This window comes from Sciscionella marina DSM 45152, assembly GCF_000379465.1.
GTDB lineage: Bacteria > Actinomycetota > Actinomycetes > Mycobacteriales > Pseudonocardiaceae > Sciscionella > Sciscionella marina.
The window spans coordinates 1-461,373 of record NZ_KB905381.1 but is presented as its reverse complement, the minus strand read 5'-3'; the positions used below and the strand labels follow the sequence as shown (position 1 = coordinate 461,373).

Below are 461,373 nucleotides of genomic sequence, written 5' to 3'. Positions count from 1 at the left end.
GGCCCTGCTCGGTGGGTTGATCTCGTGGTCCTGGTGGGGCGCGCTGACCGCCTTCTTCTGGGCGGGCCTGGTGCGCGTGGCGATCCTGCACCACGTGACCTGGTCGACCAACTCGATCTGTCACATGCTCGGTGAGCGGCCGTTCCGCAGCAGGGACAAGTCGGCGAACTTCTGGCCGCTCGCGGTGCTCTCCGGCGGCGAGGCATGGCACAACCTGCACCACGCCGATCCGACCTGCGCCCGGCACGGCGTGCAGCGCGGCCAGATCGACATCTCCGCGCGGCTGATCTGGTTCTTCGAGAAGTTCGGCTGGGCCAAGAACGTCCGATGGCCGACCTCGAACCGCCTGGCGCGGCTCGCCGTGGCGAACGAGTGAGCCTGGCATCCGGATCCCCGGTGGACTTCGCGTCCGCCGGGGATTTTCGCGCTTCGCGGGGTGTTCGGAGGCGTGCTCTAGGGTTGCCCCGTGGCGAGTAAGCGAAGGGAACGCAGGGCGGCCGAGGCCGCGGGCTCCGGGCCGGACGCGGAGCAGAACCCGGTGCCCAGGGTGCGGATGACCGGGGTACAGCGCCGGACCCAGCTGCTCGACGTGGCCCGCTCCCTGTTCGCCGAGAAGGGCTTCGAAGCGACCTCGATCGAGGAGATCGCCGCGCGGGCCGGGGTGAGCAAACCCGTCGTCTACGAGCACTTCGGCGGCAAAGAGGGCGTGTACGCGGTGGTCGTGGACCGCGAGATGCAGGTGCTGATGAACCGCATGGTCGCCGCGGTCTCCGCCGACGAGGACCCGAAACTGCTGCTCGAACGCGCCGCGCTGGCCCTGCTCAACTATGTGGACTCGAACGCGGACGGATTCCGGATCCTCGCCCGCGATTCCCCGGTCGCCTCGACGAGCGGCACGTTCTCCAGCCTGCTCAACGACATCGCCACGCAGGCCGAGGAGGTCATCGGGGTCTACTTCGACCGCCAGGGCCACGACCGGAAACTGGCCGCGCTCTACGCGCAGGCGCTGGTCGGCATGGTCGCCTTCACCGGTCAGTGGTGGCTGGTCACCGGGAAACCCCGTAAGGAGGAGGTGGCCGCGCACCTGGTGAACATCGCCTGGCACGGACTGGAAAACCTGGAGAGCAGGCCCCGCCTCGAAGTGCTCGAGCGGGCCCGGCAGGGAAAGGAACGCGAACGTGAGTGACGAACTGCGGCTGGAGATCGGGGCCGGAGTGGCCACGCTGACCATCGACCGCCCGGCGAAACGCAATGCGATCTCCTTCGAGATGTGGTCCCGGCTGCCCGAGATCACGGCCGAGGTCGAGCGCTCCGATGCCGAGGTGCTCGTGGTGCGCGGCGGCGAGCACTTCTCCGCGGGCGCGGACATCTCCGAGTTCACCACCCTGCGCGCGGGTGCCGAGGGCGCCGAACGCTATGCGGCCGCGGTGCACCTCGGGGAGCGGGCACTGGCCGGGCTCAGTGTGCCGACGATCGCGGCGATCAACGGCTTCTGCATCGGCGGCGGCTGCGAGATCGCGCTCGCCTGCGATATCCGCCTCGCCGCCGAGGGCGCCACCTTCGGGATCACCCCGGCCAAGCTCGGCCTCGTCTACCACTTCACCTCGACCCGCGCGCTGGTGCACGCGGTCGGCCCGGCGTGGGCGAAGCAGATCCTGTTCTCCGGCGAGTTCATCGACGCGAGCACCGCGCTGCGCATCGGACTGGTCAACGAGATTCATCCCGGCGAGACGCTCGGCAAACGGGTGGACGAGCTCGCAGCCACGATCGGCTCGCGCGCCCAGGTCAGCCTGCGCGGCGCGAAGACGATCATCGGCCGCATCCAGGACGGCCTGGACAGCGAGGACGAGGCGGTCACCGAGCTGTACGCGAACGCGCACACGAGCGCGGAATACGCCGAGGGAGTGGCGGCCTTCCTGGAGAAGCGCAAGCCGTCCTTCCGCGGTGTTCGCTAGATCTCCGGAACACCGGCTTCCGAGCCTGGTCCGGGTTCGAGGCGCATGGCATCGGTGGCCGGGTCCACCGAGCCGCGCGCCATCCCCCCTGGGGTGAAGAACCCCCGGGTACCGCGGGCGCGGCGCAGCCAGCCGATCAGGCCGACCCCGATCAGCAGGCACAAGATCGCGATCGCGGCCACCCCGCCGAAGCCCAGCACCGAGGTGTCCCCGTAGCCCGGATCGCTGTACTCGACGAAGGCCAGCACCAGGACCGTGAAGAAGAACAGCGCACCGAGGCCGGGCACCAGTCCGCGCAGCACCAGATTCCGCACGCTGCGCGACAGCGTTTTGCGGAATACCCACACGCAGCACAGCCCGACCATGCCGTACTCGATCGCCACGGTGATCCCGGTGGCCTCGACCGAATCGGAGAGCACGCTCTCGCTCCACAGCGACAGTCCGATGTAGACGATCGCGGAGACCAGGCCGAAGGCCCAGGTACCCAGCACCGGGGTCTGATATCTGGGGTGCACCCGTGCGAAGGCCTTCGGCAGCGCCCCGTGACTGGCCATGGCCAGCGTGCTGCGTGCCACCGGCATGATCGTGGCCTGGCTGGTCGCCGCGCTCGAGGTGAGCACCGAGATCACCATCAGCACGCCGAACAGCGCACCAAGGCCACCGGTGCCGAACACCGCGGTGCTCAGTCCGGCGAGCACATCCTCGGCGTTGTCCGGGTTGCCCAGCCCGATGCCGTGCGTGCCGACCCCGGCGAACGCGACCGCGGCGACCGTGACGAGCAGGTAGTTCACCACGAGCAGCGCGGTGGAGACCACGGCCGCCTTACCGGGCCCGTGGCGGGGATTCCGCGACTCCTCGTTCACCGAGAGGCAGCTCTCGAAGCCCCAGTAGATGAACACGGCCAGCAGGGTCGCCGAGATGAACGCGCCCGCGCCCACCCCGCCCGGCCAGAACCAGTCCCAGCCCGGGGTCAGTGACTGCGGGCCCGCGGTGCCCGAACCGACCCTGGTCAGCGCCACGATCGCGAACGCGATCAGCACGACGAGCTCGGCGAACAGCAGCACCCACTGCACCCGCGCGGACACCTCGATGCCGCGGTAGGACAGGTAACACAGCGCGGCGAGCCAGCAGAGCCCGACCACGGCCGCGACGAACCGGTTGCCCGCGAGCGAGTCCAGCCCGAGAAGCAGCAGGGTGTACTTGCCGGTCAGCGCGGACTGGCTGGTCATCACGAGGATCTGGGCGATGATCACCACCCAGCCGGTGAACCAGCCGACGTGCGGGCCGAACGCTCGGGAGGCCCAGGTGAAGTTGATCCCGCAGTCCGGTTCGGCGCGGTTGAGTTCGCGGAACCCGATCGCGATGAACAGGATCGGGATGAAGGCCAGCACCAGGAAGGCGGGTGCCTTCACTCCGACGCCGGCGATGACGAGGAAGCCGAGCGTCGCGGCGATCGAATAGGCCGGCGCGGTCGCGGCGACCCCGATCACGATCTGGGAGACGAGGCCGAGCGCCCCCGCGCGCAGTCCCTTGGTCGTCCCGGGTGCCTGCTCGCTCACCGAATCCGTCATACGGAGATGATGGCAGCCGCAGTTTCCGTATGCGATCGCGGATAAAACTACGAATTCGGTTGCAAAATGGCGTGGGATGTGCGATACATGAAGTACGAAGGAACGTAACGTTTGGAGTACGTGGAACATGACCGCGATAGCCGACAATGCGAACACCGCACTCGAACACCGGCGCGCAGCCGCGAAGGCGCACCTGTGGCCGCACTTCACCCCGCTGACGGCCCACGACTCCCCCGGCGTTCCGACCATCGTGCGCGGTGAGGGCCCGTACGTCTACGACGACACCGGCCGCCGCTTCTTCGACGGGCTCTCCGGGCTGTTCGTGGTGCAGGCCGGGCACGGGCGCGAGGAGCTCGCGGACGCGGCCGCCCGGCAGGCACGCGAGCTCGGCTATTTCCCCCTGTGGTCCTTCGACCACCCGAGCGCGATCGATCTCGCGGAGCGCATCGCGAACGAGGCACCGGGCGATCTGAACCGGGTGTTCTTCACCAGCGGCGGAAGCGAGGCCGTCGAGACCGCGTGGAAGCTGATCAAGCAGTACTTCAAGCTCACCGGGAAACCGATGAAGCACAAGGTGATCAGCCGCACCATCGCCTATCACGGCACCACGCACGGCGCGCTGTCCATCAACGGCATCCCCGCGCACCGGCAGACCTTCGAGCCGCTCGTGCCCGGTACGCACAAGGCCGCGAACACCAACATCTACCGCTCCCCGATCTTCGGCGACGACCCGAAGGCGTTCGGTGAGTGGGTCGCCGACGAAATCGAGCGCGCGATCCTGATGGAAGGCGCGGACTCGGTCGCCGCGGTGTTCCTCGAACCGGTGCAGAACGCCGGTGGCTGCTTCCCGCCGCCGCCCGGATACTTCCAGCGGGTCCGGGAGATCTGCGACCGGCACGATGTGCTGCTCGTCTCCGACGAGGTCATCTGCGCGTGGGGCAGGCTCGGGCACGCGTTCGGCGCGAGCCGCTACGGCTACCAGCCGGACATCATCACCTGCGCCAAGGGACTCACCTCCGGGTACGCCCCGCTCGGCGCCACGATCATCTCCGACCGGATCGCCGAACCGTTCCTCGCCGACGGCGTGACCTTCCCGCACGGCATCACCTTCGGCGGGCACCCGGTCGCCTGCGCGATCGCGCTGGCCAACCTGGACCTGTTCGAGCGCGAGGACCTCTACGGCAACGTGCAGCGCAACCAGGGCGCCTTGCGCTCCACCCTGGAAAAGCTCTACGACCTGCCGATCGTCGGCGATGTGCGCGGTGACGGGTATTTCTACGGCGTCGAACTGGTCAAGGACAAGGCGACCAAGGAATCGTTCACCGCCGAGGAAGCGAGCCGGATCCTCTACGGCTACCTCTCGCCTGCGCTGCTCGAACACGGCCTCTACTGCCGCGCCGACGACCGCGGCGATCCGGTCATCCAGCTCGCCCCGCCGCTGATCTGCGGTCAGGAGCACTTCGACGAGATCGAGGGGATCCTGCGCGAGGTGCTGACGACCGCCTATTCGAAGCTGTAGCACACAGGGGCGTAGCACACAGGGCGATAATGCACAGGCGCGAGAAGGGCCGCTGCCCATGATCCGGACTCCACCATCTGGATCATGACAAGGCAGCGGCCTTCTGCCATCGTGTGCCGAATGCGCGATCCACTGCGATCCGGTCACCGGGTGCTCGCCATCGCCGTCTCGGCAGCCATCCTCCTGCTGCTCGGTTCTCCCGCTTCGGCCGCCCAGCCACCGGCGAATCCGTGGCTCGGTCCCGCCGGTTCCGCGACCATGCACGGGGACGCGGAATCCTCGGACACGACCACCGCCGCGGGACCGGGCACCGGTCCGGTCCGGGTGCAGACGGCCAAGCTGGGCGCCGCCTGCCCGACGGTGCTCGCCGGGCGGGACGGATTCCCGGTGGCGCTGTGCACCACGCAGCTCGGGCGCACCCCGACGGTCTTCCTGCTCGATCCGGAGACCACGCAGCCGCTCACCCGGCTGGCGCTGCCGAAGGGATCGCTGCTCAGCGGCGTCTACGCCTACCTCGACAACCGCGACCGGCTCGTCTTCGTGGACGGTGCGAACGAGCTGGTGCGGGTGGCCCATCAGCACACGAGCTCCGGATGGCGGCTGTCCATCGCCGAGCGAACCCCGCTGGGCTCGGCGATCCCCGAGGGCGACGGCGTCTCCAGTCTCATGCCGGACTGGCGTGGCCGGGTCTGGTTCGGCACGAACCGGGGCACCGTGGGTGTGCTGGACGGTTCGGTGGCGCACACCGTCCGGCTCGGCGAGCAGATCGCGAACAGCATCTCCACCGCTCCCGGAGCAACCGCCGTCGCCACGACGCACGCCCTATACCGGCTCTCGGCGGGCCCGGACGGGGTGCCGCACGTGGATTGGCGGGTGGCCTACGAGCGCGGGCCGGGCCGTAAGCCGGGGCAGCTGAGCTGGGGAACCGGCGCCTCGCCGACCTTCTTCGGACCGCGCACCGGCACCGAATACCTCGCGATCACCGACAACGCGGCGCCCGAGGAGAACCTGGTCGTCGTGGACGCGCGCACCGGGGCGCCGGTGTGCACCGCGCCGAGCGGTCTTGCCGGGACCGAGCTCTCCCCGGTGGCCTCCGGAGATTCGGTGTACCTGGCGAGCACCTACGGGTACCCGTATCCCGCCCTCCCCGAGGGCGCGGGACCGAGCACCCCGTTGCTCGCCCCGTTCACCGGCGGTATGACCAGGATCGATGTGCACCCGGGTGGCTGCGCGACGGTCTGGCGCAATCCTGAGCGTTCGGCCGCCGTGCCGCGACTGTCCACGGCGGACGGGAAGCTGTACACGATCACCAGGCAGAAACCCGCAGGCGGCGCCCGGGGCAGCACCTTGTTCGACCACTACGAGGCAGCGGTGATCGACGCGAAGACCGGTCGCGCCTCGACCGCGGGGCGGATCGGTTCCGGCTTCTTCTCCGACACACTGCAAATGGTCGGCAGCATCGTGCCCGGCCGGGTGCAGTACCAGGGCACGGTCAACGGCGTGGTCGCGATCCGGCCGGCAGGCGCTGTTCAGCCCGCGATCGCGAGATAGACCACATCGGGTTCGCCGCGCGGCACCGGAATCTCGTGCACGGAAACCTCGGCGAACTCCGCGCGCAGGGCCCGCTCGAATCCCGGATCCGCGGCGGCGCTCCACACGCTGAGCACGCCGCCGCCGGAAAGGCAGCGCCGTAACCGGGCCAGCCCGGAACCGGTGTACAGCGCGGCGTTCTCCTCGTTGACCGTCCACTGTGGACCATTGTCGATATCGAGACAGATCGCCTCGAAGACCGGTTCCCCGGCCAGGTATTCGAGCAGATCGGCGTTCCGCACCGTGACGGCGGGCTCGGCGAGTGCGTCACCGTGCCAGGGTGCGAGCGGACCGCCGGTGTCGTTCCAGTCCACGACGGCGCGCTCGCGTTCCACGACCACCACCTGGCCCACGTTCGGCTGGTCGAGCGCGGCCCGCAGCGAGAAGCCGACCCCCAGTCCGCCGATGAGCATCCGCCCGCCCGCGCGCATCCGCTCGGCCGCCGCGGTCACCAGCAGCCGCTCCGAAGCTCCGTCCCTGGTGTCCATCAGGAAGGTGCCGTTCGCGATGACCTCGCAGTGCCCGTCGACCTGCCGGAGCACCAGTTCACCGCACACCCCGGCCACGCGTTCGAGCATCGTCACACGAGTCATTGTGCACATCCCGGGCCGGACCGGATGAGCACGGAGATAGCATCGCGGCATACCAACCCCTCAGAACCCGCGACCAGGAGTATCGAATGGCACAGACGCCAGTGAACGTCACCGTGACCGGTGCGGCGGGCCAGATCGGCTACGCGCTGCTGTTCCGTATCGCCTCGGGGCAGCTACTCGGCCCGGACACCCCGGTGCGCCTGCGGCTGCTCGAGATCCCGCAGGCGGTCAAGGCCGCCGAAGGCACCGCCATGGAGCTCGACGACTGCGCGTTCCCGCTGCTTTCCGGGATCGACATCACCGATGACGCACGCACCGCGTTCGACGGCGTCAACGTCGCGCTGCTGGTCGGCGCACGTCCGCGCACGAAGGGCATGGAGCGCGGCGACCTGCTCGAGGCGAACGGCGGGATCTTCAAGCCGCAGGGCGAGGCCATCAACGCCAGCGCGGCCGAGGACGTCAAGGTGCTCGTGGTCGGCAACCCGGCGAACACCAACGCGCTGATCGCCAAAGCACACGCCCCGGATGTGCCCGGTGACCGGTTCACCGCCATGACCCGGCTCGACCAGAACCGGGCGGTCACCCAGCTGGCGAAGAAGACCGGTGTGGCCGTCGCCGACGTGAAGAAGCTGACCATCTGGGGCAACCACTCGGCCACCCAGTACCCGGACATCTTCCACGCCGAGGTCGCGGGCAAGAACGCCGCCGACACCGTCAACGACGAGGCCTGGCTCGCCGAGGACTTCATCCCGACCGTGGCCAAGCGCGGTGCGGCGATCATCGAGGCGCGCGGCGCGTCCTCGGCGGCCTCCGCGGCGAACGCGGCCATCGACCACGTGCACGACTGGGTGCTCGGCACCGCCCCCGGCGACTGGGTCTCGATGGGCATTCCCTCGGACGGCTCCTACGGCGTGCCCGAGGGGATCATCTCCTCCTTCCCGGTCACCACCTCGAACGGCAAATACGAGATCGTGCAGGGCCTCGAGCACGGCGAGTTCTCCCGTTCGCGCATCGACGCCTCGGTGAACGAGCTCGTCGAGGAGCGCGACGCGGTCCGCGCCCTTGGCCTCGTCTAGTCCTGTCCCGGTTTTCCGTTCAACACCGCCCCGCGGGGAGTTTCCCGCGGGGCGGTCCGCTGTCCGGCTCAGCCGAGCGGCCCGCCGGTGATGGTCAGGGCCACCACGATCATGATCGCGCCGAACCCGCCGTAGAGCAGCACGTCGACCGGCCTGCTGCGCAGCGCGAGCAGGCCCACCTGTTCCCGGCCGAGGATGCCCCGCAGCAGCGCGGCGATCAGCAGTCCGGCGCCGATCAGCGTCGATCCCCACCGCCAGTGGTAGAGCACGATGAGCACGAATCCGGCCAGTACGACGAGCAGTACCGTGGCGAACGGGAGCGCGGTGCGCAGGCTGGCCCGGTCCACGTGCGTCACGCGCGCTGCTCGGCGGCGGAGACGACGTTCGCGAGCAGGTGGGTGATGGTCATCGGCCCGACTCCGCCCGGGATCGGCGCGAGATAGCCCGCGACCTCGGCGACCTCAGGGGCCACATCGCCGACCGGACCGTTCTCGGTGCGGGTGCTGCCCACATCCACGACGGCGGCGCCCGGCTTGACCATGTCCGCGGTGATGATCCCCGCGGAACCGGCCGCGGCGATCACGATGTCCGCGCGGGACACCTCGGCGGCCAGATCCCGTGTACCGGTGTGGCACAGCGTGACGGTGGCGTTCTCGCTGCGCCGGGTCAGCAGCAGCCCGATCGGGCGGCCGACGGTCGTCCCCCTGCCGACGACGGTGACCCGCGCGCCCTCGATCGGCACCCCATAGCGGCGCAGCAGGGTGATGATCCCGTTCGGCGTACACGGCAGCGGGGCCGGCTCACCGAGCACGAGTTTGCCCAGGTTGACCGGGTGCAGACCGTCGACATCCTTGGCCGGATCGACGCGCTCCAGGATCCGGTACTCGTCGAGATGCTTGGGCAGCGGCAGCTGCACGAGGTAGCCGGTGCACCCCGGGTCGGCGTTGAGCTCGTCGATCACGGCCTCGAGCTCGGCCTGGCCGATGTCGGCGGGCAGGTCGCGGCGGATCGAGTTGATCCCGACCTTCTCGCAGGCGCGATGCTTCATCCGCACGTACGTGTGCGAACCGGGATCGTCGCCGACGAGGACCGTGCCCAGTCCTGGGACGATGTCGCGCTCGGCCAGCTTGGCGACCCGCTCGCGCAGTTCTTCGTGCATGGTGGTGCGGAGGGCTTTGCCGTCCAGGATCGTGGCTGTCACGGTTCCGGATTCTGTCACGAACCAGGTGGCGCACAGAACGGTCCGGGCACGTGAATGGAACCATTCACGTGCCCGGTGTATTCGATCTTCCGGATGAACAACGCACGGGAAGCCGGATTGGGTTACGGTTTCTACTGAACACCCAGATGCGGACACACCGGGCGACGGTCGGCGTCCGGGCGGTTCATCAGGTCAAGGGAAGGTGACAGGAATACGCCGTGTCGCAGCCAACTACCGCTGACTCCAACGCGCTGATCAAGCAGATCGGCATCACGCTGATCAACGCAGCACCGCAGGACTGGCAGCAGATCCGGACCGAGTTCCGCGCAACAGGACGTTACTACGAGCTGTCCGCGGAGATCGTGAACAACACGGGCGCGGCGAACGCGTGGACGGCATCGCACGAGATCGCCCTGATGTTCGCCCGGTTACGCGCGGCCATGCACCCGATCGAGGGCGGCACCTGGTTCAACGCGCGTTACCACATCGAGCGGCCGTCCAAGTACAACGTCGAGTTCGACCGCGACGAGCCGCAGTGGCGCACCCAGCCGCCACCGCAGGCGTTCCGCGACGAACTGCGTTACTTCCCGCGTGAGGAGGCCGACGTCCCCGACTGGCTGATGATGCGCATGTCCGGCATCTCGGACAATTCGGCACCGCCCGCAGGTGAAGCCCAGTTCCGGGTCGCCCGGATCTTCGACGGCAAGGGACCGAACGGGCGGCCGACGGTGAACCGGCCCCCGGTGCCCGAACAGGAACGCGATCAACTGCGCCAGTACCTCGACCGGGCCAGGCTGATCCTCCCGGTGCGCGGCAACGACGTGGACCACCTCTCCTCCGACGGGCAGCACAGCGTGCCCATCGCGTTCCACTCCGACGGCGTGTGGATCTGGCCCGCCGCGGTCAACTACTACTTCGCGCGCTACGGCCTGCCCCCGGAAGCCGGGCTCGTCGAGCACGCGCGCGCGAGCCAGTTCACCGCTCCCGAACTCGAGGACACGACCACCGAGGCGGCGGCACGGATGATCACGGGCGGACGGCCGCCCGGCCCACCGGTGCGCCAGGGCGCCACCCCGCCACCCGAACCCCCGGAGCCCGCGAAGCCCCCCGGCGGCGAGATCGGCGAGCAGCTGCGCACCCGGCTCGAGGCCGCCGGGGTCCCGGCCGAGTCGTACCGCATCGGCGAGTTCGTCCCGGGGACCTGGCACCTGCTGCGCACCCCGGACAGCTGGCTCGTGGCCCGCCCGGACCCCGCGAACCCGGCCCCGATGCGGTTCGCCGAGGAGCACGACGCGGCCGCGTTCATGCTGGGCAAGCTGCTGCTGGACCGGCCGGTCGGCGCGCCTCGCCCGGAAACGGCTCCGGCCGCCGATGCGGTACCGGCCGCCGGAGCTGTACCGGTCACCGGGGCGGTTCCGGTCATCGAGGAGGTGGAAGCGGAGCCCGCCCACGAGCAGGACCCCGCACCGGAACCGGAACCCACCCCCGTGGCCGCCGCGCTGGAGGCCGAGCCGATCGCCGCGCAGGTCGAGTCGGAGCTCGCCCCTGGCGAGCCGGCCGCACCCGAACCCGCTTCGGACGAGCCCAGCGCCGCGGAGAGTTCCGCCGCAGAGCCCGAAACGACCGAACCGGAGACAACCGAGTCGGAACCGACGGAACCCGAAACGGTGGAACCCGGCGAACCGGAGCAGACCGGATCCGCCGAGGAGCCATCCGAACCACCCGAACCATCCGAACCGTCCGGTCCCCCCGAGACCGCCGAGGGCCAGCACGAAGCCGCGGACCAGGACCCACCCGCGCAGCCCGCCGAATCCGAGGCTCCCCGGCATGCCGCCGCCGCGGAACCGGAGGAACCCGAGGACTCCGAGGAATCCGAGGCCGGACTCTCCCCCAGTGCGCTGTGGAAACGCTGGCGCGTCTCGGATGATCCGCCGGGTGAGCTGTTCCGCAGCAAGGCACGCGACCGGCTCACCCCCGGCACCACCGTGGACCGCTACGGCGAACCGGACGGCGGACTCGTGCACCTCGCGGGCACCCCCTTCGAGGAGCGCTCGCTGCCCGGTGAATGGGCCGAGCGCGAAGTGCGCACCTACCGGGTGAGCAGGGAGATCGAGGTGCTCTCCGGTACTGCGATCCCATGGTTCGATCAGCCGGGCGGCGGCACCGGGTACCTGCTGCCCAAACCGATCACCGAGCTGCTCGCGGACGGGGCGCTCGAGCAGGCCTGAACCCGCGAAGCACGGGGGCGCCTGGTACGGCGCTCACGATTAGCAGTACGCTTGTACCGTAAGCGGGCTGCGAGAACAGAGGAGACCTACCGCATGGCTAAGATCAAGGTGGAGGGGACGGTCGCCGAACTCGACGGCGACGAGATGACCCGGATCATCTGGCAGTTCATCAAGGACAAGCTGATCCACCCGTACCTCGATGTCGACCTCGACTACTTCGACCTCGGGATGGAACACCGGGACGCGACCGACGACCAGGTCACCGTGGACGCCGCGAACGCGATCGCCAAGCACGGCGTCGGCGTGAAGTGCGCGACCATCACCCCGGACGAGGCGCGGGTCGAGGAGTTCGGCCTCAAGAAGATGTGGCGCAGCCCGAACGGCACGATCCGCAACATCCTCGGCGGTGTCATCTTCCGCGAGCCGATCGTCATCTCGAACATCCCCCGCTACGTCCCGCACTGGACCAAGCCGATCATCATCGGCCGCCACGCGCACGCCGACCAGTACAAGGCCTCGGACTTCAAGGTCCCCGGCGCGGGCACCGTCACCATCACCTACACCCCTGAGGACGGCTCCGAGCCGCTCGAGCTCGAGGTCGCCAAGTTCGGCGAAGACGGTGGCGTGGCGATGGGCATGTACAACTTCCGCAAGTCCATCGAGGACTTCGCGCACGCCTCGCTGCGGTACGGGCTCGACCGCGGTTTCCCGGTCTACATGTCCACCAAGAACACCATCCTCAAAGCCTACGACGGGATGTTCAAGGACACCTTCGCCGAGATCTACGAGCGCGACTACAAGGCGCAGTTCGAGGCTGCGGGCATCACCTACGAGCACCGGCTCATCGACGACATGGTCGCCTCCGCGCTGAAGTGGGAGGGCGGCTACATCTGGGCGTGCAAGAACTACGACGGGGACGTGCAGTCCGACACGGTCGCCCAGGGCTTCGGCTCGCTCGGCCTGATGACCTCGGTGCTCATGACCCCGGACGGCAAGGTCGAGGCCGAGGCCGCGCACGGCACGGTCACCCGGCACTACCGCCAGCACCAGCAGGGCAAGGCGACCTCGACCAACCCGATCGCCTCGATCTTCGCCTGGACCCGCGGCCTCGACGCGCGCGGCAAGAAGGACAACACCCCCGCGGTGATCGAGTTCGCGAACACGCTCGAGCAGGTCGTCGTCGAGACCGTGGAGAGCGGCAAGATGACCAAGGACCTCGCGCTGCTCGTCGGGAACGATCAGCCGTACCAGACCACCGAGGAATTCCTCGCGACGCTGGACGAGAACCTGCAGCGAAAGATGGCTTCCGCCTGATCGATCGAATTCCGAATGAATCGGGCCGCACCATTCCGGGGCGGCCCGATTTTTTTGTCGTCCGGTAGGTCCGGTTTTTATTACCATTCAGTTGTGGACAACTACCCCTTCAGGTCCCTCCGTGGAGTGAGACGAGGGGTTTTGATTGGCGCACGGGCACGTATCGGTGTATTCCTAATCATGGTCGCCGGGGCATCCCGCACGACCTACCCAAGGGGAGTCAGAGGGTGGAGGAAAAGATGCGCAAATCGGCAGTTCGTGCCGGGATGATCTCGGTAATCGCGGTCGCGCTCGGAGCATCGGGCACGGTGACCGCGGCCGCGGCGACACCGGGCGATACCGCTGCGGGGACGCACGCGGCATTCTCGGGCAAGACCATGAAATCCGATCAGTGGGTGGACGATCAGGTTCAGTGGGCGAAATCCCACGGGAACAAGAAGTCCGCACACGACAAATGGGTCGACGATCAAGTCGAATGGGCCAATCGGCACGGTAAGAAAACTTACCACCGGAGCATGCATTCCGGCCTCGGCCCGCGTTACGTGTCCGGCACCGCCTACCGGGTGACCGCGCCGACCCTGCGCGTGCGTTCCGGCCCCGGAACCGGTTACCGCACAGTCGACAGCCTCGGCCAGGGCCACGTCGTGTACAGCAAGGCTGTTTCCGGCGGGTGGTACGAGATCGGGCCGAGCGAGTGGGTCTCGGGCACATTCCTCGCCCGTTCGGGCGCCGCTTCGGATGCCACCACCTACCGCACCGGATACACCTATCGCGCGGCCAGCCAGCGCACGCATCATTACGTCCACCACTCCACGCACCGGAAGCACTACCGGATCGCGAACGCCCGGTGGGCATCCGATCTGAGCGCCCGCGACTCCGCGGTCTACACGGCCGTGAAGCACAGCAAGATCTTCGACGGGAGCCGTTCGACGGTCGGCACCCACGTCGTCGGACACACCGTGACCGGCAAGCACTACCGCGCTTCCAAGCGCGCCCAGGAGACCTCGACCGGGAACTATCGTTACCTCGGTTCCGGGCACTGGGTCGACGGCGAGGCACTCAACCGCTGAGCGCGGAGCAGACCCGAGGGGAAGGTTGAAGACCGGGCCGGAGCCCGTCGGCTCCGGCCCGGTCCGCTTTGTCGGTGCCGGTCGGTACGCTCGCGCACGTGCTGACCGTTTCCACCGTGAATGTCAATGGACTGCGTGCCGCCGCGAAGAAGGGCTACCGCGAATGGCTCGCCGCGACCAAGGCGGATGTCGTGTGCCTGCAGGAAGTGCGCGCCACCGCCGACCAGTTGCCCGCCGAGGTGCGTGAACCCGAGGGCTGGCGCACCGTGCTGCACGCCCCCGCCGCGGCCAAGGGCCGGGCCGGCGTGATGATCCTGGCGCGCCGCAAGGCACTCGAGACCAGGATCGGCTTCGACGCCGAGGAGTTCGCCGATGCCGGGCGCTACGTCGAGATCACCCTGCCCACCACCGTCATCGGTTCGCTCTACCTGCCGAGCGGAGACGTGGGAACCCCGCGCCAGGACGAGAAGGAACGGTTCATGGAGGCGTTCCAGCCGTATCTCGCCGACCTGCGCAAGCGAGCCGAGTCCGAGGGACGCGAGGCACTCGTCTGCGGCGACTGGAACATCGCCCACCGCAAGGAGGACCTGAAGAACTGGCGCGGCAACCAGGGCGCGGCCGGATTCCTCCCCGAGGAGCGCGCCTGGCTCGACTCCATCTACGACGAGCTCGGCTACACCGATATCGGCCGGGCCACCCAGCCCGAGGGCGAGGGACCGTACTCCTGGTGGTCCTACCGCGGGAGGGCCTTCGACAACGACTCCGGCTGGCGCATCGACCTGCACGTGGCCACCCCCGGACTCGCCGCGGCCGCGCGCTCCGCCGTCGTCGAACGGGCCCCGAGCCACGAAGAACGCTGGTCCGACCACGCCCCGGTGACGGTGCGCTACGACTTCCCCAAGCAGTAGCGGCGAGAGCTTCTCGTGCCGTGGACGAGGTACTGATAGCGCTGATCTCCGGCGGGATCACGCTCGTCACCGGCCTGTCGACCCTGCTCGTCGGCAACCGGCGAGCCGACCGGGCAGTGACCTGTTCCGCGGTCAGTCGGTGAGCAGGTCCGCGGCCGCCGCGCGGCGTAGTTTCCCGGACGGCGTTTTCGGCAGTGTGCCGACTCCGAGGACGAGCACCTCCATGGGGCGGACACCGACGGCATCCATGATGCGTGCGGTGACCTCGCGGCCGATGCGTTCCTGTTCCTCGCTGTCCCCGGCGAGTTTGGATTCGACGGCGACGGAGAAGCGTTCCCGTTTGGTCCCGGCGTCGAGGCGGATGGCGGCGGCGTTTCCGGCACGCACCCCGGAAACGCTGGTTGCGGCGCGCTCGACGTCGGTCGGATAGATGTTGCGCCCGCCCATGATGATGACGTCCTTGATCCGCCCGCACACGACGACCTGCCCGTCGACGGTGTAGCCGAGGTCCCCGGTCGGCAGCCAGCCGTCCTCGGTGTGGGTGCGCAGTGGCCCGCGGACGGTGAGGTAGCCGGGCGTCACGGAACTCCCGCGCAGCCGCAGTTCGCCCACTTCGCGGTCACCGAGCACGCGTCCTTCGGAATCCACGACGGACACTTCGACCCCGGGCAGTGGGTGCCCGAGTTTGGGGAACGCGCGCCCACCTTCGGTGGCGACGGCGAGGTCGTCCCGCTCGAGCCGTTCCGGGTCGATGTGGTCGACGTGGAATCCGGTGCCTGCCGGGTCGAAGCTGATCGCGAGGGTGCATTCGGCCATGCCGTAGGCGGGGAAGACACATTCGGCGGGCATGCCGAAGCGGGCTCCGCCATCCACGAACGCGGCGACGGCGCTCTCGTCGATGGGCTCGGCGCCGTTGAGCGCGATCTTGAGGTGCGAGAGGTCGAATTCCTCCTCGGCGCTCGCCATTCGCTTGCCGGCGATCGCGTAGGCGAAGTTCGGGGCCGCGGTCACGTTCGCGCGGTACTTGCTCATCAGCCGGGGCCACACGAGCGGTCCGGAGAGGAAATCGGGCGGGGTGATCTTGACCAGTTCGATCCCGAAGGTCATGGGGACGGTGAGGAATCCGACCATGCCCATGTCATGGAACAGCGGCAGCCAGGACAGCATCACGTCCTCGGCGACGTCGATCCCGGACCGTTCGATCATGCCGGTCAGGTTCCCGTACAGGTTCCCGTGGGTGATCCGCACGGCCTTCGGTTCCGCGGTCGAACCGGAGGTCAGCTGCAGCAGCGCGGTGTCCTCCTCCTCGCGCGGTATCGGCTCGGTGAGCGGTTCCGCGTCGAGTTCGGCGAGCGGCACGTACCGGATGCCGTGTTGGTCGAGTACCGGGGCGATCGCCTCGAAGGGCGCGCCGAGCAGCACGAGTTTCGAGCCGATCATGTTCAGCACGGCCACCGTGTCGTTCGCCCACTCCGCGAGGTCGGTGCGCTGAGTGGGCTGATGCAGCATCGTCACGCTGCCGCCGGCGAGCCACACCCCCTGCACGGCGGGCGCGATGGAGGCCGGTTCGGCGGCGAGCACCGCGACGGCGTCCCCGGCCTGCAGCCCGCCCGAGCGCAGCGCACCGGCCGTTCGCTTGGCCCGTTCGTGCACCTCGCCCCACGTGCTGCGGGTGGGGCTGGACGGTTCACCGGTGACCATTCCCTTGGCCGAGGTGTGCGCCGTACGCACAAGCGTCTCCACGAACCTGCTCATGCCCGAAAGCCTACTGTGCGGTAGCCGTTGTGTACCCTGCGCGCGAGGACAACACTGGGCTCAGAAATTGTGTGGAATCCACAATTCCTCGCGCTGTGGCGGGTACCGGGCTATTCGGCGCGCTCGGCCGCCTCCAGCCACTGTTCCTCGACCTCGTCCCGCTCGGCACGCACCGCCTTGAGTTCGGCGTCGATCGCGGTCAGCTTGTCGACATCCGCTCCGGCCTCGGCCGCCGATTTGTCGAGCTCGGTCGCTTTGGCGCTGAGGGTGTCCAGGCGCCGTTCCAGTTTCGCGAGCTCCTTGCGCGCGGCGCGCTGACGGGCGGCATCGCTTTCGGGTTTGCGGGCTTTGCCGTTCACCGGTGTCGCCTCGGCGAGCGTCTTCCTGCGGTTGAGGTATTCCTCGATGCCGCCGGGCAGATCGGTGATCCGCCCGTCCCCGAACAGCGCGACGGTGCGGTCACACACCCGCTCGATGAGGTACCGGTCGTGTGATACCACCACGAGAGTGCCCGGCCAGGAGTCGAGCAGGTCCTCCACCTGCTGGAGGGTGTCGATGTCCAGGTCGTTGGTCGGCTCGTCGAGCAGCAGCACGTTCGGCTCCCCCATGAGCAACCGGGCCAGCTGCAGCCTGCGCCGTTCCCCGCCGGAGAGGTCCCCGACCGGGGTCCACTGCCTGCTCTTGCCGAACCCGAACCGTTCGGCGAGCTGCGAGGCGGACAGTTCCTGCTTGCCGAGCACGACCCGGCTCGCGACCAGTTCGATGGCCTCGAGCACGCGCAGCTGCGGGTCCAGTTCGGCGAGTTCCTGGGACAGATGCGCCAGCCGGACGGTCTTCCCGCACACCAGGCGCCCGCTCTCCGGTTCGAGTTCCCCGGTGAGCAGGCGCAGCATCGTGGTCTTGCCCGAACCGTTCACCCCGACCAGCCCGAACCGGTCCCCGGGGCCGATCCGCCAGGTCTCGTTGTCCAGCATCGTACGCTCGCCGATCCGGTACGTGGCGTCCTCGAGTTCGAGCACCGTCTTCCCGAGCCGCCTGCGCGCGAAGCTGGTCAATGCCACGGTGTCCCTCGGCTCGGGCACATCCGCGATCAGCGCCTCGGCCGCTTCGACGCGGTACCGCGGTTTCGAGGATCGCGCCTGCGGACCACGGCGTAGCCAGGCGAGTTCCTTGCGGGCCAGGTTGCGCCGCTTCTCCTCGGCGGAATCGGCCAGCCGGGCCCGTTCGGCGCGCGCGAAGGTCCAGTCGGAGTACCCGCCCTCATAGGACTCGACCCGCCCGTCGACCACCTCCCAGGTGCGGGTGCAGACCGTGTCCAGGAACCACCGGTCGTGGGTGACCACGAGCAGGGCACAGTTGCGCGCGAGCAGGTGCTCGGCCAGCCAGCGCACCCCTTCCACGTCGAGGTGGTTGGTCGGCTCGTCCAGCACGAGCAGGTCCAGTTCCCTGGTCAGCGCGGCCGCGAGCTCGACGCGCCTGCGTTCCCCACCGGAGAGTTCGCCGATCCGGCGTTCCAGTCCGAGCGCGGCCACCCCCAGTTCCTCGAGCACCCCGCGGATGTGCGGATCGGCCGCCCATTCGTGCTCCGCGTCGAAACCGCGCGGATCGAGCACGACCTCGCGCACGGTCGCGGCCGGGTCGAGTGTGGTGCGCTGAGTGACCACGGCCGTGCGCAGGTCGCGGCCGTGGCTGACCCGGCCCTCGTCCGGCTCCGTGAGGCGCGCGACGACTTCGAGCAGCGTGGTCTTTCCCCCACCGTTGAGGCCGACGACGCCGATCCGGTCGGAGTCCCCGATCCCGAGCGAGACACCGTCGAGCAACGGCCGCACGCCGTAGCTTTTGTGCACTGCCTCGAGATTGACAAGGTTGACCATCTACCCGCGCTTTCCATCACTGGTTCGTTCGATACCGAAAGAAATTGTCCCATCCACGCCCCGGCCCGGTTCGCACGGCGATCCCCGCGCGGAGCAGTACGCAGTGCCTCGCCCGGGGTACCGTGTGCTGCGTCACTATCCGGGCTGGGGGATATCTTGACCGAAGTGGACACCGAGCCTGCGAGATACCGGGATGTACTCGGCAACCGGGAGTACCGGTCGCTGTGGCTCGCCGACCTGTTCTCCATCATCGGCTCGCAGTCCGGCCGGGTCGCGCTCGGCTATCTGGTGCTGCTGGAGACGAATTCCGCCGCGCTGACCGGACTGGCCTTCGGCATGACCTACGGCGGGGCACTGCTCGGCGGGATCCTGCTCTCCAGCCTCGCGGACCGGTTCCCGCGTCGTGCCGTGCTGATCCTGGCCGATCTCGTGCGCGCCGCGCTGATGGTCGTGGTCGCGATCCCCGGGGTGCCGATCTCCGCGTTGTGCGTGCTCGTCGGGCTGGTGTCCTTCGTCGAGGCACCGTTCAAGGCCGGGCAGATGGCCCTGATCGCGGATGTGCTCCCCGGCCGCGCCTACCTCACCGGACTCGCGGTGCGGTCGATGACCAATCAGACGGGCCAGATCGCGCTCTTCCCGCTCGTCGGGCTCGCCCTCACCGTGGTCGAGCCACGGCTGGTCCTGCTGTTCAACGCGGTCACCTTCGTCCTTTCCGGGCTGGTGACCTGGATCGGGGTGCGACCGCGGCCCACCCCGGGCATCGAGGACCGCAGCCACGAGGAAGGGTTCCTCCGTTCCGCGGTTTCCGGGGCACACACCCTGTTCGCCAACGGCGCCCGGCGGGCCCTGCTCGCGTTCGGCGTGCTCAGCGGCCTGTTCATCGTGTACGAGGGGCTGGCCGTGCCGTATGCGCGCGAGCTCAGCACGAACACGATCGCGCTCGGTATCCTGCTCGCGGCGGACCCGATCGGCGCGGTGCTCGGCTCGATCCTGTGGACCAAGCTGATCCGGCCGCACTGGCACGAACGGCTGCTCAGCCTGGTCGTGCTCGGCGCCGGAGCGCCGCTGTTGGTCAGCTTCGCCCATCCCGGCCTCGCGGTAGCCGCGATCAGCTTCCTCGTCGCGGGCGTGTGCGGCGCGGTGACCCTGCTGCAGGCCACGAACTCGCTGGTCGACCGGGTTTCCGCGGGCACGAGGGCGCAATCGCTCGGGCTGCTCAACGCGGGCATGAACACCGTGCAAGGCATCGGCCCGCTGCTCGGCGGAGTCATCGCCGACCGGCTGAGTACCGCCACGGCAGTCGGGATCATGGGTGCCGTGGGCATCCTGCTGGCAATACCGCCCATTCTCGCCTGGCAACGCGCCCAGGCGAGTGCGCGGACATGAATCGAACCGTCGGTTACGTGCGGTTACGCATCGTGCTGCGCCTCCTCCGACGTCTACCCGGGTACTCACGTCGATCGCCTGTCCCGGCTATGGTAGGCAGACCCGATTGGCCATGCCAATGCCCAAGGTTGCGAGTATGACCACTCCTACCTCGCAGGCCGAGCCCGAAGAACCCGGATCCACCCGGATCGGTTTCGATCCCCGCCGGTGGACCTGCTGGCAGTGGCCGCTCGCCTGGCGGTGGTACACGGCGGCCGCGATAGCCGGGGTCCTCGTCGTGACCGTGCTCAGCGCGCTGCAGGCCGATCCGCACAGCACGAACTGGGCGGTCTTCGGGATCATCCTCGTGCTCGGCATCGCACAGGCCGAACTGTCCCGTGGGGTCGAGCGCTCCCGGCGCAGCCTCAGCGGGCAGACCCACATCGACTTCCTCGCCGTCTGGGTCGTGCCCGCCGCCCTGTTGCTGCCGGTCTACCTGATCACGGTCATCTTCGGTGTCCTCTATCTGCACCTGTGGTTCCGCAGCTGGCGGCCCGCGAAGACCGCGCCGCTGGCCCGCATCGTCTCCGGCGCCTGCCTCGGGCTGCTCGCCTGCTCGGCAGCGCACCTGGTCAGCGAGTACCTGCTCGCCGCGCAGCCGATCGGCGAGGTCTCCGCCGAACGGCTGGGCAGCGCGATCCTGGTCGCCGCCGCGGTGTTCGAGCTGATCGACGCGGTCGCGATGGCGATCTCGATCAAGCTGCGGGACCGCGAGGGGCGCGGGTTCACCGCGCTGTTCGGTTCCGCGGACGACAACCTGCTCGAGGCGACGACCCTGTGCCTGAGCGTGCTCGCCGCCTTCGTGCTCGCGCTGTTCCCGTTCGCCGCGGTGATCGTGCTGGTGCCGACCGCCACACTGCACCGCACGGTGCTGACCAAGCAGCTGGAGAAGGCGGCCTCCACCGACGGGAAGACCGGGCTGGCGAACGCGGCCGCCTGGAACATGGCCGCGGAACGGACCTTCGCCCTCGCCAGGCGCAATCAGCTGCAGGTCGGCCTGCTGATGATCGACCTGGACTTCTTCAAACGGGTCAACGACGACTACGGGCACTACGCGGGCGACGATGTGCTCGGCGCGATCGGCACGATGTTGCGCACCGAGGTCCGGACCTTCGATCTGGCCGGCCGGTTCGGCGGGGAGGAGTTCGCGGTGCTGCTGCCCGCCGCCGATCTGCGGGAGGCCATGGCGACGGCCGAACGCATCCGGGTCCGGGTCACCGAACTGGCGGTGGCCAGCGAGAACACCGCGGGGGAACCGGTCACGATCGACTCACTGACGGCCTCGGTCGGGGTCGCGATGTACCCGCTGCACGGCCAGAAGGTACGCGACTGCCTGCGCGTCGCCGACCAGCACGTCTACACGGCGAAATGCCAGGGGCGCAATCGCGTGGTCGGCTTCGAACACGGTGAGGGCAGCATCTCCGCGCTCTGAGAAATCCGCCCTGGGAAATCTCGGCTTTCGGAGAGCTCAGGCGTGCACCTCGGGCGGGGTCGGCCGCGGTGTCTCGTCCCCGCCGACCAGCCGCGCACCCGGAACCGGGCCGGAGGCCACCCGGACACCCGCGCAGGTCCCGGTCGCGGCCAGCTCGGTGGCGACCTGACCGGCCGCCTGCTCGCCCGAGCAGAGAAACGCGCAGGAGGGGCCGGATCCGGAGACGATCCCGGCCAGCGCCCCCGCGTCCACCCCGGCGCGCAGGGTCCGGCGCAGACCGGGCCGCATCGAGACGGCCGCCGCCTGCAGGTCGTTGCCCAGCAGCAGGGCGAGCTGGCGTGGATCCCCGCTGGCGAGCGCTTCGAGCATGGGTTCCACATCGCCGAGCCGGTTGAGCTTCCCCGCGGCACGCAGGCGGTCGAGCTCGCCGTACACCTGCGGGGTGCCGAGCCCTTCGGCGGCCACCGCGATCACCCAATGGAAGGTGTGCCTGGAAAGCACCGGCACCAGCTGGTCCCCGCGCCCGGTACCGAGCGCGGTCCCGCCGTGCAGCATGAACGGCACATCCGCACCCAGTCCGGCGGCGATCCCGGCCAGCTCATCGCGCCCGATCTCGAGCCGCCACATGGCCGCGAGTCCGAGCAGGGTGGCCGCGGCGTCCGCGCTCCCCCCGGCCATTCCACCGGCGACCGGGATTCCCTTGTCGATGAGCACCCGGATCCGCTCGGTGTCCTTGCCCGCGTACTCGGCGAGCGCGCATGCCGCCCGCCAGGCGAGATTGGAGCCGTCCGCGGGAACCTCGGCCGCGGCCTTGCCACGCACCTCGACCCCGGCCTCGTCCCCGATCGCGACGGTGACCTCATCGGTCAGCGAGAGCGCCTGGAACACGGTGCACAGGTCGTGGTAACCATCCGAACCAGGGTCGGCGACCGCGAGATGCAGGTTCACCTTCGCGGGAACGCGCACGGTCACCGGCGGTGGGACAACGGAAAGCACGTATCCCACCCTACCGGTCGCGCTGCGGCTAAGCGGCGAGCGCGGCCGGACCGCCCGCGATGTCACCGCGCACCACACCACCGTGCTCGGCGATCCAGTTCAGCGCGTGCCCGGCGTTCTCCCCGTCGACCCCGAGCAGGAACCGCGCGATCGGCGTGTCCCCGAAGCGAGTCAGTCCGCCGCCGACCGTGGCCAGGGTGACCCCGAACCTGCTGGCCGCCTCCGGGAGCAGCGCACCGACCGTGGCAAACCCGACGAGCACCACCTCGGCGAGCACATCGTGGCGTCGGGCGATCCCGCGCGGCTTGGTGATCTCCGGCAGTACGGCCTCGGCGAGCTCGCCCGTCGGATCGGCGGCCACCGCGAGCAGGCTGCCCTGCGCGACGAGCCGACCGGAGCGCAGCACGGCGAGGTCGTCGGCGACCCGGCGCACCGGGCCGGGATTGTCGGTGAGCAGCAGCACGGAGGTGCCGTACTCGGCGCGGGCCCGATCGAGCACGGTGAGCACGCCCGCGGTGCCCTGGGCGTCGGTGTCCGCGGTCGGCTCGTCCGCGATGAGCACGCCAGGCGATGTGGCGAGGGCCCGCGCGATCGCCACCCGGTTGCGCTGCCCATCGGTGAGCTGGTCGACGCCGTGCGCGGCGCGCTCGGAGAGGCCGATCAGGTCGAGCAGCTCGCCGACCTTGCGCTTGCGGTTCGGGCCGTCCACGCCCGCCTGCTCGAGCGGGAGGGCGATGTTGCCCGCGACGGTGCGCTGGCGCAGCAGGGAATCCTTGCCGGGCACCACGCCGACCTGGCGGCGGGCGTTGCGCAGCTCCCGCCCGCCGAGGGTGCGCAGATCGGTGCCGTCGATGCGCACGGCCCCGCGGTCCGGGCGCTCCGCACCGGCGACGACCTTGGCCAGGGTGGACTTGCCGGAACCGGAGGTCCCGAGCACGCCGTAGACCGAGCCCGGCTGCACGTCCAGGTTCACGTCATCGAGGGCGAGCACGCGATTACCGTTGGTACTGAAAGATTTGGTCAGATGTTCTACTGTGATCACGGGTGAGCTCCACGTCATGGCGCGCAGAAGCGCCGAGAGGGAAAGTTTCAGGCTGGGAAACTCACGCGTGGCGACAGCCGCTGGCCGTCCGGCGGCACTGATCGACTACCCGGCGCTCGGTGAACCGCCAGTCCGGGGCCTGTTCTCGAAGGTGCATCATGTCCCTCCATCGGTCCTGGCGGAAGCACCTGCCGGTGACCGGTGGTTGCTGCGGCGTCGACGAGCCAGGTCTCTCGGCCGCTCGGGATGGAATAACCGTCTAAAAGTGAACACCGAAACGGTGGCCGAGCACAAGCCCCCGACCGTTCCGAGTCCGACACATCACAGTTGGGAATAACCGGCGTCCGCGCGCTGTTGCGAGACCAATTCGGCGAATTGCGCGACAGTGAGCGCCTCCCCGCGGGTCGAGGGCTCGATTCCCGCGGCGCGCAGCAGCCGTTCGGCCTCGGCCGCGGAACCCGCCCAGCCGGCGAGCGCGGCACGCAGGGTCTTGCGGCGCTGCGCGAACGCGGCGTCCACGGCGGCGAACACCGGCTCACGCGGCAGCTCCGCGGGCGGATCGGTGCGGCGCAGCCGCACGAGTTTGGAGTCCACGTTTGGCACCGGCCAGAACACCGAGCGCGGCACCGATCCGGCCGGAACAGCCCGCGCGTGCCAGGCGATCTTGACGCTGGGCACCCCGTACTCGCGCGAGCCGGGCCCGGCCACCATCCGGTCGGCGACCTCGGCCTGCACCATCACCAGCGCGGTGCGCACGCTCGGCAGTTCGGCGAGCAGGTGCAGCACCACCGGGACCGCGATGTTGTAGGGCAGGTTCGCCACCAGCGCGGTCGGCGCGGCGGGCAGCTCGGCCGCGGTCAGCCGCAGCGCATCGCGATGCAGCACCTGCGCCCGCCCGGCGTGTTCGGGTGCGTGCTCCGCGATCGTGGCAGGCAGCCGGTTCGCCAGCGTCTCGTCCACCTCGACCGCGATCACTTCCGCCGCGGCGGGCAACAGCGCCAGGGTGAGCGAGCCCAGACCGGGGCCGACCTCGAGCACCACGTCCCCGGGTTCGAGCTCCGCACCGGCCACGATGCGGCGCACGGTGTTCGGGTCGTGCACGAAGTTCTGCCCGAGGCGTTTGGTCGGCCGCACCCCGAGTTCCTCGGCGAGCGCGCGGATCTCGGCTGGACCTAACAGTTCGGGCACCCGGCAATGGTACGGCGTGCTCAGCCGACCCTTCCCTCAGCCGCCCGGCCGTTCCGGAGCGGAGTGCGCGCGCAGTGGCGGTGGCTCGCCGTCGTAGCAGCTGATCTCGACCATCGCGTGCTGCCCGGTGCACGCCTGGGCGAGGGTGGAACTCGGCCGGTCCGCGGTGAGCACATTGGGGTTGCCGTGCCCGCAGAAGGCGGGATCCTCCGGATCGGGGTCGTACCAGGCACCGGTGGACAGCTGCACCACACCCGGGGCCACATCCTCGCTGAGCACCAGCCCGGCAAGGCAGCGCCCGCGCGCATTGTGCAGCAGAACCGGCGCACCCTCGCGCAGCCGCCGTGCCTCGGCATCGGCGGGATGCATGCGGACCGGTTCACGGTCGGCGACCTTGGCCGAGCGGCTGTGCTCGCCGACATCGAGCTGGCTGTGCAAGCGGGTGCGCGGCTGATTGGCGATCAGGTGCAGCGGATAGCCGCTGTGCCACTCCTCGGGTTCGAACCACATCGGATGGCCCTGGCAGTCCGGGTACCCGAATCCCGCGATGGTCTCCGAGTAGATCTCGATCCGCCCGCTCGGGGTGCGCAAGGGGTTTCGCCGCGGATCGGCCCGGAAATCGGCCAGCAACACCCGCTCCGGTTCGTAGAGCGGCACCTCGATCGGATCACCGGACCAGAACTCGTCGAAACCGGGGAGCTCGTGCCCCAGGGTGGCCAGCCGATCCCGCCAGTCCTGGTAGAGATGCCGCAGCCACTCGCCCGCGGTGCGCCCCTCGGTGAACCGCTCGGCCACCCCGAGCCTTCCGGCGAGCTCGGCGAACACCGTGTAGTCGTCCTTGGCTTGTCCCGCCGGTTCGGTGAGGGCGGGCATCGGGAACAGTGTCGGATCGTTGCCCCCTGATCCGTAGTCGTCCCGCTCGATCGCCATGGTGGTCGGCAGCACGATGTCGGCGTGCCGGGCGCTCGCGGTCCAGAACGGATCGTGCACCACGACCGTGTCCGGCCGGGCGAAGGCCCGCCGCAACCGCGCCAGGTCCTGGTGGTGGTGAAACGGGTTGCCGCCCGCCCAGTAGACGAGCCGGATGTCGGGGTACTCGCGGTGTTGCCCATCGAACTCGTAACGCTGTCCGGGATGCAACAGCATGTCCGCGATACGCGCGACCGGAATCGAGTCCTCGACCGGATTCTGTCCCTGGCCCAGCCGCGGAGCCGAGGCCACCGTCGGCGGTTTGCCGACATCCCCGGAGGATCCGTACCCGTGCCCGAATCCACCGCCGGGGAGACCGAACTGGCCAAGCATCGCGGCGAGCACGATACCCATCCACACCGGCTGTTCGCCGTACTGCTGGCGCTGCAGCGACCAGCTCACGTTGATCAGGGTGCGCGAGGCGGCCATCTCCCGCGCCAGTGACCGGATCCGCTCGGCCGGTATCCCCGTGATGCGTTCCGCCCATTCCGGGGTCTTGTCCGCCAGGTAGGGGGCGAACCGTTCGTAGCCGACCGTGCAGCGCGCCAGGAACTCCCGGTCGCACAGGTCTTCGGCCTCGAGCACGTGGGCGATACCGAGCATCAGCGCGGTGTCGCTGCCCGGTTTCGGCGCCAGCCATTCCGCGCCGAGCGTGCCGAAAGTGTCGTCGCGCAGCGGGCTGACGGACACGAAGCGGCAGCCGCGATCATGCGCGGCCGAGAGCCAGGAACCGAGCTCGTGGCGCCCGATCCCGCCCGGGGCCACGGCCGAGTTCTTCGGCGAGAGCCCGCCGAACGCGACGAACAGTTCGGTGTGCCTGGCGAGCACCGAGGCCGAGGTGCCGGAGAGCAGATTGCCGATGCTGCCGAGCACCCGCGGCACGAGCACCCCGGAGGCCCCGAAGCTGTAGTTCTGCTCCGAACGGACGTAACCGCCGAGCGTGTTCAGGAACCGGTGCACCTGGGACTGTGCATGGTGGAACCGGCCCGCGCTGCTCCAGCCGTACGAACCGCCGTACACCGCGCCCGGGCCGTGTTCGGAGTAGACGCGGCGCAGTTCCCCGGCGAGCAGGTCCAGTGCCGTCCGCCAGGAGACCGGGACGAACTCCTCGCCACCGCGTTCGGCGGGCCCTGGACCACCGTCGAGCCAGCCCTTGCGGATGTGCGGCCGGTCGATGCGTGCCGGATGGTGCTGCGCCGAGGCGATATTGCCGAGGATCGGGTTCGGGGCGGGATCACCGCGCCACGGCCGCACCGCGGTCAGCCGTTTGCCATCGCTCTCGGCTTCGAACGCACCCCAGTGCGCCAGCTGTATGGTCACCGTCACCTCCGCGAACGCCGTACCATCTCGCCATGTTGACGGTACAGGTCACCGAGACGATCGACTGCGCTCCGGACGAACTGCTCACGTTCGTGACGGACATCGAACGCTACGCGGAGATCGACCGGAAGATCCGGCCGGTGCACTGGGTGCGCCGCGCGGGCGACTACACCGAATTCGGCTGCCGTGGTCACCTCGCGGGGATCCCGACACCCAAGGTGGTGCAGTGGATGCGGCTGACTCCCGGGCAGCGGGTGGACATCGGCCTCGCCGGGCCGCCACGCAACCGGCTGACCCGGATGCTCGCCGAGTTCACCGCGAGCTTCGAGGTCACCGCGACCGAGGCCGGGCGCACCCGGCTGGTGCGCACCCTGAACTTCACCTTCTGGCCGCCACTGCGCCGGATAGCCGAACCGCTGCTCCGCGAGCGCCTCACCGCCGAAGTACACGAGGAGGTGGCGCTGGCGAAGCAGCGGCTGGAGGGCTGATCTTCGACTGCCGGGCTCAGTCCATGCCGAGCTTGCCCGCGCACTCCCAGGGCTGCAGGCCGCGGGCGGCCTTGACCTTGTTGGCAATGTCGATCTGCTGCGCCTTGCTGGCCTGGTCCGCGCGCGGGGCGTACTTGCCGCCGCCATTGGACTGCCAGGTCGGGGTGTTGAACTGCAGACCGCCGTAGTAGCCGTTGCCGGTATCCGCCGACCAGTTGCCGCTGGACTCGCACTGCGCGATCTGATCCCACAGCGCGCCGTTGCTGACCGAGGGCTCGGGCTTCTTCTTGGAGCCGACGTGGATGACCTTCGGCTTGGCATCACTGACCTTCTTGACGCCAAGCTGTTCCCGCTTGGTCTCCTTGCCGTTCACATCGGTGATCCGGTAGGTGACGATCTGCTTGCCGGGAGTCCCGGGATCGGTGACCTTCTGCTCGCCCTCGTACATCGAGTCGTCGTCGACCTTCTGCACCGGCGGGTCGATGTCCTCGTTCTGGTTGATGACCTTGACACCCGAGCGGGAGATCATCACCTGCGCGCCGTTGGCCAGCTTCACGTCGGCGCCGGGGCTGACGGTGTCCTTCGGGCCGAGCGGCAGGTTCAGCGACTTGAGCAGCTCGCCGACGGTCACCGCGTGGGTGTCCACCATCCGCGGCTTGTTCGCGCCGTCCAGGATCTGGATCGCCTTGAGGGTCTTGACCTCGATGTTCTGCCCACCGAGCGGGATCTGACTGTCCGGACGGGTCGAGATCCACGCGTTGCTGGTGTTGATCTGCAGATCCTGCAGCGCCTGGCCGACGTTCTCCGCGTGCACCCAATGCTGCTGCTGCACACCGTCCACGGTGACGCTGAGCTGGCGGCCGCGGTCGAGGGTGACCGTGCCACCGTCGGAGACCGAGGCGTTCGGTGAGGGGGAAAGCGTGTCGTGCGAACCCGCCTTGAGCCCTTCGCTCTCCAGCACGCCTTCCACGTTGTCCGCGAAGGTGTGCACGGTCTTCGTCTTGCCGTCCACGTTCAGGTTGACGGTCTTGTTCATCGTGGCCGCCGCGGCACCACCACCGGCCGCGGAGAGCAGCACGGCGCCGATCGTGGCGCGCAGGAACCGCTTGCGCCACGGGGAAAGGGCCGCGCGCGGTTCGGCCTTGCGCTCGCCTTCCTCGGCCTCGGGGTCCGCGGTGGACACTCCGGCGAGGGCGGCTTCGATCTCGGCCTCGGTCTGCTCGTCGATACGTGGCAGGAGCATCGTCTCGGCGTTGAGCAGGCCGACGAGCTCGTCCATGTCCAGATCGGACGCCGCGAGGAGATCGTTGGCGTCCTCTCCGAGGACCTCCATGACGTCCTCGGTGGTCACCGAGAACGGGGAACCGGAACCGGCCGGGGTGGCCTGCAGGTCACCGCGCCAGACGGTGGTCCATTCGCCGGAGATCTCTGTTTCACGGGGAGCGGGAAGCTTCGGGTTGCTGTCGAGCAGGAGCGTGCTGCGCCTGCGGCTCGCGGTCACCGGATCCTTACCTCCGAAAGGCTTTCACGCGGCATCGCCGACAGACATGAGGTATGGCAACAGTGCTGCCTACTCATGCGCTGCATGCGACCTACGCGAATACTCGTTCGTTGTGGTCCCGAGCCAGCGTCGTCCCCAACACCCAAATGAACTAGCGGTGTGAGCATTTCCCCGACGTACGCCGACGTGACTGCGGGTGAGACATCGATCAGCAGCAAAATTCGGGGTACTGCCGGTCTCTGCCTCGGTCACGGGACCGTAACGGGTCCACAGCGGCAATGCAAACACCCGGTTGGCATAACGTGTCGCCCGTCACAACGGCGGAAGTCCGTAGGCGTGTTCGGCATTGCCACGCACCGTGATCGCGAGTTCCGCCTCCCCGGCGCCCCGCAGCGCGGCGAGCCCGCGCAGCGTGTACGCCGCGCAGTACGGCTCGTTCGGCCTTCCACGGTAAGGATGCGGGGTCAGGAACGGTGCGTCGGTCTCGACGAGTAAAAGGTGCTCCGGCGCGATCCGGGCCGCCTCGTGCAATGCGGTCGCATTACGGAAGGTCACTGTTCCGGAGAAAGAAAGGAAATATCCGGCATCGGTTGCGCGCCGGGCAATATCCGCGTCCCCGGAAAAGCAATGCAGAATCACCGTATCGGGGGGCGTCCGATTCGCCAGGATTTCCAATACATCCTCGTGCGCGTCCCGATCGTGGATCATCAGCGGCTTACCGGTCCGCTTCGCGAGGTCTATATGCCATTCGAAGGCTTCGCGCTGCGCGTCCGCATCGGCAATCGGATGGTCGAGCCCGCCGACCGAGGGCCAGTAATAGTCCAGCCCGGTCTCCCCGATCGCCACCACTCGCGGATACCCCGCGAGCTCCTCCAGTACCGCCCGCTCCCGGTCACCGAACACCGCGGTACGGGTCGGATGCAGGGCCACGGCCGCGTAGACCCGCTCATCGGCCTCCGCCGCCCTGGTCACCCAGCGCGCCGAATCCAGATCATCGGCGACCGTCACCACGCGCGCTATCCCGGCGGTGTTCGCCCGGTCCAGTACCTCGGTCATCTCGGCCGCGCACGCGTCCAGATGGGTGTGCGCATCGATGATCGGCTCGGCGAGCGGCTCCGGAACCGGTGGTGCTTCGCGGCTTTTCTCCTTACTCACGAAATCAGTATCCTGCGCGACCGCAGTATCCCGGCGCCGCCCCCGAACAGCACGGTGGCGCAGGCGAGCACGGCCGCGAGCCAGACGGGGAGCACCGGCAGCAGCAGGAGCAGGCAGACCAGGAAGGCCAGCGTCCACGGGATGCCGCCGAGTAGTCCGTGCACGAGCTCGACCGGTCCGCGGAGCCCGTCGGCGCGGTGGGTGAACACGAGCAGCACGGAGGCCAGCGCCGGGAAGGCGGCGAGCACTCCGGCGGCCCGCGCACCGAGCAGGACGGCGGCCAGGCCCAGCCCGAGCACCACGACGGTACTGATCACCGCGCGGGCGGGCAGTTCCCAGGCGGGCATGCGCGGCACGACGGACGGTGCCCGCCGCGCCCGCACGAACAGGAGCACGCCGAGGAACACGAGCACCGCGAGCAGCAGCGCGACCAGCGGACCGGGAGCGAGCAGGGTGAGCACGGCGGCTCCGGCCGCGCAGGCGAGGGTGGCCGCGGCCAGGGAGACCGGCCAGCCGAACCGCGCGGCGCACCGGAGGTAGACGGGATAGAAGACCAGCGCCGCGGGCATCCCGAGCAATACCCCGCGGGCCGCCGAGCAGGCCTGTCCGGGGCCCTGGGTCGCGGCGAGGATGAGCAGGAACGGTCCGGTGGTCAGCGGCAGCGCGGCGAGGCGGCCGCCGAGCAGGTGGCCCCAGCGGCGCTGGACGAACGAGACGAGCAACACGAGGGCCGGGGTGAGCAGGGCCTTGAGCACGATGTCCACGTGCTTCGATGTTGCCGGGGAACCGGCCGAATTTGGCTAGCGATCACCGGCTCAAATCGGGATTCGACCGAGATATCATCATTGAACTGGGAAGATCACCGAATTGTTCGCGAGGTCAGGATGGATTCAACCGACCGCAAGCTGATCGCCCTGCTGCTCGAGGACGCCCGGCTGACCTATCAGGAGCTGGCCAAGTCGGTGCGGATGTCGGCGAACACGGTCGCCGACCGGGTGCGCAGGCTGCGTGCCGCCGGGATCATCTCCGGCTATCACGCGAAGCTCGACCACACCCGGCTCGGCAGGCCACTGGTACTCGTCAGCGATCTGCGGCTGCGCGAGGGCTACGACAACGAGCGCTTCCACGAATCGGTGGCGAGCATCCCGCAGATCTTCGAGGCCTTCCGCACCACGGGCGAGTACGACTACCAGATCCGGGTCGCGTGCACGGGCACCGCAGAGTTCGAGCGGGTGATCGCCACACTCAAACGCGATCACGGGGTCCGCGAGGTGCGATCCCGGTTGTTACTCCGCGAGATCCCCCTGCCCGCGGCACGTGTCCTGGAGTCCTAGCCCGGGATGGGTGCGAAGTCCGGGCCGGTCTCGCCCAGTTTCGGGTCCAGCTTCGGGAACAGCGGCTTCGGTTTGCTCAGCGGGGTTCCCGGCTCGGGCGGGCTGGATGCCCAGTGCGCCTTCTCGCTTCCGTAGTCCCCGTGCAGGATCGGGTTGATCTGACCGGCGACGTCCAGATCCTCCACTTCGGACAGTTGCGGCTGCGCGGCCCAAGTCCCGGTCCCGCCGAGCAGTTCGTGCACTTTCTGCGCGGCGTGCGGCAGGAACGGGGTGAGCATGGTGTTGGCATCGGAGACCACGTGCAGCGCGGTGTTCAGCACGGTGTCCCGCCGGTCCGGATCGTCGCCCAGTTTCCACGGCTCCATGTCGGAGATGTAGCGGTTGCACGCGGTCACCACGCGCATGGCCTCGGTGGAGGCCGCGCGGAACCGGGAGTGCCGCAGATGCTCGCCCACGGTGTCGAAGGCCGCGCGGGACAAGGATTTCAATTCCTCATCGGCCTGCTGCGGGGCACGCGCGGCCGGTACCGAGCCCACGTTCTTGTAGGACAGCGAGACCGCGCGGTTGACCAGGTTGCCCCATTCGTTGGCGAGCTCGAAATTGCTGCGCCGGACGAATTCGTCCCAGGTGAAGTCGGCGTCCTGGTTCTCCGGCCCGGCCACCGCGATGTAGTAGCGCAGCAGGTCCGGCCCGAATTCACGTAGGAAGTCGTTCACGTAGATCACGGTTCCGCGGGAGGTGGAGAATTTGGAACCGCTCATGGTGAGGAATTCCGAGGAGACGATCTCGTCCGGCAGCCGCAGCTTCCCGTACGGCCCGGTGACCCCGCCACGATCGCCCTCGCCGTTGTGCCCGAGCAGCAACGCGGGCCAGATCTGGGCGTGGAAGGTGATGTTGTCCTTGCCCATGAAGTAGTAGCCGCGCGCGTCCTCGTTCAGCCAGAACCGCTGCCACGCGTCCGGGTCCCCGTTGCGGCGCGCCCATTCCACGCTCGCCGAGAAGTATCCGATCACCGCGTCGAACCACACGTAGAGTCGCTTCATCGGCTGATCGCGCCAGCCGTCGAGCGGAATGGGCACACCCCAGTCGAGATCGCGGGTCATCGCGCGGGGGCGCATGTCGTCGACCAGATTGCGCACGAACTTGAGCACGTTCGGCCGCCATTCGGTCTTCCCGGCGAGCCATTTCCCGAGCGTCTCGGTGAACGCGGTGAGGTCGAGGAACAGGTGCTCGGTCTCGACGAACTCCGGTTTCTCGCCGTTGACCCGGGAGCGCGGGTTGATCAGGTCGGTGGGGTCGAGCTGGTTACCGCAGTTGTCGCACTGATCGCCGCGCGCCCCGTCGTAACCGCAGATCGGGCAGGTGCCCTCGATGTAGCGGTCCGGAAGGGTGCGGCCGGTGGACGGGCTGACCGCGCCGGTCGTCGTCTTGGGCACGATGTACCCGTTGCGGTAGAGCGCGAGGAAGATGTCCTGGGTGACCTTGTAGTGGTTCCCGGTCGTGGTCCTGGTGAACAGGTCGTAGGACAGGCCGAGGCCGCGCAGGTCCTCGTGGATCTTCCAGGCGTACTTGTCCGCGGTCTCGCGCGGGCTCAGGCCCTCCGCCTCCGCCTGCACCTGCATCGGCGTCCCGTGCTCATCGGTGCCGGAGACCATCAGCACCGGGTGACCGGCCATGCGCATGTACCGGGAGAACACGTCGGAGGGGACGCCGAAACCGGAAACATGGCCGATGTGCCGCGGCCCGTTGGCGTACGGCCAGGCCACGGCGGTCAACACGGGATTCTGCATACGCACAGCCTACGAACCCCCGCCGAGCGCGCGCGAACCGGTTTCGGTCTCCCCGTCACTCGATCGGCCTGCGGCAGACGTAGCTCAGCGCGGGCGGCCAGTTGCGCCAGATCACCCGGGTGGTGATCACCTCTTCGAAGGTCTCGTCGAGCAGCCTGCGGAACCGCCGCGCGCTCGGCTGGGCGAGGGTGTTGTAGCAGGCCATAGTGGTGAACACGCCGTCTTCGGCGAGACAGCTCGCGGCCACTTCGAGCAGGCTGCGCTGCGTCGGCTCGGCGAAGTTCGACCAGGGCAGCGTGCTGACCACGGCGTCCGCGCCGGTCAGTCCGCGCTCGGCGAGCACGGTGGGCAGCTGGGCGGCGTCCGCGTGCGCCACATCCAGATCGGGAAGCACCGACTGCAGGTAGCGCACCATCCGCTCGTCCACCTCGACGGCGATGTGCTGCCCGTTTCCGTTCAGCCGCTCTCGCACGGCCCTGCTCACCGGACCGGTGCCCGGCCCGAGTTCCACGACCGCCAGATCTCCGCCCGAGGGCACCACCGAGGCCAGGCGCCGCGCGAGTCTGCTCCCCGTGGGCCCGATCCCGCCGATCACCGACGGGTTACGCAGTGCGGCAGCCAGAAATGCCTTGCCTGCCGAGCCCGGCCGGGCCTTGGGTTGCTGAAGCAAGTCGAGCATCGTCATGTACCCAGTTTCATCACAAACCCGGCGGCAGTCATTAGTGCGGGGGGCACTATTCCGGTAGAGCCAGCTCACCCTACCAAGCGTAATAAAGGCTGTGCGCTGGTAATTCGACTTGACGACGTGGCGATACTCGCAGCAGCAGTTACTCCTTCCGAGTTAGCTGCCGACTACCGATGGGGACCGAATGATCACCACACGCGGCCTAGCCCGCACTTTCACCAGCCGTAGCCGCTCCGGGCGCACCACCGTCGAAGCGGTGCGCGGGGTGGACATCGATGTCGCCGAGGGCGAACTGATCGGCTTTCTCGGCCCGAACGGCGCGGGGAAGACCACCACGTTGCGCATGCTGACCACCCTGCTCACCCCGACCGCGGGTGAGGCGACCGTCGCCGGATGCGATCTGCGCACCGATCCGCTCGGGGTGCGCAAGCGGATCGGCTATGTCTCCCAGTCCGGGGGCGCCACCGCCGAGGCCAAGGTCGGCGAGGAACTCGTGCTCCAGGGCCAGTTCTACCGGATGCCCGCGGCCAGGGCCCGGGCCCGCGCCGCCGAGCTGGTCGAGCAGCTCGATCTCCGCGGCCTCGACGACCGGCGCTGCCGCACCCTCTCCGGTGGACAGCGGCGCAGGCTGGACATCGCCATGGGGCTCATCCACGAGCCCAAGCTGGTCTTCCTGGACGAGCCGAGCACCGGGCTCGACCCGCAGAGCAGGGCGAACCTCTGGGACCACATCCGTAAGCTGCGCAACGAGCAGGGCGCGACGGTGTTCCTCACGACCCACTACCTGGACGAAGCGGACGCGCTCTCCGACCGGATCATCGTCATCGACAACGGCGCGATCGTCGCCGAGGGCACCCAGGACGAACTGAAGTCCCGGGTCGCCGGTGACGCGGTGCGGTTCACCGTGGACACCGAGCACGCCGCCCGCGCGGCCACGATTGCCGAGCGGCTCAACGGTGCCCGCGAGCTGTCCACCGCGGACGGCGAGGTGTTCCTGCGGGTGCCACGCGGCGATACCGCCATGCCCGAACTGCTGCGCGCGCTCGACGCCGAGCACATCACCATGACCGCGATGAGCGTGCAGCGGCCGACCCTGGACGACGTCTTCCTCACCTTCACCGGACGCAGCCTGCGCGAGGCCGAAGCGCCGGACACCGAGACCACGAAGGAGCACGCCGATGTTGCGTGACGCCGCACTCATGTTCAACCGGGACGCCAGACTGGGGCTGCGCAGTCCCGCCTGGATCGGCGTGTCCCTGATGCAGCCGCTGCTGTATCTGCTGTTCTTCGGACCGCTGATGGAGAGGATCGTGGCCAGCACCCCGGGATTCCCGCCGGGGAACGCCTGGCAGATCCTGGTTCCCGCGCTCGTGGTGCAACTCGGCCTTTTCGCGAGCTCCTTCGCCGGATTCGGGATCCTGGCCGACATTCGGACCGGCACGCTCGAACGGTTCCGGGTCACCCCCGCCTCCCGCGCGGGGCTGCTGCTCGGCAAGGTCGGGTACAACGTCGCCCAGCTGCTCGTGCAGGCCACCCTGATCATCGTGGTCGCGGTGCTGTTTTTCGGGCTGCGCGCCCCGTTCGGCGGGATCGTGCTCACCCTGGTGCTCGCCGCGTTCCTCGGTGCCACCCTCGCCTCGGCTTCGTACGCGCTGGCCTTGGTGATCCGCAACGAGCAGGCCTTCCCCGCCATGCTGCAGACCGTGCTGATGCCGCTTTTCCTGCTTTCCGGTGTGATGATTCCGATTACCACCGGGCTGGCCCCGAACTGGCTCTACATCATCTCGCGGATCAATCCGTTCTCCTATGTCATGGAGGCGGAGCGGGCCGCGTTCCGCGCCGCGACCGACGGACTGTTCACCGGAATCATCGTGCTCGCGGTACTCACCGTGCTCGCGGTCTGGTGGGGAACCCGCACCTTCCAAAAAGAAAATGCCTAGTTAGGGGTCATGGGCGGACTTGCTTGGCAGTGCCGGTGTACAGCCGGGTAAATGCGGCTTCGCCGCTGAGAAACGGGTTATGCGCGGGTTTTTGGTCGGGGTGGGAATTCGCCGCGCCGGGAAATGCGGACATTCCGCACTAATTCCACCCTTCCGAGCCGGGATGAAACCACCGATCGACCCCTTGCGCGATGCCTCCCGGTGTTCAATAGTCATCTCCGTTCATTCTCGGAGAGGACGCAGGCACATGCAGGGAAAAAATTCGCGATGCAGAGTTTCGCGCTCCGTGCGCAACTCGATCGCCGCGGTGACCGCGACGGCCATGTTCGCGAGCATGGCCGTCGCGGGCCAGGCCGCGGCCGCACCGCAATCGGGGAATGCCGGTGACGGCACCGAATCCGTTATCGTGATGTTACGCGATCAGCTGGCGCAGCAGCCGGCTACGCGTTCGGCCGAACGCCGTGGCGCGGCGGCCCAGTCGCAGAACACGATCCTCGGCAAACTGCTCGGGCCGAAGCCGCGCGATATCAAGCATTTCACGCTCGGCAACGCATTCGCCGCCACGGTGACCAAACAACAGGCCGCCGCGCTCGCCGCGAATCCGGCGGTCGCGAGCGTCACCAAGGACGCGAAGATCGCCGCACCGGAATCCGGGCCCGATTCCGCCGCGCGGCAATCCGGGAACACGGCGAAGACGCCCCCGGCCCGCACCCAGCCGGGGAATCAGGCCTGCCCAGAGGATCCGGGTAAACCGCTCGTCGAACCGGAGGCACTCGGTTCCATCAACGCGGCGACGAAACCGGACAGCGCCGATCAGCTCGCCTCGGGCAAAGGCGTCAAGGTCGGATTCCTCGCCGACAATATGAACCCGGACTACGCGGATTTCGTCCGCGCGGACGGCAGCAAGGTATTCGCCGACTACAAGGATTTCTCCGGCAGCGGACCGAACACCAAGGAAGCGGGCGCCGAGGCGTACGGGGACGCTTCCTCGATCGCCGCGCAGGGCCGGGTGGTGCACGACCTCTCCACCGTGGTGAACCAGAAACACCCGCTGCCCAAGGGATGCAACGTGGTGGTGCGCGGAGTGTCCCCGGGGGCGAGCCTCGTCGGGCTGAACGTGTTCGGCAACGGATCGACGGATTCGGCGATCCTGCAGGCGATCGACTACGCGGTGACCGTCGATCACGTCGACGTGCTCAACGAATCGCTCGGTTCGAACCCGTATCCGGACGCGGGCACCCGCAACATGGTCAAGGTGTTCAACGACAACGCGGTGCGCGCGGGCGTGACCGTGACCGCATCGAGCGGGGACGCGGGGATCACCGGGACGATCGGCTCCCCCGCCGCGGACGATCCCGGTGTCATCGCGGTCGGCGCCACGACCGACAACCGGCTCTACGCGCAGACCGGCTACGCGGCTTTCGGGTTCTCCAACGGGAAATGGGTCAACGACAACATTTCCGCGCTGTCCTCCTCCGGATTCACCACGAACGGGCGCACCATCGACCTCGTCGCGCCCGGCGAGGGGAACTGGGCCGACTGCGAACCCTCCTACGCGGAGTGCCAGAACTTCCAGTCCCCACCGAAAGGCGCGGATCTGCAATCCTTCGGCGGGACAAGCGAATCCGCTCCGCTCACTGCCGGAGTGGCCGCGCTGGTCATCCAGTCCTATCGGGACACACACGGTGGAGCGAGCCCGAATCCGGCACAGGTGAAGCGGTTCATCACCTCCAGCACCAAGGATCTCGGGCTGCCTTCGGACGAGCAGGGCACCGGACTACTGGACGCGCGGGCCGCGGTGCAGGCCGCACGTGGTGACTCGGCGAGCCTGGCGGTCAACACCGACCAGCTCGATCTGCAGGGCAAACCGGGAAGTACCAAGCAGGGCACGATGACGGTCACCAACAACGGCTCGAAGCCACAGACCGTCGCGCTCGGCACCCGGGATTTCGCCGAACAATCCGGAAACACCATCCAGGACACCTTCGACGCCAAGCACGGCGAACCATTCGCCAACTTCGACGGTTCGGCGTGGACGGCGAAAAAGATCCGGTTCGACGTACCCCAGGGCGCCGACCGGCTGATGACCCAGCTGACCTGGCAGGGCGGAGCGCACAAGGTGATCCGGATGTCGCTGCTCGGCCCGGACGGCACCTTCGTGGCGAACTCCCGCCCGCAGGGCGGTGAGCAGAGCGCGGACTACGCCAATGTGGACGTGCGCAAACCGGCGGCCGGGAAGTGGACCGCGGTGCTCTACTCCGCCGCGGACGGGGCGGGCAGCTACACCGGCCCGGTCAAACTGCACACCAGCACCCAGCGAGCCGTGCCGCACGGCCAGGTCTCCACTCCGCTGCTGCATCTCGCACCGGGCCAGAGCGCCCCGGTGAATGTGCGGATGCCGATCCCGGTCGACAGCGGGGACACCAGTGCCGCGGTGACCATCGGCAGCGCCGGCGGGCACCAGAGTTCGGTCCCGGTCGTCCTGCGCAGCCTGGTGACCGACGGGTTCTCCGGCACGATCACCGGCGGCAACGCGCGGGCCTCCTCACCGGGCCAGACGTTCAGCTACGGCTTCGACGTGCCCGCGGGCAAACGGGACCTCGACGTCTCGCTCCAGCTGGCGAAGGACCCGGGTGACCTGGTCGACGGCATCCTCGTGGACCCGAACGGCGAGACCGCGGCCGTCAGCTCGAACAACGTGCCGACCGGCGACGGGAACTACAAGCAGGGCAAGGGAGTGCAGCTGTTCCACGCGAACCCGATACCCGGCCGTTGGAAGCTGATCGCCGTCGTGCAGAACCCGGTCAGCGGTAAGGACATCAGCCAGCGGTTCACCGGCAGGATCGGGTACGACAAACTGACCGCGAAGGCCGATGGACTGCCGGGCGGCAGCACGAAACTACCCGCCGGCAAGGCGGCGACAGCGACCGTGCACGTCACCAACCCGGGTGTCGCGCCGATCGCGGTCGGGCTGGACGCACGGGGCAACGACACGGCGACGCAGCAGGCGAACCCGGTCGCCGGACAGGGCGAGGTCGATCTGCCGCAACCGCCCGAGCAGGGGCCCGGCTATCTGGTGCCGCCGGACACCCGCGCGCTCACGGCCGTTTCCTCGGCGAGCGTGCCCGCGCAGCTGCAGGTGCAGAATCCGACCGCGGGCATCGAGCAGTTCGGTGATCTGGACGAGAGCAAGGCCGGTTCCACGGTCTCGTCCACCCGGATCGAGGAACCGACCGGCGGGCTCGGCATCGGGACCTGGCCGGTCTCGGTGCAGGAGATCGGGCCGTTCGGTGCCTCCGGGGCGGCCAAGGGGCACGCGAGCATCACCGCCTCGCTCGAGACGGCGAGCTTCGACCGGACGGTGACCTCCTCGACGGGTGACCCGTTCCTGCCTTCGGTGGATCCCGCGGCCAAGAAGGCCAGTCCGCTGGTGATCCAGCCGGGGCAGACCGCGGACATCGCGGTGACGATCAACCCGGGTAAGGCCGGCTCGCACGTGGCCGGGCACCTGAACCTGGTGACCGAACCCGGGGTCCCCGCCGGAACGGGCGGCATCCCGGGCGAGAGCACCGGTGAGGTGATCGCGACCCTGCCCTACTCGTACACGGCAGGCTGACCCGTTCGCAGCGCAAACCCCGGCGACTGAGTCAGTCGCCGGGGTTTTTGCTCGCTATCACCGCGTCGTAGAGGGTCTTCTTGGAGACCCCGTTGCGTTCGGCGACGGCCGCGGCCGCGGTCTTGGTGCGCTCCCCTTCGGCGATCAGGGCGAGCACTTCGGGAACCAGGTCCTCCGCGGCGGCCGGTTCCGGAGCGGCCGCCCCTTCGAGGACCACGGTGATCTCCCCGCGTACTCCTTCGGCCACCGCCCCGGCGAGCTCGGCGAGTCCGCCGCGCAGCACCTGCTCGTGGGTCTTGCTGAGTTCCCGGCAGACCGCGGCGCGCCGGTCCGCGCCGAGCACCTCGGCCGCATCGGCGAGGGTGGCGGCGAGCCGGTGCGGGGACTCGAAGAACACCACGGCGCGCCGTTCGGTGCGCAGTTCGTCCAGCCAGCTACGCCGCTGACCGGATTTGCGCGGGGCGAACCCTTCGAAGCAGAACCGTTCGCAGGGCAATCCGGAGACCGCGAGCGCCACGGTCACCGCCGATGGCCCCGGTACGCAGCTCACCCGCAGTCCGCGCTCGGCGCAGGCGGCGGCGAGGCGGAACCCCGGATCGGAGACCGAGGGCATGCCCGCATCGGTGACCACGACGACGAGCGAGCCGGACTCGATCGCCTCCACCAGCCCGGGCGTGCGGGCGGCCTCGACCGCGTCGTAGTAGGACACGATCCGCCCGCGCGGGGACACCGCGAGCACCGCGCACAGCGCACGCAACCTCCTGGTGTCCTCCGCGGCGACCACATCGGCGTTCTCGATCGCCTCGGTCAGCCGCGGCGACGCGTCCCGGGCGTCACCGAGTGGAGTCGCCGCGAGCAGCAGGCTGCCACCAGATCCATCACTCACGCCGCTCACTCTACGATGGTGCGCCGTGAGTACCCGCGTCCGCGAACCCAGGCTCGGCGTCGTCGCGGACGGCGCGGTCCCTCCGGTCGGCCCGCCGCCGGGGCTGTACGTGGCGAACCCGTTCGCCCGGCTGAATCAGCCGATGCCCACCGACCGGCTGCGCGGCTGGCTGGCCACGCTGACCCTCGCGGTGATCGCGGCGATCGTGCGGCTGCAGGATCTGGGTTCGCCGACCGAGGGCGGCGCACCGGTCTTCGACGAGAAGCACTACGTGCCCCAGGCCTGGCAGATGCTGCGCAACGGCGGGGTCGAGGACAATCCCGGCTACGAGCTGACCGTGCACCCGCCATTGGGCAAAGAGTTCATCGCGATCGGCGAATGGCTGTTCGGCTACAACGGGGTCGGCTGGCGGTTCGCCTCCGCGGTGGCCGGGGTGGCGATGGTCGTGCTGATCGTGCGGATCGCGCGCAGGCTGACCCGCTCCACTCTGCTGGGCTCGATCGCCGGGGTCCTGCTGATCTGCGACGGACTGTCCCATGTGCAGTCCCGGATGGGCATGCTGGACGTGTTCATGGCGACGCTGCTGCTCGGCGCGTTCGCCACCCTGATGGCCGACCGGGACCAGGTGCGCGACCGGCTGGCCACCGCGGCCGATCAGGGCTGGGCGACCGAGTCCCGGTTCGGCCCGCGGCTGGGGTTCCGCTGGTGGCGGTTCGCGACCGGGATCCTGATCGGGCTCGCCGCCGGAGTGAAGTGGGACGCCGCCTACTGGGCCGCCCTGTTCGGCATCCTGTGCATGCTCTACAGCGCCACCGCACGCCGCGCGGCCGGGGTGCAGCGCCCCTGGCTGGGTGCGCTCGCCCGGGATCTGGCCCCGGCACTGTGGGCGATGCTGGTGATCCCGGTGCTGGCCTATCTGGCCACCTGGTGGGGCTGGTTCGCCAGCGAAACGGGCATCGAGCGACATGTCGCGGGCGGCTACTCCTACAACGGCGAGGGCATCGGCGCGCATTCGAACTGGTGGTTCATCCCGGACGCCCTGCGCTCCCTGTGGTACTACAGCGGCAACGTGCTCGATTTCCACGTACACCTGACCACCAAATCGGCGGGCCAGCATCCCTGGGAGTCCAAACCGTGGAGCTGGCCGATGAGCCTGCGGCCGATGCTCTACTCCTACGACTCCGCGGCCACCGGCTGCGGCGCCCCCAAATGCGTCGCCGGGACCATGATCATCGGAACCCCGGCCATGTGGTGGCTCTCGCTGCCCACACTCGGCTGGGCCGTGTGGCGCACCATCGGCCGGTTCGACTGGCGCTACGCGACCGTGCTGATCACCTACCTTGCCGGTGTACTGCCGTGGATGATCGACGAATCCCGGCAGATGTTCTTCTTCTACATGACCCCGGTCGTGCCGTTCCTGGTGCTCGGGATCACCCTCGTACTCGGCGAGATCCTCGGCCGCGCCACCGCCGGCTACGAACGGCGCCGGACCGGACTGCTCGTCGTCGCCTGTTATGTCGGGCTCGTCGTGGCGAATTTCGTCTGGCTCTGGCCGATTCTCAACGGCGACTCGATCTCGGTCGAGCACTGGAACGCCGAAATGTGGCTGCCGTCCTGGAGGTGAGCCGCTCTCATCTCCGGGTGATCCCTGAACGCTCCCCCGATGCGAGCACGCGCGCGTCGTGGCACGGTGGCGAGTGGTTCACAGTGGAAGGAGTCCCATGCGCACGAAGATCGCGCTCACCGTCCTCGCCGCGGCCACGAGCGGAGTGCTCGCCGCCTGCTCCGGTGGCGGCCAGGCACCCGCCCAGGACAACGGGCACCAGCAGGAACCGGCCTCGCACACCGAATCCAGCGGCCCGGTGAACAAGACTCCGGTGGACAAGGACAAGGCGGGCAAGATCGCCACGGGTAAGTACGGCGGCCGCGTGCTCAACGTGGAATCCGATCACGCCAAGGGCAAACCGACCTGGGAGGTCGAGATCGCCGACAGCAGCAAGGGCCGCATCGAGGTCGACGTCGGCAAGCAGGATGGCGCGATTCTCGAGATGGAGTCGGACAACGACAGCTCCTAGGCCAGTGCGGCCGCTCTTGCATAGCAGCGAAGCCGCTTGTCACCCGGCTGACAGCTCGCGCTGCGGCGGAGGTTCCGCCACGCAAGCCGACTCGAGATAACTCCTAGGCCAGGGCGGCGCGGAGGCGGTCCTCTTCGACCGCCCAGTACCCGTGCTCCGCGCCGTCGATGAGGATCACCGGGACCCGGTCCCCGTACTCGGCGCGCAGTTCGGGATCGGTGTCCACATCGGTGACCGAATAGGGCACGCCGAGTTCACCGCAGATCCGCTCGATGTCCGTCTCGGCCCGTACGCAGGCCGGGCAATTCTCCCGACCCAACAGGGTCACTTCTTTCACAGCCTCAGCCGTCATGCCCGAAGCGTACGGCGGAACAGTTTGCCGGTCGGCGAGTGCGGGAGGGTATCGGCGAATTCGATCACGCTCGGCACCTTGAACCGGGCCAGCCGCGCGGTGCAGTGCGCGCGGATCTCCTCCTCGGTCAGCTCCCCCGCCAGGACGAGCACCGCCTTGACCGCCTCGCCGGTCCGCTCGTCGGGCACCCCGATGACGGCGGCCTCGCGCACCCCGGGCAGCGCGTCCAGCACCTCCTCGACCTCGTGCGGGAACACGTTGAATCCGTTCACGATGATCAGGTCGCCCTCGCGGTCGATCAGGTGCAGATCTCCCTCGGTGTCCAGGTAGCCGACGTCCCCGGTGACGAACCAGCCCTCGGCGTCCGGGCCGCGTTCCCCGTCCGGCCAGTACCCGGAGAACAGATTGTCCCCGCGTATCGCGATGCGCCCTTCGTCGTTGTCATCGCCGGACTCGTCCGGTTCCGGGAGTTCGCTTCCATCGTTGTCCACGAGTCTGAGCTCCACCCCGGGGATCGGCCTGCCGACCGAACCGGGTTTGGTCGCGCCGGACACCAGGGACCAGGTCACCACCGGACCGGCCTCGGTGAGCCCGTACCCCTCGTGCACCTCGAGCCCGGTCGCCTCCCGGATCCCGGTGAGCACGGCCTCGGGCAACGGTGCGGCCCCGGAGGTGAGCAGCCGCACCTGCGCGCAGGCCTTGGCCAGCCGTTCGGAGCCCCGTTCCAGCAGTGCGGCGTACATCGGCGGCACCCCGATCAGCGAGGTCACCTGACGGGTGCCGAGCACGTCGAGCACCTCGTCCGGATGGAACCCGTCGAGCAGCACCGCGCTCGCCCCGGCCGCCGCCACCTGGAACAGCGCGGCCGAGAGCCCGTAGATGTGGTGCAGCGGAAGGCAGAGCAGCAGCGTGTCCTGCGCGGTGACCGGGGCGGGCTCGATCCGCGCGCACTGTTCGACGTTGGCCAGCAGCGCCCGGTGGGACAGCCGCACCCCGTTCGGTCCCGCCGCGGTGCCCGAGGTGAAGCACAGCACCGCGATGTCCTCGTCCCCGGTCTCCGGGAGCGTGTCCGCCGGGTCGCCCGGGGTCAGTTCGGGGACTCCGGACACACCGATCCCGAACCGCGCTCCGGCGTCCGCGATGACAGCCTCTATCACCCGCGCGGGGGAATCTGGTGCCATCGGAACGACAATTCCACCGGCACGTAACACCCCGAACACCGCGAGGCAGGTCTCGACGCTCGTGGGCGCGCTGAGCACCACCCGGTCTCCCGGTTCGAGTCCCGCACCGAGATAACCGCGCGCGAGCCGATCCACCTCGGCATCCAGGCCTGCCCAGGTCAGCATCCGGTCCGTGCGCTGGTCGAGCAGCGCGGTCCCATCCGGCACCCGAGCGGCCGCCGAGCGAACGAGATCAGCGACATTGCGCGCCATCCACTGCCTCCTCATGCAGTACTGTCCGAAACACCATCCCGCCCCCACGTAACCGGAGGCGGACCCACAGCATGGCATTGTGTGATGCACCTCATCGTGAGTGGATCCACGCAGAACGGCAATAACTGGCGACCCGATCTGGCCACGGTGGCTACCCAGCAGTAACATTCGGACTGCTTTCGCAACATGAACCGCAGCGGGCACAGGGAGGTGCTTCCAGGTGGCACAAGGCACCGAGTCCACCGCACGGGTGCTGTACGCGGTACCCGACGGCCAGCCGGGCTGCGAGGAGAGCAAGCAGGAGAACAACTGGCGGCTCGTGGAGTGCGCCCAGGACGGCGATCAACATGCGTTCGGCCTGCTCTACGACCACTACGTCGACGTGGTGTTCCGCTATGTGCTCTTCCGGGTCAAGGACCGCGCCCTCGCCGAGGATGTCACGAGCGAAACCTTCCTGCGGGCGCTGCGCCGCATCGGAACCATCTCCTATCAGGGCCGCGATGTCGGCGCCTGGTTCATCACCATCGCCCGCAACCTGATCTTCGACCACGTCAAGTCCAGCCGTTACCGCCTCGAACTGGCCTCCGCCGACCCCTCGGATGCCGCACCGGTCGCCGAGATCACCAGATCCGGCCCGGACGACCAGGTCATCGCGGACGCCACCAACGACGAGCTGATGCGCTGCGTGGCGCGGCTCGGCGAGGACCAGCGGGAAGTGATCACCCTGCGCTTCCTCCAAGGGCTCTCGGTGGCCGAGACCGCCGAGGTGATGCAGCGCGGGGAGGGCGCGATCAAGGCCCTGCAGCACCGCGCGGTGCGCAGGCTCGCCGCGCTGATGCCGCGGGAACTGCGTTAGTCCCGTCTTCCGTCGTCCGCCGAACGGGTTGGCTTGCGCGCACGCCGTAACCCGGACCGGTTACCCATCGTTGCCCAGTTGTCGGAAAGGTACGCGAGAGCGGACGGGTGAACAGGGCGATGCGGCTAGGACCCGCGGCGGCGCACGAGCGCTTCGAGCACGCCGTCGAGGGAACCCCGGACCCGGAATTCGCCGCGGACGCCAGGATCGTCGCACGGCTGCGGGAGCGCGCGGAAACTGTCGTGCTGCCGACCGCGACCCGGGCCCGCATCGCGGTCGGCCTGCTCAGCGAACTCGGCCCCGCCACGCAGGCGCACCATCGTCCCGCCCCGGTACCGCGCGCAGGCGAGCACCGGCGTTCCCGGTTCGGCATCGCCCTGGCCGCCGCCTGCTGCCTGCTGCTGGTGTTCGGCGCGCTCGGGGTCATCGCCTCCCGGGACGCGCTGCCCGGTCAGCCGTTCTACGGACTCAAACGCGGGGTGGAGAACGCTTCGCTCGGGCTCACTCTCGATGCGAACGCCCAGGCGCGCAAGCGGCTCCACGTGGCGGCCCAACGCGTCCAGGACCTCGAGGCACTGCGCACGGAGCGGTCGGCGAGCCCGGCGAACTACCTCGACGCGCTGCAGGACTTCGACAGCGAATCGAGCGCGGCCGCGCGGGCGAGCATCCAGCTCGGCACCAACAGCGGCGGCAGCGCGCTGACCCAATTGCGCGACTGGGCGCGGACCCGCCAGCTTCAGCTGGACCGGCTGCGCCCGGGCATTCCGGCCCCGGCTCGCGCCCGGTTCGCCGAGTCGACCGCGATGTTGCAGGCGATCGCCGAGCGCACGACGGCACTGCGGGAACGGCTCGGCTGCGAGCGCATCACCTCCGGCCGCCAGGACCGGATCGGCATGCTCCCCGCCACGGGAAGCTGCTCGGACACCGCGGTGCGCGCGGCGGGCGGTTCGCGGTAGCACCGGCTCCGACAGCGCGGGTGCGCAATAGTGCGGGTTCGCAATAGTGCGGCGGTCCACTCACTCGGTGGCACCCATCGCTACCCTTGACCCGAGGACATGGGAGGCGCCGCGTGTCAGTACGTAATGCCAGCCGCTCGGAGACCGAGCGCCCTGCTCAGGAGACCGCAGCCGATCGTAGGGCGGCCATCGCGGGCGAGGCGTCCGCGCAGGCCGCGTCCACGGCCGCCGAGCAGGATCAGGCCGAGCGCGTCGAGGTTCCGCCCGATCTCACTGCGGCCGCGTTCTTCGACGTGGACAACACCATGATGATGGGCGCCTCGATCTTCCACTTCGCCCGCGGGCTGGCCGCGCGCAAGTACTTCACCTCCTCCGATCTGGCCGAGTTCGCCTGGCAACAGGTCAAGTACCGGATCATCGGCAAGGAGAGCACCGGCGGGATGGCCGCGGCCCGCGAGCACACCCTGTCCTTCGTGCAGGGCCGCAGCCTGGACAAGCTCGTCGAGCTCGGTGAGGAGATCTACGACGAGCTCATGGCGGACAAGATCTGGGCGGGCACCCGCGCGCTCGCCGATATGCACCTGCAGGCGGGCCAGCGGGTGTGGCTGGTCACCGCGACCCCGCAGGAGCTGGCGCAGATCATCGCGCGCAGGCTCGGGCTGACCGGAGCACTGGGCACGGTCGCCGAACACGAGAGCGGGGTGCTCACCGGACGGCTCGTCGGTGAGCTGTTGCACGGCAAGGCCAAGGCGCACGCGGTACGGGCGCTCGCCGCGCGGGAGGGTCTGGACCTGCGCCGGTGCACCGCCTACTCCGACTCGGCCAACGATGTGCCGATGCTCTCCGTCGTGGGCACCGCGGTCGCGGTCAACCCGGACAACGGACTGCGCGATATCGCCCGGCAGCGCGGCTGGGAGATCCGGGATTTCCGCACCGGGCGCAAGGCGGCCAAGATCGGGGTGCCCTCGGTGCTCGGCGCGGGCGCGGTCGCCGGTGCGCTCGCCGCGGGCATCGCCTACCGGCGCCGGGAACGCTCGGCCTGAACGATCATCCGGTGAACGGGTTGGCGCGTTCCTCGAGCATCTCGCGCAGGGTTCGCTGGATAGTGCCGCGCACCCGCTCGGCGAGGGCGAACCGGCAGCCGGGACCCGCCTCGATGGGTTCGCCGAAATCGATGCGCCACTTCGTCGGCAGCGGGATCGCGCCGAGCGGGCCGAGTATCGGGAAGGTCGGGGTGACCGGGAAATAGGGCAGCCCGAACAGCCTGGCCAGCGGCCACACCTCGGCCAGTTTCGGGTGCGCCTCCTCCGCGCCCGCGATCGAGACGGGGATGATCGGCACCCCGACCCGGGCCGCGACGTCCACGAATCCGCACCGCGCGAAGCGGCCCACGGTGTACCGCTCGGCGAACGGTTTCCCGAGTCCCGCGCTGCCTTCCGGCCAGGTGCCGACGAGCTCACCGCCGCGCAGCAAGCGTTCCGCGTCCGGACCGCAGGCCAGGGTCTGCCCCGCCTTGCGCGCGAGCACCCCGAGCACCGGGGTGCCGAACAGCAACCCGGAACCGAGCCCGCGCAGCCTGCGCCCGTTCTCGTACACCGCGACCTGAGTCATCGCCATGTCCCAGGGCAGCGTGCCGGAGTGGTTCGCGACCAGCAGCGCGCCACCATCCGCCGGGATCCGTTCCGCGCCGGTGACCTCCACCCGGAACCAGTGCTCGTACACCGCACGGGCGGCGGGCAGCAGCAGGGAATCGGTGAACTCGCGGTCGAAACCGAACTCGTCCACCTCGTAGTCACCGGCGAGGCGGCGATAACAGAACTCGGCGAACCGGGCGACAGGATGCGGTTCGCCGGTGCCCGGTTCCGGTGCCGGATCCGGATTCGCCCGTTGCGCGGGCACGTGCGGGGCGGGCGCGCTGCTGCGTTCGTGCAGCGCGACGGCGCGGGATTTCTCGCCCATGTTCTCCCTCGTGCTTCAGGTGCGTGCCGGTAGCGCGAGCCCGATCGCGCGCAGCGGCGCGGAGACCAGCTTGTCCGGATCGAGCAGGCGGCCGAGCCGGCGGCCGCGCACATAATCGTCGAATGCCTCGCGAGTGGTGAATTTCGGCCGGTAACCGAATTCGGTGCGCAGTTTCGTCGTGTCCACGACCCTGCCGAAATTCAGATAACGCAATTGTTCGGGTCCGAAGTCGACCAGTTTCGCACCGCGCACGAATTTCGAGACCGGCCCGATCACCTGTTCGGGAACCGGGAGGGCGACCCGGCCCGCGCGCTGGATCGCCTGCGCGAGCGTGAGCACCCCGTCCCCTGCGACATTGAACGTGCCCGGGATGTCGGTGAGCACCGCGCGCCGCAGCACCGCGAGCGCGTCCTCGGCGTGCAGCAGCTGCAGGCGCGCGTCGTAGCCGAAAACGGTCGGCACGACGGGAAGGGCGAAATACCGGGTGAGGACCGTGTCCACCCCGGGCCCCATCAGATTGGCGAATCGCAGCGTGGTGACGTCCACCTCGGGGCGCCGCCGGGAGAACCCGCGCAGGTACGCCTCCACCTCGGCATTGTCCTGGGCGTACCCCGAACGCGGCAGCGTCACATCCGCGGGCATCCCCTCGGAGTACACGGCATGATTGCGCGGCCCGGAACCGTAGACCGCGGCCGTGGACTTGATCACGAGTTTGCGTACGAGCGGGGCGCGCTGGCACGCCGCGAGCAATTGCATCGTGCCGATCACGTTCATTTCCTTGTGCAGCGGCCGCCCGCTCGGCCCCGGCGGATGCGCGGTCAGCGAGGCGTGCACCACCGTGTCCACCTTCGCCTCCAGCAGCACCTTCGCGATCAGCGGGGTGCGCACATCCGCGCGGATGTATTCCGCGCCGCCGAGCCGGGCGCGCAGCTGCGCGGTGGACAGCGCCGTGTCCACGCCGATGACCCTGTCGATCTCCGGCTGGGCAGCCAGCTGCGCCGCGAGGTGGCTCCCGAGGTAACCACTCGCGCCGGTGACGAGCACGGTCGACGGCATGAGCACCCCTCTTGGCGTCGTGGATCGAGGAAACTGCTCTCGATGCTACTCATTCCGGACACCGGAATGGGCTCTGGTAACCCGGCATTAACGCAGTTCACAGCTTCTTCTACGCCACATGTAACCCACTTGGGGCACAAACCGTCCACAATGGACACCGGAATCCGCTGCCGGGAAGAGGACACGAAAAAGCGGGGCCGCGAAATCTCGCGAACCCCGCCACGTGCCGCGCCCGGCGGTTACTTGCCGAGCTTGCGCCGCTGCACCCGAGTGCGCCGCAGGAGCTTGCGGTGCTTCTTCTTGGACATGCGCTTGCGGCGCTTCTTGATCACAGAGCCCATCGGGGGACCCGCCTTCCTCTCGCGGCCTTTCACTACTGACGGGGACCCCGGGCAGGATGTCGCCACAGGGTTGCTGTGCCAGTTCACAAAACTCGAATGGTCAGTCTAGTGGGACCCGCGAGGACAGCGACCGGCGGGGTAGCGAGGGCGCGAGCATGCGCGCACCCGGTACCCCGCCGACGCCGGTTACCCTACGTCGAAGTACGCGCCCCGCAGATAGTCGTGCACCTCCTGCTCCGGCACCCGGAACGACTTACCGACCCGTACGGCCGGCAACTCGCCCGAATGCACGAGGCGATACACCGTCATCTTGGAGACGCGCATCATCGCGGCCACCTCGGCGACCGTAAGAAACTGTACCTGACCTGCGGAAACACCGCCGGTCTCGCCAGCATCCTTCCGTTCCTGCGACGGCATACCTCACCGCGCCTTTCGACACGCGTCGCGCCGCACGGCTTCCCCACCGGCGGTATCGACACGCACGTGCTGTCCGCAAGCCTATCGGGACTTGTGGGGCTCATGCGACAGGTGGGCGAAAATTCAATACAACGATCCCGCCTACCCACTCCCCGAGTGATCGACACCTTCCTCGGGTGTGCCTGGTCAGGAACCGAGTTCCAGCGAACGGTCCCGGGCGGCCTCGATCGCGTCGATCAGCGCCGCCCGCACCCCGTGCCGTTCCAGTTCACGGATCGCCATGATCGTGGTGCCGCCCGGTGAGGTCACGGCCTCGCGCATCAGCACAGGGTGCTCCGCCTCTTCCGCGAGCATCTTCGCCGAGCCGACCGCCGCCTGCACGATGAGCTGGGTCGCCGTTGCCCGCGGGATGCCGAGCAGGATCCCCGCGTCGATCATCGCCTCGACCAGGTAGAAGAAGTAGGCGGGCCCGGAACCGGACAGCGCGGTCACCGCGTCCTGCTGTGTCTCGGGGACCCGCACCACCTCGCCGACCGAGCGCAGCATCTGCTCCACGCCGCCCAGGTGTTCCTCGGTGGCGTTCGGCCCGGCCGAGATCGCGCACATTCCCGCGCCGACCAGCATCGGTGTGTTCGGCATGACCCGGACCACCGGAGTGCCCTCCGGAAGCCGCTCGCTGAACTTGCTGGTCGGCAGGCCGGCGCAGAGCGAGACCACCAGCCGCAGCTCGCCCGCCCCACGCAGGTGCTCGGCCAGCTCGTCCAGCAGCGGGTCCACATCCTGGGGCTTCACCGCGACCACGAGGACCTCGGCCTCGCGCACCGCACCGGGCACATCCGTGGCCGTGATCCCGTACTGCTCGGTCAGCTCGTCACACCGTTTCGGGTAGCGCTCGGTGAACAGCAGTTCATCCGCGCTCCGACCGGACGAGAGCAGCCCGGAGAGCAGCGCCTCGCCGATCTTTCCCGCACCAAGTACCGCGATCTTCTCCATGCGCTTCAGCGTGCCATGCGGTATTCGGCCCCGGCGCCAGGGTTATCGGCACCGGGGTTTCGGGCACCGGGGTTTCAGCGCCGCCGCGCGAGCAGGGCGAGTTGGCGCGCCTGGCAGACCAGCCGGCCACGCGAGTCGATCACGGTCGCGTCCGCGTCGAACCAGTTCCCGGCCACGGTACGGCAGTTGCCCTGCACCCGCAGCCAGCCGGGCGCGGGCTCGGCCCGCAGCAGGGCGGTGAGCTGGACGGTCGGCGACCAGCCGATGTGGCCGAGGTTGAACGACAGCGGAGGCAGCATGTCCCCGGCGACCAGGGCGAAGAAGACGTCCGGGTGATCGTCCGGGGAGCGGAACCAGGCGCGGTACTCGAGCGGATCGCCCGGTTTGCGGTCGGTGAACACCGAGGCGTTGTGCCGCGCGAGCCGGGTGTCCATGTACCAGCCGATCTTGCTCGGCCCCTCGAACTCGGTGTTGAACTCGAGCGCGTCCGGCCCTGGCTCGGCGGGGAACTCCGGCAGTTCGGCCCAGGCGGGCTCCTCGTCGGGCAACCGGCCCGCGGTGACCGTTCCGGTGACCCGAACCGCGTCGCCCTGTTCGAGTGCGACCCCGATCGAGGAGACGGTGCTGCCCTGTTTGCGCACCTCGGTGCGCACCTGGGCGGGACCGGCCTCGGGCGGGCGGAGGAATTCGCCGGAGACGGCGAGCGGATCCCGGTCCCCACCGGCCGCGGCGAGTGCCGCCCTGGTGAGCACGGCCATGAGGTAACCGCCATGTGGCTTGTCCCCGACCGACCATTCGGCGGAGAGGTCGGCGGAGAACAGGCCCTCGCCCTCGGCGCGCACCTCGCTCGCCTTGTTCAGATCCATACCGTCACCGCTTCGAGAGCAGGGCGCGGCCGAAGAAGCCGACGTTCGCCGGGCGTTCCGCGAGTCTGCGCATGAGATAGCCGTACCACTGCTCGCCGTAGGGGACATAGACCCGCACGGTGTTGCCTCCGGCGCGTAGTTTGCGCTGTTCGTCCGGGCGGACCCCGTAGAGCATCTGGTATTCGAACCGGTCCGGGGGCCGGCCGTGGTGCTCCACCCGCTCACCGAGGATCGCCAGCAGCGCGGGGTCGTGGGTGGCGAACATCGGATAGCCCTCGCCGCCGAGCAGCACGTCGGCGCACCGGATGTAGTTGCGGGAGACCTCCTCCGCACTGGTGTAGGCCACGGTCGCGGGTTCGGCGTAGGCCCCTTTGCACAGCCGTACCCTCGCGCCCTGCTCGGCGAGCTGTTCGCAGTCCTCGAGGGTGCGTTTGAGGTAGGCCTGTACGACCACGCCGGTGGACGGCCATTTCTGGCGGAGCAGTACGAGCATGTTCAGCGTGTCGTCGGTGGTGGTGCGGTCCTCCATGTCGAGGGTGACCGCGGTTCCGACGGCCTCGGCGGCCTTGCAGATCCGGGAGACGGCCTTGTACGCGTAGAGCCGGTCGAACTTCGCACCGACCGCGGACAGTTTCACGCTGACCTCGGCGTTCGCGGCGAGTCCCTGGGCGCCGAGCTGTTCGAGCAGCGTGGTGTAGGCGGTGACGGTCCGCTCCGCGCGTTCGGTGTCGACGCTGTCCTCGCCGAGGTAGTCGAGGGTCACCAGGCGCCCGTCCCCGGTGATCTCCGTGGTGGCGCGGATGGCGCCCGCGGTGTTCTCCCCGGCGACGAACCGGGCGACGACATCCCGGGATACGGGTGCCGTGGCCACGGTGCGTTTGATGGTCTCGTTCCGCGCGGCGGCCAGGATGACAGAGCGCAGCGGGTTCATACCCAGACCTTACTGCTCGGCATCCGCACCGGTCGGCATCTCCCCGGTGACCACGAACACGGTCCGCCGCGCGACCGAGACGGCATGGTCGGCGAACCGCTCGTAGAACCGGGAAAGCAGGGTCACGTCGACGGCGGTGGCCACCCCGTGTGCCCAGTCCCGTTCCATGATCTTGGTGAACAGGTGCCGGTGCAGCTCGTCCACCTCGTCATCGGCCTCCTCGACCTCCTTGGCGAGCCCGACGTCGCTGGTGCGGATGACCTGTTCGACCCGCCGCGCCTGGGTGGCGCCGACCTCGCCCATCTTGGCGAAGTAGGGCCGGACCTCCGCGGGCACGACCTCGTCGGGGTGCCTGCGCCGGGCCGCGCCCGCGATGTGTTTGGCGAGATCGCCCATCCGCTCGAGGCTTTCCGCCGCGTACATGGCGGCGAGCACGGTGCGCAGCTCGCTGGCCACCGGGGCCTGGAGCGCGAGCAGGGCGTAGGCCTGTTCCTCGGCGTTGGTGCGCGCCTCGTCGACCTTCTGGTCGGCTCCGATCACCTGCTCGGCGAGGGCGAGGTCGGCATCCAGCAACGACTGGGTCGCCCTCTCCATCGCTTCGGCGACACTCGCGCACATTCCGGCGAGCAGATCCGCGAGCTCGCCCAACTGATCCCGATAAGCCTCACGCATGTTCCCAGCCTACGACCAGCGAGGTGCGCGCACGCGCAAGCACACATGAATCACGGATGAACTCGGCATGATCATCGGCAACCGGGGCGGTCACAGGATTCCACATGGTCGACTACCCGGACCTGTTTACCCTGTTCAGCGCCACCTTGTCCGCCCTGGATCCCCCAGCCGATCCCGCAGCCGAGCAACACGAGCGCCGAGACCGCGCCCGCGGTGACCTTGCCCGCGACCACGCTCTGCTCAGTGCGCCGCTGCTTCTTCTCCCGCAAGCGGGTCATCCGGGGCCGTTCGCGGTCCTCGGGGTCTTCCGCGTACTCCGCCTCGTCCAGGTCTTCCGCGTACCCGGCCTCGTCGAGCCCGTCCTCGGCGAGTTCCCCGGCGTCCTCGGGCTCCTCCTCGGCCAGGTCCTGCTCGTCCTCGAGTTCGGCCGGGTCGACCGGCTGCACCCCGACCTTGGTCGGGGTGAAGGTGAGGGCTTCCTCGAGCTCGTCGGCTTCGGAGACCCAGGGCAGGAAACGGGAGCGCTTGCTGCGCTTGCGCCGTTCCTCCTCGGCGAGTTCGTCGTGCACCGCGGAGAACCGGGCGAGGGTGTTGTCCATGGCGCGTAGCCGTTTGACGTCATCGCAGATCGGCTCGAGTTCGCTGGTGAGCACGTTCTGCTCGGTCTCGGGGATCGCGCGCGGTTTGGGCAGCGGGAGGGATTTGGGATCCGGTTTCCCGCCGTGCCGTGCCTTGGCGTCCTGGGCCGCGGCCGCGTGCGGCTGGGCCGCACGTGGCTGCGGCGGACGGGGCTGGGCCGCATGGGACTGGGCTGCCCGGTGCTGCGACTTCCGCGGTTCGGCGCGGGCGGGTTCGGGTACCGGTTCGGCCCGCACCGTGGGTTCGGCGGGCCGGTCCTGCCTCGGGATGGGGCGCCGGGGCCGGGCGGCGGTGTCCCTGGAGAGCAGTTCGGATACGTGCAGGCCACCGGAATCCTCGAGGGAACGACGTCGGCGACCGGTCGGGGCGGCCTTGTCCGTGCGGGAGCGCGGCTGCTCAGGCACCATTACTCCTTCCACACAGCACACGTCACGAACCTGGTGTCGCGCGGCCCCGACATACGCGTTCGTACCAGAGAGGGATCACTACGGCCTTGCATCGCTGAAGTCGCGATCCTACAACGAAACGCGCGCTACGCCAGCACGACAGGCTGAATGTGTAGCACACCATCGCAGCGGTTACTCCGCCCGGGTGACAAACCGCCCTCGTGATCCACCCAGCACCTTCGCGACCCCGCCATCGGAGTAGACGACGGCATTGCGTCCCGCGCGTTTCGCGGTGTAGAGCAGCCGGTCAGCGCTGCGCAGCTGGCGCTCGCTGTCCAGATCGGCCTGCGGGCCCTGGTGCCGGATCCCGATACTGACCGTGAGCCGCAGCCCCTCCGCGACCCGCGACCAGTCGTGCCTGGCGACCCGGGTCCGCGTGGCGTCGGTGTGCGCGATCGCGCTGTCCAGATCGGTGTCCGGGTAGACGAGCACGAACTCCTCGCCGCCGTACCGCGCGCAGAAGGCCCCTTCCGGCAGATCGCGCTGCAACAGCAGGACCACCTGCTGGAGCACGAGGTCGCCGATCCGGTGGCCGTAGGTGTCGTTGACCCGTTTGAACCAGTCGATGTCCACGAGCGCGACCGCGACCCCGTGTTCGCTCGAGCGCTGCTCATCGACCAGGTCGAGCAACCTGCTGTCCAGGTAGCGGCGGTTGTAGGTGTCGGTGAGCGAGTCCCGCATGCTCTGCTGCATGGCCTCGGCGTGCTCGCGGCGCAGCCGGGCGACCTCGATGCGCAGTTCCTCGGAGACCTCGGGCGCCTCGCGCGTCCCATCGCGCAGAATGTTCATGGCCATCCGCATATGCCGGTACGCGGACTCGTATTCGCCCCGTTCGGCGAGCAGTGCGGCGAGCGACTCGTGCAGTTCGGCCGCACCGGAACGGCGACGCGCTCTAGGGTGCCCGTGATCGGCAGCCGCACGCGACTCGAGCAGGCCCACGGGCTCACCTCCTCCTTACCGCGCCCGGGGAGAGCATCGACCCTTTCCGAAGGGACCTTGAGCGCGGGACACCGAATGGGTGCCCCTCACAGGTGCAATGATCATCACACCTTTGAAGTCTGATATCAGAGGTTCTGGCGAATTCCCTGGTTCTGGCCGTTTTCCGGGATTTGCTCACAGGGTCTTGCAGGGACCGAAACCGGAGATCCGCTCACCCTCGTCGACCACCCGCGCGTAGGAGATCTGGCTGGCGAGAACCGAGCCCGAGCGCTTCGCGGTGAACAGCACCGGGACCGCGTACACGGTTCCGGTGACGGGTTTCCCGCGCTCCGGGGACCAGCCGGGATCGGGCCGGGCGGCGGGCTCCGTGGGTTCCTCGGTGACCGTCAGGCCGGGATTCGCGCAGTACCGGTCGGCGAACTGGGCGACCTGAGTGCGCCGGAAGAACGTGTCCTGTGCCTGCGGCCCGCGTGCCGCGCTCGCGTTCAGCCCGGCGAAGTACGCGCCGATCCGGTCACGCGGCACCGACTCCTGCGGCGCGCCACCGCAGGCCGTGCCCGCGCACAGGACACCGGCCAGCACCAGGGCCTTGGCCGCTCGTGCCCTAGCCACCGGAGTGCATGTCCTCGACATCCGGGGTCTGCGCGTCACAGGGATCGTCGAGCCAGCCCTCGGGAAGGGCGACCTTGGCCGGTGAGCCCTGGCGCCCGCGCGGTCCCTCGGCCGCTGCCGGGAAGGGCGCGTCCCCGTCCAGCGCACCGAGCAGGTCCTCGAGCTCGGCGAGCCCGGAGATGAGCCCGAACCGCTGGCGCAGTTCCGAGCCGACCGGGAACCCCTTGAGGTACCAGGACATGTGCTTGCGCAGATCCCGCACCCCGCGGAACTCCGCCTCGTCCCCTGCGGTGCGGTAGTGCTCGACGAGCAGTTCGGCGTGCCGCAGCACCACCGAGGAGACGGTGCCCAGATCCGGCGGGTCCGGGATCGGCTGCCCGCTCAGGGTGGCCACGAGCTCACCGAACAGCCACGGCCGGCCGAGGCAGCCACGGCCGACCACGATCCCGTCGCAGCCGGTCTGGTCGACCATCTTCCAGGCGTCCTCGACGGCGAAGATGTCTCCGTTGCCGAGCACCGGGATGGTCTGGACCGCTTCCTTGAGCCGCGCGATCGCCGACCAGTCCGCCTGCCCGGAGTAGCGCTGGGCCGCGGTGCGCGCGTGCAGTGCCACCGCCCGCGCGCCCTCGGCCTCGGCGATCCGGCCCGCGTCCAGGTAGGTGATGTGCTCATCGTCGATGCCGATGCGGAACTTCACGGTGACCGGGATGTCGGCGCGCGCCGCCTCGGTGACCGCGGCGCGCACGATGCTCGCGAACAGGTTCCGTTTGTAGGGCAGCGCCGCCCCGCCGCCGCGCCGGGTCACTTTGGGCACCGGGCAGCCGAAGTTCATGTCGATGTGGTCGGCGAGGTTCTCGTCCACGATCATCGCGACGGCGCGGCGCATCGTCTCCGGGTCCACCCCGTAGAGCTGCAGCGAGCGCGGCGTCTCTTCCGGGCCGAAGGTGATCATGTGCATGGTGTGCGGGTCCCGCTCCACCAGCGCGCGGGTGGTGATCATCTCGCACACGTACAGCGCGCGGTCGCTGCCGTACTCCCGGCACAGGGTACGGAACGCGCGGTTGGTGATGCCCGCCATCGGGGCGAGCACGACCGGCGGATCCACCCGATAGCGGCCGATCTCGAGCGAGGGATTCACTGCTGACACGATTCAAGGCTAACCGCTTCGAGTTTTCCGCTCGGCGGCGTAGCCGCTTCAGCCCGGATCGCGGGCCATGAGGTCGCGGTCGCCCTCCCGGCGAAGGAGCACGCGGGCAGCTCCGTCGCGCACCGCGACCAGTGGCGGCCGGCCGATGAGGTTGTAGTTCGACTGCAGCGGTACGTGGTAGGCGCCGGTGCAGGCCACCGCGAGCAGGTCGCCCGCGCGGGTGTCCGCGGGCAGCGGGACCGCTTCGCCGAGCACGTCCCCGGATTCGCAGTGCCTTCCCGCGACGGTCAGCGGCACCGTGGCCGCCAGGGACCTCCTGCCGAGCAGCCGCATCCGGTACCGCGCCCCGTACAGGGCGGGGCGTGGGTTGTCCGACATGCCGCCGTCCACGATCACGGTGGAGCCTTTCACGGCGAGCACCCGGTACACGGTCACTCCGGCGCGGGCGACGATCGAGCGGCCGGGTTCGAGGATCAGCCGCGGGGTGGGCAGCTGGAACCGGTCGCATTCGTAGTGCAGTGCGATCCGCACCCGGTCGGCGAACCCGGTGAGGTCGAACTCCGATTCCTCCTCGGTGTAGGGCACCCGGAAGCCGCCGCCGATGTCGAGCACCGGGAGGCACACGCCGAACCGTTCGCGGATGTCGGCGAGCAGTCCCGCCATGAACCGCACCGCGGCCTCGTAACTGTCCACGCCGCACACTTGGGAGCCGATGTGACAGTGCAGGCCGAGCAGCTCCAGATTCGCCGACCGCAGCACCCGGTCCACGGCCTCGGCGGCCTCCCCGGAGCGCAGGTCGAAACCGAACTTCGCGCCCCGCACTCCGGTGGCGATGCTGCGATGGGTGTGCGCGTCCACATCCGGGGTCACCCGGACCAGCACCTGCTGTCCGGGCGCGGCGATCCCCTCGAGGGTGTCGAGCTCGTCGAAGGAGTCGAGCACGATCCGCGCACCGGGGCAGTGCACCGCCGCTTTCAGGTCCTCCTTGGTCTTCCCGTTGCCGTGCACCAGGATCCGGGAGCCGTCCACCCCGGCCGCGCGCACCAGGTGCAGTTCACCGGCCGAGCACACGTCGAAGGAGGCCCCTTCCTCGGCGAGCCAGCGCACGAGTCCCTTGCACAGCAAGGCTTTCCCGGCGTAGGCGAGCTCGGCCCCGGGCAGCGCGGCGCGGAACTCGCGCACCCGGGCGCGCACCTGAGCCTCGTCGAGCACGAGGCAGGGAGTGCCGTACCGGGCAGCGAGCCCGGCGAGGCCGAGGCCGCCGACGATCAGGTCGCCATGTTCATCGGCGGACGCGGCCGAGGGCCAGCAGGCGCCGTCGAATCGTTCGTGCAGCAGGTGCCCGAGCGAGGGCAGGATCTCCGTGATGGTCATGGCGCCAGTACACGCCCGCGCTACGGTGTCCACCCGGCGTGCGGACGGTTTCGTTACGCCCGGCCGGGTTGTTTTGACGCCGCGTTGACCCCGGCCGTCGCGCGGGTGCCCGCGGTCACAACCCGATGTTCAGGCAGGCGAGCCGCGCACCGGCCATTCCGGCGTGCCCCGCTCCGGTATGCGTGTGCGTTTCGTGGATGACGATGGACTTCGCCGCGCGGCCCGCGAAGCGCCAGTCGAGCGAGCTGGCCGCGAACCCGGTTCCGGTGGCGTCGGTGGTGAAGTCCAGCCAGACCTCGTTGCGTGGATTGGCGTAGGCGGGATCGACCGAGGGCTGCACGGGATCGGGCATGTTCTGGAAGTGCGGCCCCGCTGCCTCCCCGGTGGCACCGCACGCCCCGGTGTGCACATGGGCGCCGTAGGCACGATCCGGCACCAATCCGTGCACCCCGAACACGACCGTCGTGCCACCGGTTTCCGGAGCGAACCGGGCGGCCCCGGCGGACGAGCCGGGTGGCACGAGCTCGGGGTCATAGGTGCTGGCGGCCCGTCCCGGCGCGTACTCCCCGAAGACCCCGGCGGCGGCCGCGGTATCGGGCACGGGCTGCGCCGAGGCGAGCCCGGTCGTGCCGAAACCGGCCGCGATCAGAACGGCGACAAAAAGGATCTTCTTCCTATTTCGCGAACGCATGGACCATGCGTAGTGCTCGCGGCCGGGAAGCGCAAGTCATACCGTCTCGTCGACCCCGGCGATCCGTTCCTCGGCGAGCGCGCAAGTCTCCAGGATGGTCCTGGCCACCAGTCGCGGATCGTCGGGCATCGGGACGTGCCCGCAGTCGGGAAGGAGCACGTGGCGCGCGTTCGGCAGCCGTCGCGCCGCCCGCTCTGCCTGCCTCGGCGGCAGCACCCGGTCCTTGGCGCCCCAGGCGATGGTCACCGGGATGTCCGGGCTCTTGCCCTGCCAGGAGTAACGTTTGCCCGCTTCGATGGTCGGTGCGAACCCGGCGGCATCGCGCAGCGCGGCGACATCCCCGAGCGCGGTGGACCGGTCGATGCGTTCCGGGTGATTGTGCAGCACCCGCAGCAACTGGGACCGCACCGGCCCGGTGGCGAGCAGGGCACCGACCGCGGGCCGGGGCGCGCGGGCGCTGGCCCGGATCATTCGCAGGGTGGCGAGCGCGCGGGCGCGGTCCCGCCTCGTCCAGAACCCGGCCGGGGAGAGCGCGGTGGCCGAGGCGACCATGCCCTGAGCCGCGGCCTCCACGGCGAGCAGACCACCGAGCGAGTTCCCCGCGATGTGCGGGGCACGCACCCCGAGCAGGTCGAAGGTGGTGCGCAGCCGCCGCATCGCACCGGGGACGTCGTAGCCGCCGTGCCCGGGGAACTGCGGTGAGCGGCCGAAACCCGGCAGGTCGATCGCGATCACGTCGTGGTGCGCGGCGAGCTCGTCGAGCACCGGGCGCCATGCCTGCCAGCGGTGCCCGATTCCGTGCAGCAGCACCAGCGGCGTACCCGAACCGCGCCGTTCATAGTTGAGGCCGTATCCGTCCACGGTGACCAACCACCTCTCCGCCGTAGTTTACGCGAGAGTAGCAACGGCTGGATGGCCGTGACCAGGGTCAGCGTCCGCGCAGCCGTTCCACCACCGGCGCCAGGTGGTCGAGGGCGGCCGCGTTGACGGTGATGTAGGAGGTCCCGAACGCATCGCGGCGGCGCTGCAGCTCATCGGCGATCTCCGGAGTGCTCCCGCGCAGCATTGCCAGCGAATCGTGCGCGATCAGCTCCTCCGCGCTGGCCCCGACGAACTGCTCGACCATGGGCGGCACCTGCTCGCCGACCACGAAGATGTTCATGGCCAGCTCGAGGTCCCGGCCGCCCGCCGCCGCGCGCACCGTGTCCGCCATCGTGGCGACGTCCTCCCGGCTCGCCAGTGGCCGCGCCGCGAGCGTGACCGTGTCGGCCTTGGCCCCGGCCACGGCGAGCGCCTTCGGGCCACTCGCCGCCATGAGCACCGGGGTGCGCCGCTCGCTCTGGCTCGCCCGCAGCGTGTCGATGGCCTCGCCGACCAGCGCGAGCCTGCGCGCCCCGGACGGTTCCGGATAGCCGAGTTCCTCGGTCACCTGACGCAGCACATGCGGCGCCCCGGTGCCGATCCCCAGCTCGAACCGGTCCCCGGTGAGCATGCTGAGGCTGTCCGCCTCGTACGCGATCATCCTCGGGTGGCGCAGCGGGCTGGCCATGACGAAGGTGCCCACCCGCAGCCGCGTGGTCACCTCGGCCGCGATCGCCAGCGAGGACGAGACCGAGGGCAGTTGCAGTCCGTCCGGCATCAGCAGCGTGTCGTACCCCAGTTCTTCCACCTTGCGCGCCAGGTCCCGCCACGGCCCGCCCTGCTGCGGAGCGGCGACGACCCCGAACCTGAATGTGTGCTCAGCCATGAATGAAGATTAGATATCAAACGATGAGTCGTCAAATGTTTGGTGACGGGGACCCGCCGAGCGCCGATTCGCAGGCCGCGGCCGCGTGTAGGCAGTCCACGTCCGCGAACCGCCTGCCCACCAGCATCAGCCCGGCCGGGAGGCCGCCCACAAGGCCCGCGGGGACCGCGATCGGTGCCAGGGAACGTGGATCCGGCTCACCCGCGCCCGCGCGGAGGCGAGCACCCGGGTCGCGTCGAGCACCGCATCGTCCACCGGGGCCAGCCTCGCCGCCGTCGCCGGGAACGGGTTCACGCCCCCTGGACGAGCACGGGCCATGCCGGAGGGCGCGCGGACACCCGCTTCGTCCACCTCACGGATCCGGACGGCACCACCGTGGAACTGATCCAACCGGCCTGAGGAATCATTCCGCGGCACCCCTGATGTGGCGGGCGTGACGTTTCCGACTCACCCGGCCCCGGCTACCCTCACCCGGAGTCGCACAACCGAATATCGCGCGCGGCGGGGGAAGCCGGTGAGAGTCCGGCGCTGACCCGCAACCGTGAACGGCGATCGAGAACAGCCGTGAGCCGGGATGCCTGCCGCGCGTTATCGACCCCTGACTGTCGTGGTCTGCAGAGCGGGTCTCATGGCATACCTGCCCTGGGACGTCGCGTGATGTTCCAGGAGGTTCTCGTTGCTCACTCGACGGCGCTTGTTGTCCTCGGCCGCGGGTATGGCCGCCGGGCTGACGGTGGCCGGATGCGGAACGGGGGCCGGATCGAACCGGTTGCGTGTGGCGTTCGAGTCCGGTGGTTCGCGCGAGACCCTGGACCCGCTCGGCGCCACCAACTTCGTCGACCAGGCACGGGCGAAGGCACTGTTCGACACGCTGGTCACCTACGCCGACGACATGTCGGTGCGCCCGCGGCTGGCCGAGTCCTGGGAGAGCGACGACAGCGGCAGGCGGTGGCGGATCCGGCTGCGCCGTGCCCGGTTCCACGACAACCGCCCTATCGACCCCGCGGACGTGCTGTACAGCATGCGCCGGGTCGCCGATCCAAAGCTGGCCTCGGCATCCCGGCAGTACTTCGCGGGAGTGGATTTCCCGTCCTGCCGCCGGATTTCGCCGACCGAGCTCGAACTGGTGCTGCACAACCCGGATTTCGAGTTCCCTGCGGCGTGGGGTGCGCCCTCGACCGAGATCCTGCCGGAGGGGACGAAGGACTTCACCGCGCCGATCGGTTCCGGCCCGTTCCGCTTCGTCTCCTTCACTCCCGGCGGACAGGCGGTGTTCCGCCGTTGGCACGGGCACTGGGCGGGCGAGTCCGGGATCGAGGAACTGGAGTTCGTCCCGGTCCAGGACGAGTCGGCGCGGGCGAACGCGCTGCTTTCCGGCCAGGTCGACTACGCCCACGATGTCACCGCGACCACGGCCGCGCGGCTGACCGGGGATACGCGGGTACTCACCGCGCGGGGCACCACGATGCAGGCGGTCAACCTGCGGGTGAGCCGCCCGCCGTTCGACGATCCCCGGCTGGTGCAGGCGGTGTACTACGGCGTGGACCGCCAGGATCTGGTCCGGATCGCGCTCGCCGGGCACGGTTCGGTCGGCAATGACCTGTTCGACAAGGGCCAGCGCGGCTATGCGGCGGCCATCCCGCAGCGGCACCGGGATGTGGACCGGGCCCGTGCCCTGGTCCGGGAGGCGGGCGCGGAGGGGCTTCCTTCCCGATCGAGACGAGTTCCACGATCCCCGTCTTCGAGTCGGCGGCCACCCTGATCGCCCGCCAGCTCGGCGAGATCGGCCTGCGGGTGCGGCCCAACACCCGCGCGGCGAGCACCTATTTCGCGCAGACGAAGACCGAGGGCGTCGCCGCGCAGACCAGGACGGCGACCCTGCCGATCACGAGCTTCCTCTCCCAGCGGTTCCGCACCGGCGCCTCGATGAACGTCACCGGCTTCACCGATCCGCGCTACGACGCGCTGCTCGACCGCGCGGCGGCCACCCGGCCGGAACCGGACCGCCTCGGGTTGCTCGCCGAGGCGCAGCAGATCGTGCACGAGCACGGCGGGCTACTCGCCTGGGGATTCAGCAACTGGTACATCGGGGTTTCCCGGCGGGTGCACGGTGTCCGGGCCGCGCCGCCGAACTCGCACGCCTGGGCGCGGTTCGAATCGGCGCGGATCTCCTGAACCGGTGCGGTTCCTGCTGACCCGGTTCGCCGTCGCAGTCGGTCAGCTCGCCGTGGTGCTGCTCGCCGCATTCGGGCTCACCGCGCTGCTTCCCGGGGACGCGGCCGCGGTGATCGGCGGGGAGCGGGCGAGCGCGGAGGAACTGGCCGTGCTGCGTGATCAGCTCGGGCTGGACCGGCCGCTTCCCCAGCGGTTCGGCGACTGGCTCGGCGCCCTGTTCTCCGGCGACCTGGGCCGTTCGCTGGTCACCGGGGTTCCGGTGAGCACCGAACTCGCGCAGCGGTTCGCGAGCACCGCGATCCTCACCGGGCTGGCCATGGCCGTGCTGTTCCCGCTCGCCGCAGCGGTCGGGGTGACCAGCGGGCTGCGCGAGGGATCCCGGACCGACCGGCTGCTTTCCGCGGTCACCGTCGGGCTGCACGCGATCCCGGAATTCGTACTCGGCCTGCTGGTGGTCGCGGCCTTCTCCGTCTACACGGGACTGTTCCCGGCCACGACCGTCGGGGCGGACGGGATCGGTTTGCTCGCCCAGCCCGCGGTTCTGGTACTCCCGGTGACCGTGTTGCTCGGCGCCCAGCTCGGCGATCTCGCCCGCCAGGTGCGCATCGGGGTCGCGGCCCATTCGGGAAGCCCGAGTGCCCGGCATCTGCGGCTGCTCGGGCTCGACGAACGCACGGTGCTGCTGCGCCACGTGCTGCCGAACGCGCTCGCCCCGCTGATCCAGCAGTCGGCGCGCACGATCGAGGGCCTGTTCTCCGGGGCACTGGTGGTTGAGACGCTGTTCTCCGTGCGTGGCCTCGGCACCGGGTTCATCGAGGCGGTACAGAACCGGGATTTCCCTGCCGTGCAAGGGTATGTGCTCGTCTTCGCCATCCTGATCATCACGGTGAATCTGCTCGGCGATCTGCTCGCGCACCGCTTCACCCCACAGCGGGAGCGTGCGGCGTGCTGAGAATCCTGCTGCCGGCTATCCCGCTCGTGCTCGCCGTATTCGGCCCTCTCCTCCCGCTGAACGCGGCACCGGAGGCGGATCCGCTGCTGGGCCCGGAAAACGGGCACCCGCTCGGCACCGACGCGCTCGGCAGGGATGTGCTGGCGCTGGTGTTCTCCGGCGGCACCTCGGTGGCCGGGATGACCCTGGCCGCGCTGCTGCTCGCCTATCTCCTCGGGGTGCCGCTCGGCCTGTTCGCGGCGAGCAGGCGGCGCCGGGGTACGGACGAGGCGGTGCTGCGGGTGCTCGACATCCTGCTCGCCTTCCCCGGGCTGCTGGTGCTCATGGTGCTCGCGGCGGCTGGGCACCGGGAACCGGCAACCCTGATCGTGGCCGCCGCGGTGCTGCAACTGCCCGCGGTGACCCGGATCGTGCGGGCCGCCGCGCTCGCTCCCGGCTGCCGCACCGCGGTCGAGGCGATGTATCTGCAGGGGATGCCGTGGTGGCGGATCCAGTTCGGCTACGTCGCCCGCTCCGCGCTCGGCCCGGTCGCCACCGATGCCGGGACCCGGCTCGGCATCGTGCTCTACCTGCTGGCCTCGGCGAATTTCCTCGGGCTCGGGCTGCCCGGTTCCGCCCCGGACTGGGCCGTGGTCATCGAGCGCAATGCGACCGCGCTGTTCTCCCAGCCGCTGGCCGTGCTGGTGCCTGCCGCGCTGCTGGCGATGCTGTGCGTGGGCGCCAACCTCACCGTCGACCGTTACCTGGCGAGGCTGCGATGACTCTGCTCGAACTCACCGATCTCGGCGCGAGCGCGGGAGAACACGAACTGTTGAGCGGGATTTCCCTTGATGTGCAAGAGGGTTCGGTGCTCGCGGTGCTCGGTGAGTCCGGCAGCGGGAAGACCACGCTCGGCCTTGCCGCGCTCGGCGAGGCCGCGAACGGGGTGCGGTTGACCGGAAGCGTGCGGGTATCGGGCACGGAATTGTTGCACCACAACACCTCCGAGCGCGTACGGGCCCGGGCCAGGGCGCTCGGGCATCTGCCGCAGGATCCCGCGAGCGTGCTGGATCCGGTCCGCCGCTGCGGCCCGGTACTGCGCGAACTGGCCGGGATCCGGAACCGCGGCCGGACCGACCGCGCGAACACCGTCACGGTTGCGCTGCGGGACGCGGGACTGGAACCCGGACTGGCCCGCCGCCATCCGCATCGGCTCTCCGGTGGCCAGCAGCAGCGGATGGCGCTGGCCACGACCCTGGTCTGCGCGCCGGGCCTGCTGGTGCTGGACGAACCGACCACCGGGCTGGATCCGGGCACCAAGGCAGACCTGCTCGACCGGCTGCGGCTGCTCACCGAATCGGGTAAGGCGCTGCTGCTGCTCACCCACGACCGCGCCGCGGTGCGCGCCCTCGCGGACGAGATCGCCGTGCTCGACGGCGGAAAATTGATCGAACACGGCCCGGCCGGGAACCTGCTACGCGCCCCTCGCGCGGCCAAGACCCGGGAACTGACCAGCGAACCGGCACCGGTCCCGCGGCCGCGCACGCGCGGCGCGGCGCTCGAGGTGCGCGGGCTGCGGGTGCCGGGCATTCTCACCGATCTCGAACTCACCGTGCCCGCCGGGGCGACCACGGTGCTGCTCGGCGCCTCCGGGGCGGGCAAGACAACGCTCGGCCGGGTGCTGGCCGGGCTGACCGGCGCGCGCGGCACGGTGACCCTTGATGGGAAACCGGTCCCCACGGTGGCGGGCAAACGGGAAACCGCACTGCGCCGCGCCATCCAGTACGTGCACCAGGACAGCCGCGCCTCGTTCGCCGAGAACTCCGGGACACTCGGCCAGATCGCCGCGACCGCGCGGTGGCTGCGTGGCGCGAGCCGGACACACGCCCGGGAGGAGGCCGCCGGGCTGCTCGGCGAGCTCGGCGTGGACCCCGCGGCCGCCGAACGCCCACCGCGCTCGCTGTCCGGTGGGCAGTTGCAGCGGTGTGCCCTGGCGCGGGCCCTGCTCGCGCGGCCGCGGCTGCTGGTGTGCGACGAGATCACCTCGGGCCTCGACCCGGCAAGCACCACCCGGTTGCTGCGGGTACTGACCGCGGCGGCCGAACGCAGCGAAACCACCCTGCTGCTCATCGGGCACGACCTGGACACCCTGCTGCCGTTCGCCGACCGGATCGCCGTGCTGGACGCCGGTCGCTGTGTGGAGGAGGCGGACGCGCAGCGGTTCGCCGCCGAACAGACCTCGGCGCCGGGAGCCGCACTCATGCGAGGCGGGCTCCCGGCGCCGAAGGCGTGACTCAGGCCGGGACCGGATCCGCGACGGTGAACCGCAGTTCGCCGTTCACCGCGGACACCTCGACCCGCTGGCCCTCATCGAGTTCGCCATCCACGAGCAGGTCGGCGATGGCATCGTCCACCTGTTGCTGGATGGTCCTGCGCAACGGCCGCGCCCCGAACTCGGGCTGGTGGCCGTGCTCGGCGAGCCAGGAAACGGCCGACTCGTCGAATTCCACGCCGATACCGAGCCCCGCCAGCCGGTCCCGGGTGTCCTGCAGCAGCAGTCCGGTGATCGTGTGCAGCTGGCCGGTGTCGAGCCGCCGGAAGACCACGACCTCGTCGATCCGGTTGAGGAACTCCGGACGGAACGATTCGCGCAGCTTGCCCATCAGCCGGTCGCGCAGCGATTGCTGGTCCTCGGACTCCGGGCGGAACCCGAGTGCCCCTCCCCTGCTGGAGATGATCTCCGAGCCGAGGTTGGAGGTCATGATCAGCACCGTGTTGGAGAAGTCCACGGTCCTGCCCTGACCATCGGTCATCCGCCCGTCGTCGAGCAGCTGCAGCAGGGTGTTGAACACATCCGGGTGCGCCTTCTCGATCTCGTCGAGCAGCACGACCGAGTAGGGGCGCCTGCGCACCGCCTCGGTGAGTTCGCCCGCCTCGCCGTAGCCGACGTAGCCGGGAGGCGCGCCGACCAGCCGGGAAGCGGTGTGCCGCTCACCGAACTCGCTCATGTCCAGCCGCACCATCCGGTCCGCGTCCCCGAACAGGGCCGCGGCCAGCGCCTTGGCCAGCTCGGTCTTGCCGACCCCGGTCGGTCCGAGGAACAGGAAGCTGCCGACCGGGCGGTTCGGATCGCCGAGCCCGCTGCGGGATCGGCGCACCGACCTGGCGAGCGAGTTCACCGCGTCGTCCTGGCCGATCACCCGCTGGTGCAGTTCCGCCTCCAGGTTGCGCAGCCTGGTCTTCTCGGTCTCGGTGAGCTGGCTGACCGGGATGCCGGTCGCCCGCGAGACCACCTCGGCGATATCGGTGTCCTCGACCGTGAGCACTGTTCGCGAACGCCCGTCCGATTCGAGCACACTGATCTGGTCCCGCAGCGTCGAGGCGTCCTCGTAGCGTTCCTCGCGCACCGCACGGTCCTTCTCCCGTTCGAGCTCCTCGACGCTGGCGCCACCGGTCTGCCCGTTGGCGAGTGCGCGCAACCGCACCCGGGCGCCCGCCTGGTCGAGCAGATCGATGGCCTTGTCCGGGAGGAACCGGTCGGTCACGTACCGGTCGGAGAGCTGCGCCGCGGCGAGCACGGCCTCTTCGGTGTAACGCACCGAGTGGTGCTGCTCGTAACGCTCGCGCAACCCGGTCAGGATCGCCACGGTGTCCGGCACGCTCGGCTCGCCGACATGCACGGGAGCGAACCGGCGCTCGAGTGCCGCGTCCTTCTCGATGTTCTTGCGGTACTCGTCCAGCGTCGTCGCGCCGACCACGTGCAGCTCACCGCGGGCCAGCCGGGGCTTGAGCATGTTGCCCGCGTCCACGGCGCCCTCGGCACCGCCCGCGCCGACGATCGTGTGCAGCTCATCGATGAACACGATCACCTCGCCCTCAGCGGCGACGATCTCGGCGATCACCTTGTTCATCCGCTCCTCGAAGTCACCGCGGTAGCGGGCGCCGGAGAGCATGCTGGAGATGTCCAGGGCCACGATCCGTTTGCCCGCCAGGGGCGCGGGCACCGAGCCGTCCACGATGCGGGCCGCGATGCCCTCCACGATGGCGGTCTTGCCGACCCCGGCCTCCCCGATCAGCACCGGGTTGTTCTTGGTGCGCCGGGAAAGCACCTCGATGGTCTGCTCGACCTCCTCGGCGCGCCCGATCACCGGGTCGAGCTCGCCCGCGCGCGCCCGCTCGGTCAGATCGGTGCCGTACTCGTCCAGCTGCGGGGTCTTGCTCTCCTGTTGCGCCGGTCCCTGCCCCTGGGGCTGGCCGAACCCGCGCGGGTGCACCCCCGCGGCGTGAAACAGCCTGCCGGTGGCCGAGTTCTCGTCCGCGGCGAGCGCGAACAAGATGTGCTCGGGGCCGATATAATTGGACTGGGTGGCGCGCGCGATCTGATGCGCGCCCAGCAGCGTCCGCTTGGCCGCGGTGGTCAGGGCGGGCGGCTGCTCGGTCTCGGTCTGCCTGCCCGGCAGTGCCGCCTCGAACCGCTCGGCGAGCTGGGCCGGATCCGTCCCGGAACCCTTGATCAGGTCGGCGGTCTCGGCCGCGCGGGTTGCGGCGAGTGCGAGGTGCAGCGCGTCCAGATCGGTGTTCCCGCGCTGCACGGCGAGTGCCGCCGCGTCGGCGAGCAGTTCCTGGGCCCGCTCGGTCATCAGGCTGGTCAGATCGACCCGATGCACCCGCTCCTCGCCGGGTGTCGAACCCGCGCCGAGCAGCCGGGCAAGGAAGTCGTCAAAGGAGCCGTACTGGCCGTTCGCCGGTCCATTGCCGTAAAAGCCTGGCATCTTCCCTCCTCGGGATCATCCACCAACTGCGAAAACTCAAGACTTGAGTCAACTACTGTCAACTAACGTGCAGATCGACGTAGGAATTCCAGCTGTGACCGTGGTCACCCCGTTAGACTTTCCGGTATGGACCGTGCCGTTATCGACGCCCTTTTCCCCTCGGATCTGCCCGAGCCCGAATACTGGGAACAGCGCTACCCGGCGCGCGAACTCCCCGAGGGCGCACTGGTCACCCGGTTCGGACCCTCCCCGACCGGGTTCGTGCACATCGGCGGCGTCTACGTGGCGAACGTGGACAAGGACCTCGCGCGCCGTTCCGGTGGCCGCTACCTGGTGCGGGTGGAGGACACCGACCAGTCCCGCGAGGTCGCGGGCGCGCTCGACCAGTTCGGCCGCGCCTTCGACTACTTCGACCTGCGCGCCGATGAGGACAGCGAGCAGGGCGGCGACTACGGCCCCTACCGGCAGTCCGAGCGGGAGCGGATCTACCTCGGCTACGTGCGCGAACTGCTCCGCGAGGGCAAGGCCTACCTGGACTTCGCCACCAAGGAGGAGCTGGCCGAGATCACCGCGAAGCAGCAGGCGGTGAAGCTGCCCACCGGTTACTACGGATCCTGGGCGATCTGGCGGGACGCGGACCCGGAGGCGGTCCAGGCCAAGCTCGACGCCGGGGAGCCCTATGTGGTGCGGTTCCGTGCCCCGGACGACACCGGGGAACGCATCCGGTTCACCGACGCGATCCGCGGCACGCTGGAACACGAGGCGAACCGCAACGACGTGGTGATCCTGAAGAGCTCCGCGCAGTCCCCCCGGCTGCCCACTTATCACTTCGCGCACGCGGTGGACGACCACCTGATGCGGGTGAGCCTGGTGGTGCGCGGCGACGAGTGGATCTCCTCGGTACCGGTGCACCTGCAGTTGTTCGACGCGCTCGGCTTCGACCAGGTCCGCTACGCGCATATCGCCCCGCTGCTCAAGCAGGAGAACGGGAACAAGCGCAAGCTGTCCAAGCGCAAGGATCCGGAGGCCTCGGTCGACTTCTACTTCGAGTCCGGTTACCCGGCCAAGGCGGTGCTGTACTACCTGCGCGGACTGGCCAACGGGCGGCTGGCCGAGCTGCCGCTGGACGAGGCGATGGCCGAACCGCTGCGGCTGGACGAGTTCGGCGCGGCGGGCGCGCTGGTGGACCTGGTCAAGCTGGACGACATCGCGGGCGACCACATCGCCACGCTCACCGGTGCGGAGATCCTGGACGCGGTCCGGACCTGGGCCGCCGAGTTCGATCCGGAGCTCGCCGCGACCCTGGACACGGAATCCGAACTGGCCCTCGGCGCGCTCTCGGTGGAACGCGAGGGCGTGGAGAACCCGCGCAAGGACCTCAAGAAGTGGAGCGAGTTCCGCGCGGTCTACGGGTTCTTCTTCCCCGAACTGTTCACCCCGCTTTCCGGGGCAGGCGATGAGCGGGTCGCCCCGCTCGGCGTGGATCCCGCGCTGGTGCGCACGATGATCACCGAATTCCTCGAGGACTATGCGCACCACGAGGACACCGACGAGTGGTTCGGCCAGATCCGCGCGCTCGCCGCGAAACACGGATTCGCACGTAACGCCAAGGAGTACAAGAAGGACCCGGACGCCTATCCGGGGTCCATCCGAGAGTGCGCGCAGCTGTTCCGGGTGGCGATCACCGGTTCCACCCGCAGCCCCGATCTGCACTCGATCACCCGGGTGCTCGGCCGCGCGGAGACGGTGCGCCGGATCGGCGCGTTGGCCAGCTGAGGGTCACAGTGCTTCCATGGGAGTGAGGACACGACCCTTGGAGGCACGATGGACGCGGTGACTTCGGTTCCAGAGCCGGTCAACGAGCCGGTGCTCGGCTACGGGCCGGGAAGCGCCGAGCGCGAGTCCCTGTCCGGCGCGCTCGCCCGGCTCTCCGCGCAGCGGGTCGAGCTGACCATGACGATCGACGGCCGGGAACGCATGGGCGGCGGGGACCGCTTCGATGTGGTCGCCCCGCACGAGCATCGGCACGTGCTCGGCACCAGCGCACAGGCCACGAACACGGACGTGACCGAGGCCGTCGCCGCGGCGAAGCGGGCCGCGGGCGACTGGGCGCGCACTCCCTTCGACGAGCGGGCCGCCGTGCTGCTGCGCGCCGCGGATCTGCTCGCCGGTCCGTGGCGCGACACGATCAACGCGGCCACCATGCTCGGTCAGTCGAAATCGGTGCAGCAGGCGGAGATCGACGCGGCCTGCGAGTTCATCGACTTCCTGCGGTTCAACGTGGCCTATGCCCGGCGGGTGCTCGCCGAACAGCCGCGTTCGGTCCCCGGGGAGTGGAACCGGATGGAGTACCGCCCGCTGGACGGCTTCATTACCGCCATCACCCCGTTCAACTTCACTGCGATCGCCGGGAACCTGCCGACCGCGCCCGCGCTGATGGGCAACACGGTGGTGTGGAAACCCACGCCGACCCAGCAGCTCGCCGCGCACCACACGATGCGGCTGCTGGAAGCCGCCGGGCTGCCGCCGGGGGTGATCAACCTGGTCACCGGGGACGGGTCCGCGGTCTCCGATGTGGCGCTACCCGATCCCGGCTTCGCCGGGCTGCACTTCACCGGTTCCACGGCCACCTTCAAACGGTTGTGGCGCACTATCGGCGACAATCTGGACGGCTACGGCTGTTATCCGCGCATCGTCGGAGAGACCGGCGGCAAGGACTTCATCGTGGTGCACCCGTCCGCGGATCCGGCCGCGATCCCCGCCGCCCTCGTCCGCGGCGCTTTCGAGTACCAGGGCCAGAAATGTTCCGCGGCCTCCCGCGCCTATCTGCCGAAGTCCTTGTGGCACAACGGAATCCGTGATCAGCTCGCCGACCTGACCAAACAGGTGCGGTACGGGGATGTGGCCGACTTCGGCAATTTCGGCGGCGCGGTGATCGACGCGCGCGCCTACGCCAAGCACGAGGCCGCGCTGCGCAGGGCCGCGGCCAGCCCGGGCATCGAGGTGCTCAGCGGCGGCGGCTGCGAGGACAGAGAAGGCTACTTCGTGGAGCCGACCGTGCTGCTCGGCGCGGACCCGCGGGACGAGATCTTCCACACCGAGTACTTCGGGCCGATCCTCGCCGTGCACGTCTACGAGGACCGGGACTACTCCTCGATCCTGCGCACCGTGGACGAGACCAGCCCGTACGCGCTCACCGGGGCCGTGTTCGCCACCGACCGCGCGGCCATCACCGAGGCGCACGAGGTGCTGCGGCACGCGGCGGGCAACTTCTACGTCAACGACAAGCCGACCGGTTCCATCGTGTCCCGCCAGCCCTTCGGCGGTTCCCGGGCCAGCGGCACCAACGACAAGGCCGGTTCGCTTTACAACATCACCCGCTGGACGAGCCCGCGCGCGATCAAGGAGACCTTCAACGCCCCGAGCACGATCGGGTACCCGCACCAGCTCTGACGGCGCCGTTGTTCAACGTCGCAGGGCTTTGCGTGCCAGCCAGTTGCCGAGGAACTGGGCCGCCTGCACGAGCACGATGATGGTGACCACGGCGATCCCGGTGACCACCCAGTTGAACCGGTGGTACCCGTAGGTGATCGCGAAATCGCCGAGGCCGCCCGCCCCGACCGCGCCCGCGACCGCGGTCATGTCCACCACCGCGACGAAGATGAAGGTGTAGCCGAGGATCAGCGGGCCGAGCGCTTCGGGCACCAGCAGGGTGCGGATGATCCGCATCGGGCTCGCCCCCATCGCCCGCGCGGCCTCGATGACGCCGGGGTCGATGGTCACCAGGTTCTGCTCCACGATCCGGGAAATCCCGAAGATCGCGGCCAGGATCAGCGCGAAGGTGGCCGCCGTGGTACCGAGCTGAGTGCCGACCACGGCGATGGTCAGCGGGCCGATCGCGGTGATGAAGATGATGAACGGGATCGGCCGGATGATGTTCACCAGCACGTTCAGCACGGTGAACACCACGCGGTTGGCCAGCAGCCCGCCGCGCCGGGTGGTGTAGAGCAGGATGCCGAGCACCAGCCCGAGCAGCCCGCCGATGAGCATCGTGACGAGCACCATCCACAGGGTCTGTCCGATGGCGGTCAGGAAGGTCGGGCCGAGTGTGCCCCAGTCGGCGTTCATACGGACAGTTCCTCGATCTCGGTCGTCGTGGCCAGTTCGGCGATCAGCGCGTCCACATCGGCGTCCGCGCCGCGCAGTTCGAGGGTGAGCCCGCCGAGCGAGCGCCCGCCGAAGGCCTGGATGCCGCCGTAGACGATGTCGAAGCGGACGTTGTGCCTGCCGACGGCCTCGGAGAGCACGCTGCCGAGTCGATCGCCCTCCCGCACCCGCGCGGTGACCAGTCTTCCGGTGTGCCGCTCGCGGATCCGTTCCAGATCGAGGCCCTCGGGCTGATCGCGGAGCACGGTCTCCACGAACCGCCGGGTGGTCGGACTCTGCGGCCGGGAGAACACCTCGAACACCGGGCCGGTCTCCACGAGCCCGCCCGCGTCGAGCACCGCGACGCTGTCCGCGATCTCGCGCACCACGTCCATCTCGTGCGTGATCACCACGATGGTCACGCCCAGCTCGGCGTTGACCCGTTTCAGCAGGCGCAGCACATCCCCGGTGGTCTCCGGATCGAGCGCGCTGGTGGACTCGTCGGCGAGCAGGATCTTCGGATTGGTGGCCAGTGCCCGCGCGATGCCGACGCGCTGTTTCTGCCCGCCGGAGAGCTGATCGGGATAGTGCCAGGCTTTGTCCACGATGCCGACGAAGTTCAGCAGTTCCTCGATGCGGTCGCGGCGGCGCTGTTTGTCCCAGCCCGCGGTCCGCAGCGCGTAGTCCACATTGCCGAAAACGGTGCGCGAGCGCAGCAGGTTGAATTGCTGGAACACCATGCCGATCCCCGCGCGCAGTGTGCGCAGCTCGCGTTCGCGCATTCCGGCGACGTCGGCACCGTCCACGATCAGTTCCCCGGAGGTGACCGGTTCGAGCGCGTTGATCAACCGGACCAGGGTGCTCTTGCCCGCACCGGAATACCCGATGACGCCGAATATCTCGCCGGATTCGATGCGCAGGTCGATGTTCTCCAGCGCGGTGACCGGGGTCGAGGATTCGGTGAACGTCTTGGTGACGTTCTTGAATTCGATGATGGGTGCCACGGAATCTCTCTTAGTGATTGTTCTGGCGCAGTACGCCTTCGACGCGGTTCATGATCCGCACCAGATCGGCTCTCGGGCGCCGCACGTCCAGCTGGGTTCCCTTGGATTCCCGCTGGGTTTCCGCGACCACCTGCCGGTCGTGGTAGATCTCGCCGAGCGTCCGGAATACCGGGTTGTCCTTGTCCTGTTCCCGCGCGACGAGCACGTTGATGTACGGCTCGGCGTTCTTGCTCTTGGGGTCATCGCTGAACAGTGCCTTGGAGGGATCCAGGTCCGCGTCGAGGGCGAAGTTGTTGTTGGCCACCGCGGCGTCCACCGAGGGCAGCGAGGTCACCGTCTGCGCCGCGTCCACCGGGGTCACGGTGACCCTGGAGGCAGACTGGTCGATGTCCGCGGGTGTGGAGGTGGCGTTTCCCCCGCCGCGCAAGGTGATCAGCTTCGCCGACTGGAGCAGCAGCAGCGCTCGCGCCTGGTTCGTCGGGTCGTTGGGGATCGCGATGGTGCCGCCCGCGGGAATCTGCGCGAGATCACCGTGCTTCTTGGAGTACAGCGAGAGCGGCACGATGTAGGTCGAGGCCACCGGCGTGAGATTGTCCTGTTTGGACACGTTGTAGTTCGCCAGGAACAGCAGGTGCTGGAACGAGTTCAGGTCGATCTGCCCTTGGGACAGGGCCGGATTGGCCTGGGTGTAATCGCCGAAATTGACCAGCTGGACGGTGATCCCCTTGTCCGCGGCCAGTTTCGTGAACGGCTTCCAGTACTCCGAACTCGCGTCGGCCACTCCGATCCGCACGGTCTTGCTGTCCGCCTCGCTGGATGCGGGCAGCATCGCGTTCGCGATCAGGAAGATGACCCCGGCGAGCACGATGACGGTGGTGGCGGTGGCACCGAAGAGGAAACCCTTGCGCTTGCGCGGTTTGGGCGGCAGCGGCACGAGCTCGCCATCGGGCATGGGAATCCTCTCGAAACAAGACCGGCAGGGAGACGCGCGACAACCATGCCTGCGCCAGGACGATTCTGGCGCAGTTCGCACGCGCGCGGGAAATCGTTCCCCATCCTGGGACGGGTCGCCGCGGTCGTCGTCATTCCCTTAGTGCGTAGCCGACACAGTACGTTCCGTTCACCTGCCCGGCAAACCGAGCACCGCTAACGGCGGCGGCGTTTCTGCCGGTCGATACTGCCCGGCGCCAGCTGTTCGCGGAACCGGGTCAGCAGTTCCGAGGTCTGTTCGGCGCGCTGCTCGTCCCGGGCGGCCAGCGCCAGCAGCACGGCATCGGTGACGGTGAGCGCGGCCAGGCATTCGCTGGTGCCGCCACCGGGTGCGTGCGCGGCTTCGAGGCAGACCCGGACCCGGTCCCGCAGCACCGGGGCGAGCGCGTCGGTGACGAGCACGACGTCCGCGCCGACCTCGCCCGCGCGATCGAGCAGCACCTCGCATTCGTTGAGCAGCCTGCCGGGGGCGTAGAGCACGACGCAGCTGTCCCCGGTGACCGCCAACAGTTCGTCGGCGAGCAGGAATCCGGCCTGGGAACCGTCATGGGCGCGCAGCCCGAGCCGGTTGAGCCGTTTGACGAGGTACTGCGCGGAGAGCGCGGAGAGGCCGACCCCGAAGGCGAACACCTCGCGCGCGCCCGCGATGGCCGCCACCGCCTCGGTCAGCTGCTCTGCGGTGACCATCCGCCTGGTCTCGGCGAGCCGTTCGGCGGCATCGGCGAACACATACCGCAGGGTCGCCTCGTGATCGCTTCCGGTGTGCTCGATGCGCTGGCGCAGCCGCACCGAGGGGCGCACCTCGTCCACGAGCGAGCGGCCGAGCTGCTGCTTGAGCTCGGGGAGCCCGGAGTAGCCCAGCGTGCGCGCGGTCCGCACCACGGTGGCATCGCTGGTCCCGGTCAGTTTGCCGAGCTGCTCGGCGGTCGCGAACAGCGCATCGTGTGCGTGCTCGCGCAGATAACCGACCACCCGCTGCTCCGCGGGCGAGAGCGCGTCGCCGCGCTGGTTGGCCCGCTCGGTGAACGACATCTCCGTCATAGGCGAATCGTAGATGACAGGGATCGACCTGTCTGTCGCCACGACTACAGCACCTATCCGTTCAGGCTCGCCCCGGGCGTGCTGAGCACCGCGTCGAATGCCTCCGGTAGCGGGGCCTCGGTGACAGCGCTCTGCGCACGCAGTTTTCCGATCGGTTCGGGCAGCCCGCGCAGGTCGGTGAGGGTGATCGCCGCGCCGAGGCCCGCGGTGCACAGTTCGGCCTCGAGGGTGCCCTCGGCCGGGGCGCCGATCTCGGTGGGTGCGGCGGAGAATCCGATTTCGCCGCTGTCCTCGCCGGAGTCACCGCCTTCGCCGAGGGTCATCTCGGGCACGCTGTCCCCGGTGTGGGTCAGTGCGATCGCCCGGTACTCGTCCCCGAGCGCGTCCGCGAGGAACTGCCCCATGGGCAGCGCGGAAAAGAAGCCCTCGTGCAGTACCGGGGTCTTCTGAATGTGGAAGTTGTGCGCCAGCAACAGGATCCGCGCGTCCGGCCCGGCGTGGTCCAGGTGCCGGTCCAGGTGCCACAGCACGGACTCGGCCATGTACCGGTCCCGCACCCCGGTATCTCCGGACAGTGGAGTCCCGGGCATCGGGTTTCCGGTGAGCACGCCGTGCATCGCGGAGTAGGTGTAGTCGAGCGCGCAGGCCGCCTCGAGGTGGCGCGCGGCCAGATCATAGGCGGCCTGGCCGGTGCGTTCGATGCTGCGCGGCTCGAGCGCGCGGAACCGCAGCAGCAGCCGGGAAAGCGTCGCGGTGAGCGCGTCCTGCTCGGTTTCGGGCAGCCGCCCCCATCCGGTGGTCGCCGAGACGGCCGATCCGCCGCCGATCCGGTCGGCGAACGCGAGCGCGGTGCGCAGCCTGGGCAGCGATTCCGGGTCGGCCTGGCCGAGATAGGCCTCGACCGGTTCGAGCACGGTGCGCAGCGCGGAACTGGTCGGCAGGTCCACCCCGGCGAACTCGATCGCCTGCTCCGCGTGCGCGTTGTACTCGCGCAGCCAGCGCAGCGATCCGCCGTTGACCCAGGTGGCCAGCTGCCCGCCGATCGCGGTGAGGTCATCGGGCTCGCCCTCGCCGTGCGCCCAGGCGTCGGCGGCGAACCCGGTGGCGAAGCCGTATTCGGCGGCGAGCATGGTGAATCCGCAGCGCTCGACCAGGAAGCGGAGCAGCCGGATCCGCGCCGTGTCGAACTCCGTCACGAAGTGCGCGCCCTCGCCGAGGGCCACGACCGCGGCGTCGCCGATGATCTCGCGCACCGGTTCGAGCTCGTCCAGTGGCGCGTCCGGGTCGAGGGTGTCCAGCGTGTGCGCGTTCGCGTGGAACCAGTCGGTCAGCGTGCTCATACCGAGCACCGTACTCAACCCTGGTGTTTCGCACCGCGGTGGTGTTTCGGGGCGAGCGCGTCCAGGGAGGACTGCAGCGCCTCGATGCTTCCCTTGCGGGCCTTGGCCATCCCGATGAACAGGCAGTCGACCACGAGCAGCTGGCTGAACCGGCTGGACAGCGAGACCGGGGGCAGTTCGGTCCCCCGGCCCTCGGCGGCGAACAGCACCTCACCGGCCACCGCGGTGATCGCCGACTGCGCGTTCCCGGTGATCGCGATCGTGTCCGCGCCCGCCTCCGCGGCCCGCTGCAGCGGTTCGATCACCTCCGCGGTGTTGCCGGAGTGGCTGATCCCGATGGCCACATCCCCGCCGCGCAGTTGCAGCGCGCTGGTGATGGACACGTGCATCTCGGTGTGCGCCTGCGCGGCGATCCCGATGCGCAGCAGCTTGTGCGCGAGGTCCTGGGCGACCAGGCCGGAGGTCATCAGTCCGTAGATGTCCACCCGTCGCGCCGCGCCGACCAGCTCGACCGCGCGCCGCAGCGCGTCCACATCCAGGGCGTAGGCGGTGTCCCCGAGCGAGTCCTGCCCGTCCCTGGTGAGCTTCGCGATCACGGTCGGCAGTTCGTCCTCGGCGCTGACCGGGCCGAACAGCCGCTCGCCCTCGGGTTCCCCGGCCTTGGCGGCATACGCGACCAGTGCCATCCGCAGTTGCCGGTAGCCGTGGTAACCGAGCAGCCGCGCGGTCCGGGCCACGGTCGCCTCGCTGGTGTTCGCGCGTTCGGCGACCTCACCGAGGCTGTACTCGGCGCACGCGTGCGGTTCGTCGAGCAACAGCTGGGCGACCGTGCGCGGCAGCTCGGGCAACGCGGGCAGCAGCGATCGGACACCTGCGGGGAAGTCGGTCACCGGTTCATTGTGGACGCTGCGGGACCGCGGCGGCGAAACTCCTGGTGATCCAGGCCGGGTCGGTGATCGCGGTACCGACGACCGCGGTCCAGGCGCCATGGTCGAAGGCGGCGCGCACCTGTTCCGGGGTGTGCAGCCGTCCCTCGGCGATCACCGGGACGGTCAGCTCGGCGGCGAGCTTCCCGAGCAGTTCCAGATCCGGTCCGTCGCCCTGTCCCTCGGTCTCCGCGGTATAGCCGGAGAGCGTGGTCCCGACACAGTCCGCACCGGCGCGCTGGGCGAAGATCCCGTCCGCCGCGGTGGCCACGTCGGCCATCACCAGCGCGTCCCGCGCGTGCACCGCGGCCACCAGATCGGCGAAGCTCTCCCCGTTCGGGCGCTCCCGGTCGGTGCCGTCCGCGGCCACGATGTGCGCGCCCGCGTCCACGATCCCGAGCGCGCGTTCCACGGTGGGGGTGATGAACACCGATTCCGGGGAGCGCAGGCTCTCGTCCTTCCACAACCCGATCACCGGCAGTTCGATCCCGGCGCGCACGGCCGCGATGTCCCCCGGCCCGTTGCACCGGATCGCCGCGGCGCCACCGGCCTCGGCCGCGCGCGCCATCCGCACGATGGTCGGGGTGTCCCGCAGCGGATTGCCCGCGCGCGCCTGGCAGGACACGATCAGCCGCCCGCGCAGCTGCGCGAGCAGGTCTCGAGTGGTCACCGCAGTTCTCCTATTCACTATCGCCGAGTACGAGTGCGGCCGCCCCGATCACCGAGGCGTCCGCGCCGAGCCGGGCCGCGACGAGCCCGACCCGGCGCAGCGGGGCGAGCAGTTCGGCCACGAAGGCCTCGCGCACCCGATCCAGGAACGGCCCTTCCATCCGGACGACCCCGCCACCGAGCACCACCTGGTCCGGGTCGAGCAGGTTCGCCGCGCCGCCGAGGGCGCGCCCGAGGGTGGCCGCGGCGGTGCCGATCACGGTGCGCGCGAGTTCCTCGCCGCCCGCGGCGCGCCGGGCCACCTCGCGCAGGTCCGCGATCCCGGTGTCCCCGCTCGCTTCCCGATAGGCCGCGGCGATCGCCGGACCACTCGCGGCGGCCTCGAGATGCCCGGCCCGGCCGCAGGAGCAGCACCGGCTGCCGCCGACCGGAATGTGCCCGATCCCGCCCGCCGTGTGGTGGTTGCCGTGGCGCAGCCGCCCGTCCACGACCAGCGCGCCGCCGATCCCGGTGCCGATCGCCGCGTACAGCACGGTCCCCGCGATGCCCGTGCCGAACCGCAACTCCCCCGCGGCGAGCGCGTTCACATCGTTGTCCACGGCGACCTTGACCCCGAACCTGGCGCGCAGCCAAGGCCCCACCTCGGTGCCCGCCCAGCCGGGGAGCAGGTCCGTCGCCGAACGGATCGTGCCGGTCGCCGCGTCGACCACGCCCCCGGTGCCGACCCCGATCGCGGTGAACTCCCGGCCCACGCCGACCGCGCGCGCCGCCTGTTCGATTCCCTCCAGCACTCCCTGGCCGCCGCGATCGGTCGGGGTGGGCAGGCTGGTTCGCGCGTGCACCGCGCCGGTGGCGTCCACGAGCCCGGCGGCGATCTTGGTGCCGCCGACGTCGACGCCGATGCCTAGCTGATTCATGCGTTCTCCGTCCCGGTACTTGCCCGCGAGCGAGTACGGTGTAACAGTAACAGTTACAACTGTACGACGAAGTAATAGTTACTGTTTTCGGTGGAGGTGCCCAGGTGGCCAGTGGAACACGTGCGACGAGGTTGGTGCTGCTCGCCTCGGTGACCGCGGCCGTGGGCGGGCTGCTGTTCGGCTACGACACCGGGGTCATCTCGAGTTCGCTGATCTTCATCAAGCGCGAGTTCGGGCTCGACGCGCTCGAGCAGGGCATGATCGCCAGCGCGCTCGCGGTGGGCGCGATCCTCGGCGCGGTCGGGGCCGGTCCGCTCGCCGACCGGTTCGGCCGCAAACCCGCGGTGCTCGCCGCATCCGGAGTGTTCGCGATCGGCGGAGTGTTCGCCGCCCTTTCGCCCGATGCGGCGAGCCTGATCGCCGCGCGCGTGGTCATCGGCGTCTCCGTGGGCGCGGCCTCGGTGCTCGTTCCGCTGTTCATCGCCGAGATCGCCCCACCCGCGATCCGCGGCCGGCTGGTCACCCTCAACCAGTTGATGATCACCATCGGCATTCTGGTCAGTTACCTCATCGGGTACCTGCTCTCCGAGATCGAGGGCTGGCGGTGGATGTTCGCCTTCGCGGTCATCCCGGCCGCGCTGCTGGCCGCCGGGATGAGCGTGCTGCCCGAGACCCCGCGCTGGCTGATCGCGCACGATCGGATGGACCGGGCCCGCACCGAACTGGCCCGGTTGCGCACCGGCGAGGATGTGGATCGCGCCGTCGAGGAGGAGATCGCCGCGATCCGGGACACCAAGGCCCAGGGCCGGGTCGGCTGGCGGCAGGTCACCGGGCGCAGCGTGCGGCCCGCCCTGCTGGTCGGGCTCGGCATCCAGTTCCTCGCCCAGCTCACCGGGGTGAACGCGGTCATCTACTACGCGCCGACGATCCTCACGAATGCCGGTCTCGGGGCCAGCGCCGCGATCCTGGCCACGGTCGGCGTCGGGGTGATCAACGTCGTGATGACCGTGGTCGGCATGTCGCTGATCGATCGCAGCGGACGACGGCCCTTGTTGTTGTGGGGACTGGGTTTCATGATTCCCGCGCTGATCGTGCTCGGTTTCGTGCTCGCCACCGGGACCCTGTCCGGGTTCGGCCTCGTGCTCGCGATCGCCGGCCTGCTCGCCTACATCGCCGCGGTCGCGGTCAGTGTGGACACCATCGTGTTCGTCATCCCCGCTGAGATCTACCCGCTGCGGGTGCGCGGCAAGGCCATGGGGATCACGCTCGTGATGAACTGGTCGATGAATTTCGTGATCTCGTTGAGTTTCCTCCCGGTGTTGCAGTCGATCGGCCCGCGCCCCACGTTCTGGATCTTCGCCGCGCTGTGCCTGGTGATGTGGTTGTTCGTGCGGTTCGTGGTGCCGGAGACCAAGGGCCGCAGCCTGGAGGAGATCGAACACGGCCTGCGGCGCGACTGAGCGAGCGCCGGTTTCTTCGCTCAGCGCGGTGGCAGCACGGGCGCGACGGCGGCGAGTTCGTCCTCATCGATTCCCGCGGCGACGCGGGCAGCACTGGAATTCGCGACGCTGGGGTACCAGGTCAGGGAGATGATCGGCGGCTTCGAGTACTGGGCCAGGGAGGGATACGCCGTCGAGAACGACCACGGGCCGGTCCTCCGCACCCAGGACCCCCTGACGGCCCCTCACCCCGGAGACCTGCGCGTTCGGTGAGGACGCCGCACAGCCCCTGTAGTCGAGCAGGATAGGGCAGGCGAATACCGCTCACGATCAGGCACCCGGGAAGATTGTGCGGCTGCCAGACGAGCTGCGCTCGGGGCACCAATTATCGCCGCACAGCACCGGGGCTTCCCGTTTCGCGCCCCTTCCGAGCAGGCGCGCCACCGTGACGACGCCATCGCCTCGGACACCATGGCCTCGAAGGCACAAGGAGATACGGACACCGCGCCGGCCCTGCCGCGCACGTGAGCCCATTACCGGCCGGATACGAGATGCACGCCGTCGTGAATGCGGACCTGTGTTCCCGGTTCGAATGCGTCGAGCACCCGGATGCCGAAGGCCGGGCACATATGGGCACGAACCTCTTCACGGGTCATCCAGCGGACTTCCGCCGCCTCCTCGGTGTACTGTACGGCCGCACCGGCCGGGCTGCACCGGAAGACGAGCGCGACGACCGCGCGGGACATGTTCTTGTAGACGCCGCTGAGTTCGCCGACGGCACTGTCCATCCCGGTCTCTTCGGCGACTTCGCGGCGCACCCCTTCCGCGAAGCTCTCCCCCGGTTCGAGAATTCCACCGGGGGCTTCCCAACGTCCGTTGTCGGCGCGCCGGATGACGAGCACGCGCTCGAGTTCGTCGACAACGATGCCGGACACGCTCACCGAATGATTCGGCAGGGAAGCCACGTCGGTTCCTCAGGAGCTCTTGGTGCGCCGCCGTCGCGCCCCGGCCTGCGGTGCCGCCTCGGCGACGCGGGTGAGCAGGTTCTTGAGGGTGTCGAGCTCGGCGGCGCTGAGGTCGGCGCCGAGGGCGGCGTCGAGGGCGGCGACCCGTTTGTCGGCGCGGGTGAACAGTTCACGCCCGTCCGGGGTGAGCCGCAGTTCGATCAGGGTGCGGTGCATGGGATGCGGGCTGCGGTCGACCAGCCCGCGGGCCTCCAGGCGCCCCACGGTGCTGTTCATGGTCTGCGGGGTGACCTGGCACTGCCGCGCGAGCTCGGCGGAGCTGATGCCGTCGTACTCCTGGATGATGGTCAGCGCGGCCTGTTGCGCCGGAGTGATGCCGTACTCGCGCAACGCCTGCTCCTTGGCCTGTTGCGTGGCCTGTTCCGCGCGCTTGATGTAGGCCAGCAGCCGCGCCGTGTAATGCGCCATATGCCCAGTTTACCGCCCGCATGGCGATCAGCACACGAAAAATCGCCCCAATACTGACAGGCAGCAGATTGACAACTATCAGCCTACTGATAAACTGCAGGCACCGAGCGAACACACAGAAGGGGCTCATTCATGACCGAGATCGTTCGACAGGTACCGAGCATCAGCAGCACGGCGGCACAGCACGTGGTGGCGGCGGCGATCGCGGCCGCGCAGGACAGCGGACAGGCCTCGGCGGTCGCCGTGGTGGACGCGGGCGGGAACCTGCTCGCGTTCCGGCGGATGGACGACGCCGCGCTGCAGGCCACCCAGATCGCACAGGACAAGGCCTACACGGCGGCCGGGTTCGGCATGCCGAGCGCGCAGTGGCACGAGTTCCTGCAACAGGACGCGCCGTTGGCGATGGGCGCGCCGGACGGGATCGAGCGGTTCGTGCCCTTCGGCGGCGGGCTGCCGCTGACCCTCGACGGCCGGGTGATCGGCGGGATCGGTGTCTCCGGCGGGCACTGGAGCGCGGATGAGCGGATCGCCACGGCCGGGGCGAACGCACTCGGCTGACCCCGGAAAGGAGGGCTCCGATGACGGAGGCGACCAGCACGCGGCGGGTGGTGACCGGCCGCGACGAAACCGGGCGCTCCACGGTGATCACGGACGAACGAATACCGGTCGGGCAGGACACCGCGATCTGTGCGATCACCGATCTCCTGCGCCTGGCGGAACTTCCCGCAGCGAGCGGGGATGTCGCCCTGAGGATGAGCGGGGCACGGATCGAACCGCCGCCCCGTGGCCTGGCGGCGAAGCTGATCCGGTTCCCGCCGGACGAACGCTGGCTCGGCGCGGGTGGCGACCAGGTGCGCGCCGCCTTCGCCGCGGTGGACGGCGCCGAAATCTATGCCGGGGACGAGGAAATCCCGGGCATGCATGCGACCGGAACGGTGGATTTCGCGATCGTCCTCGACGGCGAACTGACCGTGCTGCTCGACGACGCGGAAACCACCCTGTGCCCCGGGGAAACCCTGGTGCAGCTGACGGCCAGGCACGCCTGGCGCAACCGGACCGGTCGGCAGGCGACCGCGCTGTTCGTCATGTGCTCAGCAAACGAGGCAGCGGCGGACGGAGCGACACCATGACAGCAGCGAATACCGTCCTGATCATCGGCGGCGGACCGGTCGGGCTGGCCCTGGCACTGGATCTCGGCCTGCGCGGCGTGCCGAGCACCGTGGTCGACCGGTCTCCGGACCTGTCCGGAGAATTCGTGCCGAAGGCGACGGTGCTCAACGAGCGGAGCATGGAGTACTTCCGCTCGCTGGGGATCGCGCGCCAGGTCGCGGAGGCGGGTTTCCCACCGGAGCGTCCACGGGACACCTACTACTGCACCTCGATGAACGGTTTCGTGTGCGGTCGCGACCCGGTACCGGCGTATCGGGAACGCGGCACCGAGTACAGCGCCGAGGTGTTGTGCAGCTGTCCGCAGTACACCTTCACCCCGATCCTCGCCGCGGCCGCCGGGAAAACCGGGCTCGTGGACTTCCGGCTCGGTTCCGAGTTCACCGCGATCACCGAGCACGACCGGGAAGCCGTCACCGCGGTCGTGCGGGCACGCGACGGGAGCCGGGACACGATACGGGCCCGGTATCTGGTCGGCGCCGACGGAGTGGGCAGCGCGGTCCGGCGGTCGGCGGGGATCCCGTTCGAGGGCGAGGATCTCGACTATTCGGTGAGCCTGACCATCCGGGTCGAGGACTTCGAACGCTACCACCCGATGGGGCCCGGCGAGCGGTACATGTTTCTGGACACCACCGGCGTGTGGGGCAATCTCACCGCGATGGACGGCCGATCGATCTACCGGCTGACCCTGATCGGGGCGGAGAGCAGGCTCAACCCGGACGAACTCGACCCGGCCGCGCATCTCGAGCGGGCGTTCGGGCGCGCGGACGTGCCGTGGGAGCTGCTCAAGGTGGTGCCTTGGCGGCGCAGCCGGTACACCGCCCGCGCCTTCCGCAGCGGCCGGGTGCTCCTCGCCGGGGACAGCGCGCATACCATGTCGCCGACCGGTGGGCACGGCGCGAACACCGGACTGCTCGACGCCGCGGGGCTCGGCTGGGTACTGGCTGCCCGGTTGCCCGGCTGGGGCGGGGAAACGCTGCTGGACGCCTACAGCGCCGAACGCCGCGAGGTCGCGCTGCGCAACGGTGCCTACTCGAGCGCGAACTACACGGTCTGGTCGCAACCGATGCGCTACGAGCACATCCACGAGGATTCGGCCGGGGGAGAACGGGAACGTGCCCAGGCCGCCACGCGGTTGAGCGGCAAGCTGGAACAGGAGTGGTTCTCCCGCGGTGTGGCGCTCGGCTACCGCTATCGGGACTCGCCGGTCATTCTCGATGACGGCAGCCCGGAACCACCCGATGAGGCAAGCGAGTACACCCCGAGCGCGCGACCGGGGCACCGGGCACCGCATGCCTGGCTACCGGACGGGCGATCCGTGCTGGATCTGTTCGGGGACGGATTCACCTTGCTTCGCTTCGACACCAGCGTGAGCACCACCGCACTGCCGGGTTCGGGATTACCCGTGCAGGTCATCGATATCGGTGAGGAATCCATCGCCGCGCGCTACGAGCACGCGCTCGTCCTCATCCGCCCGGACGGCATCGTCGCCTGGCGCGGCGACGCACTTCCACCCGACACGGTCCGCGGCGCGACAGATTCCGGAGGAGACCGATGAAACTCATCTGCATCGAGGAACACACGATGGACCCCGCGACCGGGCAGGCGGCCGCGCCGTCCCTGGAACGGGAAGCGCCCTACATGTCCCTGCAGAGCTCGCCGAAAGCCGCGTCCGGGCCACCCGACCCCACCCGGCCGAACCTGGTCGAGATGAGCGAAGCGATCCGGCTGGGCACCGATCTCGGCGCGGGCCGGATCGCGAACATGGATCAGCACCGGATCGACATGCAGATCGTGTCCTACAGCACCCCGATCCAGCTCGCTCCGCCGGAGCAGGCACGCACGCTCGCCCGCGCCGCGAACGAGCGGCTCGCCGAGGCGGTCGCCGCGAATCCCGAGCGCCTGCAGGGATTCGCCATGCTGCCCTGGCAACTCCCCGCCGCGGCTGCCCAGGAACTCGAGCACGCGGTCACCGGGCTCGGTCTGCGCGGGGTGCTGCTCGTCGGGCGCCCCGGGGACACCTTCCTCGACGATCCCGCGTACCGGCCCGTGCTCGAGAAGATCACCGAACTCGGCGTGCCGCTCTACCTGCACCCGTTCCACCCCGTTCCGCAGGTCCAGCAGGCCTATTACGCCGGGCTGCCCGAGGAGGTCAGCACCCAGTTCTCGCTCGGTGGCTGGGGATGGCATCACGAGGCCGGTGTCCACCTGCTGCGCCTGATCCTCTCCGGAGTCTTCGAACGGCTCCCCGGGCTGCAGGTCATCAGCGGGCACTGGGGCGAACTGGTGCCCTTCTACCTGCACCGGCTCGACCACGTCATCCCCACGTCGATCAGCGGCCTCGGAAAACCGGTCAGCGAGATCTATCGCAGCAATGTGTGGATCACCCCGAGCGGCATGTTCCACCGGGCGCACTTCGAGTTCATCCGGGAGACCCTCGGCCTCGACCGGCTGATCTGGTCGGTCGACTACCCGTACCTCACCCTCGACGGCACCCGGTCCTTCCTCGGCGGGCTCTCGCTGGGCAGCGAGGAAAAACACAAGATCACCCACGGCAACGCCGAAAAACTCTTCCGGTTGTAACGTGATCCCGCGTTCGACGGAAGGAGCACGCCGGTGGAGGACATCCGGTGGCAGGACGCGACCGCGCTTGCCGGGCTGATCGCCGCGGGACAGGTCTCCGCGGTCGAGGTGCTGCGGGCGCATCTGGATCGCATCGAGGCGGTGAACCCGCGGCTCAACGCGATGGTGACGGTACTCGCCGATCAGGCGCTGGAGGCCGCGGCGACCGCGGACCGGGCGGTCGGCGCAGGCGAGGTGCTCGGCCCGCTGCACGGGGTTCCGTTCACCGTCAAGGATTCGCTCGATGTGGCCGGGGCGCCGAGTACCCGCGGCTCCACGCTGTTCGCCGGGCACCGGGCCGCGGCGGACGCGACCGCGGTGGCCCGGTTGCGCGCCGCTGGTGGGATCCCGCTCGCCAAGACGAACCTGCCGGAGTTCTCCTACTGGACCGAAACGGACAATCCACTGCTCGGGCGCACGCACAATCCGTGGAACGGCGAGCGAACCCCGGGCGGTTCCAGCGGCGGGGAATCGGCCGCGATCGCCGCCGGAATGTCCCCGCTGGGGATCGGCAGTGATGTGGCGATCTCGGTGCGCGGTCCCGCCCATGACACCGGTATCGCGGCGCTGAAGGCGAGCAGGGGCCGGATTCCGATCACCGGGCACTGGCCTTCAGCGCCCGCACGCTACTGGCATGTCGGACCGATGGCGCGCAGTGTGCGGGATCTCGCGACCGCGCACTCGATCCTGGCCGGGCCGGACGGCCGCGACGGCTACGTGCGGCATTCCCCGCCGCGGGCCGGGCGGGAGCTGTCCGGGCTGCGAGTCGGCTGGGCCTGTGATCCCGCCTTCGGTCCGGTGGACGAGGAGGTGGCCGCGACCGTGCGGAACGCGGCCGAGGCACTGCGCGAGCTGGGCTGTGCCGTGGAACCCGCCGCGCCGCCCGGATTGGCGGAGATCGACGGCACGACGCTGGGCGCGGTGCTGTTCACCGCCGAGATCGTGCCGTACTTCCGGCGGATCACCGCGGGCCGGGAGGCCGAGCTGCATCCGGTCATCCAGCGGACGATCGAGGCCCCCGAAGTGCCCCTGGCCGACTATGTCGCCGCACAGCAACGGGTCGAGGAACTCGCCGCACTGTTCGCCGAGTATTTCGAACGCTACGACCTGCTGGTGTGCCCGGTGTGCCCCGTCCCGGCTCCGCCGCACGCCCGCTCGAGGTTCCCGGCGGGCGAGGCGACCGTGCCCGCGCGCGGCATCATGCGCGCCACGGTCCCGTTCAACCTCACCGGGCTGCCCGCGCTGTCCCTGCCGTTCGGCGCCGCGGCCGACGGACTGCCCATCGGGGTCCAGCTGGTTTCTCCGTGGTACACCGAGAACACCGTGCTGGGCGCGGGTGCCGCGCTGGAAGCGGTCAGCCCGGTCCGGAACCGCCATCCGGAACCGTGATCACCCGGCGGGCACGGTGACCGGCCCGAGCTATCGGCCGACTTTGGCGATGACGCGTTCGGCGTACCGTTCGAGGTGTTCGATCTTCTTGTCGAGCGGCTCGGTGTCGGGGCCCACGACATACGGCATCCGGAAACCGACGATGACGTCGGTGACACCCTTGTCCTCGAGTCGTTTGATGCCGTCGACGGTGTACGTATCCGCCGAGATGACGTGTACCTCGAACGGATCTTCCGCACGTCCGGCCTCCGCACGAAAGGCGGAAAGCTTGCCGAGCAGCACATCCAGTTCCTCGGCATCGCTGCCGGCGTGCATCCAGCCGTCACCACGAATCGCGGCCCGCCGCAAGGCGGCGTCGGAATGCCCGCCGATCAGGACCGGCACCGACTCGGCCGGTACCGGGCAGATCTTGAGCGAGGGAATGTCGTAACACTCACCATGGAACTCGAAGTACCCGCCCGCGGTCAGCCCGCGCAGGATATCGATGCATTCGTTCATCCGCTTGCCACGCTTGGCGAACGGCACACCCATCATCCCGAAGTCCTCGGGCCATGGCGATACCCCGACCCCGAGACCGAGTCGGTTGCCGGTCAGGTACGCCACCGAGGCCGCCTGCTTGGCGACCAGCACCGGTGGCCGGATCGGCAGTTTCAGTACGAACGGAGTGAACCGCAGCCGTGTGGTCACCGCGCCCATCGCGGCGATCAGCAGAAAAGTCTCGATGAACGCCTTGTCCTCGAGAAAACCGCGGTCTCCGTCCGGAGTGTACGGGTACTTCGAGTCGGAGTGCTCGGGGTATCCGATACTGTCCGCGACCGCGATGCTGTCGTACCCTGCCTGTTCGGCCGCCTTGGCCAGCGGAAGGTGGAAATCCGGGTCCGTCATGGCCTCGGCGTAGGTGAACCGCATCGAGTCACCGTAGAAAAGGTTCCGGTGGCTGGCAAGGCCGGATCCCAGTGACCGGATCACCGTCGATATGGCGCTATCGCACGGTGACCGGAACGGTGTTCCACCCGCCGATGCTGATCTCCGGGCTGCCGCGCAGATCCTTCGCGGAGTAGCTGACCTGGATGCGCTGGCTCTGCCCGGGCCACAGGGTCACCTCGTTGCCCGACCAGATTCCTTGCGGCACAGCGGATCCGTTCGCCGAATCGCGCAGATCGGCGCGCAGGAAGAAGGCCGCAGCGGTACCGGGCGAGGTGTTCCTCAGCGTCACCGTGGTCACTCGCTCGTCCCCGACCTTCCTGGTGTGCGCCTGCGCGGAAACGGTCGCCTTCGGCAGGTCGTGCAGCGCGGAAAGGTCGGCGTAGCCGGTCATCGTGGCCTGCGGATTGCCGAGCGTCTTACCCCAGTCCACGGTGTCCTTGCCGTCCGCGGAACGCCAGTACACGTTGCGGTCCACCAGCTTTCCGGCGCGTTCCAGCCGCAGTTCCACGAAATAGACGCCGTGCTCCGGGGTTTTCGGGGCGAGCACCGAGTTCCGCACTCCCTGGCTCTGCAGGGTCAGCCCCTCGGCACGCTGATCATCGAGCACCGTACCGTGCAGATCGCGCACGACCGCGTGCACCGAGAGATCGCGCGCGGTTTTCCCGGTGAGGTTGTCCACGGTGACGCTGTCCGCACCGTCGGCGTTCTGGGTGTAGAGCGCGTGCAGCGGGCGGTTCGCCGCCTGCGCACCGAAATAACCGCCCGCCTGATCACCGTCGTAGCCGTAGAGTGTCCACAGCAGACTCGGCCAGCCCTTGTTCAGCTGCCAGTAGATCGTTCCCGTCGCGGGCACCGGCTTGTCCGTCGAATGATCGAGGAAGGCCTCGAACTGGGCGCGGGTGTTCTCGTAGTTCTGCACCTGCGCGGCGCGCACATAGGATTCCAGGCTGTTCCACTTCCCGTACCGTTTCGCGAGCGCCGTGTCGAAGTGGTACAGGGTGCCGAACGCGTAGCCGTCGTGCCCGGACTCGTAGTTGTTGTGGTATTGGTGATATTCCGGATCGGTCCACAGTTTGCGCAGCTCTTCGGGAGATAGAAAGGACTTCAGCGAGTCCAGGGTGGGCACGGTGTTGCCCGCGCTCTGTTCGCTGTCGAATCCCCACGCCCCGCCCGCGTTGGTGAGGGAGGAGTCTTCTGTGTCGAAGTGTTTCCTGTCGTACCAGTAGTTCGGTGGAACCCAGTCGTACGGCCCTTCCTTCTCCCCGGCCGGACCGAGTTCCGGGCTGCTCTTGTACTCCGAGGAAGCGATGAACGGGACGTCGAAATCGGCCTCGGCGAAGCCCGCCAGCGATTCCTTCTCCTGCCGCGGGGGCGGCGCGTTGTCGCTCCAGGTGTAGGTGATCACGCTCGGATGCGAACGCAGCCGCTCCCCGATCGAGCGCGCGGACCGGTGCATGATCGCGTAATCCCGTTCGCTGAGCCCGGAACCGTCCTCGGGCGGCTGCCAGGAATCCACGCAGCACAGGAAACCGGACTCGATGAGCATCCCGGCCCGGTCGGCCTGCCGGTAGAAGTCCGGCGGCATCTCGTGGCCTTCGAGGCGCACCAGATTGATCCCCATGTTCTTCATCAGCGCGAACTGGTGTGCGATGTCCCCTCGGGAATAGTGCAGCAGCAGATCCTGGCCGAACCCACCGCCGCGCACCACGAAGGGCCTGCCGTTGATGCTGTACTGCCGCACCCCGTGTGGCGCCGCCTTGGATTTCCCGACCAGCTTCGAGGTCACCGTGCGAATACCGAAGTCCTGGTGCTCGCTGTTCGAGATCCGGCCGTACTGCGCGACCGCGGTGTCCACCGTGTACAGCGGCTGGCCGCCCATCCGGTAGGGCCACCAGATCCTGGGGTGCTCGATCCGCAGCCGGCGCTCATCGGCCGGGGTGAAGCCGACCTGTCGTGTGCTGCGCGGTGGCACGAGAACCGCGCGGTGCAGCGAAATCGGGGCACCCGCGCCACGTGGTCGGCTCACCCGCGCGGTCACCATCGCCCGCTGCGGGCGGTCGCTCGCATTGCTCACCTCGGTCCGCACGGTGAGCTCCGAGTCGTGCAGATCCGCCGCATTGTGTTGCAGTACATGGGAATTCCCGATCGCGACCGGTCCACTGGTGCGCAGCTGGACCAGCAGCTCGATACCGGTCTGGTTGTCCGGAGGAAGCTGACTCCAGTCCAGCGCGGAGAGGGTGAACTGCTTCTGCGGATCGTTCGGGTACATCCGCACCGCGAGCGAGTTCGCGCCCGGCCGCAGCGCCCCGCTCACGTCCAGCCGGTGTTCGGCGAACGCCCCGGACACCTGCGAACGATCGGCGATCTTCTTGCCGTTGAGCCAGATATCGGCCTCGCCGACCACGCCGTCGAGTACCAGCTGATGGTGCCCGCCGAAGTGCGGGTTCGCGGTGAAGGTGGTGCGGAACCACCACGGCACCGCGAACCGTTTGGTCTCCACCGGTCCGCGCTTGGCCTGATAGCCGAAGCACTTGCGCATATTGTCGGAGTAGAAAACGTTGGGGCAGGCACCGTTCTGCACCAGCGCGCCGATCTCGGTGCCCGGCGCACCGGCGTCGTCCGGGCGCACCGGGAGCCAGCCCTTCGTGGCGAATTGCGGGCTGGAGACCTCGGCCCCGCCCTGCGGCGCGTCGGCACTGCTGGCCACTTGCCAGCCCGCTTTCCCGATGGTGCGCAGTCCCTGCGCCGCACTGTCCGGCGCGCCAGCGGCGGCATCCGCGGCGACCGCGGGTATCCCGGAGGCCATGAGCACGAGCGCGGTGATCGAGACGAGTCCTGTTCGCAGCTTCCGGTTCATGCGACCTCCGCTCAGAGTTCGGAAAGTTTCTTAACATAGACCGAACGCGGGCGGAAGGGGTGCGGCCCCAAATACCCCCGGAACGAGCAGTGGAAGCGCACAATGGAAGTATGGCACGACCGACGATACGAATCCGGCGGGTGTACGCCGCCGAGAAACCGGACGAGGGCCTCCGGGTGCTCATCGACCGGCTGTGGCCGCGCGGGGTCCGCCGCGAGGCACTGGCCATGGACGAGTGGGGCAAGGACCTCGCGCCCTCATCCGAACTGCGCACCTGGTATGGCCACCGCCCGGAACGGTTCGACGAGTTCCGCGAGCGCTACCGGGCCGAGCTGAGCGGGAACCCTGCGGTGCACCGGCTGGCACACACCACGGGCACCGTCACCCTGCTCACCGCGACCAAGGACCTGGAGCACAGTCACGCCGTGGTGCTCGCCGAACTGCTCGGCGAGGACTGACGGGTCAGCGCCAGCAGACCGAGCGGGATCGCGATCGCGAAACCGAGCACCACGAGCAATCCGGTCGCGGTCGCCGGGCTCAGGCAGTCGATGAAGCGCACGTGGATGCCGAAGTGCGCCACCGCGAAGACGAGGTACACCAGCAGCGCGAGCCGCGCGAGCCGGAGGCGGAACACCGCGGTGCCCAGCACGACGCAGGTGGCCAGCCCCATCGCGCCGTAATCCATCATCAGGTGCGGGTTGTACGCCATTCCCATCCCGACGACCGGGAACGAGAAGAACCAGTGCGGCAGGAACAGCGCCACGAGCCCGACCGCGAGCTGGGTCAGCGTGAGCAGCGCGAGACCGCCGCGCAGTATCCGGCGCGCGATCATTTCCCCGCTCCCTCGGCGAGGAACCGGGCGAAACCGATCGTCCCGTCGGCGTGCTCCGGGGTGAGGTTGTGCCCTTCCCGGAAGCGGCGCAGCACCGTGCCGGAACCGGGGACGGTGAGCACGGGTTTGTGCCAGCCCCGGGAACGCGCGTACCGGCGGTTGAGCTCGCGCATCCCGAGCACTTCCGGCCCGCCGATCTCCGCGGCCATGCCCTGAGCCGGTCCTCCGGCGAGCAGCGCGAGGCGCTCGGCGACTTCGGTGGTGTCCACCGGCTGGAACCGCAGCCCGGACACGGTCAGCAGGACGGGCGAGAACCGCTGCACCGCGAAGATCTGGGCGAGCAGCTCGTGGAACTGGGTGGCCCGCAGCACCGTCCACGGTATCCCGGAGGCGGCGACCAGCCGTTCGCATTCGAGTTTCGTGCGGTAATAGAAAAACGGGATCGCGTCCACCCCGACGATCGAGACATAGACGAAATGCCGTACGCCCGCGCGCCGCGCCACCTGGAGCAGCCGCTCGGTCGCCGCGCTGTCGGCGCGCCCGATCGTCGTCGCGCCGTGGATCACCGTGCCGATTCCGTCGAGCGCGGCTTCGAGTCCTTCGCCGCTGCTCAGGTCACCGCGCACCCATTCGGCACCGCCACCCGAGCGTGCCCTGCGGCTGAGCGCGCGCACCCGCTCCCCCTGTCCGGCGAGCCGGTCCAGCAGCGCGCCGCCGAGCCGTCCGGACGCCCCGGTCACCAGGATCATGGCCATCCCTTCCTTCCTGTCGCTCTCGACAAGTCAGACCGGACAGCCCCGGTTTTCGTGACAATCAGCCGGTGATCACCCGCAACGCCCCCGGACGCAGCCGCACGGTGACCGGAAGTTCACCGATCACGTCCCCGTCCGCGCACAGCGGGACCGGGCGGTCCACCCGCATGCGGATCTCCCGCGCGGTGCGCAGGCTGACCTCGGGGCGGCGCACATGCGATCCGGTCTTCGCCTCGCGCATGAACCGCACGATCGCCGAACGCGGTCCCTCGCCGACCACGAGCACATCGGCGCGGCCGTCGTCCAGCACGGCGGGCGGCACGATCCGCAAGCCGTGCCCGTAGGCCCCGGAATTCGCCAGCACCACGGTGTTCGCCCGCGCCCGGAGTTGTTCGCCGTCGATCTCGAGGGTGTATTCGGCGGGTTTCCAGCGCAGAAAGGCGAGTACCGGGGCGATCCGGTACAGCAGCGCGGCCGGCACCCACCGGTTGGCGTTGATCAGCACGCTTGCCTTGGAATCGATCCCGGCGTACACGTTGCCGGGCACGATCACCCCGTCCGCGTCGAGCACATCCAGCTCCCGCACCGCGCCCTCGTGCAGCAACGCGGCCAGCCGGTCCGGTTCGGCGGGAAGGCCGAGGGTGCGGGCGAAATCGTTGCCCCGTCCGGCGGGCACGATGCCCAGGGTTCCGCCCGCGCGCACCACCGCGCCCGCGGCATCGCGCACCAGCCCGTCCCCGCCGACGGCGAGCACCACCCGCCCGTTCCCGGCAGCCTCGAACGCGAGCTCACTGGCATGCGCGGCGCTGCGGGTCCGTTCGAGCACGACCTCGGATCCCAAGGCGCGCAAGGCCGCCAGGACCGGGCGGAGCCGCGCGGCCGCCTCCCCACCCCCGGAGACCGGGTTGATCAGGGCGGTGAACTCACGCATCTCAGCCGTCCGCGGGCAGCAGCACGCCGGGGTTCATGATCCCCTCGGGATCGAGCGCGCGTTTGGCCCCGCGCAAGGCGTCGGCCGCGAGCGGGCCGATCTCGTCCAGATAGGTGTCCCGATGATCGGTGCCGACACCGTGATGGTGGGTGATCGCCGCACCCGCGGTGCGGATCGCCGCGTTCGCCGCGTGTTTCGCCTCCGCCCAGCGCCCTGCCGGGTCCGTGCCCTGGGCGCACACCACGGTGAAGTACAGCGAGGCTCCGGTCTCGTAGACGTGCGAGATGTGGCAGAGCACGAGCGCGCGCTCCAGGTGCGCGGTGATCGCCTCGGTGACCGCGGCCTTGACCGTGTCCAGGTTGGACCAGAAGGTCGCCGTTTCCAGGGTTTCCGCGAACGCGCCCGCGTCGAGCAGCGCGTCCCGCAGGTACGGGGCGCGGTATCGCCCGGCCTCCCAGGCCTGCCCGGGGCCGTCGCCGAGCGGTTCCCCGCCCGCCTCGCGCAGCACCTCGTCGATCGCCGAGCGGGATTCGAGCCCGTCCGCGTACCCGATGATCGCCAGGCAGCCGCCCGATCCGGGACCCGCGGCGGGATCCGCGAGGTTCACCGCGGTCTCCGCCTCATCGGAGAGCCGCAGCACGGCGGGCAGCGGGCCGTCCTGGGCGAGGCGGCGCAGTGCGGTCGCGCCCTCGGCGAAGGAACCGAACCGCCAGCCCTCGTAGGCCTGTTCGGCGGGGGCACGGCGCACCCGTACGGTCACCGAGGTGATCACGCCGAGCGTGCCCTCCGAACCGAGCACCAGCTGGCGCAGATCCGGTCCGGTCGCCGCCTTCGGCGCGGTGCCGAGGGTGACCGTGCCGCGCGGGGTGGCCAACGTCAGCCCGACGACCATCTCGTCGAAACGCCCGTATCCGGCGGAGGCCTGACCGGCCGACCGGGCGGCGGCGTATCCGCCGAGGCAGGCTCCCTCGTAGGACTGCGGGAAATGCCCGAGGGTGTACCCGCGTTCGCCGAGCGACCGCTCGGCTTCGGGGCCCCGCGTCCCGGCCCCGAACCGTGCAGTGCGCGAGATCTCGTCGAACTCCTGCAGACCGGTGAGCGCGCGGGTGTCCAGGCTGATCACCGCGGCGAACCCGGAGCGCGCCGGGACCAGCCCGCCGACCACCGAGGTGCCACCGGAGTAGGGCACCACGGCGATCCGGTGCGCGGCGCAGGTCTCCAGTACCGCGACCGTCTGCTCGTGCGTTCCCGGACTGACCACCGCGTCCGGGGCGTCCGCCGCATCCCCGGCGCGCAGGGCCAGCAGGTCGGGGGTGGACCAGCCGCGCGTGTGCCCCACACGCGCGGCCCGCCCGGTCTGTACCCGGTCCGCACCGACGATCGCTGCGAGCGCCGCCTCGGCCGGTTCGCTCAGCACCGGATCCGGCAGCGCGGCCTGTTCGACGGCGACCGGCGGGTTCTCCGGTTCCCGCACCCCGAAGGCGGCGAGCGCGGCGCGGACGGCCTCGGGCAGCTCCAGCGAAGCGGTGCCCCAGCGGTACGGGTGGAATTCTGGGCTCGACACTGTTACAAATTGACACACTATGTCGCAGCGACGCAATACCCTCGAGCCGGCGAACGCCATCCCGGAGGAGCAGATCCTGGACGCCGCCTACGAACTGCTGCTCGGGATCGGGGTACGCCGGATGACGATGTCCGATATCGCCCGCGCCAGCGGGGTCTCCCGCGCCACGCTCTACCGGCGCTGGAGCGATGTGCGCCAGGTCGTGGCCGCGCTGATGACCCGCGAATGGGCGCGGCTGGGGATCGCGGCCCAGCACGGCGAGGTCGACCTCGCCGAGGAACTGGTGCGGGTGGTCCGGCAGGTGCGCGCGCACCCGATGCTGCAGAAGATCATCGCGCTCGACCCGGAGGTTCTGCTGCCCTATCTGGTACGGCGCAGGGGAACCACCACGACCGCGCAGCTCGGCACGATCGAGGCGGCGCTGACCGCGGGCGCGGAACGGGGCACCGTGCGCGCGGGCGATCAGGACGCCCGGGCCAAGGCCGTGCTGCTGACCGCGTGGTCGTTCACCCTCACCGGACCGGTACTCGCCGAGACCGAGGCCGAACTCACCGCGCTGGACGAGGAACTGCGCCAACTGCTCACGAGGTATCTCACGCCATGAACCCCGATCCGAACCCCGATCTGAACGCGGGCCGCCGCACCGCCGAACTCGCCGCGCTCGAAGCCGATCCCCGGGTGGATGTGCTCGTGATCGGCGGCGGGGTCACCGGGACGGGCATCGCACTGGACGCGGTATCCCGCGGCCTTTCCGTGGTGCTCGCCGAACGCGCCGATCTGGCCAACGGCACCAGTAGGTGGAGCTCCAAACTCGTGCACGGCGGGCTGCGGTATCTGGCCAGCGGCGGGGTCGGCATCGCCTACGAGAGCGCGGTGGAACGCGGCATTCTCCTCGAACGCACCGCGCCGCATCTGGTTCACCCGCTGCCCCAGCTCATCCCGCTGCTGCCCGGGGTGTCCAAGAGCGAGTCCGCACTGGTGCGCGCCGGATACCTGGCCGGGGACGCACTGCGCACCGCGGCGCGGACCTCCCCGGCCACGCTTCCCCGCTCGCGGCGCGTCCGGCCCTCCCTGGTGCGCAGGCTCGCCCCGACCGTGCGCGGCGAAGGGCTGCGTGGCGGACTGGTGTTCTGGGACGGCCAGCTCACCGATGACGCCCGCCTGGTCACCGCGCTCGCCAGGACCGCGGCGGCGCACGGGGCCCGGGTGCTCACCCGGTGCGCGGCCGGTGCGGTCACCGGGGACGGCGCGGTGCTGCGGGACACCATCGGCGGACGCGGTATCCAGGTGCGAGCCCGCGCGGTGGTCAACGCGGCCGGGGTGTGGGCCGGTGAACTGGCCGAGGGTGTGCGGCTGCGCCCGAGCCGGGGAACCCACCTGGTGTTCCCGTCCAGCGAGTTCGGCGGCCTCACCGCGGGGCTCACGATCCCGGTTCCCGGTGAGCGCAACCGGTTCGTGTTCGCGCTGCCCGCCAGGGACGGCCGGGTGTACGTCGGGCTCACCGACGAGGAGGCCGAGGGTCCGATCCCGGATGTGCCCGAGGCGAGCGCGGCCGAGATCGATTTCCTGCTCGACACGGTCAATTCCGCGCTCGCCGAGCCACTGGACCGCGCTCGCCTGCTCGGCACCTACTCCGGGCTCCGGCCGCTGCTCGACACCGGAGGCGGGCGCACCGCGGATGTGTCCCGGGAACACAGCGTGCTGCACGGTACCGATGGACTGATCACGATCGTCGGCGGAAAGCTCACCACCTATCGGCGGATGGCCCAGGACGCGGTCGATGCCGCCGTGGGCTCCAGGAACCTCGCCGCGGGCCCGTGCCGCACGAAACGGCTCCCCCTCGTCGGCGCCACCCCGCGCGGCAGACTGGCTTCGGTGCCCGCACCGGCCCGGCTGGTGCGCGCTTACGGCACCGAGGCTCCCCGGGTGCTCGCCGAAGCGCACGGCGATCCGGAGCTGCTCGCCCCGATCGCCGAGGGCACCACGGTCACCGGTGCCGAGCTGCGGTTCGCGATCCGCAACGAGGGCGCCCTGCTGGCCGAGGATGTGCTGGATCGTCGCACCCGCATCGGGCTGGATCCGGAACTGCGCGCGCACGTGCTGCCGCTCGTGGCGCGGTATTTCCCGGACTAAGCACGCATCCGCCGGATCCTCTGGCCCGCCGTGCAGCGCGCGAATCCGGGAACGGCAAGGGGCGAGCAGCGCGCCGAACACCGCCCCGCTCACGGCACCGGCAGCCGGATCGCGCCGCCGCGCGGGGAGGCACGGTGCCACCGAGATCCGCGGAGCCCAGTTCGAACACGATCCGCCCGGAGTGCGGGAGCCGGTCCTGCCCGAGACCTCCCCGCTGCTGCGTGAGGCGGTGCTCGCCCTTACCGGGAACAAGCCGCCTTGTCCGGAAAAGGAGACCTTGCTCCGTGCGCTGGTCGGCATGGAACTGCGCCCGGCGAGCGCACCCTTTCCCGGCTGTTCCACCGCGAACCGGGCACCACGTTCCCACGCTGGCGCGGCCAACTGTCGCTGCCGCACGCCGCGATCGCGCTCGCCGAGGGCCGTTCGGTCACCGGCATCCCGGACGAGTTCGGGTACAGCAGCCCGAGCGCGTTCATCGCGACCTTCGCCAGTACCCCGGGCGCCTGCCAGGCGGCGACCCGTCGACTGGCGCGCGGGCCGGACAATCCACGTCACACTAGGCGTGCGCAGGCGCGGGGCCGTTCCGGGCGTGGTCTACCGTTGGCGTATGCCTGCGCGCCGTCCCGAACACGACGAGCGGGTGACCGCACTCGCGCTCACCGCCGCACGGGGGGACTCCTGCGCTCTCGAGGCCTGGGTGCGCGAAACGCAGGCGGATGTGTGGCGGTTCCTCGCGCACCTCGTGGACAGCGCCGCGGCCGACGACCTGACCCAGGAGACCTACCTGCGGGCGTTCGGCTCGCTGTCCCGGTTCGCCGGGCGGTCCTCCTCGCGGGCCTGGCTGCTCTCGATCGCGCGCCGGGTCGCGGTGGACCGGGTGCGCGCGGCGCGGGCCCGGCCGCGGATCGCCGAGCACATCGACTGGCAGGCCGCGGCCGAACAGCGCGGTTCCTCGGCCGAACCGGGCCCCGATGAGCAGGTCGAACTGCGTATCCTGCTCGATCAGCTCGACCCGCAGCGGCGCGAGGCACTGATCCTGACCCAGGTGCTCGGTTACAGCTACACCGAGGCCGCGCAGGTGTGCTCGGTCCCGGTCGGCACCATCCGGTCCAGGGTCGCGCGTGCGCGCGAGGACCTCATCGCGGCACGATCGATGACACCGAAGGACGATGCGATCTGACACGCGGCGGAGCACACGACTCCGATCGCGAGCACGGAGGTAGGCATGACCGACCCGTCGGCCACGGTCACCGAGACCGCGGGCGCAGCAGCACAGGACCGGGTGGTCGAGCTGGCGGTCACCGGGATGACCTGCGCGGCTTGCGCGGCACGGGTGGAACGCAAGCTGAACAAACTCGACGGCGTCCAGGCTACCGTCAACTTCGCCACCGAGAAGGCGACCGTGCACGCGCCCGATTCGGCGAGCGAACAGGACCTCGTGACCCAGATCGAGCGCGCCGGATACGGCGCCGCACCGGTGGAACCGCCGAAACCGCCCGAGGAACAGGACGAGGACTCCCACGTGCGCTCGCTGTGGCGGCGGCTCGTGGTGGCCTTGCTGCTCGGCCTCCCGGTCGGGGACCTGTCGATCACCCTCACCCTGGTGCCCTCACTGCGGTTCACCGGCTGGCAGTGGGTGCTGCTCGTGATGACCATCCCGGTGGTCACCTGGTGCGCCTGGCCGTTCCACAAGAAGGCGGCAACCGGGCTGCGACACGGCGCGAGCTCGATGGACACCCTGGTCTCGATCGGCATCGTCGCCGCGAGCGCCTGGTCGCTGTACACGGTGTTCGCCGAGCAGGGCGGCGCCGCGTCGGACGAGGGCATCCTCGGGCTCATCTTCGCCCCGAGCGGTTCGATCTACCTCGAGGTCGCCGCGGGCGTGACCATGTTCGTGCTCGCCGGGCGGCTGTTCGAGGCCAAGGCCAAACGCAATGCTGGCGGTGCGCTCGCCGCGCTGGCCGCACTGGGCGCGCGCGAGGTCACCGTGCTGCGCGCGGACGGCACCGAGGACCGGATCACCGCCGAGGAACTGCGTATCGGGGACCGTTTCCTCGCCCGCCCCGGTGAGACGATCGCCGCGGACGGCACCGTGCTCGACGGGGTCACCGCGGTCGACACCAGCCCGATGACCGGCGAGTCGATGCCCGCCGAGGTCGGCCCGGGCGACACGGTCACCGGCGGCACCGTGGTACAGGCCGGGCGGCTGGTGATCGAGGCGAGCGCGGTCGGCTCGGCAACGAAACTCGCCAAGCTGGTACGCCTCGTGGAACGCGCCCAGGAGGACAAGGCCGGGGTCCAGCGGCTCGCCGACCGCATCTCCGCGGTGTTCGTGCCGATCGTGGTCGGACTGGCCGTGCTCACCCTGCTCGGCTGGCTGCTCGCCGGATCCGGGGCCACGCACGCGGTCAGCGCGGCCATCGCGGTGCTGATCATCGCCTGCCCGTGCGCGCTCGGCCTGGCCACCCCGACCGCGCTGCTCGTCGCCTCCGGCCGCGGCGCCCAGCTGGGCGTGTTCATCAAGCACCAGCAGGCACTGGAATCCGCGCGCGCCATCGACACCGTGGTCCTGGACAAGACCGGCACCCTCACCGAGGGCCGGATGACCGTGGTGGACACCGCCACCGCGGAGGGCGTCGCGCGCGCCGAACTGCTCCGGCTGGCCGCCGCGGTCGAGCACGCCTCCGAACACCTCGCCGCGCGCGCCATCATCGCACTGGCCGACACCGAACTCGAGGAACTGCCCGCGGTCACCGACTTCACCGCCCGCTCCGGGCTGGGCGCGCAGGGCACCGTCGAGGGGCGTGCGGTGCTGGTCGGCTCCGCGCGGCTGCTCGCGGATTCGGGCATCGAACTGGACGGGGAACTCGCCGCGCTGCGCGGCACCTGGGAGCAGGCGGGCCGCACCTCGGTCGCGGTCGCCGTGGACGGCACGGTGTTCGGCCTGTTCGCGCTCGCCGACACGATCAAACCGAGCGCGGGCCGCGCGATCGAGCGGCTGCACGGACTCGGCCTGCGCACCGTGCTGCTCACCGGGGACAACACCGCGACCGCGAACGCCGTGGCCGGTGAACTCGGTATCGGCGAGGTGATCGCCGAGGTGCTGCCCGCGGACAAGGCGGCGGTGATCGAGAAACTGCGCGGTGCAGGCCGCTCGGTCGCCATGGTCGGCGACGGGATCAACGACGCACCCGCCCTGGCCAGCGCCGATCTCGGGCTCGCCGTGGTCACCGGGACCGATCTCGCGCTCGAGGCCGCCGACCTGATCCTGGTGCGCGCCGACCTCGACGTGGTGCCGACCGCGATCACCCTGGCGCGCGCGACCCTGCGCACCATCCGGGGCAACTTCACCTGGGCATTCGGCTACAACATCGCCGCGATCCCGATCGCGGCGGCCGGACTGCTCAACCCCCTGATCGGCGCGGCGGCGATGGCGCTGTCCTCGCTGTTCGTGGTCTCCAACAGCCTTCGGCTGCGTCGGCACCGATGACCCGGTTCCGTACCGTCGCGCTACTCGCCGCACTGCTCGCGGTCCTGGGCACCGCACTGATCGGCGTGTTGTCCGGAACCCTGCCCTACACCGCGCTCGGCAACGGTGATCCCGGCGCGCTGGTGCGGATCGGGGCGCCGGTGCTGCGCGCGGTGGCCACCGTCTCGGCGGCGCTGGCACTCGGCGGGCTCGCCTTCGCCACACTGGTGAGCACCCCGCGCGCAGGCGGGCTGCTCTCCCCGGTCGGCTACGACGCGGTGCGCAGCGCGGGGCGGTGGGCGCTGCTCTGGTTCCTCGCCTCGGCCGTGCTCGTCCCCTTCGATGTGGCCGACCGTTCCGGGGAAACGCTCGGGCGCTCCTTCGCGCAGGTTTTCGGCGGCGGGGACCCGTTTCCCCTGCTGGCCGCGATGGAAAGTCCGATGGGCTGGCTGCTGTCCGCGGTACTCGCCGCGGCGACCGCGCTGAGCGCCCGGTTCGTGCTGCGCTGGCTGCCCGCGGTCGCGGTGCTCCTGCTCGGGGTGCTCGCGCTGCTTCCCCCACTGGTCACCGGGCACGCCGCGTCCGAAGCGGGCCACGATCTGGCGAGCGCGGCGATCGTGGTGCACGTTCCGGTCGCCGCGATCTGGGGCGGGGTTCTGGTCGCGCTGCTGCGCCCACGCTGGCGCACCGGCCTCGAACCACGCCGCTACCGCAGACTGGCCGGCGTGGCCTGGTGCGTGCTCGTGGTCTCCGGGGTGTTCAGCACAGCCCCGATGTTCGGTTCCCCCGGTCAGCTCTTCGGCACCGGCTACGGGCGTCTGCTGCTGGTCAAGCTCCTGCTCGTGCTGCTGCTCGGGCTCGCGGGGCTGGCGTTGCGGCGCAATCGCATCGCCCCGGTGCTCGAACTGCTCCTGCTCGCCGCGGCGGGTGCGGCCTCGTTCGGGCTCAGCCACCTCGCCCCGCCCGCCTTCATCGGTTCCCAGGGCACCGTGCAGGAGACCCTGCTCGGCTACAACCTCTCCGCCGCCCCGGATCTGCTGCGGCTGCTCACCGACTGGCGGTTCGATCCGCTGCTCGGTTCGCTGTCCATCCTGCTCGCCCTCACCTACCTGATCGGGCTGCTTCGCCTGCGCCGCAACGGGGAACAGTGGCCGACCGGGCGCAGCCTCGCCTGGTTCGCGGGCTGTCTCGTGCTGCTGCTCGCCACCAGCTCCGGGATCGGGCGGTACGCGGGCGGAATGTTCAGCGTGCACATCACCAGCCACATGCTGGTGTCCATGCTCGCCCCGCTGCTGCTCGCCGTCGGGGCACCGCTGAGCCTGGCCCGTTCGCAGCGGCTCGACGTGCTCGCCAACTCCGGCGCGCTGCGTGTGCTCACCCATCCCTTCGTGGCGCTCGCGCTGTTCGGCGGCGGCCCGTTCCTGCTGTACTTCACCGGGCTGTTCGACGCGGCCATCCGGTTCCACTGGGCGCATGTGGCCATCAACGTGGTGTTCCTCGCCATCGGCTACCTGTTCGCCTGGCCGGTCGCCGGTGCCGATCCCACCCCGCGCCCACTGCCCACCCTCGGCAGGCTCGGCATGCTGCTCGCCGCCATGCCACTGGACATCGTCTTCGGCGCGCTGCTCACTTCCACCGACCGGATCATCGGCAACAGCCTCGGCGGCGGGAACATGTACACCGCGCTCGCCCTGCCCTGGGTTCCCGATCTGCGCGCCGACCAGTTCCTCGCCGGCACCCTGGCGCTGCTCATCGGCGAACTCTCCCTGTTGATCGCCGTTGTCGCCCTGCTGGTGCGGTGGAAGAGCATCGACCGCGAACTCCAGGCCATGGACGTGGACCTGCCCGCCGGGATTCGCTGAGCGCCCCGGTCGCCGCTCAGCGCTCACCGAGCCTGCGGCGCAATTCCGCGTTCTCCGCGTGCAGTGCCCGCATGCGCTGTTCCACCCCGGCAAGGGCCTCGCCGAACTCGGCGCGGGTGAACCGCTGGGTGATGTGCTGCGGACAGTTCCACGCGAAGCCCTCCACGGTGATCACGAGGACACGTTCGGCCCGCCCGTCCGTACGCGGTTCGGCGACCGCTCCGGCGAGCTGCGCATCCTCGTCCAGTGCCCTCGTTTCCGCGCGCCCCAGTATCTTCAGCCTGCGCTGGAACGCGAAGTCGAGTAACAGCACGGAGATCCGCGCATCACCGTGCAGGTTGCCGCTGGTGATGTACTGCCGGTTGCCGCGCACATCCAGGAAGGCCAGCCGATGCTCGTCGAGCACGTGCACGAACCCCGGCGGGCCGCCGCGGTACTGCACATAGGGCCAGCCGGTCTCTCCCACGGTGGCCAGAAAACAGTCCTCCCGTTCGGTGATGAACCGCGCCTCGGTCTCGGTGAGCGGATCCGGCAGCGGCCCGGCGTCCACCGCGTGCGCGTTCGCCCGCGCGCTGCCCGCCCGTTCCTGGAAGGCTCGGACCTGCTCGGTGAACGCGAGTGCGGCATAGCGGCTCATGACACACCCACCGATCGCCTCGCCGACTCGCGGGTCCGGGTTCGGCTCCGGCAGGCCAGTGCCACACAGATCCCGCCGAGCACCACCAGCGCGGCGAATCCGAACGCCGCGCGGAAACCCAGGAGCTGCGCCAGAATCCCACTCCCCGGTGCGGCCACCAGCAGCCCCAGATCCCAGAACGCCGTCATCACCCCGACCGAGGTGCCGGGGCTCAGTGGTCCCGACCGAGCCAGGGTCGTGTGCACCGTCGCCGGGAACATCAGGGCCACCCCTGCTCCGGAAAGGCCCGCACCGAGCAATGCGGTCAGCACGCTGCCCGGGGCCGCGAGCAGACCGAGGCCGAACACCTCGGCCAGTAACACCACGGGCGCGAGTGCGGCGCCACCGAACCGGTCGACCATTGGGCTGCCCAGCGCACGGGCGAGCAGGAAACACACCGCGAACACCGTGAGGGCCAGATCCTGACCGCCGATCCCCCGCGCACCGAGGTAGAGCACGAGCAGCGCACTGATCGCCCCGTAGCCGTACGCCGAGAGACCGAACGCCAGCCCCGGAAGCGCGGCCCCACGCGGCAGCAGATCACGAAGCCTCGAGGGCAGGATGCTGCCGCGCGCGCCCCGCCGCGCACGGGTACTCAGCACGAGCACGGCCGAAGCCGCGCCGAGTACCGCCACCAGCCACCACACCCCGGGCGGACCGCCCGCCCGCGCCAGCACCGTGGCCAGCACCGGGCCACCGGCGAGGCCGCCCCACATCGACAGTCCGAACCATCCCGCGATCCGCCCCCTTCTGGCCACCGGGACTCCGGCGAGCACCCACGGGATCGCCGCCGAGAACAGTGCCGCTTCACCGGCGCCCATCAGTACCCGGGCCAGCAGCAACCATCCGATGTCCGGGGCGAGCAGATGACCGAACCCGCCCAGCGCCGTCAGCACCCCGCCGAGCAACACCACCGGCCGTGCCCATCCCGAATCCGCGGCCCGCCCCGCGAACGGCCGGGTCGCCGCGGTCGCCGCGAACGCGATGCCGACCGCGAGCCCGGCAAGCACCGTGCCGCTGTGGAAACGCGTCACCACATAGCCGGGAAGCGTCTGCAGCGTCGCGCCGAGCGCCAGGTAACCGGCGAGCACGGCGATCCACAGCCGGGTGGTGGGAGTGGCGGTGGGAGTGGATGCCGAGCGAAGGGCATCGGCTGAGTTCGGCATAGTTGGTACAGTACAGTACTTTCTTGTTCTGATGGAACAGTCCAGTACCTTCTTCGACAGGACGGGAGGCGCCCCAAGGCCGAATGAGCGCTACAGCGGGGATGAGAACGCCCGGGGCGAGATAAGATGATCCCGTACTGTCCTATCCGCCCCTATCCGCCCTGCTGTAATCCCACCCTGCGCTACCCGCAGAGCGCCGAAGAAGGAGACGAATCATGCCAGTGCAACGCGGCGCGGCGCTCGATCCGGAAGCGACCAAGGCGAAGGTGCTCAAGGCGGCGGGCGAGCTGTTCTATGAGCGCGGCGTGCACGCGGTCGGGGTGAACGACATCGCAGCCCGGGCCAATGCCTCGAAGCTGAGCATCTACCGCTATTTCCAATCCAAGGAGGGCCTCGTCGCCGCGATGGTCGCGCAGCGCAGCGAGCAGACCCACGAGGAGCTCGCCGCGGAACTGGCCGGAATCGCACCTGGTGCCCAGCGCGTGCTCGCCCTGTTCGACGCGATCCGCAGGGGTTTCACCAAGAACGGCTACCGCGGTTGCCCGGTGATCAACACCAGCATCGACACCCGCAACCAGGACGAGGATGTGCGCACCATCGCGCGCACCCACCTGAACCGCTACCGCAAACTGCTGGTGGCCGAGCTCGAACACGGCGGGTTCGAGAAACCGCGCGAGCTCGCCAAGCAGCTCACGGTGCTCATCGAGGGCGCGATGGTGATCAGCGCGGTCGAGCGCAGCAACGAGGCGGGAAACCACGCCCGGGCCGCCGCCGAGAGCCTGCTCGGTCTCGGCGCGCCGCGAGCGCACTGAGCAGCGCGGTCACGCCGACCGGCCCGCTCAGAGTTCGCAGCCGACGAACACGGGTTCGTTGTGCAGCCGAACCCCGAATGCCTCGAGCACCCCGTCCCGCACCTCCCTGGCGAGCACGAGCAGGTCCTCGGTGCTCGCCCCGCCCCGGTTGGTCAGTGCGAGCACGTGTTTGCCGGACAGTGCAGCGCGGCCGCCCGGACCCGGGTGCCCCTTGCCGAATCCGGCGGACTGGATGAGCCAGGCCGCGGACAGTTTCACCCCGCCCTCGGCGGGATAGCGTGGCATGCTCTCGGCACCCGAACGTTCGAGCACGGCGTCGGCCTGTGCCTCGGAAACGATCGGATTGGTGAAGAACGACCCTGCGCTCCAGGTGTCGTGATCCTCGGGATCGAGCACCATTCCCTTGCCACGGCGCAGTTCGAGCACGGCGGCGCGGGCATCCGCGAGCGGCACCCGCTGTCCCTCCTCGGCGCCGAGGGCGCGGGCGAGCTCGGCGTACCGGATTGGCCCCGAAAGACCGTCCGCGGACAGCCGCAGCCGCACGCGCAGCACCACGGCGCGATCGGTGTTCTTCAGCAGGCTCGTCCGGTAGGCGAGGCCGAGCTCCGCGGCGGGGATGGTGCGCACCTGGCCACTGGAGCGCTCGTACAGGTCCACCGAGACCAGCGTCTCGGCGATCTCGCTGCCGTAGGCCCCGACGTTCTGAATGGGTGTCGCGCCCGCGAGGCCGGGGATCCCGGACAGTGTTTCGACCCCGCCACGCCCTTGCGCGACGGTCCACGCGACGAACTCGTCGAACGGGGTTCCCGCTTCGACGGTGACCAGTCCGTCCTCGATACGGGAACCGGTGTTGGCCAGCGCCACCACGGTTCCGTCGAATCCGGCGTCGGCGATCACCAGATTGGAGCCACCGCCGAGCACGAGCAGTCGCTGCCCGGCGGCGTCCAGCGAGCGTACGGCCTCGACCACGTCCCCGGCGGTCTCGGCGCGCACGAGCCGGTTCGCGTTGCCGCCGAGGCGCAGGGTGGTGTAGCCGGCGAGCGGGGTGGTCGTGCGTGCGCTTGTCACAGCCGATAACGGTAACCTTCTCGCCATGGCACGCAGCATCGAGCACCGCACTACCTTCTCCGCGGACGCGAAGACCGTGCACGACGCCCTCGTGGACAAACAGTTCATCAACGCGAAGCTGGCCAAGCTCGGCGGGCCGCACGCGCAGCTCACCGAGCACCGCGTCGATGCGGCGGCGACGCGGATCCACACCAAGCACGGCATTCCGGCGCAGAAGCTGCCCGGCCCGGTCCGCGCCCTGCTCGGCGGCGACCTCACGATCGTGCGCACCGAAGAGTGGCGCGCGGACGGTGACGGATATCGCGGCGAAATCTCGGTCACCGTGCCCAACGCCCCCGGCGCACTCACCGGCACCTCGCGCATCACCGGGGCCCAGGGGTCGAGCACCCAGGAGCTGCGCGGCGAGATCAAGGTCAGCATCCCGGTCGTCGGCTCGAAGGTGGAGGAATCCGTCTCCGGGCACATCATCAAGCTGCTGGACAACGAGGCAGCGTTCCTCGCCGAATGGCTCGGTTCGGGCGAATGAACAGCGAATACCGGCGGTTCATCGCGGAGTTCGACCGGCACGCGAACGCGCTGCTGGACGCCGCGGCGCAGGCCGGGCCGGACGCCCCGGTGCCCACCTGCGGTTCCTGGGTGATGCGGGATCTGCTCGGGCACGTGAGTACGCTGCACCGCTGGGTGACCGACCTCACCGCGCTCACCCCGGAGGACAAGGCCGCGGCCATGGAAACCCCGCCGGGGGACTACGCGGAACTGCTCGACCGGGCGCGCACCAATGCGGCCGCGCTGACCGCGAGGCTCACCGAACTGGGCCCGCAGCACGCGTGCAAGGCGTTCCATTGGTCCCCGCAGAACACGGCGTTCTGGGCGCGGCGGCAGGCGCACGAGATCGCGATCCACCGGCTCGATGCGGAGCTCGCGGTCGGCGGGGAACCGGGACCGCTCTACCCGCCCGAGCTCGCCGCGGACGGGATCGCCGAGCTACTCCTCGACATGATGCCCGGCCTGGCCCCGCGCAGGGAACCGGTCGGGGTGCGCGGCACGGTGCTGTTCGCGCCGAGCGACAGCGAGCGTTCCTGGCTGGCCCACCTCGAACCGGGCGAACCGGTCAGGATCACCGAGGAGGCCGCAGCCACCACAGCGGACGCCGGCGTGACCGGGACCGCGGACGCCGTGTTCCGCGCGGTGTGGGGCCGCCCGGGCACGGCGGTGACCGCCGGAGAGCCCGGGCTGTTCGAGCCGCTGCGGGCCCCGTAGCTCAGCTACCGAGGGCTTCCAGCACTTCGGCGTTCGGCAGCGCGGCGAGCACATCCCCTGGCACGAGCAGTTTCGCGTCCCGAATCCCGGCACCGATCACGAGTTCGGGTGCCTTCGCGACCGCGGAATCGATCAGCAGCGGCCAGTCCGCGGGCAGCCCGATCGGGGTGATCCCACCGTAGGCCATGCCGGTCAGCTCGACGGCGCGGTCCATCGGCGCGAACGAGGCTTTGCGCACATCGAGGTGCTTGCGGACCACGTTGTTGATGTCCGCGCGGGTGGTGGCGAGCACCAGGCAGGCGGCGAGTTTTTCTTCCCCGCCGCGTTTGCCCGCCACTACGACGCAGTTCGCGGAGGCCTCGATCGGCGAGTCGTAGTGTTCGCAGAACTGCGCGGTGTCGGCGAGTTCCGGATCGATTTCCACGACGGCGCAACGGTTCCGGGTTTGCGCGTCCAGGCCGGCGAGCGCGGCGGCAACGGGCTCGCCGAGCAGATCGGTGCGGTCGTCCACGGAGTGCGCGCTCAGGGTTCCGGCGATGGTCCACATGCGCGAAACTGTACGCCCCTGACCGAAACTGTTCGAACAGTGTCGTTTCGGACACTCGTCAACTCGTGCCGCCCACCCGAAGATGGTTCTCGTGACTGAAACCCTCGCCGCGGACCGGGTCCGCGCTCGTTCCGCGAGCACCTGGCTCGGCGCCGGACTCGCCGTCCTGACTGTGGGCTGGAGCGCGCAGGAGTTCACTCCCCTGCTGCTGCTCTATCGCGCGCAGCTCGGTCTGTCCAGCACCGTGGTACAGGCGGCGTTCGCCCTCTACGCGCTCGGCCTCGTCCCCGGGCTGCTGCTCGGCGGCCCGGTCTCGGACCGGATCGGGCGCCGGAAGGTCATGCTGCCCACCCTGCTCGTCTCCGCGGCGGGCAGCGCGCTGCTCATGGCGGGCGGAACCGGGGTGCCGTGGCTGTTCATCGGCCGTCTCGTGGTCGGCATCGCCTGCGGGGCCGCGTTCAGCTCGGGGGCCGCCTGGATCAAGGAACTTTCCGCACAGAAGTCCGGGAATCCAGGTCCGCGCAGGCTCACCGTCGCGATGACCGCGGGCTTCGGCGGCGGGCCGATCATCGCGGGCGTGCTCGCGCAGTGGGCACCCTGGCCGACGGTGCTGCCCTATCTTCCGCACCTGGTACTCGTCGCGTTCGCGCTGCCGTTGGCCGCGCGCACCCCGGAGACCACGGGCAGGGCGAGCGGTGCCCGGGCCCGGCCGCGGTTCCGCGGCCGGTTCCTGCTCGTGGTCGCCCCGCTCGCGCCCTGGGTGTTCGCCACCGCCTCGATCGGCCTTTCCTATCTGCCCGGGCTGGTCGGGAAACAACTCGGCACACATGCCCTGATCTTCAGCGCGGTGGTGCCGATGCTGGTGGCAGCGGCCGGGATCGCGGTGCAACCGCTCGCCCGCCGCCTCGATCACCCGCAGCGGCCGCGGTTGCTCACGGTCGCGCTCGGCATCGTGGTCGCCGGGCTGCTGATCGCCATCGCCGCAGCGGCGGAGGGCAGCCCGCTGCTCGTCGCGCTCGCCGCACTCGTGCTCGGTGCGGCCTACGGGGCCTGCCAGGTCTGCGGGCTGCTCGAGGTGCAGCGGATCGCGCCGCCGGACCATCTCGCCTCGATGACCGCGATGTACCAGGCGCTGACCTATCTCGGCTTCGTGGTGCCCTTCCCGCTCGCCGCGCTCGGTCAGCTCGCCGCGCCGAGTGTGCTGCTCATCGCGGTTGCCGTGCTCGCGGTGCTCACTCTCGTATGGGTGCTGCCCGCCTCGCGCAGGAAGGTGCGCCGGTAGGCATCGGGCGCCGTGCCCACCACACGGTTGAAGTGCCGCCGCAGTGTGGTCGCGGTTCCCATTCCGGTCTTCGCCGCGATCTGCTCGATGCCGTGCTCGGTGGTCTCGAGCAGTTCCTGGGCGCGGTGCACGCGCTGGGTGAGCAGCCATTGCAACGGGGCGAGCCCGGTGACCGCGCGGAACCGCCTGGCCAGGGTGCGCGGGCTCAGGTTCGCCCTGCGCGCCAGATCCGCGATCGTCAGCGGCTCGTGCAGATGCGCGTACACCCACTCGAACAGCTCGCCGAGCACATCGTCCCCCGGGTCCCCGGCCATCGGGGCGGTGATGAACTGCGCTTGTCCCCCATCGCGGTGCGGGGGGACGACGAGCCTGCGCGCGATCGCGTTCGCCACCGAGGCACCGTGGTCCAGCCGGACCAGATGCAGGCACAGATCGATGCCCGCGGCCTTGCCCGCCGAAGTGAACACCGGACCGTCCTGCAGGTAGAGCACGTCCGGCTGCACCCGCACGTTCGGGTATCGGCGGGCGAGCCGGTCGGCGTGCAGCCAGTGCGTGGTGACCCGGCGCCCGTCCAGCAGTCCGGCCGCGGCGAGCACGAAGGCCCCGGTGCAGATGGACACGATCCGTGCCCCGTCGGCATGGGCAGCCCGCAGCGCTTCCAGTAGTTCGGCGTCGTACTCCGCGCCGACCTCGCAGGCGGGCACCACGACCGTGTCCGCGGTGGCGAGCGCGTCGAATCCGTACGGCGGCTCCGCGCGGAACCAGCCACCGACCTGCGCCCCGGATCGGCCGCACAGCCGGAACTCGTACCAGGGATCGGCGAGTTCGCTGCGGTCCACGCCGAATATCTCGCAGGGCGCGGTCACCCCGAACAGCGCGATCCCCTCGGTCACTGCGACCGCGACGCTACTCATGTCCGAAAGTGTACGCAGCTATACGTTCGAGACAAGGTCGCGCAGCAGCTCGCGGACCACGCCGCGATGGGTGAGCAGCGGCGCGGCCGAGTCCAGGATCTCCAGCCGCGCCACCGGAATGGCGGCGGCGACCGCGCGCGCCACCGATTCGGCGTGCAGCGGGTCCTTGGTCGCGCCGAGCACGAGCACGGGTGCGGTGACCGCGGCCAGCCGCCCGGGCTCCGGGACCGGGGCGTCGTTCGGGATCGCCCGCATCGCCTCCGGAATCCTGGCCAGTGCGGTGGTGCGCGCCTCGACATAACCGCCGACATCCACCCCGTCCGGGAGTTGTTCCCCGACCAGTCCGCGCAGCCGGTCCAGATCGGAGTCCTCGACGGCGGAGGCGAATTCGGCGAAGGCGCGCATGGCCGGGCTTTCCCGTGGCGCGTCGAGTGCGCCGGGCAGCAGCAGACCGGCCGCGGCGAACCGGCCGGGTTCCTCGGCGAGCAGACGCAGCAGGGCGCCGGTACCCAGGGAGGTGCCGATCGCGGCGCGCGCTCCCGTGGAGTCCGCGAGCTCGGCGATGTCCTCGGCGACCCGGGTGTAGGACCAGTAACCGGCGGGCGCGTCCACGGCGTCTCCGTGTCCGGGCAGGGTGGCCACGACACGGGTTCCGGGCAGCCCGGATGCGGGCAGCCGGGCCTCTCCGCTGGTGGCACCGAGTCCGGGCACGACGAGGGTGACCGGATCACCGCTGCCGTAGGACTGCCAGCGCAAGCCGGAGGCGAGGGTTCCCTGCATCAGTGTGAGCCGCGCTGGACCTCGGCCAGCTTGGGCCGCACATCCACGAGGTACACCAGGATCGCGACGGTTCCGGCCACCCAGACGATGAACAGGATCCCGCCGAAATGGAACAGCGCGCATGCCGCCGTTCCCGCCGCGGTGATCCCCAGCCACTTGGGCTTGCTGAGCTTGTCGGCCGCGGTGAACGCGTCGGCCCGCTGCGTGACGGCATGCAGCACGGCGAACAAGCCCGCGGCGACCGCGATCCAGCTGATCGCCTCTGAGATGTAATAGGTTACCCAGTCCTGCACGAGTTCCAGCGTACGCAATCTTCTCGATCACGAAGCGGCTCCCCCACGGGCGCTGGTGCCCGTGGGGGAGCCGGTCCCCTCGGTCTTGCCTGATGGAGAGACTCGGTTACTTCTTCGTCTCACCGGTCTTGCGGGTGGTGGAGGTGGCCCGCGGAGTGGTCTTGGCGGTGCTCGCCGGCTTGGCCGAGGACGGCTTGGCCGTCTTCTCCGTGGTCTTCTCGCTCGCCTTCTCGGCGGTCTCCTCCGCCTGGGCGCTGACCTTCTCGCCGGCCCGCGTCGTGTTCGCCGCGACCTTCTCCCCGGCACGGGCCACGGTCTGCGATGCCTCGGTCACCGTGGCCGCGGCCTTGTCCGCCGCCTTGTCCGCGCCGCCTCGCAGGTTGACCCGGTTGAACACCTCCTCGGCGAGATCACGGGCATCGCCCGCGGCATCGCCGATCCGGTCCTGCGCCTGGCTCACCGCGTCCTCGAGCTGGTCGAGGGCCTTGCTGACCTGAGGGTTCTCTCGCAGCTTGTCCAAAGTGGACTCACCGTGCTCGGCAAGGTACTGGTACAGATCCCCGGCGGCCTTGGAGTAGGCGTCCACGAGATCACGCAGTTCACCGGGATCGACGAGCTTGCGCAGTTCCTGCGGGTCGATCAGCTTGTCCAGCTCCGCGGCGTCCAGGTGCTCGCGCAGCTCGGTCACATCCACCGGGGTCTTCGGCTTGTCGTTCTGCTCGACCTGGGCGCGGGCCTTGTTCAGCAGATCGGCGACGGCCTGGGTGGCCAGATCGCCCGCGCCGAGCGCGGCGAGCAGCGGGGTGCGCACCTGCTCGACGACATCGCCGAAGCGCTCACTGACCTGATCGCGGACCTGGTCCCGGGTTTTCTTCGCGGTGGCGTTCATGATCGTTACTCCTTGATTTCGGTGTGGTTCGGGCCGGTTTCGCTCTGCTGCCGCACCGAATCCGGTTCCGCATCGCTGCCCACCGCGCCATCCGCCCCACCGACTTCCCGGGCGCGGTTCTCCCTGCGAAACGATTCGTAGATATCGAGCAAAACCTGCTTCTGCCGGTCTGAAATGTCTGTCGCGGAACGGATCGCCTCACCGACCGGACCGCCGAGCGGAGCTTCCAGAATGCCCGCCTGCACATACAGCGCCTCGGCGGAAATGCGCAGCCCCTTGGCGATCTGGGCAAGTATTTCCGCGCTCGGCTTGCGCAGGCCACGCTCGACCTGGCTCAAATACGGATTGGAGACCCCGGCGAGTTTCGACAATTGCCGAAGCGAGATTTTCGCGCTGCTTCGTTGTTGGCGAATATACTCGCCGATGTCCTTGCCGATATCGGTCACCGCCTGGTTCACATCCATTGCGGTCACCTCCTTGTCTTGGCGATGACACAACGGTACAGCGGAGTGCTAACTCTTGCAAGCACCTTGCTTGCAAGAGTCGGTGTGGCACTCACCACCGGCGATCAGACAGCTCTCACCCGTCCACTGTGGACCGGGAGCTCAGCGGCAGAGGCAGAACGGATGCCCCGCGGGATCCGCGTACACCCAGAAGGATTCATGGCTGTCGTCGAGCAACCGGGCGCCGAGGGCGAGCGCGCGCTCGTGCTGCGCGGCCAGATCGGCGACCTGGAAGTCCAGATGCGCCATCTGATGACGTTCCCTGCTCGGCCAGGTCGAGGCACGCACCTCCGGATCGAGCTGGAACCCGAGCGCGGGACCACCGCCCGGATCGCGCAGGGTCGCCCATTCCGCGCCGGGTTCGACCGAGAGATCCGGCCAGTCCAGCAGCGCGCCGTAGAACCCGGCGAGCGCCGCGGGATCGGGACAGTCGAGGACGTAAGCACCGAGCGAAGCAGCGGACATCGGAACCACTCCTAACTAGCATAGTTGTTTTGCCGGTTAGTATGACTGGCCGAATGGTGAGCGGCAAGGACATTTCCCGGGGGCACGCTTTACACTGGGGAAGGTGACTGCCGGACGGGTAACCGCTTCCGCACCCGCGGAACGCGATATCGAACTGGTGATGAGCTTCCTGAACACACTCGACGTCGAGGACGGCGTCGATGTGCTCGCCGAACGCGGAGGCTGGTCCTCGTGGGTGCGCGACAGAGATCTCGGCGCCCCCGGTGTGGCCGAACAGGCCGCACGGGTGCGCTCTGCGCTCCGTGGATCGGTGGGCGATCATCTCGCCCGGCCCTCGGGACCGACGGGTCTCTCGACGACCGGTGAACTGACCGTGCACATTCGCGAGCACGGCCCGGTCCTGGTGGCGCACACCGCCATCGGGGAGATCCTCGCCGCCGCATCCCGGCTGAGCACCCTCGGGATGTGGGACCGGGTGAAGATCTGTCCCGCCGATTCCTGTCGCTGGGCCTTCTACGACCGTTCCCGCAACCGCAGCCGCACCTGGTGCTCGATGCAGGTGTGCGGCAACCGGGAGAAGGCTCGCATCTGGCGGGAAAAGCACGCCTGAGCGAGCGGGTGCTCCCTAGGAGCGCTTCTTCTTCTCGCCGTCGAGCACGATGACGATCGAGAACATCACCACGACCACGCCGAGTGGGAGCAGGTATGCCCACGCCCCGGTGATGCCGAGTCCTCCGGTGACCTTTCCGTAGAGACCGCCCTGTTCCCAGCCGGCCACCCGCTGGATGAGCGGAAGCAGCCCGAACATGCTGCCGAGCGCGACACACAGCCCCATACGCGCTTCGTACCCCGATTTCGTCATGGTTACGACCGTAGGCTCGCCCTCGATCTGTTGCACGGCACGCGAAACCTGCAGCAGATACGCGCGACGATCGACTACCACGTGTGGCGGCTGCTCTAGACGCGGTGTCGTCAGCAGGGCGATTTTCGACGGAGGATTATCGGCGATGGCGGGAAAAATTCACCACTCTATGATAATATAGATGTCATGAGCACTGGGGAAATCAGCGCAATACTGTCGAGCCGGGAACGGGTCGATCGGTTCGTGGAACAAGCGGCCGTCGCGCGCCGCGCCGAGGCGGAGATGCTCGACCAGGCCGCACAACTGGAGAAAGACGGCGCACCGATCGAGTTCGGCTACGGATCAATGACACGCATGCTCGAAGACACGCTGCGCATCAGCCGCGCCGAAGCCCGCCGCATGGCCGATCGCGTGCACGACCTCTTCGGTGCACTCGGCATCAGCGGAGAACCCATTCCCGCCGACCTACCGAACACCGCAAACGCCTATCTGCGTGGAGAACTCGGTGCCGAACACGTGGACCGGATCCGCCGATTCGCCACCGAACTACCCGCCGATGTACTGACCGGCAATTCCTGGCCGATCGCGGAGAAAGCCCTCGCCGAGACCGCCACCGAAGTCGGACCACGCGGACTGGCGCGCCCGATCCGGGAACTCCACGCGCTCCTCGACCCGGACGGGCAACAACCAGACGATCGCGAACTCGCCCGCCCCGCACGGCAAGTCTGGTTGGAACAGTGGCAAAACGACTGGACCATCCACGGGAGACTGGACTACGAAACCGGGTTGAAACTCCGCAGTGTCTTCGACGCGCTCGGCACACCCGATAGGCGCACCCAAGCCGAACGAGACGCCGATGCCTTCGCCGAGGTCGTCCGGTTCGCCGCCAACCCGGAGAATCTTCCCGAAAACGGGAGCGAACCGTTCACCATCATGGTCACCATGACCGAACAAGCCCTGCGCGAAGGCATCGGCCAAGCCACCACCATGGACGGCACCACCATCCCTGCCACCCAACTACGCCGCATCGCCTGCGACGCAGGACATACCAAGGAGGCCGGAGGTAAGCCGACTCGAAGAAACACGGACCATCCGATCGACAACGCTCGGCTTACCGGAGGCCGGATTGGTATCTACCAACACAGCATCCCCACCGTGCTCGGCTCAGCGGGCGAAGTACTCGACATGGGCTGCCGCGATCGCACCGCACCACCAAAGTTGCGCCGACGACTCATCGCCCGAGACCGCGGCTGCGCACACCCCGACTGCGACAAACCACCGAACCTCACCCAAGCGCACCACATTCAGCACCACGCCAGCGGCGGACTCACCACCCAAGACAACATGGTCCTCCTCTGTGCTCACCACCACCGCATGATCCACCAAACCGAATGGACAGTTCGCATCCACAACGGCACACCCGAATTCACCCCACCCGAATACCGCACCCGTGAGCCACACTCTCCCGGCACAGTCGAGGTTGCAGTCAGAACAGCTGCGTCGCCGCGTGGATGAGCAGACCGGCAAGCGCACCGACGATGGTGCCGTTGATCCGGATGAACTGCAGATCCTTACCGACCTGGATCTCGATTTTGCGGGAGGCCTCCTTGCCGTCCCAGCGTTCCACGGTGTCCGAGATGAGGGTGCTGATCTCGGTGGCGTAGTTGCGCACCACGTAACCGACGGCACCCTCGACCCAACCGTCCACTTTGGACTGCAGCCCGGGGTCGGACTCGAGCCGCTTGCCGAGGTTGACCAGCCCATCCCGGACCCGCCTGCGCAGTTCGGAGGACGGATCCTCGGCGGCGTCGAGCAGCATGCGCTTGGCGGTGCCCCACGCGGAGGAGATCAGGCCCTGCACCTCCGGGTGTTCGAGCACCTGCTGTTTGACGTTCTCGGCGCGCTGCATCATCTCCGGATCGGTCTGCAGGTCTTTGGCGAACTCGACGAGGAACCCGTCGAGTGCCTGGCGCATCGGATGATTGACGTCGACCTTGACCGCCCAGGCGAAGGCGAGCAGTTCGGTGTAGACCTTGTCGGCGAGCATCTCGTCGACGAATTTGGGCGACCAGGACGGGGACCGCTCGGCGACCACCCCGAGCACGGTCTCGTGGTTGTCCCGCACCCAGGCGTAGGCGCGATCGGTGACCAGATCGACGAGCCGGTGATGCGATCCGTCCTCGAACACCCGCGCGAGGATCTTGCCCAGCGGCGGACCCCACGGCTGATCGACCAGCCTGCGCACCACGGCCTGTTCCATGACCGCCTGCACATCCTCGTCGCGCAGCACGGTGACCACGCCGCGCAGCACGGTGGCGAGCTCGGCGGTGACCCGCTCGGCACTCTCCTCCTTGCGCAGCCACGCCCCGATGCGCGCGGCGATGGCCACACTGGACAGCTTGCCGCGCACCACCTCCTCGGCGAGAAAGTTGGTGCCCACGAAGTCGGACAGCGCCGAACCGATGGTGTCCTTGCGGGTCGGGATGATCGCGGTGTGCGGGATCGGCAGCCCGAGCGGGCGCTTGAACAACGCGGTCACCGCGAACCAGTCGGCGAGCGCACCGACCATGCTCGCCTCGGCCGCGGAGTTGACGTAGCCGACCCAGCCACTCGGCCCGAGGATGGAGGTCACCACGTACACGATGGCGGCGATGACCAGCGCGGACAGCGCGACGATCTTCATCCGGCGCAGCTGGCGCAGCTTGGCCTGCTGCACGGGGGGCAGTGTTTCGGTCGAGGTCACCGTCCCATTGTGACAGCACAGGCTCTATCGATGGCTCGGCTTCTCACTCGTTCCGGGCCTCGGTCGCCAGGGGCTCCCTCCCATCTCGAAAAGCGGTCGCTCGCTCGATCGGCGCCTTCGCGTAAACTCCCCGTGTGCGAGAACCACCCGTCGTCCCGAAGCTGCGCCCGTTCACCACGACCGTGTTCGCCGAGATGACCGCGCTCGCGGTACGTACCGAGGCGGTGAATCTCGGTCAGGGATTCCCGGACACCGACGGCCCCGCGGGCATGCTGCGCGTGGCCACCGAGTCGATCGCGAACGGGGTGAACCAGTATCCGCCCGGGCCGGGGATGCCGGAACTGCGCGCCGCGGTCGCCGAGCACCGCACCCGCTACGGCCTGCACTACGACCCGGACACCGAAGTACTGGTCACCGTCGGCGCGACCGAGGCGATCAGCGCGGCCATGCTCGGGCTCGTCGATACCCAGGACGAGGTACTGGTGATCGAGCCCTACTACGACTCCTACGCCGCCGCGGTGGCCATGGCCGGGGCCCAGCGCAAGGCCGTTCCGCTGCGCCGGGACGGGGACCGGTTCGCGGTCGACCTGGACGAGCTGCGCGCCGCCGTCGGCCCGCGCACCAGGGCGATCCTGGTCAATTCCCCGCACAATCCGACCGGAACGGTGTTCACCACCGAGGACCTGGCCGGGATCGCGCGGATCTGTGTGGAGCGCGATCTGATCGCGGTGACCGACGAGGTGTACGAGCACCTGGTCTACGACGGCGCGGAACACCACTCGCTGGCCGAGTTCGAGGGGATGCGCGAACGCACCGTGGCGATCTCCAGCGCGGGCAAGAGCTTCAACTGCACCGGATGGAAGATCGGCTGGGTGTGCGCGCCCGCCCCGCTGCTCGGCGCGGTGCGCGCGGCCAAGCAATTCCTCACCTTCGTCGGCGGGGCACCGTTCCAGCCCGCGGTCGCGCACGCGCTGCGCGCCGAGGGCGAATGGGTCGCCGAACTGCGCAACGGTTTGCAGGACAAGCGGAATCGGCTGGCGAACGGGCTCGCCGATGCGGGTTTCGGGGTGCTCTCCAGCCAGGGCACCTACTTCATCTGCGCGGATGTGCGCCCGCTCGGGTTCACCGACGGCGCGCAGCTGTGCTGGTCGCTGCCCGAACGTGCCGGGGTGGCCGCGGTACCGGTCGAGGCGTTCACCGACGAACCCGGACCGTGGCGCTCGCTGGTGCGCTTCGCTTTCTGCAAACGCGATGAGGTGCTCGACGAAGGCATCGCGCGATTGCGGAAACTCACCACTCGGTGAGGCGCCCGTCCGGCAGGCGCCACTGCGGGTCCGGGATCACGTGTTCGGTGTGCCCGCGCTCGAGCGCGCCGGGATCCAGTTCGATCCCCAGCCCGGGACCTTCCGGAACGGGCAGGTAGCCGTCCACCGGGCGCAGCGGGCCGGGATCGCGCAGATAATCCTGCGGCTCGGCGCTACCGGCCCCCGCGTAACCGGTGTTGTAGTGCAGCCCGAGCGACTGTTCGAGCATCGGGATTCCCGCGCAGCAGCCCGCCACCTGGAGCGAGGCGGCGAGCGAGACCGGTCCGTTCGGGCAGTGCGGGATCACCGGAACGTCGTAGCACTCGGCCATCCGGCAGATCTTCTCCAGTTCGAACAGCCCGGTGAGCGAGACATCGGGCTGCAGGATGTCGACCGCGCCGCCGTGCAGCAGTTCGCGGAACTCCCAGCGGGAACACAACCGTTCCCCGGTGGCGATCCGGGTGGCGGCGCGCAGATCCCCGAGCAGCGAATCGTGGCCCGGTGCGAGCGGTTCCTCGACCCAGAGCAGCCGGTACGGTTCGAGTTCGCGCAGCAGCGGGCGCAGCATCGGGCGGTGTACCCGGCCGTGGAAATCCAGGGCCAGGTCCAGCCGGGTGCCGAACGCCTCGCGCAATGCGGCGACCCGGGCGATCACCTCGTCCGCCGCCGCGGTCGTCTCGATCTGGTCGAACTCGGCGGTCGCGTTCATCTTCACCACGGAGAAGCCTTGTTCCAGGCGCAGCCGCGCGGCCTCGACCACCTCGCCCGGCCGGTCCCCGCCGATCCAGGCATAGACCCGGACCCGGTCTCGCACCCGCCCGCCGAGCAGCTCCCACACCGGCACCCCGAAGCGGCGGGCCTTGATGTCCCACAGTGCCTGCTCGATCGCCGCGGCCGCGGTGGACAGCACCGGACCGCCGCGGAAGAAGGCTCCCTGGCGGCAGCGGGTGGCGATCTCCTCGATCCGGTTCTCGTCCGCGCCGTGCAGCACCCGGCCGAGTTCACCGACCGCCGCGCGCACGCTGGCCACGCGTTTGGGCACGATCGCCTCGCCCCAGCCGCTGGACCGCTCGGTGTCCACGCGCACGAGGATCCAGCGCGGCCGGACCGGGTACACGGCGATGCCGGTGATCGTCATGCACCCCGTATACCACCCGCGCGTGGTGTTTCTTTAGGCAACTGGTTGCAGTGCACCTTGTTGCATAGGTAGCCTGCCCGGCATGGCGCTCGAACACGCGATCCTCGTCTCGCTCGAGGAACGGCCCGGCTCCGGATACGAGCTCGCCGGCCGGTTCGACAAGTCCATCGGCTATTTCTGGGCGGCCACCCATCAGCAGATCTACCGGACCCTGAAGCGGATGGTGGAGCTGGACTGGGTCGCCGTGGAACACATCGCGCAGCAGGGCCGCCCCGACAAGAAGCACTACCGGATCGCCGCGGGCGGGCGCGCCGAACTGCGCCGCTGGCTCGCCGAGCCGAGCGAACCGGCGCACCTGCGCGAGGAGCTGGCGGTGAAGGTGCGCGGAGCGAGCCTCGGGGATGTGGCCGCGGTCCGGGCCGAGGTCGCGCGGCACCGGGACCACCACGCGGAACGACTCGACGTGTACCGCGTGATCGAGAAGAACGACTTCCCCGATCCGGGCTCGCTGCACGGCCGGGGATTGCACCAGTACCTCGTACTGCGCGGCGGAATCCGTGCCGAACAGGGCATGGTCGAGTGGTGCGAGGAAGTACTCGAAGCCTTGGGGCGTGACCGGTCATGACCACTTACCCGAACCTGCTCGCACCACTCGATCTCGGGTTCACCACGCTGCGCAACCGGGTGCTCATGGGTTCCATGCACACCGGGCTCGAGGATCGCGCGCGCGATCTGGACAAGCTCGCCGAGTACTTCGCCGAACGCGCGCGCGGCGGGATCGGGCTGATGGTCACCGGTGGCTTCGCACCGAACAAGACCGGTTCGCTCTATCCCCTGGCCTCGAAACTGAGCACCCGTGGTGAGGCAGGCAAGCACCATGTGCTCACCGACGCGGTGCACGAGTCCGGCGGCAAGATCGCGTTGCAGCTGCTGCACGCGGGCCGGTACTCGTATCATCCGCTCTCGGTCTCCGCCTCGTCGATCAAGGCCCCGATCAATCCCTTCCGCCCGCGCGCGCTGAGCGAGCGCGGGATCCGCAAACAGATCGCGGACTTCGGCCGGGCCGCCGGCCTGGCCCGGGAGGCCGGATACGACGGCATCGAGATCATGGGTTCGGAGGGCTATTTCATCAACCAGTTCCTCGCCCCACGGACCAACAAGCGCACCGATTCCTGGGGCGGGACCCCGGAGGGCCGCCGCCGGATCGCCGTGGAGATCGTGCGGGCAGCGCGGGCGGCCACCGGCCCGGATTTCATCATCATCTACCGGATCTCGCTGTGGGACCTGGTGGACGGCGGGCAGACCTGGGACGAGGTGCTGGCGCTTGCCGGGGAGATCGAGCAGGCGGGCGCCACCCTGCTCAACACCGGGATCGGCTGGCACGAGGCGCGGGTACCGACCATCGTGACCTCGGTCCCGCGCGCGGCGTTCACCGGGATCACCGCGAAACTGCGGCCGCACATCGGTATCCCGATCGTCACTTCGAACCGGATCAACATGCCGCAGACCGCCGAGGAAGTGCTCGCTCGCGGGGACGCCGACCTCATCTCCATGGCCCGCCCGCTGCTCGCCGATCCGGACTGGGTACGCAAGGCGGAAACCGAGCGCGCCGACGAGATCAACACCTGCATCGCGTGCAACCAGGCCTGCCTGGACCACACCTTCTCGCTCAAGCGCGCCACCTGCATGCTCAATCCGCGCGCCGCGCACGAGACCGAGCTGCGCCTGCTGCCGACCCGACGGGCCAGACACATCGCGGTGGTCGGCGCCGGTCCGGCCGGGCTCTCCGCCGCGATCGGGCTCGCCGGGCGTGGGCACGCGGTGGAACTGTTCGAGGCCGAGGAATCCATCGGCGGGCAGTTCGCGATCGCCCAGCGAATTCCCGGCAAGGAAGAGTTCGGCGAAACCATCCGCTACTACCGCCGCCAGCTCGAACTGACCGGGGTGAAACAGCACCTCGGCACCCCGGCGAGTGCGGAAACCCTTGCCGCGGGCGGATTCGACGAGATCATCGTGGCCACCGGGGTCACCCCGCGGATGCCCGCGATCCCCGGCATCGGGCACCCATCCGTGCTGTCCTATGTGGACGTCGTCAAGCACGGGAAACCGGTCGGTGACCGGGTCGCGGTGATCGGCGCGGGCGGGATCGGGGTGGACGTGAGCGAATTCCTCACCCACGCCGGTTCACCCAGCCTCGACCTGCGCGCGTGGCAGGCGGAGTGGGGCGTCACCGATCCGGAGCTGGCCCGCGGCGGGGTGACCGAGGCCCGCCCGGAGCCCGCACCGCATCAGGTGTATCTGTTACAGCGCAAGGAAACACGCATCGGCAAGGGCTTGGGGAAAACGACCGGCTGGGTGCACCGCGCCGCGCTGAAGGCCAAGCATGTGCAGCAGCTGACCGATGTGCGCTACGACAAGATCGACGACGCCGGGCTGCACATCAGTTTCGGGGACAAGCACGAACGCCCGCAGTTGCTCGCGGTGGACACGATCGTGGTGTGCGCCGGTCAGGAATCGGCTCGCGGGCTCGCCGAGGAGCTCACCGCGCTCGGGGCGGACCCGCACGTCATCGGCGGGGCCGAACTGGCCGCGGAACTGGACGCGAAGCGGGCGATCGACCAGGGAACCCGGCTGGCCGCAAGTCTGTGAGACCAGCCGGGCGCGCCCTCAGGGTGGAGTCCTATTGGCGGAACGCCGCGCAGGCGGCGGCCGCGTAGGTCGGGGTCTTGCTGCCCCGGTACGTCACCTCGACCCAGTGGTTGTCGTAGACCTGCTTGTTGTCCGAGCCGACGCAGCTGTACTTGCCGCCGACGACGTAGGGACCGCACACCGGCTTGTCCGCGGCGGCGTTCACACAGGTCGCGTAGTCGTCACAGCTGAGCGTGGTCACCGCCTTCGCGGTCATGTCCGCGCCCTCACGCAGGTTGAGCTTGCACGCGTTGTACTGGCTCGCGTGCACCAGCCACGGCGCGTGCTGCGGCTGGCCGGGGTTGTCGGCGGCGGCCGCGGTTCCGGCGATCGAGAAACCGGCGAGCACCGCGAGGGCACCGGCGGACGCGGCTCTGCGGATGAATGTCACGTTGTCCTCCAGAAAGTTTCCGTAGTAGAGGACGGCAGCGTAGCGAGCCGATTACCGACACGAGTGGGTGATATGGACTCTCAGTCGGTGAGCAGCTCGATCGTGTAGTCGCCGGTCCGCTCCACGTGCAGGCCCGCCTTCGCCACCAGCCGCAGCAGTCCCTCCACAGTGGACGGCTCGGTGCGCGCGGCGGCCAGTACCGCGGCGAGCTTCCCCTTGTAGGCCTTGTTGTGATGGCTGACCGTCTTGCGCACCCCGGCCGCGTTCTCGGTGACCACGCGCACCGTCACCGCGTACGGCACGCGCGCGAGGTTGGCGTACACCCCGGAACGCAGGTCCACGATGAGCCCGTCCATCCCGGCGAGCACCGGCTCCAGCGCGGGCCGCCACAGTGCCGGAAGCGAACCGATCGCGGGCAGGGCGCTCCCGCCGGAGAGCCGGTAGGCCGGGATCCGGTCGGTACCGCTCGCGATGCCGAACAGTGCGGAGGCCACGGCGAGCCGACGGTCCGCCTTGGCCCGGGCCGCCTTGCTGAACGAACCGATGTCCAGCGCGTCATAGAGCACCCCGGTGTAGCGCTCGAGCGCGGGCAGCGTCGGCGAATCGCGCAGCAGGGCGTTGTGCTCCACCTCGTGTTCCTGGCGGGGCGAGAGGCCGAGCGCGCGCAGGCTCGCGGGCACATCCGCGGCGAGCTCGGCCAGCGCGTCGGCGAGTTTGGCACGCACCGGGTTCAGCTCACCGAAGGCGAGCGACCCCAGCTCGAGCGGGGCACCGTCCCCGCCGAGGGCCTTGGTCTCCGAAGGGGGCAGCAACACGAACACACCGAGCAGCGTAACGGCATGATCCGGGCCACTACTCGCGGCGGCGCACCCCGTTCAGCACGATGTCGAGCAGGTGCCGGGCACGCGCATCCCATTCGTCCTCCCCGAGCCGGGAAAGGTAACCGATCAGGATGATCACGTCCCTGGCGTCGACGTCCGCGCGGATCGTCCCGTTTGCCTGGCCCGCTTCGAGCAGAGTGGTCACCGCATCGCCGATCGGGCCGAGGCTGTGCGCGGAAAGATCCCGCCAGACCGCGACCTCGACCGCGGCGAACACCCCGCGCTTGACCCGCGCGTACTCGGCGACCCGGTCGAACCAGCGGGCCAGCGCCTCCACGGGCGGGTACTCGGCGAGCAGTTCCGGGGCCGCGACGATCAGCTCCTCCACGTCCCTGCGGTAGACCTCGGCGAGCAGTTCCGCGCGCGTCGGGAAATGCCGGTAGAGGGTGCCCTGGCCGACCCCGGCGCGCTTGGCGATCGCGTTGAGCTTCGGCTCCGCCGCTTCGGCGACGGCCGCCCTGGCCGCCTCGATGATGCGCGCGCGGTTCTCGGTGGCGTCGGCACGGCGACGGGATGGGTTCATGCGCCCTCGACTGTGTTCCCTGGCTGCGTTCCTTGAACAGGCGGACACGTGTCCGGTACCTTCGAAGCTAACCGGACACGTGTCCACTCTAACGGAGGGAATCCCCATGTCAGCTCTGCCCGGCACCGTCGTGGCGATCACCGGGGCAAGTAGCGGTATCGGCGCGGCCACCGCCCGGCTGCTCGCCGAACGCGGTGCCGCCGTGGTCCTCGGCGCACGCCGCACCGACCGCCTCGACGAACTCGCCGAGCAGATCCGCGCCGCGGGCGGCCGGGCCGTCACCTGCACGGTGGACGTCACCGAACCGGCCTCGCTCGAACAGCTGGTCACGCTCGCGGTCACCGAGTTCGGGCGGCTCGATGTGCTGGTCGGCAACGCCGGGATCGGCCGGACCGGTCCGATGGCCGAGCTGGGCACCGAGAACTGGTCGGCGATGATCGACGTGAACCTGCGCGGCGTGCTCAACGGCATCGCCGCCGCCCTCCCGGTGTTCCGGCGGCAGGGCCGGGGACACCTGGTGACGACCCTGTCCACGGCGGGCCTGCGGATCGTGCCGACCCAGGGGGTCTACGCGGGCACCAAGAACGCGGTGCGCACCCTGCTCGAGGGGCTACGGCAGGAATCCACCGACGGCGTACTGCGCACCACCTCGATCTCTCCCGGTTACGTGCGGACCGAATTCGCCGACCACGTCGAGGATCCCGAGACCCGGGCGCACATCGCGGAGACCATGCGAGAGTTCGGGCTCGATCCGGAAGCGGTCGCCCGCACCATCGCATTCGCCATCGAGCAGCCGCACGAGGTGGAGATCGGCGAGATCACCCTCCGCCCGACCCGTCAAGGCTGAGCTCGCCGACTTCCCCGCATCAGCACCCTTCGGCGCGAAGCCGGTGCTCGACGGGAATGACGAGCACCGGAAACCCTCACCGGTAGTGGGGATTTCATTGCACCCGGCGCTAAATTCAGCGTACGATGAATTTAGTAGAAAACCCGACGAGATCCGAGGTGCAACGATGACCGAGCAGCTCCCCACCGACATGGACTTCGACGCCCTCTACCGGGGCGAACAGCCCAGCGAGGACCTCCAGTTGGACTGCGTGCCCTGGGATATCGGCGCCCCGCAGCCGGCGATCGTCGCGCTCGAGGAAGGCGGCACACTGCGCGGCAGCATCCTCGACATCGGCTGCGGTCTCGGGGACAACGCGCTGTTCCTCGCCGAACGCGGACACCGGGTCACCGGGGTGGACGGGTCACCGACCGCGCTCGGCAAGGCCAGGGAGAAGGCCGGCGCCCGCGGTCTCGATGCGCGGTTCGTCCAGGCCGATGCCACCACCCTGGAGGGAGTGGAGCCCGGCTTCGACACGGTGCTCGACTCCGCGCTTTTCCACTGCCTCGTGCCCGAACAGCGCAGCGCCTATGCCGAGGCGATCCACCGGGTGACCAATCCCGGCGCGGTGCTGCACCTGATCTGTTTCGGCGGCGAGGACCCGGGCGCCACCCTCGAACCGGTCAGCAAGGAGGAACTGCACGCGGCACTCGACGCGCGGTGGGACATCACCAGCATCGAACCGGCGAGCTATTCCTCCGGCTTCACCAGGGACACCATCTCGAAGGTCCGGGAGATCACCGAGACGATCGGCATCGAACCGGAGAAGCTCAGCTATGACGAGCAGGGCCACGCGATGCTCGCCATGTGGCAGCTGCGCGCAGTCCGGCGTTAGAGCCTCTCACCCTTCGCGAATTCCGCCGCGAACCGCCGCGCACCGAGCGTGGCCTTCGCGGCGGTGCCGATCCGCTCCACATCACCGCGTTCACCGGGCGGGAGCGGGGCGCCGACGGACCGTCTGCGCGCCGCAGCCTCCCCGAGCAGCCGGGCCGCCTCGGCGTGGTCTCCGTCCAGTACGGCGACCCCGGCCAGTCCCTCGGTGGCCAGCGCGATCGCCCGCGGGTCGCTGTTGTCACCGGCGATGCCGAGCGCGCGCCGGTGGTGCTTGCGCGCGGTTGCGGGATCGGCGCGCTGTTCGGCGAGGAAACCGAGTTCGGCGAGCACGAGCGGGCTTTCGGCGCCGCTGTCCCGATGCCAGTCGTGCAGGGTGTTCAGCTGCCGCTGCGCGGTGTCCAGGTCCCCGGCGCGGCGGGCACCGAGGGCGAGGCCGGTGATCGCGTACATCTCCCCCGCGGTGAAGCCGTGCTCCGCGGCCAGCCGTGCGGCCCGCTCGTGCAACCGGCGCGCGTCCTCGGGTTCCCCGGCGAGCAGCGCCGTGCGGCCGAGCCAGGACAGCTGGTAGGAAACCTCCGGCCAGAGCCCGAGTTCCTCGGCGTGCCCGAGACTGGTGCGATGAATCCGCGCGGCCCGCTCGTACTCACCGGCCACCGCGGCGAGCACCCCGAGTACGAACTGTGCCTGCACCTGGCCCCAGCGTTCCCCGAGCTCGGCGAAGTATCCGGCGCTGATCCGCCCGTCCGCGCCCGCCTCGGCGAGCCGCCCTTCGGCAAGCGCGAGACCCGCCCGGTCGCAGCGGGCCGCGGCGATCCCCCAAGTGTCCCCGGATTCCTCGAACTCGCCGAGCGCGGATTCGGTGTGCACGGCCCCGCTCCAGTCCCCGAGGGTCGCCGCGGCGTAGCCGAGAAACCACCGCGCCAGCGGATCGGCCGCGCGCACATCCGGCTCGGTTCCGGTCGGCCCGGTCCCGGTGGAAACGGTCCCGGCGAGCATGCGGAACCCGGTCCGCCAGGCGCTCGCCGAAGCCACGAGCCCGGGCGCCCCGCCCACGGCGAGCGCGGCATCGAGTGCGGCGATCGCGAATCCGAACCTGCCGCGCAGAAACCAGTACCAGCTCAGCGCGGTCACCAGGCGCAGCGCCGTATCCGCGGCGGTGCCGAGCGTGGTGTCCACGGCGGCCCGCAGATTGCCCGATTCCGCGTCCAGCACCTCCAGCCACTCGCGCTGCCGCGGTCCGCGCAGTCCGGGCCCGGCGCGCTCGGCCAGTTCGAGGTAGTGCCGCACGTGCGCATCGAGCAGCCGCTCGCGTTCACCCGCCTCGGCCAGCCGTTCGAGTCCGTAGGCGGTGACCGATTCGAGCAGCCGGTACCGCCCGGATCCGGTGCGCACCAGCAGCGAGTGGTCCACCAGGCGGGCCAGCACCTCGAGCACGGTCTCCGCGGGCAGCTCCGGGTCCGCACACAGCCGCTCGGCAGCGTCCGGGCCGAATCCGTCCACGTGCACGCACACCCGGCGCAGCACGGTCCGTTCTCGTTCCTCGAGCAGTTCCCAGCTCCAGTCGAGCGTGGCACGCAGGGTCCGCTGGCGCCGCGGCACACCCCGGTCCCCGGCGGCGAGCACGGTGAACCGGTCGGCGAGCCGGTCGAGCAACGGCACCAGCCCGAGCCCGCGCACCCGGGTCGCGGCCAGTTCCAGGGCCAGCGGAATACCGTCCAGCCTGCGGCAGATCTCGGCGACCGTGCCCGGATCGAGTTCGGTGCCCACGGCGCGTTCCCGGGCCCGTTCGGTGAACAGCAGGGCCGCGTCCGCCGCGGGAAGCGGTTCCACCGGGTACACCGATTCGCCCGCGATGCCGAGCGGTTGCCTGCTCGTGGCGAGCACCCGCAGCTCCGGGCAGGCCTGCAGCAGCGGGTTCAGCACTGCGGCCACCGGGTCGAGCAGCTGCTCGCAGTTGTCGATGACCAGCAGCATGTCTTTGGTGTACAGAGCCTTGCCGCGCAAGGCATCCGCGAGCTCGGCCGGTGAGCCGGCCCGGATCCCGAGTACGGCGGCGAGCGCGTCGAGCACCGCCTCCTCCGGGCAGGGCGCGGTCCGTTCGAGCCCGGCGAGCTCGATGAACCAGGCACCGTCCGCTGCTGCGGACCGCCCGGCCACCGCGATCGCCAGCCGGGTCTTGCCGACCCCACCCGGACCGGTGAACGTGACCAGCCGGGCGGTGCGCAACAGCGCGGCACCGGCATCGAAGTCACTTGTCCGGCCGATGAGCGCGGTCAGCGGGCTCGGCAGGGTGCCGCGCCGCACCGGGATCACAAGCTCCGGGTCCTGGCGCAGGATCGCCTGGTGCAGCTCGGTCAGTTCGGGTCCCGGCTCCAGGCCGAGCTCGCCCTGCAATCGCGCACGCAGTTCCGCGTACTGCTCCAGCGCCTCGGTCTGGCGACCGGAACGGTAGAGCGCGCGCATGTACAGCCCGCGCAAGCGTTCGCGCAGCGGATGCTCGGCGAGCAGGGCGGCGAGTTCGGCGCACAGTTCCGCGTGTTCCCCGAGTTCGAGCCGGGCGGTTGCGGACTCCTCGGACACGGCGATCCGGTCCTGCGCGAGCCGCTGTGCCGCGGCGACCGCGAAAGGTTCCCCGGCGAAGTCCGTGAGCGCGGGACCCCGCCAGAGTGCGAGCGCGGCCGTGCCCAGTTCGGCGCGCACCCGGGGGTCGTTCGCTTCCCGGGCACTCGCGGTCAGTTCGGCGAACCGGCTCAGATCGAGTTCTCCCGGCCCGGCCGCGAGCAGATAGCCGGGCGCGCGGTGCACCAGCAGCGTCCCGGCACCGGGTTCCGCGCGCTCCAGTGTCCTGCGCAGCTGGGAGATCTTGGTCTGCAGGGTGTTCGCGGGGTTGCCCGGCAGCTGGGCGCCCCACAGGTCCTCGACGAGCCGGTCCGCGGCCACGACCCGCCCCTCGTGCAGCAGCAGATCGGCGAGCAGCGCGCGCACCTTCGGCTCCGGTACCGCCACCTGTTCCCCGCCCGAGGTCCACACCGCGAGCGGTCCGAGCACCCCGAATCGCACCACACCACCGTACTCACGGGCGACCGTGCGTGAATCGTGCGTGCCCGCGGGCACGGTGCAGCCATGACTGTGTTGACTGTGCTGGCCCGACGCGGCCTCCCCTGCGCTCCAACATCGACTCGGCTTCTCACTCGCTCCGGGCCTCGGTCGCTGGCGCTCCCTCGTATCCTCACTCGATCGGCGCCTTCGTGGACTCACTCGCTAGCGCTCGCTGCGATGCTCGGGGAGGACCGCCTCTCATGACCGACAAACCACCCGTGACCGTGCTCGGGCTCGGTGCGATGGGCACCGCGCTCGCCCGAACCCTGCTGAACGCCGGATATCCGACCACCGTGTGGAACCGAACCGCGTCGAAGACGGCACCGCTGACCGAACTGGGCGCGCACGCCGCGGACAGCCCCGCGGACGCGATCGCGCGCGGTGAGCTCGTGCTCGCCTGCCTGCTCGACTACGACTCGGTGCACCAGACGCTCGCCGGAACCGGGGATGCCCTGCGCGGCAAGGCATTCGTCAACCTGACCAACGGAACCCCGGAGCAGGCCCGCGCGCTCGCCGGGAAGCTGGACACGGCGTACCTGGACGGCGGGATCATGGCGGTGCCGCCGATGATCGGTTCCCCGGGCGCGTTCCTGTTCTACAGCGGAGAAATCGCGGTGTTCGAGCAATACCGGCCGGTGCTCGAGAGCTTCGGCGAGGCCATCGAGGTCGGCACCGATCCCGGGCTGGCCGCGCTGCACGATCTCGCGCTGCTCTCGGCGATGTACGGGATGTTCGGCGGTGTGCTGCAGGCCTTCGCGCTGACCGGGAGCGCCGGCGTTTCCGCGGCCTCGCTGGCCCCGCTGCTGCACCGCTGGCTGGACGGGATGAGCGGGTTCATCGCCCAGTCCGCCGCACAGCTCGACAGCGGCGACTTCGCCACCGGGGTGGTCTCCAACCTCGCCATGCAGGACACCGGGTTCGCGAACCTGTTCCGCGCGGCGAAGGAACAGGGCATCAGCACCGGCCAGCTCGAACCGCTCGGCGCGCTCATCCGGCGCCGCGTCGAGGACGGGCACGGCGCCGAGGACCTCGCCGGAATCGTGGAATATCTCAAGATCGGAGCGAACGCATGACCATCACCGTGCTCGGGCTCGGCCCGATGGGCCGGGCCATGACCCGGGTCTTCCTCACGAACGGTCACCGGGTCACCGTGTGGAACCGCACCGCGAGCAAAGCAGCGGAACTCACCGAGGCGGGTGCGCGGCTCGCCGGTGCACCGGCCGAAGCGGTCGCGGCGAGCGAACTCGTCGTGCTCAGCCTTACCGACTATCAGGTCATGTACGACATCCTCGGCACCGCAGGAGAAGCGCTTTCCGGGCGGGTGATCGTGAACCTGACCTCGGACACCCCGCAGCGCAGCCGGGAGGCCGCCGACTGGCTCGCCGAACGCGGGGCGAGCCTGATCGCGGGCGGGGTGATGGTTCCGGAGGCCGTGGTCGGCACCGAGCACTCGTTCATCTACTTCAGCGGGCCGGAAGCGGATTTCCGCGCGCACGAGCCCACTTTACGGCTGCTCGGCACCCCGGACTACCTCGGAACGGATCCGGCGCTCGCGCAGTTGTTCTACCAGGCGCAGATGCACATGTTCCTCACCGCGCTCTCCGCGTACCTGCACTCCACCGCGCTGGTCGGCGCGGCCGGGATCACGGCGGGCGAATTCCTCCCGCACGCACAGCGGTTCGCCGACACATTCTCGAGTTTCCTCGGCGAGGGCGCGCGCAATATCGAGGCGGGAACGCATCCCGGTGAGCTGGCGAACGCGATCATGATGGGCGCCACCGCCGAGCACATCGAGCACACGTGCGAACAGTCCGGTGTGGACACCGCGCTGGCCGGGGTGGTGCGCGCGCAGTACCGGCGGCTGATCGACTCCGGGAACGGCACGCAGAGCTGGACCGGGATCTACGAGCTGATCAAGGGCTGATCGAGTCGCTGCTGGTGGCGGCGGGTGAACGGGTAGGCCGCCGCCAGCACGGCCAGCCACGCGATCCCGACGATGATGGCCACCCTGGTCTCCGCGAACCAGGCGAGCACCACGAAGACGAACAGCATGAAGGCGGTGGCCGCGAGCTGACCACAGGGCCAGAACGGGACCCGGAAGCGCAACGCGGCCACCTCTTCGGCGTCCAGACCGCGCCGCGAACGCAGCTGGGCGAGCAGGATCATCAGCCACACCCAGATGGTCGCGAAGGTGGCGATCGAGGCGACGATGGTGAACGCCTCCTTCGGGATCACGTAGTTGAGCACCACGGCGATCCCGAGCGCGAGGATCATGACCACCACGGTGATCCACGGGACCCCGTTGCGGGAGACCTTGCGCAGCGCTGCCGGTGCCTGGCCGGTGCGCGCGAGGCCGTACATCATCCGGCCCGCGCCGAAGATATCGCTGTTGATCGCCGAGAGCGCCGCGGTGACCACCACGATGTTCAGCACGAACGCGGCCGGGCCGAAACCGATGCTCTCGAAGATCTGCACGAAGGGGCTCGCGCTGCCGTCGATGCTCTGCCACGGATCGATCATCATGATCACCGCGATGGTCAGCACGTAGAACAGCAGGATGCGCACCGGGACCGTATTGATCGCGCGCGGGATGGAGCGGGCCGGTTCCTTGGTCTCCGCCGCGGTGATCCCGATGATCTCGGTGCCCCCGAAGGCGAACATCACGATCGCGAAGGAGGCCAGGAAACCGCCGATCCCGCCGCCGAAGAAGCCGCCGTTCGACCACAGGTTGTGCACGCCGACCGAACCACCGTGCGCGCCGAGCCCGAACATCACCACGGCGATCCCGGCGAGGATCATCGCGATGATCGCGGCGACCTTCACGATGGAGAACCAGAACTCCAGCTCCCCGAAGACCTTCACACTGGCCAGGTTCACCGCGCCGAGCACGCAGATCGTGGCCACCACCCAGACCCATTGCGGCACCTGGGGAAACCAGAATCCCATGTACACCGCGAGCGCGGTCACATCGCCGACGCACACGATCACCATCTCGAACACGTAGGTCCATCCGGTGGTGAATCCGGCGAGCGGACCGAGATGGCGCCGCGCATAGTCCCCGAACGAACCGGAAACCGGGCTGTTGACCGCCATCTCCCCCAGCGAGCGCAGCATCAGGAACACCGCGGCCCCACCGATCAGGTAGGCGAGCAGCACCGAGGGACCCGCCTTCGCGATCGAGTCCGAGGAGCCGTAGAACAGCCCCGTCCCGATGGCCGAACCGAGCGCGATGAACCGGATGTGGCGTGCGGTCAGGCCGCGGCCGAGCTGTTCGGACTGCACACGTTCTCCTGTCTACGTCGACGATCGGGGCAGAGTCGATCAAAGGCGGCCACCGGCGCGACAGCGCACCCCGCGAGGTTGCGTCTGGAATCCCAGACCATCCTGCCATTCCTGGGCACAGCACCTGGTCACATCGACGCGCTCGGCCACGGGAGGGCCCGGACCGCACACGGTGTTGATTAGCGTGGCTACGGACCGCGTAGAATGACGCCTACCGGCATAGTCGCACCCCCAACTCAGGGGGTGTTCACGCGCGCCGTTCTTCAGGAGGTGGTTGGGCTGACGACGACCGAGGTGACCACGGCCGAGACATCCGCGACATCCGCGAACGGGCGCGCACCGGGCGCCAAGCACCGGCCGAGAATCCGCCGCCCACGGGCCGTCGACCTGCTCATCGCCTCGGATCCGGGCCTGTTCCGCGCCCAGTTCGCCCTGCGCACCCTCGTCTCACTGGTGTTCGGGCTCGGCTGCGCCTACGGGCTCACCCTCGCACTCGGCCAGCAGGTGATGACCGGGGTCGCCGTCTGCGCCCCGCTCGCGATGGTCAGCAGCATGCAGGTGGTGGAGGTCTCGAAACCACGGTTCGCCGGCTGGATGCTCGGGATGCTCCTCGCCTACGCCTTCGGTCTCGGACTCGGCGTGCTGCTGCACCCCTACCGGGCGCTCGAGGTGTGCCTGCTCCCGGTGATCGTGTTCGCCCAGTCCTACCTCAACCGGTTCGGCAAATGGGGCAGCGTCATCGCGATCGGGGTGTTCGTCTCCTACCTCTCCGGGCTGCTCATGCCGATCCCGGTGGCCACCTATCCGTGGCTGCTGGCGATCCTGGCGCCGACCGTGCTCGTGGTGATCGCCGCGCGGCTGCTGCTCTGCCCCGTCTCGCCGTACCGGGACCTGTTGCACAGCAAGCGCGCCTTCTTCGCCAGGGTCCGGCTGCTCGCCACGGACATGGCCGCGCTGCTGGAGAACGGCGAGTCCGCGCGCGGCGTCAAGCGAGTGCGCACCCAGCTGGCCCGGCTGCACGAGACCGCGCTCATCCTGGACGCGCGGCTGGCCATGCCGGACAGCACCGCCGATCCGGAACTCGCCGAGCGCACCCACCGGCGGATCTTCGACCTGGAACTGAACCTGCACGGGCTGGGCACCACGAGCATCGAGCTCGCCGCGATGCCGCTGCCCGATGCGGTGCGCACCGCCCTGGTGGACGGATCCTGCGCGCTGCGCGACACCCTCGCCGGGGCGCCGGAACTGCTGCGGGCCAGCGCCGAACGCGTCGAAGCCGAGGCGAACGCGCTCCCCGAAGAAGCCGTGCACCCCGAGACCGGCATGGCCGCGGCCTGTGCCCGGTTCGCCGCCTGTTTCACCGAACTCGCCGGGTTCGTCGCGGACCCGATCCGGATCGGCAAGCACGCGCACGCCGGTGAACAATTGCTGCCGCAGGCCGTGCTGCTGGAGGGACCGCGCCCGGAGGGATCCGGTTCGCTGTTCCGCACCGCGGGCGCGCCGAAGGGCCGGTTCCATCCGCTCCCGCAGACCAGGACCGCCGTGCAGATCGGGATCGCCGCGGCCATCGCCACCGCGATCGGGGTCGCGGTGGACGAACCACGGTTCTACTGGGCGGTGCTCGGGGTGTGGATCGTGTTCATGGGCACCGCGACCGCGCACGAGCGGGCGCGCAAGATGGCGCACCGCATCATCGGCACGATCATCGGAGCGGTGCTCGGGATCGCGGCCTTCGATCTGCTCGGCACCGATCATCCGTTCGCCACCACCGCGCTGATCGTGGCCGCGCTCACCGTCGGGGTGTACTTCGTGCTCAACACCTACGCGGTGTGGGTGGTCTGCCTGGTGATCACGCTCGCCCAGCTGTACGCCATGACCGGGGTGGAACTCGACAGTACCCTCACGTTCCGGCTCGCGGAGAACGCCGTTGGCACCCTCGCCGCGGTCACCGTGGCGCTCGTGGTGCTCCCGGTGCGCACCAGCAGCATCATCCGCGAGGGCATCCGCGGCCACCTGGACGCGTTGCGCACCCTGATCACCAACCTGCCCGGCACCGAGACCAGGCTGCGCGCCGATGCCCGCAGCGTGGACGCCGCGCTCTACCGGCTGCACTCGGTGAACCGCACCCTGGTGCGCTCCCCGCTCGGCGGCGAGCACCGCGAACTCGGCGCACTGGTCACCGCGTTCGAGAACGCCAACCGGCGGGCCCGCCACCTGGTGCGGCACGTGGACGCGAAGGGGGCCGAGCTCTCCGGACCACTGCGCGCGGAGATCCGCCGCTCGACCACCTCGCTCGCCGAGGGCATCGACGAACTCCTGCGCGGGCTGGACCAGAACGACCGGCAGCGCGCCGAACGCACCACCCTGCTGTGCGAGCTGCAGCGCCTCGACGAGTCTCTGCTGCACCTGACCCGGACCCTGCAGCTGCCCGCGCAGCGGACCGGGGAACTGGCCGGGACGGTGCGTACCACGGCGGGCGAACCCGCGACGGTCACCGTGCTGGACGCGGCGGGGCACCAGCTGGCCCGCACCCGCACCGATGCGAGCGGCGGGTACCGGATCACCGGGCTGCGCACGGGCAGCTACACGGTGGTGTACCACGCGTCGGGGCACCGGCCGAACGCGCGGCGGGTCACCGTCCACACGCGACAGACCGCGGCGCTCGGCGGGGCGGTGCACGGTCCGCACGGTCCGGTGCGCGATGCCCGGATCGCGCTGCTCGACGGGACAGGCAGCGAGGTGGCCGCCACCGTGTCCGATGTGCACGGCCGCTACCGGATCGAAGACGTCGCGCCGGGTGAGTACACCTTGCTCGCCCGCGGTTTCGGTGCCACGGTGGGCAAACTCGACCTGCACGGGGTGCCGGAGCGGCGCCACGACATCGAGTTCACTCCGGGGGCTTGAGTTCGCTGTCCATTCGCGATGGGGCTATGCCGACCATCGCGCCGCTCGCTCGTGGTCGTGGGCCGGAATGACGTGAATGGATTCGGGCAGTCCGCGGATGCCAGAAGTTCAGGTCGACCTGAAGTCCGGATGGTGTCCTGCGGATAGCACGGGCGGCCGAGGCCCTCGGCGTAGCTGCGCACGTTCTACGACACTGGGAAGACGAAGGTGTGCCCGTGCCGAACCGGGAAGGCATGCGGCGTGGGTTCGCCGAGCAGCACGTGAACGAGGCGTTGATCATCCACCGGTTGCGGCAGACAGGCGTCGGGCTGGCGGTCATCAAGCAGCTGCGGCCGCCGCCTTCGTGCGGCACACCCTGCGGTGTCGGCACCCGATCGTCGAGGAGTGTCCCGGATGCCGCGACTACGCGAGCGGCGGCGTGCCGGTCACCCACGCATAGCTCGACAACGGCCAGTACTGCCGGGCCCGGGAGGCTAGTTCTCCGCGAACGCGGCCAGAACTCCGGCCGCGATCGCCGAGCGCTCCAGCATCCCGGGGACGGTGGCGTGTTCGGAGCGCGCATGCGCACCCGCGCCGACCGCGCCGATCCCGTCCAGCACCGGGATCCCCACCTGCTGCACGAAGTTCCCGTCGCTGGCGCCACCGACCGCGGTCTCGGCGAGCTCCACCCCGAGCTGTTTCGCGCAGTCGCGGGCGAGCCCGTAGAGTTCGGCGACCTCCTCGGTGCGCTCGAACACCGGCCGGTTCCATCCGCCGTCCACCACGATCCGGGTGTCCTCGTTCACCGGGCGCAGCGCGGCGAACCCGGCATCGATCCTGCGGGATTCCGCTGCCGAGGCGACCCGCACATCCAGCTGGGCGACGGCTTCGCCCGCGGTGACGTTGCTGCGCGTTCCGCCGTGCACCACGCCGATGTTCACCGAGGTGCCCGCGGACAAATCAGGCAGTTCCCGGCAGGCCAGGATCTGGTGCGCGAGCTCGTGTACCGCGCTCGCGCCCGCCGTCGGGTCGAGCCCGGCGTGCGCCTCCTGACCGTGCACGGTCACGGTGAACAGCCCGACTCCCTTACGTGCGGTCTTCACCGCGCCGCCCGCGCTCGCCTCGAACACCAGCGCGGCGCGGGAGCGTGCGGCCTCGGCCTGCAACAGTTCCGCGGAGGCGAGGCTGCCGGTCTCCTCGTCCCCGTTGAGCGCGAGGGTGTAGCGCGGGCGCGGCAGGCCGAGCTCGGTGAGCGCGCGCAGCGCCCACACCGCCTGCACCAGGCCGGATTTCATGTCGAAGACCCCCGGCCCGGTGAGCACATCGCCGGTGCGCTCGAAGGGCCACTGCGCCAGCGTTCCCTTCGGCCACACCGTGTCGTAGTGCGCGAGCAGCAGCACCGGCTCCCCCGCTCCCGGGTACCGGCGGATCCGTACGTCCCCGGCCGCTTCGCGCTCGTGGAGTTCGGACTCCGCCACCTTGCCGAGCCGCTCGTCCAGCCAGCCGTCCAGCCAGTGCAGGCAGGAGGTCAGCGCGTCTTTGTCATCGCTGGGGCTCTCCTGCGAGACATAGTCCGCGATATCGGCGACCATTTCCTTTTCGTGTACGGCAAGGAATTCGGCGACGGCGCTCTGCTGTTGCTCGGTCAGCGCGGGGGAAATCTGCATGCCCTTACCGTACCGGCGGCCCCGTGGCCACCAGTTCGGCCAGTTGCGCATGCGTCGCGGCCCACACATCCGGGTGGGACCGGATGTGGTCGAGCAGTTCGCGCAGCACGACCAGCCGGGAGCGGTGCCCGATGATGTGCGGGTGCATGGTCAGCTGGAACACCCCGCCCGCGCGGTAGGCGGCGTCGAACTCGTCGATCCACATCTCGAGCACATCCCTTGGCCGGATATAGGCCCTGCTTCCCGCACCGGGCGCCATCATGAAATACGGCGCGTCGTCCCGGATCCAGTCCACCGGTATCTCCACGATCCCGGTCGGCTCGCCGTTCGCCAGGATCTCGTACGGATCGTCATCGGCCATGAGCGAGGAGTCGTAGACGAAGCCGAGTTCGCGGATCGTTTCCAGGGTGGTCGAGGAGAAATCCCAGGACGGAGTGCGGATCCCGGCCGGGGCCGTTCCGCTGAGCTCACCGAGCACGTCCCGGGCCCGCACGAGCAGTTCGGTCTCGGTCTCCTTGTCCAGCAAGGTGTTCCGCTCGTGGATCCAGCCGTGCACGCCGACCTCGTGACCGGCGTCCACGTAGTCGCGGATTTCCTGCGGATGCAGTAGCGCGGACACCGCGGGGACGAAGAAACTGGCCGGGAATCCGTATCCGGCAAGCAGTTCGAGGATCCTCGGCACCCCGGCCCGTGCCCCGTACTCGCCCTGGGACAGCTGCCCGGGAGACGTGTTCGCGTTGTGCAGTCCCAAGGTCTCGTGGTCCGAATCGAAAGACAGCAGCACCGCCGCGCGCGCCTCGCCGGGCCAGTTCTCCGGGGTCAGCCTGCGGCCCGCACGCACCGCCTCCGCGTAACCACGCCACGTCTTTTCCGGCCACTGCCACGGTTTCTCGTTCTCGGTCATGATCCCACACTAGCTCGAACCACTTCCCCGGTCCCGGTTTCCGCGCTGCCGGTCTCCGGTTCGCGCACCAGCAGCGTCAGCAGCGCGGCGAGCACGGAGATCCCGATGCACACCAGGTACACGGTGTGGATACCCTCGACGAAGGTCTGGTGCGCGGCATCGGTCACGCTCGTGCTGATCCGTTCGAGCCGGTCCCCGGAGAGGCCTTCGCGGCCGAGCATGTTCCGCAGTCCCTGCTGCGCATCGGGGCCGAACCCGAGCGGGATCTGCTCGGTGATCGCGGGGTTTCCGGCGAACTGAGCGGCCTTTCCGGTCAGCGAGGAGCCGAACCGGGAACCGATGACCGCAGCGAGGATACTGCCGAACACCGCGACCCCGAAGGTGGCACCGAGCTGCTGCATGCTCTGCTGCATCCCGGAGGCGACCCCGGCCTTGTCCACCGGGGCACTGCCGACCACGGCCTGCATGGCACCCACCATCACGAGCCCGATCCCGAGACCGGTGACCACCATCGGCGCTGCCAGGGTGCCGGATCCGGAGTCCACCCCGATCCGCAGCAGCAGCGCATAGGCCCCGGCGATGAGCAGCATGCCGCACAGCAGCGTGATCCGGAGCCGGAGTCTGCCGAGCACCCATCCGGCCAGCGGGGAGGCGATCGCGAACACCGCGGTGAGCGGGAGCAGCGCGACGCTGGCCAGGATCGGGGTCTTGCCCTGCACCCCCTGCAGGAAGAACATCAGGTAGAAGATGATCGCGTTCAGCATGAAGACCACGAGCAGGGTGAGCACCGAGCCCGCGCTGAAGGTGCGGTCCCGGAACAGTTCGAGGGACATCATCGGGTGTTCGCGGCGGTGTTCGATGAACACGAACACCGCGAACAACAGCAGGCCCGCGCCGAGGAAACCGAGCGTTTTCGCGGAAACCCAGCCCTGGGTCGGCGCGTTGGTGATCGCCCATACGGTGGCGGCCACCGCCAGGATCAGGGCGATCGCCCCCTGCACGTCGAACCGCTGTGGTTCGCGCTGGGTGGATTCGCGGATCACCAGGGCCCCGACCGTGACCCCGAGGATGCCGACCGGCAGATTGACGAAGAACACCCACGGCCAGCTCGCGTACTCCACGAGCAACCCGCCCACGATCGGCCCGCCCGCCATGGACACCGCCGAAATCGAGCCGAAAACGCCCATGGCGAGGGAAAGCTTCCCGGCCGGGAAGACGGCGCGCAGCACGGCGAGCCCGGCGGGACCGAGCAGCGCCGCGCAGGCCGCCTGCAGCAGCCGGGCCCCGATGAGCATCTCGATCGAGCCGGAGAATCCGCACAGCACCGAGGCGAGCGAAAATCCGCCGACCCCGATCAGGAACACTTTCTTCCTGCCGAATTTGTCCGCCACTTTCCCCGCGGGCACGACAAGACCCGCGAAGACGAGCAGATAACCGGTCGTCACCCATTGGATTCCGCCGGGCCCGGCGTGCAGATCGGCGGCGATCACCGGGTTCGCCGCGGCCACCACCGAGCCGTCCAGCTGGGCGACCATGACACCGAGCGCGACGGCGAGCAGGCTGAGCCAGGCGCTCGGCGGGACTTTTTCGGGCACAGGTGTACTCATGTTCGAATTCTCCGATCGGAAAAGTGCCTACGACAGCACGTGCTGGACGCGCTGAACGGTGATGTCGCCGAACGAGGTCCGCGCGAAGATCTCCGCGGTCGGATCACCGGATTCCGGATTCCCGGATTCGGTGAGCTCATTGCTGATCGTGCCGAGCTGGGTGTGCAGATCGAGTAGGGCGGCCGTGCCGTTCCGGATACCGAATTCGAGGCTGCCGAACGAGGTCTGCAGGCTCGCTTCGCCGCGCACGATCTCGTCCACCCGGATGCTCCCGTTCGCGGTCTTCGCCCGGATTCCCTCCTGCGCGCAGCCGACGTGGATGTCGCCGTTCGCCGCACCCGCCTCGGCCAGGCGCGCGAGTTCACCGAGCCGAATGTCGCCGTTGGAGTTCCTCACCCGCGTGGTGCCCTCCACGGCCTCGATGCGCACCGTCCCGCTCGCGGTCTCGGCCTCGGCGTCCCCACCCGCATGCTGCGCGGTGATGTCCCCGGAGCCCGATTTCAGCCGCAGCGCACCGGTTTCCTCGAACAGCAGGTGCCCCATGCTCACCGTGACCGCGCAGTCCCCGAGCCGCCCGCCGCACCGGAACACGGCGAGGCTCGCACTGCCGTGCACCCGCGAACCCTCGGGCAGCTCGATGCGCACATCGATCGACCCCCCGTCCCCCGGGCCCAGCTGGCGCCACCGCTGGGTCGCTTTGACCAGCACCTCGTTCTCGCGCAGGTCCACGACGGCGCGTTCGGCGGCGTGCACATCGGCGGGTTTCGCGGCATCGCTGGGGGTCACCTGGACCGTGGTGTCCGCGCGCTCGCTCGCCACCACGGTCACATCCCCGGCGACCAGATCGACGGTGGCCAGAATCGGGTGCGGTGTCTGAAAAGTCGGCATGTCCCCTCCTCCTAACGAACCCAGCCGGTGAACCGCTGGCCACTGCGCGGCGCCCGCTTCGGCCCGCGCGCCGGTCCCAGTCCGGCCGCGGCGATCCGGACCAGCCAGGCATTGACCGAGAGCCCTTCGGCCGCCGCCGCCTCCTCGATGCGGAACTTCAGCTGCTCGGGAAGGCGGAAGTTGATCCGGGAGGTGGCCCCCTCGTCCAGATCCGGCGCGCCGGACGCGGGCGGCACCGCGCTCTCCTCCGGTTGCTCGGCGGGCGGCGGGGTCACCACGAAACCCGGTTCCCGCCCGCGCAGCCGCAGATCCACCGAACCGGGGGCGAGCTCTGTGGTGATCTCGGCGGTCGCCGCGGACAGCGCGTCCAGCAGGGTGAGCCGGATCGCCGATTCCAGCGGGGCCACCAGCCGTTCGGCCACCGCACGCGATTCCTCCCCGCCCGCCTCGGCGGCGAGCCCGAGCTCATGGCGCACGTGTTCGACATACTGCGAGAGATCCATGGCACCACTATGGCACCACCATGGCGCCGCGGCAACCACGGGCGGCGCCATGACGGACTCGCCCGTTGCCGGAGAAAGCGCGCAAACCACCCGTTTTCCCAGCACAGGGCCGTTGTGACGCAAGCGATTCCGGTACCCACCCGGCTCCGGTACCCGCTCGGCGAGGACCACAATACGTGCCGTGCCGCCGCTGACCCCGCTGAGCATGCTCAGCACCTGGACCCTGGACATCCCCGTCCTCGTCGTGCTCGCCGCCTGCGCGGCGGGTTATGCGCTCGGTGTGGCGCGCCACTCCCGTGGCGGACGGCGCTGGCCGGTCCGGCGCACCCGGTTCTTCCTCGGTTTCCTGCTCAGCGTGGTGCTGGTGACCATGAGCTTCATCGGCCCGTACGGCACAGTGCTGTTCTGGCCGCGCGCGGTGCAGACGGTGATCCTGCTGATGGTCACCCCGCTGCTGCTCGCCCTCAGTGCCCCGCTCACGCTCATCCTGGAGACCGTGGCGCCGCGCACCCGCGCACTGCTTCGCCGGATCGGCCGCAGCACACCGGCCCGCGCACTGACCTTCCCGCTGGTGATCACGGTCGTGCTCATCGCGCCGACCTTCCTGCTCTACCTGACCCCGCTGTTCGAGCTGTCCCTGCGCAGCACGGCGGTGCACGAGCTGTGCATGCTGATGCTGGTGCTCGCCGGGTTCGGGTACTTCTGGACCAGGGTGCGGGTGGATCCGGCACCGCGCGCCGATTCGCACGCCGTCTCACTGTGGATCAGCGTGCTCGAGGTGGTCGCCGACGGGGTGCTCGGGCTGGTGATCTGGCTCGGCCCGCTGCTCGCGCACGACTACTACCAGGCACTCGACCGGCACTGGGGCCCGGATGAACGGCTCGATCAGAGCATCTCGGCCGGGATCCTGTGGATCGGCGGGGATGTGGCCGGCCTGCCGTTCCTCGGGGTGATGATGACCCGCTGGCGCGCGGAAGACGACAAACGCGCCGCGGAGATCGACCGCGAGCTCGACGAGGACTCGCCCGATCGGGACGACGGCATGCAGGACGGCCTGTGGTGGGAGAACGATCCGGTGCTCGCCGAACGCTTCCGCCGCCACTGAACAGCCGTTAGCCTCAAAGGTCATGTCAATGGGGACAGGGTCGGCGGGAACAGGCCGGGAGGCGGCGGTCGACGCCGCGGACAGCACCGTCACCCGGACACAGTGGCGCTGGACCGTACTCGCCGGAATGGCCTCGTTCCTGGACGCGGGTTCGATCGTGGCACTCGGATCCGGGCTCGCGCTCTTCCAGAGCTCGCTCGGTCTTTCGGACGGGGCGCTCGGCGTACTCGCCGCGATCGGCCCGAACGCGATCGGCTGCGCGATCGGTGCGTTCATCGGCGGACGGCTGGGTGATCGCCTCGGCCGCAAACGCATCTACAAGTACGATCTGCTCGTCTACGCGCTCGGGGTGCTGTGCGTCGCCTTCTCGGGCTCCGCGCCGATGCTGTTCGCCGGGGTGTTCGTGATCGGGCTCGCGGTCGGCGCGGACATCCCGACCTCACTGGCGCTGGTCGGTGAGTTCTCCCCGGCACGTGCACGCGGCAAACTCCTCGCCCTGACCCATATCGCGTGGAGCCTCGGCCCGGTCGTGGTGCTGTTGCTCGCGCTCGCGCTGTCCTCGCTGGACCTGCTCGGGATCCGGATCGTGTTCGGCATGCTGTTCGCGGTCGCGCTGCTGACCTGGGCGCTGCGCAGGGGAATGAGCGAGTCCGCGCGGTGGCGCAGCGCCTCGGCGGGACCACGGCCGCGGGTACGCGCCCTGTTCCGCGGGGCGAATCTGCGCGCCTTTGTGTGGACCGCGACGATCTACCTGTTCGGCAACCTCGCCGCGGGCACGGCGGGGATCTTCAACCCGTACATGATCAAGACCCTGCACGCGGGCGGGCAGGCGGCGAGCATCGGGTTCTCGATCGCCGGGTACCTGCCCGGAATCGTGGCCGGTCTGCTGCTGATGCGCCTCGCCGATCGCTCGCATCGCACCCGCAAATGGATGTGGGGCCTCGGCGGACTCGCCCAGGTGCTCGCCTACGCGGCCTTCCTGGTGTTCCCGTTCACCGTCCCGGTGGTGATCGCGAACATCGTGCTGTTCGGGCTCGGCGGCACCTTCGCCGGCGAGACGCTGTACCGGATCTTCAGCCAGGAACTGTTCCCCACCATGCTGCGCGGCACCGCGCAGGGGATGACGTTCGCGCTCGGGCGGGTGTGCCTCGGTGTGTGGAGCCTGTTCGTGCCTGCCCTGACCAGTGCCGGTATCGGCCCGGTCGCCATGTTGCTCACGCTTTTCCTCGTGGTGAGTGGATTCGTCGGGTTCGCCTTCATGCCCAACACCACGGGCAAACCACTCGAACAGATCGAGGAAGAACGGAGGATGTCGTGATCGTCTCCCCGGTGCGCTTCGAGCACGGCGACCCCGTCCTCGGGATCGGCGTCTCCCGGCCGCGATTGTCCTGGCAGGTCACCGAGGCCGAACCGGGGTGGGCGCAGTCCGGGTACGAGCTGGAGTACGGGGACAGCAGGGTGCCCGTCGACACCGCCGAGCAGATCCTGGTGGACTGGCCGTTCGCGCCGCTGGAGTCCCGGGAACGGGCCACGATCCGGGTCCGGCTCACCGACGGGAGGAACTGGTCGGACTGGAGCGAACCGTCCACTGTGGAGGCCGGTCTGCTCAGCCTGCAGGACTGGCGGGCCGTGCTGATCAGCCCGCGCACGCTCGGCGGTATCGGGGACCGTGCACCGATCCTGTACGGTTCGGTGCACGCCCGCGAACGCCCCACCTCGGCTCGGCTGTACGTGACCGCGCACGGCTGCTACACCGCATGGCTTGGCGGCGAACGCATCGGGGATGCCGTACTCACCCCGGGCTGGACCAGTTATCCGAATCGGCTGCGGTACCAGACCTACGATGTGACCGCGCTGATCCGGCCCGGCGAGAACCGCATCGAGGTGCTGCTCGGCAACGGCTGGTATCGCGGACGGCTCGGCTCGTCGAAGGCGTACTACGGGGACCGGCTCGCGCTGCTCGCCCAGCTGGAACTGCGTTATCCGGACGGTTCGCTGGAGGTGTTCGGTACCGATACCGACTGGAATGCCCGGGAAAGCACGGTTCTCGCCGATGATCTCTACGACGGGCAGACCACCGATCTGCGCGCGTTTCCGTCCACATCGGACGATGTGGACGCGCTCGGCACCGAACCGGAACGACTCACCGCACCACAGGGGCCCCCGGTACGGGTCACCGAGACCCTTGCCACGCGGGAGGTTCTGCACTCCCCTAATGGACGGCCGATCTACGACTTCGGGCAGAACCTGGTCGGCTGGGTGCGGATCCGGTTGCGCGGCACGCGATCCGGGCAGCGGGTCACGGTGCGGCACGCCGAGGTACTGGAGGACGGAGAACTCGGCGTGCGGCCACTGCGCAGCGCCCGGGCGACCGACAGCTATCTGCTGGACGAGTCCGCGGAAGTGGTGCTCGAACCGAGCCTGACCTTCCACGGTTTCCGCTATGCCGAGATCGACGGAGCCACACCGGAGCAGGCGGATGTCGAGGCGGTCGTGGTGGGCACCGATCTGCGCCGCACCGGCTGGTTCCACAGTTCGGACGCCGAGCTCGACCGGTTCCACGAGAACGTCGTGTGGGGAATGCGCGGCAATTTCCTCGATGTGCCGACGGATTGCCCGCAGCGCGATGAACGGCTCGGCTGGACCGGCGACATCCAGGCCTTCGCCCCCGCCGCGTGTTTCCTCTACGACACCGCGGGATTCCTCGCTTCCTGGCTCGCCGACCTCGCCGCCGAACAGCGCCCGGACGGTTCGGTGCCGTACGTGGTTCCCGATGTGCTCGGCGACGCCCATCCGAGCGCGGCCGCCTGGGGTGACGCGGCGACCGTCGTGCCCTGGGTGCTCTACCGCCGCTACGGCGACACCGGGATCCTCGAGCGCCAGCTGGACAGCATGCGCGCCTGGGTGGACCGGATCGCCTCGCTGACCACCGAGGGAATCCGGGCGGGCGGTTTCCAGTTCGGCGACTGGCTCGATCCGGACGCCCCGCCGCACGATCCGTTCGCGGCCAAGGTGGACGCGGATGTGGTGGCCACCGCGTACCTGGCCCGCTCGGCGGACCTGCTCGCCGCCGCCCACGAAGTACTCGGCCGCGACGGCGCGCCCTATGCCGGGCTCGCCGCACGCACCAGGACGGCGTTCGCCGAGCACTTCCTCGACGCGGACGCGCGCGTGCACTCCGACGCGCCGACCGGGTACGCGCTCGCCCTGGAATGGGACCTGCTGCCCAGTGCGGAACAGCGTGCGCGGGCCGTCGAGCGGCTGGTGGAACTGGTGCGTGCCAACGGTTTCCGGATCAACACCGGATTCGTCGGCACTCCGCTGATCACCGACGCGCTCACCGCGAACGGCCATCCGGACATCGCCTACCGGCTGCTGTTCGAGCGGTCCTGTCCCTCCTGGCTCTATCCGGTGACCATGGGCGCCACCACGGTGTGGGAGCGCTGGGATTCCCTGTTACCCGACGGGAGCATCAATCCCGGCGAGATGACCTCCTTCAACCACTACGCCCTCGGTGCGATCGCGGACTGGATGCACCGCACCGTGGCCGGGCTCGCCCCCGCCGAACCGGGCTACCGGCGCATGCTCGTGCGCCCGGTGCCGTGCGCGCGGCTCACCGAGGCCGGTGCCCGGCACGAGACTCCCTACGGTGCGGCCGCGGTTTCCTGGCGGCGCGACGCAGGACGATTCGAGCTCGAGGTGCGGGTTCCGGTGGGTGCCACCGCGAGCGTGCACCCACCGGGCGGTGAACCGGCCGTTGTCGGGCACGGCACGCACCATTGGTCGGTACCCGATCCGTGCCGCTGACCGATCCAGCCGTGGCCGATTTTCGCTGATGCGGGGTAGGTTCTCCTGGCATGACTACCGAACCTCGCGATTACGAAATACTCGAGATCCCCGATTTCCGCCTCGCGCACGGCTCCACGCTGCGGCCGGCCCGGCTGGCCTACAAGACCTACGGCAGCCTCAACGCCGAGCGGTCGAACGCGATCGTCTATCCGACCTGGTATTCAGGGCGGCACTGGGACAACGAATGGCTGATCGGTCCCGGAATGGCACTCGATCCCGAGCGGTACTTCATCATCATCCCCAACATGTTCGGCAACGGGTTGTCCTCCTCCCCCTCGAACACGCCCGCCCCTACGACCGCGGCCGGTTCCCGCACGTCACCATGCTGGACAACATCAACGCCCAGCACACACTGGTCACCGAACACCTCGGCATCGAACGGCTCGCCCTGGTGACCGGCTGGTCGATGGGCGCGGGCCAGACCTACCAGTGGGCGGTGCGCCATCCCGAGATGGTGCCCAAGGCCGTCCCGTTCTGCGGTTCCGCCAAGACCTCCCTGCACAACTTCGTGTTCCTCGAGGGTGTGCAGGCCGCGCTGACCGCGGACGCCGGATTCCGCGGCGGCTTCTACGACACCCCGCCCACCACCGGACTGCGCGCCCTCGCCCGGGTGTACGCGGGATGGGGCTTCTCCCAAGCGTTCTACTGGGACGAGACCTTCCGCGAACTGGGCTACTCCTCACTCGAAGACTTTCTCATCGGATTCTGGGAAGACCTGTTCATCGGCAAAGACGCCAACGACCTGCTGTGCATGCTGTGGACCTGGCAGCAGGCCGATGTCGGGCGCACCCCCGGCTACGACGGCGACCTGCGCAAGGCCCTTTCCGCGATCCGCGCTCGCCTCTGCTCCGTGCCCGCCGAGAAAGACCTGTACTTCCCGCCCGAGGACGAGCAGTGGAGCTCACAGTTCATCCCGGGCGGCGAGGTGCGCGTGATTCCCGGGACCTGGGGCCACTTCGCCGGAGGCGGGGCCAACCCGACCGATACGGCGTTCATCGACGGGGTGCTCAAGGAGGTACTGGCGAGCTAGGCGTCCCCCTGCGCGGTGGCGTCCAGCTTCTCCTGTTCGTCCCGGATCCTGGCCAGCGCGGCCTTGCGCGCCCCGCGTACGTGGGTGCTCGCCGCGCGTCGCGCGGCCCGGGCATCCCCGGAAAGCACCGCGTCCAGCATGCGCTGGTGATCCTCCCTGGATTTCTCCATCCGGCCGGGGATCTGCAGCGTGGTCTGCATGCCCTTGGCCAGCATCTCCTGCAGCACCCCGAGCGTCTGGCTCAGGAACCGGTTCCCCGCGGCTTCCACGATCCGCAGGTGGAACGCGGCATCCAGGCGCTGCAGTTCCTCCCAGTCGACGGGATCCTTCGCCGCGGCCGCGTCCAGCGCGGCGTGCGCCTCACGCACCTTGGTGAGCCGCTTCTCATCCTGGTTGCTCGCCGCCCAGCCTGCCGCGGGCAGTTCGAGCACTTCGCGCATATCGAACAGTTCCGCGAGACTCATCTCCTCGGCGGCCATCGCCTCGCGCAACGATTTCGTCGTCGCCGGATCGGCCACGAAGACCCCGGTGCCGTGCCGGATCTCCACCCTGCCCTGAGCCTGCAACGAGCGCAACGCCTCACGCACCGAAGGGCGGCTGGTGCCGAGCAGATTCGCCAGCTCCCGCTCAGGTGGTAGCCGATCGCCGGAACGCAACTGCTCGTTGGCGATGACCTCCAGGATGCGATCCGAGATCAGGTCGGCGACCCTGCCCTGGCGCAGCGGGGTCCAGATACCGGCTTCGTGCACGTGCTCCCCTTTCTCGGTGGTAATACCAGTTTACCTCTTCGGCTCGCATCGGCATTGTCTGCCGCTCTTCGGTGCGCTACGGTGAGCAGAGGTAAGACCTCTAACCTTAGGAGGAGGAATGGCGAACTCGCCTGGATTTCTCGCCCACCATGACGGGGATGTCGTCGCGGTCGCGGTGCGCGATCTCGAGCCGGGCCCCGCCGAGGGCGGATACCTGCGCGGTCCGGATTCGGTGACCGTGCAGCTCAACGAAGCCGTCCCGCTCGGGCACAAGCTCGCGCTGACCGATATCGCCGAGGGCGCGGATGTCATCGAGTACGGCCGGCTCGTCGGTACCGCGAGCAAGCAGATCAGCAAGGGCGACTACGTCCACGTCCACAATGTGAGGAGCGCACGGTGGCAGAACAGCGTGGCCTGACCGGTTACCGCAGGGAGAACGGCACGGTCGGGATCCGCAACTTCACGGCGATCCTGCCGGTCGACGATCTGTCCAATGCCGCGGCGGAGGCCGTGGCCAATGTCGTGCCCGGCACCCTCGCGCTGCCGCACGCCTATGGCAGGTTGCAATTCGGCCCGGACCTCGACCTGACGTTCCGCACCCTGATCGGCACCGGCGCCAATCCGAACATCGCCTCGGTCGTGGTGATCGGCATCGAACCGAACTGGACCGAGCGCATCGTCGAGGGAATCGCCAAGACCGGCAAGAACGTCGAGGGGTTCTCCATCGAACACTGCGGGGATCTGCGGACCGTCGAACGCGCGGCGCGGGTGGCCGCGCGTTTCCTCCAGGAGGACTCGGAAAAGCAGCGTGAACCGGTGCGTCGCGACGAAATCATGCTCTCCATCAAGTGCGGCGAATCCGACACCACCAGCGGACTCGGGTCCTGCCCGACGACGGCCGAGGCAGTGGACCGCTGGGTCGACGCCGGTGGCACCGTACTGTTCGGCGAGACCAGCGAGCTGACCGGCGGCGAACAGCTGATCGCCGAACGGTGCGTGAGCGGTGAGGTTCGCGCGCGGTTCCAGGAGATCTACGACGGCTACGTGGCGATGATCGACAAGACCGGAGCGAACCTGCTCGGTTCCCAACCGACGCAGGGAAATATCCGCGGTGGGCTGTCCACCATCGAGGAGAAGGCGATGGGCAACATCGCCAAGACCGGCACCAAACCGGTGGTCGGGGTGCTCGACAAGGCCGAGGCTCCCGGCGCGGAACCCGGGCTGTACTTCATGGACACGTCTTCTGCGGCCGCGGAATGCGTCACCCTGATGGCCGCGGCCGGTGCGGTCGTACACCTCTTCCCCACCGGGCAAGGAAATGTGATCGGCAATCCGATCGAGCCGGTGATCAAACTGTCGGCCAATCCGATCACCACCGAGACCATGGCCGAACACATCGACCTGGACTGCTCCGGTCTGCTGCGCCGCGAGTACGACCTGACCTCCGCGGGCGACCAGCTGATGTCGGTGCTCGACCGCACCGTCAACGGCCGGTTCACTTGCGCGGAAGTGTTGGGGCACAAGGAGTTCGTACTCACCCGGCTCTACGAGAGCGCATGATCCGGCGGGGTCCCCGGCCTTCTCGTTCCGGGGACCCCTTCCGGTCCGGAGAGGAACCGATGACCGAGAACCGCGTCCTCATCGCCGAGGACATCTGGGGTCCCGCTTTCGATACTCTCGCCGCCGAATGGCCGGTGCACCGGGATCCCGCGCTGTGGCGGGATCCTGAACGACTCGCCGCAGAATGCGCGCGATCGGCTGCCCTCGTGGTCCGCAACCGTACGACCGTGGACGGCTCCCTGCTGCGGAGCTGCCCGGACTTGCGGATCGTCGCGCGCGCCGGAGTGGGCCTGGACAACATCGACCTCGCCGCCGCCGAGGCCACCGCAACCGTGGTGACCGTTCCGCTCGGTGCGAACGCGGTCAGCGTCGCCGAGCACGCGCTCGGGCTGGCCATCGCGCTCGCCAGAGACACTGTGCGACTGGATACCGAGACCAGAAACGGTTCCTGGAACCGGACTCCGGGTACCGAACTGTGCGGGGGCGTCTGGGGACTGCTCGGCGCGGGTGCCACGGCGCGGGCCTGCGGCAGGCTCGCGACCGCGCTCGGTATGCGGGTGCTCGCCTACGACCCGTACATCGACCGGGAACACCCCGAACTCCGGGACATCACGCTCGCCCCGCTGGCCGAGGTGACCGCCGCATCCGATGTGCTCTCCTGCCATCTGCCCGCCACCGGAGAGACGACCGGGCTCGTGGACGCCGGGCTGCTCGCCGGGATGCGCCCGGGCGCGCTACTGATCAATCTCGGGCGCGGCGAGATCTTCGATGAGCAAGCACTGGCCGATGCGCTCGAGTCGGGCACCATCGGCGGAGCTGCGCTCGATGTCCGGGCCACCGAGCCACCTTCGGTGGGGAGACTGGAATCGGCCCCGAACACCATCCTCACCCCGCACATCGCCGGGATCACCGCGCAGAGCCAGGATCGCATCCTGCGGATACTCGCCGAGGACATCGATGCCGTGCTGCGCGGTGCGGCCGCGGGCAACGCAGTCGGGAGGCACCGGTGAACACGATCGGCTCCGCGCGAACGCTTGCGGCCGAACTGCTGGCCGCGGCTGGTATGCCGGAAAACCGCGCAGAGCTCAGCGCTCGCTGCATCGTGCAGGCCGATGTCTGGGGCATCGCCTCGCACGGTCTGCGGCGGCTACCGTACTACCTTCGCCGCATGCTCGCCGGTGGTTACCCCGCCGACGCCGAGCTGGAGACCATTACCGATTCCGGCCCGGTCCTCGCCCTGCGCGGTGGCGGCGGGCTCGGGCACTGGCAGGTGTGGGAGGCCGCGGCGGAACTGGCCGACCGTACGGCGCAGTACGGCATCGCGGCGGTCAGCGTGGCCGATTCCGGTCACTGTGGAGCACTCGGTCTCTACACTGTTCCCGGGCTCCGCTGCGGCCAGTTGACCATCGCCTTCTCCAACGGTCCCGCCGTGATGCCCGCCTGGGGCGCCACCGAACCGCTGCTTTCCACCTCCCCCATCGCCGCGGGCATCCCCGCGCGGCCTCGTCCATCCATTGTGGACATGGCGACGAGCACGGTCGCGCGGGGGAAGATCGCCGCCCGCGCCGCCTCGGGTACCGAATTGCCGGAAGGCTGGGCACTCGATGCCGAAGGCAGGCCGACCACCGATCCGGCCGCCGCGCTGCACGGCCTGCTCTCCCCGCTCGGCGGCGCGAAGGGATTCGCCCTGGCGTTGCTCGTCGAAGCGTTCGCCGCCGGTGTCGCGGGACCGAATCTCTCCGCCGAGATCCCCGATATGTTCGCCCCGGAGGATTCGGCGCAGCCGCAACGGATCGGGCACATGTTGATCGCCGTCGATCCGGCACGGTTCGGCGGCCCAGAGGCAGCTCTGCGGCTCGACCGACTGGCCGCGTCGGTACAGGCCAGCGGTGGCAGGCTACCGGGCGGAACCCGTGTCCTCCCCGAGGAACTGGACGAACGAACCCCGTTGGAACTGGCCGAGAACACGGCAGCCGAGTTATCCGGATGGGCACGGCGGCTCGGCGTAACGGTACCCGGATGAGCCTCAGAACGCCCCGATCACCGTCACCAGACCGGAAACCACGATCAACGCCACCACGAGCCTGCGGAAGAGTACAGGTGGCAGCCGTTCGCCGACGAAACCACCGAGCAGGTTGCCGAGCACCGCGGAGCCCGTGAGCACCGGTAGCGCGGGCAACAGCACCTCGACAGGAATAGCGCCCTGGAAGGCCAGTATCGCGAGGGAGATCGCGTTGCAACAGACGAAGTAGCCCGCGAGATCGGCGAGGAAGTTCCGCTGCGGCACATCGGATGCGGTCAACAGCAGGGCGGGCGGTATCCCGTTCAGCGAAGTGGTCGTGGACAGGTAACCGCCTGCCATGCCGGCCGCGACCGGACGCACCCGCGCGCCGCCTGCCCTTTCGGGCATTCTGCTCAGCATCCGCAGCCCCGCCAGTACCACGAGTACGCCCGCAGCGATCTTCAGGTACCGGGCCGGAACCAGGTGGACGGTCAGCACGCCGATACACGCGCCCGGCAGACTCGCCGCGCCGAGCAGCGCGACCCTCGGCCAGTTCACCGAACCGCGCAACCGCACGAACACGGCGAGCCTCGTCACGAGGGTGGCCGTCAGGTTCAGCGGAACCACCTGCGGCAGGGCGAATCCGGCTAGTAGCAGCAACGGTGTGGACACCAGTGAGCTACCGAAACCAGTCGCCCCACCGAGCACGGCGGCGAACCCCATCAGGACCGCGGCGAGCGGGAGGTTCACGCCGACTCCGCGGCCATCTCCTCGACCGTTTCCGCGAACCGCTGCGTGTTCGGCGAAGGCGAGGTAGCCAGGCTCACCACCACGAACACCACGATGTTCGCGGCCAGCGCGATCAGCCCGGCGTTGATCCCGAACACCGGATCGTTCCCGCTCAACAGCAGCACACCACAGAGCACCCAACCGGTGAGCAGACCGGCGAGCATGCCCTGTTTGCTCGCCCGCCGCCAGAAGATCCCGCCGATCACGATGCCCGGGAACAACTGGGTCACCAAGGAATACGCCACCAGCAGCACGTTCACGATCAACGACGGCACGAGCATGGTCAGCACCAGCGCAGCGCCGGTCAGCGGAAACACCAGCACCTTGGTCAGCCAGAACACCGAACGATCAGTGGTCGCCGGGCGCAGGACCTGCACCACATTGCGGGAAAGCAGGCTCGCCGAGGTCATCACGATCGGCCCGGCAGGAACGATGGCCGAGAGCATCGCGGCGACCACGATCAGCACCAGAGCCCAGTCCGGAAACAGCTCCCGCATGATCCGCATGACCACATCATTCCCGGCAAGGCCCGTGCCGAGCGCGAGCACCGCAGCGAATCCGACCGTCAGCACCGCGACCTTCACGATCTGGTAGAAGGGCATCAGGACTGCCTGCCGCTTCAGCGTGCGCGGTGTCGCGGCCGTGAAGGCCGTACCGAACCACTGCGGCCACATCCACTGCCCCATTCCGGTCATCAGCACCGTGGTGATCAACCACAACGGGCCGAGATCCTTCGCAGTCGCCGAGGGAAGCTCGAAATAGTGCGGGATCTTCGTGCTGAACGCGGTGAACATATCTCCGAAACCGCCGAAGAAATGCACCGGCACCACCACGAAGACCGCGACCACCGCGGCGAACATCAGCAGGTCCTTGGCCACCGACTGGATCGCGTTTCCCCGGATTCCGCCGATGAATATCGCACACGCCAGCACCGCGAAAGCCAGTACATTGCCGACGATCGGCGATATCGAGCCGTCCCCGAGAACTCGGAAAATGGCGGCGAGACCGGTGATGTTCAGATCGATGTAGGCGATCATGATCAACGCGGTGGACAGCGCGACGAAAACACCGAGCGCCTTGCTGTTGTAACGGTGCGCGACGAAATCCGCCTGCGTCACATAGCCGTACTTCTTGCCGAGCACCCAGATACAGGGCAGGACCAGGAACGCGATCGCATACGCCACATCGTTCTGCGCGACGTTGTAGAACCCGGCGGCACCCTTCGTGTACGAATACCCGGCGAGCCCCTGGAACGTGAAGGCCGTGTAGATCTCGCTGCCCAGCAGGAACCACAGCAACACCGAACCCATGCCCCGGTGATCGACGAGCCAGCCTTCCAGATTGTCGGTCTTGCGCCGCCCCGCGTAACCACCGGCGACCAGCACGCCGAACGTCAGCACCAGACCGAGCAGCAGAATCAGCAGCGGGCTCATCGCGCACCACCACGCTGCACCGCGCGCATCAGTCTGCGATCGACCAGATACAGCATCGCCATCAAGCCGGGGATCGTGATCGGCAGGAGGGTGAACCAGAACAACATCTCGGGCATACCGAGAATCCGTCCCGCACCGTCGTTGAACAGCAAGGGCGGGATCACCGTGTACAACACGAGCACGACAACGTTCAGCACAAGCCAGGCGCCGACGATCTTCAGGCTCATCCGACCTCCACGTTGAGGACTGAGGTCTGACCTCTTTCGATCAACGTATCGGCCGACGAAGGCCCGGGTCAAGGTCTACGATGGCGCGACGCGGCACTCGAAGAGGTACTGGCGAGCCAGGACACGCGTAGAATGATCCGCCTGGCTCCACTCGATCGGCCACCGGAGGGAGATCGTGATGCTGCAGCGACTGAGCGAACTTCCCCGCGGGGTACAGGCCCTGGACGCGCTCGGCGTGGTCACCGGACACGACTACGACGAGGTCTTCACGCCACTGGTCGACCAGGTGACGAAGACGGGATCGCGGCTACGCCTGTTGTACCGCTGTGGGCCGGAATTCCGGCGGCTGACCGCGGGGGCCCTGTGGGCGGACGCCCGGCTGGGCATGCGCTATCTGCCGATTCTCGACGGTTGCGCGGTCACCACCGACAAGGGGTGGATACGTGGGTCCACCCGAGGTATCGGTTTGTGGATGCCGTGCCCTGTCCACGTTTTCGCCGACGATGAAACCGAGCAGGCTCTCGATTGGCTCGCCTCGTTGCCCGAACGGACCGAGGCCTCACCCCGCGCCATCGCCAGGGCGTACCTCGGTGGCGTGACAGCCGGGATCGGCGGCCTCGCTGCCGGGATCGCGACAACCGCCACCAAAACCGTCCTGCCGCGGAAGTGACGGCGGTCCCTGAGGCAACCGCTCAAGCAGTCCGGTGTGTTCCCCAGCGGGCGAGATAGGCATCGCGAGCCGCCACGCTGACCGCCATGTGTTCGCGCAGTGGGTCGAAGAAGGTGCTGCGGTAGAGCGCATCGGTCGCGGTGGAGGCGACGAAGTAGAGCGCGGAGAAGGCGGCGATGAACAGCGAGACGTCGAGCAGTTCGTTGGATATCCCGGTGTGGATACCGAACAGTTTCCCCTCGGTCGGCGGGTGCCCGCCCCACTGTTCCATGACCTCGGGTTTGACGGCAGCGGTTCCGAACAGCACGAAGAACACGAACATCAGCGCGCCGAGGTAGACCGCTTGCATGGCCTGGGTGACTGCGAGCACGAGCACCATGTTGATCCGTTCCCTGCGCTGCAGCGGAATCCGCTCGGCGGGACGGTCGTGCCCGGCGAACGGGGTGCCGTGCAGCCGGTCGTCGCGGTCGGCGACGGTCTGTGAGTCGAGCAGCGCGTGCAGTTCCTTGGGCAGCATGGAAGCCAGGAACAGCACCCCGACCGCGGCGAACAGCCCGACGACCCGCCACATCTCCGCGCGGCTCAGCGACCCGGCCATCTGCCACACCTCGTTGTTCAGGAAACCGAGCACATTGAACAACAGCAGCAGGGGCAGCGCCCGCGTGGTGAGCGTGCCGAGAGTCTTGGTCTGGCGCACGGCGGCCCTGGAGGCCCAGGCGAGCACCGAACCCGCACCGAGCAGGCAGAGCCCGGCGATGATCGCGGCGAACAGGAGCTGAATCGCGAACCCGTATCCGAGATCGCGGGGACTGCCGAGCAGCAGTATGAACGGGACCGCGAGCACGAACAGCACCAGTGCCGCGAGGGCGACCGGAACGCCGCCACCGTCCAGGATCCGGGCCCGTACCCAGCCGGACACCAGCCAGGAGCCGAGTATCGGCACGACCGGCAGGCACAGCAGCACGAGCACGTAGAGCAGCGCGAACCAGTCGTCCTGCATGCGCTCCTCGAAGTCCGGGCCCGCGGTCAGCCCCAGCACGATGAGCAGTACTTCGAGGAGCCCGACGAACACGAGCCCCGGAACGAGGCGCACCAGCAGACCGTCGGCCTGGCCGCGCACGATCGACGGCAGTCCGCGGCGGCGGAACCACAGCTCGGCCTCCCGGCGAACCAGCTCGTGCCCCATGTCCCTGTCCCCTCATCCCCCTGTCCCCTCGGCCGTATCCCCAGGAAGCAGCCTACGGGATATCCCCCGATGCGCCCACCGGGCGCGGACCGGGATGATCGGGGCATGAGAAAAATCCACGTCGGCCTGCTCGCCGGCGCCGCCGCGGCCGGTGCAGCGGTGTGGTGGTTCGGCGACCGCGCTCCCTACCCGTACGCGCAACGCTGGCTGCTCGATCTCCCGCTGCCCATGCTCGGTGCCAAGCAGCTGGATGCCGTACTCGATCCGCGGCCCGGGGAGCGCATCCTGGAAATCGGCCCGGGAACGGGATTGCAGGCGCTACAGGTGGCACCCACGCTCGGCCCGCGCGGCGGGCTGGACATCGTGGACATCCAGCAGGACATGCTCGATCACGTGCAACGGCGAGCGCAGGACCGGGGCATCGACAACATCACCGCGACCCGGGCCGATGCGCGCGAACTGCCCTTCGCCGACGGCTGTTTCGACGCGGTCTACCTCGTCACCGCACTCGGCGAGATTCCCGATCAGCACGCCGTTCTCGGCGAAGCTGCCCGGGTGCTCACCCCGCAGGGCAGGCTGGTCGTCGGCGAATTCTTCGACCGGCACTGGATTCCGCGTTCCCGGCTGCGCCGGATGGCCGATTCCCACGGGCTGCGGATGACCAGGCACCGCGGACCCAGCCTCGCCTATCTCGCCAGGTTCGACGCCGAAGGCTGAGATGCGTGATGGTGCGGGCCATCGGCACCGCACCACCACGCGCGCGAACAAGTGTTGCTATGGGCGAAGTGTTTGGGAGACCCGCACCATCTCCGCCCGTTCGACGACTTTGATCCGTTCCCTTCCCCTGGCCGCGCCGAGCTCGCGTTCGTGCCCGTCGAGCTGGTGCCAGCCGTCCCAGGTGGTGTACTCGCATCCCTTGGCGAGCAGGAACTGTTCCACCGCGTCGGGATCCGGTTCCTCGGCGGGCGCGAGGCCCTGCCGGTCCTCGAGCAGGCTGGTGATCGTCTCGAGCGCGTCCCCCTTGGTGTGCCCGATCAGCCCGACCGGCCCGCGTTTGATCCAGCCGGTCGTGTACACCCCGCGTAGTTGCTGGCCGTCCATATCCAGCACCCGGCCCCGCTCATGCGGAATGGTCCCGTTCCGGTGGTCGAAAGGAATCTCGGGCAGGTGTGCGGAAAGGTACCCGACCGCACGGTACACCTGACCGACTTGCCATTCCCGGTAGCGCCCGGTTCCGCGCACGTTCCCGGTCCCGTCCAGTTCCATCCGCTCGGTGCGCAGCCCGGTCACCCGGTCGCCGCCGAGCACCTCGTCCGGGGCGTGCAGAAAGTGCAGGTACAGCCGATTCGGCCGGTCCCCCGGTTCCCGGATCGCCCACTCCTGCAGGGTTTTCGTGACCATCTCGGCCTGCCGGTTCGCGCGGAGTTCGGCGACCGATCCGTCGTCGAACTCGATGTCCTCGGGGTCCACGATCACCTCGACGTTCGGCGAGTGATCGAGTTCGCGCAGTTCGAGTGGGGTGAACTTGGCCTGCGCCGGGCCGCGCCTGCCGAACACGTGCACCTCCCGCACCTTGCTCGCGGCGAGCCCCTGGTAGACGTTGTACGGAATCTCGGTGTACAGCAACTCGTCCGCGGTCTTGGCGAGAATCCGCGCGACGTCGAGCGCGACATTGCCCGCGCCGATCACCGCGACCGATTCGGCCTCCAGCGGCCACCCCCGGGACACGTCCGGATGCCCGTCGTACCAGGACACGAAGTCCGCCGCGCCGAAGCTGCCGGGCAGTTCGATCCCGGGGATCTCCAGCGCACGATCGGCGTCCGCGCCGGTGGAGAAGATCACCGCATCGTAGAAGGAGCGCAGGTCCTCGAGCTTGATGTCCGCGCCGAACTCGACATTGCCGAACAACCGCACTCCCGGCTTTTCCAGCACGTTGTGCAGCGCGTTCACGATCCCCTTGATGCGCGGGTGATCCGGGGCGACCCCGTAGCGCACGAGGCCGAACGGGGCGGGCAGCCGCTCGAACAGGTCGACTTCGCAACTGGTCTCGGCTTTGAGCAGGGTGTCGGCCGCGTAGATGCCCGCGGGACCGGCCCCCACCACGGCGACGCGAAGAGAACGTTCCATGGCCACGATATTAGGTAAGCCTAACTTAATAAGATACGTGATCTCGCGCACCCGCACACCCTTGACTTCAAGCGCACTTGAACTGACAGCCTGAGTGCGTCCCGGAATGACCCGCTCCCGCCACGGGTGACCACCACATTCGGTTCACGTTTCTCGAAGGAATCCCCGTAGTGCGCACCTGGCTGCCCTTGATCGCGACCTGCCTCGGCACGTTTCTGCTGCTGGTCTATTCCACCATCGTCACCGTCGCCATGCCGGATATCGGTACCGCGCTCGGTGCGGATTTCGGTTCCCTGCAGTGGGTTGTGGACGTGTACACGCTCGCGCTCGCCGGTCTGCTGCTCGGCATGGGCTCGCTCGGGGATGTACTCGGCCGCAAACGGCTCTATCTCGGCGGGCTCGGCCTGTTCGCGCTCGCCTCGCTCGGCTGCGGGCTCGCCGGGAACGCGACGGTGCTGATCCTCGCCCGCGCGGTGCAGGGAATCGCGGGGGCGGCCATGTTCGCCACCCTGGTCCCGCTGATCGGTGCCACGTATTCGGGGCACCGCAAGGGAATCGCCTTCGCGGTGTGGGGCGCGGTCGCCGGGGCCGCCGCGGGGCTCGGCAATATCGCGGGCGGGGTGCTCACCCAGTTCTTCTCCTGGCCGTGGATGTTCTACGGCGGAGTCCCGCTCGCGCTGCTCACCCTCGCCCTCGCCGCCGCGGTCCTGCCCGCCGAACAACGCAGCCGTTCCGCGATCGACTACCCGGGAATCCTCACCTTCACTCTCGCCGCGACCGGGTTCACCTTCGGCATCATCAGCGGCGGGGAACAGGGCTGGGGTTCGGTGCGCGCCCTCTGCGGGTTCGCCGCCGGGACCCTTGCCCTGCTCGTTTTCCGGTACACCCAGCGGCACAGCGCGCATCCGATGTTCGATCTCGGCCTGCTGCGCAAACCCGGATTCAACGGCACCCTGCTCACCGCGTTCGGCTACTACCTCGCCGGATTCGGTGCGCTCCCGGTGCTGTCCCTGTGGCTGGAGGGCAGCGCCCGGCTCGACGCGTTGTCCACCGCCCTGGTGCTCGCCGTGCAACCGGCCGTCTTCTTCGCCACCTCCGGACTGCTCGGCAGCAGATTGCAGCACCTTGCCCCGCGCCTGAGTCTCGGCGGCGGCACGGTCCTCGTCGGAATCGGCGCGCTCGCCTGGGTGTTCGCCGGGGACGGCTCCTGGCCGAGCCTGCTCGCCGGGCTGATCCTGACCGGCGCGGGCGCGGGCATGGTCTCTCCGGTACTGCCCGCAACCGCCATGGCCGCCGCGCCCGCCTCGCGCAGCGGGGTCGCCTCGGCCGCGGCCAACTGCGCCCGGCAGATCGGGCTCACCCTCGGCATCGCCGTCCTGACCTCGGTGTTCCACCAGTACGGCGCGGCACGGACCACAGGACTACACGCGGCCGCCCTGCTCGCCGGGCTCACCGGCCTCGCCAGCGGGGCACTCGCCTACCGATTGTTGCGCCCGCGCGCTACGGGCCCGTCTTCCGGTCCACGATCGCCTGCAGGTGGTTCTCCCACCACGCGCAGCGCATCGGGAACTCCGCCGAACACGTCAGGTGGTGCTCGATGGTCGCTTTCGCCTCGATGGCGCGCGCGATCTGCTCGGTGAGCCGATCCCGGTGCTCGGTGAGCACTTCGTGGAACCGCTCGCTGCTGTCCTCGCTGTCCAGTATCTCCTTGATCTGGCGCAGGGTGAGCCCACTGTCCGCGTACACCTGGACGAGCGCCAGCCTGCGCAGCAGCATGTCGTCGTAGTAGCGCCTGCCGCCCTTGCGCAGCGGCGGGGACAGCAGCCCGAGTTCCTCGTAGTAGCGCAACGTGGAGCCACGGACCCCGAACTGTTCGGCGACCTTTCCGATCGGAAGCAGGCGCATGCCACAACCCTAGGAGTAAGGGGCCGGGAGCGCGCGGCCGAGTGCAGAATTTTCTCTGCAGCCGTTTCTTTGCAGAACTTTCTCTGCAGAGACGCCTCGGCAGCCGCGCTCCGCTGTACAGCCCCGCTTACCAGGCTATACAGAACAACGTGATGGACGTGCGGGGCGCCCCCGGACAGACTCGGCAGCAACACAAAGGAACGGAGTCGCGGTGCGCGCACTGCTGAAAGCGAAGGCCGGGCCTGGCCTGGAGCTGACCGAGGTACCGGATCCGGAGCCGGGGCCCGGCGAGGTACTTGTCCGGGTCATGCGGACCGGGATCTGCGGCACGGATCTGCACATCGACGCCTGGGACGATTGGGCGGCACGGACGGTGCAGCCGCCCCTGGTACTCGGCCACGAGTTCTGCGGGACGGTCGAGGCGATCGGCGCCGGGGTGACCAAGACCGCGGTCGGCGAGTTCGTCAGCGGTGAGGGGCACCTGGTCTGCGGGACCTGCCGCAACTGCCTCGCCGGACGCAGGCACCTGTGCGCGAACACGATCGGCCTCGGGGTGCAGCGCCAGGGTGCCTTCGCCGAACTGACCGTGCTTCCCGAGCAGAACATCTGGGTGCACCGCCAGCAGGTCGACCCGGACGTCGCGGCGATCTTCGACCCGTTCGGCAACGCGGTGCACACCGCGCTGAGCTTCCCGGTCGTCGGCGAGGATGTGCTGATCACCGGGGCCGGTCCGATCGGGCTGATGGCCGCGGCCGTCGCGCGGCACGCGGGCGCGCGCAATGTGGTGATCACCGACATCAGCGAGCACCGGCTCGAACTCGCACACAAGGTCGGCGTGGATCTCGCGGTGAACGTGGCCCGGACGACCGTGGCCGAGGCACAGCGCGAACTCGGCATGCGCGAGGGCTTCGACGTGGCCATGGAGATCTCCGGGCAGCCTTCGGCGGTGCGCGAGATCATCGCGAACTGTTCGCACGGCGGGCGGGTGGCGATGCTGGGCCTTCCCGCGGCCGAGTTCGCGATCGACTGGAGCGCCGTAGTGCTCAAAATGCTGACCATCAAAGGAATCTACGGCCGCGAGATGTTCGAGACCTGGTACTCCATGTCGGTGCTGCTGCAGTCCGGGCTCGATCTCTCGCCGGTGATCACACATCGCTTCGACCACACCGAATACGCCGAGGCGTTCGAGACCGCGCGCGGCGGGCACTGTGGCAAGGTCATCCTCGACTGGACACGCTAGGAGGAGCATTTCCATGTACGCGAACGCCGATGTGGTGCGCGCCGAGCTCGCCGAGATCCGCGAAGGCGGGCTGTACAAGGACGAGCGGGTACTCGATTCCCCGCAGCGCGCGCTGATCGGGGTCGGCCAGGCCGAGGTGCTGAACTTCTGCGCGAACAACTACCTCGGCCTCGCCGATCATCCCGCGCTGATCGAGGCCGCGAAATCCGCGCTCGACGAGTGGGGTTTCGGCATGGCCTCGGTGCGGTTCATCTGCGGAACCCAGGCCCCGCACAAGGAATTGGAGCGGCGTCTTTCGGCGTGGCTCGGTACCGAGGACACGATCCTGTACAGCTCCTGCTTCGACGCGAACGGCGGACTGTTCGAAACCCTGCTCTCCGAACAGGACGCGGTGATCTCCGATGAGCTCAACCACGCGAGCATCATCGACGGTGTGCGGCTGTGCAAGGCGCGCCGCGCCCGCTACCGCAACCGGGACATGGCCGATCTCGAGCGCCTGCTCACCGAGCACGCCGATGCGCGGACCCGGCTGATCGTGACCGACGGCGTGTTCTCCATGGACGGCTATCTCGCCCCGCTGGACGAGATCTGCGCGCTGGCCGAGAAACACGACGCGCTGGTGATGGTCGACGATTCGCACGCGGTCGGGTTCACCGGGGAGACCGGGGCGGGCACCCCGGAGTTGTTCGGCGTGGCCGACAAGGTCGACATCCTCAGCGGCACCCTCGGCAAGGCGCTCGGCGGGGCGAGCGGCGGCTATCTCTCCTCACACGCCGAGATCGTGGAACTGCTGCGCCAGCGTTCCCGGCCGTACCTGTTCTCGAACTCGCTCGCCCCCTCGATCACCGCGGCCGCGCTCGCCGCGCTGGATCTGATCTCCTCCACGGCCGATCTACGGAAACGCTTGCGGGACAACAGCTCCCACTTCCGTTCCCGGATGGCCGAAGAGGGCTTCGACCTGCTGCCCGGCGAGCACCCGATCATCCCGGTGATGATCGGGGACGCCGCCGAGGCCGCGCGGATGGCGGATCTGCTGCTCGCCGAGGGCGTGTACGTGATCGGCTTCTCCTATCCGGTGGTGCCGAAGGGCAAGGCGCGCATCCGCACCCAGATGTCGGCCGCGCACACCGAGGCGGACATCGAGCGCGCGGTGACCGCCTTCGTCGCGGCGCGCAATAAAATGACATAACATCGCCGGGTGATCGACCCCCGAAGGCTCCAGGTGCTGCGCGCCCTCGCCGACCACGGCACGGTGCGCGCGGCCGCCGAGGCGCTGCATCTGACCCCGTCCGCGGTGTCCCAGCAGCTCGGTGCGCTGGAACACGAGGCGGGTCAGGCGCTGCTGTCCAGGCACGGGCGGCGGGTGCAGCTGACCGCGGCCGGGGAACTGCTCGCCGAACACGCCAAGGCGGTGCTCGCCGAACTGGAACGCGCCGAGGCGACACTCGCCGCCTGCGCCGAGGGCACCATCGGTACCGTGCACCTCGCCTCGTTCGCTTCCGCGATCACCCAGGTCGTCGCAAACGCCATCGGAACATTGCGGCAGCACACCCCAGGGGTGCGGATCGTGGTGCACGATGCCGAGGCGCACACCAGCCTGCTGCAACTGCTGTCCGGGCAGATCGACATCGCGATCTCCATGGAGTACCGCGCCACCGCACAGATCGACAGCGCCCGGCTGACCAGATTTTCGCTGTACGCCGAACCCTTCGATGCCGTGCTACCGCCCGGGCACCCGCTCGCGGCCGGGGAGCGGATCGCCGTCGAGGCACTGCGTGAAGAGGAATGGATCGCCCCGCTTCCGGACAACCCGTGCCGCGCGGTCGCCCAGACCTGTTGCGAGCACGCGGGTTTCCTGCCACGGATCACCCACTCCTGCGACGATTTCCACGCGGTCACCGCGCTGGTCGCCGCGGGTGCCGGGGTCGCGCTCGTGCCGCGCACCGCGATCGGCACCGGCTACCCGGTCGCGGTGCGCCCGGTCTCCCCGAATCCGCCGGAACGCCGGGTGTTCGCCGCCGTGGAACGCGGCCGCGAAGGGCATCCGCTGATCAGAACCGTGCTCGACGCACTACGCGCCTGAGCTCCCGATGCCCGACGGCCGTCACCCGGTGCGCTGGTATGTCTCGCCGGTCATGGATTCCAGTTCGCGCTGTTTGGTCTCCGGAACCTTGCGCAGCACGAAGAAGAACGAGAGCAGCGCGAAGAAGGCGAACGCGCCGTAAAGCCAGGAAAGGCCGACCTCGCTGGTCATCGGCTCGAAGGCGAAGGTGACGATGAAGTTGAAGATCCAGTTCGCCGCGGTCCCGATCGCCAGGGCCATGGCACGCATCCGGTTCGGGAACATCTCGGCGAGCATGATCCACAGGATCGGGCCCCAGGAGAGCGCGAAGAACACCACGAAGGCGTTGGCCCCGATGAGCGCGAGCGGTCCAGCGACACCCGGAAGCGAGACATCGGAACCGCTGCCCATCTGCTGGGAGAAGGCGATCGCGGTCAGCAGCAGCGAGGCGAACATGCCGAGCGAGCCGATCGTGAGCAGTTTGCGCCGCCCGATCCGGTCCACGAAGAGCATGGAGACCACGGTCATCACCACGTTCACGCCCGCGGTGATCACCGAGGTGGTGAACGAGTCGGATTCGCTGAACCCGACCGATTTCCACAGCGTCGTGGAGTAGTAGAAGATCGCGTTGATGCCGACGAGCTGCTGGAACGCGGCCATGATGATGCCGACCCAGACCAGCGGGTGCAGGCCGAACCGGGCGCCGCGAATGTCGCGGAAGGTACTGCGGTGTTCGTTGCGCAGCGTCTCGGCGATCTCCTTGGCCTTCGCTTCCGGGGCGGCTTCCCCGGTGACCCTGCCGAGCACCGTGGCCGCCTCACCGAGCTTGCCCTTGAGCACGAGGAACCGGGGCGATTCCGGGATCAGGTAGGCGAGCAGCCCGTACACGAGAGCGGGAACCACGCCGACGAGGAACATCCAGCGCCAGGCGGGCATGCCGAGCCACAGTTCCTGGGATGCTCCGCCCGCCGCGCCCGCGAGCCCCTTGTTGGAGCTGAGCACCACGAGCTGGCCGATCGTGATCGCCAGCTGCTGCAGCGAGCCGAGCGCTCCGCGACCGGCCGCGGGTGCCACCTCGGAGATGTAGGCAGGCGCGATCACCGAGGCGATCCCGATCCCGAGTCCGCCGATAACCCGCCACACCAGCAGGTCGGGCACCGAGAACGCGAGCGCCGAGCCGACCGAGCTGATCACGAACATGGCGGCGCCGAGCACCATCACCCGCCGCCTGCCCCAGCTGTCCGCGAGCCGCCCCGCGTACCAGGCGCCGACCGCGCAGCCGAGCAGGGCGATCGAGACCACGAATCCGGAGAGGAACGAACCGAGCTGGAAGTGCGCGCCGAGCGCATCGACAGCCCCGTTGATCACCGAGGAATCGAAACCGAAGAGAAAACCACCGACCGCGGCGGCTATCGAAATACCGATGGCCTTTCCGCGACGTCCGGTTTCTCCTTTTTGGACCGTCTCAACCATCGACGTATCCACCCCTTCGCGTCGTCGTGCCCCCACAGGTCTACACCAAGCTCCGATCCGTCGACGCAGCGCCCCGGCCCGCACCTCACCAGCGACGCAGCCGAGAACCAGCACGGCACCGGCGAGCACCAGGGGATGGAAGGGCTCACCGAGCACCAGTACCCCGGCCGCGTACCCCACCAGCGGAACCACGTAGGCGTAAGTGCTGACCAGCGATACCGGGGCGACTCGCAGCAGCCGGTTGTAGAGCGCGAACCCGGCGAGCGAGTCCACGAGCACCAGATAGAGCGGGGCAAGCAGGTCTTCGGCGCGTACCCAGGGCAGGGCGGCCGGTTCCCCGCAAACACAGCCGAGCACCAGCAGCGCGATCCCGCCGGTAACCAACTGCAGGACCGTGGCCGCGAGCGGACCGGTCGGCGTGCTCGCGGCGAGCACCGTGCCACCCGCCCAGGCCACCGCGGCCGCCACCACGAGGAGGGTCCAGGCGGACACCCCGGAACCGGTGCCCTGGCTCGCGTACAGCACGACACCGACCCCGGCGAAACCGAGCAGCAACCGGACCAGGCCCGCGCACCCCGTCCGGTGCCCGCGGAGCAGGCGCAACACCGTTACCCACAGCGGGACCGCCGCGACGAGCAGGGCCGCGCTGCTGGCCGGGACCTCCCGCTCCGCAACCGCCACCGCGCCCTGCGCACCGAGCAGCAGCAGTCCGGTCACGGCGCACCTGCCGATCGCCCGGGCTCCGATTCCGCGCAGCACTGCCGGCCGCGCAGCGAGCAGCACCAGCGCCGCGGTCAGGAATACCGCGCCCATGCCGAGCAGCACGGGAACCGCACCCGCCAGGATCCGCATTGCCGGAAGCGAGGTGCCCCAGCACAACCACAGTCCGGCGAGACCGGCGAACACACGCACACCGGGCAGCCTCGCCGGGCAGCGCGCCGGTGTCCAAGGAATCCTCGTCATACCCGGTATGCGCTGCGATCATGACCAAGTGGACGTCACCATCGCGCACATCCGGGCACTGCTCACGGTGGCCGAGCACGGCAACTTCACCCGGGCCGCCGAGGCGCTGCACCTGAGCCAGTCCGGGGTGAGCCGGACCATCGCCGCGTTCGAACGCCGACTCGGTGCCCCGCTCCTGCACCGCGGGGCCGAGGGTGCCGAGCTCACCGCGCTTGGGCGCACCGTCGCCGGACACGGCGAAACCGTCCTCCACGGGCTGCGCGCAATCCAGGAACTCCGAGCGGACGCCGACGAACCCCCGCTGCGGGCCGGTGCCGTCGCGAGTGCGCATCCCCGGCTGCTGCCCGCCGCGCTCACCGAACTGCGCAGACGTTCGCCGCGTCGCGAGATCCTCGCCGTGCGCGGAGAGGACGACGAACTGGCCGAATGGCTGGCCGCCGACACCATCGACCTCGCGATCAGCACCGTCCCGATCGGACCGGAGCCCCGGATCATCACCGACCGGTTCCTCGCCGCCGTCCCGGAGAACCATCCGCTGGCCGCATGCTCCGGGATCCCCGCGGTACGCCTCGAGTCCGCGGGAATCGCCGATCCCGGCGGCACCTGTGGTCCGCTGCTCGCCGCCTGGTTCGCCGAGGGTGGCGCGCACTGGCATCCCGAACACACCGTGCGCGACATCCCTACCGTGCTCACCATGGTCGCCGCGGGCATCACCGCCGCGATCGTCCCTGCCCTCGCGGTGCCCGGGCAGCTGCCGGACGGTATCGCGCTGCGCCCGCTTCTCCCACCACTGCACCGCAAGCTCTACATCCAGTGCCGTCCGCGGGCGGCCGAACTCGCCGGACTGCTTGCCGGGGCCGCGGACTCCTGAAACGGCTTTCCGGATCACCGAACGGTGGCGGAGATCCAGGGATACAGGTACTGCGCGGTGCCGTCGAGCACCGCCCGAGCCTGCGGCGGAGCGCGACGAGCCGGGCCGCCTCGAGGTTGCGCACTCACCGGTAGCGCGCGCTCAGCTCGCGCCAGTCCGGGTACGCGCCCGCCAGGTCCTCAATGGCGAGCACGTCCCGCAGCGCCTCTCCCGCCCCGTTCACACCATGCGCTCCCCGTCCCGCTCCATCCCGTACACCGCGCTGTTCCTACAACATTCGTGCTCGGTGAGCCTGCCGCGCAGGGCGTGCCAGAGAAACCACCAGCCGGTCAGGTCGGCCTCGCCCGGATGGCTTCACGCGATCCGCCCGCGCGCGTCACCCTGTCCCGGGACAAGCCAGATTCGCCGGTGTACCAGTCGTTCCGGGGTTTCCGGTCGCAGATAACCGCGCCGTCAGGGATTCCCAGAGCGGGACCGGCAGCGCCACGTCCGTGCCTCGTTCGGTGAGCTCCGCCGCGCTGCGTTCGAACGCCCTCGGCCGGTATTCCGATCCTGACTCATGTCCGTGCGGTATCGCGGTGCATGACCGCTGCACGCGGTGCGCTGTCTGCGGGTCACACGATCATGAGTCGCTCCTCGTCGGGACATCCTGTTCCGCACGCTCGGCGACGACAAGCTCGCGTTCCGTACCACGGAACAGGATCCAGGTCTGGTATCCGAGACTGCTTCGGAATCCGGGCACTGGCAGACCGGTGAGCCGCATCCGATGCTGTGGCGGGGATCGAGCGACCAACGGAGGTGTGGATGACCGAGGCCACGAGTGAACCGAGCACGGTGCGTTCCGGTGGACTGGTCGAACGGCGCTCGATCGGGGTGGTCCCGGACGCCGAACGGCATGGGCGGCCGGTCAACCAGTTCACCCTGTGGTTCGGCACGAATCTGCAGATCACCACGGTGGTCACCGGGGCGCTCGCGGTGGTGTTCGGTTCCGGGGCGTTCTGGGCGGTGCTCGGCCTGCTGATCGGTAACGCGCTCGGCGGTGCGGTGATGGCGCTGCATTCCGCGCAGGGACCGAAACTCGGCCTGCCGCAGATGATCTCCAGCCGCGCGCAGTTCGGTGTGTTCGGCGCGGCGGTCCCACTGGTGCTCGTGGTGCTGATGTACATCGGGTTCTTCGCCAGCGGGGCGGTGCTCGCCGGCCAGGCGCTGGCCAGCCTGCTCGGGGCACCCGATGTGCTCGGCATCGTGCTGTTCGCGGTGATCACCGCCGTCGTGACGGTGATCGGCTACCGGCTGATCCACGCGGTGGGCCGGGTGGCCAGTGTGGTGGGCGCGCTGGCCTTCCTCTATCTGGTGGTGCGGCTGTGCACCAGCGTGGATGTGCCCGCCATCCTGCATCCGGGCGGATTCGACTTCCCGCTGTTCCTGCTCGCCATCTCGCTTGCCGCGTCCTGGCAGCTCGCCTTCGGTCCCTATGTCGCGGACTATTCGCGCTATCTGCCCCGGTCCACCTCTGCGCGGGCGACGTTCTGGTGGACCTTCGGCGGTTCGGTGCTCGGGGCGCAGTGGGCGATGAGCTTCGGCGCGGTGGCCGCGGCGGCCGCGGGTGGCGCGTTCACCGGTCATGAGGTCGGCTACATCGTCGGGCTCGGCGGGGCCGGGGCGATGGCGGGCGTGCTGTACTTCGTGATCGCCTTCGGCAAGCTGACGGTCAGCGTGCTCGACGGGTACGGCGGGTTCATGACGATCACCACGATCATCAGCGGATTCCGCGGCCAGCGCGAGGTTTCGAAGTTCGCGCGGGCCACCTGGATCAGCGCGATCATGGCCGCGGGCACCGTGCTCGCCCTCGCCGGGCGCGGCGATTTCCTGGACTCCTTCTCCACGTTCCTGTTGTTCCTGCTGACCTTCTTCACACCGTGGAGCGCGGTGAACCTGGTCGACTACTACCTGATCGCGAAGGAGCGCTACGACCTGCCCGCGCTCTCCGATCCGGGCGGACGCTACGGACGCTGGCGGATGCCCGCGCTCACCGCCTACATCATCGGCGTGCTCGCCCAGCTTCCGTTCCTGTCCACGGCGTTCTACACCGGTCCGCTCGTGGAACCGCTCGGTGGCGCGGACATCTCCTGGATCATCGGGCTGGTCATTCCCGCGGTGCTGTACTGGGTGCTGACCAAGCGCACCGGTTCGGCGGCTCCCGCGGAGACGATCCTGCCGCCCGGCTGAGCGGTTCAGCCCAGCGATGCGGTCTCGTCCAGGTCCCTTCCCTTGGTCTCCGGAGCCATGAGCAGGCTGGCCAGCGCCCCGGAAAGGGCGATACCCGCCGCGATGTACATCGTGGCCGAGAGCCCGAGATTGGCCAGTGCCCACGGGGTGGCGAAGGTGCCGACCGCTGCTCCGATCCGGCTGATCCCGGTACACAGTCCGACGGCGGTGGCCCGCACCTGGGTGGGGAACAATTCGTTCGGGTAGATCCATTCCAAAATGGACGGTCCGCCGTTGAACACCGCGTACGCGGCGAACGCCACGACCACGAGCAGGGTGCTCGCATCGGGTGCGATCGCGAGATAGAGCAGCCCGGCCCCGGAAACCAGGAATCCGCCGATGAGCACCGGACGCCTGCCGATCCGGTCCACGAGTAGCAGCGCGAGCACATTGCCGACCAGGAAGAATACGTTGATCAGCCCCGATCCGAGGTTGGCCTCGTTGCCGTCCTCGAGCCGGAACAGGGAAAGGATCTGCGGTCCGAAGGCGTAGATCGCGAACAACGGCACCACGGTCGCGGTCCAGAACAGCGAGATGAACACGACCCGGGACAGATAGCCCTTGCTGAGCACGGCGCGCACCGAGCCGCCGCTCGGCTGGTCCTCGGGCAGATCGTCGAGCCGCGCGTCCGGGCCGATGGTCTTGCGCAGCACGGCACGCGCCTCCTCGGTGCGTCCCTTGGCCGCGAGCCAGCGCGGTGATTCGGGGATGCTGGTGCGCGCGATGACGATCAGCACCGCCGGAACCGCGGAGGAGAGCAGCATCCATTTCCAGCCGTCCTCGACGTGCAGCAGCGCGTAGCCGACGAACGCGGCCACCGTGGCCCCGACGAACCACATCGCGTTGAGCCCGCCGACCAGCCGCGCCCGCCAGGCCTTCGGGGCGAACTCCGCGACGAGCGCTGTGGCGATCGGGTAGTCGGCGCCGACCGCGATCCCGATCAGCAGCCGCAGCACGAACAGTTCCACCTCATTGGTCACGAAGAACTGCGCGACCGAGCACAGGATGATCGCGGCGAGGTCTATGGTGTACATCAGCTTGCGGCCGATCCGGTCGGTCACGCTGCCGAAAACGGCGCCACCGAGGAAAAGCCCGATCAGCGCCGAGGCGCCGATGAGCCCGGACCACAGCGCGCTCATCCCGAAGGCGGGCTGGATCTGCACGAGCGCGATCCCGATGATGGACAGGATGTAGCCGTCCAGGAACGGCCCGCCCGAGGAGAACAGGGCCAGCCGTTTGTGGAAGCCGTTGAGTTCCGCATTGTCGAGCGAACCGTGGGTTCCGGTCTTCCGGGTTTCGAGGGTCATGATGGTCGTCCAACCGCGTTGTCGGGTGTGTTCTCCGGGACGAGAAATCGGCTCGCCGCCTCCGTCGCCGCGCGCCAATCCGCGGCGTTCACGTGGATTCCCCCTGCCGTGTCCGGGGATATCCGTGCGCCGTCCGGGATCTCGTCCGGGACCGTGAGCACGAGTCCGGACTCGATTCCTTGCGGTGCGGGCGAATCGTGCACCGGGACGCGCACCAGCGTGCCGTCCGCGCCCGCCGCGAACCGTTCGGTGACCGCCCCGTGCCTGGCAACGGCGACGGCGAACGGTGTCGCATGGGTGTGCGCGGTCCAGTGCGCCAGGGCCGGGCCGATCCCGGTTTCCTGGAGCACCACGGGATTTCCGGTACCCAGTGCGAGTTCCGCGGCGAGCGGACCGAGCAGCAGTGGCCCCCGTCCGGCCTCGTCGGCGAGCACCGCATACTCACCTTCCCGGACAAACCCGACTGATTCCGCACCGGCCGGGAGGCGCCGGATTTCCCGCAGCAGCAGGGAAAGCCCCGCACTCTCGAACAGTTCGGCCGCGAGTACCAGTTCGGCCGCGACCACCGCTTCCCCGTGGGAGACCGCGAGGGCCCGCAGCGCGCGATAGGCAGCCTCGCGCAGTTCACGGTCCGCGATCCTGATGGTGCTCATCCTTGCCGCCCGGCGAACACGGTGTCGAACAGGCGCAACCAGTTCCCGCCGAGCACCCCGGCCACCGTCTTCTCGTCCAGCCCTGCCGCGAGCAATCCTTCGGTGAGGGACGGGAAATCGGCCGGTCCGGCGAACCAGTCCGGCCAGGCGGGCCATTCCGGGCGGGCACCACGCGGCGGCTGCCAACGGCCGTTGCGCAGCCAGCCGACGAAATCCTCCGGCTGGTTGCGAGTGCAGTCGCTGCCGATGCCGACGTGTTCCGGGCCGATCTCGTCCACCAGGCGCGCGACCATCGCGCAGAACCGGTCCCGCGGGGTCCGTTCCCCGCCGAGGACGTTCGGGTACAGGCAGCAGCCGACGACCCCGCCACGCGCCGCGACCGCCTCGATGACCTCGGCCGGCTTGTTCCGCGGATGATCGAGGTACCAGGTCGGATTGGCATGGGTTATCGCCACCGGAAGCGCGGAGGCGTCCACCGCGTCCCGGCTGGTGCGGTTGCCGACATGGGAGAGATCGACGAGCATCCCGACCCGGTTCATCTCCTCGACGATGTAGCCGCCGAACCTGGTCAGCCCGGAGTCCTGCGGGTCATAACAGGCCCCGCCGACCAGGTTCTGGATGTTGTAGGTCAGCTGCGCCACGCGCACCCCGAGCCGGTGGAACACCTCCACCATGCGGTAGTCGTCGCCGAACGGGGAGGTGTTCTGGAAACCGAGCAGCACCGCGACCTTGTCCTGTTCACGGGCACGCTCGATGTCCGGGGTGTGCTCCGCGAGCAGGGCGAGATCCGCGTTCTCGGCCACGAGCTGGTACCAGGCGCCGATCGCGCGCAGCGTTTCCTCGGGGCCCTCCCAGACAGCACAGGTCGCGTTGACCCCGGTCACGCCGCCGGTGCGCAGTTCCAGCAGCACATCACGGTCCCAGTTGTTGATCTGCAACCCGTCCACGACGAGCTGTCGTTCGGCCATTGTCGGCTCCCTTTCAGGGTTTTCGGAGCTAGGGTTTTCGCGGGCTAGGGTTTCCGGGGATAGGGTTTCCGGGGATAGAGCCAGTCGTCCGCCGCCGTGCTGGTCAGCTCGTCCGCACGCGGGGCACCGGAGAAAAGCACCACTCGCAGCCAGTCCGTGGACTGCGGGTCGTAGTGCTCCATCCCGTACCGGGCGAGCTGGAAACGCTGGATGTGCAAGGGAAGGAAGTCCGCAGCGAGGAAATTCGCGCGCACCTCCGCATAGGGCAGCCCGTGCAGCGAACCCACCCGCGCGATGATGCCCCGGTGCCGGGGATGCGCGAGCAGGAATTCGGCGAGCGGCTGCCCGTCCGGTGCGGTGCTCAGATCGGCGCGCAGCGCGGCCACCTGGGCGGCGATATCGAGCGGGTACTCGACGGACTCCCCCGGATCGATCCCGCGCCGCCCTCTGCGCGGTTCCTCGTTGTTCGCCGAGCTGAACCAGAAATACGTCCGGTCGCCGTGCTCGATCCGGTCCACCCAGCGGTAGCCGGAATCGAGCACGGAACGCAGCGCCGCGCAGTCCCATTCGACCGGTACCCGCAGCATTTCCGCGCACCACAGCGATTTCTCGACCTCCGCGTCGAGTTCCGGATACGGCTCCACGAGCACCGCTTCCAGGGCCCCGCAGGCTTCGGGGCCATGGGTGCGCGCGGCGCGATACAACGCGTCCCAGGCGTGTTCGGTGGCGCGTCCGAGCACCGTGCCCGCGCGGATGTACTCGGCGAGCAGCCCGGCGAGCTCGTCCAGCTGCGCGGCGAGTTCCGGGTACGGCAGATACGGGGCGGTGTGCAGGTCCGCGCGTTCGCGGAAATACTCCCGTGCGCGGTCGAGCAGTTCCCGGACCCGTTCGGTGTCCGCCCCGTCCGGCCGGGTTTTCCTGCCGCGCGCAGCGGCGAGCGGACGCTCCCGGGCCGTGCACCACGCATCGAGCACCCGCGGATGGTTCACCACATAGGGCACCATGCCGAGCCCGGTCGCGTTGCCCAGCCCCAGATAACGGCGCCAGCGTTCGTCGAGCCGGGCCGCGCCGGGGCCCCGCGAGACCGCACAGTGCTCGGCGAGTTCGCAGCTGAACTCGCGCAGCAACCAGGCCGCGAGCATCTGCGCCCGGTACGGCGCGCCGAGCGGGTGATCCGCGCCGAGCTCGGCGAACCCGGCCATGCCGAACTTGCCGTTGCTGTAGAAGGCCGTGCTGCGCAGAATATAGGCGGTGTCCCCGAGGACCGAGGTCTCCGGCTGGAGCCCGGACGCGAGCCGATCCACCACATAGTCGAAGAACCGCCTGCTGCGGTTGGCTCGCGTCCACACCAGCGTCCGTGCATCGGCCCGGCCCCGCTCCTGGTGCGGTACCTGCTCGCGCAGCGCCGCGAGCCGGGAGCGGTCCACCTCGCCTTCGACAAGGCAGGCCGTCACGTCCCAGTTCCCGGCGATGACCCGGTCGGTGCGTTCAGACTCGGCGAGCCGGGTGGCGAACACCGCGAAGCCGAACATCCGGCCCGCGGCGCGAACCCGGTACACGGCCGTGCCGCGGCCCGCGTCGTCGAGTTCCCAGTGCGCGGTCTCGACCGTCCAGCCGCCATCGGCCGCGGCGCGCAGGAACGAGCGCGCGAAGCTGTGCCGGGTACCGCGCGCCGCGCCGAGTTCTTCGGGCGCGAGCGCGATATCGGCGGCGCGGGTGTTCACGCCGGTGTCCCGGTGCGCAGATAGGCGGTCTTGCTCCAGGTGAAAAATTCCGCGCTGGTGTCGGCATTCTGCTCACGTGGCGCGGGGAACGAGGATTCCTTCAGCCCGCCGAAGGGTGCGTGCAGTTCCGATCCGGTGTTCGGCGCGTTCACCTTCACCAGTCCGGCGTCGAGTTCGCTGACGCAGCGACGCACGACTCGCTCGTCACAGGTGAACACCGCCGCGGTGAGCCCGAACCGGGTGCCGTTCGCGATCGTGACGGCCTCCTCCAGCGAGTCCGCGCGCAGCAGGGTGACGACCGGGCCGAACACCTCTTCCTGGCAGATGGTGAGCCCGGTGTCCCCTTCGAGCACCGTCGGCTGCACGAAGTGCCCGGTCTCCGGCGGCCGCTGTTCCGGGCGCGCGAGCACCCGGGCCCCTTCACGCTCGGCCTGGGCCACCGCCGCGGTCACCTCCTCCCGCGCTCGCGCCGAGACCAGTGGACCGATCCGGCTCGCTTCCTCGGTCCCCTCGCCGACCACCAGTGCACGCACCCGGGACACCAGTTCCGGCACCAGCGCGTCATAGGCCTCGCCGACCGCGATCACCCGCCGGGTCGCCGTGCATTTCTGCCCGGTGCTGGACATCGCCCCGGCCACGATCGCCTCGGCCGCCTCGCCCTTGTCCACATCCGGGAGCACGATCGCCGCGTTGTGCCCGCCCAGTTCCAGTTGCACCTTCGCGCCGCGCGGCAGCACCGTGGCCTGGATCGAGCGGCCGACCGGCACCGAGCCGGTGAAGGTCACACCGTCGATCTCCGGGCGTGCCACCAGATCCGCGCCGAGTTCGCCCGGACCGAGCAGCAGGTTCAGCACCCCGTCCGGCAGTCCGGCCTCGGCGAGCACCTCCGCGAAGGCCGCGGCGACCGCTACCGTCTCGCTCGCGGGTTTCCACACCGCCGTGTTGCCGCACAGCAGCGCAGGGGCCAGCTTCCACGCCGGGATCTGCAACGGGAAGTTCCACGGGGTGATCGCGGCGACCACCCCGAGCGGGCGGCGGACCGTGCGGATGAGCTCGTCGGGGTGCCCGGACGGATAGCTCACGCCGTCCGCTGACCGGCCCCGTCCCGCGTGGTAGTGCAGCGTCTCCACGCTGAGCTCCACCTCGGCACGGGATTCCGGAAGGGTCTTGCCCTCCTCGCGGGTCATCAGCAGCGCCACCGATTCGGCCCGCTCGGCGAGCAGCCCGGCTGCCTTGCGCAGCACCTTGCCGCGGGCGATCGCACCGGCGGTGGCCCATTCCCGCGCGGCCCCGCGCGCCGCGGCGACCGCCTCGTCGAGCAGCGCGTCCCCCGCGATCCGGTACCGGGCGACGACCTCGTCCGGTCGGGCGGGGTTCGTGCTCTCCCGCTGCGCACCGTCGCCCGCGTGCCAGGCGCCACCGACGAGATGGCGCAGTGCGGCGGGCTCGTTCGCGGTCGTGGTCAGAGATTCCGTCACCGGCTCGCTCCTTCGCGTTCGTTCGATGAGGCTCACGCTAAGCAACGAAGCGCCGATATGGAATTATCTATTGTCAACACACTGATAAGCATGGAGTATCAATCACGTGGAGTTACGACAGCTGCGTTATTTCGTGGCCGTCGCCGAGGAGCACAGCTTCCGGCGCGCCGCCGATCGCCTGCACATCGCCCAGCCCGCGCTGAGCCAGCAGATCGGCAAGTTCGAGAAGGAACTGGGCACCGCGCTGTTCCACCGCACGACCCGGCGCGTGGAGCTCACCGCCTCCGGGCAGGTACTGCTCACCGAGGGGCGTCGGGTGCTCGCCGAAGCCGACCACGCCGCCTCGGCCGTCGCGCAGGCGGTGCACGGCGAGATCGGCCTGCTGCGCATCGGGTTCGTCAGCTCCGCGGCACTGCGCCTCATCCCGGAACTGGTGCTCGCGCTGCGCCGGTCCTGGCCGGGACTGAGCATCGACCTGAGCGAATCCACCACCGACCCGCAGCTGTACGCGCTCGGCGAGGGCCGCCTCGACATCGGGCTCGTCCGCGAGGTCCGCTCCGCGCCCGGGCTGACCGTGCATCCGCTGCTGCGTGAGCGACTGCTCGTGGCCGTGCACGAATCCCACCGGTTCGCCGAGCTCGCCGAGATACGGCTCGCCGAGCTCGCCGAGGAACGGTTCCTCACCTTCCCGCGCGGCCAGGTCTCCCGGCTCTACGACCACATCGCCGCGCTCTGCCACCGTGCCGGATTCCGCCTGCACGCCGCACAGGAGGCCGTTCAGTTCCCCACCCTGCTCGGCCTCGCCGCCGCGGACACCGGGATCACGATCGTGCCCGAGTCACTGCGCGCGCTGCGACTGCCGAGCCTGCGCTACATCCCGCTCACCGATGCGGACGCCTTCTCCACCATCTCGCTCGCCGTGCGTCCCGACCGGGAACGCGCCCCGCTGATCGGCAACGTGATCCGCACTGTCGGCGCGCTCGACCTGAATCCCCGTACCTGAATCCCCGTGCCTGAAACCGTTGCGCTGCAACGGGATTCAGCGGCTGGCCAACCACCATCCGGTGGCCAGCACCGCACCGCTTGGCCCGATCGCCCACAACGGCCACCAGCCGGCGAACTCACCGGCCACCGCACTGAGCGCGCCCCATCCGGCCAGCAGCAACAGGCTGCCCAACAGCCAGCAGGAGGTCAGCACCCGCAAATCCTGGAACCGCGCGGATCGCCGTAGCGCGCGATTGGGCGCCTGGAACCGCTCGGGCATCGGTTCCTCGGGCAGATCGACGGTCAGCGCCTGGAGTTCGCCGCGGGTGCGGGCCACATAGGCCGCGCCGGTCCGCTCGGCGAATTCGCTGAGGGTCAGGCTGCCCCGATCCGCGGCCTGTTCCAGGAACGCGGCTGTCGCGGCGCGATCGGCGTCGGTGGCGCGAACCTGGCCGGGTGGGATCCGTGGGATGGTCGACATCGAATTCACCACCTTCCCTACAGCGGCCCTGCCGCGGATGTACCGCACACTGGCCGATTTGTTCGGGATTCACCGTTATTATCGACCCGCCGTCCGGTGCGCCCCACCGATACGAGGCCCCCGTCACGCGTGACCGGCGACACAGCGTTGCCCGGCGGAGTGAGCGGGTTCCACCGGACATCGGGATGTGGTACTACGGGGACCTCGCCGAAACATGGGGGTGGCCCGAATGACCCGGAACCGGTTGAAACACGGCGCGATCCTGGCCGGGATCCTCGCCGCGGTGAGCATGACACCCGCCTTCGGCGCCGAAGCTCCCGCCACGGACGGGCTGCACTGGGGACCGTGCCCGGCGGACACCGGTCCCGGCGCGGAGCAACTGCGCTGTTCGACCGTGCGGGTACCGCTGGATTACCGCGATCCGGGCGGCAAGACCATCGACATCGCGGTTTCCAAGCTGGCGAGCAGCGCACCGGAAAAACGGCGCGGTGTCCTGCTGATGAATCCGGGTGGCCCCGGTGGATCCGGACTCGGCATGCCGGCCACACTGGCGCAGCTCGGTATGCCGGCGAGCGTGCGGCAGAGCTATGACCTGATCGGGTTCGATCCGCGCGGGATCGGGCATTCCGCCCCGGTGCGCTGCGGGCTGCGTCCCGGACAACCCGCCGTGGTCCCGGAGTATCCACTGAATCCCGCGGAAGTGGCCGCCACGGCGAAGGAATCGAAGGCGGTCGCCCAGCAGTGCGCGGCTTCCACGAGTGGCCCGGAACTGCGGTACACCACGACCGCGAACACGGTGCGGGACATGGACCGGATCCGCGCCGCGCTCGGTGAATCCAAGATCTCCTACTATGGCGTTTCCTACGGTGCCTCGCTCGGTGCGGCCTTCGCCTCGGCGAACCCCGCGCGCACCGACCGGTTCGTGCTGGACAGCAACCCCGGCGACACCACACTGAGCCGGGACGTCCTTCGCCGGTTCGGTCTCGGCATGGAGCAGCGGTTCCCGGACTTCGCGGCATGGGCAGCCGACCGGAACACCACCTACCATCTGGGAGCGACACCCGCGCAGGTACGGGACAGCTACTTCACGCTCGCCGCCCGGCTCGACAAGCAGCCCGTCGATGAGGTGAACGGGAAACTGTTCCGCGCCTTCGTGTTCAGCAAGCTGTACCGGAACGCGACCTTCCCGGAGCTCGCGGCACAGTGGCAGGAGCTGGCGAGCGGGAACGGCACCGCGGTCCGCGCCGCGCAGCAGCAGAACAACCCCCTGGACAACGAGCAGAGCGCCCAACTGGCGATCAGCTGCGGGGATGTCCAGTGGCCGCACCGGGTTTCGCAGTACCAGCACGACGTGGCCGAGGACCGGAACCGGTTCCCGATGTTCGGCGCGGCCGCGGCCAGCATCAACCCGTGCGCCTACTGGCCGAAGCCCGCCGAGCCGCCGATCCGGATGACGAGCACCGGGCCGAACCTGTTGCTGTTGCAGAATCTTCGCGATCCGGCCACGCCGTATGTCGGCGGACGGCTCGCCCGCGCCAAACTCGGCGACCGCGCCCGGCTGGTCAGCGTGGACGAGGGCGGGCACGGCGCCTACCTGTGGCGGCAGAACCCGTGCGCGAACGGGCTCGCCACCGGCTACCTCGTGCACGGCAGCTTCCCGCGCGATGACGTGTCCTGCGCGGCAGCACCGGAGAACACCAAGCACCGCACCGCGAACGTGCAACTGCCCCGCTGGTGGTAGTGCCCTGATCTCCGGCCCTGCGGTCCAGGCATCGCCCGGATCGCGCCGTGGAACGCGATGTCCGCGTCGGTGTACTCGGCCTGCCGCTCGCGAGCGCCGTCCCTCGGCGGACAACGTCCTGTTCAGCGCGCGCAGGTCCGCGGGTGTGCGCCGGGAAGCGGCGAGCAGCGCAGCCTCGCACTCGATGCGCATTGACCTGAACAGCGCTTGAGGTCTTATGCTCCGCGCATGTTCACCGATGCCGAACGCACCTATCTGCGCGAACAGGAACTTGGCAGGCTGGCCACGATCGGCCCGGACGGCAGGCCACAGATCAGCCCGCTGGGATTCCGGCTGAACCCCGACGACACCATCGATATCGGTGGACCGAAACTGACCTCGACCCGGCGCTATCGCAATGTGCTCGCCGATCCGCGGCTGTCCTTCGTCGTGGACGACATGACCCCGGACGAACCGGGAGCGATCAAACCGGGAATGGGCCGTGGCGTGGAGATCCGCGGCACGGCCGAGACGCTGTGGGTCGAGGAACCGCCGGTGAATCCCGAGTGGTTCGAGCACGAGGTGATCCGCATCCATCCGGCCCGGATCATCAGCTGGCACCTCGATCCGCAACAGCCCGGCGGCCACTCCCGCGATATCCCACGGTGACGCCCCGGACGGAATCTACAATGGACCGGTCAGATCGCGGAACACCTCGACCGGGGAGCGGGAGATGGCTGAGCTGGCCGACCGGCGGCCACCGATGGGCCGGCCGCGCACGCCCGGGGTGGACGAGGCGGTCATCAAGGCGACCATCCGGCGGTTCATCGAGGACGGCTACGCGGGAATGTCGCTGGCGAAGGTGGCCGCGGAAGCCGGAACCACCCGCCCGACCGTCTATCTGCGCTGGCCGACCAAACGGGCCCTGGTGGTCGCCGCGGTCCGCTCCACGCTGACCCAGGAAGACGAGCTGGTGCCGGAGAACTGGCTGAAGCTGCATCCCAAGAAGCGGTTGCTGCGCCTGCTCCGGCACCTGCGGCCGAGCGAGGATCACCAGCACCGCAAGCTCTACGCCACCCTGCTCGCGGAGAGCAGGCGGATTCCGGAACTGCTCGAACTGATCAACGAGGAGCTGGTCGAACCCCGCACCCGGGCGATCAGCATGCTGCTGGAGTCGATGCGGGAGCGCGGTGAGATCCGGGCCGGGGTGAACACCGAGCACGCCGCCACGATGCTCTACGGTGTGCGGTTCGTGGACAGCCTGCGCCCGCGGCCCGGCACGGCCGACCCCGATCGGGACAGCGTCGAGCTGCTCTGGCCTGCGATAGCCGCGCAACCCTGAGCGCGAGAGCGCGAATGGTATTCCCGCTCCGCGCCGCAGTCAATGCCCGGTTGACAAGAAGGCGATAAGCTGATCGTCACATCACAATCACTGTGCGCACTGCTTTACTTGTCAGTACAGTCAATTAGCGTAAGGCAACTAAATGTGCGAGCGCTCGGCGAGGGAAGCTGGTGAGAGCTGTGGGCACAGCACCGAAAGCAGAGGACGAACGAGCGGCGCGACTACGGGCCACGCTGTTGGAAAGCGATGCGCAGTTCCGCGCGGCGATGCCGAGCAGGCAGGTCAGCGAGTTCGCCAGGCAACCGGGGCTCGGCCTCGGGCAGACGATCGCGCGGATCATGCAGGGCTACGCGGACCGGCCAGCGACCGCCGAGCGCGCCACCGAACTGGCGACCGACCCGGTCTCGGGACGGCGGAGCCTGCGGCTGCTCCCGGAGTTCCGCACCCGCACCTACGGGCAGCTGTGGGCGGACGCGACCGCGATCGCCACCGAATGGGCCGGTTCCGGGATCGGCGCGGGTGATTTCATCGCCACCATCGGATTCACCAGCTCCAACTATGTGGTCCTCGACCTGACCGCGATCTACCTGGGCGCCGTTTCGGTGCCGCTGCAACCGAGTTCGGCGGTGCCGCAGCTGCAGGCGATCGTGGACGAGACCACGCCCGCGCTGTTCGCGGCCAGCCCTGGATACCTGGACAAGGCCGTGGAACTCATCCTGGCCTCGGGCTCGAAACCGCGCCAGCTGATGGTGTTCGACTACCACGACGAGGTGGACCAGGAGCGGGAAGCGTTCGAGTCCGCGGTGGCGCGGCTGTACCCGGCGGGCGTCGAAGTCCGCACCCTCGAGGATGTGCTCGAACATGGGAAGGCCAAGCCGCCCGCGCAACAGTTCGTGCCCGCCCCCGGCGAGGATCCGCTGACCATGCTGATCTACACCTCGGGCAGCACCGGGGCGCCCAAGGGCGCGATGTACCCGGAGCGCACCATGCTCCGCTACTGGTACGGGGAACTTCCGGTGGAGGACGAGTCCCCCGCGATCACGCTCAGCTTCATGCCGATGAGCCACATGTTCGGCCGGGTGACGATCGCCAGCACCCTCGGCCGCGGCGGGATCACCTACTTCGCCGCGAGGGCGGATCTGTCCACGCTCTTCGAGGATCTGGCCCTGGCCCGGCCGACCGAACTGTTCGCCGTCCCGCGCATCTTCGACATGCTTTTCCAGGAATATCAAGGAGAACTGGATCGCCGCGAGGCCGAGTTCAGCGATCCGGCCGAACTCGACGCGGCGGTGAAGGCGGACCTGCACACCCGGTTTCTCGGTGGGCGGGTGCTGACCGCCATGGTGGGCAGTGCGCCGATCTCCGCGGAGATCAAGGCGTTCGCCGAGGCCTGCCTCCGGATTCCGCTGTACGACGGCTACGGGGCCACCGAGTTCGGCGTGGTCCTGTTCGACGGCGAGATCCAGCGGCCTCCGGTGCGGGAGTACAAGCTCATCGACGTTCCCGAACTCGGCTACTTCCACACCGACCGGCCGCACCCACGCGGTGAGCTGCTACTCAAGACCGACACCATCTTCCCCGGCTACTACAACCGCCCCGAGGTCACGGCCTCGATGTTCGACGAGGACGGTTTCTACAAGACCGGTGACGTCATGGCCGAGACCGGCCCGGACCGGCTGGTGTACGTGGACCGGCGCAACAACGTGCAGAAACTCTCCCAGGGCGAGTTCGTCACGCTGTCCAAAGTGGAGTCGGAGTTCACCGCGAACCCGTTGATCCGCCAGATCTTCGCCTACGGCAGCAGCGAACGGCCCTACCTGCTCGCCGTCGTGGTGCCGAGCGAACAGGCACTCGCCGAGGCGGGCAGCGCCGAGGCGGTCAGGCCGAAACTCGCCGAGGCGATCGGGCAGACCGCGAAGGAGGCCGGGCTCGAATCCTTCGAGATCCCGCGCGAATTCCTGGTGGAGACCGAACCGTTCAGCATGGCCAACGGATTGCTCTCGGACATCCGGAAGCTGCTGCGCCCGCGCCTGCGGGAACGCTACGGCGAACAGCTCGAAGCGCTCTACGCCGAACTGGCGCACGGGCAGACCGATGAACTGCGCGCGCTGCGCCGCGGCGGCCCCGATCAGCCGGTGTACGAGACGCTCACCCGCGCGGCGCGCGCCCTGCTCGGCTGCGCGGAATCCGAGATACACGAACACGTCCGGTTCACCGAACTGGGCGGGGATTCGCTCTCCGCGCTGTCCTTCGCCACACTGCTCGGCGAGATCTTCGAGGTGGATGTCCCGGTCGGCGTGGTGATCAGCCCGGCAACCGATCTGCGCGCGATCGCCGACTACATCACCGCACAGCGTTCCGGAGAAGGACTGCGGCCCAGCTTCGCCTCGGTGCACGGTGCGGGTGCCACCGAGATCCGGGCGAGTGAGCTGACGCTGGAGAAGTTCATCGACCCGGCCACGATCGCGACGGCATCCGGTCTGCCCGGCCCCGCGGCCACTCCGCGCACTGTGCTGCTGACCGGCGCGACCGGGTACCTCGGCCGGTTCATGTGCATCGACTGGCTGGAGCGGCTCGCCGAGCACGGCGGCACACTCGTCTGCCTCGTGCGCGGTACCGACGACGCGGCCGCCCGCGAACGGCTGGACGCGACCTTCGACACCGGGGACGCCGAACTGCTGCGCCACTACCGAGAACTGGCCGAGGATCATCTCGAGGTGTTCGCCGGGGACATCGGTGAGGCCGATCTCGGGCTGGACGGCGCGGTCTGGCAGCGGCTCGCCGAGGAGATCGACACGATCATGCACCCCGGCGCACTGGTCAATCACGTGCTTCCGTACGAGCAACTGTTCGGGCCGAACGTGGTCGGCACCGCCGAGCTGATCAAGCTGGCGATCACCGGCCGCATCAAGCCGTTCACCAACGTGTCCACCATCGGCGTCGCCGACCAGATCGAACCGGGCCGGTTCGACGAGGTCACCGATATCCGCGAGCTCAGCTCCGTCCGGCAGGTCAACGACGACTACGCCAACGGTTACGGAATGAGCAAATGGGCGGGCGAGGTCCTGTTGCGTGAGGCGCACGATTCCTGCGGCCTCCCGGTCAGCGTATTCCGCTCGGACATGATTCTCACGCACAGCCGCTACACCGGCCAGCTCAACCTCCCGGACATGTTCACCCGGCTGATGCTGAGCCTGGTGGCCAGCGGAATCGCGCCGGAGTCCTTCTACCGCACCGATTCGGCGCACGCGCACTACGACGGGCTTCCGGTCGACTTCAGTGCCGAGGCGGTGGACACCATCGGCGGTGGCAACACCGATGGGTACCACACCTACCACGTGTTCAACCCGCACGATGACGGCATTTCCCTGGACACCTTCATCGGCTGGCTGATCGAGGCCGGTTACCGGATCGAACGGGTTCCCGGATACCAGGATTGGCTCACCCGGTTCAGCACCGCGCTGCGCGGTCTCCCGGAGAACCAGCGCCAGCACTCCGTGCTTCCGCTGTTGCACTCCTACGCCGAACCGGTCGAACCGGTCGGCGGTGGGCTCGTCCCGGCCGAGCAGTTCCGGAAAGCCGTGCAAGAAGCCAAGATCGGTGCGGACCACGACATCCCGCACATCACGAAGGGATTGATCGTCAAGTACATCACCGATCTGGAACAGCTCGAACTGCTCTGAGCAGCACGGAAATCGGTTGCGGCCGAGGGGCCGGACCGTGATGCTGTACGGATGAACATGCATGCCGGCCAGCTGACCGTGGCACCGGAAACGGTGCGCGCACTGGTCGGCGAGCAGTTCCCCGAATGGGGAGAGCTGCCGGTCCGGCGCGTCACCGCCACCGGAACCGTCAATGCCATCTTCCCGATCGGCGATCGGCTCGCGGCGCGCTTACCCTTGCAGCCAGACGGAATCGGGCAGCTGCGGCAGCGCCTGGAGGCGGAGGCGGCCGCGGCACGTGAACTCGCCGGCCGCACCCGGTTTCCGACCCCCGAACCGGTGGCCCTCGGTGACCCCGGGGCCGGTTATCCGCTTCCCTGGTCGGTGCAGACCTGGTTGCCCGGTGTCGTGGCCACCGAAGAGAATCCGGGCTCCTCGCCGGGCTTCGGGCGGGACCTGGCCGAGTTCATCAGCGGGGTGCGCGCCATCGGCACCCGGGGCAGGCGGTTCGGCGGATCCGGCCGGGGCGGCGAACTGCGCGCCCACGACGAGTGGATGCGGACCTGCTTCGCCCGCAGTGAACGGCTCCTGGATGTTCCACGGCTGCGCCGGATGTGGGCGGCGATGCGGGAATTACCGCCCCCGGGCACGGATGTCCTGTGCCACGGCGATCTGATCCCCGGCAATGTCCTGGTCTCCGGCGGGCGCCTGGCCGGGGTGCTCGACGTGGGCGGCCTCGGCCCGGCCGATCCGGCGCTGGACCTGGTGGCCGCCTGGCATCTGCTCGAAACCGGGCCACGGCAGGTGTTCCGGGACGCCCTCGGCTGCACGGAGGCGGCGTGGGAGCGCGGCAAGGCCTGGGCTTTCGAACAGTCGATGGGCGCGGTCTGGTACTACGTGGACAGCAACCCGGCGATGAGCCGGATGGGGCGGCGCACCCTCGAACGCCTCATGGCGGACACGCCGGACCGGTGACCGGCTCGGCGCCGGGCACCGTGGCGCTGACGAACCGGCGCGGCCTGCGCAGCCGGAAACCGAGCGATTCGTAGAGCCGGATCGCGCCGATGTTGTCCGCGGCGGCATGCATGAACGGAGTCTCGCCCCGGGACCGGATCTCCGCGGCGAGGGCGAACACGAGCCGGGTGGCCAAGCCCTGACCGCGGTAACGCTGATCGGTGCACACCGCGCTGATCTCGGTCCAGCCGGGCGGATGCAACCGTTCCCCCGCCATCGCGATGAGCTCGCCATCACGCCGGATACCGAGATAGGTGCCGAGTTCGATGGTGCGGGACCGGAACGGGCCGGGTTTCGTGCGCGCCACGAGCTCCAGCATTTCGGGCACGTCCGCGGCCGTGAGCCGGACCGCTTCGTGGTCCGGCGCCCCGAACACCGCCGAACCGTCGAGTTGCACTCCGCGCACGGCGCTCACGGCCTCCCAGTGCTCCGGTGGCATGCCCGCCGGATCGGCGAGCGAGACGAGCGAACCGGGACCGGCGAGCGCGGCAAGGTCACGCCACACCTGCCCGTCGAGCACATCGGGGACCGCGACGAACGGGGCGATGGCGGCCGGGTATCTCCGGGCTTTTCCGTGCCGTAGCGCGAATCGCGCGTGTGGTCCGGTCAACGAGGTCCACGCCGGATTGTCGAGTTCACGCAGCGAGGACGGCACGCCTCGACGTTACCGGTTCGGCATCACACGGACGTGTGCCATCCACATACCGGAACGGCGGCGCCTCGGTGACCGACAATCCCCGGCTGCGAACATATCGGAGCGGGACCTCGCAATCTGGGAAAGCGGATCCGGCGCTCGACAACCCGGCGGTGCTTCGGTGACAGTACTGCGCATCGATTCATCGCTGCCCGGAGTGATCCCCTTGCGCCCAAGCTCTTCCCCACCACTCGACGCGGCACGGCTCGACGAACTGGCCGCGAAACCGGTCCTGCGGCAGCACCATCCCGGCCGGTGGATCCTCGCCGCGATCGCTCTGGTGCTGCTGGCCCAATTCGTCCACGCGCTGGTGACGAATCCGGTGTTCCAGTGGCCGGTGTTCGGGTACTGGTTCTTCCGGCCGGTGATCCTGCACGGACTGCTACTCACCCTGGAACTGACCGGGCTGACCGCGGTGTTCGGTCTGCTCGGCGGCATCGTGCTCGCGCTGATGCGGCTCTCCGGAAACCCGGTGCTGCGGGCGATCTCCTGGGGGTATATCTGGATTTTTCGCTCGATTCCGCTGATCGTGCTGCTGCTGTTCCTCGCCAACGTCACCGCGCTGTACAACGTACTGAGCCTCGGTATCCCGTTCGGACCGGCGTTCGTCACGTTCCGGGCCACGGATCTGCTGAGTTTCTTCGTGGTCGCGGTGCTCGGGCTCAGTCTCAACGAGGCGGCCTACGCGGCCGAGATCGTCCGCTCCGGAATCATCTCGGTGCACCACGGACAGCTCGAGGCGGCGGCCGCACTCGGGCTGCCGAAGGCACGGCAGTACCGCCGCATCATCCTGCCGCAGGCCGCCCGCACCATCATTCCGTCTTATGCCAACCAGCTGATCGGCCTGCTGAAGGGAACCTCGGTCGTGTACATCACCTCGCTGCTCGAGCTGTTCGGCGTCGTGGAAACCCAGGCGAGCACGAACAGCGGCCAGATCATCCCGCTGCTCATGGTCGGGACGGTGTGGTACATCATCCTCACCAGCCTGCTGTCGATCGTGCAGCACTACGTGGAGCGGTACTTCTCCCAAGGCGCGCAGCGCGGTACCGCACCGGCACGGCGCTTCCGCGGGGCACTGCGCAACCTCGGGGTGGCCCGATGAGCGCGGCCATGGAAATCCGCGATGTCAGCAAATCCTATGGCGCGCACCGAGTGCTCGACCGGATCCGGCTCACCATCCACAGTGGACAGGTGGCGGTGGTCATCGGCCCTTCCGGTTCCGGGAAATCCACCCTGCTGCGCACGATCAACCACCTCGAACCGGCCGACACCGGGTACGTCAGCGTGCACGGCGAGCCGATGGGGGTACGGGTACACCGCGATCGCCTCAAGGAACTCGGCGAATCGGCGATCCTGCGCCAGCGCTCCCGCATCGGCTTCGTCTTTCAGGACTTCAACCTGTTCGACCATCTGAGCGTGCTGGACAACATCATCGAGGCACCGGTGGTGACCAAGGGGAAACCGAAGGCTCAGGCGAAGAAGCACGCGCACGAACTGCTGGCCAGGGTCGGTCTCGCGGACAAGGCCGGGACCTATCCGCGCCGGTTGTCCGGCGGACAGCAGCAGCGGGTGGCGATCGCCCGCGCCCTGGCGCTCGAACCGGAGCTGATCCTGTTCGACGAGCCGACCTCGGCGCTGGATCCGGAACTGGTCGGCGAGGTGCTCACCGTACTCAAGGACCTCGCTGCGTCCGGCACGACCATGATCGTGGTGACCCACGAGATCGCGTTCGCCCGCGAGGCCGCCGATCTCGTGGTGTTCCTCGACGAGGGCCGCATCGTCGAACAGGGCCCGCCGGAAGCGGTACTCGACAATCCGGGGCACGAGCGCATCCGGGAATTCCTGCGCCGCGTCGCATGAAGGAGTGATATATCCATGCTCAGCTGGAAATCCCGGACGACGGTCGCGATGCTCACCGTGCTGGTGCTCGCCGGCTGCGGTACCGGAGAACCGGACCCGGCAGCGAGCGACGGAACCGTCACCATCGCGGCCAACACCGCGGAAGGCAAACCGGTCAAGCTCAGCGTGCCCACGGTCGCCGCGATCCGGAACCAGCTGCCCGCGGCGGTCCGGGACAGCGGCGAGCTGGTGATCGGGGTCGGCGCGCTACCGGACGGATCCCCACCACTGTCCTACATCGGAACCGACCAGCAGACGCTCACCGGTTCCGAGCCCGATCTCGGCAGGCTCGTGGCCGCGGTGCTCGGGCTCACCGCCGATGTGCAGAACGCCTCCTGGCAGAACAACTTCGTCCGAATCCAAAGTGGACAGTTCGACGCCGGATTCTCCAACATCACCGTCACCGAGCAGCGCAAGGATCAGGGTTTCGATTTCGCCTCCTACCGCAAGGACGAGCTCGCCTTCGAAACCCGGCGAGCGGACACCTGGAACTTCACCGGTGACTACGAAGCCCTCGCCGGGAAGACCGTTGCTGTCGATTCGGGGACCAATCAGGAGAAGATCCTCACCCAGTGGCGGGACCGGCTGGCCGCCGAAGGCAAGGAATTGCGCATCCGGAACTTCGGCAACAAGAACGGGACCTACCTCGCCCTGCAGTCCGGCCGGATCGACGCCTATCTGGCCACCGATCCGGGGATCACCTACCACGTCACGCAAACCGCGAAGACGCCCGGACCGACCCGGATCGCCGGAACCTACTCCGGGGCGGGCACCAGCCAGCAGGGGCTGATCGCGGCGACCACCAAGCGCGGCAACGGCCTGGCCAAACCGCTCGCCACGGCGATCGACTACCTGATCCGGCACGGCCAGTACGCGAAATGGCTCGCCGCCTACCACCTGTCCGGCGAGGCCGTGCGCGATTCCGAGGTGAACCCGCCCGGCCTGCCGCGCAGCAACTCCTGATGCGCGCGGTCCTGTCCGGCGAGGTTCGCCATCTCCGGATGCACTGCCCCCTGTGGTGGGCGGACTCAGTCGAGGAATCCGTTGCCGCGCAGCAGCGAGAGCGCGCCGACGGTACGGTAGCCGCGCCACTCCAGGGCCGCCGCGGCCGAGTAGCTGTGGAAATCGGCCCGCCATCCGCCGTCGGCCTGCTGCCCCTCGGCCAGCCGGTGCAGCTCGGCCTCGACCGCGACCGGGTCGAGCAGGTTCCGCGCGGGCTGTCCGGGAAGCGGGGCGAAATCGAGCGGGCGCATCAGTTCGTCCTCGGCGCCCCCTTCCACGTGCAGCCGCCCACCTCGGGGCACGAAGGCAGCCAAGCGGTCCAGCAGCGGCAGCGCCTCCGGACGGGTTTCGGCGAGCACGTTGAGCAGCCGCACCGCGAAGGCGAGCACGAGGGCGTGCGGCCGCTGTTCGAGGCCGCCGATCGCGGAAAGGCAGTAGTCGGTGATCCCGGCGAGCCAGGGATGCGCGGCCACTGCCGGATCGTGTACGGCGACGCGGTGCGCGTTCTCCGCGACGATCGCCGAGATCTGCAGGGACGGTTCCACCGGATCGGCGCCGGACCAGAACGGCGCGCAACCGGTCGTATCGGTGACCGGCAGCGCGAACGGCAGCCCGCCACCGGACAGGGTCACCGAGTCCAGCCAGTCGCACAGCTGACCGGCCCGCGGGGTGGTGCTCGGCCCGACCTCGGCGAACACCTCGAAGGCATGCAGCGCCGCACCGGTCTGGCTCTCCGGCGAACGCAGATCAGGTTCCAGGCCCCAGCCGTAGCCGCCGTCCGGATTGCGGTACGCCTCGAGCGCGGCGAGTACCGGCTCCGGACCGGCCACGCCGGTCAGCTGCCGATACCGCTGCCGGTCGAGCAGCCGGGCATGCTTGGTGAGAAAGGCCGAGGCGGCGGAGAGGTCGACAGTCATGGGCCCACCGTAGGGCGGCTTCGGCGAGCCGGTCTTGGACGATTCGGACTAGTGGCTGAGCTCGTTCTGTTTCGCGCGCGCCCAGGCGCGCTCGGCCTCCGCGGGCACCCCGGCCGTTCGCTGCTGGGCGAGGCGCTGGTGTTGCTCCGCGCGGAGCCGGTCGTCGTATTTGCCGCGGTCCACCCACACCCGGGCACCGGTTCGCCCGCTGTCCACGTCGAAGAGCATCGGCCAGTCGCTCGGCGAATCCCCCGCGGCGAGAATCGGCTTGGCATAGTGCGAGATGTAGTCCTCGATCGCCGCCTTCTTGCCCTGGTACCAGGTCTGCGGCGACCACGGATACGGCGTCACGCGCATGGCCATGTGCTTGGCCAGCGGGTACTGCTCGTCCAGGAAGTGCCCTTCCCGGATCTGTTTCCGCGCGGTGGTGAGCATTCCGGTCTCCGGGTCACGCAGCAGCGTGCTGACCCCGATCACGTTCCGCTGCGGAATACGCAGACCGTATTTCGGATCGGAGACGACCATGCGCGCCAATTCCTCGTGGGCGGCGCTGACCACGTAGACCTCGATACCGTGCGCGCGCAGCGCCTCGATGAGTTCGCGCTGTGCGGGGAAAATCCGCGGCGGCGTGACCTCGTCGTGTTTCACGGTCTCCCCGGAGTAGTACGTGACCGGGATCGGCTCCGTGCGTGCCATGAGCGCATCGACGGTGCGTTTGAGTTCGGCGAGCGAATGCCCGGCGAACACCTGTGCGGCCCACGGATAGCAGACCTTGTCGTCGATCTCGCACAACCGCTGATAATAGGAGTACAGGCTTTCGTTCGCCTTGAATGGAATCAGTTTCAGCGAAGAATCGAGGCTCGCCGGGCTCAGCTCCCCGCGCATTTCCATGAACGGGATCAGCGCTTCCTCGAGATCGTGATTCCAGATGGTGTTGTCCGCATCGAAGGTCGCGTAACGCCCCTGATCGGTGTTCGCCGAGATCGTGCGGGCCAGCGCCTCGGCGGCGGGCTTCGGCCAGTGCGTCAGCCGCACCGTCTGCCCGGCATCCCGGGCACCACCCGCGCCGCAGGCCGCCACGACGAGCCCGGCCACCACCAGAACGGACACCAGCCAGTGCGATCGACGCACGAAAACTCCCCTCGAAAACCCGCCTGTGTACATTTGTACTGATAGCGCAGTGAACACGCGGCGGACCGGAAAGTCAACACTCGCCCCGGATGGCCAGGACACCCGCATTGTTAGGGTTCGAGCGTTGACCGGCCACGAAGGTTGAAGGTGAGTGCTCTGGATTCGCGGGGTGGGCGTCGCCTCCGCAAGGACACGGTGCGCAATCGGCGCCGCCTCCTGGAAGCGGCGAGCGAACTGGTGCGCGAGGCGCCGAACGAGGTTTCCATGCACGCGATCGCCGCGCGCGCGGAAATCGCCCCGGCAACGGCGTACCGCTATTTCGCCGGTGTCGAGGAACTGTACAGCGCGTACCTGTTCGACGTGCTCGCAGAGCTGCGCGCACACAGCGAGGCCGCGACGGGCACCGGGCGGGCGCTGTTCGAGGACGTGGTTCGCGAGTGGATCAGGCTGATCGGCGCACACGGGCCGGTCATGGTGCAACTGCGCTCCCGTCGCGGTTTTCTCGAACGGCTGCATGCCGGGGATCCGGTGATCACGGAGGGCACCATCGCCTGGGACCGTCCGTTGCGCGAACTGCTCGCCGAGCTGGAGCTGTCGGAAGACCTCCGCTTCGAGGCCCGGTTCCTGAGCAACATCCTGTTCGACCCGCGCGAAGTACTCGACCTGACCAGCGAATTCGACGGTGACACCGAGGCCGTGCAGCGCAGGCTGGTCGGCGCCTTCCTCGGGGCGTTGCACGGCTGGCAGGGCAGCACGCGCGATTGACTCGCTCACTGAAGTGAGGTATCTGTCTTAAGTTAGACGGCTATCTCACTTCAGTGGAGGCGTACTCATGTTCATCGATGCCCCGGCGGACAGCTGCCGGGTGGCGCCCGCATGGCCCCGGCCGGACGCGGAAACCCTGGCCGCGTTCGCCGCGTTCCCCACCGCGAACATCGGCGATGCCCAAGACCGGCTCGGCCTGGTCAACGGCACGGTGCGGGCGCAGTGGCCGGACGCGCGGTGCACCGGAGCGGCGCTGCCGGTGCTGACCAGGGAAGGCGACAACCTCGCCATCCACCGCGCGCTGGACGAGGCGGTCCCCGGCGATGTGCTCGTGGTGAACGCGCTCGGCGAGAACTCCCGCGCGGTGTTCGGGGATCTGCTCGCCGAGATCTGCCGCGCCCGCGGGGTCCGTGGGGTGGTGCTGGACGGTGCGACCCGGGACGCGGCCGCGATCGCCGAGCTCGGCCTGCCGCTGTGGGCGCGGGCGAGCAGCCCGGCCGGGCCGACGAAGAACGGGCCCGGGGTGATCGGGGAACCGGTCGCGATCGGTGGTGTCGTGGTCAATCCGGGAGACATCGTGGTCGCCGACGCCGATGGGGTTGCCGTGGTCTCCCCGCGACGGGCCGCGGGGCTGCTGGACCGCCTGGAAACGATCGAGCACTACGAAACCGTTCTGCGGCAACGGATCCGCGCGGAAGGAGCCGCGGCATGACCACGTTCGAACCCGCCGCGGCGGTCACCAGGGTGGCCCGGCATTCACTGCGCCCCAACCTCGCCGGGGCGAGTGGGAACGCCGTCTCGCTCGCGATCGGCGAACCTGATTTCGACACCCCGGATGTGATCGTCGAGTCCGCGATCGAGGCGCTGCGCGGCGCGGAAACCCATTACGCGAACCAGAACGGGCTCCCCGAGCTGCGCGAGGCGGTGGCCGGTGCGCTGTCCGGGATCGCGGGCGGACCGTTCACCGCGGACCAGGTGCTGATCACCCATGGGGCGACGGCCGCGCTCGCCGCGGCGATACTGGGCATCGTGAATCCCGGGGACCGGGTGGTGATCCCGGAGCCGTGCTATTCGCTTTACCCGGATCTGGTGCGGCTGGCCGGTGGGGAACCGGTGCCCGTAGCTCCCGCGGCGGATTTCCACTGGGACCTGGACGCGCTGCGCGAAGCGGTCCGCGGTGCCCGGCTGGTGGTCTTCGCCAATCCGGCGAACCCGACCGGAGTGGTGCACCGCGAAGGGGAACTGCGCGCGCTCGGGGAATTTCTCGCCGGAACCGGCACCCTGGTGCTCGCCGATGAGGCCTACGACGCGATCGTGTACCCGCCGAACCGCTTCCACTCCGCGCTGAGCATCGAATCGCTGCGGGATCGCGTGGTGTACGCGCAGACCCTGTCCAAGACCTATGCCATGACCGGCTGGCGGGTGGGCTACCTCGGTGGCCCCGCCGAGGTAGTGCAGGCGGCGAGCCGGGTTCATCGCACGGTCAACGGTTCGCTCAACACTGCGGTACAGCGCGCCGCGTGCACCGCGCTCGCGAACGGGCCCGTGCTCGCCGAGGCGATGCTCGCCGAATACCGCGAACGGCGCACCGTGCTCTGCGATCGCCTCGCGGAGATCCCCGGACTGAGCGCGGCCGCACCGGAGGGCACCTTCTATCTGTTCGCGCGCTACGCGCCCGAGGTGTCCTCGGTGGAATTCGCCGCGCGGTTGCGCGAATCCGGGGTGCTGGTGCGGCCGGGAAGTGAATACGGCGCCAGCGGCGAAGGACATGTGCGGTTCTCCTTCGCCACCGGCTCCGACCGGATCCACCTCGCGATGGACCGGATCGCCGCCTGCCTGCGCGACCGGTGAGCGCACCCGGACCGATACGGCAAAGGAGCCGATCTTGACCACCGAGCGAGCGTCCCGTGTGGACACCGAGCGGACCACGATCCGCAGGCTCAGCAGGCGATTCCTTCCGGTGATCCTGCTCGCCTACTTCGTCGCCTATATCGACAGGGTCAACATCGGGATGATCAAGCCCGAGCTGTCCGCCGATATCGGGCTCACCGACATCGGGTTCGGCCTGGCAAGCGGATTGATCTTCATCGGGTTGATCTTCTTCGAGATCCCGAGCAACAAACTCGCCGCGCGGTTCGGTACCCGGCGCTGGATCACCCGGATCATGCTCACCTGGGGTGTGGTGGTCATGGCCGGTTCGCTCGTGCAGACCCCTTGGCAGCTCTACGTTCTGCGCATCGCGCTCGGGATCGCCGAGGCGGGCATGGCTCCCGCGGTGTTCCTGTTCCTCGCCCAGTGGTTCCCCGGCAAACACCGCGCGCGGGCACTGAGCCTGTTCTTCCTCTCGGTGCCGATCGCCATGGTGCTCGGCAGCCCGATCACCGGTTCGATCCTGCAGTCCGCGCACGAACTGCTCGGTCTCGCCGGGTGGCGGTGGGTGTTCCTGATCGAGGGTGTCGCCGCGATCCTGGTCGCCCCGCTGGTGCTGCGCAGGCTCAGTGACACTCCCGCGAAGGCGAACTGGCTGCCCGCACCGGAACGCGCCTGGCTCACCGAGACCTTCGCCGCGGAACAGGCGCAGCGAGAGGGAAACACCCCGGGGACGTTCCGCCGTTCGCTGACCGATGGCCGGGTCTGGCTGTTTTCCATCACCTACCTGTTGCTCGGTTACGGGGCCAACGCGCTCGTGTACTGGATGCCCACGATCATCCGGAAATCCACCACGGCACTGAATCCGCTCCAGGTCGGGATCATCTCCGCGATCCCGTTCGCCACCGCCGCCGTCGGGATCTACGTGACCGGCAGGCTCGCCGAACGCACCGAGGCGCGCAAGTGGCATGTGCTGGCCCCGGTACTGGTCTCGGTGGCCGGATTCGGCGCCACCATGGTGGGTATGGACAACGCCGTCCTGGCCATCGCCATGACCAGTGTCGCGCTCGCCGGTGCCTACGCCGCCCAGCCACAGTTCTGGACCATGCCGAGCGCCTATCTCGGCGGGGCCGCGGCCGCGGGCGGGTTCGCGCTCATCAATGCCGTGAACAACATCGGTGGCTTCGCCGCGCCCTACAGTTTCGGCTGGCTCGAACAACTCGACGGGGCGGACAACGTGCTGCCCTTCCTCGTCATCACGGTCACCCAGCTGCTCGCCGGGGCCTGTGTGCTGCTCGCCGACCACCAGCGCCGCAAGACCGAGCGCGACGCGGGCGTCCGCGGCCTTTCGGCCCGGATCTGATCAGCCGGCCACCTTGACGCACAGTTCGGTGCCCCCGTGCAGCGGCAGGCTCAACGAAAGGAACCCGTTGGCCGGATCACGGATGTAGTCGAGGAAGTCGGGCTCGGCATTGTCGTTCAGTACGTAACCACCGACCCGCACCTGGGGCGCGAGGAATTCGATGACCTCCCTGGCGAGCGAGGGATCGCTGCCCATCCAGCCGTCGATCAGCGCGAAATCGACCGGGCCGCCCAGATCGCGCAGGGTCTCGCGGGCATCACCCGCACGGATGTCGGCATATTCCGCCAATCCCGCTTCGGCGAGATTGCGTTCCGCGGCGGCGATCTTCGCGGGCACGATCTCCGATCCGATCACCGTCCCTCCCCCGTTGTCCCGCACGGCCGCGGCGAAGTAGAGCGTCGACATACCGACCGAGGTGGCGAACTCCGCGATCCGCGTCGCCCCCGATCCACGGCACAACAGGTACAGCAGATCGCCCTGTTCCGGGAGGATCGAGAAGCCGTATTCGCCGTATTCGTGCGGATCCCGCAACAAACCCGAACGCGGGTCCGCGGGCGGGTACTGCTGCGCCGCGGCGAGCCGTTCGAGCACGGCGTTGACTCGTTCGTCGCGCAGCGGGCGGTGGATACTGTCCAGCATTCGGATCTCCTCTTTTCCGGGGGTGGCACGGTTTCTAAGGTGACCCTAAGCTGAGTGGTGGCCGTCAGGTGGCCGACCAGGACCGTGCACCGGCCACGTTCGCCGCGCGAGGGAGGATCCAGTGCTGAATGTGCGGCACTCACAAGTCGATCGCGGCACCCGGTTCGCCGCGCACCGTCATCCGCACCACTTGATCGTGGGGGCGGCGAGCGCGACCGTCGCCGTGCACACCGGTGATCGGGACCGGCTCGTGCCGCCCGCCCAGGCGCTCTGGCTGCCCACCGGAACCTCGCATGCCGTGGAGGTGCTGCACCCGGGAGACTCCTACGTCGTCGCCGTCGGCACCGAACGGTGCCCGATCGACTGGGCCGAACCGACCGGTATCCGCATCACCCCGCTGGTCCGGGAACTGATCGCCTACCTCGGTCACGAGGCATGCCCGGACCGCACACGCGCCGGTGCCGAATCGGTGCTGCTCGACCTGCTCGAACCGACGAGCGGAGCAAGCCCGCCCGCGCCGCTGCCCAGCGATCCGCGCATCCGGGCCATCGCCGACGCACTGCTCGCGAACCCCGCCGATCAGCGTGATCTCGCCGCCTGGGGCCACGGAGTCGGCGCGGGCGTGCGCACCCTGACCCGGCTGTTCGCCGCCGAGACCGGGATGAGCTTCGCCCGCTGGCGCACCCACGTCCGGATCCGCGCGGCCCTTCCCCGACTCGCGAGGGGCGACTCCGTCGGCGCCACCGCCCGCGCGGTCGGCTACCGCAAACCGGGCGCGTTCAGCGAGGCGTTTTTCCGGGTCACCGGCCAATCCCCGAGCGGCTACCGGTCCTGAACGAGGTGCTCGAAGATCGGCAGCTTGGCCATGGCCTCGTGGTAGACCGTGGCCGCGGCAGTGCGCATCCGGTCCTCGTAGGTGGCGAGACAGGCGCGCAGGTCGGTGGTCTCGCCGAGCGTGGTGGTGAGCCGTTCCGCATCGGCGAAGGCGAGGTTCGCGCCGAGACCTCCGGGTGGCAGCGGATGGGCGGAATCGCCGAGTAGCGTCACCGCACGGGTTTGCCATGGCGCATAAGGTTTCGCGTACCGGATCGGGCCCACTCCGCTGTTGCGCCTATCGCCCTGCCGGATCAGCTCGCGCAGGTCCGGGTGCCAGTCATGGATGAGATCGAGCACCACCTCGATGCCGTCCTGGCCGGCGTACTCCCGTTGCAGATCGATCGGGCCGCCCGCCGGCACCAGCATCACCCATCGCAGATAACTCGCCGTCTCCGGCAAGAACACGTCCGGCGCCAGCTCGGCGGCGGCGAGGTGGGGCGAACGGTGGAACGGCATCTTCCCGAGGAACAGCTGCCGGTGCTCACCCTGGACGAGGGTGCTCCAGCCGGGCACCAGTGCCGCGAACCGCTCGTTCATCGTGGTACGGCCGATGACGCCGCTGACCCCGGTGTCCAGGATCTCGACCGAAGGGAGGAGCTGGCGGCGCACCGTCGAACCCATGCCATCCGCGCCGACCAGTACATCGCCGCTCGCCGTGCTGCCATCGGCGAACTCGGCACGCACCGTGCCGTCGGACAGTTCGCGGTAGCGGTTCAGCGACTTCCCGAAGTGCACCCGGTCCGCGAGGCCGTGCAGTAGCAGATGCCGGAGCACGTGCCGGTCGAACAGCAGCCCCTCATCCGCCTCCGGTATCCGGCCGAGCTCCCGCAGCCCCGGATCCACCACGCGCCCCTCGCCACTCAGTTCGCCGCCGATCGCGTCCAGTAGCGGTCGCAGCCGCGGCGGCAGGCACCGCCGGAGTGCCTCGAGCCCCGGCCCGCCCAAACCGATGCGGTAGCCCTGGAACCGGGCCTGGACCCCGGCATCCCGTTCGTAGACCTGCACCTCGATCCCGGCCCCGCGCAGCCCCTGGGCCAGGCACAACCCACCGAGCCCGGCCCCGATCACCACTACTCGCATGCATCCTCCTTGAAGTGAACTTAGTTCACGTGAACTAAGTTCACTCTACGGTCGCCCGCGCCGGGATGGCAAGCTGTGCACCTGATCGACACGAGAACGGAGCCGGATGTCACGACGGGACGAAGTGCTCGAGGCGGCACTGGAACTGCTGGACGAGGTCGGGCTGGACGCACTCACCACCCGCAGGCTCGCCGAGCGTCTCGGAGTACGGCCGGGCGCGCTGTACCGGCACTTCGCCAGCAAGCGCGCACTGCTCGACGCCATGGTGGAGCGCATCACCACGCTCGGCGGGGAGCGGCCACCGAACGAGGATGACTGGGCGGATCGGGTGCGCACGGTCGCCGGTGGCATCCGCGAGGCGATGCTGACCTACCGCGACGGCGCACGGCTGATGACCACCTTCGCCGCGCCGGGACCGGCGGCCATCGCGGGGTGGGAGTGGTTCATCGGCGTGCTGCGCTCGGCGGGCGCGAGCGAGCAATTGGCCCCACTCGCCGTGGACACGATCATGAGCTATGTCAACGGTTTCACGATCGAGGAGCAGGCCCGCAAGAGCGCGCCCGAGGCGGGCATCCCGCGCGCGGAGCGGGATGCCCAGTTCCGTGCGGGCCTGAACCTGGTGCTCGCCGGGGTCCGTTCGAGCATCGAGGAAGGTCCCTGAAACTCACCCGCTGACGACTTCCAGGACCGGATCGTGGCGTGCGTGTTCCCCGCCGTAGAGCCGGACCTTGCTGACGTTCGGCGCGTAACCGGTGGCCACCAGGGTGTACTGACCGGGCGCCAGATCCTCGAGCAAGTAGCTCCCGTCCGCCCCGGTCACCGCGGTATGCAGCACCCTGCCGTCGTGACCGAGCAGGCTGACACAGACATCCGGAACCGGTCCGTGCGCCGCCTGGACCCGGCCGGTCAGCCGTGCGGTGCTCTCCAGCACCGTGTCCACGGTGACCGGTTCCCCGTCCACCTCGACCCACCGCGCGATCGGGTGCCGGTCGATCGCGGTGACCAGCATCAGGAACCGGCCCGGTCCCGGTTCCACGCCGAACCGGCCCTGCTGATCGGTCTCCGCCTTCGCGATCTGTGTGCCGTCCGGCGCGGTGAGGGTCACCGTGGCCGCGACGGCCGTGCCCGCGCCATCGGTCGTGGTACCGGTGATCGCCGCCACCCGCGCGGTGGTTCGCCTGCGACGCCGCCTGGACAGCACGATGTCCGCGACACCCACCAGGAGCGCAAGTATCACCAGGCCCGCGGAGCCGAACAGCCCGTGTGCCGCGGAGTCGTGGAAATCCCCGTGGGAGGCGGAAAGCTGGCTGAAGAACAGCGATCCGCCGATCGCGGTACCCACGGCGGAACCGATGCGCTGCCCGGTCTGCAGCACTCCCGCCGCGGTACCGCCCTCGGCTGGCGGCACCTCCTCGAGGGCCAGCGTGGAGTTCGGCGCGATCACCAGTCCGCTGCCGAACCCGGCGACCAGCAGCGGCGCCGCGAGCAGGAACCCGGAGCCGCCAGTGGTCAGCACCAGCACCGCAGTGGCGGACAGGCCGACGGCCACCAGCAGGATGCCGATCACCACCATCGGCCTGCCGTACCGGTGCACGATGCGCCCGCCGATGGTCGGGGAAATCGCCGAGCCGAGCGCGAACGGCAGCGAGGCCAGCCCGGACTGCAGCGGCGAATAACCGAGTCCCTGCTGGAAAAACAGCGTGATCACCAGAAAAATCCCGGTGAAACCGGCGAAATAGACCAGTCCGAGCAAGCTGCCCATGGCATAGCTGCGCACGGTCAGCAACCGGAGATTGACCAGCGGATGCCGCCCCCTGCTGCCCAGGAATCGTTCCCACAGCAGGAAAAACACCAGCAGCCCGGCTCCGACCGCCATCAGCCACCACTGCGGGGTGCCCGCGGCCTCCTCCGCCTCGACCAGTGGCAGCATCACGGTGACCACCGCGGCGCCGAGCAGCACGGTGCCGAGCAGATCCGGGGCCCGCTTCGCCGCGCGAACCCGGTCCTTGGGCAGCAGCCAGAGCCCGAACAGCACGGCCGCGAGCCCGATCGGCAGGTTCACATAGAAGACGAACCGCCAGCCCTCGGTGACCCCGAAGCCCTGGATCAGCAGACCACCGAGCAACGGCCCGACCGCGGTCGAGAGCCCCACCGTCGCACCGAACCAGCCGAACGCCTTGCCGCGCTCCTTACCGGTGAACAACTGCTGGATCATGCCGATCACCTGCGGGTTCAGGATCCCGCCCGCGATGCCCTGCAGCAGCCGCGCGACCACCAGCCAGGTCGCGTCCTGCGCGGCACCGGCCAGCGCACTGGTCGCCACGAACAACAGCAGACCGATCAGGAACATCCGCTTGCGCCCGAAGTCGTCACCGAGCCGGCCCGCGGGGACCAGCGCCAGCCCGAACGTCAGCGCATAACCCGAGACCACCCAGGAGACATCGGACGGGGTCGCCCCGATACCGCTCTCCATCGACGGCAGCGCGACATTGACGATGCTGACATCGAGCAGCGTCATGAACCCGGCGATCAGGCAGATCCAGAGCGCCCGCCACCGACGTGGATCGACTTCGGGCTTCACCCCCGCGGTCAACGCATGCCCTCCATTCTCATACCGGTAAGATAATTACCGGTGTTAGAGTAGCGCGGCATGGCGACCCAGCGCGATCAAGTCGACGAGATCATGACGGAGATCCCAGGTCTCGACGCACACGAGCAGGCCAGCAAGGCGCTGAGCTTCCGGTTGCGCAGGATCGCCGGTCACCTCGAGACCGAGCTGCGCCGCGAACTGGCCGCCTTCGGTATCGAACTGTGGGAGATGGAGCTGCTCGGCACCCTCAAACGGGCCGGTCCGCCCCACCGGCTCTCCGCCGGGGCGCTGCAGGAGCGGATGCGGCTGACTTCCGGTGGTGTCACCAAACGCGTCACCGGACTCGAACGCCGCGGATGGGTGCGCCGGGACATCGACCGGGACGACCGGCGACAGATCCTGGTCAGCCTCACCGAGGACGGGTTGACCCGCGCCCATGCGGTGTTCAGCGCCAAGACCCAGACCGAGACGAACCGGCTCTCCGCGCTTTCCCTTGCCGCACAGGAGGAATTGAACGATCAGCTGCGCACCCTGCTGGTCAGTTGGGAAGGACCGGGCAGGCAGGAATAGCCGGTTCGGGAGCTGCCCGGCGCCCGGTTCCCACGAAGGCGAACATCCGCAGGCGTTCGGCCAGTGGCGGTGGCTCACTGTGAAAACGGTGCACACCGACCCCGAATCCGGCATTCGGTTTCGGAAAGCCGACCCCGTTCACCGCATGATCCACCACACCCGATGGTAAGTCCGCATCCACAACGGCAGACCCGAGTTCACCCCACCCGAATACCGCCCGCCGGGCAACAACGCGCCGAATTCGGCCCGCTCACACCGAAACGACGTCATCGACAGCGTCAGCGTCATGCGGTGACCGAGCAGACCGAAACGCAATCCCCGATCACGGCGGCCATCGTCGTGCCGGACGGGAAGGTGCTGCTCGTTCAGCGCCGAATCGCTGAAGGCACCCCGTCCTGACAGTTCCCGGTAGACAGCGCGGCCGGAGGAGACCGGTGCCCAGGCGGCCGTGCGCGAGACCGAATCAGGGCCCGCCTGACCGTCGCGCGATGGTCTGCGTCGCCTGGCTGACCGGCACCGGACTCGACGAGTACGTGCCCGCTCCGCTCTACGGACCGGTGCAGCAGTACCTCGACACGGACCTGAGCACTCCCTAGACCCGCTCCGGTTTCCGCGCGAGGGCGGCGAGCATCTTGCTGCGCGCCGGATCGGACTGCTGCGAGCTGGCCGCCTCGAAGTACGGATCGGCGTGCCACAGCGGCGCCCAGACCAGACCGGGATCGACCAGCGGCCAGTCACCGAACAGGTCGGTGATCTCGTCACGCGTCCGGAAGTACACCGGGTTGGCGGTCGAGGCGTAGTTCCGTACGGCCTCGGCGGCCGCGTCATCGGGCAGTTCGTCATTGGTGACGTGGGAAAGCGCGAGCATGCTTCCGGGGGCGAGCTGGTCGGCGTAGTAGGCCAGTGTCTGCCGCGGCTCGGCCTCCGGGGACATGAAATGCAGCAGCGCCACGGCCAGCAGGCACACCGGCTGGGTGGGGTCGATGTAGCCGCTGTCCACGATCCGGGTCCACAACCCGTCGCGGTCGAAGAAATCCGCGTCCAGTGCCAGATGCCGCCGCGCGTCGGCGTTGTCCGCCAGCAGAATCCGCGCGTGCGCGTGCGCGATCGGCTCGTTGTCGATGTACACCACCCGGCAGGAGCGGTCCGGATCGGCCTGGTCCGCGATCTCGTGCACGTTGCCCGCGCTCGGCAGCCCGGAACCGATATCGATGAACTGGCGGATTCCCGCCGCGACGGCGAACCGCACCGCGCGACCGAGGAACTGCCGGTTCGTGGTCATGGCCAGCCGGATGTCCGGGAACACGTCGAGCTGTTTGCGCGCGAACTCGCGGTCCACGGAATAGTTGTGGCCACCACCGAGAATGTAGTCGTACACCCGTGCCGCGCTCGGCCGGTCGATACTGCTCCGCACCAACTCGCGCGCCTCTTCCACCGACCGTCCCTCGAAGCCGCTCACGACTCACCACCGTCCTGCTTGGCCTGCTCAGCGTTACGCACACGCTACCGCACCTTCGGTCACCGGATCCGGTGACGATCGGCCGCACGGTGCCGTACCCGAGGTTGGTCTCGAATACGCTCTGACACCGTGCCCGCATGGCGGACAGTCGGCAGCGAACCCGCAGGCCACGCAGCGATGCGAGCCGCAACCGCGCGGCCGTTCTCGGGCACGCGCGGCAGGCCTTCGCCGAACACGGGATCGGCGCCTCGCTCGACAACATCGCCCGCAGCGCCGGGGTGGCCATCGGAACCCTCTACCGCAATTTCCCGAACCGGGCCGAACTGGTCGGCGCCGTGTACGCGGAACCGTTCGACGGGCTGCTGACCGCCGGAAAACGCGCCACCGCCCGCGAGGACCGCTGGTCGGGGCTGTGCGAGTTCCTGGAGACCACCTGCGCGGCGACGGCGGGCGATCGGGGCATGAGCGATCTGCTCTCCATTCCCGTTCCCGAACCGGAGCTCGCGGCCAAGCAACAGCTGCTCCGCAGGCTCGGCACCCGCGCCGTCAAGCAGGCGCAGCAGGCGGGGGCGATCCGCCGGGACCTCTCCCCCACCGACATTCTGCTGCTGTTCTGGTCGCACGCCACGATCGCCGAGACGACCGAACAGACCGCCCCAGGGCTCTGGCGCCGCCACCTGCACATTCTGCTCGACGCCTACCGCGCGGACGCGGCGCATACGCTGCCGGCTCCGGCCATGACGACCGCGCAGCTGCGCCGCACCGCCGACCGGATCCGTACCCGCGCCTCGGACGGGCGCAATCCGCTGTTCCCGGAGCAGCACGATCCGGAACAGCGGCGCGAACAGGCGACTTGACCGGCTGCTCTAGTATTCGATGGCCTCGATCAGGGACGAGGGTTCGTCCATCAGCGCCCAGAACCGGTCCCGGATCGCCACGGTGATCGGGCCGGGCTCACCGTTGCCGATCTGTTGCCCGTCCAGCGAGGTGATCGGGGTGACCCCGCCCGCGGTGGTCACCGCCATGAGCTCATCGGCCTCGTAGAGCTCGTTGCTGGTGACATCGCGCAGGCTCGTCTCGATTCCCTTGGCCGCGGCGAGCTCGTACACCGTTTTGCGGGTGATCCCGGGCAATGCGTTGCGCGAGGGGGAAACCAGCGCGCCGTCCTTGACGAGGACCACGTTGAACCCCGGCCCCTCGGCCACGCAGTTGTCCGCGTCCAGCAGCACCGCCGAGCGAGCGCCGCGGTCCTTGGCCTCGAAACTGGCCGCGGTGAGGTCACCCCACTGGTAGTTCTTGATCGTCGGATCGATGGTGTTGCGCCCGGCCCGGCGTACGTGCCGGGGAACGATGACGCTGGTGCCGAAGATCTGTTCCTCCGGCGGGAAGGCCCACAGATACGGTATCGCGTAGACATAGACCTGGTGGGTCAGCTTGGTGAGGTCCTTCTCTCCGCGCTTTTTCCCGTAGCCACGGGTGATCGTGATGTTCACGTAAGCCTCGCGCAGCTGGGAAAGGCTCACACAGCGCTTGGCGATATCGCCCAGCTGTTCCCTGCTCATCCCGGTCTCGAGCTTCAGCCGTGCCGCGCCGTGCAGCAGCCGGTCCAGATGATCCTCGAGCCGGAAGATGTTGCCGTGCCAGACATGCGCGACGGTGTAGGTGAGATCGGAGTGCCCGAACCCGGTGTCGAAGATCGAGATCCGTGCCTCGTCGGCCGGGACGTATTCGCCCTCGATCCAGGCAACCCCACCGGCGAGTGGCCGGCTCCGGTCCAGCTCGTACTCGCTGTACTGGATCACCGAGCCGGGCGGGGTGGGTTCCCGGACGGCGCCCGGCTCGACCGAGACGAGGTTACTGTTGGCGAATTCGGTTGCGGTCATCGGGAATCCTTTCAGACTAGCGAATTTCAGGTTTGCGAACTCAGGGCGATCCGGTTTTCGCGTACTCCGGGCCCGCCCGCCCCGCGCGGAGCTTGCCGCGCAGCCGGGCCAGCCACCACAGCCCACCGACCGCGACCACGCCGAGGAACACCCAGCCGTTTCCGGCGAACTGCGGCAGGAAGATCAGCGCGAGCGCGACGATCACGAACACCACCAGCGCGATGACATAGAGCGGCAAGCGGAACCGGCCCAGATCGAAGGTTCCGGGTTCGGCGCGCGGGATGGTGCCCTTCCGGTAGCCGAACATCAGCCCGATCGTCTGGAGCAGGTAGACGCAGAACATCAACAGCGAGGAGAGCCCGATGAAATAGATCAGGGCCTTCGCGTTGATCAGCGCGGACAGCAACAGCAGACCGGAAAGGCAGCCGAGCCCGACGACCGCGTTGGCCGGGGTGCGCCTGCCCGGCGAGACCCGCCGCCAGAACCGGGAGAACGGAAGCATGTTGTCCCTGGCCATCGAATAGGTCAGCCGGGTGGCGACCAGAATGTTCGCCAGCAGGCAGGCCAGGATGTTGGTCAGCGCGAAGGCCACCACGATCTTCGTCACCACCGGCCCCGCCTGCTGGTTGATGATCTCCTCGATCGGGGCGCTGGAGTGCGCGTTCACCGCGGCCGGATCGCGGATCGCGAGCACGTAGACGATGTACATGCCGAGCTCGATCACGATGGAGGTGGCCAGCGCGTAGAACATCGTGCGCGGTATGACGAACCGTGCCGCGCGGGTCTCCTCGGCGACATCGGCACTGGCCTCCACCCCGATCAGGCCGAAAAACGGGCCGAGCGTGGCCGCGAGCCAGGCGATCGCGTAGCTGCCACCGGCTCCGTCCGGCTGGCTGCCCACGAACAGGGTGCTCAGCGGCTGGTGGTGCTCGGGAACGAGGAACGCGATGATCGCGACCAGGACCGTCGCGCCGACCGTCACCACGAGTTCCAGGCTGACCCCGATGTTGTTCACCAGGGTGGCGAACCGGACCCCGTAGAGATTGATCAGCACACAGGCGAACACCACGCCGATCGCCACCAGGATCTGCTGCGTCTGCGTGAAGCTCACCCCGAACAAACTGCCGATGTAGCCGGAGAGGGTGTAGCCGACGCCGGTCATTCCGCTGATCCAGCCCATCAGCGCGATGAATCCGGTGAACCAGCCGAGGCTCGGCCCGTTGATCCGGCTCGTCCACTGATACGCGTACCCGGCCAGCGGCAGCTTCGCGGTCAGATCGGCCGCGATGAACGCCCACACCACGAACACCGCTCCGGCGATCAGCAGGGTCCAGACGAAGGGGCCGCCCGCGGTGAAGTACCCGGTGCCGAAACTGGTGAACACGGCGGTGGTCGCGCTGATCGTGGCGAACCCGATCGCGAACGAGGCGAGCTTGCCCACGCTGCGGTCGAGTTTCTGGGTATAGCCGAACTTGGCCAGCTGGGCGTCCTCGGCGTCGGGCACCGGCGCCGTCGAATCGGCTCGGGCCACCGTTTCCTCCGCCATCACCGCTCCCGTTCCGAACCCGTTGATCGTGCGAGTCGTTGAACAGGAGACGTCACCGGTGGGGTTTCGCGGAAGTTCCGGTTCCCGATGTATTGATAACGTGGATTTATCAGCGCTGGGCCAGGGGCACTTCGGTGGGTTCGCCCGCACCGAAATTCGGCCGCTCCCGCACGAACCGGATCAGCGCATCGGCCTCCGGGCTCAGGGCGGTGGGATCCCAGGCCAGCGCGGTGTAGCTCGGTGAGCGATCCACGATCGGCACGTACGCCACGCCGGGCCGCGCGTAGAACCGCTCGACCGAGGAGGTGGTGAAGCTGATGCCGAGACCGCGCGCGATCATGGTCGTCTCCGCCTCGTAGGTGGCGGCGACCCCGGCGATCTTCGGCGGCTTCGTATCCCTGGCGTCCATCGCCATCCAGTAGTCCCGCCAGGTACCGGCCGAAGGCGGAGCGCAGACGATCGGATCATCGAGCAGCTCGCCGATCTCGACCTCCGCGCGGCCCGCGAGCCGGTGATCCCGCGGCAGACAGGCCACCCAGGACTCGGAGTCCAGGATCAGCATCCGGTGCCCGGGAAGATCCACCGGTGGCCGGATGATCGCCACCTCGGTGGTGCGCTCGCCGAGACCCGCGGTGGGGTCGGCGAAATCGAACTCGATCGGTTCGGTCGCGATCTCCGGATGCACGCTGGCGAAATCACGCACGATACGGGAAAGCAGATCCGCGCCGGTTCCGATGAAATACCCGATCCGCAACCGGCCGCGCTGCTTTCCGGACAGCGTGAGCAGATTCTGGATCACCGTGTCGACGCCGCCGAGCGCCTGCTGCACCTGGGGCAGCCACGCGGCACCCAGTTCGGTCAGCGCGACCTGCCGGGTACTGCGGGTGATCAGCTTGACCCCGAATTGCTGCTCGAGCTGCTTGATCGCCGTCGACAGCGCGGGCTGCGTGATGAACAACCGCTCCGCGGCGCGGCGGTAACTCAGTTCCTCGCCCAGCACAGCGAAATAACGCAACTGCCGGAGCGTGATGTCACCTTCCGTGACGGCCTCTCCAAACCTGATTCCCGATACGGTCCCCAGATCATAAACGCTGTTTGCGTGCCGTCACGACCCGTCGGCGCCCGCCGACTCGAAGCGCAGTCTCCACGAGCGGCCCGGTGGGTTCCGGATCGAGCATCTGCACGTGCTCGGCGGAGAAGTACGGGTATTCGCGGCGATCGGCACAGCGCACTCATCCGCCGAAATAACCGGGCGGCCCCTCGACGGGAAAGGCTTCGGAATGCGCGGAATTGCGGTAGCAGTCAGATTTCCGCGAGTTGGTCGGCAGGTGACCGCCCGGCAACCCGCCAAGCGGCCGAGTTCGACCGCCACCCCCGCTATTTCAACTGCCCGGAACGAACCGGTCGATTCCCTGAGCGGCAGAGCTCGTCTGTGGCACAGATTGTCCTCGCTCATGTCCTCTCCTGTTCCCGGAACGGCCGTGTCAGCGCCGTGTTCGTGGCGTGTGAGCGTTCCGCCGGAACCTTCGCACGTCCCACTGACACGAATCACGGAGGCGAGACGATGACCGAGCGGAACGACACCGGCGACTGGGTCCGGACCTGGGCCGCCGCGCCCCAAGCCGCCGACGGCGGGATCGGCTCGCTCGAGGGCCACCCGCCGCTGGCCGAGGTGACCCTGCGCCAGGTGGTGCGCGTCAGCGGCGGCGGGCATCTGCTGCGCGTCCGCTTCACCAACGAGTTCGGTGCCGCGCCGGTCACCATCGGCGCGGCGCGGGTCGGCCTCGCAGCCCCCGGTGGTGCGGTGCGGCCCGGGAGCGATCGCGTGCTGACCTTCTCCGGGGCGCGGACCGGCATCATCCCGGCGGGCGCGCCGCTGCTCAGTGATCCGGTCGCGTTCCCGGTCCCCGCGCTGGCCGAACTGTCCATCAGTCTCTATCTCCCGGGACACGTGGCGGACTGCACCTGCCACGACCCCGCGATGCGGACCGGCTGGCGGATCCCGGGCGACGCGGTCGCCGCGCCCACGCTGCCGGAGCCCGCGGAGATCCTGCCGGTGCGCGCACTGCTCTCGGCCGTCGAACTGGTTCCGGACACCCCGGCCGAGAGCATCGTGGTGCTCGGCGATTCGCGCACCGACGGGGCCGGTTCGACCCCGGACACCGACCGTGGGTGGCCCGAACTGCTCGCCCAACGGCTCGGGAACGCCGGGTACGTGACCAATCAGGGCATCAGCGGCAACCGGATGCTCAACGACGGCATCGGTACCGCCGCACTGGCCCGCTTCGACCGGGATGTACTGGCCACGCCCGGTCTCGGCGCCGTGGTGCTCTCCCATGGCGGCAACGACATCGGCATCTCCTTCGCGGACGACGAGGGCCCGCTCGCCGGGTTCCTGGCGATGTTCCCCGGTGAACCGGTGACCGCCGAGGACGTCATCACCGGTTTCCGCGTGCTGATCGGCCGGGCGCGCGAACACGGGGTCCGGGTCTACGGCACCACGATCGCGCCCTTCGAGGGCGCGGAGATCTACACCGCGGAGGGGGAGAGCGCCCGCACGGCGGTCAACGAATGGATCCGCACCAGCGGCGCCTTCGATGCCGTGCTGGACTTCGACGCCGTGTGGCGCGATCCGGATCACCCCGGCCGGATCAGGACCGAGTACGACTCGGGCGACCGGCTGCACGGTAACGATGCGGGCTATCGGGCCCTCGCGGACTCCGTCGACCTGGCGCTGTTCGACGCCGTCACCGCGGCCACCGCGCGCTGATCACCGCAGCCGCGCAGCATCGACGTTCCGGCTGGACAGACGGTATCTCGATCACGGTGCGCCGAGGATCCGCGGTACAGAAACGCACGTACCCGTCCCGGGCCGCCCGCGAGAGGCCCTGCTCGGCGCGCTCGGGTGCGAACCGTGGCGACCGTGGTGCTGCGTCACGGTCCCGGCACTCGGACGGATCAGTCCCGCTGGGCTTTGGCCAGGAATCGCTCGGCGTGCACGACCGCCCGTTCCACCCGGCCACGGGCGGCGAGCGTGTCCCCGTCCCGCAGGGAAACCTCGAACCGGAGGGTGCGCCCGTCCACCTCGTGCAGCTCCGCCACGGCGCGCACCGTACCACCCACCGGGGTCGCGGCCAGATGCTCCAGTTCGATCCGGATCCCCACGGTCGTCGTCCCCGGCTCCAGTTCCTCCGCGATCGCCCGCACCGTCGCCTCCTCGAGCCACGCGAGCACCCGCGGGGTGGCGAGCACGGCGACCGTTCCACTGCCCAGCGCCACGGCCGTGTCCTGTTCGGTCACCTGGTGTTCGATTTCCGCGCGCGATCCGGAATTCAGTGCCATGACGGCAAACTACGCCGACCGGCACGCCGCGGCGAGGACCGGGCGCCGTGCGGAATATTTCCTCCGCGCACCACGTCACCTATAATAGTTGAACGTTCAATGTTACAGGGAGTCGTGATGAGCGCTCAGCCGGAACACCTGCCGGTGCTGTATCTGAGCCACGGCGCGCCGCCGCTGGCCGATGACGCGACCTGGACGCGCGAGCTGGCCGCCTGGTCGGCGGAGCTGCCCCGGCCGAAGGCGGTGCTGATGGTCTCCGCACACTGGGAGGAGGCGCCGCTGACCATCGGGGCCACCGAGACAAAGCCGCTGGTCTACGACTTCTGGGGGTTCGCGCAGCGGTACTACTGGGTGCGCTATCCCGCGCCCGGGGCACCGGAACTCGCCGCGCGGCTGCGCAGCCTGCTGCCCGAGGCCCACGAGGAGCCCGGACGGGGACTGGATCACGGCGCGTATGTGCCACTGGTCGAGATGTACCCGCAAGCGGATATCCCGGTACTGCAGATCTCCATGCCCACACTGGATCCCGCGCGGCTGCTCGCGCTGGGGCGCAGGCTCGCCCCGTTGCGCGAAGAGGGCGTACTGATCATCGGCAGCGGCTTTTTCACGCACAACCTGCGCGGCCTGGACATGCACCGCCGCGCCGACCACGTGCCGCCGAACTGGTCGGCCGAATTCGACGACTGGGGCACCGGCGCGCTCGAGAACGCCGATGTGGACGCCCTGCTGGATTTCCAGCACAAAGCCCCGGCCGCGAGTATCGCGCACCCGCGAACCGAACACTTCGCCCCGCTGTTCGTCTCGCTCGGCGCGAGCCTGAACGGGCCGGCGCCCCGCTCGGTGATCGAGGGCTACTGGTACGGCCTGGCCAAACGCTCCTGGCAGTTCGACTGACCAGGCGGGAAAAGAAGACACCGGGGCGTCGAATTCATAGGCAACCTTTCCATCCGCTCGGCCCGTATCGGCGCGAACACCCCGAAAGGGTGACATTTCCGCCCTGCTGCGCGCGTTGTTCCGATGTACGATCCCGTCCGAAGGCTGGCACACCCAAAAGCGCCAGGTAAACGCATGGCCTGCCATTGATGTCCACCATTGCTGAATGTCTGGCGTTCATTTCACAGGAGGTCAGTGATGACAGCCATGTCTGACGGTTTCAGTTTTACTCAACCATTCCAGAACGCTTTCAGCACACTGATGCAGTATATTCCGCAGCTGATCGGCGCCCTGGTCATCCTGCTCATCGGTTTCTTCGTCGCCAAGGCGATCGCCTGGGTGGTGTCGAAGGTGTTGGAGAAGGCACACTTCAACGACGCCATGCAGCGCGCGAATGTGCAGCAGTTCCTCGAGCGCGCCGGAACCGGGCTCACCGCATCGGTCGTGCTCGGCAAAGTGGTGTTCTGGTTCGTGTTCATCATCGCGCTCACCATGTTCGCGAGTGCGCTCGGTGTACCGCAGATCAGCGGTTTCCTCAACGGCATGATCGCCTATGTGCCGAACATCTTCGCGGCGCTGGTGATCGTATTCCTCGCGGCGCTGCTCGGTCGTTTTCTCGCCGGTATCGTTCGCGGATTCACCGGATCCGAAGTGCTCGCGAAGGCCACCAACACCATCATCCTCGTCTACGCCGTGTTCGTGGCCCTGGTGCAGTTGCGGATCGCCCAGCAGCTGACCGGGCCGACCTTCCTGATCGTGCTCGGCGGTGTCGCCCTCGCCGGCGGTCTGGCGTTCGGGCTCGGCGGCCGCGACGACGCGCAACAGCTCATCCACAATCTCGCCACCCGAGGGCAGAATAACGGCGGCCACTCGAAGGAGGAACCCGCCCAGTCCCGTCCGGAGACACCGGACGAATAGCGCTCGAGCGGCATCATCACATCGTCCGGCACCGTGCACGCCACGGTGCCGGACGATGCATGACGGCAGCGGATCAGTCGAGAAGCAGCACGAGCTTTCCGCGCACCGCGCCGGATTCGCCGGTCCGATGGGCTTCGCGTATCTCGGCCAGCGGGAAGGTAGCGCCGACGGCGATGGCGAAGTCCCCGGTCGCCATCATCCCGGCGGCCTGCGCGAGCGCATAATCGGCGCGACCGGTATCGCCGCGGCTGAATCGCACGCCATAGCTTTGCGCGCCAAGGAAATCGGCCACGGTGACCACGTACTCGGGGCCACCCGCGAGATCGATGAGTTCCGCAAGACCCTTACCCGCCACATCCAGCGCACGATCGACACCGGACGGGGCGATCGCCCGCACTCGTTCGCTGAGCCCCTCGCCGTAGGCGACCGGCTCGGCACCGAGACCGCGCAGGGCATCGTGGCTCAGCGAGCTTCCGGTACCGATCACCCGGGCACCACGGTGGGTGGCGAACTGCACTGCGGCACTACCCACGCTGCCGGAGGCGCCGTTGATCAGCACCGTGCTGCCGTCCGTGACGCCGAGCTGGTCCAAGACACGTGCCGCGGTCTCCGCCGCCGCGGGGACGGCCGCCGCTTCGGCGTCGTCCATCGTGCCCGGAATCGGCGCCCACAACGAAAGCACGGCGAATTCCGCCTGCGCCGCACCGTACGGGGAAGCCCCGAAGACACGGTCCCCGATCGCGACACCGGAGACGTCCTCGCCGATCTCGTCGACGAGACCCGCCGCCTCATGACCGAGGGTCTGCGGTAATTCCTCGTCCATCAGGCCTTGCCGCTTCTTCCAGTCACTGGCGTTGACACCGGCGGCGCGCACCCTGATGCGAACCTCTCCGGGGCCAGGGTGCGGATCCGGCAGATCGACGATCTCCAGCACCTCTGGGCCACCGAACCGGCTGAACTGTGCTGCTTTCATCTGGGACACGTACTCCTTCGTGGTGAAGAAGTGGCGGATCATCCGATACCGCGTGTGTGCGCGCTTCCCGCCGGAACCATCCGGTCAGCACCGCGAGCGCGTTTTTACTCCGATGCCCACAGCATACGACACCTCGCGCAGCACGGTTTCCGGCATCGCGGTCGGAGTGCGATCAGGACAGTGCGGACCGAGACCACTACCGCGACCGGCTCAACGCGCGGGCGGCCCGGGACGGGTTCGGCCGGGCGAGGTGCCCGGCCAGCCATTCGCCGGTGCGTACCAGGGCATCGAGGTCGATTCCGGTGTCGTAGCCGAGCCCGCGCAGCATCCACACCAGGTCTTCGGTGGCGAGATTGCCGGTCGCGCTCTTCGCGAACGGGCAACCACCGACCCCGCCGACCGAGCTGTCGAACTCCCGTACCCCGGCCTGCAATCCGGCATGCACGTTGGCCAGCGCCTGCCCGTAGGTGTCGTGGCAGTGCAAGGCGAGCTCCGAGGCGGCGATACCGGCCGCACCCAGTGCCTCGACCACCGCCTTGATGTGTCCCGGGGTCGCGACGCCGATGGTGTCGCCGAGGCTCAGGGGTGCGCACCCCAGTTCGTGGAGCCGCCGCGCCACGGCCACGACCCGATCGGGCGGGACCGGCCCCTCCCACGGATCGCCGAAGCACATGGACAGGTAGCCGCGCACCGGCATGTCCCGCCGCCGGGCCTCGGCCACCACGGGCGCCAGCGCCGTCAGCACCTCGTCCACTCCGCGCCCGAGATTGCGCCGCGCGAAGGTTTCGGTGGCACTGGCGAACACCGCGATCTCCCGCGCCCCTGCCGCCACGGCACGGCGCATTCCGTGTTCATTGGGCACGAGGACGGGGTGGCGCGCGGGGCCGCCGAGCTCGATCCCGGCGAGCACTTCGGCGGCGTCCCCCAGCTGCGGCACCCAGCGCGGGGACACGAAGCTCGTCGCCTCGACCTGCCTTAGCCCGGCGGCGACCAGGCGCTGGACGAGTTCGATCTTGGTGGTGGCGCGCAGCGTGGTCTGCTCGGCCTGTAGTCCATCGCGCGGGCCGACCTCGTAGACGGTCACGCTCTCCGGTAATCCCGGTTCGGGCACCGCCATCGGCAGTCCGGTCATCGCGGCTCTCCGCGCGAGGGGAACACCGGCGCACGTTTTTCCCGGAACGCCGCGAGCCCTTCGACGGCGTCCGGGGACGTGAACGCGCGCTGCCCGTACCGCGCTTCGCTGTGGAACGCCTCCTCCGGTGGCAGATTCGCCAGCCGCAGCACCGATTCCTTGATGGTGGCCAGCGCTGTTCCGCTCAGCCCGGCGAGACGTTCGGCCCAGGCGATGGCGGTCGCCAGCAGTTCCTCGGCGGGAACCACCTCGTTCAGCAGACCGTAGCCGAGTGCTTCGCGCGCGCCGATGCGTTCGGCGAGCAGCAGCAGTCGCATGGCCCAGGCGTAGGGGATCTGGCGGGTGAGCCGCACCAGGGTGCCACCCGCCGGAACCACTCCGACGGCGGGTTCGGGAAGCTGGAATTCGGCGTGCTCACAAGCGATCCGCAGATCGCAGGAGAGCAGGATCTCGAAACCGCCGCCCAGGCACAGCCCGTTCACCGCACCGATGACCGGCTTGTACAGCTCGGTGTGCTTCTGGTGCGCGCCGTCCCAGTGCGAGATGTCGAACCGCCCCTCGGCCAGGGCCGGGATGGACTCACCGAGGTCCGCGCCGACGCAGAACGCGCGATCGCCGCGTCCGGTCAGCACCGCCGCCGCGATGGCCTGATCCTCGCGCACCTCGGCGAACGCCGCGGCCAGTTCCTCGTACATCGCCAGGGACAGTGCGTTGAGCTTGTCCGGCCGGTCGAAGCGGATGATCCCGACGGAACCCTCGCGTTCCAGGCTGATGCTCATTCACACCACTCCCGATCCGCGCAGCGCCGTGATCTCGTCCTCGCCCAGCCCCGCCATACTGCGCAACAGCAGATCGGTGTGTTCGCCGACCGTGGGCGCGAGCCCGCGCGGATTCGCCGGTGTGGCACCGAGATGCACCGGCTGGCCGAACATCTCGAGCGTGCCGAACCCCGGGTATTCCACGTCCACGATCATGTCCCGTGCCTGGATGTGCGGATCGTTGACCACATCCCCGATGTCCTTGATCGCGGTGAGCGGAACCTGTTCTCCGGCAAGCTCTTCCAGTTCTGCCCGGGTTCTCCCGGCCATCCACCGGTGCAGCAGTGGCCGGACCCGGCGTTCGTAGATCTCCGGATCGAACCGTTTGGCCATCGTGTCGATCTCGGGGTCCTCGGTGACCTCGGGCTCGCCGAACATGGCCGCGGTGAGCCGCCAGAACTTGTCCGTATAACCGCCGAAGAAAACGTATCCGTCCTTGCAGGGGTACAGCTCGTAGGGCCGGACGAACGGATGCGCGTTGCCGAGGGGTTCGGCGACCGTGCCGTCCACCGTGTAGGAGACGACGGCGCTCTCGGTCAGCGACAGCACCGAATCCTGCTGGGCGACGTCGACCAGCTGGCCCTCTCCGGTGCGTTCGGCGTGCCGGAGTGCTGCCAGGGTGCCGATCACGGCGTACATGGTCGCCGCGAGGTCCCCGATGATGGTGCCCACCCGCATCGGCGCCTCGCCCGGGTTCCCGTTCATCGACCAGAGCCCGCCCGCTGCCTGCGCGGTGTTGTCGAAGGCCGGGCGGCGCCGGTACGGGCCGGTCTGCCCGAATCCGGAGATCGCGGTGTACACCAGCCGCGGGTTGACCTTCTGCAGTTCGGCATGGCCGAGACCGAGCTTGTCCATGGTGCCCGGCCGGAAGTTCTCCACCAGCACATCCGCCCGTTCCACGAGGGTGCGCAGGAGCTCCTTGCCGCGCGGTGCGCCGAGATCCAGGGTGAGCCCGAGCTTGTTGCGGTTGTACTGGGCGAAGAACGCGCTGAACCGGTCGCCGTCCGCGGATTCCAGGAACGGTGGGAAATCCCGCGCATAGTCCGGCTCGGCAGGACGTTCGATCTTGATGACGGTCGCGCCGAGATCGGCCAGCATCATGGAGCAGAACGGACCGGCGACGACCCGGGTGATGTCCAGGACGACGACCCCGGCCAGCGGTCCCCTTGCACCTTCGCTCGCGGCCGGGCTCATCGCGCTTCCCCTTCGGCCACCCGGATCCGGGTTTCCAGCAGGGTTCCGCAGCTCGGGCTGATCAGTTCCTCGAGCAGTACCGCGGGTTCGCTTTCCCGTGTCCGCACCCGGACCCCGAGTTCGCCGAGGCGCTGCGCGGCGATACTGGTGCGGGTGAGCACATCGGCCCGCCAATCCTCCCCGGTACTCAATCGTGCCCCGCTCGCCGGGCAGTACCACCCCTGCGTGTCCCGGCGCGGCGCCGAGCTGTCCGCCTTCGCCCCGGCCTCGACCGGTCGCGTCGGCTGCCCGCCGAGCCGTTCGGCGCGCAGTGCGGCCCGCCGCCGTTCGGTCGCCGCGCCGTCCACGGCGCCGTCGGCCAGTTCGACGCCGTACACGTCGACCGCGGCGGATTCGGTCACGTATCCGTCTGCGACATCCCTGGCGACCAAGGCCGGTTCGCGCAACAGCGGATCACCGTAACCGCCGCCCCCGGCGACCCACTGTACGAACACATCCTCGGCGCCGATCGCGATCCCCTGCTGGTTGATCTCCAGCAGTTCCCGGTCCGCGCTGTGCAGAGCGTGCTCGGTCGGCACGATCCCTTCGTCGATCAGCCGGTTGACATTGCTCGCCCGCCAGACCGCGTGTCCGCTGCCACCGCCGGAGTATCCGCCACCGAATCCGTCCGCGACCACCTGCGCGTTGGGCGCGAATACGGTCTGGGTGACCTCGCCGGCTCCATGCAGGGTCCAGGCGAACTCGTGGCCGTGCCCGCCGCGGTGGGCACCGTGCCCGACACTGGCGGTGTTGAGCCGCTTCCACAGATACAGCACCGGATACAGCATCTCGTTCATTTCGACATCCGGCAGCGCATTGTTGACCTGGGTCATCATCCCGCCGCAGTCGAGCCCATCGGCCACCGGCTGCGCCCCGGTGCCCATTCCGCCACCGTCCATATTGAACAGTACGAAGTACTCGCCGTCGTCCCGGGTTCCCGCGGAGATGCCGCCGGTCCAGGAATCCGCCCACACGCCTTGGGTTCGCGCACGTATCAGTTCGCTGTCACTGGTGCGGGCCGCCTCGTTGAGCAGCTTGGTGACCAGGCGGCTGACCCTGGCCCCGGTGGTGAGGTGCCCGTTGCTGATCGGGGCCGGTGGTTCGGGATTGACCAGGGAACCGCGTTCGGCGAGTACCGTGCACGCCGTCATGACGCCCTCGTTGAACGGCACATCCCAGGCCAGGATCGGGACCAGCGCACTGGCCACACTGCCGATCAGGGTGCCGTAACTGAGGTTGATGAACCCGTCGGTCTGCGGGCTGGACCCGGTGAAGTCCATCGTGACCTGGTCACCGGATTTCGTCATCGTGCAGTGCACCCGGTAGAGCTCGTTGACGTGGCCGTTGTGCTCGGTCCACTCATCGGCGGTGTAGACGCCGTCGGCCAGCAGTGCGATCCGCTCCCGCACCACGCGCTCGGCGATCTCGAAGTTGACCCGGGTGTGATCGCGGAACTGTTCGAGCCCGAATTCCTCGACCGTGCCGCACAACCGGCGGATCCCGGTGTTGTTGCTGGCCACCAGGCTGCGCACATCGTTCCAGAACAACGTGGGGACGCGCACATTGTTCAGCAGCACGCGGCGGACCCATTCGACGGGCTTGCCGCGCTCGAACACCTTCACCCCCGGCGGGAGACGCAGTGCCTCGCTGTAGCAGTCGTAGGCGCCCGGAGCGAACCCGCCGGGGGTCATCCCGCCGACATCGACGAGGTGGGCCTGCGACTGGGCCCAGCCGATGAGTTCCTCGCCGTAGAAGATCGGCGAGATCACGTTGGTGTCCGGTGGATGCGCCGAACCGGCGGTGTGCGGATCGTTGCAGATGAACGCGTCACCGGGGTACAGCGGCTCCCCCGCGATCTCGGCGACCAGGTTCTGCACTGCGACGCTGCCGGATCCGATGTGGAACTGCACGAAGTCCGAATAGGAGTAGATCTTCCCTTCGGGGTCGAACAGGGCCGTGTTGAAGTCGCCGGATTCGGTGATCACCGGTGATCCCGAGGACCGGATCATCGCGCTGCCCATCTCCTCGACGATGGAGTCCAGGCGCATCCGGAGCACTTCGAGCGTGACCGGGTCGTATCCGGCGGGGACATAAGAGGAGTTCGTGGTCATGGGGCTCTCCTTGCTGGCAGTGGGGCGGGGGTCAGACGGCATTCAATGTGATGGAGAAATGCCCGCCGTCGACCACTTCCACGACCGCCCCCGCGGGCACGTACACGGTGGTGTCGGGCTCCTCGAGTAAACAGGGACCCGCTGCCTTCCCCAGTGCGCCGAACCCGCGATGCACCTCGATCACGCGCCGTTGCCCGCTCGCGGGATCGACGCAGTCCCGCCGTTCGACGCTGTGCCGTTCGTCCGTGCCGCCGTTGTCGGTGATCTGCTGCGCCTCGGTGCGCCCGATCGCCTTGACCCGCGAGTTGACCAGCAGGATCTCGGCCTCGGTCCACGCGGTGCCCGCACCGAACTCGGCCTCGTAATCCTCGATGAACCGCCGGCGCAACAGGTCCTTGTCCGCATCGCCGAAGCTCTTGCTCGGCAACCGCGTGGTGACCTCGAAGATCTGGCCGAGGAACTTCATGTCCGCCTCGCGGTAGAGCTCACGCCGTTCGCCGGGAACTCCCTCGGTCTCGAACCACTCCTGCGCGCGGGCCTCGAGGGCGGCGAATTCCTTCTCCAGCTGCGCCGCCGGTTCCGCGAACGTCCACGGGGTGGTCTGCACCGCGGAGAACACCGAATCGGCGTGCATCAGCCCGTAGGCGGAGAACACCGCGGCGTTGCGCGGGATCACGACCTCGGCCACCCCGATCTCGGCCGCGATCGCCGCCGCGAACAGCCCGCAGGCCCCGCCGAATCCGATCAGCGTGAACTCTCGGGGATCGTGTCCCCGGTTGACGGTGATCTTGCGGACCGCGTTGGCCATCTGCGAGACGGCGAGCCGGTATACCCCGTGCGCGGCCGCATCGGTGTCGGTGCCCAGCGGCTCGGCGAGATGACGATGCACCGCCCGGCGCGCCTCGGTTTCGGAGAGGGTGACGGTGCCGCCGAGGTAGTAGTCGGGATTGAGCAGACCGAGCACCAGCGCGGCATCGGTGACGGCGGGACGCTCCCCGCCCTTGCCGTAACAGGCGGGTCCGGGCACCGAACCGGCACTGTGCGGTCCGACGCGCATCACCCCGCGCCCGTCGATCCAGGCCAGACTGCCCCCTCCGGCACCGATCGTCTCGATGTCCACAGCGGTGAGACTGGTGGGCAGGCCGCCGATCTCGGCGCGGGGCAACACCCGGAACTCGTCGTCGATGATCGCGGCCGCGTCCAGGCTCGTCCCGCCCATGTCCGCGGTGAGCACGCGCGAACGCCCCAACCGCTGGCCGAGCAGCCGGGCACCGGTCACCCCGCCGACCGGGCCGGAGTTGAACATCGCGATGGGCGCCTTGCTGGTTTCCTCCACCGAGAGGAACCCACCGTGCACCTGCATGATCTGCACCCGGGTGCGCAGCCCGCGCCCGGCGAGCTCGGCGGCGAGCTGGTCGAAGTGCCGCGCCACGATCGGCTTGACCGCCGCGTCGAGCGTGGTGGTCACCATCCGCTCGTACTCCCGGTACACCGGGGTCAGCGCGCTGGAGAGCGTGTACGGCAAATCGGGGTGATGGGTTTCGAGGTACTTGCCGATCTCCTGCTCGTGCTGGGGATTGCGGAACGACCACAGCAGACAGACCGCCAGCGATTCGGCGCCCGCTTCGAGCACCCGCCGCACGGCCTGTTCCAGAGCCTCGGCGGTCAGCGGCACCAGGACCTCGCCACGGGAATCGATGCGTTCGGCGACTTCGACGATGCGGTTGCGGTCGATGATCTCCGGCGGCGGCGCCATGCGATGCGGATCGCGTTCCTCGTCCCGTGCGGACCGGGCGATGCGCAAGGTGTCCCGGAATCCCTGTGTGGTCAGCAGACCCACACCCGCGTACTTCTGTTCGTCCACGGCATTGGTGACGATCGTGTTCCCGAGCACGAACCGGTCGATGCGCGAGTAGAACTCGTCTCCGCCATCGCCGAGCCGGTCCTCGAGGACGGCGAGCGCATCGAGGATGCCGCTGGTGACATCCGGTGTCGAGAAAGCCTTGCCGCGCACGGCATGGCCATCGTGAATGGCGACGGCGTCGGTGAACGTGCCGCCCACGTCGATTCCCACGTGCAGGGTCATGGTTGCTGCGTCTCCTTTGACGTCTCGAGTACGGCGGATCAGTGCCCGGCCGAGCGAAGCTCGGCGAGTAGCTGCTCGGCCCGTTCGGTTCGAACGGCGCGATCGGCGACCAGGCGGCGCACGACGACGGGGATCTCCTCGGCCGTGGCACCCGCGGACACCGCGATGTTGCGCGCGTGCAGTGACATGTGCCCGCGCTGGATGCCTTCGGTGGCCAGGGCGCGCAGCGCGGCGAAGTTCTGCGCGAGGCCGACCGCGGCGATGATCTCGGCGAGCCCGGCCGCGGTGGTCACCCCGAGCAGCCCCACCGCCGCGCGGGCCGCCGGGTGCACCGTGGTGGCCCCGCCGACCAGGCCGACCGGCATCGGGAGTTCGAGGGTGCCGACCAGATCGCCGTTGCGGTCGATCTCGAAGTGCGACAGGGCGCTGTACCGCCCGTCCGCATTGATCGCGTGCGAGTGCGCGCCCGCCTCCACCGCACGGGTGTCGTTGCCGGTGGCCAGCACGACCGCGGTGATCCCGTTCATGATCCCCTTGTTGTGTGTGGCCGCGCGGTAGGGATCGGCCTCGGCGAGCGCACCGGCGTGCACGATGTCGTCCACCACCTCCGTGCCGCCGAGGGCATCGGCGCCGAACACCGCCCGGGCCCGCGCCAGGCGCAGATCGGCCTTGTTGGTCAGGATGCGCAGCAGTACCCGGCCACCGGCGATCTCCCCGACCCGGCCGGCCACCGCCTCGGCCATCGTGTTCACGGCGTTCGCGCCCATCGCATCCCGCACATCGACCACCAGGTGCACCAGCACATAACTGCCGCCGCGCCCGGGCACCGTGCGCACCCGCAGCTCGCGCACCCCGCCGCCGAGGGAGACCAGCCGCGGGTCCTGCTCATCGGCCAGGCCGATCAGTTCCGCCGCGGCCTCGTGCAGCCGCGCCCTGGCACCTTCCGGATCCGCGACATCCAGCACCTGAACCTGGGCCTGCATGACCGGGGGCGTACTGCTGGTGTGGAAACCGCCCCGCTCACGGGCGATCCGCGCGGCGTTGCTGGCCGCGGCGACCACCGAGGGTTCCTCGGTGACCATCGGCACCAGCACATCGGCACCGTTGACGGTGAAGTTCGTGGCCACCCCGACCGGCATGGCGAACGTGCCGACCACGTTCTCGATCATGTGATCGGCCTGGTCGAGGCTCAGCCCACCCGTGGCCAGCGCGTCCAGCGAGTCCGGGACGAGCTGCGCGTGCTGGGCCAGCGATGCGCGCCGCCCGGCCGGGGAACCATCGCGAAACCCGGGAATCCTGCTCTGTGTCGTCACCCGCTACCTCCGCTGCCATCGATTGGCAGCAACCATAAGCGGACATCGAACGAGGCGACACGGGCAAACCACACATACTCATGCGGGCGGCTACGTGTAATCCGTTGCCCCGGCCAGGGCGTGCAGGCGAACTGCGACGGAAATCCGGAACAGCGACTCGGGTTCCCGCCACGCCGCACCCAGTAACGAACCGATCCGTTCGAGGCGCTGGTTGACCGTGTTGATGTGCAGATGCAGTACGCGCGCCGTACGGCTGGGGCTCGCCTGCGCGTCGACGAACGCGCCCAGAGTGGTGAACAGGTCCGTGCCACGGTCGGCATCCCAGCCGAGCACCGGTCCGATGGTCGCCTCGATGAACCCGGACAGGTCCGCGCCGCCGGCCCCGAACATCGCCAGATACGGCTCGTAGGCCCGCGCATCCACGACTCCTTCGGCGGTGTTCAGCGTGCGCACCACCCGCACACACCGGCACGCCGTCTCGAAGGAGCGCCCCAGTTCGGCCGCCGAACCGGCGAGCGGACCGGCGACCGCCAGCACCGGGACCCGCTGGACCGCGCGGACGGCCTTGGCTGCCGCCCGCGCCACCGCGACCGGCTCGCTGCCCGGAGCGAGCAGCACCAGCAGGCCATCGCGTTCACCGACCAGCCCGCCGGGCGCCGACCTGCGCAGCGCCTCGGTGGCTGCTCCCCTGCCGTCCGCGGGCACGTCCAGCACGACCACCGAACGCAGCTCGTCCAGCCGCACATCCCGGGCCCGTGCCCGCAACAGCAGCTCCGCCCAGCGATGCTGATCGGCCCGCAGCACATCGGCGACCAGTTCGCCGCGCACCCGGTCCTCCGCGGCCGCCACCGCCTCCTGCTGGACCGCCACGAGGGAAGCGATCTGCGCGGCTCGTTCGATCGTGCGCCGCTCGACCTCGCGAAGCTCCAGCTCCCCGTATCCGACGAGCACCGCCCCGAGGAAGGTCCGACCGGCCACGACGGCGACCGCGATCTCGGGCCCCGGTTGCCGTCCATCGACGAACACGCACCGCGCGGACATCCGGCTCACTTCGATCGCGTTCCGCACGGCCGGCTGCAACGCCCCGTGCCCGTCCGCGTACCGCACTTCGCTTCCCACCGGTTGCTGCGCGACGGGACCCAGCTCACGGTCGAGGATCACCACGGACCGCCCCAATGCCTTTCCCAGGGTTTCCGCGACCCCACTCGCACTGCCGCCGGTCAGCACGACGGCGGTGAGGTCCTCGTGCACCGCACTCGCCCGTTCCATCGCCGTCACATTGCTGACCAGCACGGAGTTGGCCCGTTCCACCTCCTGCGCCGCGACCCGCGCCTGTTCCAGGAGGCTGGTCGTCTGCAGCACCACCGCCGCGTGATCGGCGAACGCGCTCAACAGGGCCACCTCGTCCGGAGTGAACTCGTGCGCACTGCGGTCGGCCGCGAACAGCACCCCGAGCACCCGATCGCCGGCCACCAGCGGCACCCCGAGCAGCGCCACCAGTCCCTCGTCCGCCACCGCCGCGTCGATTCCCTGATCGTGCGGGACCGAATGGTTCGCGTGATACACCGAGGTCCACTGTGGACACCGGGTACGCACCACCTGGCTCGCGACGCCCATTCCCGGTGGCACACGCAGCTCCCGGAACGAGGACGCCACGGTCCCCAAGGTCGTGCGCACCCGGAGCTCATCGGAATCCTCGTGGAACTCCGACAGGTAGGTCACATCCGTGCCCATCAAGGCATGCGCCCGCTCCACCAGACGGTGCAGCAAGGCATCGGTGTCCCGCAACTCGGCCAGTTCCCGCGCACTGGAGAACAACGCGGACAGCTCGTGACCACGGCGGCGCAGCCGGGCCAGTAGCGAACGCAGCGCGCGCAGCCGATCCACCAGCACCGGTTCACCCGGCAATTCGGCCGCCAGCCGCTCGAACACGCGCACGGCCTCGTCCTCGGATTCCGCGGCTACCGCGTCGAGTAGTTCCACCACGCGCGGTGCCGAGAGCGTCACATTCGGTTCCTCGGCGTTCTTCGTCACGTCGCAAGGATGCCCCCGGCCGCGGCGCGGCAGCACCCCGGCCGGTCAGCGGATCGGCGAATTCCCCGGCGGCCGGTGCTGCCACGGGCAGGATTCCGCGCGGGCCAGCGCACCGAGGATCCGGCGGTCCCTCGTCCGGCGAAGCCACCCGGTCAGCCAGGTCAGCAGCACTCCGGAGGCGAAGGCGCCGATACCCGGCAGCGCGCGTTTGAGCAGCGGGGTGAGCATGGCGAGCGCGTCGAGCTCGCCGTCCCCGGCCGGGGCGGCAGCGGTCGGCGGGGCGGCGGCCGCACGCGGGGCTGCGTCGGTTGGCAATGCGGCGGTCGGCGGTGCGGCGGGAGCCGCCGCGGGCGCCTGGCGTTCTCCGGCCGGAGCCGGGCCGAGCAGGTTTTCGAGGTTGTCGGCGAACTGGGCGATGAGGCGGGAACTGACATCGGCCATGGCGCTGCGGCCGAACTGGGCGAGCTTGCCGGTGATGCGCAGCTCGGTGTGCACGTGTACCCGGGTCCGGTCCGCGGATTCCTCGGCGAGCCGGACGGTGACGGTGGCCGAGGCGGAGCCTTTTCCGCTCTGTTCCTTGCCTTGGGCGTCCAGCACCATGCGAAGGGCATCCCGGTCGCGTTCGGAGAACGTGGCGATGCCCGAGTAGGAGACCCGGATCGGGCCGACCTTGACCGCGACGGTTCCCGAATAGGAGTTCTCGTCGTGCGGTTCGACGGTGGCTCCGGGAAGACACGGCGCGATCCGGGGCACATCGGTCAGCACCGACCAGGCCTGCTCGGCACCGGTCGGGACGGTGAATTCGTCGGCGAATTCCACGAACTACTCCTTCCAGGCGGGGATACCCGTTCAGGACTCGGATTCGATGCCTTCGGCGATGGCGGACCGGACCGCGCGGATGATGCCGTTGTACCCGGTGCAGCGGCAGATGTTCCCGGACATCGCCATACAGGCCTCGTCCCTGGTGAGCACCTGCCTGCGGCGGGCGAGCTCGTAGCAGGAAAGGACCATGCCGGGAGTGCAGAATCCGCACTGCAGCGCGCCTTCCCGGGAGAACGCCGCACGAATCCGCTCGGCATCGGGGCCGTCGAGACCTTCGATCGTCACCACCTCGCTGCCCTGACAGGATGCCGCCAGGGTGAGACAGGCACGCACCGGCAGTTCGTCGAGGAGCACGGTGCAGGCCCCGCAGACACCTTGTTCACAGCCGAGATGGGTTCCGGTGAGACCGAAACTGTCCCGCAGCAGGTCGGCGAGGGTCGTGCGCGCGGGCACCGTGGCGGTGCGCGCCCGCCTGTTGACCGTGAGCTCCACGGTGATCTCAGACATGGACCTCGGCTCCTCGCACCGTCTCGCCTCGCGCCGTCTCGAGCGCACGCCGCACGGCCACCGCGTGCCGTTGCCGCTCGTACCCGCTGCTGCCGGTATCGGCCCCGATGGCCTCGGCGAGCTGCTCCAGCGCGATCGGCCCGATGGAGCCCGCGAGGACAGTCTCGGTCTCGGCGAGCCGGACGGGGACATCCCGGGCGGCGCCGAGCCAGATCTCGGTTTCCCCGGGCCGAACGAGGGTGATGGCCAGGGATTCGGCGAACTCGCCCGGTTTGCGGGCCATCTTGACCATGCCCCACCGGGTGCCCTCGCGCAGCCGCGGAACCTCGACGGCGGTGATCAGTTCGTCCTCGGCCAGCGCGGTGGTGAAGAACCCGAGCAGCAGTTCCCGCACCGGAATGCGCCGGTCCCCGCGGTTCGAGCGGACGTGGACCGCGGCGTCGAGGGCGGACAGGACGGTGGGCCATTCCGCGCTGGAATCGGAGTGCGCGAGGCTTCCGGCTATCGTGCCGCGATTGCGCACCGCCCGGTAACCGATCCCGGCCGCGGCATGGGGCAGCAAACCGCGGGCCGGATCGGGAACGAGTCCGTCCTCGATCATCATGTGCGTGGTGACCGCCCCGTAGCGGACACCGCTGTCGTCTTCCTCGAACCGGCGCAGGGCACGGATTCCGGTGATGTCGATCAGATGCGCGGGCGCGGCGAGCCGCATGTTCAGGATCGGCAGCAGGCTCTGTCCCCCGCCGAGCACCTTCGCCTCCTCCAGCTCGCCGAGCAGTCCCAGTGCCTCTTCGACGGAATCCGGTCGGTGATAAGCGAATTCGGCAGGCTTCATCCCGCGACACCCACCGTCCGCGGCTCGGCGGCCGCCTGCATGCTCGCCCACACTCGCCGCGGGGTCATCGGCGTCTCGCTGATCGATGCCCCGGTCTCGCGCAGGGCGTCGGTGATCGCGTTGCCGATCGCGGCAGGCGGGGCGATCGCGCCGCCCTCGCCCGCTCCCTTCATGCCGAACACCGTGTTCGGCGAGGGGGTTTCCAGGTGGCCGATCTTGATCTCCGGTACCTCGCACGCGCCGGGAAGCAGATAGTCCAGAAAACTGGTGGATTTCGGTTGCCCTTCCGGGTCGTATTCCAGTTCCTCCAGCAATGCGGTGCCGATGCCCTGGGCGATGCCGCCGATGATCTGCCCGTCCACCACCTGTGGGTTCACCACGGTGCCGCAGTCCTCGACGATCCCGTAGTCGAGCAGCCGCACATCCCCGGTGTCCAGATCGACATCCACGACCACGGCGTGGGTGGCGTAGGTGAACGCCCCGGTCTGCACCTCGGGCCGGTAGTAGTGGGTGACCTCGAGCCCGGGGGCGACACCGGGCACGTGGTCCGGGGTGAACAGGAATTCCTTGGCCAGCCGGGCAAAACCGATCGAGTTCGTCCTGCCGTGCACCGCTCCGTCCCGCAGCTCCAGTTCCCCGGCCGGTTCGCCGAGCAACACCGAACCGATCTCGAGGACCTTGTCGGCCAGCCGGCGGGCCGCGCCGAAGGTGGCACCACCGGCCATCACCATCGACCGCGAGGCGAAAGTGCCGTCGCCGCGCGGGGTCCGGTCGGTATCCCCGTGCACCACGGTGACCCGCTCGACATCCACGTCGAAGACCTCGCTGACCACCTGCGCCAGGGTGGTCTCCGAACTCTGTCCGTGGCTCTTGATCCCGACGGCGAGGGTGAACGTCCCGGTCGAATCCATGGCCAGGCGGGCACTTTCCGTGCCGATGGTGATCGCGAGGCCCCGGGAGGCCCATTCGATGCAGCCGTGCGCGGTCTGTTCGGTGAACGAGCCGTAGCCGATACCGATCCGGTGCCGGGCAGCACGCGGAATCGCCAGCTGGCGTTCCCGCCACTGCTCATGACCGATCAGCTCGGCGACCCGGCGGACCGCCTCGGCGTAATCCCCGCTGTCGTAGACCTTTCCGGCGACCGAACGGTACGGCATCTGCGCAGGCGCGACCATATTGCGCAGCCGCATGTCCTTCGGCTCGATCCCGAGTTCGTGGGCGAGATCGTCGATGGTGCGCTCGATGGCGAAACACGCACCCGGCCGCGCCACGCCGCGATAGGGACCGGACGGGGTCTTGTTGCTGGCCAGGCTCCGGGTCCGGAATCGGTAGTCGGCCAGGCGATAGGGTCCGGGGATCATCGCCGAGGACATCGTGGCGTCCATCGTCGCGGTCCACGGATGGACCGAGTAGGCGCCGCTGTTCACCAGGATCTCGGCATCCACCCCGAGCAGTTCACCGTCGGCCGCGGCATGCGCGGTGATCCGGTAGTGGTGATCGCGGGCCTGGGTGGAGGCGACCATGCCCTCCCAGCGATCCTCGATCCACCGGATCGGGTACTCGCACCGCATCGCGATCGCGGCCAGCGTGATCTCCTCCGGATAGACCGAACACTTGGCGCCGAACCCACCGCCCATGTCCGGCGCGATCACCCGGACCCGGCGCCCCTCGATACCGAGCTGCAGCGCGATCATGTCCCGGATCATGTGCGGGGTCTGGGTCGAGGACCACACGGTGAGCTGATCGGCCGAGCGGTCGTAGTGGGCCGCGACGCCCCGCGGTTCCAGGGGAACCACGGCTTGCCGATGCATCGTGTACTCGCGAGTGATCGACACGGCCGCCGCCCGCGCCGCCGCGTCCACATCGCCGACCGCGCCACCGGTGGTGGCGAAGACGTTGTCCGGCCAGTCCTCGTGCACCAAGGCCTTCGCCTCCAGCGCGTCGGAGAAATCGACGACCGCGGTCAACGGTTCGATATCGACGGCGATCCCGGCCACGAGATCCTCCGCCTCGGCCCGGGACGGCGCGATCGCCAGCGCGATCGGCTCCCCCACGTAACGCACCTTGTCCATGGCCAGATTCGGCAACGGCGCCTCGCGAAACCCATCCAGGGTCGAGGTCGCGGTCAACGGCTGAGCCAGCGGTGCGAGCTCGGTCGCGGTCCACACGCTTCCCGGTTCCGCGTCGGCGGGCGGCCGCACCGCCGACAACCGGCCGTGCGGCACCTCGCTGCGCAGGAAGGCCACCTCGCGCAGGCCCGGCAGGCGCAGATCCGCGAGGAACGAACCGTTTCCGGACAGGTGCCGGGCATCCTCACGGCGCGGGACACGGGCACCGATTCCGTGCCGCCGGTGAGCACTCCTCATCGAGACTCCTTCCCTGCCACGTGCCTGTCGTCCGCTCGACTGGTTCATCCTGGGAGCGGCGGGATGTGTGTGCGGGCCACGAGAACTCGGCCGCGGGCGGGCGAGTCTTCATCGAGGATAGGCCGGGATCACACCCCGGTGCCCGCGACAGCGGCCCGGCCGTATCCGATTCCCATCACACATCGAATATAGAATTCTATCTTCGGCCTGGCAAGAGGTCCGCTGATCTAGGTGGTCGATTCGAGGTATCGCAGCGCGCCGGACAGGCTCGCGTCCAGGTGCCGGTGCAGGACTTCGACCGCCCCGTCCGGATCATGGGCCTCGATACGCTCGACGAGCTGTTCGTGCTCACTGGCCGCGTCCGCCTGCCGCCGCCGGTTGGGCAGGCTGTTCATCACGTACCGCTCGCAGGTGTTCCAGAGCATGCACAGATGGCGCTGCAGCACACCGTCGCCCGCGGCGCGGAACAGCGCGAAGTGGAATTCGCGGTGCGCGTGCAGCATCTCGGCCGAGGTCTGTGGCACCTTGCGCTTGGCGAGCTCGCGCATCTGGGTGAGCCAGTAGCGCATGGCCCGCACGATCTCCTCGTCGCCGGATTCGGCGCAGCGGCGGGTCGCGATGGGTTCGATGGCGTGCAGGATCTCGAAGGTGTCCCGCAGATCGGTGACCCGGAGCTCGCGTACCACGGTGCCGCGTCGGGGCAGATTGTCCACCAGCGATTCGGCCTCCAGTTCGCGAACCGCCTCGCGCAACGGGACCCGGCTGACCCCCAGCTCATCGGCAAGCTCGTAGACGGGAACCTTCTGCCCGGGCCCCAGTTCGCCGAGCACGATGCGGTTACGGATCACCTCGGTCACGAAGTCCGTGGTGGTCCCCGGTGCCTTCGAGCCCGGAACCCCCGGAATTGCCTGCGTGGTCACCTCGTCGCGCCTCCTTGAGTCAGCGTACCGCCCACCCGCTCGAATCGGAGTCCCGGCCGCGAATCCGGTCGGCGGGGTTGTGTAGTAGATAGAATTCTATCTACAGTCTACCGCGGAGGTGGTCGACCATGGCGGTCAAGATCGGTATCTGGGTTCCCTCGTACGCATGGCAGCCGAGCACGGGCGAGGATCAGCACCGGCGGGTGCACCGGCTCAAGGAGTACATCCAGCGTTGTGAACAGCTCGGCTTCGACATCTGGGACATCGACCATCTGCTGACCGCGCCAGGCCTCTACGGCAATGCGTGGCTGGAACCGTTGTCGGTGCTGACCTATGCCTCGGCGCTCACCGAGCAGGCGATGCTGGGCACCGGGATCCTGGTGCTGCCGCTGCGCCATCCGGTGCTACTCGCCAAGGAGATCGCCACCATGGCGCAGCTGTCCAACGACCGCTACATCTTCGGTGTCGGCCCCGGCTGGGATCCGAAGGAGTTCGAATCGGTCGGCACGCACATCTCCGAACGCGGGCGGCGCACCGACGAGATCATCGCCGCGGTGCAGGAACTGCTCAGCAAGGAATCGGCGAGCTTCGACGGGGAGTTCTACTCGTTCCACGATGTGACGATCGAGCCACGGCCCGCTGAACTGCCCCAGATCTGGGTATCCGGCGGCAGCCGGGTACCGGATCCGAATTTCCATGACCGGGATTCGATGCCGACCTCGGTGCTGAACCGGATCGCGAAATCGGACGCCTGGCTCTCCCGCTGCTCCGGAACCCAGGACCGGTTGCTCCGCGATTGGCGCACGGTCGGCGATCATCTGGAATCCCTTGGCAAACCACGGGATTCCGTACGGTTCGCGCACTGCAACTTCATCCAGCTCAGCCCGGGGCAGACCCGCGAGCGGGCACTCGAACAGCAGCACGAGCACGCGGTGCGCGCGTTCGGCACCCACCGCAGCTACGAGCATCTGCAGGAGTGCTACCTGCTCGGCGATCTCGATCATCAGCTGGGCAGGCTGACCGAACTCGCCGAGCACGGCATGGATTACGTGGTGCTCGGCCCGCTCACCGATGATCTGGAACAGCTCGACATGATCGCCGAGCACATCCGGCCCGCGCTCGGCGACTGAGCGGACGAGACGATGCGCGCCGCGGCCATTCAGCTCTCGGTCACCGATGACCAGTCACCGTCCGCCCGCAGGGATGCCGTCGCCGAAGCCGTGCGCGCGGAAGCCCGGCGCGGGGCGGAACTGGTCGTGCTGCCGGAAATGTGGTTACCGGGTTTCTTCGGTTTCGACTCCTACGAAGCGCTGGCCGAACCACTGGACGGGCCTACCGCCCGACTGCTCGGCGAGCTGGCCGCGGAGTGCGGAATCCGTTGCTGTGCGGGCAGTATCGTGGAACGGGCTCCGGATGGCCTGTACAACACCGCGCTGCTGTTCGATCGGGACGGATCGCTCGCCGCCCGGTACCGCAAGATCCATCTCTTCGGATACGGCTCGCGGGAACGCACCCTGCTCACCCGCGGGTCCGAGGTGGTCACCTGCGAGCTCGGCGGCATCCGCTTCGGCATCTCCACCTGTTACGACCTGCGGTTCCCCGAGCTCTACCGGGCCGCGGTCGAGCAGGGCGCGGAGTGTTTCCTCGTCGTCGCGGCCTGGCCGTTCCCCCGGCTGGACGCGTGGCGCTGCCTCGCGCGCGCCCGGGCGATCGAGAACCAGGCCGGGCTGCTCGGCTGCAATACCGCGGGCCGCCAGGGAACCGGTGTCTTCGCGGGCAGTTCGCTCGCCTTCGACGCGTGGGGAACCCCGCTCGGCGAGCTCGACGACCGGCCGGGCGTGCTGCGCGTCGAGCTCGAACCGGAGCGGATTCGGGCCGCACGCCGGGAATTCACCGCGCTCGGCGACCGGGTGCTGGACAGGTTGGGATGACGAGAATGCACTACACGCTCGAGACGAAGAACGACCGGTGCGAAGTAACGCTCCGGCCCGGACTGTTGTTGCTGGCGGGATACACCGGACGAGACACCGCCGCCGTCGCCGCACACATCGAGGAACTCGCCGGACACGGCATCGCGCCGCCAGAGCGGGTGCCTTCGGTGTTCGCCGTCTCCGGAAACCGGCTGACCACGGCGGAACGGATCGAGGTCATCGGTGACCGGACCGCCGGTGAGGCCGAATTCGTGCTGTTCCAAGCGGACGGGGAGGTGCTGGTCGGTGTCGGCTCCGACCACACCGACCGGGAGCTCGAGGCGAACAACGTGGTGAAGGCGAAGCAGGCCTGCGAGAAACCGGTCGGCGCCACCCTGTGGCCGCTGTCCGAACTCGAGGGCCACTGGGACGAGTTGCTGCTGCGCGCGCAGGTGCGCACCGATCAGGGCTGGCGGTCCTATCAGGACGGTTCGGTGGCCGAGATGCTCGCGCCCAGGGCACTGCTCGCGGAGGTCGCCGGGAGGGTCGGTGAAACGGCGCCACACGCCGTCTTCTCCGGCACGATCCCGATCATCGGCGGCGAATTCGGCTACGGGAACGGGTTTCGCGTCACTCTCGAGGATCCGGTACTCGGCCGCTCACTGCACTGCGAGTACGGAATTCGTTCGCTGCCCGAATCGAGTCTGTGAGAAACCAAGAGAAAGGTAAGGCACATGCCGAAACCAGAGATGGAGTTCTGGGATCCGTTCCTCGCCGAGGAATCGAACTGGACCCCGATCGACGGGGTACCCGGGCTCGCGGAATTCGTGCTCGCCAAGGATGAGCAGACCGGCTCGGTCACCCGCCTGCTGCGGTTCGAACCCGGCTGCGACTCCGGCCCGATGGGCGTGCAGCGGCACGATTTCTGGGAAGAGGTGCTCATCTACTCCGGCGCGATCCACGACACCACGCTCGGCACCACGTTCAGCGCCGGCCAGTACGCCTGCCGCCCGCCCGGGATGGCGCACGGCCCGTGGCTCGCGCCGCAGGGATGTGTCACGTTCGAGGTCCGCACCTTCGAACGCTGACCGGCTCCCCGCACATCAAGGAAAGGAGGCATCCGCGGCAGCACGCTCGGCACCATCGATGACACACTGATAGGAGCTCCGATCATGGACCGGACCCAGCTCGGACAATCGGCTCCACCTGCCACGGACCAGCGATCGACGACGATGTCGCCCCAGGCCCGGCGCGCCACGCACGCCGCGTTCTTCGGCTTCGGCGTGGACTATTTCGACATCTACCTTCCCGTGGTGGCGCTCGCTCCCGCCATCCACTACTTCCAGCCCGCGGGCATCCCTGCCTCGGCGGAGACGACCCTGTTCTACCTGACCTTCGCCGCCACCCTGCTCGGCCGTCCCATCGGCTCGGTCGTCTTCGGCGGGATCAGCGACCGGATCGGGCGCCGCAAGGCCACCCTCATCGCGGTCGCCGGATTCACCGTGTGCACCCTGCTGATGGCCGCACTGCCCGGCTATGCGCAGTGGGGCTACGGTGGCATCGTCTGCCTGCTGGTGCTGCGCCTGGTCGGTGGTACCTTCATGGGCGGCGAGTACACCAGCGCCAACCCACTGGCACTGGAATCCTGCCCACCGGCGCGGCGCGGGATCGTCGGCGCCTACATCGGCGGCGCTTACCCCATCGGGTACATCGCCATTTCCGCGGTCACCCTGCCCTTGCTGAACTTCCTGCCCGGCGGGGACACCGGCTCCGCCTACCAGGCCTGGGGCTGGCGGATTCCCTTCCTGGTCGGCGGGCTGCTCGGGGTCGTGTTCTTCGTCTTCTTCTACCGCTCCATCCACGAATCCGAGCAGTGGCGATCCGTCGCGGTCCGGGAGCAGAGCGAGGCGAAGAAGGCACCGCTTCGCGAACTGCTGCGCGATCGCGGTATTCGCCGCAGGCTGATCCAGACGATGCTGCTGATGACCGGGCTGTGGTTCGCGGTCCAGTCCATCATCTCCCCCGCCTCCGGCCTGCTGATCAGTTATCTCGGCCAGGACGCCAATGCCGTGACCACGGCCCTGCTCCTCGCGAACATCGTGCTGTTCCTCGGTTACCTCGGTTTCGGGTACCTGGGACAGCGCTATGGGCGCAGGCGAATGCTGATCCTCTGCGGATGCGGGACCGTCGCCGTATCGGTACCGTCCTTCCTCGCGATGCTGCTCATCCTAGGCCATGGCGGGAGTTTCGCCCTCGCGATGGTGCTGTACACGGTCAGCCTCGTGGTGGCGATCTCGCCGTTCGGTATCGCCACCGTCTACCTGATCGAGGCATTCCCCACCAGGATCCGCGCTTCCGGTTACGGGGTCGCCTACAGCGTTTCGCTCGTCATTCCGTCCTTCTACAGCTTCTACATGCTCGGCCTGAGTTCGGTGATGCCGTACGTGTACACGCCCCTGGTGCTGATCGGAATCGGCGGAATCCTGACCGCGTTCGGCGCGAAGACCGGCTCAGCAGAGCGGGGTGAGTGCCGAACGTAGGGTGTCGGGCTGTTCAACGATCCTGGGCAGCCCGGCCGGATTCGGGGAGCACGCTGCTCGCCGCCCGGAACCACAGCGCGCCCGAATCGGCCCGGTGGCCATCGGCTTCTACGGCGGTGACCACCACGGCTACACCGACTACCCCACGCTCGACGGATAGGGGCCGGATCCCCTACAGGCCACGGATCGCGCCGAGCAGTCGCCGGGAACGGTCGATCATCTCGGTCGCCGACTGCTCGGGATGACGCAGCCACCAGTCCACGAGCGCGGTGACGGTGTGCATCCAGATCTGGGTCAGTGCGTCCAGATCCAGTGGATCCGTCAGTCCGTGCCCGGAGAACGAGGTACGGATACCGGTTGCGGCCTGCTCGGCAAGCCGCAACCGGTATCGCCGCGCGGTCCGGTGGGCCTCGCCGTCGTCCGGCAGTGAGCGGTCGTAGAGGACGGTCCAGTCGTGTGGCCGCGGTTCGAGCGCGGTGAACGCGGCGCGCAACACCGCCAGCGCGGCCTCGCCCGGTCGCCGGGTGGCCCGCATCGCCTCGTCGATCCCCGCGGTCAGCGCCGTTCCCGCCCGCTCGGCACAGGCGATGTACAGCCCTTCTTTGGAGCCGTAGTACCGGTAGATCAGCGGCTTGGAGATGCCCGCCGACCGGGCGACCTCGAGCACCGAGAGCCCGGCGAAACCACGCGCGGCGAATTCCACCGCGGCCGCGTCGAGGATCTCGCCCTCGCGCACCGCACGGGGCATCCCTTTGGAGCCACCGCGCATCGCCTTCGTCGCCACGCTGCCCCTCCCCTTCCGGCCGGGACCGCAGCCTACTCGGCCCACCGGGAGCACGGGGACCGCTACCGGAGTTGACCAATGGGTGACTCCGACCTATGTTACCCAAAAGTCAATTCGCCGGGATCCGTTCCGGGACACGAATGAGACCAGGTGGTGCGGCATGACTGAACGAGCCCGGCCCGCGCGACACCGTCGCTGGTGGGGATGGGGAACGGAGGAGGGCGCGGTCACCGGGGCCGAGCTGACCGGACTGGTCGACCGGGTGTCCGCGCTGTTCCCCGACGCCGATCTGAGTCCGCATCCGGCGCCACCGGTCGGCTCGTTCGCCGTACCGCCGAGCCGGATCCGGCCACCGGATTCGCTGGCCGGACTGCTCTCCGCGGACCCCGGGGACCGCCTGGCGCACAGCCACGGGCAGGCGTTCCGCGATGTGGTCCGGGCGCTGCTCGGACGTGTGGATCACGTGCCGGACCTCGTCGCGCATCCGCGCACTGAGTCCGACGTGAGCGCGATCCTCGACTGGTGCACCGATTCCGCGATCGGGGTCGTGCCGTTCGGCGGCGGCACCTCGGTGGTGGGCGGCGTGGAACCACGGTTCGCCGCCGCGTATCCCGGTGTGCTCAGCCTCGATCTGACCGGCATGGACCGGGTGCTCGAGGTCGATGCGACCAGCCGGGCCGCGCTCGTCCAGGCCGGGGCGCTCGGCCCGGCTCTGGAGGATCAGCTGCGCCCGCACGGCTTCACCCTGCGCTTCTTCCCGCAGTCCTTCGAGTTCTCCACGCTTGGTGGCTGGCTGGCCACCCGGGCGGGCGGGCACTTCGCCACCGGGCCGACGCACATCGACGAGCTGACCGAGTCGATGCGAGTGCTCACGCCCGCGGGACCGGTGGAATCCCTGCGGGTTCCGGCATCGGGGGCGGGACCCGCGCCGGACCGGTTGTTCCTGGGCTCGGAGGGCGCGCTCGGTGTCATCACCCGGGCCTGGATGCGGGTGCGACCGCGCCCGCGCTGGCGGGCGAGCGCGGCGGTCCACTTCGCCGATTTCGACCACGGTCTCGCGGCGGTGCGGGCGGTGGCCCAGTCGGACCTGGCTCCGGCCAACTGCCGGCTGCTGGACCCGGTCGAGGCGATGATCAACGCGGGCAGCACCGACGCGGTGCTCGTCCTCGGTTTCGAGTCCGCCGACCATCCGGTCACCCCGTGGATGCGGCGCGCACTCGAACTCTGCCGGGAGCACGGCGGCACCCTCCCGGAACCGGCGAACTACAGCGACAGCAAGGAGAATCCCGGATCCCGGACCGGGGCGGCGGGTACCTGGCGCTCCGCTTTCCTGCGCATGCCCTATCAGCGGGACGCGCTGGCCGCACGGGGCATGATCGTGGAGACGTTCGAGACGGCCTGCACCTGGGATCGCGTCGAGGCACTGCGGGATGCGGTGACCGCTGCCGCGCAGGAGGCGATGCGCACGGCCGGTGTCACCGGCGCGGTCACCTGCCGGCTCACCCACGTCTATCCCGACGGGCCCGCGCCCTACTTCGGTGTCTACGCCACCGGAACCTGGGGCCGCACCGTCGAACAGTGGGACGAGATCAAGACCGCGGTCACCGAGGCACTGCACACCCGCGGCGGCACCGTCACCCACCATCACGCGGTCGGCCGCGATCACCGCCGGTGGTACGACCGGCAACGCCCGGACCTGTTCGCGGCCGCACTCGCCGCCGCGAAGTCCACAGTGGACCCGGCTCGTGTCCTCAACCCCGGAATTCTGGTGGATCTCCCGTGAACCGTCCCTTATTGCACCGGCTCGCCCCAGTGGTGGTGGGCGCTCTCGGTATCGTCGACCGGCGGGTGCCGGAATCCACCCGCCCGTTCCGGCGGACCCGGTTGTTCCGCCCGCACACGCGTTCGCGCTTGTGGGGCTGGACGCACTACGGCGTCTTCCTTCCCGATCTTCCCGAACCCCACCGGTACCTCAACACGATGACGTTCATCGGTGCCACCGGGACCGTGTGCTTCGACAACGACCACCTTGCCGCCCGGGATGTCCGGGACACCGCAACGGTTTTGTCCGCCACCGCGCACGCTGACCAGCATCACTACCGCGCCTACGATTCGGGCACCGACTGCGCGTTCGGCGAGCGAACCGGGCACCTGGCCTGGGGCGAGAACCTGGCGATCGAGCTCGCCCTCCCGGCGGTCACCGTGCGCGGACGGTACGAACGGTTCGCGGTCGACCTCGAACTCACCACCGGGGACACCGTGGCGTGGTTCGTGCGCACCGCCGCCTACGACCACCTCAGCCTGCTGGCCAGCTACCGGGGCACCATCACCGATGCCGCGGGCGAACACGAGATCGGCGGGCTCGGCACGGTCGAATACGCCCGCTGCGTCTCGCCGCAGACCGCCTCGGCCACCCCGCTCGCCGAACACCGGAAACTGCCGGTCGACTTCTTCACCTACCAGATCGTGAACCTCGGCGCGGACACCCAGCTGCTGCTCACCGATGTCCGCGCCGCCGGGGCATCCGCCTGCCGGCTGGCCCAGCTGCGCACCCGCGACGGCCGGACCCAGGTCTTCGAGCAGACCCGGTGCACGGTTGCCGAATACCTGCCCGAGCCGTTGACCGACCCGATCGGCCGCACCATGCGCGCTCCCCGGCGCATGCGGTGGACCATCGGCCCCAGCAACGATCCCGTCATCGCCATCGAAGCCACGGTCGACTCGCCCTACCGGTTCGGCCACGGACGCGGCTATGTCGCCGCCTTCACCCACTACACCACCTGGTCCGGGCACACCAGCACCGGAACCGGCTACCTGGAATGGATCGACTGCACCTGACGGGAACGGATCGAGGTAGTGGCAATATCTCGGCCAGATATCGAGCCGGACAAATCGTACGATGGTCGCTGTCGGCGAACGACCTCCGCGGAGCATCATGGGATGGTCAAGGAGGACTCGCATGGACTATGGCATCGACGTCTCGCACTTCCAGACCATCAGTGATCCCAATGCCGTGCACGCCAACGGAATCTCGTTCGCGTGGTGCAAGGCTACCGAAGCGGCCGACTGGGCCGACGACACCTACGCACAGAAAACCGGGCAACTCTCCGGAGTCGGCATCCTCGTCGGCGGCTATCACTTCGCCCGGCCCGGTGAGGCTGCCGCCCAGGTCGACCATTTCCGGGCCGTCGCCGGAGACCAGCTCGCCGCACGGAACCTGCGCCCCATGCTGGACATGGAGGACGACGCCATGCGCGCCACCGCAAACGATTTCGTGAACGCCTTCTACGATCGGCTCGCCGTCCCGCTGGTCGTCTACGGCAATCTCGACTGGTGGCAAAGCACGACACTGAACCCGGCAGCATGGGGTGAGCGCGACATCCTCGGCATGATCGCCCGCTACAACGGCGATCCGGGCAACCCCGGCTGGACCTATCCGCGGCTCGCCGTGCACCAGCACAGTTCGGAAGGCCAAGTCCCCGGCATTCCCGGCCATGTCGACCGGGACGCGACCATCTCCGACCACACCCTCGCGGAGCTCACGCTCACCTGATACCGCGGTTGCCCCGCTCCGTATCCTGACCGGGGAGCCACGGCGGCGGAGGATACGGTATGGGGCGCACCGAGGTCGAAGCACTGTTGTTGGCGCGGCGCGGTCTCATCGCACCCTCGGCACGGCTCTCGGCGGCCCAGCAGCTCGGCCCGGTGACGCCGCTGACCTACGCCGACGGGCACCGGGGCTGGCTGATCACCGGGCGGGATGCGGCCCGCCGGGTGCTCGCCGATCCACGGTTCAGTGCCCGTGCGGAGTTGCGCCGTCACCCCACCGGCGCGCTCGGCGATGCCATGGGCCGCCCCGCCGCACCCGGTGGCTTCGGGATGATGGATCCGCCCGAGCACACCCGGTTACGGCGGCTGCTCACCGGCCAGTTCACCGTGCACCGGATGCGCACCCTGGCCCCGCGCATCGCGGAGTACGCCGCGAGCCTGCTGGACCGGATGCACGACTGCGGGCCGCCCGTGGATCTGGTGCGGCACTATGCCATCCCGATCCCGAGCCTGGTGATCTGCGATCTGCTCGGTGTCCCCTACGCCGACCGCGCCATGTTCGGCGAAGCGATCACGTCCTCGCTGGCCCTGCATGCCTCACCCGAGGAGCTCACCGCGGCGAAGACCCGGATCGCCGAATATCTCGCCGAACTCGTCGCCGACAAGAAAAAACAGCCGACCGACGACATTCTCGGCGGACTGATCGGCACCGGTGAGCTGACCGAGACCGAACTGGTCACCATCGCGCACGTGCTGCTCGCCGGGGGATTCGAGACCACGGCCAACATGATCGCGCTCGGCACCCTGGTGCTGCTGCGCAGCCCGGCCCAACTGGCCGCACTGCGTGCCGATACCGCGCTGGTGCCGGGCGCGGTCGAGGAACTGCTGCGGTACTGCTCCATCGCCGGGCTCACCCTCACCCGGGCCGCCACCGAGGACGTCGAGCTCGAGGGCAGCACCATCGAAGGCGGCCAGGTCGTCACGATCTCCGTGCTCGCGACCAACCACGATCCGCACGCCTACCCCGAGCCCGGCCGGCTCGAGCTGAACCGCAACACCGCGGGCCACCTCGCTTTCGGGCACGGCGTGCACCAGTGCCTCGGCCAGCAGCTGGCCCGCGCCGAACTGCACGTGGCCTATTCCGCGCTGTTCGGGCGGTTTCCCGGGCTCCGCCTTGCCGTCGACGAAGAACGGGTGCCATTGCGCACCGACATGCTCGTCTACGGCGTCCACGAACTCCCGGTCACCTGGACTCGGGCGGTGACCTGACGCGTCGACGGTTGCTAATAGTACTACTTTTCCGTAGCCTCGGGTTCGCTCAGCCTGGCCCCGTCCTCGGTGGGTTCAGCGGTGGAACGACCAAGAGGTGAAGATGCCGAACGTAACGCTGGTCAACTGCACGCTGCCCACGGCCGATTTCGCCGAGGGACAGTTCGTGCACGTGCGCGAGGGCCGGATCGCCGCCCGCGGAGCGATGCGGGACCTGCGCGCGAAAGTCGAGCAGCCGGGCGAGGAGATCGACGTGGCCGCAGCGGCGATACTGCCCGCGTTCGGTGATTCGCACGTGCACGTCGCCGAGTCCGGGATCGAGCTGCTGCGCTGCGATATGACCCGCGCTCGCACCCGCGAGGAGCTCTTCACGATCGTGGCGGACTACAGCCGAGGAATCGGCGCGGACGAGTGGGTGATCGGCCGTGGCTGGCAGTACTCGCTGTTCGCCGATGCCTGGCACGCCCTCGATGAGCTGGAGCGGTGTGTGGACGGCCGTCCCGCGTATCTGAACAATGCCAACGGGCATTGCGCGTGGGTCAGCGAACGTGCCCGCGCGATCGCGGGTATCGGCCCGGGCACCGTCGATCCGCCCGGTGGCAGGCTGGGCCGCAACGCCGATGGCAGCCCGAACGGAATGCTGTACGAGGACGCGATGGACCTCGCGGCCCGGGTGCTCCCACCGCTGACCGGTGACCAGCTGCGCGCCGGACTGCTGCGCGGCCAGCAGGAGATGCTCGCACTCGGGATCACCTCCTGGCAGGAGGCGATCGTCGGCGACTTCGTCCCTACGACCGATGTTTTCGCGCCATACCGGGAAACCGAGGCAGCGGGGCTGTTGCGCGGCCGGGTGACCGGATGCCTGTGGTGGCCGCGCTCGGGCGGGAACGTCGAGAAACTGGCGCGGCTGCGCGAACAGAGCGCCGATGGCGAACGATTCCGCTGCACCGCGATCAAGATCATGTACGACGGCTCGGTCGGCAGCGGCACCGCGCTCATCGAACCCGGCTACCTCGACACCACCGCGGGCAACGGCATCTCGTTCTTCGACCGCGAGGAGCTGGCCGAGGCGGTCCGCGCGCTCGACGCCGCGGGGTTCGATCTGCACTTTCACTCGTGTGGCAACCGATCCACCACCGAACTGCTGGGAATGATCGAACGGGCCATCATCGCCAACGGTCCGCGGGACCGGCGGCATCAGCTCGCCCATCTGTACTTCCTCACCGATGAACACATCGACGCCATGGCTCGGCTCGGTATCCTCGGCAACGTCCAGCCGTACTGGGCACAGGAAGTGGACCGTATCGGCGGTTCGGTACTACCCTCGGTGCCCGAACAGTTGCGGCCACTGATCTTCCGGTTCCGCTCGCTGGCCGAACGCGGGGTGCGGCTCGCGTTCGGCAGCGACTGGCCGGTGAGCGACCCGAACCCGTTACCCGCGCTACAGGGCGCGGTGGTGCGACGTCCCGGTCATGGGCAGGCGGACCCGCTCAACCCGGCGGAGCGGCTGCCGTTGCCGACGGCACTGGACGCGGCCACCCGCGGTTCCGCGTACGCGATGCGCCGCGAGGATGAGATCGGTTCGCTCGACATCGGGAAATGTGCCGATCTGGTCGTGCTCGACCGGCCGCTGCGACCGTCCCAGACCGACGGGTTCGACGAGGTGCGAGTGGACTACACCTTCGTCGACGGCGAAGCGGTGCATATCCGCGCGGGACGCTGAACGCGCCGAATTCGATTCGTGCCCGGGCCACTGGAGTACCCGGGAAATTTTTCCTGGACGCAAAGGAGCGAACAGCACAGTGACGGCAACCGATACCGAGCGGGAAACTCGGCAGCAGTACGGGTTTTTCGGGCACCCCTGGGGCCTGTCGAACCTGTTCGCCACGGAGTTCTGGGAACGTTTCTCCTACTTCGGCATGCGTGCGATTCTCGCGTATTACATGTACTACCAGGTCAGTTCCGGTGGTCTCGGGCTGTCCAGGGAACTCGCGACCGCGCTGGTCTCGGTGTACGGCGCGATGCTGTACATGACCAGCCCGATCGGCGCCTGGCTCGCCGACCGGGTTTTCGGGGCCCAGCGCGCGGTCGCGATCGGTGCACTGGTGATCATGTGCGGGCACATCGTGCTGTCCCTGCCCGGCGGCGGGGTCGGCACGTTGTACAGCGGGCTGATGCTGATCATTCTCGGCACCGGACTGCTCAAACCGAACGTTTCCCGGCTGGTCGGCAATCTCTACGGGGAGAAGGACACCCGCCGTGACGGCGGATTCCTGATCTTCTGGATGAGTGTCCATTTGGGAGCGTTCCTCGCTCCGCTGGTGGTCGGCGGGCTGCGCAGCGCGGGCGGATTCCATCTCGGCTTCGCGGCCGCCGCGGTCGGCATGGCCATCGGCGTGGTCTGGTACACGGTCAGCCGCAGGCTGCTCGCCGGAACGGGCAAGGCACCGGCGAATCCGATCACCCCGGAAGAGCGCGGCCGGATCGGGCGCGCCATTCTGCTCGGTTCACTGGTGCTGCTGGCCTACTTCGTCATCACCGGACTGTGCGGGGTGCTCTCGGTCGACCTGGTGATCTACACGATCTCGGCAGTGGGGATCGTCCTGCCGATCGTCTATTTCTGGGTGATCCTGCGCAGCAAGAAGGTCACCGAACTCGAACGGTCCCGGGTCTGGGCGCTCATCCCGATGTTCCTCGCCTCGATCTTCTTCGCGATGATCAATGACCAGAAACCCAGTATCGGCGCGGTTTACGCGGCGAGCCGCATCGACAGGAACGTGTTCGGGGTCTCGGTCAATCCGGAGTTCTTCCAGACCGTCGAGCCGATCACGGTACTCATCCTGGCGCCGATCTTCGCCTGGATGTGGACCAGGCTGGGCACTCGGCAGATCAGCACGCCGACCAAGATCGGGCTCGGCGTGATCATCGGCGGGATTTCGTTCCTGATGCTGATCATCCCCGCGGGCGAGGCCGGACTGGTCAGTCCCTGGTGGCTGATCGGCAGCTTCGCGGTCAGCGTGGTCGGCCAGCTGCTGGCCCAGCCGGTCGGCAACGCCGTGAGCACCCGGCTCGCCCCGGTCGCGTTCAGTTCGCAGATGGTCGGTCTGTGGCTGCTGAGCAATGCCGCGGCCGACGGAATCAACGGTGTCGTCACCCCGCTGTACAGTGTGGACACCGAGACCCCGTACTTCCTGATCATCGGTGGTGCCGCGGTCCTCGCCGGTATCGGACTGCTGCTGATGCGCCGCTGGGTACGCGTCAAGATGCGGGAGAACGAGTGATCCGCGGGGCCCGCCGCCCGCGGCGAGCCCCGGTCCCCGGCAGCTTCCCCGGCAGCGGAGGAGGTCACCGCCCCGGGAAACCCGGCTGGTCACCGCGGATCGTCACGATGACGTCATCGCCCTGCACCCGCACCGGAATCGGCCGCAGTCCGATCCCGGGAGCGGACGGGTGCCGTCCGGTGCCGATGTCGAACTCGAAGCCGTGCCAGGGACAGACGATGGTGCGATCGGACGGGTGGAAGGCGGGACCGCCGTTCTTGCGGTCCTCGCGCACCGTCTGCACGGTCCGCGGCATGATCTTGCCCTGGCACACCGGGCCGCCCTGGTGCGGGCACACGTTGTGCCAGGCGCGTACTTCACCGGCATGGAAGTAGATGCCGAGCTCCACCCCGTCCACCTCCACCACGAGGCGTTCGCGTTCCTCGAGGTCGGCCAGTCCGGCAACGACGATCTCGTGCTGTGCAGCGCTCATTCCGCCCTCCGGTACCAGATCGCCATATCGAACAGGTTCACATCCGCGGCGTCGAGCAACGCGGTCACCAGTACCACCGTCTCGGTCGCGGTCAGCGCGTCCTCGCGGATCGGCCAGGCGATCTTGCCCACCCGGTCGGTTTTCGCGGCGAACAGCCGGGCGGCCGCATACAACACCTCGGCGATCTGTTCGTCCGCGACCTCGGCTCCCGAATCGTGTTCGGTGATCTCGCGGGTCAGCTCGCCGAGGCGGGCGACGGTCTCGGTCAGGTCTGCGAAGGCGGTCATGTCACGAAATCCCGGGTCGGTCCTGGAGCACGCGCTGCGCGGCGGGCTTTCTGCGGTCGGTGGGCAGGTTGAACACGCGGGCCGCGTTGAGCCCGAGGATGTTGCGCTTGGCCTGTTCGGAAAGGAACGGCAGCCGCGTGATCGTCGACGGTGCGTCCCAGTCCCAGTGCGGCCAGTCCGAGGAGTAGAGCAGCTGTGTCTCGGCGCCGAACGCCTTCATCCCCGCTTCGAGCAGCTCCATGCTGGTGCGCTCCATCGGCTGGCTCGTATACCACATGTCCCGCATGTACTCGCTCGGCAACCGGGTCAGGCCCGGCGCCTCGCTCGGGCGCATCAGCACCTCGTGGTCGAGCCGCTGCATGAGGAACGGGATCCAGGCCAGCCCGCTTTCCACCCAGACCATCCTGAGCTTCGGGAACCGCTCCGGCATCGCGTTGATGATCCAGTTGGTCACGTGGATCTGGTTGTAGTGCGTGAACGACAGCGCGTGCATGGAGAGAAACCGGTTGAGCTGCGCGAAAGACGGATCGCCCCAGTGGTAGCCCGAGTGGAAGGCCAGCGGCTTGCCACTGTCCTCGATCAGCTTGTACAGCCTCGTGTACACATCGGAATGGACCGGGTTGTTGCGTGTCGAGCACACGGTGTACCCGATGATCCCGTCGTCACCGGCGTACCGCTCGACCAGTTCCTCGCAGGCTTCCGGGGTGTTGTACGGCAGGTACAACATGCCCTTGAGCCGATCGTCCTGCGGCAGCACGACTTCGGTGAGCCAGCGGTTGAACGCCCTGCCGAGCACCACCTCGATCTCGTCCTGCGGATGCATGCCGAGCAGGAGCATCGCGCTCGGGAACACCACCTGATAGTCGAGCCCCATCGCGTCCATCCCGCGCCGCGCCGCGCCGACGAAGGGATGTCCGGTTACCCCGTCCAGCGGTTCCTTGCGTCCCTGGTGCCCGATCCGGCCGCCGACGCTCTGCTGGGACATACCGGGCTGGATGTTCAGCAGCGCGTTGTTGCCGGCGAATTTGCCGAGCTGATCCATGCCGATATGACGCCACACATCGTTGTCGATGAGCTCGAGCACCTCGGCCCAGAAGTGGTCCTCCGAGACGTGCGCGTCGATGTCCACGATGAAGTAGTCGTCGTATTCCCGGTGCGCCTGCGCGGTCGCGTGGGCGAGGACGTCGCGGGTGTCGGTGCGTCCGCCGATCTCGGCGAGCTCCCGGATCCGCGGCCTTGCGGAGGGGTCTTGTTCTGGCACGGATTCCTCCCTGTTTCCGGCGTCAGCGGGATGTGACGGCGGCATCGGTCATCGTGGCCGGGCGGGCGTCCCCGGCCTGCTTCGCGCCCGCGTACGGGATGACAACGGCGCGGTCCGGGTTCACGGCGAGGGTGTGTTCCTCGCCCGCCGCCGGAATCTCGTCCGCGGACAGCTCCGAGGTCTCGATGCGCACACGCATCGGGAGCCCGTCGGCGTGGATCAGGAGGTTGACGGCACTGCCGAGGTAGGTCGTCCGCTCGATGGTCCCCCGAAACCTCCCGGTTCCGGGGCCACCGGGGCACTGCCGGACATGCGCGGCACGGAACGCGATGTCCGCGCGATCGCCCGCCGAGATCTCACCGGTCACGGTTCCGGAGAGCAGCAGCGAGGTGTCGTCCACGCGTACCTCGGCGGTCCTGTCGCGCACACCGGTGACGGTGCCCGGAAGAATGTTCTGGAAACCCATGAAATCCGCCACGTACGCGGAGTTCGGCCGGTCGAACAGATCGCTCGGTGTGCCGGACTGGACCAGGACTCCTTCACTCATCACGATGATCCGGTCGGACAGCGTGATCGCTTCCTCCTGATCGTGGGTCACGTAGACCGAGGTCGTCTCGAATCGGTTGTGCAGGGAACGAACCTGTTGCCCCATCTGATAACGCAGCTTGCTGTCCAAATTGGACAGAGGTTCGTCGTAGAAGATCACCCCCGGCCTGGCGGCCAGTGCCCTGGCCAGCGCCACCCGCTGCTGCTGACCGCCGGAAAGAGCGGTTGCCGGGCGCTTCCCGAACTCGGCGAGACCGACCGCCTCGAGCATCTCCTGCACCCGCCGGGCGCGGTCCCTGCCAGGCATCCTGGCGACCTTGAGCGGGTAGGCCACGTTCTCCGCGACGCTCAGGTGCGGCCAGAGCGCGTAACTCTGGAACACCATGCCGACCCGGCGCTTGTCCGCGGGAACGAAGGTGCGCCGCTCGGTGTCGACGAGGACGCGATCGCCCATGACGATCCGCCCCGAACTCGGCCGCTCCAGCCCGGCCAGGCAGCGCAGGGTCGTCGTCTTGCCGCAACCCGAGGGCCCGAGCAGCGTCACGAACTGCCCGGAACCGATCGTCAGATCCAGTTCGTGCAGCGCGGCCTTCGCGCCGTATTTCTTGGTGAGTGCGGATACCTGAACCTCGGTCATCGTGCTCTGCGCTTTCTCTTCGGCCGCTGTGGAAAGGGCGTCCGCGCTACTTCTTGAACGCCTTGTTGATGAATGCGAAGTAGGGCTTGTTGAACTCGGGCTTCGGGTTGGAGAACGGCAGTCGCGGCAGTTTGTCCAGCGGCGGCAGACCTTTCGGGCCCGGGGCCGCGGGCGTCCAGCCATAGGAGTTGTCCTTCTCGGCCAGTGCCCGCTGCCCTTCGGGCGAATAGAGCCAGTTGACGTACAACTGCGCCACCTCGGCGTCCGGCGCGTCCTTGATGAGGCACAGTGCCGAACGCGCCATGTAGTTCCCGCCGTCCTTCAGGGGGAACACCATGCCCAGCGGTGCCCCCTTCTTCTTCTGATCCTCGTAGTAGCCCTGGTACACGGCGATACCGACCGGGAACCGACCGCTGGCGACATCGGTGGGCACGACCTGTTCGGACTGCGAGACCTGCAGATTCTGCGCGGCCAGCCGCCGGACGTAGGAGTGCCCCCACTTCTGCTCGTTCTCCGGCAGCATCAGCGATTCCAGCGCGTACCGGATCCCGCCGGGGACGGTCATATCGCCGACCGCGATCTTGCCCTTCCACTTCGGATCGAGCAGATCGTGCCAGTCTTTCGGCGCGTCCTGCTCGCGCACCTGATCGGTGTTGTACACGAATCCGAAGTAGCGCAAGGCGAAGTAGGTGAGTTTGCCTCCGTTGTCGGTCGGAACCTTGAAACCCGCGTCCACGGTGCGCACATCCGCCGATGTGCAGATGTCTGGTTTCGCCGCCGCCTGAGGCGATTCGCCGCCCACGTAGACATCCGCGATCCGGTTTCCGCTCTCCGCCTCGGTGTCGAGCTTGGTGAGGATCTGGGCGTCGGCCTGGTCCTGCTGGAGCAGTTCGATCCCGGGAAAGCGTCTGGTGAAGGCATCGTTGAGTTTCTGGTTGGCGGACACCCCTGGCCCGTACAGCACCAGCCGGGTGTTGCCGTCCGCGAAGGCCTTGTCGTACAGCTGGTTCATGTACTTGTCCGCTTCTGCCGAGACACCGGGAACCCGGATCGGTACACGCGACTTGGCCGGGACCGCGGAGGAGCAGGCGGCCAGCGCGGCGAGCAGACCTGCGGTGAACGCCAGCGCGAGCCTGCGCGGTTTCGTGCGGGAGAACCTCATTGTTCTTCCTCTCGGATCAGTCGGTGATGCGGGATAGCGGGTTGGCGAACCGTTCGGTGCGGCCCAGGATCCGGCCACCCAGCTTCACGGAGAGCGCGGCGAGCGCCAGCACGGCGAACGCGGCGATCAGGATGATCATGAACAGCGCCGCGCCCTTGGCCATATCGCCGTCGAGGAACTGCTGGAACGCGGTCAGCGAGACCGGTTCGAGGCCGGGCGGAGCCAGCAGCATCGGCACGGCGAGGTTTCCGGAGATGAACAACGCGGAAAGGAACCATCCCGCGAGGAAACTCGGAATCACCAGCCGCAGCACAATCGTCAGCAACACGCGGCCCGCGCCCGCACCCGATATCCGGCCCGCCTCCTCCAGCTCCGGGGAAAGCTGGGCGAGCGCGCCCTCGGCGATCCGGCTGGAGACCGGAATGGTGGCGACGATGAGCACCAGTGTCATCAGGAATGCTGAGCCGTACAGGGCGCGGAAGGCGGGAATGTAGAGCACCGCGAACATGTAGGCGAGCCCGAGCACCACACCGGGCAGTGCCCACGGAATCCACACCGCGAACGAGGTGTAGCCACCGATGAATCCCTTGCGGCGCGCGGTGACGTAGGTGGTGAGCAGTGCGACCGAGATCGAGCCGAAGCCGCCGATGACCGCGAGCCACGCGGTCAGCGCGAGACTCGAGCTGAACCGTGGATCGGTGAGCATCGTGGCGTAGTTGTCGAGGGTGAGCCCGGTACTGGTGACCCCGAAGATCGGCTGGAGACTGCCGAGAATCATCGCGAACAGCGGGAGCAGGAAGTTCAGCAGCACGACCACGGCGATCAGGGCGGAGAGCACCCAGCGGACCGGGCCGAGCTCCTGCGGATCACGCCGCGAGGTCTTCCCGGTCAGCGTGGTGAAACTGCGGCCGCGCAACAGCCAGCGCTGAGCCAGGAACAGCAGCAGCACCAGCAGGATCAGCACGAGGGAAAGCGCGAACGCCTTGGTGTATTCGGCAGGCGCTTCGTCTCGGACGTACCGGTAGATCTCCGTGGAGAACACGAAGATGCCCGCCTGGCGGCCGATCACCTGCGGCCCGTCGAACGACTGGAACACCAGCACCGCGATCAGCAGCCCCGCGCCGGTGATCGCGGGCCCGACCGAGGGCAAGGTGACGGTGAAGAAGGTGCGCACCGTTCCCGCGCCACTGATCGCGGCCGCCTCGTCCAGCGACTGGTCCCGGTTCTTGAACGCGCCGAGCAGCAGCAGATACGCGAACGGCATGTACCCGAGCGAGGTCAGCAGGATCAGCCCGCCCCAGCCCTGGATGTTCATCAGCGGGCCGGACATGCCGAACGCCCGCCCGAGCTGGTTGAGCAGACCGTTCTGCGCGTTGCCGAGCATGACCCAGCCGAGCGTGTGGAACAGCGGCGGGACGAACAGGTTGATCACCATGATCGGGGTGAGCAGCCGCCTGCCCGGAACATTCGTATTGGCCGCGATCCAGGCGAACAGCCCACCGCCGACGACCGCGATCGTGCCGCACACGACCACGAGCACGACCGAATTCCACAGGGTGCGCCAGGTTTCCGGCGACTCGAAGGCCGCGAGGAGACCGCCGAAGGTGAGCGGTCTGTTGTCGGACGGCAATCCGTCGCGGAAGGCGCCGAGCACGATCATCGCCACGGGATAGACGAAAATCAGCGTGAGCCCGGCGAGCAGGGTCGTCTTGAGTGCCCCGCCGGTGACCGAACGGCGCATCGACGCCCGCCGGTCAAGCTCGAATCGGCTCTCCGTCACTGCCACGTCCCTTCCTGCGAACGGCAGGAGTCCCACCATGGGGACAGACCACTCCGTCCGTCATTCCTGTGAGCGTAGGAACCCGGCCGCCGCGGCTCATCGAACCGCGCTCCGAAGTCCTCCGGCGATCCTGCGACACCGTGTCGCAGCAAGCACGGACCCGGCGGCCTCGCCCGGCGGCGCATGCATCGGCGCCGCCGGACCACCGAACAGGCTCAGCGAAGGGCGGCCAGCACCGCATCGTTCTCCTCCGGCAGCCCGATCGTCACCCGAACTCCACCGGCCTGCTGGAACGGCCGGGCGAGCACGCCACGCGCTTCGAGCCGGGACGAGATGTCCGCGGCATCCCCGCGCAGGAAAAGGAAATTCGCCTGGCTGGGCACGAACGGAACGTTCCCGGCACGCAGCGTGGCCTCCACACGGACGCGTTCGGCGACGATGGCCGCGACCCGCTCGCGCAGCACGGCCGAACCATCCGGCCCCATCGTCGCGATGACGGCGGCCTCGGCCACGCTGTTCAGCGCGAACCCGACGGAGGTGCGGCGCAGTGCCTCGGCGATCCTGGGCGCGGCGGCCGCGTAGCCGACGCGGAGTCCCGCGAGGCCGTGTGCCTTGGACAAAGTCCGAAGCAGCACGAGATTCTCGAACTCCTCGAGCAGTCCGACCGTGGCGTCCACCGGCTCGGCGGACACGAACTCGCGGTAGGCCTCGTCCACGACGACCAGTACGCGTGCCGGAACGCGCCGCAGGAAATCCCGGATGTCCCCGGCACTTCGCAGCCCGCCGGTCGGATTGTTCGGATTGCACAGATAGACGATGCGGGTATCGGGGCCGATCGGGGCCAGCATCGCGTCGAGATCCATCGCGCCGCCGGTGTCGAGACCGACCTCCGTGGATTCCGCGCCGGCGAGCGAAAGCGCGGCATTGTAGGCCTCGAAAGACGGAGCAGGACGGACTCCGTGCACGCCCGGTTCACACACCAGCCGGGCGAGCGCGTGCAGCAGCGAGCCGGAACCGTTGTCGATCGCGATCCGTTCCTGGGTCAGCCCCATCGCCTCGGCGACCGCGGTGCGCGCGGCGCGGCGGTGGTAATCGGGATAGCGGTGGGCGTTCCGGACCGCGTCGGTCATGGCCGCGGTGACCGCACCCGAAGGCGCCCAGGGCATTTCGTTCTGGGACAACCGGATCGGTGGCAGTGTGCCGCGTGCCGAGCGATCCGGGGCGGCGAGCACGCGGTCGACCACACTGCGGAGCTCCAGCAGCATGCATCCTCCTCAGGCCGATGATTATCTGTAATGAATATACACAATTTTTGACGCGCGTAAATCCATTGCTCGTTCACCGAACCGAGCAGAACCGGGGGAATACCGAGCGGAACCGGAAAATGCCGCGGAGTCAGGAAGTCCGGCCGTCCGCCACCGGCCTGCGGTGCCGCGCGATCGCCGAGGACGCGAGCTCGTGGTCCCCGCGCACGACCGCCTCGGCGAAATCGAGGTGAGTCTGCAACCGTTCCGGAGTCGCCGGTGCGGTGACGCCCTCGAGCTGGGCGGCGACGATGTAGTCGACCAGATTCGTGTACAGGCTGCGCAGCAGTTCGTTCGGCGACACCTGGGCGATCCGCGCGTGCAGCGCCCACATGGCGGTGGGCGCCTCCGGGGAATCCCACGCCGCCCGCAGCGCTTCCGCGCACGCCGAGATCTCCGCGATGTCGTCCTCACTCGCGTTCTCCACCGCGTGCTGCAGCACCGATCCGTCGAGCGCGTCGAGGACGTGCAGGCAGTTCTCCACCGTCGCCTTTCCCTCACGCAGCCGGAGCAGCTGGTCGCTGAGCTGCGTGAAGGGCGAGCGCGTCGCGACGAAGATCCCGCCACCGGGGCCCGGTTTGGCGTCGACGATCCCCCGGGCGCGCAACAGCTGGATCGCTTCGCTCAGCGTGGCGGGTGCGACCCCGAAGCGCGCCATCAGCTCCTGCCGCCGTCCGACGAAATGCCCGGCGTCCCAGCCCTCCGAGACGATCTGACCCTCGAGCGCGCGGGCGATCTGGACGGCGGTGGCGGTGTTCGTGATCTGCGACAAGAAGTCCTCCGAGTACTCGATTCCGGCGACGCCGCCGGAATCGAGTCACGTGGTGACAACGAGCGGCGCACCGGATCACTACCCACCCGGCATCGTCTATATTGATAGTAGTGATTCTCCGCCTGCGTCACCACAATGGTACGGACCGTGTCGGAGGATCCCGATGCCGAACACCACCGGGGCACGGACCGACGCTCGGCCGGATCAGCGCTTCGGTTCGTGGATCAGCGGCCACGGGGAGGGGAACACCTCGACCGGCACCCGCACGATCGCCGGGCGCCGGGCCTCGATCGCGGCCGCCACGTGCTTTCCGACCGCTGCTGCGTCCTCGGCGAGCGCGGAGTCCAGCCCGAACGCCTGTGCCAGCGTGCCGAAATCGGGGTTGGTCAACTCGGAGCCGATGAACCGGCCGCCGTAGGTGTCCCGCTGAATCCGCCACACATTGCCGAAACGCGCGTCCTCGAACAGCACGGTCACCAACGGGATGCCGTACTTCTTCGCGGTCGCGAACTCCTGCATCGACCAGCCGATCCCGCCGTCCCCGGTCACCGCGACCACCGGACGCCCGCCCGCGCCGACCGCGGCGCCGAGCGCGGTCGGCATCGCGTAGCCGAGCGTGCCCTGATACCCGGGCCACACATAGGAGCGCGGCGCCCGCACCGGAAACCCGTACGTGGACACGTAGCCGATCTGGGTCAGCTCGTTGACGTAGACCCCGTCCGCGGGCAGCGCCGCACGGATCGCGTCCACGAACTCCAGCTGGGGAGCGACCTGCTGCCGGATCCGGGTCGCGCAGTCCTCCCGGATCCGGCGCAGCTCCGTGCCCCAGGCCGAGCGCGGCGTGAGCCGTTCCACCAGCGCGGTCAGCACCGCCACGGCATCGGCGTTGACCGCGAGGTCGGGACGGCGCGGCGCACCGAGGTCGTTCGCGTCGATGTTGACCAGCGCCAGCCGGGCGCCGCCGATGTTCAGCTGCTGCCCGAACGGCGTCAGGAACCGGCTGCCGAACGACACCACGAGGTCCGCCGAGGAACGCAGCTCCCACAACGCGAACGCGGGCAGGGCATGCGGATCCTCCGCGTCGATGGTGCCCCGGCCGTTCTCGCTCATCACCACGGGCGCGTCCAGCAGCTCGGCCAGCCGGGCCAGCAGCTTGAAAGCGCGCGGATCACGCATGCCGCCGCCGGTGTGGATCACCGGTCGGGTGCTCGATTCCAGCAACCGCGCGAGTTCGGCGACCCCGTCCCCGGGCACCTCCTGCGCCGGAACCGGAAACGGTTCCCCGGGGTCGAGGTCCGCGACCGCGTGCAGGAGATCGGGACCGAGCTCGAGCGCGACCGGGCGCGGCCGTCCGGTACGCAGCTGCCGGAATCCCTCGTGCACGAGATCCGGGATCTCCTCGACCCGATTCGGGCGCGCGGACCATTTCGTCAGGCCCTCGACGGTCTCGGTCTGCCGCGGAATCTCGTGCAGCGCACCGAGTCCCGAACCGACCAGCGGCGAGGGGATCGTCCCGGCGAGCAGCATCACCTGCGAGGAGCACGCGTACGCGGTCGCCATCCCGGCGCCCGCGTTCAGCACACCGGGACCGGGCACCACCATCGCCACGCCCGGCCGCCCGGAGGTGCGATAGTAGCCGTCCGCCATATAGCTGGTGGCCTGCTCATGCCGGGGCACGACCAACCCCAGTTCCGCACGCTTGCGGTACATGCCGTCGGTCAGCCCGTCCAGCTGAACCCCGGGAATGCCGAAAACCGTGTCGACGCCCTCGCTGATGAGCGCACTGGCGAGCGCGTCCCCGCCGGTCATCCGTGCCATGCGAACCCCTCTCGAAAATGTCTATAATGAATATAGATCAAATCTCCGGCGGCTGACAACGGGTACGGATCGCACTCGGCCGCGGGTACCGCAGCCAACCGGGAGGGCGAGCGATGAATCTCGAAGAACAGGTCCAGGCCTACGCCGACCGGCTCGGCAGGCCCATCATCGTGTTCGACGCGGACTTCACGGTGATCGCGTTCAGCGTGCACGACCGGGACGTCGACCATGCCCGGCTGACGATCATCTTGTCCCACAAGGGATCCTCCCGAGCCCGGGAGTCCATCCGGGATTATCGGGTCGGCCAGTCGGAAGGCCCGGTCCGCATCCCGCCACTGGACGGCGGCCAGTCCCGCCTGGTCGCCCCGGTCCGTTACGAGGGGCGACTGGTCGGCTACCTCTCCTCGACCATCCCCGAGGACGACGATCGCACCTATGCCGACGACGAGGAGCTTCGTGAACGCCGGGCACGGATCGGACTGCTGCTTGCCGCCATGGCACTGGGCGAACGGGAGGACCAGGACCGCGCGCTGCGCCTGCTCACCGCACTCTTGGAGGGCGAGCAGGAGCAGCGCGCCCGGGCGGCCGATGAACTGCTCGCGAGCGGCCTGCTCTCCCCCGTCCCGCATTACACGGTCATCTCGATCACCGGCCGGGCCCGGTCCGGGCCCGGCTCGGCGACGCTTCGACTGGCACTGGACCGGGCACTGTCGACCATCCCGGCCTTCCCGACCCTGCGGGCGGTCGGCGCGGTGCTCGGCGGAGCGGCCGTGTTGCTCGTGCCATACGAGATCGACACCGAACGACTGGCCGCTCTCCTTGCCCAGCCTGCCTTTTCCGGCCTGCGCGCCGGAGTGGGCGGCGCGCACACCCCGTTGTCCCACGCGCACCGCTCGCAGCGGGAGGCCCGGATAGCCCTGCGCGGCGGCGCGGACCCCGGGCACGGGAGCGTGATCCACTGGCCGGATCTGGGCCTGGATCGGCTGCTGCTGCAACTCCCGCTCGAAGACCTCGGCGCCGCCGACCTCCCGGACACGGTGCGCCGGCTGCTCGATACGCAGTCCGGCCCCGACCTCGCGCAGACGCTCGAGACCTACCTCGACCACGGCTGCGACGCGCAGCGCACGGCGCAGGCGCTCCATGTCCACCGCAGCACCCTCTACTACCGCCTGGATCGCGTGCGCGCGGTCGCCAAGGTCGAGCTCTCCGACGGAAGCCTCCGGCGAGAACTCCACGTCGGCTTACGGGTGGCCACCCTCGCCGGTCTGCGCTGAGCCCGCACCCCCTGGCCCCATTGCCCGCAATTGACTATATTGAATGTTGATTTTTAGGGAAGGTTTCGCATGAACACACTGCTGACCACCGCCTCGGTTCCGGAAGAGCGCGGGCGGCCGATCCTGGACGCCGCGACGCGGGAAGTCATCGGCCACGCACCGGTGCACACGGTCGGGGAGCTGAACGCCGCGGTGTCCGCCGCCGCTGCCGCGCAGCCCTCCTGGGCCGCGCTGGGGCACGCCGAACGATCGCGGCTGCTGCACGCGATCGCGGACGACCTCGATGCGCAGGCCGAGGAACTCGGCGAGATCATCACCCGGGAACAGGGCAAGGCAGGCGGGGCAGGAGAAGCGCACGGCGCCGCGCACTGGCTGCGGACCACGGCGGACCTGGTGCTCGAACCGCAGCTGTTGCAGGACGACGGCAGCTCGCGCACCGAGCTGCACCATGTCCCGCTCGGTGTGGTCGCCTCGATCGGCCCGTGGAACTTCCCGGTGATGATCGCCGCGTGGCATTTCGCACCCGCACTGCGGATGGGCAACACGGTGGTGCTCAAACCATCCGAGAACACCCCGCTGAGTGTGCTCGCGCTCGCCGGGATCCTCCGCCGTCATCTGCCGGAGGGCGTGCTGACCGTGGTCTCCGGGGATCGCGAGGTCGGCGCGGCACTGGCCGGGCATCCGCGGATCGCGAAGATCGTGTTCACCGGTTCCACCGCGACCGGCCGCCGTATCGTGGAAAGCTCGGCGGGCAACCTCGCCCGGCTCACCCTGGAACTCGGCGGGAACGACGCCGCGATCGTGTTGCCCGGCACCGATGTCGGCGCGGTCGCCGATCAGTTGTTCTGGGCGGCCTTCATGAACACCGGCCAGGTGTGCGCCGCGCTCAAGCGGCTCTACGTGCACGATTCGCTCTACGCCGAGCTTGTCTCGGCGCTGGCCGAACGCGCCGAGAAGGCAACCATGGGGCCGGGAACGGACAAGGCGAACCGGCTCGGTCCGGTGCAGAATCCCGCGCAGTTCGCGATCGTGTCCCGGCTGGTCGCCGAGGCCCGTGAGCGCGGGGCCCGCATCGTCACCGGTGGCGCGCCCGCAGCCGAACTGGGGCCGCTGTTCTATCGGCCCACCATCATCGCCGAGGTCGAAGACGATGCCGCCGTGGTCGCCGAGGAACAGTTCGGCCCGGTACTGCCGGTGATCCGGTACACCGAGGTGGACGATGCGGTGCGCCGGGCCAACGCCACCGAGCAGGGCCTCGGCGCTTCGGTGTGGGGCGCCGATCCCGAGGAAGCGGCCGCGGTGGCGCAGCGGATGGAGGCCGGGACCGTGTGGGTCAACCAGCACGGTGGTGTCGATCCGGGGATCCCGTTCGGCGGCACGAAGTCCTCGGGCTACGGGCTGGAGTTCGGCGTGGAGGGCCTGAAAGCCATGGCGGCCACCAAAATCATCCGCCGCTGACCCGGCGAATGGGCGGGGCCATCGGCGGCCCCGCCCGTTCGCGGCTGATCACCCACCCGCGCCGCGCAGCTTTTCCCACAGCCGCGCCGACGTCTCCCGGTCCGGCGGGACACCGCGCCAGATCACGGTCTGGTCCTGCCGGATCAAAGTGACCGGTTCCCGGTACTGGGGCGCCAGGACATCCGATTCGAGAACGGCGAACGGGATCCCGCGGCGCCTCGCCTCCGCCGCGAGCACGGTGACCTCGATGCCGCCCGGGACGACGGCCGTGTAGCCCGGCGACAAGTGGTCGTACAGCGAGGATCCGTCGGCCAGGGTGCAATGCGGCGCACGGCAACCGGGCACCGTGGAGGGAACGTAGTCGCCCATCGTGTAGCCGGGTGCCTCTTCCCCGTCGTAGGCGATGATCGGTGAACCGTGGTAGGCGTACCCGTAGTTCAGTCCTGCGGCGGCGAACTGCGGCTCGTTCAACGCCCGCATCGCGGCGCCGAACGACCGGCGCGCGGCCTCCCCTTCCGGAGTGGGTTCCTCGAGCGCGCCGGGAATTCCTGGCCGGGCGAGCTTGCGCTGGTGATCCATCGCGAACCGGGAAACCTGTTCGGTGATCGGCCAGCGCTCGGCTTCGTAGGCGTCCAGGATCCCGTCTTCGGCCCAGCCGCCGAGGCACGCGCCCAGCAGCCAGGTCAGGTTCAGCGCGTCCGCGATCCCCGCGTTCATCCCGAAACCCGCGAACGGTACCCACAGATGGCAGGCGTCGCCCGCGAGGAACACCCGCCGGTCGCGGAAGCGGTCGGCGAGCAGGCGGCGCGCGATCCAGTCCTCCTTCGAGACGACCTCGTACTCGAACATCTCGTCCACCCCGAGAATCGCTCGGATCGCGGCATCCCGGTCGACCGCTCCCTCGGTCTCGGCTTCCTCCGGCGACAGATAGGTGTGCACCAGAAACATCCCGCGACCGTCGATCGCGTACACATGGCCGACGCGGCGGGCGTTGAACGTGTAGTAGCCCCATGCCCGCGGTTCCCTGGCCGTCATCCGGGAATACAGCTCCGGCGCGCGGATGCAGGTGGACTGCACGTGCTGCAGCACCGGATCGCCGCCGAGTTTCGCGCCGATCTGTTTGCGCACCGGCGAACGCCCGCCGTCGGCCCCGATGAGATAGCGGACCCGGATCGTGCGTTCGTGCGCGCCACCGGCATCGCACACGACGGCGGAAACCGAGGACGAATCCTGGGCCAGTGAACGGAAACGGACCCGATTGAGCAGCGTCACCCCGGGGGCCCGCGCCACCTGCCTGGCGAGGATCGGTTCCAGGAAGGTCTGGTTGATCCGGTGCGGCGGTTCCGGTGTCGCCCAGCCGGTGTCCGGCCCGGTCCGCGAGGTGTAGCGTTGCCCGCTCGCCGGGATCGGGATGCGCGCGAATTCCCGTCCGGTCAGCGAGGTCCGGAAGGCCACATCCTGTGGATAGTCCCGCGGGAGCCCGGCCGCGCGCACCTCGGCCGCGATCCCGAGCCGCCGAAGACTCTCCATGGTGCGCGAGGCGACGTGATTGCATTTGACGCTCGGCGGTTCGAGAAAATCACGTTCCTCGACGAGGATCACCGAAACCCCGCGGCTGCTCAGATCCAGCGCGGCGATCAGGCCGACCGGGCCCGCGCCGATGATGAGGACGTCCGCGTCCATGCTCGCTCCGTTCAGCACGGCATCCCCTGCGCGACCACGCCGAGGTGTTCGGTCATCAGCCGGCGTGCGGCCGTTTCGTCGCGATTCTCGATCGCTTCGAGGATGCTCCGGTGTGCCTCGACCGCCCGCGCCGCCCGTTCGGCGTTGGTGTGCACGGCGTACGCGTTCTCCCGTGGCCGGTTGAGCGCGCCGACCGAGGCCGCGATCGCCGGATTCCCGCTGAGCATCCCGAGCCGGGAGTGGAATTCCAGCGAGAGCGAGTTGTACCGGACGGAGTCCTGGAGGTGTCTCCCCGATTCCTCGACGAGCGCGCGCAACTGCGCCACCTGGTCGTCGGCGGCCGAGCGGGCGGCGAGCGCCGCGGCCGCCGGCTCGACCGCGTGCTGCGCTTGCAGAAGCTGCTCGGTCCGCATCCCGTGCAGGTGCAGCTGGATGGAGAGCGAATCCGCGATCCGGCCGATGTCCGCCTCGGCTTCCTCCGCTGTGCCGAGTTCGTGGTATTCGCCGGACCAGTACAGCAAGGGCGCCCCGGTACCGCCACCCGCCGAGACGACCTCCCCGACCAGGATGATGTGGTCGCCACCGCTGAGCATGGTGTGCACGGTGCAGTCGAACCAGCTCAGTGCCCCGGTGACGACCGGCGCGCCGGTGGACTCGGTGTGCGTCTCGACCGCGTCGAACCGCCCTTTGCTCCGGCCGCGTCCCCTGCGGGCGAAACTGGCGGACACTTCCTGTTGGTGGCGGCCGAGCACGTTGATCGCGAACACCCCGCTCGCGCGGATCTCGTCGAGGATCGGGCTGTGCGCATTGATGGAGACGGTCACCAGAAGCGGGTTCAGCGACAGCGAAACGAAGGAGGTCGCCGTGATCCCGTAGAGGTGCCCGTCCAGGGCCGTGGTCACCACGGTGACGCCGGAGGCGAATCGTCCGGCGGCCTGACGGAACCTGTCGATCCGCTGCTGCTCCTGCTCGGCGGTCACGAGTTCACCTCCGGGGTGCCGAGCTCGCGGAAGCCGTAGAGGTCCAGGGTGGTCTCGCCGGCGCGGAGCCGGTCCATGAAGGACTCCTCCTTCGCCACGCGCTCGCGGGACGCGTCCAGGATCCGCTCGTAGCACTCCGCAGGGAGCACCACGATCCCGTCCCGGTCGGCGACCACGACATCGCCGTGCCGGATCACCCTGCCGCGCAAGGTGATCGGGCGCCCCACCGTGCCCGGCCACTGTTTGATCGTGCCGCGGATGGCGATCGCCGTGCTGAACACCGGGAAGCCCAGGGTTTCGAGCTGACCGGTGTCCCGGACCCCGCCGTCGATGACCAGGCCGCGAATGCCGCGGGCCTGCGCGGCGACCGCCATCACCTCGCCCCAGTACCCGAAGGGTGCACCGCCTGCGTCGACGAGGAGCACATCTCCGGGGGCCGCAGCCTCGATCCCGTGGTGCAGCGCGAGATTGTCGCCGAGCTGCGCGCATACCGGTACCGCACGGCCGGCCAGCTGGGCACCGTCCCAGGCCGGGCGGAACGCGACGTCCAGAAAACAGTCCAGCTTCGACGCCTCGTACAGCGTCGCGGTGCCCAGCGCCAGCAGCTCTCGGGTGTCCTGGTGCACAGTGCTCATGCCTCCGCCCGTTGCAGATCGTGGTAGCCGTACCTGGCCCGCGCCTCGGCGATCGGCGCACCGGCGAGCGCGGCGGCCAGGATCGATTCCTCGCGCGCCTGAATCATCTCGGCGGTGGCGAGCACCTGTTCCTCGCGGTCACCGGGGATCGACACGACGCCGTCGGAATCACCGAGGAGCAGGTCGCCGTGCCGCACGGTCACTCCGCCGATGGTCACCGGTCCCCGCTCCTCGGCCACCTCGACGCGATCCTTGCCGGTGCGCATGAACCGGCCGCGGCTGTAGATGGGGTAACCGATGGACAGTGCCCGGTGCGTGTCCCGGCAGACACCGTCGATCACCGTTCCCGAGATGCCCCGATGGTGCGCTACCGAGGTGAGAATGTCGCCCCATACCGTGCAATCGAGCCTGCCGTCGTTGTCCAGCACGATCACCTGGCCCGGCTCGGCCTCGTCGAGGAAATCGCCGACGGTCCCGGCCGGGACCTGAGCGCTCACATAGCGCACGGTGAACGCGCGGCCGATCATCCGCTGTCCGTCCGCCAGCGGGGCCATGCCGAGCAGGCTGCCCGGGCGCCCGAGCTTGTCGAGTGCGTCGGAGACCGTCGCGCTGCCGAGCGCGGCGAACCGGTCGATGAGGTGTTCGGGCATCAGGATCACTCCGCGCTGACTGTGGGGAATCGGCTGTCGTGCATGACTTCTCTTACGTCCTGGCCCGCGCGGACGGCGTCGGCCATGCGGGCCTCACGTTCCGCGATACGCCGCGCGAGCCCGATGACGCGTTCGGCCTCCCCAGCCGCGAGGAACACGACCCCGTTGACATCGGCGATCACGTAGTCGTATGCGGCAACCGAGACGCCGTCCACCTGGATGCGTTCGTCCATCGCCGCCTGCACGATGCGCCCCCGCGCGCTGACCGGAACGGCCGCGCGGGCGAAGAGCGGGAGTGCGAGCGCCTGGCTGTCCTGAACATCGCGGCAGGCACCGTCCACGAGGACCCCGGCTACACCGCGCCGGATCGCCGCCTCGGCGAGCAGGCCGCCCCAGCAGGACACGTCGGTCCGGCCGTGGTTGTCGATCACCACGACATCCCCGGGTTCGGTGCTCGCCACGAGCGGGGTGGCGATGTGGGTCACCGGTCCGGCGGCCGCCTTGGGCTGCGCGGTGACCGTGCGCACCCGCCCGGCCAAGACCGTCGGCACGGGCCACATCGGGGCCAGCGCGGTGACCGCGCCGGGCAGGCCAAGCGTGTCGAGGGCATCGGAAACCGCGCAACTGTCCAGTTCGCGCAGCGCGGTGACGTTCTCTTCGCCGGTCATGGTCACTCCCGTTCCCAGGCGAGGAAACACATGGCGTTGCCGGTGCCGGCTTCCGTGCGGTAGCAGGGCACATAGTCGGCGCCGGTCACGGAAAGGCCGGTCTCCTCGGCGATCCCGGCCACCGCGATCCAGTTGCGCAGTTCCGATGCGCCGGACCGCATCTGCGCCGCGGGAATCGCCGAGAGGTAGTCCCCGTCGTGCGCACGCAGCGCCCGGATGAATTCCCGGTCGAGCTTCTCGTCGATCACGAAATGGCTCAACCCGCCCGATGCGACCACACCGACGCGTAGCTCGCCGGGAAACGAGCGGATCGCCCTGCCGAGCGCGCGGCCGAAGTCGTAGCAGCGCTTGGCTCCCGGCGGGTTCGGTTCCCAGAAGGTGTTGATGAAGACCGGCACCATCGGAACCCTCGACTCCTGGCCGAGGAACCGCTGATAGATGAAGCCGAATCCGTGCGGGATGGTGTGGTTCTCGTACCGGCCCGCCGGGATCACTTCCGTGGCACCGGTATCGAAATCCTCGGCCTGAGTGGCCTGGATGATGTGCTTGCCCAGTTCGCGATGCGTGGGCCGGAGGATCGTGCGGTCCGGCACATCCCCCGCCGCCGCCTCGGCGAGGCCGGGCGCCATCGCGTCGAGCTGTTCGCGGGTGAACGGTACGTGCGCGACCTGATCGCCCCAGTACACCGAGAACGGGGCGAGCCACTCATCGCCATAGGTTTCCTTGTGGTCGCTGGAAACGATGACGAGAACATCGATGTCCTGCGCGCAGACGAAGTCCGCGAGCCGGTCCATCGACCGCTGGCAGCTCTCCCAGCGTCGCCGCATGACCTCGGGCGTGATCTCCGATGCGAAATCCTCCCGCAGCTCACGCAGTCCCGCGTAGCTGTACGTCTCGCCGCGGAACTTCAGGCCGTTGCTGGCGCGGTCGGCTTTTCCCCTGGTGTCCCAGGCTTCCGGTGGTGGGGCTTTGAGCTGCGGTCCGTGCGAGGTACCGAATCCGGCGACGATCTCGGTCATGGTCTTCTCCCCTCACAGCCGGAAAAGCGCGCGGGCGTTATTCTCCAGGACATCGGTGCGGCGCCCGTCGCCGAGCCAGTCGATGTCCTCGATGAGCAGGTGAATGTCGTCGAACCAGCGGCCGGTCTCCGGATCGATCTGCGAACCGGTCCCCGGTTTCTCCGAACCGAACAGCACCCGGTCGGTGCCGACGACCTTCATCAGCAGTTCCAGGCTGTCCTTGGTGTACAGGCAGGAATCGAAGTGCAGCCTGCGTAGTTTGTCCAAATAGGACACCCCGGTGCGCACCACCGAGGGCAGGAAACGGCCCACCTGGTAGGGAATCGCGCCGCCGCCGTGCGAGACGATCACCTTCAGGTCCGGAAAGTCCCCGAGTACGGTGGAGTTCACCAGGCTCCACACCGCGACGGTCTCTTCCTGAATGAAGTGCAGGCTGTAGGGCTCCCGTGCGGGTGGCTTGCATCCGGCCGCGTGCAGCAGCACCGGAACGTCGAGTTCACACAGGACCTCGTACACCGGATACCAGTATCGGTCACCGAGCGCGGGCGGCGTCTGCGTGCCTTCGTGCGGATCGGTGTTGAGCATCGCGCCGGCGAAGCCGAGTTCGGTCACCGCGCGGCGCAGTTCGGCGGTCCACTCCCCGGGCGTCAGATCCGGGCTCTGCGGAAGTCCGGCCACTCCCGTGAATCGGCCGGGAAACAGCTCGGTCGCACGATGAATGAGGTTGTTGGTCTCCTCGGTGAACCACTGCACGAGCTTGGCCGGCCGCTCACTGTGCATCATCTGGAACGGGCGGGGCGAGATCAGCTGCAGATCGATTCCGGCCCCGTCGAGATGAGCCAGGTGCGAAATATCGCCGAAGCTGGGATGCGGGTGGTGGTACGCGGCGGCGAGCGCCTCATCGGTGATCGCCGGCGGTTTGCCGCCGTGCGCGCCGCGATGCGAGAGCAGCGAAGCCTTCCAGGCGTAGTAGGCCTCCGGTGCGGACATGTGGCCGTGGACGTCGATGATCACGGGAGCTCCTTCACCTCTCGTTCGGATGTCGGTTCGTTCAGACGTCTCAGCGCAGCGGCTTGCCGATGAGCTCCTCGACGCGGGCGTCGGTCGCCGAGGTGTCGTGGAAGCGCAGCAGTCGCGTGCGGCCCGCACCCGGATCGCCTCGGTGCAGGTATTCGTAGAGTTCCTGGCGCATCCCGAAACTCGAACCGGCGAGTTCCCAGCCGAGCCGGAACAGCCGCGACTTCTCGGCGGCCCCGATAGCGTGACCGCGCATATAGCGGTCGAGGAACGGCCGCAGTTCCGGGTTCGCGAGATCGGCCTCGGTGGGCTGCATGATGAGCCCGGACGCGGCGACCTGGCGCAGGATCTGCACCATCCGTGCCGACAGATCGGCGGACCAGAACCCCACGCCGTTGGTGTTCGCGGGGGCGAGGTGTCCGCCCGGGGTCAGGACCGCGTCCGCTTCGGCGCCCTTGATGGCCAGTTCCAGGGTCTGTACATAGGAAATCATTTCGCCGAGCTGTTCCTGGATGCCGCGGAAACCGTCCACGCCGATGGAATGGGCCAGCTTCTTGGCGACCGAGGTGCAGAACTTCATCCTGGCCAGGAAACGGATGTGCGTGCTCTGCAGGCTCCACACGTTGATCCGGCTCAGTCCCTTGAGCGCGCGCGGCGAATCACCGAGCAGGAAGATGCGTTCGCGCGGCAGGAAAACATCGTCGAAGAACAGCATCGCGTCCTGCTCGTCGTATCGGTTCCCGAGCGGATGCGAGTGCCCGCTCTGCGGTGCGCCGAGTGGTTCGCGCAGCAGGATCTTCAGGCCCGGCGTGTTCATCGGCAGGGCGAACCAGATGACGAAGTCCTCCGCCCCGCGCGCGGCCGTGACACCGTTGAGGTAGACGAGCACTTCGTGCGAGAACGGGGCGAGCGTGGCGAGTTGCTTGGCACCACGCAGGATCACGCCGTCCGCGCGTTCTTCCACGACACGCAGGGCGAGGTCGGGCTCATCGAGCGGACTGGCGCTGCGGTCGATCTGCGGATCGCCGAGGGCATGGGTCAGGACGAGATCGTTCTCCATCGCGAAGCGGCGGTAATTCCGCGCGTTGTCCCCGAATCCCGCGCGATTCTGCTCGAGCTCCTCGGCGTAATCGGCGAGGCCCGCGACAACATTCGACATGAAATCCGGGGAACGGCCGAGCTGGCCGAGACTTTCCCGCATCCACCATTCGGACGCGGCGAACTTGGCCCGCAGTTCCTCGCTGGTCTTCGGCAGGGAAAAAGCATAGCTGACCTGGTTGCCGGTCTCTTCCGAACTGAACAGCGTCGCCGAGCGCGCTTCCGGGGTGGCGAATCGCAGATCGAGCAGCCGGGCGAATTCCTCGACGGTCGGTTTCAGCGCCGGGTGCTCGGCGACGTTCTCGATGCGCTTGCCATCGAGCCAGACCTCGCGGCCGTCGGTGAGACTCTGCCTGTATCGTTCGCCGGTCAGCGCCCCGGTAGCACCGGAAATGTCCATGTACTCCGACTCCTTTGCCTTTCGTGACGGGCCCGCACCGGGCGATGATCCGAAGCTACCGAAACCTGGTCGCCGGGGAATCGATCCGCTGCGCGAAGCTCCGCCGGACTCCTCCGACACGGTGTAGGAATGTCCGGCACAGCGCCGGAGAACGCGAGTCTCAGCCCTGGATCGCCGGAACCGTCACCCACTGCCAGTAGGTGAACTCGTCCAGATTCCAGTGACCGCCATGACGGCCGCCGTTGCCGGACGCGCCGAGCCCGCCCATCGGGATGTGTGCCGCGTCGTAAATGGTCTGGCCGTTGATGGCGACCATTCCCGCCCGCAATCGCGCGGCGAACCCGAGCGCGCGAGCGGTGTCCCGGCTGTGGATCGCCACCGAAAGGCCGTATTCGGTCGCGTTGGCCAGCGCGAGCGCTTCCGCCTCGGTGGAGAAGCGGGTGATCGGGGCGACCGGGCCGAAGATCTCACTCCGGAAGGCGATGTTCTCGGCGGTGACCCCGTCCAGCACCGTCGGCTGGTAGAACGCACCATCGTGGGCCGCACCGTGGACGAGCCGGGCGCCGTCCGCGATCGCCGCTTCGACGATGCCGTGCACGCGTTCGGCCTGCGCGACCGTGATCAGCGGGCCGAGCGTCGTGCCGGGTTCGAGCGGATCCCCCAGGCGCATCCCCTCGGCCGCGGCGCGAAGCCGTTCGACGTACTCCTCGGCCACGCTCTCGTGGACCAGATGGCGGCCGGTGGCCATGCAGATTTGCCCCTGGTGCCGGAACGTGCCACCGGCCCCGCAGGCCACCGCCTGATCGAGGTCCGCGTCCGCCGCGACGATGAACGCGTTGTTCCCGCCGAGTTCGAGCACCATCCGCTTGAGCAGTCCGCCCGCGATCTCGCCGACCCGCTTGCCCGCCGCGGAGGAACCGGTGAACGAGATCGCGTTCGTGTGCGGCGACCGCACCACCGCCTCGCCGGTTTCGGGCCCACCGGGCAGCACGTGCAGCACCCCCGCGGGCAGGCCGGCGCGTTCGAAGATGTGCGCGATCACCGCGCCTCCGGAGAACGCCGTCTTCACGTCGGGTTTGACGAGTACGGCGTTGCCGAGCGCGAGCGCCGGTGCCACCGACCGCATCGCGAGCATCAGGGGCGCGTTCCACGGGGCGATCACCCCGAGCACACCGACCGGAATCCGCCGAGCCATGCCCAGCGTCGCCGGATCCTCCACGGGAAGGAGATCGCCCTGCGGCATGGTGACCAGCCCAGCGGCGGCGATGAGCTCGTCGATGGCCTTGTCGACCTCGTGCGCCGCCTTCGCGGGCAACGATCCGCTCTCCCGTACGAGTACGTTCTCCACGTCCGCACGAAGGTCGCGCAACGCGTCCGCCGCGCGCATGAGGACATCCGCGCGGGTGCGGAACGAGGTCCGGCCCCACTCGGCCTGCGCCGCAACGGCGGACGCTCCGGCCCGCCGCACATCGTGTTCGTCGGCGATCCCGGCGAATCCCAACCGCCCGCCGTCCCCGGGCGAGACGACAGCCAGCGTGCCCCCGCCTCCGGCCCGCCAGCCTCCGGAATAGACGCATCCGTCCGCCGCATCCAGATCCCATCGGGCCATCCAGGTCCCCTGCCAATCCTGTAGCGGTCGCGAAAAGTACCGCGATACTAGGCCGGGACGGCACCTCGAATCATCGGCTCGGCGACGCAAATCCCGCGCCCCGGAACCGACACGGTGTCGGAAAGCCCGTCACCACAAGGGAGCGGGCTGCCGGTGGACGCGGGCACCGGTCAGCCGGGGCGCGCCTGCTCGGTGCATATCCCGCGCCACACCAGATCCGTGAGCTGCGCGGCCTCGTTGTGCCAGTCGCCGTCCGGATCGAGGTGGAACATTCCGGAAAGTCCGCGCATGACCGTCTGTGTATCGAGATCGGCGCGCACGTTGCCTGCCTCGATGTTGGCGCGCAACAGCGTCCCGAGGGCGCCGCGCATGTTCTCGAGGGCACTGCCCGGCAGTTGCCCACCCGATTTCGTCGCCCTGATGAGCGCCTCGGCGAGCCCGCGCTTGGTCATCATGTAGTGCGCGAGGTGGTCGGTGACCCAGATCCGGAAAGCCGTCTCCGGTGCCTGCGCGGCGAGCAGTCCCGGCACGACGTCCACGAGCTGGCGCACCTCGCGCTCGTACACGGCGATGATGAGCGCCTCGGGGGTCGGGAAGTGGCGGTACACCGTGCCGACCCCGACCTGTGCCCGCTTCGCGATGGCGTTGAACGACACCTCGTCCGAGCGCACCAGCGACTCCGCCGCCACGGCGAGGATCAGCTCGTGGTTGCGCCTGGCGTCGGCACGCCGAGGGCTCACCGATCCCGTCGTCATGCTCGCCCTCCTCTCCGATCGAGCTGGACCAACTCCAGGGCAGCCTAGCCAGTTGCCCACCGGATTATCATCCGCTAATCTCGATCAGGCCGAGAAACGGATGATAATCCGCTTCTTTCGGTGACGTACCCGACACGAATCGCCACCACCTTCCGGGCCGCCACGAACGGCGCGGACGATCTGAAACGGGTCCTTTGGACATCTCACTCGATATCAACGGCCAAACCGAACAGCTCAGTATCGAACCCGGCGTCACCCTGCTGGACGCACTACGGGAACGCCTCGGAATCACCGGCCCGAAAAAGGGCTGCGATCGTGGCCAGTGCGGCGCGTGCACCGTGCACGTGAGCGGCAGGCCCGTGCTGTCCTGCCTCACGCTGGCCGCCACCGTCACCGAACCCGTGACGACCGTGGAAGGACTGTCCACGGGCGAGGAACTGCATCCGGTGCAGCAGGCCTTCATCGACCAGGACGCGCTGCAGTGCGGGTTCTGCACTTCCGGGCAGATCATGTCGGCCGTCGCAGCCACCAGGCAGGGCCTCGACGACCCCGAGGAGGTCCGCGAGTTCATGTCGGGCAACCTCTGCCGCTGCTCGGCGTATCCGAACATCGTCAAGGCGATCCAGCAGGCGAGCGATCCGGCGAGGCGGGCCGATGCGACCCTTTGAGCTCAGCACACCGGCGACCCTCGAGGCGGCCATGGACACCGGGGGTACCTTCCTGGCGGGTGGCACCACGCTCGTGGACCTCATGAAGCTCGACGTCCTGACCCCGCGGCGGATCACCGATATCAACGCGTTGCCGTTGTACGGCATCGACACCGGCGACGGGCTCCGGATCGGCGCGCTCGAGCGGATGAGCGAGGTCGCCGCGCATCCCGGCGTGTACCCGATGATCTCGCGGGCCCTGCTGCTGAGCGCTTCCCAGCAGCTGCGCAACATGGCGAGCATCGGCGGGAACCTGTTGCAACGCACCAGGTGCGGCTACTTCAGGGACGTCACCATGCCATGCAACAAACGGGATCCGGGCAGCGGTTGCTCCGCGATCGGCGGCGCCAACCGGATGCACGCGATCCTCGGCTCCAGTCGGCACTGTGTGGCCACGCACGCGAGCGATGTGGCGGTGCCGCTCGTGGCGCTCGACGCGCAGCTGCGGTTGCGCGGCGCCGAGGGGGAGCGCACGGTCCGGCTCGCCGACTTCTACCGACTGCCCGGGGACACGCCCGAGGTCGAAAACGTGCTGCGGCAAGGGGAACTGATCACCGAGGTGATCGTGCCGCGCCTGGACTGGGCCGCGTGGTCCACCTACGTCAAGGTACGGGACCGGCAGTCCTACGAGTTCGCGCTGTGCTCGGCCGCGGTGGCACTCGATGTGGCCGGCGGGGTCATCGTCGACGCGCGCGTGGCGGTCGGCGGGGTCGCCACGGCGCCGTGGCGGCTGGCCGGTGTCGAGGCCGCGCTGCGCGGAGAACCGGTGGCCCGGGCCTCGTTCGAAGCGGCAGCCGCGATCGCCGGTCATGGCACGGAACCGTTGTCCCAGAACGGTTTCAAGGTGTCACTGGTCAAGCGCACCATCGTCCGCGCGCTGCTCGAACTGACCGAAGGGGGCTCTCGATGATCGCCAGGCTGGACGCTGCGCCGAAGGTCACCGGCCAGGCCAAGTACGCGGTGGACCACAACTTCCCCGGCATGGCCTACGGCTACGTCGTGCTCAGCACGATCGCCAACGGCGAGCTCGCCGCCATGGAGGTCACCGCGGCACGCCACACCCCCGGCGTGCTCGGTGTGTACACCCCCTTCGAACCGCTCGAGCTGCGTACGCCGATCTCGCAGATGCTCGGCGAGGGCTGGGTTCCGTTGCAGGACAAGGAAATCGCCTACTACGGGCAGCCGATCGGCTTCGTGGTGGCCGAGACCTTCGAGGCCGCGCGGGACGCGGCGGCGCTGATCGAGGTCTCCTACACCGAGCGGCCCGCGCTGACCTCGTTCGCCGAGGGCCTCGCCACGGCCGAGGATGCGAAGACCGGCCCCCGGGGTGCACCGTCGTTGTCGGTGCTCGCCGAGGGGGTGGAGTCCATCGAGGACGCCCTGGCCGCGAGCGAGGTGACCGTGGACGCGACCTATGAGACGGCGAGCCAGAACCACGCCGCCATGGAGCCGCACTCCGCGGTCGCGGTCTGGAACGCGGACGGGCTGACCGTCTACACGGGAAACCAGGGTTCACACGGCCCCGCGGACGAGCTGGCGCAGGCGCTGAACATCGAGCACTCGGCGGTGCACGTGGTGAACCCCTACGTCGGTGGCGCGTTCGGCGGCAAGGGCGCGACCTCGACCCCGGCGTTCCTCGCGGCGGCAGCGGCCAGGAACATCGGCCGGCCGGTGAAGGCGGCGCTGACCAGAGAGCAGGTCTTCACCGCCACCGCGACCCGCCCGGCGACCGTCCAGCGGGTCTCGCTCGGCGCACGCAACGACGGAACACTTGTCGCGGTGCGCCACGACTCGTGGTCGAGCACGCCGATGAGCCGCTCGTTCATCGAACCGACCTCGCACGGCACCTCCCGCGAGTGGTACGCCACCGAAAACCTGGCCATCAGCCAGAAAGCCGTGCCGCTGAACATTCCGCCGACGACGTTCATGCGTGCGCCCGGCGAGGCTCCCGGCTCCTTCGCACTGGAGAGCGCCGTCGACGAACTCGCGGTCGCGCTGAACATGGACCCGATCGGGCTGCGCAAACGGAACAATTCGGCCGCACCGCCCGGCGAGGACCTGCAGTGGTCGAGCAAGCACCTCGACGAGTGCTTCGACATCGGCGCCGCCAGGTTCGGCTGGTCCGAGCGGACTCCAGGTGGCCGCGTCGATGGCGACTGGCTCGTCGGGCTCGGTACGGCGACCGCCATGTTCCCCGGCCTCCGATTTCCGGCCACCGTCGGCATCACGCTGCGGGCCGACGACACCGCCGTGGTCGCGACCAGTGGCGCCGACCCGGGAACCGGCCTGCTGACCGTGCTCTCGCTGATCGGCGCCGAATCGCTGGACATTTCGCCCGAGCAGGTCACCCCGCGGCTTGGCGACTCGGCGCTGCCGCCCGGCGGCACATCCGGCGGTTCCACGGCCACGGCCAGCGCCGGTTCGGCGACGATGGTCGCCGCGTCCACGGTGATCGACGAGCTGCTCCGGCTGGCCTCCTCGCCCGGCGGGCCGTTCGACGGCCGCGAGACCGCATACGCCGACGGCCGGGTCTTCGCCGACGGCCGGGTCTTCGCCGACGGCGAGTCGATGACTTTCGGCGAGGTGCTGCGCGCCATGGAACGGATCTCGCTCACCGCGACCGGCAGCACCGCACCCGGCGAGGAAAGGACCAAGCACTCGTTCGGCTCATGGGGCGCGCAGTTCTGCGAGGTCCGGGTGCACCGGTTGACCCGCGAGATCCGGGTTTCCCGGCTGCTCGGCGTGTTCGACGCGGGCCGCATCATCAACCCGACAGCGGCCCGCAGCCAGCTGCTCGGCGGCATGATCTGGGGCGTGTCCGCGGCGCTGCACGAAGGACTCGACGTCGAGGCCAACGGGCGGTTCGCCAACGCCGACCTCGCCGGTTATCTGGTGCCGGTCAACGCCGACATCCCCGAGATCGACACTCACCTCGTCGAGTACCCGGACACACTGCTCAGCAACGTCGGCGCGCGCGGGCTCGGTGAGATCAGCATCGTCGGAGTGGCGGCCGCCATCGCCAACGCCGTCTACAACGCGACCGGTATCCGGCTGCGCCGCATCCCGATGATGCTCGAGGACCTCCTGGAAGACTGAGCGGACAGACCGGCGGTCCGGGCGCAGCAGCCCGTTTCCTAGCGGTGCCGGGTTTCCAGCATCACGCAGCCGGTGTCCGTGCGGTATGGACCGTGCGGCATGCCCGGCCTGCGCATCGCGAACTCGCCCGCGCGGAAGGTCTTCGCGAGGGTGAGGTCGTGGAGCTCGCCCTCGACGAGGTAGACCTCCTCGACGTAGTCGTGCGTGATCACACCGGCGGCCGAGGTGTCCAGGCCGGGCGCCCAGCTGGCCAGCCGGGTCAGTATCTCCGGGTCCTCGGGGTCTCGGCTGAGCACGCGTTCGGTCACCCCGTGCTGCGCCGTCGGCCGCCACTCCCCCGTTCCGGCGGGGAAGAACTCGTACTCGGCTTTCATTCACCCGTTCCTTTCTGAGCGGTCACGTCGTGGCCGGGACGCTCGGTCAGCTCGTGGTGAGCCGGGCCAGCACCGAATCGAGCGCGGCGCGCACGGTATCCGGTACACCGTTCTCGCGTAGTTCGGCCTTCAGTTGTTCGTTGGTACCTCCCGGTGTCGTGTGTTTCTCGGTCATGGTGCGCAGCGCGTCCTCATGGCGCAGCAGGGATCGGCCGAGCTGCCCGAACACGTGCGCGAGATAGCTATGTGCCGCCTCATCGGAAAGGCCGTGCCCGGTCAGCCAGTCGGCGATGGTGCTCAGATAGTCCAGGTGCGCGGCAAACGTGGCCGAGGCGGCGCTGATCGCGGTCAGCGCCTCCTCGGTTTCCGGAACCACGATCCCGCCGACGCGGCCGTACAATTCCGCGGCAGCGCTCTCGTACGGATACAGCGCGGTCAGACTCTCCCCCTCGGCTGCCTGGGGCAGCGGGATCGAGCGCACCGTTCGGCCGGCGGGTGCGACCCACGCGCGCAGATCGTCCAGCGGGATCCCGGCGATCGCGCTGATCACCACATGGCCGGGACGGAACGTCAGCTCCGCGAGGACCTCCCGGGTGATCGGCGGACGTACCGCTAGCACGATCACCTCCGCGTTGTCGAGCACCTCCTGATTGCTCGCGCACACCCGTACCGTGCCGAACTCCTCGGCCAGTTCCCGTCCGATCCGGTGGTTGCGTGGGGACAGGAACACCGGTGGCGGGTCGGCGCGATTCAGTCCGCGCACGATCGCGGCGGTGATCTCGCCGGTGCCGATGAAGCCATACGTCTTTGCCATGCCCGTCATCATGCCCTGAACCACCGACAGCACGGCGGAGGGAAAGGCAGGTGCTCGGCCCACCGGCAGAGTGGAAGCACGCACGACCGGTTCCGGTGCGCCCGGGGTGCCCGTCTCATGTGCGGGGAAGGGCACTGGTCGGTGGTGGGGGTGTCCGGGAGCCGAGCTGACCCTCGTCGAGCGGGAATTCACCCTGGTCGGGGCACCGCGCAAGGTCATGGTGCCGCGATGCGCCACCGGCGCGCGTGTTCGTATTGATCGTAGATTTGTGCGTAGGCACCGCCGGCGTGGCGCAGTTCGCCGGGCGTCCCGGTTTCCTGGATCGTCCCGTGCCCCAGGGTGATCACTCGGTCCGCGGCGGCGAGCGTGGCCGGGGCGTGCGCGATGACCAGGACGGTACGTTGCGGGTCCGCGGCGAGTCCGGTGATGGCTTCGCTGATCGCCTTTTCGTTCTCCGGATCGAGGGCGGACGCGGCCTCGTCGATGAGGACGATCTGTGCCTGTTTGAGGAAGGCGCGTGCGATCGAGACGCGTTGGCGTTCCCCGCCCGAGAGCTGTGTCCCCGACTCGCCTACTTCGGTGGCCCAGCCGTTCGGTTGCCGCGCGATCACCTCATCCAGTCGGGCGGCCCGTGCGGCGGCCTCGAGTTCCGGCCGGGTGGCATCCGGTTTGGCGATCCGCACGTTTTCCTCGATGGTCGTGTCGAACAAGTAGACGTCCTGGAACACGATGGCGATGTGCTCGAGCAGGACGCTCGGGTCGTAGTCTCGGATGTCGATGTCTCCGATACGAATCTGTCCTGAACCGACATCGAAAAATCGGGCGACCAGCCGGGTGATGGTGGTCTTGCCTGAACCGGATGGGCCGACCAGTGCGGTCGTGGAGCCCTGCGGGCAGTGGAACGATACCCCGGAAAGCACCGGGGTGCGGGAATAGGCGAAGTGCACGTCCTGGAACTCGATCCCGGAATGTGCTACCGAGCGGACGGGTTCGGTGCTCCTCGGCAGGGGGTGTTGGTGCATGATGTCCTCGATCCTGCCGATCGCCACGTCGAGTGCCCCGAGCCCACCGACGAGCCCGGAGAGTGCGCCGAGCCGTTCCAGGTACCGGACGGCGAGCACGAGAACGGCGATGGTCTCGGCGATCTCCAACTTTCCGGAGAGCGAGAACCATGCCCCGAGCACGAGCACCACCGCGCTGCCGGCGACGACCGCGGCGGTGTACGACATGTCCGGTACGAGCAGGCGGTTGAGACCGCGCGCGTAGCGGCGGCGATGCTCGAGCAGAGCGTGCCGCATGTTCGCGGTCCCGGTGCAGGCCTCTCCTGCGGCCCGCAGCACCGGCTGGGCCTGGCCGAACTCGATCGTGCGGTTGACGATGTCCTCGGTCGCCGTCTCCATGTCGTCGACGACCGCCATGTTCGTGCGCTTGGCCAAACCGAGCAGCACAAGCGCGACCGGCGCGATGGCGAGCAGCACCAGAGCGAGCCGCCAGTCGAAGGCGAAGGTGACCCCGATGATCGTCGTGGGCACGAGTACGCAGTTGAGCACCGGGCCACCGACGACCACACAGATCGTGGCGAGCCCCGCAGCGCCACTCATGGCGCGCACGAACTCCGCCCTTCGCTGGGAATCGAACCAGCCGAGCGGCAGCGTGGTCACGTGGTGCATCAAGGCACGCCGCAGATGGATGCCGAGCTCGTTGCTCGCGGCGAAACCGGCAGGTGTGGCGACGACACTCAAGGCGAGGTGCGCCACGATGCCCACCGCGGCACCGATGAGCCAGGGCCGCGCCGCGGCGAAATCCGGTTCGGCACGGAGCAAGGCCCCGAGGATCGGAACGAGTGAACCAAGCAACAGCCCCTGCAGCACCGCGAGTACCGCCTCCAATAAGGCGAAACGTAGCAACAAGCGCGGCTGGGGCCACAATTGGAAGAGCCTGCGGATCATGCTGTTTCTCCACTCTGCTGGGCGCGCCACATCCGGGCGTAGAGCCCGCCGTGCCGCAGAAGTCCGCTGTGTGTTCCCCGCTCGACGAGCTGACCGTTGTCGAGCACCAGGATCTGACCGGCCGAGGTGATCGTCTGCAGACGGTGCGCGATGACGACCACCGTCTTACCCGCTATCAGTTCGGACATCGCGTCCTGCACGGCTGCTTCGTTGTCCGGATCGAGTGCCGCGGTAGCTTCGTCCAGCACCACGATGGGCGCGTTGGAGAGGATCGCGCGGGCTATCGTCAGTCGCTGCCGCTCACCGCCGGAAAGGTCGCCTCCCTCGAGGCCGAGCACGGTGTCGTAACCATGGGGCAGCCGCTCGATGACGTCGTGCACCTGCGCTGCTTTCGCGGCCTCACGAACCGCTTCCTCGCCGGCGCCGGGGCAGCCGATGCGGATGTTCTCGGCGACCGAATCGCGCAACAGTACGACATCCTGAAACACCAGGGACATCGATGAGAGCAGCGACCGGGTCGAGAGCGCGCGGATGTCGGTGTCACCGATCTTGATCCGCCCACCGGTGACGTCGTAGAACCGCGGCAACAGGCTCGCCAGCGTCGATTTTCCCGCGCCCGAGGGACCGACGATGGCGGTGACGGTCCCCGGCGCACAGGTGGCACTGATCTCGTCCAGCACGTTGTCCTCACCGGTGTAAGAGAACGAGACCCGATCGAACTCGATGCCGTGGTGAGCCGGGACACCCGGATCTTTCGGCTCCGGCAAGGGTTCGCGCTCGAGCAGTTCCTCGATTCGCCCCGCGGCCAGACGTGCTTGGCGCAGCGCGATCGTGCCATTGATCATCGGACGCAGCGAGGTGGGAAGACCGATACCGACGGTCAAGAACGGCAACAGCGCGAGTGCCGAGAGCGAACCGTCGGCCACGAAGATCGAGCCGATCGTCCCTACCACGGCAAGCACGGTCATCTCCGAACCGAGCGCCCGATTCAGCGCGCTGCTGTAGCGGCACTCGCCGATCCACACGCGGAAGGCTTCCGCCCTCTCGTGCAACGCGTGGGTGAAACGGTCGAGCAACCATCCTTCGGTGCCGCCGTAGGTCTTCGCGACGGTGATCCCATCGATGTACTCGACCGCCGAGGTACTGATCCGGTTCTCCGTGGCGACCAATCGGGCGGTGTGCCCGGGCATGGAGCGCATCGCGATCCGGTAGCAGCCGATCGCGACGAGCGGAACCGCGACCACGCACAACGCCATACGCCAGTCGACGATCGCGAGGTAGCAGAACCCCGCCGTCATCGCCGTACCCGCGCCCAGGATTTCACCGAGGGAGTGCGCGAAAAGGTTGTGCATCGCCTCCAGGTCGTCGGTCATCGCCTTGCTCACTTGACCGGAGCCGGACAAGCGGAACCAGCCGAGCGGCACCGCACCGAGCCTCTCGGCGATCCGTACTCGCAGGTGATAGAGCATCTTGGCGTCCGCGTGGTGGCCCACGTGCGAGGACAGCGACTCGGATACGAGCCGGAGCAGCCCGCCACCCACGCCGATGCCGACCCACGTCCACGCGGTCGCGGGGTCGGAGGCCGTCAGCACGGCCCGGGCGAGTTCGGCGATCGCCACATAGGGAAGCAATCCCGCTGCCGCGCCGAGAGCCGAGAAAACCGCGCAGGTGAGCAAGTGAGTATGGACCGGACGCAGCATCCGTGCCGCCGCGCTGAGCGGGATCAACGCGGGGCGCACCGCTTCAGTCATCGAAACCCTTCTCGATTAGGTTAGGTTAACCTAAATAGTGACTGCTAAAGTGGGCTTCATGTCAACGGTCCGCATCGGTGCTGCCGCCGCCCTCTACGACCTCGCCCCGTCCACCGTGCGCTGGTGGGAACGCCAAGGGGTGCTCGGTCAGCCGCCCCGGCACGGTGGTGTCCGGCGTTACCGGGAACGCGACCTGCGCCGGCTCGGCCTCGTCTACGTCTGCCATGTCACCGGGATGATGCCGCTCGACAAAACGGCGATCGTCGCCAGTGGCGATGCTGATCTCGCGACGTGGCGCCGAACCGTGCGGGAACAAGTCCGCGAGGTGGAGCGAGGGATCGACCGGATGCAAGCCGCTCGCAAGTATCTGTGCCACTTGCTCTCGTGCGAAGACGACGACATCACGGAATGTCGCTATCTCGACCGCGAGCTGACCGCGCACACGCCACGCGGACGCTTCCCGCATACCGACCTGTGCACGGCCGCGGGCATCGGCCACCGTGACGAAAGCTCAGCATGTTGTGATGAAAACCGGTGCGGGGACTGCCGGGGACCGCTGACCCAGACGGGCCGAGGACGGCCCCGCAAGTACTGCTCCCGCTCCTGCCAACAACGCGCTTACCGGACCAGAACGGAGCCGGTTCCACGGCCATGAAAGGTTATTTCAGAATGAGTCGTCGAATCCGTGGAGCCAGGAGAAACCCCGGTCATGCGCAGGCTGATGACAAACGGTGCGGCGCCGTCGAACCGACGGTCGCCGCGGTATCGGGCCCGCGATAGCGTCAGGTGGGTTGTTCCTCCCGCCAGTCGGGGCAGATCGCGCGCAGCATAGTGCGGAATTTCGCGTTCGTCTCGGCGAGCTCGGCCTCCGGATCGGAGTCGGCTACGATACCGCCGCCCGCGTGGAGCCGGATCCGTGAACCGGTCACCTCCGCGCTGCGGATACCGATCGCCCATTCTCCGTCGCCGTTCTCCGCGCACCAGCCGACGATCCCGGCGTAGTGTCCGCGGTCGAACGGTTCGGTCTCGGCCAGTACGGTGCGCGCCTGTTCGCGCGGGCTGCCGCAGACGGCGGGCGTCGGGTGCAGCGCGGCGGCCAGGTGCAATGAACTCGCTTCCCGATCACGCAGTGTCCCGGTGATTTCGGTGCCGAGATGCCACATGTCGGGGGTGGCGAACAGCTCGGGCCGCGCGGGCACGTCCAGGCGCGCGCAGTACGGCGACAGGATTTCGGCGATAGCTTCCACGACGAAGGCGTGTTCGGCGGAGTCCTTCGCCGATTTCCGGAGCAGTTCGGCGTTCTCCCTGTCGCGCACCGGATCGGGATCACGCGGTGCGGAACCCGCGAGCGGATGCGAACGTGCCCGGGCGCCGCGGCGTTCGAGCAGCAGCTCCGGGCTGGCACCGAGAAACTGTCCTCCCGCTCGGACCGGAACCGCGAACACATAACCGTATGCGTTGTTGCGCAACAGGTTCGCCACGATTCCCGCCGTGTCGAGGTCTGTGCCGAACTCCAGCTCCAATGCTCTGGCCAGCACCGCCTTGTGCAGTTCACCCGCGCGGACCCGGGCGACGATATCGGCGACCGCCTTGCGGTGCGCCGCCGCATCGGGCAGCGAGTGGGTCCACAGCGGCGAGCCCGCGTGGTAAGTGGTGCCCGTGTCCGCCGGCCGCGCGCCGTGGCGCACCGATTCGGGGTGGATGAGCGTGGCCGGTCCGGAGTACGCCACGGCACCGATCGCGAACGGGGCTCCGGCGAGGACCTCGGCAAGCGCACCGATATCGGGTGCGCTCACCGGTTCACCCCCGCGCGCGGTGATCGAGTGATTCGGCCCCGCGAACAGGATGTCGGCGTTCACTTGAGCGCACCGCCGATGTCCTCGAGGATCCTGGTGCAAGCCAGCACACCGCCCGCACTGGTCCACGCCGAGCCGTCGACCGGGACAACGTGATGTGCGGCGACCGCGTGCAGCCGGTCGAATCCCGGCACCGCACTCGCCTGGCGCAGCGCTTTCTGGCTGGCGCCGACATCCCCGGTGGTCTTCTTCGCGTTCGCTCCCTGCCGACCACCACCTCCGAGGGCGCCGAAGAAGATCCAGTCGGCGTCGAGCTGGTCCAGGTTCTCCAGGCTGACCGGAACACTGTGCCCCGGTCCGTCCTTGTCCTGCGCGGGCGGCCTGCGCAGCCCGAGCTCGCTGACGATGCGCCCGGCCGGCTGTTCGCGCAGGATCAGCTGTGGCCCCTTGCCGGTCCAGCGCACGATGGTGACGCTGGAACCGCCGTTGTTCCCGAGTCCGCCCTTGGTCGCGGCGAGCCCGCGGTCGAAGTCGGCGAGCACCGTGCGCGCCCGGCCGGCCTTGTTCAGTGCCTCGGCTTCCATGGTGAACGCCTGGCGCCAGTCCGCTCCCGCCTCGCGCACGTAGGCCAGTGGCGCGATGGCGCGCAGCTTGTCCAGTACCGCGGTGTCCTTCAAGGCGGTGCCATCGGTGAGGATCAGGTCCGGACGGGCCTCGGTGATCTTCTCCAGTGATGGGCTGGCCAACGCTCCCACCAGTGGGATTCCCTTGGCGCGCTCGGCGAGGTACGCGGGGACGCCCGGCTGTCCTCGACCACCGGAAGTCGCGACCGGGCGCACTCCGAGGGCGAGGGCCCCGTCGAGGGTGGATTCGCTGAGCGTGACCACCCTCGACGGTCGACTCGGCACCGTCACCCGCTTCCCTGTGGCATCGGTGAGCTGGTGTCCCGGACCGGAGGGAGTGTCCGGGCTCGTGCCACACCCTGCCGTCAGCAGCACGACGAGGCAGGTGAATACGGCCGCGATGACGGTGCGATGGCTCACGGCGCGGACACCTTCGTCACCGTGTTGGCGCCGCCCTCGTAGCCGCCCGCGCTGACCCACACCTCATGCGTATTGGTGTTCACCGCAGCGGAAATGGGGTTCTTGCCGATCTTGGCGACGTTCCCGGTCTTCTTGCCGCTTGTCGCGTCGAGCACGGCGAGGTTCGATCCGCCGTAGTTGGTGACGTAGACCTTGCCCGCGTCCTCGTCGACCCCGAGCCCGAGCGGCTTGCTCCCGGTGCGCGCCGGTGCTCCGACCGGCTTCCCGGTCGCGGTGTCGATCGTCTCGACCGTGCCGAAGCCCTGCAGCGTCACGAAGGCCCGCTTGGTTTTCGGGTCGATGGCCACATTGGTCGGGTTGGAGCCGTCCCCGGTGCTGATCTTGTTCAGCACCTTGCCGGTGGACAGATCGAGCACCGCGACGGTGCCGTCGTTCCAGCTGGTCGTGTACAGCTTGTCCCCGTCGAGTGCGATTCCCGCGGTGGTCTTGCCCCCGGTCACCAGCCTGCGCACGAGTTTGTTGGTGTGCGTGTCGTATTCGGCGACCGTGCCGGTGTCGTTGTACGGCTCGGAGACGTAGAACCTGCCGCGTTCGGCGTCCACGCGGATCTCGCGGGCTCCGTCCGGCGCGGGCAGAGTCGCCTTGACCTTGCCGGTATCCGCGTCGACCACCTGCACGGCCTCGTCCAGCGCGGCCGAGGTGTACAGGGTGTGGCTCGCGGGATCGAGCGCCAGGCCCATCGGCCGTTTCGGGAGCACGAACTGAGACTTCTGTTTCCCGGTGGCACCGTCATAGGCGTACACGCTGGAGTTGCCCGAGCTGGCCACGTACACGGTGTTCGTGTCCGGATCCACCGCGTCCTGGTATACGCCGACATCGCCGACCTTGGCCGGGGTTCCCGCCTCGAGTCCGTCGCCGTTCGGGGAGAGCTTGGTCAGGGTGTCCGAGCCACCGATGTTGCCGCCCGCGCTCACCCACACCTCATGTGTATTGGTGTTCGCCGCGATTCCGAGCGGGGCCTGGCCGATTCCGCGCACGGTGGAACGTTTGGTTCCCGTGCTGGTGTCCACAACGGACACCGAGTTTCCCTTGAAATTCGTGACATAGGCGTGGCCTGCCTCGCTGTCCACCGTGACACCGAGCGCGCTCTTCCCGGTGCGAACCGGGGCGCCGAGCGGCTTCCAGCCCGCGGTGTCGATCGTCTCCACCGAACCGAAGCCCTGCAGAGTGACGAACAGGTTCCCGGTCTTCGGATCGTAGTCGAGATTGGTCGGATCCGAACCCGCTCCAGTGGCGAGCTTCTTGCTGACCTTCCCACTGGCCAGGTCGATCGCGGAGACGTCCCCGCTCCCGACGTTCGCCGTGTACACGGTCCCGTGTTCGCTGTCGATCGCCAGCCCGGCCGGGGTTTCCGCCTCCGGGTTCAGCGACCGCAGCAGGGTGTTCTTCGCCCCGTCGTACTCGGCGATCGTGCCGGATTTCGGCTCGCTGACATAGAACCGGTTGTGTTCGGAGTCCACCCGGACCTCGCGGTTGGCTTCCGAAGGCGTGGCGATCCGCGCTTTCTGCTTGCCGGTCTTGGCATCGAGGGCGTACACGGCCGCTTCACCGATCGAGGTGAAGTACAGCGTCCCGGTCTTGGCGTTCAACGCGAGTCCGGCCGGTTTATGGCCGCGTACGTCGAACTGTTCCTTCTGTTTTCCGGTCGCCCCGTCATAGGTGTAGATGGACTGGTTACCGCTCGCCGCGACGTAGACCGTGTTCGTGGCCGGGTCCACCACGTTCTGGAACACCCGCACTCCGCCGACCGGTACCGGTGTGCCCGCGGCCTGCTGTCCCGTGGAGCCGTTTTGCCCGGCGTTCGCGCTCAGCGGCGTGGCGAGCAGCAACACGGCCAGTGCGGACACCCCCAGTCTGCCGATTCTCCGTGCTGTGGTTCGGTTTTCTCGCATGTGTCGAGTACCTTTCGTGAGACTGAAATTAGGCTAGCCTTACCTAATTAATAAGTAAAGCGGTGTCGATCACGTGTCCAAGAATTCGGCGATCGCCGAGCCGATCCGGTCCAGGTTCTCCGCCCGGATCAGCTCCGGATGCGTGCAGTCGAACCGGTGCCGCCGCAACTCTCCGCCGATATGCGGCAGCCACCCGCTGCTGTCCAGCCATTGTTCGGCGCGCGGGGCGCCCGCCTCGAAGAACAACAGGTCCCCGGCGAACCGGCGATGCCGATGCTCGCGCATCCGCCGCGCGTTGTTGACCACGATGCCCAGCATCGCGGCGCGCGTGGCTTCCGGAAGGGTGGCCAGGGCGCTGCCCTCCGTGCGCAACAGTTCCACCGCGGTGTCCCGGTCGATTCCCGGCTCTGCGTCCGTGCCCGCCATGAACAACAGCGCACGAGCGGCATCCGACTCATCGGGTTCGGGCAGGTCCTGCCATTGCTCGCTCGGGTAGGCATCGAGCATGGCGAGCAGGCCCACCTCGGCACCCCGTTCGGTGAGCTCGCAGGCCATGGCGTGCGCGATCACCCCGCCGACCGACCATCCGGCAAGCAGATACCGGCCGTGCTCCGGTGTGGCGATCGCGTCCACGTACGCGGCCGCCATTTCCTCGATGCTTTCCGCTGGTGGTGTCCGGCCGTCGAGTCCGCGCGACTGCAACGCGTACACCGGTTGTTCGGCGGGCAGGCTGCGCAGCAGTCCCGCATAACACCAGCCGAGCCCGCCCGCCGGGTGCACGCAATACAGTGGTGGACGATTCCCCTTGGCCCGCAAGGGAAAAAGAGTGCCGAGCGGATCGTTGCGCGTGTCCCCCGCCAGGCGTTCGGCCAGCCCGGCGACCGTGGGCGCGGCGAACAGGTCCCCGATGCCGAGGTCCGCGTTGAACAGTTCCCGTAATCGTGCGACCACCCGTGCGGCATGCAGCGAATGCCCGCCGAGTTCGAAGAAGCCGTCTTCGGTTCCGACCCGCTCGAGTTCGAGCACCTCGGCGAACGCGGCGGCGATCAGTTCCTGCGCCGGATCGGTGGCCACCGCCCTCCCGGCCACCGGTGCCACAGGGTCCGGTAGGGCCGCGCGGTCCAGCTTTCCATTGTGAGTCACCGGGAAGCGGGGCAGTACCGTGATCATGTCCGGCAGCTGGCGCGCCGGCAGGGTGGCGTGGAGTGCGGTGCGCAGCCGCTCACCATCGAGCTCGATACCGGGCATCGGCACCGCGTAGCCACACAACCGGTCGGCACGGGCCAGCACGGCCGCGGTCGCGACTCCGGGCAACGCGGTCAGCGCGGCCTCGGTCTCGCCCGGTTCCACCCGCATCCCCCGGATCTTGACCTGATCGTCGCCGCGGCCGAGGTACTCGATCGCCCCATCGGTGCGGCGCAGCGCGAGGTCCCCGGTACGGTACATCCGGGAACCCGGAACGCCGAAGGGGTCGGCGTGGAACCGTTGTGCGGTCAGCGTGGCGCGGTCGTGGTAGCCACGCGCGAGCTGCGCCCCGGCCAGATAGAGCTCACCGGGGACCCCGTCCGGGCACAACCGCAGCCCGGTGTCGAGCACATAGCAGCGATTGCCCGGCATCGGCACTCCGATGGGCACCGAGCGGGCGGTGCCCGGTTCCTCGTGCCATGCGGTGACATCCACCGCGGCCTCGGTCGGACCGTATAGATTGTGCGGGGCGGTCCCGAGCACCTTGAGGCAGTCCGCGGCCAGCGAACCGGAAAGCGCTTCACCCGAACAGATCACCCGCTCGGGGGCGCAGTCCGGTCCGGCGTCGAGGAACACCCGCAGCATCGAGGGGACGAAGTGCACGGTGCCGATGTGTTCTCGCGCGATCAGCCGGGCCAGGTAACCGGGATCGCGGTGCCCACCGGGCTCGGCGAAAACCACACTCGCTCCCTGACACAGCGGCCAGAAGAACTCCCACACCGAGACGTCGAAACCGGCGGGGGTCTTCTGCAACACCCGCTCCCGTGGCCGCAGCGCGAACCGCTCCTGCATCCAGCGCAGCCGGTGCACGATCGCGCGATGGCTGACCACGACACCCTTGGGCTTCCCGGTCGATCCGGAGGTGTAGAGCAGATAGGCCGGATCCTCCGGCCGGGGCCTGCGTGGTCGCACCGCGAGATCCCCGGCCTCGGCGGAATACAGCACCTGCACCGGGGCGGCGTCGGCGAGCATCAGCTCCACGCGTTCGCGGGGTAGGTCCTCCTCGACCGGCAGATACGCGGCCCCGGCTTTGAGGATGCCCAGCAGACCGGCGAGCAATTCGATCCCGCGCGGGATCCCGATCGCCACCACGGTTCCCGGGCCCGCGCCCCGCGCGGCGAGCGCCTCGGCCAGCCGTCCGGCGCGTTCGTGCAGCTCACGGTAGGTGCACTCGTGCCCGGAAGCCCGCACCGCGATGTGGTCGGGGAAACGCTTCGCCGCCGCATCGAGCAGATCGAGCAAGGTGTGCTCGCTCGGTACGCGGTCCGGCCCACAGGAGGCCGCCAGTGCGGCGGTGCGTTCGCGGGCGCGCAGTACCGGATACCGCGCCACCGGGCGGTCCGGGTCCGCGGCGACCGTCTCGATCAGTGCGGTGAGCCGGTCCAGGTGGGCGCGCGCCACCTCCGGTGGGTAGAGCTGCGGGTTCACATCGATATCGATGCCGAGCTCGGTTCCCCCGCTGGTGAAGATGATCTCCAGATCGTCGACCGGTCCCGCCGCGAGATAGTGCACGTGCGCGGTGCAGTCACCGAAGGGCATCGACTTCTCGAACGGTTTCAGGTTGACCTGCGGGCCGAACAATCGCCCGGTGAGCATGCCGAGATCCCGGCGTAATTGCTCTCCCCGATACCACTGGTGTGCGCTGACCTCGGCCATGGCCGCGGCGACCCGCTCGGCGAGCGCACGCATCGTCGCCCCCGGCTCGACCCGCACCCGCAGCGGAAGCACGTTCACCGCGGTGGTCGGCACCAGCCGGGTGGACCGGCCGAGCCGGTTCATCATCGGCAGCCCGAGTACCACCTCGCGCGTCCCGGTCAGCGCGGATGTGTAGAGCGCGGTACACGCGACAAGCAGCGCGCCCCGCTCGGGACCGAGTTCGGTGAGCCGTCGCCCGGAGCCGACCGTGGCGCTGTGCCGCTCGAACCGGCGGGCAGTGCGAGCGCTGGTCTCGGTCAGCCCGGTGATCGGGAGTGCATCGCCGATGGCCTGCCGCCAGAATCGTGCGTCCTCGGTGTAGCGGGGGCTCGACCGGTACCGTGCCTCGTCCTCGAGTACCGCGTGCAGTGATCGGAACGGATGGGGCTTCGGCTCCGTTCCGGCAAGCAGGGCTGCGTAGCGCTCGGCCACCCGCCGCTGCACGAGCGCGAACCCGTAGCCGTCCACGAGCAGGTGATGAATCCGTTGGTACCACAGGGTTTCACCGGAATCAGTGCGCACAAGGGCGAACCGGAAAAGCGGTGGTTCCAGTACGTCGACCGGTGCGGCGAGGTCCGCCCGCATCCAGGCGAGCGCGGCCGCGGTGTCGGTGACCCGGATCCGGTCCAGCGCCCATTCCGGGGCCTGCTCCAGTCGCTGCCACGGCCTGCCTTCGGTCACCCCGAACCGCGCGTGCAGCGCCTCGGCCTCGGCGATCGTGGCCCGCAGCGCCCGCTCGAAAACCGATTCACGCAGCGGCCCGGTCAGTGCGAGGTACTGCGCGCAGTTGAAGACCGGGTTGCCCTCGTCGAGCGCGGCACTGAACCAGATCCCGGACTGCGCCTCGGTCAGCGGCAACCGAACTTCGCTCATCGTCCTAGACCAGTTTCCGCTGCCATGCGGCGATCGTGGGATCCTCCGTCAGTTCCACGAACCCGATATCGGCGCCATCGGCCCGCCAGCGTTCGACCAGGCTCATCAACCGGATCGAGTCCAGGCCGAGCTCGAGCAGATCATCGGTGTCCCCGACCTCTTCGGTTCCGAGACCGAGCGTGTCGAGCACCTGTGCGCGCAGCTGTTCCGCGGACAACGCCATCCGTGATCACCGCCCGCTCAGGCACAGCGCGAAGGCATCCAGCGCGGCCCCGGTGCGCACCGCGACCCCGCAGCGCCGGGCCACATAACCGACCGCCATCCGGTGTTCCTCCGCGGAGAAGTCGGCCACCGCATCGGCAACCAGAAACGGCTGCACATCGGACATATAGGCTTCGCAGGCGGTCATCATGCAGCCGAGATGCGCGTACACACCGGTGACGATCAGCTGATCGCGCCCCTCCATGGTGAGCCATTCGCGCAGGGCGGTGCGCTGGAAGGCGCTGTAACGCCACTTGGTGAGTATCCGGTCGCCCGCCCGGGGCGTCAGCTCCTCGATGATGTCGCGGTGCTCGGGAATCCCACGCATCCCGGTTCCCCAGAAATCGGTCTGTATGCCGCGATCCTCCGGCTCCTGATCACCCGGCTGGGCCGAATAGTACACCGGGATTCCCCGTTCCCGGGCCCGTGCGCACAAGCGCGCGATGTTCGGCACCACGGTGCGCAGCGGTTCGGCACCCTGCTCATAGGCGCCGAGGAAGTAGCGCTGCATATCGTGCACCAGCAGCGCGCAGCGATCCGGTTCGATCCGCCACGGCACTCTCGCCTCCGGTAGTTCGCTCGGCGGTTCGTAGCTCGCGATCCTGGGCAGCGACATTCAGTTCCCCTTCGTGTTCTCGAATTCGATGGCGATCAGCCTGCGGAGCTCGGCCTTGCTGATCTTGCCGACCCCGGTGTGCGGGAATCGTTCGACGACCTCGATCCGGTCCGGGAGCTTGTACCCGGCAAGCGCACGATCACGCAGGTGACCGCGCAGCTCGAGCGGGCGCGGCCATTCGGCTCCGGCGCGGGGCAGCACGAACGCCATACTGCGCTCGCCGAGATGTTCGTCCGGTATCCCGATCACCGCCGCGTCCAGCACGGCCGGATGCGCGAGCAGGTGCGACTCCACCTCGTCGGGGGCGATCTTCTCGCCGCCGCGGTTGATCTGCTCCTTGCTGCGCCCGACGACGACAAGCGAACCGTCCGGCGCACGGCGCACCAGGTCCCCGGTCCGGTAGAAGCCGTCCGCGGTGAACGCCGTCGCATTGTGCGCATCGGCGCGGTAATAGCCCCGGATGGTGTACGGGCCCCTGGTGAGCAGGTGCCCGCTCTCCCCAGCACCGACCGGGCGGTCATCGGCGTCCACGATGCGGATCTCGTCGTCCGGAGATATCGGTTTTCCTTGCGTGGTCACGATGGTCTCTTCCGGATCGGTGAGACTTGTGTAGTTCACCAACCCCTCGGCCATCCCGAACACCTGTTGCAGCGTGGCGCCGAGTTCGGGGCGGATCCGCCTGGCGAGTACCTCGCTGAACTTCGCACCGCCGACCTGGAGCACGCGCAGCGAGGACAGATCGCGCGTGCTGTTCGGCAGCGCCTGCAGCCACACCTGGGCCAGCGGCGGAACGGCGGCGGTGATCGTGACGCGCTCGGCTTCGATCAGCGCGAAAACCGTTTCCGGCGCGGGATTCTCCGCGAGCACCACGGTCGCCCCCGCACAGAGGGCACCGAGTGATCCCGGAGAGCTGAGCGGGAAATTGTGCGCGGCAGGCAGGGCGATCAGCATCACCGAGTCGGCATCGATCCCGCACCGTGGCACGCTGGCCCGCACACTGTAGAGGTAGTCGTCATGAGTGCGCGGGATCAGTTTGGGCACCCCGGTGCTTCCCCCGGAAAGCTGCAGGAAGGCGACATCGCCGGCATACGGGGGGTCCGGTTCGCTCACCGGTGCCGTGCGCAGCCGCTCGAACGCGGTGAACGGGCCGGGATCGCCGACCACGAACACCTGCGGACGCGGGTCGAGCGATTCCGCGAGGGCGACGTAGTCGAACCGCTCGTGTTCCGCGGCGATCACATAGCCGGCGGCCCGAGTGAACTCGCAGAAGTACTGGATCTCCGCGCGCCGGTGTGCGGGCAGCGCGAACACCGGCAGCGCCCCGAGGTGGAAGAGTGCGAACACCGTCTCGAAGAACTCCACGATGTTCGGCAGCTGGACGACGACCCGGTCCCCGCGCCCGATCCCGTGCGCGCGGAACCCGTCCGCGACCGCACGCGCCGCATCGCGCAGTTCGGCGTAGCTGCACCGCCTGTTCCGGTCCACCACGGCGGTGTTGTCCGGGTGGCGCCGGGCACTGTCCTCGAGCATCTGCGCGAAAGTGACGCCCCGCCAGTATCCGGCCTCCCGGTACCGGTGCGCGAATTCCTGGGGCCAGCCTGGGAAATCGCTCATCGCAGCGAGGCACCCCCATCGACGTACAGCTCCTGCATGGTGATGTGCCCCGCTCCCGGGGAGACCAGAAACCGCACGGCCTCGGCGACATCCCGCGCGGCGGCCAGCTTGCCGAGCGGGATGCCCGGTTTGAACGTGGCACCGTCACCTGCGATCAACCGCGCCGGATCGTGCCCGGGCATCGCACGCAGCATCGGGGTGTCCGTGGAACCGGGAGCGACGATATTGCACCGGATTCCGTACTCGGCCAGTTCGAGCCCGAGCGATTTGGTGAACATCGTGGCAGCGGCCTTCGAGGCGGCGTAGCCCGCCATCCCCGCACGTGGCACCCCGCCGGCGTTCGAGCTCACCGTGGTGATCACGCCGTCACCCCGCTCGCGCATCCCGCGCGCCACCGCGATGCTGAGCGCATACACCGCGGTGGTGTTCACCGCGAACATCGCCTGCCATCCGGCGACGTCCAGCTCGGTCGCCGCTCCGGTGTGCAGCACACCGGCCACGTTCACCAGTACCGAGACCGGCCCCCGTTCGGCCTCCACCCGCTGCACGAGTCCGGGAATATTCGCGGTGTCCGCGAGATCGAAGGGATAGGCCACCGCGCCCGGCACCTCACCGAGCGCGGTGGCCAACCGGCGCGCATCCCGGTCGACACCGGCGACCAGGAAACCGTCCTCGGCCAGTACCCGCGCCACCGCGGCACCGATTCCCTGAGCGGCACCGGTCACAAGGGCTGTCACAGATCCTCCAACCAATAAGGTAAGGCTTACCTTAACATCATCGAAGCGCTGCGTCAGCGACCGTTTTCCTTGCCACACAAGGAACTACTCAGCCCGCTCGACCGGTCGCATTCAGTAGCGCATCCGGTCGTCTTCCGGGGAGAGAATGATGATTCCGCGGCATTTCCGACAGATGCGTCGGGTAAATCGGAAAAGCATTTCGCTATCCGTAGGGCGGATCGACGGCGGTGGCCCGCGTTGTCGAGCACCTGTGGGCTCGTCCGGCCCCCGGCAGGTGGTCGGCGAGCGTCGTCGTCAGCTCGGTGTGGTCGCTGATCCGCTGGACCGGACAACCCGGCCCCGCCGCGATCCGGGCGACGCTCACCTCGGAGAACGACGCCCACGGCTGTTTGCCCTGACCGGATTGTTCGGCGAGCCGGTCCATGATGGCGTAGCCGCCGTCGGACAGCACCACGAACAGTGCCCCGATATGGTAGGGGACTGCGCTCCACAGGCCTTGGATGCCATAGAGCGAAGACCCGTCACCGAGTATGGTGACGATGGGACGTACTGGCCCGCTGCCTGGCCGACAACCTCGACGACCCCGGCGGGGCGCTCCAGCGTTACGAGGAACTGCGCATTCCGCGCACCACCCGGCTCCAGACCGTCAGCCGCGGCCGCTCCCGGATCAACCACCTTCCCGACGGCCCGCAACAGCGGGCTCGCGACGCCGCGTTCGCCGAGGAAGACCCGCTGGTCGCGAATGGCTGGATCTACGAATACGACCCCGACGACCTGCAACCTGCCGAGAACCGACAGTGACGGGCGCGCCGTCAAGCCGGTTGTGGATCAACAACCCTCGCCCCGATCGGATGGCGGAAGCCGTGCGCCCGACTGGTTCTCATGGTGTCATGTCTTGTCCGGAGATTCGCGTCCTGGACGAAGCTGAGAGGTGGAGACCATGGGTGTGCTGGAGCGCTTCGCGGTGTTGAGTTCACCGGATCTCGACGAGTTCCGTCATTCGGTGTCCCAGTTCCTCACGCCGCACCGACTCACCCCGCTCGCCCCGAGCCGGTCCGGAGTGCGCACTGATCTGTCGAAGGTTTCGGTGGGTCCGGTGTCGCTGGTGTACTGCCGCAACCGCGGCACCGAGCTCGGGGTCCAGTTGATCGACCGGGTGGATTACTACGACATCAACCTCGCCCTGCACGGGCGGAACCGGGTCTCTTTCGGCAGGGAGGAAGTGGTCGTCGATCAGACGCGGGCGGCAGTCATCTCACCTCGCACGCGAGTGGACATGCTGCTCAGTGATGATTACCGGCAGCTGCATGTGCGCGTCGAGCGGCAAGCGCTGACCGAACACCTGGAGACGCTGCTCGGCCGCCCGGCTCCGGCTGTTGTCCGCTTCGCTCCCGAGATGGATCTCGGTGGCGGCGCCGCCGGGTCGTGGGTGCGGACGGTCCGCTCGCTGCTGCGGGAGCTCGATCACCCGGGGAGCCTTGCCGAGCGCTCCCTCGGCGCGAGTCCGTGGGCGGACCTGCTGATGACAGGTTTACTGCTCGCTCAACCCAACAATTACTCGCCGCAGCTGGAACGCGTCGCCGCGGCACTGCCTCGACCGACGCCGATGCGGCGGGCGATGGAATTGATCGAGGACGATCCGGCCGGCGAGCTGAGCGTCGAACAGCTGGCCCGCGCAGTACGCACGACGCCACGCTCGTTGCAGCGGTATTTCCGTTCAGGGCTGGGCACGTCGCCCCACGAATACGTGCAACAGGTGCGATTGGCACGTGCGCACGAGGAGCTGCTCGCCGCCGAGCCTGGCAGCGTCACGGTGACCGAGGTGGCGCTGCGCTGGGGATTCACGCACGTGCCGCGTTTCGCGGGTCTGTACCGGAGGCGCTACGGGACGAACCCGTCGCGGACGCTTCGCGACGCGTCCTGACGTACCGACCGATGTCGCATTCCGGATCGTCTTGTCGCGCAACGGATCGCGACTCGTCCAGCGGGTTCATAGAGTCCACTCACCGAGCGCGAAGGAGCGTGGTGCGAAATGGACTTCGACGTAGTGGTCGTCGGATACGGGCCGACCGGACTGGTGCTGGCTTCGGCGCTGGGCAAGGCCGGGCACCGGGTGGCGGTCTTCGAGCGGTGGCCCGCGTTGTACGGGCTGCCGAGGCTGACCCACATCGACGGTGAGACCGCGCGGATCATCCAGTCCACCGGCGATGTCGACCAGGCATTGCGCGAAGCCTCGGCAGCGGAGGCCTACGAGTGGCGCAACGGCGCCGGCGAACTGCTGCTGACCGTCGACTGGTCCGGACAGTCGAGCGGGTACGCAGCGCACTACACGATGTACCAGCCGCACATCGAGGACGCGATCGACCAGCGGGTCCGCCGCTGCCCGAACGTCCAGGTCGACCAGGGGACCGGGGTGGTTGCCCTCGACCAGGATGCCGACGGTGTCCGGCTGGTCGTCCGGCCATGGCGGCGCGACCGGGACGATCAGTGGTCAGCGGGAGCCGAGGACCGGACGGTCACCGCGCGGTACGTCGTCGGCGCGGACGGTGCGAACAGCTTCGTCCGCACCGCGCTGGGCATCGAGCAGGTCGATCTGGGGGTCGAGGACTGCTGGCTCAACGTCGACACCGAATGCGTGCATCCGCTGGGGCAGGAGTTCCAGGTGAGCCGCCAGTTCTGCGACCCGGAACAGCCGAACATGTTCATGCCCATCGGCAAGTTCCGGCAGCGCTTCGAGGTCAGTGTTCGCCCAGGTGACGATCCTGGTGAGATGGAAACCGCCGACTGGGCGTGGCGCTGGCTGCGGCAACGCCACGGCCTGGGCCCGGAAGATCTCCGCATTCTCCGCCAGATCGTCTACACCTTCTCCGCGCGGACGGCGCTCAGCTGGCGGCGCGGCCGTGTGCTGCTCGCCGGGGACGCCGCGCACACCATGCCCCCGTACATGGGGCAGGGCGCCTGCTCTGGCATGCGTGACAGCATTACGTTGAGTTGGAAGCTCGATCTGGTGTTGCGCGGATTCGCCGACGAGACATTGCTGGACACATACGAGGCCGAGCGGCGTCCGCACGTCGAGGTCGTGCAGCAGTGCGCGATCGAACTCGGCAAGATCGCGAACCTCAAGGACCGCGAGGCCGCCGCCATACGCGACGCCGCGTTCCGCCGTGGAGAGGTACCGCCGATGCCCCCGTTCCCGACGATCAGCGGCGGGGTGGTGCATCACGCGCCCGACGGCGAACTGTCGCCGCTGGCCGGAACCCTTGCCCCGCAAGGTGTCGTCGGCTCGGGCACCGTCAGCGGCCGGTTCGACGATGTCGTCGGCGGCGGCTTCAATCTGGTCAGCGCACGCGATGTGCGAGCGCGGCTCAGCGGCGAACAACAAGAGTTGCTCACCGCGCTCGACATGTCCGTCGCGACGCTGACTCCGGGGACACCGGACAGCGTGGAAGACGTGGAAGGCACGTATGCCCGGTATTTCGCCGACACCGCCGCGGATACCTTCATCTCGCGGCCGGATTTCCACCTGTACTGGGCCGGTAAAGCCGAGGACGCGCCCGCGGCGCTGGACGCGTTGCGCATCCCACTGTGCCGGACCGGCGCCCAGACCGCAGTCGCTACGGGAGCTGACACATGACCGAAACCCGCCTCCCGGGCGTCGCCCCGATCGAAGCGCTGTGGCGCGCCATGCCGGTGACGCGAATGCTGGACAACGGTGTCGACTACGCGGATGTGCTTACCATGCAGCGGCGCACGGCGGAGGGCGTCGCGTGGGACGAGGCCGCCGAGGAACTTGCCACGACGCAGCTGGAGCGTGCCCGCTCCGCGGAGCGCCACGGGCACGTGGCGACGGCGATCGCGGCCCATCGAGCGGCGGCCGCGGACCTTTTGTTCGCGCAGATGGCGTTCAACTTCGACGACGCGCGTAAGCGCGCGTTGTACGAGGCGTTCGCCGAGGCGGTCGGGAATGCCGCGGCCCTGGCCGATCCACCGTGGCAGCGTGAGGAGATCCCGTTCGGTCACGGCCGGATGAACGGCTGGCTGCTGCGACCGGCCACCGAACCGATCGGCGCGGTGGTGGTGTTCGGCGGGCAGAGCGGCTGGGGAGCCGCGTATCTGCCACAGGCCGACGCGCTGCTACGGCGCGGCATGGCGGTCCTGCTCGCCGAAGGACCAGGACAGGGGGAGACCAGAATGTGCCACGAGATCCTGCTGGACGTGGACGTGCGCGCCGCCTATTCGGCGTTTGTCGACCGGGCGCTCGCGGTGGCGCCGAAGGCCGGATTGTGGGGAAACAGCCTCGGCGGGCTCTATGCCGCGACCACCGCGGCCGCGGATCGCCGAGTGTCGGCGGTGTGTGTCAACTCCGCTCCCGCCCAGCCCCGGCTCCTGCAGTTCCGCACATTCGCCGAACAGGCCGCGGCCATGCTGGGCACCAGCGAGCCGGACGCGATCCAGGACAATTTCGACCGCATCGCCTTCCGCCCCGGCGCCGACCGGATCCACTGCCCGTTGCTGGTACTGCACGGCGAAGCGGACCCGATCGTGCGCGCGGAGGAGCAGCAACCCTTCCTCGACGCCGCGCGCGACGCCACGCTGCGGGTGTGGGACGACGGAGAACACACGATCTACAACCACGCGCAGGAGCGCACCGCCTATGTGGCGGACTGGTTCGCTGACCAGTTCGCCGGAGCGCGAGTGCCAGGCTCGGCGCAGTCTCCGGAACCGAATTCAGCCGAGGTGATGTGATGCGGTTCGTCCATGCCACGCTCCCGCAGCGGGTCCGGTTCGCTTCGGGCGCCGCGGCGGCCGGTGTGCGGGCGGAAGCGGAACTACTCGACGCCCGGCAGGTGATGGTGATCGCCGCCGAGGCCGAGCGGACGCTCGCCGACGAAGTGTCGGCCGATCTGCCCGTGGTATCGCGGCACCACGAAGTACTGATGCACGTTCCGATCGAGGCGGCCGAACGAGCCCGCGCTGCCGCCGTGGCGCATCAGGCCGACTCGATCGTGTCGGTCGGCGGCGGCTCGGCAACCGGGCTGGCCAAGGCGGTCGCCCTGACGACCGGGCTGCCGATCATCGCCGTGCCCACGACGTACGCCGGTTCCGAGGCGACCGACGTCTGGGGTCTGACCGAGAACGCCGTGAAGACCACCGGACGCGACCCGCGCGTGCTGCCCGCCGCGATCGTCTACGACGCGTCCCTGACGCTCACCCTGCCGGTGAAGATGAGCGTGGCGTCCGGGCTGAACGCACTCGCGCACTGCGTCGACAGCCTCTGGGCACCTCGAGCCGATCCGATCAACGCGGCGCTGGCCGTCGAAGGCGTGCGGGCCCTCGCCGCCGGGCTTCCCGAGGTGACGCGAGATCCGTCCGGAGTGGGCGGTCGCGAGCAGGCGCTGTACGGCGCCTATCTGGCTGCGGTGGCGTTCGCCTCGGCCGGTTCGGGGCTGCACCACAAGATCTGCCATGTTCTCGGCGGAAAGTACAACCTCCCGCACGCACAGACGCATGCCGTCGTGTTGCCGTACGTCCTGGCGTTCAACGCGCCGAACGCGCCGGAAGCCGCCCGACGGCTCGCCGAAGCCTTCGGCGCCGATACCGCGCTCGCGGGGTTGCAGGCGCTGCGCGCGCGGCTGGGCGCGCCGGCGGCCTTGCGGGACCAAGGCCTCGCCGAGGCAGACCTGTCCGAGGCGGTCGAGGCGATCCTCGCCGCCGTGCCCGAAGACAATCCGACCAAGGCCACCGGCGACAACCTCGCCGCGCTCATCCGCGCGGCGTGGGAAGGAAGTGAACCCGCATGACAACCGCCCAGGATCCGTCGGCGACCGCACCGGAACAGGCCGAACGCGAGGAGGAATTGCTCCGGCGAGTGCTCAGCTCGTTCGACGAATGCCGCGACGAGCGGCTCAAGCGGCTGACGCAGGCCCTCGTCCGGCACCTGCACGCCTTCCTGCGCGAGGTGCGGCTGACCGAGGACGAATGGGGCAAGGCGATCGAGTTCCTCACCGCGACCGGCGATATCACCGACGACAAGCGCCAGGAATTCGTCCTGCTCTCCGACGTGCTCGGGGCCTCCATGCAGACCATCGCCATGAACAACGAGGCACACGGCGACGCGACCGAGGCAACGGTGTTCGGGCCGTTCTTCGTCGACGGCAGCCCGGAAATCGAACGCGGCGGCGACCTCTCCTTCGGCGCGAGCGGCGAACCCTGCTGGGTCGAGGGAACCGTCACCGACACCACGGGCCAGCCGCTGGCCGGCGCACGCATCGAAGTCTGGGAAGCCGACGCCGAGGGCCGCTACGACGTCCAGTACGACGACGCGCGCACCGCCGCACGCGCGCACCTCTACACCGACCACAATGGACACTACCGATTCTGGGGCATCACGCCGACCCCGTACCCGATCCCCGACGACGGACCGGTCGGCAGCATGCTGAAGGCCGTGGGCCGATCCCCGATGCGGGCCTCCCATCTGCATTTCCTGGTCACGCACGCGGGCCACCGGAGGCTCGTCACCCACATCTTCGTCCGCGGCGACCGCAACCTCGGCTCCGACTCCGTCTTCGGGGTCAAGGATTCGCTCGTCAAGAACTTCGAGCAACAGAAGCCAGGAACACCGACACCCGATGGCCGCGACCTCGGCCAGCAGACCTGGTCGAAGGTCCGGTTCGACATCGTCCTCGCCCCGGCGGGCACATGACGCGCGCCGGGGCAGTTCCGCAGGAGCCGGACGAGTGACACGAAGGAGCCCGAGTGACCGACTACGACCCGTTCGTCCACGAGGTGGAACCCGCACCCGGCACACACCGTGTCCGGCGAATCGTCACCGGGCTCGGCCCGGACGGCGGATCCACCGTGCTGCTCGAGGACGAAGGACGGTGGGCCCGTACCGGCCATGGCGTGCCGACGTATGTGGTGACCGATATCTGGCGCACCGGCACGGCCCCCGCTGACAACAGCGGCCCTCTGCGGGACCCGATGGACACCGGCGAGAAACTCTCCATCGCCCCCACGGCGACAGGCACCGTGTTCCGTACCCTCGAGCTGCCACCGGATTCGGAATGGCGATTCGACAGCGACGGCAACGAAATCAGGCCGCTGGCCGTCCACACCACCCGCTCGATCGACTACGCGATCGTCCTGCGCGGCGAGGTCTGGGCGGTGCTGGACGCCACCGAGGTACGCATGCGGGAAGGCGACGTACTGGTGCAACGAGGCACCTCGCACGCCTGGTCCAATCGTTCCGGTGATCCTTGCCTGATCGCCTTCGTGCTGGTCGGCGGGACTCTCCCCGAGGATGGCCCGCCGACCTGACGTCATCGCCGTGCGGAAGCCCGGTCCCCATCGCTCACGACAGGTACGGCGAAGGACCGGGCTCGTCGTCCAATGGCACCCGGCCCGAGCGGGCGAACCGGCAGATCATCATGTACGTGCCCACGACATACAGGAGTTCGGCGATCGCGCGCGACGAGAGTTCTCGCGCAGCGGCGGTGTAAATCGCGTCGCTCACCTCCACATTGCGCACGCAGTCCTCGGTGAACGCGAGCGCTGAACGGTGCTTCGGACTGAAGCAGCGGGCGGTGTGGTCACCACGCTCGATCGCGGCGATCTGCTCGTCGGAGATACCGACACTCTTGGCTGTCACGATATTCTGCCGCCACACATAACGGCAGTGCGAGAGTTTGCCGACGAGCAACACCGCGAGTCGTTCGGTCTGGGTGTCAAGCTCCATCTCGCGAAAGAGTTCGGTCAGATACTCGGCGAACGGGGGATACAATGACGATGCTCCCGCCATGGCGCGGAACAGATTGACGTCCGGCAGTCTCGCGAATGCTGCCTGCACTTCCTTCGGTGCCGCGCCGGGATCGATCAGCGGGAGTCGTTCGGCATTGTCGCTCACTGCGCAACATCCTCGACGGTAGCGGAGCCCCGATCGGCGTATCTCTTGATGGCGGTCACGATCGCGTCATAGCCCGTGCATCGACAGAGGTTCCCGCTGATGGCCTGGCGGATCTCGTCCTCGTTCGGCTTCGGATCGCGTTCGAGCAGTTCCGCCGCCGAAAAGAGCATGCCCGAGAGACAGTAGCCGCATTGAAACGCGTTGTTGTCCCAGAACGATTCCTGGAGCCCGGTGAGACCACCCACGCTCATCGACTCCAGCGTCTCGATCTCCGCGCGGTCTTCGGCGACGGCGATGTGGAGGCAGGACTTCGTGATCAGGCCGTCCAGCCGGACCGTGCAGGCTCCGCAATCACCGGTGAGGCAACCGATCTTCGGCCCGGTGATACCGAAGCGGGTACGGAGCGCTTCGACCAGGAGCTCGCGCCGGTCCACGGTCGCGGTGCGGCGATTCCCGTTCACGGTCAGCTCGAGGACCGTCAGGTCGTCATCCATCTCGTTTCCTCCTCGGTGATTGGGCGATCGGCATTCCGCTATTCACCGGTGTTCGCCCATGCCATGGTGAGCGCCCGCCGGGCCACCGGGGCCGTGACCGTTGCGCGGTAGTCACCTGGAGCGAGCACGTCGGTCCAGGGGGCGGACAACGCGGCTGTCGCTTGTGTCACCGCCGCGTCCAGTTCCTCGTCGCCGGGCGGACGCCCGAGGATGGCGGTGAGATCGACCGTCAGCGGCACCTCCTCGACGCCACCGAGGACGAGGCACGCATCCTCGCAGCGGCCCGCGTCGTCGAGGCGCAGCAGCGTCGCCGCGGTGGCGATGGGCCAGGAACTGCCTCCCCGCTTCAGCTTGACGTACCCGTGCGTGGAGGTACGCGAGGACGGCATCTCGAAACCGGTGATCACCTCATCGGCGGCCAGTGTGGTTCGCCCCGCGCCGAGGAACAGCTCCGCGACCGGCACCCGATGTGTTCCCGCGGGGCCCGAGACGACGGCGACCGCGCGGAGAGCGACGAATGCCGCGGGAACATCGGACTGTGGCCGGGCAGCGGCGACGGAACCGCCGATCGTGGCCTGATTCCGCAGGGCCGCTCCGCCGGTCACCCCGGTCGCCATGGTGCGCAGGAGCGGCGCGTAGCGCGCGACGTCCTCGCTGGCGAGAAGATCGCTGTAGGTGCACATCGCGCCGAGACATAGTCGGGAGCGCTCGACCGAGATCCTCGCGAGCCCGGCGCGGCGCAGGTCGACGACACGTCGCGGGCGGGACTCTGCACGCCCCATCTCCGGTACCACCCAGGTACCCCCGGCCAGCAACCGGCTCTCCTCGTCCAGTGCGGCGACGAGACCGGCCACGGACCGCGGTGCGAGATATTCGAAGCGGGTCGGGATCATCGGCGCGCCTCCTGGAGCGCACGCATGATCGCGACCGGACTGAGCGGCGTACGGTCGAGCCGTGCGCCGAGCGGAACGATCGCGTCGTTCACCGCGTTGAACGCGGCCGCAAGCGCCCCGGAAAACCCTGCCTCTCCGACGCCCTTCGCGCCGAGCGGCGTCCCCGGTGCCGGAGTACAGAGGTGTCCGAGCTCGACCCGCGGCACGTCGACCGCCCGCGGAAGCAGGTAGGTCTTGAAGCCGGTCGCCAGCGGAATCCCCTTGTCGTCGAATAGAAGTTGTTCACTGAAGGCCGCGCCCAGGCCCATCACGACGCCGCCGGTGATCTGCCCGTCGACCATCAGGGGATTGATCACGGTACCGCAATCGTGTGTTGCCACGTGCCGCAGCAGTGTGACGACACCGGTTTCGGTGTCGACCTCGACGACCGAGGCGTGCACCGCGTAAGGATAGGTCGTGTAGGTCTGCATCCGGCCGAGCGCATCAGGCACCTCGCGAATGTTGGCGGGCCGATACGTGCGGGTCGACTCCAGGTGTGGCTCGATATCGAGTTCGAGCAGGTAAGCACTCGTGTACACGGCACCGGCGATCTCGGCGATGGCGACGCCGCGGGAAGTGTCGCAGGTGAGCCGGGCGATGCCGTCCTCGAGGAGCACCGGTTCACCGGGATCCGCTCGGAGCAGCGCGCGGGCAGCCACGCGAATCTTGCTCGCCACATCACGAGCCGCGAGCACCGCGGCGTTGCCGCCCGTGACGACGGAACGGCTCGAAATGTTGCCGAAGCCGTACGGGCAGGTATCGGTGTCACCTTGCACCACGGAGACGGTGTCCATGGCGACACCCAGTTCGTCCGCGACGAGCTGGCAGATGCCCGTGTCACTGCCTGTACCCGGACTGGTGACCCCGGTCAGCACCGACACCTGCCCCGACGGGCTCATGCGGACCGTCGAGGTGTCGTACGCCGCGACGAAAGCAGTCGGGATGTCGGCGCTCTCGGGCATCAGCTCGAATCCGATGCCGATGCCGAGGTAGCGGCCCTGCACCCGCAGCTGTGCCTGTTCCGTGAGCAACTGTTGGTGGGAAAGGATCTCCAGCGTCTTGTCGAGGGCGGCACCGTAGTCGCCGCTGTCGAGCTCCAGACCCGAGGTGTGCCGGTAGGGGAAGGTGTCCGGGCCGACGAAGTTGCGCCGTCGAACCGTAATGGCGTCGATGCCGACCTCGGCCGCCACCCGTTCCATAAGGTGTTCCAGCAGCAATGTCGCGCCGTCCTTTCCGAACGGTTTCGTTCCGCTCCACGGCGCCTTGTTGGTGACCACCACCCGATAGCGCACTTGGCAGTGCGCTATGGCGTAGCCCAGCCCGGTGGTGAGCGCGCCCACGTACGCCATCCCCCACCCATGTGTGGGAGCGGCGGCGCCGTGATCGGTCAGTGCCTCGACGTCGACGGCGAACACCCGTCCGGCGTCGTCGAAAGCCACGCGGTAGGACAGCAGCTGCTCCCGGGCTGCCGGAAGCAGAGACGCCGCGCGCTCTTCTGTCCAGCTGACCGGCCTGCCGACCATGCGCGCGAGGACGGGCGCAATGAAGTCCTCACGGCTTCCGTACATCTTCAGTCCGAACGAGCCACCTACCTTGGGCGCGATCACCTGGACCTGGCCCTCGCGCAGTCGCATCGCCGTGGCGAGCACGGTCCGAAGCACATGCGGGTTCTGCGTCGAGGCGTAGAGAGTCAATCGCTGTCCCGCGGTGTCCCAGTCGGCCAGATACATGCGGGGCTCCATCGGCGCCGCCGTACCGCGATGGGTCCGCAGCTCACCATCGAGCACGTGCGCCGCGCCCCGTGCCACTTCGACGAAGTCGTCGCTTCCGGTCCGGCCCTCGATGAGGATGTTCTCGCCCCAGGCCGGATAGAGAACCGGGGCATCCGCGGCGAGCGCGGACTCCACATCGAGCACGACCGGCAACGGCTCGTATTCCACCTCGACCAGCAGACAGGCCGCACGGGCATCCGCCTCGGAGGTAGCGACTACCGCGGCAACCGGCTCCCCGGCGTAGACGACCTTCTCGACGGCCAGCGGGAACACGGCGCCGTGGTGTCCCCCGAGCAGCCCCGCGTCCAGCCCATGTGGAATCTCATCGCAGCACGACATCACGTCGCTACCGGTCACGACAGCGATCACACCGGCCACGCCCTCCGCCGCCGTCGTCGCGACAGACCGGATCAACCCGTGCGCGAGCGGCGCGCGCACCAGGGCGGCGTAGACCGTACCCGGCAGGACGATGTCACCGGTGTAGGTCGCGCGCGCCGTCAGGTAGTCGTCACCATCGTGCTTGCGAACCGGCCGTCCCACGAACTTGCCCACGGTCTGCTTCCCTACGGACATGGACCTGTCTCCTCGCCACACTGCGGCCTGTACGGGTCATTCCCATCCATCATGGACAGACGCTAGAAGTCGACCAGGTCGCGGTCGATCCGTTTTGCGACAACGTGATCCGCTTCCCGTCCGAGCCTTGCGCGCTCTGGCGTGATCGATGGTGACGCCGCCACGTCGGTCACTCGTTCAATGAACATCGCGTTGCGTGGGGGCCGACAGCCGCGTGAGCATTCCGCGCCAGGACCAAGAAGTTCGCGGATACACGAGGAGACCGGCCGCCATGAAATTGTTCGACGTTCGCAACGTTCCGTCCGGCGTCGACGCAGCACTCGCCCGCGCCGACAACCCGCGCCATCGGCATATGCTCAAAAACTACCGCCGCCACGCGTTGCTGGAGGTGTCCGGCTTCTGGGAAGATATCCTTGTTCCCGCCATGATCGTCGACAAGCCCTTGTACCGGATCAGCGAGCGCGGGCAGACAACGGTGTGCAACGGCATGGACGAAGTCCGCGCCTTCTACTCGAAGGTCGTCGGCGAAAGCATGAATGTTTTCGGTGCCTTGGAGGAAGAAGTCGCCGTCTCTGATTACGGCATCTTCATCGAAGCCGTCTTCGCCCAGATACTGTGCGGGGACGACCCGGCTCTCGCCCACGAGGACACCGACCCGCAAGGCACCTACCAGGTGTCACACAATTTCGCCGCCGCGTGGCCCTACCACGAGGGACGTCTGTACGGGGAGTTCATCTACGAGGACTTCGGCAGCTGGCGCGTGGACGAAGTGGACGCATCCACGCTGACCACACCCGACCAGGCACGTGCCATCCTGGCCCCCTATCTCGCCGAAAGCCCGCTGTCCGAGATCGAAAAGGGATTGACGCTTTTCGCCGGCGGCCTATGCCAGTCGAATCCTGCCGAGGGATCGGCCGAGAATCCCGGCACCGCATAACTACGGCGTCCTGCAAATCCCGAAAGAGGGCAAGGCTGATGATTTCGGTGCCACGTGATGGATATGTCGATATTCACGCCCACTTCACGACTCCGATCACCAAGGACAAATCAATACAGGACTGGCAAGGGATGCTCGGAAGAGGAATCTACCTTCCCGAACCGTTCGAATGGTCTGTGGAGCGAACGTTGGCGTACATGGACTCTCAGGTACGGCGATGCAGTTTCTGAGTAACATACCGGCCGGCCAGGACGCACTGCGCGCATCCAATGACTACGGCGCCGAGGTCGTAGCACAACATCCGGCCCGGTTTGACCTGCTGGCCGGGCTGCCGACCGACGATCCGGCTGCCGCACTGGACGAGGCGGTCCGCGGACGAGAGATCCTCGGTGCCGACGGATTCGCCGTCACGGCGCAGTACAACGGCACCTATCTCGGCAGTGAAGCCCTTTTTCCACTTTGGGAGAAGCTCGATGAATGGGGCGCCGTCGTATTCGTCCATCCGGACGCGCGGCAACCTCCGGTATTGGATCACCCGGCGCCACTGTACGAAGTGGCCTTCGAGACCGCCAGAACCGTCTTCGACATGATGTTCCGAAAGGTGTTCACCCAGTTCGCGGACATCACGTTCGTGTTCGCACACTGCGGCGGAGCCTTTCCGGCGCTGACCGGTCGAGTCTCGTTGCTCGGAAACCAGGCATGGGTGCCGCACGGTCTGTCAGCACAAGATATAGAACGTCAACTGGAGACCGTCTACGTCGATACCGCTGCGACGGCCTTCCCGAGCTCGCTCCTACCGGCGGTGGCGACCCTGGGATCCGATCACGTCGTGTACGGCAGCGACTGGGGCGCCCCCTGCACCACCGAGGAAACCGCGGAAGAAGATCGCGTCCACGACCGCCCGGCGGCAGTGTGTCTCCCGTCGACCGCCCTTACCCGCCAGCCACGGCGGATCAGGCAGCAGCGGATCGATGACCGCCCACTGCGCATCGGTTGTGTCCGACGGGTACCGGCGAGCACGACCCGCATCGGACACCTGATGGAACAGGGCCAAACGACAACACGCACTGCCCAGCCCGACCCCACCGGACGCGGTACGCCACGATAACAATAGAACTCCTGGTAGAACGGCGCTTCAGCACCGCTCGACCTACCAGGAGCTCCCTCACTATCAACAACGACACACCCACCCAGGACCAGTCCAGGAACGGCCTCTCAGACAAGCCTTCTTCCTCGCCACCTTCGCCGCGCTGATCCGTCCGGCCCGCCCATCCGCGGTTTGACAACCAGACAGGGACATCCCGCGGGCTACGCCCGCCCGGGCGAACCGCGCAGGGTCGCCAAGATTTGTCCGGCCTGGTTCTTCGCTCCCGCAACATTGGGATGCACCGGAGCCCCGATATGGGCGGGGATCATACCTTCCATCCACCGTTTCGCCAGCGCAGCACACATATCATGACCGATGCTCGTCTGGAAGGTGTCGACATAGCTGGCGCCGTGAGCCTTAGCGACCTTCGACGTCATCGCGTTGAACGATCTCGTGGTAGCGTTCAGGTATTCGATATCGCGGCCCGCCACGAAGGTCGTCGGCCAGCAGTGACGACCATCAGTGGGCAACAAATCCGGTGCGCCGACGGCCAGAATGGTCGCATATGGGGAACGCTGTCGAATTCCTTCCTGCACCCCGGCCAGTCTTGGTGCGATAGAATCGATCTTTTCTTGCAACCTGTCGTGTCCCCCGGCGGTGAACCCCTGTGCGCAGCCAGGTGAGAGGGGCCCCAGAACACCGATGACCCCACAGGCCACGAGGGTTTTGCCATACAAACCGAGATCATTTCCCCCGATGTGTACCGTGACCAGGTCGGTGTCCGCGGTGAGGGCGTCAAACTGCGGCGGCACCATTCCGTACGACTGCCCATGTTTCATATCGGCCGTTGTCGCGCCAGAACAACTGGCGTCAACGAACTCCGCCGGACGCAGTTCGCGCTCGATCTGGTGCGCATAGTTCTGAGAGGACCTGAAGCAAGGGGCACCGGCGCTCCAGGGGGCGAATGTACCAGCGGCAAAGGAATCGCCCAGGCTGACATAACGGTGGTAATTCTGTCCCGCTACCGCAGGTGAGGCAGCTACGATGCTCAGCAACGTGACCGCGGCAGCCGAGAAACTCACCCCGATACGCCGTGTCATCGAGATCTTTGATGGTCGCTTTCGCATTACCTTCTCCAATTTGTGAGCGGGTACAGAAATCACGAATGACCGCTGACGACCCAGGGAAAATTCGGTTGCCGATGACTAGTGTCGGTCACGCGGTTGCGCTGCATCACGCAAATGTGCCCGCGCGCCTCTAGAATGGCGGAAGATGAGTCTGCTGGCACTGCACTTTCTTTGCAGATCCCGGATCCAGTGCATTCACGATGATCTGCGCCACGTTGGGGTCGAACAGTAGCGTACTATGCCCGGTGTTGTCGGCCGGACAGACATCCTGAAGAACAACATTGTTCGCATTTCCCCCCTCGAGCACGCCGCTTTGCCACGGTGAGACAGGAAATCCAGACATGGCTTTTGTGATAATAGAGGTATACTGAACATCCGGAACAGCCGGACTGTTCTGATTCAGCTTCTTGATGAAGTTCGAAGTCGATGCGAACTCGGGCACTGCACCACCGAGGCCCGCGACGCTGAATGCGGCATCCACCATGGGAGACACGCCGAGCCACTTGAAAAACCCGTAGAGGTTCCCGAGTCCAGCCAGATCGCTTCCTCTCCACAAGGGAGCCATCGCAACATGACGTGCCACCTTGGACCGTCCGTCGAGGAACTTGACATAGTAGTCAGGCATCAGACTTCCTTCAGAATGCCCAACTATGTCCACTTTCTTTGCCGCGGTCTGTTCGAGGACTCTGTCGACGAAACTCCCCAGCTTCTTGGCGCTGTCCTCCATACGATCACGGCCGCCGACCTGGTTGACCACAGGGATATCGGGCCACGCCTGGTTTCCATACGTCAGCGAGTAGACGCAGTACCCGTTGTTTTTCAACAGCGGTGCGATAGTAGGCCAGCTGATCGACTGGTTCATTCCATAGCCATGGACGAGAACCACCGGATTCGGATGCTCAGCACTAGGCCGGCACCCCCAATCGTTCGATCCTGGAGGGCTCGCTTCAGGTCGCCCGAACAGACCCTTGGTTACGTTACCGAAGACAGTTTCGGCAGCATTCTCCACTCCGAACCACCCATAGGGAACCGGCAATTCTCCGCTCACCGTCGCAGCAGATGCCGAAACAGCCGATGAGAAAAGCAACAACACGACGATCAGAACGGGAACGGCCACTCGCTTCATATTCACAAGACCTGCCCTTCCGAACAGAAAGCATGGGCGCCGGCGTAGAGAGTTCAGCCGTCGATACCACCTGCCACAGCAAGCATCAGCGGAGTGCATATATTCATACACGCATGAAGGAAAACCGTCAAGATTTCCAGCCACCTGCGTGAACGATCAGGGCTCGCCGCGCCGGTCGGCCCTGCGGACAACGGGCACGCGCGCCGGGCACCGGCAACAGCTGCGCTCGCGGGACCGCGAGAGTTTCCGATAGCACGCAACGATGACATCGGACCGATTCGCCTTCGCCCTGTTCACGGTCGGCAAGACCATCGGTGGGCAACGATATGTCCTCGAATATGGCACAATTGCTCCTATGGCGACTGCCTCTGCTTCAGACCGCGCGAGGGCGGCGCACCTGGGACCTGATCGTCGCCGGCCGCAGGTCCTGGATGCCGCCCTGCACATCGCCGCACGAGAGGGAGTCGGTGCCATCTCCATCGGATCGGTCGCGAAGCATCTTCAGGTGACCCGCCCGGTGATATACGCATGCTTCACTGACCGAATAGCCTTGATAGAGGCCCTGGTACAACGAGAACAGCAAACCCTGGTCGAAGGCGTCATGGGCGCCTTGCCGAAAGGAAGCCCCAGACCGACGGAACGGGTGTTCATATCGGGAGTGCGCGCACTCCTACAGGTGGTCGACGCGAACCTGGACTCATGGCGAGTCGTCTTCGATTCGAATCCCGACCCTGCCGTCGTAGAAACATTCGGCCGAGCCAGGAAGCTGGTCGCCAAACAAGTCGAGCGACTTCTCGATGCAGCGCTACGGTATTGGGGAACCGTGGAAACCGAACGCAAGCTCCCTATGCTGGTCGAATTCTTCATGGCGGTGTGCGAAGGCGCTGTTCGTGCCGGAACGAAGACCGAGAACAACCCAGATTACGAAGAAATAGCAACCTATTTCGGACGTTCACTGTACCAAGCACTGCGAACGGCATAGCTGGCGCCGGTCGGTAAACCGCCTATTGAACTTCCCTCACGACCGGATGCTGCTCATCGGGAAGTTCCGTGGCCCAGTCGATCCGGCTTCGCGCTCCTGAGAATGCAGTACTGCAAGCGATGACGTCGTGACTCTTTCATCGAGCAGTGCCTCGGCCGCTGGCGAACCGAGCGGAGCTCTCGACCGTGGAGTGCGATAAGTGTACCCACGAGTTTCAGTTCCCTTTGCGGCCTTGCACGGTGTCACCTGAGTGTCCCTTTGTCTATCCGCTCGCCAGCCACCGTCACCATCGGGCATGAACCCGGGCCCGTAGGCGATGATCTTTTTTTTCCGCGATTGTTTTCTTCGTTCGGATCAATGACTTGACAATGGTTCAGCCCGCAGTCGGCCAGGAATCGAGCCGGAGGTGTGCTGCGCGACCGCAACGGGTCTGCCATTACCGGCGTGCGATCAGGAGCAGTCGGGAGCTTGCCAGAGCGAACGGGGCGCCCTCGGTGTCTGCGTACATCTCGACCTCGCTGAATCCGGCATTCAGACAGAGCCTTGCGCATTCTGCCGAGGTGTAGACCTGCTGGATGGATGTTCCGTTCGCCTGTTCGTTTCCGCGGCGGAATGTGTACGAGGTGAGTAGCTGGCTGTGTGTGGTGTCGTAGCTGTTGCGTGCTACGACCTCGATGTCACCTGCCTGCATGGGGATGTCCTCATGCAGGCAGGGCAGCAACGCCTCAGCCACCGCGCCGTAATCAACGGCGAGGAACCCGTCAGGAGCGATGATCTGCCCCAGAGCAGACATCAGTGAGCAGGTATCGTCGTGGGTGAGGTAACCGAAGCTGTTGCCCATGCAGATGACGGCGTCAGCGCGCAGTCCGTCGGGCAGGCGCTGCATGTCGGCACGACGGAAATCGATCTCCAGACCCTCGGCAGCGGCCAATCCGGCAGCGTGTTCAACAGCCTCCACCGAGATGTCGAGCCCAGTGACGGTGTAACCGCGGCGAGCGAGCGCGAGGCTGTGTCGTCCGCTGCCGCATGGTAGGTCCAAGACAGCGGCGCCAGGCCGCAGGCGCCCTGTCCGCGCCAGGAACTCGACCTCGGCCTCGGTCGCCTCAGGCGGCACGGCCGCCCGCCAGAAGGCGTTGGCAAGCTCACCGAAGAAGTCGGTGTACCAGGGGGCAGAAGGGTGGGTCGGCGCGTGCCACGCCGGGGAAAAGTTTTGCGACACTTGATGTACTCCAAGGCATGCGGATGCGCCGAAGCGCAACACTCACAAGAGCCCGCACAGGGCTCCGGACAGTCTGTGCTGACCGGGGTCCGATGGAACCGGTACAAGCCCCCGGTCATCACCGGCGGCAGTCATGGCATCGCCTTTTCATACGGTCAAGAGCGCGAACGCCCACGCAATATCGAAACTCCCACGCTACATGACCTGCCGAGCGTTGAACAACACTCGTCCCTGTCGGCCGGTCCATGGTGGACAGCCCGTCGGCAGTGAGGCCAGCGAGCAACCGCACATCTTCGGGGCTGAGTTTCAACTCCGCGGCCCACACCAAGACCAGCGCCCAGGCGACCGCGTGCTGCCTGCTCCTTAAAGCGCACGCCTCCATGATTCAAGGGGAACTTCACACCGAGGACGGCACTACCCGGGATGAGTGCAGCGTTGGCGGGGCTGGTCAGGTTTCGTCAAGCAGTGATCGGGCTTGCAGTGCCAGCCAGAGTTCGGCGATATCGCGGGTGTCGTTCACGTTGTGGCCGGTGATCTCTTCGACCTTCCGGATTCGGTACAGCACGGTTTGCCGGTGTACGTGCAGCGCATCGGCGGTTTTTCGCCAGGAACGCTGATTGTCGAGGAATGCCGCGAGCGTGTGCATCAATCCGGACTGGTGTTGTCGTTCGTGTTCGATGAGACGGCCCAGGACACGCAGCACCAAGGCATTGGCATCGTCGATCCCGGCGACGCCGAGCAGCGGTGTCGCTTCGCCGTATCGAAAGGTACGCGGGGTGACGCCGGCGGCGGCGCGGGCCGCCCAACTGGCTTCGCGTGCTGCTTCGGGGATTCGTTCGGCGGTCGCGATGACGGCGCTGATCCCCATCAACGCTTCGCCGCCGAGGTCTGCCCGTATCACGGAGCTGGTCCGCTCTCCTCCGGTGCAGAGGACGTACAGCAGGCCTTGCCGGTGGACGACCAGGTGCCGGACGTCGTTACGCCACAGGCTGATGTGCAGTTCACGAAGCTTCTCGATGTCCTCGGAGGTGATCGCGATGAAACGGGCTTGCGAAACGTCCAGGCCCAGTGCGTCCAGTTGGCGAGCTCCGCCCGGTGCGTCGATCTGTCCCTGCATCAGCTGTGCCAGCAGTTCGGCACCCAGGCGCCGATTCTGCTCGATGTTCACCAGCGACTGGGACAACTCGAGGGCCAGCACCGTGGCCGCGTGCTGCATGAGGATCGCGTCCGGCATGTGGCGGGCATCCGAAACCAGGACCAGTACCGCGCTGGGTTGGGTCGGAATGTCCACCAGCCGCAGCTGTCGGCCATCCCGCAGTGCGATGGTGAAGGCTCCCGCCCGCAGGTCGGAGGCTCCCGGGGCGGCCTGCCGCAAAGCGTCGGCGAGCGCGGAATCGAACGGGGCATCCCGCGGATACCACGGTTGGGCCGTCGCGCGGTGACAGACCTGAACCTCGCACCCCAGCTGCCCGGACAAATCCCGGGACAGTGTCGAGGAATCCCCGCGATGTACCACCATTCGTTGCATGGCGTGGTAGATTCGCTCGGTGCGGATCAACCGGTCGGACTGCTCCAGTAGGTTCGCGGCGGCAACGGCCTGCGAGATGGCGACGAACGGGAACGGGTAGGCCACGATGAGCACGCTGAACCCGAGCCGCTCGCTTTCCTCGGCGAATTCGTCGGACAAGGGCGGGCAATACATCTGCTCACCGATGGCCAGTCCGCTCGCCCCGGTCTCGATCAGGTGTTGCAGGAGCACGCACTGGCCATCGCTGTCGTCGGGAAACGACATGCCGTTGGTCAGCAGCAGCTCACCACCGGCCAGCCATCGCCACGGTTCCGGCAGGTCGGATGTGTGTACCCAGGAGATCTCCCGATCGAGGCCACTCGTACCAGAGTGCAACCGCAGTCGAAGGTGTGGCACCTCGAGCAGATCCGCCACCGTGATCGCCATACCCATAGGTTACCGATCCGTACAGGGTGTCCTTGTGCGTTCGCACATCTGTGCTCACGGTGCCCTAGGGCTCACCGGAGCGGCTGCAACGGTCAGGTGGCGGCGGTAGCCGGCGAACCAGGCACGGTGTTCCCGGTTTTACTCATGAGCGTGACGAGATCGAAGGCGACGGTCGCCGCGGCGACGCAGGTGATTTCGGCGTGATCATAAGCGGGGGCCGTTTCGACGACATCGGCTCCGACCAGGTTGAGCCCGTCGAGACGACGGAGCAGATGCAGCAGTTCGCGGCTGGTGAATCCGCCCATCTCGGGCGTGCCTGTTCCTGGTGCGAAAGCCGGGTCGAGCACATCGATGTCCACCGAGAGGTAGACCGGCGCGTCGCCCACCCGGCGCCGTACGGCGTCGACCGCCCCGTCGATGCCGAGTGTGTCCAGGTCTCCGGCGCGCAGGATCCGGAATCCGAACGACGCGTCGTTGACGAGGTCGAGTTGGTCGTAGATCGGCCCGCGAATGCCGAGGTGCATCGATTTCTCTTCGGCGAGCAGTCCTTCCTCGAACGCGCGGCGGAAAACCGTCCCGTGAGTGATCGGCGCCTTGAAATACGTGTCCCAGGTGTCCAGGTGCGCGTCGAAGTGGACAAGGGCGATCGATCCGTATTTCTCCCGTGCGGCGCGCAACATGGGCAGCGCGACCGTGTGGTCACCGCCGATGGTCACCAGGCGCCGGTCCTTGCCGCCCACGACTTCGCGCGCGAAGCCCTCGATCTGGTGGACCGCATCCTCGATGCAGTACGGCGTGCACGCTACGTCGCCGGCGTCGACGACCTGGACCTGCCGCAATGGCGCGGTGTCCAGCTCGACGTGAAACGCCGGTCGCAGGTGGCGTGAAGCCTGCCGGACCCCCATCGGCCCGAACCGCGCCCCTGGCCGGTACGACGTGCCTCCATCGAAGGGCACCCCGAGAACCGCGATGTCGTAGTCGGGTACGGCGTCGATAACCGGGATGCGCGCGAAGGTGCCGAGGCCGGCGAATCGCGGGACCGTGGTGGCTTCGAGGGCGCCGATCGGCTGATGGTCACTCATCGTGGCTCCGTTCTTTCTGGGTGGATGGATTGCCGGTGGTTTCGCGATATTGCCCGGGATTTGCGCCGCGCGAGCACCGTGACGGTGGCGTAGTACAGCGGCGACACGACGATCAGACCCACGAGGAAGGAGAGGTCGGTGTTCCCGAGCAGTCTCGCTATCGGACCGGTGTATGCCGTACCGAGGACCATGAAGGGGATTTGGACCACGACCCCGATGAGGTAGCAGAGCACCGCGGGCCAGTTCACGAGCCCGTAACGGCCGCCGTCGCGGCGGAAGAAGTCCTCGACCGTGTAGTCACCGTGCCGGATCAGGTAGTAGTCGACCAGGTTGACCGCTGTCCACGGAACCAAGGACCCGAGCAATAGGGTCAGAAAGTTGTTGTAGGTCTGCGTGAAATCGTCGCCGACGGTGAGCGCTACGCTGATCGCGATCAGGACGAGACCGGCGGCGATCAGCGCCCGTTCCCGGCCACGGGCGGCGAACCGCGGGGCGAAGGTCTGCACGACGGTGATGGTGCACAGCGTTCCGCAGTAGAGGTTCATCGCGTTCGTCGCGGCGACACCGACGCTGAACACGACGACGACCAGCCCACTGATCCCCGCGGTGGCCTTGGTGAGGGCGACGACCGGGTCCAGATTCGGCAGGAGCAGCCCGACACTGGCACCGAGGAACATAGGCAGGATCGAACCGAGGGTGGTACCCCAATAACTCATCCAGAACGCGGGCTTCGCGCCGGTTTTCACCGGCAGATAACGAGAATAGTCCGAAACATAGGGAGCGTAGGCGAGCTGCCACACCGCGGATGCCGACACCGTGCCCATGAAACCGGCCAGGCTCGCCCCGCTGGTGTGGAAGAACTCGGCGGGCACCGAGTGCACCGCGAATATCCAGACGAACGCCAACAGCAGGACCGCGCCGGAAAGATAGGTCATGATCCGCGCATACGTGTGAATCAGCGCATATCCCCAGATGGCAGCGGCCAGGCTGATGACGGCGATGATGAGAATGCCGCCGCTGTGGCCGAGCGGCGGAATGACCGAGGCGAGCGACGCACCGCCGAAGATCAGGATCGAGGTGAAGAAACCGAGGTACATCAATACGACGATCAGCACGATCAGCACCGAACCCCGCGACCCGAACTGTCCCTTGGTCTGGACCATCTGCGGGACACCCAGACGCGGGCCCTGTGCCGAGTGCAACGCCATGAAGACCGCACCGACCAGGTTCCCGATGATGATCGCCAATGCCGCGGACCATGCAGGCTGCCCGAACACCGTGGTCGACAAGGCTCCGGTGACGATGGCCAGAACCATGACATTGGTGCCGAACCAGATCGTGAACATGTCCCGGTTCGTGCCACTCCGCTGATCGGCTGGGATCGGCTGAATGGTGGCGGACTCGATGCCCACCGCGGACTTCTGTGGCCCGGTCAGCGGTTCAGTCATGCCACTGTTCCTTCCCTGTCAACGGGTTCGGTTGAGCATGATGTGTTTGGTACGCGAGTAGTCCTCGAGTGCGTACGCCGACAAGTCACGCCCGTAGCCGGATGCCTTGAAACCGCCCCAGGGCATTTCGGTGGCAAAGGCGAGATGGTCGTTGATCCAGACCGTGCCGAAGTCCAGCCGCGCGGGGACATCGGCGGACCGGCGTGCACTCGTGGTCCAGACCGAGGCCGACAGGCCGTAGGGCACGTCGTTCGCCGCATCGATGGCCGCGTCCTCACCGGTGAATTTCTCCACGGTCACGACCGGGCCGAAGATCTCCTCGCGGACACATTCCGCGCCACCGGGGATGTCGACCAGAACGGTCGGGGGCATGAAGAATCCGGCACCACCGGCTGCCTGTCCGCCCGTCGTGGCGCGCACGCCTTCGGCATAGGCGCGCTCGAGGAAGCCGGTCACCCGGTCCCGATGTTCCTCGGTGACCAGCGGCCCCATCTCGATGTGCTCCCCCTCCGCCGGGTCGCCCACCACGAGTGCCTCCGCGCGGGCGGTCAGGAGCGCGACCAGCTCGTCATGTACCGATTCCTCGACGAGAATCCGGCACGCGGCACCACAGTCCTGACCGGTGTTCCCGAAGCCCGCGAAAACGACGCCGTCGGCCACCGCTTCCAGATCGGCATCGGCGAAAACCACGACGGGCGCCTTGCCACCGAGCTCCAGGTGCACACGTTTGAGCGAGTCGGCCGCCGCGTGTGCCACCGCCTTGCCGCTGCCCACGCTTCCGGTGACCGACACGAGCGCCACATCCGGATGAGTGGCAAGGGCCTCCCCGACGACCGATCCCCTGCCGGTGACCACGTTGAGCACCCCGGAGGGCAGCACGGGGTCCAGCAGCTCCGCCAGCCGCAACACGGTCAACGGGGTCTGCTCGGACGGTTTCAGCACGCAGGTGTCGCCCACCGCGAGGATCGGGCCGATCTTCCAGGCCGCGGTCATGAGCGGGTAGTTCCACGGGATGATACCGGCGACGACACCCACCGGTTCCCGCACGAGCATCGAGGTGCGGCCCGCTACGTACTCACCGGCGCTGACCCCTGGCTGGGAACGAGCAGCGCCTGCCATGAAACGCAGCGTGTCGATGGTTCCGGCAACATCCTCACGCGCCAGCGGCATCGGCTTTCCGGCGTTGACCGATTCCAGCTGGGCGAGATCTTCGGCATGTGTGGTGACCACTTCGGCCGCCTGGAGCAGCAGTTCCGACCGCTCCGCGGGGGTCCGCCGGGACCATTGCGGGAAAGCCGCTTTGGCAGCCGCCACGGCCCTGTCGACATCTGCCGTCGTGCCGCACGGTGCTTGGGCGATCTGTTGGCCCGTCGCGGGATTGCGGACCTGATGGACTTCGGATGAGGTACCGGTCCAGTGTTCGCCGTTGATGAAGTGCGTCAACGCCGTAGGTGCGCAGTTTGTTCGGGTGTCAGTCATCGGGAATCCTTCGTGGGTCGGTCGCACCGGTTCGGAAATCCACGGTCGACGACCTCCGCCAACATGTCGACGTAGGTGTCGGTGTCTTCGTGGGCCGGTCGTGGTGGCGGGGTATAGGACAGTGCCGCCTTCACCCGGGTGCTGAGAAAGTACGCACCGGCGGTCAGCACAGTGAGGGCTTCGAACTGGTCCGGGCTGTCCGCAGCCAGTTGCCCCAACGCCGCCTCGGGGTCGGCGCCGGAACACGAAGCCAGTGCACGGATGAACGCGTCGGACAGGTCCGGCCGATAGCCAAGGGCTTGGTCGACCAAGGCATCGGGAACCCCTGCTTCGGCAGCGGAAGGCATCGGTCCGGATGCGGGAATGAGTACGTCGGCGAGTGCGGCAAAAGCGCGCCGCTGTCCGGCATCGAGTGTCATGGGTTCCTCAGACTGCCGCGGTTTGGTTGAGCCGGTTGTCGGCAAGGTGGCGCATCGCCCGCAAGGCGATCGCCATGATCGTGGCCGTCGGATTGACGCCAGTCGATGTCACGAACACGCTGCCATCGATGATGAACAGGTTGGGAACATCGTGGGTCCGGCCGTGCTCGCCCACCACCGAGGTGGCCGGGTCGGAGCCCATGCGAGCGGTGCCGAGCAGGTGCCAGCCGCTGTCCCGTACGATCGGGATACGCTCCACGGACGTGGCACCGGCCGCCAGATGCGCCTCGACTGCTCGCTCCACATGGAATTCGAGCATCCGCTCGGTGTTCGCGCCTATCGTGTAGTCGAGCTTCACTCCCGGGATCCCGTCGGAGTCCGTGGCCGAAGGATCGAGGATCACCTCGTTGTGTTCCTCTGGCAGGTCTTCGGTGGTGATGCCCCACTCGGCGCGGCGCCCGAAGTTTCGCCGCAGCCGGTCATGGAAAGCTGGGCCGAACGCCTCCCGCCAGTCCTGACCTGGTTCCCACAAGGTCTGTGCGAGCGGACCGCCGGTCGGCATCAGGTTCCACTTCGCGCCCCGGACGAAACCCCGGTCCGTGTCGGTCTCATAGAACTGCATCGACTGCAACGACTGGCCCGCCGGTCCGTACCATGATTCGAGTTCGTCCGCGTAGCTGCCATATACCGAGGCATAGGGATGAATCATCAGCCGTTTGCCCACCAGGCCCGAGGAATTCGCCAGGCCATCGGGAAACCGCGCGGAAGTCGAGTTCAGCAGCAGCCGAGGAGTGCCGACCCCATTGGCGGCCAGCACCGTGACCTCGGCTGCTTGGTAGCGCAGCGTGCCGTCACGGTCGATGAACTCGGCCCCCGTCACCAGCCCCCGGTTGTCGACGGTCAGCTGCCGGACCCGGGCTCCGGTCACCAGGACCGCTCCCGCATCGATCGCCTCCCGCCAGTGTGTGAAGTCGGCACTGGCTTTGGCCCCCACCGGACAACCGGACTCGCAGGCACCGTAGCGCAGGCAGGCGTCCCGGTTCTTGAACTTGCGCGAAGCGATCGCATTGGGCGCCGGCCACCAGTGCCAGCCGAGCTTGTCCATCCCCTTCGCCGCGGCCAGCCCGTACTTGCCGATCGGCAACGGCGGCAGTGGAAAGGAATGCGAGTCCGGGTAGGCCGGATCACCCTCCAGTCCGGAAGCACCGATGTGGTGCGTGACCTCGTCGTAGAACGGCCGCAGGTCCGCGTAGCCGAACGGCCAGTCCTCTGCCACGCCGTCGAGAGTGCGCACCCGGAAATCCGAAGGCATCGCGCGCACCCAGTGACCGGAGAACATGATCGTGCTTCCCCCGACTCCGTTGAACATCAACGGCTCGACAGGGGTATCACCGCTGTCGATCGGGTAGTCACTCGCCGCACTACGCACATTCGGGCTCGGGTGCCACTGCTTCAGCCTGGTCAGCTCCCACCCGGGCTTACCACCGGAGAAATCATCCGGGAGCGTCCAATCACCCTGTTCCAGGCAGACCACGCGGAACCCTCGGGTGGCCAGTTCGAGGGCGGCTACTCCGCCAGCGGGACCGGCGCCCACGATCAGGACATCCGTGTCCTGGGGAGCTTGACGAATATTCACCAGTCGATCTCCCGATCAGTTCGGTTCGGTGCGAGCCCAGGATGGTCGAGCAGGTCTGCGTCGCGCTATGACTCAACAGCCACAACCGACTCAACCGTCGTTGAGCAAACGCACAACGGAGGATGCGGTCCAGACCGCGAGATTCGGGCGGCTCGCTGATGGACACGACCGTGCGGTCAACCGTTCCCCCGCTTGTCGAGCTGCCGCGCCTGTGCCGGCACCGCCCGGAGTGCGGGACCGGGTCCGTGGCGTCGCCATACCATCCGCAGATCGACATCGGGCACTGGTTCATCGATCGGCACGAACACCACGTGTGGGTCGTGGGCACTGTGTACCACCGAGGCCAGGGGCAAGTGGCAGGCCACGCCAACCCAACGCGGCAATGAGCGCCACCGCCAATGGCGGGCCGAGAATGCCGCCCTGCGGAAGTCCGGACCAGGCGAGGTTGAACGAACGCTGCGTGTCCCGGGTGGGGAACCAGTTGCTCAGCAACGACTGGGTCGCGGGCCAGTTCGGGCTTTCGCTGATCCCGAACAGGAACCGGGTGAGGAAGAACGAGATCACCGAACTGGACGCCGCGGTCAGGCCGAGCATGATCGACCACAGCACGACGGAACCCACCATCGTCGTCTTCGCTCCCAAGCGCCGCACGATCGCGCCGGAGAACAACAGCTGGCAGGTGGCGAAACCGATACCGAAGGCGCTGCTGATCAACCCGATCTCGGTGGGTACCAGGCCGTAGATACGTTGCCGCTGCGGTGCCACGATGCCGAACACGCCGCGATCGGCGGCGTTGGCCGCGGCCAGCAGGCAGGTCAGCCCGCCTACCACGGTCCACCGGTAGTTGATCCGCATCCGGTCAGTCCGCGAACTCGTCCAGCCCGGTGGAGTCGGTCAAGCGTGCGCCGCCTTCGACCGGAATGCTGACCCCGGTGATGTACCCCGCGGCCGGGGTGAGCAGAAATCCGATGGTGGCCGCGATTTCGTGGGGTTGCCCGAGGCGGCCGAGGAAGGTCTTCGCCGCGAATCGGGGCAGCCGCTGCTGGGCCTGGGCGTTCGAGACGACCCTCGGGGACAGGAACAGCCCCGGTGCTACGGCGTTCACCCGAGTGCCCATGGGGCCGTATTCGGCGGCAAGCTGTTTCACCCAGTTCTCCAGCGCGGCCTTCGCGGGACCGTAACCGGGCGCGGTCCGTCCGGCGTGCGCGCCCATGCTGCTCGACACATACACGATGGCGCCGTTGTCGGTGCGCGCCACGATCGGCGCCAGTTCCCGGGCGGACAGGAAGGCGTGGCGCAGATTGATCCGGAACTCCTCTTCCCAGTCCGAGAGCGTGAACGCGTCGAACCGTTTGCGCCGCATCCGCCCGATCACGTCGACATAGCCGTCCAGGTTCCCGAAGCTCGACTCCACCCGGTCACGGACCCGGACGATGCCGTCCCTGCGGGTCACATCCGCCACGACCGAAGGCATTCCCACGCTCTCACCGATCGCGGCTGCTCGGCGCTCGTCCACGTCGACGCACAGCACCTTGGCGCCCATCGCGACGAGTGTCCGGCTGACGTGTTCGCCGATCCCGCTTCCCGCCCCCAGCACCGCATAGCGGCGGTCATCGAGCCGGAAAAGCTCGCCGTGCCAGACATCCTCCGGTGCCAGGGGCTGATCCGAATCATGGACCGGCGACTCGGACGGATTCGACACCATGCAATCGGCTCCACTCGTCGACGAGGACCATTTCGTTCGCCAGGCACGGGAAAATACCGTGATTTTCCGGAACTTTATCGGTTCGCGAAATTCCTTGCGGCCAGATTCCTGGACGCTTTCCCTGGTGTCAAGCCGTGCCCGGGGCGATGACGGCTATCACTCCGATAGGAAGTTCAGGTGTGAACGAGTCCTTGGGCACGTGCGGCGGCAGCCAGCGCCGCAGTACGGGAACCCAGCCGAGTTTCGCGCAAATGTGCATCAGGTGGGTTTTCATGGTGGCCGGCTCAGGAACAGTTCCCGGCTGAACTCGGCGTCGGAGCGCCCGGCGGCGAGCAGGCGCAGTACTTCGAGTTCCTGGGCGACAAGGCGGTCATCCGGTGCCTGGTCCGCTGCACGAGACGTCGGCCACACTCGGACGAGAGTGGTGCGCCCGGCCGCGGCCGCACGGATCGCCGCGACGAGTTCCCCGGGTGGAGCGTCCTCGAGCAGATATCCGGTCGCGCCCGCTTCGATGGCGGCGAGGATACCGGCATCGGTGTCGTAGATGGTCAACACGAGAAAGCGGGGGCGCGTCCGCGTTAGCGGCGATGGCGGCCGTCGCCTCGCTGCCATCGCGGGCACCGCCGAACCGCAGATCCATGAGGACGACATCCATCGCTCGGGACGCGGCCAGGTCGACGGCTTGGTCTGCCATGTCCGCCTCCGCGACGGCCGAAGTCGTCCTCTGCCTCGAGCAGCGCCCGCAGTCCGGCCCGGACGAACGAGTGATCGTCGGCGAGAAACAGGCGGATCTCGTTCGTCATGACCGGCTCGCTCCCGGTTCGTGCAGCGGGAAAACGGCGGCTATGACGGTACCGTGCCCGGAACCGCGGCACAGTCGGGCACCGGGATCGAAACCGATCCCGTCGTAGCCACGTCGAAGCCGACCTCGTCCATATAGGACAGGGTGACATCGTCCCGGGTGGCGTTGGCGTCGCGGCGGTATCGGCCAGCGGCCGGGTCATCGCGGTGATCTCCGGCCTCATCAGCGGAAGCCCCTCGCTCAGCACCGTGATTCAGGCGATCTCGGTCTGCATAGCCTGGCAGGTCACCTGGGCTCCGTGTGTTTCCGGCTATTCCCGCTATCTGCCCGAAACATCCCCTGCCCGGGTCACTCTCACCGACACCTGTCTCGGCTCGTGGTCGGCGGCGCGGCGCCGAACAGCAACGCGATCGGCTTCCGCACCGTCCAGTCCCCGGCCATCAGCGGCCTGCTGATCCTCGCGCTGTTGGCCGGTCTCGTTCCTGCCGGTGCCGATGGCCCTACGGCGCGTTCCTCACCATGTTCGGTGCCTTCTCCGCGAACGGCAGAATCCGCTCGACCGCCGTCGCCGTGCTCGCAGCGGTGACCTGCTCGCGACATTCCGGAACATCGCCCTGTTCCTGCCGACCTGCCGGTGCTCTGGACCGCGATCAACCTCACCGGCTACTACCTGGTGGGCAGTGCTGCTCTACTCTCGTTTCTGTCGGCGCCGATCTGTCCTGGCTCGTGGGTCCTTCCCGTCGGCGGGCTCGGCTACTCTCCCCGCGCCCGGTTCATCCGCCGGGCCGGGCCAGTGCCATTGCGGCATGAAAGCAAAGAATTCGTCATGCGTGGCTCAGCGGTCCCGGTAGGTCGATCAGTTCGGCGAGCTTCGTCCGCTGGTGTCCGGGGGTGCCGAAAGCGAGCTGGTCGGCTTTGGCTCGTTTGAGGTAGAGGTGGGTGGGGTGTTCCCAGGTCATGCCGATACCGCCGTGGAGCTGGATGGCTTCCTCGGCGGCGGTTACGGCGAGTTCACCGCAGTAGGCTTGGGCGATGGCGGCCGCGGTCTCGCTGTCGAGGTCCTCTGCGGCGAGGGTCGCGGCGGCGTAGCGGGCGGCGCTGGTGGCGCCGTCGATTCCGGCGGCGAGGTCGGCGAGGCGGTGTTTGAGTGCCTGGAATCCGCCCACGATCCGGCCGAACTGGGTGCGCTGCTTGAGATAGGCCACGGTTTCCTCGAGACACCAGCGGGCGATGCCGACCTGTTCGGCGGCCAACAGCGCGGTCGTGGTCCGCAGCGCGCGGCGCATGGCGGGTTCGGCCTCAGTGAGCACGAGTGTCCCCGGGGTGCCCCGCAGGGTGACATCGGCCAGCTGCCGGGTCATGTCCAGGGAGATGACCGGTTCCCTGCCGGCTTCGCCCGCGGCCACGGCGAACAGGGCCGGGCCGTGCTCGGTGGTGGCCGGCACCAGCAGCACCTCGGCTTCGAGGGCACCGGCGACACTGGTGACGGTGCCGGTGAGCCGCCCGCCCTCGGCACGCACCGCGGGGAGCTCCGTATCCGGGGCGGTGGACAGGGGCACGGTGAGCGCCGCGGTGCATTCCCCCGCGGCCAGGTCGGTGAGCAGTTCGGTACCCGCCTCCCGGTCGGTGGCGCGCAGGGCGGTGGTCGCGAGCACGGCGCTGGTCAGGAACGGCACCGGGGCGACGGTGTGGCCCAGTTCCTCGAGCACCACGGCGGCCTCGCGCGCGGTGGCACCGGCCCCGCCCTGGTTCTCCGGCACGAGTAGCCCGGCGAGGCCGAGATCTACCGCGAGCGTCTTCCACAGGCTACCGACCAGCGAGCGGTCACCGTCGTACACGGCGGTCACCGCGGCGGTGTCGCATCGATCCGCGAGCGCATCCCGCACGGTGGCTCGCAAATCCTCCTCGATGTCGGTGTAGAGCAGGTCGAGCTCGCTCATTTCGCTCCGTCCTTCCAGGGCACGTCCTTGTCCACGCGGGGTTCGGCGGGCAGTCCGAGTACCCGCTCGGCCAGAATGTTGCGCAGGATCTCGGAGGTGCCGCCCTCGATGGAGTTGCCCTTGGCGCGCAGATACCGGTAACCGGCGTCGCGTCCGGTGAAATCGACCCGGTCGGGCCGCACCATGGTCCAGTCCGAGTAGCGCAGCCCCTGCTCGCCGAGGAGTTCGAGCTCGAGCCCGGACAGTTGCTGGTTCAGCCGGGCGAAGGAGAGTTTCATCGCCGCACCTTCCGGGCCGGGCTGCCCCTGGGCGAGTTTCTGCCGCAGCCGTTCCCCGGTGAGGCGGGCGACCTCGGCCTCCACCCACAGCCGCAGCAGCCGGTCGTGCCGTTCCGGGGTACGCCCCGCGGGATGCTCGCGCCAGGTCCGCGCGACCACCCCGGCCATGCCGCCCTCGCGCGGTGCGGCGTGCGCCCCGATGGCCACCCGTTCGTTGTTCAGGGTCGCGGTGGCCACCTGCCAGCCCTGCCCGACCTCGCCGAGGCGCTGACTGTCCGGGATGCGCACCTGGTTGAGGAAGACCTCGTTGAACTCCGCTTCCCCGGTGATCTGGCGCAGCGGCCGCACATCCACCCCGGGATCGGTCATATCGCAGAGGAAATACGTCATGCCACGGTGTTTGGGCACGTCCGGATCGGTGCGCGCGACCAGGATCGCGAACCGGGCCAGATGCCCGCTCGAGGTCCACACCTTCTGCCCGTTGACCACCCAGTCCGCACCGTCCCGCACCGCGCGGGTAGCCAGCGCGGCCAGATCCGAGCCCGCTCCCGGTTCGCTGAACAGCTGGCACCAGATCTCCTCGCCGGTCCACAGTGGACGGAGGAAACGGCGTTTCTGTTCCTCGGTGCCGAACGCGAGAATGGTCGGCGCGGCCATACCGAGCCCGATCCCGTTGCGTTCCGGTTCGTTGTCCGGGGCGCCCGCGGCCGCGAACAGTTCCTCGGCTTCCCGCTGCCAGACCTGAGGCAGTCCGAGCCCGCCGTGCCCTTCGGGAAACGCGATCCAGGCCAGACCGGCATCGTAGCGGGCGCGCAGGAATGCCAGCCGTTCGGTGCGAGCGGGATCGTGTGTGGCGAGGAACTCCTCGATCCGCGCCCGCAGTTCCTCGATACTCATCGGGTCTCCCGTTGCCTGCGCAGTTCGGTACGGGCCAGCGCGTTCTTGTGCACCTCATCGGGTCCGTCGGCGAACCGCAGGGTACGGATCCCGGCATACGCGCCGGCCAGCGGGAAATCCTGGGACAGCCCGCCCGCACCGTGCACCTGGATCGCCTTGTCCAAGATCCACTGCACCGTGGCCGGGGTGGCGATCTTGATGGCCTGGATCTCGCTGTGCGCACCCTTGTTCCCGACCGTGTCCATCAGCCACGCGGTCTTGAGCACCAGCAGCCGCAATTGTTCGATACGCACCCGGGATTCGGCGATCCAGTCGCGCACCACCCCCTGATCGGCGATCGGCTTGCCGAAGGCAACCCGCTCCTCCGCACGGGCACACATCAGCTCGATCGCCCGCTCCGCGACCCCGATCGAACGCATGCAGTGGTGGATGCGCCCGGGCCCGAGCCGCGCCTGCGCGATAGCGAAACCCTCGCCCTCCCCACCGATCAGGTTCTCGACCGGGACACGCACATCGGTGAAACTCAGCTGCGCGTGACCGCCGTGGTCATGGTCGTCGTAGCCGAAGACCTCCATCCCCCGTTCCACCGTAAGCCCCGGGGTGTCCCGGGGAACCAGGATCATCGACTGCTGGCGGTGCCGCTCCGCGCCCGGATCGGTCTTACCCATCACGATGAAAACCCTCGCGTTCGGATTCATCGCCCCAGTGATCCACCATTTCCGCCCATTGAGCACATAGTGCTCGCCATCGCGTTCGATCCGGGTGGCGATGTTCGTCGCGTCCGAGGAAGCCACATCCGGTTCGGTCATCGCGAAACAGGAACGGATCTTCCCCTCCAGCAACGGCTCCAGCCAGTCCCGCCGCTGCGCCTCGGTAGCAAATAGAGACAGCACCTCCATATTCCCAGTGTCCGGGGCAGCACAGTTCAGCGCAGCCGGGGCCAGACCGCCACTACGCCCGGTGATCTCCGCGAGCGGGGCGTACTGCAGATTCGTCAACCCACCACCGTGCTCACCAGGAAGAAACAAGTTCCACAGCCCACGACGACGGGCCTCGGCGCGCAGTTCGGCCAACACCGGAACCGAGTCCCAAGCCCACCGACCCACCAACGCCCCCAACTGCTCGGCGAACACCGGCTCCGCCGGATACACATGCTCGGCCATGAACTCGAGCAGATTCTCCCGCAACTGCTCGGTCCTGGCGTCATACGCGAACTCCATCAGCGATACTCCTCCAATGATTGCAACCCGGCCTCCAGGATCGGGACGACGGAATCACCGACCCGCTCGAAACCCTGGCCGACGGTCTGACCATGCCGGTACCGGTAGTGGATTCCCTCCAGAATCACCGCGAGCTTGAACGAGGCAAGCCCGAGATAGAAACCGAACCGCGCAAGCCCGCGGTGTTCGGCATAACGCTCGATGATCTCGGCCTCGGTGAGAAAACCGGGAGCCAGACAGGCATCCGCGTCCCCGGCCCCCAGTGCGGCGAGCCGGTGATAGACGAGCATCAGCGCCAGATCGGTGAGCGGATCGCCCAAGGTGGCCATCTCCCAGTCGAGCACCGCCGTGATCCGGCCTTCGGCGTTCACCAGCAAATTGTCCAAGCGGTAGTCCCCGTGCACGACCGCGAAGGCGGACTCCTCCGGCACCCGCGCGGCCAGCCGTTCGAACAGTGCCTCGGCGGCGGGCAGCTCCCGGCTGCGCGAGGCGTCCAACTGCTTACCCCAACGATGCACCTGCCTGGCCAGAAACCCGTGCGGCCGACCGAAATCCGTGAGCCCCACCGCCGCCGGATCCACGGCGTGCAGCGCGGCAAGGGTGTCCACCATCGCCGAGCTCAGTGCCCTTGTCCGGGCCGGGCCGAACCCCGCGAGATCCTTCGTGTACCGGTACGGGATGCCGGAAACCCGCTCCATCACGTAGAATGGCGCACCGAGCACTTCCTCGTCCCGGCACAGCGCGTCCATCCGCGGAACGGGCACCGCGGTCCCGGACAGCGCGGACATCACCCGGTGTTCGCGGCCCATGTCGTGCGCGGTCGCCAGTACGTGCCCAAGCGGCGGACGGCGCAGAATCCAGGTCCGCGAGCCGTCCCCGATCTCGTAGGTCAGATTGGACTTCCCGCCCGTGAGCAACCGCGCGGTCAGTTCTCTTCCCGCATCCGGCATCGCGGTGGCGAACCAGTTCGACAACCGCCCCAGATCGAGACCGGGTGGATGCTCGGCGCTCATCGCGGCACCAGGACGCTCACCGTCTCGACCACACAGGCGGGTTTCACCGCGCCTTCGCGTTCGATGGTGACCCTGGCGACCAGTTGATGACCACCACCGCCCTCGGTCAGCGACAACGGCATCACCCCGGCCCGCACTCGCGAGCCGACCGGGACCGGTTCCGGAAAGCGCACCTTGTTGACCCCGTAGTTGACGCTCATCCGCATCCCTTCGATCCGGTACACCTGCAACATCAGCATCGGCACCAGGGACAACGTCAGATAACCGTGCGCGATCGTGGTGCCGAACGGTCCATCCGCCGCCTGCTCCGGGTCGACGTGGATCCACTGGTGATCGCCGGTGGCCTCGGCGAAGGTGTCGATCTGCCGCTGGGTGATGGTGTGCCACGCGGAACAGCCCAGATGCGTCCCGAGCGCCTGTTCGAGCTCGGCAAGCCCCGCGAACACCGTCACCGTGTCTTCGGCGGGCCCGCTCATGACAACCGCTCCAGCACCATCGCCATCCCCTGGCCCCCGCCCACGCACATGGTCTCCAGCCCGAACTGTTTGTTGTGCCAGCGCAGGGAATTGATCAGGGTGCTGGTGATGCGCGCTCCGGTCATCCCGAACGGATGCCCCACCGCGATCGCACCCCCGTTCACGTTCAGCCGTTCCTCGTCGATACCGAGCGCGCGCGCCGAGGGGATCACCTGTGCGGCAAAGGCTTCGTTGATCTCCACCAGGTCGATATCGCCGATGGACAACCCGGCCCGGCCGAGAGCCTGCCGAGTCGCCTCGACCGGGCCGAGGCCCATGATCTCCGGGGAAAGCGCGCTGACGCCGGTGGACACGATCCGCGCCAACGGTGTGATACCCAGCTGCCTGGCTTTCGTATCGGACATGATCACCACGGCCGCGGCGCCATCGTTGAGCGGGCAACAGTTCCCCGCCGTCACCGTGCCATCCGGGCGGAACACCGGCTTCAGCTCCGCGACCGCGTCCAGGGTGACTCCGCTGCGCGGGCCGTCATCGGCTTCCACCACCGCCCCGTCCGGGAGCGTCACCGGGGTGATGTCGCGGGCCCAGAATCCGTCCGCGATCGCCTGCTCGGCCCGATTCTGCGAACGCACCCCGAACGCGTCCTGCTCCTCGCGGGTCACCCCCTGATACTGCGCGACGTTCTCCGCGGTCTGCCCCATCGCGAGGTACACGTCCGGCAGCACACCCGATCCCCGCGGATCCACCCAAGTCCGGCCACCGCCCGCGAACTTCTCGGTCCGCGCGACCGCCTCGGCGAACAACGGATTCTGCGTGTCCGGCATGCCATCCGCGTTCCCGTTCACATACCGGCTCACCGTCTCCACCCCCACGGAGAGGAACACATCCCCTTCGCCCGCCCGGATCGCGTGCAACGCCATCCGCGTGCTCTGCAGCGAGGAGGAACAGTACCGGTTCACCGTGGTGCCCGGCAGATGATCCATCCCGGCCAGCACCGCCACCACCCGCGCCAGGTTGAACCCCGACTCCCCAGCGGGCTGGCCGCACCCCAGCACCAGGTCCTCGATCTCCCGTGGATCCAGTTCCGGGACCTGATCCAGCACCGCCCGTACCATCTGCACGGTCAGGTCGTCGGGGCGCAGTTGCCTCAGCGAACCTTTGCCCGCACGCCCGATCGGCGAGCGGGCGGTAGCGACGATCACGGCCTCGGGCATCGACACTCCCATGTTGTGACTAAGCGCTTGCTTATGCTGTAGCGTGCTGCATGAGGGAACTGATCGTCAAGAGGCGAACCCTGCCGATTCGAGTCGGGGAACTCACCCGCCACACCGTCCACGGTCCACGCTGAGCGAGGGAAATAATGAGGCACGATGACCGACTCGGCTGAACGCCCGCGCGCCGACGCCGCCCGTGCCCGCCTGTTGGACGCGGCCACATCGGCGTTCGCGGAGAAGGGGTTCCATGGAACCACGACGCGCGATATCGCCGAAGCGGCCGGGATGAGCCCGGCCGCGCTGTACGTGCACCACAAATCCAAGGAAGAGCTGCTCTACCTCATCTCGCACTCGGGCCACCAGGACACCCTGCGACTGGTCCGCGAAACGATCGAGTCCGCCGCGGACCCGGTGAACGCGCTGCGTGCCGTGATCCACGAGTTCGCCGCGCACCACGCACAAGGCCACACCAGGGCACGGATCGTGAACTACGAGCTGGCGGCGCTCACCCCGGCGCACTCCGCGGAGATCAGCGCCATCCGGCACCGGATCCAGGACGAGATCCGCGCGCTCGTCGAGCGCGGCGCCGCGGCGGGCGTGTTCGAGGTCCCCGACCCCGCCATGGCCGCGATCGCCCTGCTGTCCCTCGGTATCGACATCGCCCGCTGGTATCGCGAGGAAGGCCGGTGGACCCCCGAGGATGTCGCCGAACGCTACGCCGAGATCGCCCTGCGCATCGTCGGCGTCCGCTGACCCCGGCACAGGGTCCGCGGAGTTTTCCTATCCGCCGAGCCCGATGTGGTTTCGCGTGTGTTCGGGCCGCATGAACAGCAGGGCGAGCACACCGCTGGCGAGCAGAAGAACTCCGGCGATGGTGAACGAGACGGTGTATCCGGCCGCCGGTGAATCCGCGGTCTGGATGATTTGCCCGGTGAGGTAGGGCGCGATGAGACCGGCGGTGGTGACCAGACCCGTGCAGGTGCCCATGACCGCCGCACGTTGACGGGTGGGACTGATCTCCGCGTTCACGGCGATGGAAACCGAGTTGAAGATGGTTCCGACGCTGAAAGCGATGGTGAGCACGACGATCTGCGCGGCACCCGCGGGCGTGACCGGCAGCAGGAGCATGGCCGCGCCGGCGATGAGTACGGCTATCCCTCCGGTCCTTCCGGCTCACGCTGGCCGCGGCTGGAGCGGAATGCGGCGCTGAACGACAGGACTTTCCCTACACGTTCGCCGCTTGAGCCGGTCAGAGACGTTTTTGGGATCGGCTGCTGGTGTGTGGGCACCCCGCTCGTGGTTCCGGGAGGTCCCCGTGCGAGCGGTTCGCGCGGGGACCTCCCGGAATCCTGTCGTGCTCAGCAGCTGCCGGCCATCCACACCCAGGGGCTCCAGCCGTGCACACGGATGTGCTGACCGGAGTGATAGGTCTTGCCACGGAAGGTCACGGTGCAGTGCTTGGGGGTCTTGATCCAGTCGACGTCATCGAATCCTTTCTTGACGTCGGAGGACCACTTTCCCGGCGGCACCCAGATCGTCCCGTCGTTTCCCCACATCTTCACCGAATGCCGCAGGCCGTTGTGCACATTGGTACAGAACCCGGTGCAGTGGTCTTTGAGCTGCGCCGGGGCGCTATGGCCGCTTTCCTGGCCGGGTTGCTCGGCCGAGAACGCGGTGGCGGGCACCCAGGCGAGCGTTGTCGCGATCAGGCCGCCGAACAGCAGGGTCAGGCTCTTTCGTTTCATCACGGAACTCCTTACTCATCGCTGGAACTTACTCGTCGGTCGGAACGGAAGACGGTGACGTGAATCCCCGGACAGCCGGCTCAGGGCCGTCGGCTCCCGTGGCGTCTCGAGTGTGCGTAGCCCGTTCGTGGGTAGCAATGGTTTCGCTGGGCATGGGACGATTTGGGACGGTATAACCTCGTGACCTGCATTGTTTCCCCGTGCATTGGACAAGTCCCCTCGATGCGGGCGAGCGAAGAGGACCAGGGCGGAGGCCGCGATGGGCACCGAGGACACGACGGACCCCGAGCTCGCCCGGCTGTTGGGTGCGCTGAAGGAGCGCAGTGGCCGAACCTACGAGGCGCTCGCTCGCCGCAGCGGACTGAGCCGTTCCTCGGTGCACCGCTACTGCACCGGGCGGGGGCGGCCACCCGAGTTCGGCACCGTGGAACGGATCGCGAAGGCCTGTGGTGTCTCCCGCGCCGAACTGCTCGACCTGCACCGAGCCTGGCTGGGTACGAACATCGAATCCGCCCAGCTCCCTGGCGAACCCGGGCAGGCGGATCCGCCCTCCGGTGAGCGTGGGGCGGACCGGCCCCAAGCGAATCGGCGCAGGGCGGTACTCGCGGTCGTTTCGGTGATCCTGCTCAGCGCCGCGGGGGTCATCCTGGCGCACACCACGTTCACCACCGGAACCGCGCATCCGGAGAATGCCGGGGACCCCGGCGTGGAGTCCGCGGCCGCGCGACTGTCGTGGAGCGGCTCGGCCGGGGTCCCCTCGTCGTTCTTCGGTGTGACGATGAACAGCACGAGCGGTGTCATGCCCTCGTTCAGTGTCGGCTCCGTGCGGTTCTGGGACAGCGGGACCCGATGGGCACAGTTGCAGCCCGGATCCGGCCGCTACGACTGGCACATCCTGGACCGTCTTGTCACCAGCGCCGAGCGCGCCCACCTGCCGATGGTCTACGTCTTCGGCGGCACACCGGAGTGGGCCAGTCCGAACGGCGATCTCGGCCCCTATCCGGACAAGTCCCGCACCTCCCCGCCCACGGATCTCGGCGACTGGGACCGGTTCGTCACCGCGCTCGCCGACCGCTACCGGCAGCGCATCGGCGCCTACGAACTCTGGTCGCTTGCCGATGACCGGCATTTCTACAGCGGCGATCCCGCCACTCTTGTCGAGATGGTCCGCAGGGCCGCGGGAATCATCCACCGGCTCGATCGGAACGCGACGGTCGTGTGTCCTTCCATGGGAAAGCAGTGGACGAGTGAAGGACAGTCCTGGCTGCGGCGGTTCGCCGAACTGGGCGGTTACCGTCACTGCGATGCCGCCGGGATCAAGCTCTACACCCGCGGCGACGACGACCGGCCGGAGACGATGCTGGATCTCGTCCACACCGTCGAATCCACCTTCCACCGCGCCGGTGTCCAACCGCCGCTGTGGAACACCGGCACCACCTTCGACATCCCGTTGCGCCGGGGAGTCGGCCAGCGCACCGCGGTGAACTACGCGACACGTGCTTACCTCGTCGCGCTCTACGCCCGATACCAGCGAATGTACTTCTATGCCTGGGGTGGGCGGAAAATCCCGGTCGTGATTCAGCCGGAGGGCGCCCGGCCGAGCCCCGCGGGGTACGCCATCGGCGTCCTCGACCGTTGGCTGGCAGCCACCGCGATCACCGGTTGCGGGCACGGCCCGGAGAACGATCTGCCCCGGCACACCTATCGGTGCGGATTCACCACACCGCGGGAGCGTTTCGCCGTCTACTGGACCGATCGCGGTACGAGCACGCTGCCCGCCCGCCGGACCGACACCACGCTGCGCCGGGTGGACGGCAGCACCGACATCGTCCCGGCCGGGCGGCCGATCGGGCTCGATGAGCGCCCGGTCCGGATCTCCGAGGGAGCCTAGCCTCGATCTTTCGAGAGTGTTATCGATGACCGTGGAACACCTCACAGTTCAGGCCGTGACCTCCGACATCACCTGCCGGACTGTCCTCGCGATCTCGACCGCGTTCGGTGTGTCTGAGTGCACGCAGATCGAGTCGACCTGTATGGGGAAGGGCTCACCGGTCACCGCCGTTGCGACGCCGTGGATCAAGGCTTGCTGAGCGCGTTCGGTGGCTTCGTCGACCGGTGTAGCACGCGGACGCCTGGCGACGATGAGACCGCCGTCGGCATCGTATCCGAGGTCGACGTAGAACTCCGCGACGAAGGGGATGCCGAGCTTGCGCGCGGCCTTTTCGTGTTCGCTGGCACCGATGCCGAACACGGGGACTTCGTAGTCGGCGGCGACCCTGGTGATCGCTTCCGCGAGTTGGGGTTGCCTCGAGGACATGCCGTACAGCGCGCCGTGCGTCTTGATGTGGTCGAGGGGCGCGCCTTCTGCTTTGAGGAACGCGGCCACTGCTCCCACTTGGTAGCGGACGATGTCCTCGGTCTCCTCGGGGAACAGGGTCATCTCCCGGCGACCGAAACCGACGAGGTCCGGCAGTCCGGGGTGGGCACCGACGGTCACTCCTCCGGCGAGGGCCAGTTGCACGGTCTCGCGGATACCACTCGGGTCACCGGCGTGGAATCCGCATGCCACATTGACAGTGTCGATCAGTCCGACGAGTTCCTCGTCGTTGCCGAAAGAATGGATACCGAGGGACTCACCCATATCCGAGTTCAGGGAAACCATGTTTTCCTCCATGACTGGTTCTGTGTTCGTTCTTCTGTCCGGGTTTCGCTGGTGGTTTTCGTAAGCTGCGGTCCTGCCGTCAGCCGAGTTCGGCGGCAAGATGCTGCACCGCTTCGCTGATCGCCGGGCCGAATGCCCCGGCCAGTTCGGTTGGTTCGATATCGGTGCTGTAGAGCAGGAGTGAGCGTCCGGGTTCCAGTTCGATGACATCGACGGTGCCGAGATGGGATTGGACCGGTAAGTCGCCGCCGGTCACTCGGTACTGCAAGCGGCGCAGTCGCGAGTCCGAGACGACGATTTCTTCCTCGAGTACGGCACCATCGGACAGGGTGACGATACGGAACTCATCGGTCCGGGCGACCAGCTCAGCTGCGGCCTCGCCCGAGGACCCGGATACCGTCTCTATCTCGCCCTCTCCGGCGGCATAGCCGTGCCCACGGTGCTCGGCTCCCGCTCGACCTTCCTCGTCGCGGGCATCGGCGGGCACGACGGCCGCGCGCTCGAACCGGCCGACCTGCTCGATATCGACCAATCCGGTTCAGAACACCGACCGCACCGGCGCGTACCGGCAAGCCTGCGCCCCGCCTACACCAACAGCTGGGAGATCGAGGTGATCCGCGGTCCGCACGCCGATCCGGACTTCCTCACCGAACAGGACTTCGCCGAATTCCTCGATTCGGCATGGCGCTGCGACCTAAGCTCGGACCGCGTCGCCGTCCGATTCAACCCACATCGTTTCGAATGGGCACGCCAAGGCGGTGAAGTAGCCGGCGGACACCCATCGAACATGCTCGACGGAAGCTACCCACTCGGCGGCATCCTCGCTTACGGAGATGTGCTCACCATCCTCGGCCCAGACAGCCACACCAGCGGCGGCTTCGCCGTCATCGCCACCGTGGTCTCGGCCTCCTTCTGGAAAGTCGGCCAGCTCCGGCCAGGCCGCGACACGGTGACCTTCCGGGAAGTCGACCTCGAACAGGCCGCGGCCCTCAAGACACACCTGGATCAGATCCTCACCCCGACAAATCTCGAAAGACGCTGACAGTTCGTTCCCGGGCGAGTCCTCCTACACGCGTGCCTGGTGCGCTGCCGTGTCCGGTGATCGTGATGCGTTTACGCCTGCGGTCGGCATCGTCCTTGGTGATCCTGAACCCGCTTTGTCGCCGGGCTCGTAACCCAGGTGGTCGGCCGTCTCGGTATCCAACGCGCGTTCGGGCACCCGCCGGATCAACTCGGTGCGCAGTCCGCCCGGGCCAACCAGCTCACGCCCCGAGGAATCGGCCTGGCGCAGCAGCCGCTCCACCGTTTCTACCTCGGTGTCACCACTCCCGATCGGTCACCGGCGCCGTGGACCGAAGACTGGCTACACGCCGATCCGGATCGTTTCACGGTCTGAACGGCTTCGCCGACCCACGACGGCCGGAGCGGTCGGCCATCACCGCCTCACCGCCATTGGCCGGGCCTCGATAACCGCCGCTTCGGGTGCGGTGCGGTCCCGGCCGTCTGGCTTTGTCGGTCGGGACACCGTGCGCCCGGAATCGATGATGTGCAAGACCACAGCCACCCGGGAGCGTCACCCGAGTCGGCAGTGTCGAATGGGTGAACCGTCTGTTCGTCCGCGGCAAAGGCGTGCCATTCGCCGTTGCGTCGCGCACTGCGCGCGGCGCTCAATCGGTCCGCTGCGGGATCGGTCGTGGCGATCGAGCGTAGTTCGGTCCCGATGAGTCGTCGTGTGGACACTTCTACTGGTACCAGGTGATGGTGCAACCACTGCGTCGTGCCGCCTGCTCGACCGCGACGGTATCCAGGGGTTGTCCGGTCATGGTGATCGTCGGCAGTAGGGCGACACTGTATTCGTGCCCATACCGTTGCAGGAAATCGACGAGATCGGCCGAGCGTACGGTGGGTTCGGTTGTCCGGGGGCGAAGTTTCGCGAGCCTGCGAGCAGGGCGCAGTCCGTGTGCGCGCAGTTGCTCTGCCGCGACCTCCTCGACGGCGTCCTCGCATTCGGCGAGTACCAGAATGCCGAGCCGCACACCGGTCGGGTGAAAGTGTTCGGTGAGAAATCGTGCTGCTGTTTCGACAATCGACGCCATCGTCCGACCATATCAGTACTAGACATGCCACTTGACTGTGCTGTAAATTAACTTGGGTCTTGCTCCGAGAGTGATAGCCACGACCCGCGTCAACATACGTCGGTGTGGCCGCGCAGGAGGTGCGTCGTGGCGAACGACGATCTGACAAGTCCCGCCGACAGTCCTCCGGGTGGATCGGTAGCCGGTGTTGAGCGAAAATCGTTACAGGGCAATGAAACCCATGCGGCTGTGCGTTCCACGCGATCGGTATTCCTCGTGGCCGCAGGCGCAACGACCCTCGAATACTACGATTTCATGCTGTACGGAATAGTCGCCTCCCTGGTATTCGGGAGAGTGTTCTTTCCGGTGTCCAGTCCGCTGACCGCAACGCTGTTGGCGCTCGCGAGTTTCGGTGTTGGTTTCGCTGCACGTCCGCTCGGTGGTGTGGTCGCGGGATACTGGGGCGATCGTCGCGGGCGACGTCCCGTCCTGATCGCATCGCTGTTGATCATGGGATGCGCGACGGCGTTGGTGGGTATATTGCCCGGTTATGAACGGCTTGGCTGGGGCGCGCCGGTGCTGCTTGTTGTGCTGCGCCTGATCCAAGGGTTGGCCACAGGAGGAGAGAGCGGCGGCGCCGTGGTCTATGGCGTGGAGTCGGCGCCCGGGCATCGGCGCGGTGTCTACGGCAGTTTCTCGGGAATGGGCCAGAGTCTCGGGGCGCTCTTGGCAATGGTGATCTTTGGTGTCATCTCGGCTTCTCTTTCCGAGGACGATCTGTGCAGCTGGGGATGGAGGGTTCCGTTCCTGATCGGCGGCGTATTGACGGTCATCAGTGTCGTACCGTTGTTGCGCAGTCCCGATACATGGGATTTCGTGCGCGACGTCGCGCAGAATTCCGGGGCGAAGCGGAAAGGCCCGCTGCTGGCCCTGTTCCGCCATCATCCGCGGTCGCTGTTGCTGGCGACAGGGTTGAGTGTGGGCACCAACGGGACGATCTATATCTTACTGACCTTCTCGGTCATTTATGCGACGAAGAACAGCTGGTCGGAATCCGAGGCGGTCTACGGTCAGATCGTGTTGACCGCCGCGGTGACCGCCTGCATTCTCTTCGCCGGGATACTCACCGATAGATTCGGGGCGTACCGGTTGCTGCTCGCAGCGAGCGTGCTCACGGGTATCTTCAATTTCGTACTATACGCCGCGATCTCCAGCGGCAGCGCCGTAGCCTTCTTCGGGGCGTTCGCCGTGGCGGGCTTGATCAACGCGTTCGTCACGGGCTGTACACCGGTATATTTCGCCAGTCTGTTTCCAGCATCGGCGCGGTACAGCGGTGTGTCCGTCAGCTACCAGGCAGGCGCTGCGATCAGTGGTTTCGCCCCCGCGGTCGCGGTGTTCCTCTTCGATATCTCCGGCGAGGCGATGTGGGCGGCTCCGTTGTTCGGTGCTGTGCTGGTCGCCGTGCTGGCGGTCTGCACGGTCATGCTCCGGGACAGCGCTCGTTCCCTCGACAACACAGAGGCGATGCGGACCGTCGAAAGGAATTGATCATGGATCACAGCAAAGTATCGATCGAACCGGCCGGCCGAACGGTTTCCTCGGGACGTTTACGGGAGACGATGCGCTGGTTCGCGACCGGGGTGACGGTGGTCGCCACGAACGACGAACGGGCGAACTATGCGGCGGTGGTGAACTCTTTCACCTCGGTATCCTTGGAGCCGCCGCTCGTGCTCGTGTGCCTTCACGCCCACTCGCGGACCTGTGCGGCCATCCAGCGTCGCGGCTCGTTCAGTGTCTGCGTGCTCGCCGAGGGGCACCGGGAGCATTCGCAGCGGCTTGCGACGTCGCAGCCGACCCTCGACGACGAGGCGTTCGAGACCGTCGACGGGTTGCCGGTGATCCGCGACTCCCTGGCAGGCCTGTTGTGCGAAGTCGAATCCATGCAGGTCAAGGGTGACCACGTGATCGTCTTTGGCTGCGTGGTGCGTACGCACTACGCCAGGCGCGATCCGCTGCTGTATTACGACGGCCAGTACCGCGTGCTCAGTGGTCAGTTCGGCAGCGCGTCCGTCCCGGGCGCGGCAACCGCCAGGAAGTAGGTACGCGAGCGCGGACCGAGTGCCTCGAGTGTCGCGCGATAGGCCGACAGTGCCGCAGTACGGGCGCTCGCGTGTGGAGACCACAGCCGGGGAAGCTCCGGGTCGAGGTTGGCGAAGGACTGGAACGTGTGGAGCATCCGAGTGCAGGCGATGAATGATCCTTTCTCGGACAGTGTGGAGGCCTTGGCCGGTTTCCCGTAACTTCGGGCGAACCGCTGATAGAGCTCGGCAAGTTCGTCGAGCTGCCACAGGTGCCCGAGAAAGGCTGCGGGCACCTCGTCATCGTCCAGGCGGGCGCGGAATATCGCGACAGCGTCGGTGATTCCGAGCAGTTTGGCATGGGCGCGTACCTCGGAGACGTAGTCCTTGGGGGATGCCCAGACTGCGCCCTGCATCTGCCCGAATCCGTGGAACCGCAACTGCTTGACGAACTCGGACCGCTCGGATTTCCGGCTGTCCGGCAGGTTGTGCCACACGAGGGTCCAGGTTTTCGGGGAGACGTCGGCCGCATCAAGCGTCAGGAGCCGGTTGTCCGTGTCTTCGAGCAGGTGAAGACTGCGCGGGGTCAGCGTGTACGACACCGCTCGGCCGTCCCGATGAGGATCCGCGAGCCCACGGTGCACCATGCGATTCAGCGTCATCCGGGCCGTGACGGGGGTGATACCGAAATGTTCGAGCAGCGTCACCAGTCCGCCCGACCACACTGCCGCGGTCCGCGGCCGCAGGTAGGCGCCGAACATGCTGAACAGCAGACCCTGGGGTTTCGGGTCGAACAGGTCGTCGTCAGTCGAGGTGCTCAAGGCCCCAGGTTATCAGCGATCGGATCGATAGAAATAGTTGACAACGCTCTTAGGTGCGATGAAAAATAAATCCATGGTTGCTACCGACGAAACGCTGGCCGAGGTCCGCGAAACGCTTCCGGTACGGGAACCGTCCACTGCGGCCGCGGTGTTGGAGAACGCCGATATCGTGGCCCCAGCGGTGCTCGCCGAAGCGGATCGCTGCGAGTCGCAGACACGGTTGTCGTCCGCGCTCACCGAGTTGTTCCGCAGGGCGGGGCTGTTCCAGATGGGATTCCCGGCCAGTCGTGGTGGTATCGAAATGCGGCTGGCGGACCAATTGACTGTGGTCACCAAGATCGCGAAGCTGGATGCGAGCGCTGGCTGGAATGTCGCGGTACTGAACGCGTCCGGGTTTTACGCGGGACGGCTCGACGAGGATGCTTACCGGTCGTTGTACCCCACCCGGGATCTGCCGACGGGAGGGTCCTTCCATCCACCCGGCCGTGCGGAAATCGTGGACGGCGGGTATCTGGTGAGTGGTCGATGGGATTGGGGCAGCGGTACCCATACCGCAGAGCACGTCGTGGGCGGCTGCCAGGTCTACCGGGACGGTGAGCCGGTCTGCCGTGAGGATGGACGCCAGTTGCTGCTCGGTGTGTGGTTGCCGCGGGATTCGGTTTCGCACATCCCGAACTGGAACGCGCTCGGCATCCGGGGCTCGGGAAGTTCTTCGTACGAGGTCATCGAGCCAGTTTTCGTACCCGCGAACCACACCTTCGATCGCGGAGCACCGCCGAACCCGCTCGCTGATCCGCTCAACAAGCATGTGGAGCTGCTCTTCTTCCCGTTGACCGGGGTGTATCTCGGTCTGGCGCAGCGGATCGTGGACTTCACCTTGGACGCTGTGCACAGCCGCAGTCGTGGCGATATCTCCCGTGTGGACGGTGCGACAAGCCAACAGCTCGGGCAGGCATGCTGTGAGGTCGAGTTCGCCCGCAGTGGTGTCACGGATGTCGCCAGGCGCACCGATGATGCCATTTTCGCCCCCCACCGCGTGCTGACACCGCTCGAGGAAGCCCGGTTGCGGGTGGCCAACAGCCAAGCCGCGCAGACCCTGCGCCGTGTACTGGATTTATGCAGCGATCTCTACGGTTCCCGGTACATCTATCAGTCGGATCCGCTCGAGCGGGTGATCCGGGATTCGTGGGGTGCGCTGGCCCATTTCGGGGCGAAACGGTTCCACTGGTCGGGCTATGCGGCGACACTGCTCACGCAGCGTTCGGAAGCGCTGTCCGTGCACGGAGTTCCGGCATGACCCGGAACAATGGCGACGTGCTCCGGGTCCGGGTTGTCCAGGCCGGTACGACCCGATGTGGGCTCGCCGAAGGTGATTACTTCGACGTGGTGGGGCCGGAACTGCGGATTCCGAGCGGACGTCCGTTCTGTTTGCAGGCGATGATGGCCGCGATACCGCTGTTGACCTCCCGGATGGAAAACCATTCGGCCGAACATTGGCTGGAACGCAAGCCATTCGTGTGCTGCCCGGATCCATATGAGCGCGTCCTGCTCTCGATGGACCGTCCCGGCGCCGCTGGGGAGCCATCGTGACCGGCCGGATTCGATGCACAGTGGAGGCGATGAACTACTCGGCCTGTGGCATGTCGGTCGGAGATCGCTTCGACATCCATGGGGGCGAGCTGTCACTGCCGCAGGGGCGGGGATTCTGCTTCTACGCGATCGCTGCTGTGGCCAATGCGATGGCCGGCCGTGAAAACGACATGACACTGCAGGACTGGGCGTCTGAGCAACCGCTGATCGCCTGCCCCGACCCGCCCGAGAACCTCGTTATGCGGATGCGTCATCTCCCGGAAGGGGTGGATGAACATGGACGGTGATCTCGTGCTGAGTGTCCGGGTGGGCGCCGCCGGCCACGGGACCCGCGGGCTGACGGCCCGGGCGGTGGAAGCCGAGGAGGCGGGATTCGACCAGGTGTGGTCCGGCAACGACATTTTCGGGCCCCCTGGGATCGCCGGGCTGGCTTCGATGCTGCTGTCCACCAGCCGGATCAAGGTCGGTGCCGGAGTGCTGGACCCGGTATCGATCCACCCGGCGCAGATCGCGCAGATCGCTTCCGGGTTTCAAGAACTCTCCGGGGACCGATTCATTCTCGGCCTCGGTGCCGGCTCGGATGTCTTTTTCGGATGGGCAGGGTTGACCCCTGCCAAACCGGTCGTGCGAACCAGGCAGGCGGTCATCGCCGTCCGGGAACTGACCAATGGGCGCAGCCCCGCCGGCGTTCCCGGGGCCGGGGATTGTTGGGCCGAGCAGGCGCGGATCCAGCAACCACGTCCGGTTCCGATCTACGTCGGTGCGATGGGTCCCCGGATGCTGGCGATGACCGGGCGCTACGCCGACGGTGCCCTGCCGCTGTGCCTGCCCCCGCGGCAGGTCTACCGGTCGATGGAACAGATCCGAGCTGGAGCGGCCGAGGTGGGCCGGTCCGTTGATGAGATCGACATCGCCGGTTGCCTGTGGTGTTCGATCGACCCCGATCCCACCATCGCACGTCGATTGTTGGCTCGACATATCGCCCACTACAGCGGCTCGCTGAGCACGGACGTGCTCCTCGCCAACGGGCTCGATCCGGAAGAGTTCGCCCGCACGCAGGCGCTGATGCTGGACGGAGACGAGGATGCCGCGATCGGGATGGTGCTGTCCTCCTCGACGATGCTCGAGCTCGGCGTGGTGGGCGGTGCGGCCGAAGTGATCGAACAGTGCGCGACGCTGATCGAAGCGGGTGCGCGTCATCTCTCGTTCGGCCCGCCGATGGGCACAGACTCGTCCGAGGCGATGGCGCTGCTCGGCAAGCAGGTACTTCCGGTACTGCGCTCCTCGTTCCACGTCGATGCCGTGGGGAGGCAACGATGATCGGCGTGATCGTGATCGGTGGCCGACAGGAACGGATCCCCGGGGATGTCGGCTGTGCCGCGAGTTTCGCTGGCCCCGTCGAATTCGAAGTCGCCGAGGACGCGACGATGCGGCAGGTATTCGAGGGCCGTGAGCACGAGATGCTGCCCGCGCTGCGCCGGGCCGGACAGACCCTGGTCCACCGGGGTGCCATGGTGATCACAACGACCTGCGGGCTGTTGACCGCCGTGCAGGCATCGCTGTCCCGGTACCTGAACGTGCCGGTGATCACCTCGGCGCTGTTGCAGCTGCCTGCACTGCTGGCGCTCCTGCCGCCCGGGCAGAAGATCGGTGTCGTGACTGCGATGGCAAGGCTGCTGACTCCACACCGGATCATCAGCGCCGGGGTACGTGCCGAGCAGCTGAAGCGACTCGCCGTCATCGATCTTTCCGGAACCCGGCACTTCCTTCCCTCGTTGACGGAAAACGAGAACTCACCCGAAGCCCGGCTGATCGAGCAGGAAGTCCTCGCGTGCGTGCGCGAGGTCCTCGTAGCGGAACCGGTCGGTGCCCTGCTGAGCGAGTGCGCCAACCTGCCTCCGTACAGTGCCGCCCTCCGAGCGGCGACCGGTCTTCCAGTGTGGGACGCCATGGATCAGATCCACTGGCTGGTGGGTACCGAGCAGGAGCGCTTCTCTGCCGCCGATACCGTGGGAGTGGCAGCCAAATGATCGACAATGGTGAACGGCCGGTAGAAGACGGGATGGAACTCGACTTCCGGACGAAGATGGATTACGGCTCGTACCTGGAGCTGGAGCGCCTGCTCTCGGCGCAGCGGCCCATCAGCCGACCCGAGCATCCGGACGAGTTGTTGTTCATCATCGCGCACCAGACCACGGAGCTGTGGTTCAAACTGCTATGGCACGAACTGCTCCGTGTGCGCGAGTACTTCGACGCCGACGACGCCAGCCGGGCACGCAAATCGCTGGCTCGCGTGAAGCACATCCTCCGCACGCTCGCCGAACAGTGGTCGGTTCTCAACACCCTGACCCCGAGCGAGTACCTGCAGCTGCGCGGTTTCCTGGCATCGGCATCCGGCTTTCAGTCCTATCAGTACCGGGCCGTGGAGTTCATCCTGGGGAACAAGAACGCCGATACTCTCCGAGTGTTCGAAGCGGACCCTGAACTCCACCGTAGACTGACTGAGGTACTGGACTCCGATTCGGTCTACGACTCTTTCCTGGGGTTCCTCGCTCGGCGTGGACACGCGGTCCCCGCTGAAATACGGAACCGAGATGTCCGCCGGTCCTGGACCGAGCGCGAAGATCTCATTCCGGTCTTCGCCCGGATCTACGACGACTCCGGGAGCTACTGGGTCGAGTACGCGGTGTGCGAGGATCTGGTCGATTTGGAGGACGCCTTCCAACTCTGGCGTTTCCGCCACCTTCGTACGGTGCGGCGCACGATCGGCTTCAAGAAGGGCACCGGCGGAAGCAGTGGTGCCGCGTTCCTGGAACGTGCTCTGGACCTGACCTTCTTTCCTGAGCTCTACACCGTACGAACGATGATCGGCTCCTGACGCGGATGCCGTCGGTCACGAGACCGACAGCCTCCCGTACTGCGCTGCCAGAGCAGCCTGTCCCTTCAGGCAGAAGACCCCTCATTACGGAGAAAGACCAATGCCGCACCACATCAGCAGACAAAGCTGTCAACGCTGGGACGCCCAGGACCCACTGGCATCGGTACGCCAGGAATTCGAGCTTCCCACCGATCTCGTCTATCTCGACGGGAATTCCCTCGGTGCCATGCCGAGACGTGCTCGAGAGCGCGTCGAGAACACGCTCGCCCTCGAATGGGGCAGGCAGCTGATCCGCAGCTGGAACGGCGCGTGCTGGTTCACCAAACCTCGATCTCTCGGCGACCGTATCGGCGGACTCCTCGGCGCCGCCCCCGGTCAGACCGTCATCACCGACTCGACCTCCGTGAATCTCTACAAGGCGATCGTCGCCGCTGCGCGACTGCGGCCGGGGCGCCACACAATCCTCGTGGAACGCCAAGCGTTCCCCACCGACATCTACATCGCCACCGGTGCCGCACGGGCAGTGCCGGATACGCGGATCCGGCTCATCGACGACAGCTCGGAACTCGAACAGGAGCTCACCAAGGACGTGGCGGCCGTCGTACTCGGCCACGTCGACTTCCGCACCGGGACGCTGCTGGACATGCCCGCGTTGACCGGCATGATCCATGCCGCCGGCGCTCTGGCGATATGGGACCTCTGCCACAGCGCAGGCGCACTCCCAGTCGTACTGGACGCTTCCACGGTCGACATCGCTGTCGGGTGCACCTACAAATATCTCAACGGGGGCCCCGGATCACCGGCGTTCATTTATGTGGCCCACCGCCACCTCGACCACATCGAGCAACCACTGACGGGATGGAACGGGCACGCGACACCGTTCTCGTTCAGTACCGAATACCAGCCACACCAAGGAATCGACCGGCTGCGAGTCGGAACGCCCGCCGTACTGTCCATGGTCGCCCTCGAAGGCGCCCTCGACGTATGGGATCAGGTCGAGATCGACGAGATCCGCGCCAAGAGCCTACGGATGACGCGGATGTTCGCCGAACTCCTCGTCGATAGCGGACTCGATATGCTGACGCCGACTCAGGAACACCTCCGGGGAAGCCAGATATCGCTGACCCATCCGGACGCGTACGCGATCATCCGGGCGCTGATCGATCGAGGTGTCATCGGCGATTTCCGTGAACCCGATGTGCTCCGTTTCGGATTCGCACCGTCGTATCTGCGCTACGTCGACGTCTACGACGCGGCCACCCAACTGCTCGACGTACTGCGGACCCGATCCTGGAACCTGCCCGAGTACACCGAGCGTCTCCTTGTTACCTGAGTTCGACGATCCCACGAGCCACAGCTTCATCGGCCAACTCTGGGCAGCTCCACCGTGCCAGCGGCACATAGATGCGAGCGGGTAGCTCACCGGCCAGGGCCTTGACCTCGGTGACCACGGCGGCGGGGCTGGTCGGCCGGCCCCGCGATCCCGTTGCGGCAGAAGCGTTTGCGCCACTTCCGGACAGTATCCACACTCACGTCCGGACACTGCGAGGTGTCTTCCGGTGACCGCGTGGCGGTGGTGTCCTCGGTCTGCTCGCGGGTTCGGGGCGTGATGGTGAGGTGAACGCGATTCCGGAATGGGCGACGATGCCGATGGCCATCGTTTCGAGCTGACCGCCGGTTCGCAAGGCACGCGGTCCTCATCGGACTCCGGTGGTTCTCATGCCCCGGGAGCTGGTGGGTTGTCGCGCAGCCAATAGTCGGCCCAGGTTGTGGCGCCGCGTGGGCCCAGGCCGAGCTGCGCAGAACCCTCGATCTGTCCGGCGCCCGACTGATCGGGGAACAACTCACGGTGTCGCTGGCGCACGAGCGGCTCGCCGGAACCCCGGACCACGGCCTGCGCGCGGAACTCGGCCGATGGTTCGCACAGGTCGCCGCGACCGCGGACAACTCGCGCGAGCTGGTCAGGACCGCGTGATGAGCGGCGGCAACCGCGTGACGAAGCCGACTTCCTGGGCTCTGGTGCTCGCTCTGACCTCAGCGGGGATCACGGTGGCCGTGCAGGTGGGCAAGGCCGTGGCCGCCCTGCCCGCGGTCACCGCGGATCTCCGGCTCTCACTGACCAGTGGCAGCTGGGTGCTGTCCGCGGTCAGCATCGCCGGTGCCCTCGGCGGACTCGCGCTCGGTGCTGTCATCGACCGCATCGGGCACCGACGCGCCCTGCTTGCCGGTCTCCTCCTGACCGCGGCGGGCAGCGGCATCGGCGCGTTCGCCGAGAACGTCTCGGTGCTGTTGCTCTCCCGGCTCGGCGAAGGCGTCGGCTTCACGGCCACCGCACTGTCGGTGCCACCCTTGCTGGTCAGGATCAGCGCGCCCGGGCAGCGCGGCATCGTACTCGGATTATGGAGCGCGTTCATTCCCGCCGGAACGGGGGTGACAACGCTGGTCGGCCCGTGGCTGATCGATGCGATCGGCTGGCGCGGACTCTGGCTGCTCGCCGCAACGCTCCCGGTGTTGGTCGCGGCATTCCTGGTCCCCACGACCAGATCCCTGTCTACCACCGCGCCGAACACCCATCCGGCACGCCGGGAATCCATCCGCGCCGTGCTCAAATCGCGCGGCATCCTGTTCGCTACGGTGGTATTCGCCTCCTATTCTGCCCAGTTCCTCGCGGTATTCGGGTTCCTGCCCACCCTGCTCACCCGACAGGGCGCGCTCCCACCGAAGACCGCCGCGATCCTCACCGCCACCGCGATCCTGGTCAACATCCCAGGAAACATCCTCGGCGGATTCCTCCGCGGCCGGGGCGTGCCGCGGTGGGTACTGATCGGGGCCGCCAGCGCCGTAATGGCCGCGAGCGCCTTCGCCATCTACGCCACCGGCACCCCGCTGGCACTGCGCTATGCGGGAAGCCTCGCACTGTCCTTCGCGGGTGGAATGATCCCCTCCACCCTGTTCGCCGCCGCCCCAGAACTGGCACCGCGCCCGGATGCGGCGGCCGCCACCGTCGGGGCACTACTGCAGGGATCCACTCTCGGACAGACCCTGGGACCACCCGCACTCGCAGCACTGACCACGGCATTCGGCTGGCAGTCGAGCCCGATCCTGCTCGCGTTCGCCGCGACCCTCGCAGCCGGGCTCGGCATCGCACTACATCGCAGCATCGGATTCCCGCGCAAGCGGCACGACCCCATCGTCAACCACCCACCGGAATGCCATTCAGCGCCAACCCCACGCAGCCCCTGAAGGTCGGGGTGTGACGCTCAGGTTTCTGGGAGGTCGTCGGGGTTCGGGCCTGGTTTGGTCGCCGTGTCGGTGGTGCGGGTCAGCACGGTGTTGGCGAGTGCGCCGGCGGTCGTATCGTCCAGTGAAGCATGCCCGAGCAGTAGTCGGTACCAGAGAGTTCCGTATATCTGGTCGACGAGCAGGTCGAGGTCGAGGTCGGGATCGAAGTAGCCGCAGTGCTTGTCCAGGAGTTCGCGTAATGCTTCCCGCCGGTGCGCCGTGAACTGGCGTAGCAGCTGGGCTGCGTGCTCGTCGATGGCCTGCACCGTCAGTGGCCCCGGCGCCTCAGCGCTCATCAGCCGGGTGGTCGCCTCCAGGATCGCATGCCGGGCCAGCTCATTGCGTCGTCGTCCGGTATGGGGCTCGGCTGCTGCGCGAGCGCCGACAGGAACTGGCGCAGCAGCTCGCCAGCAAAGCCGACAGAACAAGCAGTGCGCGACAGCACCTGCCGCCCGTCTTCCTGATCGAGAACGACTACATCATGGCGATGCAGGACGCCGAAATCGCTTGGATCGATCGGACCCTCGAGGCTATCGATGATGGCACGCTGCACTGGGATCCAGACCAGCTGATCGCGCGTGCAGCAACAGAGCACGACCAGCATGCCTGATGCGGGCCCACACCGCGTCGAACCCGAACAGCGCTTGGTCCAATCGTCAGATGGAACAGCCCAGCTGGTGACAAACCCAACCACCTTTGCTGTGGTACAGGACGAGCGTGGGTGTGTACGCCTGGTTGATGCAACCGCGGCTAGCGCCTTTGGCCGAACGTTTCGCGTCGCGGCGCCCGTCGAGGTAGTCGTCACTGAAGGTCCAGGGCCGGACGTCTTGCCGCCGTTGCCGTGGATGCGCACGCCGAGGTCGGGCGTTTCAGCACGCCTTGCCAATAGCGCACCAAAGGAATACTCCCGTCCGTGCAAGCACCCCCACCAACTCGACTCGACCCGCTCGCGCCTCCGGGCGCACCTCGATCACCCGAAAGCTCCGACGTCGACTGCTCCGGACAACTACCGCAGCAGATCTTTTATGTCCGGATTACCCAGCCGCGAAAGCTTTCCTGGCTGCGGGCTGCTGCCTGCCCGGATCATGTCGTAGCCTTTCGCCATGCCAAATTCTGCCCTGCAGTTGATCCCCGGTGCTATCGACCGTTTCGGCGCACGGGTGCACGCGGTCGAGGACCACCAGTGGAACGACCCGACGCCGTGCACCGAGTGGACGATCCGGGACCTCGTCAACCACCTGGTCGCCGAGCACCTGTGGGTCCCGCATCTGCTTGCCGGAGAGACTCTGGAACAGGTCGGCGATCGCTATGAAGGCGACGTGGTCGGTGCCGACCCCGTGCAGGCGTGGGATGAGGCGGCGGAGCGCTCCCTCGAGGCGTGGGACGGCACCGATCTTTCCGGGACGGCCCAGTTCTCCTTCGGAGAGGCTCCGCTCACTATGTACGCGGACCAGATGCTCGTCGACCTGACCGTCCACGAGTGGGACCTGGCCCGTGCGTCCGGCCAGGTCGAGTCGCTCGATCCGGCGGCGGTCGACAACTGCCTGGTCTACGCCCGTGCCAACGCCGAGCGAGTGGCGGGCCTGGGAATTTTCGCCCCTCCGGTGCCCACCACCAGCACCGACCCCGCCGTCCAGCTTCTTTCCATGCTGGGCCGCACCGCCTGACGGACATGGCGATTCGGCGCTCGGTATCGCGAACCGGTCACCGCCTACCTCGGCCACCTCTACCCGGAAACACAGCGCGAATAGTGTCGGCCGTTCCCCGCCGTCGCCAGCCATGCAGTTCATGTCCCCAGAACTGATGAACCAGGAGCGGCGAGCGGCTGCTGCCGTCGCCGGATTGCTGCGGCAGCGCGGTCATCACATAAAGGTCGGCGCCTTCGGTCTGCCGACCGCGGACCATAGGCCGCCCTTGTCCCAGCGGTGCGAATGCGCTGGGGGCTTTGTCCTCCTGGTCCGCCATCGAGACCGTTCTTACCTCCAGCACGGACACCCGGAGAGCGGACGGAACCAACGCATCCGAATCCTAGGCATCATCGCAGGCGGTGAAGCATCTCCTCGATCGTGTTCAGCCCTGTCCGGCGGTCACCATGGTGGCTTCAAGGTGAGCGCAGCAGGCGATGTCGGTCACGCCTCGACCAGCGAGTCGAGTGCGGTGCGCTTCCCCTCCGGATCTGGGCGGGCTGCGACGGTCCGGTGCACTCGCCGCGGGTCGCCCGATTAAGATCGACTGGAGCAACAAAAAGTTGCTATAGTGGTGGCGACGGCAGGGATTCAGGGAAGGGAGACCGGGATGCGGATTCTGGTCAGTGGTGCAGGGGTGGCCGGTTTGAGCGCGAGCATCGATTTGGCTCGTGCGGGGCACACGGTCGAGATCGTCGAACGGGCCGGACACTTGCGTACCAATGGTTCGCCGATCGACGTACGTGGTGATGCCGTCGGTGTCATCGAACAGATGGGGTGCCTGGATGAGGTCATCGAGCATTCCATCACGATGACCGAAGGGGCGAAGTTCGTCGCCGAGGACGGTTCGGTGATCGCTCCGCAGCCGATGGCGGAGACCAACGATTCCGACGACGACGTCGAGATTCCGCGCGAAGACCTGATGCGGCTTCTACGAGAGGCCCTGCCGGACAGCGCGCAGCTGCGTTTCGAGGACTCCGTTCGGAGCCTGTCCGACGACGGTGACCAGGTGACCGTCGTGTTCGAGTCGGGACAGGAAGGCCGGTACGACCTCATCGTCGGCGCGGACGGGGCGCATTCGAACGTGCGGCGACTGGTATTCGGCCCGGAACAGGACTTCGTCAAGCATCTGGGTCTGTACGTCGCGATCGGCAACGCACCAGCGCAGGCGGTCTCGGGAAACGCACCGCATTCGGTGCACATCCTCAATCTGCCTGGGCGGATGGCGTGTCTCGGCCGGTATCGTGACCAAGCGCTCGCGATCTTCACCTTCCGCTCGGAGCGCATCGAGTACGACCATCACGACCTGTCCGCTCAAAAACGCATCCTCGCCGATTTCTACGGCGAAGACCCGCAGTGGAAAATCCCCCAGTTACTGGCCGCCGCCCACGCCGACCCGGAACTGTATTTCGACGCCATCGCCCAGATCCGCATGCCCATATGGCACGACGGACGCGTCGTACTCATCGGCGACGCCGCACACTGCGCGACCCCAATGGCAGGCCGCGGCACCTCACTGGCACTGACCGGAGCATGGATCCTCACCGAAGAACTTACCCGGCACGACGGTGACCACGCAGGGGCGTTCACCGAATACGAACGGCGCCAACGGCCCTACTCGGACAAGGCACAGGCGTCCGCAAGCGGTGGGGCCGATCTCATGGTCCCCGCCACGGAAGAGGAAATCGAGCAGCGCAACACGCGGCTGCTTTCCGCGCAGTAAAGTCAAGGGCAGGCCGCGGGCATCCTCGCCGGAGAGCCGACACCGTGGCGCCGCCCCCTACCCTGGTGCCTGACCGGCCCGCCGCCGAGCAGCGATACCTCAGGAGCAAATGAGCATGGCCGAGCGCCGTAGGACGGGCAATGACACCGGAAGCACCACACCGGCACGCCGTCCGGGCGGACGAAACGCCCGCCTGCGCGAGCGCATGCTGACCGCTGCGGCCGAGCTCATAGCGCGGGATGGCATCGAGAGGTTTCGCTACGAGGAAGTGGCCGAGCTCGCCGAGGTGAATAAGACCACCGTCTACCGGAACTGGCCAGACCGCGCCGAGCTGGTGATCGAGGCACTGTCCTCCTACGACGCGGACACCGTCACGGTGAAAGACTCCGGTAACCTCCGCGCGGATCTGGCGGACTTCCTCGTGGCCCTCGCGGATTCCCTGTCCACACCGCGCGGCCGCGCGCTGTCGAACGTCGCGGCCACTTCCCCGGCGAACGACGAAATGATCGCGATCGTGGATGCCGCGCACGAACGGCGAATGACGACCATGCGTCAGCGGCTGGACGAGGCGTTCGAACGCGGCGAGCTGCCGCCAGTGGACATTCATTTCCTCACCGAAATGCTGGCCGGTCCGGTGCATTTGCTCCTGCGCCGGGGACCTCGCTCTTTCACCCGCGAGGACGCGGAACAGATCATCGATATCATCCTGGCCGGCATTCGCGTCCGGAAATAGCCGATCCCCGGGGATGAACGTCTTCAGACGGATTCATCGCCGAGTCATTCGATCAGGACACGGCTCGAGGAACACCGGACTGTCCTGGTTTGTTGGAGAACCTCCATGTCCGCACGTCCTGGCGACCACGATCGCGCTGTGGACGGTCCTCGTGCTCTGGGAACGGCGGGCGAAGACACCGTTCTTCGATGTTCGCCTCCTGGCCAGAACCTCGCCCTGACCCGTACCTACATCCGTTTCGCCATCGTGATGCTCTGCTCGTACCTCGTTCTCTACGGCAACACCCAATGGCTCGAAGCCGCCAAGCGGTTCTCCGGGTTGAATGCGGGACTGCTGTTGCTGCCGATAACGGTTGTCTCCGGCATTGTCACTATCCCGGTAACGTTCCTTCGGCTACCTGGGCTCCACCGGATCGTCCGCGGTGATCGGCGTCGTCTTCCGAGACAATGTCACCAACTCGGGGATCGGTGTCATCGGCTGGATCATGCTCGGCACCAGCGTGGTACTGCTCTTGCTCGCACCGATCGACCGGAGGTTACCGCGCACCGCCGCCACCGGTGTAGCCGCCGGGAAGCGCGATCGATCCAAGCAGTTACGCGAACTACGCGACAAACCTCATCGAGACTCATTCGGGAGCGACGATGTCTTCGGATCGCCGTCGCGCGGCGGCTCCCGGTAGCAGATGAGCAGCACGAGTAACGCGATCAGCGACACGGCGACTACGTAAGTCGGAACGACCGCGCCGCGAAGCCTCGTTGCGGTTTCGGGCTCCACAGCGATATCCGGCCACCAGCGATGAGACTCGGTGATCAACAGCAACCGTCACCGTCGCGCGGAAGCGTTTGCACAGCGGAAAAGCGACGCAGCGACAAAACACACCGAGCGTGGAATCCCGGAGACATACACAGGGAATCCGGAGAACCTCGAAACCTTGCGGCAACAAAAAGTTGCACCAAGCCGCCGTTCGGGGTAGGAAGGTGGAGTGGACTCCGCCGCTCCACTGCGGAGCGGCGCAAAGCAGCCCTCCGCACTACCGGATCTTGGAGCAGTCATGGCAAATGACCGTTATCCGCCCAATCCGGGCGACACGCTGATATTCGAGAACGACCGCGTCCGTGTCTGGTCCATGCCCCTGGCTCCCGGTGGCATGTTCGACTTCCACCAGCACCACTACGACCACCTCATTCTGTGGCCGGACGCGGGGAGAACCGAAGGTCAGGACCTCGGCGATCCCGAATGGTCGCTTTCCCTGGATGTCACGCCGGGATTCGCGATGTTCAAGACGGTCGGACACAGCGGCCCGCTTCGCCCACACCGCATTCGCAACCTCGAGGACCGCAGCATCACCCACTACATCGTGGAGTTGATCGGGGAACCCTTTCCCAGCCCGACCGAATTGCCGGGGGCCATCAACACCAGGGGACAGTTGACCGACCGGCGCAGCCAGAAGAGGCAGGAAAGGCCATGACTCAGTACATTTCCCACGGTGACATCACGATCGCCTACGAAGAATCCGGCTCCGGCGAACCGCTGATCCTGCTCCACGGCGGAGAGAGCGGCCACATCCAGTACGACACGTTCCGGCCGCTGCTCGGCGAGGGAATACAGGCCATCGCCTACGACCAGCGCGATACCGGCGGCTCCACGAATCCCGCGCAGCCTTACCGGATAGCGGATCTCGCCGACGACTGCGCGGCCCTGATCCGGGGCCTCGGCCACGAACGCGCGCACATCTTCGGCGCCTCCTACGGCGGCGCCATTGCCCTGCAGCTCGGGATCAGCCGAGCGGACACCGTGCGGACGCTGACCGTCGCAACCGCGATCCCGCAGTTCTCCACCGCACCGGCCACCGCTCAGAACCTCACTCATGCCGGGGAAGACCGCGCAGCCACCATGCTCGACGCCGTCCTATCCGAGAAGGGAAAACAGTCCCCCGAACTGTTCGCCGAGAGCCAGCGAATTCTGCTCCACCGCCCCGCCGAGGCGGACAAGCGCCGGATGGACGCGATCCGCGGGTTCGACGTCCTCGGCCGTCTTGGCGAGATCACCGCACCTACCTTGCTGATCTACGGCGGCGACGATCCGCTCGGCAAGCCCGAGTACGGACAGCAGATCCTCAAGGCGATCCCCCATGCCCGCCTCGAGATACTGCCCGGCATGCGGCACGGAATCACTCTGGAGGCCAAACACGAGGTAGCCACGCTGCTTCGGAACTTCATCCTGGCCCCAGCGCGGTAAACCACCTGCCGAATAGCGCATCGACCGGCTCATCCCGCCGCAACTTGGCCAGATCCGACTCGACGAACGACTCACCGGTCAAACCCGCCTCGACAGCGCCGGTACGGGCCAGATCCAGACGAGCAGAGGCCACATCGACACCAACGACCGAGCCCTCCGGCCCGACCAGTTCGGCAAGCAGCATGCTCGTGTCCCCCACACGGCAACCGATGCCGAGTACCCGCCTCGATCCCAGCCAAACGCACCAGATACGCACTGTGCGGGCAAGGATATCGGCCTGCAACTGCAGCCGCTCGGTCTCAGCAGAGGTACGGCCCATCGCATAACGATCGTCGACAGATTCGGTCATCCTCCGAAGCCAGCCCTCCCGCACATTAGCACGGTGCCGATCGCGGTCAACCATGAAAGCGCGCGGCCCGTGCCCTGTTACGACGAACCTCTTGCTGAGAGGTACGACATGCCATCCGCCAACCTCCCAATGACCGGCGTCTTCCCGCGGCGCCGATTGTGCACCCCGGGTCTGACAGCTTCCCGATGCGAAAACGCCCCCGATTCGACACCGCTCGAACGTGAGGCGGCTGGTCGTCGCTCACCAACCGACACCGCGATGCCCCGGAAACTCGATGAAAAGCTGCGCACAACAACCCCATACCTGACCCGAGCAGGTGTCGGCAATCGACTCCGCCCTCCCCTTACCGCGGTATACGATCATCGACAAGCCAGGCGAACCATCGCGTGCCAGGAAAGCGCAAGCCCATGGGCCTGCGGTCATGCCCCTCGCTCATCGATCGCCGCAGGAAGGGTCCCGCATGCGTTCCGACCCCGAGCGAAATATACGAGCTGGACTGCATGAAATGCCGCGCATTCCCGCCATTTACGACAGGCCCCGGAAATGGGTGATGATGCAGTGCGCGTGGCGCGCGGAGTGTTTCACCCGGCGATAGGTCGGGTCAACCACCTGTATGCGAGACAGTGGTGGTCATCCTCAAGACAACGAGCCGTTGACCCAAGGATGACGCCCCACTGATCTGTAGGGTCTCAAGAAGGACTTCACTTTTTCACGAGACACTTCATGCCCGTTTCATTTGTGAAGGGTGGATGAGAGGGGCCGCCTACGCGCAAAGGCCGCTGGTGTCGAATTCGATGAGGCGATCGCATCCGGCGCCTGGGCCGGGTTTAGGACGAGGCTGCCGTCAAGGCCTCCAGCTCGGCGGCCGACAGATCCAGATCTTGCATAGCGAAGAGTGCAGGCAGTTGCTCCACCCTGCGCGCGGAGGCGATCGGCGCGGTCACAGTCGGCTGCTGTGCGAGCCAGGCCATGGCGACCGTGGCCATCTCCACCCCTCGCTGCGTCGCGACGTGCTCCAAGGTCTGGAGCACTTTCATCCCTCGATCGGTGTCGGCGTAACCGCCCGCCATCCCGGGAATGTTGCGCACACCCTCGACGGGCACTCCCGGCCGGTACTTACCGGTGAGGAACCCGGAGGCGAGAGCGAAGTACGGAACGCAGGCCAGGCCCTCGCGCTGCACGATGTCCCGCCGCGGGCCTTCGTAGGTGTCACGCGAGATGAGGTTGTACTGCGGCTGCAGCGCCACGTAGCGAGCCAGCCCCTCGCGATCGGAGAAGGCCAGTGATGCGGCGAGCCGCTCCGGGCTGATGTTGGAGGTCGCGATGGCGCGCACCTTGCCGGCCTTCACGAGCTCGTGGAGCGCTGTGATGATGTCTTCAACCGGGATGGACTCGTCGCGGTCGAAGTGGGTGTAGTAGAGGTCGATGTGGTCGGTGCGCAAGCGCCGCAAAGACTCCTCGGCGGCAGCTTTGATGGTGGCGGGCGCGAGGCCCAGGTACTGCGGGTGGTCGCCGACCTTCGTCGCGACGACCACCTCGTCACGGTTGCCGCGGGCGGCGAGCCAGTTGCCGATGATGGTCTCGGACTGGCCCGGCTCGTTGCCCTGCTCGGGGAAGTAGTTCATGTACGAGTCGGAGGTGTCGACGAAGTTGCCGCCCGCGGCGACATAAGCGTCCAGCACAGCACCTGACTGCTTCTCGTCCGCGGTCCAGCCGAACACGTTGCCGCCGAGGCAAAAGGAGGAAACCTGAAGACCGGACGACCCGAGGGCCCGAAGTTCACTCACAAACCAAAACTAGCACATTTCCCAGCCTGGAGTTCCTACCGGCCGGGGTGATAGCCGCGCGGCTTCAGCGCGCCCATAGGTGATCGTGCAGGGCGCGAGCGCCCCAAGGCATGACCGATTCGGCGCCGAGCTAGACCACGAAGGGGACGAAGGGCTCGAAGGCTCAGTGAGCGCCGAGACGGCGAACACCGAGCAGTCCACCCTGCGGCTGGACCAGAGATCAGATCCTCGCCCCGCCCTGCAATGACACCCCGAACAAATGCCCGAAACTGAGGCTGATCTTGATGAAGCCGCCTTGAGACAACCAGCAAGGGGACTGTCCATGTCTGGCTCTGGCTCAGTTCCGGTGGTGGGCTTGGTTATCCGAGGAGAATGCGGTGGCGTAGGAGCTGGTATCCGGCATTCCCGTACATTTGTCTTTTGATCAGTTTGATTTTCGTGTTGATTCCTTCGATGGGCCCGTTGCTGTAAGGCGGGGTGAATCCGGCGAGCGCGGCGTCGTGATCTTGTTCCAGACCGCGCAGGAACGGTGCCGGCTCAGCGATCCCGGACTCGCAGGCTTGCCCAATCCAGACGCCCAGGTCACGGCCTTGCCGCTCGGTGAGGATCGCGGCGAGATCGCGGACCAGCGCGGCCAGGCGAGTCATCTCGGGACAGGCCGCAACGAGTTCGCCCAGATGCTCCCGTCGGGCAGCGGAAAGCTGCGATGGCCTGGTCATGATCCAGGTCGCGAGACGGCGCGGTGAGACCGCGACCCGGTCACCCTCGAGACGGCCCTCGTTGATGTAGCGCCACAGCAGGTTCAACCCGCCGGTGTAACCGCGAACCTTGATCTCGGCGAACAACTGTGTCACCGGCACTCCCGGTTCGGTAGCCCGCCGGGCCCACAGGAAGTCCCGATGAGGGTCCACGATGCTCGCCCGGTATTGCGGAGGGCAACGCAACGTGTCCGGTTGCATCGCCCGCGCATACCGCTTCACCGTATTCAACGACAAGCCCAGACGACGGGAGCAATCCAGCAGTCCGACGCCGTGGTCGATCAATGCATGCACGGCGTGCCAGCGTTCAATGGTGGTGGTTTCCCGGGCCAGGTGACGCCGCGGCGGTCCTGATACGGCCCAGCACCGGCCGTGCGCGGCGACCGCTTTCTCCACGACCCGGGCCAAACCGCGCCACAAATGCCAGCGATCCGACACCTGGGTCGCGCCGGGGCGGACTCGGCGGATCGCTTCGGCGTAGGTCATCGAGCCGTCCCGCACCACCGTGTCCACCCCTGGGTGCTCGGCCAACCAGCGGGCCACTGTGTCTGATTTGCGGTCGGACAAGACCTCGAGCCGCTCGTGCGTGACGGGGTCGACGATGACCGTGGCGTACCGGCGGCGGCGCAGCAACGCGAAATCATCCACACTCACCACTGACGCGATGTCCTTGCGCGGTAAGGGAATCTGAAGCAGGACGCGGATGGCCGTATGCCGGGACCATCGAACCGGCAGCGCCGCCAACAACCGAGCACCGGCACGACCGGCCAGCTCGCGCACCACCGCGCCGACGGTCTTGCTCAACCGCGTGGCCCGACGCTGGTAGCGCCCCAGCACACCCGGAACCTGCTCCCGAAACGTACGCCGGCAACCCGTCGCGGGACACAACAGCCGACGGACCTACACCCGGACGGTGACCGGCCACCCGTCGAGCGGCAGATCAGCCACGCAACGCCAGTGATAGCCAGGCAGACGCTCGGAATCGGCCCCGCAGTCAGGACAGGCAGCCGACCCATCCACCATGGCAGCAACAACCCTGACCCCGTTCAGCACCGCGCCATACCGCCGTCACCGACAGTCACCACCGGACCGGGCCAGAGCCGTTGTTTGTACAGTCCCAGGGCCGGCCACTGACGGCCACGCGCGGCGACACGGTGGGCCCGATCGAGTTTCCCAGACGATGCCGGATGTCGAGCACTGGGTCGTCCAGTATCGGCAACCACCCGAATTGGAACTTGCTGAATCCTGCCTGAGGAGCCAGCGCCAGTGTCGATGTCCGGCTGGGTCTCCGAACGCGGACTCGGGTCTCGTTCCATACGTCTGATGATTGGCGCGCTCAGCTGTGTCCGAGCAGGGTGTGCATGGCGGAGCGGATGGTGTCGTTCGGGTCGGTGGGGAGGCTGCGCGATCGCCAGGCGACGAATCCGTCGGGGCGAATCAGGAGTGCGCCATCCGGCTCGGTTCCGGCTATCTCGGTGAATGCGGCGGGATCGCTGTCGATCATGGCTGCGGTGATCTGTCGAACCCGCAGGCCGTCTGTGCTCGCGGTGAGCCAGCCGGTGCCGTGCGGGCCGGCCAGCAGGGTCCACTGCGCACCGGCGAGGTCAAGTGTGGACAGTTGGCGGCCGCTGTCGGTGAGCCATCGATGCGGCAGGCGGCAGCCGGGTATCGCTTGGTTGTCGAGGATGTCGGCGGCCGCGGCGTCTTCGGTGAGTACGGCACGGGAGTCGTAGCGGTAGAAGATCATCCCGCGCAGGTAGTCGGCGGCCGCCCGCACGTAGAGCTGATTGGTGTCCTGGTGGGCCTGGTAGCCACGGAGCAGGCGGCGAGACAGCGCGAGGGATGCCTCGGCGGCGGCTCGGCGTTCGGGCTCGTAGCTGTCGAGGAGGGTCTCACCGGCTTGTCCATGTAGCACGGCGGCGAGTTTCCAGGCGAGGTTGTGCCCGTCCTGGATGCCGGTGTTCATGCCCAGCCCCCCCGGCGGAGCTCTGCACATGGGCGGCGTCACCGACCAGGAACACCCGGTCGCGACGCAGCGCCGAGGCGAGGCCGATCGCGGCCTCCCACGCATTGCACTCGATCAGGTCGATCGGCACGGTGTCGTCGCCGACCGCCGCATGCAGCAGTCGCAGGGTCTGTTCCGACGACAGCTGGGTGAGCTCGGCGGGTTTGCCGGGGTAGTCCATGATGTGCGAGGACCAACGGTCGCCGTTCGCCCCCTTCGCGAACAGCGTGCAGTAGACCTGTTCGTTGCGGATGAAACAGGCGTGTGTGGCTGACTCCGGCATCAGGCTTCGCAGGTCGGCCCGGAAGAAGGCCGTGTTGAGCCTGGCGTCGACCTGCCGGTCGGGCATGTCGACGCCGAGTAGCTCCCGCACCCGGCCACGGGCACCGTCGGCCCCGACCAGGTAGCTGCTCACCACTTGGTACTCGCGGCCGGTGCCGACATCGGTCACCCGAGCGCGCACGGCTTCGGCATCGACGGCGAACTCGACCAACTCGGCGCCGAACCGGACCTGCCCACCGCGGCGCCGCAATTCCGTCAACGCAATTCGCTGCAGCTCGTACTGCGTCATCGCGCGCCGGGAATCCACCGGGCTGCAGGCATCCAGCCGTTCCACGTAGCCCGGCGGTGGCGCCGCCCGATGCAGCACGGCACCGACCGCGCTGTCCTTGACCATCGACCGCATCGGCAGCGGGCCGTCCCAACCGACGCGATCCAGCGTCGGCCCCAGCCCGATGGCCCGGAACAGCTCCAGGGTTCGCACTGTTGTACTGGCACGTGGCGGACCATCGAGCGGGTCACGCTTGTCCACCACCAACACCCGGACTCCCCGATCCGCCAGGAACAGCGCCGTCGACAGCCCCACCGGTCCGGCGCCAGCCACTACTACCTCGTATCGCTCCACGGTGTTCTCCTCACTGATCACGGGGTGTCCACCGTGCTCGCTCAAGTGAACTTGAGCGCAACGTGCGACCATGGTGATGTGGACTACTCGATCAGCGAGGTGGCGCGGTACTTCGGTATCACCGTCTCCGCGCTGCGCTACTACGACCAGGTCGGTCTGCTACACCCGGCTGGGCGACGTGGGACCGTCCGCATTTACGGCCGTGACGAGCTACGCCGCCTCGCACTCATCCAACTGCTCCACCACGACGGGATGATGAGCCTGGCGGACACCACCGCCACACTCGCCGACAAGCCGCCCAGCGGCGGGTCCAGGCACGTCGTGGCCGAGTCCATCCGCGTGATGCACCACCAGATAGAGCAGCTCCGCGCGGCACAACACATCCTCGAACACCTGCTCACCTGCCCCCGCGACGACCCCATTCGAGACTGCCCCGTCCTGCGGACACAACTGGAGGACACCGTCGACACCGCGCTCCACGCCAACCAGACGGCCGAGCTCGACACCCGCATGACAAACAAGGACGACTCCGGCCGCCCGGAGACCTAGCCACATCATCGTGCGCGGGCTCGGGGGCCGGACCCGAACCCATCCCACGGTTACCGATAGAGGCTGGCTAGTTGCTCGAATTCGTAGCCGGCGTCCGCCAGCTCATCCCGGTTGTCAGGACCGGCCCCGCTGCCCGTCGCGAGATTTCGGCGGCGTAGGTGGCGCTGAACGAGCCAGCCCGGTGGGCCCAGTGTGCCGCGGTGCCCTCGCTGAGCAGGCTGTGGACTGCCGATCGGTCGCCGGCGACGATTCCCACCGGACCCGTCGCCCGGAGCGTCCAGAAAATCGGCTTCTTCTACGGAGCCGGGACCGCCGCCCTGTTGCTTGCCGCGCTCTCGCTTGGGCACATGGACATCAAGACCCGAGAGGGCGGGAAATCCACCCGGCACCAGGACGTGCGGCCATCGTGACCACAGAATCGGTTGCGGCCTCCGACACACACGCTAAACACGCACCGACTTTCCGCTACACAGAGCGTTTATCGCGGTTCGTACCGCATAGTTGGTCTAATTCTCTCGCACAGCCGAGCCAAGCTCGGCTGTTTGCGTCCGAGCGGGTGCTCCCAGTCGTGACAGGACAGGTGTCCCTGTCGTGTAATGGTGAGTTTGAATCGTGCTGAGACTCTGCTGATATCAATACACCCGTGCAGACGATGTTCAGATCGTTACCCTGGAGGAAGGGTTACGCAGTAAGCAGAAAGGGCACGCCGATCGCCGCGTCCGCAGTGTGCTGTGAGAGCTCGTCACTTTCGGAGGACGGATGCCCTCTATGACCAGGATCGCCGCTGCCGTTCCGTATACCCCGGCCGACACGGTCGTTACGACCGCTGCGCCGCTTATTGTTACCTGGCACATGCTGGACGCCCCGTAGGGATGCGGCATTCGCGGCCACACTTCCGATGGCCGAGGTCGCGGCCTGGCGTGTTGTATCTGGACATGCCAACGTGTGGAGCCCGCTTGGTCGACAGTCGCGTCATAGCCGTCGAACTCATTTGCCGCGACCCGCTGCTGACCTATGCGGCCCCTTCACGCGTCAAACTGCCAGGAAGTTCCCTGCGGCGCTGGAGGCGTTACGCGATCAGTTGCCAGTCGAGGCAGTGTGCCACATCAGCGATCAGACGACCGACCCGCACGAGTCCCCTTGGACGTGGGTGGGTCGTCGGCCAAATAGATGGTGCGCATCCAAACGGTGGTCGCTGACTCGACAAGGTCGTCGACAGACATCATTCCTGGCGCGTCGATCAGGCTGAGGAACAGCATGCGTTCGCCGTGCCAGATCAGGTTGTGCGCGAGTTGGCCTGCTTCGGGCCCGTCTGGCGCAATGCCTCGCTGCCGCTCCCGTTCGATCGCTCTTGTCATCCTTTCGACCGGTTGCGCGATCACGTCGTGCCATAGGCTGCGTGCTTCGGCGACGGAGTTCCACAGGTCTGCTCCTTCGCGCATCACTGCTCCGTGCTCGAGCCAGAAATCGACCACAGCACGGATCGTGGCCTTCATCGAGGCTCTGGGCCTGGTGGATTCGGGGCGCTGAAACCAGGAGTCCTCAGTGTCGTAGAAGATGAGGAGTTTGTCGCGAACCCGGGTGAGCAAGGCGGCGTATGCTTCGTGCTTGGACTTGTAGTAGTGGTAGAAGCGGGTGCGGGTGATCCCGGCTGCCTCGGCGATTTGCTCAACACCGAGGTCTCGTAAGGGGGTTGCGACGAGTAGCTGTTCGAGTGCGTCCAGGATGAGTTCGTCGCGCCGGCGCGCCGTACGGGTCTTCCGCTTCGTGGCATTGTGGGCGCGCGACGATTCTGACATCGAGGTGGATTCTAGCCTGGTCCGGCGCTTTGCCGCATTGACGCCCCGCCTCGCCGGTGCGGATCTATCCGCTCACTGAGTGGCGGCGGCCTCCGGCAGCCGGATCTGGACCCGCTCGACCCAGGAGCACAGAGGCTCGAAGACCTCGCGGCGGATCCGATCGTGCTCGCCGTCTTCGTCATATGCCCGGTAGGCCTGTTCGTCGGCCAGGTCGACGATGATCACGAAATCCGCGTTTCCCGCGCGTAAGCCAAGGTCGGCTCCGGTGACGAGCTCCAGCTCAACACCGTCCACACGCAGGTCCCGCAGCGCCTGCAGTCCTCTCTGCAGGTCAGCGAAATCGGTTCCGTCCTTCAGTCCGCCAAGTACCACATTGCGAATCACGTACAGCTCCTTGTCCGGATCGGATTCGGCGGCCGCCTGAACACACCGCCGAACACCGTCTACGCGCGCCTCACTCGAGCTTGTGCTCCCATTGGCGAGGGTAGATGGGAACACTGATCAGGGAGGTAGACCGGCGCTCCTCCAGCGTCTGTCTGCCGGTTTCGGTCATCAGGTCGGGGGTCCACATCGTGACGGTGTCGATCTCCACGCGAACAGCGTGGACTCCCTCGACCTCAGCGATGCGAGCTTCGATTCCCTCGGCGATGGAGGCCATGAGTACGCAGGAGGGTGCCGTGGGACTTACGGTGACGATGACCGCGCCTTCGCTGTCGAGGTGCCATTCCCTGACTAGTCCCAGATCGAGCACGCTCATCGGCGCGTTGGCCGCGATGCTACACGGGTCGTCGACCTTGGCGATCGCGTTCTCGATCGCGGTGCGGAAATCCTCGCTTACCGTGGGGTCACTCCGCGTCGGGTTCATCGCCGAAACCCGGCTGGGTCGGTGGCGAATTCCTTTTTCCAGGCCGCATACGGTTCCGGGCGTGGTGCCGTGCGCCGAACCATGGAGAACTGGTCCTCGGCGATCTTTGCCTTGGCGGCCTCGACATCGAGATCGACTACACGAGCGTAGTTCAGCCCGAGGATCTTGGCTTTGTCCTCGCGCGTGAGCAGTTCGACGCCCATACCTTCGCAGGTTTTCTCGGAGAACTGGAATTTCGTGAACGCTTCGAGGAAAGGTTGAGTGTGGGCGAACATCGCTCCGTCGGAGAAGAGGATCTTGTCGGGTCCGCCCCAGAGAATGAAGTCGGCCAGGACGTCCTCGAACCGCTGTGGCGCCTTGAGTAGAAGCAAGCTCGTGACCTCGAGATTGGCGTACACATTGGGAAAACGGGCCAGTGCCAGAGAGGTCTCCCGAGTGAAGGCCAGTCCCGCATGGATGATTTCGAAGTTCATCTCCGGGTAACGTCCGGCGGCCCCGTCCACGTCATCGATCTGGTACGGGTTCATCGGCACCGGCCCCAGCGGGGCCGCCTTGTGGATGGCGACTGTCTTCAGGCCGTGTTCGATTGCCCGCTCGATGATGGGGAAAGCGAGGTCCGGGTCATCGAGGCGCCACGATCGGTTCGGCTCGACTTGAGCCGGATACATCTTCAAGCCGACGGCCTGTGGTAATTCGGCCATCTGCTCGTCCAGGTCACGCAGGCACGTGTCGAGCCCCGCAGTCGGGTCTACTCCGACATAGGCGATGAATCGTTCCGGGTACTTGGTCGCCGCCTCGACGGTCTTCTCCCTGGCTGCTAATCCGTCGTCGAGGTAGGAGTCGAGTCGGAGGGTGTGCGTCGAGGCGATGTCGACATCGGACTCCACGAAAAGGGCTTGTGCCAGGGCGTCAACAGTCCAGTCCGAGGTGAACTCCTCGAATGTCATCCGCGCGTGTGGGGGCGACCACGACTCATGGAGGCCCCAGAGCATGTCGGAAAGCAGCTGTCCCGATCGGTTTCGGACGTTGGCCGGTTCGAGGTTATAGGCATGCGCGACTGCATTGATCACGAAATAGTCGTCGATCATCATTGACCTCCTATGGTGGTTGTTTACCGTCGGACGAGACGGCACGAGGACTTGTCTCGGGAGTCGGATCAGATCCGGCGCGTGCTCGTCGCCCAGTACTCCTCGCGCAGCTCGCGCTTGAGCACCTTGCCGACGCCTGAGCGCGGAAGATCGCGCACGATGATGTTTTTCGGGGCCTTCACCGGACCCAGATGCGCTTTGCAAGCCTCGATGAGTGCCTGTTCGTCGAGGTGCGAGCCAGGCTTGGTTTCGATCACCGCGGTGACGGTCTCCCCCCATTTCGGGTCGGGCAGGCCGATGACGGCGCAGTCGTCCACTGCCGGAAACGTGTGCAGGTAAGCCTCTACCTCGGACGGGAACACATTGAACCCGCCGGTGATGATCATGTCCTTCTTGCGATCGACGATGTAGACGAATCCCTCGTCGTCACGGACACCGACATCGCCGGTCCCGTACCATCCCCCCGGCCTGCGGGTCGACGCCGTCGCCGCCGGGTCCTGCCAGTAACCATCGAAAACCAGCTCGGATCGCACGACGATCTCGCCGCTGTGTCGGGGCCCGAGCAGATTGCCGTCGTCGTCCATGATCTCGACCCGGGCGATCGCCGATGGTCTGCCACACGAGGCCAGACGATGACCAAGCGATGGATCTGCAGCGGCGGCAGCCACCTCCGATGCCTCGTGGACGGTGCAGATCAGCGGGGCCTCTGCTTGCCCGAAGGTCTGAGTCAGCACCGGTCCGAACACCTCGACCGCCTCGGCGAGCCGCTCGGGTGCCAGTGGAGCACCCGCGATCAGGAGCTGCTGTAGCGAGGAGTAATCGTACTCACGAACACCCGGGGTGGCGAGCAGCTTGTATAACGCGGTCGGTGGAAGAAAGATCGCCGAGGCCCGGTTTCGTTCGATCGATCCGAGAACCTGTTCGGGCAGCACACCGTTGTGCACGATCACCGCGCCGCCCTGCGCGAGCACCGGTAGGCACACCAGCCCGGCGGCATGAGTCATCGGCGTGGCGCAGATGTACCGGGGTGGCGCGGGTTCGCGGAGATGGATCTGGAACGCCAGGCACATGAGATGGATTTGGCGGTCGGTGATGGGTACTGCCTTCGATCGCCCCGTTGTACCGCCGGTCGGGAGCAGCATGGCCACGCGCTCGGGTTCAAAGGCCGGTTCCGGTGCGCGGAAGTCCTGCGACGCAAGCCATTCGGTGAAGGCCAGCCCACCGTCGCGCTCCGGGCCGAACACCAGTGCCGGGTCGCGGATCACAATCCGCTGCTCGAGTTCGGCGGCTCGGCCAGCGAAATCCCGATGGCAGATTATCCGCCGGCATCCGACCATACCGAGAAAATCAGCCTGATCAGCCGATCCGGAGGTGACGTTGATCGCGGTCCATACTGCCCCCGCACGCAGGATCCCGATCACCAACGCGAACGTCAACGCATGGTTGCTACTCAGAACGCCGATGCGGTCGCCGGGCCGAACACCATCGCGGATGAGGGCGCCGGCGATGCGATGGGTCAGAACACGGAACTGCGCATGGGTCATGGCAGTCGATCCATCCGGGTCGAGCAGACACGGAGCATCAGGAGCCGTATCCGCCCCACGATCGATATAGTCAATGAGCATCATCCGAGGACCTCGTCGTCTTCTTGGCGGGAATGGAACGCGCTCGGGTCACCGCGTTGAACTCGCGAGTTCACGAAGCAGCTCGCCGGCGTCGTCGACCACACGCGCGCCCGCGGGAATCTGCTTCGGCACTAGCGGCGCGTGGTGGATGATGCCGGGAACGCACACATACTCGGCATGGCCGCCCGCCGCCCGGATACGTTCGGCGAACACCCGCCCCTCATCGCGCAGCGGATCGAACTCGGCGGTGACTACGACGGTGGGTGGGAACCCGTGCAGGGCAGGTGCCCGAAACGGAAACACCAGCGGATCGTCGTCTCCGACGTTCGGGGCGTACTGCTCGAACATCCAGTCCATCTGTTCATCGGTGAGCAGGTAGTCTTTATTCAGCGCATGCCGCGACGGCGTCCCAGAATCTCGGTCCAGCACGGGCAACAGCAACATCAGACCGTCCACGCGTACAGTGCCTCGGTCATGCGCCCGCAGCGTCGTCGCGGCGGCGAGACAGCCACCGCTGGACTCCCCGGCCACAAACAGCTTCTGCCCGGGCTCGGAGCGCGAAACAGCCGCCACAACGCCGGCGACTTCATCCAGCTGGCGCGGGTAGGTCGCCTCGGGAGCAAGAGAGAACTCGACCGCGACGACGGTGCAACCAGAGCGATTGGCCAGCCGGCGACACAGGGTGTCATGGGTATGCAGTCCACATCGGGTGAACGAACCGCCATGCAGATAGACCACGTTCCCCAACGACTGGGCACCGGGAACATAGCTACGCACTGCGACACCGTCGACCACCCAGTCCTCGACGGCATGGACCTCCTCCCGCTCGAACCCGAGCGGGATCAACGCATCGACCGACTCACGCATCTGCGCCACCGAGGTCTCTGACAACGGCTTCGACGGTTTGCTGGCGGCGTTCTCAATGAAGGCGGCGGCAGCTTGATCGAGCGGCATGCAAAAAACAATACACGACGTCGTGTATTGGTCAAGTGTGCTCAAAGCCGTTTACCGACGCGAGCTACCCAGGTGCCCTGATGTGCCGCATCGAACGCGCACATCGACGCTCGACACTGGAAGCTCGACAAGACAAGGCCGAGCTTCGCGAGGAGACTGTCGAGCGACTCGCCGACGGCAGTTGCTTCTGCTGCCGACAGAACCGTGGTGCATCCGTTCTACTGATGCGCCGTAGCGATGATCGCTATAACCCAACCTGCCGCGACAAATCACCGACTCCACGACCCTCGGGGCACACCAAACCCTCCACGGTTTCGGGGGAGGTCCATCATCACCATCTCAGCGGCCAGAGAAGGCTGCCTACCGTGCTGACGAATCTGCCGCACAGGCTGGTTGGTGTCGGTGAGGATCACGACCGGGTTTCAGCCCTGACCTCGTGCGTGTTCCGAAAACCTGCATCGCCGGGGAAATACCTGTTCCACCGGTGCCTGGGTGGCTCAACCGATGGAAATAGTTCCGTCGCCGCCGGGTAGTACTGCCGCGCAGGCCTGGGCGACCGCCTGTGCTCGTCCGGTCGGTCGGGTGTGCGCGATCCGGGCGAGCACGATGGGCAGGTCGGCGACATTGTCGAACAGCGGCAACGAGACGACCGACTCGCCGCTGTAGGTCGTGGCGAACGTGGGTCTCTGATTGAGGACAGCGTAGCCGAGCCCTTGGGCGACTAGACTGCGCACGGTTTCGTAGCTTGTGCTGCGATGCTGAACCTTCGGTTGGACCCCGGCTGCGCGCATGAGGCCCGCGAAATACTCGGCGCTGTGCGGGATGTCGAGCATGACCATCGATTCGTCCTGCAGCTCGGACAGGTGGATGCCCGGCGCCTTGGCCAGCCGGTGGTCCGGCGCGACGATGACGTAGGGCGGTACAGAGCCGATCCGGTGTCGTTCGATGCCCGTGCCAAGTGCGAGGTCATACATCAGAGCGATCTCGATCCGCCCCTCCTGCAACTCGGCCGTGATCTCGGGAGTGTCGAGTTCGCGTGCGTTCAGATTCAGCCGCGGGTGTCGTTCGGCGCACCACCGCAGGATCTGGGGCATCACGAACGGTGCGAGTGTGACGAAGCAACCGAAGGCGATGTCGCCGGTCGCAGCGACTGCAAGACCTCTCGCGGTCTCCTCCAGACCGGCTGCGAGCCCGAGCAGCTCCTGCGCGGCGACGTGCAGTCGGTGGCCCGCGCCGGTCAAGCTCAGCCCCCGGGCATGCTGGCGGATGAACAGCTGGACGCCCAGTGACCGTTCCAACCCGCCGACCGCCGTCGATACCGCGGACTGTGCGATCCGCAGGTCGATGGCGGCCGCTGTCATGCTCCCGGTCGACGCGGCGGCAACGAAATAGCGCAGCTGTGTCAAAGTGAATTCAGCCATCCGGCGGTGTCCTCCCCGCGAACAGAATGCACGGGTGTCGGCACCCGAACGGTCGCCGCTTCTAGGTGCCGACCGGTGGAGCGGTCTCCCCCTCGCCCCGCGTGGTGCTCGGCGCACTCGCGGGCGGGGTGGTGCTCGTGCGACGCCTGCGCATCAGCACGAGGTAGAGCGGACAGGTCACGACCAGACCGACGATCCACGAGACGTCGACGCCGCCGATGGCGGCAGCCAGCGGTCCGGTGTACATCGTGGTGCTCAGGAACGGTACCTGGACCAGGATCCCGAGCACGTACGACGCGACGGCGGGGGTGTTGAATCGCCCGTAACGCCCCCCGTCCTGCCGGAACATGTCCTCGAGGTCGTACTCGCCGTGCCGGATGACGTAGTAGTCGATGAGGTTGATCGCGGTCCACGGGATCAGGACGCAGAGCAGGGTGAGCAGGAAGCTGGAAAAGACCACCAGGAAGTTGTCCCGGCCGAACAGTGCCATCACCGTCGCCACCGCGAAGATGATCACCGAAACCCAGGTGCGGGCTCCGGCGCGCGGATTCCAGTTCTCGAACATCGTCTGCCCGATGGTGATCGTCGACAGTGAACCGCAGTAGACGAACATGGCGGATTGGGACACAAGGGCCACGCTCAGCACGACGATGACCACGGGGCTGATGCCGTGCACGAGCACCGTCAGTCCGGTGACCGTGTCACTGTCACCCAGTGCGGATCCGATCAGCGCACCCAGCGCCATGGGCACGATCGCGCCCAGCACCGCACCCCAGTAGGTCGCCCAGAACGACGCGCGCACCCCGGTATCCTTGGGCATGTATCGGGTGTAGTCCGACACGAACGGGGCGCAGGCGATCAGCCACAGGCTGCCGAGCGAGATCGCCCCCATGATGCCGACCCCGGTCACCGTCCCGGCCGTCCAGGTGGCGGGATCGACTCCGTTGACTCCCAGAGCCCAAACGAAGGCGAGCAGCAGGGCAGCGCCTGCCACGATGCTCATGACGCCGGCCAGCCGGTGGATGAGCCGGTATCCGACGACCGCCGCCACCGTCGACACGGTCCCGATGACCAGCGTGGCGGTCGTGTCGTCGACGGTGGTCAGTGCCGAGATGGACTGCGCGCCGAGTACCAGGTTCGAGGCGAAGAACCCGACGTACATGAGCACCACGAGCACGATGACGAGCAGGCTGCCGTACGAGCCGAACTGCGCCCGGGTCTGCAGCATTTGCGGCACACCGGTCTGCGGCCCCTGCGCCGCGTGCAGGGCCATGACGAAGCCGCCGACCAGGCAGCCGACCATCAGGGCCGACACGGCCGCCCACCAGGGCAGGCCATACAGTGAGGTGGCCAGGAACCCGGTCGCCGTCGCGGCGAGTGTGAGTCCCGTCCCGAACCAGATGGTGAACATCTCCAGGGCCTTGCCGTGCCGCTCCCCGAGCGGGATGTGCTCGACCGTTCGGGTCTCGATCGCAGGACTGCGTTCCTGTGTCATCGGGACTACTCCTCTCCGTCGTCGTTGACGGGCGCGAATGGTCAGTGTGCCGAGGTGAAGGCGCCGAACCAGGTGAAGGTCGGCGCCAGGTTGTTGAACGAGAAGAGGTGCAGCCCGTCGACCGTTGCGGTGGGATCTGCGACGCTCGCGCCGAGTACCTCGGCCACGAGGTCGTCCGGTCGGAACGTCGGTGAGGACATCAGCTTGGTGACCGACGACCGGTTCTTGCGAAGGAACTTGAGGGAGTTCCCGATTCCCAGCCGGCCGGAGATCGTCATGAGCTTGAGCCTGTCGACCTGGCCTGGAACACCGAAACGGACGGGCAGGGTCAATCCGCGCGCCCGTCGGTCGGCGACCCATTTGCTGACGGCCCGACCGTCGAAACACATCTGGGTCGACACGTAGCCGTCGAGGCCCGCTGAGTGCACAAGCTCCTGCTTCTGGTGCAGCGCGGTCACCAGGGTGTGCTCGTTGATCGTGGGGTGCCCTTCCGGGTATCCGGCGAAACCGAGCACCCGGAGAGCCGAGCTCGCCGCGGCGTAGGCAGTGGCGAGCTCATGCGCGTTCTGGAAGGGCCCACCCTGACGAACGTCCCCACCGATGAAGAAGACTTCGTTCACCCCCATCCTGTCGCACCGGCGGACGATACCTGCGAGTTGTTCCCGACTCGTGACGGTTCCCGCTGAGAGGTGCGGAATTGCGTCGTGACCGGCGTCGCGCAGACGGGCGGTCATCTCGACGCTCGCGTCGACCCCCTCGCTGGGCGAACAGGTCACCGACAGCCGGGCTCCTGCCGGGATAGCGTCGAGCCGCTTCCTCAGCGACGGAAGCGGGATCACCTCGATCCGCGACCGCTCACGTAAGGACCGGGCTTCCAGCGGGGCCGGCTGCTCGGGCTCGACAGTCATGACGGATTACTCCTCTCGTTCGGCCGGGTCCGGCCGATCAGATGAACGGGACGGGGTGGACGTTGGCCTTGTGCTCTCCAGTGGGGCTCACGATCGTGAACTCATCGGCTTCGCCGACTGCGGCGTCGACTAGGGCGACGGCGATGTTGCGCTCCAGGGCGTAGGACCACACCGCCCACCGCACGATGCCGACTTGCTGGCCGGACGCGTTGTCCTGCAGCGGCCAGAAGCCCTCGAACAGCGGCCACTCGGCGTTGTCGGAGACGAGGCCGATCGTCTTGCGGCGGGGGCCTTCCACGCGGACTTTCCGCAGCGCGTCGCGGCCGATGAAGTCCTCGCCGTCGAGGTCGAGGAAGCCACCCAGACCGGCCTCGAGCAGGTCCATGTCGGAGTTGGTGGCGTACTGGGTGTCCAGGATTCCCTGCTCGACTGCCCGGTTCAGGTTCGGTCCGGTGACGAGCAGATCGTGCTCACGGCCGGCCTCGCGGACCGCGTCCCACGCCTCGACGGCACCGGCGGTGCCGATCGGGTAGACCTCATAACCGGCTTCCTTGCTCCAGCCGGTGTTGGAGATGACGACGTCGACACCGGCGAGCTTTGTCACCACACAGCGGAACCTGCGCAGCGACGCCAGGTCGGCCTCGACGAGCGGAGCCAGTACGTCGCGAGCCTTGGGGCCCTGGATCTGGAAGGGGGCGATGTCGGCCTCGGCGACCTCGACGTCGAACCTGCCGGCCTGGGCCAGGCCATAAGCCCACAGCGAGACGTCCACGTCGGAGTGCGAGAACCAGACCACGTCTTCGAAGGGCCGGAGCACAATGATCTCCGACATGATCTTGCCGTTCTGATCACAGAGGGGGGTGTACTTGCACCCTCCGACCGGCAGCTTCGACAAACTCCGCGGAGCGAGGTAGTCGGCGAACTTCAGTGCGTCGGGGCCTCGGAACTCGGCCTGACGCTCGGCGCCGACATCCCACTGGGTGACACCGGAGACCATGGCGTCGTATTCCGCACGTGGGTCGTTGTCATAGACGAACGGCATGTAGGTGTGGTTGTAGACGCCCCACTCCAGGGCGCCCTCGGCGAGCGTGCGCTCGAAGTACGGCGATCGGCGAGTGATGTACATCAGGTTCTGGCGGACGGGCTGCGACATGGGGAAACCTCCAGAGTCGGGTGGTCGGGGTGGCGGCCGCAGATCAGGACTGCAGCGCAGAGGTATCGAAGTACTCGGTGAGCCGGGTGATCAGACCATTGGCTGTCTCGGCGACCATGGCGAACTCGAAATCCAGGGCGCCGCCGCCGATGACTTTCGCGGTCATCCGGCCCTCGGCAACGGCACAGTCACCGGCGCCCCGCACCATGAAGAGTTCGATGTGCACGTCGTCTAGCTCATCGACAGCGGACTGGTTCGTGCGTGAGATGTCGTCCGGGCCAATGAGTGGACGCTCATGGAGCGGGTCGACGAAGACTCCTCCCTCGGCGAACAGCTGCGCGATCCCGGCGTTGTCCTTCGCGACCCAGGCGTCGCAATAAGAGCGAATGGCGGTCTGAGCATCCATCGCGGTAGGACTCCTTCGTGTTCGTGCCGGCAGCGGACGGTTCAGGACGGTGATGCGCGCCGGATCGGGAGACGGGGCGCGGTCGACCACCGTGGCTCCGGCACCGGTGGCGCGGGCGAAATCGAGGTGCGCGCCGGTCGTCTCGACGTCGAACCCCGTGTCGTGCAACAGAACGACGCTCGACTCACTCACACCGCACCATCCGAGGATTCCGCCCCGGATGAGCGCATCGAGTGCGTCGGCGTAGCCGCGGCGGTCGAAACTGCCGGCCGAACCACCGGTCGTCATGAGGAACAGGTAAGGCCGCAGGGGCAGCAGGCTGCCCTCCGGGTCGTTCGCGAACTCGTAGGCCCAGCCATTGCTCCAGACTCGGTCGAACCAGCCCTTCAGCATCGCGGGCGTACCGAGCCACCACAGCGGGCTGATGACGACGATCGCGTCCGCCCGCTCCACCCGCGCTTGTTCCTCCAGGAGCCGTTGGGGAAGGGGGCCGCCCTCGAACTGCACGTAATCCGCGGCGTGGAAGACCGGATCGAAGCCCTCGGCGTAGAGGTCGGCCACCTCGTAGGAGCGACCTGACTCGGTAAGCCCGGTCGTGTACTCCTCCAACAGCCGAGCCCCAAAGGAGTCGGCCAGCGGATGACAGAACACGATGAGGATATGTTCGGCGCCGCGCACCGCGGATGGCTCAGACATGGATGATCGTCCGATTGCGGTGGACCTGCACACGGTCGTCGACGTGCAGCCGGACCGCCCGGGCCAGCACAGTCTGCTCAACGTTGCGACCGAGCTTCGCCATCGCGGCGGCATCTGCGGTGTGCCCGACGTTCTCGACGCCCTGGGCGATGATCGGACCTGCGTCGAGCTCGGGGGTCGCGTAGTGGGCGGTGGCACCGATGATCTTCACGCCTCGCTCGTACGCCCGCCGGTATGGCTGGGCGCCGACGAACGCCGGAAGCAGCGAGTGGTGGATGTTGATGACTGGGACGCCGAGGTGCTGCAGGAAATCCTCGCTGAGGATCTGCATGTAGCGCGCCAGCACGACGACGTCGGCGTCGGCCGACCCGATCAGATCAAGGATCCGCCGTTCCGAACGGCTCCGGTCGGTGGGGTCCGCGGGGACGTAGTAGAACGGCACGTCGAACTGCTCCACCGGCGTGCGCAGCTTGTCGTGGTTGGACACGACGAGCGGGACGTCGGCATGGAGGTCGTCGGTCTGCGTCCGCCACAGCAGGTCAAGCACGCAGTGATCACCGGTCGAGCAGAGCACGACCATCCGCTTGCGCCGATCCGCGGATCGCAGCTCGCAGGTCATCCCCAGCTCGGCGACGACCTGCCGGACCCGCTCGGAGAACGCATCGACGGTGTCATGCGATACGTCAACGACCATGCGCAGGAAAAACGCACCGTCGTCCGGGTCTGTGCTGAACTGACTCGACTCGCGAATGTTGCCCCCCTGCTCGTGCAACACGCCCGTCAGGGTGGCGACGAGACCGGGGCGGTCGCCACCGGTGACTCGAATCCGCATTCGTGCACAACGTCGGGTTGCCGCGTTCGTCACCGCGGAGCCCGAAGAGTTCTGTTTCATGACCGTGTCCGCCATTGGGGTCGGCTGCCGAGCGAGCGCATCTCGTCGGCGGTGTCGGTTGACACTGTCGCGGTCGGGAACGAGCCGGCGCATCGTGCACATGCCCAACACCTCCGACTGCCGTCGTTCACGTGAACGATTGACGACAAGAACCGAATGCATCCGTTCGCCCCAGGTGACGGCATGTGGGCAGAGGGAGGATCATGTGGGCGTGAGCGAAGCCGACGAACTGCTCGCGATGTGCCGCGCGCTGACCGACGGCGCCGGTCTCGCTGGTGTGCTGGCCGTCCTGCGCCGCGTCACCTCCGCTCCGGCCGCCTTCGTCGACGTCCGTGGCAGCCTCCTGGCGTCGGTACCGAGCCGCGCCCCGTGGCCGCTGCAGGATCTGCGGTCGTGGCGCCCCGGGGTGGAGCAGCTGGGAACCCCGCCACGTGCGCTGTTCCCTGTCGTTCTGGAGGGTGATGTGGTGGCGCTGCTGGTCGTCTCGCCCGAACAGGCGGACCGGACCTATTTCCGGATGGCCTCGCACCTGGCAACGTTGGAGCTCGCCCGGCTGCAGGCGCTGCTGACAGGTCGACGCGAACGGGCCGGGCAGATACTCGAGGACGTCTTCCGCGGGCGCAGCCTTGGCGAGGAGGCTCGGGAACGGCTCTCGACGATCGGCATCGAGCCGGGCCCGCAGATCAGCTACTCCGTCCTGGTTGGACGATCCACATTGTCCGGAGCCAGGCTACGCAGCCGTCCGTGGAACCTCCACTCGCTCCTCGCCGGCCGCGGCGACCCGTACGTCCGCGCTACCGTCGACGACGACCTCGTCCTGGTCGTGCCCAGCGCGGATCCCGTACCGACCATCGCCGGCATGCTGCTGGAACACCTGCGGGCCGCGGACCCGGACGCCTCGGTCGGGGTGGGCCCCATGGTGTCGGATCCCGTCTCGCTTGCGATGAGCTACCACCAGGCGCGCGAGGCGGCGTCGGTTGCCGGGCTGCATCATGCCCGTCCGCTCAACCTGGGCTACCTTCTATTGGGATCGGCCGACACAGTGCCAGTGCGGGAGTTCGGTGTGCGCGCCCTGGAGCCGCTGACCGTGCACGACGAGCGGACGGGCAGCGAACTCGTCCACTCGCTGGTCACCTACCTGGATTCCGATTGCTCAGCGTCCCGTGCGGCCGAACGCCTTTTCGTCCATCGCAACACCCTCCGCTACCGACTCAACATGATTGCCGAACTGACAGGGTGGAGTCCGGACACCTTCGATGGACGGATGCATTTCTGGATCGCAACCCGGTACGGGGACCGGCCCCCGGGAGCGAGCACCGCACGGAATGAGGGAAGGATCGGATGAACACCGAGAGGTACGCAGTGGCCAGGACGACGATGTGCTCGCTGCGGCTCGATTCGCCCGACCCGGCTTCGGCCGACGACTTCTACTCCGCACTCGCCGGACGCCCACGTGCCGCCGCCTTCAGTGGCGACTCGACGCTCCCGACCGCCCGGCAGCGGATCGCTCACTCACACCCCTCAGACGTCTCCCGTTGGATCGTGGGCTTCGCCGTGGCAGACGTGCCGGCCGCGCTTGAGCGGTGCACGGCGGCGGGCGCCGTAGTGCAGTCGGCCAGATCGCATGACGGAGCGCTGCGGATCCGGGACCCCGACGGGGCACTGTTCGAGCTGTGGTCGGTCGGAACCGGGCACCGGGACCCCGGCACCCACGACGTGGTACTCGCCGACCTCTACACCCGGCAGGTCGCCGACGCCACGTCGTTCTATTCGTCCGCGCTCGATCTGCGGGCCGACGTGCTACCCGACGAACCGTCGGACTACATCATGCTGAGCGCAGCCGGCACGCACGTCGCCGGAATCCTCGACATGACGTCGTTCCTGGAACCGGCGACACCCGCGCAGTGGTTGCCGTACTTTCATTATCCGACGGTCGACCGCGGAATCGCCCGGGCGACCGCGCTCGGCGCTTGGGTCGTCGTGCCCCGATCACCCAGCCCAACCGGTGAGTACGCGCTCCTGCAGGACTCGTGGGGAGGGCTATTCGGGCTGTGGGACGGGCGCTCGTTGGCTCAGCCGGGCACCGCCGGGCACGGTGGTCTGTCGGGCATGGGTCCCCGGTGACCCGTCCTGCTCAGTCGGCGGCATACTGCGCGGCCTGCACGGTGTTGCGCAGAACCATCGCGATCGTGAGCGGCCCGACGCCACCGGGAACCGGGGTGATCCATGAGGCACGCTCGCGCGCCTCGTCGAACCGGACGTCACCGACCAAACCGTCCGGAGTGCGGTGGATCCCGACGTCGACAACGACCGTGCCCTCCGCGACATGTGCAGCGGTGATCAGGCCGGAGACTCCGGCCGCAGCGACGAGGATGTCGGCGGAGCGGGTGACCCCGACCAGGTCTTTGGTGCGGGAGTGGGCGAGCGTCACGGTCGCGTCGCGATGGGTCAGCATTTGTGCTAGCGGAGCACCGACCAGCATCGACCGGCCTACGACGACGGCGCGCCGTCCCGCCACGTCGATCGCGGCGGCGTCGAGCAACTCGACGACTCCCTGCGGTGTGCACGGGCGCAGGCCTGGCAACTTCCGCCCGAGCAAACCGGCGCTCGCCGTTGTCAGCCCGTCGACGTCCTTGTGGGCGGGGATGCGCTCGACGAGCGACGCTGCATCTAGGTAACCAGGCAGCGGGAGCTGCAGCAGGATCCCGGACACGCGCGAATCTGCCGCGAGCTCCTCAAGCATCGCCGCCACCTCGGACTCCGTCGCCGTTGCGGGCAGGTGTTGGTGGAAGTCGGCCATGCCCGCAGCTGTGGCCTTTCGACGCTTGCCCGCGACATAAACCTCGCTAGCCGGGTCGTCGCCGACGAGGACGGTCGACAGTCCGGGGACCGACCCGGTCCGTTCACGAAATAGATCCACCTCCTCGCGGGTGTGATCGAGAATCTCTGCAGCGAGCTTCTTACCGTCGAGGATTCTCGCGGTCATGCCAATTCACCGTCCTTTGTGGTCTGCACTGTCGAAGCCGTACGGCCGAAAGCCTTCGCTGATCACAGCCGATTGGAGGCCGTCGCCACCGGCCGGTACGGCGTGAGTGATCCCGGCCGCCCGCCTACGGCCGAAGCGGGGCACGAACACGGTAGAAATCCCCCAACAGGCGCCGCAAGACACGTCCAGTGACCCAGGCAGTCCCATTCCGTACGCGCCCCGGGCCCTGTCAACGGCGGCACAGCATTCCTGGATCCCTCCGACGACAGCTCCTCGATCATGTCCACCTCCGGCCCAAGCGACATCGACGATTTCAGTTGTCGCGCGAGAGCTCCAATACAAAAACACGCCTCAGTGCATCTGGTCTCGCGATCGCACCCAGAGCGCGCGGCTGCCCGGAAGTCAACATCTCGCGGCGCGATTCAGAGCACCGGAGATCACGATGATGGTCGGCCCGTTCCGTACCTGGCATCGGGAACACCGCACTCGCCCACGAAACGGGAGTCCCGGCAGTGAGGCTGACCAGCTGCCACCTGTTACCTGATGGCGAAGCTCGATGGCTTTATCTCCGATGAGCTGTCCGCAATCCCAGCGACCCGCACGGCAACCAGTCTTGGCCCACGAGCCGGCACCATGGTGCGTCTCCATCGAATGCCGAACTCCCGGCCACCATGGCATCGTCGACGAGTAACGAAGCGCCAGTACCGTTCCAGAATCGTCACCGCGCCCGGGGGCTATGTGCGCTCTGCAGCCGGAGTCCAGGAGGGCTCCAATGCGCCGCAGACCCAAGAAACCTGACCATAAGATCCGATAGCCAGTCGAATCGGACAGCACGGTTGCCGGTGATGCCGGTGCCCCTCAATGGCATCTGACCAAGCAGAGGCACAAATCAGGACGCACTTCGCGTTCCGACGCTGACGCCGGTCTCCCAACGGGTCAAGCCTGACACATCGTGGGTGTTCCTCTGACTCACGACCGCACCGGTCGACACGGCTGGTCGCGACCACCGAAGCGGGGTCGGCAAGCACGACCCGCGACACCTGCTTGCGTCTCGGATAGCCGTCGAGACCTCGCGAACTGGGCCGCCGGAAAGTTCACGTCGACGGTCGCGCGTCCGAGCGGGTGGATCCTCGAAGGATTCACCGAAGCATCCCGCACCGCGCTTACCGTGACGACGATCGGTCCTGCTCTATCCCCAGCGCACGCCGATCCCACGCCCGGCTGCCCCGTTCGGCTGGCTGCCGAGTACCGGAAAGCAGGCCACCGCCGACGAGGACCGCTGGTCGGGTCTGTGCGAATTCCTCGAGACAACGAGTCTTCACCTGGCAGAACCCGGAGGTAGTGCCCGCTGCGGTAATCACTGCGGCAGGGTGTGCCTTCCGCAAACCGTCAGTTTTGAGGTGGGCGGATCCGGAAGCCGTTCATCAGCGTAGTGACCACACCCTCCATCTCTTTCCGGGCCACCTCACGATCGTTGGCATAGGCGACGAACATGACCGATTCGCTCACTGCTGCGATGATTGTGTGCGCCAGTGCTTTCGACGGCGCGGGTTCTATTAGGCCACGGGCCATGCAATTTTCCAACGCTGCCTCGAACCCAACCGGGCCCACCTCCCACTGGATCTTCCGCCACCGCACCCAACCGAGCACTACGGGGCCGTCGATCAGAACCACTTGCCGAAATGCGTCGTCGGCGGAGGCTGCCTTGAGATACCGCAACGCGAGCTTAATTAGTCGGACCCAGTCGTCGGCGCCCTTGATCCTGGGTTTCGACAGGCGAGTCCCATACTCGGAGAGCACCTCGATGACAACGGCCTCGAACAGTTCCCGCTTCGACTTGAAGTGGTGGTACATCGCGCCTTTCGAGACGCGTGCCCGAGTGACGATCTCGTCGGAACTCGCCGCATGGTAGCCGACCGTGGAGAACATCTCCCGTCCAACTCGGACCAACGCCGCCCGAGTTTCGGCGACGTGGCGTGTATTGAGACTGTCATTCGACGCAGGCATGGAAAAATTCTACAAGACCGTCGGTCAGGAACGGACGATCACCGGAAGAATGTGTTCCTGATCGCCCGAGTCAATGCTCCCACCGGCCGGTCTCCTCCTCAGTGCGGCGACAGGAACCGGGAACCGGCAGCGCGCCGTCGGCTACGTTTCTCGGTACAGATCGGACCCTTGGATTGGAGACGCCCAATCAGATGCTCGTTCAGCCGTACTCGTGGTATTCCGCGATCCTCGGGCCGCTGAACACGTACACGCTGCACAACTCCAGCGAAATCGTGTCGCCCTTTGCCAGCGAGACGCCGGGCAGGTCGGCCTTCGCGGTGCCAGTCCACCACTGCTCACGGAACACGAGATCATCGACTTGAACGATTCGCTTAGCCGACTGGAGTGTTCGATCGGAGAACATGGTCGAGGCCTCCTCCTGCAGCATGGCGATCACCTCGGCGCGGCCACGGTACTCAGGCGAGCGGTTGTGATGGCAGAAGTACACGTCCTCGGTCAGGAAACTCGCATATGTCTCGAAATCACAACTGTTGTATGCTTCGACCACTCGTTCCACGATCGCGGTGTGGTCGGTACGCGACGCTACTGAGGCCACTTCCCCTCCGATCGAATCAGTTCCTCGGCGAACGGCCGCCGGAAAACGATTGCGTTATTTTGTGTGTTCGTTTGAAGGTCAGTCATCGGTGGTGAGCGGGTTTAGTTGGGCGGCTTTGCTACATTGAGCCAGGGGTCGAGTCCTAGTCGGTAGCGCATTGTCGGAGTGAATTGTGCTTGCGTTTCGGGTTGTAGGGCGGCACTGAAGTTCCATTGTGGTCGTAGGAATGGTGTTGTGTAGTAGCCGAATACGAGTGGGCGGTCCTCGTTTTCGGTGATGTTCGCACCGGAGGTGTGCCAGACCCGGCCTTCCATTGCCACGATCGACCCGGCTGGCGCCTCGAATGGTACGAGGAGCGGTTCGAGCTCGTCTGGCATCTCGTTCGTCGATGCCCATTGGTGGCTGCCGGGGATGTGTCGGGTGGCACCGTTCTCGCCTCGGAGGTCGCACAGGCACCAGATGATGTTGATCGCCCACGGCTGCGCCCACGGTTCCGGTACCACCGAGGCCTGGTCGGAGTGGATCATCATCGATCCGCTGCCGGGACGCGCGATGTTGGCGGTGAAGTTGCTGACGACATAGTTGCTACCAAGGCAGCGTTCCACAATCGCGTCAGCGACTGGATGCTGGATCAGCTCACCGAACAACGGATCAAGGTCGATCAGGTTGAACACCCGTACATTGCTCGCGTTCGGATCAACATCCTGGACATGACTCGCGTTACCCCTGCGCCGACTTTCCTCGCTCGCCGCCCAAAGCCGCTCCACCGCCCCATCGACCTCCTCCGGCGACAGCACATCCGGCACCACGGCAAACCCGTCGCGCTCAAGAGCGGCAGCGACGCCATCGAGGTTCACCGTTTCAAGAGTCGTTACTTCATTCATACCGCCAAGATAACAGACCATCGTCCGGTCGTCGACTGGTAGTCGGTTCCGCACACACCTTCACCTAGTGCTGGGGCGGACGAATCCAGCAGAGCGTTGTCGCCGAACACGTGTGGAACGGTTCCGCGGTGTTGCCACATGCCCGTGGGGGTTTCTACTTCCGGGGTCCGGTCATCCCGCGAAGAATGCCGCGGCTCGTTTCCCATCGGGGAGGTGTTCCTGGGTGGTTGTTCCTGCGCGACCGGTATGAAGCAACGCGCGGTGTGCTTTCGGTGTGGTCTGTTTGACCTCGCGGAATCGCCGGTTGAAGTTCGAAAGGTTCCCGAAGCCACATCTGGATGCGATGGTCGCGATCGGCAGGTCTGTGTCTTGCAGGAGGCGGCATGCGGCGTTGAGCCGCACGACGGTGATGAACCGGGTAAGGGTGAAGCCGGTCGATCGGGAAAACAGCCGACTCGCAGCACTCGGGTTCATATCTACCGCATCGGCGATGTCAGGCAACGTGATCGGCGAGCAGAAATGCTGGTGTACATACGCCACGATCGTCTCGATCCGGAGCACACTGGTGGTGACAGACGACGGCTGCCCTGCGGTGAGCCGAACGTAGGGTCCCCGGCTGAGGGTCACGAGGATGTCCAGCAGCGCGACGGTCTTTTCCGCGGGCGCAAGATCATCAAGGGTCGCCAGCATCGGGGGCGCTTCGGCGAATCTGAGCCCGCCGGTCGAAGCATCCAGCAGCGCGGCAACCTCAGCGAAAACCGGCTGATCGAAGAACCGCTCACCAAGAATGTCCCTCGTGAACTGGACAACGATCAACTCCACCGGCCCGCTCTCCGGGACCGTTGCATGTGTATGGACCAGATGCGGACCTATCAACACCAGATCACCAGACTCGAACTGCTCGACCGACTCCCCAACCAAACGCGTGCCCGATCCACGCACAGTCCACGTCAACTCGAACTCAGGATGAACGTGACTACGCGGCGGAAGCCAAGGCAACTCGATCCGAAAACACCGCCAACCCAACGGATAAAGCGACTCAAGATGCTCATAGACAACCGACATTCGCACCCTCCCTGCCAAACAAAAACCACACCAACACCATCGCCACACACACAATAAACAGACAGGCAGTCAACCGCGACACGGTGGCGATCATCCGGCTCCCGCGGACGACGAGCGTACGCCGCCCTGCCTGCGCATGCCTCACGGCGACGGTTGGGTATGAAAGGGGGCGGCGACACCGAATGGCGACAGTGCCGGCAGGACGATCAGATCGTGCCGCTCGACGTCACTGGGCGAGAAGCCACAAGGTGCCAGTCGCACCGCTGAATAGCCCAGCTCAACGAGGATTGCACCAGTCGCGCCCGCGTCGGACTCCGTGCGATCGTTCGCGGTGTCTCGCCCCGCAGCCTGGCGCAGATAGACCAGAGCGCCGCCGCTTCTGGCCACGTCTTCTACCGCAGCTTCGAGATGGCTCCCGCATCCGCAGCTCGTGTCACCGAGAACCTGGCCGGAGACGCATTCGGCGTGAACCGACACTGTCGGGCTCGCGTCGCTACTTTCTCCGATGAGGCACAAGTGGTGGGCGCCGGTCACTTCGTCCCGATACGAGACAGACTGAAGCTCGCCGTGCCGGGTGGCTACGTGCGACGTCGCCACCCGACTCACTCGCCCGCGTTCGCCGTCGCCGTAGTACAGCCGATGGGAGATGATGTCGGTGAGGTGTACAACCCGTAGCCCCGTCTCGTGTGCGAGTACGGCGCTGTCATCAGCTTCGGCCAACTCGCCGGTGTCGACCACCAGCCGGGCGGCCAGTGCTACGGGTGGTAGGCGCGCCAGACGGCACAGATCGACCGCGGCCTCGGCCTGGCCGGGGAACTCGAGCACACCTCCCGGCACGACACGCAACGGGAGCAGGTGCCCGGGCCGGGTGAGGTCCTCGGACATTGCGCCGGGATCCGCCAACACTTGCGCGGCGCGGGAGCGATCAGCGGCACTGATTCCCGTCGTGATGCCCCGCGCGGCATCTACCGAGACGGTGTAAGTCGCGTGACGGCGATCTGCGCCGCACCACACCATCGGTGGCAGACCGAGCGCGTCGGCACGGTCCGCGGTAAGCGGTGCGCAGAGCAGACCGGAGCTGTGGCGGACGATCCAGGCCGTCCACTTCCGGTCGCACAGCGCTGCGGGCAGGACCACGTCGTAGGTGCCCCCGGCGAGGCAGTCATCGGCCACGATGACCGGTCGGCCGTCGCGTAGGTCCGCGACCGCCGACCGGAGCGACCGCGATTCGCGAAACCGGGTGGCGGTCACTGTGCACTCGCGGTGGCCGACGGCCGGAACAACCGGTGGAAGCGGCTGCCGTGAAAAACGAGCGGATCGACATCCTCGTGGATCCGTGCCGCCTCGACATGCAGCAGTGCCACATCGTGGTCTCCTGCCGGAACGGCCTCGTGGAGCGAACATTCGAGCCAGGCGAGAGCACCCGCCAAGAGAACGGCACCACCGTCGCTCGTCACGGTATCCACCCCAGCGAAGCGATCACCGGTCTTGGCGGCTATCTGGCGGCAAACCTGCTCATGAGCGGATGCGAGGACCGAGAGGCCCAGGCGGGGACGGTCCTGGAGAAGCGGCCACGTCGTCGAAGTGTGCTGCACGCAAACCGCCACCAGCGGCGGACTCAGTGAAACGGGAATGAACGAACTTGCTGCTATACCGACCGGCGCACCGTCACGTTGAGCACAGACCGCGACGACGCCGGTCGGGAAGGTGCCGTAAACACGCCGCAGGTCAGTCTCGTCAAGAGGTGGAATATTCATACAGTTCTCCCCGTCGAAGATCATTCGACTGCACGGCCCCGCCTGGCGGGAACCCGAACGCCGATCAGCCCGCGACAGCGAGAACATCAGGGTCGGCATGCGGCACGCCACATCACCGCGCTAGAAACAGTGCTTCCCACGTCTCGGTCAGGTAATCGACAACGGCATCGTCGGTCGCAGGCATCAGGTCGCGGCTGGCTTGGGCGAAGACGTTGCTGGTCATCGTCTCCAGGATTATTGCCCTGTCTTTGATCCGTGCGCGTTCCGAGGACGGCTGGGCTCCGAGGAATCCTTCGAGTTGCTCGATCAGGGTGACGGAGGAGATATCCAGCATCTGACGCTCGATCTCCCTGTTGATGGAGACCGCGGTCGAGAGCGCGTGCTGAAGGTCGGCGGTCCCCCGCCAGTATTCCAACCAGTCGGCCAACCAGGCGCGCAGCTGGTCTCGCCGGTCTGGTCGTGCCGACGTCAGGAGCTCGTCCAGTGCACGGTAGCGCTCCACCGCATAGCGCCCTACCTCCGCCACGATCTCGGCGACAGCGCTGTCCTTGTTCGCGAAGTGCAGATAGAAGGTGGCACGGCTCGCGCCGGCCGCCGCCGCAATGTCGTCCACCGTCGCGGAGGCGTAGCCCTTTCGCTCGATCACCTCTCGGGCAGCGGCGACGAGGCGGGACCGTGTGAAAGTCCGCTTCTGTTCCCGTAACGAATCTGGACCGGCCATCAAAGCCGATGATATCCGCAGCGGCGCATGCCCCCGCTCACCACCCACGCAGCGACGGCTTGTGGGTGACATCGCTGTCACGAGACCACCGTCTCGTAGCCGATCGGCTCCTGCTCCTTGATCTCGTGTACGGCCGGCAGCACCTCGCGTGCGAACAGGTCGAGACTACGAGCCGACACCGCCCGCGGCATATTCCCGAATCGCCCGGTCAGCATGAACTCCGCCGGGTGGAACACCTCGCAGAGCCTGGTGATCTTCTCGATGCACTGATCCGGGGTACCCCAGATGCAGTTGTCGATCCATGCCTTGTCGACAGCATCCTGCGAAACCGCACCCATCTGCGCGTAGTGCTCGTAGCCCTTCAGCTCGTTGAAGTGGGCCCCGGCCAGCTCGTAGTTCAGGCTCGCCGAGTTGGCATACTGACCGATAGTCCGTGTCGCGACCTCGCGGGCACGATCCTCGTCGGCATCGCAGTACATGTGCAAATGGATCCGCGGACGCACGGGCGCAAGGCCGATCTCCGCACGCGCCTTTCCGAAGGCGGCAAGATCGGCGTGGTATTCCTCGAATGCCTTCTGCGGGATGATGAGCGGCCGCAGCCCGAGCGAAGCGCCGATCGGCGCCGAGGTCGGGCTTCCCCACGAGAAGCACAGATCGTCGACGAGTTGCTGCGCATCGCGCGGACGCGGACGCATCATGGTGCGATCGTAGTGATGGATCTCGCCGTCGTAGGAGAACTGTTCTTGCGTGAGCGCAAGCTTGATGACCTCGACGCCCTCCTTGAACCGCTCGCGGGACTCGTTCTGGTCGACGCCGAGTGCCTTGTATTCGCGCCGGCCAAGCCCCCTGCCCATACCGAGAAAAACTCGCCGCCCGCGCAGCAGATGCTGGAGCATCGTGATGTCTTCCGCGACGCGAAGCGGGTTGTGCCACGGGACGACCACGACCATCGTCCCGACGTCGATACGCGACGTGGCGCCGGCGACGAAACTCAGCAGCTGTAACGGATTCGGGACCATCGTGTAGGGGGACACGTGGTGCTCGACCGTCCAGATCGAGTCGAACCCCTGTTCCTCGACGAGTTGTATCGCGTCTATCTCCTCAGCCCAGATCGAGGCGTCGGTGTTCGGCTCGAACGCGGGCGCGTCCTCCCCCGCCTCCAAGGCCAGGTGACGGCCCCAATCATCATAGTTCTGCAAGTACATCGTGAGCCCGATGCGCATCGCTGTCTCCTCACTGTGGATGGGCCGTTCTCTGCCGTGCACCACACCCGGTATTCGCAAGTATTGACACTCGGTAGACACACTGTCAAGCAAAAAGACATTTTGACTTATTTCAAGTCTTTTTGACTGTGAATAAGATATAGTGATCATAGAGTTGACATAATGTTCTACAACCAACCACACTGCCTTGGTCTGCTGGTCACCGCGCAAGGCAGGACCGGATCTCACAGCCGAGGAGGTCAGCGTGAAGGTGGAGCCGCGAGCTGTGGCGAGGTTCGAGACCCAAGTCGCCGTCGTGACCGGCGGAGCATCCGGAATCGGCGCCGCCGTGGCGAGAATGTTCGTCGGTGAAGGTGGCGCGGTGGTGATCGCCGACCTGAATTCCGACCGGCTCCACGCCATGACCGACGAACTCGGCGAGCGCTGTGTGGCGCTCGACGCCGACATGACCGTCGAGACGGATGTCGAGCGGACGGTGGGCACCGCGTTTTCGAAGTTCGGCCGGCTGGACGTCGGCTTCAATGTCGCAGGCATCGGGAACGTGCAGCGCATCGTCGAGATGGACCGAGCGACTTGGGACAACGTCCTCGGCGCGAACCTCACCGGCGTCATGCTCGGGATGAAATACGAGGCGCGGCAGCTGCTGGCCCAGGGGCACGGTGGTGCGATCGTGAACGTCGCCTCACTCAACTCGATCGTCCCCATGCACATGGGCTCGGCCTACTGCGCGACAAAGGCCGGCGTCGCGATGTTGTCGCAGTGCGGCGCCCTTGAACTGGGTGAAGCGGGAATCCGGGTCAATACGGTCTCCCCCGGTCTGACTCGGACGCCGCTGACGCAGGCTGGGCTGGCAGTGGACGAGATACGCGACGCATACCTCGAGCGGATCCCGCTCGGCACTGTGGGCGAACCCGAACAGATCGCGGCGGCCGCGGCGTTCCTGGCCTCCCGGGAGGCCTCCTACGTCTCCGGGATCAACCTGATCGTCGACGGCGCCTGGGCGACAACGGGGTACCCGGACCTTCGCTTCATGGCAGAAAGGCAGGCCGCACGGTGACCAACAAGTACAAGCTCGACCTCAGCGGCCTCGACCCGGCCGCGGCCGACCCGGCTGCCGGGACATTCAACGAAGCGATGCGCTCCGCACTGGCGAGCGGCGGCTGGTCCTTTCCTCCCGAATCCGCCTCGGCACTCCGATCCACAATGGATGCCGGGGCGGACTCTTATCGCTCGCCAAGGGCACGCACCCGCTCGATTGTCACCGATTCGTCGACGGTGCACGCGCGGATCGTGGACGCGGCCACACCGTCCGCGGTCGTACTCCACTTTCACCCCGGCGGGTTCGTCTTCGGCGGCGCCGCATATCAGGATGCGGCGCTGGAGCGCATGGCCGACGTCATCGGTGCGACCGTGATCAGCGTTGACTACCGGCTGGCACCGGAACACCCCTTCCCGGCGGGACTGGACGACTGCGAAGCGATCGCGCGCTGGTTGATCGAGAACGCTCAGGCCGAGTTCGGTACGGACCGGCTGCTGATCACCGGTCAGTCAGCCGGCGCGAGCTTGGCGGTGTCCACACTCGTCCGCGTCCACGCCAGCCATCCTGGTGCGTTCCGCGCCGCGAGCCTCTTCTATGGCAACTACGACGCGACCCGGCTCCCGCTCCAAGAGGACGGAGTCGTCATCTTCCGTGAAGCGATGGACTGGTTCTACGCACAGTACGTCGCGGATCCTGCGCAGCGGCGAAATCCCGAGGTCTCCCCGAGCTACGCAGATCTGCGCGGACTCCCGCCGTGCCTGCTGACCGTCGGCAGCGCCGATGCTCTCCTCGACGACTCGGTGCTCCTCGCGTGCCACATGCTCGCAGCCGACGTGGATGTCGAACTCCAGGTCGTGCCTGGTGGTGAGCACGGCTTCGAGTCGTCCGGCCTCCCGGCCGCGGTTGCCGCGGTCTCCCGATCAGACCGATTTCTCCTGGCGCACTCACGGTCTTCGGTCGTTCTTCCCTCGGTGGAGGGATGATGCGGGCAGTGACCAGCACGGCGGAGCGGCGGCTCGTCGTCCGCTGCTGCGGGGGCGGAGGTCACCGGAGGGAATGGCACTGGCCGGACCGCTGTCGGTCGACATCAACGAGACGCGCCGGATCCTCGCGGCCAAGACACGGCACTCGCTCAGTGGCGCGTGGCAAGCTGATCACGGTAGAAGGCCCGGATGTGGTCCTCCACCATGTCGGCTCCGTCCGCTCCACGCCGGTCCTCGATCGCGTCGACAATCGCCGCGTGTTCGCCGACAAGGCGCTGTCCCACCAAGCGCCAGTCCTCGACCTCGGTGAAAGCCCGTACCATCTCCGCCTTGATCGCGTCCCGCAATGCCTGCATCAGGGTGACGACCAGCTCATTGCCGGACGCGCGCGCCACGCTCACATGAAACTCGGTATCCAGCTCGTTGAACTCCACCGACGAGACACCGTTCGGTCGCATCGACTCCACCGACGAGCGCAGACCGGCCACGTCCGCCTGCGACCGATTCTCCGCCGCCCCCACCACGGCATGTCGTTCGAACTGCACCCGGACATCGATCAGGTCTTCGAGGTCGATGCCCGCCAGCACGACGTGCAACCGCAGCAGATTGCCCAGGGCTTGCGTGGACCGAGCCGAGACCACCGAGCCAGAGTCGCGCCCCGATCCTGCCTGCGCGTCGATCACCCCCAAGGTTTCGAGCACTCGCAGGGCCTCTCGCACACTGCTGCGGCTGACGCCGAGCGCGTCGACGAGCTCCCTTTCACTCGGCAGCTTGGCGCCGACCTTCAACTCTCCACCCAGGATCTTCTCCTGGATCTGCGCGAGGACCAACTCATGGGTCCGCACCTTCTGAATGGGGGACCAGCCACTCTCCGCGCTCATCAGCGAGCCCCCTCTCGGTGGCGGCGCACTCCCGAATACCTGTGAACACGCATCACGACCTCCTCAGGCGATCCTACATACAGACCTCACGCGCGATAAGTCCGCACATGCGGTCTGACCAGGTCCGCCAGGAGGATTGCTCAGAACACGGGGGTCTCGGTGTAGGAACCAAACACTCCTTGCAAGGCACCGGTGATCTCACCCATGGACAGATGAGCCCTGACGGCCTCGATCGTGGCGGGCATCAGGTTCGCAGCGTCGTCCCTCGCTACGGCGAGCAAGTCGGCCAGCGCTTTCTCGGCCCGGACCGGGTCGCGGTTGGCGCGCGTCGTCTTGAGCCGGGCAACCTGGCGGGCCTCCGACTCCGGGTCGAGCTTGTGCACCTCGATCTGCTGGTCTTCGTCGACGTCGACGTACTTGTTCACACCGATGACGGGCCGCTCGCCACTGCCCTTGCGCTTGGCGTAGTCGTAAGCGGTGTCGGAGATCTCCCGCTGGAAGTAGCCCTGCTCGATGGCGGCGATGACACCGCCCATCTCGTCCACCTTGCGCAGGTACTCCCCGATACCCCGTTCGAGCCGATCCGTGAGGTTCTCGACGTAGTACGAGCCGCCCAACGGGTCGATCACCGACGGCACACCTGTCTCGTCGGCCAGGATCTGCTGCGTGCGCAGCGCGACTTTCATAGCCATCTCGCTCGGGATCGTGTATGCCTCGTCCAGCCCGTTGGTGTGCAGCGACTGCGCGCCACCGAGCACCGCGGAGAGGGCCTGGAGCGCGGTCCGAACGATGTTGTTGAGCGGCTGCGGTTTGGTCAGCGTGGCCGCTGCGGTCTGGGCGTGGAAGCGGAGCCGCATGGAGTTCGAGTTCGCCGCCCCGTAGCTTTGCACCAGCTTCGCGTAATAGCGGCGCACCGCGCGAAATTTCGCCACTTCCTCGAACAGATCGGCCTGGCTGACGAAGAAGAAGGACAGCCGGGACGCGAACCGGTCGATGTCGACGCCGGTCGCGACGACGTCATCGATATACGCCTTGGTGATCGCCATGGTGAAGGCGATCTCCTGCTGCGCGTTCGCTCCTGCCTCACTGATGTGGTAGCCGCTGACGTTGACCGGGTTGTACCGCGCCATGTGCTCGGCGCAGTAGACGATGGTGTCCCGCACGATTCGCATGCTGGAGCGGACCGGGAAGATCCACTCCTTCTGCGCCACGTACTCCTTGAGAATGTCGTTCTGGATGGTCCCGGACAGCTTGTTCAGATCAAGGCCGTGGTCCTCGGCAACGGCAACATACATCGCCAGCAGAATCCACGCCGACGGGTTGATCGTCATCGACACGCTGATCCGTTCGAGGTCGATTCCCTCGAACAACGCCTCCATGTCCGGGAGGGTGTCGACGGCGACGCCCTCCCGGCCCACCTCACCGAGGCTCATCGCGTGATCGGAGTCCAAACCCATGAGGGTTGGCATATCGAAATCGACCGACAGCCCCGTCTGACCCTGCGCGATCAGGTAGCGGAAGCGCTGGTTGGTCTCCTCCGCCTGTCCGAAGCCAGCGATCTGACGCATCGTCCAGGTCCGGCCGCGATACATCGTGGGGTACGGCCCGCGCGTGTACGGAAAACGGCCGGGCAGACCGATTTCGTCCCAGCGCCCCGACAGGTCCGCCGGGGTGTACACGCGTTGCACCGGCATGCCGGATCCACTTCGATACTCGTCCTTCGACTCCGGGGCGCGCTCGAGGAAGTCGGCAAGCTCGTTGCCTTCCCAGTCGGCGAGGTCGGCCTCGATGTGCCGGACGAGGTCCTCGTCCACAAAGCGTCCCTCTCGTTCGATATCGGTCATCTCAATACTCCTGTCGTCTACGGGCACAGAGCCCGAACGAGTTCCCGCGCTGCCTGAGCCGGATCGGTCCTGCGGCCGACGACGGCCGCGACCGCCGTATCGAAATCCGGGGCGCCCGGGCGAAGGCCACGCATGACGAATTCCTCGGCCATCCAGCGAATGCGAGTCCCGGCATTGCGCCGCTCGCGCACCCCGCCCTCACCGCTCGTGTCGAGCCAAGCCCGGTGCTCGTCGAAGGTGTCGGCAAGCCGCGCCACCCCGTCGCCCGTGGCAGCGGTGGTCTGCCGTATCGGAACATTCCAGCCAACGACGGTGCGCGGTGTCATCTTCAGCATCTCGCGAAGCTCGGCAACCGTCTTGTGCGCGCCGTCGCGGTCGGCCTTGTTGACGACGTGCACGTCGGCGATCTCGAGCAGACCGGCCTTGATGGCCTGCACATCGTCGCCCATCCCTGGCACGCTGACCACGGCCACGGTCTGCGCCGCGGCCAGCACGTCGACCTCGGCCTGGCCGACACCGACCGTTTCCAGCACGATGACGTCCTTGCCCGCGGCATCGAGCACGGTGATCGCGTCCAAGGCCGCCCGCGACAGGCCGCCGAGCGCGCCACGCGTGGCAATCGAGCGGATGAAGACGCCGGGGTCACCAGCGAGACCAGTCATCCTGATCCGATCACCAAGGATCGCGCCACCAGTGAGGATGCTCGACGGGTCGACGGCGATCACCCCCACTGTGCGTCCGCGCGCACGGTATTCGGCGGTGAGCCCGGTGACCAGCGTGGACTTTCCACTTCCCGGAGGTCCGGTGACCCCGAGAACCTGAGCTCCGCCAGTACGGCGGTGCAGGTCGGCGAGCAGCTCGTTCACCCCATCCCGGCGGCGCTCCACCAAGGTCAGCGCACGGGCGAGCGCGGGGAGTTCGCCCGCAACGACCCGCTCGGCGAGGGGACTGATGGCGGTCACGCCGCACCGCCGCCTTGAATCTCGCGCAGCAGGGTTCGATCGTCGATCACCCTGCGAGCCTTGAAATCCGTCCTGTCGAACGTGTTCGGGGAGACCACGACCACGTCGACTCCGACGCCGAGCACGGACCGAAGCCGCGAGGACAGCCGCTCAGCCCATGCGCTGTGCTCGGTAGCGGCCAGGCCCGGATGAGTCTCGACCTGGACCGCGAGCCGGTCCATCGCCGTCTGCCGGGTGATCACGATGCGGTGCTCGCCGCCGTAGTCGGCCTCGGCCGTCAGTACGTCGTCGATGGCGCTGGGGTAGATGTTCTCGCCTCGGACGAGGAACATGTCGTCGATACGCCCGTAGATCCCCTTCGGCAGGAACGGGTACGTGCGCCCCCGGCTGGCATCCGGGGCCTCCCAGCGGGTGAGGTCGTTGGAGACCAGCCGGATCATCGGCTGGCTCGTGCGTTCCAGCGTCGTGTAGACCGGGGTTCCCTCGGCCCCGTACGGCACTCTGGTGAGCGTGGCCGGATCGCAGACCTCTGTGTAAACCAGGTCCTGCCAAGCGAAGACACCCGATTCGTCCTGCCCGGCGCCCAGGTGCATCCAAGGGCTGACCTCGGCCATGCTCCCGGAGTCGTAGACCAAGGCCGCAAACGTCGACTCGAGCTTCGCCCGGACCGAGGCCACGCTGGCACCAGGCTCGCCCGAGAAGAACATCCGGGTGAGTCCGAGCGACGCCGGATCGATTCCCTCCGATCTCGCCGTCTCGGCGAGGTGCAGTGCGTAGGACGGTGTGCCGTAGAAGACGGTGACGCCCATCTGGCGCATCCAGGCGATCGTGCGCTTGGTCTGCCCGTTCTGGCCCGCCCCGAACGGGCAGACCCGGGCGCCAAGGCGCTCGGCACCGATATAGGCGCCCCATGAGCCCCAGTAGAGGCTCAACGGCGACGCGACGAGGACCGTGTCGGCGGGACGAATGCCCATGGCCCACATGACCCGGGCATGGGCGTTGGCGACGCTGCGCCAGTCGCGCTCGTTGACACCGAACGCCGTCGGCCGGCCAGTGGTGCCCGACGTCCCGTTCACGTGCTTGACCTCGGGCTCCGGCACACAGAGGTAGCTGCCGAACGACTCGTGCGCCAGCTGGTCGGCGCGCAGCTCATCCTTGCGAACCACGGGGACCCTCTCGAAGTCCTCGAGCGAGCGGATCGCCGAGGGGTGAATCCCCGCGGCCTCCCATTTGTGACGGTAGAACGGTGCGTTCTCCCAGGCGTAGGTCATGACCTCGCGGATACGCTCGATGATCCGCTCGTCCCGTTCGTCGGCGGGCATGGTCTCGCGCCGAGGGAACCAGTAAAGATTGTCGTCGACCGGACGGTAATCCTCGTCGTACCGAGGCGGCCAGGTCCACTGCTCCATCGCGGTGCTCCCCTCGACTCAGCGGGCCGCGGCTGCAACGCCGAGTTTGCGCACGACATCGGCCACCGTCTCGGGCGGCGTGTCCTGCCCGAGAATCTCGGCGACGCCTATCTCGCGCAGCGCGAGCTCATCCTCATCCGGCATGACCCCTCCGGCGACGATCGCGAACCGCGGGGCCTCCGGCAACTGTCCGATCAGCTCGAAGAGTTTCGTGAAGATCGGCATGTGTGCCCCTGACAGCAGGCTCACTCCCAGAACGTCGACGTCCTCCTGGACCGCAGCCTCCAACACCTGCTCTGGCGAGCGGTGCAGACCGGTGTAGATGACCTCCATGCCCGCGTCACGCAAAACACGCGCAACAACCTTGACTCCACGGTCATGACCGTCGAGCCCGATCTTGGCGAGCATCACCCGGATCGGCTCCTCCACGCTGATGTCCACAGCAACTCCTTTTGGCCATACCGTGTCTTGGTCAGACCATAGATCTGTTTGGTCTCATCGCACAAGTGGTCATTTAGATATCGCGGTCAGACCATTATCTTGCTAGCGTCAGAATGGACACGAGTCGAACCTCGACACACTCACACCGACGTGAGGAGCGACCATGCCAACCGCGCCTGGCGAGGCCACACGTATACCCAGAGTCTCCTCACCTCGAGAGTCGACATCGGCCGTGGCGAAATGGATCCTGCGCGCCAACCCACACCCCGGTGCCCATGCGCCGACAGCGAGAGAACTGGCAACCGAACTCGGGACCAGTCGCCAGAGCGTGACGCGCGCGCTCGACACCCTGAGCGCCATCGGCCTCGTCTCCAGCGAACCGTCCCCGGATGGGACGCGGTTGTTACAACGCACCGGTTCTGAAAGCATCAGCACGCTTCTGCGGTTAGTCCTGCTGAGTCGACTCCCCATCAACGACGAAGACCTGCTCGGCGTCCGGATTGCTGTCGAACGCGCCTCCGCGTCGGCCGCATCGGCCACCGCCGCGGCGCACGACCTCAGGGACTTCCATCGGCTCGTGGTCAGGATGCGGCAACCGTCTCTGACACCTACCCGATTCAGCGAACTGGACACGGCCTTCCATCTCCGGCTCGCACAAACCGCCGGGGGGCTGCAGGAATCGCTGTTGGGCGGACTGGCCATCCCGATCCAAGACCGGATGACAAACGCATTCCAGCAGTCAGACGACTGGGAAGCAACAGCACAACGGCTGGCCGGCGAGCACGCTCACCTACTCGCCCTCATCGGTGCACGGCAAGCAACCGAAGCCGCCGCCTTCCTCGCGCAGCACGTCCACCAGTTCTACACCGGGACCACATCGACACTGCCAGGCGAAGGAGAACCGACCGATGACCAGGCACCAGAACCAGCAAGTCATTGCCGCCGACACACTGGAGGAGGTGATCGGTTTCATCGAGACGTGCCTGGCCACCGGCGAGCCAACGGCGGTACTCCGCGATACCGTGCTGACCACGAACAAGGGGCTGCGGATGATCAGTGACCATCTCCGCCGGGGTGATATCCAGGATCGGGAGACCGTTACCTCATTCGCCGAGTCCGCGACGGCTGCACTCGCACATCTCGAATCGGCGGAAAATCCCGCCGTGTCCGGACAAGGCCACAGCATGGCGGCCGCCATGCTCCGGCTGGCCCGCGCGGTGACCCGGCGTGCCCTGCGAGCCCTCGAAGCCGTCCACGGTCTCGACATCGCCGTACTCGACTACGTGGGCATGCTTCCGCGACTGCTCGACAACCTTGCGGACACCCTCGACCTCGACGACCAGAGCGCCATCCCAGTCGGCCTGTGCGCCGAGCCGGCCCATCGTCGCTGACCTATCGCCTGCGGCGACCGGTACCAGAACTTCGTGCAGGATCGCCGGGAACGGCAGGTCAGGGCCGCGCCCGCCCGTGGGGCGATTCCGGAACCAACCAGCCGGAGAACTCGTCCGCGGTCACGACCGCAGTGGCCACGTGGTTCGCCCACTCGACGAAGGCCTCGTATTCGTACTTGCCCATGCTCGGCTCGCCCGGGCAGCAATCGGGCAGCACGATGGTCCGGTATCCGTGGTCGAGTGCGTCGCGGGCGGTCGATTCCGGGCATCCACGGCTGCTGATCCCGATGATGAAGAGGTTCATCACCCCGTTCATGACGAGGATTCGCCCGAGCGGGGTGCCGCTGAAAGCACTCAGGCCGGTCATTCGAATGGTGATCTCCTCCTTCTGCGGCGCCACGGCTTCGTAGAACTCCGCGTCCCAGCTGCCGAGGAGGTTCCTGCGGACCTGGGGGATTTCCCCGAGACCTCCGCTCTTGGTGTTGAGATCCGGATAGCCTTCCGACCACGCCCCTTGCCCGAACACCACCAGCAGGCCCGCTCGCCGTACGGCGGCAAGCGCCGTCTGCACCTGCGGAATCGCCTCCGCGACCATGGCAGGCCATGGCGGCGAATTCCGCATGAAGAAGCCATCCGGGTGCACCGCGTGGTTGGTGTAGTGCATCACCACGAGTGCCGATCGTTCGGGGTCCAGCTCCGCCAGCGTCATCTGTCCCATTTCCGGTTTCCTTTCTGCATCGGATGAGCAATTGCCGAGTCGGGAGTGGACTCCGATTCGAGGGCCGGTGAATTCCGCGAACGGGCAGGGAGCACCACGCCGAGCACGACGGCGGCGGCCACGACGGCGAGAGTCACCCAGAACATGGTGGTGAATGCGTTCCAGGACGGAACTCCGGCACCGGGAATCACCTCGCTCGCCAGCACGCTGCCGCTGATCTGGCTGCCAAGCGTGCCCCCGACACTCCGCAGCACGAAAGGGAGCCCGGCCACGCTGCTGGCCCGTTCCGCCGGAACGGAGCCGGTGACCACGTTGATCAGTTCGGTGAACACGAGCCCGATCCCGATGCCGAGCAACCCGGCCGCGATCGCGACCACCGCGGCGCTGGACGCAGCGGCGAGCAACGTCGCGCAGCTGCCGAGAGTCAGCACGTTGCCGAGCACGATCACCAGCCGCGGCCCCAGCAGCCGGTCCAGCGGCCCGGTCACTGCTGCGGCGACCGCACCGGCCAAGCCGAACGGCACCAGGAGCAGACCGGCGGTGGCGGCGGTGCCGCCAAGACCGTAGCCACTGGACCCCGGTGCGGCAACGAGATTCGGAATGCACACATAGGCCAGAGTCGTCGCGAAGCCGACCACGAACGAAAGCAGCGCCGTGAGGCCCAATACGCGGCGTCCCAGCCGAAGGTCCACCAGCGGCTGCTCGACCCGCAACTCCACGAGGACGAATGCCGCAAGGAGCACCAGAGAACCCGCCATCGAGCCGAGCAAGCCCGAGGAAAGCCATCCCCAGACGGGTGCTTCGGTCACGCCGATCAGCAGCACCAGCAAGCCGCCGGCCAGCAACGCCGCACCGGACCAGTCGACGACGCCTCGGCGCGGTGGCCGCATCGGCGGCACGACCCGGGCGGTGGCCAGGCAGATCACGACCAGCAGCAGGAGCGCACCCCAGAACAGCCACCGGTAGCCCACTGCGGTGACGATGGGGCCGGCAAGCGCGGGCCCCAGCCCGGTGGTGAAGGTGACACTGCCGATGATGATTCCGTTGCCCCTGCGCACCAGATGGGGCGGCTGCACGTCCCGGACGATGCCGGTCGCCAGCGGTGCCAGGCACAACCCGGCGCCCTGCAGGATCTGGCCGATCGCCAGGGGCAGCACCGAGGTGGCCGACCCGGCGAGTGCCACACCGGCCGCGACGACGGCCAGCACGCCGAGTAGCACCTTCCTCTTGTCGGCGACGTCGGCGAGCCGGCTCACGAGCGGGGTCGTCACCGCCGAGGACAGGAGCAGGCCGGTGAACACCCAAGCGACTGATGCGGGGGTACCGCCCACCCCGGCCTGAATGTCGGGCAGAGCCGGCGCCAGCATCGATTCGAGCAGGAAATAGACGATGACACCGCAGGTGACGACCAGGAGTATCCGGGACGGTTTTGGTGAAGCAGACATGGCGCTACCTCCGTCTGCACAGCATGGATTTCCAGGAAACCGGATAGTCCGGTTGCCACACTGGGGGGAATTCGCCGCCACTTGCCGAATCGGCGGCCGCTAGGAGTGGTTCACGTTTCCGGGATCCAGGTTCGGTTGTATCGGCCCACGGCAAGACCGCGTTCGTGCACATCGGCGAAGCGCGCCGGAGTTACCGGGGCCAAAGCCGAGGCCATGCGGTTGAGTGCGACCGGCCCCGTATCGCCCCAGTTCCCGGTATCGAGCCGGTGTGTCATCACCTCGAGCAGGGTGCCGCTTTCGACGGTATTGGCGGCGAGATGCCCGTCAGCGTCCACGAAGGCGAAGCGCACCAGATCTTCTTTTCCCCTGGCCTGCACGCGCTCGCGATACCCCTCGGCAATGCTGAACGGAACCGCGGTGTCGCCCAATCCGTGCACGCGCAGTACCGGAACGCGAGGCTCGCCGGTAACAGTGCGCCCAGGTGCCTTCCAGAATTCGAGCGCGAATTCGGAGCCCTCGACCCGCGGTGCCGTATTTACCAGGGCCAGGTCATCCGCCACGTCGCGCCCGGCTTTCTCATAGAGGTGTGCGACCGCATTTCGGTAGTGTTCGTTTCCGTTCGCGAAAAAATCGGCATAATCAACCCCGGTGTTCCAGGACAATTGCCGCCCGCGTGCCGCATTCTCGAAGATGATGCGGCCCGCCCCGCCCGCGTTCTGTGCATCCTGGTACACGAGGTGATACATGCTGTGCTGCAAGGCGTCCGGATCATCCAACATCGGCGGTGAGTGCAGTCCGCTTCCCCAGGCAGGCCACTGTCCCAGCGTGATCGCCAAGGCGATCCGGGCCCGGCCGAGAGGAGTACGCTGTGCGGCGTCGATCGTTGCCCGCCAGGACCGCTCGAACGCAGCATCCGGAAGGTAGGCAATAGTGTCCTTGATTCGGCGCATGCCCGCGTTCGGCAGGTCCGTGACGAGCAGTTCGTCGAGCCGCACCACGCCCGCGGCCTCGGCCTCCGGCCCGATGAGCGTCTTGAGCGAGAACCACATGTCGAGATGCGTGTTCATGATCCACACGGGCGTGTGCGCATCGAACGCGATCGCGCCGTCGATGCGGTCAGCGAAGTCCTCCGCGACCGCCAGCGACACGTGGCCCCCGCCGGAACCACCGTAGTGGATCACGCGATCCGGCCTTGCGAACTCGGCTTCGAACCGGTCCAGCACCTCGTCGAGCATCGCGATTTCGTGCACGGGGTCGTACTGGAAGAAATCGAGTGGGTGCCGTGCAGTACCAGCGACCGCAAATCCTCGCGTCAGCATGTCCGCGTAGCGGTCCGCGCTGCCTCCGGTCGCCCCGGTCGAAGCGAGCAGCACCTCGTCCCCGGACATTTCCGCGACGGCGGCGAAATCCATGTCGCGTACCAAGACCCCGTTCCAGATTTCCGGCACCCGCATGAGGAACGGGGTGCCGTCGGCTAGCAGCCCGCGCCGTTCGGAGAGCTTCACGGCTGATCACCGGCCGGCAGTCCGTGGAGCCATTCGATCATCACCTGTGCCAGCTCGCGGTGCCGTTCGATCTGCACGCAGTGTCCGGAACCTTCCCATTCGACCGCCTTGGAATACGGGTGCCCGAAGGTCTCCTTCTCCCACGCCGCCTTCCCTGCCAGCGAGTGGACGGCCAGTACCGGAGCCTGCCTTCGCTTCAGATACTCCGTGGCCGTGTCGCGCTGGAACACTCCTGATGTGGCGTCGGCGAGGCCCTCGTAGGGCTTCCACACCATCTCGGCCGGCATGCTCTGGATGCGCCGGTTGTTGAAGGTCCGCAGGAATTCCGGCGTCGCCAGCGTCGTGCCCGCCGCCGTCATCTGGTCGAGCAGGAGCCGCTGTCCTTCCTCCGGCACCTTCTTCCACCGCGTTCGCCCGGCTTCGAGCACCGCCACGAACTCCGGGGTGTGCCCGTATGCCGGGTCCACCGCGACCATCGCTTCCACGAGCCCGGGATGCTCGACCGCCATCGACGCGGCCAGCGCACCACCGAGCGAGTGCCCCACCGGGACCACGGGTCCGCCGCCGACGTGCCGGACGAGATCCACCATGTCGGCCACCATGCGTTCCCAGCCGTAGTCGTCGGGCACACTCGAATGCCCGTGCCCGCGCAGATCGCAGGCCACGATCCGGTAGTCCACGCTGAGCAGCGGGATGAGCCAGACCCAGTCGTTCGAGTCCACGCCCCACCCGTGCATCAGCAGTAGCGTCCGCGAGCCCTGGCCTTCGTCGGTGTAGAAGAGCCGGGCCCCTTCGGTGTTGATATAGGGCATTTCCACCGCTCCTTCCTGTGGTTCACGATGACGCGGCCGGACGCGCCCCTGGCCGCCGGTAGACAAAGCTTTTCGCCTGTTCGAGCGCGGCGAGCATTTCCTCGACCGACAGCAACGGCACGATTTCGACCTTCGAGTACGCCCCTCCGGCGCTGATCGCCGCTTGCACCGTGGCTGCCGACGTGTTGTCGGGAGCCTCGAAAAGCCCGTACACGTCGTACTCACCGAACGCATACCAGTAGCCATGGACCTTGCCGCCGTAGAGCGACTCCGCCTGCACCGAAGGCGCCCGCCGATCTTCCGGGTTCTCGATGAGATCGGCCCAGGTCTGGGAAGTGGCTTTCGAACGGATCAGATAAAACGGCATTGTCCTTCCCCTCTCGTCATCCCCGCTCGTGGGCCAGTTCGCCCTCGAAGTAGGTTTCGAGGACCTTCAGTTCGGCGATTTCCCCGTCCGGACACGTCAGGACATCCCGGTCCAGCACGGCCAGATCCGCGTACTTCCCGGGTTCGAGCGAGCCGATACGGTCCTCCCGCATGAGTGCGTAGGCAGCGTTGCTCGTGTACATCCGGACCATCTGCTCCCGGGTGATGGCCTGATCCGGCAGGAGCACGCCGGCGAGGGTGCCATTCGTCAACGCCGAGTACTGGCCGAGGAACGGCCGCTCGGGATCGTAGGTCGCCGCCGGGATATTGGAGCCACCGCTGACCACGAGACTCGCCTCGAACCAGTCCCGGGTGCGCGGCGCCCACATGCCGACCGCCTGTTCCCAGGCGTCCGGAACGATCCCTTGGTGGAACCCGGTTGCCTCGATCTGGCGGTGCATACGCAGGGACCGTTCGGCCGCGTAATAGCTGAGCAACGGGTTGGGATTCACCATGAGCCCCAGCTTCTTCGCGCGTTCGATGTCCTCGGGCCGGCGCAGCCCGTGCGGGTGCGTCAACGTGTGTCTGCGCTCCACAAACCCCGCTGGATCGGCTTCCGCTGCCGTCTCGAGGATCGACAGCACCTCGCCGACGGATTCGCTCACCCCGATGCTCGGGGGAATAGCGACTGTCCAGCCGCGGGCCACGGATTCCAGGATCATCTCCCTCAACCGGGGTTCATCGATCTGCATCCAGCCTTCGAGGTTGTAGCCGATCGACACGCCCGCGATCCACAGGAGATCACCGCCCATTTCCCACGGCTCGAAATAGGAGCCGAAGAATCGGTCCCGATCCTCCTTGGCCCACAGGTGCCGCTCGGGCACGGCGACCAGCACGCCCAGCCGGTTCCGCAGCAGACCACGCCGCCGTGCCTCCACCCAGGCCCGGATTTCGGCCGGGTAGGTGGCATCGTCGCGAACGGTCGTGATGCCGCAGGCAAGGTTGACCCGTTGCTGCGCAAGGGCCGCGTCCACCAGAGCTTCGCGGTCGAAGTGCAAGAAGTCCCACTCCCAGGCAGGCCCCCCGACGAGCTGAGACCATCGTTCCCGAGCCAGATCGGCCGCTCCCCCGATGAGCTGGCCGGTAGGTTCACCGTCCGCGTCGCGGCCGATGATGCCTTCCGGCCCGATGGGGTCGGGCGTGTCCCTCCCGATCCCCGCCAACCGCAGCGCGTGGCTGTTGGCGATGATCGGCCGCCCGCCCTGCCTGATGTAGACGGGATGATCCGGGGCGATCTGGTCCAGGTCCCAGCGGTTCGGCCACCGGCCATCCGTGAGTGCCCCGCGGTACATGCACCCGGCCTCGACCCACTGCCCAGCCGGGGTCGAGTCGACCCGGCTCTTGATGGCGGAGAGGATCTCGTCGATCGAGGTCTTGGTGATGAGCTCGACCGCGCCGCGATCGCCGATCATGTCGATGCCCGCGGTAATGAAATGTTGGTAGCTGTCGATCTGGCCGGGCACGACACACTTTCCGTGCAAATCGACCGTTTTCGTCCCGGCTCCCGCTAGAGCTTCGACTTCGGCTCGAGCGCCGACAGCGACAATGACACCGCGGGAAACGGCCAGCGCCTCCGCGATGGTGAATTCCCGGTCGGCGGTGACGATCTTCGCGTTGGTCAGGATGAGATCGGGTGCGATCATCGGTTGAGATCTCCTGTCTCCCGGTCAAACGGGTGAGGTGCGGACTGTGGCGACTTTGCTGTCTGCGTCGAGGACCATCACGGTCGTGCCATCGGACGCCGGCCAGTGCAGCGATCCGGTTTCGGGTTTTCCGTTGCGCACGAACGAGATCCACGAGCGGTGCATGCGTGTGCCGAGTGATCGCAACGTGTCCGGATCGAGCCCGGCGAGAAAAGGGGCAGCGGCCCACTTCTCCGGATTGGCGAAGGTGAACGGCAGTTCCAGGCAGTGGGTGGCGCCGAGGGCACCGGCGAACGCGACCGCATCGAGGGCGAATTCGTATGCGTAGGTGTTCCCGGTGCCCGCACGGCGGATCAGCAGGTCGCGCGCGGGAGCCTTGAACAGACGGTCGCCGCATTCCGCGCTCAGCACGGCACGCGGGTCGTCCCCGAGGGCGTCCGCATAGCGCCGATAGACGAGTCCGGGGTCTTGGTGCCTTTTCCCGAAGACCGCCACGACGTCGTCCGCCGTGGCCGTGTCGTACCGCGGATCGGTGGCGAACGGAAAGGTGCCTTCGTCTTCCGTCCAGCCGATCAGCAGCTCGACACGGGGATCGGCCAAGGCGTCCCGCGGGGGTACGGACATAAGGTCGTCGAGGACTGGGGAGAACGCAAGGTTCCAGGTGCCGAATTCGGCAAACCGGCCGAGGGCCGCGACCGTTCCTTCGACAAGGCGGGCGGTGGGTTCCCCGGCCAGTCCACGGCAATCGGCATGGCCGAGCAGAACCGCAACGGCATCGGTCCGTTCGGCTGCTTCTTCGGGCGTCGGCAGGTCGAGCCCGAGTGGGGCGCTTTGCACGATCGCGCGATGGAACTGTTGTGCGGCCGTGGGATGCTGGGCAAGCGCACCGATGGAGAATCCTCCTCCGGACTGGCCCATGAGCGTGATCGCGTTCGGGTCGCCGCCGAAAGCCGCGGCGTTCTCCGCGATCCAGTTCAGTGCCGCAGCCTGGTCGCTGAGCCAGAGATTCGAGTGGCCCGGCACCATGCCGTGCAGGTATCCGAATGCACCGAGGCGATAGTTGATCGTCACGACGACCAGATTCCCGTTGCGCGCGAACGTATCCCCGGCGTAGTAAGGAATGCTTCCCGAGCCCGTGGTGAATCCGCCGCCATGGATCCACACCAGGACCGGCCGGTTCGCCCCGTCCAGTCCCGGCGTCCAGACGTTCAGGGTCAGGCAGTCCTCGTCGAAGGGCGGCGAACCGTGCTCGCCCAGGATCGGGCTTGCACCGCCGGGCAGATAGGGCTGGGGCGCGCTCGGCCCGTACCGCGTTGCGTCACGGACGTCGGTCCACCCCGGATGGGACTGCGCGCGCCGCCAGCGTAGGTCATCGACTGGTGGGGCCGCGTAGGGAATTCCACGAAAAACGGCCAGGCCGTCTTCGAGCAACCCGCGGACCGCGCCGCCCGAGGTCACCACAACCGGTGTCATCGCACCTCATCTCTTCCGGCCGGCCTTTTGAACGTCCGTTGTGGAGCACCATGCCTTTTCGGCTCAGAAACCCGGTGCTACCTCAGGCCGGTGCCCGTCGACTGACTGCGCCCATGAGGCGCGCGGGCGGCACACGCTCCGGTTCTGGTTGCCCGCGTCGGAGCCTCGCCGCATCATCTGCTAGTGAACTGAACTGATCCGTTTAGTTTAGCTGCTGGTAGCATAGCTCTCCATGGAGCGACGTCAAGAGGCATCCGGGAACCCGGCCCAGGACGAGCAGGTTTCGGCCCGTTCTGGCGGTGCTCGCGACAGGAAACGTTCAGCGATCCTCGAAGCGGCCGAGGCGGTGTTCCTCGAACGAGGATTCGCCAACGCGACGATGGACCTCGTCGCCACCACGGCCAACGTCTCGAAGGCCACCGTGTACGCCAAGTTCAGCAGCAAGGACGAGTTGCTGGCCGAGATCGTTGCTTCGGCAGCCGACCGCATCAGCCAGGAGATCGACCGGCACACTGATCCGGAGGAAGACCCTCGCACCAGGTTGACCGCGCTCGCCCGCCGCTACGCCCAGGTTCTGTTCGACCCCCGCACAGTCGCCCTGCTTCGTCTGGTCGTCGCCGAATCGCACCACCGTCCGGACATCGGCAAGCGCTATCTCGAAGCCGGGCCGCTGTCGGCGATCGCCCATCTTGCCTCGGCGCTCCAAGACTTCGTCGACCGAGGCGATCTCGCCATCGACGACGTCGACCATGCGGCGCTGCAGCTGGTCGGGATGGTCCAGGCCCGCCGCCTCTACTCCCTCCTCGACCCCAGCCTGCTTCCTTCCGACGACGAAATCACGGCCACCGTCACTGCCGACGTCGAGGTTTTCCTCGCCGCATACGGCACCGGCAGCCGGACGTCGCGCCGGTCGCGGCGAACCTCGACCGGGCACGGCAAGCGCCGGTAGCGCACTGGCACCGTCGACAGCACGGCCGCCGGGTATCGACGAGCTGATCACCGAGCCTCGGGATCTGACGTCGGGGAGGTGGACGGGCATCGGTCCCGACAGAAGGGGTCGTCACACAATGCAGCGGATCGTGAGCCATGTCGACACGTGTTGCACTCTTCGATTGCGGTGCGTCGATACGCCGTCATCGTCTGGGCCCGACATTTTGTTCATACAAGACCTAGGTACGGAAGTGTGCCCGGTATTCGCTGGGCGACATCCGCTTCACCTCGCGAAACCGGCGGTTGAAGTTGGGCAGGTTCGTGAAACCCGACTCGGTCGCGATCGAGGCCACTGGCTGACCGGTTTCGCGTAGCAGCTGGCAGGCAGCGTTGACCCGGAGGACGGTGAGGTAGCGGGTGATGCTGGATCCGGTGCACCGTGCGAACAGTCGGCTCGCTGCACTCGCGTTCATACTGGCGGCTCTGGCGATTTCTACAAGTGTGAGCCGAGATTTGTAGCGGTCGTGGATTGCTGTCATCATGGCTTCGACTCGCCCTGCCGTCTCACGGCCATCGGCTGGTCGTTGTTGTTCGGTGGCCAGCAAGCGATATGGTGCCCGACTGAGAGCGACCAACAGCCGCAGTAGTTCGATGGTGCGTTCAGGCGGGGCGAGTGTATCCAGTCCAACAGGAAGTGCTGGGGGGTCCGAGAACCAGATCCCGCTCGCGGCATCGTTCAGCATGGCCGCAACATTCCGGAATGCGGGGGCTTCGAACAGTCCGGCGCCGAGAAAGTCCCGCCGGAAATGGATTACGATCGCTTCGTTTGCCATTTCTTCGCCGGTTGAGACGTAGCTGTGCGGGAGCTCTGGCCCGAACAGTGCAAGGTCACCCGACTGGTACTCCTCGATCGAGTTGCCGACCAGCCGCGTGCCGCTTCCCCGGACGATGTGGGTCAGCTCGAACTCGTGATGGAAGTGCCAGTGTGGATAGATCCTGGCCGCGCTGAACTTGAAGTACCGCCAGGTAAGCGGATAGGCGGGGGCAACGTGCTCGAAGGGATCTTGCATCGGGATCCTCCCGTACCAAGAGGCAAAGATCGTATCAAAATCTGTCACGGAAGGCGTTGTCCGCCTGTCCACGATCGATCAAGGTTTCTGGTATGAATATCCATGTTTACCATCATGTCCGGATCATTTCGCGATGGTCCGGCGACGATCAGCGGCCCGGCCGCGCTGAATATCCCGCATTAGCCTGCCAGAGCCTTCAGGATGAATTGCCTCCAGGCCGGCGCGCGAATGCGTAGCCACGGCGAACCCGCCAACTTCCCCCGGGCAATGACCTGGCGAACCCTCACACCCGGTACACCAGACAGCGCGGAATGGTCGCATTCGGGGATCGCCGTCGACCCGGCAGACAGCGTCTACTGGGCCGACCCAGCCGGCGGCGCGATTCTGGTGCAGTCAGCCAAAAGTGGGACCGTAGTCCGGATCACGGTCCCACTGCTCGAAGTCCACGGAATCACCTACGAGGACCGTGACGGCCTGGAAGTGCTGTGGCTCGCCGATCCCGGTTTCAAGATGCGGCCACCCCACTACGAGCCGGAGGCACGAGACGGCACCGCCGGATGCCTCGACCTCGCGACGCGAGAGTTTCGCCCGCTCACCCAGCCGGACCTTCCAGCGTATGCCGAACAGCCGTGGCGGCCCACCGCGATCGCTCTCAGCGCGGATCTGGTCGTCGTGGCCGACGGCTACGGTGCCGGACTGGTCCATTTTTACGACCGTTCGGGTCATCGCCGGACTCTGGACGGGACTGATACGGGGACGGGTTTCCAGTGCCCCCACGACCTGGCGATCCTCGGATCCGGCCCGGAGCAGCAACTGGTGGTCGCCGACCGCGGCAACCACCGGCTCGTCTCCTACCGGCTCGACGGGGCGTACCTGCGGAGCTTTACCCATCCTTGCCTGTGCAGCCCGGCCGGTCTCGCCGTCTGGGGCGACACACTCGTGGTCACCGATCTCGACGGGGCGCTGCTGGCGGTCGATCTCGCCAGTGACCGGTTGGAGGAGATCGTCCCCTTCCCACCGCGGCCGAAACAGTCGGGGTGGCCGAATCTCGACCACGAAGGCGCGATCGTACGGCCGAAACTGACCGCGGGAACGTTGAACAGCCCGCATGGCGTTGCAGTCGGCGCAGACGGGTCGATCTATGTCAGCGAATGGGTTATCGGCGGACGCGAGATCCGCCTGGCCCCCTCAGCCGGCTGAGCGTGATTCCCGCGGCGTGCCGGACGGTTCTGCTGGCGACCGGGCCTCGGATCGGACCCGCACGTCCTTCCGGAGCAAAAAAGGTATCAGAACTCGTCATCGGAGACGTTGTTCGCGCTGCCACGTGTCGAAAGAGTTGAAATATGCCCTTCCACCCAGGCAACAACCGATCTTCGATAGGAGAACCTGTGAATGACGTGTCCACGCAGACGGCGGCCGCAAACGCCGCTGCCGCTATCCGACGGCTGAGCGGTCTCCCCGCCGACGGTATCCACGTCGCAGTCGATCCCGGTGTCGGAGACGGATTTCGAGTCTGGGCCGCGGGTAACGAGCTACATGTCGAGGCATCGGGGGCGGGCGCGGCCGTTGCAGGCTACGCCGCATTCGCCCGTCGGACCGGAGCGGCTCACGTGTCGCGGTTCGGCACTCGTCCGGTTGATCGTGAGCTTCCCGCGGACGTGGTCATCGAGCGGCGGGCACAGCTGGATCTGCGCATCGCTTACAACCTCACGGTATCGGGATACACGACGCCGTATTTCGACTGGGCACAGTGGGAAGCCGAACTCGATCTGCTCGCCGCGAGCGGAGTCAACGCCGCACACGTCACCCTCGGCCAGGAACTTGTCTACTTGGAGACCTTCACTCGGTTCGGGTACTCGGAAGAAGAGATTCTACGCTGGCTCGGGCCACCATCGCACCAGCCGTGGCTGTGGCTCAACAGCATCCAGAGTTTCGGTCAAGGTACGACACGCGCGCTGGTCGAAAAGCGCGCCGAGCTGGGCCGCCGGGTCATCCGGCGAATGCACGAGCTCGACATCGCCCCGATTTTCCCAGGTTGCAGCGGTATCGTCCCGCCGAAGTTCGGTGAGCGCAACGAAGGCTGCCTGGTAGTTCCGCAAGGGCTCTGGTTCGTGGATGTCGCCGGGCCGGAGCGGCCGGATTGGCTCGACACGACCTCGGACGAGTATGCCGCGGTCGCCGAGACGTTCTACACCACGCAACGTTCCGCGTTCGGTACCTGCGGGATGTGGGCGGTGGATTTGCTGCACGAGGGCGGAAAGACCGGCGGGGTCGGCCTCGCGGAAGCCGCCTGGGGGGTGCAGCGCGCCATGATCGCGGTGAACCCGGACTCGACGTGGGTGCTACAGGGCTGGATCGGCAACCCACGCCGAGAATTACTCGAGGCCATCGACCTGTCCCGGGTCCTCGTGCTCGACCTGACCGGCGAGGCCGCTGACGCCGACGGCGGCTTCCTGGACGCGAAGTGGGCGCTGGGCATTTTGCCGAACTACGGCGGCCGGACGGTGCTCTACGGCGACCTGGCGGCCGTCACTGCAGTGCCGAAGCGCTGGACGGCGGCCACCGAGCCATCCCGACTCGTCGGCCTGACGAATATGGCCGAGGGTGTCGGGAACAACCCGGTGCTGTGGGATCTGTTCAGCGATCTCGCGTGGGCCGAAGACGAAATCCCGCTCGGGCCCTGGCTCGATGACTGGACCGCCGCCCGGTACGGCGCCGTCGACGACCACGCGCGCGCCGCGTGGCAGACCCTGATGGAAACCGCGTTCGGACCGTGGCGGCATGACAACGCGGGCGCCACTTCGGCCGAGACACAGCATGCCATGGCAGGCAACGCGGTCGATCCGGCCGACCCTGGCAAGGGCCTTGCCTCAGGCGGGCCGTTGGCGGCGATGACGGCTGCTGATCCCACGCTGGAGACGTTCGCCATGCCGTACGCGAGCACTGACTCGGTGATCGCGGCGGTCCCGAGTATGCTTGCCAACCAGGCGAGCATGGTCGGTCCGCGCGCGCTACCTTACTCGGAGGACGCGCTCATCCCCGCCCTGCGGAATCTGCTGATAGCCGCTGATTCGTTGCGTACCAAAGGATTCGAATACGACCTCGTCGATGTTGCCCGCCAGGTGGCCGACGACGCAGCTCGTGCGGGCCTGCGGTTCATCGCTGAGGCAGCCGAGGCGAAGGACCTCGATGCCTACGACCAGCGGGCAGCCGAATACCTGGAGCTGATCGATGCCCAGGAAGCAGTCCTGCGCACCAATGAGCATTTTTTGCTCGGGCGATGGCTGGACGACGCCCGTGCGTGGGGTTCGACGGAGGAGGAGGGTACCTACCTTGTCGAAGAAGCCAAGCGGCTGTTGACGTCCTGGGGCTATGCGGACGCGGCCTTTCTGGTCGACTACGGCAATCGTGGCTGGGCCGGCCTCGTCGGCGACTACTACCACTCGCGCTGGAGCACCTGGCTGGCGCAGATCCGCGAGGTCCTCACTGGGGAAGCCACGACGCCCATCGACTGGTACCGGTTCGCCGATCAGTGGATCCGGCATGACAGCCAGTACCCGAGCCATTCGCACGGCGACTTGAAGACCGCCGCGATGACCGTTCTCGAGATCGCCGAACGGCTCACCTCGGCGAAATAGGCGGAGCGGGAGCAGTTTCCGTCTCAGAGCACAGGATCAGAGAGAGGAAAGACACCATGAAAATCGAGGTGAACCAGTCGACCTGTGTGGGTTCCGGTCAATGTGCCCTCACCGCGGAGGACCTGTTCGATCAGGATGACGACGGCATTGTCATCCTGCTGCACGACCACGCCAAGCCCGAATTCCAGGACGCCGCCCAGCGGGCGGCCTCGCTGTGCCCAGCCCGCGCGATCACGCTTTCGGACTGAGCGAACGTATGCCCTCGCGACACAGAACGGTGGTCGTCGGCGCGTCGACCGGCGGATTCACCACGGCGGAGTCCTTGCGCTGCAACGGATACGACGGCCGGATCACGGTGGTCGGGGAGGAACCACACCGGCCGTACCATCGCCCGCCGTTGTCCAAACAGATCCTCGCCGGGGAATGGGCGCTCGGCGACGCGACCATCACGTCGGCTGCGACGACCCCCGCGCTGAGCATCGACCTTGTCCTCGGCACACGGGCAACCGGTCTCGACACTGATCGGCGCACAGTCAAGACCACAGATGGCGAGTTGTCCTTCGATTCATTGGTGATCGCCACCGGGGTTTCGGCCCGACGGCCCGCACGGCAATACGCGCTCGCCGGGTTTCACACGCTGCGCACACTCGACGATTCGACCGCGCTCACCGCAGATCTCAGGGGTGCGACCCACGTCCTCGTCGTCGGTGCCGGTGTCCTTGGCAGCGAGATCGCGGCGGTACTGGCGAAACGCGGCCTAGCGGTCACCCTGGTCGGGAGGAGCGGGTCGATCCGCTTCGGCCAGACGGGATCGCTGCTCTCGTCACGGGTGGCGGATCTCCACGAGACGAATGGTGTGCGCCTGCTGCTCGCGCTCGATGTCATCCGGCTGCTCGGAACGGATCGCGTCACCGGTGCGGTACTGTCGGACGGCTCCACGGTCGCCGCCGACGTCGTGGTGGCTGCGGTGGGCAGCAGCCCGCGGGTCGAGTGGCTTGCCGGATCGGATCTGCAGCTGGCTGATGGAGTCGTGTGTGATTCGGCGGGCCGGGCAGCCAAGGACATCTACGCCGTCGGAGATGTCGCCCGCTGGTCGGACACACCGGGCACGCACTCGGCCCGCGTCGAACACCAGCAGAACGCGATCGAACAGGCCCATGCGGTGGCCAGCACGATTTCCACCGGTATCCCGCACGCGCCGGACATCGTGCCTTTCTTCTGGTCGGAGCTCTACGGAACTCGCATCCAGGCATACGGGCGATTCACCGGCGCAGGCACCCTCGATGTGGTCGCAGGCGATCCGGCGGAAGGGAAGTTCGTCGGTCTCGCCTCACGCGACGGTACGGCGGTGGGCGTCGTGGGGTGGAACCTGCCACGCGCATTCCGCATCGCGCGGGCACAGTTCACGTCCGGGACAGCGGACATCGGAGAAAGGCAGCTTGCCCCATGACGACCTATCTGAACACCGAGGCCACGGGATGCCCTTTTCCACACCCGCCCGTGATGCCCAGGGACGGCACCCCATTCCATCCATCGCCGCAGTTCGCGCAGTGGCGCGCCGAGGCGCCCGCGACCCGGCTCACAGCCGAGGACGGGAACGTCGGATGGTTCGTCACCGGCTACGACCTGGCCCGCCTGGTGCTGCAGGACACCCGCTTCAGCCAGGCCGACCGGCGGACCCCACTGGGCCCAACGCCAGTGCCGATGGGGGCACCGATCGATGCGGAGAAGATGCACGCCCTGATGGTGGGCAACGTCCTTGGCCTCGACCCACCGCAGCATACGAAGATCCGCCGGGCGGCGGTCGGCCGTTTCTCCGTCCGCTCGGTGCGCCGGCAACGGCCGGCGATCGCCGAGTTCGTGGAGCGGCGGCTCGACGAGATTCTCGCCGCCGAGTCCACCGCCGACCTGTTCGAAGACTTCGCCGTTCCGATTTCGGTCTTCGCCCATTGCCGGATGCTCGGCATTCCGAACAGCAAGGTCGAGGAGTTCGCCACGATATTCGCCACCGAAGAACTGAAGTTCGGCGACATGCTGCAGTTCGCGGCCGAGGTACTCGACTTTAAGGGTACCGACCTCGGCGAGGACACGGTCAGCGATCTCTTGCGATCCGAACTCTCCGGACCCGAGCAACTGGGAATCGCCACGGTACTGATGGGTTCGGGGCGGGACGCGATCGCGTACATGATCGGGACAATCATGGTCTCGCTCCTGTCGGATCCCGGCCAGCTGGAGCTCCTGCGGCGCGAGCCTGAGCGCATCCCCGCTTCGGTCGAGGAATTCGTGCGGTTCCACGCGATGTTCGTCTCGACGCATCCGCGCACGGTTACGGAGGATGTCACCCTGGAGGGGATCGACTTCCACAAGGGCGAACCAGTCTGGGTGTCCACGGTGGCCGCAAACCGCGACGGGACGCGGTTCCCGGAGCCGGATACCTTCGACGTCACCCGGGAAGCGTCCGGCCACCTCGCATTCGGCCACGGCGTCCACGCATGCATCGGACAGCAGTTGGCTCGCGTGGTGATTGCCGAAGCGATCACCCAGCTGCTACGGCGACTGCCGACGCTGCGCCTGGTCGAGGCCACGCAGCAAGTACCGATGGCCTTCGCCGGCGACCTGCCGACCTACTCCCCTGGGACCGTCCGAGTCACCTGGGAGCAGCACGGCGGAAAGGAACTCGTTGGTGACAACGAGAACTCATGAGCTGCCTTTCCGTTTCCTCGTACAGTCGGCGGGAACAGTTCGGCCCGCTCACGTTCGACTTCGTCGATCCCGAGGGCAACGACGTACACGTCGAGTTCCCGTACCCGAAGCTACTGAGTCTGCCAGAGTTTCCCGCATGGGCCAGAGACGCGTTCGGCGTTGACGCGATCGAGATTGTCGGGTTCCAGTTCGTGGGTACCGATGATCCGGAACTCGATCAGTTCGCCACGGCGCAGGGCACGGCCGGTATCCGGTTGATCGACGTCGTGATCGACGGTGGCGACCTTGCCGAGCCCGACGCCGGCAAACGCGCTGCCGACGTGGAATTCGTCAAACGGTGGATCGAACGGTTCGCCGCGATGGGGTCGCGGTTCGTACGCGTCAACCCTGGTTCGCCGTTCGGCCGCCACCACAGCGACACACCGGCCACGCGCCTGACCGACACACTGGGCGAGCTCGGTGAGTTCGCGAAGGAGCACGGCACGCAGCTGCTCGTGGAGGACCACGGCGGGCGGAGCAGCGACCCACTGTGGATGAAGCCACTACTCGATTCCGTCGGCCGCGGCATCTGCGGGCTGTTGCTCGACCTCGGCAATTTCGGCGCGGTCACCGGCCCCGTCATGCCGCTATTATTCGGCGGCGAGAATGGGCAGGATCCTGCCGAGGTCGGTGCGGAGCTGGACCGCACGTCCACCTATGACGCTATCGAAGCACTCGCCGCCTACGCGGAACTCGTCAGTTTGAAGGCACACTACGTGACTGACGACGGCATCGCCGGCCCAGTCGATCTCGTCCGCGCCATTGGCATCCTCGCCGACCGCCGCTATACCGGACCGCTGTCCGTGGAATATGAAGGCACCGGCGGCGATCCGTGGGCCAACAGTGCCCGGATCCTCGATCTCGTGCGCGCCGCACCTGTCTCGCTTGCCGCTACGGAATGAAACTGAACATGCCCAGCGAGAGCCGCTTCGACGTGCTGATCATCGGCTCCGGTCCGGCAGGCTCGAGCTAGGCACGGATCGTCGGCGACGTAGTGCCGCACGCACGCATCCTGATGGTCGAGGTCGGCCCGCTTCGCTGACCCCCGGTGTCAGGGGAGCGCACACCCAGAACATGACCGAGCAGGACCGGACTGCAGTGCAGCTGCTGACCCAAGGTCCTGACGCGGGCGTCGAACGGGCTGCCGCGCTGTCCCACATCGCCGAGGGCATCGACCCGATGTCTAAAGTACCGGCACACCATTCTGCCTGGTCTCTCCTTCGCCGTCCCCAGGACGGACCTCCCAGAGGGAGAGGCCGGGCTGCCGGTCGCGAGCATGGCCAGCGGCGTCGGTGGAATGGGCATCCACTGGGCGCCTTCTGCCCGCGTCCGCACCTGCCTGATGGAGCTGTCCGCCCGATCCTCGGGCGATTTCGCCGCCTACTTTCCGGCACTCGGCGGAAGAATTCAGTCCGAGCCGCGGTCGCCGCCTGGGACATGGCCGACTGCCGAACGGCTTCGGAACCGCGAAAAGCGCCACCCCGCTGGTGCAGGCCCACGCTCACACCCGCATGAGAGGCACAACCATAGGCGATCACCTCGTCCCGGAAACACTCCACCGCTCAGACGTCCAGATAAGGGCGCGACAAGCGGACTGGTCTTGGGCACGTGCGGGGTACGGCATAGGGAGAAACATCGCCGGTACCGCGCCGGTCGCCGAGCAGCGCGGTTCAGCTGTGAAGGTAGCCGTCACGATCAGAGCCCCGGTCCCGGTCGAGCATACGCGCGCTGTGGGTTTCGCGGCGTTCGTCCAGCATCGGAGAGTCAAGAATCTGATGAGTCAGCAAGGGAAACCCTTGTCACGCGCCATAAGCACCGTCCCTGCAGGCAGGCTCCGGCCGGCGCTGCCTCCGGTGATGATCTGCTGCATATCGATCCGCGGTACATCCGCGCTCTCAGCGCACCAACGCAAACCGGCGTCGCAGTCGGCGACGGGAGCACGGTGAGTGGAAGCTGAGTTTCGGTTGTCGGCATGGTGAGCTTTTCGGCCTGGACTCGGTCCCCGCGGAGTCCGGCTTCTCGACATCGGGTGCGCCATCGATCATCATGGTTGCGAAGCTGCACCAGTGTGTCGTCACTGAAGGCGGGGAAACCTACTCTGAACGCGGCGAGTGCCGGTACCGTTTCCGGATCGACCGGCGGGCACACTGGTGCTGACACGACGGTCGATACAGTTCTGGGTTCGGTCATGAGGTCTCCTTCGAGATGCAAGCAACAGTGGTGTTCGGCCCTAACGCGGTTCGTCGCCGCCAACACGCACGTGCCCGGCACCCGGATTCCCTCCATAGCAACGATTTCGTGGACTCTGTGCAGACTGGGGCCAGCCACCGGATCATTTGGCGCCGCGGACCAGGGCAATCAGGGTCGCGCCGATAACGACGACGACCATCGCGATCGGGAAGAGGGCGCCATAGTTGCCGAACAGCGAGATGGTGACTCCGCCAATGACCGCGCCGATAGTCTGCGGGAGTGTGGTCGTGATGTTGATGATCCCGAGGTCCTTTCCGGTGTTGTCGGCCGAGGGCAGCACCAGGGTGACGAGCACGAGGTCGACCGTGATGTAGGCGCCGGCACCGAGGCTGGTGAGAACATTGAAGATGATCAGCCCGGTCAGCGTCGGCCATACGAGCGGCACGATGAGCGAGACGACGATCACCGCGGAGGACGCATAGACCATCGGCTTCGTCCGCCCGAGACGCTGGACCAGCGGGCCGCTGAGCCCGGCACCGAGCACCATGCCGACAAGTCCCGCCACATTGGTCACCGGAATGGCATCGATTGCACTTGCTCCGAGCCCGATGTAGTCCTGCATGATGTACAGGGCGAAGTTCTGGATCGGATAGAACCCGGTGAACAGCAAGAACCGGCCGAGGAAAACCCATGCGAAGTCCGGATGTGCCACCGGATTGACCCAAAACGTCCCGAGCAACGTCCGGAAGGTGAATGGCGTGCGTGGTTCGTGCAGGTTCGACTGAGCGTTCAACAGTGCGAAAAGAATAGTCAGCACGGCAACGAGGCCGCCAACAAGCATATACCCGGTCGGCAACATCGAAGCGAAACCGGCGCCGAGCGTCGCGCCGATGACCGTGCCGCTCATCTGCACCACTCCGAACACCGACGAGAACAGTCCGCGTTTGGACACGGGAACCCGATCGGGGAGGTAGGTGGTGGCGGGAGTGAGGATAAAGTTCGTCGTGAATTGGATCGCGATCACCAGCACGACCAGGAGCGGAATCGACGTGACGAAGCCGATCACGGCGGCCAGCGCGAGGGTCGTCAGGGCGCCGGCGATCATCCACGGCTCCCGGCCGCCGATCCGGGTACGGGCCCGATCGGTGACTATGCCCGCGATCGGGCCGCCCACCATCGAGGCGATCGCACCGACGCCGACGACAAGCGCGAGTGACCCCGCCTGCCCCGCCGGGTCGATCGCCTGAACTTGGATCGGAATGAACACCGAGGTAAGCGCGCCCCAGAACACCGTGACACTGATGAGGACGAGCGGCAACGTCGCGAGGAGCTTGCGCAAGCCGAGCGACTTCAGACTCTGGCCCGACGTGTCCGGATGAATGCGGCCGTGGTCGACTGCTTGGTTCGCGCTGGTTGCTTCTTCCGGGAGCATGGACACTCCTCTGTGTCGTGGTCTGAATCAGCAACTCGCCGAGGTGTCAACGTGGTCTGTGGCATGTCGAGGGCCGGCCACTGCGGCGGTTTCACGGTGGGGCCCGCGCCGGACGATGGCCACCTGTCGCGGAGCATGGGAAAGCCATCCCGTATCGGCGCAGCCCGGTCGAGCGGTGCGGTCACCGCGACAGCATCGTCGACCGCAAGGCTGGGGACACGTTCCTCGTGGTCCGTGCTGATACTGCATTTGCCCGGACCGACCGCCCAGCGCTGGACGACGGGGTCGGCGTCACGAAGTCGTTGCAATGCCGAGCAACGGATGTTCCGGTGTGCTCGAGGGCAGCTCATGAAAGCCGAGGCGAGCGTAGAACTTCAGCGCGTCCGTGTTAGAGGAATCGACACCGAGGTACAGCGCGGGCACCCCACGACCGGCGAGCGCCTTGCGGAACGTATCGACCAGCTGTCTGCCGAAACCCCGGCCCTGTAGGCAGGGCAGTATGTTGATGTGCAGGTGCGCCGGGTAGTCGGCGAGCTCCGGGATACGGGTCGCCTCTGGATGCAACCCTACCCAGATGAGCAGCTCCTCGGTGATCGATGGCGCGTGACCGGTCGGGGCACCGGGTCCCGGATGCCTCTCTGCGAAGCCGGGCACCCAGACCCGTTTCGACCATTCGGTGAACGCGGCGGTGTCGGCCACACCAATCACATAGCCGAGGACGTGCTCCCCGTCATCGACGACGAACGCGAGATCAGGCGCGAACTCCAGGTACGGAAGTGCGGTCACGTCAGGGATGAGCGTGTCGTCGGAGTAGACCCCCGTCGCGTCACGGCCGCTTGCCCCCGTACGGAGGCAGACGTTTGCCACGTCGTCACGATCCGTCGGACGGTAAGGACGGATCGTCAGCCCGTCCGCACCATCGAGCCCTAACTGTTCGACTTCATTCATGACCATTGTCGACCTTCCAAACCGAGGAGCTGACGAGGTGGAGCCGCTAGGGCACGGGCGAGCTGGTGTTCGATGCAAGCCCGAATACCGTGTCCGAACGCGATGCGCGGGCCGCGCCCGTGTATCCAGGATCGAGGATTCGAGTTCTCACGACAACGCTGTGACCCGCCGAACCCGGTACGATTTTTGCCCGTCAAGGGGGAAACGCGAATGTCGATCGCTCGCTAACGTGTCGAACCGCTTTACCCGCTCGGCTGACGGCATTTCCGGCTCGAGTTGTCGTGGCTGCCCGCATAGCCACATTCATCCCGAGTTCGAACTGACTTTCATCGTGCGTGGAGTAGGCACCCGGATCCTCGGAGACTCGGTCGAGCAGTACCAGCCTGGCGACCTTGTGCTGATCGGCGCAAATCTTGCTCACACCACGCGGTCAGTGCCGGCGGTCGATATCCGTCGGTACGAGCGTAATCGGCGTGTTGAATCGGTCACCGGGATCGTTCTTCGCTCGGGCCGCGCCCAGCCTGGTCGTGCGGCGTGGGAAGTGTTAGCTGCTTCCGGAGCATGCCCGGTGGCCCGTCTGCCCGCGTGTCGCTCATCTTCGTGAATATCGAGAATCTGCCGGGCCGGAACGGCGCCTGAGCATGAAGGTTCAGTTCACTCGGTATTCCAGGATTCGGCGTCGAGATCGCGGAGTACTTCGGCGACGAGTGTGGGGAGGCGGTGGCTGTCCGGTGGCGGGCATTGGGGTTCCGCTGGTTGGGCGGGCCTCAGGTACACGACTACACCGAGTCTCCGGGCCGCGATATCGGTCAAGGACGCGTTCAGCTCGCTTCGACAGGTGCAGAACATCGACCCGAGGACGTTGCCGTACAGGCATTCGACGTGGATGTGTACCGGCACGTCCACCGCTTCCTCGACACGTCCTTGGACGAGGGCCAGGTGTTCGGCGCCGTCGTAGGCGTCGCGGTATCCGACCACCGAGAGTGTGCCCGTACTCGTCGGCATCGTGCGGGAGGTATACCGTCGCAGCGCGTTCTCTGTGCACAGCCGGTGCTCGACGAGCCGATCGATCGGCAACACGGCGAGTCCATGCGAATCCGCGAACGTCCAGAGCTCCCGGCCTGTGGCCATCTCGACCGGCCGCCTCTCACTCACGAGCTCGCCGAGTACGGCGGCCGGCTGAAGCCCTGCCAGGCGCATGAGGTCGACGGCGGCTTCGGCGCGACCGCGTCGCCGCAGCACCCCTCCCGAGCATGCTGCCACGGGCACGACATGTCCCGGCCTCGCGAGCGCTGACCGAGCCGTTGTGGGCTGCGCCAAAAGCCGCGCGGTCCGGGCCCTGTCGTGCGCTGATATCCCCGTCGAGATCCCGTCCACCGCATCAACGGTGACCCGGTAGTCCACGTTGGATCGGTCGGTGTCGTCTGGCCAAATTGGCGCGAGTCCCAGCTCCTCGCAGCGTGCTCGCTCCAGACCCACGCTGATGAATCCGGAACTGTGACGGATGGTGAAGGCCATCAGCTCCGGTGTCGCCAACTGTGCCGGGAGCACAAGATCACCGAGCTTCTCCCCTTCTTCGCCGTGCACGACGACGACGGGACGTCCTGCGGCGAGCTCCGCGAGTACGTGCCGCACCAACGGGTCGCCGACATTGCGGCGAGTCGGTCCCACGCTCGGACTCGGGACGATCACGGCAGCATCAGTCCGCGAAAGCAGCTCTGGTGAAACACCAGTGGCTCCGCCGTGTGATCGACATGGAGCCGATCGATTCGCAGCACCGCGATGAGATGGTCGCCTGCCGGTAGCTCGTCAGTCACCCGGCATTCCAGCCAGAGTGTCGCACCGGATACGAAAATCGCACCGGTACCGCTCGTCCGTCGGTCGACTCCGGCGAAGCGGTTTCCGTCCTTATCGGACAGCGCACGGCAGGCGGCCTCGTGGCCTTGCGCGAGCACACTGAGTCCGAGGTGTCCCGCTTCGCGCAGGCGGGGCCACGTGCGCGAGGTGAGCTGCACGCAGACCGACACGAGTGGTGGCTCCATGGACACCGAGGTGAACGAACTTGCCGCCATTCCCATCGGCGTTCCCTCGCGCTCCGCGCACAGCGCGATGATGCCGCTGGGGTAGGCCGCGAAAGCGTGCCGGAGGTCATCATCCGCGGGCACGGGGTTCAGCAACTCCGTGCCTGGCCCGGTTTCGATGCCGTGTGCCACGAGGTTCACCTCACCAGGCCGTGGTGCCGCCATCGGCCGCGACCGTGGCTCCGGTGAGCAGGCTCGCCTCGTCACTGGCGAGGAACAGACATAACGGCACGACCTCACGCGCCTCCCCGAGCCGCCGCAGCATCGAGGCCTGAGCCATGCCTGTCATGATGGCGTCCTTGTCCGGGTGGCCGTCGAGCAGGCGGTGCGGCAACTGCGTGTCCAAGGCGCCGGGACACACGGCGTTGACCCTGGCCCGCGGAGCGAGTTCAGCTGCCGCGACCTTCGACAGGGCGACGAGCCCGGCCTTGGACACGCTGTACGCCGACCAGCCGGCACCGGCGCGCAGTGCGGCCGAGGAGGACACATTGACGACCGCGGCGCCCTCTGCCAGCAGCGGCGCCAGCGCCCTGGTCGTCAGGAACGCGCCACGAAGGTTGATATCGAGGACGCGGTCCCATTCCTCGAGGCTCGTCTCGACCAACGGGGCGTAGCTGATGATCCCCGCGGCGTTGATCAGCACATCGACCCGATCGCACCTCTCGGCGAACGACGCCACCGCCTCGGGGTCTGCGATATCGACGCGATGGAAGGTGAAGGGCTCGCCGGCCTGACGCAGCTCGTCCTGCAGCCGCTGGCCGCCCTGCTGGTCGATGTCGATCCCGACCACCGTCGCCTTCTCGCCGAGAAGCGCGCGGCACAGCAGCTTGCCGAGATCTCCCGCTGCTCCCGCGACCACGGCGACCTTGCCGTCGAATCGTGTCATGACGATCTTCTCCTTGTGCGAAAACCTTGGGGTTCAGGACTGGTCGAGCTGCCCGGCGATCGACCGCCGCACGCCCTCGCGTTCGAGGATCGGAAGGACATCGGCGATGAACCGGGGAAGACCGTTCTCGTAGTTCATCCAGGTCAGCGCGACACCGTCGATACCGGCCGCGCTGAGATCGGAAAGTTGCCTGCCGATCGTCTCCGGGCTGCCGACGAGCGGGTATCCCGCCATGGTCGCCGCGACCGCGCTCGCGAGCTGGGCATGCTGTTCGGGTGGCATCTGCGCGCCGCCCATCGTCCACTCGATGGCGTTGCGCACCGCGGTCTCGTCGGCGTCGACCTCGGAGTACTGTCGCAGGAGCTGAGCTGCCTCCCGGTCGGTGTCCGCGCAGACGACCGAAGCGGAGACCCACACGGACAACTCGCGTTCGAAGCCCGCGGCCAGTTCGCGGATCTCGCGCACCTTCTTGGCCACCCCCGCAGGGTCGAGCGCGGATACGAACGCGATGTCGGCGTAGCGGGCGGCCAACTGGTGCCCGCGTGCGGAGAATGCGGCGTTCATCAGGGGCGGATGCGGGGTCTGCGATGGTTTCGGGTGGCTGTAACCACCTTCGACGGTCAGCCAGTGACCGCGGTAGTCGAAGTCGTCGGAATCCTCGCTCCACAAGCGCAGCAGGATGTCCAGCCACTCCTCGGAGTAGCCGTAGCGGGCCTCGTGATCCAGCGTCTCGACATTGAACATGCGCAGCTCTTTGGCGAACCAGCCCGCGACCACGTTGAGCCCGATGCGGCCCCGCGAGACGGCGTCGATCGTGGCGATCTGCTTGGCGGCGAACACGGGCGACACGGTGAGACAATGCGAGGTGGTGAAGATCGAGATGCGACTGGTGAGCGCGGCCAGCGCGGAGGCCCAGGTGTAGGGCTCGAAGCTGGTTCCCCAGGGATTGGTCTGGCCCTCGAAGCCTCGCCATCGGGAGAATGGGATGGCGGCTTCGAAGCCCGCGTCCTCGGCGAGCCGCACAAGTCGGACATTTTGGTCCCAGTTGATCTCATGTCGGTCTGGTGAAGCGGTGACCGCTCCCGCAGAGGTGACATTCAGACCGAACACCCCGAGCTTGAGACCAGTGTCGGTGAACAGCGGCCCGGACGTGTGGCGGGGAATGGCGGATTCGGTGGGCGGTCGGGACTGCGTCATCGGAGTCTCCTTTCACAAGCCGGCCATCCTTCGCGGCCGACAAGCCAAAACGGATCGTGAATCACACGTCTCTGGTCACTGCGTTCGCCTTTCGCTCGATATTGGCGTCTAGTTCAAGCCAGGCGGACATATGCACACTGTCGAACAGTGCGGCTGGTGACATACCGAGAGATCGCAAGTGGGCGTCGGTTCCGGTGCGGCGCAACGATCGGGCCGCGTCCCGCAGCGCGGATACCACGGGATAGAGCGCGACCGTGGGGCACACCACCAGCGCGTAGCCGAGTTCGCCGAGCTCATCGACACCCAGTGCCGGGCTGCGTCCGCCGGTCGCGAGGTTGTACATCGCGCGGCCAGGGAACTCCGTACCGACACGTTCCACCTCGTCCACTGTGGTCGGTGCCTCGACGAAGACGAGGTCGGCACCGGCCTCGATCGCGCCATGTCCCCGATTGAGCGCCTCGTCCAGGCCATGTGCGGCTAGCGCGTCGGTTCGGGCGACGATGAGCGCGTCAGAGTCACCACGCCCCACCGTCGCCGCGACGATGCGTTCCACGAACTCGGCGCGCGAAACCACGGCCTTGCCGGCCAGATGGCCACAGCGCTTCGGTGCCACCTGGTCCTCCAACTGGATGGCGGCGGCGCCCGCTCGTGCCAGCTCTTCCACTGTCCGCACGACATTCAGCGTTCCGCCGAAACCAGTGTCGGCGTCGACGAGCACCGGAACACTCCGGCGCGCGGTGATCGCACGGACCGCCGTGACCAGCTCGGTGAGGGTCAGCAGGCCCAGATCGGGCACCCCGAGCAGACTCATCGCCAGTCCGGCACCGGAGATCCCCAGGGCGGAAAACCCCTCCTGCTCCAGGATGGCTGCCGTGATGCCGTCATAGCAGGCGGGTGCCAGCACCGGCCCGGCAGCCAGTAGCTCCCGCAAGGGCGTGCTACCCGGCTTACTCATCGGTTCCTCGGCCGACCAGTAGTCCGTCCCTGGCGAGCTGCTCGAGCAGTCCCCCGGCCCGCAGAATGTCGAGCAGCTCGGCGGTCCACGGCTGCCCGCTCACCCGAGAACCCGTCTCGAGGTTCTGCACCGAACCGGTGCCCACATCGATGCGGGCGGTCTGGCCCTCGGCGAACATCCGGGCGACGCCGTGGCAACTCAACGCGGGCAGCGCGAAATTGACGCAGTTGCGGAAGAAGAGCCAGTTGATCGAATCGCATACCAGCGCACCGATCCTGAGGTCGACCAACAGTTTGGCGGCCGGCCGACTGGACCCGGTGCCGAAGTTGCGGCCCGCGACGATCACATCGCCCGGCTCGACGAGGTTCACCCAGCCGGGCCGGTTGGCCTCGAAAACGTAGCGGTGCTGCTCCTCGACGGGTTTGAACACGGTGTGCATCGGTTGGATGAGGTCGGTGTTGACGTCGTCGCCGAAACACCAGACCCGCCCGGTGATCTCCATCGATCCTCCTGTCGTCAGTGGTTCAGGCGAACTCTCGAACATCGGCGATCGCGCCGGCGACAGCCGAGGCGGCGACCGTCCCGGAGGAACCGAGATAGATCTGCGCGTCGGGATGCCCCATCCGGCCCGCAAAATTCCGCGTGCTCGAGGCGATGCAGACGTCCGTGGGACCGAGCGAGTTCTGGAATCCCGCACACATACCGCAGGACGACACGGTCACGACCGCTCCGGCATCAGCGAGGGTGGCGATGATCCCCTCGTGCACGGCCTGCTGATAGATCGCCTGCGAGCCGGGCGTGATGAAAAGCGTGACCTCCGGAGACACCCGCCGCCCCGTTAGGACGGCAGCCGCCTCACGCAGATCGGCCACGGTGCCGTTGGCGCATGAGCCGATGAACGCCCTGTTGATAGGGGTACCGGCAGCGCTCGAAACGCCGACCGTGTTGTGCACGACCGACCCCGGCAGACCCACCATCGGCTCGACCGACGCGAGCTCGATCGAGCGTACCTCGGCGTAGACCGCGTCAGGATCCGGCAGAACACCACCGTCCATCGAACGGCCACGCTCCCTCAGGTGCCGCTCCAGCACTTCGTCGGGCTCGAACATCGCGAACTCCGCGCTGACCTCCGCGCACATCGTCGTCAGCGTTCGCCGTTGATCCATCGTCAGCCCAGGCAGGGCCGATCCGCCGAACTCCATGTTCTGGCCGACATGGGCGCCATAGCGGTCCGCCAGGTGCAGGAACAGATCCTTGGCCGTCACGTGAGACCTCAGGCTGCCCGAGAGCTCGTAGCGAACGGTCTCACCCACCTGGAACCAGGTGAAGCCCTTCGCCATCACGTAGATGAGCTCGGGCGCCCCGATTCCTCGTGCAGCGCAATTCAACGCTCCACCGCTACAGGTATGGCTGTCCACGCACACCAACATCTCGCCCGGCATCGCGTAGGGCACGTCCGCGATGAGCTGATGGCAGATTCCCTGGTCTGGCCCCACATCATGGAGGCGGGAGATCCCCATCTTCTTGGCGAACGCTCGTCCGCGTTCCAAGGCTTCGCCCACTCCGCGGTTCGGCGCCGGGACGACGTGATCGAAGATCACGACGATGCGGTCCGGGTCGAACACCTTCGAAGGTTCGGCCCACATCGAGTCGTAGAAGTTCATGTCCAGCGGGACGACAGTGTCGACCTTCGTCACCACAATATCGCCGGGCCGGATCGCCTCCCGGTCGCTGTGGCCGGCCAGGATCTTCTCGGTCATGGTCATGTCGGCCATCGCGACACCTACCGACGCGCCGAGACGAGTTCGGCGACTGTCCTGACCCGGCTGATCAACGGCAGGACCTGCTGAACGGCGAACTCGTGGTGGTCAGCCGACACACTCGAGGCGGCATCGGAGGCGACCACGACGGCGAAGCCGGAAGCGATCGCCTCGCGGGCCGTCTGTTCGACGCCGAAGTTGGTGGCCACGCCACCGAGCACGATCGTGTCCACACCTCGTTCTTTCAGCCGCGCGGCAAGGTCTGTGGAGGCGAACGCACCCCATCCCTGCTTCACCACGCGGATGTCGTCGTCCTCGGCCAACCCGTCAGCGACCTGATCCCACCCTGCGGGCATGGCGTCCGGCATCGGAGGTCCCGGCGCATCGACAGGCGGACCATCGGCCGAGGGGAACGCCACGGTCACGATCACGACCGGCGCACCCCGTCCACGGAAGTGCGACGCCAGCGCACGGGCCGACGCGAGGACCTCCTCACCGGAGTGCGGCTCCAGCGGCATGCCCAGAACGCCCTCCTGGAGGTCGATCAACACGACCGCTGTCGCCTGAGGGTCGAGGTCCAAGGTCGCAGTCAACTCTGATTGCCTTACCATGTTGTAGGACAATAGAAGCCGACAAGTTTTCCGTCAAGCGGCGCGCTTGGTTGCCGGTCATGAGTGTTGAGCCGGGTTGGAGTCCCGCGGGCCCACTCACGACCGGTGCCTGCAGACGACTTCCGGGGCGCTACTACTCACCGCGGCGCGCCTATTCGCCGCGCCGGTCAACTTCCAAGATGCCGTCACGCGTCGTCATCAGGTGCTCGCGCATCAGCCGCTCGGCCTGCTCGGACTTCCCGGCAAGGACCGCCTCGGTGATATCGCAGTGAAACCGAGCCGAATCGGCGACACTGAGCAGCGGCACGGGGGTCGTCGCTCGGGACACCCGCGTGGTCTGTAGGTGATAGGCCATGACATGGAGCTGCCGCCCCAGGCGCTGCAGGATGTCGTTGTCGGCGATTTCCAGGATGACCCGGTGAAAGTTCTCATTCACGCCGAGGTAATGGCTGAACTCGCCCCCGTCGAGGAACCGCTGATGCTCGTGCAGGACCTGTTCCAGCCGGGTGCGGTTATCAGCGGCGCCGACGCACCGCGCGGCGGCGGCCGCCGCCTGGCCCTCGATCGCCGCACGCGCCTCGTAGAGGTCGAGGATGTCCTTGGTGTTCAGTCGTCGGACTACGGCGCCGCGCTTGCGCTCGACAATGACGAGCCCCTCCGCGGCCAGTCGCCCGAAAGCCTCCCGCACGGGGCCGCGACTGACCTGCAACTCCCGGGTCCAATCCGCCTCGATCAGCCGCTGCCCCCCGACCAGCTGGCCCCGCCGGATTCGCTCTCGCAGTTCTTCGGCGATGCGATCGACAGCGGACACTTCACCGTTTGGCGTCGACGACGTGGGCATAACCCAATGATGACAGCGTCGGACATGAGGGGCGAACCACCCTGTCCTACGATTCTCTGCTCACACGGAGACTGTGGGTGCTTGCCTGGCGCAGAATCGACTCGTGCGGATCAACAGTGATAGCACGAGAGGATCACTGATGCGTCCCTTCCGGAATCTTTCCAACCGCTGCAAGCCGGCAGCGTGATCGACCGCAACCGTATCCTCGTCGCTGTCCACACCAAGCTTCCTGACCAGGTCGGCACAAACAGCCAGCGCGCCATCGATTATTACGAGGAACATCCTGGCTGAAACCCGGGACCTGAGCCGATCGGCAGCCCGCGCGCGGCGGTCGAACACGCCGGTCTGCGTCCCGCGAGAACAGCAGCGACACGGCAGGAGACTGGACCGCATCGCCCGTCGCGACCGCCAACGCCGCCAGCGCACCACTGGCACACCTCGAAGCCGGACTGCGTAGCTCCGACCGAGCGATGCCCGAAGAACACCCACCGCGTGCTCATCGACCGCCTCGCCGACCTAAGCTGCGCCCCAACCCCACTGGCCACCACCAACCTCACGGCCGAACGTCTTCCGCCGAACGTATCGAGCTGACCGACAACACCCTCGTCGAAGCCGTCCACACAGCGCTGCCGAACATGCGGAGGCAGAGCGACATCCTCGACGAGTACGACCTCACACGGGCGCATCGGTGCTCGCGAGGATCCATCGACCCGAGAACTCCGACAACCCCACCGACCTCGCAAACCAGCTCCAGCTCACCGAACCACTCGACTACCCCGTGCTACTCACCTCATCTGACACGCAGCAGGGCCGATCACCGATTCCGGTGGCCGCCAAGAAGAAACCGCCATCCTCAAACGAACCATCTTCATCATCCGACGTAGCAACGAACGGCCCGGAGTCGAAACCACCGAACCCGTTACCGACCCACCCTCGATCGAGACGGGGGCGCCGACAATTGTGGTGTAGCGAAGCCCGATCAGTGATCGTGTCCCATGTAGACGGTCTTGGTCCAGGTGTAGAAATCGACCGCGGTCGGGCCCTGCTCGCGGAAGGTATTGGAGGAAGAGTCCTTCACCCCGCCGAACGGCACGTTGAGATCGAGCCCGGTTGTCGGGCGGTTCACCTTCACCACTCCGGCCTCGGCGTGCGCGGCGAAGTGGTGCGCGAGCGCGAGGTCGTTGGTGCACAGGCCGGCGGTGAGACCGTAGCTGGAGTCGTTCACCAGTGCGAGCCCTTCCTCGTAGCCGGCGACCGGAACAACGGCAACCACTGGGCCGAACACTTCATGCCTGGCGACGTCATGCTCGTGGGCCACCCCGGTGAGCACCGTCGGTGCGAGGAATGAGCCCTCGTGCTGGCCACCAGTCGCCACCGAGGCGCCCTGGGCGCGCGCACGTTCGATCGCGGACAGGTCCGCTGCCAGCTGAACCGGGCTGACCACCGGCCCCATCGTGGTGTCCGCTTCCAGACCATCGCCGGGCCGGAAGCGTTCGGTCTCCCTGACGAGCGCCTCGGTGAACGCCGCGCGGACCCCCGGAGTGCAGTAGACACGGGAGGTCGCCGTGCACGCTTGCCCGGTCAGCCCGAACGCGCCGGCCGCGACGACGCGCGCCGCGGCGGCCGGATCGGCGTCGTCGAGCACGAGATAGGCGTTCTTGCCGCCCATCTCGAGTTGCACGCGTGCCCGGCGCGCGGAAACGACCTGATGCAGCCGCAGCCCGACCTCCGTGGAACCGGTGAACGACACTGCACACACCGAGTCCCGCTCGGCGAGCGCGGCACCGAGCACGGATCCCTTGCCGTGCACGAGATTCAGCACGCCGGCAGGAAGACCGGCCTCGACGAGCGCGGCGGCCAGGTTCGTCGCCGAGGCCGGGGTGAGCTCTGCCGGCTTGAGCACCACGGTGTTGCCACTGATCAGCGCTGGGGCCAGTTTCCACGCGGGGATGGCGATCGGGAAGTTCCACGGCGTAATGAGCCCGACCACGCCGAGCGGCTCGGGACGGGTGAACACGTTCGTGTCCGGAGTGCCGCTCGGGAACACCGCACCGGTACTTTGCCAACCGTGCGAGCCGAAGTAGCGCAGCACATCGATCGCTCGGCGCACCTCGCCGCGAGCCTCGGCCAGTGTCTTGCCCTCTTCACACACCAGTTCGGTCGCGGTCTCCTCGTGTCGGGATCGCAGGATCTCGGCCGCATCCAACAGGATCGCGCCACGTGTCGGCGCCGGCGTCGCCGCCCAGGCGCCCCGCGCGTCCTCCGCCGCGGCCAGCGCATCGGACACCGTGGACTCGTCCCCTGCCGGGGCACGTACCGTGACCTCGTCCGGACGCGCCGGATTGTACCGTTCCCGCTCGGGCTCACCGATCCACTCGCCACCGATGAGATGCCGCACCTTCGTCGTCATGACACTCCTTCTCGGATGTACTACAGCGTCGGCACCATGCCGCCATCACAGCGCAGCGCGGTACCGGTCAGATAGGAACTCGGCCCGCCGCACAAGAACGCGGCCGCCGCGCCGAACTCCGTGGGATCGCCGTACCGGCCGGCGGGAATGTTCGCCAGGGCCGCGCTCCGCACGGCCTCGACGTCCTTGCCACCGCGTTCGGCATCGGCCCTGTCCAGGCTTGCCACCCGGTCGGTCGCGATTCGGCCGGGCAGCAGCAAATTCACCGTCACACCATCCGCGGCGACCTCCGCGGCGAGGGTCTTGAGGTATCCGGCGAGTGCGGCGCGGCCGAGGTTGGACAGCGCAAGGTTCGGGATCGGAGCCTGCACACCACTCGAGCCGACCGCCAGGATCCGGCCCCAGCCGCGTTGGCGCATCCCCGGCAACAACCGGTTCGCCAGCCGCAGCTGCGGGCGGACCAACGAGGCCACCGCCGCCTCCACGTCCTCGACAGTGGTTTCCACGGCGGCTCCGGGTTTCGGCCCCGGTCCGTTGAGCACCAGCACGTCAATCGTGCCGAACTCGGCTTCGGCGGCCTCGACGAGTCGACCCGGCCCGTCCTCGGCGGTCAGGTCGACCTCGACTCCGATCGCCGAGGGCAGATCCGCCGCGATCGCCCGTGCCCGCTCCCCGCGCCGTCCACTGACCACGACGTTGGCGCCTTCCGCGGCCAGCGCACGGGCGATCGCTTCGCCGAGCCCACCGGTCGAAGCACACACGATCGCCGAGCGACCGGCCAATCCGAGATCCATCTAGTCAACCTCCATCATCGTCGTCACCGCGGTGACATGCCGGTTCAGCTGTTCGCGCAGTGTTCCCGGCAGTGAAGCCGCGGGCGGGCGCACACCCGAGTCCATGATGAATCCGCGCCGGCGCAGGCACTCCTTGCGAATCGCCAGCGCCACGTTCGCCTGCTGCTCGAAGTTCACCAGCGGCAGATACGGCAGGAACGCCTCCCTGGCCGCCGCGTATCCCTGGGCACGCCATGCCGCCACGCACGCGAGCAGGCCTTCCGGGAAGGAAAAGCCGGTCATCGCGCCCGCCGAGCCCGCGGCCAGCTCGTCAAGCAGCCCGACCCCGCCGAGCCCACCGAATACCGGCACATCGAGCGCCCCGGTGAGGCCGGCGATCGCGGTGGTCGTCGGCGGGGCCTCTGCCTTCACCGCGACCACGCCCGGCGTCGAGGACAACGCGGTGGCGAGCTCCGCGGGTCCGATGTGGACACCGGAAACGAGCGGGTAGTCCTGCACAACCAAACCCGCCCCGGTCGCCTCGTGCACCGCGGCGAGATGGCGGGAAAGCACCCGGGGATCGGCTGAGTTGACCTGCACCATCGCCCCGGCCAACCGGGAACCGGCGAGCTCGAGGGCCGATTCGACCTCGTCGATCACCGGTGCGGTGGCCAGTCCGGTCGCACCGACCACCAGCGGCAGCTCGGCACTGTCCAGTACCGTCTCCAGCACCGCACGGCGTTCGGCGGACGCCAGCCTTGCCGCTTCGCCGAACACGCCCAGCACGGTCAACCCGGCGACCCCGAGTCCCGCGTAGTGTTCGACGAGCCGTGCCAGGCTCGGCTCGTCGAGCTCGAGGGTCGATCCCGTGAACGGGGTCGCCACGACACCCCACACACCGGCATCCAGCATCGGATTCCCTTCTGTCATCGGCCCGGCCACTCGGGTGGGCGCTTCTCCTGAAAGGCGCGCACGCCCTCCACGCTGTCCTGGCTGTCGAGCGCTGCCATCAGCGCGGGCAACCGTGCTGCCCACGCCTCACGCGCACTCATGCCCGAGGTGCGTTGCACGATCTGCTTGATCGCGCGCAACGAGGTCGGCGCGCACGCCAGCACATCCTCGACCCACCGATCGACGACCGCGTCCAGTTCTGCTTCCGGGGCGACCTCGTTGACCAGACCCATGCTTTGCAGTTCGGCCGCACCAGCCCGGCGCCCGGTGAGCAGTAAGCCCATCGCCTGGGTGTGCGGGAGCCTTCGCACCAGCTGTGCGACGCCGCCGCCGAGCGGGAGCCGCCCGACGCGTGGCTCGGTGAGGCCGAACTTCGCGTGCTCGCTGGCGATCACGATGTCGCAGCCGAGCACCATTTCCATGCCACCGCCGAGCGCGTAGCCGTTGACCCGCGCGATCACCGGAACATCGAGCGTCGTGCGCAGACACAGCCCACCGAACCCGGTCTCCGGTTCGTCCGCCCAGAACCGCAGTCCCGTCTTCTCGATCGCGTTCGCCGACATGTCCGCGCCGACACAGAACGCCCGGTCACCCGCGCCGGTCAGCACCACGACGCGAACCCGGGGGTCGGCCTCGATCGCGTCCCAGATCTCGCACAGCCGCGCTTGTGTTTCCGGGGCGACGGCGTTGAGCACCGCCGGCCGATCGATGGTCACCCTGGCAACGTGTCCGTCGAGCTCGAAAAGCACCTGCTCGCTCACCGCAGCACCCCGGCGGCCTTCAGCGCCTCGGTGCGTTCGGCGTCATAACCGTGCTCGGCCAACACCTCGTCGTTGTGCTCGCCGAGCAGGGGCGGTACCCGCCGCACGCGCGGTGGTGTTTCGGAAAGACCGATCGGTGCGGCCAGGGCCCGTACCCTCCCGGCTGTCGGGTGCCGCATCTCCACCATCATGCGGTTCACCGCGGTCTGCTCGTCATCCAGCGCCTCGGCCAGGGATCGCACCGGCGCGCAGAGGATGTCCTGTTCCTCCAGTCGTTTCACCCAGTACTCCGTGGTGTTGGTCGCGAACGCCTTCCGGAAGATCCGCTGCAGCTCGGGTTTGCGCTCGAACTGCAACTCCAGGCTCGCGTACTCCGGCCGGTCCGAAAGATCCTCGTTCAGTTCGAGCGCGGTGCTGATGTCGCGCAGCGGATTCTGTTTGAACGCACCGACCATGCACACCGCACCGTCGCTCGTCTCGAACACGCCGGAAAGCGGCATCGCCGCCCAGTTGACCTCGCGGCCGCGGTTGAGCTGCATGCACGCTTCCTGCATCTGCATGTGCAGCATCGAGTCGTACATACTCACCTCGACCTTCTGCCCCTCACCGGTACGTTCCCGATTCAGCAGCGCGAGCAGCACGCCCTGCATGAGGTGCATTCCAGTGGTGTAGTCGCACAGCGTCGTCGGGTACACCGACAGGGGCATGTCCTCCGACGACCGCCGCCACATCACGCCGGAATACGCCTGCGCGATCACGTCCTGGCCACCCTTGTGCCGATACGGGCCCAGTTCGCCGAATCCGGTGCCAGAAGCCCAGATCAGCCGGGGATTGTCTCGGCGGCACTCCGCATAACCGAAGCCCATCCGCTCCATCACCCCGGACCGGAAATTGCTGACCACCACATCGGCCTCGGCGATCAGGCCGGCGACCACCCGCCTGCCCTCCTCGGTGCGCGTGTCGATCGAGACACTGCGCTTGTTCCGGTTGATCGACAAGAAGATCGGGTTGTCCGGCCCGTCCTGGTCCGGAATGGACGTACGGGAGAGATCGCCGGCGCCGGGACGCTCGATCTTGATGACATCGGCGCCGTAGTCGCCGAGCAGCTGGGTGCAGCTGGGCCCCAAATACACCTGCGTGAAGTCGATGACGGTGACCCCGTCGAGCGGCAGCGAGGTGTTCATCACACGACCTCCAGTTCCACGGTGGCGTTCGAGGCTGGGACATCGCCCGGATCGGCGTCCTGCTCGCGCATCCCGGCCTGGATCAGCGCCGGGTCGAGCTCGCGCACGGTCTGGCCGCGGTCAGCGGCGACACCCGCGGCGATACCCGCAGCCTGCCCCATGGCCATACACGGCGGGATCTCGCGGGAGATCCGCTGCGCCTCGGGTGTCGCCGAGTAATGCCGCCCGGCGATCAGCAGCTGATCCACACCACGGGGCAACAGCGCCCGGTACGGGGTGTAGTAGTCCCGACCACGCGCGACCGAATCGGGGAAGTGCCTGCGTTCGGCGATGTCGTCCTTGGTGACCACGTATTCGCCCTGCAGCAGCCTGGTCTGGCGCACCCCGATCTGCTCGGCGACATCGACCAGATAACACTGCTGGAAACCCGGCAGTTCGGCGCGCACGTACTCGATCACCGCGGAGATCCGTTCCCGCGCGTCGAATTCGGCCGCGGTGAGGGATTCCGGGTCGGCGCCATCGTATCCGGTCATGTGTGGACAGTTGCACCACACCACTCCCGGCACAGGCGTCTTGAGCCACCACAGTTCCCACGCACCGCCCAGCATCCGCTTGACCTTGCGGTTGATCGCCCTTACCTCGCGGGGGTTTTCCTGCTCGAACCGTTGCGCCGCTTCGGTGTCCACGCCGCCGAGGCGGAATACCAGCGTCACCAGATAACCGTCGTGGCTATACGCGGCACCGGCGCGAGAGGCGACATCGATATCGCCGGTCGTGTCGATCACGACGTCGCCGAGCACCGCCTGCGGACCGGACTTGGTCTCGCACACCACACCGCGCAGCCGGTCGTCTTCGAGTACCGGGCGGGAAAACCAACTGTGCAACCGCAGATGCACCCCGGAGTCGCGGACCAGATCGTTGGACACGCGCTTCCAGCCGTCCGGATCGAAGGCGACGGCATAGCAGATCGGTTTCGGGCTGGCGTGCGAGTGGAAGTCGAACGCGCCCCAGCGCCCCCACCGCCGCCACATCTCCGGGGAGGAGATCCGATCGGATTCCGGCGGGTACACCGCGAGTCCGATCCGCCGCAGCCGGTCGACGTATTCGGCCACGATGCCGCGGACCGATACCTCGCTGCCGTTGCACATATCGTCCAGCACCAGCACCATGCCGCCGGAAGCGAGACCGCCAAGCGCCGCGTACCGCTCGAGCAGGGTCACCGAGGCTCCGGTTCGCGCGGCGGCCACCGCGGCACTCACCCCCGCCGGCCCGCCGCCGACCACGACGACGTCACTGCGCCGCACCACGGGTGCTTCGAGCTCTTGGAGAGATACTGCGAGGTTCATCCGTTCTCCTCACCTTGTTGGCCGGTCGCGGGAAATATCGCCCCGACTCGCGTGGATGCGCGATTTCTGTTCGGACAGTGCGGGCCCATCGCTCGGGCCAGGATGGTCACTGGTGTCTTCTCCTCACTCGCCGGCATAGATTCCGGTGCGGCGCACGGCCGCCAGGTAAAGCGCCACGCTGATCAGGCACAGCGCGGCGGTGTATGCGGGAAACATCCAGGCCGAGCCGTACCTGCCGAGCCACACAAGCAGGTAGGACGCGGTGCCGCCGAACAGGGCGACCCCGATGCCGTAACCGAGCCCGACTCCGGTCGCCCGGCACGGTACGGGCAACAGCGAGGTACTGACCACGTTGTAGAGCGTCATGTTCAGCACCAGCACCAGACCGCCGCCGAGCAGCACCGCGGTGAACCCACCGAGGCCCGGCCCCGAATAGAGCAGCGCCAGAAACACCGCGGGCACGGCGAGCAGCCTCGTGACGGTGAATGTGCGGGACAGCTTCTTGCGGTCCGCCAGCGCGCCGGTGATCAGCGAACCGCCGACGAGGACCAGACCGAGCAGCGTGGTGATCGCGAAGACCGCGGTCGAGTTCTCCCGGTAGGTACTGCGCGCAAGTGTTGGCAGTCCTACGTTCCACGCGTAATTGTAGGCCTGTACCGCTCCGACGATGAACACCATCGCCAGGAGTGCCAGCCAGTGTCTGCCGATCCCGCGCCATATGTCGCGGTTGCGCTCGGCTGGTGGCCTGCCTGCGGCCGCGTGCAGGCTCTCCGGCAGTTGCCGGCGCATGTAGACGATCACGATGCCGAGCACCGCACCGAAAACCATCGCCACGCGCCAGCCCCACGATTGCATCGCGGCACTGCCAACGATGGCACTGGTCACGAAGCTGACCAACGAGGCGCCGACAATACCGAGGTTCACGAACACGCTCATCACCCCGGCCGCACGGCCTTCACGGCCCTTCGCGGTGAGCTCCACGGCGTACGCGGTGGACAGTGGCCCTTCGACACCGGTGGAGACGCCTTGCACGATGCGGCAGACAAGCAGGATCACCCCGGCCCAGACACCGAGCACCGAATAGCCCGGAACCACGGCCATGACCAGCGTCGCCAGCGCCATCGCGGCCACCGAGCCGAGCATCACGCGGCGACGACCGAACCGGTCGGCGACCAAACCGAGCAGCACGCCGCCGAGCGGCCGGAAAACGAAACCCACGGCGAACACCGCGAGGGCGCTGAGCGTCGCCGCGACCGGGTCATGGTTGGGAAAGAACTCCGGCCCCACGAATGCCGAAAGCAGACCGAAGAGCTGCCAGTCGTACCACTCGAGCGTGCCGCCGAGTCCGAGCGCGACCAACGGCCGGCGAGCGGCGAAGCAGCGTTGCGTTTGATGGCGCTGTGTTGAAGTGGATGCCATGTTTCCACCTTCGGTTTCCGCCTCAGGGAAAGCGGTGGACAAGAAAGCCGCTGCCGAGAAGGCAGGGCAGCAGAAGCCGAACCGGCGTGCGCCGATCGACCGAGCGGCGGACCAGTACGGCCCGTCGCGTGCTCAACAGCTGCTGATCACCAGGTCGGCGGGGTGATCACCCAGACGGCGAAGCAGGTCTCCTCGCCGGAATTGACATACCAATGCGGGATCGTCGACGCGTAGCGGATGGAATCGCCGGCTTCCAAGTGATGCCGAACGCCGTCGAGATACACGTCTTTCGAACCGGAAATGATGAGGCCGAATTCCTCACCGTTGTGCCGGTAAGGAGTATCGCTGCTGTCGTACCCGGGCGGGGTTTCCACCCAAGTGGCCTCCAGCGCACCATTGAGGTCGGGGGTGAGCAGTTCGTACACGCCGCCGTCGTCCGCGGCGAGCCCGTGTCCGTCGATGTGGCGCCGTTCGTACTTGCGCACCACCGGCGAGCGATGTTCTTCGGTCTCGAACAATCGGGCGATCGAAATGCCCAGTCCATGCGCAAGCTGCACCAGCGTTGAGAAGGACGGGTTCGCCTTCCCGCGCTCCAGCTGGCTCACTATTCCGGTCGACACACCGGAGAGCTCACTGAGCCGTTCCACGGTAAGCCGCCGCTCCTTGCGCATGGACCGGATCTTGCTGCCCATGATGTGCAGCATCGACTCGCCTGGCAGGCCATTCGGGTCGTCCGCTGTCATGAGCACCAGTCCTTCACTGTAGTGATGATACAAACCAATATAGTGAGGACCTTCAAAAAGTCAACGGGTCTCTTCATTTTTTCGAAACGGAGTCCACGATGCAGCCGCGCATGGCACCCTTGTCGCTTGCAGAACCTGGCCACCCTTCGGCCAGAACGGCGGCACCGTATTTATCCAAGCCGACACAGCCGGATACGGAAAGAGCACACGTCCAGCGGCGCATCGAGCCGGAGGATCGCTCTGACACGACACTGCCACACCATCAAGACTTACCGGCCCGGGCAACAGCGATAACCACGGCGGCCGACCCCTCGAGAAGACGCGGAGAATGCTGGCCGCCCAGCCATCGGCGGGCCGCTCGACCGGTGGGATGACGCCAGAAAGGTACAAGCACAAAACACACCAAGCCGGCAGTTCTCGATACGTCCGGCGGTACCGGAATACCGACGCTGCATCCCGGCGGACTTGCAGCCCTTCGTCAGGAATCCGGTCTCGTCGATCCGCGCCGAACTCGGCATAGATCGGCAAAGTCGGCCACATCCCCTTCGATCAAGACGCCGCGAACCTGTTCTCCCAACTCGCCGCCAGTCGCTACGAACAGGCATCGATCATGGTCACCTCAAATTTGCCGTTCGGGCGCTGGGGACAAGCCTTCTCCGACGGCGACGACGTCGTCGCAGCAGCCATAATCGACCGCCTCGTCCATCACGCCGAAGTCCTCACCCAGCAATGAAGATGTGTGTCCCAGTGTCTTGTCCGAACGCACCAATCCCTGGCGTGGGAGTAAGCTCCGCACCGTCCGCGAGCGTCATCTTCTGTCTCGCGTTGAACGTGCCGAAACGGTACTGCGCAGGGCCCCGGCGACACGCCCGGCAGCGGCCGCACACCGCATGCCAGTTCAACACGACGAAATCGCCGGGCCGCACCGAGTCCACGTCCTCGCCGACGCTCTCTACAGCACCGGCGGCTGCGTGCCCCAGCAGATTCGCGCCCCAGCGGAAGGGGGAACCCATCGTTGACCCCACCCTCACGGTGGGTCAGATCCGTGTGGCATACCCCGCAGGCGGCCACCGCGCTGGCCGATGAGCCGATGACCGACCTGATCGAACGGTACGCGCCGAGGATGGCCGCCCTCGCCCGTGAGGTCTACTCGGTCGCCGAGGGCCAGGGTGTGCACCTCGAACCGTTCGACGCATACCGGGCCGCGGCATTCAACCAGGACGCCGACCCCGGCGCTGCACAGCAGCGCGACCACCGACCTCGTCACCTGGCTTCGTGGCCAGCACAAGACCCGAAGCGGTGTATGGCGGGACATTGCCGTGCGCGGACGTCCCACCGAATCGGTCCCCCGGTTCAGCGCCATCATCGCCATGGCCGAACGGCGGCGGCTGGCCACCCCATTGCTGCGTGAACCGGTGGAAGTGCTGCATTGCTTGGAGACCGGAGAGCTTCCCAGGCGCGGTCCCGCGCATTCACCTCCGGATAACCGACCGCCGCAGAGATGTCCGGCGAGCCGAGCGGCCTTGATCGCCTCGCCGGACCGAAACGATCCGGTCTCAGCCGGGCATACTGCTGTGGTCACTTCGGCTTCGGCCGTCGTGGTCCACGGTCGGCAGCCGGAGATCGAGTTGATTGGCCGGTCCTGCGGTGAGCCAGGTTTTCCTGGTCGTAGTGCCGTATCCGGTGGCGATGACGTTGTAACTGCCCGGGTCGAGGTCGAGCTCGTAGCTGCCGTTCCGGTCGGTGCGGGTTTGCCTGAGCAGCACACCGTCCGGCGCGAACACGGTGACACCCGCGTCCGGGTGCGGGTTCCCGTACGGGTCCCGGATCGTGCCGCGCATGCAGGCACGCATCTTTCGCTTCCACAGCACGAAGTCGGCGGCAGTGGGTGCCCCGTCCCGGATACGTACCCGTCCGGCCACCGCACCCCGTCCGCCGCCGGTGACCGCGGTGAGGTATTGGCCTGCCGGGCAGTCGGAGAAGCGGTAGTAGCCGGTCACCGGATTGGTTTCGGTGTAGGCGAACTCCTCCCCGGAGAGCCGGAGCAGGGTGACCCTGGCCGCCGCTGGTGCACCGTCGTCACCGGTGACCTGGCCGACCACGGTGTTGCCGAGCCGAGTCTCCACGAGCATCGCCTCGCTCGGCGTGGACAGCTCGCGCAGCGATTGGTGCACGTGGGTGAGCGTGCGCAGAATCGGATCGCTGGCTCGGGTTTCCGGCGCGGCAACCGTCCGCTCGAACAGTGCCACCTCGGCGGCGATCAGCGGCGCAGAGGCACTCGGCTGATCACGGCCGATGCGAACCCTGGTGAGTTCCTCGGCGGCCGTGGCCAGCGCTCGGCAGGCTGCGGCGAGTCCCTGCTGACGGTGCGCCCGTCCGCCCTGGAACGCGACGGCCAGCACTCGGGTGGAGCTGGCGATACTGGCGTACAGCGAGAGGCGGTGCCGGACGCGGCGCGGACTGTTGTTCCACAGCAACGGCCGCGTCATGGGTTTCGCCACCAGGCTGAGCTGGCGCATACGGTCGTCGAGCGTCCTGGACGCGGCGGCGAGATCGGTGTCGTCCGGGGCACCGACCGGATCGAGCCGGTTCGCCGTGGCGTACAACAGCGCGCCGAGCTGGTTCAGGAACATATCCCGGGCCGATCGGAACGTGTCCCGTGTGGACAGCGGCATCACGATCAGCGCAACCAGGAACCCGATCCCCGCCCCGATCGCGGTCTCCTCCAGCCGGAGCAACAGGAATCCGGGCGAGAATTCGTGCAGCACACTGTAGAGCTGACCGAGCATGATCGTCAGGAAGAAGATCATATAGGCGTACGAGAACCGCAACAGATAGAAACCGCAGAACATCGAGCAGACGATGACCACGATCGACCAGATCGGCTGGCCCGCCGTCAGTTCCGCGAACCCGATGGAGACGCCGAGCCCGACCAGCGTTCCGAGTACCCGGTTCCACCCCTTGATGAACTGTTCGCTACGAGTGGCCGTCCCGGCGAACATCAGGAACGCGGCGAGGACCGCCCAGTAGTAGCGGCTCTCCGAGAGTTCGCGGCCGGCGAGGATCGCCAACCCGCCCGCGATCGCCACCTGCACGGCCTGCCGGGTGGACATCGCCATCCTGGCCAGCGGATTCCACCGGTGGCCGCGCGCGTGTACCCCACCCGCGGCCGCCGCCGAGCCCGGCAGGTTGCCCATCACCAGTCCCACAACCGGTTCGAACTCCTGGTGTTCCGCCTCATCCCGGCGCGCCAGCGTCTCCCGGTCCGCGGCCAGTGCCACGAACTCGAGCACCGCGGCGGCGAAATGCCGGGCGGCCCACCAGCTCTCGGTTCCCGGTTCCGTTCCACCGGCATCCCCGGGTTCGCTGAGCCCGGTAAGCTGCTGGGCCGCCTGCCGGGCATCCTGGTCGTCCTGGCGGGCCAACCGGTCGGCCACCCGCGCCGCCAGCAGGCGCACCGATGACTCGGCACCGCCCAGCGCCTTGGCCGCGGTGGCCATCCGGTCGACCGCCTGCTGCGCCTCCACCAATTTCCGGCGCAACACCGCCGCCGAATCGCCTGGCGGCAAGGCCCCCGGCTCACCGGATACCGCTTCGATCATCAAGGCGATCTCAGCCAGATTCGTGTGACCGCGCTGAATGCGCCGCCACGCCCTGGCCTGCCTCACCTCGTCCGGCTCTCGATCGGCGAGCAGCGCGGACACCGCCTGCGCCGTCGCCCGGGCCCGGGCATCGAACGACCGCACGGCCCGGTCCAGCGTGCGAGCCGGATTCTCCCGCAGCACCGTGGTCGAGAGCAGGACGACCCAGACCGTGCCGATGGCGATCGCGATCAGCAACATCGGCAGCATCTCGAAGGTGGCGTGCAGGAACGAGGAGAAGAAATACCCCATCCATCCCATGAACCCGTAGAAGAAATACGGGATGCCGAACTTGCGGATGAACACCGCGATGAACATGACGACCACGAACACGCCGAGCATCAGATCGATGTTCCACGAGACCAGGACACCGACGGACATACCGGCACCGAGCGCGACGGGGAAAAACAATGCGGTGCGCACCTTCGGCCACACCCCGGTCCCGCCGAGCGCCTGTGCCCCCAGCATCGCGACCATCGCGCCGAGCAGCATCACGACCAGCGTGAGCTTGGCGTCGGCGCCGATCAGCACGGCGAACCCGTACTCCACCGCGAGCGCGCTGGCCATGCTGACCGCCGAGCCACCCGCCATCCGGAGCCGCCCGAGTCCGGGATCCGAAGCGATCAGCCGATTCCACAGTCCGAAGAACCGCTCGGGCACTGACGATCATCCTTCCTCGAGCGCCGGACTGCAGGCATCGACTACCACGTCGCGAGACGGAGCAACGCCGGAAGGCGCGCCACACGATCAATTGCCTGTACCATACCGGCAATTATCGGTATAGTACAGGCTATGAGCGAAGATGACGCCCTGACCAGCGTCGATGTGCCCGAGCAGCCGGACACACTCGACACTGTCGAGCTCGCCACCGCGGTGCTGGTCCGGAACTTCGAACTGCTGCGCAGGCGCAGCGACATCTACACCACGCTCGACCGCTCCGAGTACCTGCTGCTGCGCAGCCTCGAAACCACGAACTCGGCCGATATCCGGTCCCTCGCCGCCGCGCTCGGACTGGATCCCTCCACCGTCGGCAGGCAGATCGCCGCGATGCAGCACAAAGGACTCGTCACCCGGCGATCCGATCCGCACGACCGGCGATGCAGCCTCATCTCGGCGACCGCGGAGGGCCGCAGCAGAATGGCCGACACCAAAGGCAAACGCCGGCAGAGCCTCAGCGAAACCCTCGACGACTGGACCGATGACGAACTCCGCGCCTTCGCCGAGCATCTCCAGCGCTACAACCGGGCGATCGCCCGCCAGTTCCTCGAGTCCCCGGCCCAACCACGTCCGACACTGGAACCACTCGCTCACCGCCGCTGAAGTCCTCCACGGACGGCAACACGAGACTCCACGCCCCAGGGCGGTACGCGAGTGGCCGCCTCATCCCCGGAGCCGGAAGACCGGTCCGTCGCGGCAGACCAGCGGAGCCTCGTGCGTTCCGTCTCCGTCACCGGCCGCACAGCCATGGCAGTAGCCGAGACCACAGGCCATGTGCGCCTCGATCGAGACCTGTACGGTCGCGTGCCAGCGAGCGGCGAGTTCCCCGGACATCCGGGTCAATCGCGCCGATCCGCTGGTGAGGATCTGCTGCGGCGGATCGCCGTCGAACCCCCGGTGCAGTCGTTCGCGCAGCACGGCGACCCCGCTGGTCTCATCGGCGTCAGTGGCCAGCCGGACATCGCCGTGGCAGCCGCGGAAAACCTCCGCACCGATGATCGCGGATTCGTGCCTGCCGCTGAGCACCGCCGACACCCGGACCCCGGTTCCCGCGAGATCCTGCGCGACGGTGGTCATCGCGCAGATTCCCACCCCGCGACCGATGAGCAGGACGTGCCCGGTCTCCTCGTGGACCACGAAGCCTCGCCCCAGCGGCCCGGTGACCACGACGGTCGCGCCGGGTTCGAGGGCGGCCAGCGCCTTCGTTCCGCTACCGACGACGCCGTAGACGATGTCCACGGATCCACTGCCGGCATCACGCGTATAGATCGCCATCGGCCGCGGGAGGACCGGTCCGGACTCCGTCGCCGGACTGAGCATCACGAACTGTCCCGCCTCGGCCCGCGCGGCGATGGTCGCGCTGCGGAACCGGAGTAGCCGATAACGGTCCGTCAGTGGGCGATTGACCAGCACCTGCGTTCGTGCCCAGGTCGGCATCGGGCGCTCACCGGCGAGCACACCCAGCGTTGCCGGGGAGCTCATGACAGGCCCTCGTCCAACCGGAGCAGACCTGCGCTCAGCGCATTCGTTCCCAGGGCGACGTCCTCGATACTCGTCCATTCCGCCGGGTCGTGGCTGATTCCCGCTTTGCTCGGCACGAACAGCATCCCGCTCGGCGTGACATTGTTGATCTGCTGCGCATCATGACTGGCACCGCTGGTCATGATGCACGGCTCGATACCGCCGGCCCGGCAGCAGGCAGCGAGCTCGTCCCGGATACCGTCCGGCAGCCGGACCGGCGGCGTGTCCGCGAGCTGTTCGTGTTCGAATCCGATCCCGCGGCCCGCGCAGATATTCGCCGCCCGCCGAACGATCTCCCGCGTGGTGTTCCGCTGACGCTGGGCATCGGTACCGCGCACATCGACCCACAACCGCACGTGCCCCGCGATGGTCGTGATCGAACCCGGCTCCGCCTCGATCTTGCCGACGGTCGTCCGGGTGCCGACGTTGTCCGCACCGGCCAGCGACTCGATGGCCAGCACCACCTCCGCGGCCGCGGTCATCGCGTCCGCGCGCAAGTGCATCGGGGTCCCACCGCTGTGTGTCGCACGACCGCTGAGTTCGAGGAGAAGTCGCGTGCTACCGGAGATCGAATCGACGACTCCCAGGCGCACACCGTTCGTCTCGAGCACACTGCCCTGCTCGATGTGCAGTTCGATGAACGCGGCCCAATCCTCCGGCCGCCACCGCGCCCCGGCCACGGCGGCCGGATCGAGCCCGACCCCGGTCATGGCCTCCGCGAGACTGATCCCGTCCGCGTCGCGCTTCGCGGGTAGCTCGCTCGCACCGGTGAGTCCGGCGGCGATCCGGCTTCCGGTGCATGCCTGCCCGAAGCGCGCGCCCTCCTCCGCAGCGAACACCACGAACCGCAACGGGTGACGATGGAGGACATCGTGCTCGACGAACAACCGCGCCGCCTCCATCGCCGCACACACCCCGACGATCCCGTCGAAGGCTCCGGCGTTCGGCACACTGTCCAGATGCGAACCGGTGCCGATGGCGTGCAGCGCCGGATCGGCACCGGGACGTTCCGCGAGGGTGTTGCCCGCGGCATCGGCCCACACCGTCAGCCCCAGCGCGGACATCCGTTCCGCGAAAATCTCGTGCGCGTCTCGTTCAAGTGGCGTGTACGCGAGCCGCGTGACACCTGGACCACTCTCGGGTTCGGACAACTGCGCGAAAACATCGATCAGTTGACGCAGGCGCTCTTGGTCGGCGATGAGATCGGTCACTGCGTGCGCCCCTTCGCTTCGTGTTCCGAGAGGAGAGCGGTCGTCGTCAGATCGGTGACGGCCGCTTGCGCGTCCGAGGCGAGTACCGCGGCCACCGCGACGAGCCGGCCGCCATTACCGGAAACCAAGCGGCGCAACACCTCCAGCCGACGGTCACTCCACTGCGTGGCCACCGCCACGACATGTGCGCCTTGACCGATCGGTTCGTTGAACGTGAGAACGCCTTCCGCTTCCGAGGCACGGCTCACGGTCGCACCGAGATGAAACGCGACGGCGTTGGCGAGCACCGCCTCATCGCAGGTATTCCAGACCACCAGCACTTCCGGGCCCGAATCCCTCGTCAACTCCGCAAGCGCACGGGCGAGCACATCGACGTCCCCCGGTGACCGAGCGGTGTTGATCGTCGGGCCGTAAGTATCCGCGGCGACACCGAGCGTACGAAACGCTGCCGCGAGAGTGATTGTATTCGACACGATTCCTCGCTTTCACACTGTGGCTTGAACGTCGGGAAATCCGTTATTTCATCGGCTCCTCGAGCCGCCTGCCACGCCGGTCGGGAATGAGGAACATGGCTACCATGTCGACGATGTAGATCAGCGCGAGAAAACCCAGCGCGGCGCCGAATCCCTGCCAGCTCGCGATCAGCGCCACGACCAGCGGAGCGAACCCGCCCACCCCGCGCCCGATGCCGAACAGCACGTTCTGCGCCGTGGCCCGCGCCGCCGTCGGGTAATTGTCCGCGATGATCGCGCCGTAACCACCGAGCATGCCGTTCGCGAAGATCCCCATGACAGCACCACCGACCAGGACGGCTGCCGATGAGGTGAGCTGGCTGTACACGAGAAGCGAGATGAACGCGCCCGCCTGAAAAATCCAGAACGAGCGACGCCTGCCGATCCGGTCGGAGATCTGCCCGAAGATCATCACTCCGGATATCATTCCGATCACCGTGACCGCGGTCCAGATTCCGGAATTGGTCATGCTCAACCCGAGCTGCTTGCTCAGATAGGTGGGAAGCCAGGTAAGAATTCCGTAGTAGCCGAAGTTCTGTACCGAACAGATGATGATGATACCGATACTGGTGCGTACGGTTTTGGCGTCGGCGACCAGCAAACGGTACGGGTTCTCCCGTTTCTCCGCCGCATTGGACACACGCCGGTGCCGCACGAAGGCTTCCGGTTCGGGCAGCCGCAACCGCAGCACGATGGCGACGATCGCCGGGATGACACCGATGACGAACAGTCCCTGCCAGCCCCACAAGGCGATCACCGGAGCGGAGATGACCGAGGCGAGCAGTACACCGAACTGAAAACCGACACCGACCACGGAGGTGGCCCTGGTCCGCTTGATCGTCGGAAACGCCTCCGCCGCCAGCGCCATGCCGATACCGAATTCACCGCCGATACCGGCGCCCGCGATGAAGCGGAACACTGCCATCTCGGCGAATCCCTGGGAGAGCGCGGTAAGGCCGGTGAAGATCGCGAACAACAGGATCGAGTAGGTCAGGATGCGGACGCGACCGAAGCGGTCGGCAAGGGCGCCGAAGAACATCGCGCCGGTGACCGCGCCGATCAGGGTGATCGTCGCGAGCGAACCTCCCTGGGTGTCGGACAGGCCGAGGCTCACCGTGATCGCGGGCAACGCGAACCCGAGGATCTGGAGATCATAACCGTCCATGGCATACCCGATCGTGGCGCCGAACACCGCCTTGCGCCCGTACGAGGTGACCTCCTCGGGTTCGGCCGTGCCGGTCGCCCGCGAGTCGTCTCCGGCCATTTGGGTACTTCCCGCATCGACATCGTCGTCGTTGCTCATTGCTAGTCCTCCGCTCGGATGGTGAGTGTTCCGATGAGATCCGAGATCCTGTCCACACCGAGCCGCCGCGCCATCGCGGGCAGTTCCTCGACGACCTTGGCCATCACGTACGGCTGGGCGAAGTTGGCGGTTCCGATCTGCACCGCCGTGGCACCGGCGAGGAGGAACTCCGCGACGTCGCTCGCCGCGCGGATACCACCGCAGCCGACGACGGGAATACCGGCTGCCTGCGCGGCAAGCCAGACGAGCCGCAGCGCGAGGGGCTTGACCACAGGCCCGGAAACGCCGCCCATCCCGTTGCCCAGCTCGGAGGTTCGGCGATCCGGATTCACCGCCATGCCGGGAAAGCTGTTGCACACCGTGACGGCGGTGGCACCGGCATCCTCCGCGGTCTTCGCGGCTTCGCCGATCGTCTGGAGCTGCGGGCTCAGTTTGACCAGTACCGGTTTCGCGCTGCGGGCGACCACACCGGCGACGACCTCGCTCATCGCGCGCGGATCGGTGTCGAGTGTCTGGCCACCTCGTTCGAGATTGGGGCAGGACACGTTGATTTCGAAAGCGGCGTGCTCGGTATCGGCCAGCTCTTCGGCGACTCGCCAATACTCCTGTGTGGATAGTCCACCGATGCTGATCACCACCGGCGCATCGAGGGCCGCGTATCCCCCCAGTCCCGACCGGCGGAATTCCGCCACCCCCCGGCTCGGGATTCCGACACTGTTGAGCATGCCGTTCGGCACTTCGGTGATCCGGTGTGTCGCGTTCCCCGGACGGGCGCTGGCGAACACCGTCTTGGTGACGACAGCACCGAGCGTCTCGACGGGCAGCAGGTCGGCCAGTTCCGGACCGAAGCAACCCGAGGCGGGCATCACCGGGTTCGCCAGTGTGAGGCCACCGAGTTCGACCCGCGTATCGACCCATGGGGCCGCGGGACCCGGCGCACCGTGCTCCCGGGGAGCGTCGGCGATTGATGTCGTCATCAAAGGGAGACCTGTTTCGTATCCCGGATCGGACCGGCTAGGTGGCGGATGGATGACGCAGCGGATCGAGCACAGTGGCGCAGTCACCGGCGCCGGGCAGCGCGAGGATCCCGTCCCACAGCGCATCGGCGCCCACCCCCACGAGACCGGTGAACTTGTCCCGCAGTTCCTGGGCCGAGAGCGGATCATGATGATGCCCGCGTGGATCCTCGACGAGCGCGGACAGCGTCCGCTCCGGAGTGTGCACGGCGACCTCGACCGGTGCGTGCTCCGGCCAACGATCCTCGAACTCGGGGTCGACCTCGACTCGGACCTTCTCGGCCAGCCGGGCCACACCGGCGTCGTAGTCGAAGGTCCCGACCGTCGACACGCGCCGCGTCAGCGCCGCCGATACGGCGTAGGGCAAGGAGAACCGCGCGGAGAGGTCGTTCGGGAACGGCTCGCGGTCGAGCTTGAGGTTGTTGGCGACGGTGCGGACCTCCACGGCGCTGATGTCCGCGACGGGCACCGCGGGCAGCGACAGCACCGCATCGACCGCACCGTGGGTCAGCGCGCAGGCACTGTGGCGTTTGAAGTAGTTCCGCATGATCCGCGGCCGCACCGGATCCGGTGGCGCGGTCAGTGCACCGACATCGACCGGTTGCCCCGTCAGTTCCCCGAAGAGCGCGGGAATCGATTCCAGCGATCCGGTGAATCCCGCGCGCACCAACCGGTTCGCCCGCACGGCGGTCTGGGCGGCCATCCCCATCGCGGTATTGCGTGCGGTCGCGCCCACGTAGCAGGCGTTCCACACCGGAACGACGGGTGTCGTCGCCGCGATCGCCGCGGCTTCCACCGGGTCCTCGCCGAGCAGCAGCGCCACGCTCACCGCGGCCCCGATCCCGGCGAGATGGCCGTGCGGGTGTGTCGGAGGACGCAGCCGGAACGCGGTGAGCAGCCGTGCACTGACCTCGTACCCGGCCACTACCGCGTCCAGCAGTTCGCGACCGGACCGGTGCTCCGCCTCGGCCACGGCGAGGGCCGCGGGCACGATGTGCATTCCGGGATGCCCGGTCGGACGCGTTCCCTCGTCCAGCTCGAGGAAACTTCCCGCCGAGGCGTTGTGGAACGCGGCCTGCTCCGCGGGCGCGAGGCCCGCCCCTGCGGCCCACACCGTGGATCCGTGACCACCGGGTGCGGCCCCGGATCCGTCCTCGGCGGCGCGCAGCTTCGCCATCTCGGCGGTGCGCCCGCCCGCGATGCTCACCCCGACGGAGTCGGCGATCACGTGCGCCGCGTGCCGGAGCACCGGCTCGCCGAGTGTTCCGGCCGTGAGCGCCCCGGCCTGGCCGATCGCCTCGTGTACCGCCGAGGTCAGCTCCTCGAGAGAACTCATGCGCTCAACCGACCGGTATCGCCCGCGCGATGCTCGGCGCGGACGAACCGGCCCCGGCGCTCACCGACGATCTCGCGATCGCGGACGACGACCTCGCCGCGCAGTACCGTCGCGACCGGACCACCGCACAGCTCGACACCGTTCCACGGGCTGACCGGCTGCTTGGCGATCAGCTCCTCGTTGCGGACGGTCCGGCGCAGCTGGGGATCGACGATGACGAGGTCGGCATCGCTGCCGGGGCGGATCACGCCCTTGCGGGGATAGAGGCCGTAGAACTTCGCGGTCTGCGTGGCGGCGACCTCGGCGAGCCGCATCGCCGTGGTCCTGCCGCGTGCCAGCGCGTCCAGCAAGACCGGCCCGAAGGTCTCGCAGCCGACCGCCCCCGCGGGCTGCGTCTCGAACCCGCGTGCCTTTTCCTCCACGGTGTGCGGCGCGTGGTCCGATCCGACCGAGGAGATGGCGCCCTCGTTGAAACCGGCCCACAGCGCGTCCTGGTCCCGCTGTTCACGCACCGGCGGGTACACCTTCATCACCGGGCCGACCTTCGGGTAGTCGGCATCGGTCAGTGTCAGGTACTGCGGACAGGTTTCCGCGCTGACGGTGATCCCGTTGCGCTGCGCGGTGCGCACGGCGTCGAGACCGGTTTCCGAGGCGAGGTGCACCACGTGGAAACGGCATCCGGTTGCCTTCGCGAACTGAGCCGCGATCGAGATGGTCGTGGCCTCCGCGACCGCGGGCCGGGCAGCGAGCAGATCCTCGTAGGTCTGGATCGGGTGGCCGAGGTTTTCCTGGCTCGTCGCGAGGACATCCTTGTCCTCGCAGTGCGCCGCGAGCACACCGCCGTGCTTGGCGACCTCGGAGAACAGCTGCAGCACCTGCCCGTTCGGCGGTGGCATCAACAGGTTCTCCGGCGGCTCGTCACCGAGGTTGTACACCAGCGAACGGGTCTCGCGGTGCAGCGCGTATCCCCAGAACAGCTTGACCGCGACCGCACCCGCCTCGAACATCGGCCCGATCTGGTCGAGATTGGTGTCCCCGAGAGCCAGGCCCCACAGGCCGAAGTCCGTCCACGCCGACCGTTCGTGCTCGCGGCGGCGCTGTTCGAAGACCTCGGCCGACTCGACCGGCGGGATCGCGTTGGGCATTTCCAGCACGGTGGTGACGCCGCCGACGAGGGCACCCCGGGTCGAGTGGTCGAAATCTTCCTTGTGGCTGTTTCCGGGTTCGCGGGAATGCACGTGCGGATCGATGAATCCGGGGAACACGAGTTTCCCCGCGGCGTCGTACTGTTCGTCGGCGTCGACCCGTGCACCCCGGTCCAGGATCGCCGTGATGGTCCCGTCCGTGCAGAGCAGATCGCTGTCCAGAAGGCCCGCCGGGGTGACGAGCCGGCCGTTGGTGATGTGCAACCTCATATGTCTCTCCTCTGACTTCGATCCGGCTCGTGCTCACGCGCGACCGGGTCCGTTCCCAGATCGATGACCGTGCCGATCCCGGCCTTCTGCGCGCGGTCGAGCACTCCGGCCGCGCAGACCAGATCCTGGATGGCAAGGCCGTGCGACTCGAAAACGGTGATGTCGTCGCCATCGACCCTTCCCGGCACGGAACCGGTGAGCACCGCGGAGAATTCGCTCGCCTCGCCCGGATCCAGGTCGTTGGCCAAGAGATCACCGCACTCCAGCGCGGCTACGGCAGCCGAATCGACGCTGACGTGCGCCGCCCGGTGGAAGCTCGTCCGGTCGAGCTCCCGGCGCGCGGCATGATTGCTGCCCACGGCGTTGACGTGCGTACCGGCACGCAGGAGTCCACCGTCGAACAGCGGCTCGGCGGCCCCCGTCGCGGTGACGACGACATCCGCGCGCGGTACCGCGTGTTCCGCGCTGATCCCTGGCTCCACGTCCAACCAGGGATGTGCCTCGCGCAGGGCGGCGGCCGTACGCGAGGCACGGTCCGGGTCTCTGCCGACGACCAGCACCGTCCGCAGTTTCGGCAGCACCCCGGCCAGCGCCGTGATCTGGGCCGGCGCCTGAAATCCCGTCCCCAGCAAGCACACCGTGGCGCTGTCCGGACGGGCCAGCACCTCGGTCGCGAGCGCCGAGGCCGCCGCGGTCCGCCGCTGACCGAGCAGGTCCGCCCCGACCAGTCCGCGCAGTTCGCCCGATGCGCAGGAATAGACCAGCACGGTGATGACGCTCGCGCGATTACTTTCCGCGCGCACCACGGGATAGGACTTCACCACGATGGTGTCGAGCGCAGGCGCGATCGCCGACATGATGTTGAGCCTCACCCGTCCCACGCCGCTGCGCCGCCGGGGTTCATCCCACGCCTCGCCCGCCGCCAGCAGCTCGAACGCCGTGCGCACATCCGCGAGCGCTGCCTCGGGCGGCAGCAGCCCGTCGATGTGCTGGTCGTCCAAGACCCGCGGCATGACTTCCTCTCCGACGGCTCTCAGGTTTACCGGCGCCGCCCACCGGAGAACGATATTGGAAACTGCTTTCCACTTCGATAGACTGAGCCTGGCCGATCGCTCGCTGCGTTGTCAACCCACACCGGAGGTCGCCTAGAATCTCGGCCGAAGTGCCGGCGGCAGGCGGCAATGGCGTCACGAGGCCGCGCACAGAGCGAAAACATCACGGGAGGAGACTCAGCCGATGAGTGCCGCACGCCCCCTCGAGGTCATCGTCCGCACCGTGGAGGTCCTCAACGCGGTCGGCGCCGCACGTTCCGGGCTGACGCTGCAGGAGCTGCACGACGAACTCGACATCCCCCTCGGCAGCCTGCATCGCATCCTCACCACACTCGGCCAGGTCGACTACCTCCGGCGGTCCCCGGTCACGAAGCGATACTTCATCGGGCGGGCGGCGCGCGGGCTCACCGGCGGCACCGGATCACACAGCGCCCGGCTGGTGAAACCGCCCGCGGCCCTCGTCGACGCCGCCGACGAGACCGGTGAGACCGTCTTCCTCACCGAATTCATCGGCGATGTCCCGGTCTGTGTCTCGATCGTGGAGGCGGAGCACGCGCTGCGACTGTTCGTGCGCATCGGACAGGAAATGCCACTGCATGCCGCGGCGTCGAGCCGGGCGATCCTGGCCTATCTCGATGAGAACATCGTCCGTGCCTTGCTCGAAGGGGTCGAGCTGACCGAGTACACCGATGGAACTCCGCACCACGTCGACGATGTCATGCACCTGCTCAAGGAGGTCCGGGACAAGGGCTACGCGGTGTGCGACAACGAACTCGACCCGGACGCCTGGGCGGTATCGGTACCGATCCGCGACGGCGACGATCGAGTCCTCTCCAGCGTCACCATCACCGCCCCTGGTTCGCGGGTCGCGGATCCCGATGTCCGGGTGCGGATGACCGAGGCGGCACAACGCGCCGCCGAGCGGATGTCGGCCGAACTCGGCTGCCCCGGGCCCACGTCCTGATGACCACCCGACGATCGATCGGCCTGATCGCCACCGGCGGCACCATCTCCGTGGCTCCGCCATCGGCCGAAGAACAACAGCACCGCGGCGTGGAAGCATTGACGCTGGCACGAAGCGACCGTCCAGCAGGGATCGAGGTTTTCCCGCGGGACGCACTCGGCCTGTCCTCGCGGCGGATGACCCCCGGCGACCTGTGGACCCTCGCGGCCGCGGTCGGCGACGAGATGTCCGCGGACCGCGATGGCGTTGTGCTCACCCATGGTACGGACACCCTCGAGGAAACCGTCTACGCGCTCGGCCTGCTCGTCGAGACAACGGCCCCTGTCGTGGTCACCGGTGCCATGCGATCACCACATCTGGCCGGGCCCGATGGTCCGGCCAACCTCCACGCGGCCCTGGTGGCCGCGGCCGACCCGAGGCTGGCATCGTACGGGCCGGTCGTCGTTTTCCAGGACGAGGTGCACGTCGCGAAGCTCGTCACCAAAATGCACAGCACCCGGGTCGCGGCGTTCGGTTCACCGGCCGCCGGACCGGTCGGCTTCGTCGCCGAGGATCGGCTGGAGCTGTTGCTCGGTCCCCCACCGGGAACCGATCTCCTCCCTCGCTCCGGCCCACCCAGCGCCCGGGTCGGCCTCGTGCACGCGGCTACCGGGGTCGACGGCTCCACAGTGGACTCGATCGCGTCCGATGTGGACGCTGTCGTGGTGGCGGCCCTCGGCGCCGGACACGTCTCCCCCGCCCTCGGTACGGCACTCGTCCGCCTCGCGGACTCGGGCAAACCCGTCGTGGTCACCAGCCGGTGCCCGGATGCCGCACTCCTGCGGCACACCTACGACGGCGCGGGATCCGAGACCGACCTGCGCCGCGCGGGACTGTATTTCGCCGGCCTGCTCTCCGCGCCGAAAGCACGTCTGCGGCTCCTGTTCGGGCTTTCCGCCGGGATTCCCGCGCGCGAGCTGTTCCCCGACCGGCGCCCCTGACACCGCGGGGGGCTTCGCCTCGATATCCGCCCGATCAAAGGAGATCGCCATGTCCGGTACCAGTACCGAGGTCATCGTCATCGGCGGTGGCAATGCCGGGTTCTGCGCAGCGCACGCGGCGGCCGAACGCGGACGCCGAGTAGTCGTGCTCGAGCGCGGTGAACCGCAGTACGCGGGCGGAAACTCCTATTTCACGGCGGGCGCGACCCGGATCGCACACCGCGGCCTCGACGAGCTCCGCGCCATCGTCGAACCCGACGAGCGGCATGCGCGTACCGTCGTCCCGCCCTACAGCGCCGAGGAATACCGGGCCGATCTCGCGCGGGTGACCGAAGGACGTACGGACCCGGCCATGGCGGATGTCCTGGTCACCGAGGCCACCGATGGCGTGCGCTGGCTGCACGAGCTCGGCCTGCGCTACCGGCTCATGTACGAACGCCAGTCCTATGCCCGGCCCGATGGCTCATACCTGTTCTGGGGTGGATTGCCTATCGGCAATGTCGGCGGTGGCGAAGGACTCATTGCCGATCACTTCGCCGTGGCCGGCCGGTATGGCGAGGAGATCCGCCACGGCGCCACGGTCACCCGGTTGCTGACCGACGGAGATGCCGTCTTCGGTGTCGGTTACCTCGCCGACGGCGAGGAACACGAGCTGTACGCGGACACCGTCGTGATCGCCTCCGGAGGTTTCGAGGCAAACCCACGAATGCGCGAACGCCACCTCGGCGCGGGCTGGGCCAACGCGAAACTCCGCGGGACTCCGCACAACGACGGCACGATGCTCCTGGCCGCCCTCGAGCTCGGAGCCGCCCACGGTGGTGACTGGTCCACCGCGCACAGCGTCCAATGGGATGCGTTCACCGCCTGCAACGAGTCCAATCGCGCCCTGACAAACCGGCTGACGAGACAGAGTTATCCGCTTGGCATCATCGTCAACCGCGCAGGGAACCGTTTCCTGGACGAAGGAGCCGACTTCCGCAACTACACCTACGCGAAATACGGGCGCGAGATCCTGGCCCAGCCCGGGAACGTGGCGTATCAGATCTTCGACGCCGAGCTCCGGCCGAGCTTGCGCACCGAGGAATACGATATGCCCGGCATCAGTGAGATCACCGCGGATTCGGTTCCCGAGCTCGGTGACCGGCTGGGTATCGACGTGGACCGGTTCACGAAAACCGTCGAGGCCTTCAATCGCTCGATCGAGCGGGACCGTCCGTTCGATCCGACCGTCAAGGACGGCCGTCGTGCCGAAGTCGACCCGCCGAAATCCAACTGGGCGGCACCGATCGAGACACCACCCTTCTACGCCTATCCCGTCACCTGCGGCATCACGTTCACCTTCGGCGGACTGAAAGGCGACCTTTCCGGCCGCGTGCTGCGCGAGAACGGATCATCCATCGACGGATTGCTGGTCTGCGGCGAAGCTCTCGGCGGTCTGTTCAGCGGGAACTACCCCGGTGGATCCGGCCTGGCCGCCGGAATCGTGTTCGGCCGGCGCGCGGGCTCCATAGCGTAATCCCACATCGGAGGCTCCGGCCGCACACCTCCACCTCTTGCCTACGGTGTTTCCACCACCGTGGCTGCCAGTGGAGCCACCTCGTCGCATTCACGCGGTGGACACGGTGATGCAGGGGATCTCCGCGTGCACCGCGCGCACCATGTCACGATGATCCGCACTGAGCGGGCACATCGCCTCCTCTGACAGAAAACCGAGCAACAACCGCTCGAACGGATCGTGCTGGCGATCCAGGAGCTTCGGGCAGATCCTGGCAGCACCGTTGTTCACAGGTACCGGCATTTGATCAAGTGCCGTCCTGCAGGTGGCGTTCTTCTTCTCGCTGTGGCGGCCGAATACGTTGGAGATATGGCGGCGACGTGCTGACTATTCGCTCGCTACGCATCGCGCGGCGTCGACGAAGTGTCGGACGGCTGGGTTGGTTTCATCGCGTCGGGCGAGGCGTAATTCTATGTATGGGGTGGTTCCGCGTAGGGGGCGGAACGCGACGTCGCTGCGGCCGGCGGTTGCGTAGAAGGATGGTTGCAGTGATATGCCGGTTCCGGCGGCCACGAAAGCGAGTTGAGTGTCGATGTCGCCGCCTTCGGCTGCGATGTGCGGGCTGAATCCGTGCTCGCGACAGTAGGCGATGAGGATGTCGTAGAAGTCGGCATTGAGGTGACGTGGCCAGGTGATGAACGGTTCGGCGGCGAGCTGGGCGGGGTCGATCGCGCTCATCCCGGCCAGCGGATGATCCTGCGGGAAGACCGCGACCAGTGGGTCCGCGGTCAGTGGTTCGAGAATCAGGTCTTCGGCGGTGGTGGTCGCGCGCACGATGCCGACGTCGATGCGCCTTTCGGTGAGAGCTTGCAGCTGTGCCGCGGTTTCCATGTTGGCGAGATCGATCTGGAGCTCGGGATGCTCGGCGCGCAAGGCGCGCATGATGCTGGGAGTGATACCGGCCAGTGCGGTGCGTACCGATCCGACCAGGAGCCGTCCGAGCACACCACTTGCCGCCTGCTGAACGTCGACGGTCGCCCGCCGGAGTTCATAGAGCACTCGAGGGGTGGCGTCCATCAAGGCTCGGCCGGCCGCGGTGAGCTCCACGACCCGGCTGCTGCGCGCGAACAGCTGGGTTCCGAGTTCACGTTCGAGAGCACGGATCTGCTGGCTCAGTAGGGGCTGGCTGACGTGCAGGCGTTTAGCGGCGCGGCTGAAGTGCAGCTCTTCCGCGACGGCCATGAACAAGTGGAGACGACGAACGTCGATATCCATAACCGAACCTTATCAAACAAGCGAATATTCGGATTGTCAAAGCGCTTCCCAATCAATAGATGGGTGGTCACGATGGTCGGGAACGCAGGCTCGAGGTGAAAGTCGCGGAGAACGCACCGGCGCGTGCGGCGGAGGTTTCCAGCGACGTTCCGGATGAGACGGGAGGCGGCGATGACGCAAGAGCACCCGCAGGACCTGGTGGCGATCGATGACCTGCCGTTTTCACGGTTCCATAAGAAGCTGCTGGTCTACTCGGCGGCTGGGCCGTTTTGCGACGGTTACGTGCTGGGCATCATCGGTCCGGCTCTGGCGATCTTGAGCCAACCGCTCGGGGTGACGCCGGTGTGGAGTGGTCTGCTCGGTGCCAGTGTTCTGATCGGGATCTTCGTCGGTGGCTACCTGTTCGGTCGGATTACCGACCTGGTGGGTCGTCGCATGATGTACACGGTCGACCTCGTCGTGTTCGTGGTGCTGTCGCTGCTGCAGTTCATCGTCACCGAGCCGTGGCAGTTGTTCGTGTTGCGGCTGCTGCTCGGTGTAGCGGTCGGTGCCGACTATCCGATCGCAAGTTCGATGCTGGCCGAGTTCATGCCGCGCAAACAGCGTGGTCCGGCGCTGGCGAGCCTGATCGGGGCGTGGTGGCTGGGTTATGTGGCTGCTTATGCCCTGGGGTATGTCATCAGCGTGACGGGTTCCTCGTCGTGGCGCTGGATGCTCGCCAGCAGCGCGGTTCCCGCCCTGGCCGCGGTGTTGGGCCGTCGCAACCTGCCAGAATCACCACGTTGGCTGATGAGCAGGGGCCGGATCGCCGAAGCGCGAAGGGTTGTCAGTCAGCACCTCGGCACCAACGTCGTGTTGCCCGACGAGGACACCGGGACACCGACGACCGGAAGCCGACGGGCACTCACTTCACCGGGATACCGGTTGCGGACCTTGTTCGTCGCGGTGTTCTGGATGTGCCAGGTGATGGCGAACTACACGATTTCGACCTTCGAGCCGCAGATCCTGCAAGCGATGGGAATCCGGAATCATATGCTGTTCGCGGCAGTGATCAGCATATTCGACCTGATCGGGATCATTCCCGCGATCCTGCTGATCAACCGCATGGGACGACGGCCGCTGTTGAACATCACGTTCGCCTTGAGTGCGCTACCGCTGTTGTTGTTGGCGATCGCCGCTGACCTGCCGGTGGTCTGGATTGTCGTGCTGTTCATCGTGTTCGCCGTGGTGAACACCGCCGGCAGCATCCTGCAATGGGTGTATCCCTCGGAGATCTTCCCGACCCAGGTCCGTGCCTCGGCGGTGGGATTCGGCACGAGTGTCAGCAGGATCGGCGCGGCGGTGGGAACCTTTCTGTTGCCCATGGCCATGGCCGACTTCGGTGTTTCCGCGGCGACCATCGGCGGCGCCGTGGTCTGTCTGATCGGGCTCGTGGCCGGTCTGGTCCTCGCGCCGGAGACTCGTGGAACGACCCTCGCCGAAGCGGCTGCCAGTTCCGCCATCCCCCAGCCCGACCATGAAATCCACGCAACCGAGAAATCCCAGGAGCAGCAGCCATGAGCCATGCCTTCGCCGAATTCATCCTCGACTCCCGCTGGAACGCGATCCCTGCCCGAATCCAGCACAAGGCCCTGGACTGTCTGCTCGACGTCGCGGGCTGCACGATCGCCGGCAGCCAGACCCCTGCCGCCGAGCAGGCCCGCAGCGCGGCGTCCTGCCTGTTCGGCACTGGCGAGCTGACCCTGTTCGGTACGACTGAGACCGGCAGTGCGCCGGGTGTCTGTCTGGCCAACGGGTTCGCCGCGAACGCGTTCGACCTCGATGACGGCTACCGGCCGTTGAAAGGACACCCGAGCGCCCTGGTCTTCCCCGTGGTACTCGCCGCTGCCGAAGAGTCCGGTTGCACGGGACGTGAATTCCTGTCCGCCTATGTCGCCGGAGTCGAGGTCGCGATCCGAGCCGGGCATGCCCTGCACGGCTACTACGACTTCTACCACGGTACCGGCTCCTGGGCACCGGTCGGCGCGTCCGCCGCGGCCACAGCGCTCCTGGGAGGCGACACGGCGGCGGTCGCGCGTGCTGCCGCGCTCGCCGAGTTCTACGCGCCGCTGACACCAGAAACGCGCGCGGTGCAGACACCGAGCATGGTCAAGGACGGGATCGGGTGGGGAGCGGTCACCGCGTTCGCCTCAGCACGCATGGCCCTCGACGGGATCACCGCGCCACCGAGCCTGCTGGAAAAACCGGAAACCGCAGAGTCGTTCGACCATGAGTACGGCCAGCGTTACCGGATCGAGGACCTCTACTTCAAACAACACCCGAGCTGTCGCTGGACCCATCCGGCCATCGACGCCGCACTCGATGCCAAGACCCGGACCAGCCACCGGCCAGAAGACATCGCCTCGGTCACCATCGAAACATTCGACGAGGCGACCACGCTCGCCTCGATAACCCCGGCCACCTTGGAACAAGCCCAGTTCAGCCTGCCCTGGCTGGTCGCGATCGCGCTGGTGCGCGATCACATCGACATCGCGGACACACTGCCCCGCCATCTCGAGGATCCCCGCGATCCCACCATCAATGCCCTCGCCTCCACGGTGAAACTCGTCCGCGACGAGACACTCGACGCCGCGTTCCCCCGGACCGCGCTGGCCCGCGCCACGCTCGAGTTCACCGACGGAACCACAAGCCAATCCGATATCCGGGCCGCCACCGGCGACCCGGACAACCCCCTCACCGCCGAGCAGCTACACGCCAAATTCGACCGCCTGACCCACCCCGTCCTCGACCAGCAGGGAGCGGCGGCGCTCTCGCGCTGTATCGCTACCGGGCCGGACCTACCGGACATCACTGCCCTGCTGCGCGCGGCCACACCGTCAGGAACAACAACCTGACCGCAACACACTGTTCGTTGCCCTTCCCCTTGCACACTGTCCAAACCCCGATGGAGGTTGCCGAATGAGTCGAATAGTGGTTATCGGAGCCGGAATGGTCGGAACCGCCGTCGCTCACGCCCTGACCACCCGGGGAGCCGAGGTCGTCGTACTCGACCGCGGCGAACCCGGACACGGCACCTCGCGAACCACCTTCGCGATGGACATCACCGCCCGAAAGACACCCCGTGCCTACTTCGATCTCAGCCTCCAAGCAGCACACCGGCACACCGAACTAGCCGAACAACTGACCGGGGATGGGCGGCCAAGCTGGCTGCACCACGCTCCCTCGATCGAGATCGGCGTCAACGAACACGACCGGACCGTCATGACCGAACGGCGCGACCGGCTAGCCGAATGGGGCTATCCGGGAGAATTCGTAGAAACCAGCGATCTCGGTGAACTCGCCGCCGGACTCGACCTCTCCCGTGCCGCGGACACCACGGCCGTCGTCTACCCCGGCGCCGCCTGGTATGACCCCGCCACGTTCATCGCGCGCGTGTTCGAATCCATCCACGCCGAGCTTCACCCCCACACCGAAGTCACCGCACTCCACCGGCGCGGTGAACACGGCTGGACCGTGCACACCCGCACCCACACCTGGGAAGCCGACACGATCGTCAACTGCGCCGGCCCCGACGCCGCACGCATCGCCGCACTCGCCGGAACCGATCTCGCACTCGAGCAGGTTCCGGGAATCATCGGCTACACCGGCCCGCTCCCCCAGCCGCACACCCACGCCGTGCTCACCCTCTGGGACATCAACCTGCGCCCCACCCCCGAACAGGGCCTGTGCCTGCACTCCTATCCCGTCGACGCGACCCTTCAGGGGTCAGCAACAAACGGCAACACCCCACCCGAGACACTCAAGACAGACCTCGCGGCACGAGCCGCCGAAATCGTGCCCGCACTACGACACACGCCCACCACCAACCTCGACATACGAATCGGCATCAGGCCCGTCCCCACCGACGGCCTCCCCCTCATCGGCGAACACCATGACAGTCCCGGTCTCTACACCCTCGCCACACACAGCGCCATCCACCTCGCCCCGATCCTCGCCGAACACGCCGCCGGCGAAATCCTCTCCCAGGCACCAGTCCCCGCGCTCGAGCCCTACCGGCCCGACCGGCCCACCGCCCCCGCGATGGACGAAAGCCTCAACGAAATGACCCGCACCTACCAGACCACCAACACCACACCCACGGAAGTCTCGACATGACCGGACCGGAGACAGACCGCTGATCGATCAGTTCGCCTCTCCGGTACCGCTGCTCGCTGCACGTTCGGTACCGGTGCGCGCGTCAGTGCCATGCCCACTGCTCGGGCGGGTGTTCAGCGTGCCGAACGCGATCACAGCGGCCACGACGAGGACACCCGCGGCCACCGTCGCCGCGCCACCGCAAGCAGAGCGAGTCCGAGCGCGACGCCGATCTGCTGAGCCGAATCGAGCAGCGCGGACGCGATACCCCGCTTGATCCCCAGCGACCCGGTAGACCGCGGACTGCGTCAGCGCGAGCACCGGTGGCGAACCCGAGCCCGAGAATGAACATCGCAGGCGCCAGGTCCAGCCAGTAGTTCGTCACGAGACCAATCCCGGAGCCAGAACGCCTCCATCACGCTCAGCAGCGCGAGTACCTTCCGCTGGTGCGGTTGGCGTCCCCTGATTCTGTCGCTCAGGGTCGAGGACGCGTTTTGCGACCCAGTCCGGAGGCCGAATGCTTCCAGCCGGAACCCGGCCAGTCGACGAGGCGCCGTCCGGCCAGGTGCACCGTGAACTGCTCCGTGGCTTCCTCTTCGAGTGCGTTCCAAGCCGCTTCGGGAATCGGCGCGAGCTCACACGGCAGATGATTCATGTGGCTACCGCCCAACGAGGGGACCGAGGCCGAGCGGGTCATCGCCCGCCCCCTCGGCCTCGACCGAAGCGAGGTATCTGTCCGGTGCGATATCCCCCGTGTCGAATCCGGAAGCAGCCGGGTGCTCCTGTGTGAACGCGGCGAACCTGGCGCCGTGGTCGGTTCGCTGTACCTGCCGGTGTTCGGCTGGCCCAAGAGATGCACGTGATACTCGGACTCGTGATGATTCCGTTCGTGCTGGCGAAGTTGTGGTCGGTCATGCCGAAACCTCGCTCACGGTAGAGTCTTGCGACACGCTGGGCGATCGGCATGACCGAATGGCAAGCAAAGGAGCCGAGTGATCATGTGGCACGACCTGTGGAACCTCCAAATCCCCTCCGCGGAAAAGGTGCTGCGCACCGTACTGGTCTACGCCGGACTGGCGCTGCTGCTGCGCTTGGGCGGAAAACGTGACCTCGCGCAGCTCAACAGCTTCGATCTGGTCGTCATGTTGCTGCTGTCCAACGTCGTCCAGAACGCGGTCATCGGCAATGACAACAGTCTCACCGGCGGCCTGCTCGGCGCGGCCGTCCTCGTCGCCCTCAACGCGGTGCTGGTCCGCCTCGTCAACCGTCATCCGCGCCTGGTTCGACTGTTCGAAGGGCGGTCGACCAGCTTGATCCGGGACGGCCGTTTCCTCTCGAAAGCATTGCACCGGCTCGGATTACGCCGCGCCGATGTCGTAGCGGCCTGCCGTCGTCAGGGAGCCGACGACATCACCGAAATCACCGATGCCACCCTCTCTCCCGGCGGCGCCCTGATCGTCACCCTCGACCAGGAGCACCGCAACGCATCCATCGGCGATGTACGCCGGGAAAGCGACCGACTGCTGACCGAAATCCGAGCCGAACTCGCGAACCTCGAGCATCGACTCGGCCGCTGATCCACAGCACAGCGGGGATCGACCGATGAAGAGCTACGCCCGCGAGCTGGAGTGTCGATCGAAACGGACGCACGTATCGACACCCTCCCCGATAGCTCGATCGCGGCCGTCACCATGATCCGGGCCGACTACACCTATCGCAGTGGCTTCGCGGCAACGTCGACGCCGTCCAGGTGCGACGATTGGCTGCTGCTCGCCTGCCGGAGTAATGCGAGGGCCTGCTCCGAAGAGGAGTCGGCCGGCGTTGTGCACACGATGAGCACCTGCTCCGGTGAACGGGCGATCGACAGCGTCTGCTGCGTCACCGTCACCGCCCCGACGACGGGATGGTGCAGCTCGTAGGACGCCGCATCGCATGGCGCCACGCGGTGGTCTCCCCACAGTGCGACGAACTCCGGGCTTCTCATCGTCAGCTCGCCGATCAGCTCCGCGAGCAGCGGGTCCTCCGGGTGCCTCCCGACGGCGATGCGCAGGTTTCCGACCACCGCGCGCACTTTGCGCTTCCAGTCCGCGTACAGCTCCCGACAGTGCGGGTCGAGGAACAGCATCCGGCTCATGTTCGGGCGCCGCGCCGGGTCATCCGGTCCGAGGAAGTCCAGATGACCGGCCAGCAGGGCGTGCCCAAGGGTGTTCCACGCCAGCACATCGGTACGACGGCCGAGCACCACCGCCGGGACGCCGTCGACGGCGCGGAGCAGGTCGCGTGTCTCGTCGGCGAGTTTCTCGGGCCGAGGACGGCGCACTCGGGGAACGTGGCGGGCGGCGCCGGCGAGCCGGTCGAGGTGCTCGCGCTCGTGCTCGTCGAGCAGCAGAGCGCGGGCGATCGCGTCGAGCACCTCGGCCGAGGCACCGCGGGACAAACCCTGTTCCAGCCGTGCGTAGTACGAGACACTGACGCCCGCCAACTGCGCCAGTTCCTCACGCCGTAGCCCGGCCACCCGCCTGCGGGGGCCGAGTTCGCGCAGGCCGACGTCCTCGGGCCGCAACTGGGTCCGTCGGGCCTGGAGGAAGTCGCCGAGTGGGCCAGGTCTGTTCATGACCCCAGTATTCGGTGCCCGGCAAGGGCCCCGCCACCCCCTGCCAGTGGTAGGACAACGCGGGAGTGGTCCCCACGTTCCCGTGTGTCCAGGCTCGGTCCCATACCCCGAACAGGAGGACGGACCACATGGATCAGATCACCCTCGGCGACGTCACCGTCACCCGTGTCACAGAGTTCTACGGCTCGGTCGAGATGCCCCCAGGCCAGTTCTTCCCGGACAGCCCCGACGGCTCGTGGGACGAACACCGCGACTGGCTGGCACCTGATTTCTTGGACGCGGAGACCGACGATTGCCGCACGGCGATCCAATCCTGGCTGCTGCGCAGTGAGGGGCGCACGATCCTCGTCGACACCGGTGTTGGCAACCACAAGGAGCGACCCTACGCGCCGGTGTGGAGCCGCATGGACACGCATTACCTCGACAACCTCGCCGCCGCCGGGGTGCGGCCCGAGGATGTCGACATCGTGATCAACACCCACCTGCACATCGACCACGTCGGCTGGAACACCCGCCTCGACGGCCGCTCATGGGTGCCGACGTTCCCGAACGCCACGTACCTGATGCCCCAGCGGGACTTCGATTTCTGGGACCCGGCCAACGAGAACGACACCGTGTTAGGGCGGGGGAACCAGAACGTCTTCGAGGACAGCGTGAGGCCGATCCACCAGGCAGGGCTGAACCACCTGTGGGAGGGGACGCACCGGATCGACAAGAACCTGCGGCTCGACCTTGCTCCCGGGCACACTCCCGGCTCGTCCGTGCTCACCCTGGAATCCGGCGGCGATCGGGCCCTGTTCGTCGGGGATCTGATGCACACCGCGCTGCAGATCGTCGAGCCGGATACCAACTCCTGCTTCTGCGAGGACCCCGTCGAGTCCCGCGCCACCCGGCGCAAGCTGCTCGGCCGTGCCGCCGAGGACAACGCGCTCGTGTTCCCGGCGCATTTCGGCGGCCCTGGCGCCGCTGAAGTCGAGCGCAGCGGCTCGAAATTCGTGATCAAGAGGTGGGCTGGCTTTTCCCGCGTCGTCTGATCCCAGAGAGGAAGCGGTCCCCATGCCCCAGCACACACACCCGGTTGTCGAAACACCGGCGGGCGCCGTACGCGGTATCCGTGACGGATCCGGCGAGCGCTACCGCGCCATCCCGTACGCGGCGGCGCCGGCCGGCGCCGGCCGTTTCGCCCCACCAGCCCCGCACCCCGGCTGGTCCGGTGTCCGTGACAGCACGCAGCCCTCGCCAACGGCTCCCCAACCGGCCCGCGACTTCGGCCGGCTCGACATGATCCCTTACTTCGGGCCGGCCTGGGTGCTCGGCGAGGAGTACCTGACCGTCGATGTCCACACGCCCGCCGCAGACGGCGGCAGGCGCCCCGTCATGGTCTTCGTGCACGGCGGCGGATTCGTCACCGGTTCGAGCCGCGCCGCGCTCTACGACGGCAGCGCGTTCGCACGTGACGACGTCGTCCTCGTGACGGTGAACTACCGCCTGGGCATCCCGGGGTTCCTCGATCTCGCGGGTGCGCCGGCCAACCGCGGACTGCTCGACGTGCTCGCCGCACTCAGCTGGGTGCACGACACGATCGCGGTATTCGGCGGCGACCCCGCGAACGTCACGATCTTCGGCCAGTCCGCGGGCGCAACGCTCGTCGGCGCGCTGCTCGCCACACCGCAGGCCAACGGCCTGTTCCGGCGAGCGATCGTGCAGAGCGGAAACGGCAGCGGCGCGTTCACCCCGGAGCAAGCGCGACGGGTCACCGCTGCGGCGGCCGCCGCCCTTGGCGTCGAACCGACCGCCGAGGCGTTCGCCCCGATCCCGGACGAGCGCTTCCTCGCGATCCTGCCCGCACTGGCCGGCCTCGACCTGCACACCAGCACCGCCACGGACCCGCTGGCCGGGCTCAGCCCGTTCAGCCTGGTTCTGCCGGTCCAGCCCGCCGACGATCTGGCCGACGGCCCGGCCGGCGATGTCGACCTGCTCATCGGCACCAACACCGAAGAGGGGCACCTCTATCTCGCGCCGTCGGGTGACCTGGAGTCCACCACGGAAGCCGACGTGCTCGCCGTCGCCACCCGGGTGCACGCGGAACCGGAGGCCGTCCTCGCCGCGCACCGCGCGGCACGGCCGGATGCCACACCGGGCGAGCTGCGCTCGGCCGTGCTCGGGCAGGCCCTGTTCGAGGCCGGCACTGCGCGCATGGCGCGCGCCCACGCGCAAATCTCGGGCGGCCGCACGCACCTCTACTCGTTCCAGTACCGCTCGACGGCCCTGGACGGGCGACTCGGCGCTGCCCACACCGTCGAGCTGCCCTTCGTGTTCGACATGGCTGACAAACCCTGGTTGCACGGTGACACCGGGCTGCTCGGCCCCGCCCCAGCCCCGACAGGGCTCGCGGCCGAGGTACACGGCGCCTGGGTCGCGTTCGCCAGGACCGGGAACCCGGGCTGGGCCAGGTACGACCCGCAGCGACCGGTGGCGCGGATCCTTGGCGGCCACCCCGGTGCGGCATGAGCGGGGCGGCCACTGTGGACTGTCCGGGGCCAGGCTCGATCCGCTGGTTGTCCTCGATGGCGCCAGGGCTGCAGTGACGATCGACTCCAGGAAGTGGTCGTCCAGCGGTCGACCACTCGCGAAGTGTCGAAAGTAGGTCGGGGCGAGGATTACCTCGATGGCGTCCCCCGGGTTCGGGCACCACTCACCCCTCGCGCTCGAAGAGGGGGCGCAGAGCCTCATGCCTGCGTGTCCAGCAGATGTGCCTGCTCGCGCCGGCGTCGTCCGGTGGCGGGGAGAACAAGGCTTTGGCGATCGCGTCGCAGACGAGTTCCCGGACGGTGCCCCATCGTCGGCCACGTAAACCGAGCGCATGGTCCGATGCGGTCCACTACCGACCGGAGCGTGCCGGGTCACCGGTTGTCGCTCGGGATGTGGTGCCGTCCAGCGTGGCAAGTCGAATGGTGAGTGGTTTGATCGCGGCGCGTACGTGGTTGCGCAGCCACTGTGACGCCGGGTCCTCGTCAAGGCGTCGATGCCAGCGTAGGTCGACGTCAACCTGCGGCAGTGGTACCGGGAACTCGTGCCAGCGCAGGGGCATACCGCGCTCGACCAGATGCTCGGCAAGAACCCTGGGAACGATACTGATGAGGTCAGGTTGCAGGGCCAGCAATGCGGCAGCTGCGTAGTTGGGAACGACTGAGGTGACCCGCCGGGTCAGAGAGTGCTGCTGCAACCGGTCGTCGAGCGGCCCTCGCTCGAGTCCTCGGCGCGAAGCGGAGACATGTGGACAGCGCGCTAGATCATCGAGTCGCAACTGCGGTGCTCGCCCGAGGTCTGAATCGGCAGCCACGAGTGCGACGACACCATCAGTGAACAGAGTGTGAGACTGCAGGTCGGGCGGAGACTCGCCCAGAACACCGAGATCGAGATCGATGGAGCCGTCGCGCAGTGGTTCGACAGCCTTGGAATCTTGGGCCACGAAGCGGAGGGTGACGCCGGGGGCCTCGGCAGCTATCCGACTTGCCAGACGTGAGCTGACGACCGGGGTGAGGCCGTCGTTGATGCGGATGGCGAAGGTGCGCCGCCAAGCTGCGGGACTTTCAGTCGGGGTAGCTCTCAATGCGGCCGCTGTTTCGAGCAACGCCTTGACCTTCGCTCGGGACTGGAGCGCAAAGGGTGTCGGCACCAGCCTGCGCCCAGCGCGCACCATGATCGGGTCGTTCAGCGCCTGCCGGAGCCGGCCCAATGCGCGACTGGTCGCCGGCACCGACAAGTGTAGGCGTGGCGCGGCGGCCGAGACACTGCCAGTGTCCATCAGCACATCGAATACTCGGAGCAGGTTCAGATCGAGGTCGTCGGCCATCGCAATCCCATCCATACGTAGAACGCAAATGTTAGTTGCAATCTTTGCAGTGGACATCATGTGCCGGTCGCCGTTCACTGGAGGTGTGGACGATCGAGCGGCCGAAAAAGAGTGGCCTGCAGTGGTGTTGCCCGTACCGGCCGGCGCTGTCGGCGACCGGCACGGCCCAAGCGGGTGCTCGGTCGTGGACTGGTTGTCTTCGTGGCTCGAGCAGACGAGACAACTCGAGACCACAACGCCGCACAGCACCTCGACAACCCACCAAAGGAGCACGCATGGCCCGCATCGTCCGCCCCACCGCATACGGCAGCCCTGACGTCCTCGACGTCATCGAAGTTCCGATCCCTTCACCGGACGCCGGACAGACCGTGGTCCGGGTCAAGGCCGCTGGCGTCAACCCGATCGATTGGAAGCTCTACAGCGGGGCGTTCCACGTCGTCGACGACGAGCACGAGAACGAGGCCGGTATCGACTCGGCCTCGCTACCATCGCTCGGGCTCGAAGCGGTCGGCGTCGTCACTGCCGTGGCCGACGACGTGCGGGGTGTCGAGGTCGGCGACGACGTCATGGTCTACCCGGTAACCGCCGCCTACGCCGACTATGTCGTCGTACCTGCCAGTTCGCTGATCACCAAACCGTCTTCGCTCGGCTGGGCCGAAGCCGGAGGGTTGATGCTGGCCGGTACGACCGCCGCCCATGCTCTGCACGCAGCCGGAGTGCAACAGGGCGACACGGTCCTGATCCACAACGGCAGCGGCGGAGTCGGGCTGATAGCCATCCAGTTGGCCGTCGCATCCGGTGCAACGGTGCTCGCCACCGCAGCGGAAGCTAACTCCGACCTGCTACGAGGGCTGGGAGCAACGCCTGTGGCCTACGGTCCGGGGCTACTGGACCGTGTCCGCGCTGCCGCGCCCGACGGGGCCACGACCGCGCTGGATCTCGTTGGTACCGATGAGGCGCTCGACACCTCGCTGGCCGTCGTCGCCGACCGCAACCGCATCGTGTCCATCACCGGCGGCCCCCGACGCGCCGAGGAAGGCATCACGCGACTCGGCTACGGACCGGGCGAGGACGCCGGCACCACCGTCCGCGAAGCCGCGCGGTCGGCGCTCGTCACCCAAGCCGGCGCCGGAACGCTGCGGGTCATCGTCGACGCCACCTACCCTCTGGACCAGGCCGCAGACGCACACCGAGCGGGACTGGCCGGTCACCCGCCCGGCAAACTCGTGCTGATCCCCTAGGTACCCAGCTCCGCGTTATCGCCGCTGCCAGGGCCCACCCGTCCTCGGCCCTGAAGACCTGGGTACCACCACGCGTGGACGACCGGGCCGACGCTACCGAGCGCGGTTGTGTCCTGGCAACGGCTCTGTGCCGTCCAGCACCGTACGGCCCGTGCCGCCAGAGCGGCACCGATCAGTTCGGGGTGTCCGTGAGTGGATCGATCAACAGTCCGACGAACCCGTCCAGGTCGTCCTCCATCATCCCGTGCGCCGCGCCGGGCGCGAGGAGTGTTTCGTATTCGGGAGTCAGGATTCCGTCGGCGATGACGTCGCGCGGCGAGTGTCGGTCTTGTTCTTTCGTGTTCGTCCCCACGGCTTGTACACCGCGATGATGACGGCGAAGAGCAAAGCCAGCGGTGACACGATCGGCGGGTAGATCAGGTCGGTGACGGGCGCTGTGGTCCTTGTTCCGTTGATGAGTTCCGCGCCTTGTTCGTTGGCCTGGATCACGGTGGGCCGGAGTGCGATCAGAACGAGGCCGGTAAGGAGGAGGTTGAGGACGAGCTTGACGGCGACCCACCAATATCGGATAAGGCCATATTTGGTGCCGAGCCCTAGGGCGACACCGCTGAGCAGGCAAATAAAACCGGCAATGAACAGGGGCCAGACCGCGAATAGGGACAGCGCCTGGTAGCTCACTCCTAAGGTATGTGGGTCGCTGGTGAACATCGCGGTGAACACGAGAATGGCGAGCACGACGTCCATGCCGATCCAGGCTCCCACCGAGACGATATGGGTTACCAGGACCGCTTTACGGGTGCGGCGACCGAGTCGCCACGGGCGGGTCGCGGTCGTGGGCACGTGGTTGGTGTCGGTTCGATGGAGCTCAGTCATCAGCGAAGGTTCTTCCTGTCAGGATCGCCGTGCGGTTGTGCGGCGTACACGTCCACGTGGTGTGGTGCCCCACGGTTTGTCCACCGAGATCACGGTCGCCGCTGCCAACATGAGCAGATGCGCGACCGAGGATCCGACGAGTAGCCAGGCAGCGGAGCTGCCTGGTGCGGCGGGAAAGTGGGCCTCGAGAAGCACGATGGCCTGCTCCCGCCAGGATCCACCCAGCATGACCGCCGTGACGATGGTCGCCAAGGCAAGAACCGCCTTGGTGATCGTCCACCAGTAGCGCACCAGACCCCAGGGAGTCACGGCGGAGAGGACAAGGCCGGTGAAGATGCTGCCGAGCGCGAAAATGGGAATAGCGACACCGAACCGTCGCATGACCTCATAACAGGTCAGTGCGAAGCCCGGGTCGGATCCGAACGCGGCGCTCAACCCAAGGATGCACATGCCGACCACGAGCCCCACCCAACCGCCGGTGAACACGATGTGCACGGCCCGCACGATCCTGCGCGGCCTTCGAGACAGCCTGACCTTGGGAGATCGGGGTTTCGACGGCCGTAGCGGCGCGGACGCGGTCATAGCATGAGCGTAAGCGCCACGTCCCGCCCGTGCCTCCCGCTGGGGATGACAGTGGGCACCACATCGCTGGGCGTAGAGATCCGGCCTGGCATACCTCCACGGGCGTAGGTGAGGTCGCGTTGGTTGCCTGACGCGATCGCACGACACAGCCCTTACGATGGTGCAGTGTCTGCCTTTGCGCGCCCAGCCTGGTTCGACAGTCCCGCCCGGACTGTCGTGCTGCCGGTCTTGGTCGCTGTGCTCATTGGCCTGGGCACCGTCTACGCCGACCTGAGCGATTCCACGACACGCCCACTCGATGTGCTGGGGTGGGGCTTACTGGTATTGACGCCCCTGACGCTGGTGTTGCGCCGTATCCATCCACCGATGATCTTCTTGGCGGTGATGGTGTCGACGGCCGTGTACCTGGGGCTGTCCTATCCTTTTGGGCCCATTTTCTCAGCGGGGTTCGTGGCGTTGGGATCGACGGTACTGACCGGACACCGCGTCGCGGCATACACCACCACGGCCGGTTCGGTGCTGGTGTTGTTCGTACTCGACGTCATGCTCCATCCGGACCGCCCGATCCCGTTCCTGGAGACCGTGAGTTGGCTGGCCTGGTTGGCGGCGTTCATCGGTGGCTGTGAAGCCTGGCGGCACCGCCGGGAACGGGTGGCGCAGACACGGGCCACGCGGGAGGCTACCGAGCTCTGGCAAGGCAGCGATGAACGACTGCGAATCGCGCGGGAGCTGCACGACCTGTTGGGGCACCACGTGTCGCTGATCAACGTGCAGGCCGGCGTGGCCCTGTTCTTGATGGACGATGACCCTGAACAGGCCAGGACCGCGTTGACCACGATCAAACAGTCCAGCCGGGACCTGCTCGGTGAAATGCGAGCGACTCTGGGGATCCTGCGCGGACTGGATGCGCCACCACATCATCCGTCACCCGGGGTGGATCAATTGGACGCTCTCGTCGCGGACACCCGGGCCGCGGGCTTGCCCGTCGAGTTCGCCGTCCGAGGCCGGCCCCGTGCGCTATCGTCCGGGATCGACCTTGCTGTCTACCGCATCGTGCAGGAGTCGCTGACGAACGTGCGTCGGCATGCGGGGCCAGCGCACACGTGGGTGTCACTGGACTACTCGGCGACGAGCTTGACGGTCGAGGTCGAGGACAACGGGACAGCGGCGACGACCGTGGCGGAGACCGGCGGAAACGGTGTCGCCGGGATCAAGGAGCGTGCCCACGCTTTAGGGGGAACCAGCAGCGTTGGACGCGGTCCCCGCGGCGGATTCCGGGTACGAGTGTGTTTGCCGCTGAACCTCCACGATGACTGACCTCGATGCCGCGACGAAGGGACCTGGCGACATGATCCGAGTGCTGTTGGCCGATGACCAAGCCCTCGTGAGGTCGGGATTCACCGCTCTCCTGGGGTCGCAGTCCGATATCGAGGTCGTGGGCGGAGCCGAAGACGGCGCGGAAGCGGTCCGTCTCACTCGTGCCTTGCGGCCCGATGTCGTCTTGATGGACATCAGGATGCCAGGCCACGACGGACTTGCCGCCACCCGCGAGATCGTCGCCGACCCGCAGCTGACGCACGTCCGCATTCTGGTCCTCACGACGTTCACCGACGACGCCTACGTATTCGAGGCCATCCGCTCCGGCGCAAGCGGATTTCTCGTCAAAGACAACGAACCAGCAGACCTCATTCGCGCGATTCGCATCGTGTATGGCGGTGAAGCGCTTCTCTCCCCACGGGTCACCCGCACGCTCATCGCCGAATTCGTGCAGAAATCGCGCCCGGAGAGCACGCGGCACATGGCGGCGTTGCTGGATTCCCTCACCGAACGGGAACGCGAGGTCCTGATGCACGTCGCGGCCGGGCGCACCAATGACGAGATCGCCGAGGTGCTGTTCGTCAGCCCCGCCACCGCGAAAACCCACGTCAGTAGGGCGATGACGAAGATCGGTGCCCGCGACCGGGCACAGCTCGTGGTCGTGGCGTACGAAAGCGGCCTGGTCCGGCCCGGATGGGCGGGACCGCTACCACAGCTACCACAGCGGGAGTAGCGACAGTGTCGCCCAGCATCCGACGACCGTGAGGCCGATGGCCGGGCACGCTGATCCGCATGAACAGCCCCGCCGCCGACGGCAACCCGCCCCCAGGGGGGCGTCGCGCCGCGCTCCTTTTCATGTCCCTGGCGGCGTTCATGTCGTCCCTGGACGCCTCGATACTCAACCTGGCGTTACCATCCGCGCAAACTGAGCTCACCTTTTCCGATACCGACCGCCAATGGGTCTTCACCATCAATCTGGTCGCCGTCGGACTGGTGCTGCTGGGCGGCCGGCTGACGGACTATTTCGGCCGCAGGACCATTTTCCTTATCGGCATCGTCGGGTTGACCATTGCCTCGACGATGGCGGGTGCGGCCAACGGCTTCGGCCTGTTCCTGGCGGCGAGAGCCGTCAGCGGCCTGGCCACGGCAGCCATCATCCCCGCGGCGATCTCCACCATCGTCGTGCTGTTCACCGACGGCAAGGAACGCGGCAAAGCGTTCGGCGTCTACGGCGCGGTCGTCGGCAGCGCCGGCGTTGCGGCCTTGCTCCTTGGCGGCCTCGTCGCACAGGTGAGCTGGCGACTGTGCTTCCTGCTCAACGTGCCGCTCGGGATCGTCGCCATCATCGGCACGGTGCTGAGTGTGCCCCGAGACCGCCCGGGACGGCATCATCGGTTCGACGTCCTCGGAATCGTACTCTCCACCCTGGGCCTGGTCGCCCTGTCCTACGGATTCACCCAAGCGGTCCAAAGTGGATGGACGGCGACACTGGTCATGCTGTTGCTGGGATCCGCGGTCATGCTGATCGGTGGCTTCGTCTGGCGCCAGGCCCGAGCCGTCGACCCTTTGCTGCCGCTGCGGATCGTTCGGGACCGGATGCGCGCCGGTACGTTCGCCGTGCTGTTCTTGAATTCCGCGGGAATGCTGGGGTTGTACCTGTTTGCCAGCTACCACATGCAGGTCGTGCTCGGCTTCTCGCCTATGGTCGCGGCACTCGGGCTGCTGCCCGCGACGGCCGCCAGCCAGGCCGGCGCGTTCCTCGCGGGCAGATTCCAGCACCGATACACGCCGCGAACGCTGCTCGTCCCGGCGCTGATGAGTTCGGCGACGGCGATGATCTGGCTGACCCAGCTCAGTGTCGACGGTTCCTATCTGTGGCAAGTGCTCCCGAGTGAACTTCTCCTCGGTGCCGGAGTCAGCTGCGTCTACGTCACCGGAATCAACACCGCCACGTCCGCCGTCGATCCCGCCGATGCCGGGATCACGTCCGCGATGACCACCACCGCCGGTAATGTCGGCGGCTCACTGGGGACCGCCGTGCTCAGCACCGCCGCGGCCGCCGCCACCGGAACATATCTGGCGGCCTCCAGCCCCACCTCAGCGCAGCGTGCCGAAGGACTCGTCGCCGGATTCAGCACGGCCGCGGGCTGGGCCGCCGCACTCTTCCTGGTCGCCGCGGTGGTCGCCGCCGTGGCCATCACGACCCCCATCCCTCGGCGACCGCAGCCGTCTACCCCTGCCATCGAAGGAGAACACCGATGAATTCACCGGCCGCAGTCCCGACGCGCCCCACGCATCCCGGCCCGCCACTGGTGTTTCCGGCGATCGCGTGCGCGCTACTGTTCATCGCTCCGGGGCTCCTCGGCGGAGTACTGGGGGCTGACGGCGCCATCCCCTCTCCCTTCACGACCACCAACACCGTCGTGACCTATTTCGCCACCAACCATGCCATGACCCAGCTCACCGGGTTTCTGCTGTTGCTCTCCGCGCTCTTCCTGGGCTTGTTCACCGCCGTCGCCGCATCACGGATCAAGTACTTGGCGCCCACGGCGCCGGGGCCGACCATCGTGTTGGCCGGGGGCGTGATCGCGGCGACCTTGTTGGCCACCAGCGCCGTCGTCCAATGGTCGCTCAGCTTTACCGCGGTCACGGACCTTCCGGCGCTGACGCATGCGTTGCACTACGTGAGTTTCGCACTCGGCGGGGCTGGTCACGTCGGCGCATTGGGTGTGCTGATTCTCGGCCTCGCCGTGACATCGTGGTACGTCGGCCGCGTCCCGCATTGGCTGTGCGCTGTCGGGTTCGTGATCGCCATCGCCGCCCTCGGGTCCACGGTTTCGCTGGCGGTCACGCCCCTGTCAGTGCTGATCCCACTCGGGCGGTTCGCAGGACTTCTGTGGCTCATCGTCGTCAGCGCGGTGATCCCACGTGTCCGCGCCGCACGGCGTTGAGTCGACTGTCCACAAAGGAGTAACCATGCGTGTCAGCATCGGCATCACGAACTTCTCCGTACCCGGCGGCGCCGCCGCGCTCCGGCACGACCTCATCCGCACCGCGCAGGCAGCCGACGAGTGGGGAATCGACACCGTCTGGCTCAGCGACCATCTGCTCCAGGTCGACCCGAACCTCGCCCTGGAAAACGACTTCCTCGAGGCCTATACGACTCTCGGGTTTCTCGCCGCGGCCACGCAGCGAGTCCGCCTCGGCACCATGGTCAGTGGCGTCACATTCCGCCCGCCCGCAGTGTTGATCAAAGCGGTGACCGCCCTCGACGTGCTCTCGGGAGGCCGGGCGTGGCTCGGCCTCGGGGCCGGCTACCACCAAGTGGAAGCGGACATGATGGGCCTGCCCATGCCCGGTGGCGCCGAACGATTCGACCGGCTCACCGAAGCGGTGCAGATCGCGGGCCGCCTCTGGTCCGGCGACCACACCCCCTACGACGGCACCTACTACCGGTTACAGCGGCCCGTCGGGGAACCTCGCCCGTTGACCCGCGGACACCCGCCAGTACTCATCGGCGGAATGGGTGAACGCCGCACCTTACCGTTGGTCGCGGCCCACGCCGACGCGTGCAATTTCTTCGACGTCCCCGACGGCGGCGCGACGATTCGGCACAAACTGGCCATCCTGCGCGACTGCTGCGAGGACATCGGCAGAGACAGCGACGACATCGAGAAAACCGTCAGCACCAAACTCGACTCCCAGGACACCGCGGAGAGCTTCGCCACCCGGTGCGCCACCCTCGCCGCGCTCGGCATCGACCATGTCGTCGTCCTGCAAGACACCCCCTGGACACCGTCGGACCTCGCACGCCTGGACACGGCACTCGAGAACCACTGACGCGAAGGAGCGAACCCGTGGAAACAACCATCAAAGAACAAATACTCAGCTTCGGACGGCTATGGGTACGGGCCGAGGAAACCGGCGACACCGCGACGCTCGACGACATCACTGTCTCGGACTTCACCCTGGTCGGGCCCCACGGTTTCGTCCTGGACAAGGACCAATGGCTGGATCGCTACCGCAACGACGACCTGCACACCGACCGTCTGCGCTGGAGCCAGATCACCGTACGGACATACGCGAACATCGCCGTCGCCACCGGCACCATTGCCCAAGAGGCCACCTATCATGGCCACTCCGCCGGCGGTGACTTCCGCGCGACACTGATCCTGATGCGCACCCAAAGCACCTGGTTACTGGTAGGGATGCACCTGAGCCCCATCATGTCGGCGCAACCATCCGAGTCCGGCAACTCCACGAACGGTGCGGCATCGCGATGATCAACGAACCGGGCCCGCACGCAGTGCCACGCAATGCCCACACCCCACCCACGATCCCCACGGTGACGAAAACGGACCGGCAGACCACCACCCCGCATACAGACGACAACTCGTTCCTCATCCGTGACGTCCGGATCTTCGACGGCGTCCAGGTGACAGGAACGGGGTCGGTTCTGGTCCTCGAGGGGCGCATCACCGAAATCGGAATCATCGCCGAGGTCCCGGCGCTTCCGGAGTACGACGGGACCGGCAAGACCGTGCTGCCGGGCCTCATCGACTGCCATACGCATTCGCTGTATGGCCGACCTCGGACCGACCGTCGCGATGCGCTGCGCTTCGGCGTCACGACCGAGCTCGATCTACACGGCGACCCTGCCGTCCTCGCGGCCGCCCGACGGCAACGACGATCACTGGAACGCACCGATCAAGCCGATCTGTGGTCGGCAGGCATCGGCGTGGCGGTCCCAGGAGGTACTCCACCCAACTATCCCGGACTGCCGCATCCACCCCGGCTGGCCCCGGACGCGAACCCCGAGCAGTTCGTCACCGACCGCATCCATGAAGGCTCCGACTTCATCAAGGTCTTCCTCGACGGCGGCAGCGTGTGGGGCCAGCCGACACCCACACCCACCCGAAAACAGGTCCATGCCGTCGTCGCCGCGGCCCACCGGCGCGGACTGATGGTGATCGCACACGCGACCGAACACGACTACGCTGCCCTCGCGATCGCTGCCGGCGTTGACGGCCTCGCCCACACCATTCTCACGCCGATCGACGACGATCTGATTGCCGATATCGTCGAAGGCGGTGCGTTCGTCACAGCGACACTGTCGAGCTTCGACGGTGGCCTGGGCGCTCGGGACCTCTACCGCGACCCGCGCGTCCGGCCGTACCTGTCCGAGACCCAGACCACCGCCCTCACAACCAGTGGCGAGGACCCGGACCTTTACCATCGCGGGTCGCTGAACGTGCGCAGGCTCCACGCCGCCGGAGTGCCCATCTTCGCTGGTGCGGATTCCGGCGTGGGAGCCGAGACCGAGGGCGCCCACGGCGCGACCATGATGGCGGAACTCAGCCATCTTGTCGCGGCGGGCCTCACGCCGACAGAAGTGCTGACCGCGGCCACCGCTGCGCCCGCACAGCGCTACCAGCTCGCCGATCGTGGGCGAATCGTCACCGACATGCGCGCCGATCTCGTTCTGGTCAACGGGGATCCAACGGTCGGCGTCACCGCCATCCGTGACATCGCGACGATTTGGAAAAACGGCTATGTCATCGACCGCACGCCGAACTGACGATCAGCCGAAACGCCCCGAACCGACTGCCGGCCAGAGGCAAGCCCGGGCCCATGGCCTCGCGTGCAATGAACGGGCCGACCGTCGTGTCCGCGGCTTTCCTCAGACCGGCCGCGGTCGCAGGAAACTGCTCGCTGGCGCTCACCAGCTCGACGCATCGGTGATTGAGGGCGCGTCCGGAACTCACTGGCGCGAACACCGATGACAGCACGCCCACGGCCGGGTCCGCCGGGTCGCCGAACGCACGATGGCCTGGCTGCTGTCATTCCGGCGACTCGGGCTGCGCTACCAACGCTCCCACGCTAGTGTCAACGCTTTGCTGAAGGCGGCGTGCGCGTTGGTCTGCCTGCGCCGCCTGCCCTGAACGACCGCCTGGGTGGTCAGGACCGCGCCGTCGAACTCGCCCCGGCCAACGGGGTCCAGGCCAGCCGCGCCAGCGCCCGGTCAGCCGCAGCGAGGTCAAAATGGTGCGGGTCGAACCGGTCCGAGCCCCACCACTCGACCCGCTCATCGTGCTCAGCATGCCGGGGATCGGCCAGTGCGTCGACGAACTCCGGATAGCCGAACACCCCGCCCACATCCTCGGGCGGACACGCACCCTCACCAGCGACGCAACGCGGGTAACGCACGCCGGGCCCGGGGGTCGCGACCGCGTCGACAACCAGCACGTGGTGCCAGTTGTCTCCGAAGTCATAGACATAGCCCGCGTTCTGTCCGGCGGCCAACACCCCGAACAGCTTCGTCACGGCCTCGTCGAGCACGTCGCTGTCCCAGTCCGGATCGGGCATCCCGTAACGGAGACCATCGATCTCGAACTCGTGCAAGTGCGCGTTCTCCCACCCCATCGCCTCCTGCACGACCTCGTGCAGGAGCCCAAGACTCGCCTCGCCCGGAACCTCGACCACCCGCCGCACCAGCGGCTCGACATCGACCAGCACGATCTCAATCCGGAAGATCTTCATCGTCGCCGTCACCCGAGACCTTGCCATACCCCAATGCTCCCACCACCCCTCCCACCGCCCGCAAACCCGCACCCAGAATTCTGCAACGAACTCTTATCAGGTCATCCCCACCTGGCCGGCGCACTCAGGATGTCCCCGAGTCGGCGCAGGGCCTGTAACAGTAGCGGTGTTTTCGGCCCGACACGCCGGGCTGATGTCCGGTGGGATGGGCACTGTGAGTGATGACATCTGGCGTTGTGAGCGCTGAGAAGAAGATCAAGGAG

423 protein-coding genes, 8 pseudogenes and 2 riboswitches (1 of these 433 only partly in view) are annotated in these 461,373 nt (G+C 67.8%); of the genes and pseudogenes, 176 read left to right on the top strand and 255 right to left on the bottom strand.

What is annotated here, in order from left to right:
* The 3 genes from A37U_RS0108105 to A37U_RS0108095 form a co-directional block, all read left to right on the top strand.
* Positions 1-376: the 3' portion of an acyl-CoA desaturase gene (locus A37U_RS0108105; RefSeq protein ID WP_020496125.1), read on the top strand. The gene continues 578 nt to the left of window position 1, outside the view; the window shows 376 of its 954 coding nt (coding positions 579-954); its start codon lies off the left edge, out of view; its stop codon occupies positions 374-376.
* Positions 377-553: 177 nt separating this feature from the next.
* Positions 554-1,186 (top strand): TetR/AcrR family transcriptional regulator, encoded by a 633-nt coding sequence (locus A37U_RS0108100; RefSeq protein ID WP_157182730.1) that lies wholly within the window; start codon positions 554-556, stop codon positions 1,184-1,186.
* Positions 1,179-1,955, top strand: coding sequence for an enoyl-CoA hydratase/isomerase family protein (locus A37U_RS0108095; RefSeq protein ID WP_020496123.1), 777 nt, complete (start codon positions 1,179-1,181; stop codon positions 1,953-1,955). The genes A37U_RS0108100 and A37U_RS0108095 overlap by 8 nt, the downstream gene beginning before the upstream one ends.
* On the opposite strand, the gene A37U_RS42790 is transcribed toward A37U_RS0108095, so the two are convergent.
* Entirely contained in the window at positions 1,952-3,526 is a 1,575-nt protein-coding gene (locus tag A37U_RS42790) for an APC family permease (RefSeq protein WP_020496122.1), read from the bottom strand. The genes A37U_RS0108095 and A37U_RS42790 overlap by 4 nt on opposite strands.
* A 127-nt stretch (positions 3,527-3,653) precedes the next feature.
* Between A37U_RS42790 and A37U_RS0108085 the strand changes: the two genes are divergently transcribed.
* Complete coding sequence (locus tag A37U_RS0108085; RefSeq protein ID WP_020496121.1) at positions 3,654-5,045, top strand: aspartate aminotransferase family protein; 1,392 nt, start codon at positions 3,654-3,656, stop codon at positions 5,043-5,045.
* A 120-nt stretch (positions 5,046-5,165) separates the two neighbouring features.
* On the top strand, positions 5,166-6,596 hold the full coding sequence (locus A37U_RS0108080) for a hypothetical protein (protein WP_020496120.1): 1,431 nt from the start codon (positions 5,166-5,168) through the stop codon (positions 6,594-6,596).
* Here A37U_RS0108080 and A37U_RS0108075 read toward each other — a convergent pair.
* Positions 6,575-7,213 (bottom strand): spermidine synthase family protein, encoded by a 639-nt coding sequence (locus A37U_RS0108075; RefSeq protein ID WP_240437533.1) that lies wholly within the window; start codon positions 7,211-7,213, stop codon positions 6,575-6,577. The two genes, A37U_RS0108080 and A37U_RS0108075, sit on opposite strands and share 22 nt — an antisense overlap.
* A gap of 101 nt (positions 7,214-7,314) precedes the next feature.
* Here A37U_RS0108075 and A37U_RS0108070 point away from each other — a divergent pair, with 101 nt between their 5' ends.
* Positions 7,315-8,304 (top strand): malate dehydrogenase, encoded by a 990-nt coding sequence (locus tag A37U_RS0108070; RefSeq protein WP_026196980.1) that lies wholly within the window; start codon positions 7,315-7,317, stop codon positions 8,302-8,304.
* A 68-nt stretch (positions 8,305-8,372) separates the two neighbouring features.
* Here A37U_RS0108070 and A37U_RS0108065 read toward each other — a convergent pair whose 3' ends face one another.
* Together A37U_RS0108065 and A37U_RS0108060 are read right to left on the bottom strand one after the other, a co-directional pair.
* The gene (locus A37U_RS0108065) at positions 8,373-8,660 is read right to left on the bottom strand and encodes a DUF3017 domain-containing protein (RefSeq protein WP_020496117.1); all 288 of its coding nucleotides are present in this window, start codon (positions 8,658-8,660) and stop codon (positions 8,373-8,375) included.
* Positions 8,657-9,505, bottom strand: a complete 849-nt coding sequence (locus tag A37U_RS0108060; RefSeq protein WP_026196979.1) for a bifunctional methylenetetrahydrofolate dehydrogenase/methenyltetrahydrofolate cyclohydrolase — start codon at positions 9,503-9,505, stop codon at positions 8,657-8,659. The genes A37U_RS0108065 and A37U_RS0108060 overlap by 4 nt, the downstream gene beginning before the upstream one ends.
* A gap of 218 nt (positions 9,506-9,723) precedes the next feature.
* Here A37U_RS0108060 and A37U_RS0108050 point away from each other — a divergent pair, with 218 nt between their 5' ends.
* The 5 genes from A37U_RS0108050 (at position 9,724) to A37U_RS54365 (ending at position 15,168) form a co-directional block, all read left to right on the top strand.
* Positions 9,724-11,733 carry a glycohydrolase toxin TNT-related protein gene (locus A37U_RS0108050; protein WP_020496115.1) on the top strand — a complete coding sequence of 670 codons (2,010 nt, stop codon included), beginning with the start codon at positions 9,724-9,726 and terminating at the stop codon, positions 11,731-11,733.
* A gap of 93 nt (positions 11,734-11,826) precedes the next feature.
* Positions 11,827-13,047 carry an NADP-dependent isocitrate dehydrogenase gene (locus A37U_RS0108045; RefSeq protein ID WP_020496114.1) on the top strand — a complete coding sequence of 407 codons (1,221 nt, stop codon included), beginning with the start codon at positions 11,827-11,829 and terminating at the stop codon, positions 13,045-13,047.
* A 239-nt stretch (positions 13,048-13,286) separates the two neighbouring features.
* Positions 13,287-14,117, top strand: coding sequence for an SH3 domain-containing protein (locus A37U_RS0108040; protein ID WP_157182685.1), 831 nt, complete (start codon positions 13,287-13,289; stop codon positions 14,115-14,117).
* 98 nt (positions 14,118-14,215) lie between these two features.
* Positions 14,216-15,025, top strand: a complete 810-nt coding sequence (locus A37U_RS0108035; RefSeq protein ID WP_026196978.1) for an exodeoxyribonuclease III — start codon at positions 14,216-14,218, stop codon at positions 15,023-15,025.
* 20 nt (positions 15,026-15,045) lie between these two features.
* Positions 15,046-15,168, top strand: a complete 123-nt coding sequence (locus A37U_RS54365) for a hypothetical protein (RefSeq protein ID WP_020496111.1) — start codon at positions 15,046-15,048, stop codon at positions 15,166-15,168.
* On the opposite strand, the gene A37U_RS0108025 is transcribed toward A37U_RS54365, so the two are convergent.
* Together A37U_RS0108025 and A37U_RS0108020 are read right to left on the bottom strand one after the other, a co-directional pair.
* Positions 15,158-16,780 carry a fatty acyl-AMP ligase gene (locus A37U_RS0108025; RefSeq protein WP_020496110.1) on the bottom strand — a complete coding sequence of 541 codons (1,623 nt, stop codon included), beginning with the start codon at positions 16,778-16,780 and terminating at the stop codon, positions 15,158-15,160. The genes A37U_RS54365 and A37U_RS0108025 overlap by 11 nt on opposite strands.
* Positions 16,781-16,890: 110 nt before the next feature.
* The gene (locus A37U_RS0108020; protein WP_020496109.1) at positions 16,891-18,654 is read right to left on the bottom strand and encodes an ABC-F family ATP-binding cassette domain-containing protein; all 1,764 of its coding nucleotides are present in this window, start codon (positions 18,652-18,654) and stop codon (positions 16,891-16,893) included.
* Positions 18,655-18,819: 165 nt separating this feature from the next.
* On the opposite strand from A37U_RS0108020, the gene A37U_RS42785 reads away from it, so the two are divergent.
* Complete coding sequence (locus A37U_RS42785) at positions 18,820-20,040, top strand: MFS transporter (protein ID WP_020496108.1); 1,221 nt, start codon at positions 18,820-18,822, stop codon at positions 20,038-20,040.
* Positions 20,041-20,176: 136 nt separating this feature from the next.
* On the top strand, positions 20,177-21,511 hold the full coding sequence (locus tag A37U_RS0108010) for a GGDEF domain-containing protein (RefSeq protein WP_020496107.1): 1,335 nt from the start codon (positions 20,177-20,179) through the stop codon (positions 21,509-21,511).
* Between the two features lie 36 nt (positions 21,512-21,547).
* Here A37U_RS0108010 and A37U_RS0108005 read toward each other — a convergent pair whose 3' ends face one another.
* The 4 genes from A37U_RS0108005 to A37U_RS42780 form a co-directional block, all read right to left on the bottom strand.
* Positions 21,548-22,507, bottom strand: a complete 960-nt coding sequence (locus tag A37U_RS0108005) for a 4-(cytidine 5'-diphospho)-2-C-methyl-D-erythritol kinase (protein ID WP_026196976.1) — start codon at positions 22,505-22,507, stop codon at positions 21,548-21,550.
* 28 nt (positions 22,508-22,535) lie between these two features.
* Entirely contained in the window at positions 22,536-23,549 is a 1,014-nt protein-coding gene (locus tag A37U_RS0108000; RefSeq protein WP_020496105.1) for a methionine ABC transporter ATP-binding protein, read from the bottom strand.
* Positions 23,550-23,712: 163 nt separating this feature from the next.
* Positions 23,713-23,802: riboswitch (SAM riboswitch) on the bottom strand.
* 68 nt (positions 23,803-23,870) lie between these two features.
* Complete coding sequence (gene rsmA, locus A37U_RS0107995; RefSeq protein WP_020496104.1) at positions 23,871-24,737, bottom strand: 16S rRNA (adenine(1518)-N(6)/adenine(1519)-N(6))-dimethyltransferase RsmA; 867 nt, start codon at positions 24,735-24,737, stop codon at positions 23,871-23,873.
* Between the two features lie 36 nt (positions 24,738-24,773).
* On the bottom strand, positions 24,774-27,032 hold the full coding sequence (locus tag A37U_RS42780; protein WP_020496103.1) for a molybdopterin-dependent oxidoreductase: 2,259 nt from the start codon (positions 27,030-27,032) through the stop codon (positions 24,774-24,776).
* Between the two features lie 26 nt (positions 27,033-27,058).
* Between A37U_RS42780 and A37U_RS0107985 the strand changes: the two genes are divergently transcribed.
* Positions 27,059-27,514 (top strand): SRPBCC family protein, encoded by a 456-nt coding sequence (locus tag A37U_RS0107985; RefSeq protein WP_020496102.1) that lies wholly within the window; start codon positions 27,059-27,061, stop codon positions 27,512-27,514.
* Positions 27,515-27,530: 16 nt separating this feature from the next.
* On the opposite strand, the gene A37U_RS54360 is transcribed toward A37U_RS0107985, so the two are convergent.
* The 3 genes from A37U_RS54360 to A37U_RS42775 all read right to left on the bottom strand — a co-directional run bounded on the left by A37U_RS54360 (position 27,531) and on the right by A37U_RS42775 (position 30,934).
* Positions 27,531-29,015: a resuscitation-promoting factor gene (locus A37U_RS54360; protein ID WP_020496101.1), complete on the bottom strand. Its 1,485-nt coding sequence runs from the start codon at positions 29,013-29,015 to the stop codon at positions 27,531-27,533.
* A gap of 312 nt (positions 29,016-29,327) precedes the next feature.
* Complete coding sequence (locus tag A37U_RS0107975) at positions 29,328-30,170, bottom strand: TatD family hydrolase (protein ID WP_020496100.1); 843 nt, start codon at positions 30,168-30,170, stop codon at positions 29,328-29,330.
* Positions 30,167-30,934 (bottom strand): hypothetical protein, encoded by a 768-nt coding sequence (locus A37U_RS42775; RefSeq protein WP_020496099.1) that lies wholly within the window; start codon positions 30,932-30,934, stop codon positions 30,167-30,169. Before A37U_RS42775 ends, A37U_RS0107975 begins: the two co-directional genes overlap by 4 nt.
* Positions 30,935-31,054: 120 nt before the next feature.
* Between A37U_RS42775 and A37U_RS0107965 the strand changes: the two genes are divergently transcribed.
* Positions 31,055-31,504, top strand: a complete 450-nt coding sequence (locus A37U_RS0107965) for an Lrp/AsnC family transcriptional regulator (RefSeq protein ID WP_020496098.1) — start codon at positions 31,055-31,057, stop codon at positions 31,502-31,504.
* On the opposite strand, the gene metG is transcribed toward A37U_RS0107965, so the two are convergent.
* Both metG and A37U_RS0107955 read right to left on the bottom strand, forming a co-directional pair.
* Positions 31,501-33,294, bottom strand: coding sequence for a methionine--tRNA ligase (gene metG, locus A37U_RS0107960; protein ID WP_020496097.1), 1,794 nt, complete (start codon positions 33,292-33,294; stop codon positions 31,501-31,503). The two genes, A37U_RS0107965 and metG, sit on opposite strands and share 4 nt — an antisense overlap.
* Positions 33,295-33,349: 55 nt before the next feature.
* Positions 33,350-33,979 (bottom strand): class I SAM-dependent methyltransferase, encoded by a 630-nt coding sequence (locus A37U_RS0107955; RefSeq protein ID WP_020496096.1) that lies wholly within the window; start codon positions 33,977-33,979, stop codon positions 33,350-33,352.
* A gap of 184 nt (positions 33,980-34,163) precedes the next feature.
* Between A37U_RS0107955 and A37U_RS0107950 the strand changes: the two genes are divergently transcribed.
* From A37U_RS0107950 to A37U_RS0107940, 3 genes are all read left to right on the top strand, one after another.
* Positions 34,164-35,168, top strand: a complete 1,005-nt coding sequence (locus A37U_RS0107950; protein WP_020496095.1) for a daunorubicin resistance protein DrrA family ABC transporter ATP-binding protein — start codon at positions 34,164-34,166, stop codon at positions 35,166-35,168.
* The gene (locus A37U_RS0107945) at positions 35,158-35,919 is read left to right on the top strand and encodes an ABC transporter permease (RefSeq protein WP_020496094.1); all 762 of its coding nucleotides are present in this window, start codon (positions 35,158-35,160) and stop codon (positions 35,917-35,919) included. The genes A37U_RS0107950 and A37U_RS0107945 overlap by 11 nt, the downstream gene beginning before the upstream one ends.
* Before the next feature lie 286 nt (positions 35,920-36,205).
* A complete protein-coding gene (locus A37U_RS0107940) occupies positions 36,206-39,535 on the top strand; it encodes a S8 family serine peptidase (protein WP_020496093.1) in 3,330 nt (1,109 codons plus the stop codon).
* Positions 39,536-39,566: 31 nt separating this feature from the next.
* Here the strand turns inward: A37U_RS0107940 and rsmI are convergent, their stop codons facing one another.
* A complete protein-coding gene (gene rsmI, locus A37U_RS0107935; RefSeq protein WP_020496092.1) occupies positions 39,567-40,421 on the bottom strand; it encodes a 16S rRNA (cytidine(1402)-2'-O)-methyltransferase in 855 nt (284 codons plus the stop codon).
* 25 nt (positions 40,422-40,446) lie between these two features.
* On the opposite strand from rsmI, the gene A37U_RS0107930 reads away from it, so the two are divergent.
* Together A37U_RS0107930 and A37U_RS0107925 are read left to right on the top strand one after the other, a co-directional pair.
* On the top strand, positions 40,447-42,045 hold the full coding sequence (locus tag A37U_RS0107930) for a phospholipid carrier-dependent glycosyltransferase (RefSeq protein WP_020496091.1): 1,599 nt from the start codon (positions 40,447-40,449) through the stop codon (positions 42,043-42,045).
* Positions 42,046-42,142: 97 nt separating this feature from the next.
* Positions 42,143-42,496, top strand: coding sequence for a PepSY domain-containing protein (locus tag A37U_RS0107925; protein ID WP_020496090.1), 354 nt, complete (start codon positions 42,143-42,145; stop codon positions 42,494-42,496).
* A 103-nt stretch (positions 42,497-42,599) separates the two neighbouring features.
* Here the strand turns inward: A37U_RS0107925 and A37U_RS0107920 are convergent, their stop codons facing one another.
* Positions 42,600-42,848, bottom strand: coding sequence for a glutaredoxin family protein (locus A37U_RS0107920; RefSeq protein WP_040586840.1), 249 nt, complete (start codon positions 42,846-42,848; stop codon positions 42,600-42,602).
* A complete protein-coding gene (locus tag A37U_RS0107915) occupies positions 42,845-44,281 on the bottom strand; it encodes an AMP-binding protein (protein ID WP_020496088.1) in 1,437 nt (478 codons plus the stop codon). The genes A37U_RS0107920 and A37U_RS0107915 overlap by 4 nt, the downstream gene beginning before the upstream one ends.
* A 250-nt stretch (positions 44,282-44,531) precedes the next feature.
* Here A37U_RS0107915 and A37U_RS0107910 point away from each other — a divergent pair, with 250 nt between their 5' ends.
* The 3 genes from A37U_RS0107910 (at position 44,532) to A37U_RS0107900 (ending at position 47,136) form a co-directional block, all read left to right on the top strand.
* Positions 44,532-45,137 carry a sigma-70 family RNA polymerase sigma factor gene (locus tag A37U_RS0107910; protein WP_051111596.1) on the top strand — a complete coding sequence of 202 codons (606 nt, stop codon included), beginning with the start codon at positions 44,532-44,534 and terminating at the stop codon, positions 45,135-45,137.
* A gap of 119 nt (positions 45,138-45,256) precedes the next feature.
* Positions 45,257-46,093 (top strand): DUF5667 domain-containing protein, encoded by an 837-nt coding sequence (locus A37U_RS48160; protein ID WP_020496086.1) that lies wholly within the window; start codon positions 45,257-45,259, stop codon positions 46,091-46,093.
* Positions 46,094-46,206: 113 nt separating this feature from the next.
* A complete protein-coding gene (locus A37U_RS0107900) occupies positions 46,207-47,136 on the top strand; it encodes an HAD family hydrolase (RefSeq protein ID WP_020496085.1) in 930 nt (309 codons plus the stop codon).
* Between the two features lie 4 nt (positions 47,137-47,140).
* On the opposite strand, the gene A37U_RS0107895 is transcribed toward A37U_RS0107900, so the two are convergent.
* The 17 genes from A37U_RS0107895 to A37U_RS0107815 all read right to left on the bottom strand — a co-directional run bounded on the left by A37U_RS0107895 (position 47,141) and on the right by A37U_RS0107815 (position 61,274).
* A complete protein-coding gene (locus A37U_RS0107895) occupies positions 47,141-48,052 on the bottom strand; it encodes a lysophospholipid acyltransferase family protein (RefSeq protein ID WP_020496084.1) in 912 nt (303 codons plus the stop codon).
* Between the two features lie 15 nt (positions 48,053-48,067).
* Complete coding sequence (locus tag A37U_RS0107890; protein WP_026196973.1) at positions 48,068-49,108, bottom strand: NAD-dependent epimerase/dehydratase family protein; 1,041 nt, start codon at positions 49,106-49,108, stop codon at positions 48,068-48,070.
* A gap of 239 nt (positions 49,109-49,347) precedes the next feature.
* Positions 49,348-49,449 (bottom strand): 30S ribosomal protein bS22, encoded by a 102-nt coding sequence (locus A37U_RS49410; protein WP_003402602.1) that lies wholly within the window; start codon positions 49,447-49,449, stop codon positions 49,348-49,350.
* Between the two features lie 186 nt (positions 49,450-49,635).
* Positions 49,636-49,866, bottom strand: a complete 231-nt coding sequence (locus A37U_RS0107880) for a helix-turn-helix domain-containing protein (RefSeq protein WP_020496082.1) — start codon at positions 49,864-49,866, stop codon at positions 49,636-49,638.
* Between the two features lie 186 nt (positions 49,867-50,052).
* Entirely contained in the window at positions 50,053-50,859 is an 807-nt protein-coding gene (proC, locus tag A37U_RS0107875) for a pyrroline-5-carboxylate reductase (protein WP_020496081.1), read from the bottom strand.
* 74 nt (positions 50,860-50,933) lie between these two features.
* A complete protein-coding gene (locus tag A37U_RS0107870) occupies positions 50,934-51,725 on the bottom strand; it encodes a thioesterase family protein (protein ID WP_020496080.1) in 792 nt (263 codons plus the stop codon).
* A 4-nt stretch (positions 51,726-51,729) separates the two neighbouring features.
* Positions 51,730-52,656 carry a proline dehydrogenase family protein gene (locus A37U_RS0107865; RefSeq protein WP_020496079.1) on the bottom strand — a complete coding sequence of 309 codons (927 nt, stop codon included), beginning with the start codon at positions 52,654-52,656 and terminating at the stop codon, positions 51,730-51,732.
* Positions 52,657-52,665: 9 nt separating this feature from the next.
* Positions 52,666-53,328, bottom strand: a complete 663-nt coding sequence (gene phoU, locus A37U_RS0107860) for a phosphate signaling complex protein PhoU (protein WP_020496078.1) — start codon at positions 53,326-53,328, stop codon at positions 52,666-52,668.
* A gap of 71 nt (positions 53,329-53,399) precedes the next feature.
* Positions 53,400-54,371 (bottom strand): hypothetical protein, encoded by a 972-nt coding sequence (locus A37U_RS0107855; protein WP_157182683.1) that lies wholly within the window; start codon positions 54,369-54,371, stop codon positions 53,400-53,402.
* A gap of 174 nt (positions 54,372-54,545) precedes the next feature.
* Complete coding sequence (locus A37U_RS42765) at positions 54,546-55,352, bottom strand: GGDEF domain-containing protein (protein ID WP_020496076.1); 807 nt, start codon at positions 55,350-55,352, stop codon at positions 54,546-54,548.
* A gap of 174 nt (positions 55,353-55,526) precedes the next feature.
* Positions 55,527-55,964, bottom strand: a complete 438-nt coding sequence (locus tag A37U_RS48155) for a hypothetical protein (RefSeq protein WP_157182682.1) — start codon at positions 55,962-55,964, stop codon at positions 55,527-55,529.
* Entirely contained in the window at positions 55,957-57,102 is a 1,146-nt protein-coding gene (gene dusB / locus A37U_RS0107840; RefSeq protein WP_020496074.1) for a tRNA dihydrouridine synthase DusB, read from the bottom strand. Before dusB ends, A37U_RS48155 begins: the two co-directional genes overlap by 8 nt.
* A gap of 57 nt (positions 57,103-57,159) precedes the next feature.
* Positions 57,160-58,485: a diaminopimelate decarboxylase gene (gene lysA / locus A37U_RS0107835; protein WP_020496073.1), complete on the bottom strand. Its 1,326-nt coding sequence runs from the start codon at positions 58,483-58,485 to the stop codon at positions 57,160-57,162.
* A 115-nt stretch (positions 58,486-58,600) separates the two neighbouring features.
* A complete protein-coding gene (locus A37U_RS0107830) occupies positions 58,601-59,176 on the bottom strand; it encodes a superoxide dismutase family protein (RefSeq protein WP_020496072.1) in 576 nt (191 codons plus the stop codon).
* Between the two features lie 36 nt (positions 59,177-59,212).
* The gene (locus A37U_RS0107825) at positions 59,213-60,037 is read right to left on the bottom strand and encodes an alpha/beta fold hydrolase (RefSeq protein WP_051111595.1); all 825 of its coding nucleotides are present in this window, start codon (positions 60,035-60,037) and stop codon (positions 59,213-59,215) included.
* Positions 60,038-60,104: 67 nt separating this feature from the next.
* Positions 60,105-60,923, bottom strand: coding sequence for an LLM class flavin-dependent oxidoreductase (locus tag A37U_RS0107820; RefSeq protein WP_020496069.1), 819 nt, complete (start codon positions 60,921-60,923; stop codon positions 60,105-60,107).
* Between the two features lie 126 nt (positions 60,924-61,049).
* Complete coding sequence (locus A37U_RS0107815; RefSeq protein ID WP_157182681.1) at positions 61,050-61,274, bottom strand: hypothetical protein; 225 nt, start codon at positions 61,272-61,274, stop codon at positions 61,050-61,052.
* Positions 61,275-61,405: 131 nt separating this feature from the next.
* A riboswitch (cobalamin riboswitch) is annotated at positions 61,406-61,523 on the top strand.
* Between the two features lie 76 nt (positions 61,524-61,599).
* On the opposite strand from A37U_RS0107815, the gene A37U_RS42755 reads away from it, so the two are divergent.
* Genes A37U_RS42755 through A37U_RS0107795 form a run of 5 tightly spaced genes read left to right on the top strand, consistent with a single transcriptional unit; the run spans position 61,600 to position 66,322 of the window.
* Positions 61,600-62,685 carry an ABC transporter substrate-binding protein gene (locus A37U_RS42755; protein ID WP_240437515.1) on the top strand — a complete coding sequence of 362 codons (1,086 nt, stop codon included), beginning with the start codon at positions 61,600-61,602 and terminating at the stop codon, positions 62,683-62,685.
* Between the two features lie 32 nt (positions 62,686-62,717).
* Entirely contained in the window at positions 62,718-63,098 is a 381-nt protein-coding gene (locus A37U_RS53445) for a hypothetical protein (RefSeq protein WP_240437514.1), read from the top strand.
* 4 nt (positions 63,099-63,102) lie between these two features.
* Entirely contained in the window at positions 63,103-64,050 is a 948-nt protein-coding gene (locus A37U_RS0107805) for an ABC transporter permease (RefSeq protein WP_020496067.1), read from the top strand.
* Complete coding sequence (locus A37U_RS0107800) at positions 64,044-64,811, top strand: ABC transporter permease (protein WP_020496066.1); 768 nt, start codon at positions 64,044-64,046, stop codon at positions 64,809-64,811. Before A37U_RS0107805 ends, A37U_RS0107800 begins: the two co-directional genes overlap by 7 nt.
* Entirely contained in the window at positions 64,808-66,322 is a 1,515-nt protein-coding gene (locus A37U_RS0107795; RefSeq protein ID WP_020496065.1) for an ABC transporter ATP-binding protein, read from the top strand. The genes A37U_RS0107800 and A37U_RS0107795 overlap by 4 nt, the downstream gene beginning before the upstream one ends.
* 1 nt (position 66,323) lies before the next feature.
* Here A37U_RS0107795 and A37U_RS0107790 read toward each other — a convergent pair whose 3' ends face one another.
* Positions 66,324-68,801, bottom strand: a complete 2,478-nt coding sequence (locus A37U_RS0107790; RefSeq protein ID WP_020496064.1) for an ATP-dependent Clp protease ATP-binding subunit — start codon at positions 68,799-68,801, stop codon at positions 66,324-66,326.
* Positions 68,802-68,927: 126 nt separating this feature from the next.
* Between A37U_RS0107790 and A37U_RS0107785 the strand changes: the two genes are divergently transcribed.
* Both A37U_RS0107785 and pruA read left to right on the top strand, forming a co-directional pair.
* Positions 68,928-70,577, top strand: coding sequence for a glutamate--tRNA ligase (locus tag A37U_RS0107785; RefSeq protein ID WP_020496063.1), 1,650 nt, complete (start codon positions 68,928-68,930; stop codon positions 70,575-70,577).
* A gap of 48 nt (positions 70,578-70,625) precedes the next feature.
* Positions 70,626-72,254 carry an L-glutamate gamma-semialdehyde dehydrogenase gene (gene pruA / locus A37U_RS0107780; protein WP_020496062.1) on the top strand — a complete coding sequence of 543 codons (1,629 nt, stop codon included), beginning with the start codon at positions 70,626-70,628 and terminating at the stop codon, positions 72,252-72,254.
* A 12-nt stretch (positions 72,255-72,266) separates the two neighbouring features.
* Here the strand turns inward: pruA and A37U_RS0107775 are convergent, their stop codons facing one another.
* From A37U_RS0107775 to A37U_RS0107740, 8 genes are all read right to left on the bottom strand, one after another.
* Positions 72,267-72,929: a methionine ABC transporter permease gene (locus A37U_RS0107775; RefSeq protein WP_020496061.1), complete on the bottom strand. Its 663-nt coding sequence runs from the start codon at positions 72,927-72,929 to the stop codon at positions 72,267-72,269.
* Positions 72,926-73,951 (bottom strand): methionine ABC transporter ATP-binding protein, encoded by a 1,026-nt coding sequence (locus A37U_RS0107770; RefSeq protein WP_020496060.1) that lies wholly within the window; start codon positions 73,949-73,951, stop codon positions 72,926-72,928. The genes A37U_RS0107775 and A37U_RS0107770 overlap by 4 nt, the downstream gene beginning before the upstream one ends.
* 10 nt (positions 73,952-73,961) lie before the next feature.
* Positions 73,962-74,903 (bottom strand): MetQ/NlpA family ABC transporter substrate-binding protein, encoded by a 942-nt coding sequence (locus A37U_RS0107765; RefSeq protein ID WP_020496059.1) that lies wholly within the window; start codon positions 74,901-74,903, stop codon positions 73,962-73,964.
* Between the two features lie 194 nt (positions 74,904-75,097).
* Positions 75,098-75,982, bottom strand: a complete 885-nt coding sequence (locus A37U_RS0107760) for a MurR/RpiR family transcriptional regulator (RefSeq protein ID WP_020496058.1) — start codon at positions 75,980-75,982, stop codon at positions 75,098-75,100.
* Between the two features lie 53 nt (positions 75,983-76,035).
* A complete protein-coding gene (locus tag A37U_RS0107755) occupies positions 76,036-77,322 on the bottom strand; it encodes an erythromycin esterase family protein (RefSeq protein WP_020496057.1) in 1,287 nt (428 codons plus the stop codon).
* A gap of 14 nt (positions 77,323-77,336) precedes the next feature.
* A complete protein-coding gene (locus tag A37U_RS0107750; RefSeq protein WP_020496056.1) occupies positions 77,337-78,212 on the bottom strand; it encodes a MurR/RpiR family transcriptional regulator in 876 nt (291 codons plus the stop codon).
* Positions 78,213-78,216: 4 nt separating this feature from the next.
* Positions 78,217-78,918 (bottom strand): N-acetylmannosamine-6-phosphate 2-epimerase, encoded by a 702-nt coding sequence (locus A37U_RS0107745; protein WP_020496055.1) that lies wholly within the window; start codon positions 78,916-78,918, stop codon positions 78,217-78,219.
* A 10-nt stretch (positions 78,919-78,928) separates the two neighbouring features.
* Positions 78,929-79,834: an ROK family protein gene (locus A37U_RS0107740; RefSeq protein WP_020496054.1), complete on the bottom strand. Its 906-nt coding sequence runs from the start codon at positions 79,832-79,834 to the stop codon at positions 78,929-78,931.
* 104 nt (positions 79,835-79,938) lie between these two features.
* On the opposite strand from A37U_RS0107740, the gene A37U_RS0107735 reads away from it, so the two are divergent.
* Positions 79,939-81,294 (top strand): sugar porter family MFS transporter, encoded by a 1,356-nt coding sequence (locus A37U_RS0107735; RefSeq protein ID WP_026196968.1) that lies wholly within the window; start codon positions 79,939-79,941, stop codon positions 81,292-81,294.
* Between the two features lie 20 nt (positions 81,295-81,314).
* Here the strand turns inward: A37U_RS0107735 and A37U_RS51330 are convergent, their stop codons facing one another.
* The 3 genes from A37U_RS51330 to A37U_RS0107720 form a co-directional block, all read right to left on the bottom strand.
* On the bottom strand, positions 81,315-81,497 hold the full coding sequence (locus A37U_RS51330; protein WP_157182680.1) for a hypothetical protein: 183 nt from the start codon (positions 81,495-81,497) through the stop codon (positions 81,315-81,317).
* Positions 81,498-81,806: 309 nt separating this feature from the next.
* The gene (locus A37U_RS0107725) at positions 81,807-82,238 is read right to left on the bottom strand and encodes an NUDIX hydrolase (RefSeq protein ID WP_020496051.1); all 432 of its coding nucleotides are present in this window, start codon (positions 82,236-82,238) and stop codon (positions 81,807-81,809) included.
* 9 nt (positions 82,239-82,247) lie between these two features.
* Positions 82,248-82,706 (bottom strand): MarR family winged helix-turn-helix transcriptional regulator, encoded by a 459-nt coding sequence (locus tag A37U_RS0107720; protein WP_020496050.1) that lies wholly within the window; start codon positions 82,704-82,706, stop codon positions 82,248-82,250.
* A gap of 132 nt (positions 82,707-82,838) precedes the next feature.
* Between A37U_RS0107720 and A37U_RS0107715 the strand changes: the two genes are divergently transcribed.
* Genes A37U_RS0107715 through A37U_RS0107695 form a run of 5 tightly spaced genes read left to right on the top strand, consistent with a single transcriptional unit; the run spans position 82,839 to position 87,884 of the window.
* Positions 82,839-83,264, top strand: a complete 426-nt coding sequence (locus tag A37U_RS0107715) for a GlcG/HbpS family heme-binding protein (protein ID WP_020496049.1) — start codon at positions 82,839-82,841, stop codon at positions 83,262-83,264.
* Positions 83,265-83,284: 20 nt separating this feature from the next.
* Entirely contained in the window at positions 83,285-83,836 is a 552-nt protein-coding gene (locus tag A37U_RS51325) for a cupin domain-containing protein (RefSeq protein WP_020496048.1), read from the top strand.
* The gene (locus tag A37U_RS0107705; protein WP_020496047.1) at positions 83,833-85,431 is read left to right on the top strand and encodes an FAD-dependent monooxygenase; all 1,599 of its coding nucleotides are present in this window, start codon (positions 83,833-83,835) and stop codon (positions 85,429-85,431) included. Before A37U_RS51325 ends, A37U_RS0107705 begins: the two co-directional genes overlap by 4 nt.
* Positions 85,428-86,456 carry an amidohydrolase family protein gene (locus A37U_RS42740; RefSeq protein ID WP_020496046.1) on the top strand — a complete coding sequence of 343 codons (1,029 nt, stop codon included), beginning with the start codon at positions 85,428-85,430 and terminating at the stop codon, positions 86,454-86,456. The genes A37U_RS0107705 and A37U_RS42740 overlap by 4 nt, the downstream gene beginning before the upstream one ends.
* A 33-nt stretch (positions 86,457-86,489) precedes the next feature.
* A complete protein-coding gene (locus tag A37U_RS0107695) occupies positions 86,490-87,884 on the top strand; it encodes an amidase (protein ID WP_020496045.1) in 1,395 nt (464 codons plus the stop codon).
* A 30-nt stretch (positions 87,885-87,914) separates the two neighbouring features.
* Here A37U_RS0107695 and A37U_RS0107690 read toward each other — a convergent pair whose 3' ends face one another.
* Both A37U_RS0107690 and A37U_RS0107685 read right to left on the bottom strand, forming a co-directional pair.
* On the bottom strand, positions 87,915-88,793 hold the full coding sequence (locus A37U_RS0107690; RefSeq protein WP_026196967.1) for a TIGR03619 family F420-dependent LLM class oxidoreductase: 879 nt from the start codon (positions 88,791-88,793) through the stop codon (positions 87,915-87,917).
* 73 nt (positions 88,794-88,866) lie between these two features.
* Positions 88,867-91,668, bottom strand: coding sequence for a glycoside hydrolase family 2 protein (locus tag A37U_RS0107685; RefSeq protein WP_020496043.1), 2,802 nt, complete (start codon positions 91,666-91,668; stop codon positions 88,867-88,869).
* A gap of 110 nt (positions 91,669-91,778) precedes the next feature.
* Between A37U_RS0107685 and A37U_RS0107680 the strand changes: the two genes are divergently transcribed.
* Positions 91,779-92,126, top strand: coding sequence for a DUF488 domain-containing protein (locus tag A37U_RS0107680; protein WP_040586836.1), 348 nt, complete (start codon positions 91,779-91,781; stop codon positions 92,124-92,126).
* On the opposite strand, the gene A37U_RS42735 is transcribed toward A37U_RS0107680, so the two are convergent.
* From A37U_RS42735 to A37U_RS0107660, 4 genes are read right to left on the bottom strand one after another with little or no spacing between them, the layout of a single operon-like run.
* Positions 92,087-92,500, bottom strand: a complete 414-nt coding sequence (locus A37U_RS42735) for a hypothetical protein (protein WP_020496041.1) — start codon at positions 92,498-92,500, stop codon at positions 92,087-92,089. The genes A37U_RS0107680 and A37U_RS42735 overlap by 40 nt on opposite strands.
* Positions 92,497-93,255, bottom strand: a complete 759-nt coding sequence (locus A37U_RS0107670) for an SDR family oxidoreductase (RefSeq protein ID WP_020496040.1) — start codon at positions 93,253-93,255, stop codon at positions 92,497-92,499. Before A37U_RS0107670 ends, A37U_RS42735 begins: the two co-directional genes overlap by 4 nt.
* 58 nt (positions 93,256-93,313) lie before the next feature.
* Positions 93,314-94,183: a diacylglycerol/lipid kinase family protein gene (locus A37U_RS0107665; protein WP_020496039.1), complete on the bottom strand. Its 870-nt coding sequence runs from the start codon at positions 94,181-94,183 to the stop codon at positions 93,314-93,316.
* A gap of 1 nt (position 94,184) precedes the next feature.
* A complete protein-coding gene (locus A37U_RS0107660; RefSeq protein WP_020496038.1) occupies positions 94,185-95,747 on the bottom strand; it encodes an FAD-binding oxidoreductase in 1,563 nt (520 codons plus the stop codon).
* 19 nt (positions 95,748-95,766) lie between these two features.
* On the opposite strand from A37U_RS0107660, the gene A37U_RS0107655 reads away from it, so the two are divergent.
* The 6 genes and pseudogenes from A37U_RS0107655 to A37U_RS0107635 all read left to right on the top strand — a co-directional run bounded on the left by A37U_RS0107655 (position 95,767) and on the right by A37U_RS0107635 (position 103,211).
* Entirely contained in the window at positions 95,767-96,351 is a 585-nt protein-coding gene (locus A37U_RS0107655) for a TetR/AcrR family transcriptional regulator (RefSeq protein ID WP_020496037.1), read from the top strand.
* Positions 96,348-97,880 (top strand): glycerol-3-phosphate dehydrogenase/oxidase, encoded by a 1,533-nt coding sequence (locus A37U_RS0107650; protein WP_020496036.1) that lies wholly within the window; start codon positions 96,348-96,350, stop codon positions 97,878-97,880. The genes A37U_RS0107655 and A37U_RS0107650 overlap by 4 nt, the downstream gene beginning before the upstream one ends.
* A 258-nt stretch (positions 97,881-98,138) precedes the next feature.
* Positions 98,139-98,390: pseudogene (locus tag A37U_RS54805) on the top strand (helix-turn-helix domain-containing protein); the annotation flags it as partial.
* Between the two features lie 97 nt (positions 98,391-98,487).
* Positions 98,488-99,060: a sigma-70 family RNA polymerase sigma factor gene (locus A37U_RS0107645; protein WP_020496035.1), complete on the top strand. Its 573-nt coding sequence runs from the start codon at positions 98,488-98,490 to the stop codon at positions 99,058-99,060.
* Positions 99,061-99,105: 45 nt separating this feature from the next.
* Positions 99,106-101,370: a heavy metal translocating P-type ATPase gene (locus A37U_RS0107640; RefSeq protein WP_020496034.1), complete on the top strand. Its 2,265-nt coding sequence runs from the start codon at positions 99,106-99,108 to the stop codon at positions 101,368-101,370.
* Positions 101,367-103,211 (top strand): cytochrome c oxidase assembly protein, encoded by a 1,845-nt coding sequence (locus tag A37U_RS0107635; RefSeq protein ID WP_020496033.1) that lies wholly within the window; start codon positions 101,367-101,369, stop codon positions 103,209-103,211. The genes A37U_RS0107640 and A37U_RS0107635 overlap by 4 nt, the downstream gene beginning before the upstream one ends.
* A 16-nt stretch (positions 103,212-103,227) precedes the next feature.
* Here the strand turns inward: A37U_RS0107635 and A37U_RS0107630 are convergent, their stop codons facing one another.
* The gene (locus A37U_RS0107630) at positions 103,228-103,848 is read right to left on the bottom strand and encodes a pyridoxamine 5'-phosphate oxidase family protein (protein WP_020496032.1); all 621 of its coding nucleotides are present in this window, start codon (positions 103,846-103,848) and stop codon (positions 103,228-103,230) included.
* Positions 103,845-105,053 (bottom strand): MFS transporter, encoded by a 1,209-nt coding sequence (locus A37U_RS0107625; RefSeq protein ID WP_020496031.1) that lies wholly within the window; start codon positions 105,051-105,053, stop codon positions 103,845-103,847. The genes A37U_RS0107630 and A37U_RS0107625 overlap by 4 nt, the downstream gene beginning before the upstream one ends.
* Before the next feature lie 215 nt (positions 105,054-105,268).
* On the opposite strand from A37U_RS0107625, the gene A37U_RS0107620 reads away from it, so the two are divergent.
* Positions 105,269-105,865: a TetR/AcrR family transcriptional regulator gene (locus A37U_RS0107620; protein ID WP_020496030.1), complete on the top strand. Its 597-nt coding sequence runs from the start codon at positions 105,269-105,271 to the stop codon at positions 105,863-105,865.
* Between the two features lie 27 nt (positions 105,866-105,892).
* On the opposite strand, the gene A37U_RS0107615 is transcribed toward A37U_RS0107620, so the two are convergent.
* Positions 105,893-106,933, bottom strand: coding sequence for a UDP-N-acetylmuramate dehydrogenase (locus tag A37U_RS0107615; RefSeq protein WP_020496029.1), 1,041 nt, complete (start codon positions 106,931-106,933; stop codon positions 105,893-105,895).
* Positions 106,934-106,958: 25 nt separating this feature from the next.
* Here A37U_RS0107615 and A37U_RS0107610 point away from each other — a divergent pair, with 25 nt between their 5' ends.
* Positions 106,959-107,459: a DUF2505 domain-containing protein gene (locus A37U_RS0107610; protein ID WP_020496028.1), complete on the top strand. Its 501-nt coding sequence runs from the start codon at positions 106,959-106,961 to the stop codon at positions 107,457-107,459.
* Positions 107,456-108,193 carry a maleylpyruvate isomerase N-terminal domain-containing protein gene (locus A37U_RS0107605; protein WP_020496027.1) on the top strand — a complete coding sequence of 246 codons (738 nt, stop codon included), beginning with the start codon at positions 107,456-107,458 and terminating at the stop codon, positions 108,191-108,193. The genes A37U_RS0107610 and A37U_RS0107605 overlap by 4 nt, the downstream gene beginning before the upstream one ends.
* A gap of 1 nt (position 108,194) precedes the next feature.
* Here the strand turns inward: A37U_RS0107605 and A37U_RS0107600 are convergent, their stop codons facing one another.
* Complete coding sequence (locus A37U_RS0107600) at positions 108,195-108,740, bottom strand: YbaK/EbsC family protein (RefSeq protein ID WP_020496026.1); 546 nt, start codon at positions 108,738-108,740, stop codon at positions 108,195-108,197.
* 82 nt (positions 108,741-108,822) lie between these two features.
* On the opposite strand from A37U_RS0107600, the gene A37U_RS0107595 reads away from it, so the two are divergent.
* On the top strand, positions 108,823-110,022 hold the full coding sequence (locus A37U_RS0107595; RefSeq protein WP_020496025.1) for an MFS transporter: 1,200 nt from the start codon (positions 108,823-108,825) through the stop codon (positions 110,020-110,022).
* Here the strand turns inward: A37U_RS0107595 and A37U_RS0107590 are convergent.
* From A37U_RS0107590 to A37U_RS0107565, 6 genes are all read right to left on the bottom strand, one after another.
* A complete protein-coding gene (locus A37U_RS0107590) occupies positions 109,920-110,936 on the bottom strand; it encodes a helix-turn-helix domain-containing protein (protein WP_026196962.1) in 1,017 nt (338 codons plus the stop codon). The two genes, A37U_RS0107595 and A37U_RS0107590, sit on opposite strands and share 103 nt — an antisense overlap.
* A gap of 18 nt (positions 110,937-110,954) precedes the next feature.
* Positions 110,955-111,716 carry an alpha/beta fold hydrolase gene (locus A37U_RS0107585; RefSeq protein WP_020496023.1) on the bottom strand — a complete coding sequence of 254 codons (762 nt, stop codon included), beginning with the start codon at positions 111,714-111,716 and terminating at the stop codon, positions 110,955-110,957.
* Positions 111,716-112,009 (bottom strand): DUF2516 family protein, encoded by a 294-nt coding sequence (locus tag A37U_RS0107580; protein WP_031470247.1) that lies wholly within the window; start codon positions 112,007-112,009, stop codon positions 111,716-111,718. The genes A37U_RS0107585 and A37U_RS0107580 overlap by 1 nt, the downstream gene beginning before the upstream one ends.
* 106 nt (positions 112,010-112,115) lie before the next feature.
* Positions 112,116-112,898, bottom strand: coding sequence for a hypothetical protein (locus A37U_RS42730; RefSeq protein ID WP_020496021.1), 783 nt, complete (start codon positions 112,896-112,898; stop codon positions 112,116-112,118).
* Between the two features lie 5 nt (positions 112,899-112,903).
* Positions 112,904-113,362 (bottom strand): helix-turn-helix domain-containing protein, encoded by a 459-nt coding sequence (locus tag A37U_RS42725; RefSeq protein WP_020496020.1) that lies wholly within the window; start codon positions 113,360-113,362, stop codon positions 112,904-112,906.
* Between the two features lie 141 nt (positions 113,363-113,503).
* Complete coding sequence (locus A37U_RS0107565; protein WP_020496019.1) at positions 113,504-113,866, bottom strand: VOC family protein; 363 nt, start codon at positions 113,864-113,866, stop codon at positions 113,504-113,506.
* A 103-nt stretch (positions 113,867-113,969) separates the two neighbouring features.
* On the opposite strand from A37U_RS0107565, the gene A37U_RS0107560 reads away from it, so the two are divergent.
* On the top strand, positions 113,970-114,476 hold the full coding sequence (locus tag A37U_RS0107560) for a CGNR zinc finger domain-containing protein (RefSeq protein ID WP_020496018.1): 507 nt from the start codon (positions 113,970-113,972) through the stop codon (positions 114,474-114,476).
* Between the two features lie 15 nt (positions 114,477-114,491).
* On the opposite strand, the gene A37U_RS0107555 is transcribed toward A37U_RS0107560, so the two are convergent.
* On the bottom strand, positions 114,492-114,728 hold the full coding sequence (locus tag A37U_RS0107555; protein WP_157182679.1) for a hypothetical protein: 237 nt from the start codon (positions 114,726-114,728) through the stop codon (positions 114,492-114,494).
* Between the two features lie 186 nt (positions 114,729-114,914).
* On the opposite strand from A37U_RS0107555, the gene A37U_RS0107550 reads away from it, so the two are divergent.
* Positions 114,915-116,243, top strand: a complete 1,329-nt coding sequence (locus A37U_RS0107550) for an HNH endonuclease signature motif containing protein (protein WP_020496016.1) — start codon at positions 114,915-114,917, stop codon at positions 116,241-116,243.
* On the opposite strand, the gene A37U_RS0107545 is transcribed toward A37U_RS0107550, so the two are convergent.
* A complete protein-coding gene (locus tag A37U_RS0107545; protein ID WP_083933339.1) occupies positions 116,215-117,411 on the bottom strand; it encodes a DUF445 domain-containing protein in 1,197 nt (398 codons plus the stop codon). The two genes, A37U_RS0107550 and A37U_RS0107545, sit on opposite strands and share 29 nt — an antisense overlap.
* Positions 117,412-117,605: 194 nt before the next feature.
* Here A37U_RS0107545 and A37U_RS0107540 point away from each other — a divergent pair, with 194 nt between their 5' ends.
* On the top strand, positions 117,606-118,775 hold the full coding sequence (locus tag A37U_RS0107540; protein ID WP_020496014.1) for a pyridoxal phosphate-dependent aminotransferase: 1,170 nt from the start codon (positions 117,606-117,608) through the stop codon (positions 118,773-118,775).
* Here the strand turns inward: A37U_RS0107540 and dgoD are convergent.
* Positions 118,762-119,913: a galactonate dehydratase gene (gene dgoD, locus A37U_RS0107535; RefSeq protein ID WP_020496013.1), complete on the bottom strand. Its 1,152-nt coding sequence runs from the start codon at positions 119,911-119,913 to the stop codon at positions 118,762-118,764. The two genes, A37U_RS0107540 and dgoD, sit on opposite strands and share 14 nt — an antisense overlap.
* A gap of 82 nt (positions 119,914-119,995) precedes the next feature.
* Here dgoD and A37U_RS0107530 point away from each other — a divergent pair, with 82 nt between their 5' ends.
* Both A37U_RS0107530 and A37U_RS0107525 read left to right on the top strand, forming a co-directional pair.
* Positions 119,996-120,538 carry a PadR family transcriptional regulator gene (locus A37U_RS0107530; RefSeq protein WP_020496012.1) on the top strand — a complete coding sequence of 181 codons (543 nt, stop codon included), beginning with the start codon at positions 119,996-119,998 and terminating at the stop codon, positions 120,536-120,538.
* A complete protein-coding gene (locus A37U_RS0107525; RefSeq protein ID WP_020496011.1) occupies positions 120,535-122,562 on the top strand; it encodes an NADPH-dependent 2,4-dienoyl-CoA reductase in 2,028 nt (675 codons plus the stop codon). Before A37U_RS0107530 ends, A37U_RS0107525 begins: the two co-directional genes overlap by 4 nt.
* Positions 122,563-122,593: 31 nt before the next feature.
* Here A37U_RS0107525 and A37U_RS0107520 read toward each other — a convergent pair whose 3' ends face one another.
* The 3 genes from A37U_RS0107520 to A37U_RS0107510 all read right to left on the bottom strand — a co-directional run bounded on the left by A37U_RS0107520 (position 122,594) and on the right by A37U_RS0107510 (position 124,396).
* The gene (locus tag A37U_RS0107520; protein ID WP_020496010.1) at positions 122,594-122,992 is read right to left on the bottom strand and encodes a hypothetical protein; all 399 of its coding nucleotides are present in this window, start codon (positions 122,990-122,992) and stop codon (positions 122,594-122,596) included.
* A gap of 80 nt (positions 122,993-123,072) precedes the next feature.
* Positions 123,073-123,813, bottom strand: a complete 741-nt coding sequence (gene yaaA, locus A37U_RS0107515) for a peroxide stress protein YaaA (protein ID WP_020496009.1) — start codon at positions 123,811-123,813, stop codon at positions 123,073-123,075.
* Between the two features lie 31 nt (positions 123,814-123,844).
* A complete protein-coding gene (locus A37U_RS0107510; RefSeq protein WP_020496008.1) occupies positions 123,845-124,396 on the bottom strand; it encodes a TetR/AcrR family transcriptional regulator in 552 nt (183 codons plus the stop codon).
* Between the two features lie 106 nt (positions 124,397-124,502).
* On the opposite strand from A37U_RS0107510, the gene A37U_RS0107505 reads away from it, so the two are divergent.
* Both A37U_RS0107505 and A37U_RS0107500 read left to right on the top strand, forming a co-directional pair.
* The gene (locus tag A37U_RS0107505; RefSeq protein WP_020496007.1) at positions 124,503-125,243 is read left to right on the top strand and encodes an SDR family oxidoreductase; all 741 of its coding nucleotides are present in this window, start codon (positions 124,503-124,505) and stop codon (positions 125,241-125,243) included.
* A 166-nt stretch (positions 125,244-125,409) separates the two neighbouring features.
* Positions 125,410-126,117 carry a class I SAM-dependent methyltransferase gene (locus A37U_RS0107500; protein ID WP_020496006.1) on the top strand — a complete coding sequence of 236 codons (708 nt, stop codon included), beginning with the start codon at positions 125,410-125,412 and terminating at the stop codon, positions 126,115-126,117.
* Here the strand turns inward: A37U_RS0107500 and A37U_RS0107495 are convergent.
* Positions 126,114-129,230 carry a BTAD domain-containing putative transcriptional regulator gene (locus A37U_RS0107495; protein WP_240437511.1) on the bottom strand — a complete coding sequence of 1,039 codons (3,117 nt, stop codon included), beginning with the start codon at positions 129,228-129,230 and terminating at the stop codon, positions 126,114-126,116. The genes A37U_RS0107500 and A37U_RS0107495 overlap by 4 nt on opposite strands.
* Positions 129,231-129,415: 185 nt before the next feature.
* On the opposite strand from A37U_RS0107495, the gene A37U_RS54620 reads away from it, so the two are divergent.
* Together A37U_RS54620 and A37U_RS54800 are read left to right on the top strand one after the other, a co-directional pair.
* On the top strand, positions 129,416-130,288 hold the full coding sequence (locus A37U_RS54620) for an imine reductase family protein (protein ID WP_020496004.1): 873 nt from the start codon (positions 129,416-129,418) through the stop codon (positions 130,286-130,288).
* Positions 130,252-131,139 (top strand): annotated as a pseudogene (locus A37U_RS54800) (NAD(P)-dependent oxidoreductase); the annotation flags it as partial. The gene A37U_RS54620 and the pseudogene A37U_RS54800, both read left to right, overlap by 37 nt.
* Here the strand turns inward: A37U_RS54800 and A37U_RS0107480 are convergent.
* Complete coding sequence (locus A37U_RS0107480; protein ID WP_020496002.1) at positions 131,118-132,497, bottom strand: amino acid permease; 1,380 nt, start codon at positions 132,495-132,497, stop codon at positions 131,118-131,120. The pseudogene A37U_RS54800 and the gene A37U_RS0107480 sit on opposite strands and share 22 nt — an antisense overlap.
* A 294-nt stretch (positions 132,498-132,791) precedes the next feature.
* Between A37U_RS0107480 and A37U_RS0107475 the strand changes: the two genes are divergently transcribed.
* Positions 132,792-135,401, top strand: coding sequence for a carboxypeptidase regulatory-like domain-containing protein (locus A37U_RS0107475; protein ID WP_169526830.1), 2,610 nt, complete (start codon positions 132,792-132,794; stop codon positions 135,399-135,401).
* A 137-nt stretch (positions 135,402-135,538) separates the two neighbouring features.
* Positions 135,539-135,718 (top strand): annotated as a pseudogene (locus tag A37U_RS54795) (helix-turn-helix domain-containing protein); the annotation flags it as partial.
* A gap of 156 nt (positions 135,719-135,874) precedes the next feature.
* Here A37U_RS54795 and A37U_RS42720 read toward each other — a convergent pair.
* From A37U_RS42720 to A37U_RS0107450, 5 genes are read right to left on the bottom strand one after another with little or no spacing between them, the layout of a single operon-like run.
* A complete protein-coding gene (locus A37U_RS42720) occupies positions 135,875-137,047 on the bottom strand; it encodes a M20 family metallopeptidase (RefSeq protein WP_020496000.1) in 1,173 nt (390 codons plus the stop codon).
* Positions 137,048-137,051: 4 nt separating this feature from the next.
* Complete coding sequence (locus tag A37U_RS0107465; protein ID WP_020495999.1) at positions 137,052-137,951, bottom strand: polysaccharide deacetylase family protein; 900 nt, start codon at positions 137,949-137,951, stop codon at positions 137,052-137,054.
* A complete protein-coding gene (locus A37U_RS42715; protein WP_157182677.1) occupies positions 137,948-139,558 on the bottom strand; it encodes an MFS transporter in 1,611 nt (536 codons plus the stop codon). The genes A37U_RS0107465 and A37U_RS42715 overlap by 4 nt, the downstream gene beginning before the upstream one ends.
* Positions 139,559-139,585: 27 nt before the next feature.
* Positions 139,586-140,446, bottom strand: coding sequence for a DUF4097 family beta strand repeat-containing protein (locus A37U_RS0107455; protein ID WP_020495997.1), 861 nt, complete (start codon positions 140,444-140,446; stop codon positions 139,586-139,588).
* An 11-nt stretch (positions 140,447-140,457) separates the two neighbouring features.
* Positions 140,458-140,949, bottom strand: a complete 492-nt coding sequence (locus A37U_RS0107450; RefSeq protein WP_020495996.1) for a toxin-antitoxin system HicB family antitoxin — start codon at positions 140,947-140,949, stop codon at positions 140,458-140,460.
* A 181-nt stretch (positions 140,950-141,130) separates the two neighbouring features.
* On the opposite strand from A37U_RS0107450, the gene A37U_RS0107445 reads away from it, so the two are divergent.
* The 5 genes from A37U_RS0107445 to A37U_RS42705 are packed head-to-tail and all read left to right on the top strand — an operon-like array spanning position 141,131 to position 146,933.
* Positions 141,131-142,054, top strand: coding sequence for a cytochrome c oxidase assembly protein (locus tag A37U_RS0107445; RefSeq protein ID WP_020495995.1), 924 nt, complete (start codon positions 141,131-141,133; stop codon positions 142,052-142,054).
* Between the two features lie 22 nt (positions 142,055-142,076).
* Positions 142,077-143,372: an MFS transporter gene (locus tag A37U_RS0107440; RefSeq protein ID WP_240437510.1), complete on the top strand. Its 1,296-nt coding sequence runs from the start codon at positions 142,077-142,079 to the stop codon at positions 143,370-143,372.
* On the top strand, positions 143,369-145,861 hold the full coding sequence (locus A37U_RS42710; RefSeq protein WP_020495993.1) for a family 78 glycoside hydrolase catalytic domain: 2,493 nt from the start codon (positions 143,369-143,371) through the stop codon (positions 145,859-145,861). The genes A37U_RS0107440 and A37U_RS42710 overlap by 4 nt, the downstream gene beginning before the upstream one ends.
* A gap of 50 nt (positions 145,862-145,911) precedes the next feature.
* Entirely contained in the window at positions 145,912-146,298 is a 387-nt protein-coding gene (locus A37U_RS53435; protein ID WP_240437509.1) for an alpha/beta hydrolase family protein, read from the top strand.
* Positions 146,226-146,933 carry an alpha/beta hydrolase family protein gene (locus A37U_RS42705; protein ID WP_240437508.1) on the top strand — a complete coding sequence of 236 codons (708 nt, stop codon included), beginning with the start codon at positions 146,226-146,228 and terminating at the stop codon, positions 146,931-146,933. The genes A37U_RS53435 and A37U_RS42705 overlap by 73 nt, the downstream gene beginning before the upstream one ends.
* Here A37U_RS42705 and A37U_RS0107425 read toward each other — a convergent pair.
* Positions 146,930-147,682, bottom strand: coding sequence for a FadR/GntR family transcriptional regulator (locus tag A37U_RS0107425; protein WP_020495992.1), 753 nt, complete (start codon positions 147,680-147,682; stop codon positions 146,930-146,932). The two genes, A37U_RS42705 and A37U_RS0107425, sit on opposite strands and share 4 nt — an antisense overlap.
* Positions 147,683-147,800: 118 nt before the next feature.
* Here A37U_RS0107425 and A37U_RS0107420 point away from each other — a divergent pair, with 118 nt between their 5' ends.
* Genes A37U_RS0107420 through A37U_RS0107405 form a run of 4 tightly spaced genes read left to right on the top strand, consistent with a single transcriptional unit; the run spans position 147,801 to position 151,265 of the window.
* Positions 147,801-148,100: a UxaA family hydrolase gene (locus A37U_RS0107420; RefSeq protein ID WP_020495991.1), complete on the top strand. Its 300-nt coding sequence runs from the start codon at positions 147,801-147,803 to the stop codon at positions 148,098-148,100.
* Positions 148,079-149,242: a UxaA family hydrolase gene (locus tag A37U_RS0107415; RefSeq protein ID WP_020495990.1), complete on the top strand. Its 1,164-nt coding sequence runs from the start codon at positions 148,079-148,081 to the stop codon at positions 149,240-149,242. Before A37U_RS0107420 ends, A37U_RS0107415 begins: the two co-directional genes overlap by 22 nt.
* A gap of 59 nt (positions 149,243-149,301) precedes the next feature.
* A complete protein-coding gene (locus tag A37U_RS0107410; RefSeq protein WP_020495989.1) occupies positions 149,302-150,252 on the top strand; it encodes an NAD(P)-dependent oxidoreductase in 951 nt (316 codons plus the stop codon).
* The gene (locus A37U_RS0107405; protein WP_020495988.1) at positions 150,249-151,265 is read left to right on the top strand and encodes an Ldh family oxidoreductase; all 1,017 of its coding nucleotides are present in this window, start codon (positions 150,249-150,251) and stop codon (positions 151,263-151,265) included. Before A37U_RS0107410 ends, A37U_RS0107405 begins: the two co-directional genes overlap by 4 nt.
* Positions 151,266-151,268: 3 nt before the next feature.
* Here the strand turns inward: A37U_RS0107405 and A37U_RS0107400 are convergent, their stop codons facing one another.
* Genes A37U_RS0107400 through A37U_RS42700 form a run of 3 tightly spaced genes read right to left on the bottom strand, consistent with a single transcriptional unit; the run spans position 151,269 to position 153,693 of the window.
* Complete coding sequence (locus tag A37U_RS0107400) at positions 151,269-151,994, bottom strand: sulfite exporter TauE/SafE family protein (protein WP_020495987.1); 726 nt, start codon at positions 151,992-151,994, stop codon at positions 151,269-151,271.
* Positions 151,991-153,466: a sodium:solute symporter family protein gene (locus A37U_RS0107395; RefSeq protein ID WP_020495986.1), complete on the bottom strand. Its 1,476-nt coding sequence runs from the start codon at positions 153,464-153,466 to the stop codon at positions 151,991-151,993. The genes A37U_RS0107400 and A37U_RS0107395 overlap by 4 nt, the downstream gene beginning before the upstream one ends.
* Positions 153,463-153,693: a hypothetical protein gene (locus tag A37U_RS42700; protein WP_020495985.1), complete on the bottom strand. Its 231-nt coding sequence runs from the start codon at positions 153,691-153,693 to the stop codon at positions 153,463-153,465. Before A37U_RS42700 ends, A37U_RS0107395 begins: the two co-directional genes overlap by 4 nt.
* Before the next feature lie 178 nt (positions 153,694-153,871).
* Here A37U_RS42700 and A37U_RS0107385 point away from each other — a divergent pair, with 178 nt between their 5' ends.
* Positions 153,872-154,363, top strand: coding sequence for a SpoIIAA family protein (locus A37U_RS0107385; RefSeq protein ID WP_020495984.1), 492 nt, complete (start codon positions 153,872-153,874; stop codon positions 154,361-154,363).
* Between the two features lie 22 nt (positions 154,364-154,385).
* On the opposite strand, the gene A37U_RS0107380 is transcribed toward A37U_RS0107385, so the two are convergent.
* Positions 154,386-155,549, bottom strand: a complete 1,164-nt coding sequence (locus A37U_RS0107380) for a hypothetical protein (protein ID WP_020495983.1) — start codon at positions 155,547-155,549, stop codon at positions 154,386-154,388.
* Positions 155,550-155,654: 105 nt separating this feature from the next.
* On the opposite strand from A37U_RS0107380, the gene A37U_RS0107375 reads away from it, so the two are divergent.
* Positions 155,655-156,266 carry a class I SAM-dependent methyltransferase gene (locus A37U_RS0107375; RefSeq protein WP_020495982.1) on the top strand — a complete coding sequence of 204 codons (612 nt, stop codon included), beginning with the start codon at positions 155,655-155,657 and terminating at the stop codon, positions 156,264-156,266.
* Between the two features lie 57 nt (positions 156,267-156,323).
* Here the strand turns inward: A37U_RS0107375 and A37U_RS0107370 are convergent, their stop codons facing one another.
* Positions 156,324-157,649, bottom strand: coding sequence for an FAD-dependent oxidoreductase (locus A37U_RS0107370; RefSeq protein WP_026196958.1), 1,326 nt, complete (start codon positions 157,647-157,649; stop codon positions 156,324-156,326).
* 197 nt (positions 157,650-157,846) lie between these two features.
* Between A37U_RS0107370 and A37U_RS0107365 the strand changes: the two genes are divergently transcribed.
* Positions 157,847-159,316 (top strand): MFS transporter, encoded by a 1,470-nt coding sequence (locus tag A37U_RS0107365; protein WP_020495980.1) that lies wholly within the window; start codon positions 157,847-157,849, stop codon positions 159,314-159,316.
* Positions 159,317-159,326: 10 nt separating this feature from the next.
* On the opposite strand, the pseudogene A37U_RS53430 reads toward A37U_RS0107365, so the two are convergent.
* Positions 159,327-159,581, bottom strand: a pseudogene (locus tag A37U_RS53430) (helix-turn-helix domain-containing protein); the annotation flags it as partial.
* A gap of 211 nt (positions 159,582-159,792) precedes the next feature.
* Between A37U_RS53430 and tdh the strand changes: the two are divergent.
* From tdh to A37U_RS0107345, 3 genes are read left to right on the top strand one after another with little or no spacing between them, the layout of a single operon-like run.
* Positions 159,793-160,821 (top strand): L-threonine 3-dehydrogenase, encoded by a 1,029-nt coding sequence (tdh, locus tag A37U_RS0107355; protein WP_020495978.1) that lies wholly within the window; start codon positions 159,793-159,795, stop codon positions 160,819-160,821.
* A gap of 13 nt (positions 160,822-160,834) precedes the next feature.
* The gene (locus A37U_RS0107350; protein WP_020495977.1) at positions 160,835-162,010 is read left to right on the top strand and encodes a glycine C-acetyltransferase; all 1,176 of its coding nucleotides are present in this window, start codon (positions 160,835-160,837) and stop codon (positions 162,008-162,010) included.
* Positions 162,011-162,019: 9 nt separating this feature from the next.
* A complete protein-coding gene (locus A37U_RS0107345) occupies positions 162,020-162,904 on the top strand; it encodes a LysR family transcriptional regulator (protein WP_020495976.1) in 885 nt (294 codons plus the stop codon).
* 21 nt (positions 162,905-162,925) lie between these two features.
* Here A37U_RS0107345 and A37U_RS53425 read toward each other — a convergent pair whose 3' ends face one another.
* A complete protein-coding gene (locus A37U_RS53425; protein ID WP_020495975.1) occupies positions 162,926-165,268 on the bottom strand; it encodes a sugar porter family MFS transporter in 2,343 nt (780 codons plus the stop codon).
* Positions 165,269-165,347: 79 nt separating this feature from the next.
* Between A37U_RS53425 and A37U_RS0107335 the strand changes: the two genes are divergently transcribed.
* The gene (locus tag A37U_RS0107335) at positions 165,348-166,190 is read left to right on the top strand and encodes a LysR family transcriptional regulator (RefSeq protein ID WP_157182676.1); all 843 of its coding nucleotides are present in this window, start codon (positions 165,348-165,350) and stop codon (positions 166,188-166,190) included.
* A gap of 804 nt (positions 166,191-166,994) precedes the next feature.
* Entirely contained in the window at positions 166,995-168,419 is a 1,425-nt protein-coding gene (locus tag A37U_RS0107320) for a purine-cytosine permease family protein (RefSeq protein WP_020495971.1), read from the top strand.
* A gap of 5 nt (positions 168,420-168,424) precedes the next feature.
* Here A37U_RS0107320 and A37U_RS0107315 read toward each other — a convergent pair whose 3' ends face one another.
* Genes A37U_RS0107315 through A37U_RS0107295 form a run of 5 tightly spaced genes read right to left on the bottom strand, consistent with a single transcriptional unit; the run spans position 168,425 to position 174,588 of the window.
* A complete protein-coding gene (locus A37U_RS0107315; RefSeq protein WP_020495970.1) occupies positions 168,425-169,765 on the bottom strand; it encodes an MFS transporter in 1,341 nt (446 codons plus the stop codon).
* Entirely contained in the window at positions 169,762-170,418 is a 657-nt protein-coding gene (locus A37U_RS0107310) for a hypothetical protein (protein WP_020495969.1), read from the bottom strand. The genes A37U_RS0107315 and A37U_RS0107310 overlap by 4 nt, the downstream gene beginning before the upstream one ends.
* Positions 170,415-171,386 carry a membrane dipeptidase gene (locus A37U_RS0107305; RefSeq protein WP_020495968.1) on the bottom strand — a complete coding sequence of 324 codons (972 nt, stop codon included), beginning with the start codon at positions 171,384-171,386 and terminating at the stop codon, positions 170,415-170,417. The genes A37U_RS0107310 and A37U_RS0107305 overlap by 4 nt, the downstream gene beginning before the upstream one ends.
* A 44-nt stretch (positions 171,387-171,430) precedes the next feature.
* A complete protein-coding gene (locus A37U_RS0107300; RefSeq protein ID WP_020495967.1) occupies positions 171,431-173,110 on the bottom strand; it encodes a hypothetical protein in 1,680 nt (559 codons plus the stop codon).
* Positions 173,107-174,588, bottom strand: coding sequence for an aldehyde dehydrogenase family protein (locus A37U_RS0107295; RefSeq protein ID WP_020495966.1), 1,482 nt, complete (start codon positions 174,586-174,588; stop codon positions 173,107-173,109). Before A37U_RS0107295 ends, A37U_RS0107300 begins: the two co-directional genes overlap by 4 nt.
* A 106-nt stretch (positions 174,589-174,694) precedes the next feature.
* Between A37U_RS0107295 and A37U_RS0107290 the strand changes: the two genes are divergently transcribed.
* Positions 174,695-175,591: a LysR family transcriptional regulator gene (locus A37U_RS0107290; protein WP_020495965.1), complete on the top strand. Its 897-nt coding sequence runs from the start codon at positions 174,695-174,697 to the stop codon at positions 175,589-175,591.
* 36 nt (positions 175,592-175,627) lie between these two features.
* On the opposite strand, the gene A37U_RS0107285 is transcribed toward A37U_RS0107290, so the two are convergent.
* Entirely contained in the window at positions 175,628-176,053 is a 426-nt protein-coding gene (locus tag A37U_RS0107285) for a DUF1707 SHOCT-like domain-containing protein (protein WP_020495964.1), read from the bottom strand.
* A gap of 229 nt (positions 176,054-176,282) precedes the next feature.
* Between A37U_RS0107285 and A37U_RS0107280 the strand changes: the two genes are divergently transcribed.
* The 5 genes from A37U_RS0107280 to A37U_RS0107260 all read left to right on the top strand — a co-directional run bounded on the left by A37U_RS0107280 (position 176,283) and on the right by A37U_RS0107260 (position 183,752).
* Complete coding sequence (locus A37U_RS0107280) at positions 176,283-177,794, top strand: alpha/beta hydrolase (RefSeq protein WP_020495963.1); 1,512 nt, start codon at positions 176,283-176,285, stop codon at positions 177,792-177,794.
* A gap of 228 nt (positions 177,795-178,022) precedes the next feature.
* The gene (locus A37U_RS0107275) at positions 178,023-178,442 is read left to right on the top strand and encodes a PPOX class F420-dependent oxidoreductase (RefSeq protein ID WP_020495962.1); all 420 of its coding nucleotides are present in this window, start codon (positions 178,023-178,025) and stop codon (positions 178,440-178,442) included.
* A 64-nt stretch (positions 178,443-178,506) separates the two neighbouring features.
* A complete protein-coding gene (locus A37U_RS0107270; protein ID WP_020495961.1) occupies positions 178,507-179,115 on the top strand; it encodes a TetR/AcrR family transcriptional regulator in 609 nt (202 codons plus the stop codon).
* Positions 179,116-179,294: 179 nt separating this feature from the next.
* A complete protein-coding gene (gene car, locus A37U_RS0107265) occupies positions 179,295-182,798 on the top strand; it encodes a carboxylic acid reductase (protein WP_040586830.1) in 3,504 nt (1,167 codons plus the stop codon).
* Between the two features lie 51 nt (positions 182,799-182,849).
* Positions 182,850-183,752, top strand: a complete 903-nt coding sequence (locus A37U_RS0107260; RefSeq protein ID WP_020495959.1) for an aminoglycoside phosphotransferase family protein — start codon at positions 182,850-182,852, stop codon at positions 183,750-183,752.
* On the opposite strand, the gene A37U_RS0107255 is transcribed toward A37U_RS0107260, so the two are convergent.
* Entirely contained in the window at positions 183,727-184,446 is a 720-nt protein-coding gene (locus A37U_RS0107255; RefSeq protein ID WP_020495958.1) for a GNAT family N-acetyltransferase, read from the bottom strand. The two genes, A37U_RS0107260 and A37U_RS0107255, sit on opposite strands and share 26 nt — an antisense overlap.
* Before the next feature lie 160 nt (positions 184,447-184,606).
* Here A37U_RS0107255 and A37U_RS42695 point away from each other — a divergent pair, with 160 nt between their 5' ends.
* From A37U_RS42695 to A37U_RS0107240, 3 genes are read left to right on the top strand one after another with little or no spacing between them, the layout of a single operon-like run.
* A complete protein-coding gene (locus A37U_RS42695; protein WP_020495957.1) occupies positions 184,607-185,587 on the top strand; it encodes an amino acid ABC transporter permease in 981 nt (326 codons plus the stop codon).
* Positions 185,584-186,345 carry an amino acid ABC transporter ATP-binding protein gene (locus tag A37U_RS0107245; RefSeq protein ID WP_026196950.1) on the top strand — a complete coding sequence of 254 codons (762 nt, stop codon included), beginning with the start codon at positions 185,584-185,586 and terminating at the stop codon, positions 186,343-186,345. The genes A37U_RS42695 and A37U_RS0107245 overlap by 4 nt, the downstream gene beginning before the upstream one ends.
* 15 nt (positions 186,346-186,360) lie before the next feature.
* Positions 186,361-187,347: a transporter substrate-binding domain-containing protein gene (locus A37U_RS0107240; RefSeq protein WP_020495955.1), complete on the top strand. Its 987-nt coding sequence runs from the start codon at positions 186,361-186,363 to the stop codon at positions 187,345-187,347.
* A 65-nt stretch (positions 187,348-187,412) separates the two neighbouring features.
* Here A37U_RS0107240 and A37U_RS0107235 read toward each other — a convergent pair whose 3' ends face one another.
* A complete protein-coding gene (locus A37U_RS0107235) occupies positions 187,413-188,303 on the bottom strand; it encodes a hypothetical protein (protein ID WP_020495954.1) in 891 nt (296 codons plus the stop codon).
* Positions 188,304-188,351: 48 nt separating this feature from the next.
* Positions 188,352-189,434, bottom strand: a complete 1,083-nt coding sequence (locus tag A37U_RS42690; protein ID WP_157182675.1) for an HAD family hydrolase — start codon at positions 189,432-189,434, stop codon at positions 188,352-188,354.
* A 147-nt stretch (positions 189,435-189,581) separates the two neighbouring features.
* On the opposite strand from A37U_RS42690, the gene A37U_RS0107225 reads away from it, so the two are divergent.
* The 4 genes from A37U_RS0107225 to A37U_RS0107210 all read left to right on the top strand — a co-directional run bounded on the left by A37U_RS0107225 (position 189,582) and on the right by A37U_RS0107210 (position 193,431).
* On the top strand, positions 189,582-190,199 hold the full coding sequence (locus A37U_RS0107225; protein ID WP_020495952.1) for a TetR/AcrR family transcriptional regulator: 618 nt from the start codon (positions 189,582-189,584) through the stop codon (positions 190,197-190,199).
* Positions 190,200-190,266: 67 nt separating this feature from the next.
* The gene (locus tag A37U_RS0107220; RefSeq protein ID WP_020495951.1) at positions 190,267-190,911 is read left to right on the top strand and encodes an RraA family protein; all 645 of its coding nucleotides are present in this window, start codon (positions 190,267-190,269) and stop codon (positions 190,909-190,911) included.
* Entirely contained in the window at positions 190,908-192,050 is a 1,143-nt protein-coding gene (locus A37U_RS0107215) for a pyridoxal phosphate-dependent aminotransferase (RefSeq protein ID WP_020495950.1), read from the top strand. Before A37U_RS0107220 ends, A37U_RS0107215 begins: the two co-directional genes overlap by 4 nt.
* Positions 192,051-192,084: 34 nt before the next feature.
* Positions 192,085-193,431, top strand: a complete 1,347-nt coding sequence (locus A37U_RS0107210) for an MFS transporter (protein WP_157182674.1) — start codon at positions 192,085-192,087, stop codon at positions 193,429-193,431.
* Here the strand turns inward: A37U_RS0107210 and A37U_RS0107205 are convergent, their stop codons facing one another.
* The gene (locus tag A37U_RS0107205) at positions 193,432-194,070 is read right to left on the bottom strand and encodes an O-methyltransferase (protein WP_020495948.1); all 639 of its coding nucleotides are present in this window, start codon (positions 194,068-194,070) and stop codon (positions 193,432-193,434) included.
* A gap of 130 nt (positions 194,071-194,200) precedes the next feature.
* Here A37U_RS0107205 and A37U_RS0107200 point away from each other — a divergent pair, with 130 nt between their 5' ends.
* Positions 194,201-194,905: a helix-turn-helix domain-containing protein gene (locus A37U_RS0107200; RefSeq protein ID WP_040587031.1), complete on the top strand. Its 705-nt coding sequence runs from the start codon at positions 194,201-194,203 to the stop codon at positions 194,903-194,905.
* On the opposite strand, the gene A37U_RS42685 is transcribed toward A37U_RS0107200, so the two are convergent.
* Complete coding sequence (locus A37U_RS42685) at positions 194,893-196,026, bottom strand: FAD-dependent oxidoreductase (protein ID WP_157182673.1); 1,134 nt, start codon at positions 196,024-196,026, stop codon at positions 194,893-194,895. The genes A37U_RS0107200 and A37U_RS42685 overlap by 13 nt on opposite strands.
* A gap of 106 nt (positions 196,027-196,132) precedes the next feature.
* Between A37U_RS42685 and A37U_RS0107190 the strand changes: the two genes are divergently transcribed.
* The gene (locus A37U_RS0107190) at positions 196,133-196,687 is read left to right on the top strand and encodes a TetR/AcrR family transcriptional regulator C-terminal domain-containing protein (protein ID WP_020495945.1); all 555 of its coding nucleotides are present in this window, start codon (positions 196,133-196,135) and stop codon (positions 196,685-196,687) included.
* Positions 196,688-196,690: 3 nt separating this feature from the next.
* Here the strand turns inward: A37U_RS0107190 and A37U_RS0107185 are convergent, their stop codons facing one another.
* Complete coding sequence (locus tag A37U_RS0107185; protein ID WP_020495944.1) at positions 196,691-198,619, bottom strand: MFS transporter; 1,929 nt, start codon at positions 198,617-198,619, stop codon at positions 196,691-196,693.
* A gap of 57 nt (positions 198,620-198,676) precedes the next feature.
* Between A37U_RS0107185 and A37U_RS0107180 the strand changes: the two genes are divergently transcribed.
* Positions 198,677-199,186 carry a MarR family winged helix-turn-helix transcriptional regulator gene (locus tag A37U_RS0107180; protein WP_020495943.1) on the top strand — a complete coding sequence of 170 codons (510 nt, stop codon included), beginning with the start codon at positions 198,677-198,679 and terminating at the stop codon, positions 199,184-199,186.
* Positions 199,187-199,778: 592 nt separating this feature from the next.
* Here A37U_RS0107180 and A37U_RS0107160 read toward each other — a convergent pair.
* Positions 199,779-200,645: an SAM-dependent methyltransferase gene (locus A37U_RS0107160; protein ID WP_020495940.1), complete on the bottom strand. Its 867-nt coding sequence runs from the start codon at positions 200,643-200,645 to the stop codon at positions 199,779-199,781.
* Between the two features lie 239 nt (positions 200,646-200,884).
* Here A37U_RS0107160 and A37U_RS42680 point away from each other — a divergent pair, with 239 nt between their 5' ends.
* Positions 200,885-201,502 (top strand): TetR/AcrR family transcriptional regulator, encoded by a 618-nt coding sequence (locus tag A37U_RS42680; RefSeq protein WP_420806228.1) that lies wholly within the window; start codon positions 200,885-200,887, stop codon positions 201,500-201,502.
* Between the two features lie 9 nt (positions 201,503-201,511).
* On the opposite strand, the gene A37U_RS0107150 is transcribed toward A37U_RS42680, so the two are convergent.
* The 3 genes from A37U_RS0107150 to A37U_RS42675 all read right to left on the bottom strand — a co-directional run bounded on the left by A37U_RS0107150 (position 201,512) and on the right by A37U_RS42675 (position 205,089).
* Positions 201,512-202,528, bottom strand: coding sequence for an aminotransferase class IV (locus tag A37U_RS0107150; protein ID WP_020495938.1), 1,017 nt, complete (start codon positions 202,526-202,528; stop codon positions 201,512-201,514).
* Between the two features lie 40 nt (positions 202,529-202,568).
* Positions 202,569-204,074, bottom strand: coding sequence for an APC family permease (locus A37U_RS0107145; RefSeq protein ID WP_020495937.1), 1,506 nt, complete (start codon positions 204,072-204,074; stop codon positions 202,569-202,571).
* A gap of 109 nt (positions 204,075-204,183) precedes the next feature.
* On the bottom strand, positions 204,184-205,089 hold the full coding sequence (locus A37U_RS42675; protein ID WP_020495936.1) for a LysR family transcriptional regulator: 906 nt from the start codon (positions 205,087-205,089) through the stop codon (positions 204,184-204,186).
* Between the two features lie 549 nt (positions 205,090-205,638).
* On the opposite strand from A37U_RS42675, the gene A37U_RS0107130 reads away from it, so the two are divergent.
* Positions 205,639-206,844: an SGNH/GDSL hydrolase family protein gene (locus A37U_RS0107130; protein ID WP_026196947.1), complete on the top strand. Its 1,206-nt coding sequence runs from the start codon at positions 205,639-205,641 to the stop codon at positions 206,842-206,844.
* Between the two features lie 188 nt (positions 206,845-207,032).
* Here the strand turns inward: A37U_RS0107130 and A37U_RS0107125 are convergent, their stop codons facing one another.
* Complete coding sequence (locus tag A37U_RS0107125; RefSeq protein ID WP_020495933.1) at positions 207,033-207,416, bottom strand: thioesterase family protein; 384 nt, start codon at positions 207,414-207,416, stop codon at positions 207,033-207,035.
* Positions 207,417-207,533: 117 nt separating this feature from the next.
* On the opposite strand from A37U_RS0107125, the gene A37U_RS0107120 reads away from it, so the two are divergent.
* Together A37U_RS0107120 and A37U_RS0107115 are read left to right on the top strand one after the other, a co-directional pair.
* Positions 207,534-208,310, top strand: a complete 777-nt coding sequence (locus tag A37U_RS0107120) for a dioxygenase family protein (protein ID WP_020495932.1) — start codon at positions 207,534-207,536, stop codon at positions 208,308-208,310.
* Between the two features lie 237 nt (positions 208,311-208,547).
* A complete protein-coding gene (locus A37U_RS0107115) occupies positions 208,548-209,267 on the top strand; it encodes a mechanosensitive ion channel family protein (protein WP_157182672.1) in 720 nt (239 codons plus the stop codon).
* Positions 209,268-209,340: 73 nt separating this feature from the next.
* On the opposite strand, the gene A37U_RS0107110 is transcribed toward A37U_RS0107115, so the two are convergent.
* The 13 genes from A37U_RS0107110 to A37U_RS42665 form a co-directional block, all read right to left on the bottom strand.
* Entirely contained in the window at positions 209,341-210,240 is a 900-nt protein-coding gene (locus tag A37U_RS0107110; RefSeq protein WP_026196946.1) for an NADP-dependent oxidoreductase, read from the bottom strand.
* Positions 210,241-210,436: 196 nt separating this feature from the next.
* The gene (locus tag A37U_RS0107105; RefSeq protein WP_020495929.1) at positions 210,437-211,372 is read right to left on the bottom strand and encodes a hydroxymethylglutaryl-CoA lyase; all 936 of its coding nucleotides are present in this window, start codon (positions 211,370-211,372) and stop codon (positions 210,437-210,439) included.
* Entirely contained in the window at positions 211,369-212,151 is a 783-nt protein-coding gene (locus A37U_RS0107100; protein ID WP_020495928.1) for an enoyl-CoA hydratase/isomerase family protein, read from the bottom strand. Before A37U_RS0107100 ends, A37U_RS0107105 begins: the two co-directional genes overlap by 4 nt.
* Positions 212,152-213,384 carry a CaiB/BaiF CoA transferase family protein gene (locus A37U_RS0107095; RefSeq protein WP_020495927.1) on the bottom strand — a complete coding sequence of 411 codons (1,233 nt, stop codon included), beginning with the start codon at positions 213,382-213,384 and terminating at the stop codon, positions 212,152-212,154. It lies immediately after the preceding gene.
* Positions 213,381-215,534: a hydantoinase B/oxoprolinase family protein gene (locus A37U_RS0107090; protein WP_020495926.1), complete on the bottom strand. Its 2,154-nt coding sequence runs from the start codon at positions 215,532-215,534 to the stop codon at positions 213,381-213,383. Before A37U_RS0107090 ends, A37U_RS0107095 begins: the two co-directional genes overlap by 4 nt.
* Before the next feature lie 31 nt (positions 215,535-215,565).
* A complete protein-coding gene (locus A37U_RS0107085) occupies positions 215,566-217,620 on the bottom strand; it encodes a hydantoinase/oxoprolinase family protein (protein WP_020495925.1) in 2,055 nt (684 codons plus the stop codon).
* Positions 217,621-217,658: 38 nt separating this feature from the next.
* Positions 217,659-218,933 (bottom strand): hydroxymethylglutaryl-CoA reductase, degradative, encoded by a 1,275-nt coding sequence (locus A37U_RS0107080; protein WP_020495924.1) that lies wholly within the window; start codon positions 218,931-218,933, stop codon positions 217,659-217,661.
* A 90-nt stretch (positions 218,934-219,023) separates the two neighbouring features.
* Positions 219,024-220,967 carry a helix-turn-helix domain-containing protein gene (locus A37U_RS0107075; RefSeq protein ID WP_020495923.1) on the bottom strand — a complete coding sequence of 648 codons (1,944 nt, stop codon included), beginning with the start codon at positions 220,965-220,967 and terminating at the stop codon, positions 219,024-219,026.
* A gap of 45 nt (positions 220,968-221,012) precedes the next feature.
* Positions 221,013-221,786 (bottom strand): SRPBCC family protein, encoded by a 774-nt coding sequence (locus A37U_RS0107070; protein WP_020495922.1) that lies wholly within the window; start codon positions 221,784-221,786, stop codon positions 221,013-221,015.
* A gap of 30 nt (positions 221,787-221,816) precedes the next feature.
* The gene (locus A37U_RS0107065; protein ID WP_020495921.1) at positions 221,817-222,296 is read right to left on the bottom strand and encodes a (2Fe-2S)-binding protein; all 480 of its coding nucleotides are present in this window, start codon (positions 222,294-222,296) and stop codon (positions 221,817-221,819) included.
* A complete protein-coding gene (locus tag A37U_RS0107060) occupies positions 222,289-223,131 on the bottom strand; it encodes an FAD binding domain-containing protein (RefSeq protein WP_020495920.1) in 843 nt (280 codons plus the stop codon). The genes A37U_RS0107065 and A37U_RS0107060 overlap by 8 nt, the downstream gene beginning before the upstream one ends.
* Positions 223,128-225,497 carry a xanthine dehydrogenase family protein molybdopterin-binding subunit gene (locus tag A37U_RS42670; RefSeq protein ID WP_020495919.1) on the bottom strand — a complete coding sequence of 790 codons (2,370 nt, stop codon included), beginning with the start codon at positions 225,495-225,497 and terminating at the stop codon, positions 223,128-223,130. The genes A37U_RS0107060 and A37U_RS42670 overlap by 4 nt, the downstream gene beginning before the upstream one ends.
* A 227-nt stretch (positions 225,498-225,724) precedes the next feature.
* The gene (locus tag A37U_RS42665) at positions 225,725-226,417 is read right to left on the bottom strand and encodes a GntR family transcriptional regulator (RefSeq protein ID WP_020495918.1); all 693 of its coding nucleotides are present in this window, start codon (positions 226,415-226,417) and stop codon (positions 225,725-225,727) included.
* Between the two features lie 128 nt (positions 226,418-226,545).
* Here A37U_RS42665 and A37U_RS48150 point away from each other — a divergent pair, with 128 nt between their 5' ends.
* The 6 genes from A37U_RS48150 to A37U_RS51315 all read left to right on the top strand — a co-directional run bounded on the left by A37U_RS48150 (position 226,546) and on the right by A37U_RS51315 (position 231,027).
* Entirely contained in the window at positions 226,546-227,547 is a 1,002-nt protein-coding gene (locus A37U_RS48150) for an LLM class flavin-dependent oxidoreductase (protein ID WP_020495917.1), read from the top strand.
* Between the two features lie 12 nt (positions 227,548-227,559).
* Positions 227,560-228,348 (top strand): carbon-nitrogen family hydrolase, encoded by a 789-nt coding sequence (locus A37U_RS0107040; protein ID WP_020495916.1) that lies wholly within the window; start codon positions 227,560-227,562, stop codon positions 228,346-228,348.
* Between the two features lie 5 nt (positions 228,349-228,353).
* Entirely contained in the window at positions 228,354-229,037 is a 684-nt protein-coding gene (locus A37U_RS0107035) for a DUF2848 family protein (RefSeq protein WP_020495915.1), read from the top strand.
* Positions 229,038-229,061: 24 nt separating this feature from the next.
* Positions 229,062-229,415 (top strand): cupin domain-containing protein, encoded by a 354-nt coding sequence (locus tag A37U_RS0107030; RefSeq protein WP_020495914.1) that lies wholly within the window; start codon positions 229,062-229,064, stop codon positions 229,413-229,415.
* A gap of 84 nt (positions 229,416-229,499) precedes the next feature.
* A complete protein-coding gene (locus A37U_RS42655; RefSeq protein ID WP_063712759.1) occupies positions 229,500-230,867 on the top strand; it encodes an MFS transporter in 1,368 nt (455 codons plus the stop codon).
* Between the two features lies 1 nt (position 230,868).
* Positions 230,869-231,027 (top strand): hypothetical protein, encoded by a 159-nt coding sequence (locus tag A37U_RS51315; RefSeq protein ID WP_020495912.1) that lies wholly within the window; start codon positions 230,869-230,871, stop codon positions 231,025-231,027.
* A 12-nt stretch (positions 231,028-231,039) separates the two neighbouring features.
* Here A37U_RS51315 and A37U_RS0107015 read toward each other — a convergent pair whose 3' ends face one another.
* A complete protein-coding gene (locus tag A37U_RS0107015) occupies positions 231,040-231,651 on the bottom strand; it encodes a TetR/AcrR family transcriptional regulator (protein ID WP_240437507.1) in 612 nt (203 codons plus the stop codon).
* 160 nt (positions 231,652-231,811) lie between these two features.
* On the opposite strand from A37U_RS0107015, the gene A37U_RS0107010 reads away from it, so the two are divergent.
* The 6 genes from A37U_RS0107010 to A37U_RS0106985 all read left to right on the top strand — a co-directional run bounded on the left by A37U_RS0107010 (position 231,812) and on the right by A37U_RS0106985 (position 239,750).
* Complete coding sequence (locus A37U_RS0107010) at positions 231,812-233,434, top strand: FAD-binding oxidoreductase (protein ID WP_020495910.1); 1,623 nt, start codon at positions 231,812-231,814, stop codon at positions 233,432-233,434.
* Entirely contained in the window at positions 233,431-234,489 is a 1,059-nt protein-coding gene (locus A37U_RS0107005; protein ID WP_051111584.1) for a DUF6670 family protein, read from the top strand. The genes A37U_RS0107010 and A37U_RS0107005 overlap by 4 nt, the downstream gene beginning before the upstream one ends.
* A 121-nt stretch (positions 234,490-234,610) precedes the next feature.
* On the top strand, positions 234,611-235,204 hold the full coding sequence (locus tag A37U_RS0107000) for a glycoside hydrolase family 25 protein (RefSeq protein ID WP_020495908.1): 594 nt from the start codon (positions 234,611-234,613) through the stop codon (positions 235,202-235,204).
* Positions 235,205-235,263: 59 nt separating this feature from the next.
* The gene (locus A37U_RS0106995; protein ID WP_020495907.1) at positions 235,264-236,469 is read left to right on the top strand and encodes a cytochrome P450; all 1,206 of its coding nucleotides are present in this window, start codon (positions 235,264-235,266) and stop codon (positions 236,467-236,469) included.
* Between the two features lie 103 nt (positions 236,470-236,572).
* Positions 236,573-238,192 (top strand): amidohydrolase, encoded by a 1,620-nt coding sequence (locus A37U_RS42650; RefSeq protein WP_157182671.1) that lies wholly within the window; start codon positions 236,573-236,575, stop codon positions 238,190-238,192.
* Positions 238,193-238,271: 79 nt separating this feature from the next.
* Positions 238,272-239,750, top strand: a complete 1,479-nt coding sequence (locus A37U_RS0106985) for a peptide MFS transporter (protein WP_020495905.1) — start codon at positions 238,272-238,274, stop codon at positions 239,748-239,750.
* Between the two features lie 64 nt (positions 239,751-239,814).
* Here the strand turns inward: A37U_RS0106985 and A37U_RS0106980 are convergent, their stop codons facing one another.
* The 9 genes from A37U_RS0106980 to A37U_RS0106940 form a co-directional block, all read right to left on the bottom strand.
* Positions 239,815-240,222 carry a Rieske (2Fe-2S) protein gene (locus A37U_RS0106980; protein WP_020495904.1) on the bottom strand — a complete coding sequence of 136 codons (408 nt, stop codon included), beginning with the start codon at positions 240,220-240,222 and terminating at the stop codon, positions 239,815-239,817.
* Positions 240,219-240,509, bottom strand: a complete 291-nt coding sequence (locus A37U_RS0106975; protein ID WP_020495903.1) for a hypothetical protein — start codon at positions 240,507-240,509, stop codon at positions 240,219-240,221. The genes A37U_RS0106980 and A37U_RS0106975 overlap by 4 nt, the downstream gene beginning before the upstream one ends.
* Position 240,510: 1 nt before the next feature.
* A complete protein-coding gene (locus A37U_RS0106970; protein WP_157182670.1) occupies positions 240,511-241,770 on the bottom strand; it encodes an amidohydrolase family protein in 1,260 nt (419 codons plus the stop codon).
* Between the two features lie 22 nt (positions 241,771-241,792).
* Positions 241,793-242,953: an ABC transporter ATP-binding protein gene (locus tag A37U_RS0106965; RefSeq protein WP_020495901.1), complete on the bottom strand. Its 1,161-nt coding sequence runs from the start codon at positions 242,951-242,953 to the stop codon at positions 241,793-241,795.
* Positions 242,954-242,999: 46 nt separating this feature from the next.
* A complete protein-coding gene (locus tag A37U_RS0106960) occupies positions 243,000-244,115 on the bottom strand; it encodes an ABC transporter substrate-binding protein (RefSeq protein ID WP_020495900.1) in 1,116 nt (371 codons plus the stop codon).
* A gap of 16 nt (positions 244,116-244,131) precedes the next feature.
* On the bottom strand, positions 244,132-245,895 hold the full coding sequence (locus A37U_RS0106955; RefSeq protein WP_157182719.1) for an ABC transporter permease: 1,764 nt from the start codon (positions 245,893-245,895) through the stop codon (positions 244,132-244,134).
* 215 nt (positions 245,896-246,110) lie between these two features.
* Positions 246,111-247,160, bottom strand: coding sequence for a pyridoxal phosphate-dependent aminotransferase (locus A37U_RS0106950; RefSeq protein WP_020495898.1), 1,050 nt, complete (start codon positions 247,158-247,160; stop codon positions 246,111-246,113).
* 130 nt (positions 247,161-247,290) lie between these two features.
* The gene (locus tag A37U_RS0106945) at positions 247,291-247,971 is read right to left on the bottom strand and encodes a FadR/GntR family transcriptional regulator (RefSeq protein ID WP_020495897.1); all 681 of its coding nucleotides are present in this window, start codon (positions 247,969-247,971) and stop codon (positions 247,291-247,293) included.
* Between the two features lie 204 nt (positions 247,972-248,175).
* Positions 248,176-249,789, bottom strand: coding sequence for a thiamine pyrophosphate-binding protein (locus A37U_RS0106940; RefSeq protein WP_020495896.1), 1,614 nt, complete (start codon positions 249,787-249,789; stop codon positions 248,176-248,178).
* Positions 249,790-249,902: 113 nt separating this feature from the next.
* Between A37U_RS0106940 and A37U_RS0106935 the strand changes: the two genes are divergently transcribed.
* On the top strand, positions 249,903-251,063 hold the full coding sequence (locus tag A37U_RS0106935; protein WP_020495895.1) for a PucR family transcriptional regulator: 1,161 nt from the start codon (positions 249,903-249,905) through the stop codon (positions 251,061-251,063).
* A 69-nt stretch (positions 251,064-251,132) separates the two neighbouring features.
* Positions 251,133-252,521, top strand: coding sequence for an aldehyde dehydrogenase family protein (locus tag A37U_RS0106930; RefSeq protein ID WP_020495894.1), 1,389 nt, complete (start codon positions 251,133-251,135; stop codon positions 252,519-252,521).
* A gap of 48 nt (positions 252,522-252,569) precedes the next feature.
* On the opposite strand, the gene A37U_RS0106925 is transcribed toward A37U_RS0106930, so the two are convergent.
* The 10 genes from A37U_RS0106925 to A37U_RS0106880 all read right to left on the bottom strand — a co-directional run bounded on the left by A37U_RS0106925 (position 252,570) and on the right by A37U_RS0106880 (position 263,035).
* The gene (locus A37U_RS0106925; RefSeq protein ID WP_040587000.1) at positions 252,570-254,204 is read right to left on the bottom strand and encodes an FAD-dependent oxidoreductase; all 1,635 of its coding nucleotides are present in this window, start codon (positions 254,202-254,204) and stop codon (positions 252,570-252,572) included.
* An 11-nt stretch (positions 254,205-254,215) separates the two neighbouring features.
* Positions 254,216-255,184 carry a flavin reductase gene (locus A37U_RS0106920; protein WP_020495892.1) on the bottom strand — a complete coding sequence of 323 codons (969 nt, stop codon included), beginning with the start codon at positions 255,182-255,184 and terminating at the stop codon, positions 254,216-254,218.
* Positions 255,181-255,819: a 4-carboxy-4-hydroxy-2-oxoadipate aldolase/oxaloacetate decarboxylase gene (locus A37U_RS0106915; RefSeq protein ID WP_020495891.1), complete on the bottom strand. Its 639-nt coding sequence runs from the start codon at positions 255,817-255,819 to the stop codon at positions 255,181-255,183. Before A37U_RS0106915 ends, A37U_RS0106920 begins: the two co-directional genes overlap by 4 nt.
* A complete protein-coding gene (locus tag A37U_RS0106910; RefSeq protein ID WP_026196943.1) occupies positions 255,816-256,469 on the bottom strand; it encodes an RraA family protein in 654 nt (217 codons plus the stop codon). Before A37U_RS0106910 ends, A37U_RS0106915 begins: the two co-directional genes overlap by 4 nt.
* A 5-nt stretch (positions 256,470-256,474) precedes the next feature.
* Positions 256,475-257,137: an RraA family protein gene (locus A37U_RS0106905; protein WP_040586822.1), complete on the bottom strand. Its 663-nt coding sequence runs from the start codon at positions 257,135-257,137 to the stop codon at positions 256,475-256,477.
* Positions 257,138-257,139: 2 nt separating this feature from the next.
* On the bottom strand, positions 257,140-258,156 hold the full coding sequence (locus A37U_RS0106900) for a DODA-type extradiol aromatic ring-opening family dioxygenase (protein WP_020495888.1): 1,017 nt from the start codon (positions 258,154-258,156) through the stop codon (positions 257,140-257,142).
* A gap of 12 nt (positions 258,157-258,168) precedes the next feature.
* Positions 258,169-259,170 carry an amidohydrolase family protein gene (locus A37U_RS0106895; protein ID WP_020495887.1) on the bottom strand — a complete coding sequence of 334 codons (1,002 nt, stop codon included), beginning with the start codon at positions 259,168-259,170 and terminating at the stop codon, positions 258,169-258,171.
* A 46-nt stretch (positions 259,171-259,216) separates the two neighbouring features.
* Complete coding sequence (locus tag A37U_RS0106890) at positions 259,217-260,671, bottom strand: 4-hydroxyphenylacetate 3-hydroxylase family protein (protein WP_020495886.1); 1,455 nt, start codon at positions 260,669-260,671, stop codon at positions 259,217-259,219.
* Positions 260,672-260,831: 160 nt separating this feature from the next.
* Positions 260,832-262,280, bottom strand: a complete 1,449-nt coding sequence (locus tag A37U_RS0106885; protein WP_020495885.1) for an aldehyde dehydrogenase family protein — start codon at positions 262,278-262,280, stop codon at positions 260,832-260,834.
* A 170-nt stretch (positions 262,281-262,450) separates the two neighbouring features.
* A complete protein-coding gene (locus A37U_RS0106880; protein WP_020495884.1) occupies positions 262,451-263,035 on the bottom strand; it encodes a TetR/AcrR family transcriptional regulator in 585 nt (194 codons plus the stop codon).
* 194 nt (positions 263,036-263,229) lie between these two features.
* On the opposite strand from A37U_RS0106880, the gene A37U_RS0106875 reads away from it, so the two are divergent.
* Genes A37U_RS0106875 through A37U_RS0106865 form a run of 3 tightly spaced genes read left to right on the top strand, consistent with a single transcriptional unit; the run spans position 263,230 to position 266,838 of the window.
* Positions 263,230-263,703 (top strand): (2Fe-2S)-binding protein, encoded by a 474-nt coding sequence (locus A37U_RS0106875; RefSeq protein ID WP_020495883.1) that lies wholly within the window; start codon positions 263,230-263,232, stop codon positions 263,701-263,703.
* Positions 263,690-264,652, top strand: a complete 963-nt coding sequence (locus A37U_RS0106870) for an FAD binding domain-containing protein (protein ID WP_026196942.1) — start codon at positions 263,690-263,692, stop codon at positions 264,650-264,652. Before A37U_RS0106875 ends, A37U_RS0106870 begins: the two co-directional genes overlap by 14 nt.
* The gene (locus tag A37U_RS0106865) at positions 264,649-266,838 is read left to right on the top strand and encodes a xanthine dehydrogenase family protein molybdopterin-binding subunit (RefSeq protein WP_020495881.1); all 2,190 of its coding nucleotides are present in this window, start codon (positions 264,649-264,651) and stop codon (positions 266,836-266,838) included. Before A37U_RS0106870 ends, A37U_RS0106865 begins: the two co-directional genes overlap by 4 nt.
* A 38-nt stretch (positions 266,839-266,876) precedes the next feature.
* Here A37U_RS0106865 and A37U_RS0106860 read toward each other — a convergent pair whose 3' ends face one another.
* The 4 genes from A37U_RS0106860 to A37U_RS0106845 all read right to left on the bottom strand — a co-directional run bounded on the left by A37U_RS0106860 (position 266,877) and on the right by A37U_RS0106845 (position 271,726).
* Positions 266,877-267,212, bottom strand: a complete 336-nt coding sequence (locus A37U_RS0106860; protein WP_020495880.1) for a cupin domain-containing protein — start codon at positions 267,210-267,212, stop codon at positions 266,877-266,879.
* Positions 267,213-267,258: 46 nt separating this feature from the next.
* Positions 267,259-268,026 carry an NAD(P)-binding domain-containing protein gene (locus tag A37U_RS0106855; RefSeq protein WP_026196941.1) on the bottom strand — a complete coding sequence of 256 codons (768 nt, stop codon included), beginning with the start codon at positions 268,024-268,026 and terminating at the stop codon, positions 267,259-267,261.
* A gap of 215 nt (positions 268,027-268,241) precedes the next feature.
* Positions 268,242-269,975, bottom strand: a complete 1,734-nt coding sequence (locus A37U_RS0106850; protein ID WP_026196940.1) for an ABC transporter ATP-binding protein — start codon at positions 269,973-269,975, stop codon at positions 268,242-268,244.
* On the bottom strand, positions 269,972-271,726 hold the full coding sequence (locus tag A37U_RS0106845) for an ABC transporter ATP-binding protein (protein WP_020495877.1): 1,755 nt from the start codon (positions 271,724-271,726) through the stop codon (positions 269,972-269,974). Before A37U_RS0106845 ends, A37U_RS0106850 begins: the two co-directional genes overlap by 4 nt.
* Before the next feature lie 58 nt (positions 271,727-271,784).
* Here A37U_RS0106845 and A37U_RS49385 point away from each other — a divergent pair, with 58 nt between their 5' ends.
* Positions 271,785-272,381 carry a MerR family transcriptional regulator gene (locus tag A37U_RS49385; protein ID WP_083933337.1) on the top strand — a complete coding sequence of 199 codons (597 nt, stop codon included), beginning with the start codon at positions 271,785-271,787 and terminating at the stop codon, positions 272,379-272,381.
* A 127-nt stretch (positions 272,382-272,508) separates the two neighbouring features.
* Here the strand turns inward: A37U_RS49385 and A37U_RS0106835 are convergent, their stop codons facing one another.
* The 9 genes from A37U_RS0106835 to A37U_RS0106795 form a co-directional block, all read right to left on the bottom strand.
* A complete protein-coding gene (locus A37U_RS0106835; RefSeq protein ID WP_020495875.1) occupies positions 272,509-273,585 on the bottom strand; it encodes an isochorismate synthase in 1,077 nt (358 codons plus the stop codon).
* Positions 273,582-274,565 (bottom strand): ABC transporter substrate-binding protein, encoded by a 984-nt coding sequence (locus tag A37U_RS42645; protein WP_020495874.1) that lies wholly within the window; start codon positions 274,563-274,565, stop codon positions 273,582-273,584. The genes A37U_RS0106835 and A37U_RS42645 overlap by 4 nt, the downstream gene beginning before the upstream one ends.
* Entirely contained in the window at positions 274,562-276,517 is a 1,956-nt protein-coding gene (locus A37U_RS0106825; protein WP_083933266.1) for an outer membrane protein assembly factor BamB family protein, read from the bottom strand. The genes A37U_RS42645 and A37U_RS0106825 overlap by 4 nt, the downstream gene beginning before the upstream one ends.
* A gap of 69 nt (positions 276,518-276,586) precedes the next feature.
* Positions 276,587-280,330, bottom strand: coding sequence for a non-ribosomal peptide synthetase (locus A37U_RS42640; protein ID WP_020495872.1), 3,744 nt, complete (start codon positions 280,328-280,330; stop codon positions 276,587-276,589).
* A gap of 4 nt (positions 280,331-280,334) precedes the next feature.
* Positions 280,335-280,553: a phosphopantetheine-binding protein gene (locus tag A37U_RS0106815; protein ID WP_020495871.1), complete on the bottom strand. Its 219-nt coding sequence runs from the start codon at positions 280,551-280,553 to the stop codon at positions 280,335-280,337.
* Between the two features lie 6 nt (positions 280,554-280,559).
* Positions 280,560-281,207, bottom strand: coding sequence for an isochorismatase family protein (locus tag A37U_RS0106810; RefSeq protein ID WP_020495870.1), 648 nt, complete (start codon positions 281,205-281,207; stop codon positions 280,560-280,562).
* Complete coding sequence (locus A37U_RS0106805) at positions 281,208-282,821, bottom strand: (2,3-dihydroxybenzoyl)adenylate synthase (RefSeq protein ID WP_020495869.1); 1,614 nt, start codon at positions 282,819-282,821, stop codon at positions 281,208-281,210. It abuts the gene before it with no gap.
* Positions 282,818-283,558 carry an SDR family NAD(P)-dependent oxidoreductase gene (locus A37U_RS0106800; protein WP_240437506.1) on the bottom strand — a complete coding sequence of 247 codons (741 nt, stop codon included), beginning with the start codon at positions 283,556-283,558 and terminating at the stop codon, positions 282,818-282,820. The genes A37U_RS0106805 and A37U_RS0106800 overlap by 4 nt, the downstream gene beginning before the upstream one ends.
* A gap of 202 nt (positions 283,559-283,760) precedes the next feature.
* Positions 283,761-284,051, bottom strand: coding sequence for a thiamine pyrophosphate-dependent enzyme (locus A37U_RS0106795; RefSeq protein ID WP_240437529.1), 291 nt, complete (start codon positions 284,049-284,051; stop codon positions 283,761-283,763).
* A 447-nt stretch (positions 284,052-284,498) separates the two neighbouring features.
* Between A37U_RS0106795 and A37U_RS0106790 the strand changes: the two genes are divergently transcribed.
* The 6 genes from A37U_RS0106790 (at position 284,499) to A37U_RS42635 (ending at position 290,875) form a co-directional block, all read left to right on the top strand.
* Positions 284,499-285,482 carry an AraC family transcriptional regulator gene (locus tag A37U_RS0106790; RefSeq protein WP_240437505.1) on the top strand — a complete coding sequence of 328 codons (984 nt, stop codon included), beginning with the start codon at positions 284,499-284,501 and terminating at the stop codon, positions 285,480-285,482.
* 108 nt (positions 285,483-285,590) lie between these two features.
* Positions 285,591-287,192, top strand: a complete 1,602-nt coding sequence (mhpA, locus tag A37U_RS0106785) for a bifunctional 3-(3-hydroxy-phenyl)propionate/3-hydroxycinnamic acid hydroxylase MhpA (protein WP_020495865.1) — start codon at positions 285,591-285,593, stop codon at positions 287,190-287,192.
* A complete protein-coding gene (locus tag A37U_RS0106780; RefSeq protein WP_020495864.1) occupies positions 287,189-288,304 on the top strand; it encodes an alpha/beta hydrolase family protein in 1,116 nt (371 codons plus the stop codon). The genes mhpA and A37U_RS0106780 overlap by 4 nt, the downstream gene beginning before the upstream one ends.
* Positions 288,304-289,359 (top strand): maleylacetate reductase, encoded by a 1,056-nt coding sequence (locus tag A37U_RS0106775; protein WP_020495863.1) that lies wholly within the window; start codon positions 288,304-288,306, stop codon positions 289,357-289,359. Before A37U_RS0106780 ends, A37U_RS0106775 begins: the two co-directional genes overlap by 1 nt.
* On the top strand, positions 289,356-290,261 hold the full coding sequence (locus A37U_RS0106770; RefSeq protein WP_020495862.1) for a dioxygenase family protein: 906 nt from the start codon (positions 289,356-289,358) through the stop codon (positions 290,259-290,261). Before A37U_RS0106775 ends, A37U_RS0106770 begins: the two co-directional genes overlap by 4 nt.
* 53 nt (positions 290,262-290,314) lie before the next feature.
* Entirely contained in the window at positions 290,315-290,875 is a 561-nt protein-coding gene (locus A37U_RS42635; protein ID WP_020495861.1) for a cupin domain-containing protein, read from the top strand.
* Between the two features lie 34 nt (positions 290,876-290,909).
* On the opposite strand, the gene A37U_RS48145 is transcribed toward A37U_RS42635, so the two are convergent.
* From A37U_RS48145 to A37U_RS0106745, 4 genes are read right to left on the bottom strand one after another with little or no spacing between them, the layout of a single operon-like run.
* The gene (locus A37U_RS48145; RefSeq protein WP_020495860.1) at positions 290,910-291,461 is read right to left on the bottom strand and encodes a carboxymuconolactone decarboxylase family protein; all 552 of its coding nucleotides are present in this window, start codon (positions 291,459-291,461) and stop codon (positions 290,910-290,912) included.
* Positions 291,458-291,955, bottom strand: a complete 498-nt coding sequence (locus A37U_RS0106755; protein ID WP_020495859.1) for a (2Fe-2S)-binding protein — start codon at positions 291,953-291,955, stop codon at positions 291,458-291,460. Before A37U_RS0106755 ends, A37U_RS48145 begins: the two co-directional genes overlap by 4 nt.
* A 38-nt stretch (positions 291,956-291,993) precedes the next feature.
* A complete protein-coding gene (locus A37U_RS48140) occupies positions 291,994-292,848 on the bottom strand; it encodes an FAD binding domain-containing protein (protein WP_020495858.1) in 855 nt (284 codons plus the stop codon).
* Positions 292,845-295,232 carry a xanthine dehydrogenase family protein molybdopterin-binding subunit gene (locus tag A37U_RS0106745; RefSeq protein WP_020495857.1) on the bottom strand — a complete coding sequence of 796 codons (2,388 nt, stop codon included), beginning with the start codon at positions 295,230-295,232 and terminating at the stop codon, positions 292,845-292,847. Before A37U_RS0106745 ends, A37U_RS48140 begins: the two co-directional genes overlap by 4 nt.
* 271 nt (positions 295,233-295,503) lie before the next feature.
* Between A37U_RS0106745 and A37U_RS0106740 the strand changes: the two genes are divergently transcribed.
* Positions 295,504-296,169, top strand: coding sequence for a hypothetical protein (locus A37U_RS0106740; RefSeq protein ID WP_020495856.1), 666 nt, complete (start codon positions 295,504-295,506; stop codon positions 296,167-296,169).
* A 169-nt stretch (positions 296,170-296,338) separates the two neighbouring features.
* A pseudogene (locus A37U_RS53420) lies at positions 296,339-296,965 on the top strand (amidohydrolase family protein); the annotation flags it as partial.
* Here A37U_RS53420 and A37U_RS53415 read toward each other — a convergent pair.
* The 3 genes from A37U_RS53415 to A37U_RS0106725 all read right to left on the bottom strand — a co-directional run bounded on the left by A37U_RS53415 (position 296,963) and on the right by A37U_RS0106725 (position 299,500).
* The gene (locus A37U_RS53415; RefSeq protein WP_420806227.1) at positions 296,963-297,205 is read right to left on the bottom strand and encodes a transposase; all 243 of its coding nucleotides are present in this window, start codon (positions 297,203-297,205) and stop codon (positions 296,963-296,965) included. The pseudogene A37U_RS53420 and the gene A37U_RS53415 overlap by 3 nt on opposite strands.
* Positions 297,206-297,477: 272 nt before the next feature.
* A complete protein-coding gene (locus A37U_RS0106730; protein ID WP_026196938.1) occupies positions 297,478-298,356 on the bottom strand; it encodes an SGNH/GDSL hydrolase family protein in 879 nt (292 codons plus the stop codon).
* A 157-nt stretch (positions 298,357-298,513) separates the two neighbouring features.
* Positions 298,514-299,500, bottom strand: a complete 987-nt coding sequence (locus A37U_RS0106725; RefSeq protein WP_157182667.1) for a lipase family alpha/beta hydrolase — start codon at positions 299,498-299,500, stop codon at positions 298,514-298,516.
* A 271-nt stretch (positions 299,501-299,771) separates the two neighbouring features.
* On the opposite strand from A37U_RS0106725, the gene A37U_RS49050 reads away from it, so the two are divergent.
* Positions 299,772-300,491 (top strand): TetR/AcrR family transcriptional regulator, encoded by a 720-nt coding sequence (locus A37U_RS49050; protein WP_083933258.1) that lies wholly within the window; start codon positions 299,772-299,774, stop codon positions 300,489-300,491.
* Between the two features lie 436 nt (positions 300,492-300,927).
* Here A37U_RS49050 and A37U_RS0106715 read toward each other — a convergent pair whose 3' ends face one another.
* The 16 genes from A37U_RS0106715 to A37U_RS0106635 all read right to left on the bottom strand — a co-directional run bounded on the left by A37U_RS0106715 (position 300,928) and on the right by A37U_RS0106635 (position 319,273).
* The gene (locus A37U_RS0106715; RefSeq protein ID WP_020495851.1) at positions 300,928-301,710 is read right to left on the bottom strand and encodes an SAM-dependent methyltransferase; all 783 of its coding nucleotides are present in this window, start codon (positions 301,708-301,710) and stop codon (positions 300,928-300,930) included.
* 448 nt (positions 301,711-302,158) lie between these two features.
* Positions 302,159-303,664, bottom strand: a complete 1,506-nt coding sequence (locus A37U_RS0106710; protein ID WP_026196935.1) for a PucR family transcriptional regulator — start codon at positions 303,662-303,664, stop codon at positions 302,159-302,161.
* Positions 303,665-303,756: 92 nt separating this feature from the next.
* Positions 303,757-304,746 carry an agmatinase gene (gene speB, locus A37U_RS42615; RefSeq protein ID WP_020495849.1) on the bottom strand — a complete coding sequence of 330 codons (990 nt, stop codon included), beginning with the start codon at positions 304,744-304,746 and terminating at the stop codon, positions 303,757-303,759.
* On the bottom strand, positions 304,743-306,194 hold the full coding sequence (locus tag A37U_RS0106700) for a purine-cytosine permease family protein (protein ID WP_020495848.1): 1,452 nt from the start codon (positions 306,192-306,194) through the stop codon (positions 304,743-304,745). The genes speB and A37U_RS0106700 overlap by 4 nt, the downstream gene beginning before the upstream one ends.
* Positions 306,195-306,212: 18 nt before the next feature.
* Entirely contained in the window at positions 306,213-307,673 is a 1,461-nt protein-coding gene (locus A37U_RS0106695; RefSeq protein ID WP_026196934.1) for an aminobutyraldehyde dehydrogenase, read from the bottom strand.
* Positions 307,670-308,092, bottom strand: coding sequence for a gluconate 2-dehydrogenase subunit 3 family protein (locus A37U_RS0106690; protein WP_020495846.1), 423 nt, complete (start codon positions 308,090-308,092; stop codon positions 307,670-307,672). The genes A37U_RS0106695 and A37U_RS0106690 overlap by 4 nt, the downstream gene beginning before the upstream one ends.
* A gap of 7 nt (positions 308,093-308,099) precedes the next feature.
* Entirely contained in the window at positions 308,100-309,728 is a 1,629-nt protein-coding gene (locus tag A37U_RS0106685) for a GMC family oxidoreductase (RefSeq protein ID WP_026196933.1), read from the bottom strand.
* Between the two features lie 288 nt (positions 309,729-310,016).
* Positions 310,017-310,583, bottom strand: coding sequence for an MFS transporter (locus A37U_RS0106675; RefSeq protein WP_020495843.1), 567 nt, complete (start codon positions 310,581-310,583; stop codon positions 310,017-310,019).
* A 4-nt stretch (positions 310,584-310,587) separates the two neighbouring features.
* Complete coding sequence (locus A37U_RS0106670; RefSeq protein WP_020495842.1) at positions 310,588-311,433, bottom strand: SDR family NAD(P)-dependent oxidoreductase; 846 nt, start codon at positions 311,431-311,433, stop codon at positions 310,588-310,590.
* A gap of 270 nt (positions 311,434-311,703) precedes the next feature.
* Positions 311,704-311,985 (bottom strand): transcriptional regulator, encoded by a 282-nt coding sequence (locus A37U_RS54605; protein WP_338054985.1) that lies wholly within the window; start codon positions 311,983-311,985, stop codon positions 311,704-311,706.
* Positions 311,986-313,059: 1,074 nt separating this feature from the next.
* Positions 313,060-314,175 carry an acyl-CoA dehydrogenase family protein gene (locus A37U_RS0106660; RefSeq protein ID WP_020495840.1) on the bottom strand — a complete coding sequence of 372 codons (1,116 nt, stop codon included), beginning with the start codon at positions 314,173-314,175 and terminating at the stop codon, positions 313,060-313,062.
* On the bottom strand, positions 314,172-315,350 hold the full coding sequence (locus A37U_RS0106655) for an acyl-CoA dehydrogenase family protein (protein ID WP_020495839.1): 1,179 nt from the start codon (positions 315,348-315,350) through the stop codon (positions 314,172-314,174). The genes A37U_RS0106660 and A37U_RS0106655 overlap by 4 nt, the downstream gene beginning before the upstream one ends.
* Positions 315,347-316,570 carry an acyl-CoA dehydrogenase family protein gene (locus A37U_RS0106650; RefSeq protein ID WP_020495838.1) on the bottom strand — a complete coding sequence of 408 codons (1,224 nt, stop codon included), beginning with the start codon at positions 316,568-316,570 and terminating at the stop codon, positions 315,347-315,349. Before A37U_RS0106650 ends, A37U_RS0106655 begins: the two co-directional genes overlap by 4 nt.
* Complete coding sequence (locus tag A37U_RS0106645) at positions 316,570-317,583, bottom strand: phosphotransferase family protein (protein ID WP_020495837.1); 1,014 nt, start codon at positions 317,581-317,583, stop codon at positions 316,570-316,572. Before A37U_RS0106645 ends, A37U_RS0106650 begins: the two co-directional genes overlap by 1 nt.
* Positions 317,580-318,059, bottom strand: a complete 480-nt coding sequence (locus tag A37U_RS0106640) for a MaoC family dehydratase (RefSeq protein WP_020495836.1) — start codon at positions 318,057-318,059, stop codon at positions 317,580-317,582. The genes A37U_RS0106645 and A37U_RS0106640 overlap by 4 nt, the downstream gene beginning before the upstream one ends.
* Positions 318,056-319,273: an acetyl-CoA C-acetyltransferase gene (locus tag A37U_RS0106635; RefSeq protein ID WP_020495835.1), complete on the bottom strand. Its 1,218-nt coding sequence runs from the start codon at positions 319,271-319,273 to the stop codon at positions 318,056-318,058. The genes A37U_RS0106640 and A37U_RS0106635 overlap by 4 nt, the downstream gene beginning before the upstream one ends.
* 156 nt (positions 319,274-319,429) lie before the next feature.
* Here A37U_RS0106635 and A37U_RS0106630 point away from each other — a divergent pair, with 156 nt between their 5' ends.
* Entirely contained in the window at positions 319,430-320,026 is a 597-nt protein-coding gene (locus tag A37U_RS0106630; protein ID WP_020495834.1) for a TetR/AcrR family transcriptional regulator, read from the top strand.
* A 27-nt stretch (positions 320,027-320,053) separates the two neighbouring features.
* On the opposite strand, the gene A37U_RS0106625 is transcribed toward A37U_RS0106630, so the two are convergent.
* Both A37U_RS0106625 and A37U_RS0106620 read right to left on the bottom strand, forming a co-directional pair.
* On the bottom strand, positions 320,054-320,416 hold the full coding sequence (locus A37U_RS0106625) for an MFS transporter (protein ID WP_338054994.1): 363 nt from the start codon (positions 320,414-320,416) through the stop codon (positions 320,054-320,056).
* A gap of 215 nt (positions 320,417-320,631) precedes the next feature.
* Entirely contained in the window at positions 320,632-321,018 is a 387-nt protein-coding gene (locus A37U_RS0106620; RefSeq protein ID WP_020495832.1) for a hypothetical protein, read from the bottom strand.
* A 259-nt stretch (positions 321,019-321,277) separates the two neighbouring features.
* Here A37U_RS0106620 and A37U_RS42605 point away from each other — a divergent pair, with 259 nt between their 5' ends.
* Entirely contained in the window at positions 321,278-322,909 is a 1,632-nt protein-coding gene (locus A37U_RS42605) for a helix-turn-helix domain-containing protein (RefSeq protein ID WP_051111582.1), read from the top strand.
* Positions 322,910-322,957: 48 nt separating this feature from the next.
* On the opposite strand, the gene A37U_RS0106610 is transcribed toward A37U_RS42605, so the two are convergent.
* The gene (locus tag A37U_RS0106610; RefSeq protein ID WP_040586982.1) at positions 322,958-323,680 is read right to left on the bottom strand and encodes a 5-oxoprolinase subunit PxpA; all 723 of its coding nucleotides are present in this window, start codon (positions 323,678-323,680) and stop codon (positions 322,958-322,960) included.
* A gap of 262 nt (positions 323,681-323,942) precedes the next feature.
* On the opposite strand from A37U_RS0106610, the gene A37U_RS42595 reads away from it, so the two are divergent.
* Complete coding sequence (locus A37U_RS42595; protein ID WP_083933256.1) at positions 323,943-324,722, top strand: hypothetical protein; 780 nt, start codon at positions 323,943-323,945, stop codon at positions 324,720-324,722.
* 24 nt (positions 324,723-324,746) lie between these two features.
* Here A37U_RS42595 and A37U_RS51310 read toward each other — a convergent pair whose 3' ends face one another.
* Together A37U_RS51310 and A37U_RS0106590 are read right to left on the bottom strand one after the other, a co-directional pair.
* Complete coding sequence (locus tag A37U_RS51310) at positions 324,747-324,983, bottom strand: hypothetical protein (RefSeq protein ID WP_157182666.1); 237 nt, start codon at positions 324,981-324,983, stop codon at positions 324,747-324,749.
* Between the two features lie 439 nt (positions 324,984-325,422).
* Positions 325,423-325,776, bottom strand: a complete 354-nt coding sequence (locus A37U_RS0106590; protein WP_020495827.1) for a hypothetical protein — start codon at positions 325,774-325,776, stop codon at positions 325,423-325,425.
* 126 nt (positions 325,777-325,902) lie between these two features.
* Here A37U_RS0106590 and A37U_RS0106585 point away from each other — a divergent pair, with 126 nt between their 5' ends.
* Positions 325,903-327,303 carry an MFS transporter gene (locus A37U_RS0106585; RefSeq protein WP_205622884.1) on the top strand — a complete coding sequence of 467 codons (1,401 nt, stop codon included), beginning with the start codon at positions 325,903-325,905 and terminating at the stop codon, positions 327,301-327,303.
* A gap of 2 nt (positions 327,304-327,305) precedes the next feature.
* Complete coding sequence (locus A37U_RS0106580) at positions 327,306-327,854, top strand: flavin reductase family protein (protein ID WP_020495825.1); 549 nt, start codon at positions 327,306-327,308, stop codon at positions 327,852-327,854.
* On the opposite strand, the gene A37U_RS0106575 is transcribed toward A37U_RS0106580, so the two are convergent.
* The gene (locus tag A37U_RS0106575; protein WP_020495824.1) at positions 327,806-328,654 is read right to left on the bottom strand and encodes a PaaX family transcriptional regulator; all 849 of its coding nucleotides are present in this window, start codon (positions 328,652-328,654) and stop codon (positions 327,806-327,808) included. The two genes, A37U_RS0106580 and A37U_RS0106575, sit on opposite strands and share 49 nt — an antisense overlap.
* Before the next feature lie 73 nt (positions 328,655-328,727).
* Between A37U_RS0106575 and A37U_RS0106570 the strand changes: the two genes are divergently transcribed.
* The 9 genes from A37U_RS0106570 (at position 328,728) to A37U_RS0106530 (ending at position 336,365) form a co-directional block, all read left to right on the top strand.
* Positions 328,728-329,951 carry an acyl-CoA dehydrogenase family protein gene (locus A37U_RS0106570; protein WP_020495823.1) on the top strand — a complete coding sequence of 408 codons (1,224 nt, stop codon included), beginning with the start codon at positions 328,728-328,730 and terminating at the stop codon, positions 329,949-329,951.
* The gene (locus A37U_RS0106565) at positions 329,948-330,244 is read left to right on the top strand and encodes a TIGR04076 family protein (protein ID WP_020495822.1); all 297 of its coding nucleotides are present in this window, start codon (positions 329,948-329,950) and stop codon (positions 330,242-330,244) included. Before A37U_RS0106570 ends, A37U_RS0106565 begins: the two co-directional genes overlap by 4 nt.
* A complete protein-coding gene (locus tag A37U_RS0106560; protein ID WP_040586814.1) occupies positions 330,241-330,531 on the top strand; it encodes a TIGR04076 family protein in 291 nt (96 codons plus the stop codon). The genes A37U_RS0106565 and A37U_RS0106560 overlap by 4 nt, the downstream gene beginning before the upstream one ends.
* Positions 330,521-331,564, top strand: coding sequence for an LLM class flavin-dependent oxidoreductase (locus A37U_RS0106555; RefSeq protein WP_020495820.1), 1,044 nt, complete (start codon positions 330,521-330,523; stop codon positions 331,562-331,564). Before A37U_RS0106560 ends, A37U_RS0106555 begins: the two co-directional genes overlap by 11 nt.
* The gene (locus tag A37U_RS0106550; RefSeq protein ID WP_020495819.1) at positions 331,561-332,274 is read left to right on the top strand and encodes an aspartate/glutamate racemase family protein; all 714 of its coding nucleotides are present in this window, start codon (positions 331,561-331,563) and stop codon (positions 332,272-332,274) included. Before A37U_RS0106555 ends, A37U_RS0106550 begins: the two co-directional genes overlap by 4 nt.
* Entirely contained in the window at positions 332,271-333,122 is an 852-nt protein-coding gene (locus A37U_RS0106545; protein ID WP_020495818.1) for a tryptophan 2,3-dioxygenase, read from the top strand. Before A37U_RS0106550 ends, A37U_RS0106545 begins: the two co-directional genes overlap by 4 nt.
* Before the next feature lie 100 nt (positions 333,123-333,222).
* Complete coding sequence (gene kynU / locus A37U_RS0106540; protein ID WP_020495817.1) at positions 333,223-334,455, top strand: kynureninase; 1,233 nt, start codon at positions 333,223-333,225, stop codon at positions 334,453-334,455.
* A gap of 516 nt (positions 334,456-334,971) precedes the next feature.
* Positions 334,972-335,097, top strand: coding sequence for a hypothetical protein (locus A37U_RS54355; protein ID WP_020495816.1), 126 nt, complete (start codon positions 334,972-334,974; stop codon positions 335,095-335,097).
* Positions 335,098-335,114: 17 nt separating this feature from the next.
* The gene (locus tag A37U_RS0106530; RefSeq protein ID WP_157182665.1) at positions 335,115-336,365 is read left to right on the top strand and encodes an MFS transporter; all 1,251 of its coding nucleotides are present in this window, start codon (positions 335,115-335,117) and stop codon (positions 336,363-336,365) included.
* 17 nt (positions 336,366-336,382) lie between these two features.
* Here A37U_RS0106530 and A37U_RS48130 read toward each other — a convergent pair whose 3' ends face one another.
* Together A37U_RS48130 and A37U_RS53410 are read right to left on the bottom strand one after the other, a co-directional pair.
* Positions 336,383-336,703: a TetR/AcrR family transcriptional regulator C-terminal ligand-binding domain-containing protein gene (locus A37U_RS48130; RefSeq protein WP_240437526.1), complete on the bottom strand. Its 321-nt coding sequence runs from the start codon at positions 336,701-336,703 to the stop codon at positions 336,383-336,385.
* Complete coding sequence (locus A37U_RS53410) at positions 336,700-337,008, bottom strand: hypothetical protein (protein ID WP_240437539.1); 309 nt, start codon at positions 337,006-337,008, stop codon at positions 336,700-336,702. The genes A37U_RS48130 and A37U_RS53410 overlap by 4 nt, the downstream gene beginning before the upstream one ends.
* A gap of 499 nt (positions 337,009-337,507) precedes the next feature.
* Here A37U_RS53410 and A37U_RS0106515 point away from each other — a divergent pair, with 499 nt between their 5' ends.
* The 6 genes from A37U_RS0106515 to A37U_RS0106490 all read left to right on the top strand — a co-directional run bounded on the left by A37U_RS0106515 (position 337,508) and on the right by A37U_RS0106490 (position 342,783).
* A complete protein-coding gene (locus A37U_RS0106515) occupies positions 337,508-338,071 on the top strand; it encodes a TIGR03086 family metal-binding protein (protein WP_020495812.1) in 564 nt (187 codons plus the stop codon).
* Positions 338,072-338,699: 628 nt separating this feature from the next.
* Positions 338,700-339,812, top strand: coding sequence for an FAD-dependent monooxygenase (locus tag A37U_RS0106510; RefSeq protein WP_020495811.1), 1,113 nt, complete (start codon positions 338,700-338,702; stop codon positions 339,810-339,812).
* A gap of 115 nt (positions 339,813-339,927) precedes the next feature.
* Positions 339,928-340,545 (top strand): TetR/AcrR family transcriptional regulator, encoded by a 618-nt coding sequence (locus A37U_RS0106505; protein WP_051111580.1) that lies wholly within the window; start codon positions 339,928-339,930, stop codon positions 340,543-340,545.
* 421 nt (positions 340,546-340,966) lie between these two features.
* Positions 340,967-341,224 carry a hypothetical protein gene (locus tag A37U_RS0106500; protein WP_020495809.1) on the top strand — a complete coding sequence of 86 codons (258 nt, stop codon included), beginning with the start codon at positions 340,967-340,969 and terminating at the stop codon, positions 341,222-341,224.
* A gap of 372 nt (positions 341,225-341,596) precedes the next feature.
* Entirely contained in the window at positions 341,597-342,013 is a 417-nt protein-coding gene (locus tag A37U_RS0106495) for a hypothetical protein (protein WP_020495808.1), read from the top strand.
* Entirely contained in the window at positions 342,010-342,783 is a 774-nt protein-coding gene (locus tag A37U_RS0106490) for an alpha/beta fold hydrolase (RefSeq protein WP_020495807.1), read from the top strand. Before A37U_RS0106495 ends, A37U_RS0106490 begins: the two co-directional genes overlap by 4 nt.
* Here A37U_RS0106490 and A37U_RS42580 read toward each other — a convergent pair.
* From A37U_RS42580 to A37U_RS54345, 5 genes are all read right to left on the bottom strand, one after another.
* Positions 342,761-343,132 (bottom strand): methyltransferase domain-containing protein, encoded by a 372-nt coding sequence (locus A37U_RS42580; protein WP_157182664.1) that lies wholly within the window; start codon positions 343,130-343,132, stop codon positions 342,761-342,763. The two genes, A37U_RS0106490 and A37U_RS42580, sit on opposite strands and share 23 nt — an antisense overlap.
* 827 nt (positions 343,133-343,959) lie before the next feature.
* Positions 343,960-344,919 (bottom strand): aldo/keto reductase, encoded by a 960-nt coding sequence (locus A37U_RS0106480; RefSeq protein WP_026196930.1) that lies wholly within the window; start codon positions 344,917-344,919, stop codon positions 343,960-343,962.
* A 359-nt stretch (positions 344,920-345,278) separates the two neighbouring features.
* Entirely contained in the window at positions 345,279-346,565 is a 1,287-nt protein-coding gene (locus tag A37U_RS42575; RefSeq protein WP_205622883.1) for an ISL3 family transposase, read from the bottom strand.
* 448 nt (positions 346,566-347,013) lie between these two features.
* Positions 347,014-347,643, bottom strand: coding sequence for an aromatic-ring hydroxylase C-terminal domain-containing protein (locus A37U_RS54350; RefSeq protein ID WP_020495803.1), 630 nt, complete (start codon positions 347,641-347,643; stop codon positions 347,014-347,016).
* Positions 347,570-348,607 carry an FAD-dependent oxidoreductase gene (locus A37U_RS54345; protein WP_276140268.1) on the bottom strand — a complete coding sequence of 346 codons (1,038 nt, stop codon included), beginning with the start codon at positions 348,605-348,607 and terminating at the stop codon, positions 347,570-347,572. Before A37U_RS54345 ends, A37U_RS54350 begins: the two co-directional genes overlap by 74 nt.
* A gap of 57 nt (positions 348,608-348,664) precedes the next feature.
* On the opposite strand from A37U_RS54345, the gene A37U_RS0106465 reads away from it, so the two are divergent.
* Positions 348,665-349,135, top strand: coding sequence for a MerR family transcriptional regulator (locus A37U_RS0106465; RefSeq protein WP_051111592.1), 471 nt, complete (start codon positions 348,665-348,667; stop codon positions 349,133-349,135).
* Positions 349,136-349,293: 158 nt separating this feature from the next.
* Positions 349,294-349,545, top strand: coding sequence for a hypothetical protein (locus tag A37U_RS0106460; RefSeq protein ID WP_157182663.1), 252 nt, complete (start codon positions 349,294-349,296; stop codon positions 349,543-349,545).
* A 696-nt stretch (positions 349,546-350,241) separates the two neighbouring features.
* On the opposite strand, the gene A37U_RS0106450 is transcribed toward A37U_RS0106460, so the two are convergent.
* The 12 genes from A37U_RS0106450 to purU all read right to left on the bottom strand — a co-directional run bounded on the left by A37U_RS0106450 (position 350,242) and on the right by purU (position 362,539).
* Entirely contained in the window at positions 350,242-350,934 is a 693-nt protein-coding gene (locus tag A37U_RS0106450) for a TetR/AcrR family transcriptional regulator (RefSeq protein ID WP_020495799.1), read from the bottom strand.
* A 72-nt stretch (positions 350,935-351,006) separates the two neighbouring features.
* Complete coding sequence (locus tag A37U_RS0106445; RefSeq protein ID WP_020495798.1) at positions 351,007-351,318, bottom strand: Dabb family protein; 312 nt, start codon at positions 351,316-351,318, stop codon at positions 351,007-351,009.
* A gap of 70 nt (positions 351,319-351,388) precedes the next feature.
* Positions 351,389-351,799 (bottom strand): metal-sulfur cluster assembly factor, encoded by a 411-nt coding sequence (locus A37U_RS48125; protein WP_020495797.1) that lies wholly within the window; start codon positions 351,797-351,799, stop codon positions 351,389-351,391.
* Positions 351,796-352,890: an amidohydrolase family protein gene (locus tag A37U_RS0106435; protein ID WP_020495796.1), complete on the bottom strand. Its 1,095-nt coding sequence runs from the start codon at positions 352,888-352,890 to the stop codon at positions 351,796-351,798. The genes A37U_RS48125 and A37U_RS0106435 overlap by 4 nt, the downstream gene beginning before the upstream one ends.
* A 65-nt stretch (positions 352,891-352,955) precedes the next feature.
* Positions 352,956-354,515 (bottom strand): class I adenylate-forming enzyme family protein, encoded by a 1,560-nt coding sequence (locus A37U_RS0106430; RefSeq protein ID WP_026196928.1) that lies wholly within the window; start codon positions 354,513-354,515, stop codon positions 352,956-352,958.
* A 45-nt stretch (positions 354,516-354,560) separates the two neighbouring features.
* Entirely contained in the window at positions 354,561-355,466 is a 906-nt protein-coding gene (locus A37U_RS42560; RefSeq protein WP_020495794.1) for an alpha/beta hydrolase, read from the bottom strand.
* Positions 355,467-355,963: 497 nt separating this feature from the next.
* Positions 355,964-356,872, bottom strand: a complete 909-nt coding sequence (locus A37U_RS42555) for a LysR family transcriptional regulator (RefSeq protein ID WP_240437503.1) — start codon at positions 356,870-356,872, stop codon at positions 355,964-355,966.
* A 76-nt stretch (positions 356,873-356,948) separates the two neighbouring features.
* Positions 356,949-358,382 carry a purine-cytosine permease family protein gene (locus A37U_RS0106415; protein WP_020495792.1) on the bottom strand — a complete coding sequence of 478 codons (1,434 nt, stop codon included), beginning with the start codon at positions 358,380-358,382 and terminating at the stop codon, positions 356,949-356,951.
* 41 nt (positions 358,383-358,423) lie between these two features.
* Positions 358,424-359,290 carry a methylenetetrahydrofolate reductase gene (locus tag A37U_RS0106410; RefSeq protein WP_020495791.1) on the bottom strand — a complete coding sequence of 289 codons (867 nt, stop codon included), beginning with the start codon at positions 359,288-359,290 and terminating at the stop codon, positions 358,424-358,426.
* Positions 359,291-359,327: 37 nt separating this feature from the next.
* Positions 359,328-360,443 carry a glycine cleavage T C-terminal barrel domain-containing protein gene (locus tag A37U_RS0106405; RefSeq protein WP_020495790.1) on the bottom strand — a complete coding sequence of 372 codons (1,116 nt, stop codon included), beginning with the start codon at positions 360,441-360,443 and terminating at the stop codon, positions 359,328-359,330.
* A gap of 43 nt (positions 360,444-360,486) precedes the next feature.
* Positions 360,487-361,545, bottom strand: a complete 1,059-nt coding sequence (locus tag A37U_RS48120) for an NAD(P)H-dependent oxidoreductase (protein WP_083933250.1) — start codon at positions 361,543-361,545, stop codon at positions 360,487-360,489.
* A complete protein-coding gene (purU, locus tag A37U_RS0106395; RefSeq protein ID WP_240437502.1) occupies positions 361,538-362,539 on the bottom strand; it encodes a formyltetrahydrofolate deformylase in 1,002 nt (333 codons plus the stop codon). The genes A37U_RS48120 and purU overlap by 8 nt, the downstream gene beginning before the upstream one ends.
* On the opposite strand from purU, the gene A37U_RS42545 reads away from it, so the two are divergent.
* The gene (locus tag A37U_RS42545; RefSeq protein WP_157182661.1) at positions 362,538-363,782 is read left to right on the top strand and encodes a PucR family transcriptional regulator; all 1,245 of its coding nucleotides are present in this window, start codon (positions 362,538-362,540) and stop codon (positions 363,780-363,782) included. The two genes, purU and A37U_RS42545, sit on opposite strands and share 2 nt — an antisense overlap.
* Positions 363,779-364,561 carry a VOC family protein gene (locus tag A37U_RS0106385; protein WP_020495786.1) on the top strand — a complete coding sequence of 261 codons (783 nt, stop codon included), beginning with the start codon at positions 363,779-363,781 and terminating at the stop codon, positions 364,559-364,561. Before A37U_RS42545 ends, A37U_RS0106385 begins: the two co-directional genes overlap by 4 nt.
* A 10-nt stretch (positions 364,562-364,571) precedes the next feature.
* Here the strand turns inward: A37U_RS0106385 and folD are convergent, their stop codons facing one another.
* From folD to A37U_RS0106340, 9 genes are all read right to left on the bottom strand, one after another.
* On the bottom strand, positions 364,572-365,423 hold the full coding sequence (gene folD, locus A37U_RS0106380) for a bifunctional methylenetetrahydrofolate dehydrogenase/methenyltetrahydrofolate cyclohydrolase FolD (protein WP_020495785.1): 852 nt from the start codon (positions 365,421-365,423) through the stop codon (positions 364,572-364,574).
* Positions 365,424-366,812: 1,389 nt separating this feature from the next.
* Positions 366,813-367,430 carry a TetR/AcrR family transcriptional regulator gene (locus A37U_RS42540; RefSeq protein WP_063712758.1) on the bottom strand — a complete coding sequence of 206 codons (618 nt, stop codon included), beginning with the start codon at positions 367,428-367,430 and terminating at the stop codon, positions 366,813-366,815.
* Positions 367,431-367,629: 199 nt separating this feature from the next.
* Positions 367,630-367,986 (bottom strand): nuclear transport factor 2 family protein, encoded by a 357-nt coding sequence (locus A37U_RS42535; protein WP_157182660.1) that lies wholly within the window; start codon positions 367,984-367,986, stop codon positions 367,630-367,632.
* 140 nt (positions 367,987-368,126) lie between these two features.
* Positions 368,127-368,909 carry a phytanoyl-CoA dioxygenase family protein gene (locus tag A37U_RS0106365; protein ID WP_157182659.1) on the bottom strand — a complete coding sequence of 261 codons (783 nt, stop codon included), beginning with the start codon at positions 368,907-368,909 and terminating at the stop codon, positions 368,127-368,129.
* Positions 368,910-369,080: 171 nt separating this feature from the next.
* Positions 369,081-369,974 (bottom strand): AraC family transcriptional regulator, encoded by an 894-nt coding sequence (locus A37U_RS0106360; protein ID WP_083933245.1) that lies wholly within the window; start codon positions 369,972-369,974, stop codon positions 369,081-369,083.
* A gap of 141 nt (positions 369,975-370,115) precedes the next feature.
* Positions 370,116-371,225, bottom strand: a complete 1,110-nt coding sequence (locus tag A37U_RS0106355) for a 3,4-dihydroxy-2-butanone-4-phosphate synthase (RefSeq protein ID WP_020495780.1) — start codon at positions 371,223-371,225, stop codon at positions 370,116-370,118.
* Positions 371,222-371,755: a flavin reductase family protein gene (locus A37U_RS0106350; RefSeq protein ID WP_240437501.1), complete on the bottom strand. Its 534-nt coding sequence runs from the start codon at positions 371,753-371,755 to the stop codon at positions 371,222-371,224. The genes A37U_RS0106355 and A37U_RS0106350 overlap by 4 nt, the downstream gene beginning before the upstream one ends.
* Before the next feature lie 88 nt (positions 371,756-371,843).
* Positions 371,844-372,452 (bottom strand): TetR/AcrR family transcriptional regulator, encoded by a 609-nt coding sequence (locus A37U_RS48115; RefSeq protein ID WP_157182658.1) that lies wholly within the window; start codon positions 372,450-372,452, stop codon positions 371,844-371,846.
* A gap of 77 nt (positions 372,453-372,529) precedes the next feature.
* Positions 372,530-373,675: an LLM class flavin-dependent oxidoreductase gene (locus tag A37U_RS0106340; RefSeq protein ID WP_020495777.1), complete on the bottom strand. Its 1,146-nt coding sequence runs from the start codon at positions 373,673-373,675 to the stop codon at positions 372,530-372,532.
* Positions 373,676-373,919: 244 nt separating this feature from the next.
* On the opposite strand from A37U_RS0106340, the gene A37U_RS0106335 reads away from it, so the two are divergent.
* Together A37U_RS0106335 and A37U_RS42525 are read left to right on the top strand one after the other, a co-directional pair.
* Positions 373,920-374,732, top strand: coding sequence for an SDR family NAD(P)-dependent oxidoreductase (locus A37U_RS0106335; RefSeq protein ID WP_157182657.1), 813 nt, complete (start codon positions 373,920-373,922; stop codon positions 374,730-374,732).
* Complete coding sequence (locus tag A37U_RS42525; RefSeq protein ID WP_020495775.1) at positions 374,729-375,697, top strand: alpha/beta hydrolase; 969 nt, start codon at positions 374,729-374,731, stop codon at positions 375,695-375,697. The genes A37U_RS0106335 and A37U_RS42525 overlap by 4 nt, the downstream gene beginning before the upstream one ends.
* Positions 375,698-375,846: 149 nt before the next feature.
* Here A37U_RS42525 and A37U_RS0106325 read toward each other — a convergent pair whose 3' ends face one another.
* From A37U_RS0106325 to A37U_RS0106305, 5 genes are all read right to left on the bottom strand, one after another.
* Positions 375,847-376,578 (bottom strand): FadR/GntR family transcriptional regulator, encoded by a 732-nt coding sequence (locus A37U_RS0106325; RefSeq protein WP_020495774.1) that lies wholly within the window; start codon positions 376,576-376,578, stop codon positions 375,847-375,849.
* Positions 376,579-376,718: 140 nt separating this feature from the next.
* Positions 376,719-378,422, bottom strand: coding sequence for a methylmalonyl-CoA mutase family protein (locus tag A37U_RS0106320; RefSeq protein WP_020495773.1), 1,704 nt, complete (start codon positions 378,420-378,422; stop codon positions 376,719-376,721).
* A 17-nt stretch (positions 378,423-378,439) separates the two neighbouring features.
* Complete coding sequence (gene meaB / locus A37U_RS0106315) at positions 378,440-379,384, bottom strand: methylmalonyl Co-A mutase-associated GTPase MeaB (RefSeq protein WP_020495772.1); 945 nt, start codon at positions 379,382-379,384, stop codon at positions 378,440-378,442.
* Positions 379,381-380,793, bottom strand: coding sequence for a phenylacetate--CoA ligase family protein (locus A37U_RS0106310; protein WP_020495771.1), 1,413 nt, complete (start codon positions 380,791-380,793; stop codon positions 379,381-379,383). Before A37U_RS0106310 ends, meaB begins: the two co-directional genes overlap by 4 nt.
* 18 nt (positions 380,794-380,811) lie before the next feature.
* Positions 380,812-381,234, bottom strand: coding sequence for a cobalamin B12-binding domain-containing protein (locus A37U_RS0106305; RefSeq protein WP_020495770.1), 423 nt, complete (start codon positions 381,232-381,234; stop codon positions 380,812-380,814).
* A 232-nt stretch (positions 381,235-381,466) separates the two neighbouring features.
* Here A37U_RS0106305 and A37U_RS49375 point away from each other — a divergent pair, with 232 nt between their 5' ends.
* Together A37U_RS49375 and A37U_RS52535 are read left to right on the top strand one after the other, a co-directional pair.
* Positions 381,467-382,294, top strand: a complete 828-nt coding sequence (locus tag A37U_RS49375; protein ID WP_169526826.1) for a FadR/GntR family transcriptional regulator — start codon at positions 381,467-381,469, stop codon at positions 382,292-382,294.
* 103 nt (positions 382,295-382,397) lie between these two features.
* A complete protein-coding gene (locus tag A37U_RS52535) occupies positions 382,398-382,625 on the top strand; it encodes a hypothetical protein (RefSeq protein WP_169526824.1) in 228 nt (75 codons plus the stop codon).
* Positions 382,626-382,683: 58 nt separating this feature from the next.
* Here A37U_RS52535 and A37U_RS48110 read toward each other — a convergent pair whose 3' ends face one another.
* The 7 genes from A37U_RS48110 to A37U_RS42510 form a co-directional block, all read right to left on the bottom strand.
* Positions 382,684-383,343 (bottom strand): cysteine hydrolase family protein, encoded by a 660-nt coding sequence (locus A37U_RS48110; protein WP_020495768.1) that lies wholly within the window; start codon positions 383,341-383,343, stop codon positions 382,684-382,686.
* On the bottom strand, positions 383,331-384,788 hold the full coding sequence (locus A37U_RS42515; RefSeq protein WP_020495767.1) for an MFS transporter: 1,458 nt from the start codon (positions 384,786-384,788) through the stop codon (positions 383,331-383,333). The genes A37U_RS48110 and A37U_RS42515 overlap by 13 nt, the downstream gene beginning before the upstream one ends.
* A 110-nt stretch (positions 384,789-384,898) precedes the next feature.
* Positions 384,899-386,293: an alpha/beta hydrolase gene (locus A37U_RS0106285; RefSeq protein ID WP_020495766.1), complete on the bottom strand. Its 1,395-nt coding sequence runs from the start codon at positions 386,291-386,293 to the stop codon at positions 384,899-384,901.
* Positions 386,290-387,105: an alpha/beta fold hydrolase gene (locus A37U_RS0106280; RefSeq protein ID WP_020495765.1), complete on the bottom strand. Its 816-nt coding sequence runs from the start codon at positions 387,103-387,105 to the stop codon at positions 386,290-386,292. The genes A37U_RS0106285 and A37U_RS0106280 overlap by 4 nt, the downstream gene beginning before the upstream one ends.
* A gap of 22 nt (positions 387,106-387,127) precedes the next feature.
* The gene (locus A37U_RS0106275) at positions 387,128-387,472 is read right to left on the bottom strand and encodes a GYD domain-containing protein (protein ID WP_020495764.1); all 345 of its coding nucleotides are present in this window, start codon (positions 387,470-387,472) and stop codon (positions 387,128-387,130) included.
* Positions 387,473-387,488: 16 nt separating this feature from the next.
* Positions 387,489-389,174 (bottom strand): amidohydrolase, encoded by a 1,686-nt coding sequence (locus tag A37U_RS0106270; protein WP_020495763.1) that lies wholly within the window; start codon positions 389,172-389,174, stop codon positions 387,489-387,491.
* 24 nt (positions 389,175-389,198) lie between these two features.
* Positions 389,199-390,647 carry a carboxylesterase/lipase family protein gene (locus tag A37U_RS42510; protein ID WP_020495762.1) on the bottom strand — a complete coding sequence of 483 codons (1,449 nt, stop codon included), beginning with the start codon at positions 390,645-390,647 and terminating at the stop codon, positions 389,199-389,201.
* A gap of 232 nt (positions 390,648-390,879) precedes the next feature.
* Here A37U_RS42510 and A37U_RS0106260 point away from each other — a divergent pair, with 232 nt between their 5' ends.
* Entirely contained in the window at positions 390,880-391,596 is a 717-nt protein-coding gene (locus tag A37U_RS0106260; RefSeq protein WP_020495761.1) for a TetR/AcrR family transcriptional regulator, read from the top strand.
* Positions 391,597-391,816: 220 nt separating this feature from the next.
* On the opposite strand, the gene A37U_RS42505 is transcribed toward A37U_RS0106260, so the two are convergent.
* Positions 391,817-392,647, bottom strand: a complete 831-nt coding sequence (locus A37U_RS42505; RefSeq protein WP_020495760.1) for a helix-turn-helix domain-containing protein — start codon at positions 392,645-392,647, stop codon at positions 391,817-391,819.
* A gap of 480 nt (positions 392,648-393,127) precedes the next feature.
* Between A37U_RS42505 and A37U_RS42500 the strand changes: the two genes are divergently transcribed.
* From A37U_RS42500 to A37U_RS0106225, 6 genes are all read left to right on the top strand, one after another.
* Positions 393,128-393,847: an NHL repeat-containing protein gene (locus tag A37U_RS42500; protein WP_157182655.1), complete on the top strand. Its 720-nt coding sequence runs from the start codon at positions 393,128-393,130 to the stop codon at positions 393,845-393,847.
* A gap of 410 nt (positions 393,848-394,257) precedes the next feature.
* On the top strand, positions 394,258-396,285 hold the full coding sequence (locus tag A37U_RS0106245; protein ID WP_020495758.1) for an alpha-N-acetylglucosaminidase: 2,028 nt from the start codon (positions 394,258-394,260) through the stop codon (positions 396,283-396,285).
* Positions 396,286-396,341: 56 nt separating this feature from the next.
* The gene (locus tag A37U_RS0106240; RefSeq protein ID WP_020495757.1) at positions 396,342-396,533 is read left to right on the top strand and encodes a ferredoxin; all 192 of its coding nucleotides are present in this window, start codon (positions 396,342-396,344) and stop codon (positions 396,531-396,533) included.
* 8 nt (positions 396,534-396,541) lie between these two features.
* The gene (locus A37U_RS0106235) at positions 396,542-397,735 is read left to right on the top strand and encodes an NAD(P)/FAD-dependent oxidoreductase (protein WP_026196923.1); all 1,194 of its coding nucleotides are present in this window, start codon (positions 396,542-396,544) and stop codon (positions 397,733-397,735) included.
* Positions 397,736-397,923: 188 nt separating this feature from the next.
* Positions 397,924-398,988, top strand: a complete 1,065-nt coding sequence (locus A37U_RS42495) for a cytochrome P450 (RefSeq protein WP_169526822.1) — start codon at positions 397,924-397,926, stop codon at positions 398,986-398,988.
* On the top strand, positions 398,985-399,929 hold the full coding sequence (locus tag A37U_RS0106225) for a sugar phosphate isomerase/epimerase family protein (RefSeq protein WP_020495754.1): 945 nt from the start codon (positions 398,985-398,987) through the stop codon (positions 399,927-399,929). Before A37U_RS42495 ends, A37U_RS0106225 begins: the two co-directional genes overlap by 4 nt.
* 1,430 nt (positions 399,930-401,359) lie before the next feature.
* Here the strand turns inward: A37U_RS0106225 and A37U_RS0106220 are convergent.
* From A37U_RS0106220 to A37U_RS51305, 20 genes and pseudogenes are all read right to left on the bottom strand, one after another.
* The gene (locus tag A37U_RS0106220; RefSeq protein WP_020495753.1) at positions 401,360-402,649 is read right to left on the bottom strand and encodes an MFS transporter; all 1,290 of its coding nucleotides are present in this window, start codon (positions 402,647-402,649) and stop codon (positions 401,360-401,362) included.
* 291 nt (positions 402,650-402,940) lie between these two features.
* Positions 402,941-403,597, bottom strand: coding sequence for a GNAT family N-acetyltransferase (locus tag A37U_RS0106215; protein ID WP_157182651.1), 657 nt, complete (start codon positions 403,595-403,597; stop codon positions 402,941-402,943).
* Between the two features lie 654 nt (positions 403,598-404,251).
* Entirely contained in the window at positions 404,252-405,232 is a 981-nt protein-coding gene (locus A37U_RS42490; protein ID WP_276140678.1) for a 3,4-dihydroxy-2-butanone-4-phosphate synthase, read from the bottom strand.
* A 53-nt stretch (positions 405,233-405,285) separates the two neighbouring features.
* The gene (locus tag A37U_RS0106205; protein ID WP_240437500.1) at positions 405,286-405,810 is read right to left on the bottom strand and encodes a flavin reductase family protein; all 525 of its coding nucleotides are present in this window, start codon (positions 405,808-405,810) and stop codon (positions 405,286-405,288) included.
* Between the two features lie 10 nt (positions 405,811-405,820).
* A complete protein-coding gene (locus tag A37U_RS0106200; protein WP_020495749.1) occupies positions 405,821-406,564 on the bottom strand; it encodes an SDR family NAD(P)-dependent oxidoreductase in 744 nt (247 codons plus the stop codon).
* Between the two features lie 33 nt (positions 406,565-406,597).
* Positions 406,598-407,761, bottom strand: a complete 1,164-nt coding sequence (locus A37U_RS0106195) for an LLM class flavin-dependent oxidoreductase (protein WP_020495748.1) — start codon at positions 407,759-407,761, stop codon at positions 406,598-406,600.
* A gap of 61 nt (positions 407,762-407,822) precedes the next feature.
* A complete protein-coding gene (locus A37U_RS42485) occupies positions 407,823-408,716 on the bottom strand; it encodes an isocitrate lyase/PEP mutase family protein (protein ID WP_040586803.1) in 894 nt (297 codons plus the stop codon).
* Complete coding sequence (locus A37U_RS0106185) at positions 408,709-409,218, bottom strand: LeuD/DmdB family oxidoreductase small subunit (protein ID WP_020495746.1); 510 nt, start codon at positions 409,216-409,218, stop codon at positions 408,709-408,711. Before A37U_RS0106185 ends, A37U_RS42485 begins: the two co-directional genes overlap by 8 nt.
* Before the next feature lie 22 nt (positions 409,219-409,240).
* A complete protein-coding gene (locus A37U_RS0106180; protein ID WP_020495745.1) occupies positions 409,241-410,491 on the bottom strand; it encodes a 3-isopropylmalate dehydratase large subunit in 1,251 nt (416 codons plus the stop codon).
* 8 nt (positions 410,492-410,499) lie between these two features.
* Complete coding sequence (locus A37U_RS0106175) at positions 410,500-411,099, bottom strand: isochorismatase family protein (RefSeq protein WP_205622882.1); 600 nt, start codon at positions 411,097-411,099, stop codon at positions 410,500-410,502.
* A gap of 139 nt (positions 411,100-411,238) precedes the next feature.
* Positions 411,239-411,928, bottom strand: a complete 690-nt coding sequence (locus A37U_RS42480; protein WP_083933235.1) for a GntR family transcriptional regulator — start codon at positions 411,926-411,928, stop codon at positions 411,239-411,241.
* Between the two features lie 979 nt (positions 411,929-412,907).
* Positions 412,908-414,338 (bottom strand): aldehyde dehydrogenase family protein, encoded by a 1,431-nt coding sequence (locus A37U_RS0106160; RefSeq protein ID WP_020495741.1) that lies wholly within the window; start codon positions 414,336-414,338, stop codon positions 412,908-412,910.
* Positions 414,339-414,358: 20 nt separating this feature from the next.
* Positions 414,359-415,132, bottom strand: coding sequence for an SDR family oxidoreductase (locus A37U_RS0106155; RefSeq protein WP_020495740.1), 774 nt, complete (start codon positions 415,130-415,132; stop codon positions 414,359-414,361).
* A complete protein-coding gene (locus tag A37U_RS0106150) occupies positions 415,133-416,041 on the bottom strand; it encodes a dihydrodipicolinate synthase family protein (RefSeq protein ID WP_040586936.1) in 909 nt (302 codons plus the stop codon).
* Positions 416,038-416,823, bottom strand: a complete 786-nt coding sequence (locus A37U_RS0106145; protein ID WP_020495738.1) for an enoyl-CoA hydratase-related protein — start codon at positions 416,821-416,823, stop codon at positions 416,038-416,040. The genes A37U_RS0106150 and A37U_RS0106145 overlap by 4 nt, the downstream gene beginning before the upstream one ends.
* Positions 416,820-418,007, bottom strand: a complete 1,188-nt coding sequence (locus tag A37U_RS0106140; RefSeq protein ID WP_020495737.1) for a CaiB/BaiF CoA transferase family protein — start codon at positions 418,005-418,007, stop codon at positions 416,820-416,822. The genes A37U_RS0106145 and A37U_RS0106140 overlap by 4 nt, the downstream gene beginning before the upstream one ends.
* Positions 418,007-419,353: an FAD-dependent oxidoreductase gene (locus tag A37U_RS0106135; protein WP_026196918.1), complete on the bottom strand. Its 1,347-nt coding sequence runs from the start codon at positions 419,351-419,353 to the stop codon at positions 418,007-418,009. Before A37U_RS0106135 ends, A37U_RS0106140 begins: the two co-directional genes overlap by 1 nt.
* 123 nt (positions 419,354-419,476) lie before the next feature.
* On the bottom strand, positions 419,477-420,772 hold the full coding sequence (locus A37U_RS0106130) for an MFS transporter (protein ID WP_026196917.1): 1,296 nt from the start codon (positions 420,770-420,772) through the stop codon (positions 419,477-419,479).
* 146 nt (positions 420,773-420,918) lie between these two features.
* On the bottom strand, positions 420,919-421,515 hold the full coding sequence (locus A37U_RS0106125; RefSeq protein ID WP_020495734.1) for a helix-turn-helix domain-containing protein: 597 nt from the start codon (positions 421,513-421,515) through the stop codon (positions 420,919-420,921).
* A gap of 389 nt (positions 421,516-421,904) precedes the next feature.
* Positions 421,905-422,015, bottom strand: a pseudogene (locus A37U_RS51305) (transposase); the annotation flags it as partial.
* 20 nt (positions 422,016-422,035) lie between these two features.
* On the opposite strand from A37U_RS51305, the pseudogene A37U_RS53405 reads away from it, so the two are divergent.
* Positions 422,036-422,239: pseudogene (locus A37U_RS53405) on the top strand (ATP-binding protein); the annotation flags it as partial.
* Between the two features lie 13 nt (positions 422,240-422,252).
* Here the strand turns inward: A37U_RS53405 and A37U_RS49360 are convergent.
* A pseudogene (locus tag A37U_RS49360) lies at positions 422,253-422,640 on the bottom strand (alcohol dehydrogenase catalytic domain-containing protein); the annotation flags it as partial.
* A 431-nt stretch (positions 422,641-423,071) separates the two neighbouring features.
* Complete coding sequence (locus tag A37U_RS42475; RefSeq protein ID WP_020495732.1) at positions 423,072-425,816, bottom strand: carboxypeptidase regulatory-like domain-containing protein; 2,745 nt, start codon at positions 425,814-425,816, stop codon at positions 423,072-423,074.
* 132 nt (positions 425,817-425,948) lie between these two features.
* Between A37U_RS42475 and A37U_RS42470 the strand changes: the two genes are divergently transcribed.
* Positions 425,949-426,476, top strand: coding sequence for a MarR family winged helix-turn-helix transcriptional regulator (locus tag A37U_RS42470; protein WP_020495731.1), 528 nt, complete (start codon positions 425,949-425,951; stop codon positions 426,474-426,476).
* A gap of 60 nt (positions 426,477-426,536) precedes the next feature.
* Here the strand turns inward: A37U_RS42470 and A37U_RS0106100 are convergent, their stop codons facing one another.
* The 8 genes from A37U_RS0106100 to A37U_RS42460 all read right to left on the bottom strand — a co-directional run bounded on the left by A37U_RS0106100 (position 426,537) and on the right by A37U_RS42460 (position 435,200).
* Entirely contained in the window at positions 426,537-427,355 is an 819-nt protein-coding gene (locus A37U_RS0106100) for an iron-sulfur cluster-binding protein (protein WP_020495730.1), read from the bottom strand.
* Positions 427,352-428,605 (bottom strand): Zn-dependent hydrolase, encoded by a 1,254-nt coding sequence (locus tag A37U_RS0106095; protein ID WP_020495729.1) that lies wholly within the window; start codon positions 428,603-428,605, stop codon positions 427,352-427,354. Before A37U_RS0106095 ends, A37U_RS0106100 begins: the two co-directional genes overlap by 4 nt.
* The gene (locus A37U_RS0106090) at positions 428,602-428,973 is read right to left on the bottom strand and encodes a hypothetical protein (protein WP_020495728.1); all 372 of its coding nucleotides are present in this window, start codon (positions 428,971-428,973) and stop codon (positions 428,602-428,604) included. The genes A37U_RS0106095 and A37U_RS0106090 overlap by 4 nt, the downstream gene beginning before the upstream one ends.
* Before the next feature lie 148 nt (positions 428,974-429,121).
* On the bottom strand, positions 429,122-430,420 hold the full coding sequence (locus A37U_RS0106085) for an MFS transporter (protein ID WP_020495727.1): 1,299 nt from the start codon (positions 430,418-430,420) through the stop codon (positions 429,122-429,124).
* A 2-nt stretch (positions 430,421-430,422) separates the two neighbouring features.
* Positions 430,423-431,397, bottom strand: coding sequence for a dihydroorotate dehydrogenase (locus A37U_RS0106080; protein WP_020495726.1), 975 nt, complete (start codon positions 431,395-431,397; stop codon positions 430,423-430,425).
* Between the two features lie 37 nt (positions 431,398-431,434).
* Positions 431,435-432,772 carry an MmgE/PrpD family protein gene (locus A37U_RS42465; RefSeq protein ID WP_020495725.1) on the bottom strand — a complete coding sequence of 446 codons (1,338 nt, stop codon included), beginning with the start codon at positions 432,770-432,772 and terminating at the stop codon, positions 431,435-431,437.
* Positions 432,769-434,187, bottom strand: a complete 1,419-nt coding sequence (locus A37U_RS0106070) for a dihydroorotase (protein WP_020495724.1) — start codon at positions 434,185-434,187, stop codon at positions 432,769-432,771. The genes A37U_RS42465 and A37U_RS0106070 overlap by 4 nt, the downstream gene beginning before the upstream one ends.
* Entirely contained in the window at positions 434,184-435,200 is a 1,017-nt protein-coding gene (locus tag A37U_RS42460; protein WP_020495723.1) for an ornithine cyclodeaminase family protein, read from the bottom strand. The genes A37U_RS0106070 and A37U_RS42460 overlap by 4 nt, the downstream gene beginning before the upstream one ends.
* Positions 435,201-435,423: 223 nt before the next feature.
* On the opposite strand from A37U_RS42460, the gene A37U_RS0106060 reads away from it, so the two are divergent.
* Genes A37U_RS0106060 through tcuA form a run of 3 tightly spaced genes read left to right on the top strand, consistent with a single transcriptional unit; the run spans position 435,424 to position 438,699 of the window.
* On the top strand, positions 435,424-436,203 hold the full coding sequence (locus A37U_RS0106060; protein WP_020495722.1) for an IclR family transcriptional regulator: 780 nt from the start codon (positions 435,424-435,426) through the stop codon (positions 436,201-436,203).
* The gene (locus A37U_RS42455) at positions 436,203-437,183 is read left to right on the top strand and encodes an asparaginase (protein ID WP_020495721.1); all 981 of its coding nucleotides are present in this window, start codon (positions 436,203-436,205) and stop codon (positions 437,181-437,183) included. The genes A37U_RS0106060 and A37U_RS42455 overlap by 1 nt, the downstream gene beginning before the upstream one ends.
* Positions 437,184-437,232: 49 nt before the next feature.
* The gene (gene tcuA, locus A37U_RS0106050) at positions 437,233-438,699 is read left to right on the top strand and encodes an FAD-dependent tricarballylate dehydrogenase TcuA (protein ID WP_020495720.1); all 1,467 of its coding nucleotides are present in this window, start codon (positions 437,233-437,235) and stop codon (positions 438,697-438,699) included.
* Positions 438,700-438,789: 90 nt separating this feature from the next.
* Here tcuA and A37U_RS0106045 read toward each other — a convergent pair whose 3' ends face one another.
* Both A37U_RS0106045 and A37U_RS0106040 read right to left on the bottom strand, forming a co-directional pair.
* Positions 438,790-438,981: a hypothetical protein gene (locus A37U_RS0106045; RefSeq protein ID WP_020495719.1), complete on the bottom strand. Its 192-nt coding sequence runs from the start codon at positions 438,979-438,981 to the stop codon at positions 438,790-438,792.
* A gap of 84 nt (positions 438,982-439,065) precedes the next feature.
* A complete protein-coding gene (locus A37U_RS0106040) occupies positions 439,066-439,953 on the bottom strand; it encodes a LysR substrate-binding domain-containing protein (RefSeq protein ID WP_026196914.1) in 888 nt (295 codons plus the stop codon).
* A gap of 171 nt (positions 439,954-440,124) precedes the next feature.
* On the opposite strand from A37U_RS0106040, the gene A37U_RS0106035 reads away from it, so the two are divergent.
* The 3 genes from A37U_RS0106035 (at position 440,125) to A37U_RS0106025 (ending at position 444,108) form a co-directional block, all read left to right on the top strand.
* Positions 440,125-441,513, top strand: coding sequence for an MFS transporter (locus A37U_RS0106035; protein WP_020495717.1), 1,389 nt, complete (start codon positions 440,125-440,127; stop codon positions 441,511-441,513).
* Positions 441,510-442,847 (top strand): MmgE/PrpD family protein, encoded by a 1,338-nt coding sequence (locus A37U_RS42450; RefSeq protein ID WP_020495716.1) that lies wholly within the window; start codon positions 441,510-441,512, stop codon positions 442,845-442,847. The genes A37U_RS0106035 and A37U_RS42450 overlap by 4 nt, the downstream gene beginning before the upstream one ends.
* A gap of 64 nt (positions 442,848-442,911) precedes the next feature.
* A complete protein-coding gene (locus A37U_RS0106025; RefSeq protein WP_083933231.1) occupies positions 442,912-444,108 on the top strand; it encodes an NAD(P)/FAD-dependent oxidoreductase in 1,197 nt (398 codons plus the stop codon).
* 454 nt (positions 444,109-444,562) lie between these two features.
* On the opposite strand, the gene A37U_RS0106015 is transcribed toward A37U_RS0106025, so the two are convergent.
* On the bottom strand, positions 444,563-444,742 hold the full coding sequence (locus A37U_RS0106015) for an encapsulin (RefSeq protein WP_020495713.1): 180 nt from the start codon (positions 444,740-444,742) through the stop codon (positions 444,563-444,565).
* Between the two features lie 388 nt (positions 444,743-445,130).
* On the opposite strand from A37U_RS0106015, the gene A37U_RS0106005 reads away from it, so the two are divergent.
* On the top strand, positions 445,131-445,664 hold the full coding sequence (locus tag A37U_RS0106005; protein WP_205622881.1) for a DUF421 domain-containing protein: 534 nt from the start codon (positions 445,131-445,133) through the stop codon (positions 445,662-445,664).
* 134 nt (positions 445,665-445,798) lie between these two features.
* Here A37U_RS0106005 and A37U_RS0106000 read toward each other — a convergent pair whose 3' ends face one another.
* Entirely contained in the window at positions 445,799-446,701 is a 903-nt protein-coding gene (locus A37U_RS0106000) for a helix-turn-helix transcriptional regulator (RefSeq protein WP_020495710.1), read from the bottom strand.
* A 128-nt stretch (positions 446,702-446,829) separates the two neighbouring features.
* On the opposite strand from A37U_RS0106000, the gene A37U_RS0105995 reads away from it, so the two are divergent.
* Together A37U_RS0105995 and A37U_RS0105990 are read left to right on the top strand one after the other, a co-directional pair.
* Positions 446,830-447,735 carry an MBL fold metallo-hydrolase gene (locus A37U_RS0105995; protein ID WP_020495709.1) on the top strand — a complete coding sequence of 302 codons (906 nt, stop codon included), beginning with the start codon at positions 446,830-446,832 and terminating at the stop codon, positions 447,733-447,735.
* A gap of 22 nt (positions 447,736-447,757) precedes the next feature.
* Entirely contained in the window at positions 447,758-449,212 is a 1,455-nt protein-coding gene (locus tag A37U_RS0105990) for a carboxylesterase/lipase family protein (RefSeq protein ID WP_020495708.1), read from the top strand.
* A gap of 370 nt (positions 449,213-449,582) precedes the next feature.
* Here the strand turns inward: A37U_RS0105990 and A37U_RS0105985 are convergent, their stop codons facing one another.
* A complete protein-coding gene (locus A37U_RS0105985) occupies positions 449,583-450,557 on the bottom strand; it encodes a LysR family transcriptional regulator (RefSeq protein WP_020495707.1) in 975 nt (324 codons plus the stop codon).
* Between the two features lie 275 nt (positions 450,558-450,832).
* Between A37U_RS0105985 and A37U_RS0105980 the strand changes: the two genes are divergently transcribed.
* Entirely contained in the window at positions 450,833-451,798 is a 966-nt protein-coding gene (locus A37U_RS0105980) for an NADP-dependent oxidoreductase (protein WP_020495706.1), read from the top strand.
* A 285-nt stretch (positions 451,799-452,083) separates the two neighbouring features.
* On the opposite strand, the gene A37U_RS0105975 is transcribed toward A37U_RS0105980, so the two are convergent.
* Both A37U_RS0105975 and A37U_RS48105 read right to left on the bottom strand, forming a co-directional pair.
* Complete coding sequence (locus tag A37U_RS0105975) at positions 452,084-452,671, bottom strand: hypothetical protein (RefSeq protein ID WP_020495705.1); 588 nt, start codon at positions 452,669-452,671, stop codon at positions 452,084-452,086.
* 18 nt (positions 452,672-452,689) lie between these two features.
* Positions 452,690-453,253: a hypothetical protein gene (locus A37U_RS48105; RefSeq protein ID WP_157182649.1), complete on the bottom strand. Its 564-nt coding sequence runs from the start codon at positions 453,251-453,253 to the stop codon at positions 452,690-452,692.
* 123 nt (positions 453,254-453,376) lie between these two features.
* On the opposite strand from A37U_RS48105, the gene A37U_RS42440 reads away from it, so the two are divergent.
* From A37U_RS42440 to A37U_RS0105935, 7 genes are all read left to right on the top strand, one after another.
* Positions 453,377-454,570 carry a sensor histidine kinase gene (locus tag A37U_RS42440; protein WP_157182648.1) on the top strand — a complete coding sequence of 398 codons (1,194 nt, stop codon included), beginning with the start codon at positions 453,377-453,379 and terminating at the stop codon, positions 454,568-454,570.
* Between the two features lie 31 nt (positions 454,571-454,601).
* Positions 454,602-455,303 carry a response regulator transcription factor gene (locus tag A37U_RS0105960; RefSeq protein WP_020495702.1) on the top strand — a complete coding sequence of 234 codons (702 nt, stop codon included), beginning with the start codon at positions 454,602-454,604 and terminating at the stop codon, positions 455,301-455,303.
* Positions 455,304-455,362: 59 nt separating this feature from the next.
* A complete protein-coding gene (locus A37U_RS42435) occupies positions 455,363-456,832 on the top strand; it encodes an MFS transporter (protein ID WP_020495701.1) in 1,470 nt (489 codons plus the stop codon).
* The gene (locus A37U_RS42430; protein WP_020495700.1) at positions 456,829-457,521 is read left to right on the top strand and encodes a hypothetical protein; all 693 of its coding nucleotides are present in this window, start codon (positions 456,829-456,831) and stop codon (positions 457,519-457,521) included. The genes A37U_RS42435 and A37U_RS42430 overlap by 4 nt, the downstream gene beginning before the upstream one ends.
* A gap of 25 nt (positions 457,522-457,546) precedes the next feature.
* The gene (locus tag A37U_RS0105945; RefSeq protein ID WP_020495699.1) at positions 457,547-458,410 is read left to right on the top strand and encodes an LLM class F420-dependent oxidoreductase; all 864 of its coding nucleotides are present in this window, start codon (positions 457,547-457,549) and stop codon (positions 458,408-458,410) included.
* Between the two features lie 17 nt (positions 458,411-458,427).
* Positions 458,428-458,853: a nuclear transport factor 2 family protein gene (locus A37U_RS0105940; RefSeq protein ID WP_020495698.1), complete on the top strand. Its 426-nt coding sequence runs from the start codon at positions 458,428-458,430 to the stop codon at positions 458,851-458,853.
* 62 nt (positions 458,854-458,915) lie between these two features.
* A complete protein-coding gene (locus A37U_RS0105935; protein ID WP_240437499.1) occupies positions 458,916-460,148 on the top strand; it encodes an amidohydrolase family protein in 1,233 nt (410 codons plus the stop codon).
* Between the two features lie 380 nt (positions 460,149-460,528).
* Here the strand turns inward: A37U_RS0105935 and A37U_RS0105930 are convergent, their stop codons facing one another.
* Positions 460,529-461,137, bottom strand: coding sequence for a plasmid pRiA4b ORF-3 family protein (locus A37U_RS0105930; protein WP_026196912.1), 609 nt, complete (start codon positions 461,135-461,137; stop codon positions 460,529-460,531).
* Between the last annotated feature and the right edge of the window lie 236 nt (positions 461,138-461,373).

Excerpts from the sequence above, each read along its gene's own strand:
- A37U_RS0108100 (WP_157182730.1), top strand. The coding sequence starts at position 554 with ATGACCGGGGTACAGCGCCGGACCCAGCTGCTCGACGTGGCCCGCTCC.
- A37U_RS42790 (WP_020496122.1), bottom strand. The coding sequence starts at position 3,526 with ATGACGGATTCGGTGAGCGAGCAGGCACCCGGGACGACCAAGGGACTG.
- A37U_RS0108085 (WP_020496121.1), top strand. The coding sequence starts at position 3,654 with ATGACCGCGATAGCCGACAATGCGAACACCGCACTCGAACACCGGCGC.
- A37U_RS0108080 (WP_020496120.1), top strand. The coding sequence starts at position 5,166 with ATGCGCGATCCACTGCGATCCGGTCACCGGGTGCTCGCCATCGCCGTC.
- A37U_RS0108075 (WP_240437533.1), bottom strand. The coding sequence starts at position 7,213 with ATGCTCGAACGCGTGGCCGGGGTGTGCGGTGAACTGGTGCTCCGGCAG.
- A37U_RS0108070 (WP_026196980.1), top strand. The coding sequence starts at position 7,315 with ATGGCACAGACGCCAGTGAACGTCACCGTGACCGGTGCGGCGGGCCAG.
- A37U_RS0108045 (WP_020496114.1), top strand. The coding sequence starts at position 11,827 with ATGGCTAAGATCAAGGTGGAGGGGACGGTCGCCGAACTCGACGGCGAC.
- A37U_RS0108040 (WP_157182685.1), top strand. The coding sequence starts at position 13,287 with ATGCGCAAATCGGCAGTTCGTGCCGGGATGATCTCGGTAATCGCGGTC.
- A37U_RS0108025 (WP_020496110.1), bottom strand. The coding sequence starts at position 16,780 with ATGAGCAGGTTCGTGGAGACGCTTGTGCGTACGGCGCACACCTCGGCC.
- A37U_RS0108020 (WP_020496109.1), bottom strand. The coding sequence starts at position 18,654 with ATGGTCAACCTTGTCAATCTCGAGGCAGTGCACAAAAGCTACGGCGTG.
- A37U_RS0108010 (WP_020496107.1), top strand. The coding sequence starts at position 20,177 with ATGACCACTCCTACCTCGCAGGCCGAGCCCGAAGAACCCGGATCCACC.
- A37U_RS0107985 (WP_020496102.1), top strand. The coding sequence starts at position 27,059 with ATGTTGACGGTACAGGTCACCGAGACGATCGACTGCGCTCCGGACGAA.
- A37U_RS0107965 (WP_020496098.1), top strand. The coding sequence starts at position 31,055 with ATGGATTCAACCGACCGCAAGCTGATCGCCCTGCTGCTCGAGGACGCC.
- metG (WP_020496097.1), bottom strand. The coding sequence starts at position 33,294 with ATGCAGAATCCCGTGTTGACCGCCGTGGCCTGGCCGTACGCCAACGGG.
- A37U_RS0107955 (WP_020496096.1), bottom strand. The coding sequence starts at position 33,979 with ATGACGATGCTCGACTTGCTTCAGCAACCCAAGGCCCGGCCGGGCTCG.
- A37U_RS0107950 (WP_020496095.1), top strand. The coding sequence starts at position 34,164 with ATGATCACCACACGCGGCCTAGCCCGCACTTTCACCAGCCGTAGCCGC.
- A37U_RS0107945 (WP_020496094.1), top strand. The coding sequence starts at position 35,158 with ATGTTGCGTGACGCCGCACTCATGTTCAACCGGGACGCCAGACTGGGG.
- A37U_RS0107925 (WP_020496090.1), top strand. The coding sequence starts at position 42,143 with ATGCGCACGAAGATCGCGCTCACCGTCCTCGCCGCGGCCACGAGCGGA.
- A37U_RS0107920 (WP_040586840.1), bottom strand. The coding sequence starts at position 42,848 with ATGACGGCTGAGGCTGTGAAAGAAGTGACCCTGTTGGGTCGGGAGAAT.
- A37U_RS0107915 (WP_020496088.1), bottom strand. The coding sequence starts at position 44,281 with ATGGCGCGCAATGTCGCTGATCTCGTTCGCTCGGCGGCCGCTCGGGTG.
- A37U_RS48160 (WP_020496086.1), top strand. The coding sequence starts at position 45,257 with ATGCGGCTAGGACCCGCGGCGGCGCACGAGCGCTTCGAGCACGCCGTC.
- A37U_RS0107895 (WP_020496084.1), bottom strand. The coding sequence starts at position 48,052 with ATGGGCGAGAAATCCCGCGCCGTCGCGCTGCACGAACGCAGCAGCGCG.
- A37U_RS0107890 (WP_026196973.1), bottom strand. The coding sequence starts at position 49,108 with ATGCCGTCGACCGTGCTCGTCACCGGCGCGAGTGGTTACCTCGGGAGC.
- A37U_RS49410 (WP_003402602.1), bottom strand. The coding sequence starts at position 49,449 with ATGGGCTCTGTGATCAAGAAGCGCCGCAAGCGCATGTCCAAGAAGAAG.
- A37U_RS0107880 (WP_020496082.1), bottom strand. The coding sequence starts at position 49,866 with ATGCCGTCGCAGGAACGGAAGGATGCTGGCGAGACCGGCGGTGTTTCC.
- proC (WP_020496081.1), bottom strand. The coding sequence starts at position 50,859 with ATGGAGAAGATCGCGGTACTTGGTGCGGGAAAGATCGGCGAGGCGCTG.
- A37U_RS0107870 (WP_020496080.1), bottom strand. The coding sequence starts at position 51,725 with ATGGATCTGAACAAGGCGAGCGAGGTGCGCGCCGAGGGCGAGGGCCTG.
- A37U_RS0107865 (WP_020496079.1), bottom strand. The coding sequence starts at position 52,656 with ATGAACCCGCTGCGCTCTGTCATCCTGGCCGCCGCGCGGAACGAGACC.
- phoU (WP_020496078.1), bottom strand. The coding sequence starts at position 53,328 with ATGCGTGAGGCTTATCGGGATCAGTTGGGCGAGCTCGCGGATCTGCTC.
- lysA (WP_020496073.1), bottom strand. The coding sequence starts at position 58,485 with ATGACCATCACGGAGATCCTGCCCTCGCTCGGGCACCTGCTGCACGAA.
- A37U_RS0107830 (WP_020496072.1), bottom strand. The coding sequence starts at position 59,176 with ATGCGTTCGCGAAATAGGAAGAAGATCCTTTTTGTCGCCGTTCTGATC.
- A37U_RS0107820 (WP_020496069.1), bottom strand. The coding sequence starts at position 60,923 with ATGGCTGAGCACACATTCAGGTTCGGGGTCGTCGCCGCTCCGCAGCAG.
- A37U_RS0107795 (WP_020496065.1), top strand. The coding sequence starts at position 64,808 with ATGACTCTGCTCGAACTCACCGATCTCGGCGCGAGCGCGGGAGAACAC.
- A37U_RS0107790 (WP_020496064.1), bottom strand. The coding sequence starts at position 68,801 with ATGCCAGGCTTTTACGGCAATGGACCGGCGAACGGCCAGTACGGCTCC.
- A37U_RS0107785 (WP_020496063.1), top strand. The coding sequence starts at position 68,928 with ATGGACCGTGCCGTTATCGACGCCCTTTTCCCCTCGGATCTGCCCGAG.
- pruA (WP_020496062.1), top strand. The coding sequence starts at position 70,626 with ATGGACGCGGTGACTTCGGTTCCAGAGCCGGTCAACGAGCCGGTGCTC.
- A37U_RS0107775 (WP_020496061.1), bottom strand. The coding sequence starts at position 72,929 with ATGAACGCCGACTGGGGCACACTCGGCCCGACCTTCCTGACCGCCATC.
- A37U_RS0107765 (WP_020496059.1), bottom strand. The coding sequence starts at position 74,903 with ATGCCCGATGGCGAGCTCGTGCCGCTGCCGCCCAAACCGCGCAAGCGC.
- A37U_RS0107760 (WP_020496058.1), bottom strand. The coding sequence starts at position 75,982 with ATGACGGAGATGTCGTTCACCGAGCGGGCCAACCAGCGCGGCGACGCG.
- A37U_RS0107755 (WP_020496057.1), bottom strand. The coding sequence starts at position 77,322 with ATGAGCACGCTGACCGACTGGTTCCACGCGAACGCGCACACGCTGGAC.
- A37U_RS0107740 (WP_020496054.1), bottom strand. The coding sequence starts at position 79,834 with ATGAATCAGCTAGGCATCGGCGTCGACGTCGGCGGCACCAAGATCGCC.
- A37U_RS0107720 (WP_020496050.1), bottom strand. The coding sequence starts at position 82,706 with ATGGCGCATTACACGGCGCGGCTGCTGGCCTACATCAAGCGCGCGGAA.
- A37U_RS0107715 (WP_020496049.1), top strand. The coding sequence starts at position 82,839 with ATGACCGAGATCGTTCGACAGGTACCGAGCATCAGCAGCACGGCGGCA.
- A37U_RS51325 (WP_020496048.1), top strand. The coding sequence starts at position 83,285 with ATGACGGAGGCGACCAGCACGCGGCGGGTGGTGACCGGCCGCGACGAA.
- A37U_RS0107705 (WP_020496047.1), top strand. The coding sequence starts at position 83,833 with ATGACAGCAGCGAATACCGTCCTGATCATCGGCGGCGGACCGGTCGGG.
- A37U_RS42740 (WP_020496046.1), top strand. The coding sequence starts at position 85,428 with ATGAAACTCATCTGCATCGAGGAACACACGATGGACCCCGCGACCGGG.
- A37U_RS0107690 (WP_026196967.1), bottom strand. The coding sequence starts at position 88,793 with ATGCGGTTCACCTACGCCGAGGCCATGACGGACCCGGATTTCCACCTT.
- A37U_RS0107685 (WP_020496043.1), bottom strand. The coding sequence starts at position 91,668 with ATGAACCGGAAGCTGCGAACAGGACTCGTCTCGATCACCGCGCTCGTG.
- A37U_RS0107680 (WP_040586836.1), top strand. The coding sequence starts at position 91,779 with ATGGCACGACCGACGATACGAATCCGGCGGGTGTACGCCGCCGAGAAA.
- A37U_RS42735 (WP_020496041.1), bottom strand. The coding sequence starts at position 92,500 with ATGATCGCGCGCCGGATACTGCGCGGCGGTCTCGCGCTGCTCACGCTG.
- A37U_RS0107670 (WP_020496040.1), bottom strand. The coding sequence starts at position 93,255 with ATGGCCATGATCCTGGTGACCGGGGCGTCCGGACGGCTCGGCGGCGCG.
- A37U_RS0107665 (WP_020496039.1), bottom strand. The coding sequence starts at position 94,183 with ATGCGTGAGTTCACCGCCCTGATCAACCCGGTCTCCGGGGGTGGGGAG.
- A37U_RS0107655 (WP_020496037.1), top strand. The coding sequence starts at position 95,767 with ATGTCGCAGCGACGCAATACCCTCGAGCCGGCGAACGCCATCCCGGAG.
- A37U_RS0107650 (WP_020496036.1), top strand. The coding sequence starts at position 96,348 with ATGAACCCCGATCCGAACCCCGATCTGAACGCGGGCCGCCGCACCGCC.
- A37U_RS0107645 (WP_020496035.1), top strand. The coding sequence starts at position 98,488 with ATGCCTGCGCGCCGTCCCGAACACGACGAGCGGGTGACCGCACTCGCG.
- A37U_RS0107640 (WP_020496034.1), top strand. The coding sequence starts at position 99,106 with ATGACCGACCCGTCGGCCACGGTCACCGAGACCGCGGGCGCAGCAGCA.
- A37U_RS0107635 (WP_020496033.1), top strand. The coding sequence starts at position 101,367 with ATGACCCGGTTCCGTACCGTCGCGCTACTCGCCGCACTGCTCGCGGTC.
- A37U_RS0107630 (WP_020496032.1), bottom strand. The coding sequence starts at position 103,848 with ATGAGCCGCTATGCCGCACTCGCGTTCACCGAGCAGGTCCGAGCCTTC.
- A37U_RS0107625 (WP_020496031.1), bottom strand. The coding sequence starts at position 105,053 with ATGCCGAACTCAGCCGATGCCCTTCGCTCGGCATCCACTCCCACCGCC.
- A37U_RS0107620 (WP_020496030.1), top strand. The coding sequence starts at position 105,269 with ATGCCAGTGCAACGCGGCGCGGCGCTCGATCCGGAAGCGACCAAGGCG.
- A37U_RS0107610 (WP_020496028.1), top strand. The coding sequence starts at position 106,959 with ATGGCACGCAGCATCGAGCACCGCACTACCTTCTCCGCGGACGCGAAG.
- A37U_RS0107605 (WP_020496027.1), top strand. The coding sequence starts at position 107,456 with ATGAACAGCGAATACCGGCGGTTCATCGCGGAGTTCGACCGGCACGCG.
- A37U_RS0107600 (WP_020496026.1), bottom strand. The coding sequence starts at position 108,740 with ATGTGGACCATCGCCGGAACCCTGAGCGCGCACTCCGTGGACGACCGC.
- A37U_RS0107595 (WP_020496025.1), top strand. The coding sequence starts at position 108,823 with ATGGTTCTCGTGACTGAAACCCTCGCCGCGGACCGGGTCCGCGCTCGT.
- A37U_RS0107590 (WP_026196962.1), bottom strand. The coding sequence starts at position 110,936 with ATGAGTAGCGTCGCGGTCGCAGTGACCGAGGGGATCGCGCTGTTCGGG.
- A37U_RS0107585 (WP_020496023.1), bottom strand. The coding sequence starts at position 111,716 with ATGCAGGGAACCCTCGCCTCCGGCTTGCGCTGGCAGTCCTACGGCAGC.
- A37U_RS42730 (WP_020496021.1), bottom strand. The coding sequence starts at position 112,898 with ATGAACGCCACCGCGAAGAAAACCCGGGACCAGGTCCGCGATCAGGTC.
- A37U_RS42725 (WP_020496020.1), bottom strand. The coding sequence starts at position 113,362 with ATGGATGTGAACCAGGCGGTGACCGATATCGGCAAGGACATCGGCGAG.
- A37U_RS0107565 (WP_020496019.1), bottom strand. The coding sequence starts at position 113,866 with ATGTCCGCTGCTTCGCTCGGTGCTTACGTCCTCGACTGTCCCGATCCC.
- A37U_RS0107555 (WP_157182679.1), bottom strand. The coding sequence starts at position 114,728 with ATGACGAAATCGGGGTACGAAGCGCGTATGGGGCTGTGTGTCGCGCTC.
- A37U_RS0107550 (WP_020496016.1), top strand. The coding sequence starts at position 114,915 with ATGAGCACTGGGGAAATCAGCGCAATACTGTCGAGCCGGGAACGGGTC.
- A37U_RS0107545 (WP_083933339.1), bottom strand. The coding sequence starts at position 117,411 with ATGAAGATCGTCGCGCTGTCCGCGCTGGTCATCGCCGCCATCGTGTAC.
- dgoD (WP_020496013.1), bottom strand. The coding sequence starts at position 119,913 with ATGACGATCACCGGCATCGCCGTGTACCCGGTCCGGCCGCGCTGGATC.
- A37U_RS0107530 (WP_020496012.1), top strand. The coding sequence starts at position 119,996 with ATGGCGCTCGAACACGCGATCCTCGTCTCGCTCGAGGAACGGCCCGGC.
- A37U_RS0107525 (WP_020496011.1), top strand. The coding sequence starts at position 120,535 with ATGACCACTTACCCGAACCTGCTCGCACCACTCGATCTCGGGTTCACC.
- A37U_RS0107510 (WP_020496008.1), bottom strand. The coding sequence starts at position 124,396 with ATGAACCCATCCCGTCGCCGTGCCGACGCCACCGAGAACCGCGCGCGC.
- A37U_RS0107505 (WP_020496007.1), top strand. The coding sequence starts at position 124,503 with ATGTCAGCTCTGCCCGGCACCGTCGTGGCGATCACCGGGGCAAGTAGC.
- A37U_RS0107500 (WP_020496006.1), top strand. The coding sequence starts at position 125,410 with ATGACCGAGCAGCTCCCCACCGACATGGACTTCGACGCCCTCTACCGG.
- A37U_RS54620 (WP_020496004.1), top strand. The coding sequence starts at position 129,416 with ATGACCGACAAACCACCCGTGACCGTGCTCGGGCTCGGTGCGATGGGC.
- A37U_RS42720 (WP_020496000.1), bottom strand. The coding sequence starts at position 137,047 with ATGCAGATTTCCCCCGCGCTGACCGAGCAACAGCAGAGCGCCGTCGCC.
- A37U_RS0107465 (WP_020495999.1), bottom strand. The coding sequence starts at position 137,951 with ATGACCGAGAACGAGAAACCGTGGCAGTGGCCGGAAAAGACGTGGCGT.
- A37U_RS42715 (WP_157182677.1), bottom strand. The coding sequence starts at position 139,558 with ATGAGTACACCTGTGCCCGAAAAAGTCCCGCCGAGCGCCTGGCTCAGC.
- A37U_RS0107455 (WP_020495997.1), bottom strand. The coding sequence starts at position 140,446 with ATGCCGACTTTTCAGACACCGCACCCGATTCTGGCCACCGTCGATCTG.
- A37U_RS0107450 (WP_020495996.1), bottom strand. The coding sequence starts at position 140,949 with ATGGATCTCTCGCAGTATGTCGAACACGTGCGCCATGAGCTCGGGCTC.
- A37U_RS0107440 (WP_240437510.1), top strand. The coding sequence starts at position 142,077 with ATGTCAATGGGGACAGGGTCGGCGGGAACAGGCCGGGAGGCGGCGGTC.
- A37U_RS53435 (WP_240437509.1), top strand. The coding sequence starts at position 145,912 with ATGACTACCGAACCTCGCGATTACGAAATACTCGAGATCCCCGATTTC.
- A37U_RS42705 (WP_240437508.1), top strand. The coding sequence starts at position 146,226 with ATGCTGGACAACATCAACGCCCAGCACACACTGGTCACCGAACACCTC.
- A37U_RS0107420 (WP_020495991.1), top strand. The coding sequence starts at position 147,801 with ATGGCGAACTCGCCTGGATTTCTCGCCCACCATGACGGGGATGTCGTC.
- A37U_RS0107410 (WP_020495989.1), top strand. The coding sequence starts at position 149,302 with ATGACCGAGAACCGCGTCCTCATCGCCGAGGACATCTGGGGTCCCGCT.
- A37U_RS0107395 (WP_020495986.1), bottom strand. The coding sequence starts at position 153,466 with ATGAGCCCGCTGCTGATTCTGCTGCTCGGTCTGGTGCTGACGTTCGGC.
- A37U_RS42700 (WP_020495985.1), bottom strand. The coding sequence starts at position 153,693 with ATGAGCCTGAAGATCGTCGGCGCCTGGCTTGTGCTGAACGTTGTCGTG.
- A37U_RS0107385 (WP_020495984.1), top strand. The coding sequence starts at position 153,872 with ATGCTGCAGCGACTGAGCGAACTTCCCCGCGGGGTACAGGCCCTGGAC.
- A37U_RS0107380 (WP_020495983.1), bottom strand. The coding sequence starts at position 155,549 with ATGGGGCACGAGCTGGTTCGCCGGGAGGCCGAGCTGTGGTTCCGCCGC.
- A37U_RS0107375 (WP_020495982.1), top strand. The coding sequence starts at position 155,655 with ATGAGAAAAATCCACGTCGGCCTGCTCGCCGGCGCCGCCGCGGCCGGT.
- A37U_RS0107350 (WP_020495977.1), top strand. The coding sequence starts at position 160,835 with ATGTACGCGAACGCCGATGTGGTGCGCGCCGAGCTCGCCGAGATCCGC.
- A37U_RS0107320 (WP_020495971.1), top strand. The coding sequence starts at position 166,995 with ATGACCGAGGCCACGAGTGAACCGAGCACGGTGCGTTCCGGTGGACTG.
- A37U_RS0107315 (WP_020495970.1), bottom strand. The coding sequence starts at position 169,765 with ATGACCCTCGAAACCCGGAAGACCGGAACCCACGGTTCGCTCGACAAT.
- A37U_RS0107310 (WP_020495969.1), bottom strand. The coding sequence starts at position 170,418 with ATGAGCACCATCAGGATCGCGGACCGTGAACTGCGCGAGGCTGCCTAT.
- A37U_RS0107305 (WP_020495968.1), bottom strand. The coding sequence starts at position 171,386 with ATGGCCGAACGACAGCTCGTCGTGGACGGGTTGCAGATCAACAACTGG.
- A37U_RS0107285 (WP_020495964.1), bottom strand. The coding sequence starts at position 176,053 with ATGTCGACCATCCCACGGATCCCACCCGGCCAGGTTCGCGCCACCGAC.
- A37U_RS0107280 (WP_020495963.1), top strand. The coding sequence starts at position 176,283 with ATGACCCGGAACCGGTTGAAACACGGCGCGATCCTGGCCGGGATCCTC.
- A37U_RS0107275 (WP_020495962.1), top strand. The coding sequence starts at position 178,023 with ATGTTCACCGATGCCGAACGCACCTATCTGCGCGAACAGGAACTTGGC.
- A37U_RS0107270 (WP_020495961.1), top strand. The coding sequence starts at position 178,507 with ATGGCTGAGCTGGCCGACCGGCGGCCACCGATGGGCCGGCCGCGCACG.
- A37U_RS0107260 (WP_020495959.1), top strand. The coding sequence starts at position 182,850 with ATGAACATGCATGCCGGCCAGCTGACCGTGGCACCGGAAACGGTGCGC.
- A37U_RS0107245 (WP_026196950.1), top strand. The coding sequence starts at position 185,584 with ATGAGCGCGGCCATGGAAATCCGCGATGTCAGCAAATCCTATGGCGCG.
- A37U_RS0107240 (WP_020495955.1), top strand. The coding sequence starts at position 186,361 with ATGCTCAGCTGGAAATCCCGGACGACGGTCGCGATGCTCACCGTGCTG.
- A37U_RS0107235 (WP_020495954.1), bottom strand. The coding sequence starts at position 188,303 with ATGACTGTCGACCTCTCCGCCGCCTCGGCCTTTCTCACCAAGCATGCC.
- A37U_RS0107220 (WP_020495951.1), top strand. The coding sequence starts at position 190,267 with ATGTTCATCGATGCCCCGGCGGACAGCTGCCGGGTGGCGCCCGCATGG.
- A37U_RS0107215 (WP_020495950.1), top strand. The coding sequence starts at position 190,908 with ATGACCACGTTCGAACCCGCCGCGGCGGTCACCAGGGTGGCCCGGCAT.
- A37U_RS0107205 (WP_020495948.1), bottom strand. The coding sequence starts at position 194,070 with ATGCTGGACAGTATCCACCGCCCGCTGCGCGACGAACGAGTCAACGCC.
- A37U_RS42685 (WP_157182673.1), bottom strand. The coding sequence starts at position 196,026 with ATGCGAGTAGTGGTGATCGGGGCCGGGCTCGGTGGGTTGTGCCTGGCC.
- A37U_RS0107190 (WP_020495945.1), top strand. The coding sequence starts at position 196,133 with ATGTCACGACGGGACGAAGTGCTCGAGGCGGCACTGGAACTGCTGGAC.
- A37U_RS0107180 (WP_020495943.1), top strand. The coding sequence starts at position 198,677 with ATGGCGACCCAGCGCGATCAAGTCGACGAGATCATGACGGAGATCCCA.
- A37U_RS0107150 (WP_020495938.1), bottom strand. The coding sequence starts at position 202,528 with ATGACCGCAACCGAATTCGCCAACAGTAACCTCGTCTCGGTCGAGCCG.
- A37U_RS0107145 (WP_020495937.1), bottom strand. The coding sequence starts at position 204,074 with ATGGCGGAGGAAACGGTGGCCCGAGCCGATTCGACGGCGCCGGTGCCC.
- A37U_RS0107130 (WP_026196947.1), top strand. The coding sequence starts at position 205,639 with ATGACCGAGCGGAACGACACCGGCGACTGGGTCCGGACCTGGGCCGCC.
- A37U_RS0107125 (WP_020495933.1), bottom strand. The coding sequence starts at position 207,416 with ATGGCACTGAATTCCGGATCGCGCGCGGAAATCGAACACCAGGTGACC.
- A37U_RS0107120 (WP_020495932.1), top strand. The coding sequence starts at position 207,534 with ATGAGCGCTCAGCCGGAACACCTGCCGGTGCTGTATCTGAGCCACGGC.
- A37U_RS0107115 (WP_157182672.1), top strand. The coding sequence starts at position 208,548 with ATGACAGCCATGTCTGACGGTTTCAGTTTTACTCAACCATTCCAGAAC.
- A37U_RS0107110 (WP_026196946.1), bottom strand. The coding sequence starts at position 210,240 with ATGAAAGCAGCACAGTTCAGCCGGTTCGGTGGCCCAGAGGTGCTGGAG.
- A37U_RS0107105 (WP_020495929.1), bottom strand. The coding sequence starts at position 211,372 with ATGACCGGACTGCCGATGGCGGTGCCCGAACCGGGATTACCGGAGAGC.
- A37U_RS0107100 (WP_020495928.1), bottom strand. The coding sequence starts at position 212,151 with ATGAGCATCAGCCTGGAACGCGAGGGTTCCGTCGGGATCATCCGCTTC.
- A37U_RS0107095 (WP_020495927.1), bottom strand. The coding sequence starts at position 213,384 with ATGAGCCCGGCCGCGAGCGAAGGTGCAAGGGGACCGCTGGCCGGGGTC.
- A37U_RS0107090 (WP_020495926.1), bottom strand. The coding sequence starts at position 215,534 with ATGACCACGAACTCCTCTTATGTCCCCGCCGGATACGACCCGGTCACG.
- A37U_RS0107085 (WP_020495925.1), bottom strand. The coding sequence starts at position 217,620 with ATGACCCTGCACGTGGGAATCGACGTGGGCGGCACGTTCACCGACGCC.
- A37U_RS0107065 (WP_020495921.1), bottom strand. The coding sequence starts at position 222,296 with ATGTCTGAGATCACCGTGGAGCTCACGGTCAACAGGCGGGCGCGCACC.
- A37U_RS0107060 (WP_020495920.1), bottom strand. The coding sequence starts at position 223,131 with ATGAAGCCTGCCGAATTCGCTTATCACCGACCGGATTCCGTCGAAGAG.
- A37U_RS42670 (WP_020495919.1), bottom strand. The coding sequence starts at position 225,497 with ATGAGGAGTGCTCACCGGCGGCACGGAATCGGTGCCCGTGTCCCGCGC.
- A37U_RS48150 (WP_020495917.1), top strand. The coding sequence starts at position 226,546 with ATGGCGGTCAAGATCGGTATCTGGGTTCCCTCGTACGCATGGCAGCCG.
- A37U_RS0107040 (WP_020495916.1), top strand. The coding sequence starts at position 227,560 with ATGCGCGCCGCGGCCATTCAGCTCTCGGTCACCGATGACCAGTCACCG.
- A37U_RS0107035 (WP_020495915.1), top strand. The coding sequence starts at position 228,354 with ATGCACTACACGCTCGAGACGAAGAACGACCGGTGCGAAGTAACGCTC.
- A37U_RS0107030 (WP_020495914.1), top strand. The coding sequence starts at position 229,062 with ATGCCGAAACCAGAGATGGAGTTCTGGGATCCGTTCCTCGCCGAGGAA.
- A37U_RS42655 (WP_063712759.1), top strand. The coding sequence starts at position 229,500 with ATGGACCGGACCCAGCTCGGACAATCGGCTCCACCTGCCACGGACCAG.
- A37U_RS0107010 (WP_020495910.1), top strand. The coding sequence starts at position 231,812 with ATGACTGAACGAGCCCGGCCCGCGCGACACCGTCGCTGGTGGGGATGG.
- A37U_RS0107000 (WP_020495908.1), top strand. The coding sequence starts at position 234,611 with ATGGACTATGGCATCGACGTCTCGCACTTCCAGACCATCAGTGATCCC.
- A37U_RS0106995 (WP_020495907.1), top strand. The coding sequence starts at position 235,264 with ATGGGGCGCACCGAGGTCGAAGCACTGTTGTTGGCGCGGCGCGGTCTC.
- A37U_RS42650 (WP_157182671.1), top strand. The coding sequence starts at position 236,573 with ATGCCGAACGTAACGCTGGTCAACTGCACGCTGCCCACGGCCGATTTC.
- A37U_RS0106980 (WP_020495904.1), bottom strand. The coding sequence starts at position 240,222 with ATGAGCGCTGCACAGCACGAGATCGTCGTTGCCGGACTGGCCGACCTC.
- A37U_RS0106975 (WP_020495903.1), bottom strand. The coding sequence starts at position 240,509 with ATGACCGCCTTCGCAGACCTGACCGAGACCGTCGCCCGCCTCGGCGAG.
- A37U_RS0106965 (WP_020495901.1), bottom strand. The coding sequence starts at position 242,953 with ATGACCGAGGTTCAGGTATCCGCACTCACCAAGAAATACGGCGCGAAG.
- A37U_RS0106960 (WP_020495900.1), bottom strand. The coding sequence starts at position 244,115 with ATGAGGTTCTCCCGCACGAAACCGCGCAGGCTCGCGCTGGCGTTCACC.
- A37U_RS0106950 (WP_020495898.1), bottom strand. The coding sequence starts at position 247,160 with ATGCTGCTGGAGCTCCGCAGTGTGGTCGACCGCGTGCTCGCCGCCCCG.
- A37U_RS0106940 (WP_020495896.1), bottom strand. The coding sequence starts at position 249,789 with ATGGCACGGATGACCGGCGGGGACGCGCTCGCCAGTGCGCTCATCAGC.
- A37U_RS0106935 (WP_020495895.1), top strand. The coding sequence starts at position 249,903 with ATGAATCTCGAAGAACAGGTCCAGGCCTACGCCGACCGGCTCGGCAGG.
- A37U_RS0106930 (WP_020495894.1), top strand. The coding sequence starts at position 251,133 with ATGAACACACTGCTGACCACCGCCTCGGTTCCGGAAGAGCGCGGGCGG.
- A37U_RS0106925 (WP_040587000.1), bottom strand. The coding sequence starts at position 254,204 with ATGGACGCGGACGTCCTCATCATCGGCGCGGGCCCGGTCGGCCTGATC.
- A37U_RS0106915 (WP_020495891.1), bottom strand. The coding sequence starts at position 255,819 with ATGAGCACTGTGCACCAGGACACCCGAGAGCTGCTGGCGCTGGGCACC.
- A37U_RS0106910 (WP_026196943.1), bottom strand. The coding sequence starts at position 256,469 with ATGCCCGAACACCTCATCGACCGGTTCGCCGCGCTCGGCAGCGCGACG.
- A37U_RS0106905 (WP_040586822.1), bottom strand. The coding sequence starts at position 257,137 with ATGACCGGCGAAGAGAACGTCACCGCGCTGCGCGAACTGGACAGTTGC.
- A37U_RS0106900 (WP_020495888.1), bottom strand. The coding sequence starts at position 258,156 with ATGACCGAGATCGTCGCCGGATTCGGTACCTCGCACGGACCGCAGCTC.
- A37U_RS0106890 (WP_020495886.1), bottom strand. The coding sequence starts at position 260,671 with ATGGACATTTCCGGTGCTACCGGGGCGCTGACCGGCGAACGATACAGG.
- A37U_RS0106885 (WP_020495885.1), bottom strand. The coding sequence starts at position 262,280 with ATGGCCCGATGGGATCTGGATGCGGCGGACGGATGCGTCTATTCCGGA.
- A37U_RS0106880 (WP_020495884.1), bottom strand. The coding sequence starts at position 263,035 with ATGACGACGGGATCGGTGAGCCCTCGGCGTGCCGACGCCAGGCGCAAC.
- A37U_RS0106870 (WP_026196942.1), top strand. The coding sequence starts at position 263,690 with ATGCGACCCTTTGAGCTCAGCACACCGGCGACCCTCGAGGCGGCCATG.
- A37U_RS0106865 (WP_020495881.1), top strand. The coding sequence starts at position 264,649 with ATGATCGCCAGGCTGGACGCTGCGCCGAAGGTCACCGGCCAGGCCAAG.
- A37U_RS0106860 (WP_020495880.1), bottom strand. The coding sequence starts at position 267,212 with ATGAAAGCCGAGTACGAGTTCTTCCCCGCCGGAACGGGGGAGTGGCGG.
- A37U_RS0106855 (WP_026196941.1), bottom strand. The coding sequence starts at position 268,026 with ATGGCAAAGACGTATGGCTTCATCGGCACCGGCGAGATCACCGCCGCG.
- A37U_RS0106850 (WP_026196940.1), bottom strand. The coding sequence starts at position 269,975 with ATGATCCGCAGGCTCTTCCAATTGTGGCCCCAGCCGCGCTTGTTGCTA.
- A37U_RS0106845 (WP_020495877.1), bottom strand. The coding sequence starts at position 271,726 with ATGACTGAAGCGGTGCGCCCCGCGTTGATCCCGCTCAGCGCGGCGGCA.
- A37U_RS49385 (WP_083933337.1), top strand. The coding sequence starts at position 271,785 with ATGTCAACGGTCCGCATCGGTGCTGCCGCCGCCCTCTACGACCTCGCC.
- A37U_RS0106825 (WP_083933266.1), bottom strand. The coding sequence starts at position 276,517 with ATGCGAGAAAACCGAACCACAGCACGGAGAATCGGCAGACTGGGGGTG.
- A37U_RS42640 (WP_020495872.1), bottom strand. The coding sequence starts at position 280,330 with ATGAGCGAAGTTCGGTTGCCGCTGACCGAGGCGCAGTCCGGGATCTGG.
- A37U_RS0106815 (WP_020495871.1), bottom strand. The coding sequence starts at position 280,553 with ATGGCGTTGTCCGCGGAACAGCTGCGCGCACAGGTGCTCGACACGCTC.
- A37U_RS0106810 (WP_020495870.1), bottom strand. The coding sequence starts at position 281,207 with ATGTCGCTGCCCAGGATCGCGAGCTACGAACCGCCGAGCGAACTACCG.
- A37U_RS0106805 (WP_020495869.1), bottom strand. The coding sequence starts at position 282,821 with ATGAGCGATTTCCCAGGCTGGCCCCAGGAATTCGCGCACCGGTACCGG.
- A37U_RS0106790 (WP_240437505.1), top strand. The coding sequence starts at position 284,499 with ATGGGTGTGCTGGAGCGCTTCGCGGTGTTGAGTTCACCGGATCTCGAC.
- mhpA (WP_020495865.1), top strand. The coding sequence starts at position 285,591 with ATGGACTTCGACGTAGTGGTCGTCGGATACGGGCCGACCGGACTGGTG.
- A37U_RS0106780 (WP_020495864.1), top strand. The coding sequence starts at position 287,189 with ATGACCGAAACCCGCCTCCCGGGCGTCGCCCCGATCGAAGCGCTGTGG.
- A37U_RS0106775 (WP_020495863.1), top strand. The coding sequence starts at position 288,304 with ATGCGGTTCGTCCATGCCACGCTCCCGCAGCGGGTCCGGTTCGCTTCG.
- A37U_RS0106770 (WP_020495862.1), top strand. The coding sequence starts at position 289,356 with ATGACAACCGCCCAGGATCCGTCGGCGACCGCACCGGAACAGGCCGAA.
- A37U_RS0106755 (WP_020495859.1), bottom strand. The coding sequence starts at position 291,955 with ATGGATGACGACCTGACGGTCCTCGAGCTGACCGTGAACGGGAATCGC.
- A37U_RS48140 (WP_020495858.1), bottom strand. The coding sequence starts at position 292,848 with ATGATCCCGACCCGCTTCGAATATCTCGCACCGCGGTCCGTGGCCGGT.
- A37U_RS0106745 (WP_020495857.1), bottom strand. The coding sequence starts at position 295,232 with ATGTCCGTAGGGAAGCAGACCGTGGGCAAGTTCGTGGGACGGCCGGTT.
- A37U_RS0106740 (WP_020495856.1), top strand. The coding sequence starts at position 295,504 with ATGAAATTGTTCGACGTTCGCAACGTTCCGTCCGGCGTCGACGCAGCA.
- A37U_RS0106730 (WP_026196938.1), bottom strand. The coding sequence starts at position 298,356 with ATGACACGGCGTATCGGGGTGAGTTTCTCGGCTGCCGCGGTCACGTTG.
- A37U_RS49050 (WP_083933258.1), top strand. The coding sequence starts at position 299,772 with ATGACATCGGACCGATTCGCCTTCGCCCTGTTCACGGTCGGCAAGACC.
- A37U_RS0106710 (WP_026196935.1), bottom strand. The coding sequence starts at position 303,664 with ATGGCGATCACGGTGGCGGATCTGCTCGAGGTGCCACACCTTCGACTG.
- speB (WP_020495849.1), bottom strand. The coding sequence starts at position 304,746 with ATGAGTGACCATCAGCCGATCGGCGCCCTCGAAGCCACCACGGTCCCG.
- A37U_RS0106700 (WP_020495848.1), bottom strand. The coding sequence starts at position 306,194 with ATGACTGAACCGCTGACCGGGCCACAGAAGTCCGCGGTGGGCATCGAG.
- A37U_RS0106695 (WP_026196934.1), bottom strand. The coding sequence starts at position 307,673 with ATGACTGACACCCGAACAAACTGCGCACCTACGGCGTTGACGCACTTC.
- A37U_RS0106690 (WP_020495846.1), bottom strand. The coding sequence starts at position 308,092 with ATGACACTCGATGCCGGACAGCGGCGCGCTTTTGCCGCACTCGCCGAC.
- A37U_RS0106675 (WP_020495843.1), bottom strand. The coding sequence starts at position 310,583 with ATGCGGATCAACTACCGGTGGACCGTGGTAGGCGGGCTGACCTGCCTG.
- A37U_RS0106670 (WP_020495842.1), bottom strand. The coding sequence starts at position 311,433 with ATGGTGTCGAATCCGTCCGAGTCGCCGGTCCATGATTCGGATCAGCCC.
- A37U_RS0106660 (WP_020495840.1), bottom strand. The coding sequence starts at position 314,175 with ATGAGCGAGCTCGACCTGCTCTACACCGACATCGAGGAGGATTTGCGA.
- A37U_RS0106655 (WP_020495839.1), bottom strand. The coding sequence starts at position 315,350 with ATGAGTATCGAGGAACTGCGGGCGCGGATCGAGGAGTTCCTCGCCACA.
- A37U_RS0106650 (WP_020495838.1), bottom strand. The coding sequence starts at position 316,570 with ATGGAGTTCGCGTATGACGCCAGGACCGAGCAGTTGCGGGAGAATCTG.
- A37U_RS0106645 (WP_020495837.1), bottom strand. The coding sequence starts at position 317,583 with ATGAGCGCCGAGCATCCACCCGGTCTCGATCTGGGGCGGTTGTCGAAC.
- A37U_RS0106640 (WP_020495836.1), bottom strand. The coding sequence starts at position 318,059 with ATGAGCGGGCCCGCCGAAGACACGGTGACGGTGTTCGCGGGGCTTGCC.
- A37U_RS0106635 (WP_020495835.1), bottom strand. The coding sequence starts at position 319,273 with ATGCCCGAGGCCGTGATCGTCGCTACCGCCCGCTCGCCGATCGGGCGT.
- A37U_RS0106630 (WP_020495834.1), top strand. The coding sequence starts at position 319,430 with ATGACCGACTCGGCTGAACGCCCGCGCGCCGACGCCGCCCGTGCCCGC.
- A37U_RS0106620 (WP_020495832.1), bottom strand. The coding sequence starts at position 321,018 with ATGAAACGAAAGAGCCTGACCCTGCTGTTCGGCGGCCTGATCGCGACA.
- A37U_RS42605 (WP_051111582.1), top strand. The coding sequence starts at position 321,278 with ATGGGCACCGAGGACACGACGGACCCCGAGCTCGCCCGGCTGTTGGGT.
- A37U_RS0106610 (WP_040586982.1), bottom strand. The coding sequence starts at position 323,680 with ATGGTTTCCCTGAACTCGGATATGGGTGAGTCCCTCGGTATCCATTCT.
- A37U_RS0106590 (WP_020495827.1), bottom strand. The coding sequence starts at position 325,776 with ATGGCGTCGATTGTCGAAACAGCAGCACGATTTCTCACCGAACACTTT.
- A37U_RS0106580 (WP_020495825.1), top strand. The coding sequence starts at position 327,306 with ATGGATCACAGCAAAGTATCGATCGAACCGGCCGGCCGAACGGTTTCC.
- A37U_RS0106570 (WP_020495823.1), top strand. The coding sequence starts at position 328,728 with ATGGTTGCTACCGACGAAACGCTGGCCGAGGTCCGCGAAACGCTTCCG.
- A37U_RS0106565 (WP_020495822.1), top strand. The coding sequence starts at position 329,948 with ATGACCCGGAACAATGGCGACGTGCTCCGGGTCCGGGTTGTCCAGGCC.
- A37U_RS0106555 (WP_020495820.1), top strand. The coding sequence starts at position 330,521 with ATGGACGGTGATCTCGTGCTGAGTGTCCGGGTGGGCGCCGCCGGCCAC.
- A37U_RS0106550 (WP_020495819.1), top strand. The coding sequence starts at position 331,561 with ATGATCGGCGTGATCGTGATCGGTGGCCGACAGGAACGGATCCCCGGG.
- A37U_RS0106545 (WP_020495818.1), top strand. The coding sequence starts at position 332,271 with ATGATCGACAATGGTGAACGGCCGGTAGAAGACGGGATGGAACTCGAC.
- kynU (WP_020495817.1), top strand. The coding sequence starts at position 333,223 with ATGCCGCACCACATCAGCAGACAAAGCTGTCAACGCTGGGACGCCCAG.
- A37U_RS53410 (WP_240437539.1), bottom strand. The coding sequence starts at position 337,008 with ATGCTGGTCGTGCTCTGTTGCTGCACGCGCGATCAGCTGGTCTGGATC.
- A37U_RS0106515 (WP_020495812.1), top strand. The coding sequence starts at position 337,508 with ATGCCAAATTCTGCCCTGCAGTTGATCCCCGGTGCTATCGACCGTTTC.
- A37U_RS0106510 (WP_020495811.1), top strand. The coding sequence starts at position 338,700 with ATGCGGATTCTGGTCAGTGGTGCAGGGGTGGCCGGTTTGAGCGCGAGC.
- A37U_RS0106505 (WP_051111580.1), top strand. The coding sequence starts at position 339,928 with ATGGCCGAGCGCCGTAGGACGGGCAATGACACCGGAAGCACCACACCG.
- A37U_RS0106495 (WP_020495808.1), top strand. The coding sequence starts at position 341,597 with ATGGCAAATGACCGTTATCCGCCCAATCCGGGCGACACGCTGATATTC.
- A37U_RS0106490 (WP_020495807.1), top strand. The coding sequence starts at position 342,010 with ATGACTCAGTACATTTCCCACGGTGACATCACGATCGCCTACGAAGAA.
- A37U_RS42580 (WP_157182664.1), bottom strand. The coding sequence starts at position 343,132 with ATGACCGAATCTGTCGACGATCGTTATGCGATGGGCCGTACCTCTGCT.
- A37U_RS54350 (WP_020495803.1), bottom strand. The coding sequence starts at position 347,643 with ATGAACACCGGCATCCAGGACGGGCACAACCTCGCCTGGAAACTCGCC.
- A37U_RS0106450 (WP_020495799.1), bottom strand. The coding sequence starts at position 350,934 with ATGTCAGAATCGTCGCGCGCCCACAATGCCACGAAGCGGAAGACCCGT.
- A37U_RS48125 (WP_020495797.1), bottom strand. The coding sequence starts at position 351,799 with ATGAACCCGACGCGGAGTGACCCCACGGTAAGCGAGGATTTCCGCACC.
- A37U_RS0106435 (WP_020495796.1), bottom strand. The coding sequence starts at position 352,890 with ATGATGATCGACGACTATTTCGTGATCAATGCAGTCGCGCATGCCTAT.
- A37U_RS0106430 (WP_026196928.1), bottom strand. The coding sequence starts at position 354,515 with ATGATGCTCATTGACTATATCGATCGTGGGGCGGATACGGCTCCTGAT.
- A37U_RS42560 (WP_020495794.1), bottom strand. The coding sequence starts at position 355,466 with ATGCCGCTCGATCAAGCTGCCGCCGCCTTCATTGAGAACGCCGCCAGC.
- A37U_RS0106415 (WP_020495792.1), bottom strand. The coding sequence starts at position 358,382 with ATGACACAGGAACGCAGTCCTGCGATCGAGACCCGAACGGTCGAGCAC.
- A37U_RS0106410 (WP_020495791.1), bottom strand. The coding sequence starts at position 359,290 with ATGACTGTCGAGCCCGAGCAGCCGGCCCCGCTGGAAGCCCGGTCCTTA.
- A37U_RS0106405 (WP_020495790.1), bottom strand. The coding sequence starts at position 360,443 with ATGTCGCAGCCCGTCCGCCAGAACCTGATGTACATCACTCGCCGATCG.
- A37U_RS48120 (WP_083933250.1), bottom strand. The coding sequence starts at position 361,545 with ATGTCTGAGCCATCCGCGGTGCGCGGCGCCGAACATATCCTCATCGTG.
- A37U_RS42545 (WP_157182661.1), top strand. The coding sequence starts at position 362,538 with ATGCCCAACACCTCCGACTGCCGTCGTTCACGTGAACGATTGACGACA.
- purU (WP_240437502.1), bottom strand. The coding sequence starts at position 362,539 with ATGTGCACGATGCGCCGGCTCGTTCCCGACCGCGACAGTGTCAACCGA.
- A37U_RS0106385 (WP_020495786.1), top strand. The coding sequence starts at position 363,779 with ATGAACACCGAGAGGTACGCAGTGGCCAGGACGACGATGTGCTCGCTG.
- folD (WP_020495785.1), bottom strand. The coding sequence starts at position 365,423 with ATGACCGCGAGAATCCTCGACGGTAAGAAGCTCGCTGCAGAGATTCTC.
- A37U_RS42540 (WP_063712758.1), bottom strand. The coding sequence starts at position 367,430 with ATGCCTGCGTCGAATGACAGTCTCAATACACGCCACGTCGCCGAAACT.
- A37U_RS0106365 (WP_157182659.1), bottom strand. The coding sequence starts at position 368,909 with ATGAATGAAGTAACGACTCTTGAAACGGTGAACCTCGATGGCGTCGCT.
- A37U_RS0106360 (WP_083933245.1), bottom strand. The coding sequence starts at position 369,974 with ATGTCGGTTGTCTATGAGCATCTTGAGTCGCTTTATCCGTTGGGTTGG.
- A37U_RS0106350 (WP_240437501.1), bottom strand. The coding sequence starts at position 371,755 with ATGATCTTCGACGGGGAGAACTGTATGAATATTCCACCTCTTGACGAG.
- A37U_RS48115 (WP_157182658.1), bottom strand. The coding sequence starts at position 372,452 with ATGGCCGGTCCAGATTCGTTACGGGAACAGAAGCGGACTTTCACACGG.
- A37U_RS0106340 (WP_020495777.1), bottom strand. The coding sequence starts at position 373,675 with ATGCGCATCGGGCTCACGATGTACTTGCAGAACTATGATGATTGGGGC.
- A37U_RS0106325 (WP_020495774.1), bottom strand. The coding sequence starts at position 376,578 with ATGAGCGCGGAGAGTGGCTGGTCCCCCATTCAGAAGGTGCGGACCCAT.
- A37U_RS0106320 (WP_020495773.1), bottom strand. The coding sequence starts at position 378,422 with ATGACCGATATCGAACGAGAGGGACGCTTTGTGGACGAGGACCTCGTC.
- A37U_RS0106310 (WP_020495771.1), bottom strand. The coding sequence starts at position 380,793 with ATGGAGCAGTGGACCTGGCCGCCTCGGTACGACGAGGATTACCGTCCG.
- A37U_RS48110 (WP_020495768.1), bottom strand. The coding sequence starts at position 383,343 with ATGGGACAGATGACGCTGGCGGAGCTGGACCCCGAACGATCGGCACTC.
- A37U_RS42515 (WP_020495767.1), bottom strand. The coding sequence starts at position 384,788 with ATGTCTGCTTCACCAAAACCGTCCCGGATACTCCTGGTCGTCACCTGC.
- A37U_RS0106280 (WP_020495765.1), bottom strand. The coding sequence starts at position 387,105 with ATGCCCTATATCAACACCGAAGGGGCCCGGCTCTTCTACACCGACGAA.
- A37U_RS0106275 (WP_020495764.1), bottom strand. The coding sequence starts at position 387,472 with ATGCCGTTTTATCTGATCCGTTCGAAAGCCACTTCCCAGACCTGGGCC.
- A37U_RS0106270 (WP_020495763.1), bottom strand. The coding sequence starts at position 389,174 with ATGATCGCACCCGATCTCATCCTGACCAACGCGAAGATCGTCACCGCC.
- A37U_RS42510 (WP_020495762.1), bottom strand. The coding sequence starts at position 390,647 with ATGACACCGGTTGTGGTGACCTCGGGCGGCGCGGTCCGCGGGTTGCTC.
- A37U_RS0106260 (WP_020495761.1), top strand. The coding sequence starts at position 390,880 with ATGGAGCGACGTCAAGAGGCATCCGGGAACCCGGCCCAGGACGAGCAG.
- A37U_RS42505 (WP_020495760.1), bottom strand. The coding sequence starts at position 392,647 with ATGCAAGATCCCTTCGAGCACGTTGCCCCCGCCTATCCGCTTACCTGG.
- A37U_RS0106240 (WP_020495757.1), top strand. The coding sequence starts at position 396,342 with ATGAAAATCGAGGTGAACCAGTCGACCTGTGTGGGTTCCGGTCAATGT.
- A37U_RS0106235 (WP_026196923.1), top strand. The coding sequence starts at position 396,542 with ATGCCCTCGCGACACAGAACGGTGGTCGTCGGCGCGTCGACCGGCGGA.
- A37U_RS0106225 (WP_020495754.1), top strand. The coding sequence starts at position 398,985 with ATGAGCTGCCTTTCCGTTTCCTCGTACAGTCGGCGGGAACAGTTCGGC.
- A37U_RS0106220 (WP_020495753.1), bottom strand. The coding sequence starts at position 402,649 with ATGCTCCCGGAAGAAGCAACCAGCGCGAACCAAGCAGTCGACCACGGC.
- A37U_RS0106215 (WP_157182651.1), bottom strand. The coding sequence starts at position 403,597 with ATGAATGAAGTCGAACAGTTAGGGCTCGATGGTGCGGACGGGCTGACG.
- A37U_RS0106200 (WP_020495749.1), bottom strand. The coding sequence starts at position 406,564 with ATGACACGATTCGACGGCAAGGTCGCCGTGGTCGCGGGAGCAGCGGGA.
- A37U_RS0106195 (WP_020495748.1), bottom strand. The coding sequence starts at position 407,761 with ATGACGCAGTCCCGACCGCCCACCGAATCCGCCATTCCCCGCCACACG.
- A37U_RS42485 (WP_040586803.1), bottom strand. The coding sequence starts at position 408,716 with ATGAGTAAGCCGGGTAGCACGCCCTTGCGGGAGCTACTGGCTGCCGGG.
- A37U_RS0106185 (WP_020495746.1), bottom strand. The coding sequence starts at position 409,218 with ATGGAGATCACCGGGCGGGTCTGGTGTTTCGGCGACGACGTCAACACC.
- A37U_RS0106180 (WP_020495745.1), bottom strand. The coding sequence starts at position 410,491 with ATGGCCGACATGACCATGACCGAGAAGATCCTGGCCGGCCACAGCGAC.
- A37U_RS42480 (WP_083933235.1), bottom strand. The coding sequence starts at position 411,928 with ATGCCCACGTCGTCGACGCCAAACGGTGAAGTGTCCGCTGTCGATCGC.
- A37U_RS0106160 (WP_020495741.1), bottom strand. The coding sequence starts at position 414,338 with ATGACGACGAAGGTGCGGCATCTCATCGGTGGCGAGTGGATCGGTGAG.
- A37U_RS0106155 (WP_020495740.1), bottom strand. The coding sequence starts at position 415,132 with ATGGATCTCGGATTGGCCGGTCGCTCGGCGATCGTGTGTGCTTCGACC.
- A37U_RS0106150 (WP_040586936.1), bottom strand. The coding sequence starts at position 416,041 with ATGACAGAAGGGAATCCGATGCTGGATGCCGGTGTGTGGGGTGTCGTG.
- A37U_RS0106140 (WP_020495737.1), bottom strand. The coding sequence starts at position 418,007 with ATGAACACCTCGCTGCCGCTCGACGGGGTCACCGTCATCGACTTCACG.
- A37U_RS0106135 (WP_026196918.1), bottom strand. The coding sequence starts at position 419,353 with ATGAACCTCGCAGTATCTCTCCAAGAGCTCGAAGCACCCGTGGTGCGG.
- A37U_RS0106130 (WP_026196917.1), bottom strand. The coding sequence starts at position 420,772 with ATGGCATCCACTTCAACACAGCGCCATCAAACGCAACGCTGCTTCGCC.
- A37U_RS0106125 (WP_020495734.1), bottom strand. The coding sequence starts at position 421,515 with ATGACAGCGGACGACCCGAATGGCCTGCCAGGCGAGTCGATGCTGCAC.
- A37U_RS42470 (WP_020495731.1), top strand. The coding sequence starts at position 425,949 with ATGAGCGAAGATGACGCCCTGACCAGCGTCGATGTGCCCGAGCAGCCG.
- A37U_RS0106100 (WP_020495730.1), bottom strand. The coding sequence starts at position 427,355 with ATGAGCTCCCCGGCAACGCTGGGTGTGCTCGCCGGTGAGCGCCCGATG.
- A37U_RS0106085 (WP_020495727.1), bottom strand. The coding sequence starts at position 430,420 with ATGAGCAACGACGACGATGTCGATGCGGGAAGTACCCAAATGGCCGGA.
- A37U_RS0106080 (WP_020495726.1), bottom strand. The coding sequence starts at position 431,397 with ATGACGACATCAATCGCCGACGCTCCCCGGGAGCACGGTGCGCCGGGT.
- A37U_RS42465 (WP_020495725.1), bottom strand. The coding sequence starts at position 432,772 with ATGAGTTCTCTCGAGGAGCTGACCTCGGCGGTACACGAGGCGATCGGC.
- A37U_RS0106070 (WP_020495724.1), bottom strand. The coding sequence starts at position 434,187 with ATGAGGTTGCACATCACCAACGGCCGGCTCGTCACCCCGGCGGGCCTT.
- A37U_RS42460 (WP_020495723.1), bottom strand. The coding sequence starts at position 435,200 with ATGCCGCGGGTCTTGGACGACCAGCACATCGACGGGCTGCTGCCGCCC.
- A37U_RS0106060 (WP_020495722.1), top strand. The coding sequence starts at position 435,424 with ATGAGTGCCGCACGCCCCCTCGAGGTCATCGTCCGCACCGTGGAGGTC.
- A37U_RS42455 (WP_020495721.1), top strand. The coding sequence starts at position 436,203 with ATGACCACCCGACGATCGATCGGCCTGATCGCCACCGGCGGCACCATC.
- tcuA (WP_020495720.1), top strand. The coding sequence starts at position 437,233 with ATGTCCGGTACCAGTACCGAGGTCATCGTCATCGGCGGTGGCAATGCC.
- A37U_RS0106045 (WP_020495719.1), bottom strand. The coding sequence starts at position 438,981 with ATGCCGGTACCTGTGAACAACGGTGCTGCCAGGATCTGCCCGAAGCTC.
- A37U_RS0106040 (WP_026196914.1), bottom strand. The coding sequence starts at position 439,953 with ATGGATATCGACGTTCGTCGTCTCCACTTGTTCATGGCCGTCGCGGAA.
- A37U_RS0106035 (WP_020495717.1), top strand. The coding sequence starts at position 440,125 with ATGACGCAAGAGCACCCGCAGGACCTGGTGGCGATCGATGACCTGCCG.
- A37U_RS42450 (WP_020495716.1), top strand. The coding sequence starts at position 441,510 with ATGAGCCATGCCTTCGCCGAATTCATCCTCGACTCCCGCTGGAACGCG.
- A37U_RS0106025 (WP_083933231.1), top strand. The coding sequence starts at position 442,912 with ATGAGTCGAATAGTGGTTATCGGAGCCGGAATGGTCGGAACCGCCGTC.
- A37U_RS0106015 (WP_020495713.1), bottom strand. The coding sequence starts at position 444,742 with ATGAATCATCTGCCGTGTGAGCTCGCGCCGATTCCCGAAGCGGCTTGG.
- A37U_RS0106000 (WP_020495710.1), bottom strand. The coding sequence starts at position 446,701 with ATGAACAGACCTGGCCCACTCGGCGACTTCCTCCAGGCCCGACGGACC.
- A37U_RS0105995 (WP_020495709.1), top strand. The coding sequence starts at position 446,830 with ATGGATCAGATCACCCTCGGCGACGTCACCGTCACCCGTGTCACAGAG.
- A37U_RS0105990 (WP_020495708.1), top strand. The coding sequence starts at position 447,758 with ATGCCCCAGCACACACACCCGGTTGTCGAAACACCGGCGGGCGCCGTA.
- A37U_RS0105985 (WP_020495707.1), bottom strand. The coding sequence starts at position 450,557 with ATGGCCGACGACCTCGATCTGAACCTGCTCCGAGTATTCGATGTGCTG.
- A37U_RS0105980 (WP_020495706.1), top strand. The coding sequence starts at position 450,833 with ATGGCCCGCATCGTCCGCCCCACCGCATACGGCAGCCCTGACGTCCTC.
- A37U_RS0105975 (WP_020495705.1), bottom strand. The coding sequence starts at position 452,671 with ATGACTGAGCTCCATCGAACCGACACCAACCACGTGCCCACGACCGCG.
- A37U_RS48105 (WP_157182649.1), bottom strand. The coding sequence starts at position 453,253 with ATGACCGCGTCCGCGCCGCTACGGCCGTCGAAACCCCGATCTCCCAAG.
- A37U_RS0105960 (WP_020495702.1), top strand. The coding sequence starts at position 454,602 with ATGATCCGAGTGCTGTTGGCCGATGACCAAGCCCTCGTGAGGTCGGGA.
- A37U_RS42435 (WP_020495701.1), top strand. The coding sequence starts at position 455,363 with ATGAACAGCCCCGCCGCCGACGGCAACCCGCCCCCAGGGGGGCGTCGC.
- A37U_RS42430 (WP_020495700.1), top strand. The coding sequence starts at position 456,829 with ATGAATTCACCGGCCGCAGTCCCGACGCGCCCCACGCATCCCGGCCCG.
- A37U_RS0105945 (WP_020495699.1), top strand. The coding sequence starts at position 457,547 with ATGCGTGTCAGCATCGGCATCACGAACTTCTCCGTACCCGGCGGCGCC.
- A37U_RS0105930 (WP_026196912.1), bottom strand. The coding sequence starts at position 461,137 with ATGGCAAGGTCTCGGGTGACGGCGACGATGAAGATCTTCCGGATTGAG.